Source organism: Spirosoma pulveris (assembly GCF_054781875.1).
Map to the genome: position 1 here is coordinate 1 of NZ_BAAGTO010000002.1, position 461,373 is coordinate 461,373.

Consider the following 461,373-nt stretch of genomic DNA (forward strand, 5'->3'; position numbering starts at 1 on the left):
ACTTTGTGGGCCACGTGAACCTGAGTTCGAATCAGGCCTTGCAGGAGAAGCATCTGTTACTGCCCATTCCCAAGCAGGAGTTGCTGAACAACCCCAACCTGAAAACCCAGAACCCCGGCTATCCCGGCGTGTAATAACACATCACTGAAGCTTAAAAGCCGGTAAGGTCGTCCTGATCTCACCGGCTTTTTTTATGATGTATCTCCATGGCAAAAAGAAACCGGAACTCACTTTCAATCGTTTATATAGCAACTAATATACTTCACTAAACGACATGAAAGGAATTCACATACTGGTATTCAGTCTGCTGCTTCTGGCAGGTTGCGCCCAGGGTCAATCAAAAGATTATGCACCCGCCAAACTCCCAACACTGAAAGATGGCGAAGCGGTAGCAACCTTTGCAGGCGGCTGCTTTTGGGCCTTGGAAGAAGGTATGAACCAACTGAAAGGGGTTCGGGAAGTTATTTCCGGCTATGCCGGAGGAAACGTTAAAAATCCAACCTACGAGCAGGTAGGTACGGATGAAACCGGCCATGCTGAGTCGGTACAAGTCTATTACGATCCTAAAGTTATCAGCTATTCGCAACTGCTCGACGCCTTCTTTGCCGGACATGACCCCACGACGCTGAATCGGCAGGGACCCGATGTCGGTCGGGACTATCGCTCTGTCGCTTTTTACCGAACACCTGCTGAAAAAGCGGAGATCCTGGCGGCTATCAAACGTACCAACGAGTCGAAGCATTATGCCAATCCTGTAGTGACGGAAGTAACACCCCTCACTGCTTTCTATCCGGCAGAAAACTACCATCAAAATTATTTCGCTCTGCACCCCGATCAGCCCTACATTCAACGGGTTTCGCTGCCTAAAGTTGAGAAACTCCGGAAAGCGATGGCAGGTCACCTCAAGAATAATACATCGTTAACGATGAATAACTAATTAGTGGCCTTGTGTGATCATCAGAGCCTCCGTAACACATAGTAGATTATTGAAAATAGCCGGCCTAAACCGGCTATTTTTGTCGTATGAATACAACAGCCTCTCTCAATAAACCGAATCGAAATCTATTCATCCAAAACCTGCTGACCTTCTTCCTCAACCGGCAGGCGCTGGCTGTTGGGCTGGTCTTTGCTTCCGATAGTATTCTATTTGGCAGTTGGGTCGCGCATATCCCGTTTGTGAAAGCTAAACTCCATCTTTCCGATGCAGAGCTAGGCCTGACCCTGTTTGCCATGCCAATCGGTTTGCTGGTCATGAATCCGCTTACGGGTTGGATCATTGCCCGTCTGGGCGAAGCAAAAGCCTGTTTCTGGTCGGCGGTAGGGTTAACGTTAGCCGTTTGCATTCCGCTCAACGCCCCTAATCCAATTGTACTTTGCCTCGGTTTATTCCTGATGGGGTTGAATGCCGCCCTTATCAACGTAGCCATGAATACTACCGCGACCAATCTGGAACGGGCACGGGGTATCGTCATTATGTCGTCGTGCCACGGTATGTGGAGTCTGGGCGGACTGTTGGGGTCCGGCATTGCGGGAGCTGTTATTGCCCTGCATGTTTCGCCACCGGTGCACATTGCCGTTATGGCAGGCATCATTCTACTCATGACGTTTATCCTGCAACCGATCCTGGCAAAAATACCATCGAGCAGCCGTACCAAAACGGGAGAGAAAGCCGGGTCGTCATTCGTCCGACCAAACCTGGACTTATTGCTGATGATTCTGATCGGCTTGTCGCTGGCAATGGGCGAAGGTGCCGCGTTCGACTGGAGTGCCGTATATCTGCGTGAAACGTTGGGGGCCAGCAGTCAGATTGCCGCGCTGGGCTTCGGTGCCTTCTCGCTTACCATGACGAGTTTCCGTTTCCTTGGCGATGCCATTATTCCTAAAATAGGAGCCAAACGCTGGCTACAGATTGGGGGGATCATTGGGGCAGCGGGGCTTTTGTTTGCCATTGCGCTCCCCCTGCCGGCAACGGCGTTGATTGGCTTTGGCGTGTTGGGAGCAGGCTGCTCTTTGGGCGCACCGGTACTGTATGCGGCCTCAATGCGGGTTGAGGGTATACCACCAGCGGCCGGTCTGGCTACGTTTGCCACCTTCAGCTTTATTGGTTTTCTGGCGGGTCCACCTATCATCGGATTTGTTGCCGAAGCCTTTGGACTGGTGTATGGATTAGGGTTTGTAGCCATTATGCTGCTTATTTCGGCCGGTCTGGCCAAACTGGTGAAACTGTTTTAACAAGCTATAGAAACTTAATTACCCCGAGCAGCTTCATTGTCAGCCTCTAATTGGCTGATACCGCTTTTAATCCGATTACAGAACCAATCAAGAGCGTAATGAAGAAAAGGCGCCAGAAATCATTGGGTTCACGAAAGAATAGCATACCCATAATGACTGTCCCAGCAGCTCCAATACCAGTCCAGACGGCATACGCCGTACCCAGTGCGATGCTCTGCGCGGCTTTGTTTAGACAATAAAAACTGGCTATAGCACAGATCAAAAAACCAGTTGCCCAGCCAAGGTGCCGAAAGTTATTTGACAATTTAAGACAGGTGGTAAAGCCAACTTCAAACAAACCAGCCAGAATAAGTATAAACCAAGCCATAATGAATTACTAAATAGTCTTTCAGTTATAACTGTATTCTGCTGTAAACGTCTTCTTGTCTGCCCAAAACGGGCTCATTGCTCGCGAAGTATGGTTGAATAAGCGGTGTCTGGCCGTCTCGACAATAAGGCCATCCTGTCTGAGCAGGTTAACACAGTCCCGGAGTTTATACTTCAGCGAATCAAACTAAGTGTCCCTTGTTGTTGGCCGGGTTTTACTTTTCCCCGTTGATTGAGTTTATACTGAATACTCCAGGCGTAAACTCCGGTTTCACAAGCTTCACCCCGATAGTTTCCGTTCCACTGAAACGGTTCTGTAGCGGTTTGAAAAACAACTTCGCCCCAGCGGTTGAAAACAGCCAGTGATGTAATGGTTATATCCCCACAACCAAAAGCCAGGAATTGATCATTCAGACCGTCCCCATTCGGCGTGAAGCTGTTTGGCGCATAAAGAATACAATCGCAGGCTTCGTAATCAATCTGGACGGAATCCAGTGTTACTGCACAATCATTTTGAACACGGGCCCTGTACACTCCGGAACTACTTACCGTTCGTTCGATACCCGGCACCTGATCCAGCCAGGAAAACTTCCCTTCGGCCACGCTAGGTTTTATGGTGAAAAGCTGCGCCCCACACAGGGACTGATCCGGCCCTAAATCCAGTTGAGGAGGCCGAATATACCGTACATAAATACTATCGGCTGCCACACAGCCCGCCTGTGTCACCTGAATGCTGTATCGTCCTTCCGCCCGAACGGTAAGCTCATTTTGCCGGGAGCCATCCTGCCAGCGATACGTTGCCCCAGTTGCTGTCGGAACCTTGAGGGCCAACGTCTGTCCGTTACAGATGGTCGTATCCGTTCCCAGGTCGAAGTCGAGCGCGTAGTTAATCGTAATACTGTCGCGGAGGGTTTTACAATCCGTTACAGCGGTCACCGAGTATTTACCCGGCCGAGTGACCAGCAAAGTAGGCTTTGTACTGCCGTCGCTCCAGCGGTAGTAAGAAGTACCCGGCGTAGTGGCATCGAGCAGCAGGGTACTTGCCCGACCACACAGGGTGGAATCGTTGCCCAGTTCAAGTTTGGTGGGAACCAGTGAAATATCGTCGACAAACAGATAATAAAACCCGAGAAATGGGGGCGTTTTGGTAAAGCTTCCGATCGTCACATACTGCTCGCCACCTTTTGCGGTCAAAAAACCGGCTATACGCTGCCATTGCAGACTGCCAACACTGGTTTTGGGCGTACTATCCAGAATTTGAGGCTTAACAGTCAGCCGATCCGTTGATGCCGGGTTGGTAACAGGGTCATCAGAAAAATAAGCACCAAGCGTTTCCGTCAGGTATTTATTAGGCATATCTGTAGCTACGTACATCTCAAAATAGTAGCACTCATTGGCATTGAGTGGCTTCGTGAGCCGAACTCCGAAGTATTCTGCCCACCCTTGATCAAAAAACAAACGCCCTATTCCCTGACCGGAATGGGGCGGCAATAACATTTGGCCGCTCTGGAAACAGGTATGGTAAAAGTCGGGAGTAGCCCGGTTTGGGTTGTACCAGGGCGTGGCTTCATTAAGCAGATTATCCTGTCGAGGGCAATTACGGTAGGTTTCAAAGCCCCCATTGGGAATAAGATTCTGTGCCGTTGCCATTCCGGACAGAAACACGGCAAGCCAAATCAACAGGCAACTGTATCCTCTACACAGCTTTTCCAATTGTTACATTGAATAAATTCAGTTACAATAACTGACACATAACGAGCGTCTAATTTACAATTTTTTATTGTCTCAGTCCAGTCTGGCAGACTATTACCTGATGACTATCAATATCATAAAAAAAACCCTCGACTTTTCTGAGTTAGAATAGCCGAGGGTAATGATTGGTAAATAGGAAAGCCTATAATAGGCTCTTTAGTTAATATCGAACCAGGTAAAACCCAGTTCAACGAGAGAAAGGTATCTTAATGACGCTATAAAGATACAAGATTTCCTCTTTTTAACTAAACCCATGTTGTAAGTAGCCAAAAATGGTATGTGAGCAACTATATTAAGCATGTAAATAAGCTTGCTTATTTTTAGTTATGGCCCTTGTAGTTACCCGGACATACCTCCTTACAATCAGTTCATTTATCAATAGTGATTGAATCTCTGTAAGAAATCTTCCTTATAACTTCTGCTCAATGGCAGCAGTTGAGCACCAATGCTCAATTCTGTATCATTAAAGGAATCTACTTTGTGGATATTAACCGCGTAGGATCGGTGGATACGCACCAGAGACGGTAGATTCATTCGTTCCAGAATTCCGCTCAATGTCAAACGAATTACGTACTTCCGATTACTCGTAACCAGTGTTGTATAGACATTATCGGCTTCCAGATACAGTAAGTCGTCTACGTTGATTTTAACAAACTGGTAGTTCTGCTTTACAAATAAATGGTCATTTATCTGCAGAATTGTTTCCCGGTCGCGCATACCTTTTTCGAGCGGAGTTACGGCCGCAGAAACGGGCTTACTACGCTGATTAAAGTTATGAATGGCCAATTCAATAGCCGTTCGCAGGCTTGCCAGTTGATAAGGTTTATTCACATAGGCCGCCGGATAGGTCTGCTTAGCTCTCTCCAGGGTTTCGCGGTCGGTGAGGGCAGTCAGGTAAATGACCGGAATGGGGCGTTCGGCAGTCAACCGCCGAACCGTTTCAATTCCATCCCAATCGCCCTTTATGGTAATGTCACAGAGGAGCAAATCAACTCGCTGTCGCTGGTATAAGTCAAGTGCTTTACGGCCATTATTCGCAATACCCACTATGAAATAGCCGTCTGCTTCCAGACTGTCACTCAACTCCATAGCTAGAATACCTTCATCTTCAACCAGTAGAATATGTATGCGCTCGTCACTAATCATTAAAGGTGGCGTTTTACAACTTTCTAAAATTTGGAGTGGATGTGAGCATTCGTCCCTTAATATAAAAAAAATCGCTGAATCCTTGTCTGTTAACCCGTTATAAATCAAATATACAAGTCCGCTCACACCTCAAATAGCGTTTCGATAGATTCAAACCCAGTCATCAGCATTCAGCTATTCTCAGCATAGAACAGCAATTCAATAACACATATTTTCATTTGTTGTTAGAATGAGGCTACTCCTTTTTGTCAGCAACGACAAAAAGGAGTAGTAAATAGCGTTTTCCGAGCCTCCCTTTGCGTTAAACAATTCTTGTCAGGCTGCCAGTCGGGTCTGCGGTATGTGCAGTCGAAATAAAGTTCCGTTCTGGGTTAACAGCTCAAAGTTACCTTCCAGTTGTTCGGTGAGCGAGGTAACCAGGCGCCGACCAAATGATTTTCGGCTGGCCGATTTTTGCCAGTCATCCGCTTTTATGCCCGGGCCATTGTCTTGTACCTCCAGGGTAATACCTGGTTGTAAAGAGCCATCGGCATAATCGAGTTTGATCCGTAACAAAGGACGGTCCTGATGAATAAATGCATATTTAAACGAGTTTGTAATCAACTCGTTGACGATCAACCCCAAAGGCATTGCTACATCGACGTCCAGTTCCTCTAACACAACGTCTACCTGCAGGTCGAAGTTGGACGATTCATACCCATACGCCTGCATCAGACTTTCGGCCAGATCGGTCAGATACTCCCGTATATTCACAATGGTTACCCGATCTGACTGGTATAGTCGCTGGTGTATCAACGACATAGCCTGCACACGCTGCTGTCCTTTTCGCAGCGCCTGAACGGCTTTTTCATCCGTTAGTCCATTGGCCTGTAGGGTAAGCAGGCTCGACACGATAGCTAAGTTATTTTTCACCCGGTGGTGTAATTCTTTCATCAGTGTACGCAGCTGATCAGACTGGCTGATGAGCTGGCGACTATTATTGGTAATGATTTCGTTCTGGGCAGACAGGCGTAGGTTAGCCCGGCGAAGTGCCCAGTATTGACCAATCGAAATGCTAAGCAACAGCACCAATAAACCGAGTCCGCCCGCCATATAGTGCATCTGTCGGGTAGCCTGATGGTTTTGCTCATCCAGTGTCGCAATTTGATTTATTCGCCTTTGTGTCTCATATTTTGCCTGAACTTCGGCAACGGCCCGTGTTTTATCAACCTCAGCAGCCGCCTGAATCTGGGCCACTCTACGGCTTTCTTCTGCTTGAATGGCCGCTATTTCTTTCGCCTTGACCGATTCGATCCGGGCAATTTCCCGGGCTTTGGCCAGCGCCAGATTAGCCTGAATGGTGGCTAGCTCATTTGCTTTTTGCACCGCAAACTGCCCTTCCAAACGTGCTACCGTACGAGTCTTGTCGATATTCATCAGCGAATCTTCGATTCGTTTATGCTGTACGGCATAGTGGTAGGCCTTATCATATTTACCCGTGCTGGCATACATCTGCGACATCATCTTGTACACAGACCGGGTTAGCGGAGCATCTTTACTCTGCTCGACCAGCTTTATTGCTCTTTCACCATAAAACTCAGCTTTATCAAATTTTTTCAATGCCTGGTAAGCAGTCGATAAATTACGATAATTATGCACCAGGCTGGTTGTTCTGTTCAGCTCCAGATTAATGGCCAGCGCCTTGTTAAGATACCCGATAGCCTCTTCGTAGCGGCCCAGCACCGAGGAGTTTTTGCCCAGATTATTAAAAATGACCCGGTAAGCCTCCGGCTTGGAATGGATGGCATCGTTGATGGCTATTGCTTTCAGGAAACACTCCCGCCCCCGTTCGAACTCGTTTAGGTCTTCGTAGATAATACCGAGGTTTATGTAGTTATCGGCCAAATTACGAGTAGCCTTAATGCTTTGATTGATGCTAATGGCTTGCTGAATATAGAATATACCTTTTTCGAGATGGGTCCGCACGCGCTGATTTTCGCCCATGGTCTTATAAAGCAGCCCCATCGTGTGATAGACCCGGGCAACTGAACCAGGCTTATGACTTCGGGTAAAATAGTTTATAGCCGACTGCGCATTTACTAAAGACTCGTCGAACAGGCCCTGGTGCAGACGAATAGTAGCCGTAAGCAAATGATAATCGCCTAAACCAACGATACTGTTGGTGCGCTTACAGAGCGCTAGCATAGGTTTTAGGTAATAATTAGCCGAATCGAGTTGACTTTGTTTGAAAAATGCGTTTGCAATATCATAATACGTATTCGCCTGGGTGGTGTCGGGCAGTTTGTGATGCAACGTTATTTTCAAACTATCAATTAATTGACGCTGCGCCTGTGCAGAACGAGGTGTAGCGATCTCCAGAATAACAAGAAGACCACACAAAGCCAAAAAATGACTTTTCATGCTTATTGAGCGTACCATTTTGAACAAAGAGATGTATTTTCGATAGCTTGGCTAATAAAAGGAAAGATACAATAAAATTTAAGTTCAGTATAAGATTGCTATCGTTTACGTTTAGAAAGGATACTTATACGTTCCATTTAAGCATCACACGAACTTGCAGAAAAGGTTGCCTTCTCCTTCCCGATTGTCACTTGCTCACCACCCTTTCTTAACTGTTTGTGTTTAATTTATTGAAATCGGCCCACCGCTTAATCCGTAAGTTGATGAAGCGCGTTAGATACAACTCATTCAGGAATGTATTCGACCAGTCGTCGAAACGCTGCGTCTGAATACCTATGTAAAAAAAATAGACGCTCAGCCCAAGCATAGGCAGGAGCCGTTTCTCTTCGTCAGTTAATGCAGTAATCGACTCATACCCGGCCATGAAGCTATCTTTCTTTCGGTGAAATTCATTTACGTCCCCTTCTGTACTGTGAATTTGCAGAATGTAGTAAGCAATGTCGAGACAAAGCATTCCATTTCCGCAGAAGTCAAAATCGAACAGGGTAATCCGGTCGTCTTTGTCAATATTCAGGTTGTCGAACCAGATGTCCAGATGCACCGTCCCCAATCTGGTTTGCGTGGTGTCTATACCCTCGAACGCTGACATCAGATACTGCTGCGTTTCCAGCATAAATTTCATTTCGTCCGTTTCGACTGATAGAAAGTCTGGCAGTTGGGTAAGTGAATCGACCAACAGTCGCTCCGGCGTATACGTTACCCGATTTAAGGCCATGTTGCAGGTAAGCTGATGAAAGCGGGCCATGATCTGCCCAATTTCATAATGCAGATCAGGCGAAAAGGTAAGTAGCTTCTGCCCTTCGGCAAAAGAGAACAGAACACCAAATCGAGTGCCTTCCGGTGCCTCCAATTCCTGAATATACTGTCCATGCACATCGGGCAATGGATATGATACAGGCACACCACTCCGGTTCAATAAAATCAGCAATCTAAGCTCTTCGTGAATCTCGACTTCAGTGCGCCAGTTCAGACTGTAAAGCCTGAAAATGGCTTTCGTCGAGCCGTCAGTTACCAGATAGGAATGATTAACGCCCGCTTTCAGCAATTTGCAGGTTGTAGCTGGCAGTAGACCGTAAGCTTTTTGTAGAAACCGGGCCAGATGGGTTTTGGATAGAATAGAGGAAGTGACCGGAAAAGTAGGCATAGAAGCAGGATAAGGTTGTCCAAAAGTAGCATAGAGCTGTACAGTATCTCTGAAGATAATCACTGCCTATCAAAAAAAATGATCAAGTACTTGACAATGGCTTTTCTTATTCTACATTTGTAGAGCAAACTCTATAATTATAGAAATGAAACTGTCTGCTGCCGAAGAAATCCTGATGCAACACCTGTGGAAACGGGAGAAAGCCTTTATGAAAGACTTGCTTGATGCTTACGACGATCCTAAGCCAGCCGTCACAACGGTGGCCACCTTGCTCAAACGGGTTATTGATAAAGGATTTGTCAGTTATCGGGAGTACGGAAATTCAAGAGAGTATTATCCGCTGATTGACCGGAACGATTATTTCTCTACCCATGTCAACGGGCTCATCAAGAATTTTTTCAACAATTCGGCCGCCCAATTTGCATCGTTTTTTACCACCGAAACACACTTGTCAGCATCTGAACTGGAAGCGCTTAAAGACATTATTGATCAGGAAATTCAAAAGCGGAAATCATGATAGCTTATGTTCTTAAATCCGGCCTATGCCTGTTTATCCTGTTTGGCATTTACAAGCTATTGCTGGAAGGCGAAAAACTACATCGGTTCAACCGGTTCTACTTATTGTTCAGCCTCATCATTTCGTTGGTCATCCCCCTACTGACAATCAATGTTCAATCTGAACTGGTTTCTGTTTTAGAACCTCATCCCAGTTACCGGCCCGAGCACTATCTGACCAGTCTGACTGAACCAAACTATGCATCGACCCAACCAGCACACGGCTTTTCTGCCATTGCCTGGCTTGTTTACTGGCTTACTACCTCAACCCTGCTCATTCGATTTAGCCGACACCTTTCCGCCTTAGTTCAGCTCATCAGACAGCACCGGAAGGTTCGATACCAGGACGCTACCCTTGTCCTTTTGCCCGAAAATAGCCTGCCTCATACGTTTTTGCATTACCTGTTTGTCGGCAAATCAGCCTATGAGTCGCAGGCCATCGAGCCGGAAATGTTCACGCACGAACTGGCACACATCCGGCAGCGGCACACCTACGATATTCTTTTCATTGAGCTGCTTGCCTGCTTCTATTGGTTCAACCCCTTACTTCTGCTGATCAAACGCGCCATCCGGCTCAATCACGAATTCCTGGCCGACTCGGCGGTACTCCACCACCATAAGCATGTCGTAGAATACCAGCGTTTATTGCTACGTAAGTTAACCTTAACCACACCCGCTTCTTTAACCAGCCAATTAACGTTTTACGCAACTAAACAACGATTTCTTATGATGACCAAACACACATCCAGAACCCGGGCTTTGATTGTCGGTACGCTGTCATTGAGCCTGACTATGCTGGTTGGAGCCACGTTTAGCACCAAATTGGTTGCTCAAGTGCCCACAGCCACCCCACAAAAGATACAGACTAAATCTGCACCACAGCCTCTCCCGGTGGGGTCAGGCGAATTTCAAGAGCTGTACAAAGACAAGCTGGTTGTGACTGCATTTAGAGGTCGACAGAAGTTTGCTAATCTGTCTGAAGAAGAGAAGAAGAATGTTATTTTAATTGCGCCCATGCCGCCAAAGACACCGACCGACGCTCAATTTTCGGATTGGAAAAACCCTAAGCTATTTGGCATCTGGATCGACGATAAGCGGGTAAAAAATGAAGTACTCGATAAATATAAGCCTAGTGATATTGCTTCGTTTTCGGGCAGCTTTGTCCATAAGAATGCCCGTCAGCCCGAAGGTTATCTATACCAGATTGATCTGATGACTCATTTGGCCTACGAACGCTATCTGAAAGAGCAAAAAGAAAACCCGTTTTTAGTGGTGGAGCAGCGATTTCCCAAACGACAGAAGGCCAATAACTAATTGGACGGGTTAAATCGGGCCGCATCGATAATGGACCATAGGTGAATGATCCACCCCATCAGGATGAACCAAAGGGCACCCGCCAGCACAAATTGCAGAATAGCCATGAGTAGTCGCCCTTGCAACAGCTGACCTAACCCCGGAATAAAAAAGCTACAAAGAGCAGCAAGCACATTGCCACCCGAACCCTGACCTGCCATCGTGTTGATTATTTTTTGGTAAATGTAGTAAGTCTACCAACAAAAAAAAGTGTCGGGTCCTCAGACCCGACACCACAAAATACACGAATACACAGCCTTTACAACCCCAACACTTTCTTGTTGAAGGCATCATCCGCACCGGTGCCGGCGAAGTCGTCGAAAGCGCGTTCGGTCACGCGGATGATGTGATCCGAAATGAACGGAGCGCCCTCGGCTGCTCCCTGTTCGGGGTGTTTGATGGCGCACTCCCACTCCAGTACTGCCCACCGGTCGTAATCGTACTGGGCCAGTTTAGAGAAGATACCCGCAAAGTCAACCTGCCCATCGCCTAGTGAACGGAACCGGCCGGCCCGCTCTACCCAGCCCTGATACCCGCCATACACGCCCTGCTTACCCGTTGGGTTGAACTCGGCATCTTTCACGTGGTACGCATAAATACGGTCGTGGTAGAAATCGATGAACTGGAGGTAATCCAGTTGTTGCAGCACGAAATGACTTGGGTCGTAGTTGATACCGGCACGGGGGTGGTTGCCCACTTTCTCCAGGAACATCTCGAAGGTAATGCCATCGTGCAGGTCTTCGCCGGGGTGCAGTTCATAGGCCAGATCAACACCGGCTTCGTCGTAGGCATTCAGGATTGGCAACCAGCGGTCGGCGAGTTCTTTGAAACCCGTCTCGACCAGACCCGCCGGACGCTGAGGCCAGGGGTACACAAATGGCCATAACAGCGCGCCCGAAAAAGTAGGGCTGGCAACAAGGCCCAGATTCTTGCTGGCTTTGGCCGTCATCAGCAACTGATCGACGGCCCAGGCCTGTTGTTCTTTGGGTTTGCCCGCCAGTTCGGCCGGACCGAAGCCATCAAACATGGGACCATAGGCCGGGTGTACGGCGACCAACTGCCCTTGCAGGTGGGTGGCGAGTTCTGTGATCTCAACGCCAATATCCTTCAGCTTGCCTTTCAGCTCATCGCAGTAGGTAAGGCTTTCCGAAGCCTGCTTCAGGTCGATCAGACGTGGGTCCCAGGTTGGAATCTGAATACCTTTGTAGCCCAGATCGGCCATGTATTTGGCAATAGACTCTAAACTATTGAAGGGTGCTGCGTCCCCTAGAAACTGGGCTAAAAATATGCCCGGACCTTTCATTGTTTTCATATCATTAATGAGCGAAAGAGTGAAAGAGTGTAAGAGCGAAACCACGGCGGATTAGCACTCATTCGCTCTTTCACTCTTCATTTCAGTCGCTCGCTGTTTTTCGTGATTTGGCCAAAATTTTTACTATCTGATACCTTTCATCCATTAAATCCTGTAATCGATGCTCTGGTACGAATTCGGTGAATACAAGGGTTTTAAGCCAGAAAAGCGATTCAGCTAATTCTTCAAATGAGATACTTAACTTAGCAAAATATTCTTTCTGGCTTCGACCCCGGCGAAAGGCTCTAAAATTGGCTGCAGCCGATGAAGAAGAGCGAATGAGTTGATGACCAAAATGTTGTGCATAATCTTTTAGCAGAGTACGACATACTTTGATACATCGAAGCATAAACACTTTAAGTCGTTTTTCAAGATCATCCAGGAATTGACCTTTCGAATGTGTCGAATAATCTACCCAAGCTTCATTCGCTAAGTCTTCTTCGTGCTCCATCTCGATTAAACTGCTCATGTCCCATGATTCGATCATTCACCATTAAATCTCCACCCAAGCCTGTTTCCGGTTAGATTCCAGGATTTTTTCGCAGATGAGCAACTCGCGATAGCCATCAGCGAAGGTTGGGTAGGTTGGATTCTCGGGTTGTTTTCCAGCGGCAATAGCGTCGTACACCTCTTTAAACAACTGCTTCGACGTATCGGGGAAACCTTCGTTATGGCCGCCGGGGAAACTGATCACCGAGCGCGCTTCGGGGTGAACCAGCGAGGGATCGCGCATGAACGATTCGTTGGCACCGTCGCGGTTACCGATCCACATTTCGTTGGGGGCTTCCGAATTCCAGGCAAATGTTTTCTTCGAACCGGCAATTTCCAGTTTCATCTGGTTTTTACGCCCGGCCGACACCTGCGATACCGTGATGACACCCCGGTTTCCATTATCGAACCGCAGCAATACGTTAGCGTGATCTTCGGTATTGATGGGGACGTCGGCGTAATCTTCGGGTTGCAGCATTTTCCCCGAATAGGTCTCAACGGGCTTTAGCGGTTTTTTCCGCACTTTATGCACCGTATTGAAATCGGCCATAACAGCTACCGTTTTCAGGCCCGTAATGTATTCGAGGCTGTCCATCAGGTGAGAGCCAATATCGGCAATGGCACGGGAATCGCCCGATTTATCGGGTTCCAGACGCCAGTTATAATCCGTATCGTAGAAAAGCCAATCCTGCAAATAGGAACCAATAACGGAATACACATCGCCCAGGGCATCCTGCTCACGCATCACCTTCATCTGGCGAACCAGCGGGTAATATCGCAGGTTGAAATGCACAGCATTGACCAGACCGGTTTGCTCGGCCAGTTCAACGAGTTCTTTGGCTTCGTGCAAATCTTTAGCCAGCGGTTTTTCGCACACAACGTGCTTTCCGGCCAGCAATGCCGCCTTCGACTGTGCGTAATGGAGGAAGTTGGGTGTACAGATGTGTACAACCTTAATATCGTCCATCGCCAGCAGTTCGTCGAACGTGCAGGACCGCTCGATACCGAGCTGATCGGCCTTCTGGCGGGCCAGTTCCGGCGTTACTTCGCACAGTGCGAGGACGTTTGTATTTGGAAGGCGACGCAGAGCTTCGATATGCGCAGGCCCGATGAATCCAGTGCCCACGACACCGATGTTAATCTTTTGCATGATTAGGGGTTATTATTATTACGCAGAGATTCGCAGAGTAAAAAAGAGATTCGCAGAGAAAGGCTCAGTGAATCTCTTTTTTACTCTGCGAATCTCTGCGTAATAGTTTTATTCTACAAACTTAGTCCACTTTGTGGAATCATCCTGACTCGACGCGATTACTGTGTCGATAAAGGCCAATCCGCGAACACCGTCCGATGCTTTGGGAAAATCGTAAATAGGATCTGCTTCGCGCCCTTCCATATGCGCTTTCACGGCATAGGCAAAGTTGCGATACAGATTGGCAAACGCTTCGAAGAATCCTTCGGGGTGCCCTGCCGGTAACCGCCAGTGCGCTGATGCCGAGGCCGACAGCGTGCCGACATTGGGCCGAATGATCCGCTGGCCTTCCTGTGTTTTGTATTTCAACGTATTGGGTTCCATCTGATGCCATTCCAGGCCGCCCAGTTCACCCCAAACGTAGATTTTCAGCGAGTTTTCTTCGCCGTTAGCCACCTGACTGGCATGCAGAACACCTTTGGCTCCGTTGTCGAACCGCAGCAGCACGTTTCCATCGTCGTCCAACTGGCGACCGGGAACAAAAGCGGTCAAGTCGGCACAGAGTTCGGTAATTTGCAGTCCTGTGACATACTCGGCCAGATTTTCCGCATGAGTACCAATGTCGCCCATACAACCGGCGGCTCCCGATCGGGCCGGATCGGTGCGCCAGATAGCCTGCTTGTAATCGTTATGTTCTTCGTCTTTGGAAAGCCAGCCTTGCGGGTATTCAACAACAACTTTACGGATCTTGCCCAGCTTACCACTCCGAACCATATCGCGGGCCTCTTTCACCATTGGGTAGCCAGTGTAGTTGTGCGTCAGGCCAAACACGAGTCCCGATTTTTCGACAATACCCGCCAGTTCTTTGGCTTCCGCCAGATTAAGCGTCATAGGCTTGTCGCACATTACATGAAACCCATTTTCGAGCGCCAGTTTGGCGGGTGGAAAGTGCATGTGGTTGGGAGTAACAATAGACAGAAAATCCATCCGTTCTCCTTCCGGCAGTGCTTTTTCTTTTTCAATCATTTCCTCATAAGAGGAATAAATACGATTTTCGGGCAAATAGAGCGCATGCCCGGTTGCTTTGGATTTTTCGGGCGATGCACTGAAGCAGCCACAAACTAATTCGATTTCGCCATCGAAACCAGCAGCCCGGCGATGAACGGCACCAATGAAGGCGTCGAGGCCTCCGCCAACCATACCCATTCGCAATTTTCTATGCATTGGTATTTGAGTTGAGTGTAAACAGGTTAGGAAAAGTAAACTACGAAGGTTGGTTTACTGTATGCATTTTACAGATTGCCGTTTTCGACTTCAGGACTGCTGATTCTGAAAACTCATTTACCAGCTATAACTCAATCTCGAAAGCGTAAAATGGACACATTAACCCACAATCCTTTTTTTTACGGCCGAAAATTAGCTGTTTTCTCTTATTTTTCGGAAAATTTGAATAAAAACGGCTCTTTAGCGGGGAGTTTATCCAACCCGACGTCTTTTAATTTTTAGTCAAACCTGTTAACTACTAAACCCCTTACATTGAAAATGAATCAAACCGTTAATCCCTCGCGGCTCTTTCTTGCCAGCTGCCTAGCGCTCATTACGACCGCTTTCTCATTTAGTATTCGGGCGGGTATTTTGCCTCAGTTGGGCACAGAGTTTGGCCTATCTGCCGAGCAGTTGGGCTTTATTAACTCCATGTGGTTTTTGGGCTTTCCAATTTCAATGATCGTTGGTGGTTTAGTCTACAATACGGTTGGTCCGAGAGTTATTATGAGCGTGGCGTTTGTGTGTCACACACTGGGGATTCTGCTCACCATTTTCGCGGGTGGCTACACAACCCTACTCATTTCGACACTGTTTATCGGTATTGGCAATGGCTGTACAGAAGCGGCCTGTAATCCTATGATTGCCGATATGTATACGGGTATTACCATGAACAAAATGCTCAACCGGTTCCACATGTGGTTTCCGGGTGGTATCGTAGTGGGTAGCCTGATTTCGCTCGCGATGACCAAAATGGGCATGAGCTGGCAGACACAGGTTGGCATTATCATGATACCCACATTAACCTACGCGTTCCTATTCTGGGGTCAGGCTTTCCCAAAAGCAAAAGTGGAGGGAGCTATGTCGCTTTCGGAAAACTTCAGAGCTATGATTAACCCACTTTACCTGTTCATCTTCTGCTGCATGGCCATAACGGCTATCTCAGAATTTGGACCTCAGCAGTGGACGGCTCTGATCCTGAGCAAGAGCGGTGCCGAACCACTGCTGATTTTGGCATTGGTAACCGGCCTGATGGCCGTTGGCCGGTACTTTGGTGGCCCAATCATTCACCGGCTCGATCAAACGGGAGTACTGTTGGGTGGCGCCGTTTTTGCGACCATCGGCATTTACCTTTTTAGCACACAAACGGGTGCTATGGCTTACGTAGCGGCTATATTCTTTGCAGTTGGCGTATGCTACTTCTGGCCAACCATGATTGGTTTTGTGGCCGAGCGCATCCCATTGAGCGGTGCCCTGGGTATGTCGGTTGTCGGTGGTGTGGGTATGTTCTCTACCTCTATCTGGCAGCCCATCATCGGCGGCTGGATTGACAGTGCTCGTGTTGAAAAAGCAGCGGCTGGCCTTTCGGGTGATGCACTGGAATTAGCGGCCGGGCAGGCAACGCTGCTTCGAATGACGACTTTCCCGATCATTCTGATCTTTGCTTTCACACTGTTGTGGTTCTGGATGCGCAACCGCAAAGCGGGCCATGTCGATGAAAGCGTTGTGCTGGAGCAACCCCAGCTGTAATCTATTTATATTCATACAAACAGGGCCTGGAGTCAACCGATTCCAGGCCCTGTTTTTTATACACTTACAAACTACTATTCAAACGCAGGTACTAGCGTAATTCAGCTGACCTGCTTGTAGTCTCTGCATACCTTTTCCACGCTTCCTTAATCTCTTTGTCGTAATCCTCACTTTTTCAGCTTCTTAAAATCGTCCAAGGTCCCGGTTATCGTCGAGGCAAATTTACTATTGGCAATAGACGAGTTATTTTCCTTATCAATAAGCTGGCACCGAAAGTTGACCCGGTAAGGTGTATCTTTTTTGTCGAACAGCATTTTTGGCAATACACTCAGCGTTTTACCGGGCCGGGCTGTTACCGGAAACACAACGGGCGTAGTCGCCTGCGCTTTAATCAGGATTGGCTCCTTTTGCTCGCCGTCTGCAATCTCTTTCCCATCGATGAAAACCGTATAATGGGCGTTCGTGATGTTGAATGGCATTTTGTTTTTATTAGTAATACTTACGTTGGCAGCCACATCGGTGCGTTTCAGCCCCAGCTTGCCAAAATCAATATCATTAATTTTAACCTCGGGCAGGTAAAATGTCGGCATTCGCTTGTCGATGGTAGTTTCGAACGTTTTCTGACCAAGGATAGGCACATCGAGGGCGAATTTTGCCCGCATCTTGTAATTCGTGCTATCAATGTCTTTCCGATCGAGGGTCTTCAGTACGTTAGTCAGTTTCTTATAGGCTAGCTTGGCGGGTAATACCAGCAGCGTACTATCGCCGGATTTGACCTCAATTGGCTTTTTATACGCATCGACCATCACAGGCGTATTGGCGATGTAAAACGTATAATCCAGGCTGGGCGATTTGAAACCAACGGGTAATGGATTATCAATGAGCATATACAGATTCATGGAAATGGTTTCTTCGCCGATGTCAGTGATGGCCATACGGGTCATCTCCAGACGGGGCTTCAGCGTATTATCGTAAGGCTTGCCTTCTGCCGTCCGTTCATCTTTTACGTTTCGATACCAGACATAAGCACCAATACAGCCAATCAATAATAGCCCGAGCGCAATTAACCATCCCTTTTTCATAACGTGTCGTTGTTTATCAAAAAGGGGTAACTTTCCAAAAAGAGGACTGTTCAAATAATGCGCGGATTGTTCCTTTCCCGCACTCAGGTTAAACTTTTCGACGCACAGCTGGTCTTACCAACAGAACTTTCCCTTTAGAATGCCATGCGTACTGCTTTGCTTGGTCTGTTATTTCTGACCGTTGCCTGCCGCCGTCCATCTACCCAGTTTGCCTCCATGCTTACCCCCGCCAATCAGGTGGCTATTACAGATTACAGCCAGTACCTGAAAGCGGGCGACGAGGTTGTTGCTATGGGTAACGACCCGGCCTGGTCATTGACGATAAACCCGTCGAAAAGCCGCCTTCAGTTTAAAGCCCTCGATGGCGACAGCCTGACGACAACCGCCCCTGAACGCCAAACCGATCCCGATGGCGTCTTACGCTACAATACCGGCGTAGAATCCGACCGCATAACGATTCTGTTAAGACCCGATAGCTGTGTCAATAAACTATCGGGCCAGCGATTTGACTACCGGGTGGAAGTCAACTTTCGGGGGAAAAACTACGCAGGTTGCGGCTCATCTTTACGGCAGCTTGCTTTACTGAATGACATTTGGGTACTCACCAGTTTTCAGGGAACGGCCCTCACTGCCAACGGAAACGAAGTGCCCCGTCTTGAGATTTCACTGGCCGAAAACCGGGTAACCGGTACAACCGGTTGCAACCGGCTCAGTGGCCCCATCAAGGCCGACACCCGCCAGCTTTCAGTTGGCCCGTTAGTAACCACCAAAATGGCTTGTCAGGACGCTGCAAACCAGTTGGAAAGTAAGCTCCTGACTGAGCTTAACAGGCCACTTACCTACAGGGTAGGCGATGGCAAATTGACTTTACTTCGAAATAATAATCCAATAATGACCTTTAAGAAAGTAGATTAATATGCTTTTTAATCAATAATTTGAGCGAACGACTGCACCACAGCGTTCGCTTTTTCGTTACTTTTGTTTCTCGATAAAAGTCAATCGAATCACCAAATAAGTTAACAAATACAACTGGCACTCACCAGTTTGCAAACCAACCTGTATAAATCCAAAACACTATGAAAAACTTACGGCTTCCCTCCCGCGCTCTGTTGCTGGCGGGTTTGCTGGCAACGGCTGTACCGGGCATAACTGTCGAGGCTCAAACGGCTGCCAAACGTACTTCGCCCACTGTTAAGTCGGCAGAAAGTGCTATAGCTCTTAATCGGGTGCTGGTCTTTTCAAGAACCAAAGGATACCGCCATGCGTCTATTCCCGTTGGCAAACTGGCGATCATGAAACTGGGTCAGGAAAACGGCTTCGCAGTCGACACTACCGAAGACGCCAGCAAATTTACCGAAGCGAATCTCAAAAAGTACAGCGCCGTCATTTGGCTCAGTACAACCGGCGATGTACTCGACGATGCCCAGCAAGCGGCTTTTGAGCGGTACATCCAGGCAGGTGGTGGTTATGTGGGTATCCACGCAGCTGCCGACACGGAGTACGACTGGCCCTGGTACAACAAGCTGGCAGGCGCTTACTTCCTGCAGCACCCCAAACAGCAGAACGCCGAAATCGAGATTATCGACAAAAATCACCCGTCTACTAAAATGCTGCCCGACCGCTGGAAGCGTTGGGATGAGTGGTATAGCTACAAAAGTATCCAGCCTGACCTTAAAGTGCTGGGTAAGCTCGACGAAAAAACATACGAGGGCGGCAAAAACGGCGACAATCACCCGTTCATCTGGCACCATGATTTCGATGGTGGCAAGGCGTTCTACACCGGTGGCGGCCATACAGACGAGTCGTATTCCGATCCGCTGTTCCTGCAGCACATCCTGGGTGGTATAAAGTCCGTCATGGCAACCAGCCTTAAATTTGGTCAGGCAAAAACTCTACCATTTCCCGAAGAAAACCGCTTCGACCGGGAGGTTCTCGTAGCTGGTCTGGATGAGCCGACCGAGTTAGTTGTTCTCGACAATGGCAAGGTTCTTTTTGCTGAGCGGAAAGGTGCGTTAAAACTTTACGACCCCAAGAAGAAGTCGGTAAAGGTGGTGGCTACCTTTCCGGTATTCACCAAATTCGAATACGGTCTGATGGGCTTGAACGTCGACCCGAATTTCAAGCAGAATAAATGGGTATATGCCTATTATTCACCCATAACGGGAAAAACTGAAGCCGATACGGCTCAGCATCTGTCCCGCTTCGTGTACGACGATGTTCGGGATACCTTGTTGATGAACACCGAGAAAGTGATGCTGACGGTTCCCGTTAAGCGCGACGGCTGCTGCCATACGGGTGGCTCCATTGCCTGGGACCGCAAAGGCAACCTGTACCTGTCGGCGGGTGACGATACCAACCCGTTCAACTCCAACGGCTTCGCTCCTATCGACGAGCGGCCAGGTCGCAGAGGATGGGATGCCCGCGCCACATCGAGCAATACCAACGATCTGCGTGGTAAAATCATGCGTATTCATCCCGAGGCCGACGGCACTTACACCATTCCCGAAGGCAACCTGTTCCCTAAAGGCACTCCTAAGACCCGTCCCGAAATTTATGTGATGGGCAACCGGAATCCTTACCGTATTTCGGTCGATCAACGCACAGGATTCCTGTACTGGGGCGAAGTAGGCCCGGATGCAGGTGAGAATAGCCCAAAATATGGTCCACGTGGACATGACGAGATGAACCAGGCCCGGAAAGCAGGCTATTACGGCTGGCCGCTGTTTGTAGCTGATAACCGTCCGTATAATGTTCGTACGTTTGCAGACAGCACCACAGGACCGCTTTTCGACCCGCAGAAGCCGATTAACAACTCGCCCAACAACACAGGTTTAACCGAGTTGCCTCCAGCTCAGAAAGCCTTTATTTATTATCCCTATGCCGATTCGCCTGAGTTTGGCCCTATTGTGGGTAAAGGGGGCCGGAATGCCATGGGTGGCCCGGTTTATTACTACGACGATTATGCTGAATCGTCCGTAAAATTCCCCCGTCATTACGATGGCAAGTTCTTCGCCTACGACTGGATTCGTGACTGGATTCATCCGGTTACGATGCAGGAAAACGGTGATTTTGTAAAGATGGAGACTTTCATGCCCAGCACGAAGTTTTCGCACGTGATCGATATGCAATTTGCCAATGACGGTTCGCTTTACACCCTCGAATACGGTCAGATCTGGTTTGCGGCCAACGCCGATGCTCGCCTGTCGCGCATTACCTATAATGCCGGTAACCGGAAACCCGTTGCGATAGCCAGCGCCAGCAAAACGGTGGGCTCTGCTCCTATGACGGTGAAGTTCGATTCGAAAGGATCGATGGACTACGACGGCGATGCCCTGAAATACACCTGGTCGTTTGGCAACGGAATGCCTAAACAAACAACGACTAACCCAACGGTTACCTTCAGCAAACCGGGCACCTATCCTACTACGTTGACCGTGACCGATGCTGCCGGTAATGTTGCTACTAAGTCCATGGAGATCAAAGTAGGAAACGATGAGCCAAAAGTAGAAGTAGCTGTAGCCGGAAACAAAACGTTTTACTTTCCCAACAAACCGGTTAAGTACGCCGTAAATGTTGTTGATAAGGAAGATGGAACGTTGAAGAAAGGCATTAGCGCGGACGACGTAACGATGACCATCGACTACCTCGAAGGCTTCGACAAAACGATGCTGGCCCAGGGCCACCAGGCCAATCTTGGCTTCTCGACCGGCAAGCGTCTGATCGAACTAAGTGATTGTAAAGCCTGCCACGCCATCGACAAAAAGTCAATTGGTCCCGCGTATATCGATGTAGCAAAGAAATACAAAGGTGTTTCTCAGATCGAAAGCAAACTGGCCCGTAAGGTTATCAACGGTGGCGGTGGTGTATGGGGCGAACAGGCCATGAGCGCTCACCCCCAGTTAAAAGAGAGTGAAGCGGCCGACATGGTACGTTACATTCTATCTTTGGCCGACGAAAAGAAAGTAAACCGTCAGCCAATAGCCGGCGATTATGTACCGGCTCAGCAAAAGAAAGAAGGTTCGTACATCCTGACCGCCAGTTATACCGACCGGGGTAACGGCGTTATTGGACCATTGACGAGCTCAACATCGCTGGCACTGCGTTCGCCTTCCATGAAAGCCGTTTCAGCAGATGGAAAGCAGGATGTTTCCCAGTTTGATATGCCTAAAGTAGGACCAGCTATTATTGGTACAAAATCGGGTAGCTATCTGGCGTTTAATGACATTGACCTGACGGGTATCCAAAGCATTTCGCCATCTGTATTTGCGTCAAACGACCGGGTAGCGGGTGGCAAGCTCGAAGCCCGGCTTGATTCGCCTACCGGTACATTGCTGGGAGAAGTCGAGGTTAAGCAAGGTACACAGGGAGCCGTTAGCCTGCCTTTCCGCCAGCCGGTTTCAGGTATCCATAAGCTCTACCTGGTGTTCGTGAATCCAGAGGCAAAACAGAAACCCTTATTTGCCGTGGATCAGGTTCAGTTTTCAACACAAGGCATGTAAAACATACTCTGCGAACACCAAAAAAGCCCCGACCATACGGCCGGGGCTTTTTTGGTGCAGTTTGGTGCCGCACGTTTTAATAACGAATCGCCCAGTATGGATTTCGCTGGGCTGTCATTTGTTCGGCAATGTATTGGCGAATAATGGTATCATAGGCTACATCATTGACTTTCTTCCCTTTTAATTTCGGCAGTTTCAAATCGCTGGGGGTCAGGGGCCTGAAGTCCACATTAATGGCTTCTACTGTAACGTCGCCATCGTTGACATCTAACGCCAGAATCAGACCCGGTAAACTATTAGCCCGTTCGGGTCCGGCCGCTACGGGTATATCCTGAGCAAACCAGGCCGTTATTTTAAGCTTTTTTATCGGATCTTCCGTTTCTGCTTTCATACAGATATACCCGGCTACCTCTTTAATCTGGTTACCGATTTTCCAGACCGGCGCGTGCAGCGAGTCCTCAACAATGTAGGTCTTACCGAGCATTTCGATCACATCCGTCTTTTTGTCTTTCTCGAAATTGCGGTACAAGAAAAACTCATCTTTCCGCCAGGAATACCCCCCCTCATCGGGTTCATCGCTGTTGTAGGTATAAAGACTCTCGTTTGGATTGAACGCCAGTTTCATCTTTATCCCTTTGTTATCTTCCTCCATATTTTTCCAGGTCTGCATCATTCGATCCCGTTGCTCCTGGCTCAGAAACGTCAGCCTGTTGGCAATTTTCAGCCAGTACTCTTTCCGCACATACGTTACAACCCCTTCTGTTTTTTGTGCCATAGTAGCCGAACTCAACAGCAGGCACAGGATTACAAGTACTTTTTTCATGATAGCTAGTTAGTTAATATCAATAATATCCCTCCCGACGAACCTGCCCCTTAACACCCCGCATGTTGTACGTGACACTTAACATGAAATAGCGGGCCAGGGATTGAATCCGCTCAGTACTGGTGTAATTCTGACCGGCATATTGCGATATAACCACGTTGCGATTAAGCAGGTCATACGCCGATAGCCGAATCTCCGCCTTTTTGGCTTTTCCAAGAATATGATAAATGGACGTATTCAGGATTGGAATCTGCTGGTTGAAATTCAATTTCTCATTCTTATACGTCCGGTAATTAAGCGAAGTATTGAAGAATATACTTCCCGGCAACTGCAAATTCAGATCACCCCGAAACGAGTTGTTATAGATAGTCTGGTTTTGTGCCGTGTTGATCGAGTAGCGCGTATTGGTAATGCTAACGTTAGCATTGGCGTAGAAAGCAATCCACGGTTTAGGTGTCAGTTCGAGCCGCCCGCCGAAGGAATAATTCTGGTTATCCGTTTCATTCAGCACCGTATTGATCCGGGTCAGGTTATGTCCAAAATTCAATTGCGAATTCAGCCCAAGAGTAGCTTTGGTTTTCTTGAGCGGAAAACCAAAATTAAAATAGGTACCCAGATTGCGGCCTCCCGTCAGGTTTTCGGGCATGGTCGTGACGATGTTCGTTTGCGGGTCAACCGTCTGGCTGTAGACTATCTGATTCACATAGTATGTCGTGTAGATATTGGCAAAGAAATTGGTGAAACTGCCCGGGTTGAAGTAATTGAAATAGCCGCTAAGATTATGGTTTAACTGAGGCAGCAGATTGGGATTGCCACGGGTTACAAACAGCGGATTGCTATTACTGGTAACCGGCTGCAAATCCCGCGACGACGGTATCTGAACGCCCACATCGTAATCAGCCGAGAGCGATCGGTTATTTTTCATGGAATAATTGAGCGATACATTAGGGATAACCGTCGTATAGGTTCGCTGGATGGGCTGAAGCGGCTGGTCCTCGTTTCGGGCATACCTACCGTCGAGCCGGAATTGCTGACCTGCTACCCCCGCAGCGATATTCAATCCTTTGAACGAGTACCGCAGGCTGCTACCCAGCCGATTGAATAGGTAATTGTTTTTGTAGTATAAACTCAGCGAGTCAATACGTCGACGGCTATCGTCGAGGTTGGAAACATCCCGGTCAACTTCATCATTTCGCAAGCTGAAGTTGTAGAACGTTTCCCAGGTGTATTTTTTGGCGAAGGGCTCTACAAAGAGCAGGTTACCTTTGTACTGATTGCTACGCGAGGTTGTAGCCTGATCCTGATTCAGGACGCGCAGCATGTCATTGACACTCGTGGCCTGAAAGAACTCATTCCGGGCTTTCAGCAACAGATCGCCATCGTTCGAGTTGGTCTGAAAAGTGCCGCTGGCGGCTAAGCTACGCCCTTTCTTTTTCAGTTTCAGCCGATACAGAACCGTGTTTGCCATGGCAAACTGGTTGGCGGAAGTGTTGTTGAGCGTCTGGCTATTGGTCGTGGGTACGTCGCTGCCCGTTCCCGAATTGAGAAACACCCGTTGTAGGCTTTGCAGGTTACTGTTGCCGTTTCCAAACCGACCGTTACTGATTACGACCAACGTCTGCATAGAGTCGAGTTGCTTCTCATATCGAAAACTTACCCGATGGTTGGTATTCAGATTGGACTGGTTACTGGTATCAGTCGTACGGAGCGACGAGGCTCCGGGCAGATAACGTTTGTTTTCGCGAAGGGCATCCAGATCGATACGTGTCTGGTTGTAATAGTAGCTGGTACTCAGTTTGGTTTTCTTGGTATCGTAGTTGTAGTTGATACCACCAGCCGAGTTTTTCGAGAAACCCCGCCCTTCTCCCCCGCCTACGGGTACCGTCAGGCTTTCGTTATCGTCGCCAAAATAGAGGTAACGATTAGAACCGCTGAAACCGAAGTCGGCATTGTCATTGAAATTAAACGCATTACTCCCTCTGAAATCCTGATAATCATTGAACGACAAGCCTTGCTGGTTCGTATTGTTCCCCAGCAAAATGGCCGAAAACTGCTGCTTACTGTCGAACTTGTTATACATCCCTTTCCCATCGAAGCGGGCCGAAACGTTGTTGGAGGCCGGACCGCCACCGGCCGTCACTTTACCGAAACCGCCCTTTTTGAATTCTTCTTTCAGCTCCAGATTGACCGTTTTCTCTTTTTTGCCGTCGTTGATACCCGTCAATTTGGCCTGTTCGGTCTTATCGTCGAAAACCTGCACTTTGGTAATGGCTTCGGCCTGCAGGTTTTTAGTGGCAGCTTTGGGATCATTCCCGAAAAAGCTCTTACCATCGACGGTCACTTTCTTGACCTCCTGCCCCTGCGCCCGGATGTTCCCATCCTGATCAACCTGCACCCCCGGAAGCTTGCGAAGCAGATCCTCGACGGTAGAACCCGGCGGTACTTTAAACGAACTGGCGTTATACTCGATCGTATCACCTTTGATCGTGAGGGGTGCCTTGGCCGTTCGGACCACCACCTCCATCAACTCCCGCGTTATTGGCTTCAATTTCAACGCACCAAGATCGATCAGCGCGTCGCCGGTTGGCTGTATTACCTGGTTGTAGGGAATAAAACCGACGAAGGAAATCTTCAGGACGTACTTACCCGACTTTAGGTTTTTGAATAAAAAAGCACCGTTATCACCGGTGCGGGTAAAATTGACAAGCGACGAATCTTTGGCGTTCAGCAGCATCACTGTCGACGAAGCAAGTGGTGCTGAGGCAGTATCGACGGCTCGGCCCTGTAACGTGAACCGGCCCGGACTGGCTGGATTTTGTGCATAAAGTGTGGCCGCGAAAAGACACAATACGGCCAGCAGGAAAAGGTTTTTCATACATGGAGAGGGTAAAGGTTGAACAGGTGTACTGGAAGCAAAGCTAAGCGCAATAAGATCAAATGATCATTCAGTTAACGATTTTTAACTAAATTTATAGTAGCTAATTTAGCAAACGGCTAACTAGGCTCATAATGAGTCATTTTGGCACCAAAGCGTTGCACTCGTTAGCTCATATGAGAAAAAAAGTGGGGGAATTCCACACGCGGAATCAAACAATTTAGGGAAAGGTAGATAATAAAGCGCTTACGACTCCAGCACTTGCCGAATAGCACTTGCTTTCAGTAGACATTCTTCCCATTCCCGCGCCGGATCGGCATCGTACGTTATGGCACTACCAACCGAAAAAGAAGCATACTGCCGTTGGGCATCGTACAGCAGTGTCCGAATCACCACACTAAAATCGAAATCACCATCGGGCGTTATAAAACCTACCGCACCGGAATAAACCCCTCTTCTACCAACTTCCAGTTCATCGATCAATTCCATAGCCCGAATTTTAGGGGCTCCCGTCATACTGCCCATCGGAAATGCATGCCGCAGCGCATCGGTCCACGAAACGCTATCCCGCAACGTGGCTGAAACGGTAGAAATCATCTGGTACACTTGCCGGAAGCCATAAATACCGAAAAGTTCATCTACCTGCACAGTACCGGTCACGGCACTTCGGGCAAGGTCGTTCCTGACCAGATCGACGATCATCAGGTTTTCGGCCCGCTCTTTTTCCGAATTAATAAGCTCACTGCGCAGGGCAGCATCTTCATCGGGGGTTTGTCCGCGCCGGATGGTGCCTTTGATAGGCTGGGTTATCAGGTGGTTACTCTCTTTTTTGAGGAATCGCTCGGGCGAGGCACCAATTAGGTACTGATCACCCAGCCTGATAAAATTCGAGAAAGGCATCGGCGACCGTTCATTTAGTGCCTGATAGGTTGCCAGCGGATCAAGTTGGATAGTCTCGGCGAAGAACTCGATGCAGTAATTCAGTTCGTACACATCACCGGCTATGATATGTTCTTTAATTCGGCGAACGGTAGCCTCGTACTCCGCTGGCGTAACGCGGCATTGAACGGCAGCGGGTATGTGTTGGGAGACGCTCGGGTACTGAGTGGACTCGTAAGCCGTTATCCTTTGGAGCAATTGATCAATATTCCCCTCTCCCCTGACAACGATGGTATTACCGGATGAGAAGTCAATTACCCATTCCGGCTCTACAAAGTAAACATCGGGCAACTCAATTCGGGGCGCATTCCGGCTGGTTAAGGCCTCCAGCTGGTTTTTTAGATCGTAACCAAAATACCCGACCAGAAATGATGGCTGTTCGCGGTGCGCTTTTTCCAGTGTTTGAAAGGCATCCCTTGCTGTCGTATCGGCAAAAGAGATGACCCGCTTCGCTCCGACGAACAGTCGATTTGGAAACGGGTCATGCGGATAAACGGTTTCGTTATTATTTAAAAAGGCAACAAAGCCATTTGTATGTGCTTCCTGACTGACGGCCCAGCTCAAAGCCTGCCAACGCCATGTCAGCGGGTTTTCAATCGGCACCTCAACAGCTTTCATTACTAGGGATGCAACAGACGAACGTCGATAGCAATATCTTTTCCTTCGGCATTGCGCCCAACGGTAAATTCAACCTCGTCGTCTACCTGTAATTCATTAAAATCAGTATCAATCAGACTCGTATAGTGGAAAAACAGGTTGTTGGGCGGGTAGTTGACGAAGCCATAACCCGTTTTCAAACTGCGAATCGTGCTGATTTTCCGACCTTCCGGATCGTCCATTCCATCCGCCAGATTATAATTGGGTTCGTCGGCTGGCAGGTAAGCTTCATCATAGGCATCGCCCGCACTGAGTCCGCCGAAGCTATTTCCGTTGCTGTACGTGCTACCATTTGCCGGAACCGTTGTAAACGTTGGCCGGGTTTGCTGCTTCACGAACAGATTTTGAATAACCATGTCGTTTCGGCGGCTACGGTCGTCAATCAGCCCGTGCATGCCAACCGGATACGAAACCTCCTCCAGTAAATCCTGTGAGGTACGGGTCACTTGTTTTTCGCCCTGCTCATTCAGAAATTCAAAATCCCAGCTAAGTACCATAATCCGGGAACCGAGCGTATTGAGTTTACGGATGAGCGGTACATAATCGCCGTCCGAAGTAATCAGCACGACCACATCAAATTTCTTGTACTGAGCCAGCTCAAATGCTTCGAGGGCCAGCCACACATCAATGCCCTTTTCCTGACGGTAACCTTGATACGTTTTTACAGGTAAATAATGGGTAACTACCCCCTCCGACATCAGAATATCGTCGAAAAGGCGGTCATAAAACAGCTGATTTCCACGCTGGTTAGCTTCATGAGCGTTGAGCCGCCCCCTAAAATAATGTGCGTCTACAATCTGGCATAAACGTTCATTTACGCCTTCCTCTTCGGCAACCTGCCGACGGATAAAAGCGTGCAACCCTGATATACTTATACGACTGCGACGTTCGTGAGAATAGTTATAATAATTGCTTACGTGTAAAAAATAATTTCCGTCATAAAATACCCCGATGCGGGTTAATCTGGATGCTGTTGGCATGTTATTAACTAAAATTTAGTACGTGTAATTTTTTATAAGAAATTCTTGAAGAGAGGGTTAGTCTTTCTACTGTTGTTTATGTGTGTCTATATAAACTATGTTTCCGTAATCAGTTTAACTTTATAGGTACTTGGTTAACAGAACAATAAAAAATATAGCCCAAATGTTTACATTAAATTATGATATGGATATTGATAGAAACGGTAAAAACAGCTATACAAGAACTCTAATGCAAAAGTAGTATATTTTCGTTTGTAATATGACCTGACTGTATCTTTGTGGTACTTCTCTTATCCGTATTATGCAAAAAATAGTATTTATTGACCGCGATGGAACGCTTATTGCCGAACCACAACCGGATCAACAGGTTGACTCGCTCGCTAAACTAGACTTCATTCCAAAAGCCATATCGGCTATGCGGAAAATTGCTGAAGAAACTGCTTATGAGCTGGTCATGGTCACCAACCAGGATGGTCTGGGCACTGAATCTTTTCCCGAAGATACATTCTGGCCAGCTCATAACAAAATGATGGACACGTTTGCCGGCGAAAATATCAACTTTGCGGCCGTACATATCGATCGACATTTCCCACGCGATAATTCATCTACCCGTAAGCCCGGTACGGGCATGTTAACGCAGTACTTTGAGGCTCCCTACGACCTCGCTAATAGCTTCGTTATTGGCGACCGGCTCACCGACGTACAACTGGCCGTCAACCTTGGCGCTAAGGCTATTTTGTTCCTGCCGCCCAATGGGTTGGCCGCTGTACAATCGGCTGATGTTAGCGGCTTAACCGAAGCCATGCAGCAGGCCATTGTTCTCCAAACCGGCGACTGGGATGAGATTTACGAATTTCTGCGCTTGCCAGCCCGCACTACCGTTGTTGAGCGGAATACAAAAGAGACACAAATCCGGGTGGAGTTAAACCTCGACGGGCGCGGCAAGGCCGATATTCATACCGGGCTTGGCTTTTTCGACCACATGCTCGATCAGGTGGCCAAACATTCCGGTGCTGACCTTACGATCCGGGTCAACGGCGATCTGCATATCGATGAACACCACACTATCGAAGACACGGCGCTGGCGTTGGGGGAAGCGTATCGACGGGCCCTTGGCGACAAACGGGGCATTAGCCGCTACGGGTTCCTGCTGCCAATGGATGAAGCCCTGGCGCAGGTAGGCATTGATTTTTCGGGGCGTCCCTGGCTGGTTTGGGATGCTGAATTTAAGCGGGAGAAAATCGGCGATATGCCAACCGAGATGTTCTACCACTTCTTCAAATCGTTTTCCGATACCGCCCTTTGCAATCTGAACATTAAAGTGGAAGGGGATAATGAGCACCATAAAATAGAGGCCATTTTCAAAGCATTTGCCAAAGCAATAAAAATGGCCGTTCGGCGCGATATCAACGAATTGGACAACCTTCCGAGCACGAAAGGGGTTTTATAATCAAAAACCTGGAAGGTCTTTGAGACCGTATAGGTTTAAAATCAAAAGCCTCTGTTATTTTTGCACCGGAATTCAACTGAACATCGATATGGATTTATCAACACCTTTGACACTTCTGTTTTACGCAGTACTACTAATCTCTGCGTTCATAACGGGCCGTTGGCTGGAGCGCAACGACCGGAAGTATTAATTCAGTGGTTAGTGCTTAGTAGTTAGTGACTAGTGGTCTGTACACGTACAACATTAGTTACTAGCTACTTTGTACTAACCACTAACTATTTAACATATGCTCAGTGCCTTTACCCGTTGGTTATTTAAAGTATGGGGTTGGCGGGTAACAGGCCCTATTCCAACTGTACCAAAAGCCATTTGGGTAGTGGCTCCACATAGTACCAACTGGGACTTCCTGGTTGGCCTGGGCATCCGCCCTACCATCCATATCTGGATTCAATACCTCGCCAAAAGTTCGCTGTTTACCTGGTACGCCGGCTGGTTATTCCGAGCGTTGGGTGGTAAACCTGTATATCGCGATAAGTCGCGTAACCTGGTTGACGCCACGGTGAATGTCTTCAACCAGAACGAGCAGCTCCACATCTGCATTGCGCCGGAAGGTACGCGCAGCAATGTCGATAAGCTGAAAACAGGCTTTTATTACATCGCCCTTAATGCAAATGTTCCCCTTATTCTGGTTGGCTTCGACTGGCCCCGCCGACTGGCGATTCTAAGTGAACCACTCTACGTTACAGGCGATTACGAAAAAGACATGCTTCCTTTCTATACGTTTTTCTCCCAGGTTCATGGCGTAAAGAAAGACTGGTTGACGCACTGGGAAGAAACGGGTGTAATTGCCTGAGTTTTCGTTCATCCTACCCTCATCGGCTACGTTATGCATAACCTTAAAGTGGCAACCGCCCAGTTCGAAAATGCCAGTGGCGACAAAGCGTATAACCTTGGCATTATAGACAGCCTTTCGGCCAGAGCCGCCCGGCAGGGCGCTCAAGTCATTGCGTTCCACGAATGTTCGATTACCGGCTATACGTTTGCCCGGCATTTATCCAAAGAGCAATTGCTGGAAGTTGCCGAGCGGATACCTGATGGCGACAGCATTCGGCAGCTTATCGAGATAGCCCGGAAAAATGACATTGTCATTCTGGCGGGGTTATTCGAAAAAGACGACCAGGATCAACTCTTCAAAGCGTATGTGTGCGTCGATAAAAACGGACTGGTCGCCAAGTATCGAAAACTGCACCCCTTTATCAACCCACATTTGCTACCCGGCAACGAGTACGTCGTCTTCGACCTGTATGGATGGAAATGTGGCATCTTGATCTGCTACGACAATAACGTCATTGAAAATGTGCGGGCTACGGCTTTGCTGGGAGCCGACATCATTTTCATGCCGCACGTCACGATGTTGACCCCTTCTACCCGGCCGGGAGCCGGTTTTGCCGATCCTGCTTTATGGCATAACCGACACAACGATCCAACGTCGGTACGACTGGAATTTGACGGCATGAAAGGGCGGGCATGGCTCATGAAGTGGCTTCCGGCACGAGCTTATGACAATGGCATCTATGCCGTTTTTGCCAATCCCATCGGCATGGACGACGACCAGCTGAAAAACGGCTGCTCCATGATTCTCGATCCGTTCGGCGATATACTGGCCGAATGCCGGGAGTTAGGTAACGACATAGCCATTGCGACCCTCACGCCCGAAAAGCTGGAGCAGGCGGGCGGCTACCGATACCGAAAAGCACGTCGACCGGATCTTTATCGGGATATTATCAGTCAGGCGCACAAACCTGAGCAAAAGGTGGTGTGGCTACACACCGATGATAACCCGCCTGCCTAATGGGTCAATGACCTTTCTTTAGTCAACTCTGCCACCATGAGTTGCCCTGCCCGTTGAGATGCCCCTGCCTCACCCATCTTTTTCTGGACCTCGGCATAGCCAGCCAACTGCGCAGCGCGTCCCGATTGACCCGGCAAGATACGCCGTAGTTCAGCAGCGATGCGCTCGACTGTGAGGTCGTTCTGAATCAGCTCCTTAACGACTTCGTGGTCGGCGATGAGATTGACGAGGGAGATGAAGGGAACGGCAATCAACCGTTTGGCGATAGCGTAGCTTATGCCCGTTGTTTTGTAGCAAACGACCTGTGGTATGTTCAGCAGGGCCGTTTCGAGGGTGGCGGTGCCCGATGTAACGAGTGCAGCGGTGGCTACATGCAGTAAATCGTAGGCCGCGTCGCTCACACAAATCACATTTGGGAAATTGGCCAGCAAGCCTTTGTACAGACTATCCGGTAAGTTACTCACAGTGCCCAGCACAAACTGGTATTCCGGAAACCGGCGGGTTGTCTCCAGCATGGCTGGCAGAATGGAGGTGATTTCCTGATGCCTACTTCCCGGCAGTAAGGCAATAACAGGGCGGTCTGTTAGCCCCTTTTCCCTAAGAAATGCCGGGTTGGGATGGAAGTCGGCGAGGGCGTCGAGGAGTGGGTTACCTACATACTCAACTTTATAGTCGTATTTGGCGAAAAACTCGGTTTCGAACGGAAGAATTGTGAACAGCTTATCGACGGATGTCTTGATCTTAAGCGCCCGCCGTTGATTCCAGGCCCATACTTTCGGCGATATGTAATAAAACACCCGAATCCCGTGTTTTTTGGCAAAACGGGCCATGCGCAGATTGAAACCCGCGTAATCGATCAGGATCAGCACATCAGGCCGATTGGCCAGTAAATCAGCCTGGCACTCGCGCATGATCCGGCGAATGGTACCCAGATTTTTTACCACCTCCAGAAACCCCATAAACGCCATTTCGCGGTAGTGCCGCACCAGAACCGCGCCCGCGGCTTCCATCTGCTCACCGCCATACGCCCGAAAGGTAGGTGCAGACGTGGTATCATACTGGCGAATCGCCCTGATCAGGTTGGCCCCGTGTAAATCGCCCGAGCGTTCGCCAGCAATGAGGTAGTAGTTCATGCGTGTTTACTCCCCAAAATAATCCACAAAATTTTTCGGGGTTTCGTAGAGCCGAAGCTGGTGCAGATGGGCATCTGTAACGGGTTCGAGCGCCCGTTCGAGAATCTTCCAGATTTCCATAATGAAGATTTCGCAACTAGCCATTTTGCCCTTCATGAAATCGACATCGAGGTTCAGGTTTTTGTGATCTACTTTTTCGATCACCTCCCGCCGGACAATATCCCCCAGTAGCTTCAAATCAATGACAAATCCGGTATCGGGATCGGGCTCACCCTTCACGGTTACGATTAATTCAAAATTGTGCCCATGCCAGTTAATGTTTGCACACGGGCCAAATACTTCCTTATTGCGCTCTTCAGACCAGGCGGGATTATATAGCCGGTGTGCTGCGTTGAAATGCTCGATTCTATTGATATATACCATTTTTCTGGTTTAGATGGGGCGGTTGCCAGAAACGCCGATTTGAAAATAGGCCACAAAGGTACGAACAGTTCCGGCTTGATAAAAGGACTAACTCTACCAACTAAAGAGTTATCAGGCAGTTGCCCCGAAATAAGAAAAATACAATTTAATCAGGAAATTCGCTATTCATTTGTCCATCTAAAAACGCGTATCTTTACAGCCACTTTTGCTTCATTTACGCTGATACCTATCCTATTATCACCACGAACACGTTTACGCCTACCTCTTTATGATTATTGTTACGGGAGCCGCCGGTTTTATTGGAAGCTGTTTGATCAGCAAGCTGAATCAGGAAAATTTCAATTTCATTATTGCCGTTGATGATTTCTCCTATCCTGATAAAGAAGCCAACTTAGCAGGAAAGCGGATTCAGGAACGAGTTGACCGGGAAGACTTTTTTGATTGGCTCGATCAGAATTACCACGAGGTAGAATTCCTGTTTCATATCGGTGCCCGTACCGATACAACCGAGTTCGATCGGCAAATATTTGAGCATTTGAATGTCGACTACTCCAAGCAAATCTGGAATCGATGTATTCAGTACCAGATACCACTCGTCTACGCTTCCTCAGCGGCTACCTATGGTCTCGGTGAGCTGGGCTATGACGATAATGAATCTCTGATTCCACAGCTAAAGCCGTTAAATCCTTATGGAGACTCAAAGAACGAGTTCGATATCTGGGCACTGGAGCAGGAGCGTAAACCATTTTTCTGGGCTGGCCTGAAATTCTTCAATGTGTACGGCCCCAACGAATACCATAAAGGCCGAATGGCGTCTGTGATTTTTCACACATTCAAGCAAATTGAAGCGTCCGGAAGTATGAAGTTATTCCGCTCGCACAATCCCGACTTTGCGGATGGTGAGCAAATGCGGGACTTCGTGTATGTGAAAGATGTTGTGGAGGTTTGCTCGTTTTTGATGCACCACCGGCGCAACTCCGGCATTTATAACCTCGGCAGCGGCAAGGCGCGAACCTTCCTCGACCTAGCCAAAAATACATTCCACGCGCTCGATCTGGAGCCCAATATCAGCTTTGTTGACACCCCCGCCGATATTCGCGACAAATATCAGTACTTCACGCAGGCCAACATGGCCAAACTCCGCTCCATCGGGTATGATCGCCCTTTCGCATCGCTCGAAGACGGCATCTCCGACTACGTAAAAAATTACCTGAGCAAAGGCGAATACATGTAAGTCCCGATCGTTGTTGTTGCTGGGGCCCGTAATTGTGTCTTCAAGAGAATCTTTGCTGACCTGGCTGACCCAAATGCCTATTCAGGTCTTGTTTCCGGCACTAAGAACCATAGGACTGCAAGGGCGCCAACAGCAATGCCTGCCAATGTCAGAAAAGCCGTATTGTAGCCTGCATGCTGCACAATGGCGCCAGCAAAAGCATTGCTCAGTGATGCCCCTAAACCGACTGCCGTAGCTATAGCGCCCTGCGTGGTGTTAAATAAACCACTTCCTCTCGTCAGGTCGGAGACGATTAGAATAGAGAGAACCCAAAAAATTCCGGCCCCTACCCCATCCAGAATCTGAATAGCTACCAGTAGCATGGGGGCATCGGTCATGGTGTACAAAAGCCCCCGGATGGGCAACACGGCAAAACCAATCAGTAGTAAGCGTTTACGCCCCTGAGGGGCCAGTCGGCCGGTTACATAACTAACCGGAATCATTACAACCTGCGCAACGATAATGCACGCCGACATGTAAGCCGACGAGGCTCCAGCATTGATTCCCTTTGCCAGACGCTGGCCCAGCAAGGGCAGCATAGCCGCATTGGCGAAATGGAACAACACACAGGCCAGCGCAAAAAACAGAACAGGACGATTGCCCAGTATGGCCTTCCAGCCTGACTTCGTTTCGCCCCCTGTTGCTGTCTCGCCATCTCCCCGAGCCAGATCATGATCAATATCGTTTTCACGAATTTGCCATACTGCCACGCTGCTGATGAGCGACATAGCAGCCAATAGCAGAAAAATACCTTCAGTGCTAACGTAGTAACCGATCAGCCCGGCCATGACAGCCGCGAATACGTTACCGGCATGGTTAAAGGTTTCGTTTCGCCCGATACGTTTGTCGAGCGGCTTATGCCCTACCAGTCCGAGTGTGATGGCAGCAACGACGGGCGTGAACCATGCAGAAGCTACACCCATCATGACCTGTCCGCCAATAACAACGCTGAAGGTAGGTATGGTTACGGTCAGCAAAGCCGCTGTTGCGATCAGAAGCGACGCCACAATGGAAAACAGACGCTTTTTTCGAGTTCGATCAACGAGAATACCGGCGGGTGTCTGGGCAAAAACAGTAGCCACGCCCATTACAGACATAGCCAGACCAATGTTTTGCGCTTCCCAATGGCGGCTTGTCAACAGATAAATGGCCAGATAAGGACCTAGCCCGTCCCGAACATCTGCCAGAAAAAAGTTGGCCCAGTCAAGCGCTTTCAGGCTTGACTGGCCTGGCCGACGCGTATCGGTTGACGTTACCACTTCTTGAAGATGAAGAATACGGCAATGACAATAAAGACAAAGCCGACGAGGTGATTCCAGGCCAGTTTATCGGTCTTAAAAAAATAGACGGTAATCAGCGTGAACACCGTGAGCGACACAGCCTCCTGAATGGTTTTTAGTTGAAAGAGTGTGAACGGTCCACCCGTTTCGTCCGATCCGATACGGTTGGCGGGTACCTGAAAAATGTACTCAAAAAATGCCAGCCCCCAACTCAGCATAATAATGCCGAAGAGCGATAGTTTCGCCAGCATCGGGTATTGTTTCAGTTGCAAATGGCCGTACCAGGCCAGCGTCATAAAGATGTTCGATAAAGTCAACAACAATACGCAATAAAGTCCTTTCATGGAATGATTTGTTCTTATGCTTCTAAATGCTGGTTTACAGTAGCAGGCAGGCTAAGCTCACTGGTAAATGTAAACGACTCCCACTCAAGACGTAACTTACCACCCAGCAACATTGTTAAGCGGTGGCTTATCCATAACCCCAGTCCGTGCCCCTCCTTGAGCGGGTCAGCCTGAAAATAAGGCTGCTCCAAACCAAGGGTGGGTCCACCCGCCCGTACTGTTTGATTCTGAACGCGAATTATCCAGCCGTATTCATACGCTACGCTTACATGAATGTAAGTACCAGATACTGCGTACTTTATCGCGTTTTCTAGCAGGTTCAACACAACATGTTCCAGCTTCACCGCATCCGTCAGGTAAGTTTCGTCTATTGGCTCGCCGAAATCAATCGTTGTTTTTATGTCGTATTCAGCCGCTAAAATCACCAACTGATTTAAGCATTTTTTAACCAGTTGCGGGATGTTCACCTCGCTTAATCGGAGTGTTTGTGCGGCATCTTCCGGACGGCTCAGGGTTAAAAACTCATCCAGCAACCGCGACAATCGGCTCACCTCGTCCAGCTGACCTGACAGAAAAGGCTTCAGCGATTTGTCGACCTGTTCGTTGCCAAGCGTCACCTCAAGCCCCGTTTTCATAATCGTGAGGGGTGTTCGTAGTTCATGCGCAGCAGCCCCGAAAAAGTTACGCTGCAAATCAACGTTTTCCCGAATTCGCCCCAGCATACGGTTCAGCGTATCGGTCAGTTGGTACAGCTCGTCTTTGGTTTTTGGCAAAGCAATTCGACTACTATCCGTGGCATTGCTGATGGTACTGGCCTGGTCAACGATTGCCTGAATGGGGCGTAACAACCAGCCAGCCACGCCATAGCCCCCAAGGAAAGCCAGCCCCAGACTCAGCAGCCAGCCGATGCCGAACACGAGCCGAAGACGGGTTATATCTTGTTGTAGATTGATATCCGGCACGGCCAGTGTGAGCAGAATACGCCCGTCGGGTGCCTGTTCAGTACTTACCTGACTCGTTATGGCACGGTAGGAATACGGACGCTCCTCAGTGTGACGACGCCGGTAACCCGGGCCGGGTTTATCCGGGAAACCGGGACTACTAAAGAGTTCACGAGTTTGCCCGTATCCCTGGTAAACCACCCGCATACGCTCCCGTTCGGTGGGGAGGGGCAGTATAACCGGATCAACACTAACCTGCGACAGCAGCCAGTCGGCCCGCGTCTGGGTTGTGCGGTCGAAGGCGATCTGTAAGCTCTTTTCGGCATGGTCCAGCATGAGCCAGCCCGTAAACAGACTTACGGCGGCAAATACCGCAGATACGGCCAACACGATGCGGCTGCGCAGGCTCATGCTGTTTTAAGCCGATACCCCCGGCCAATAAGCGTTTCAATCAGGCCGGACGTACCGATTGTATCGAGTTTCTTCCGCAGCTGGTAGATATGAACTTCGATCACATTACTGCCCATGTCGAAGTCCATCGCCCATATTTTTTCGGCTATTTCGTTCTTCGTAACCAGTTGCCCCGCCCGGCGCATCAGGAGTTCAAGCAAGGCGAACTCCCGATTGGTCAGGTCCAGACTTGCCTTATTTTTTAGCACCTCGTGCGAAACGAGCCGCATTTCGATATCGGCTACCCGAAGCACGACGTTATCGCCGGTGGTGCTCCGTCGTTGCAGCACCCGAATACGAGCCAGTAACTCATTGAAGTCGAATGGTTTCCGCAGGTAATCGACTGCACCCAGGTCGAGCCCCTGCACCACTTTTTCGGGATCACTCAGGGCCGACAGGATCATAACGGGAACGGTCAGCCCAAACGCCCGAAGGTTCTGAAGTACCTCAAACCCGGTTTGGCCGGGGAGCATCAGATCGAGTAGTACCAGGTCATATAACCCGCCCGCAATATTGTCGAGCCCTTCGGAGCCGGAGTGCGCTAAATCGGCTACATGGCCATGCTGCTCCAGCCCCTGTTTGATAAACCGGGCCAGTTTACGCTCATCTTCGATAACCAGAATTTTCAACTTAATAAAGAGCGAATAGGTGAATGAGTGAAAGAGTGAATGCTGCTTTCGTACAATTTAGCGTAGGAAGTGATTTCGCTCTTCCACTCTTTCGCTCTTTGATTACCGTACCAGATACTGCTGCCCGTTAATGGTTAAAACAGAAGCGCGCAGAACATTTACTTTATCTAGCTGTACCTGCCCTTCCCGAACTTGCTTTGGATAGCCCTGGACAGTAATTGTGTTGCCTTTTTTCGCCAAGTCTGTCAGTTGATAAGCTACGTGAGCGGGAATACTGACCACCGTTTTGTTGTCGAGGACCAGAGCGTTAACCCGTCCACCCCGGTTCAATCGATAATCAGCTATCTTACCGGTTACCGTTGTCAAGGCAGGGGGCGTAGGTGGGGTAGCCGGACGAACAGGCGGTGCATCGTCCACGGTTACTTTCCCGGCAGTCAGGCTATTCATGCGAAAAAGACTCTCTCCATCCGGGGTTTTGTCCGTGTAACCTGTAACACTAACCGTACTTCCAACTTTGATGGCTTTCTGCACCTGTTCGCCCAGATGGGGCGGAAATTTTACCGTTGTCGTTGGTCCTGAACCGGTATTGAGGGTGAATCCATCTAAAATGGCGTCGTCGTTGCCAACCAACTGGCCAACAGTACCCGAAACGGTAGTAAGCGATGTCAGGCCCTCAAACCGGTGATTTCGACCGGGGCCCTGCCCATTTGCCCGAGCACCACGATCGGCGTCGGGTCTGCCGTGCTTCCGGCCGGGGCCACCCCTTTCGGGTAGATCGCGACCGGGTCCTTTCATTGAAACAGCCGGGTCACCGGGTACAGGCTCGGGGCCTTCTGCCCGCTGTGCGTGTGCCAGTGGCGATGCTAACGTTGATACAATAAGCGCAATAGCGATTAATTTTGCCTGGGTTTCCATAAGTAAATGTTGTTTACTGTTGATTACGGAAGCAAAACTAGAGTCGCCACTTAAGCCCCATCTGAAGTGGAGATTAATTTTTCTTCATACAGGCATTTACTCCCAGATAACTTCAATGACTTCAGTTTTTAGATCAACAGTTGTCTGTTTTTCATCTGCCGATCGACGCAGGACGAGCTTGCCCTCGCTTACCTTGGCCGCTTCCTGCTGCAACACATGCGTGGCATCTTTTTTATGAAAGACCGATACCGCTAAGTCACTCGTTGTAACGGGCAGAGTTATGGTTTTTCCGGTCCCTTTCACTGAACGTGTAACTGTGGGCACGTCCTGATTACGAAGCAATGCCAGCGCCCGCGACGCCTGCGGGACACCGTAACCGACGTAATTATTTCCATAAGGATATAAATGAGCCGATTTTTCGATAATCGCCATCACTTCCTTATTGGTTAGTTTGGGATTGGCCTGCATGATACAGGCGGCAAATCCGGTGATCACCGGCGCCGACAATGACGTACCGTACAGGGAGAAACACGCTACGTTCGGTTTCAGATACGCCAGACTTTCCGGGCCAATACTACTGTATCCGATGCGGTTCCAGAGCCGTGAGTTTGTAGCCCCTATGGCCAGCACGCCCTGTGCATCGGCCGGTGTGCTGATGATGCGCCAGGAGCGGTCTTCTCCTTCATTTCCCGCCGATACAATGATCAGTATTCCCTTTTTATCGGCGGCAATCTGAGCGGCCCTGCTGATCAGGCTGGTGTGCCCATCCATCTGGCCGGGCTCATAATTATCTTTGGGGTTACTCATGCCTTTGGCATACCCAAGCGATGTATTAATAAGCCGGACGCCAAGGCTATCCATCCATTCCATAGCGGCCACCCAGTTGTCTTCTTCACCCCGATATTCGCGATTTCCCTGATCGGTACGAGCCAGATAAAAGGTTGCGTCGGTAGCCAGGCCGAACTGGATGTTTTCGACCGGGTCGCTGCCGGCTATCGCTGCCAGCACTTCGGTTCCGTGAAAATCGGCATTGGATTCCAGTGTACGAAACAACTCATTATGCGTCTTCTTTTCATTGACATAATCCCGAACCCGTTTCACCCCATCCCGGGAAAATACATGCTTCAGCGCATTGGCAGAGTCGGCACCAAAAAATCCGGCATCAATAACACCGATATTCACAAACCGACCCGTCAGGCCCGCTTTTGCAAAGTCGGGAGCCTGAATCTGCGACATCACCGGCGCTAGTTGCGGATTTGCCGGTAAGCCGGTAGACGTTATCACGATTGCCGGATCAATGGCCTGAATCTCTTTTACGAACGGAAGTTTCACCACCTGTGCGTATTGCCGGGGAGTTAGCCGGACAGACACAGCGTTGAGCCAGCGTGATTGACAAATGGGTTGCACGCCCGCTTGTTTCAACTGAGTGAGGTAGCTGCCTGATACGGGCTGATCGGTATCATCGAGCGGTAGACTCTGTGTTTTTCGCTGCGCAATTGCCATTGGCGATAAGGCCGGTGCGGAGTGCGGATCTTTATCGGTCAACAGCAGCCAGTACTTGGCGTTGGCTACATCAGGCCCGGCGGGGCGCGTTTGTCCCTGCACAAAAAGCACAGTCAGGCATAAACACACAGAAAGTCGAAATGTCATGATTAGTCTAGGCGAAGAAGTAAGCTGTTCAATTAACGAAACCAGGTCAAGGCAAAACAGGAAAACACGCAGAAACTCTTCTTGCTTTTGAGTTTCTTTGCAAACTTAATCACAAACAGCCCCTCAACAGCTACGCTATGCGTTATTTACCAATTGACAACCAGCTTTTCGTTCAAAATCGTCAGCGGCTCGTACCCTTACTGAAACCCAAATCGCTGGTTGTTGTCAACGCCAACGACATCATGCCAACTAATGCCGATGGCACGATGGCTTTCCGCCAGAACAATGATCTGTTTTACCTCACTGGTGTCGATCAGGAAGAAACACGTTTAGTTCTTTTTCCGGAGCATCCGGACCCAAAATTCCGGGAGGTGCTGTTTCTCCGCGAAACGAGCGAACTCATTGAGATCTGGGAGGGACATAAACTGACGAAGGCCGAAGCCGAACAGGTAACGGGCATACCCCGGAAACAGGTTTACTGGACACACCAGTTTGAGCAGATTTTTGGGCAGATGATTTTCGAAGCCGAACACATCTACCTGAATACCAACGAACATACCCGAGCCGGTGTAGAGGTTCAAACGCGTGATGCCCGGTACATCGACCTCTTTCGGCAGAAGTACCCACTGCATCACCTGGAACGGCTTGCCCCGCTCATGCATTACCTTCGGGCCATCAAACAGCCGCAGGAGATTCCCCTTATCCAAACGGCCATCGACATTACCGACAAAATGTTCCGGCGGCTGCTGGGCTTTATAAAACCCGGAGTTTGGGAATATGAAATCGAAGCAGAAATGATGCACGAATTCCTCCGCAACCGGTCGCGGGGAGCCGCCTACACGCCCATCATTGCCTCGGGGGCCAATGCCTGTGTGCTTCACTATATCGACAATAGCCAGCAGTGCCAGGATGGGGATGTGATTCTGCTCGATATTGGCGCGGAATATGCCAACTATAATGCCGACATGACCCGTTCGGTACCCGTCAATGGCCGCTTTACGACTCGCCAGCGGGCGGTTTATGAGGCCGTTCTACGCGTTATGAAAGAGGCCACTCAAATGCTTCGCCCCGGTAATCTGTGGGACGAATACCACCGCGAAGTCGGCAAAGTAATGGAGTCTGAACTAATTGGTCTGGGTTTGCTGGACCGCACGGAGGTGGCCAACCAGGACCCTGACACGCCTTTGTACAAGAAATATTTTATGCACGGCACTTCCCACTTTCTGGGTCTTGATGTCCACGACGTAGGGAATAAATACCGGAAGATGGAACCCGGCATGGTGTTCACCGTTGAACCGGGCATCTACATACGTGAAGAAAAACTGGGCATTCGTCTCGAAAATAACGTACTGATCACCGAATCAGGCAATATTGACCTGATGGCTAATATCCCCCTCGAAGCTGACGAAATTGAAGCGATGATGAACTGATTCGTAACTGGTCCGCACAGCAACCGGGTGCGGACCAGTTATAAATCACTTGGTCTTGGCTTGCTCGCGTTCGAGGGCAATATTCAGGCTTGAATAAATACGACGAATGGCAGTTTCCAGACGCTCCCAACCGGCATCGGAGCGGAGATCGATATCGCCGATATGATCACGCTGGGTGCTGGTGAGCACAATATTTGTAACAGCCGCAACCATCAGGCTGGTAATAGCAAGGGGATCGAAATCAGAGTAAGGAGCCAGTTTAGCGACCATGTTCTTGTACGACTGATCCCGGAAATCAGCCAGCCGGCGAGCGAGTTCCGTTTCGCCGTTCGACATTTCCCAACGAATCAGTTCCTGAGACGATTTACGTGTCCGGAATTCGCGCATGAACTGAATCGTGTACTCTGACCAGGCTTTGCTTCTGGCTTCGGGCGCTACGTTGTCAGGTACCGAATCCAGAAATTTATCATTGAACATGGACAGGAAGAAACCACGATGCACGTAGGCTTCCAATAAGCCGTTCCACCCGCCAAAGTACCGATAGATAAGAACTTTATTGACACCCGCCCGATCGGCAACGGCATTGATACCGGCTTTCTCTGTGCCTCGTTCAGCCATAACTTCACCCATAGCCCGTAAGATACGCTCCATGGTCATCTGGCGATTTCTTCGCTTGACTACTTTCATAAATTGATTGATTTTGTTAAGAGGAGGAATTAATTACTACTTTATGGGTGCAAAATAGTAACCATTATTTAAAAGTCTGCAAATTTACTGTTGGCGCAAATATGATTGTTAAGGATGATGTTTTCAAGTCACTAACTAATAAAAATAGAAAAAACCATGTTTCAATTTACTTGTTAAGCAACATTATTACTGAATTGCTATATTTTCTTATTCTGCACCTAAAATGCGTTAATAATTGCTAATCAAGCTTCTAGAATAGGTTCATCTTTCATGAACCTATAAGTTCAAATTGCAAAAATCAGTGATCCTATTCTTTGAATTATCCAAACCTAACTAACTAGCCGATTAAAGAACAGCGAGTTTATAGTTTACTATAGGGCTGATTAAAACCAGATCAGTACAAAAAAATAGACCTATTTTTATAGAATAAAATACAATAAATTTATCCTATGCGCATATCCCTTAGGCTTTTCATACTGTTTGTAACATTTTCTCCGCTTTCCGCTTTCGCACAAACGTTAACATCAACAAACTTGCCGATCATTATCATTAACACAAAGGGTCAGGCAATTCCGGATGAGCCCAAGATTATTGCTACACTGAGCATTATAGATAATGGGAGCGGCAAACGAAATAACGTCTCTGATAAACCTTCTTTCGAAAGCAAGATTGGCATTGAGAAGCGTGGGGCAACTTCACAACAGTTGTTTCCCAAAAAACCTTACGGCTTTGAGCTACGCGATACATCGGGAGTAAATTCAGTTAATGCGTCACTACTGGGTATGCCCGCCGAATCGGACTGGGTATTGAATGCTACGTATAATGACAAAACATTAATCCGGGAAGCGTTAACATACGACTTGAACCGACAAATGAGTGTCTATTATACCCCGCGATACCGCTATTGCGAAGTCATATTGAACGGTAATTACGAAGGGATTTATTTACTTTTCGAGAAAATAAAACGGAATAAAAACCGGGTAAATATCACAAGTATAAAGCAGACCGATGTGTCGGGTGATGCCCTGACAGGCGGGTATATTTTTAAAATTGACAAAACAGAAGGCTCACTTTCCCGTAGCTGGAACTCCCCCTACACATCAGTAAATGGACAGCCGATTCCAATTCAGATTGAGCGGCCTAAGCCTGAAGATTTAGCAGAAGAACAATTTCAATACGCAAAAAAATATATAACGGACTTCGAAAATACCCTGAAAGGAACGCAATATCAGGACTCAACCACCGGGTATCGGAAATACATTAACGTCGACTCCTTTATCGATTATTTATTACTCACTGAAGTTTGTAAAAATGTGGATGGGTATAGACTGAGCAGTTTCTTTTACAAAGATCGGGATAGTAAAGGCGGCAAGCTGGTGATGGGGCCAATTTGGGATTATAACCTGACCTATGGAAACGCCAATTATTGCGAGGGTAACGCCTATCAGGGATGGGCGTATGCGTTCAATTCCATTTGCAAAACCGATGTTTACCAGCTTCCTTTTTGGTGGGACCGGCTGCTTACCGACAAAGCATTTGCCACTCAGACGCGCCTTAAATACCAGAGTCTGCGTAAAACGGTCCTGAAAACGGAGCGTATTCAGGCTTATGTCGATTCGGTAGCCACACAGCTTACGGAAGCCAGAACGCGTAATTTTCAGCGCTGGCCGGTTATCGGCATTTATGTCTGGCCGAACGGCTTTGTTGGCCAAACGTACCAGCAGGAAGTTGATTACCTGAAAACATGGGTAAAAAATCGCCTTGACTGGATGGACAACGCTATTCTTCCGTTTGGGACGGATGTGCTGGCCGTTGAACCAACGCACGATTTTCAACTGACCATCAGCCCAAACCCATCTACCGGTCCTGTTCATCTGGCCTATCAGCTCCGGCAACGTGCCACCGTTCGGGTAACAATAACGGACGCGACCGGTCGAACGATTTATACAATTACCCGACCGGGCCAATCGGCCGGTGAGCATTGGGAAACAATACCCAATCAGCTACTGTCGACAGGGTTAGGGGTTTATTTTTTGCAATTGACCAGTGACGGGCAAACGGCGAGCAAAAAGATACTGAGGTATTGATTGACCAGGCAGCGCGGGGAGACAACTCTATCGTTTCGTAGCCAGTACGGGGTTTGTATGATGAATTGTCCGTAAACGTAAAGTGGATTGTTACTGTGCATTTTCAGGAAAACAGGTGATCATGAAAGTAAACGTCACGACTGAAACGCTTCCCCAACTCCTTAACCGCTACCGAGCTGCCACGGGAGAAACAAGCACCTATACGGTTAATAAACATAGCCTGCATACGTACCACTCGATCGCCCTTGAGGGCTGTTCCTTAACAACCTCACAAACCCAGGCCCTTCTTACGGAAGGCAAATTACTTCCCGGCCTGCCGGTTGCCGATCAGTTTCTGCTCCTCGATCACCATAAGGCTCTCAACGAGGTATTGCTGTTGGCCAGCCAGCGGGAGCCTGTCAACCGGCTTGCCCTCCAACGGATCGCGTCGATTTTGATGCACCAAACGGGCGGTCTGAAGTATTCGTTGTTAAGCAGCTTCGACACAAGTAAAGGCGAATTACGCATCGATAGCGCCATGGCTGGCCGACGACAACTGGTAGAAGCCCATAAACTACCGGCCGCCCTGGATGCGCTGCTTAAAGAAATCAACACCGCTGTTGCCCTGCTTAAAACTCCGCGTCAACTTTATGATCTATCGTTTAAAGCCCACTTTCAATTATTGACCTTGCACCCTTTCGGCGCGGGAAATGGCCCTATGGCGCGTTTGTTGATGACTTACATTCAGCAGTACCATCAACTGCCGCTCAGCCTGGTTTATGCCGACAGTCGAACTGCTTACCTGAAATCGCTGGACGTGAGCTGGCAGCAAAAAACGCCGGTATCAATTATTGATTTCATGCACGGTCAGCTGATCCGCTTTCTACAGGAAGAGATTGATAGGAGGTATTAGGAGCAGGGAACGAGTAGTGAGGAGTGCTGACGCATCAATAAAAAAGAGTGAGGAGTTGGACGTGAGTGCCGTATAAGCCCTCCTCACGTCCAACTCCTCACTCCTATTACTTAAAACTATACATCACAGATCAATACCGCTTCTTTCAGACTTTTGAGCGGGTCACGTACGGGAATGAACTCCTGCGCCACATAGCCTTTAAAGCCAGTGTCGACAATGGCTTTCATGATTGCCGGATAGTAAAGCTCCTGCGTTTCGTCGATTTCGTTCCGACCGGGATTGCCACCGGTGTGGTAATGCCCAATGTATTTACTGGACTCCCGGATGGTGCGGATGATGTCGCCTTCCATAATCTGCATGTGGTAAATATCGTACAGCAGCTTGAAGTTTTCTGAGCCGACCTTTTTGCAAAGCTCTACGCCCCAGGCTGTATGATCGCACATGTAATCTTTGTGGTTCACTTTGCTGTTCAGTAGCTCCATAATCATGGTGATACCATGCTTCTCTGCACTTGGCATCAGGCGCTTCAGTCCTACAGCACAGTTTTCCATACCTTTTTCGTCGCTCATACCCCGCCGGTTACCGGAAAAGCAGATAACGGTGGTCAGCCCGGCGGCTTTCAACTTTGGAAAGATAGCCTCATAGCTGGCCACCAGTTCATCGTGAAACTTAGGATCGTTGAAACCATCGTTGATACCTTTACCAGCGCCTTGTGGCAAAGCACATGTCAGACCGTATTTTTTCAACACGGGCCACTCGTCAGGACCAGTCAGATCGATGGAGGTAATCCCCATCTCTTTGGCGGCCTTGCAAAGGTCATCGAGCGGTATTTTACTGTAGCACCACCGGCAAACCGAATGGTTGATGCGCCCCTTCAGTAAGGGAGCCGTTTGTTCAGATGTAGTCATGGAGCTGGCTAAAGAGTCGGTCAGCAATGGTAGCGTGAGGGCGGTACCAGTCAGGGTTTTCAGAGCCGTTCGGCGGGTGTAGGGTTTCATACAGTTTTGAATGAGCAGATGAGTGAATGATTGAATGGAGTATTAGCAAAGCCATTCAATCATTCACTCATTCAAAATTACAATTCGCGAATCCGGATGTTGCGGTACCAAACCTTGTTGCCATGATCCTGTAGAGCAATGTGGCCGGTTGCATATTTACCAAAGCCTTCCCACCCCTTAAATTTACTCTCAGCTACCATTTTATCCCATTCCGGGCCGCTGGTTGGGTATTCGGCCGTTTTTTTACCGTTCAGATACTGCTCTGCCTTCCCGTTGTTAACAACCAGGCGAGCCTTGTTCCATTCACCAGCGGGTTTGGCAGCACCGGGTGTAACGGGCTTTTGAAGATCATAGAGTGAACCGGCGGTCCGATTACCATCGCGACCTTGTTTGGCATCGGGGTGCCGCTCATTATCAAGAACCTGCATCTCAGGGCCGGTCTGATACGTTGCCTTATACTTAGGATCTTCGTGAACGTGGAAAATAATGCCACTGTTACCCCCTTCGGCAATTTTCCACTCAACTTCCAGTTCAAAATTACCGTACTCCTTATCGGTTACAAGATCGCCGGCTCCGCCAGAAGCCAGGTGAATAGCCCCATCGTCGATGGTCCACTTATCGGACACCGGCTGCCCTTCCTTGAGGTAGATATGCCAGCCGCTTAAGGTTTTACCATCGAAAAGATTTTCCCATTTCCCTTTTTTTAGAAGGTGTTCGGACTGTACCCTAACCAACTTGTTAGGTGCAGGAACAGGATCAGCACTAGCCGAATTGACGTTGAGCGTCAGTGTAAGCGCCAGAAAGCCAATCGTTACTGATGGCCGTAGGGCAGGAACATTTGCAGAAAAACGCAGATAGTTCATAGGTAAGAAACATTTGGATTTTGTCGGGGCAATAGTACTAAAAAAAAACACATGCTTAACGTTAAGAAAATATTTACGTCTGGCCTTGCCCTCATGCAATTTTCAAGAGTCTAAAGCTGTTGGATTAGTGCAGCACAGATTCCAGATGCACCCCTTTTCAAAGTTATGGAAACAACGACCTTAGTACCGGCCGAGAAACAACGCTATCAAAAACACCTAAACCTACCTGAAATTGGCCCCAAAGGTCAGTTATTGCTCAAAAACGCTCGTGTACTGGTTGTAGGTGCGGGTGGGCTGGGCTGTCCCGTTCTCTTGTACCTTACGGCCGCTGGTGTAGGCAAAATCGGAGTTATCGATCCTGATGTTGTTGACCTGAGCAATTTACAGCGGCAAGTGCTCTACACGACCGATGAAGTGGGCAAGCCTAAAGCGAAGGTTGCGGTAAGTCACCTCAATCGACTTAATCCGGATATCTCGTTCGACACCTATACTATGGCTCTGGACATCAACAACGCCCGATCCATCATTGAAGCGTACGATATTGTAGTCGACTGCACCGATAATTTCAAGGTGCGCTACCTGGTTAACGATGTATGTGTGATGCTCGGCAAACCATTTGTATACGGTGCCATTCATCGCTTTGAGGGCCAGGTGGCCGTGCTTAATGCCGACCTGGGCGATGGTCGGCGGGGACCAACGTACCGTTGTCTGTTCCCGGACTATCCGAGTGAAATTGAAATACCAAACTGTAGTATTACGGGCGTATTGGGTGTGTTGCCGGGCGTTATAGGTACTTACCAGGCTAACGAGGTCATTAAACTGATAACAGGCATTGGCCAATCGCTTAACGAGCACTTACTCATGATCGACCTGCTGTCCATGAATCAGCAGAAAATCAAAACGAAGCGGTTACCCAATGCGGATGAAGTAGCTCGGGAAGGGCTGGCATCGGCGGGAGCACGGCCGGCTCCGGGAACATCAGGGCCGCAACGAATATCCGTTCAAGAACTTTCGGAACGCATTGCACTCGGCGAGGATTTGTTTCTGCTGGATGTTCGTGAACGTCCGGAATACGAACTTTGCCACCTGGAGGGGGCCGTGCTGATTCCCGTGGGTATGATCCCCAATAACCGCAAACGGATTCCGACCGACCGTCCCGTCATTGTCTACTGTCATCACGGCATCCGATCGGCCAATGTTGTGCAGTACCTCTATGCGCAGGGAGGCCTGACAAATCTCTACAATCTCGACGGCGGCATTAACGCCTGGGCGCGGGACATCGAACCGGAGATGGCGGTGTATTAGTTAACAAATTGATGGTCAGTCAGTGCTGGCCATCACGAACTCAATCACCAGGAACGAATAACCACCACCCGAACTCAGGGGTACACTAACCAGGAACCAACCCCGGCAGGTGGCTGTTTTTGTGACGGCTGGAAGCAACTTACTATTCGCTGCTTCTCGATGCCATTACCCAATTCGCATGTTTGTTACCATTTTAAAATCGAAACTGCACCGCGTCAAAGTCACGCAGGCTGAACTGAATTACGTTGGAAGTATCACCATTGATGAAGATCTTATGGATGCGGCCAACTTACTCGAAAACGAACAGGTTCATATTGTTAACAATAATAACGGCGAGCGGCTCGTCACTTATGTCATCAAAGGCGAGCGTGGTTCGGGAATTATTTGCCTAAATGGGGCTGCTGCCCGGAAAGCACAGGTTGGCGACATCATCATTATCATTGCTTATGCCATGATGACAACAGAAGAAGCCAAGGATTTTAAACCAACCGTCGTTTTCCCGAACGATAACAATCGACTGGTAATTGGGTAACCCATTTACGCACCACTCACATCCGTTTCAATGAAACTCCGTTACTTTGTGACGGAGTTTTTTGTAACGCGTCTGAGAAGTCGCCGTTATTACCATTTCAGACCGGCCTTCCGGCCGCGATCCAGTCACATGAACATTAAAAATGTTATTAAGTACCTTGTCTCACTGGCTATTGCCGGGGGGCTACTCTGGTTCACATTTCAGCAAAGTCACCTCGATGCCGCCGATTTATGGCAGAAAATAAAGGGGGCCGATTACCGGTGGGTGTTGTTATCAGCGGTATTCACCATCATAGCCCACTGGAGCCGCGCCGAACGGTGGCGCATTCTGCTGGAGCCGGTAATTGCCCAGCGCCCTACTTCACTCGATACAACCGCCAGCGTACTAACGGGCTATCTGGCTAACCTGGCATTGCCCAGAGCGGGCGAGTTTGTTCGTTGCGGCACGCTGTATCGTTTATCGAACGTGCCTGTTAACGTTAGTTTCGGGGCCGTCGTGGCGGAACGACTCTTCGACCTGTTAATGCTGGTGCTGCTGCTGATTGCCACGTTTGTCCTTGAGTTCGACCGGATTAGTCAGTTTTTTATTGAGTTTCTCGGTGGCAAACTACCCAAAGGATCAAGCGGTTCGGGGCTGTTGCTGTTCGCTGGCGCCGTTATTGTGGGGTCGGCGCTGCTAGTCTGGTTCCTGTTCAATCGCTACCGGGAGGCTCTGGGCCGACACCCGCTGTATCAGAAAATCAGTGCGTTCGTGAAGGGACTTCTCGACGGTCTGTTAAGCGTCCGGAAAATACGTCGGCCGGGGGCGTTCGTCTTTCATACGCTGCTTATCTGGACCATGTATTACCTCATGTCCTATACGCTGTTCTTTGCCATGCCTGCCACCGCTAATCTGGGTCCCCTGGCCGGGCTTACGATTCTGATGGTCGGTACGCTTGGCATGGCGGCTCCAACACCGGGCGGCATTGGCTCGTTTCACCTGCTGGTGGGTCAGGTAGCCCTGCTCTACGGGCTCACAAGCCAGGATGGTCAGGTGCTGGCCACGTTCATTCATGGGGTTTCAACACTGATGATTATTATTCTGGGCATTCTGGCCCTGTTAGTTGTGCTTTTCCGCCGGAATAAATCAACCCAGGCGGCCGATGTATTGGACGATCCGAAGGCCCTAAGGCTGGAACCCTAGTTCTCTGATTTTTCTTATGACCGAATCTAAAATACTTACCCGCGAACAGGCGGTTCAACAGGCCGAAAAGTGGCGTGCCGAAGGGCAGCAGATCGTTTTCACAAACGGTTGCTTCGACATTGTTCATTTGGGTCACATCGATTACCTCGAAAAAGCCCGGCAACTTGGTGATCGCCTGATTCTTGGCCTCAATACCGATGCCTCTGTCAGTTGTATAAAAGGCCCACTACGCCCCGTCGTAAACGAATATGCGCGCGCCCGACTCATGGCTGCACTTGAATTTGTTGATGCGGTCACTCTCTTCGGCGAGCCAACCCCGCTCGAACTGATCGAAACGGTACAACCCGACGTACTGGTAAAAGGTGATGATTACACAGTATCCACCATTGTAGGAGCCGATTTTGTCCTGGCGCGTGGTGGACGTGTTGAAACCGTTGCGCTCGTTCCCGGTTACTCGACAACGAAGCTCATTGAACGGATAAAAGAAGGGTATTGAACAAGCTTCTCAGCCCTTTTCCTGAGCCTAAAGCTAGTCCATCGCCTTGTCGAGCGGCCCCCCAACTTGATAAATGGTTAGCAAGCCGGGATACTTTTTACCCTAATTCGTTGTTTTACTACTGACGGACGAATACATTGGCCGTTTCATTGAAACCACAAACCTGACTAACTGAGATGATCTGGTTAATTATGATTCTTCTCTTCGGCGCAAGCGCATTCGTGAGCTGGCGATTACGAAGTAAGTTTAATGAATACTCTCAAATTGGCTTAAGCAATGGCTTAAGTGGCGCAGAAGTAGCCCAGCAAATGCTACGTGAAAATGGCATTTATGACGTTCGGGTGGTATCTGTCGAAGGAATGCTCACCGACCACTACAACCCGGAAGATAAAACGGTTAATCTAAGTGCCGACGTTTATTACGGACGTAGTGTAGCCGCTGCTGCCGTTGCGGCCCACGAGTGCGGACATGCCGTACAGCATCAGGTTGCCTATGCACCCCTTAAGTTCCGCTCGGCAATGGTGCCCGTACTGACCGTTTCGTCGCAGTACATGCAGTGGATACTGCTGGGTGGTGTTTTGCTGCTCCGTACCACGCCCATTCCGCTGGCTATCGGCGTTGCCTTATTTGCCCTGACAACGCTTTTTAGCTTTGTGACCCTGCCGGTAGAGTTTGACGCCAGTCGTCGGGCCTTGGCCTGGATTCAGACCCGTGGGGTTGTCAATCAGCGCGAATATGGCTTTGCCAAAGATGCGCTCTGGTGGGCTGCCATGACCTACGTTGTTGCGGCTTTAGGCTCTCTGGCAACCTTGCTTTACTACGCCAGCCTGTTGATGGGTGGCCGTCGGAGCAACTAACCAACTGCCAGTATCAATAAAAAAGCCGCTTCAGCAATGAAGCGGCTTTTTTATTGATACTGGCTTACTACGTCCGATTAACCAAGGTGTAAATTGGATAGTAAACTAACTACATAACCCGACTCCACCATTTCTTGGGTAGGGGCGGAGCGGTCAATCAGGGTTCCGGCAACAGCGACAGCCAGAGCAATGACCAGCGCAGGCCAGAAACCAACAATGGTAAAGCTGTCCATGAAACTGTCAATAAGCTTCAGAATAACGGCCGTAACAATAATTCGAACAATACCGGTTAGCAGGAAAAACGTGACTAAATTGAGCGGGAATCGAATGATCCAGCCCAGAAAAAAATTAAGGAGCCCAAGCAGAACGGCAATTAAAATGGCAGTTCCAAAATTTTTCACATCGACCTGGGGCATCAGGTAAGCCAAGCCAAAAATAACGGCTGCATCGAGCAGTAAGTGTAGGATTAAATTCATATTCAGGATGTAATTGGTTTTTTGAACAACTGTTTTGGGGTAGGATGGTTTAGATACTACTAACTCGTTTCTTATGCGTCATGTATCGGTTTTGCTTTTTGTCTTTCTGATAACCTGCTGTCGGGGTGCTTCTCAACAGCAGCCTGCCAGTACCTCTAGGGCTGATTCAACAGCCGCTTACGAGTTCAAAGATGCCAGCCGCGATGGTATTGGCAAGTTTTATCAAGGTCGCGAGATCGCTCATGTCATGGGTCACCTCGGCGCATCCTGGCTTGAGCGTCCCGAACGCGAACGCGAAGAACGAACCGACTTATTACTCAAAGCCCTTTCTTTGAAGCCAACCGACGTTGTTGCCGATATTGGTGCCGGAACGGGTTTCTTTACTTTTCTGATGGCACCTAAGGTATCGAAAGGTAGCGTTCTGGCTGTCGATATTCAACCCGAAATGATTGACTACCTCAACGAGGGAAAAGCGAAACGCAAAATAACCAATGTTCAGCCTGTACTCGGCACGGAATCCGACCCGAAACTGAAGGCTAACAGTATCGACCTGGCCATCTTGATTGACGCTTATCATGAATTCTCATACCCACGTGAAATGATGGGCCATATCGCAGCGGCCTTAAAGCCAGGCGGACGCATTGTTCTGGTTGAATACCGCGCCGAAGACCCGAATGTACCTATCAAAGAACTTCACAAACTTAGTGTAGCACAGGCCACCAAAGAAGTGAAAGCCGCCGGTTTAAAGCTACTAAAAAATGATGACCGCTTACCCCAGCAGCACATTATGTTCTTCGGCAAGTAACTCAGCCTGATTTTGCCTGAATCTCCCAGGTGCTGTCAGCGTTTGGGCAAACAGCTAAACTAAATCGTATTTCCTTTATTCGCCAGTTTACTTTTTCTGAATCCGTAAGAGAAATAGATAGCCAAGCCAATTAGCAGCCAGATACCGAAAATCTGCCAGTTACTGGCACCCAGCTCGGTCATGAGGTAAAGATTGGTCAATACGCCGACTACAGGTAGAAGGGAGAAATTATAACGAAACCCTTGCACGGCCAGAACGACCCATACACCCCAGAAAACAACAAGCAGGGGTTTGCTCTCCAGCGTTTGCACGACATTTACATCAGCCCTGGTCAGCACATAAGCCAGTACCGCCAGGAGTACCGACCCGATAATAAATTTACCGTTGATGTAAGGCACTTTGAATTTCGATTGCGCCGTCAGTCCTTTTGCATCCAGGTATAAAATGCCCGCGCAAACAAGGATGAAAGCAAAGAATGTACCAACGCTGGTTAAGTCCACGAAAAACTTCAGATCCATAAACAGCGACGGAATCGCTACCAGAAATCCAGTAACAATCGTTGCGAATGAAGGCGTTTTGTAAGTAGGATGAATGCGGGAAAAACGTTTCCAGAGAAGTCCATCGCGGCTCATGGTCATCCAGATGCGCGGCTGTCCTAACTGATAGACCAGTAGTGCGCTGGTGATGGCAACCACGGCACTCACCGAAATGACCCCGGCTACAAAATCGAGGTTTACCTTCTGGAACACATAGGCCAGTGGATCACTGACGCCTAGTTCCTTGTAGTTCACCATACCGGTCAACACTAAGGTAATTAGCACGTAAAGAACCGTACAGATACCCAGGCAATAGAGCATGGCACGAGGGAGGTCTCGTTGGGGATTTTTACATTCTTCGGCCGTGGTTGAAATAGAGTCGAAGCCAATAAAGGCAAAAAACACCGATGCTACGCCACTCAGCACACCCGATATTCCATTTGGCGCGAACGGTGACCAGTTTGCCGGTTTCACGTAGAAAGCTCCTACCCCAATCACCAGAGCAATTACACCCAGCTTGAGAATAACCAGTATATTACTCGCTGTACGCGACTCTTTAATACCAATGTAGACCAGGGCCGTAATTAACGCCGTTATTGCTCCGGCAGGCAAGTTGGCTATAATGTGAAGATCGCCAACAACAGGCGCATTAGCGTAGGCATCGGCCAACAAACGGGTATTGTCAGGTAAGGTAGTCAGAGCCGTACCGGCCTGCTTTGTTTGCTGCACTAGATCAAACGCGCGCGATGCCGAGCCGTAGTCCGTTGCAAAGTACTTAGGAAATGTAATTCCGAATCCGCTGAGCATAGAGGTGAAATACTCCGACCAGGAGATAGCCACTACCATGTTGCTAACCGCATATTCGAGTATGAGTGCCCATCCGATTACCCAGGCAAATATTTCTCCGAACGCCACATACGCATACGTATACGCGCTGCCGCTGACGGGCACGGTGCTGGCAAACTGGGCGTAACTCAAGGCCGTAAATACACAGGCAATGGCAGTAAACACAAATAGTAGCGATACCGCAGGACCACCGTTATAACTTGCCAGTCCTATGGTGCTGAAAATACCGGCCCCAATGATAGCTGCAATGCCAAATGATGTTAGATCGCGAACGCCCAGCGTCTTTATCAGTTTGCTGGACTCGCCTTCTGCGGCATCACTCAGGATTTGGGTTACGGTCTTTTTTCGAAAAAGCGACATAAGAGAAGAAGAAAAACGTTGTCTATTGATGTTAAACCGATAAAAATAGAAATTCTTTCCGGTTTTTTGTACGTTAGTTTTACATAGCGTTTATGCCGACGGTGGGCAGTCCGTCGTTTACTGTTTGTCATCCCTAATCTACCATGTCTATCCAAGTCCGGAACCTCACCAAAGAATACAACCAGCAAAAGGCTGTAAATCAAATCTCACTGAGTGTGCAGCCGGGCGAAATTGTCGGATTTCTGGGCCCAAATGGTGCGGGTAAGTCAACTACCATGAAAATTGCGACCGGATACCTCCCTCCCACCGAAGGTACGGTTGAAATCAATGGATTCGACGTCCTGACGCATCCCATGGAGGTTCGGCGCAGTGTTGGCTATCTGCCAGAGCATAACCCGCTCTACCTCGACCTGTACGTGAAGGAATACCTGCGGTTTGCCGGTTCGCTGCACGGAATAAGCGGAGTCGAACTAACCCGACGCATTACGGATATGATTGACCTGGTTGGCCTCGGGCGAGAGCAACATAAACGCATTAGTCAGCTTTCCAAAGGGTACCGGCAACGGGTAGGTCTGGCACAGGCGCTGCTGCACAATCCTCCCGTGTTGATCCTGGACGAACCGACAACAGGGCTCGATCCGAATCAGTTAGTCGAAATCAGGCAGGTCATTCGGGATGCCGGTCGCGATAAGACCGTGTTGTTTTCAACGCACATTATGCAGGAAGTAGAAGCCATCTGCGACCGGGTGGTTATCATCAACCGAGGCCAGATTGTCACCGATCAACCGCTGAGTCAACTCAGACGCGTATGGGCGGGTGAAGGGATTGTTGTTGTGGCAGAGTTTGAACGGGCACTGGACGATGTAAACATACTCACCTCCGTTCCGGGTGTAGAGCGTGTAGAACCGCTGGCCAATGGGCAATACCGAATTACGGCGGGGCCCGATACCGATCTGCGAGGGGCCATCTTCCGCCTTGCCGCCGACCGTAACCTGACCCTGGTTGGCCTTCGACAGCAGGAAAACTCGCTGGAAGGAATTTTCAAGGAGTTAACAAAATAGGGAAGGTCATCCAAGTCCGGAGTTTGTCTGAACTTGAATGACCTCCCCTGATGTAGCAAATATCCTTATCTGGCGGTAGCCATGAGCGGATACTGGTCAAAAATTGACCGGACTATGCCTTTGAAATAGTTGTTCTTAAAGTTCTGGTTGCGCATCATCTTGGATGCGTACCCCTTCCAGATAACCTGATACGATTCAGCGTCGATGAGCGAAATCATCAGCGTACCCTCATCAAGGTTATAGTCGATACGTTTGTAAGTAGCATCGTCGTCTTCCCGAACTACCCAGTCTTTGATAACCGGCTGTTGATAGCCCCGGAACCGCAGGTCGGAACGGAATATGTTATACGAGATCAGCAGATTTGGGCTCCGGTTGCTTACGCGATAGCCACGAGCTTCCATCTGATGCCGGATAGCGTCCTGAATGTCGGAACAAAGCAAGGTGGAGTCGACAAACTCGCATTCCAGGAAATTAAATGATTCGTAGTTTTTGAAATGCCCTTCATAGCTATAGTCATGCTCAACAAATAACCTACTTGGCGAACAACCCACAACAGCAATGACGGCCAGTGTAAATAAGATTCCGATGCACTTTTTCATACTAAAGCTTGTAAAGAGTTTTCAATAGATAACTTGTTTTAAATAAAAAGTAGTGATATTAAAGGGTCGAACTCAAATATAATCGTAATTGTTTGGCAAACAATAGGCTAGGACCAAATTATCCTTTATTTATTTAGGCCTCGGTAGAACTCCAATGCCTTGCGCATTTCGGCATTTGACACCAGGATATCGAAGGCGCAACTTCCTGCTCCATCCAACAACGACATTCGTACTTCACGGCCCCGATTTTTCTTATCCTGCAAGGTCAGAGCGAGAATCGGCTCTGTATCCTCATCCGAAAACCGCACATTACCATATACGGCAAATATGTATTCTTCGATCTGTGTAAGCAGCGATTCGTCTATCATTTTTTTCTGATAGGCAATGTAGGCTTCGGCAATCATTCCCACCGCTATGGCCTCACCATGCAGCAGCCGCTTCCGGGGCTGCGTCAGAAAGTATGTTTCTACTGCGTGGCCCAGCGTATGGCCGAAGTTCAAAATCTTCCGCAGTCCCTTTTCCGTAGGGTCTTGTTCAACGACGCGTTGCTTTACCGCTACTGAATGAGCGACCAAGGCCGGCCAGTTCTGCTCGTCGAGGTCGCGCCGACGAATTTCGTCCCACATGGCGGCATCGGCGATGAGACAGTGCTTGATAACTTCGGCAAAACCGGATCTTAGTTCACGTTCCGGCAGTGTGGCCAGAAACGTTGGGTCAATTAACACCGTGTTGGGTTGCTGAAACACCCCAATGTGGTTTTTGAAGCCCCGGAAATCAATACCGAGCTTACCGCCCACACTGGCATCTACCTGCGAAAGTAAGGTAGTAGGTACCTGAACAAAGGCAATACCTCGCTTGTAGGTAGCCGCGCAAAAACCGCCCATATCTCCGATAACGCCCCCGCCCAGGTTGAGTACCAGCGCATGACGGTCGAAATTAGCTCGTGTGAGCGCATCCCAGATCATTTCGCAGGTTGCAATGTGCTTCTGCTCCTCTCCCGATTTGATTCGGACGAGTGTGTGTTTGGGCAAAAACGCTTTCAATTCAGGATAACAAAACCGGAATGTATGGTTATCAGCAATAACAGCAATGGCTGAAAAATCATAAGAGTCCAGAAAAGCAGGGAGGCTTTCGGCGAGTGGGGCAATTGTTACGGTCGACATACCGTAAAAGTACGGCAGTCATTGGTTGGGATAAAGGGAGAATGCCAAGATTTTTTTAACAGAAGTACCAACCCAATAGCAATCCGACAGAACATACAGTATCAATTCGGTCATTCTGTCAGAATTTGATTGTGACTTATCCCTGATCATCAACTACATCTGTTGTTTTTTCGTCTATCAAACTTATCTTTACCCTACTCCTTTTCCTTTTTGCTTCATTGACACTTTATGAAGGTTCGTTACCGCGTACTGGCGGGCTTATTCCTGCTCTCGACTATTACTTACCTCGACCGCGTTTGCATGAACGTTGTCAGTAAGTACGTCAAGTCTGACCTCCATCTTGATAATCAGCAGTTTGGCTGGATTCTGGGCGCTTTCTCCCTGGCCTATGCTCTTTTTGAAATACCAACCGGCTCGCTCGGCGACCGAATTGGGCCCCGGCGTGTTCTAACGCGAGTGGTTTTGTGGTGGTCGGGTTTTACCATGCTGACCGGAACTGCCTTTAATTTTCTTTACCTGCTGGTTGTCCGGTTTTTGTTTGGCGCGGGCGAAGCCGGTGCCTACCCCAATTCATCCATTGTCATTGCGCGCTGGTTTCCGGCGGTTGAAGTGGGCCGGGCACAATCCGTGATCTGGGCCGCCGGGCGGCTGGGCGGTGCCCTTACACCCCTGTTAGTTATTCCGCTGGTACACTGGGCGGGCTGGCGGTGGGCATTTGTCCTGTTAGGACTCCTCGGTGTGCTGTGGGCCTTAGGCTGGTACCTTTCCTTTCGCGACGAACCGGCGGCACAGCCGGGTATGACGCTGGAGGAAGTGCGGGAAATTGAACGGGGACGTAAAATTAAGTCTTCAGACCACCTGATTCCCTGGAAGACCATCATCAGCAACCCCGACCTGTGGGCGCTGATGCTCATGTGTCACCTGTTCTTTTACGGATCGTATTTCTTCACCAACTGGTCGTCAGTTTATTTTCAGGAAGGGCGCGGTATGTCCGAAGACCAGACCAAAAACTTTATTTCGCTCTCCTATTTTCTGGGTGCTATCGGCTGTCTGGCAGGCGGCATTCTGAGCGATGCCTTAACCAAGCGCTACGGGCTCAAAATTGGTCGCCGTGCGGTGGGTGTTGGCGGACTGGGTTTATCGAGTTTGTTTTTCCTGCTGGCGGGCCTGACTACCGACAACCAACTGGCGGGTTATTTTCTGGCAACCTGCGTTCTGATGAAGGATTTGGCGTTACCGGTTGCGTTTGCCGTTTGTGTAGACATTGGCCAGCGGAATGCGGGTTCTGTAACAGGAGCCATGAATTTTGCCGGGCAATTGGGCGGCTTTTTCATTACCATTCTGTTCGGCATCATCGTTGAGAATACCCATAACTTCAGCTACCCGCTGTTTATGATTGCCGGGTGTTTGCTGGTCAGTGCCTTGCTCTGGCTACGCATCGACCCAACAAAGCCCGTAACGATAAAAGAATAAAGTGAAAAGGAGATAGCACTTCGTTTGATAGTCCTTAATGGATGGACCTTATAGATTGTTAATTAATATACTTTGTGCTTATACACAAAAAAGCCAGCAACAAGCTGGCTTTTCTGTGATCATCAAAAACGCATTTTTTGTTAACCCTACTTGCTCGCTATAAAGGGAGCTTGCTGAATGTAACGCTGGTCGTTAAGTTGACTAATCAGAAAGTTTGCCAAATCAACGGCTGTGATGCGTTGTCCTGGCAAGTGATCTAGATTAATGTCTACACCTCCCGTTGCGGGATCTTGAGTGATGAAAGGCACTCGTACGTAGGTCCAATTCAGATTGCTCTCTGAGAGCAATTTAAATTCAAGTTGCCGATCATTCATGAATAACGAGTAGTGTTGCTGCATGTAATCGGCGGCTTCCTGAGTCCTTGCGTCTAATTGTTCGCGGCCAGTTACGAAAAGGCTTGTCACAACTACACAACGACTGATACCAAGCTCCTCCATGATGGCCACAAAATTTTGGGTTGCAGTACTCATCATGGGTGTAGTTTCTCCCTTCGTATGACCGAGAGTACTTAGCAAAGCACTGCTTCCCTGCAATAGCCTACGGACGCAACTAGCATCACGAACATCACCCTGAACGATTTCTAACCGCTCACTGGATAGGTTGAACTCTTGAGGATAGCGTAAAAGGAGCCGGACGGAGTAGCCCGCTGCAAGGGTCTGCTCAACCAAAGGTCGTCCTGCTTTACCGGCACCCCCTAAGATGGCAATTATCGAATTGTTGTTAATTATCATGCTGTTAACCTGCTTTTGACTGCCAGTTGAAACTATGTACTGATTCAGTCAGGTGAATTGCCTATAAGAAAGTCATAACACGACAAGCCTGCTTGTACGTTTCTGACCTTGGCAACGAAATTGACGTGAGACCCAAACTTACCGGACAAGTAAGTTGGTGTAGCCGTTTACATTTTGGACAATAAATGTCTCACCCTTTTGGGAAAAGGGTGTAAACGGAGGGTGATATGTTAACAGACTTTAATAAGCCAAACTTAATTAAATAGTTTGGCTATTTTCCCTATGGTTCAAACAATAGTAGGCTTGTCTGATCTTTCTTGTTTTCCTTGACATAACGTTACTTATACAATCGTTCTGAATATAGTATCAACTAATCAGTATAATTCCCTTTATACAACTCTGAAATCGGGTAATTATACGCTACAGCTAACCGTCCTGTCTTAATAGATTTGGGCTTCCTTTAATGACTCATTATTACTTTACCTTATGAAACTGTTCTTTGTCATTATTATTCTAATATGGGGTAGCTTAACGGCTACTGCCCAGGTAAAAAACCAGTTAGCCAATACAGCCTGGCAAGGTACTGTCGAGACGAGCCAAGTCGTGGATGTTGTTCTTCGGTATGGAGCAGATACAATCACGATGTATACTGTAGCGGACAAGCAGTTGCTCGAAACGATGACCTACACGATGAAAGGTGATTCGCTGACCTGGAAAAAAGTAAGTGGGAGTAGTCCCTGCGACACCCAGGCTATTGGGATCTATCAGGTGATGATCAAAGAGGACGAGATGGTATTGAAACTACTTAAAGATGATTGTCCACTACGATCAGGAGCATTGCAGCCAAAGCCATTTAAGAAAATAGCTTACAGTAGCAAATAACTTAAGGGTTATTTAGACTGAAACACCATAAATGCGTTTGAAGCTTACAGCCATACATACCAACTTAATCAGCACACTATGGCTCCTGTTTACCCTGGTCGGCTTATTTGGCTGCCAGTCCAGCGACCGACTTACAGGAGTGGCCGCCGGGGCTGCAGGCCGCTATATTGTAACCGCCTACATCGTATCGAATGATACCCTGTATTCAGTTCGGAAAGGTTCGGCAGGGTATATGCCAGGAATAAACAAGATTGGCGTAGACAACTTCACCATAGCCCTGGATGTAACAGGCGCGGATCAGTTAACGATGCGAACTGATTACTGGCGCAACGGCTTACGATCGACAGAAAGTAAAGCGGTGGTAGTCAAACTCACCAATTCAGACTACCAATTTTCTCTTCTCAAAACCAATGCTTCTTCCGATTACGAAGGACGTGTGGGCCGATTCACCGGATTCTTCTACGAACGGTCGGAAGGTGGTTTGTTAATACCCCTTACCACCTCCTCGGGCAACCACAACCCCTCCACTTCGCAAGAGGTTGTTATTGTCGCTCAGTCTGCAAAGTGAGTCAACACAGGACAAAAAAATAAGTGGCAACACGGTATGTTACCACTTATGCAGGAAGTTTACTAATCAGCCACTCAGGCTGTTATTAAGAAATCATTTTTAAACCATCGGCAAAAGCCTGCATTTGCGGCATAGTGCCCAGGCTAACACGACACCAGTACTGGCCGTCGAACTTCCACTGGCGGATGCTCACGCCCTGGTCCATCATGCGGGTCACGAAATCTTCGCCCTTCATCCGGATGGGGAACATGACGAAGTTAGCGCCCGATGGCAGCGGCTCGTAGTTGGTTTGCTTCAGTACTTTGTACAGAAAATCTTTCGACTCCTGCGTTTTGCCCAGCGAATATTTCACAAAATCTTTATCCTGCAAGCTAACGATAGCGGCCCGTAAGGTGGTCATGCTCATGGAACTGCCACCGGTTGCAAACTTGGCAATCTGCTCCAGCAACTCTGGTTTGGCAATCATGTACCCAGCCCGTAAACCGGCGAAACCGTGTACCTTCGAGAAGGTCTTCGTAACAATAACGTTACTGCCTTTTTTCACCAGGTCGACCATCGTATAAGCTTTCGGATCTGGTGTATAGTCAATATAGGCTTCATCGACCAGAATGGGCGTTTTTGCACCTACCGCTTCGCAGAAAGCGCGGAGTTTAGCGGGGTCAACGGTTATAGCCGTCGGGTTATTGGGATTACATAGATAAACCATACCCGTTTGGCTGCCAACGCGCTCGTTCAGTTTATTGAGGTTAATGTCATAGCCATCAGCGGCTACGAGCGGAACACGGTCCATCGTAACGCCATGCTTGATAACCGCGCGAGGAAGGGCATCGAACGTTGGATCGGGGGCAACGATTGTCCGGCCCGCATTGGGGCGGTAAGCCGACCAGAGTGCCGCGGCCGTCAATAACTCGCCGGAGCCCGCACCCAGCAGCACATACTCTTCGGGAACGCCTTCTGTATCGGCAACCAGTTTCCGGAACTGCTTGGCGTATTCCATCGCATACAGGTAACCATCGGGTGCTGCTTCTGTAATGGTCTTCAGAGCTTTGGGCGACGGACCATACGGATTCTCGTTGGCCGACAACCGGGCTTTTAACCCCACTTTCGGCACCTTGTACCCTTTGGGCATTTCGGGTTCCGGTTCACAGAATGCCGCCGGGGCAGCAGCCAGGCTCAGGCCAGATAACATACTGGCCCGTAGCCAGTCACGACGATTGATGGACATAACAGAGGGTTGGTCTTACCGTATCGATAGATGAGTTAAGAATAGGTATTGACTTGTCAATGGCTTACAAAACCGGGTAAGTGAGTCAAAATCAACTGACATTTCCCCATAACCAGTGCTAACAGATCAAATATATAGCATTATGAGCCCACAATCAACTATTATTCTGCGATAAATATTTATTAGTTCTATATAATTCCAATAAAACAATATTATCCAAATAAAATATAAATATCAATCTACATTGTGAACATTTGCAACTGTCAATCCCCAAAAAACCAGGCAATGAGGGGAACACAAGCGATCAGACGGTCGAATCAGGCTGGTCGGATTTCTGCCTGCTCAGGTTTGCCAGTTCGTCGAGTCGGATGCCCCACGCACACGCAAAATGACCCAGCGGGCAGCGCGGACGCCCGTGTAAACTACAGGGTTTACAATCCAGTTGCTCGGGCGTTTGCACCACACGGGATACATCGGCCAATGGGCCAAAGCCAAACTCGGGTACCGTGGAGCAAAAGATAGCGGTTGTTGGCGCGTTCATAGCCGAACACAAGTGCAGGGGGGCCGAGTCATTGACATAATTCATAACCGCTTTCTGTTGCAGAGCCGCCGATTGCAGCAAACTGAGTTTTCCCGCCAGACTAACCACGTTCCTGCCCGGCTCAGTTTTAGCCCGGATAGCCTCACAGGCCGACGCGTCGGTGGGAGCACCCAATAAATAAACGGTTGTTGTTTCGGGAAGCTGTTGAATCAGCTCGATCCACCGTTCTACCGGATACTGCTTGGTAAACCAGACCGACATAGGAGCGATGCATATGTAGGGCTGATGCTGGTACGGCTTTACGGCCTGGTAATCGGCCTGGGAAGGATAGAGTTTGGGCCGACGCACAAAACCGCCCCTCACGCCCAACGCCCGCAGCAGACCCGCATTTCGATCGACCTCGTGTACACCCGGCTCAAAGCGGTGTTCAACCTGATGCGTATAAAAACGGGCCATTGGGTTTTTATCGAACCCAATCGTCATGTCGGCATTTGACAGAACGGTGAGCATACCCGTTGTTGCATACCGTTGCAGATTAAACACAGCGGTATACCGACGATCGCGGATAATGTCCAGTAACTGCCACAGGTTTCGGTATTTGGCAAACGGACCACCAGTTCCTTTTTTATCCCAGATTAGTACTTCGTTCAGAAAGGGATGATTGGCCAGCAAACCCTCATTACCTTTGCGGACCAATATATCCAGCACCGCCGTAGGGTAGGCCTCGTGGAGTTGTTCGAGCATGGCTGTAGCCAGAATCACATCACCGATGAAAGCGGTTTGGATTATCAGGAACCGGGGCGGATTGGTAGCGGTTATCATTAGTACGCTCAATGCGTAAAAGCTAAGAATGGAAGATTACGAAGTATACACGTTGCCCAACGGAATTCGGATTGCGCATAAGCAGATGCCACATACCCAGATTGCCCACTGTGGCATTATGCTCGACATCGGCAGCCGTGACGAACAACCACAACAGCAGGGGCTGGCCCACTTCTGGGAGCATATGGCCTTCAAAGGTACGGAGAAACGAAAATCCTACCACATTATAACGCGTTTAGAAAACATTGGGGGCGAATTAAACGCCTATACAACAAAAGAAAAGGTATGTTTTCATGCCTCGGTCCTCGACGCTCACTTCGAGAAAGCAACTGAACTTCTCGCCGACATTACGTTTCATTCGATTTTCCCCGAAAAGCAGATCGAGCGGGAACGGGGCGTCATTCTCGAAGAAATGGCAATGTATTACGATTCGCCCGAAGATGCTATTCAGGATGATTTCGATGAACTGGTTTTTCCAAATCACGCACTGGGTGGTAACATTCTCGGCACCACCGATACCGTAAGTTCATTCCGGCGCGAAGACCTTCAGCAGTTCATTGCCCAGAATTACGACACCAGCCGGATCGTGTTTGCTTCGGTCAGTAAGTTACCATTTAAACAGGTTGTAAAAGTAGCCGAAAAATACTTTCGGGACGTACCGGCCCAGCACTCGGCTCGCCAGCGGACGAAACCTACGGATTATACGCCCCGCCAGACACGCGTCGAAAGGCCCATCACCCAGGCACAATGCGCGATGGGACGACCCGCCTACGGCCTGACCGACCCCCGGCGGCTTCCGTTTTTTATGCTCGTCAACCTCCTTGGTGGTCCGGGTATGAACTCCCGGCTCAACCTGAATCTGCGCGAAAAATACGGACTCGTTTACTCCATCGATGCCAGCTATACACCCTATCTGGACACCGGATTTCTGGGTATTTACTTTGGCACCGATCCCAAAAAAGTGGACAAAGCGCAATCGCTGATCGGTAAAGAGTTAAAACGACTGCGCGAACAACCGCTCACCACCCTGCAACTGCATCAAACCAAAGAGCAGTTGGTTGGACAGTTGGCCATGGCCGAAGAAAGCAACAATAGCTTTATGCTTATGATGGCCAAAAGCCTGCTCGATATTGACCGTGTCGAATCGCTGAATGATATTTTCAATGATATTAAATCCGTAACTGCCGGGCAGTTGCAATCACTGGCGCAGGAGGTCTTCGATGAAAGCCAGTTCAGCTCGTTGACATTTATACCGGAAAAGTAATTTCGTCATGACGATAAAAGACGCCCAAACCACCGTTGACGAGTGGATCAAAACCGTTGGTGTTCGCTATTTTAACGAACTGACCAACATGGCCCAGCTCACCGAAGAAGTTGGCGAAGTCGCTCGGATCATTGCCCGTCGATACGGTGAGCAATCCGAAAAAGAATCGGATAAAAACAAGGATCTTGGCGATGAACTTGCCGATGTATTGTGGGTACTGATTTGCCTGGCCAACCAGACCGGCGTCGACCTGACCGAAGCCTTTCAGAAAAACCTCGACAAGAAAAACAGCAGAGATGCGACGCGGCATCTGGATAATGAGAAGTTAAAGTAGCCCATACATATATAAAAAATCCCCTGAAGTTCGGCTTCAGGGGATTTTTTATGGGACGGTATCAACTTACTTCTGGAACGAACCAAATACATAATCCCAGAACGGCGACGATACGCCGTAGTTGCTCTCCGGATTTTTGTAGTGGTGTACGCTGTGGTTTATCCACAGAACTTTAAAGAAGTTCTTCGGTGGTGCATAAGCGTGCACAATGAAGTGAACCGCCAGATAACCGGAATAACCAACCAGAAAGCCAGGGAAGAAGGCATAAGCCGCTTCGCCCATCAACAGAAAAAACAGGCCAAAGAAAGCTCCGGCCACAAAAATAGCCAGCGCGGGAGGCATAGCCAGCCGTGTTTTGTCTTTTGGGTATTCGTGGTGGATACCATGAAAGGTATACTGAATCTTGGCCCGCTGGGGAGTCGATGGGGTCAGATGGTAGAGGTACCGGTGCAGAATATATTCAAACAAAGAGAACACAAGCAATCCGGTGAAGAACAGGGTCGCAATCATGCTGGTACCCATGTCTGTATAAGTAAATGCATACCATCCTAAAAATGCCGATAAAACAAGCCACATTGAGATCGGGACCATAATATGTGTCCGGGAGAGGGCTTCAAGAATAGGATTGTCAAATAGCTTTTTACTACCGCTATTTTTAGGCCGGGTTTTTCCGTGACCGGCCATGGTTTGCAGCTTTTCAGTAGTTGATTCCATAGAGAAAGAACATTAACAAAGAGTAATACTGGCACAAAAATAAAACGAAATCGACTTTGTTGAGTACGATAGTAAACCAATTTTACTATCGTAACTTATGTTTTACTAACTTCCAGCTGATCAGAGAGTTTTTCCTGCATGGCTGCCATATTGCCTTTAGGCATCTTCTGACGTATGATAAGCCGCAACGAGTTATTATACGTCAGGTAGTTGAACATCCAGTTCAAAAAGATAGCTAGTCGGTTCTTAACACCCACAATCGACATTAGATGAACAAATAACCAAGTTATCCACGCAAAGAATCCCTGAAACTTCAAAAAAGGCAGATCCACTACGGCCAGCCCCCGCCCAATGGTCGCCATGGTGCCCAGATCGCGGTAGGTAAACTCAACCGGAGTCTCATTCCTGGCCCAGCGAATCATATTTTTAGCCAGATGCTTACCCTGCTGGATGGCGGGCTGCGCAATTTGCGGGTGCCCATTCGGCCATTTCTCTTCCGTCATCAGAGCCACATCGCCAATGGCAAAAATATCGGTATATCCCTGAACCTGGTTGTAGCGGTTTACCAGAATCCGGCCACCCCGCCCTATCACTTCCGGCGGTAAACCCGCCAGTGGGTTAGCCTTTACGCCAGCCGCCCAGATCAGGTTGTTCGTTCGCAGGCTAGTACCGTCGTTCATGGTTACCACACGCCCGTCAAAATCCTTTACCCGTGTATTCAGACGAACGTTTACGCCAAGCTCCTGCAAATACGCGAGCGAATGCTGCTGCGACTGTACCGACATTGGCCCCAGCAACTCCCCTCCCGACTCGATGAGGAATATGTCCATCATCTTGAAGTCCAGTTCCGGGTAGTCGCTTGGCAATACCGTTTTACGCATTTCGGCCAGCGTTCCGCAGAGTTCGACGCCTGTGGGTCCCCCTCCTACTACCACGACATCCATGAGGCCTTCCCGCTCATCGAGGGTTTCCACGCTCAGTGCATCCTCGAAGTTTTGCAGCATCCGGTTCCGCAAAGCAATGGCCTCAGCCACCGATTTCATGGGCAATGCTTTTTCAATGATGTTCTGCTGGTTGAAGAAGTTCGTGTCGGCACCGGTGGCCATTACCAGATAATCGTAGGTAACGGGACCCAGTTCTGTATCTACGGCTTTGTCGGCCGGACGAACGCCCGTAACGTTCGTTACCCGAATATGAACGTTCTTACAATCGCCAAACACGGCCCGTAGCGGAAACAGAATAGAGTTGGCTTCCAAACCAGCGGTTGCTACCTGGTAGTAAAGCGGCTGAAACTCGTGGTAATTCTGCCGGTTCAGCAAGACCACCTGAAACTCTTTCCGGCGCGACAGGTAGCGGGCCAGTTTCAGGCCACCAAAGCCGGCACCAACAATAACAATGCGCTTTCGATCGGTTTGCGGTATGTTTGGATTCATTCAGATGTATAATTTACTCCGGGGCACTGACCGTCGGCCGTAGAGCGTGATTTACAGTATGGTCAGTTGGCTTTATCGGGAGGGCCGACAGAAAAACTGATTAACAGACGCTGATGTTTAAATAAGTTCAGGAGACCAGTGGCTGTGTAGTCTGTAGTACCCGTTCATAATGAGCTTCATAAAGAGGCAAAATACGCGACAGTTCGAATTCTTTAGCCCGCGCCAGTGCGTTCTCTTTAAAGGTTGGCAGGTTGGCGTCATCTAATACATAGAGCGCGTTTTTGACCATATCGGCTACATCGCCAACCGGACTCAGAAATCCCGTAATGCCCTGAAGGTTCAGTTCGGGCAAGCCACCGGCGTTTGAGGTAATCAACGGAACTTCGCAAGCCAGTGCCTCCAGCGCAGCCAGGCCAAAGCTCTCATTCTCAGAAGGCATAACGAACAGGTCAGCTACCGACAGTACTTCTTCCACTGCATCCAGCTTACCCAAAAACCGAACCTGATCGTAAATGCCGAGGTCGCGCACGAGCCGCTCAATACGAGCCCGCTCAGGACCGTCGCCCACGAGCAGGAGCTTGGCAGGCGTTTGCTGTTGGATATGATAAAACATCATGACGGCATCGTCAATCCGCTTTACCCGCCGGAAGTTGGACGTATGAACGATCAGCTTTTCGCCGTTGGGGCAGATCGCTTTTTTAAAGTGTTCTTTTTGCTGGCGCTTGAACCGGCTCAGGTCGATAAAGTTGGGAATGACTTCAATTTCCCGGTGAACATTAAAATGCTTATAAGTATCCTCCCGCAAGTTCTCCGACACCGACGTTACCCCATCCGACTCGTTGATGCTGAACGTAACAACCGGCTCGTAAGAAGCATCTTTACCCACCAGTGTAATATCGGTACCGTGCAGAGTTGTTACAACGGGCACGTTTCGCCCCTGCGAACGCAGAATCATCTTGGCCATGTAAGCAGCTGATGCGTGCGGAATAGCATAGTGAACGTGCAGTAGATCAACGTTTTCATTCGTGACAACGTTAACCATTTCACTCGCCAGCGCCGACTCATAAGGCGCGTATTGAAACAGGGGATATGACGGTATATTTACTTCGTGATAGAATACGTTTTCGTTGAAAAAATCGAGCCGGGGTGGTTGCTGATAGGTAATGAAATGAATCTGGTGGCCATTTTTGGCCAACCCTTTGCCAAGTTCAGTGGCGACAACACCACTGCCCCCAAAGGTTGGGTAGCACACAATACCAATTTTCATGCGTGAGAGAACGAGTTTGTCTCTCAACAACAAACAAGTGTAAAAAGAATCCCTAAACTATGAAAGACAATGCTATGGACCGGTTTTTATTGCCGTTTCCTTATCGCTACCTAATTGAGTACCTTTATTCCTGCGTTCAAAATCCCTATTTTTGATAAAAATTCAGTTATGGTGGCCCGCCAGTCCATTCCGTTCTCAGCGTTTACGTCCGGTTTTCTGCGCCTGATTCGGGTACAGAATCTACTGATTGTCGTATTGACGCAATTTCTGGCGCGTGTGTTTCTGGTTGGCCCTAAAACAGAGGCTATCAAGTGCCTGACTGACCCTACTCTTTGGCTTCTTTCATTGTCGACCGTCTGTATTGCGGCCGCCGGGTACATTATCAATGATTACTTCGACATAAAGATTGACCTGATCAACAAACCGGAGCGAGTGGTAATTGGGCGGTATCTTAAACGGCGGGTAGCGATGGGCGTACACCAGGTGCTCAACGTAACAGGCTGCCTGATCGGTCTTTATTTAAGCAAATGGGTTTTCGTAGCCGATGTTCTATCGGTATCGCTGCTATGGTTTTACTCAGCCCAGTTCAAGCGTCAGCCGGCCATTGGCAACATTGTCATTTCACTTTTAACGGCCCTCTCCCTCATTATTCTGGCTGTTTATTATCGGCAAAACACAGGCATAATTCTCATCTATGCCCTGTTCTCCTTTGGTATCTCGTTTATTCGCGAGATCATAAAAGACATGCAGGATATTCGGGGCGATGCTCGTTTCGGTTGCCGAACGTTGCCAATCATCTGGGGGCTCCGTCGAACAAAATACCTGCTGTATGTCTTGATCGGAGTTTTCCTGATTAGTCTTTTTATCATTGCCAACTCCCTGAATAACACACGACTTACGTTTATTTTCACCCTTCTTCTACTCCCGATAGCCTGGCTAACCTACCGGCTCATCATAGCCGATACCCGGCGAGATTTCGGTTACCTCAGCAACCTCTGTAAACTAATTATGCTCATGGGCGTCATTAGCATGATCTGGGCGTAAAGATGTAAAGATATAGGATGTATGATGTATTGCTGGCGCACGCTTATGTCCTACATCATACATCCTATATCTTTTCGCAACTTTGTTGCAAAAAAGTGAGTTAACGAGATGTACGTTTGCCTAAAGCATCGTAATTTTGTGCGTGCTCATGAAAACAGATACTCTCTCCCGCAAAGCTGACTACATCGGCATAACCGGTTCCATCCTGTGCATCATTCACTGCCTGGTTACGCCCGTGTTATTGCTGACAAGTTCAGTTTTCCAGAATTCAACGCTCCGTGTCGGTTATCTGAGCCTTGATTATGTGTTTATCGGAGTTAACATAGTAGCGGTTTACTTTGCTACCCGTCACTATGCGCCCCCGGCTATTAAACGTAGTCTGTGGGGATTTCTGCTCTTATTTTCTGTTGCTCTGCTTCTGGAAGACGCCGACCCTGTTTTTGAATACATTGCCTACACAGCTTCAGCCGGTCTGGTCATTACACATCTGCTCAATATCCGGCAACATCGGGTGAGCCATACGCATTAATTGGCGCTGAATGCCCGGTTGCTGATGAATGTATCGTCCGTCAGGGTTTTCAGGAAGGCCACGACCTGTTTCTTTTCGGTAGTTGTCAGCGCGATACCGAGTTGTCCGCCGGATTTCAGGGCGGGGTCAAGGGTGGGGCTATCTTTTATGCCACCACTATAGTGATTAAGTACCTGGTCCAGCGTTGCAAATCGGCCGTCGTGCATGTATGGAAATGTCTTCTCAACGTTTCGGAGACTGGGAACCCTGAATTTCAGTCGGTCGGCTTCGTTTAGGGTAATGGTGTACCGTCCCTGATCATTGATGGATCCTACGGGCAAGCCATTGTTCCGATAACTTCGGTCGGTAAACAGATCAGTCGCGTGGCAAGTAGCACATTTCTGCTGGAAAATCGATAATCCGGCCAGTTCATCGGGGTTCAGGTCCCCCCCAGCCTCTTTCCGAACGTATTTGTCGTAACGTGAATCAGCCGATACCATCGTCAGGAGAAATTGAGAAATCGCTTTTAGAAAACGGGCGGTCGTGACAGTGTCGGAGCCAAAGGCTGCTTTGAACAGAGCCGGATAGCGGGGGTTCTTCTGCACCCGATTCAGGGCCTCCGAAAATTTAAGGTCCATCTCAACCGGATTCTGAATGGGCGATATGGGCAGTTCATCGAGGTTAGTAACGCCCCCATCCCAGAAGAACTCGCGCCCCCAGGCCAGATTTTCCAGGCCTGGTACATTACGCGTGCCAAACTTGCCCCCGATGCCGTGACTCAAGGGGTGGTCGGAGTGACCAAAACCCGCGAATTGCTGGTGACAGAATCCGCAGCTAATCGTGGTATCGCGCGACAGGAGCGGGTCATAAAATAACGTCTTGCCAAGCGATACGCCCTCAACTGTCAATGGATTCTGGCTCAGGTCATACGCAACGTCCGGGAAATTGGCCGGTTTCCGAAGAGACACCGGAGTTGTCTGGTATTGAATACCTCCCCCACCGGGTGCAGGCGGCTCGGGCGTTGGATCGACATTTTTGCCTGATTGACAGGCAACTGCCAATGAAAACAGAAACACACTGGCCAACAGCCCGCCCCGTGTTGCCGATATCGTCTTCAGCGACCTCATTGATTAGCCAGTATGCGATCGTAACTAAACATCTGTGCGTAATTATCGGCAATATTCGTCGAGTAGAGTTCAAACATGACCGACGGATTCTGAGCGATGCTTAATTTGGTTGGGCCGTTGAATATCTTCAGCGCATCCGTTTTCAGCCCTATCGTCGGCGTAGAACCGGCCTCAACACGGGCAGCGGTACCCGCAAAGGGCAGTGAAACGGTACGTATATTGTTTATCTTGACGTTAGCCCGCCCAAAGCCGCCTATGTGGTAAAAAAAGGCATTATTCTGGGCAGCTGGTGCTACAGCCGATGTACCTTCTATCTTCATAAAAATGTAGCCTGAGTTCCAGTCCCAGTACATACCATTGTTCAGCGCTGGATCAAGTATACCGGTCCGTTTACTAATGTCGGCCATGCTGCGAGCACTATCGACTCCTACAACAAAGGTTACTCGTGTATAATTACCCGCCGGAATGTTCGACAGCGTAATGGTTTGAGAAGCTGGTTTTTCTTCCTGTATTAGAAAATAGCTGCTATCCTGGGGCACCACAAATTCGCTGCCATCGTCCTTCTGAAGCCGGATGTTGCTCACGAAATAGTTGAATTTGGTCACCGAGAACGATTCTCCGGCAGCATTCTGATAAGTACCTGCGCTAAGTTTAAGGTCCGATGTACCCACAACGTTATCGAAGGCTATCCGCATTCGTCCCGTTGGGGCCACCTCTGTCTCATGACAGGAAACAACGGCCAATCCCAATACCAAAGTAGCCAATAAACTAGCTGTAATCGTCCATTTCATAGCGTTTGCAGTGCAATCTGTACGTTCAATAACCGACAGGTACCCTGATTGCTAACGAAATCATTTCCAAAATAATACAGAAACAAAGATTAAATATAGGCTTCCTCAAGCATAAACGCCAGTGGGTGTCTACTTCAGACACCCACTGGCGTTTATGCTTGACTTCTTTCGCTTATAAGCTTTTCAGGTACGTCAAACTCTGTGGCACCTGCTGCTCGGCGGCTTTGCTTTCGTCTTCGATATACAGGTGAGCGATGGACGACTTATTAACGGCTTTTAGAACGGCGGGCCAGTCGATCTGGCCGGTACCCAACACCACCGACTGCTCATTGGCCATACTGCCTTTATCACTCTTTGCCACGCCTTTCTCCACATCTTTCAGGTGAATAAGCCGGAACCGCTTCGGGTACTTCAGCAGAAGCGCGGCCGGGTCCTGACCGGGTAAGTAGGTCCAGGTAACATCCATCTCATACCCAACATATTCGGGGTTGGTTTTGGCCACCAGGTAATCGAACAGCGTTCCGTTCTCATAGGGCTGAAATTCAAAGCCGTGGTTGTGGTAGCAGAACATGATACCCTGGTCGTGGGCCTGTTTGCCAAACCGGTTGAATACTTCAGCCGCCTGCTGCATCATCTCCAGCGTTGCTGCCGTTTTATGCGGTATCGAACCAATACGAACGTATTTAACACCCAGTGCTTTTGCATTTTGCAGAATGGAATCCGGCTTATTGGCAATGGCATCGTAGCTCACGCCATAGCTGCTGCAGGTAAGCCCGCGCTGGTCGAGCAGGGCGCGTAGTTCGGGAGCGGTTTTTCCGAACAGGCTGGAGAACTCAATATCGGTGATGCCCCAGGCTTTCACTTTATCCAGCGTACCAGGAACGTCTTTCGAAAAACTCTCGCGCAGGGTGTATGATACCATACCCGGTGTTTTCTTCACGAGTTTACCAAACGACTGGGCCTGGCTGGTCAGGCTGCCCACCAGCATTAACATCAAAAATGGAATTGTGCGTTTCATGTAGGGTTTAACGAAGAATGATAACTGAGCGCATCGAGCGAATTACGTCCCGTTTGCCAGGCTATTGCAGCTGGATAACTCACCTATAAGGACGATCTGTCAGCCTTTCTACTTTAAGATGCTGTTTCCGTTCCATATCAACAGAGCCATGACAGCCGCTCAGTAACCAACTGAAACTGTTCATTGACCATTTGCTCAATAGTTGAATTTTGGCATGAGCAAACCAATTAACTTACTGATTAATAGACGAAATCAGGTTCACTAAAACTCACTTAGTTCATGAAAACATTACACTGTAGAGATGCCGGTTTTGATTGCGAGGCCGTTGTGCGGGCCAATACCGACGAGGAAGTACTGGCACAGGCCGCCGAACATGCTCAGCAGGTTCATGGCGTAACGGTGACACCTGAACTAGCGGCTGACATAAAAAACCTGATTCACGACGAAGCGTAAACGTAGTTTTATAAAAAAGTCATAAACCCCAGTGCCACGATTTAAACAGGTTTGCCTCGTGCATTTCTCCGTTTACGCCGTGGCACTGGGGCTTATGACTTTCGTTATTGATGCCTACGGCTTCGCATGACGCATCTCCAGGCCGACCGACGTACGGGGTTTGAAGCCCGTCCACGGCCCGGTGGCGTCAGTTTCGGGCAGGTCGAGGAATTTAGCGTAATCCATTTTCTTCAGATGGATTCCCAGAAAAGCCGTTACAAAGTGCTGGTTGATGTTATTGATCCGGTGTTCATTCCAGGCGGGTTCGGCATAATGGCCATACTCATCGGCCGATACGCCGGGCTGTAACGTAGCGGCAGGCGGTGGATTGGGCGCCACATTGTGCCGGGCATTGACGTAGGTTAGCATGTAACGATCAGCGTTGACGGCTCCGTCATAAATGGCTTTTATACCCTTCTCATAACCCGATACATCATCTTTACTACCCGCCACGAACAGCGTCGGCAAGGTCAGACCGGCCAATCCTTTGGCATCCCACATGCCCCGTTCCATACCCCAGGGCGCGAAAGCAACGACAGCCTTGATGCGGGGATCAAGGGATGCTTTATAGGCTGGCGAATCCATAGCACGGGCTTCCAGAGCCGTACTTCCCTGCGCTAATTGGCCAAACTGCTTAACCGCCTGCGGACTAAACCCGGCCCCCGTAACGTTAAGCACACCATAGCCGCCCATCGAATAACCGATCAGAGCGGTGTTATTGGCGTTGAGCAATCCTGCCAGAAACATGTTGCTGCTTTTGGCACTCAGCCTGGCCATTTCGTTCAGTACAAACAGATCATCGAGCGGTCGATTTAGCAGCGTACTCTGAAATCCGGCCAAATCGCTGTAGGTCGATTCGGCGTGATCGATAGCGACAACAACATAACCTTTCGAGGCCAGATTCTCGGTCAGATACGTGAGCAGCAAGCGGGAACCGGGATAGCCGTGGGAAACGATGACCAGTGGATAGGCCCCTTCGCTGGGGTCTGGTTCAGCATCGCGGCTGGCCCGACCGGCAAATGTAAAGGGAACGAGTGGTCGCTTGGGATCATTGGACCGACCTAAAACGGATTCGTACATGACCAGGGCCGATTTATTGGCCGGAAGTCGGGCCGGATACCAGACATCGAGCGTCAGCGTACGGTCATACAGCGGACTTTTACCATCTTTCGGGTGCAGCACATCGACCTGATCTTTGTGCACGAGTTTCATCGTCCGCACGCCAACAGCATAGGTTCCCCGAGCGGCCAATTCGGGGGCGTTGGGCAGCAGGTCGCCGTTGACGAAGGTATTGCCGGGGGTTTGAGCAACGGTTGGCCAGGCGGTTCCCAGCGTAGCGAGTAGCAGGAATAAGTAACGAATAGACGTCGATTTCACAGATTCTGGGGAGTAGGAATGTAAGCTGTAAAGCTATCTCAAACTTTCTAAAGTCAGGAGGCAGTTTTACATTTTTTACAATTTCGTAATTCATTATCTTCTACCTTTGCGATACAACTTTAGGGGTGTCAGTACCAAACCGGTCTGACTGAGAGGATACCCTCATTACCTGATGCAGCTTATACTGCCGTAGGGAAAAGTTACCGAGAAGCGCCCCGCTCTCCTAAAGTTGCTGCTTATTGACTCTTTCGACAGCAACATGATTCCATCTGCTCAATCCATCTGGACCGACGTCGAGCGTATTCGCACGCAGGCCCCGCTTGTCCATAATATTACCAACTTCGTTGTCATGAACAATACAGCCAACGCCCTGCTGGCGTTAGGTGCTTCGCCCGCTATGGTTCATGCCCCCGAAGAAGTAGAAGATTTCGTATCCATTTCGAGTGCACTGGTCGTCAACATCGGCACGCTCGACGCTACGTTCGTGGCAGGTATGCGGCTGGCGATGCGTCAGGCAAAGGCATTGGGCAAACCCATCGTTTTCGACCCGGTTGGCGTTGGCGCAACGCGCTACCGCAACCAGGTTAGTGAAGAACTGCTGGCGCTGGCCGCACCCGATGTAATTCGGGGAAACGCGTCTGAGATTATGGCGCTGGCTGGCCTGAACGCCCAAACAAAAGGTGTCGACAGCCTGTATGGCTCCGAAGCCGCCGTAGACGCGGCCCGGCGGCTTAGTGCTTTAACTGGTGGTATAGTGGTTATCAGTGGCGAGACCGATTACATCATTCAGGGTGACAAAACGGCCACTATCGGTAACGGCCATGCGCTCATGACCAAAGTGACGGGTATGGGCTGCACCGCTACGGCGCTGACGGGTGCCTTTGCCGCTGTCAATCCCGATTACTTTCAGGCTGCTACCCACGCCATGGCCGTCATGGGCATTGCTGGCGAACTGGCCGTTGAAATAAAAGCAGCTCCCGGCAGCCTGCAACTTAATTTCCTCGACGCGCTTTATGAACTGACCGAAGCCGCTATAACGGCCCGTCTTCAACTGACCCACGCGTGAACGGACTCTATTTAGTGACCGACAGCGGCATTGCGCAGCAGGCGGGCCATACGTTACCCTTCGTGGTCGAAGAAGCCTGCCGGGCGGGGGTCCGCTGGGTGCAGTTACGGGAAAAAGAACTGTCGACCCGCGCCTTTCTGGAACTGGGCATTGCGCTAAAACAAATTACGCAAGCCTACGGGGCAAAACTCATTATCAACGACCGGGTCGACATCGCTTTGGCTGTCGATGCAGATGGCGTTCACGTCGGGCAGGACGATATGCCCTATGACCTTGTCCGGTCACTCATTGGGCCCAACAAGATCATAGGTTTGTCGATCAATAGTATGGCTGAACTGGAAGCCGCCCAGGGTGCTGATCTGGATTACCTCGGCATCGCCACCATTTTCCCGACGGGCACGAAACAGGATACGTCAAGCCTGCTTGGGTTAGATGGACTTCGAGCCATTTGCCAGCAAACCAGCCTGCCCACCTTTGCCATTGGCGGCATCAATGCAATCAATATTCAATCTATTCTTCAGGCCGGTGCTTCGGGGGCTGCTGTGGTGTCAGCCATTTGCGGGCAACCGTCACCGTATGAGGCTAGCCGGGAACTCATTCATCAAACAAACCCATGAAAACATACGCACGCACCCTTACCATTGCCGGGTCGGATAGTGGCGGGGGAGCCGGTATCCAGGCCGACCTCAAAACGTTTGCCGCCCTTGGCTGCTACGGCATGTCGGTGATAACTGCCCTGACGGCCCAAAATACAAAAGCCGTAACAGGCATTATGCCGGTACCACCAGCGTTCATCGCCGAACAGATGAAGGCCGTATTGAGCGACATAGGGGCCGATGCGGTGAAGATTGGCATGCTTCACTCCGCCGAAGTCATTGAACAGGTGGCAAAAACGCTGGTCGAGTTTGACATTAAAACGATCGTTTTAGACCCCGTTATGGTAGCCAAAAGTGGCGACAAACTGTTGCAGGACGAAGCCGTCGACGCGCTCAAGACCCATCTGTTACCCATCGCATCTGTCATTACCCCCAACCTGCCCGAAGCCAGTGTGCTGCTGGGTTATCCGGTTGAGACAATGGCCGATATGCAACAGGCCGCCGTTAACCTGGCAACACTCTGCCCGGGGGCTATTCTGGTGAAAGGAGGCCACTTGACAACCGACGAAAGCACCGATCTACTCTATGTATCAACAACCGAACAGCATTCGTTTCCGACAACAAGAATCCAAACGGGCAACTCGCACGGAACGGGCTGTACCCTATCGTCGGCCATTGCCGCCGGCTTGGCCAAAGGGCTGTCGGTGGTGGATGCCGTTACCGAAGCCAAAGCTTATTTAACGGGTGCGCTTGCGGCTGGCGCTGATTACAAACTGGGGCATGGACATGGCCCCGTTCATCACTTCTTTAACGTTTGGCAGTAAAATCCCATGACCTTCACCGACCAGCTCTGGCAGGACATCAGTCCTATCTATACATCCATACTCGAACACGGCTTCGTAAATGAATTAATGGCGGGTAACTTGCCCTCGCCCACGTTTCAGTACTACATCCAGCAGGACGCGCTCTACCTGACGGATTTTAGCCGAGCGTTGAATCAACTGGCCGCGCGGGCTACCACGCCAGATGATATGCTGACCTTTACCCAATTTGCGCAGAATGCCATTCTCGTTGAGCGCGCACTGCACGAGACCTATTTTGCGCTCTACGACATACAGCCCGGAATGGAGAAGATGCCTGCCTGTTTTGCCTACACAAATTATTTACTGGCAACGACCTCCTCTCAACCAATCGCCGTTGGCGCGGCTGCTGTGCTACCCTGCTTCTGGATTTACCGGCAGGTGGGCAAACACATCTACGAGCGGGCCATTCAGGAAAATCCCTACCGAAGCTGGATCGACACCTACGCGGGCGACGCCTTCGACCAGTCGGTGAATCAGATGCTGGCCCTGACGGATGCATACGCCGAAACAGCGGGCAATCAGGAGCGGGCTAGCATGCGGGAAGCTTTTCGGGTATCAAGCCGACTGGAATGGTATTTCTGGAATGATGCCTACACGCAAACTCGCTGGCTGGTATAAGCCCTTCCAATGCGTTCAAACACACAGTAAAAACCATTTACTCTATCATTACGTATGAAATATAGACAAACAAATATACTTATATAGATTTTCTTGCTTATATAATCATTAGTAAAGCTAAATATTGGCTATTCAATAATTTTTTTACAAAATCTTCCGGTTACACTATTTTTAACAAAAAAGCCAAAATCAACACACTATTCCTCTCTATACATACCTATTTACCAGAAGCACATCATATTTATAAACCATAACGAGATTTGATAAACTTTTTCTAATCTACTTAGCTGATATTATCAACTACTAGTTAGTGAACGAATCCTACAACTCCTTGTCAGTCAGTCAGATTTTCTTGTTAGTCATATAAATTCATTCTAGTTTTAAGTATTGCAACCAACATTTATCAGGCTGATAACTTATGATTTAGCTTGTTGAAATAAGTTGGTCATTTGGTGCTTTTTTTTAATTACAACCAGTTACCTGTATGAAAAAACCATATGTCATGCTGCTAGGGCTTTTGATTGGCTCTTTTGCTAGCTTACCTACGAATGCTCAAGTGAGTGAGCCTAATCGTCGGCCGGTAAATGCACCGCTGGATGGTGGCTTAAGTATCTTACTGGCTGCCGGAGCTGCTGTCGGTTTGAAAAAGGCTCATCAAAAACGGAAAGAAGCCCGCTCCATGCGTTAACCGGACAAAAAAGAGTTAGTTCTTGTAGTGCGTAAGCGGGACTTACCCGAATTAAACGAGTTGTGTAGCCGGTTTTGGAAATCAGTTTCCAAATCGGCTACACATCTTATTTTACAGCTTAACTAATCCAGTCATGAATGATCGTTTGCTTAACTATGTGGATGTAGGCTATGTGGTCAAACTCATTTTAGTTTTCACTTCGCTTTACTACTTCAACATAGTTTACTGGGGACTTACCGATCCCCTAAACCAGTACAGTTATGTTCTGGATCATTACCTGAATTATATCAGCTGGTTTCAGCAGTCAATTCTGTATACGGCTCACCTGCTTACCCGCCTGGCTGGTTTGCTTACCTTCGTAGACCCACCTCAACTAATCCGAACGGCCTCCGGGGCTTCGGTAATCATTTCCTTTGAGTGCTTAGGGCTTGGTGTATCCAGCTTTTGGACCGCTTATGTCATTGCAAATTCCGGCACCTGGCAAAAAAAGTCAGCCTGGCTCCTGGGAGGGATCGCGCTGATCTGGTTTGTCAACTGCTGCCGGATTGCTTTACTCCTGTTTGCTCTGGATAAAAACTGGCCCGAGAGCCACTACATCGACCATCATGATCTTTTCAACGTAGCCGCGTATGTCATTATCCTCACGCTGATGTACTTCCATAGCCGGCAACCCAGCCGGAAGATCAGTCTGGAGTAACCTTGAACCCATTTAGAAGCGCCGTCTGCGTTTCTTCGCTGGACTTTCTTCTGCCCGGGCATTTTATTGTACGATTAGCCAAGCTAGCTGATCATCGTTTTCCAGAACAGGTTGCATCCGCTCACCATTCACAAAAACGTCCGATTTTACCACATTTTCCGGGCCATCACGCAAATAGGCATATGGCACGCGATTGTATTGTTTCCGCGTAAAGCGTCATGAAGATGGCCGTTAAAACCATACACTAAGGAAATGTACTTTTTATAGTGTATGAAAAGCGGTTTGACCGATCATGTTGTTAAACATAGATCAACAATTTACCCGTTAACTCAATCGGTATGGATAGTATTAATCAGCAGCAACCTGAAAAAAACCACCAGGACCTGATCGGCAGCGAAGCCGGAAAGAAAATTAAAGAGCTGGTCGACAAAAGCAGTACATGCTTTTTCTGCACAAAAATCAAAACCGGTGAGCCGCTGCAAACAAGACCCATGGCGGTACAAAAAGTCGACGAAAGGGGCAATTTATGGTTTCTTAGCGCTAATGACAGCCACAAGAATGCGAGTATCCAGGCCGATAACAAAGTACAACTCCTGTTTCAGGGGTCAGACTATTCCGATTTCCTGAGTATTTATGGCGAGGCTACCATTTCGACCGACAAGGCACTTATCCACGAACTTTGGGAGCCAATTTTAAAAGCATGGTTCACGGAAGGCGTAGATGATCCCCGAATTACGGTCATTAAAGTTGATACGCAGGAAGCTTACTACTGGGATAATAAACATGGTGATGCGGTGGCATTTGTTAAAACAGTTGCCGGTGCCATTATGGGCAAAACGCTGGACGACTCCATTGAAGGGAAACTAACGGTCTAGCGCGAGCTGTACACTTACCTAAGTCAACAGAAAAAACTATTAATGGATACTTTGTCGTGGACAACTAACCACGCCAAGGTGTCCATTAATGGTTATAAACAGGCTGGTCTCAGGTATATCCGATAAAGTCTCAATGTATACTGACGCCTGATTCATAAAAGATCCACTTCTTTTGATAAGCAAAATTCAACCACAACGCATACCCTGTTATCAAAACGATGGACTATCAGGATTTAATCAATCGAGCCTATCATGCCTTCAACAACCGGGATATTGATGGTGTGCTCGCCCTCATGCACCCGGATGTACAGTGGCCTAACGGCTGGGAAGGTGGTTATGTACACGGACAGGATGAAGTGCGTGCGTACTGGACGCGGCAATGGCAGGAAATTGACCCTGAAGTAACGCCTATTTCGCTTCATGAGAGATCTGCCGGGCACATGGAAGTGATCGTTCATCAGTTGATTCATGACAAGCAGGGGAATATCCTGACAGATGGCATGGTCAAACATGTATACACGATTGAGGAGGGCAAAATCAAACGAATGGACATAGAATGACCGGGGTCGGCTTATAGGGTTAAACCTCCCCTTTCCTTATTTCTCGATCAGCGCCTGTATTGCGTTGACAATGTCGGCCTTCTTTTCATGGGCGTTGTTGCAAAGCACAATAATCGTCTTATCGGCATCGATATAGCGGACAATCTGGGTTTTATAGCCTGGGTTGTCGCCGTCGTGCCACACGATCCGCCCAAGTGTAGGGCTCTGCGATAATTCCCACCCAAACCCATACTGCGACAGCGAACCATCATTGAGTTTGGCGGGCGTAAAGGCGTCTCTTAGTGTTTGCTGACTAACCAGTTGATCGGAATACAACGCACGGTCCCACTTTAACAAATCGTCGGCGGTGGAGCTGATGCGACCGGGACCTTTGCGATCACCCAACCAGATGGCGTAATTAAATTCTGGAAAGGAATCGGCCTGAACATAGCGTTTTTTGTCCGGCACGTAGATATGTCCCCAGGCCACATCGGGTAGTTTCAGCTTTGCTTCACGCGTCCGGATATCCGTATGCGTCATGCCCAGAGGGTTGAAAATATGCGTTCGGCAGAAGCTGATAAAATCCTGTCCCGATGCCCGTTCGGCAATACTCGCCAGCAGCATATAACCCGTATTGCTGTAGGTGTATTTTGCTCCCGGCTCAAATAGTCTGGCAGGGTGATACTTGATCAGATACGCGATATTATCGGCGTTATTGGCGACTTTGCTTTTGTCCCAGTGTTTATCCATTACGTCCTGATAATCCGGCAGACCCGATGTGTGGTTGAGCAAATGCCGGATGGTAATACCGGGATACGGCAAGCCCGAAATGTATTTATCAATCCGATCGTCGTAATTCAATTTACCCGCCTGCTTCAGCATCAGAATGGTCATGGCCGTAAACTGCTTAGATACTGATGCCAATTCAAAGATGGACGATGTCGTCAGTGGCGATTTCGTTTCGAATCGTTTGTAACCGAATGCTTTTTCGTAAACGGGTTTGCCCCCTTCGGCTATGAGCACCACGCCACTAAAGTCGGGTAGGCGGGCAAAGAGCTTATCGACGTCGGGTCCAATTGAACTTGATGAACCCCTTTGGGCACTGGCGGTGATGTTGAGTAACAAGGTCGTAAGCAATAGACAGGTAATCAGGCTGATTTTCATGTAGGGGAGGTTGTATGGCACGACGGAAAGTAAACTTAATAAAATAGTCCGGCTATCTATCACCAGGCGTCTTCAGCAGAAAATCCCGCACAAGCACTTGCTGGTCTGTACTGATAAAATCGACACCTGCTTCGCGGAGTTTTGCCCAAACCAGTGGATCTTCGGGACTTGCCCAGAACCGCAGCTTTTTCCCTTCGGCATGTACCTTATCAACCAACTGGCGCAGCTTCCGAAACTCTTCCGCAGATATATCGCCCTTGCCGCGCCAGCTCAGTTGGTTTTGATACTTATCGCTGATATACGGCATCAGCGTCTGTGCATATCGTTTACCCAGATCACCGGGGCGCCCGTCTATCGTTACCAAACTCCCTTTGGCTTTAGCAATGGCCTCAACAGACCGATTGCCTGACAGTACGATTGTCACTACCGGCAATTTACCCTTACCTCCGGTAGCCACTAACGAACGATACCGCTGCAGCAGCTTCGTCAGGGCCTGAAAAGTGCTGTCGGCGCCCGTTTTAGCGTCGATCATCAAATAAAAAGGTCCCGAATAATCGGGAAACACCCGGCCGCCATTCTGACGGATTCGTTCAATAAGGAGTTTAAGATACAGGCGTTCGAGGGTAGCTTCCGGATTTTTGATAGTCGGCGTGTCGTGCGCTACATACAGGGTATCGTCAATCAAATGAACATCGGCCTCAATACTGGTAAAGCCATTGTCCAGCGCATCCCAAAGCGGGCGGGATTGCTGATAATCATTATGCGCATGTGCATTAGGTAGTGGCATGACGCCGGCAAGCGGTTGCGGCACAATTGGCTGAGCGATGGGCTGCGTCCAGGCCGTTTCCACATCCCCCGGCATGAACGGATTGAATTTGGGCTTACTGGAAATGATCTTCGCCCGAAGCAACAACACATCATTAGTCAGTTCATAGGTGGCGGCTGTATCGGCCACTTCACGGAGTAGTTCAGCCTGTGTTGCCCCTTTCCGAACGCCGAAAAACTGAATTTTATACGTTACGTCCGGCTCCGCTTTCACCCGCACCAGCAGCTTGTTCCCTGCTTGTGGCAACTGGTTGAGCGTAACGCCCGAGGTAGCATAAAATCGCCCGGCTTCCATGGCTTCAACCAACGACTTTGGAGTCAATTCGGGCGCATCGACCATGACCCAGCTCCGACCCGAATTGCTGAACTCAGGCCCGAAAAAGTAATAATTGTGGCTATCGTCGGTACCCAGACCGTACATCAGCGGCCGGGCCTGTTGCAGAAAATGCAGGTTTATTTTATCCCACATGGCCTCGGTACCTTCGTGGGTGCTATCGCCGTAATTATTGACCAGATGATGCCCGTTGAAGACCTCAAAGAAGCGTTCGTACCGGAGTTGCATGAGGTCTTCGGCCTTGATGGCGTAGTAAAAATTAGGGTGGTTGATGTGCGGAAACATAGGCTGGCCCGTTAGCCGCCGTTGCGCCACCACCATGTCGATGTTGTTCTGCATCACCTCCGCCACGCTGTTGCCGGGCAACGGCCGAATCAGGTTCTTCACGTTGGTGACGTTCATGTGAATGGGCTTGCCCTGGTAACCGGTCGAGACTTCTTCACTTTTCAGGATCAGGAACTTCCCGGATTCTTCAAAATAACTACGATACTCATCCAGTTTTTTGAGCCGGACACTCAGCGAGTCGTTTTGCCCTTTACGATACGTCACCCAGTCCGGCCCGAAGGTACGCAGGTACCGATCAAACGTCCGGCGTCGATCCGGCTGGCGGGGTACGTTCACCCATTTATCAACGTCTTGTAAGATATTGTGATCAGACAAGCCAACGAACTGGTAGCCATTGGCCTTGTACCAGTCCATGATCATTTCGGGGTAGTCGTCGCCGTCGCTCCAGAGCGAGTGCGTGTGAAGGTTGCCCTTGTACCAATGCTGGGCCCTTGAGTCGGGCGCGGTCAGGAGCAAAAGCAACAGACCGAAGCAGGCTATTTTGTTCATCAGAAGGTATTGGGTAGGATGGGGATTTGTGCCGAAAGTAGTAAAAGTACCGAATGGACCATACATTTAGGCTATCGAACATCGATCCTCAAGGGGGTGAATAATGTAAAATAAATAATGGACAATGAAGATTAGTGATGTCTCATCATCGTTCATTATTCATTCTACATTTTACACGCTCCAATCATTTTTGCAACAACGTATTGTGCCTACTCATCAACCTGAACTCCGAACCGTCAACGTAACGCGCTACGCCAAGCCCCTGCGAGAAGGTGGCTCGTTGCCCGCCCTGGTCGAAGCCGACGACGATTTTCTGTACGTACTCAAGTTTCGCGGGGCTGGTCAAGGGACCAAAGCCCTCATTGCCGAACTGGTGGCGGGCGAAATTGCCCGAGCACTCGGTCTGCGTATTCCCGAAATTGTGTTCGCGACCCTCGATGAAGCCTTTGGTCGTACCGAGCCCGACGAAGAAATACAGGACCTTCTCCGCGCCAGTGAGGGGTTGAACCTGGCCCTTCATTACCTGTCGGGCTCCATTACCTTCGATGCCATCGTGAACACGGTCGATGCGAAACTGGCTTCGCAGATCGTGTGGCTGGATTGCTTCGTCACGAACGTCGACCGCACCGCCCGCAACACCAACATGCTCATCTGGCATAAGGAATTATGGCTGATTGACCACGGCGCAGCCCTGTATTTCCATCATAACTGGGACAATTGGGAAGCCCAGAGCCAGCGGCCGTTTGTACAGGTGAAAGACCATGTACTGCTGCCCCGCGCGTCAGAACTGGCGACCGTCAATGCTGAGTACCGCACCCTGCTGACGCCTGACCTTATCCGAAACATCGTGGCGTTGATTCCGGATGATTGGCTGATGAACCCATCCACCGCTGAGTCGACGGAGGAGCAGCGTCAGGTATACGCCCGTTTTTTAGAGGCCCGACTGGCTTCATCAGAAATTTTTGTCAACGCAGCAATCGAAGCCCGAAATGCACTTGTTTGAGTATGCCGTCATCCGCGTCATGCCGCGCGTTGAACGGGAAGAGTTTATAAACGTAGGCGTCATCGTCTATTGCCGCTCGCTGGGATTCCTGAAAACACTCTATACGGTAAACGAGACCCGGCTGCGGGCTCTATCGGCAGAGCTGGATCTTGATGAAGTCCGCGAACGGATTCAGGCATTCGAGAAAATTTGCGCGGGTCGCCGGGAAGGTGGCACCATTGGCCAACTTGGTATAGCCGAGCGTTTTCGCTGGCTCACCGCCACGCGCAGCACCATCGTTCAGTCGTCGCCCGTCCACCCCGGTCTGTGCACGGACGCGGGCGAAACCCTAACGAAGCTGTTTGAACAATTGGTTTTATAGTTTTTTGTACCAGACAGCAGGATGCTGTCTGGTACCTACTCACTGCCATGCACCCATTCGCCAACCATTTATCGGGTTTCCTGCTGTTGCTCTCAACAGTCACCTTCGCCCAGCCGCGGACCGACACTTTCCTGAAAGACCTGCTCGCTACAAACCAGCATCCCGTTTTCCGGAAAGTCATGCAGCACCCGGACGACTACCGGCTGCAAATCATTTATACGAAGATTGACCGGGATAGAAATAATACACCTTCCTTCACGAATTACTATTTCCGTGTTGACAGCACCGAATATTTCAATCCGGCCTCGACGGTAAAGCTGCCACTGGCCCTGCTATCGCTGGAAAAGGTGAACAACCTCAGAAACCCGAAGCTGACGAAGTTTACGGCCATGCAGTTCGACAGTTCGTACAGCGGTCAGACCAAAGAGTGGAGGGACAAGACGGCGCAAAATGGGTTTCCGTCCATCGCCCATCTCATAAAAAAAGCCTTTCTGGTGAGTGAGAATGACCCCTATAGCCGGATGTATGAGTTTGTCGGGCAGGCGGGCATCAACCGGGCATTACACGCCAAGGGGTATCTGGATACGCGCATTACGCACCGGTTTGTGCGGATGACAGCCGAAGAAAACCGGCATACCAACGCCATTCGATTTATTGATGAATCGGGAAAACTGATTTACAGCCAACCGGCCGCCTACAACCCGGACCCGTTCGATTTTTCGAGAACGGCCAGGCTTGGCAAAGGGTATTACGCGAAAGACAGCCTGATTCATGAACCGTTTAACTTCACCGAACGCAACAAATTTCCGTTGGAAAGCTTTCAGCAGGTACTGCAATCGGCCCTGTTTCCGCGCTCCGTTCCGGCCCGACAGCGGTTCAACTTAACCCCCGACGATTACCGGTTTCTGCAGCAATACTTATCCCAGCTTCCGGGCGAAACCAATTACCCCAAATACGACGCCAAGCAGTATTACGACACCTACGTAAAGTTCTTTTTTATGGACAGTCTGCATCATCAGTTGCCCAAAGGGGTACGGGTATTCAACAAAGTGGGTTGGGCCTACGGGTTCCTGACGGATGCTTCGTACGTCGTTGACTTCACCAACAAGATCGAATACATGCTGACCGCCACACTTTACGCCAACAGCGACGGTATTCTGAACGACGACAAATATGAGTACGAAAGTATTGGGCACCCGTTCCTGTACCAGCTAGGGCAAACGATTTATCAATACGAGCTGACACGCAAGCGAAAAAACGCCCCTAACTTGAGTGCCTTTAGTATCCCCTACGAAAAACGGCAGAATGATACCAGACCAGTAGTGAAAGATGTGGATAACTGAGTAAAGAATTTGCGTTATTTACGACCAATAAACTCCTTACTCTTAAACCTTTAGCTACATGATGTTCAAGCCTACATTCAGAGCGACGATACTTCTGTTTGCTCTCACCACAGTTTCGTTATTTGCGCAAACAGGCACCAAACAGGTTCCTCCGTTACTGGCCGCTGCCAACCCCGAAACAGTTGGCTTCTCGTCGGAACGGCTCAACCGCATCGATGGGCTCATTCAGTCCTACATCGATAAGAAAGCGTTTCCCGGTGTGACGGCTATTGTGGTGCGAAACGGTAAAATCGTTTATCATAAAGCGTTCGGCACGTCCGATCTGGACAATAACAAACCGCTGGCGAAAGATGCCATCTACCGGATTGCCTCCATGACCAAAGCCATTACGTCGCTGGCCGTCATGATGCTTCATGAGGAAGGCAAGGTCATGCTCGACGATCCCATCAGCAAATACATTCCAGAGTTTGCTAAACCAGTCGTGCTCGATAAGTTCAACGATAAAGACAGCACCTACACGACCATTCCGGCCAAACGGGAAATTACTATCCGGCATTTGCTCACACATATGTCGGGTCTCAATTACAACGTCATCGCCAGCGATCCGCACATGCGTGCCATTTATACCAAAGCGGGCATTGTGGATGCTTTCACCACCCAGAATATAAAAATTGGCGATGCCGTCAGGAAGTTGGCGAAGCTCCCGCTCAATCACCAGCCGGGCGAAAAATGGACCTATGGCCTCAGTATTGATGTGTTGGGCGCTTTGGTAGAGGTCGTGTCGGGGATGCCGCTGGACCAGTTCTTTCAGAAGCGCATTTTTGAGCCGCTGGGTATGAAAGACACCTATTTCTATTTGCCTGATTCGAAACGAGATCGATTAGTAGCCCTGTATTCGGAAGATAAAGATAAAAAGCTGGTCAAAACGGCCACCCTGAAGAGCCTTCCAACCGATCCTGATTACCCGATTGTGGGGGCAAAAGCTTATTTTTCGGGCGGTGGCGGCTTGTCGAGTACGGCCTATGACTACGCCATCTTCCTGCAAATGCTGCTGAACAACGGGGTGTACAACGGCAAGCGTTTCCTCAGCCGGAAGGGCGTTGAACTGTTTACCAACTCGAACCAGACCGGCACCCTTTTTCCCGATCCGCACGGCTACTTTAGCCTGGGCTTCGCCGTCACGAACGAGAAGGGACATACGCAGGATCTAAGCAGTGTTGGCACCTTCTCCTGGGGTGGCGCGTTCAGCACCGATTACTTTGCCGATCCTAAAGAGAAAATCTGCGCTGTTCTGATGAAACAGATGTGGGGCACAAGCTATGGCAGTGAACTCGACAACAAATTCAGCCTGATGATCTACCAGGCACTGGACGATCAGGAAGAGGTAGAACCCGGAAATTAGCGTATCCTGTCACGAAAAAGCCAGCGGGTTGATCTACTTGTACAAGTAGATCAACCCGCTGGCTTTTTGTTTTATTTATCGGGATACTATCGTTCGGGGTAGGTTTCTACCTGTCCCGACAACTCCTGTATGGCTTCCTTCAACTGAGTCCGGCTCAGCACAATGTCCATCTCGACCGGAAAATCAGGATACGAATGCCAGGATGGGGTTAAACCGTGCCCCAGCTGGATTCGAAGACGGTAATTATCATCCGACAAGGCTTTCGCATCCATGCTCAGTCCCGGCTCGGAGAACCGAATCGCTACGTGCGTCGTGGCTTTGTTCCAGAGCGAGCGGAGTCCTGTCAGAATCCGTTTTACCTCCCAGGTCTGCAACGGTGCCGATTGCGTATCTGCCTTCTGACGCCAGAAAGTCGACAGGCGGCACTGGAGCCGATTACGATCACGCCAACTGTTTGTAGCATTGCCGTACCCTAGAATTGCGAGTTCAAAAGAGTCGAGCGAGTTAGAAGAAGATACGAATTTCATAGCACGTTTAGTTAGGGAGTTATCTGATTCTCTACTTAACAAATATACTAAATATGTTGTTTCATAATCAAGCAGTTAATTAACCGAAATATTATCCTATCCAACGGGAAAGTAGCCCATCCCAGTAAGTTCACAAATCACAAACAAATTGGGTTAGCCACTTTCGTTATCTTTGCGCCCGAAAGAATACACAAACTAATCATTCAGATAGATGGCAAACGTGCTCATTATTGGAGCCGGTGGAGTTGGCAGCGTTGTTGCGCACAAATGCGCCATGAACAGCGATGTCTTCACAACGATTATGCTGGCCAGTCGCACCAAATCAAAGTGCGACCGTATTGCGGCCGAAATTCAGGAAATGCACGGCGTAAGCATCCAGACGGCTCAGGTTGATGCCGATGTGGTCTCCGAAATGGTTGAGCTGATTCGGTCGTTCAAGCCTGTACTGGTCATCAATGTGGCCCTCCCCTACCAGGATCTTCCCATCATGGATGCCTGCCTGGAGGCCGGTGTACACTACATGGACACGGCAAACTACGAACCTAAAGATGTAGCCAAGTTTGAATACAGCTGGCAGTGGGCTTATAAAGAACGCTTTGAACAGGCGGGATTGATGGCGCTGCTCGGCTGCGGTTTCGATCCGGGCGCGACGCAGGTGTTCACCGCGTACGCCAACAAACACTACTTCGACCGGATGGACTACCTGGACATCATCGACTGCAACGCGGGCAACCATGGCAAGGCATTCGCCACTAACTTCAACCCGGAAATCAACATTCGCGAAATCACCCAGCCCGGTCGCTACTGGGAAAACGGCGAGTGGGTCGAAATACCGGCCATGAGTATTCACAAGCCCATCGCCTACCCCGAAATTGGCGAGCGGGAGTCGTATGTGCTGTACCACGAAGAACTGGAATCGCTGGTTAAAAACTTTCCGACACTAAAGCGGGCGCGTTTCTGGATGACTTTTGGACAAGCCTACCTGACCCACCTTGAAGTACTTCAGAATGTGGGCATGACGCGCATCGATAAGGTAAAATTTCAGGGTATGGACGTTGTTCCCCTCGAATTTCTGAAAGCCGTATTGCCCGCTCCCGATTCGCTGGGCGAGAATTACACGGGGCAAACCAGCATCGGCTGTCAGATTAAAGGTGTGAAAGATGGCGAAGATGTTACCTGCTACATCTGGAACAACTGCGACCACGCCGAAACGTATCGTGAAGTGCGCGGCCAGGCTGTGAGCTATACCACGGGCGTTCCGGCCATGATTGGCGCTATGCTCATGCTGACCGGCGTCTGGATGAAACCCGGCGTCTGGAACTGTGAAGAACTCGACCCCGATCCATTTATCGAGCAGATGAACAAGCAGGGTCTTCCCGTTCAGGAGCGCGTGAATGTGCCGCTCCCGCACGAATATCCCGAAGTTTAAACGTATTATAATTTGTTAAAACGAGAATCCCGCTTATGTCAGATGGCGGGATTTTTCGTTATTTACGCAATCAATAATATCCACGAACCTATCTTCTTATGAAAACACTATTTCTGACAACACTGGCGATTTTTTCCCTGACGATTACCTACGCACAAACACGCGATTCGACCAAAACAAAGCCTACTCAACAGGTTAATCCAAACGACCGGCGTAACGGATTCGAAACCTACCAGTCGACAGGCCAGATTGTTGGAACAGGACCCAATGGTATGGTCAACACCATCGATCACCGTTATGAGGGACTTCGGGGAACGCCTTATTTTTTACCGGAGTGGAACAAAGGCCAAATCGAGATGACCGCCGGTCAGAATTACACCAATGTTCCAATTAAATTCAATGCCTATCAACAACAGTTAATTCTCCTGCGGACTTGGGCTGGTAATGACTCGATCATTGTCGATGCCAGTCAGGTAAAACGATTTGTTCTAAAAAATAACGAGGGACAAACCTATGTTTTCAAGCGATGGCCAACCGCTGTAACAAATGATCAGGCGTTGAAAGACGGGTATTTCCTGGTGCTTTATGAAGGAAAAAATACCCTGCTCAAACGGATATCGAAATCATTCAAACCGGCAGATTACAAAAATCCTTACGCCAATGATGTTCGCTACGACGCTTTCCGGGATACCTACTCCTATTACCTGCTCAAACCGGACCAGACGCTAACCAAAGTCAAGCTTTCCGACAAATCGATCATCGATGCCCTCGGCGACCGCAAAGAAGAATTAAAGGCCTTCGTGAAGCAGGAAAATCTGTATTTCAAGACAGACAATGACGCGATTACCCTGGTCAAGAAATATGATAGCTTGTAGCCTTGTGTGGAATTTGGCGGGTGAAACCATCCAGCTGATACAAACTAAATCAGCAACGCCATGTATCCTTCTACCGCTTCCGAAACCGTCGTGTTAACTTACGACGATATCATTTTCCAGGCCCGCAACCGCGCCTATGGCGCTTTTGACCTTCGTAACCGATACAGACCGACACTCAGCCGCGCATTAGGGCTGGGTGTCGGTCTGTTTTTGAGTGCCCTGGCAGCACCTGCCCTCTTCGCCCGTTTATGGCCGCACGAATCCACTACGACAAATCAGTCCATGAGCGAAGTGACGCTGACAAAACTGGCGGAACCACCCGCGGAAAAACCCATCGTCATCCCCCCGCAGAAACCGCTCCAGCCGTTAACACCGTACGGAATCTGCCACCCGTTGTCATGCCTGAGGCCGATGTGGTGGAAGAGACGTTGCCGCCCACCACAGACGAGTTGAAGGACGCTACTTCCGGCACACAAACGGCCGAGGGTACCGGCGAAATTGACATTATTGCAGCTCCCGAAGCCTCGGCTCCCACGGTGGTCGAGAAAGCCCTGGAAACGGAGACGAAGACGGAGGCCCCGTTTATTACCGTTGAGCAGCAGCCGGAATACCCCGGTGGTATGGATGCTTTACGGTCGTTTCTGGGCAAGAACCTCAACTACCCCCGATCGGCGGCTTCGGCGGGTGTGTCGGGCCGGGTCTATGTCAGTTTTGTGGTCAATACAGACGGTAGCCTGACCGACCTGCACGTACTGAAAGGAATTGGTTTTGGCTGCGATGAAGAGGCTCTGCGGGTTATGCGTAAGATGCCCAACTGGCGGCCGGGCAAACAGGCCGGTCGCGCTGTTCGGGTAAAATATAATTTACCCATCTCGTTCACGCTCGAATGATGGCGGTGTGGAAAATCAAGATGTCTTGCATCCAGTGACTACAAAAACACCTGCCAGCCATGATATCTCCCTCCCGCACCAGCTACTTACCGACGCTCATCCGCCTTGGCATGAGCGTCGGGTGTATAGTAATGACAACGTTTAGCGTTGCCCAAAGCCCTCCAAAGCTTAACGACCCTACCGTATTTACCATTGTAGAGAAACAACCTGAATTTCCGGGTGGAATGAGTGCCTTAAGCACTTTCATTAAAACGAATACGACCTACCCGACCGAAGCACAAAAGGCGGGCATAAAAGGGACCGTTTACCTATCGTTCATTGTTGAACGAGATGGCTCCCGTACCGCCATCACGGTTTTGCAGGGTCTGGGCTATGGCTGCGATGAGGAAGCCGTCCGTCTTGTCAGAACAATGCCCAACTGGTTGCCGGGAAGCCAGGACGGCCAGCCGTTACGGGTCAAGTACAACCTGCCCATTCGTTTTGGCCTACCTGAGCCCGTGCGAAAAATAAGATGAGCAGAATAGAGGTTGACTCAAATCCACCCGTAGCGTTGAATCCACAAACCCAGCCCGAATTTCCGGGAGGTTTCGGTACGCTGAGCGCCTATTTAAAGGAAAACGTCCGTTACCCGGCAGCGGCAGCGCAGGCCAAGGCTAAAGGCTTTGTGCTTGTATCCTATCTGATTGATACAACGGGAAATGTAACAGCCATTAAACTTCTAAAAGATATTGGGTATGGCTGTGATGAAGAGGCATTACGCGTTGTCAGCCAAATGCCTCGCTGGAAGCCCGCCTGGCAATCGGGAAAAGCCATATCGGTGAAGTACAACCTCCCCGTTCGTTTTCCACCAAACTAAATTATCCGGATAGCGCTATGGGCTAAAACACAGGCCTCCGCGAAAATCACCAACCCGGCAAAGTTGGGGAGCGGTTTGAAAGACCGTACCTTTGCGGCATGAATACGACTTTGCTTCAACATCTAAACGGCAATGCCGAACCCGTTATTCCGTCGCCCTGCTTCGTGCTTGAGGAGGCCAAACTCCGCCGAAACCTTGAACTGATCGATTCAGTACAACGGGCGGCCGGTGTAACTATCATTCTGGCCCTGAAGGGGTTCTCGATGTACTCGGCCTTTCCGCTGGTTCGCCAATATCTGAGTGGAGCTACGGCCAGTTCACTCAACGAAATTAAACTTGTAAATGAATACATGGGTGTGCAGGCGCATACCTACATACCGGCTTATCAGGACAATACGTTCGATGAAGTTGTTAGTCGAAGCAGCCACTTAACGTTTAATTCGTGGAGCCAATGGGAACGGTTCAAAGACCGGGTAGCCGGTAAGCCCGTTTCGTGCGGTATCCGGGTAAATCCGCAGTATTCGGAAGTAGCTACGGATATGTATAATCCCTGTGTGCCCGGTTCGCGGCTTGGCGCCACCCGCGATCAACTGCCCGATCAACTGCCCGAAGGTCTGGAAGGCATTCACTTTCATACGCTCTGCGAGAACGATTCGTTTACCCTCGAACGCACACTGGAATCCCTTGAAAGCCGATTCGACAAGCTGCTGCACCAGGCCAAATGGGTCAATTTTGGCGGTGGCCACCTGATGACCCGCGAAGGTTACGACACCAATCACCTGATTGGGCTGCTGACGGCTTTTCGGCAAAAATACAATGTTGATATAATTCTGGAGCCGGGCTCGGCCATTGCCTGGCAAACGGGCGTTCTGGTTTCGACCGTACTCGATGTGTTCAACAGCCAGGGCATTGATGTCGCTATTCTGGATACGTCTTTCGCAGCCCACATGCCCGACACGCTTGAAATGCCTTACAAGCCGCGAATCATCCATTCCTACCACGAACCCGTTGCCGGAAAGCCTACATACAGGCTCGGTGGCATGACGTGCCTGGCTGGTGATTTCATGGGCGATTATTCATTCGACAAACCGCTTGAAGTGGGCGATACCGTTGTGTTCGACGATATGATTCATTACACAATGGTAAAAACCACCACGTTCAACGGCGTAAACCTGCCCGCAATTGGCGTCTGGAAAGAGGATGAATCCTTTGAGGTAGTCAAGACCTTTGGCTACGAAAGTTTCAAAGACCGATTGTAACACCAGGCGGGACACCCGGCACTACATGGCTGTACGACAACAAAAAACCTGCATACAATACCGTGTGCAGGTTTTTAGTAGACAGCTAAAGGTAACCACCTAAGGCAGTTACAGCAAAGTAAAGCTACAACCGTTTTCCCAAATGAGAACCGGTTCTTTAATTTTTTACAAACTCGCGATGATAAGCTGCTGTGTACAATTCTTCTTCGGGCAAACTTTTAAAGTAATCGTACGTGATCCGAAGGCCCTCTTCCCGCGACACTTTCGGCTCCCAGTCCAGAATCGCCTTTGCCTTCGTAATATCGGGCTGGCGTTGTTTGGGATCGTCGACAGGTAAATCTTTAAGAATCAATTTTTGCTTGGTACCCGTGAGTTTGATGATTTCCTCACCAAATTCCTTAATGGTGATTTCCGATGGGTTGCCGATGTTGACCGGATAGGCATAGTCGCTGAGCAGCAACCGATAAATGCCTTCTACCAGATCATCGACATAGCAGAACGAACGGGTTTGGCTGCCATCGCCGAAAACCGTCAGATCTTCACCCCGCAGAGCCTGGCCGATAAATGCGGGCAATACCCGGCCGTCATTCAGGCGCATACGCGGGCCATATGTATTAAAAATCCGGACGATACGCGTTTCCAGACCATGATAAGTATGATAAGCCATCGTAATGGCTTCTTGGAATCGCTTGGCTTCGTCGTATACACCACGCGGACCTACCGGGTTTACATTACCCCAATATTCTTCGGGCTGTGGATGAACACTCGGGTCGCCATATACTTCGGACGTTGATGCAATTAATACCCGAGCCCCTTTTACACGGGCCAGACCAAGGCAGTTGTGAATACCCAACGACCCAACCTTCAGGGTTTGAATCGGAATTTTCAGGTAGTCGATCGGACTGGCAGGTGAGGCAAAATGCAGAATGTAATCCAACTCACCCGGAACGTGGATAAATTTGGACACATCGTGATGATAGAATTCAAAATTGGGCAGGTGAAACAAGTGCTCGATGTTTCGCATATCGCCCGTAATAAGATTATCCATGGCAATAACATGGTAACCTTCCTTAATAAATCGGTCGCAAAGATGCGACCCCAAAAAGCCGGCTCCTCCGGTGATTAAAACACGTTTCATAAGTTGTTTCGACGGCTAACAGGCACAGAAACGCAGCGTATGCAGATTGCTATAACCTGCACACTACTGCGCTTCCATGTCTAAGTGTTTAATTGCATTTAAACTTTTTGCTCAACGGGGGCCATAATTGGCTCACGGCCTATTGAGTAGTATGTATAATTCTGTTCAATCATTTGATCAAGCTCATATACATTACGACCGTCGAAAATTACTTTATTTTTCAATAAAAGATTCATTTTATCGAAATCAGGTGTGCGGAACAACGGCCATTCGGTAATAACCACCAGCGCATCGGCATCGTCAAGAGCGGCATACTGCGTATGCGCATAAGTTACGGCATTACCGATCTGCTCCCGTACATTGTCCATGGCTTCCGGATCATATACCGTCACTTTGGCACCTGCCTCGATCAACGCCTTAATGTTGTCCAGAGCCGGAGCTTCGCGAATATCGTCCGTATAAGGTTTGAAAGCCAGCCCCCAGATTGCAATCGTCTTTCCTTTCAGGTCGCCATCAAAGTGTTTCAGGATCAACGGCATGAGCTTTGTTTTCTGCTCGTAGTTGACTTCCATTACAGATTTCAGCACTTTGAAATCGTAGTCAAAATCCTGGGCTGTTTTCGCCAGTGCCTGTACATCTTTCGGGAAGCAGCTGCCGCCGTAACCAATACCGGCAAACAGGAATCGCTTTCCAATCCGGCTATCGGTTCCAATACCCCGACGAATATCGTCTACGTTGGCGCCTGCCCGCTCACACAGGTTGGCAATTTCGTTCATGAACGTAATTTTCGTGGCCAGGAACGCGTTAGCGGCATACTTGGTCATTTCTGCTGAACGCTCATCCATAAAGATGACCGGGTTCCCCTGCCGCACCAGCGGTGCATACAGCCGGTTCATGACCGCTTTCGCCCGATCCGACTTCGTGCCAATAACCACCCGGTCAGGCTTCATGAAGTCTTCTACAGCAACCCCTTCACGCAGGAACTCAGGGTTCGACACCACGTCGAAATCCACTTTAGCGTTGTCCGCAATGTGCGCGTGTACTTTTTCGGCTGTGCCTACAGGTACTGTACTTTTATCAACAATAACAGCGTACTGGCTCAGGATTGGGCCGAGGTCACTGGCTACTTTCAAAATGTATTTCAAATCAGCGGAGCCATCTTCACCCGGAGGAGTTGGCAGGGCCAAAAAGATAACTTCAGCTCCCTTGATTCCTTCTTCCAGATTGGTGGTGAACGTCAGACGGCCTTCTTCAACATTCCGATGAAACAACGTCTCCAGACCTGGTTCATAAATAGGAACAATCCCATTATTAAGTTTTCCTACTTTGCGCTCATCGATGTCTACACAGGTAACCTGATTTCCCGTTTCGGCAAAGCACGTACCCGTTACAAGTCCTACGTATCCGGTTCCAACAACAGCTAGTTTCATATATTATATATTAAAATAAAAATTAAAATTGACTATTTATACTACACTTTTAAGATAATCAACGGTACAAAAATAGGAGTTTTTTAATAATCTCCTAGGCCCACTAAATAAAAAGCTGCTTCCAGCCAAACTACTATCCTATGGCAATCTGTGATAAAATAGATTTGTAATTACACACTGCGAAGATAATAAAATAAACTTTAGAAATACATTCAGTTAACAAAAAATAAAATCACTTAACTAAAAACTTATTAAACGCGCTTTCATTCTAAATAAAACCAACTACGTGAACCCAATAACTAAACTTGTACTTATCCCAGAAATTTCTTAACTTTCTCCCCAATCAACAACTAAAGATACCTGATTTTATGACGAATGAAATTGTAGAAAACAAAGAATTAATTGCCCAATCAGTCCGAAAATTTAGTGAACGGTTCATACTTCCCAACATTCGCCAATGGGATGATAGTCAATACTTTCCCTCAGAACTGTTCCGGGAGCTGGGCGAACAGGGGTTGATGGGTATGCTCGTTCCGGATTATTATGGTGGGGCAGGGCTAGGTTATCAGGAATACGTAACGGCTATCGTTGAGCTTTCTCGGGTTGACGGTTCCATCGGCTTATCGATGGCGGCCCATAATTCGCTTTGTACAAATCATATTTTGCTGTTCGGCGATGAAACCCAGAAAGATACCTATTTGCCACGGCTGGCGTCGGGCGAGTGGCTGGGCGCCTGGGGCCTTACAGAACCGAACACCGGCTCCGACGCGGGTAATATGCGAACGACCGCTCAGCGCGACGGCGACGATTGGGTCTTGAATGGGGCTAAGAACTTTATTACCCACGGCAAGAGCGGCCAGGTAGCCGTTGTGATTGCCCGTACCGGCGAACCCAATACGCCACACAATGCCACGGCCTTTATTGTAGAACGGGGCACGCCCGGCTTTTTGGGAGGACGGAAAGAAGATAAACTCGGCATGAGGGCATCAGAAACAGCGGAAATGCTTTTTCAAGACTGCCGCATTTCTGACCGCCAGCGGCTTGGCGCGGTTGGAGATGGTTTTGTACAATCCCTCAAAGTGCTCGATGGAGGCCGTATTTCTATTGCAGCATTAAGCCTTGGCATTGCTTATGGCGCCTATGATGCCGCCGTGGCCTACGCTAAAGAGCGCGAGCAATTTGGACAGCCAATCGCAAACTTCCAGGGCATAAGCTTTAAGCTGGCCGACATGGCTACCGCTATAGAAGCTGCTAAGCTTCTGACTTATCAGGCAGCCGCGCTGAAAGATGCCGGAGAATCGGTCACGAAAGAATCGGCCATGGCGAAACTGTTTGCCTCTGAGACAGCCGTTAGCGTGGCGAACGAAGCCGTCCAGATTTTTGGGGGTTACGGGTATACAAAAGATTATCCCGTTGAGAAGTTTTACCGCGATGCGAAGTTGTGTACCATTGGCGAGGGAACCAGCGAAATCCAGAAACTGGTCATTTCGAGGCAGATTCTTAAATAAGGACCGGGATTCCAGCCATATTCAAGTGCTTTTCAGGATTAATGCTGTCAAACACATCCCAATGCTGAAGCAAGCCTGGCCGCATTAACGTTATAAAACAAATCCCCATCTGCCAGGCAGACGGGGATTTGTTTTACTATACTGTTTTTGGAATTAACCAATACTATAAAGGCTGCTCTACATTAAGTTGACCTGATCTTCGGGAATGGGATAGCAAATAGGTAGCCATGAGCAATCTTGAAGAATCGATCAAATCTGGTTGAAATCCCGGTCGGGACTTATACCGTACGACGTGAACCTTTGATTAAGGCTGCAATACCAAGAATAACAACAGCTCCAACAAAAGCCGTCAGAATTTGGTCAACAATACCGCCATCCCGGCCAAAAATCCAGCCACCTACAAATCCACCGGCAATACCCAGTAAGATTTCGGCGAAGAGTGAAAACGAAAACCGTTTGAAAACAAGATCAGCCAGCCATCCAGCTACTGCACCTACCAGAATTGATACTAAGATTCCCATGACGTTTGAGTGTTGAGTACGAATAATGTGATAAAAACAGATACATAACTTGGCTCAACGCAGTATTGTTTATTGTTTTATACCAATAATAGCTAACATTCGTCCAGTTTCTCCATTTTCTGCGCGGTAAGAAAAATATTGATCGTTATTTAGCACTGTCGAGAAGGGGGAAATACTTATCTGATGTTCAGGAATACCCATATCGGTCAGCAATCGTGCGTTAGCGGCTTTCAAATCGATATAACTTTTCCCGGTAGTGATATTATCGCGCCTGAAGGCGGTTGAAAACTGCTCGGCTACTTCGGGCCCAACCTCAAAAGCACACTCGTCAATGCACGTTCCTATATAACAGTAGCATTCTTTAGGCTGGGTACCAAACTGAGTCTGCATAGCCTGCACCGTTTTGGTAACAATCCCGCCCACCGTTCCCCGCCAGCCCGCATGAATAGCCGCAACCGCCCGATGGGATTGGTCAAAGATCAGAATCGGTACGCAGTCGGCGACAGTTACTCCAATGAGCAGATTTGGCCGGTTGGTAATCAAAGCATCATAGCCGTCAAAACGACCCGGTTCCGTTGCCTGTAAAACAGCTGTACCATGCACCTGATGTGACGACGCAAACTGGAATGAATCAGCACCAATGGCCGAAAAGAAACGCCGACGGTTCTCATCAACGTTAGCAGCCTCATCGGCCGTATTTATTCCCAGATTGAGCGATGAAAAGGGAACTGGACTAACGCCCCCATGCCGGGTACTCTCGGCAGCAATCAGCGCAGGAAATGAAGAAAAGATAGCTGGACTGTGATACGATTCCATGAAATCAGGGCAATAATAAGCGTGTAAACATCGGCTTCGACCTAAAGCCCGACAAAATTGCGGCCTAATTCGGCGCATTCCTAACGACCATTCGCTCAGGCAAAACGATTTTAGTCCACTCATCCATGCGAATAACCGTTCCAGTAGTTTGCATTACATAGTACCAACCATAGCCTATATCTTTGTTTCACCAATCGGGAATAACCCGACTCGCTTTTAACTCAAAACATAAAAACATAAAGACCATGAAAACGCTCATCAAATCCCTCGCTTTAGCTTTCTCTTTAGCCGTTGTTACGTCGGTTTATTCTTTTGCCAATGCTACGGCAACAAACCCAATTGGTCGTCCGTCGAAAGTGGCCACCTATAAAACAGGTATTTACACAACGGCATCGGGCAAGCTGAACATCGCCCTGGATAAAGAAACGAATGGTCGCGTCGATATTCGTCTGAAGGATACAACCGGTAAAGTATTATACGCCCAATACCTAGGCAAACGTGATAAAGGCTGCCGCCTGAGCTTGAACCTGAGTGATCTGGAAGACGGCACATACACGGTAGAAATTAGCAATGGGGCCGAAACGACGACGCAAAATGTGGTCCTTTCGACAAATCAGCCCACCACACCCAACCGCTTGGTTGCCATAAACTAACGTCTGCTATCCTGTCTCACCACTAAAAAAGGTGCCCGAACATTCGGGCACCTTTTTTAGTGAACAAGTTCAGCGTTTGTCCGCTATCCGTCTACCCGTTCGTTAATCAGTTGTGTTGGCTCCTTGGCCGACAGGCGTTCGCGAAGTTCGGTAACCGGCTTCTCAAAAAACTTGTAGAGCAACGTAGACAGCATCAGTACCAGCCCCCAAAAGAGCCCCACTTTTGCCCAACCCATTGTAAGCGATGTAGTGGGTATACGATCAACCACTGTCGACATGATTGGCGTTAGATTGAGCAGATACATGGAGTAAGAGATCAGACTGATATGGGTAATGGCGCGGGCAACACCAAACTTTACCCAGCTTGCCGGAGCGGTTCGCCAGCCGTCCATATAGGGCATCAGCAACGCCATACTCAGACCAATTACCGGAAAGTAGAATGTACGTTTATAGAAAGTATAGGCCGGAAACAGGCCAACATTATTGTAGAACGACAGAATAACGATAGACGACGTAAAAGCAGCCAGCACTGTAAGGCAAAGTCCCACAACCAGTAACCGGGTACGCAGCGCCTGATTTTGCCAGCTATCGGGAAAGTAGTTCTTAACGTAGGCAGCCAGCACCCCGTACGAAATGGCATCCAGGCGGGTCATCACAATACCCCGGTACCCGAGTTCACCCTCCGAAACCGGAATCTGCAGCGCTGATATAAACCGGTACAGGTTGGTGCCAATAATAATGAGCAGGACGGTTATCAGAACGATTCTTTGTCGTGACCAATGCCCGGTCAGCAGACGATGCATGCCCCAGAGTACCAGTGGCAGCGTTATATACGACCATTCTTCAATGGCCAGACTCCAGGTTTCGGGAAAAAAATCAGGTATATAGTGGGCAAAGTTTTGCAGAAACAGGTAATACCTGACCAGTATCCCGGTATCAGGGAGTGCATTCGGCAAGCCGCTCCGCCACGCCCTTACGAGCGCCAAAACGATGAGTCCGGTTAGAACCAGATAATAGTTTGGCAGGGTACGAAACCACCGGCGCGTCCAGAAATTGAGCAGCAGTTGCCGGTCGAAGGTTTGTTTTTTTTCGTAGGATCGAATCAGGATACCGCCAATCAAAAAACCACTCAGCACGAAAAACAGCTCGACACCATCGGGCAGCAGGTGGTGCCAGAACGCTCCGTTATAATAGTCCTTAAGGGCAATGGTTGCGTGGGCATCCACAACAATCAGGATCGCAACGGCCCGCATAACATCTAACCCGAGTACGCGCTTCGCTGTCGCTGTATCGAGCGAAAATAGATTTCTCAGCATAATTCGCTACGAAGGTACTAGAGAATTACGAATGATAACCGGGCTGACGAATCAGTGATGAATGATTTAGTGAAACATCCCGAACTTTACCGACTTTCGCGGCATTACTTTTCATTATTTATCATTCATCTTTCGATATGACTTCTGAATTTGGCCTTAACGCTAGCCATAGCTATTCCTTCCGGTTTTCGCAGGCTGAGGTAGCCGACTTCGCCCGCGTAACAGGCGACACGAATCCGCTTCACCTCGATGCCGACTTTGCCGCACAGACGCCGTTTAAACGCCCCATTATTCATGGTATGCTGGGCGCTAGTGTGTTCACCAAGGTACTCGGTACCGAGTTTCCTGGTTATGGCTCTGTTTACCTGGGTCAAACGCTTGAGTTTTTACGGCCCATGTTCGTCGACACCGACTATGAAGCTACGTTTACAGTCCAGTCAATTGATTCCGCTAAGCACACGGCGCAAATCCTTGGCGAGATCCGGGACAAGCAGACCGGAAAAGTTACGACAAAGGGAGTGGCTACCCTGATGCACCGCGAGAAGATCGGGTGACGAACTGAAGACCCGAACAGACTCTCGGGCAACCTGTAGGACTATACACAAAAACTCCCCCACCTGGTACATTTTTCCATGTGGGGGAGTTTTCTTTAGCGGTCCGAAAAGACCTGTTACTTACGCTGCACCGTTCTTTGCATTCTGAACTTCAGAACGAATCTCCTGTGCTAACGTCTTCAAATCTTGCATTCCTTTACGAACGCGAGTTCCGGCAGCCTGGTTATTTTTTTCGTAAAATTTCTCGAAATCACTTTCAAGCGACATAACCAAATTCTTTACTTCATCGAAGCGTGCCATAGCGATTTGTATGGGTTTAAGTGTATGAAAAATGCCCAAATTCCGCTAAAAACGCGGTTTTCTGCCGAAATTTAGTCATTCTCTCATACAGCGCAATAGGCAAGACAAAAAAATAGCCAAAAAATGCAACTTTTCTGCAAAAAGCCTACTCAGCGGCTGCTTCAGCCGATACTTCTATCGTTTCTGACGCTATTTGGGTCGTTTTTTGCTTGTAGTCGCCATTTGCCAGCTTTTCAGCTACAGCCGAGAACGCTTCGAGCGTAATTTGAACGTCTTCGAGCGTGTGCGCTGCCGTTGGAATGATACGCAACATAACGATCTCTTTGGGCACAACGGGATACACCACAATGGAGCAGAAGATACCCCGGTTTTCACGAAGGTCGCGAATGAGCGCGGTCACTTCTGGAATACCACCCGTTAGGTTTTGCAGCAACACTGGCGTTACCGGCGACTGCGTGTCGCCAATGTCGAAGCCACGCTCCCGCAAGCCATTTTGCAGGGCACGAACGTTCTCCCAGAGCTTGTCCCGGAACTCGGATGAGTTCCGAATCATGTCGAGCCGCTTCAGGCCACCAACTACATACGGCATGGGCAGCGCCTTAGCGTACGTCTGCGACCGCATGTTATACTTGAGGTACATGATGATGTCATGGTCGCCGGCAATAAACGCCCCAATGGCGGCCATCGACTTGGCAAAAGTCGAGAAGTACAGGTCGATCCCATCCTGGCAGCCCAGCATTTCGCCAACACCGGCACCAGTGGCACCCATGGTGCCGAAACCGTGAGCGTCGTCGACTAACAGCCGGAACTCATACTTCTCTTTCAGGGCAACGATTTTATCCAGACTACCCACTTTACCCGACATACCAAAAACGCCCTCGGTAATAACCAGGATGCTGCCGTTTTTCTCGGCGGCTTTTTTGGTAGCCCGCTGGAGGTTCTTCTCCAGACTTTCCATGTCGTTGTGGTTGAATTTGTAGTATTCGCCCATCTTCGCTTTGTGCAAACGGATGCCGTCAATCAAACAGGCATGGCACTCGGCGTCATAAACGATTACATCGCGGTGGTCAACGACAGCTTCAATGGCCGACATAACCCCTTGATACCCGTAGTTCAACAGGAAGGAATCTTCTTTACCGACAAACTCAGCCAGTTCTTTTTCGAACTGCTCGTGCAGGTCGCTGTTGCCCGACATCATCCGGGCACCCATTGGATACGCCAATCCCCATTGGGCAGATGCCTCAGCATCAGCCTTCCGGATTTCGGGGTGATTACCCAGACCCAGGTAATTATTCAGGCTCCAGTTCAGTACTTCTTTACCACGAAACCGCATGTGGGGACCGAGTTCGCCTTCAAGTTTTGGAAAGGCGAAATAATGGTGGCCATTGAACTCCCGTGCTGGCGAACCGATAGGGCCTAAGTTGTTACGTAGTTTCTCAAATAAATCCACTTATTGCTATTGTTTATCAGGGCAAACCCTTGTTTTTTACAGAGTAAGTGCAAAAATACGGTTAACTTTCGGTCGCACAAACTCGCGACCGGAAAATTCAATTCGATAATCCTTTTGCCACAAAATCGTATTATTGATTATCCGTTGTTAAAAAGGCGGTCATTGTCCTGAAAAGCCATAAATCGGTAGAATCCCGGTCCTGAATCGACCAGATTATTTATCCTGAACATTACCAAGTAGTAACGTGCCAACTATTCAGAAAATCCTTGTCGCCAATCGGGGCGAAATCGCTTTGCGCATCATGCGGACTGCCCGCGAAATGGGTATCAAGACCGTCGCCATTTACTCCGAAGCCGACCGAAATGCCCTCCATGTTCGCTACGCCGATGAAGCGGTATGTGTAGGACCAGCTCCCTCATCCGAATCGTATTTAAAAATAGATGTGATTATCGATGTTTGTAAGCGATTAAACGTCGATGCTATTCATCCGGGCTACGGTTTTCTGTCCGAAAATGCCGGTTTTGCCCGTTCGGTTCGCGAAGCCGGGTTGATTTTTATTGGTCCCTCACCCGAGAGCATCGAAGTGATGGGCAGTAAGCTGGCCGCTAAAGCCGCCGTTGCTCATTATAACATTCCGATGGTTCCCGGTACGCCATCGGCCATCACCGACCGCACCGAGGCCAAAGCCATCTCCGCAACGATTGGCTATCCGATCCTGATCAAAGCCAGTGCGGGCGGGGGCGGCAAAGGGATGCGGGTTGTGGAAAGCGAAGCCGATTTCGATGAGCAGATGGACCGCGCCGTGAGTGAAGCCATTTCGGCCTTTGGCGATGGGTCGGTGTTTATCGAGAAGTACGTCACGTCACCCAGGCACGTCGAAATTCAGGTGCTTGGCGATCAGCATGGCAACATCATTCATTTGTTCGAGCGCGAATGCTCCGTACAGCGCCGGCACCAGAAAGTTGTTGAAGAAGCTCCCTCGGCCATCCTGACGCCCGAAATCCGTGACGCCATGGGCCGGGCCGCCGTCGATGTAGCCCGTGCCTGCGGCTACTACGGCGCGGGAACGGTTGAATTTATCGTTAACGATACCCTCGATTTCTATTTTCTGGAGATGAACACCCGCCTTCAGGTGGAGCATCCCGTTACGGAGCAGATTACGGGCGTCGATTTGGTGAAGCAGATGATTTACGTAGCCGAGGGCAAACCCCTCGCCATCCGGCAGGAGGACTTAGCGATTAAAGGCCATGCCGTTGAAGTACGCGTCTATGCCGAAGACCCCGCCAACAACTTCCTGCCCGATGTGGGTACGCTCGACACGTACATCCGCCCCCAGGGCAACGGCGTTCGGGTTGACGATGGGTTTGAGCAGGGCATGGTGATTCCAATTTATTACGATCCCATGATTGCCAAACTCATCACTTACGGCGACACGCGGGAAGAGGCCATTCAGAAAATGATCCGGGCCATCGACGAGTACCAGATTTCGGGTGTTCAAACGACTTTGCCGTTCTGCCGATTTGTGATGGAGCACGAGGCTTTCCGATCGGGCCAGTTCGATACAGGTTTTGTTGGCAAGTACTTCACCCCCGACAAACTAAACCCCGCCCCCAATGCCACCGAGCAGCAGTTGGCTGCCGTGCTGGCCGCGTGGCTGATGGAGACCAGCAAGCCTAAAAGTAATGGCGCACCCGCTGCTGCAACAGTCGCCAAAAGCAAGTGGAAAGCGAACCGACTGGCCTGATCAGTTTGTAATGAACTGCGTCAAACGTTAATTAAGTATCAGACTATAATTATGGCTGGGTAGGCCGTCGTCTTCTTTACAGTTTGGCAGCGCATTACAGGTACAATCTAACATTTCGTGATAAAGGATTTTTTTAATGGCTTTCCGTCTGGCAAGACTTCCCTTTCTTAAACCCGGTATTGCTGCAGGCATTCTCGTCGCACTAATGGCAGGGTGTACGGAGCCCCCCATCACCACCATCGCATCTCCGGGCTTCAACGGGTTCGACAGCGATAACGAGGGCTGGCACGTCAATAAGGGCGGGAAAGAGCAGTACAGACCAGCCGGCGGCAACCCGGGCGGGTATCTGGAAGGCGTCGATAATGCGGATAGTGCCTGGTATTTTGTGGCCTCTGCCCAGTTTGTCAGACAGGTTCGGTTTAGCTACGGGCGAACCCTGCGCTTTGACCTCAAGCAGTCGGCAACCGATACTCAGATGGATTTCGATGATCTGATCATGACGGATGGTACCACAAAACTGACTTTCAATACCCCCTACCATCCCAAAACCACCTGGACGAATTATGCCGTGAAGCTGGATGAAGTGCAAGGCTGGAAAAAGGGGAAAGCCGCAGCCACCCAGGCGGACATCCATCAGATGCTGGAAAATTTAACTGAACTATACATTCGGGGCGAATTCCGGAGCGGACCCGACGTAGGTGGACTGGACAATGTCTCGGTCTACTAAGCACCGTTGCCTTGGTGGCAGGTTCTACCCGTAGAACCTGCCACGTCTTAATAATAAAAAATCAAACGGGCTCAATGTGCACCAGTACGTCGTAAACGGCGGGCCTGGCATCCAGAATGGCGGCTTTCACTGCGTGGGCGATGTCGTGCCCCTGGCTAACGGTCAGGTTGCCGGGAACCCGCACGTGCAGATCAACGAAGTATTCGAATCCTGTTTTGCGTACCCGAAATTTATCGATGCCCTTCACCTCCGGCACGGTCATGGCGAGCGTTTGTAATTCCTGTTGCCAGTCGCCTTCGGGTGTTTCGTCCATGATTTCGCCGAAAGACGGACGGAAAATATGGTAGGCATTGTAAACGATAAAACCCGATGCCAGCAGAGCCGCCCAGTCGTCGGCGCTTTCGTAGCCCGGTCCGCCAATGAGGGCAATGCTGATGCCGACAAAGGCCGTCAGCGACGTGATGGCGTCACTTCGGTGGTGCCAGGCATCGGCTTTCACCGCGCTGCTTTCCGTTTCCTGTCCTACCTGGGCAACACGCCGGAACAGGACTTCCTTTACAAGCACAACGCCCGCCAGCACCGCCAGTGTAAACGGGGCCGGTGTTTCATGGGGTACGCGTATGTTCTGAATACTTTGCACGGCAATGAGAATGGCCGCCCCTACCAGGGCAAAGGCCACGACGATAGCCGCCAGCGGTTCGGCTTTGCCATGCCCGTACGGGTGGTTCTGATCGGGAGCGCGGGCCGCCGTTCGCAGACCCACCCACACAAAGATAGAGGTCACTATATCGGTGGCCGATTCCATGGCATCGGCAATAAGTGCGTACGAGTTGCCCAGCCATCCGGCTGTTCCTTTCACCAATACCAACCCGATATTGACAGCTATACCCACCAGCGTCGACTTCTGCCCCCGTTCTGCCTGATGAGGCTTAAGTTGTTCTTCCATTGATTTCTTCTATTGTCAGACAGCTATTATTTCAATTGATTCATGTGTAACCCGAACGTGGACGTTAGGGTGTAAGACAGGATTTATGTGCACTCGGACGTAGTCGGCCAGGTTGCAAGCTTCTTTGTCAACCGGCGGTTTTGGCCCGTTCGGCACTGATGAAGTAAGCCCCCTGCCGGACTATCGACGATGGGTTTATTGTAGATGGTAACCTAACTTCTGTCCGATGGTTTTGGGTAAGCCCGGTTTGTACCGGAATCAACCTGAACCGATACATTCCGGCGGGACCGTCAGCCTCCCGAACATACACAAAGGTCTGGTTACTTTGATTGACGAGCGCATCTTCCGGCAGGGCCACTACTTTGCGGGGATCGGACAGGATGGTGGCCCGCACGTAGGAACCCGCAAAGAGACGCCCCTGCGGATTTGGCAGCAAATTGGCGTGAACCAGAATTGTTTTTGTCTGGGCATCGAAAGCCTGCCCTACCCGGTACACCTTCGCCTGCATTTCGCCCGACTGCTGCTGCGGGATGGTAAACCGAACGAGCTGGCCTTCGCGCACATGCCGGATATCGTTCTCAAACACCCGAAGTTCCAGGTACAAATGCTCTTTGCTGACAATTTCGACCAGCACATCGGTTGTTCCCACGAACTGACCGAGCCGCAGGTTTACTTTGTCGACATAGCCGCTGATGGGGGCCAGCAACGGAATAGTACGGCTGATGGTGCCTCTTCGCAGGGTTTCGAGCGGGATGTGCAGTTGCGCCAGTTGAGCCTCCAGCGAGCTGAGCAGTGCTTGTGTCGTTTCGAACTCTGCCGTCGACTGCTGGAGTTTCCGGCGGGCACCGACTTCTTCCCGATTCAGTTCCGTTTGCCGATCCAGTTCCTGCCGCTCAAACCGACTTCGGGCAATGGCCTGTAAATACTCCTGCTGAAGTTTCACATAATCGGGGTGTTCCAGCACGGCCAGCACCTGTCCTTTATGCACGAAATCGCCCTCCACCAGCCGGGCCGATCGCACAAAGCCGCCCATCGGCGCACTCACTGTAGCCCATTGGTCGGGGGGCGCTTCGAGTTTACCCGTTGCCTGAATCGTTGCGCCCAGGGTCAGGGTATCCGGACCACCCAACTGGATACCCGTTTCCCGAAATTGAGCCGCACTGATGGTAACTGTGTTTTTTGGCTGAGCCGATGTTTCGCCTGTCTTCTCCTCCGGTTTATCAGCGGGCGACGAACAGGCCGTCAAACCAGCCAGTGCGGCCAGCAGCCATGTGCTCAGACGTTTTATGTGTTTTTTGTTCATAATTGATGCGTTTAGCGGAGAGTCGGTGGGGCAATTCTCCGTATGAATTTCTGATTGATCGTGACTCTTTGGGAACCGTACCGGAGCATTACTCGATCACCTGCGGCTGGCCGGTCACTTCCACCTGATGCGGAGGATGCGCTTTCCGGGTAGCAACCAGACTGTAAATAACCGGTAGCACCACCAGTGTCAGCAACGTAGCCGATACGAGTCCGCCGATAACCACGGTTGCCAGTGGTTTCTGCACTTCGGCACCGGCGGAGGTAGACAGGGCCATTGGCAGAAAACCCATCGACGCCACGGCGGCTGTCATGACCACAGGCCGAAACCGCACCGCCGTCCCCTGCCTCACACGGTCCATAACATTGCTCACGCCCTCCGCTTCGAGCTGGTTGAAATAGCTGATCAGCACAATCCCGTTGAGTACCGCAATACCAAACAGAGCAATGAATCCAACGCCCGCCGAAATACTGAACGGCATGCCCCGCACCCACAGCGCCAGTACGCCCCCAATGGCCGAGAGCGGAATGGCCGTAAAAATCATAAGTGCCTGCCCTATTGAGCCGAAGGTAAAGAACAGCAGCAGGCCAATCATGACCAATGCCAGCGGCACGGCAACGGCCAGCCGCTCTTTGGCCTTAACCAGGTTTTCGAACTGCCCGCCATAGGTGTAACTGTACCCTGGCGGTAGCGGCACATCTTTGTCGAGTACCGCTTTCATCTCGCCAACCAGACTTTCCACATCCCGACCGCGCACGTTGATCCCGATGGTGATGCGCCGACGGGCGTTGTCGCGGGAGATCTGCATGGGGGCGTTTTTGTAGGTGATCGACGCCAGTTGATCCAGCGGCACCTGCTGGCCGTTGGGCAGGTCGACGTAGAGTTGCCGTATGTTATCGATGTCCTGCCGATAGGTGCTGTCGAGCCGCACGACCAGGTCGAAGCGTTTTTCACCTTCGAAAACCACCCCTGCCGTTTCGCCCGCAAAGGCCGCTTTCAACACCCGGTTCAGGCTCGCCACCGATACGCCGTATTGAGCCAGCCGGGGGCGGTTGTACGAAACGAGCATTTGCGGCAACCCGCTGATCTGCTCCACTTTCAGATCGGCCACGCCGGGAATAGCTTTCAGTTTAGCCGCGGCCTGATTGGCTTTGGCGAACAGTACGTTCAGGTCTTCGCCGTAAATCTTGACGGCAATGTCCGACTTCACGCCCGTCATCAGCTCATTGAACCGAAGCTGAATGGGCTGGGTAAACTCCAGATTAAGGCCGGGCAGCACACTCAGCGCCCGTTCCATCTTCCGAATCAATTCTTCTTTGGTCGATGCCGTTGTCCAGTCGGCGGGTTCTTTGAGCAGCACCATCACGTCGGCAGCTTCGATGGGCATGGGATCGGTAGGAATTTCGGCTGTCCCGATTTTGGAGATAACCTCGTTCACCTCGGGAAAGCCGTTCTTGAGAATCGTCTCCATCCGGCGGGTCGTTTCAACCGTTTGCGACAGCGACGAGCCGGGTTTGAGCGTCAGGCTGATGGCGATGTCGCCCTCGTCGAGATTAGGAATAAACTCCCCGCCCATTCTTCCGAACAGCCAGACGGCTCCGGCCAACAGCAGAACCGATGCGGCCAGAATACCTTTCCGCCAGCGCAAGGCTCCGTTCAGCAAGGGAGCGTACACCCGATAGAGGGCTTTCATGATCCGGTCGGCCAGGGTGCCCTCCTCCCTGATGTCTTTGCGGAGAAGCGTTGCCGCGATCATAGGCACGTAGGTTACGCACAGCACCATAGCGCCGATGATGGCAAACCCAACCGTTAGCGCCATCGGACGAAACATCTTGCCCTCAATACCCGTCAGCGACAGAATCGGCACGTAGACGATCAGGATAATAAGCTGACCAAAAAGAGCCGAACGCATCAGCCGACTGGACGAATCCAGTGCAATCTCGTCCATCGACTGCGACCGGGTGGCCTGCGTATGCACAATCTGAAAAATCATACTTTCTACGATGATCACCGCACCATCGACCAGCAATCCGAAGTCGATGGCACCCAGGCTCATGAGGTTGGCCGACACACCAAAGACATGCATCATCCCCAGGGCGAAGAGCATACAAAGCGGGATAACCGATGCCACCACAAGACCCGCCCGCCAGTTGCCCAACAGCAGCAGCAGCACGGCCATAACGATGAGGCCGCCTTCCAGCAGGTTTTTGGCAACGGTATGAATAGCCTTGTCGATGAGTACCTTCCGGTCCAGAAACGGCTCAATTACGAGTCCGGCGGGCAGGCTTTTCTGAATTTCAGCGATGCGTGTTTTTACCCCTTCGATGGTTTTTTCGGACGATGCGCCTTTCAGCATCAGCACGATTCCTCCCACCACTTCGCCCCGACCGTTGCGGGTCATGGCACCGTAGCGAACGGCGTGTCCAATGTCCACCTGCGCCACATCGCGGATAAGAATGGGCGTTGGACCGGCGTTTTTCACAACGATCTGCCCAATTTCTTCAGGATTTTTCACCATCCCTTCACCCCGGATGAAGAACGCTTCCGGGCCTTTTTCGATGTAGCTGCCCCCGGTATTGGCGTTGTTAGCAGCCAGCGCATCGACGACTTCGGTCAGGGTCGTGTTCATACCCCGGAGACGCTCGGGGTCGATGCGGACTTCGTACTCTTTCAGGTAACCGCCCAGACTACTAATGTCCACCACACCCGACACACCCGCCAGTTGGCGTTTGATGAGCCAGTCCTGAATAGTCCGTAGATCGGTGGCCGAATACCGCCCTTCAAAACCCTCTTTCGGGCGGACAACATATTGATAGATTTCTCCTAGGCCAGTAGTTACCGGCGCCAGTTGCGGGGTACCCGCCGTTAGTTCGGCCTCCACGGTTTTGAGTTGTTCGGTCACCAGTTGCCGGGCAAGGAACGTTGGTGTCGACTCGTCAAAGACTACCGTAATAACGGAAAGCCCAAATCGGGAAATAGACCGGATTTCCGTAACGCCCGGTACATTTCGGAGCGTTGTTTCGAGCGGAAATGTGATAAACTGTTCGGTTTCCTGAGCCGCCAGCGAGGGAGCCTGGGTAATTACCTGGACCTGATTGTTGGTAATATCGGGGATAGCGTCGATGGGCAGTTGCCGCAGGGCATAGGTTCCCCAGGCAATGAGTGCCGCGACGCCCAGCACCACCATCAATTTCTGGCGGATGCTGAACTGAATGATTTTTTGCAGCATGATAGACTAACTCGTTGAGTAAAAATGCCACGTAACCGGTGCCCGTGCCGATACAGCACAGGTTCGGACGGCCTGACAACAAGAAAAGAGAGTTAGCCTAGTTGGGGCGGCTGAAACAGCGGAGAGGCTGTTTGAAACGAATACAGATTCTCGTAAGAAAACCGTACGGGCAGCAGAATAACCAATCCGGCAACCACGCTGGGGTGCCAGTGCAACTGCGTCAGGACAAAGACAAAACCCGATGAAAGATGATTGTACATGGGCAGCTTGACTCCCTTATGCGGGGTTTTGGCGTGTTTGGAAGCTATATTGTAGTGAAGTTCCAGAAACTGCCAGAAATCGAAGTCGTCGCCGGCCGCCTGCTTGTGCAGCTTGTAATGAGTGACCAGTCCGGGGAGTTTGTATACCTCCTCGACGTCGGTTTGTGGAAACAGACTACCCGCCAGCATCAGCATACCCAAAAAAAGCGCCACGACCGATTTCATGGCGCAAAAGTAAAGCTCATTCTACTGGATTCCCAGTTAAAAGGCAGAATTGAAGTTTAAGTAATGAGGGGTAGCTGGTCTTTTTCACTGAAAATCAAGAATGACGCGCCCGTCAATGTGTCCGGCTTTCAGATCAGTCATCACCTGGTTGATGTTATCCAGACGATCCGTCCGGTAATGGACGTGTACTTTTCCGTCTGCAGTGAAGGCCAGACTTTCGGTCAAATCCTGACGGGTACCTACAATGGAGCCACGAATGGTTTTCCGGTTCAGCGTTACGTCGAAGATATTTACATCGAAATCGCCCGGCGGCAAACCCACCAGCGAGAGCGTTCCTTTCCGGCGCAGCATATCGACGCCCTGTGTGAATGCCGTTCGGGAAACAGCCGTCACCAGCACGCCATGCGCTCCCCCAATTTGAGCCTGCACGATGGCTGCGGGGTCTTCAGTAGCAGCGTTTATGGTTAGGTCGGCGCCGACTTCCTTCGCCAGCGCCAGTTTTTCGGGACTGATGTCGACCGCCACCACGTGCATGCCCATTGCTTTGGCGTATTGAACGGCCAGGTGCCCCAGCCCGCCAATACCCGAAATGACTACCCATTCGCCCGGTTTCACTTCCGTTTCTTTCAACCCTTTGTACACCGTAACACCGGCGCAAAGGATAGGTGCGGCATCAATGAACGACAACCCATCAGGAATATGCCCTACATAATCGGGGTTGGCGACTACGTATTCGGCATAGCTTCCCTGCACCGAATAGCCCGTATTTTGCTGATTGTGGCACAGCGTTTCCCAGCCGGAATAGCAGTACTCGCAGTGCCCGCAGGCCGAGTAGAGCCAGGGGACACCCACGCGGTCGCCTTCGTGGATGTGCGTTACGCCCGCGCCCACTGCCACCACGGTACCTACACCTTCGTGACCGGGAATGAGAGGCAATGTGGCTTTTACGGGCCAGTCGCCGTCAATAGCGTGTAAATCAGTATGACAAACCCCACACGCGGCTACTTTAACCAATATCTGACCGGGGCCAACAGCGGGCACCGGAATTGTTTCGAGTTGTAATGGCTGGCCATATCCATGCAGAACAGCCGCTTTCATCGTTGATGGAACCATGTTTGACACGTTGTAAATGATGATAGTGCAAACGTACATGCCCCCTTCCGGACAAAAGATGATACCGATCAGTTGACGAGCCAATTTGCATCATACTGAGTTAATTGCGAACTCGTCACTTTTACCGCAACACGTCCGGAGCAACAGCCCGACAACCCGAGACAAGGCAGTGGTTCCTCTGGACATTAATCTTACCGAAATGCTTGTAACCCTCACGCTCAACCCGGCCGTAGATATCAGTATGACAACGGACCGGCTGATTCCCGAACAGAAGATTCACTGCTCTCAGCCCCGCTACGATGCAGGGGGTGGCGGTATCAATGTGTCCAAAGCCATTCATCGACTGGGTGGTGAGTCGCTGGCGCTGTTTACCTCCGGAGGGTCAACGGGGCTCCGGCTTCAGGAGTTGGTAGAGAGAGAAGGCATCCATTACGAGACTATTGGCATTGACGGTCTCACACGCGAGTGTTTCGTCGTCACCGAAACCATTCCCAATCAACAGTTTCGCTTTGGAACGCCCGGCCCTACCCTAAGTCCCGGCGAAGCCAGTGCCTGCCTGTCACGTTTGCGAACACTGCCCGGACCCATCGACTATCTGGTAGCCAGCGGCAGTTTACCACCGGGACTACCCGTCGATTTTTATGCCCGCATCGCCCGTATCGCCAAAGATCTCGGTACCCGGCTAGTGCTCGATGCGGCCGGAGAATCCTTACAAATGGCTCTTACTGAAGGCGTATTCATGATTAAACCCAATGTGGGCGAACTGGCCCGCCTGGTTGGCGTCGAACGGCTCGAAACCGAACACATCGCGGAAGCCGCCAATACGCTCATCCAGGCGGGTAACTGCGAAATTGTGGTGGTATCGCTGGGGCCACTGGGTGCCCTGTTAATCACCCGAAATGGGCAGGAGTTGGTACAGGCCCCGCCGGTAAAGAAAATCAGTACCGTGGGCGCGGGCGACAGTCTGGTTGGCGGAATGGTTTACGCCCTTTCGCAGGGCAAATTACCCTCCGACATGATTCGACTGGGGGTAGCCTGCGGGACAGCTGCCACCATGAATCCCGGCACCGAACTTTTCCACAAAGCCGACGTTGACCGCCTGCTGAACTGGATCAATCAGCAGCAGAAACCGGTAATCGTTTAAGGGCTTACAGCAGGATGCCGTCGGGTATTGTAAGCCGTTAGTTAGCCACAGCGCCCCAGGGGCACAGAGCCGTTTCGTCCTGAAACCTCTGTGCCCCTGGGGCGCTGTGATTTAGTACCTGTCTGTTAGGCTTAAAACGTTGGCTGGAGAACCATGTACGACAACTCCTCCCATAAATCAACCTCCTGGAGAGCCCGTTCCAATTCCTTTCGCCGGATGCGCTGCACTAAATGGACACCGGTGAGTTGGCGGCATCTTTCCACTTTCTTGAGGGAATCGGTTAAAGGTAGGTTGCCAATGGCAGGTTGTCCTGCCCGGACGCGGCCGTTTTTTCGGGTACTGCATCATACAGCGTCAGCAAGGGAACGCGCGGATGATAGGCTACCGAACGCGTCACACTGTTGTTTCGCAACACATCGAGAAACCCTTTGTGGTGAGGCAGCATCACCAGCAAATCGACCGTGTGGGCATCCAGGTAGGCATTGATGCCATGCAGCACATTGTCGTCATGAATGACATACGAATCCGTTGGAACCGCGTCGAATGCCTGCTCTACATACTGCCGACTTAACTCACTGGCTCCGGGTGTGCCGGATTTATCGATCGTCAACAGCGTAAGCTGAGCGCCTTTCCGACTGGCGATGTCAGCGAGAATCCCAAACGACTCCGCGTCATTGACCGACCGGTAGTCGGTCGACAGCACGATCCGTTCGAGCGGACGGATGGGGCATGTAGCAGGTACAACCAGCACATTCGTTGTTGCAGTTCGAATGGTGGCAGTGGCAACGCTGCCCAGGAGCTCACTGCGGCCATCGCCTGTGGCTCCTACTACCACCAGGTCGAAATGTTCCTGGTGCAGCATGACATCCACCGAGGCCTCCGGACTGCCCGGTATGACTACCGTTCGGTACGTATGATGGACTGGCACCGGTTGCTGCGTCACGTCATGCCGGAAAGCAATCAACGACTTTTCGGCCTGCTCCCGCTCTTCCACAATCAGAAAAGCGCCGGCGAATCCCACTTCCGGTTCGAGCGGGAAGGCGTTCAGCAAACAGAAGTCCGCTGCTGTATTGGCAAATAAAGCCTGCGTGTAGGCAATAGCGTGCCGTGAAGCCGCTGAAAAATCGGTCAATAGTAAGATCTTATACATGGCTGTAGGTAGTCAGTGGGTCATGGTAGTTTTTTAGGTGACAATGATCTGCTGCTCATCCTGGTACTGCTGCTGCCCGTCGGTCCAGTGCAGCATAGCCCGCCAGACACCTTTGGCCAGTTGGTCAGTAGATACAACTTTCCGGGGCCGGTTGCTGTCTGCGATCGGTACCCGAACGTCTTCGCCCGTTGCCGGAGCGACAAAAGTTACATCCCCTTTTTTGAAGGACATCGGCAGCACAAAAGCCAGTAGATGGGAAGTCGGTTCAAATGTCATGGCCTTATTGAAATTAAAAAGAACAGGACAAATGTGGCCGATGAGCATGATTTGCTACCTGATGGCTGTCAGGTCTAAAAATGATAGTATTCAAACTAAAAACTGAAGCCGGTCAATAGTGAACCGAAAGAATGAATCCACCTTTACAGCTCTGTTTATCTCCTCACAATCTGTTACTTATGGGCCGATTATTGAGTATTCTGCTGCTGTTCTCATTCATTGCCAGTTCCGTAAATGCCCAACCCGCTGCCGACTGGTCCCGGCTTCGTCGGTATGCTGCTTCTATTGGAATAGACACCTTGTGCAGCGCGCCCGACCCAGCCTGCCTGAAGCGTTATTTTAAAGAGATCATTTATGGCCGAACACCCCGCCATATGGGCTATCAGGGTGTTGCGGAGTCGATGGATACCCTACGCCTGAACCGGCTCACACGTTTGTTTATGGCCGGAGACGACTGGTGTCCATTGCTGGATTCGCTCGAATCGCCGGATCGAAGCTACCGGCAGTTAAAAGAGTACTGCATGCGCTGCCTGATCGATGATTACATGACCGACTCCCTTACACTCGAACAGGTACACGAAACGCTCAATACGTACCGCTGGCTAAACCGATTTCGCAATAGCAGACGTATTGTTGTCAACATACCGTCGGCAATGCTCCGGGTTATCGACCGGCAAGGAAGAACGCTGCTGACAAGTCGGGTTGTTGTTGGTAAAGCCGATACGCCAACGCCCTTATTCACCGCCTTTATTCCCAGCCTGGTCATGTATCCATACTGGAATGTACCCCGTTCGATTCTGGTCAGGGAAATGCTGCCCAGGATTCAGAAAAACCCAACGCTGGTACTGACCTTTCTGAATCTGGAAGTTATTGATGCAAAAGGGCAGGTAGTAGACCCCAAAACGGTAAACTGGTCAGTACCGGCATCATCGGTTTACAACGGTTCGTTCCCCTACCGGCTGCGGCAGTTGACCGGTTGTGCCAATGCCTTGGGGGTACTGAAGTTTAATGTAAACAGCCCCTACGACGTTTACCTCCACGATACCAACGCCCGACACGCTTTCACCAGCGAAACCCGGCAATTGAGCCACGGCTGCATTCGGGTTGAGCAACCGGCCGAACTAGCTAACCTGCTGCTGGGCTACACCCGTTTTAAAGCGGACTATCTGACAATCTGCCCTAAAAATGCCAGCCCTAAAACGGTTTCTCTGCCCACATCGGTGCCCGTTATTACAACCTATAATGTGCTCGACATTGACGAAGCGGGCGCTATTGAGGTGTATCCCGACGTGTACAGAAAATGGCACCCTGTTCTCTGAATAGTGAGTAGTTATTCTATCAATGAATAATCACTTACCAACGATCAACAACTAAAAAGCCTGCAGCAATTTTGCTACAGGCTTTTTTCTAATTCCCCATCTCCAGTTAGTATGTGGTTACCACGATACTAATCCTATTAACTCTCTCAGCTCTACTAATTTTCCTTAACAAAAATAGGCAGGTCCGCCTGAACGGATTATGCTGTTAATCACCGCATCCGGTGATTAAAATCACTGTGAATCACAACAAAAAAGTCAACGGGTAGGATCGGTCGTGAAACTAGGGGCACGTCCAGGTTTCTATGTACCGATCGGGTCCGCCCCGCTGCCAGCTAAACACCAGTGTAGTGGCAGACAACTCATCTAACCGATACGCTGTTGCGTATCCGGGAGTATACTGAAGTACGGGCATTGCCAGCGTCGTTTCGGTAGACGACCAGTTACCGAGCACCTGTTTGTCGTTGCCGTTCCCGCATCGACTTTGATCTTCCACCAGATTATGATCGGTTCGAAAAATGAGCCGGTAGCAATCAAGATTCGGGAAGTTGAGGGTAGAACTGGTAAATTTTCGATTCACCAGTTTCCACCCCGCCGTACAACCGGTTAGCAATGCTTCAGTATTTGTTAATGGCCTGTGATCTGCACACGACCAGGGAATCGTAGCCAGTAAGACAAGCTGCAAGCAGCCCCAAAATTTGGATAACTTCATTGTTTTCATACGTTTGGCTGGTCATTCATTATTCGCGGCTACTACCCAATCACTTACAATCCCGATTTCATCTCGCTTCGGCCTGTCTTGCTGAGGATCCGAATTCGGTATACCACGTTAGCAGCCGGTAGTTCGGCGTCCGTTTCTCCGCCTGCCAATTCTTTAACAGGAGCGATCCGCCCCGGACCCAGCCTTTGTTCGGCATACCGCCGTTCATCGCCTTCCAGCTCTTCATAAACACCGTGCACAACCACACTGCGCCAGGCAGAAGGCCCACTGATGTCATCGACCTCGAAACAAACGGCCGGGTTTTTGCGCAGTAGCCGGGTTTTCGTTCCTTCGTAGGTATGCCCATAAATAGCTTGTCCGTCATATAGATAGCTAACCGGCAACACCAGCACCTGCCCATCGGCAGCGCAGCCAATACGACCAAAAAACTGTGTGCTCAGCAAATGGTCCGTTACTTCGGGCGAAAGGTCACGTAACATAGTGAAGATCAGATTTATGTGAAGCGTCAAAGCTACGAATGGCCATAGCTCCAATCCCGAAGTTGTATCAGTTGATGAATTGATTTTGCTCACCTGACGTCAATCAGGTGAGCAACTGGCGGTACTCAGGTAACGGGCTAAATAAGACGTGTTCCTTTGTGGGGTCATTTAACGAACAGTTGCATGAAAACTATCCTTGTCCCAACCGATTTTAGCCCTATAACCGAGGCAGCCCTGTCGGTTGCGGTCAGTCTGGCCCGAACCAACGGGAGCGAAATCAGACTGCTGCATTCGGTGAACTACCCAATGCCGCTGCCTACTCCCGTTTATGCCGAAGCGCTAACTATTGTTACCGAAAATACCCTGCTAACTTACCGGCTACTGGAGGAAGATGCCCGCGAAATGCTTAGACAAATCGCCGAAAATCCGGCTTACGCGGACGTTACCATCACCCCAATCCTACTTACCAACGGGCAGCCACTGGTTGATAACATTACCACCCAGCCAGCCGATCTGATTGTGATGAGTTCAAAGGGTGCGGACGGTCTGGACGAGTGGTTAATTGGTTCCAATGCCGAAGTCGTTGTTCGATACGCGCACTGCCCGGTATTGGTGGTTAAGCACGCTACCCCGAACTTCCAGCCCCAAAATATCGTCTGCGCCGTCGATGTTGACGATCGGCTAAAGTCTATTTACCACGTTCCTTTTCAGGTGGGTGAAACTGGGCTGCACCAGTTCCTGTACGTGATGACGCCCTCCGACAACCGCGATCCTGAAGGCATACGTGAGTGGGTCAATGAGTTCGCTGCTGTGCAAGGCATTACGAAGTTTGAACTTGTAATTCATCACGCCAAAACCGTACCGCAGGGCGTCATTGACTATGCCAAGGAGATTAAAGCCGATCTGATTGTGCTGTTTACGCATGGGCATAAAGGTCTCCTTCATCTCCTATCCGGCAGTGTGGCCGAAGATGTGCTGAATCATACGCATATACCCGTGCTGGTTATGCGGGCCGGGCAATAACGACCGGGTGCCCGGCCTGTGCGGTGAGATTGAGAATCCGGACCACACAGGCCGGGCACCCGGCTTTCTGTATAAGTGGGGTTAGCACATCGACGCTTTCGTAATAGAAGCGGTCTGCTGGTTATCAAAAAAGCTGAATTGATTGATCAGGCCCAGTGCGATCTGGCGTAGCGCATCTTCGGTTAGAAAGCCCTGATGAGCCGTCAGGAGCACCTTAGGATGTTTTCGAAGCCGATTCAGGACATGATCGATTATGGATTTATTTGAAAAGTCATAGTGGAAATAGTCACGTTCCCGTTCGTATACATCAGCCGCGTAGCCAGCCAGCTTTCCGGTATCCAGTGCGTCGAGTACGGCGTTGGTGTCAGCCAGACCTCCGCGCCCGGTATTGACCAGAATGGCGCTTTGCTTCATCAATGAAAGGGTCTGCGCATTTATCAGGTGCTGAGTAGCAAAATTTAAGGGGCAGTGCAGCGAAACGACATCTGCCCGTTGCAGGAGTTCCGGCAGCGACAGGTAGCTTACCCCCATTTCCGTTAGTCTACGGTCGAGGTAGAGATCGTTGGCCAGTACTTTACAACCGAAGCCCAGCATAATCCGGATAAATGCCTTGCCGATGTGGCCCGTTCCAACCACCCCAACCGTTTTGCCGTGGAGGTCATAGCCCATCAGGCCATCGATAGCGAAGTTACCCATCTGCACCCGTTGATGGGCAGTGGGCAGATGCCGCACTATACCCATCAGCAGCGCAACGGTATGCTCCGCAATGGAATGGGGCGAATAGCTGGTATGCAGCAGCGTCATACCCAGCTCGGCAATTGCCCTGGTGTCTACATTATCTGTTCCCATACACCGCATACCCACTATGGCTACGCCCATTTCCTTCAGCAGCGTAAGTACGGGGCGACTAAGGTCGTCATTGACGAAAACGCAAACCGCCTTATGTCCCTGAGCCAAATGAGCCGTTTGGGTCGTCAGCCTTTCGGAAATATACGTAATCCGGTGATGAGCACTGTACGGATCGACCCAGCCCTGCTCAAAGGAGAGCGTACTAAAAAAGGCAATATTCATAAAGAGACAGGTATAAAGCTTAACACACCAAAATTGTCAATGAAATAAAATTTCACGAATGATGCGACTCATGGGTTGGTATGACTTTGGACATATATTTGCCGGAACACTACTGAGCAAGGTCACTACTTACCACCAGTTATGTTCCAGATGGCCAAAACAAAAAGGCCGCAAATGCGGCCCCGAAAGAAGACACTAGAAAACACCTGCTGGCGGGTGCTGGATAAGCCGGAACGTTATACAAATTTATGAGCAGCGAACCCGAATGAAACTTCAGGAAGTTAGACCGTAACCAGCGCAGGGGCCAGGTCGATGGCCAGCGGCCGGGTTTGTAAGGCAGGTTGATTCAAAATGGACGACAGGGTAGCATTTTCAACCAGCGACCAGTCTTCGACCAGCCAGTAGTCATAACGGCGAATGAGCAGGTGCATACTGATTGCCAGTTCCGGACTGGCCAGCAGTGGTTCGACCACCAGACTGCCAGGATCGGTGTCGCCCAGCAGCGCAGACCAGTTTTTTAGTCGGCTACCCGCTTCCGATCGGGCAGATTGCAAACTCTTTTTGTCTAACGGCTGCCCTTCATCGATGTCGTAGGGTAACACTACGGTTAAACGAACAGGCTGGTGTGAATGAGCGGAAAGCCAGTTACGTACGGTAAGCGCAGAGTCGACAGAGCAGTCGGTGACAAAAAGGGCTGTTTTCATAAACCAGACAGGTTTCTTTACGGTGGCACATTGAGTCGGTTACAACTGACGACCAACCCATTTACACCCTAAAATTAGTTCACCCTTCTGCCGACAGAGCTGAGCGGGCTTAGCCCAAAACCTGATTCTTGTCATACAGCCGATTTTCTCAGGCGGCAACCCAAAAAACTGGCTGGTTACCAGTTAGCCCGGCGTAATTTTTCGGCTTGCAGCACCCGAATACCCGTTGGCGCAATTACTTCAATGAGCCCATCCTGCCGGAACTCGCTCAGGGTACGAATCAGGGATTCGGTAGCGGTACCAACAATGGCCGCCAGATCGTCGCGCGAGAGTTGGATGAGCTCACCGTTTTGCTGATTATGCAGTCGTAAGAGCGTGTCTGCTACCCGACGCCGGAGCGAATTATACGCCATACCAACCAGCTGCTCTTCCCGCTCGGCTACCCGACCGGCCAGCAGTTGGATAAAATGCTGACTTACTTCCGGATTAGCCAGCAGCAGTTGCTGAAAATCTTCTATCGGAATATAATGCAGTTCCGAATCCTCCATCGTTATGGCCGATTCGGTATACCGGCGACTATCGAGTAAAGGCAGATATCCAAAGAAATCGCCGGGGGTATAGATTTCCATGATCAGCTCTTTGCCATCGGTATTGATCCGGACCGCTTTGACCCGCCCCGCTTTAAGAAAATACAAGCGGTTGGCTTCGTCCCCTTCGGAGTAAATGTACTGCTTCTTCCGCACAGCGTGAACCTTACGATCGGCCGACAGGCTCTGCAGATTTCCTACCCGGCGGGCATCGTCCATAAACTCCTCAAGGCCGTCATGTACCAGGTCATAATCTGGCCTGAGATGCGCAAATCGGTTCAGACGTCCTTCAATGGCACTGAGCAGCTCCGACTCATCAAATGGTTTCGTGAGGTAATCGTCGGCACCCAGTTCCATGCCTTTGCGCAGGTCGTTACGTTCTGTTTTAGCCGTCAGGAAGATGAACGGCACCCCCGACAACTGGGGATTTTTATTAAAAATATGCAGCACACCATAGCCATCCAGTACGGGCATCATGATGTCGCAGATAACCAGATCGGGCTTCTTGGCGAGCGCTTTTTCAACACCGAGCTTCCCATTTTCGGCGGTGTCGACGATATAGCCTGTCAGTTCAAGGATTTCGGCGGTGTTCTCGCGGATGTCTTCATTATCCTCGATCAACAATATAGTTTTCATAAGGAAGATTTAAGGTGAGGGTTGTTCCTTTATTGAGTTCGCTGGTCAGCGCGATAGTGCCTCCCATCAGGTCAACATAGCGGCCTACGATGTGGAGTCCCAGGCCGGTACCCGCAATATTAGTAACATTTCTGGCCCGAAAAAATCGTTCGAACAGGTGGTCCTGATCTTCTTTCGCAATACCTAGCCCCTGATCTTCAATAACTAAGCGTAAGTTAGTTTCGGAACAGGTAGCCCGTACATACACAACCGAATCGGGTCCCGAATATTTTACAGCATTGCTCAATAGATTGACCAGAATTTTACGGAGCATCGACGGATCGAGCCAGATCGTACGCATACAGTCGAGCTGGGCCTGAATCAGCTGACCGGGCTTCAATCCGGATCGCATATCGGTAATGGTTTCGTCTACCAGTTTCGCCAGATCGATTTCGGCGGGGTGCGTCACCACTTTCCCCTCTTCGAGCTTACCCACAGACAAGAACTCCTCCAGGATATCGTTAAGGTGGTTTACCGACGCCCGAATGCGCATCAGGTGTTTCTCCCGCTTATCCTGCTGTTCGCTGGTGGTATATTTCTCGATCAACGTAGCCGACGTCAGCACGGCGGTCAGGGGGGTTCGAAACTCATGGGAGGCCATCGCCACAAAACGGGATTTCAGTTCCCCCAGCTCCCGCTCTACGGCCAATGCCCGAGCCAATTCATCTTTGGACTGTTCCAACTGGTCGAGCGTATTCATGAGCGCATGCGTACGGTCGACAACTTTTTGCTCCAACTCGGCATTGAGTCGTTCAATATCATCGCGGTGAGCCAGCAACTGCCGCTCGGCTTCTTTCTTGAACGTAATGTCAACTATATAGGCAACGGCATACAGTTCATCTTCGAGCCGGAAATAGCTTAAACTGACTTCAACGGGAAAAACGGACCCATCTTTACGTTGCGCGTTAAGGTCCCGGTTATGCCCCATTGCGCGTACCTGCGGGCTCTCGTTAAACGACTGCCGGAGTTTCTGATGGTAATGGCTTATGCGCGTTGGTACCAGTTGCTCGATGGTGAGCGTCAACATTTCGCCGACGGTGTAGCCGAACAATTGATTAGCCAGTTGATTGGCCGATACAATAGCTCCCTGATTATCGCAAACGATTATCCCGATGGTAGCACTGGAAAAAATAGCTTCGTATCGACTAACGCTGTGCTCCAGTTCAAGTTCAGCCTGGTGCAGCCGGGCCTGGTCAATGAACCGGACAATAGCAAACGGAGTGTCGTTATTGGTAAACGTATAAATAATAAGCTTGCCCCAGAATGGCTGCCCATCCTGCCGCCCCGTTTTAATAACTTCCTCATAAGGATCGGATTCCTGAATTTTCCGGATCAGTTCCTGCCGATCTTCGTTGGCAAGCGGCTGAATCCGCAGGGAACGGGACCGAACCGGGTCTGCCAGTATGGCGGCCTCCGATTCAAAACCAAGCATGCGCACGCCAGTCTGGTTTATTCGAACAAATCGTTCTTCGTTAAGGTCATAGATGCCTATAAATTCATCGCTCTTCTCGAAAAGTAAATTCGTTAACGTACTTGAGTATAGCTGTGTCAACATACAGATGTCAAACTTTCAGCATATGATGAAAGATTTCTACGCCAAATTACAGCAATCTTTGACAAAACGGTCAATAATCATTGAGTTGGCTAACGAATGTCAGCTCATCTGCGGGCATAATCGACCAATTTTACATCACGAACAACGATTATTTTTAGTCTAACAGCTTACGGTAAGCCGCATAACGATGAAACGCGACGACCCAAATCCGATACTTATCCCTGCCCGATCGGCGGTTCTATTGTTTTTTATGCCTTCGGAAAAAGCCGATCGTCATAGGCGTGCCTCTTTCATTACCCTCGCCGAATCACTGCAAAATCTGCTCGGGGAAGCCGTGCGTATTCTGAAGATCGACGAACTGTCTCATCCGGAAGTTGTACAGAGTTTTGGCATTACGCAAACGCCCGCTTTTGTTCTGGTGCGCCAGGGCATTGAGATCTGGCGGCAAGTTGGTCTGGCATCGGACAAAGGCATGGTTTCTACCGTTGCCGAACACCTGCTGATGGATTGATTCAGTGGAGTGCGCCACTCCACTAATTTCCCTTACCCTTCACCAGTTCAATCCAGCCTACACCCAGGCATGACCAGAGCAGGCACTGAGCAAAACTATCCGGCGTTAGCGCACCGAATTTCGCCAGGGTGCGCATCGGTGGAAAGAGCAGTGCACTAATAAGCAGCAAAAGGGTTACCGACAGCATGAGCCAAAGCAATGGATTGGGGCGACGTATTGTCTGCCAAACCGGCGCCCGTCCCGAGCGGCTAACCAACGTTAACCAGATGTTGCTCAGTACCAGCGTTACGAACGTCATTGTCCGTACGCTTTCGATGGGTGCTCCCATATTCATGCCCTGCCAGTAAACCCCCAGCACTGTCCCTGCAATCACAATTCCCTGCACAACGCTGATTCCTAATTCGCCCGCCGTAAAGAACGTAGCCGTAAACGGGCGGGGGCGCTGCTGCATCAGGTCTCGTTCTGCGGGTTCGTTCTCAAAGGCAATGGAACAGGTAGGCCCCATAACCAGCTCCAGAAAAATAATGTGTATCGGGCTGAAGAGGTTAATGTACCGCCAGCCAAACAGCAACGGTATGGTGACCGTCAGAATAATGGGAATATGAATGGAAACAATGTAGCCCACGGCCCGTTTCAGGTTCTGATAAATGCGTCGACCCTGGGCAATGGCATCAACCATACCGCCCAGATCGTCGTTGACCAGCACCAGCGAGGCCGCCTGTTTGGCCACTTCCGTTCCCCGGCGGCCCATGGCTACCCCAATATGGGCCGCTTTGAGCGCCGGGCCGTCATTGACCCCGTCGCCGGTCATGGCCACCACCTCACCATTTGCTTTCAACGCCCGGACTACACGCAGTTTGGCCTCGGGAAACATACGGGCAAAAACGTTCACCTCCCGCACGTTGGCCTGTAACTCCGCTTCCGGGAGCGCCATCACCTGCTGCCCGATGAACAGCCGATCGGCATTGGGCAGACCCACCTGGCGGGCAATGGCACAGGCGGTTTCGGGCGAATCGCCGGTAATCATTTTTACTACGATACCGGCCCGATTGAACTGCTGAATGACAGATTTCGCGTTGGCCTTGGGTGGATTCTCCAGCGCCACAAGGCCTTTAAAAACCCAGCTAAACTCATCCTGGCTGGCGGGGTAAATTTCGTTAGGCCAGTCGCTTCCCGCAACGCCCAGCACCCGATACCCGCGCCCGGCCAGTTCGTTAGCCTGCGTGAGAACCCTGCCCCTTTCTGCCGCCGACAGTTGACAGACCTGAACAATGCGCTCTACTGCTCCTTTCCCCGCTACACGTACCGGGCTGGTACCGGCGGCATACACATGGGTCATCATTGGCGGTGTTCCGTCCAGTGGGTATTCATGCAGCAATGGATAGGTAGCGGGGGCAAACCGACTTTCGTAAGCTGTCACAATAGCCTGCTCCATGGTGTCGAAGGGGGTGGGTTCACTGGCCCAGCGGGCATAAGCCAACACGTCGCCGGCCGATGGCGTCAGCGATTTGGTCAACGGCACAACGGCATCGTCGCTGTAAACGTACAGTTGAGCGAGGGTCATGCCATCCTGGGTGATGGTTCCGGTTTTATCGGTGCAGATGACCGTGGCCGAGCCCAGACTTTCGACCGTTTGTGGTTGTTTGGTGAGTACACCAAGGCGTACCATGCGGGCGGCTCCCAGCGCCATAAAGCTGCTGAACGCCACGGGTATTTCTTCGGGTAAAACAGACATGGCGATGGTCAGCCCCAGCAGTAGTGAGGTAACCCGATCGCCGGATTGGGCAAAGTTAATGCCCCAGACCAGCGCGAAAGCCCCGAACCCCACAAAAGCCATTCGCTGAACAAACTGAGCGATCTGTTGCTGTAAAGGCGTTTTTTCTACTTCGATGGTCTGTAAGGAATGCCCGAGTTTACCCAATTCGGTGGCTTCTCCCACGGTGATTATGCGTACATAGGCGCTGCCGGAGGTGAGCAGTGTACCGGCCAGAAACCGGTCTATGGCCGGCTCGGTCTTAGCTACCGATACCGACTCACCCGTCAGCACGGACTCATCGACGGAACAGTCATTCCCCTGAATCAGCACGCCATCGGCTGGCACGGTCTGCCCTTCCGTCAGCCAGACAACATCGCCAACAACCAGTTCCTCTACCGGAATACGCCCTTGCTGCCCATCGCGAAGCACAGATACCATGGGCTGAGACAGCTGACGGAGCGCCTGCAATGCCCGATCGCTCCGAACGGATTGAAAGAAGGATATAGCCGAAATAAACACCATAGCCACCCCCAGTACGGCACCCTCCTCCCATTGCCCCAGAATGACGTAGAGCGAACTGGCGACGGCCAGTAAAATGAACATGGGCTCGGAAATGATTTCGACAAGCAACCGCCAGCCCGTTTGGGATTTGTGCGTTGCCGGCCGGTTACTGCCGGATTGCCGTCGGGAAGCATCCGCTTCCACGTTCGTAAGACCCGCGACTGGCAGTTTTACAGACGGAGCGTTGGTGGATGTCATAGCTCTTGATTATACATGTACTACCGTCCTTACCGGTCGGGCAGGAAAATTAATTCACGCCCGACCGGTAAGGACGGTAGTACACTAGTGAGAAAAATCAAATTTGCCTTTGATACCCATCAAGTCACACAACCGTAGGCCACGTTAATTTTATGCGCTAATCCAGCTAAGCCCATGAAAAAGAACCTCGGTTATTATGATATTTCCCTTCGGGGTATTATCGGCATGTGTCTACTTATTTTATTTGTAGTCAACGATTTACATTCGCCGATGAGCTGGCTTTATCTGCTCTTCAGTATAGCCCTCCTGCTCACCAGCATTTCAGGCTCCTGTCCGTTATACCGGGTTCTCAACCTGAGCACCCGGTATAAGCACAAGCCGAAGGATCAATTACATTGACCGGCTACCGTGGCAGACAGGTATTGAATCGGGCCGGTTTTTTGCCGAATGCGTGGGCAAACCAATGCCCCGCACAATGAGCAATACGGCTAGCAGAACGGTGGCCAGGGGCATCGCTTTCCCGAATCGCTGCCGTAAGCGGGGCGTCAGGTTGGTCAGGGCCATAGTCAGGCTCAGCATGGCGGGCACTGTTCCAAGGCCAAATACCAGCATATATAAGCCGCCGTTCAGCAGCGAAGGAGCGGCTAAAGCCCCTGTCAGGGCTACGTATACGGAGCCGCAGGGTAGCAATCCATTCAGAAAACCAAGTCCGGTTATGTGGTGCAAAGTAGGCTGGCGAAGCAGTTGCGCCAGCGGGGCCGTTAGCCGCCGGGTGAGCGGAGAGGCCTGCACCCAATTGGGGAATGTTCGGGAAGAGACGACCCAGACCAGCAGCAGAATACCCGCCAGAATAGAAACAGGTCGCTGTAAGCCCATTACCAGCAATCCCTGACCCACACTCCCCACCACCACACCCAGGAGGCTGTAGGCGCTCAGCCGCCCCAGATGGTACAGCCCCCTTGCCAAAGCGCGCTGACCCACCGGCAGCCGACCTACGGGCACGGCCATAGCCAGCGGTCCGCACATGCCAATGCAGTGCAGACTCCCGGCCAGACCGGTCAACAGGGCCGTTGTGAGCCAGACGATCATGGCAAAATCAGTTCACGCTCGGTGTAGTATTCGCGTTTCCCATCAGACCAGGCGAGTTGAGCCCGCCACAGTCCCCGCTGCCGCTTTTGCATGGGTACCACGGTAATAACCTGCGTGGCTGCCGTTAAGGGCAGACGAACATCCTGCTTCCGGTCTGCGGGGCAGTAGAGCGTTAAGGTACCGCGCTGCAGCGAGTCGGGCAGACGCAGCTTTACCTGTTGCCTTTCGGTCTGGTATTGGATATACGCAGCCGGATCGAATTCACGGGCGTTGGCTACCCGGTCGATCTGCTGCTGGTACGCCATTTCGTCCTGGTAATAATCATCGCGCACCAGATCAATTGACTGGCGGCTCATTCGTACGACCATCGTACCGATAAATCCGGCAAACAGGACGAAGACAAGTATAATCGCTTTTCCCCAGTTCATATTATAAAAGAGTGAAAGAGCGAACGGATGAAAGAGCGAAAGCGGGTTGTACAGGAGCCACTCTTTCGTTCTTTCATCCGTTCGCTCATTGATTTGGCCCCAGAAAGTTGGTTTCGATCTCATCAACGACGGTGTTGCCGGATAGAATATCGATGCTCAGGTTGGTATTATCCTGGTGGATAGCCTTCTGCGGCAGGGTAATAAAAAACATGGTTTTCGTCAGCTCGCCGGGCTTCGTCTCCGTCAGTGGCTGCACGAAGCGCAGCCGGGCATCGGGGTTACTCACGCGAAACTGTACGGGCATGGGCCGATAGGTTTTGTTGATGATCTCAACCGAATACAGGTTCGACACGATCCCGTTTGCCTCCCGCTGAAACAGCTGCCCCGGTGCCCGCAGCACCGTAACATCGAGTGACGGTCGACTAACCAACAAGAATCCTAACACCGCCAGCAGGGCTATTAGCACCGCCGTATACGCCCCGATTCGGGTGGTGAACCGGAAAGGTTGCCGGGTTTCGATCCCCTTCTGCGAATCCATCCGGATCAGGCCCAGCGGCCGGTCGATTTTCAGCATCACATCGTCGCAGGCATCCATACAGGCGGTGCAGTTGATGCACTCCATCTGCGTACCGTTGCGAATGTCGATACCGGTTGGGCAGACATGAACACAAAGTTTACAGTCGACACAATCGCCCTTGGGCTGGGCCGCCAGGGGTAGCGGGTAAAAGGCCGCGGGTTCGGGACTCAGTGCGACAGCCCCATCGCCGGTACCCCTTCCCCCCTGCCCTACACCCGCTGACCCTGCCCGTTGTTTTTTACCCCGAGGCTCACCCCGGATGTAGTCGTACGCAACAATGAGCGAATTTTTATCCAGCATCACACTCTGCAATCGCCCGTACGGGCAGATGGTCGTGCAAACGATTTCACGCAGGTAGGCAAAGACACCGTAAAAAACACCCGTAAATACCAGCATGGCGAACAAACCAACGACGTGGCCGGAGGGGCTGTCTGTAATAAGCTTAAGCCAGTTGTCGCGGCCGATGATATAGGCCAGAAACGTGTTGCTGATGGCAAATGAAATCAGGAAAAAGACGGCATGCTTGGCTGTCTTCTTCAGAATTTTTTCGGTTGTCCAGGGACCGGCATCCAGCCGCTGACGCGCTTTGTAATCCCCTTCGATCCAGCCTTCGATCTTCCGGAAAACCATTTCCATAAAGATCGTTTGCGGACAGGCCCATCCGCAGAACACGCGCCCAAAGACGACCGTAAACAGCGACACGAACACCACAAACGTAATGAGCCCGATAGCAACGAGGTAGAAATCCTGCGGCCAGAAGGTTACGCCGAAAAAGATAAACCGGCGTTCGAGCACATTGAACAGAAACAGCGGATGCCCATCGACCCAAACGAACGGCCCAGCAAACAACGCCACCAGCAGCCCGATGGCCACCACCGTACGCCAGCGCGTAAAACGCCCTGACGTGGCTTTGGGGTATAGCCACTTCCGCTTCCCGTTTTCGTTCTGGTTCGGGAGGTGCGACCGAAAATAATCATCGACCGGAGCTGGAGGCAGTTGAGTTGTCATAGGTTATTATTTACTAGCCAGTACGGGAGCTTCTTTCTCCCCCTGGGGTGCTTTGGCTCCGGGAGGATTTGTACCCTGTAGGGTGAGGATATAACTGGCTACCTGCTGTACCTGCAAGGGGTTAAGCTGTTTCTTCCACGACATCATCCCTTTCTCGGGAACACCTTCGGTAATGGTATGAAAGACGTGCTTCATAGAGCCGCCATGCAGCCAGAATTCGTCGGTGAGGTTCGGACCAACGCCCCCCTGCCCCTGCTGCCCGTGGCAGGCGACGCAGCTTTGCAGGAACACCGCTTTACCCGCGTCGAGGGCCTTGGCGTCCTTCACGGCGGTCACGTTATTTTCGTTGATCGAGCCCGCTACTTTCTTGATGTAGGCATCGCGCTGCTGTTCGGCGATAGCGACCTCCTGGGTGTATTCCGCTGTTTGCAGATCGCCCAGGCTCGTAAGGTGAAAGACGATGATGTAGATAACGCCGAAGCCGATGGTGCCATAAAACAGGCCCATAAACCAGGGTGGTGTTGGGTTGTCCAGTTCGTGGATACCGTCGTAGGCGTGTTCCATGACCAGGTCCTGCTCCTGGCTGAGGGCATGTAAACCCGACACACGCTGCCAGAGGGTACGGGTATCGGCGGGTTTATTGGCCAGTTCCGGATTCACCGCTTTGCGAAGAATAAATAGCAGATAGAGAGCTACAGCCCCTACCAGTACCATTCCCACCAGCAGGAAGATGGACAGCGAGAGCAGAATCAGATCCTCTCCCGATTTAATATCCCACATGGCAGACGGGCCAATTGATAAAACGATAAAAAGCAGATTCATGAGCGACAATAGCGGTTAATCGGTGGATGACTCATCGAATGGCAGACGACTCATCTGCCGCATATGGTTTTTGTCGGACAGCCATAAATACAGGCCAACCAGCACGAAGAAGACAAAGAATGTCATGAACGAACCAACCATATACAGGTCCGCACCGGGTATTTTGGAGATAAATTGCTTGAACATGGGGCTTTTTGAGGGAGTTAGTAGTGAGGAGCGAGAAGTGAGGAGCCATCCGGCGGCAAGAAGAGGGAGTGAGTCGAAAAATCTTTGTTTCCGGTGGTTTTCCTGCCGCCGGACGGCTCCTCGCACCTCACTCCTAATACTTACTTTTCCATTTTCTTAATGTCCGTTCCCAGCCGTTGCAGGTAGGCGATGAGGGCTACGATTTCGCGGTCGGGCTGCACCTTGATGCCATCTTTAGCCAGTTGGCTGCTGATGTCGCCCGCCTGTTTTTGCAGGTCGTCCTGCGCGTACCGGATGGTCACATCTTCGTATGGCACACCCACTTTTTTGAGGGCTTGCAGCTTGGCTTCGGTATGGGATACGTCCAGCTTCTGTTCCAGCAACCAGGGGTACGGCGGCATAATGGAGCCGGGCGACATGGAGGCCGGGTCGCGCATGTGGTGGTAGTGCCAGGAGTTCGGGTACTTACCCCCTTCGCGGTGAAGGTCGGGACCGGTACGTTTGCTGCCCCACAGGAACGGGTGATCATAGACAAACTCACCGGCTTTGGAGTACTCACCGTAGCGCTCGGTTTCGGAACGGAACGGCCGGATCATCTGGCTGTGGCAACCTACGCAGCCCTCGCGGATGTAAAGGTCACGTCCTTCCACTTCCAGCGCCGTGTATGGCTGTATGGCGGCAATGGTTGGCACATTGCTCTTGACCATGAACGTCGGTACCATTTCGACCAGACCACCAATCAGGATAACCACCAGGGAGGCTACCAGCAGGGGGAACGGCTTGCGCTCCAGCCATCGGTGCCAGAAGGTATCGCTGCCTTCGGGTTTGTACGCGACGGCCAGGGCCGGTGCTTCGGCAGACTCGTTCGCCGTCAGCGTACCCACCGCCATCGTCTTGAACAGATTATAGCCCATCAGGATAGCGCCTACCAGATAAAGCGATCCACCAATGGCCCGCATCCGGTGCATGGGCAGCAGTTGCAGCGTCGTTTCGAGGAAGTTGCCGTAGCGGAGGGTGCTCTCAGGTGTAAATTCTTTCCACATCATCCCCTGCGTAAAGCCCGAAATGTACATGGGCACCGCGTAGAATAGGATACCGAGCGTACCGAGCCAGAAGTGAACATTCAGCAGTTTCTTCGAGTGCAGCGGTGTGTGGTACATGCGTGGAATGAGCCAGTATAGCATGGCGAAGGTCAGGAAGCCGTTCCAGCCCAGTGCCCCTACGTGAACGTGCGCTACGATCCAGTCGGTAAAGTGCGCGATGCCGTTTACATTCTTGAGCGACAGCAGCGGCCCTTCAAACGTGGCCATCCCGTAAGCGGTCAGGCCTACGACCATAAACTTAAGAATCGCATCTTCGCGAACCTTATCCCAGGCACCCCGCAGGGTCAGCAATCCGTTGATCATACCACCCCAGGACGGTGCAATGAGCATGATGGAAAACACAACACCCAATGACTGCGCCCAGTCGGGCAGGGAGCTATACAGCAAATGGTGAGGGCCCGCCCAGATATACAGGAATATCAGCGCCCAGAAGTGGAGAATGGACAGACGATATGAATACACCGGCCGGTTCGCCATTTTAGGCAGGAAGTAGTACATCATGCCCAGATACGGCGTGGTCAGGAAGAACGCAACGGCATTGTGACCGTACCACCACTGCACCAGCGCATCCTGAACACCCGCGTACATCGAATAGCTTTTCAGAAAGCTGACGGGCATTTCCATCGAGTTGACGATGTGCAGCACGGCAACGGTCACGAACGTAGCGATGTAAAACCAAATAGCTACGTACAGGTGGCGCTCCCGCCGTTTCACAATCGTACCGAACATATTGATACCGAAAACGACCCAGATCAGCGTAATGGCAATGTCGATGGGCCATTCGAGTTCAGCGTATTCTTTAGAGGTCGTCAAACCCAATGGCAGCGTAGCCACCGCCGACAGAATAATTAGCTGCCAGCCCCAGAAGTGAATTTTGCTGAGCAGGTCCGAAAACATCCGGGCTTTGCAGAGCCGCTGCAGCGAATAATAGACCCCCATAAAAATGGCGTTGCCCACAAAGGCGAAAATAACGGCATTGGTGTGCAGGGGACGTATCCGCCCGAAGGTGGTGTACTGATTACCCAGGTTGGCGGCTGGTGCAAAGAGCTGACTGGCCACGATTACCCCGACGAGCATACCGATGATCCCCCAGATAATGGAGGCCACGGCGAAGTTGCGCACGATGGTGTTGTCGTAGGCAAATCGTTCAATGACGGGTCGCTGGCCCGGTGGTGGCTGCCCGATGGCGGACCGATCGGGCGAAATGACTTGAAGTGGTTGATTGCTTGTAACGTTCATACGGCAGTAGCGGATTTTTTTAGGCTGTCCGGCTTAGCGGTTTAGTTGTTAGTGGCGTCTGGGGCAGTGTTGCGGGTTCGTCCGGCAGCTCATCGTCGAGCAGCATCCGGAGCGAAGGCGTATACAGGTCGTCCTGCTGGCCGGTTCGCATCGACCAGATGAACGCACCCAGAAACCCCAGTGCCATTAGCAGACTAATTCCGATCATGAAGAAGATAATAGACATACCCATTCGCGTTTGACACCCCAAAAGTGGGGGTCATCCGATCAGCTTTCGATGAGTTTGGTCAGGTAGGAAATTGATAAAATTCAGGTAGTCAGGCGAGTTGATTCTTATCAATCCGCAATCTGATGCACGTCAGTTTTTGACCCGAAAAAACCCTTCAGCTTTGCGGAATCAAGGTATTTCCAATACGTCAAGTCGCCCTCTCCTGGGTAAGGGTCATCCTGCCCCCAATCAAAAACAGGCCGAGACTGTATCCGTATCGAAACCCTTGACACTGTCTTTTAACTACAGCCTCTTATCGATGGCATCTGCCCTGCGCACCACCGGTTTCTGAGGCCCCATGACTTCCCACAATGATTATTATTGCTTTTTTTCTGGCGCACTGGTATCTGTCGGTACTGATGCAAACGTTTTTTCTCCACCGCTATGCCGCTCACCAGATGTTCACCATGAGCCCCGGCTGGGAAAAGTTTTTCTATGTGCTCACCTTTATCGGACAGGGCTCATCGTTCCTGAGCCCCCGCGCCTATGGCATCATGCACCGGCTCCACCACGCCCACGCGGATACTGAATTTGACCCGCACTCGCCCGAGTACTCCAACAACCTTTTCGACATGATGTGGAAAACCCGGACGTTTTACAACGACATCCTGAACAACCGCGATACAATTCCGGCGAAGTTCAAAAAGGGAGTGCCCAACTGGCCCTTTATGGAATGGCTCGGCGACCGCTGGCCCGTGCGACTGGCCTGGGGAACATTTTATACCCTGTTTTACATTCAGTTTGCTCCCTCGCCCTGGTTTTTCCTGCTGCTGCCGGTGCATTTCCTGATGGGACCGGTACACGGCGCCATTATCAACTGGTACGCGCACCGTTACGGCTACACGAACTTCAAGCTGGATGATACGGCCAAGAACCTGCTGCCGTTCGATTTCCTGATGATGGGCGAATCCTATCACAATAACCACCACAAATACGGTGGCCGTCCCAATTTCGGCGGTTTTCGTTGGCACGAGTTCGACCCCGCCTACCCGCTTATTCTGCTGCTCAATAAAATAGGGGTACTCAAACTCCGGCTCGGGCGCGACGAAGCGTATATGTAAACAGTTGTGGCGCGGGAGTCTTTTCCCGCGCCACAACTGTTTACATGACAATCAATACTATTCAATTACTCCACCGCCACGCTCCGGCGCATGGGCTGCCGTTTCCAGTAAGTGAGTGAACGCCAGAGCCATTCGAACGGACCGAACCGGAAATAATGTAGCCAGATGGGCGACAGGATCAGTTGGAATACCCACACCCCGGCAACTACGTAATACAGTTCGTGGAAGGCCATTTTTCCGTAATAACCCAGGCCATAACCGTGAAATAGGAGCGTACAGATAATTGACTGCATCAGGTAATTGGTAAAGGCCATTTGGCCCACCGCCGTCAGCGCCCGCATGAGCCAGGGCACAAGTTGCGAACGATACACCAACAGCAGCAGGCTCGCATGGCCGAGTGCCAGCAGAACCCGCCGTAGGTCATACACCTGAAAGGGAATAGTCCGGTAATTATCGACAATCTGCCCGGCATGCTGTGCCCAGTCGACCTGCGCCTTCGTGTAAAACCAACTGATGGGCAACCCCAACCCGTAGCCGATGAGGAGCGTGACAACGTAGGTGGAGGTCGGTAGTTTATTGGCGAAAAAGCCCCAGCCCAGCAGGGCCATCCCGATAAACATCATCAGCAGCATATCCCAACTGCCGTAGTAGGTATAGAATGTTTCGGACGAGCTGTTTTCTGGTAACAGATGCATAAAGACCGTGCCATAGCCGGAGCGCATTTCGGCTAATTCTTTCGCTTCTTTTTTGGGGTCCGGCTTAAAGCCCTTCTCAAAATTTTCCCAGGCAGTTTTGGCCTCTTTCTGTTTATCCGTCAGCTTTTTATGGGCTTTCTCCTGCTTCACCGCTTCCAGATACCCCGCCCGATTTGTCCGTAGTTCGCTGTACCACAATTCGGTACGAATGGAGTTCAGCCCCATGCACAGAACGGCCAGGGCGATCAGCCAGCCCGCTTTTACCCGACGAAAAGGGTACAGAATCATCCCGCAAAGGCCATAAAAGAACAGGATATCCCCACGCCATAGAAATACGTAGGCGTTGATGACCCCGAACAACACCAGCCATAACAGCCGACGGTAGTAATACTCGGCTACGGTTGGGCCATTGATCTGTTCGCGCTTATTCTGGGTAAAGAGCACCATACCGGCCCCGAACAGCATCGAAAACAGGCCGCGCATGGTTCCTTCAAAGCCAAGGCTAACGATAACAAAGGCATAAAAGTCGGGCCCGGCCGGGTTGTTCATCAATCGGTTGAAGCCCGATGGCAGAAAGCCGAAACCCGGCATGTTCATCATCAGAATCCCCAGCAGGGCCAGGCTCCGGATCAGGTCGATCGTTTCGATACGCGCGGCTTTGTCCACCGGTTGGGGCGCGGCCGATGCCTGAACCGTATCCTGGTCGTTGGCAGGCAGGCTCGTCGTTAGCTCCGGCACAGCCTTGTCGGCGGTTATGGGTAAAACAGGATTGATTTCCATCGAATGAGGTGGTTAGAGGTGGGTCAGGAGAAAGCGGGCGATATGGGCAAAGTCGTTTCAGTCAGCCGCATCGGTTGCCGTCTGCCGTAGGTAAGGGTACGCCAGAGCCATTCGAGCGGACCGAACCGAAAAGCCTTCAGCCAGACGAGACTAAAAACGATCTGAATCAGCCAAACCTCCGCTACCACGATGTACAGTTGATAAAACTTCAGATCGCCAAAGTAGCCCAGGCCGTAGCCATAGAAAAACAACGTACAAAGCACGCTCTGCATCAGGTAATTGGTAAAGGCCATCTGCCCCACGGCACCCAGTGCCTTCCACAACCATATGCCAACCCCGGCCCGGTAGGCCAGCAGTACCAAACTGGCCCAGCCAATGGCCGAAAACGCCCGTTCGAAAGGCATCAGCACATGAGCAACCGGTAGCCTGGTACCGCTGATAAACTTTGTAAAATCGACCACTTCGAGTTCGTGGGAAGGCAGCGAAATCCAGGCCATTGCCTGACCGATCAGGAGCCCGCCAAGCGCCAAAAACACGTACTGACGGGTGGTAAGCCGATTGGACAGAAACCCCCATTTGAAGAGGGCCATGCCCAGTAACATCATGGAGATAACGTCCCAGATGCCCTCCTGGTAGAAGAATGGAGCTTCCATCTGCTTGATTTTAGTGGCCTGATGCACCCAAACGGTAGCGTAGTCGGAGCGCATCGCCAGCACATCGGCTTTATCCGCTTTTCTGTCGTACTGATGCCCTTTTACCAGACCTTCCCAGGCCGACTTGGCTTCTTTCTGTTCATCCGTGAGCTTTACCTTTTTATTCTTTTTTTCGAGAGCCGCTACCGGCCGAAATTTTTCGTATTTATGCTTCTGTTCGGCAAACTGCCAGTAGAGTTTGCCACTGTAAAGTAAACCGGTCACAACGGCACAAATAAGTAACGCCCGGGGCGACAACCGGATAAAAGGGAAAAGAAAGATCCCTACGATGCCGTAATGAAAAAGAATATCATAATGCCACAGCAACCCCCAGGCATTGACGAGTCCGAAAACGATGAGCCACAGTTGACGGCGGATGAACAATTCGGGGGCATCCATTTCCGAACCACCGCGGGTCTTGGTCAGAAACAGGATGATTCCAGCCCCAAACAGTATGGAAAACAGGGCGCGCATCTTGCTCTCGAACAGCACATGCACCAGGGTCAGCAGCCAGTAGTTACCACCATGCGGGTTACGGATAAGCTGATCCAGACTGGCGTCTGTAAGCCCGAAGGCCTGAATATTCATGAGCAGGATACCGAGCAGGGCAACACCCCGCAATATATCGAGCGTTCGGATGCGTTCCGTCTGGGCAACCGGATGAACGGCCGGGACAAACGCACCGGGCTGCTGTGAGCGTAGAGTTTCCATTGAGCGTGCAGGGGCAAGGGAACAGTAACAAAGTCAATTGATTACCAGTCCAATATGCCACTATCATCGCTATTTTCAACCAACACTTTAGTAAACGGCGGTAAGGCACGTACCGTTACTTCGTCATTTGCACGAATGTAACCGCGCCAATGGTATTTGGCTTGCCGGGTTCGGGAGCCGAGATACGTCCCTGAATACCGGCCTGCCCATTTGTCGTTACCCGGATTTCCCGGAAGCTGTACTGGCCCCGTTCGTAGTTAAACGTTTCGCCGTCATCGTCGTAGAGCCGGTATGCCCCCGGTTTGCTACCGTAATACCGAACCTCGATGGGTACCGTTTCTCCGGCTTTGGGCGCGTGAAGCCGGGCGGGCATCATGGGCACAATACCGCCGTCTTTTACGTACACCGGAATACGCTCCAGGCCGGGCGTTGCCGTGATCTGCTGACCGTTACCCACCAGCTCGCCGGTGTAGAAATCGTACCAGTTGCCTTTGGGCAGGGTCACCAGCCTGCTTGTCTGCCCGGCAAATAAAGGAGCCACCAGCAGGTTTTCGCCCGCCATGTACTGATCTTTTACCTCCCGGCGGATAGCCAGCGCGTAGGGGTTATCGTTTAGATTCTCATTGACCACGGCCGTACGCACATCAGCCAGAAAGCCTTCTTCCAGACTCATGGCCCGGAAAGGCGGTGTACCGTCGAAGTGGTATTTGGCAAATTCACTGTACCAGTAGGGCATCATCTGCATCCGCAGTAGCGCCATGTCCTGCACCGACTTGCTCACATCGGCAAACGACCAGGGTTTGGTACCGCTCGCCCACGCATTGATCATCGCCAGGGGCGAAAAGACGACCGTCTGAAACCGGCGCAGCCATTCTTCACTGGTTGACGAAGCCCGCACTTCCGGCGTCCACAACACCCCACAAAAGCTACTGGTAATGAGCGCCGTAATAAAGTCTTCGTGCTTATAATAGTCGTTGTAAATAACATACGGGAAGGAAGCCCCGCCCGCATTCGACGCCCGCACCAGCCCATAGGTACGTGTGTTTTTTTGGTGGTATATATCCGTGCTGTACCGCTGCATCAGCAGTCCGTAGGTTTGCCGCATCTGCTCCGCCGAATGGCCCGATGGGAAGGTGGCAACGTCGGGCCAGAGCCACGAATCATAGCCGTCCACTTCGTCAATCTTGTACCCACTTACCCCCGGCCCGATGCCATCTTTAGCCAGTTGCCCGAAGAAAATGCGCCGGGCTTCGGGAAGCGTGAAATCCGGCACCACACCCGACCAGACCGTGTGCGAGGCCGTCAGCGGACGAATGGCTTTGTAAATCGACGCACTGGGCGCTATGTAGGGGTTGATCCAGAGATTGGTTCGAATGCCTTTACGTTGCATCGCTTTCAGAAAACCGTTTGGGTCGGGGTAGCGGGTTTTGTCCCACTCGAACGTACCCGGATACGACTTGCTTTGCCAGCCCGGCTCCAGCCCGATCACATCCAGCGGAAAGCCCTTTTGCTCAAATTCATCGGCTTCGGCCTGCACCTGCTCAGCCGTATTCAACGACTTCACCCGCTGCTGAAAACCCAGTCCCCAGCGCGGAGGCAGGCAGCCGCCCCCGGAGAAAAGATTGTACCGCCGAACCACATCGAGCGGTTTTGGCCCGCCAAACACGTAAAACTCCACCCCGGCGGCAGGTACCACAATCTCTACGGCATCGGAATAAGGGCTGGCCGTCCAGCTTTTATCCGTATTCCGGTCTTTGGCTTCGGGCGCATCGGGGCTGTCTTTGCGGGCCGCCGAACCAGCATACACAGTCAGGTAACGGGCCGAATTAATGAATACGCCGTAGCCTTTCGAGGAGACGTAAAAAGGCGTGGGCGCGTGGGTGCGCCCGTTATCGGACCCGCCGAAGTGGTCCATATGCAGGTTCAGTATACGTCCCCGCTGGTGTACAGTCTGGAAATTAAGGCCGAAGCCATAGAGTTGTTCGGTACGGTCCAGGGGGAAACGCAGGTACGTTTTACCATCAATAATCTGGGTGACAATAGCGGGTTTGGGCAATGGAAAGTCGGCCGCACCCAGCCGGATCAGGGCCGACGCGTTGGGCGATGTACCGGCAGCCGTCAATAAATTATACGCTTCGGGCTTCCCGATGGTGCCTTTCCAGACGCCGGGCTGTACGAGTGTCCAGACAACCGCCTGACCTTGGGCGAAATTGAAGGACAGAAGAACTATCAGGAAAACTCTAACGACCATGACTAAACGCAACTATAAAGTGGGAATTGGACGGGCGATCTGAAAAGCAGAAAATCCGCATAGGCTTACTTATCAAGGGCGGTGATGCAAGCGACAAACGTCACCTATATCACCGCCCTTGGTAAGTAGTCAAGCTAATCTATTGAACCGACCAAACCAGTCAGTCAGGGATGAACGTGAACTCCGGATAGCCGTAGAGTTCATATTTCACGTTTGTGACGACATCCGGAAACAACACAGTTGCCGTATTTCGGTAGCAGGCGTTGTAAACCAGAATGCTCCCTTTCGTGAACGGCATGAAATCGGAACTGCCGGTCTTGTAGGCAAAACCGTATTTCTTATTGGCCCCGCCCGACTGGTTATTGATGCTGATAACGTATTTTTTGTTGGCCGCCAGGGCTAGCGACTCAACATCATTGAGTGTTAGTTTATCGGGTGTGGTCTGCTCGATGGTCTTCTGCCGAAGGACAGCCTTCGTATCGAAGTGCCACACAACGATCCGGTACGAACCGGGTTCCGGCATTTTGCTGCCCACCTGGGTCAATTTACCAGCCACCGATGAGCTAAAGACGACGCCCAGCTCCCAAGGGCCGGATGTGCGTGTTCCTGATGTAATTGAACTCTCGGCACCAATGAAGTTTGTAATGGCATTTTCAGTTGGCTTTACGGCTTCTTTTGTCGTGCAGCCGGTCAGGCTTGCTGCTCCCAGCAAAAACCCGAGTAATAATCCTGTTCTCATAATCTAGAATCGTAGATAAGTTTCTTTTCTAGACCATTGGTCGCAGGACTACTCTCGGGTGGAAACAGAGGCAGGTATGGATTGAGGGAACGGTAAATTAGTGAGCAGTACCCGAATGAGCTTTACCCCACAGCCGCATGCCTACCGTGGCAATGAGCACCATGGTAGCCGAACTAAGCGGCATCAGTACGGCAGCAACGATCGGCGAGAGATGCCCCGCAGCCGCGAACGACAACCCGACCAGATTATACAGCAGCGACACCCCGAAACTAAACCGGATAAGCCGCATGGCAAACTGGCTGTAGCGCAGGTAGGTCGGAAGCTGACGCAGCGAGCGGGCTTCCAGAATGGCGTCGCTGGCGGGTGTGAACCGAAGGGTATCATCCGTCACGGCAATGCCTATATCGGCCTGTTTGAGCGCACCGGCATCGTTGAGGCCATCGCCAATCATCAGCACGTGATGTCCTTTTGCCTGGAGTTCCCGAATAAACCGGAGCTTATCGTCCGGGCTACAGCCAAACCGCATGGCGTCATCGGCAAACCAGCTTCGGAGTTCGGTACGGGCGGTACTGGTGTCGCCGGATAACAGGTAGAGCTGCTTGCCATTCCCGACAAACGACGTCAGCATACTCGCCAGCCCTTCGCGTAGGGGGGCCGCAATGTTGAACTGCCCCCGGTACGTTCCGTCGATACTGACATGCACCGACGGCCCGCTTTTCTGATCGACGCCCCCCACAAAAGTCGCGCTTCCGACTTTAACGACCTGATCGTCGACCAGTCCAACAACCCCTTTGCCGGGCATTTCCGTAAAGTTTTCGACAAGCATTGGCGGGCATTCGGCCAGGAACTGACGCAGTCGCTGGCTCAGCGGATGCGCCGACTGGTTAATGACAGCCCGAACCATGGCCCGCTCAAGACTGGTGAGTGGTTTTGTGAACGACTCCGTTACAATGTCCGAAGCGGGTGTGGTGAGGGTTCCCGTTTTATCGAAAACAATGGTATCGCAGTGGGTGAGCTGCTCGATTACATCGGCATTTTTAAGGAAGACCCCCTGTTTGCTCAGCCACCGCAGGCCATGCCCCAGCGCGACCGGATAGGATAGCGAAAGCACACACGGGCAGGCCACAATGAGGATGGCCGTAAACGCGTTGACGGCGGTGGTTGGTTGACCGGCCCAAACGTACCAGTAGGCACCCACCAGGGTAGCCAGCGAGAGTACGGTTATCGTAAAATAGGTGCCAACGGCATCGGCAAATGTTTTGGCGCGGTTGGGCTTCTCTTTCCGAAAGGTATCGCTGTTCCAGAGCTGCGTAAGGTAGCTGTGCGATACATCCCGAACGATTTCAAGATCGATACTCCCCCCCATCTGCCGTCCACCGGCATACAGGAGCGCACCGGGGTCTTTAGACTCCGGCTCCGACTCGCCGGTTACGAACGAATAGTCGATGAGGCCAGTACCCCGGTATAACAGGCTGTCGGCCGGAATCAGATCGCCGTGCCGAACCCGAATGCGATCACCTTTCTGCAAATCTGCCACCGGAACGGGCGTTTCCTGGTCTGGAGCGTTGGGCAGAGGGGATTGGAAAGAGGGAGTTGGCTTGCTCGAAATTCCTGACTCTTCACCCTTTCCCCGCTGTCCCAGCCGCGTTACGGCCAGGGGGAAGTAGGATTTATAATCGCGCTCGAACGATAGGAAATCGTAAGTACGCTGCTGGAACCACTTGCCGCACAGCAGGAAAAAAATAAGCCCCGTAACCGAATCATAATAGCCTGCCCCACCCAAAGCAAGCACCTCGTAGGTACCCCGGAAATACGCGACCAGAATACCGAGCAGAATAGGAAAGTCGATATTGATAATCCCCCGTCTCAGACTTTTCCAGACCGATTCAAAGTAACCCGACCCGGAATAGAAGACGACGGGCGTAGCGAGTACCAGATTCAGGATTCCGAACAGATGTTTGAAATCCGGATCGTTGAGGCCCAGGTATTCGGGGAAGCTAAACAGCATAATGTTTCCCGCGCAAAAACCCGCCAGCGCCAGCCGGTAGAGCAGCGGCCGGTAACTGGGTTTCTGGCCCTGCTTCACCACATCGTCCAGACTGATCAGCGGCTCGTACCCCAGCGACGTCAGCAGCTCGGCTACCTGCCGCAGGGAAAGCTGACCGGGACTGTACATAAGATGCACCTGCTTTTTCAGAAAATCGACGCGCGTTTGCCGCACCGCCGGTTCTATGCGGTACAGGTGTTCGAGCAGCCACAGGCAGGAGGAGCAGTGGATGGATGGCACATAGAAGGTTACATGAGCCACACTTTCATTCTGGAAATCAATCAGGTTACCGGCAATATCGGGATGATCCAGAAAGGCAAGCCGTTCAATCTTGGGCGTCTTGCCTGGTGCCGGATTTAAGTCGTAATACTGGCAAAGCTGGTGTTTATTAAGAATCTGATACACCGTTTGGCAACCCGAGCAGCAAAATGGCTTATCGTTAACATAAATCGTTTCGGTATCGGAAGGGCATTCGTTGCCGCAGTGGTAGCAAACAGTTTTGGGGGGTGCAGCTGTCATCATAATCACCTGAAATTTCCCCAAAATTGACTCGATCAGTCTCAACATGAGCTGACATAAATCAGGATTTCAGTTGATTAAACCACCGCGTAGGCCAGTTGGGTAAATACGACTTTTGTAGCCTCAGGCAGCTTTGGCTGCCGGATTTCCCCATGAGCGATTCACTGATTGCCAAATATAACGTAGCGGGTCCGCGCTACACCAGCTACCCCACCGTACCTTTCTGGAACACAGCCGCGTTTACCCGTGAAGACTGGCAAAAGCGGTTGACAACGGCCTTCGCCAACAGTAATTACTCGGCCGGGATCAGCCTGTATATTCACCTGCCCTTCTGCGAAAGTCTGTGTACATTTTGCGGCTGCAACAAACGCATCACCCGAAACCACAACGTAGAGGAACCGTATGTGGATGCGCTGCTCAGCGAGTGGGAGATGTACTGCGACTGGCTTCCGGAGCGGCCCCGCATTGCCGAACTACACCTTGGCGGAGGCACACCCAGCTTTTTTTCGCCCCATGAGCTGCGTCGGTTACTGACCGGCATCTTCCGCTGGGCCGATCCGATACCCACCACAGCCACCAGCGGCCCCGATTTTGGTTGGGAGGGTCACCCTAACAACACAACGGCCGAACACCTGCAAACGCTTTATGAATACGGATTTCGGCGCGTGAGCTTCGGCGTTCAGGACTACGACCCGGTGGTGCAGAAAGCTATTCACCGCCACCAGCCGTTTGCCAATGTGAAACGGGTTACCGAACAGGCCCGGGCCATCGGTTACACTTCCATCAGCCACGATCTTGTGTTCGGCCTGCCCTTTCAGCAGCAGTCGTCCATTCAGGATACCATCACCTGGACGCTCTCCCTCCGACCCGACCGGATTGCGTTCTATTCGTATGCGCATGTGCCCTGGATCAAAGGAACGGGGCAGCGGGGATTTGCGGATACCGATCTACCGGGTGCCGACACCAAGCGAGCCTTGTATGAAACAGGCCGCGCCCTGCTCGAAGCCGGTGGATACACCGAAATTGGTATGGACCATTTCGCCCTGCCGCACGATTCGCTCCACAAAGCCATGCATACCGGACAACTGCACCGGAATTTCATGGGGTACACCACCACCCAAACCGACATCCTGCTGGGACTGGGGGCATCGGCCATTAGCGACATAGGAACGGCGTTTATGCAAAACCAGAAAGACATCGGCAGCTATCAGGATGAACTGACGCACAACCGATTACCCACCTTCAAAGGTCACCTGCTCACCAGCGAGGATACGCCGATCCGGCAGCATATCCTGAATATCATGTGTCGCTTTGAAACCCGCTGGTCGACCCTGGAATGGACACCTGCCGAGTGGAGCGCCATCAGTCATCAACTCGACGATTTACGAGCCGATGGGTTGCTGGTATACGACGAAACCGGACTCTGGGTACAACCGGAAGGGCGACCGTTTCTGCGCAACATCTGTATGGTGTTCGACCGTTATCTAACCCGAAATCCGGTAACAGCAATGCCCATTTTCTCCAGTACGGTATAAATGTACCTTTGTTGCCATGACGTTTTTCTACCTCAAGGCCCTGCACATCATTTTCGTGGTAACCTGGTTTGCCGGACTTTTTTACATCCCCCGTCTGTTCATCTACTTCACCGAAGCCGCCGACCAGCCCGAAGCGGCCCGACAGGTGCTGCAAACTCAGTTTGCCCTCATGCAGCGTCGGCTTTGGTACGGCATTACGTGGCCGTCGGCGTTGATTACGCTCGTTCTGGGTTTGAGTACCTGGTATAACTACGGGGCAACACCGCCCTGGCTGGCAGTTAAGCTGGCGTTTGTAGCGAGCTTGTACGCTTATCACCTGGCTTGCCATGTGATCTTTCGGCAGCAACAGCGCGGGGAGTTACGTTACAGTTCCACTCAACTCCGAATCTGGAACGAAGTAGCCACGCTGTTGCTGTTCAGCATCGTTTTTCTGGTGGTTCTCAAAGATGTGTTAAGTCTGGCCTGGGGCATGCTCGGCCTGGTAGTGTTTATGGGGCTGCTGCTGGCGGGCATCTGGGGGTACAAGCGCCTGAGGGAACGGTGATCGCTATAGGGTTATCCATCTTCGGTAACTTTCGTGCTTCGCGACAGACTCTCCTTTTTGTAGACCGCCACCACAACAACCCCGATCACCGTAACGAGGATGCCCGTTTAGGCGCTTACATCGGCGGTGTTGAGGTTGGTCATGAATACGATATTCATACCGTGGGAAATGCACAGGCCACTACATTACCTCCCGAGGAGTTGAATAGCCAGGTAAACAGCACAGACCCCGTAGCCAGACTGAACAGCCAGCCCGGAACCCCGCCCACATCCATATGGCTGTAGTAGGTAATAAGCCGACCAGAACAGCCAGGACAGCAAATAAGCGAGCGTATAAAACCGGACTACACGCCCCCGGGTCGAAAGCGTATGGACGTGTGTGTCTTAGCCATAAAGCATTACACAATGGCCAGCAGCGGAATATCGGTTAGCCGGGCCATCCGCTCGGTTTGGCCCTCCACGAACAACCGTCTGAACCAGCTGTGCGTCTGAGGTATCATCATGATCAGGTCGGCCTTGTTCTCGTGAGCGAATGTCAGCAGCGTATCGTAGATATCTTCATCTAACAGGATAGTCATCGTATGCGGTACCGACACCATCAGTTCCCGGATGTGTTCGGCCCTTGTCCGAACGCGGGCATCGGCCGGCTGCGGGTAAATGCACAACAGATTGACCACGGAGCCAAACTGCCGAGCAAACCGAAGCGCTGTATCGAGGGCTACAGCGTTGGGGGGCGTATCGAGATCAACGCCCAGGACCACGTTTTTCACATCGGCGTACCCAACAGAAGGCGGAACAAGCAACAGGGGCACCGTGGTTTCGGCCACCATACTCGTGGCCACACTGCCCATAAGTTGAGCACTTTGTGGGGCTGTACCGGTCGTGGACATAATGATCAAATCGGCCTTTTCGGCTTCCGCAACTTCCCGAATGGCCGGTATGGGGTAGCCTTCTTTTGTAATGCAGTGAATGGGAACATCAGTCCCGTACTGTTCCGTTAATGTATGTGCCAGATGAGTGAGTAAACTCTGCTTGTCGTCGTGCATAGCTTTTGCACTTAACGGAAAGTCCATTCCCGTTTCGGCCGGATTGCCGGGCCAGAAATGAAACGCGTGCATCAGGATTAGGGTCGCCTTCTGCGCCTGAGCAAGTTGCATGGCAAAGTGAGCGACTTTATTGGCATTGGACGAGAAGTCGGTAGCTAAAACGATGGTTTTCATACGAGCGAGTTTTACCTGAGTTAAGGCTAAGCGCCACCGATTCCGGGGTTTGCTTATTGTGCAAAACAAGCGCAGCTAGTTCATTATCAACCTGATACAAGTCAGTTTAATTATTGATTTTAGCAAGCAAAACCAGGTCATCTGCTTAGCAGTCTACTACCGGGTTAGTATTCAAACAGGGTGGCATCGGCGAATGGCTGGAGCCTGATGAGTAAGGGTTTGAGCAACTCTTCTTCTGGCAATACTGACAATCAACACGTATGAATCTCCGCAACCTTTTCCTGGCAACCCTGCTCCTGACCAGCTTTTGGGGGTATACTCAAACCCCGCACATTACCGGCGACGTGTATATATCCATCAAGAATGGCACATTTAAAGCCGATCTTGACGTGTCGAGGCTCCCCAAAACGCCAAATTACGCCATTCGGCTAAACGCGGGTATGAACATCCAGTTCTTCAGAGATAGTACCGACTCGTTTTCGTACACGTCGGCGCGGGAGTACAAACCAGACAAGTCCGATGAGAGTTTTCAATACTGGTTTCCCGACAAGGACCAGAAGGGCCGGTACTTGCCCGGCCGATTTAAGGTAAGCTATGTAGGCGCCTTCCCCGTTTCGGGCGACTCTGCGAAACGCAGCGAATGGGGTGACTGGAAAGGGAACATCGCCTTTAACGGGAAAACCCTGCGAGCCGCTGAACAAACGGCCTGGTACCCGATCCTGTACGACATCACAGAAGACAAAGACTATCAGAATGTCACGTTCGACCTAACCATTCATGCGCCCGATGCGAAAGCCATCTACCTGAACGGCTGTCCACCGCAGTATAGCCAGCAGGCTCGATTCCGGTCTGACCGCCCCTTTCCGCTGCTCCTGTTTGTCGGCGATTTCGATTTCCGAAAGGAGAAAAACACGTATCTGCTCAATACGACGCTCACCGCACCACAGGCCGGTGTGCTTGATGGCTGGTTCTCCCGAATTAAAGGGTATTACGCACAGAACCTTCAGATTCCATACGGAGCCGACATTACCCTGCTGGCCAGCACCCCTGTTTCCAAACGCAACGACTGGCTGTTTGTTACCTACCCAACCATTGCCAGCGTCAGCCCGAAAGGCTGGCTGAACACGATGGTCGACCCCAAAAAGCTGACGTTAGCCGACTCATCCCTTTTATCCTACATGGCGCATGAGTTAGGGCACTATTATTTTGGATCGGTCGTAACGCCAAATTCTACGCTGCGCTGGGCCTTTCTGGAAGGCATGACGGAATACATCTCCCTGCAAGCCACCCGCGACCTGATTGGGCAGAGTTTTTACGACCGTCAGCTTAAACGTTATGTTGGCGCAACGAAAGACATGACCCACTTCACGCCTTTACGGAAGATCAACGCACCGGACGAAATCAGTGAGACGTACCGCTACCAATACATCCCGTTGCTGTTAACCGCTCTGGAGCAGAAAATTGGCCGTCAACAGATGTGGAAATGGCTCCAGACTATTCTTAAACTGTCAAACGGAACAACAGACTATAACCTGTTCAGAAGCAGTTTGCTGAAAAGCGGGGTTACCGATAAAGTGGTCACCGATTTTGAAGAAACCTATTTGAGCACCGATAACAGCCGGGCTGCTCTGCTGGCTCTTTTTAAACCCACCAGCACCACCTATTATTACTGGGGGCTCTCCAAAGAAGTACTGAAAGCGGGGAACAGCCGAAAACCGCAAGCCTTTTACACCGCCATCAAACAGATGAAACTGGACGATGAGGAAATCAAAAAGGCCAGCAAACAGTACAATACCTACGTGCAGAGCCATTGCGATCCAGCCAACGAAATGTGCACCAGCGACTTCAATTATTACGAAAGCATGGAGGATGCCCAGCGCGCGCAGACAAGGTGGCTCAGTAACCTAGGCGATAAATACACGGTAAAAAAGGCTGACTATTAACCTGTACGTCGTTGGTAAGTATAGTCTGTAAAACAGGTTCGGGGCGGATCTGACACGTTGCTGTGTCAGATCCGATTCCCTTAAAACCGATACGCGCCCGTCAGGCCAGCACTCGACGAGTTGAACCCGGCCTGGAAACTGTAAATGGTGTTACCATTACCAAAAGAGCCGCTGGCTGTGATGGACGGAATAAGTTCAGCACTGACATACCATCGTGGATTGATAGTATACTGTGCTCCCAGCACAAAGCCGATGCCCACCGTAGGCGTTACAACCAGTATATTGGACCCAGTATAGGTTGTCGTTCCACCGGCTCCGTTATCAATTGTCAGGGTTCCCGTGTTCGATGAACTCAGCCCAACACTGGCAATCAACTCGGTACCGTAGATGAACTGAAGTTTATCCGAAAGAGCCCGACGCTTTTCTTTCCCCATCGCTCCACCTGCCGAAAATCCGATGATCGAATTGCTACGCACAAAGTTGGCACTCAGATTGCCAAAGGCCAGCCGATACCGCCGATAGGTATTTTCGTCAAGCTTCTTTTTGTAAACCATACCAAAGCTGTCGAAGCTAGTGAGCCGTAGACCCACCTCACGGGTTGGAGAATCCTGTGCATACAGTGTAGATGTGATTAAAAGGCCGGTTGCCAGTACAATAGAGAAAAGCTTCATAAACGTTTTACTAAGTTTGATTTAGCCTTAAACTTATTAAAACATGATTAAATCATCCTATTTTTAACGACAAATAATACAGAAAAAACAGGCTTGTTTAGTACCGGATTCCTCAGCGTGGTATCGGTTCCCTCAAAAACCGGAACTGGTAAATGTATACGTGCCCGAACCAACGTTTAGCTTCACATAACCGGGTTCCGTTCCGACAACCGCCAGGCCCGCGGCTCCCAGGGGTTTGCCCGCTTCCTGGACAGCCTCCGCATTTTTCGCCGGAACATAGATCGTGGCCGTGGTATTGGCGGGGATGTCGACAGTTAGGGTCAAACCATCTGAAGCCCGTTTCCAACCGGAGCGAACCGTACCGTAATAAGTTTTTAAACTGGCTTCTGCCGAGGTGAAGCCCCCGCCCGGCTGCGGTTTGATGATCGTGTGCTTGTACCCCGTTTTAGTTTCGTCGGTGTCGATGCCCGTAATGGTGCGGTACATCCAGTCGCCCACAGCGCCGTAGGCATAGTGGTTGAACGAGGTCATGGACGGGCTTTGAAACGTGCTGTCCGGCTTCATCGAATCCCAGCGCTCCCAGATGGTCGTAGCCCCCATCTTGACCGGATACAACCAGGATGGATACGTATCCTGCAACAGCAATTTATAGGCCACATCGGTACGGCCAAACCGGCTCAGTACCGGACACAGAAAAGGCGTACCCAGAAAACCCGTTGTCAGGTGATTCTCATATTTTTTTACATTGTCGACCAGTCGGTCAACGGCCTGTTCCCGTTTGTTTTCGGGCAGCATATCGAATTGCAGGGCCAGCACATAGGCGGTTTGGGTATCCGAAATCAATCGGCCGCTGGGCGTCATGTAAGCCTGTTGAAAGGCCTGTTTGATCCGTTCCAGCAAAGCCGTGTAATGGGCGGCATCATCTGTTTTGCCCAGTACTGCAGCGGTCTTCCGCATCAGATCGGTACTGTAGGCGTAAAAGCATTGCGCCACCAGATGCACATCCGTAAACGCGGACTTGGCTTCAAAAGCCGGGCTACCCTCTGTCGTAACGAACGACAGCCAGTCGCCAAACTGAAAACCCTCGCTCCAGAGGTCGTTTTTCGCCACCTTTTCCATGTACATCTGGTAAGCCTTCATACTGGCGTACTGCTGGTCAATCAGCCGCCGGTCGCCGTAAGAAACGTACATGTTCCAGGGAATAATGATGCTCGCATCCGACCAGCCAGCGGCTCCGGCCATACTGGGGTTTGGCCCCCTGAGTACGTCGGGGATCACAAAGGGCACCGCCCCATTGGGAAACTGATCGGCCGAAACATCTTTAAGCCATTTGGTAAAGAAGCTGTTCACGCCAAAATTGAACGCTGCTGTCCGCGAGAATACTTCGGCATCGCCGGTCCAGCCCAGCCGTTCGTCGCGTTGGGGGCAATCGGTAGGCACATCGAGAAAATTACCGCGCTGCCCCCACTGAATGTTACTTTGCAATTGGTTGATGAGCGGGTTGGACGTGGTAAACTCGCCGGTTTTTGGCATGTCGGAATACAGGGTTACGGCTGTAAAATCGGCGGGGTTGACTGGGCCGGTCAAGCCGTCTACCTGCACATACCGGAAGCCGAAGAAGGTGAAATGGGGTTCCAGCGTTTCGGTACCGCCTTTGAGCAGATAAGTCGCCTGGGCTTTGGCGGTACGCAGATTTTCCAGATAGGGATTACCAAATTTATCGAGCATTTCCACGTGTGAAAGGACGATCTTATCACCCGCTTTACCCGTTACGTGCAGTTGCACCCAGCCCACCAGATTCTGTCCAAAATCAAGCACTGTTTTCCCCTTCGGCGTGGTGATCACCTTTAGGGGCTTTACGGTTTCGTGTCGGCGGATGGGTTCGTTGTAGTTTGCTACCAGATTCGTGTAGCCAAACGGCTTAACGACTACACCCGACCAGTTGGCATCGGTATAATCGGGCAGGGTCCAGCCTATTTTTTCGAGCCGCGAATCGTACACTTCGCCGTCGTAAATCTCGGAAAAACGGACGGGGCCAGTGGACGATTTCCAGCTCTCATCCGTACGAATCGTTTCCGAACTTCCGTCGGTGTAGGTGATGGCCAGTTGCCCCAGCAGGGCCAGCTCTTTGCCGTATATATTTTTCTGATCGGCCCAGCCCATTCGTCCGCGATACCAGCCGCTGCCCAGCGTTACACCAATGGCATTCGGCCCTTGGTTCAACAGGTTCGAAACATCGTAAGTCTGGTATTGCAAATGCTGGTTGTAGCTGGTCCAGCCGGGTGTGAGGTAAGCGTCGCCAACGCGCTTCCCATTGATCTGCGCTTCATAGATGCCATGCGCCGTCATGTATAGAACGGCCGAGCGCACTTTTTTCGAAGCGGCAAAGGTTTTCCGGAACATAGGGCTGGGGCTATGAACACTATCGCCGGGGAAACCCTGCTGAATCCAGCTGGCTTTCCAGTTGGCGGCACTCATCAGACCGGTTTGCCAGTAGGCGGGCGCACTCCAGGCCGACGGTTTGGCGGACGTATTATCCCAGACCCGCACCTGCCAGTAATACCGCTGGCTGGGTTGGAGGGCAGACCCGGCATAAGGCACATGAACAGATTGTTCGGACGCTACCCGGCCCGATTGCCAGCTTGCTCCTTTAGCCGCCGATGCGGCATCGGTACCAACCCGGATCTCATAAGCCGTTTGCAGCACATTGCGTTTGGTCGTAACGAGCTGCCAGCTTAAGCGGGGAATTGTCACATCCAGCCCAACGGGATTGGTGCGATTTTCGGTGAGCAGATGCTGAACGCTAACCTGCGCGAACAGGCGGGTTACAACCAGCAGTAAGGTGAATGAAGGGAAGAGTCGGCTAAAAAAGGGGATACGGCTCATAAGGCAGTTATGTAATTCAACAAAGATAAAGTTTACCTTTTCAAACTACTTTCACACACCTACCTAACCGGGCGTACTCACGGTCTATCGCTTCGCAACTCACGGGCCCATCTACTAAAAACCTACTATTCACCAGCCCGGCCAATCGGCAAGATCACCTTAAATACGGTGCCCGTGGCGGAGTCGCTCTCAACGGTCAACAGCCCGCCGTGCCCTTTTGTGACAATCTCGTACGACAGTGACAGGCCCAGACCCGTACCGCTTCCTGTGGGTTTGGTGGTAAAAAAGGGCTGAAATATCTTGGTCTTTACAGCCTCCGGGATGCCGGTGCCATTATCGGCCACCTGAATCTCCAGTCCATTTTCAACCTCTTTGGTACTAATGCTAACCGTTGGTTTAAAGCCCGTTTGGCCTACAGCGTCGAGCTGTTTCTTCTTCTCCGAAACGGCGTAGAAAGCATTATTGAACAGGTTCAGCAGCACCCGCCCAACCTCCTGCGCCACAATAGATGCGGGGGGCAGGTTAGGCGAAAAGTGGGTCACCAGCTCGCAGTTGAAGGTTTTGTCTTTTGCCCGAAGGCCATGATACGACAGGCGCATGAACTCATCGGCCAGCGCATTGAGGTCGGTTGGCCGGCGTTCGCTGTTTGCCGTGCGGCTGTGTTCGAGCATCCCTTTGACAATGCTGCTGGCCCGGTTTCCGTGGTGCGTGATCTTTTCCAGATTTTGCGTTAGGTCGCCCAGAATCTCTCCGGCGTATTCTTTCTCCGAATCGGGCAGTTTCTGCAATGGCCCTTCTTTCAGTTCGTCGAGCAGTTCGATACTAACCTCAGAAAAATTATTGACGAAGTTGAGGGGATTCTGTATTTCGTGCGCAATACCCGCCGTCATTTCGCCCAGCGAAGCCATCTTTTCCTTTTGAATCAGCTGATCCTGGGTCATCCTCAGGTCTTCGAGCGAGGCTTTTAGCTGAGCCGTTCGTTCCTCAACCTGCTGTTCCAGTACAACTTTCTGTTCTTCAATAATCCGGTTACGCTCAATCTCCCGTTCCCGCTGAAGCTGCTCTTTTTCGATGATCTGCTGGGCCAGCCGCTGTTTTGCCAAATTGTAGCGACTCATGAGCGCACCAGAAAAGACGATAATGAGCCAGGCCAAACAGCCACTTTCGATGTAACTCATGACATTCCAGAAGCTTCTGGTAGCAGCAAAACCAACCGATTTGAGTAATGCATCAGGAAACAGCGTCAGCAGCCAGAAGACAAAGAGCGGAGTAGTGGCCAGCAGCGTAAATCGAGCATCGGATGAACCTGTTTTCCTTATCTTCAGGATCAGGATGGTGCACAGAATATACACCACCCGAATTAGTATTTCGATAACGGTGTCGATACCGTCTAATGAAAACCACACCTCTCTGTAGGAGAAGAATTGAACGGCAATGACTAAAGCAGTGATTACCAGAGAGATTGTTATCGCTTTGTTTAATCGGGGAAAGACGGGGGTGGGCTGGGTAAATTTCCGGATCGACTGAATAAAAAAGATAAAAAAGGTAATGAAGAAGAAATGAGACAGCATCTTGAACAGATATGGGTACTCGCCGAAAAACGCCAATTGAAGCCGAAAAGCATTTCTGTCCAGCGTAAAGAAGAGCAGACAAATGGCAAAGTACAGGTAAACGCGGTCTTCGATCGAGAAGAAGATAAGCAGGTTATAACAGACCGCCAGCAACAGAATGCCGATAATAATGCCATCGAAGAAATAATCCTCCCATCCGTTCTCTACCCGAATGTAGTTGAAAACGGACCTGATTCGACTCTCCTCCGATTCCAGTTGCGTTGACAGATAGGTTAGTGGCGGCCGCCATAACGCATTTTCCGACCGCTGGTACACGGTGGTTGTCTGACCCGGCCCGAGACTAAAAAATACCCGGTTGCGCTCTTTGTTTCCATTTCGGGCGGGTATCTGGCTGAGCGGCATCATCTCGCCGGTACGCTGATGCTGCCACTTATTCTGGGGATTCAGCCAGAACATATCCAGGTAGTTACTACTGAAATCGCCGAGGTACAGATTCAGGGTATCGGTCCCTGCATTTCGGAGCCGCATCCGAAGCCAGTACACGTGCCCGCGCCGGGTTGGGTCGAAGAAGGGCGCTGCCCTAAATGCGGCACTTTGTCGAACCTGCTCGAATGTCAAACTCCCGGTCAGGTCTTCAAGTATCTGAATATGCGTAGTATCGGGGGCTTGTATCGAGTCGGCTCTGATCGTGAAAACGGGCGGCAAACCCGTTTGAGCAACTGCCGAAAGCAGGCTGCCTATCCAAACAAGAAAAAATAAGCAGCCGTATTTCATACGATATCGATTGCGCGGAGGCCCAGCGTATCAAGGTGGCTAGAAGCCAACCTTTAACGCTTCCTGCCGTTCGCCGGAAACCGTTTGGTCGTCGAGGTTGAAAATATCGGCCAGGGTCATGGGTTGGTCCGTCCGGTGCTCTACCCCCAGATGCGTGAGCAAATTATTGGCTTTTACGGGCGAAAGCTTCCCAAAGGCATAGTCGACCATAAGCCGCCCTTTGCGAAGCAAGGCCTTGTCCAACAAATGTTTACTGGCGTTAAACGTGGCTATCACCTGAATATGCATGCAATCGGCCAGCAGGCCGTCCGTCAGGTTTAGAATGTTGGAAACACTGTTGGTATCGCCCCCGGCTTCGCGCGATTGCAGAATCCGTTCGGCGTCTTCAATGATGAGTACCGACTCCTTATTTTCCAGTAAAAACGGAATGATCTCGGGCGATGTCAGGTAGTTAGTCATGTAGGGCGGTAGAATAAGCATGTCCTTCTTGACCAGCGAACTGAGGTGCTTGATGTAGGTCGTTTTGCCGGTTCCGGGTTCGCCATGCAGGAGAATGAGCCCTTTACTTTTGGGCTGCGCCAGCAAGGTCACCAATCGCTCGTGAACAGCCGGAAAATCGTCGTTATAATGCAGATCGATATCAATGTCGGGCGGCAAAATCTCGACCCGTTCGGTGTGCAGCCCCCCCAGCCCACTCTGGATAAGGTAGATATGGGTCTGATTATCTTCATGGACGTATTTATGCTCCTGAAACCCTTCCAGCAGTGTTTTGGCCGAGGCTTCATCGCGGTAATAGCCATAGAGCCGGAAGAAGCGGTCGCCTACAAACTCGGCTTTCAGCACCAATCCCTCTTCGTGCTGATAGACCCGTTCGATAGTATGCCAGCCCTCGTCATTGACGCGGGTTGAATGATTAATCAGCACAAATCCCCGGCCATCCAGCAGGGCCTGAGCGGAGGGCTTAAAATCATCATTGAAATGAATGTAATTCGGATAGCTCCCAAATGTCTGCACAAAATGAGGAGCCAGCGGAAACTCACGGTCGAGATCGCTGGGGATGTATAGATTCTGAATAATAGCTTGACTGGGCATACGACTGTTGGCCGACAGATAGCGCAACATATCAGCCCCGGAAAGATCGTCGTACGATTTCAAACGGGCGTTGAGTTACGTTTCTTTGGGCCTAAGTTATTAATTATTTTCAGTTTACGTTCACACCTGCCTTAAGACCCGAACTAATAGGTAAACTTCAGCGAGTTTGGCGAGAAACGAAGCATAATTTCGTGCACGCTTTTCTGGTCGTATTGCATGGCATTAGGGCTCTCAGGGGTTTGCGAATAAAACGTGTAGCCAAGCCGAATGGCTTTGGTAAGCTGGTATTCGGCAAATGCCTGGATGTAGTTTGTCTGAATGAGTCCGGGACTGTTTTGGCGATACGACAAGCCAAGTCCGATTTCTTCATTGAACCAGGCCCGCAGGTTAATATCCACCCCCAATGGGCGATCGGCTACTTTGGAGATAAGTACCGATGGGATCAGCACAGTACCTTCATCCACCTCAATGGGAACACCCGCCTGGATCATAATGGGCCGAATACTCTTGTATACGTACCGCCCTGTTACGTCGGTTAGCTGGCCGCTGAGTTCGGGAGCCGACACACCGGCAAAAAACCGGTCGGACTGGTAATATACGCCAACGCCCACACTGGCAACCGCGCGGTTTATACTGGCGGCCGTTGTGACGTCGAAGATCGGCACGACATTGACGCCACCCTGTACACCAATGGCTAGTTTAGCCAGCGCCGGCAGATTGAAGCGGTACGCAACGCTCCCATAAACGCCCGTTGTGGCAAAGAGGCCCATCCGGTCATTCAAGGCCTGAAAGCCCAACCCAACCCGCCCGTTGGCAATGGCTCCATCGGCCGAGACGCTTTGGGTGACGGGTGCGTACCGGACACTGATCCATTTCCGCCGGAGAAAAGCGGTTAGGTTAAACGACTCCCGGCTGCCCGCATAGGCCGGATTTATGCTCAGCGGATTCTGCAGATATTGAGAATAAAGCACTTCTTTCTGAGCCAGAGCCCGATGCCCCGTCAGTAATAGTGAGCTACCAATCAGCAGAAAAACAAATGAATGGTATAGAGTAAAACGCATAGGTGCCGTAAAGGTAAACATCATATTAACAGGGTTACACTAAAAATCTAAAACGCCAGACATCCCGTTTAGGTACAGGATATTTGGCGTTTTAACCCAAGATACTCCGTCAGGCGAAAACAGTTCTGCTCAGCCCATTCCGACCGACGCCACTTTCGCATCGTGCCATAAACCCAGGCTACGGTTGCCTCGTGAGTTACAGAGTAACCGTAGCCTGGGTTTATGGCACGATGCGAAAGCCCCAATTAGTTAATTTTCAGTATTTTAATCTCTGTCCGGCGGTTGTGCTGGTGATCCTCTTCGGGGCAGTTAACCCCGTCTTTGCATTTATTGAGCAACTGGCTCTCGCCATACCCTTTGGCAATCATTCGTTTTTTGGCAATTCCCTTGGATGTCAGGTACGCCACCGCCGACTTTGCCCGATTGCCGGATAGTGTTTTGTTGTACACGGCTGTAGCCCGGCTATCGGTATGTGACCGCATCTCGATGGTCATTGTCGGGTATCTAGTCAGTAGTTCAACCACTTTGTCGAGTTCAACGGCCGCATCGGGGCGTATGGTTGCTTTGTTAAGATCGTAATAGATATTATCAATTTGGATAATATCTCCTTTCTTAAACATTATTAGTTCCGTAGTGCCAGTGCCTTCTTTGGAAATGTGACCTCCCAGGGTACCCATATTCTCTTTCATGGATTCGATCGAATACGCACAACCCGGCTGTACGGTAAATGCGTAGTTTCCATCCGCATCGGTCGTCGTTTGTTGTTTGGTGCTGTCGCAACGGTTCACCAGCACGACATTGACGCCCGCCATAGGTAATTTGCCGGTCTGAGTTAGTACACGCCCGCGCAGGGTAGACATCGCTGGCAGGGCAGCCTCCGGCTTGTCGAGTAGTATTTCCAGACGAGTTGGGTGATCATCGGAAAGATCCTGCGTGGAGAACCCAACTTTATTGTCGGTATACCCTTCGCGGCTGGCCAGAAACTTAAAGTCGCTGTCGACATCGAGGCACACGCGTACCAGTCCATCGGCATCCGTTTTCAACTCCTTCTGCTTATTGTTACCAGGGCTGTCCATGGCAACGGAGGTATTGGCCAGGGGTTTTTTCGATTTGGCATCCACTACGCTCACGGTCAGTTCGCGGCAAGGGTAGAGCGACCCTTCGCGGGTAAACCGGTACACGTCATCATCAGCACCGCCGTTTTTACGATTACTGCTGAAATAACCGCTGTTTCGCTCACCATCAGTCACAATGCCAAAATCGTCTTTGGGTGAATTGATCGGCTCGCCCAGGTTGCGGAGAACCTTACCCTGCTGTCCATCTGCCGTTAGTTGTGCGTAGAAAATATCCAGGCCACCCAACCCGGCACGTCCGTCGGACGAGAAGTAGATATTTCCCTTCTCATCCGCAAAGGGAAATAATTCATTGCCTTTGGAGTTCACTTCTTTACCCAGGTTAACCGGTGGTCCCCATTTCCCGTTCATCCATTTGGACACGTAGATATCGGTACCACCCAGGCCGCCGGGCCGGTCAGAGGAGAAGTACAACAGCTTATCATCTTTGGATAAAGCCGGGTGTCCCGTCGAAAACTCATCGCTGTTAAACGGCAGTTCTTCGACCTCGCTCCAGTTGCCGTTCGTTTGCCTGGCGGTGTACAACTTCAGCTTGTTCACCCCATCAGTACTCTCGCGGTAGTGTCCTTCGTTGTAATTGTTACGGGTAAATATCACCAGAGAGCCATCCTGCGAAAACGTAGCGGGCCCTTCGTGGTATTTTGTATTGAGTGTTCGGCTAAACCGATCCGATTCGCTGATGGGCTGATCTTCAAACCCCATACTGATGTTTTTTCCCCCGTAAAAACCAACAGTCCGGGAGTCATTGGCTGTTGGTGCCGTATAATCATCATCGCCAAGCGGCCGGATAAGCCGGGTACGTACTCGTTTAGCCGCCGGGGAACTGCCGCCAAGACTCGATGACTTAGATGCCTGTATCGTTTTCAGATCCGGCAGATAGTATAAATCCAGAAATGGCGTGCTGTTCCATTTGAACACCCGCTTTACGCCATTGCCGGCGTTGCCCGCCGATACAAATACCAGTCCGTCTTTATAGAGCATCGGGCTGAATTCGGCATTGCGGGTATTCATGGTCAGAAACTCAACCTTGTAGCTACCGGCGTTTCGGGTAAGGGCACTCACATCCTGATAAAGATCGGAGAAGGCAGCACTTCGCTTATCACTTGCCTGTAAGCTGCCGTATTTATCATAGGCTTCCTGGGCCTCACGGTATTTGCCATTACTGGCCAGCGCCTGGGCATAGAACAGATAGCATTTGGTGTAATCAGAAGGAAGGGTACCCGTGCCGGTCAGGTCACGATACACCCGCTCTGCATTGGGCATATCGCGCATCTGCTGATAACTATAGCCTAATTTAACTTTAGCATCTCTTAGTTCTGCCTCCGTCATGGCTCCGGGTTTGGCAAGTGCCTGTTCATATAACTCAATGGCACTGGCATAGGCTAACTGATCAAACTCGCGGTCAGCTTTTTTGCTGAGTGACTGTCCCAGCGATGGGCCTACAAGTACCCAGGCGAGTATAAGGATTGAAAAAATACGTGTCATACAGTAGAAATGTTGGGGAGACCACACAAAAACGAAAGGGCATGTCACTGTCCTGCAAACGACACCCTACTTTTTTGACTAGCAAATACTAGGCCGAAAACGGGATTTTTACGCTGTTAAAATTTTACAAATGGATTGATTATGAAGTGTTAAAACAGAAAATGGTGGAACAGGAAAGTTGTCCTTCGACCTCCTTCCTGTTCCACCATATTGTTACCCGCCTACACCGCGCTACTCTCCCGATTAAAAATAACGGGGTGTCAGGATACGGTTTTTACCAAAGCCGAGTTCGTACCGGATCATGATCTCATGCGAACTTGGTGCGACACTTTGCAGATTACTCATCGTACGATCATAGGCGTAGCCAAACCGGAACTGATCGGTCAGCTGCACTTCGAGCAGACCCACAACCGCGTCGGTGGTATACTTCGTCCAGGTCGAAAATTGGTTTCGGCGGATGGACGCGCCAATAGCGATTCGGTCAGCAAACCAGAAGTTGATGTTGGCGTCGAAACCCATCGGAGCCCCTTCGGCATATTTGGCCAGGAACGAGGGTTTCATCTTCACAACGGGGCTGATACCCACGACAAAGCCAGCGGCCAGATACGCGTGGCGGGCCTGTACTGACCGATAGTCGCCAACGTTGTACTCACTCAGCTTGTTTTTGATCAAACGGGGCACCGACAGACTCAGGTACGACCGGTCATTACTCAGGTAAATGCCCGTACCAAAATTCGGCAGCATCTTCGAAATATTCGTGGCGAAAGCCGGGTCGATTTGATTATCGAGCGCCGTTCTTACGTCCATAAGATTTGCCTGATAGCTCGATGCTCCTGCCTGTAAGCCCAGCGCCAATGTGCTCTTGGTTCCCACTTTTATGCGAAAGGCATAGGAAGCAAAGGCACCGGTTTCCTGAATAACGCCCACCTTGTCGCCGTAGAGCTGCAGGCCAACGCCAACGCGCTCACTGTTGAGGGGCATATCGGCCGTAAACGTCGCCGTTTGCGGAGCCCCCGGCAAGCCCGTCCACTGGTTCCGGTAGAGGGCCGACATGCTCAGTACATCCCGGCTGCCGGCATAGGCCGGGTTAATGGCCGTCATATTAAACATATACTGCGAGAACATTTTGTCCTGCTGCGCCCGGACCTGGCCGCTACTGACCCCGAGGGTCAGTAGCAGCCCAAATGCCCACTGTTTGGTTGAAAACTTGTTTGACATCGGTATTAACGGTTAATCGTCATGTATCGTACAAACTTGCGACCGTCGCTGGTATGGATTACGTAGTAGTACGTTCCATCGGGCACGCCATTCGCATCCGAACTGAGCGCAATACCGGCGTTCGGCTTGCCATCCCAATCGTTGTGATAATCGTCATTATTATAGACCAGATGGCCCCAGCGGTTGTACACTTCCAGGCTAACCGTTAAACCGGCTACCCCCCGAATCACGAACAGGTCGTTGATGCCGTCACCGTTTGGCGAGAAGCCTTCCGGTATGAAGAGTGACTGGGTTACAGGCCGCAGGTTCAGCGGAGTCGCTTCACGTTCGTTCGAGTCGGTTGGGTTTCCGTTACCATTGAGGTCAGGATTCAACCCATTCGTCGACACATCGCTTACCGCACCTGTTTTAGCTACTGCCTTGGCGTATGCCGAATTCAGGAAGGTCGTTGTTGTGCCGTTGCTTACAACGTTGATGACCATCAGCAGACTGTCGGTTTTCCCAACGGCCAGCACACTGCTACTGTCGCCCAGAACCAGAACGGGATCAGAACCGCCATTAAAGTTCGGGTTTAGCTTCAATGCACTACCGGTAGACGTTGTAAACACGGGTTTAACAACCTTGTACGTTGCTCCGGTATTTGCGTTGAAGACATTGGACAGCGAGTCTGTGATGCTAACGTTCTTCAGCACATCCGGACCGTAGTTCTTCACCACAATCTGGTACGTAACATTCACGCTGCCATCTGCCTGTTGAGCGGTATCGCGTACGGCCATGGCTAAACCAATGTACGATGTAGTCGATGCTGCATTCAGCGCAATTGGCGTTGGCTGGCTGTTATTGCGCGGATCCAGGTCATTGTCCGGATCATCGTTTGTACCGGCCGTCGACATATCCTGCACCACCTCTTTAGTGGGCGTCAGGGCAGAAGCATCCGCTCTGTTGAAGAATGTCAGCGAGTCGGCATTACGCACATCAACCCGAACGGTAAATCTCAGATGGCTCTTCGCACCTACCGCCAGCGTACTCAGGGAGTCAATCAGCATATTCGTAATCAATCCCTGCCCGGTATAGGCCGGATTAACAACTACCGTACCTGTGCTCGTTACAGAAACCTGGTTGCTCACAATCAGCGCACCATGGCCGAAAGTCTGCGAGAGGTTATCCACCACCTGTACTTTCGTCAGTGGAACACTACCCACGTTACTTACCGTAATGGTATACGGTATATCGTACACACCAGCTGAAACCAGTACCGGCGTCCCCACCGACTTAGCCACACCAATCAGGCCTTTCGGCAGATCGAAGCGAACCGTTGTGGCGGTTGAGCCAGCCGGTGCCGGGTCGAATCCGCTATTCGAGATGTCTTTAACAACCTGACTCGAATCGGGCGTGTGGCCCACCACCGTTGCGCTGGAATAGAAGGGGCCATAATTACCATTGGTCTTCACATTCACTGTAAACAGCACGGTATCCTGAACACCCACACCCAGTTGGCTGGACTTTGTCAGAATAGTCGGCTGACTGTTTCCGTTGAAGTACGGGTTGGCAACCAGTGTGCTGCCTGCACCTACGATGGGCGTTCCCACTACGTTGTACGTTACCGGTGCGGCAAAAGTGCGAATCAGGCTATCCGTTAGTACTATACCTTTCAACGCTACATCACCGAAGTTTTTGAGCGTTGCCTTGTAGGTTACGTTGTACGAACTGTCTGGCTGCTGCTGCACCTTGATCACTGCCAGTGCCAAGCCAAGACTTGCTCCTTTAGGCTGACCCGTGTTCAGGGTGAAGCTGGCTACTGACGAGTTGTTCGCCGGATTGCCGTCATTGTCCGGATCAGCATCACCACCGTTTGTGGAGAGGTCAGAGACCGTTGTTACACTGTTCAGTGCCGACACATCAGCCGTGTTGCGGAACACCTTTGTGGTATCGCCATTCGCACGCTTTACCGTAAGGTCGAGTTTAAACGACTGCGAAGCACCCGCCAGCAGATAACTCGCCGAACCGGTCATTTTCCTGTTTGTGCCCTGGCCCGTGAAGGCAGGGTCAACCACCAGCGTAGAGCCCGTGTTTAGCAGGGTTACTTTAGCAGATGTTACCTTGTTGGGGGCGAAAACACTGGCCAGATCATCGTTTACGACTACATTACGCAGGGTGTCGTCGCCGAAGTTGGTCACGACGAAGCTGTACGAGACTTTGATGAGCGAGTCACCAACGGCCAGCGGCTGTCCGAGTACTGCTTTCGCCAAACCAACTAGACTTGCTCTGCGCGACGATGTATCTTTCACCGTTACACTTGAACTGTTGTTCGACAGATTGGGGTCCTGGTTGTCGAGATAAGTAATCTCGGCTTTGTTCACCACATCCTTGCCTTTCATCGTAATACGTGCGCTGAAGACAATATCCATAAACTGACCTGCCTTCAGGCTGTCAATCCGTTTGGTGAGCACACCGTTCGACACCGTGTAAGCGGGGGCCGATGCGGGGAGCAGTTCCAGTCCTTTGGGTAATACGTCGCGAACATGGATGTTCTTGGCCGTATACTTACCATTGTTGGTCACCTTCAGGGTATATACAACAGGCGAGCCATTCTTCACAAAAGCGGTGCTGGCTATTTTCGCGATGCTCACGTCCGTTGCTACGGTGTCGGTAGCACAGTTGAAGACCTTAACGACCACTTTAGCAGGGGCGCTCAGGCAACCGGTCGGTCCTTTCTCCACAATCCAGTAAGTGCCTTCGCACACAGAATCCGGACGAACTACGATGTTGGATGTAACACACTCGCAGATCCGATATATGTAGGGATTTCCAGACTTTGGAGACGCCAGCGCTTTTGTCAGATCGACAATTTTCGACGGACAGGTATTGCGCAGGTCAGTTACCAGGGGCGGCATAACCGGCTCAGCGACTTTCACGACTACATTATCCGATTTAATCGAGCTACATCCTTTGGCATCAAAAAACTGAACGTTATACGAGCCGTTGGTTTTCACCACAATCGTTTGGGTCGTGGCATTGTTGCTCCATCGGTAGCCTGCCGCACCGGCAGGCGCTTTCAGGGTTACAGAGTCGCCATAGCACAGGTTCGTTGCACCCACCACCGTTATGACCGGAACCGATTTGATGCCGTCAATTGTCAGCAGCATATTATCCGTAGCCACCGGGCAGTTGGCATTGTCTGTACTGACCGTCAGGGTCAGTGTTACTTTGCCCAACAGGATATCCTCGGCACTGGCCGTGTAGATGGCATTGAGCGCGTACGAATTGTTGAATGAACCGCTACCACTGGTGGTCCAGTGGGCGGTTTTACCCGCACCACCCATAACACCACTCAGTTGATAGGTCTTCGCGGCACAAACACTCGCGTCAGCACCGGCATTGGCTGTTGCCGGATTCTTTGTGTCGCATGGTTTTGGCTCAACACAGCTGTTGATCTGCACATGAACCGCAACCGGCTGGCTTACACAACCGGCAGTCGTTTTCTCTACGACATAATACGTTCCGCTACCAACAGCCGCCGGGTTAGCCACTTTGGCATCGCTGCTCAGTGACGTGTTGGTATAGTATTCGAACAAACCACCTGTTGTGGCTGGACTGCTCGTCACAGCGGTAGCCAGATCGACCGTTACGAACGGACAGGCGTTCGTTTTATCAATAACAACTGGCTGCGGCACTTTCGGCAGTATCGTTACCGAAATGGTATTCGACGGTGCGCTCTTACACTGGTTCGAGTTACAGCACTTCGCTGTAAAGGTGGCCGAAGCGGCTAGTGACACCGTGATCGACGAGCCTACCTGGTTATTCGACCAGGTCACGTAACTATTTGGTGAACAGCCTTCAGCCACCAGGGTTACCGGTGCACCGAAGCAGGTCGTGATGTTATTAGGAGACCCGGCAACCGAAATAGTCGGGGCCGCTGGTGTGCCTACTCTGATCGTTGTGTAAGCAGACCAGTCACCTAAGCAATCGCCCACTTTACACCGCACCCGGTAGCTTACGTCGGCCGTTGGTGTGATGGTCAGCGTATTGCCAACCGCCGTATTATCCGACCAGATGTAGGTACCACCCACACAACCTGTAGCCGTCAATGAAACCGTTTCGCTAACGCACACAGCGGGGGCATTGCTAACGATAATCGGGATGGCGGGGGTAGCAACTTCAACATCAAGGTCTTTCGACGATTTGCTGGTGCAACCATCAATAGTGCAGGTTGCCATAAGCCAGAGGGTAGTGTAGGCCGTCTTCTGAATGGTTTTCCCAATCGATCCGTCAGACCAGGTAACGACTCCACTCTCGCAACCGCTGGCAGTAAATGTTACCGTGCTGCCATAACATACGGTTTTCGATGCCGTTGTCGATAAAACAGGCGGCTCTATTACCCTCACCCTCACCGGGGCACCGGTTACATCGAGCGCAGCGCACTTATTGCCGATCAGCAACAGCACTTCAGCCGCTGTTGTAATGCCTGGTTTTACCACCGACAGATCGAGGTAATTCTTGTCTCCAGCGTTGGCATTGTAGACCAGCGTATGGATGGTATACTCACCCGCATCGGACGACACGCTGAACTGTGGCGTCGCGCTGGTTTGCTGAATCACCTTCTGGGTGCCTTTCGTCAGGACATACAGGACGGAGTAACCAGCCGGTTGTACCAGTCCGCCAGTTGGTGTAGCCGAAACCGTTACCGTACTGCTCGTTCCGCCACAGACAGTGCCGTTTGCAGCAACCAGCGCTCCTGCCTTCACTATGCAGTTGACCGGGTTGATAACAATCGTCACCGATGGATCGCTCAGACAGGTATGGAATTTACACTGCGCGTAGTAGGTTTGTGTGCCTTCTGGCCGCACAACAATGATTGCGCCTTTGTTATTTCCGTTGATGTCATTGGCCGACCAGATTACGTCTCCATTACAGCCGGTAGCTGTTAGCGTAACCGTTCCACCGGCGGCAACGGTCGTTGCCGATGCCGTAACCGTTGGTATGGCTGCCGGCAGTACCGTAATGGTGTACTGTTTTGAGGTTTCGCTGGTGCAGGTTCCGTTTGAACAGAAAACGGAGTATGATGTAGTGGCCGTTGGCGAAACGACGATGCTGCCGGTTGCAGCCGTTGTGCTGCTCCAGCGTGGTGTACCCAGACAGTTGTTGACCGTCAATGTTACCGTTTCTCCCGGACAGATGGTATCCGTAGAGCAGGTTATGGTTGGTACTGGCATCGGTGTTACGTTAATCGAAATCGTGTTCGATTTACCCGATCCGCAAGCGCTAGCCGATGTTGGCACACACAGTGCGTAGAATTCACGATTGCCAGGGGTTACGGTTACCTGAGCTACCGGGCCAGTCTGGCCGTCAGACCATTTCACGGTACCACCCGTACAGCCGGTAGCCGTTAGCGATACAAGACCACCGCTACAAATGGATAGCGACGAGGCTGTAATAACCGGAGCCGAAACCGATGAGGTGCTCACAGTTACACGAACTTTATTCGACGCTTCACTCTCGCAGGATTTACCTATTTGGCAGGTTGCGTAATACGTTGCCGTAGCCGTTGGGAAGATGTCGATGCTGGCACCGATTTTCGCAGCGCCATCCATGCCGTACCATTTCACCGTACCAGTGCAGCCTTTGGCCGTTAGGGTTAGCTTATTCCCGCTACAGATCGTTGTACTGCTTACCGAAATAATTGGAGCAGTTGGCGAAATAACGGTGACGTTAACCGTGCTCGATGGCTGGCTCTGGCAAGACCGCGACTCACACCAGGCGAAGTAGCTGATATTCGCAGTCGGGTAGACGACGATGCTCGGTCCTGTCTGGTTGGCAACATTCCACTTAACAGTTCCATTGCAGTTGGTCGCTGTCAGCGTAACCGCACCGCCAACACAAACAGTGTCGGTACTGGCGGTTACCGTCGGCACAGCAGGTGCCACAACGCTAATTGTATACACAGCCGATGACTTGCTTACGCAGCCGCCATCCGTTTTACAATAGACAGAGTAGCTGTTGTTGCCAGGGGTTGGCGTGACAATGATGCTACCCGTTGTAGCGGTCGTATTACTCCAGTACGGTGTACCGACGCAATTCTCAACCGTTAAGGTTACCGTTTCGCCAGGGCAAACAACCGTTGTACTGCATACAATGGTTGGCGTTGGCAGATCCGTTGTGATGTTAATCGTCTTTGTCGCCGGGTTACTTGGGCAGTTACCGATCACACACTGAGCGGTGTAGGTCGTTTTGCTGTAAGGTGTAACCACGATTGATGTTCCGGTCTGCGCTTTATCCGACCAGACAATCGTTCCACCCACGCAACCCGATGCCGTTAGTGTTACAGACGTGCCAGGGCAAACATTATCCGCACTGGCCGTAATGACTGGCACCTTCGGCTCAACAACGGTTACCGTGATGGCATTCGAAGCAATACTGGTGCAGGCACCAACCACACAACTTGCGGTGTAGGTTGTCGTAACGCTCGGCGCGACAAAAATCACGTCGCCCGTTTTTCCATTCGACCACAGCAGCGAACCACCTTCGCATCCTCTGGCAGTCAGGGTCGTTGTTCCACCCTTGCAAATTTCGGTGATTGCACAAGCCAACGTTGGTGGCTGAATTGAACAGGGAACAACCGGAATCGTTACCGATGAGGTATCGTTTTTCGGATACTTCGGATCATTGTCCGGACTGCTCACAATGGCCGTGTTCGTAATCGAACCCGCAGCATTGATGGTAGCCTCTACCAATAGACTACGGTTAGCTTTGGAGGCCATTGTACCAATGGTCCAGATACCCGTTGCGGCATTATACTGGCCAACGGGTGTAGCGCTAACAAACGTCAGTGTTGCAGGCAGTAAATCCGTTACCTTCACATTGTTGGCTGTTACCGGACCGTTGTTCGTTACGGTAATTGCGTAAGTGATCTTCTGACCAACGCTATACGTACCGGGCGTTACCACTTCTTTCACCACGCCCAGATCGGCAAGGCAGGCGCCTACCGTAACCGTCAGTGAGGTACGTGGGCTAACACAGCCAGCGCTGGATAAGGCTTCTGCCATGTACACGAGAGCCCCTGCCTTTGTCGGCGTAACGACGAGTTTCTCACCACTCTGGGTTGTCCCGATCAGCTTACCGTCCTGGTCGTACCAGTTAATTCTGCTTCCTGGCGAAAATGCAACCAGCTTCGTGCTGCTTCCCTGGCAAACTAATGCATCTTCAGCAGCTACGTTCACAGGTGCCTCCGGCCGCTTGTTAATTTGCGCAATCAATGAGCTGGAAGCCGCCTGACAAACACCACCCGGCCCATCCGGATCGTTGGTCGTTGCAGTAAGTACGACGTTGCCAGTGCCGATGTCGGCCACAGATGGGGTGTAGGTTGTCGACAGGCTGGCTGGGTTACTAAACGTACCCGTACCATTTGTTGACCAGACGACACTCGTTGCCGAGCCGGAAAGCACCGCTTTGAGCGGAACGACATCCCCGGAGCAGATAGCCACCCCTTGGCCGATATTCACACCAGCCACAGTCTGGCATTCGCAGTTATTAACCTGAACGGTCAGTACCGCCGGATTGCTGTAGCAACTTCCCGACTTGGCGAACAGGTAGTATTTACCAGCGCCAACAGCCGTCAGGTTTGTTACGCGTGTAGTTGCCGAACGTTCCAGACTCGTGTAATACTCGTATGTCAACCCGGAATTGAAGTTCTCTAACTGAATCTTCGTTAGATCGACCGTTTTCGACGGGCATGTATTGGCGATAGTACCCAGGTAGATCGGTGTTGGTATCGTTGTAACCGTTACCGCAACTGGTCGACGGGCGCTCTTACAGCCATCCGCCGTTACCGCTTCAACATAATAGATAGTTGTTGTGGTTGGGTTGACCGAAACGCCCACTCCATTTTCGACGGTTGCAAAAGCGGTTCCGTCGTAAGGTGTCAAATACCAGTTGAGTTTGGCACGCGGCACCGAAGTCGACGCCATCAGCATGGTTGACTCACCGTTGCAGATCGACGCATCGTTCGATACAACCAGGTTGAAGTTGACCGGGCATGCTGGGAAGAAACCAGCGTCCAGCGTTGTATTATTTTCACCGGCGGCCAGCGTTACCGACTGCGTACGACCCGTGGCCGGGTTGATGTCAGAATCTTTGGCAGGATCTGAACCCTGGTTTGCCAGTGTTGCGGTAAACCCGGAAGGAGCCGTGAAGCCAACGGAGTAGCTCAGACTGCTGCCCGGTGTTAAACCCGTGAAGGAGTATAAACCACTGGAATTAGTCAGCGTTGTTAACGACGAGACACCATTCACATATAAGGTAACCACTACACCCGGTATACCCGGCTCACCTGGCTGCTGAATGCCGTCTTTGTTGGTATCTTCAAAGACGAAGTCACCCAACGAAGCGGTAGGCATGAAATACCCGGCATCAACTGTCGGATTATTACGGGCCGTACTGGAAGTTGGCTTGCTTGTGTCAATCGTATAGACACCTGTAAAGCCATTTACACCGGCGTCGCTGTCCAGCGCATCCGATACACCTATGGCATTCGCCGTTGTCGACGAATACCCGGTGGGCGCCATAAAACGAACTACGTAACTCCCATCCGTTAAGCTATCAAACAAGTATTTACCGGTACCAGACGTAACGGTCGAATCCAGTTTGGTTGTCCCAAGCTGATCATACAAATAGACTTTAACACCACCTATGCCGGTTTCGCCCGTATCCTGAGCACCGTTTTTATTCGCGTCGACGAATACAAAGTCACCCAGACTACCATAAGGTCCCGGTATTACCTGAATGTCGCAACAGTTTTTGGCGGGGCATCCGGTTCGATACGTTACAAACCGGTATACGCCCGGGCTTTTTATTGTCAGTGACTTATCGCTATTAACTTCGGCTAATAAGGTCGATACGGCCGTTGGAACAATTGCCGTATCATTCCGATACCATACGATCTCATCATAGCCCGTTGGAATCGTTACTGTATACTCATCACCTGTATACCAGAGTATAGGAACCGAAAAGCATACAGCGTCGTAATCATCTTCTACCAGACTTTGGTTATTAGGTATCGAGTTTATATCAGACTGGTCCGCTGACGCAACTTCTGCCGTATTGAACCAAACACCCCGTTCATTGACCGTCGCTTTCATGACCATCACAGCAGAGTCGCCCGGTGCAATGGACGCAATGTTCCAAAGCCCTGTAACGACTGTAGACGACACGACAGAAGTGAAGGTAGCCGTACCCCGAAGCGTACTGGCGGAGTTGGGCACATAAGTTACGCCCCCAATCGGCAGTTCGTCTTTAACCAGCACATTGGTCGCTATAACCGAGCCGGGTGCATTCGATACTACGACAGTGTACGTAACGATATCGCCGATGCCCGGACTTTGATTACTAACCGTTTTATGTAACTGCAAATTTATTTTTACGGGAGCCTGTGCCTGCGCGGGCGCAATAGCCAGCCAGAGTACGAATAAAGTTAACACAGAATAGGCACCCTTCAGAAAAGGCATGCCGTGCATATAGCTGACCAAAGAAACCAGTAGCTCAGCAAAGCGGCTGACTCCTGCTGGCTGTGCTGGTGATGGCCCTCCACCCGAGTCGGATACCGCTTTCGGAAAATCTTCACCAAACGACTTTAATAGTATAGTTTGCTCATTCATTGGATGTTGTGCAAAATAAGTAGGAGCTTTTTGTAACTGTTGGTTTAGGAAACCAGGGGGACTCGAACCATCCACGTCAGGTGGCTCGCCAACAGACCCGGCAAAGCCCTCGACAAGTCGTTGGATTTTTGAAGAAGTAGCCGATTCGTGTATCGGCAACGAATGACCCCTTAACAGACATGTGCCCTTTTTAACGGACATAAGGAGTACATAGTAGACTTTCAGCAGGAAGCTAATGAACCGCCCGGTGAGGCTATACGTCTCATCCTGGCTGCCAGCGATGGGTTTAGAAAAATTGGTACGTCGTATAGATATTTCTTCCATCTACAACTCGGTTTAGGACGGTTTAATAGTAGCGATTCCATGCAGCAGAGCATATTGACTCAGACATGTAGACCCATGATTAGTCACGGGTTCCTGTTCCATTCGTCAATGGCTCTTTTGCTTCCTTACAATTCAACTAAAACTATGCCAAACAACACCTTGCCTACCAAAGGCAGATGGCGCAAGCAAACAACTATCTCATTATGAGATAATTACACATGCATACTGAAGCCCTTATACTGAATCAATCAAGGTTTATACACCTAGTATCAGTGATATAGGGAAGCTATTTATGGCGGTAGAGGGTTAGCGAAAACTATGCCAAGTGTGCCTGATATGACGCTATTTGGTTTACTTATTTGGCAACCCACCTGAACTAAGCCGGGACATATATTCTGTCGGAGGCTTGATAGAGGCCGCAGCTAAAGGAACTGAGCTGACTATGTGCAAATGGGAAAGTGTTTCGTTGGCCAGTGGCAGAAGCCAACGGACTGATATAAACGTGCGGGCTGCAGAGGAGTCGACAACGGTATAAAAAAAAGCCGCTCCTGGAGGAGCGGCTTAGAAAAACGTACGAATTAATACGGCCTAGAAATCATAGCCAAGCGTTAGATAAGGTATTGGCTTGCCCACCGTCTTATCCTCAAGGCCCCATCCATAATCGAACTTCACAAAGTAGCCAAAGATCATTGTGCGAATACCTGCTCCATACCCAATAAGAAATGGGTTTTTGAAATTCGTGACCGTTGCTCTGAATGGAATATTCCCACCGCCAACAACCTCCGTATTGAGACTGTTTTGCTGACTGAAAGGTCCACTTCCAGTCCAGGCCGTGCCAATATCCGTAAACGCCACTAGTTGTAAATTCCGCAGGAAATTGGACGTTATATTTCCCCGGTATAAATACCGAACCAGCGGCAACCGGAGTTCAGCGTTGAACAACATATAGCTGTTGCCCGTTAACTTTCCCTGATTAAACCCACGCAAAGGCGCGGCAAAATCAAGGAAGAAAACGTTCCGATAATCGTACGGAATCTCGTTTTGTGTGGCGTTCGGAACCAGCAGCGGGTTTGACGCAATCGGTTCTTTTTGCCCGCCAATCCAGTTTTCCATGCCACCCAGCGTACTTTTCTTCGGCGAAGCGCCACCTGACTGACTGAACGAAAAACGTGTAGCCAGAATCAAATCACGATGCAGACGCTGGTAGTGGCGCAAATCGAAGGAGATTCTGCGGAAGCCTTCCGACGAACTTCGCAGGCCAGCGTACTCTTCATACCGAAGTTTAGCCTTTGTGCCCACTACCATGTTCATGCCATTCACATTTGTATTATCGAAGACAAACTCACCCCGCAGACCGGCATAATCGGATACACGGTCTGGTTCGGCAAAAGAAGACAGATCAATTAAGCGGGTGATCGCGTAGAACGGTGATACCGTGAACCGGCTATTGACCGAAACCGGATAAGACGCCGACAGAGCAACCCGATTGTATCGGTACTTTTGAAGAATTCCCGAGCCATCCACAAAAAGGGTCTGCCGGTCGACCCTGGCGCCAAAATCAATTAGATGGGTAAGGTTTGTATATTCGGCAAATAAGTCACTGTTCCGGAGCGTGTTGGTCAGGCTGATAAACCCACCGGCACGCAGAACGTGGTTCTCCAGCAAATCGGTCAGAGTTACTTCCTGGGAATACCCAAATCCTTTGATCGGATCAACGCGCCAGTTAGACGGAGCTTCATTGACGCCAAACGTTGCTTTATAATCGAAGGGGCCGCGGATGGTAATGTTTTCCCGACGTCGATTTCGGGGGGGGGCCGTGGTTAGCCCAGGCGACACACCAACAACCGAACGACGCTGACGAAACTCAGCCGCCTTGACTACCTCCGGATCAAACTGGTAATTATCTGTATCTACTTCACCCGGCTCCAGCGCCAGTTTAGGCGTATACGAGAGGGCTCCCGGCGTTGTGCGGCCCGCCATACTTGAGTCAGCGGAGCTTCGGTTTGCCCGGGTAGTTGTATCCGTTTTAGGTTGTGCAGCTCGTGGGGCGTTGGCCGGATTTAACCGATTAATGGCCACACTCCGCTGGGTAGGTGGCGCCTGTGCTGTTTGCGACAGGTTGAACTGCGAACGGAATCCTATATACTCGTCACCATTTTTAAGGCTACTGTACACGAATCCGCCGTTACCCGGCTTGAGGTCATACAGCCGAATACTCTCAGGGAAAGCCGTTAGCTGACTGATCTGCTTCGTTTCCGTTTCGAGTCGGTACAAATTTCGAATACCATTGGCGTCATTCAGGAAATAAACGGTCGTTTCACCGGCTGGAATTGGCTGCGTTGCCTGACCCAGTGAATCCGTCAATCGAACCAGCGACAGATCGCGGGCGCTGCCTTCGTGGGAGAACAGGCTCAACTGGTCACGAATGGTTCGATACGTCCCTTTGTCTACACCCAGCGTATCCTGACGCCGGTTGGAACTGAAAACCACCTGCCGGGCAGTACGGCCCACAAAAGCAGGGTACAAATCGTCGTACAGATCGTTCGTCAACTGTTGGTAAGATCCTCGGTTAATGCTGTACAGGAACAGGTCGTTCTGGCCTTTGCGGTCGGCACTCATAATCAGACTGCCGCCATCTTCCGACGCATTCATCCAGACCACCTGCGACAATCCGTTCACCTGTCGTTTAAACTGGCGTTTTGGCCGCTTGTCGAAGTCACTGTACTGATACAGATTCGTTTTACCCAATTCATCAGTCACGACCAGCAGATTATTATCCTTCTGCCACGCCAGTAAGGGGGTACTGGTTCGGTTTATTTGCCCGTCCAGCCGGTAGCCGCCTGTGAGCACAGTATGCTTTTTGCGGTTGGTAGTATTGATAACTTCTACGCTAAATTTCCCATCCCGCAATAATGAATAGGCAATGTACTGTTTATCGGGACTTAATTTGAGGCTGATCAATAGAGACTTATCGTCTGCCGATCCAACTTTGATCTGGAAGTCGTCGGACCCTGCCCGGTACGACTGCGCTACAGCATTGGCCATACCCGCATAATACTCCCGCCATTCGCGCAGGAAGCGGCTATACGGAACACCCAGTGTACTCGAAATACTGTTTTGCTCATTGCGGATAATACGGGTCAGGTTCAGGATATTGGAGATATTATCGCGGCCATACCGCTGAACGATGTAATTCCAGATGGAGTGCCCAACCCGCTCGGCATCAGCTCCAGACAACAGCGACGGTTTTTTAACTGGCCGGTTCAGCGACACATCGCGCATGTAGTCGTCCAGTTCAAGGCTGTTCCCCTGAGCAATGTACGACGCGATGCCGGGCATGAACCAGTCGGGTAAGGTCAACAGCAGTGAACTCTGCAAGGCGTCTTTCAAACTGCCACCGTACAGCATGTCATACACGAACAACATGGCAATATCGCGGATGATCTGCCGCCGAAAACTAATCTGATCGCCGGTAAAGGCCAATTCAACACGAGATTTGGATAGGTTTTGTTCCCGACTACTGAGTCCTCCCTGCAGACCAATATTGCTCTGGGCCATTTCTTCGGGCGAGTTGAACAGGAATATCTTGACCCGGTTATAGGGCGTATAGCCAAGCAGCTCCGTGATCCGGTCAAACTCTGATTCGGCATACTGCGCCGTCAGGTTGGCAATCTGGTTCCCATCCTGATAGTAGTAGATTTCGAAGTTGGATGTTCGAATGATTTTCCAGTCGAAATTCCGGTACTGAATACGATTTTTTCCAAATCGCTCCAGCGACGGATAGTTCTGTGCCGTAGCCACGCTTAATCCGGCCAGCCACAAGCCTAACATCAGTATGTATTGATTTCGCATAACGGGTATTAAAGACGCTGACTAATGGTTTCTTATTCAACGTTTACGGTAAAACCACTACTCTGGTTTTCGCCCTATTGTTTCAAGTTAAAAACCTTATTCGGAAAACTAATCAACTGCCATGATATAACGAAATGCACCGGCTAATATTCGCTTCCGGAGCCAAATCTTCACCATCTAAGAGGTAGCGGGCAAATTCTTCGGCCAAATAAGGAGCCAGGGACACGCCCTTAGTACCCATACCCCCAAATATACCCACCGCTGGCTGTGCGGGATGCAAGCCAATAAACGGACGCCGATCTTTGGTTGACGGGCGGATACCCGCATGTTGGGCCACAATCTGATAAGGCACTTTCAGCACGGCGGCTACCTTCGACTCTAAATACGCACGGCCATCTTCCGTTATCTGCCAGTCCAGGTCATGCCAGCTGTAGGTTGCCCCGATTCGGATGAGTCCGTTTCGAACCGGCAAAATGAAAACGCCTTGATTAACTATATTCTTAATAGGATACTTATCAACAAGGGCCGTCAGAATCTGTCCTTTCACCGGATTATACGGCAGCCAGTCAAATAATGGATTCTCGCGCGACTGAACGCCATCGCAGAATATCACTTTATTGATTTTAACCCCCTGCCACTCAACCCCCGAATTATTGATTGTCAAATCGTTAACTTCGACAGGCAACTCGAAATATTGATTTTTTCTAACAAAATACCCTTTAATAATTCGAACAAACTCCGTCAAATCCAGCCAGCCTGCCTGTGTTACTTCCAGGCCACCAAAGGAATTTTCGATATATGGACTATACTGCTGATCATCAGTAGCCTGAGAGACGTATTGCCTGATTTCCGGCTCATTTGTCAGGGTCAGATAGTCGGTTTGTTCGGCAACGGAGCGAAAAGGACGGTATATATTTTTGGGATGAAAAAACTGCACGCCAAGCTGCTGCTCAATGTCCGTATAGAATTCGTGTAGAAATGGGAACAGCTCATCGGCCTTCCAGGTACGAACCAGTTTGCGTCCGGTAAGTGGATTCACGAGCCCGGCGGCTACTGCCGATGCCGATGGTCGTGCCGGATCGTTAGCCAGCAATACGGAACAACCGCGCTGGTCCAGCGTCCAGGCCAGTACCGAACCCGCAACCCCCTGCCCTACAATCAGGTAATCTATAGTCATTCTACTAGTAGTGAGTACGTGGAGTGAGTGAAGTGGTAGAGTGCATGGAGTCGGCTCATTACTCCACCCAATCCACTACTTCACTTTTTTACGATGAAGTTCGGCCAGACGACGGTCGGCGCGTTCGATGACCCAATCGACCTGTTCTTCGATGGTCATGTGCGAGGTATCGAGTAATTCGGCGTCTGGTGCCTGCACCAGTGGGCTTTCGGAACGGGTAGTATCAATGAGGTCGCGCTTTTCGAGGTTTTTGACAATAGCCTCCAGATTGACCAGTTCGCCTTTGGCGAGGAGTTCCTGCTGCCGGCGCTGGGCTCGGGTGTGTGTATCGGCCGTCATGAATACTTTCACTTCGGCATCTGGAAACACCTTCGTACCAATATCGCGGCCATCCATCACGACACCCCGCCGACGGCCCATTTTCTGTTGTTGAGCTACCATGGCCCAACGCACTTCCGGAATGGCACTTACTTCACTAACGATATTGGAGATGTACATTTTACGAATCTCCTCCTCTACGTTCAGGCCGTTGAGGCAGGTTTCGTTCTTACCCGTTCGGTTGTTGTGATTGAAGGTGATATGGATTTTTTCCAGCGCAGCGGTAACTTCTTTCGTACTGGAGAGCGAGACATGCTCCCGAATAAAAAAAAGGCTAACGGCCCGGTACATAGCCCCCGTATCAATATAGCCATACCCCATTCGGGCGGCTACCTCCTTGGCGGTTGTACTCTTCCCGCAGCTGGAATACCCATCAATTGCGATAACTATCTTCGGCATGAAAATCTGTCCCGCCGAAGCGGCACTTGTTTTGACAAAATAATCACAAAGATGACCTATAGTCTTGTAAGTTTCTACCGGATCTGGATCGGTCATTTTGGGCTTCCACTAAACCAAGCACCTAACGAACACTAAATTAACGCGTTAGCTCTTTATGCTCAGTTCGAAGCATGGAAAAAATATGCTCGTCTAAGTACTGATTGTTTTTCACTGCCGCTTTTCGATGAATGGCCTCGTGCTGGTACCCAGCCGATTCAAGTACGCGCATCGACCCCACATTCCCCTCCAGTACGCAGGCAAAAATGCGGTTCACCTGAAAATTCTGGAAGATGTAGTTCGTCATGATCGGAAGGGATTCAGTCATTATTCCCCGCCCCCAGTACGATTCGCTGAGCCAGTAGCCAATTTCGGCATTGTACCTGTAGATATCATCTTTCACGGTGAAGCCGATATTGCCAATAGCCTGACCGTCAACCTCAATAGCCAGGTTGTTTGGTTGCTGGTATGACTTGTTGGAACGCACCCATGCATGCGCATCCCTGGGTGTATAAGGATAGGGGAAAAAGTCGCGGACATTGTTCCAGATACGGCGGTTACTGGCATGGTAAACCAACGAATCCTCATCGCCCTCACGCCAGGGACGCAATTGGCCAACAGAAAGCGGAAACGTAATCAACGTGGTAGTCAAGGTCAATAGAAGCAGATAGGTAATTACGTCACTAACAACGTATGATTCCAAATGTTAACCCAAATTTATCCCTCTACCTTCCTATTTCATACCCGGATCAACGGCATTCGTCGGAAAAAACAAGCGGCAGGCGATTGGGCACGCTAGTTTTGACCCATCCAGCCGTTGAATCGCCGGATCATTATGAAACTTGTTTACTTCCTTACCGCCTACCTGCTCTTGCTGATAACGGCTTCCGCGCAGCTAACCCTTACCGGCCGTGTCACCGACGCCAGGGGACATGCGCTACCGGGTGCCAATGTGTTTTTGCGGGGTACTTACGACGGAGCCAGTACCGATAGCACAGGTCTATTTCGGTTTGCAACCGCCCGGAGGGATACCGCCACCTTACTGGTTTCCTATATCGGCTACGACCCGTTCGCCAAAAAAATTAATACGACTACAACAACTTCTTTCGTGATCCAGCTAACGGAATCGGCCAATGAGTTGAACACGGTTGTCATCACCGCCGGATCGTTCGAAGCCTCCGACGAGAAACGCATGACCATGCTGAAGCCAATGGATATCGTAACAACCGCCGGTGCCAACGCCGATATTACAGCCGCCATGAACCTGCTGCCCGGTACGCAACGGGTGGGCGAACAGACGGGCCTATTCGTGCGGGGTGGTTCGGGGGAGGAAGCAAAGGTTGTGATCGATGGGATGATCGTGCAGAATCCATACTTCAGCTCAATGCCCGACGTGCAGTCGCGGGGGCGGTTTCAGCCGTTTATGTTCAAGGGAACTTCGTTCAGTACGGGGGGCTACTCGGCCCAGTATGGTCAGGCACTATCATCGGTCCTGCTGCTCAACACCACCGATAAGACTCAGAATGAGGGCGTCAGTTTAAGTCTGAATCTGGCAAATGCAGGTATCAGCTACGACCATGCCACCGAGAAGTCATCCATTTCGGCAACGGGCTACTACGGCAATCTGAAACCGTTGTTCGCGCTGGTCCGCCAGACTGTCGACTGGACGCACATACCGGAGTTTGCCGGTTCATCGCTGACGTACCGGCTGCAACCGTCAAAAACCGGACAGATCAAATTCTACGGAATGTATTCGGATAGTAAACTCGGCATGAATTTCATCGACCCATCCAACGAGACAGGTAAAACGGCCCTGCAACAGCACAACCGCAACTTTTTCACGACCAGCACCTATACCGACAGTTGGGCCGAAGGCCGGTGGCTGCTCCACTCCGGGCTGTCGTACAGTTACGATACCGATGCGACCACCTACAGTGGTGCTGATTTTGGCCGTTCCAGCGAACGGTTACAGGGACGAGCTGTGCTGACGCGGTTGCTACCCGGCAATAACTCAATTTTGTTCGGGGCGGAAGCCCATGGCATTACGCTGAAGAATACTGTGCAAGGTGTTAGCTACGCACTGCACGACAATTATGGTGCCCTGTTCGTTGAATCGCAAACCTATATAGGCCGAAATCTGGCCGTTCAACTCGGTCTGCGGGGTGAATATTCGTCGGTGCTGAATCGCTTCAATCTGGCTCCTCGTGTGTCGATGGCTTACAAAACCGGCCTATACAGTCAGGTGTCGCTGGCTTATGGCCAATTTTATCAAACACCCGATTACCGGTATCTATACCTCAATACATCGCTGGATTTTGAGCGGGCCGACCACCTGATCCTGAATTATCAGATCATCAAAAATAAGCGAACATTCCGGGTCGAAACCTTCTACAAAAACTATGCTCAGCTGGTTCGTGAGTTCACCAACCAGCCCGGAACGCCCGCCCGCTTTGATGCGAACCCCTACCGCTTTCCCTGGGGACGAACGGATAACAGCGGCAATGGCTATGCACAAGGGTTCGATGTGTTCTGGCGCGACCAGAAAACCGTTAAAGGACTGGACTACTGGATTACCTACAGCTACGTGGACACCAAACGTCTCTTTCAGCAGTTTATGGTTGCGGCCACGCCAACGTTCATCTCAACGCATAATGTCAGTGTGATTACCAAACGGTATTTCGAGACAATCAGCACGAATCTGGCCCTAACGTATACCCTCAGCAGCGGCAGGCCCTATTACAACCCCAACCGCCAGGAAGAAGGCGACAATGGCTTCCTGACCGACCGAACGCCGGTTGTCAACAACCTCAGCTTTTCGGCCAGCCACATCACCCGAATCAAAAAAAATCTGGTGGTTATCTATGCCTCGATAGACAACCTGCTGAATACACAAAACGTGTTCACCTACCGGTATACTACAGACGGCAAAACCCGCTACGCCGTTGGGCCACAGTCGTACCGGAGTTTCTTTGTTGGCGGTATGGTTATGCTCTCGAAGAAGGCAAAAGTGAATGTCAACGAATTATAACAGCTTGGAACAGGCTCCGGCTGTTCCTTTCAACCGCACTCAAACGAAACAGCCGGAGCCTGTTTCAGCTAATGCCATGAAAACCATCGTTATTCTCATCATCACTGCCCTGTCCACTCAAAGCCCCGTTTGGGCTCAGTCGGATCAGTATAAACAAGCGATGAAGCAGGCCATTGCCACCATGCAAACCCGCAATGAGCAATCGGCCATTGCGGATATGCTGGCTTCGGCCAACCAGTTTGAACGCATCGCCAGTGCCGAGCCTAAAGAATGGCTCCCCCGCTACTACGCAGGCCTAAACTATGTGTATCTCGGGTTTATGGGTAAGGATGAAGCGGCAAAAGACAAGTACCTCGATCAGGCCGACATAAACCTGAAAGCCGCCGAGAGCCTGGCCCCCGACAACGACGAGCTGGCCGTTCTGAAGGCATATATTGCCCAGGCCCGGATGGTCGTTGACCCCATGAATCGCTGGCAGCAATACGGCCCCTTGTTTCAGGCCGGCATCGACAAAGCCAAAAGTCTGAACCCCAACAATCCACGCTCTTATGCCCTCGAAGGATCATCGCTGATGTACACACCCGACCAGTTCGGTGGCGGTCCCGGCACGGCCTGCCCGGTGCTAAAGCAGGCCGTTGAAAAATTTGCTACTTTTAAACCAGCCAGCGACCTGTCGCCCATCTGGGGCCAGAAACAAATCGACCCCCTGATGGCGAAATGCAAATAAGACTTATCAACTCCCTCTATGACCCGCGAGCAACTTATCGGTACAATTGGCAAAAACGGTAAACGTATTCAGTTGCGGGGTACTGATTTGGCTGCCTTCGACTTCAGCGGTCTGGACCTGACCGGGGCCGACTTAAGTTTTTCAAATCTTGGAAAAGCGAATTTTCGGGGAGCTGTTCTACGACAGGCCAATTTGAGCTTTGCCAACCTGAGCGGGGCCGATTTTACCGATGCTGATCTCTATGAGGCCAATTTCAACTTTAGCTCGCTGGAGAATGTCGATCTAAGCGGAGCCAATGTAGAAGGAGCTTCCTTTAACTTTTCCGGGCGCAGCAAGTACCGCCCGGATGAGGGTACCCGGCCAGAACCCATTACACTAACAAACGTCCTGCAAAAACCCGGCTGGGGTACTTTGATTGGGGCTTTTCTCGGAGCACTGCTCGTGTACGGGTGTAATGCCATCATCTATTTCTCCAATCTGATTCTGAAGGCCGAAGACCCGGTCATGGTAGGCCTGTATCAATTTCTTATTGCGCAGAACATGATCGATGGCGCAACGTGTTTTCTACTGACCCTGGCGCTTTCGGGTTGGCTTACCCGCCAGTTTAAACACACCTGGCAGCGCCATATAATTGTCAGTTTTGCGGTTACCCTTAGCTTTTTTATTATCAATACGGCCTTGTACCTAACCATTGGCAAACCTTATTTGACGGCCCTGGCCGATCGGCCCGGAGGCATCGAGAAAACGGCCGCCTGGTATGTTTATGTCCTTGGCGACCTTCTGATTGCCAACATATTTCTTTACGTACTACAACAAGGGCGGCAGCTGACCCGAAAATTATCGGAGCAGGAGTTCCAGCTGCTCAACATGGAGAAATTGAAAACCCGCGCTGAACTGGACGCACTGCAAGCTAAAATCAACCCGCATTTTCTTTATAATGCGCTTAACAGCATTGCCAGTCTTGTACACGAAAACCCCGATAAAGCCGAGGAAATGACGCTCCTGCTCTCTAAACTTTTCCGCTATTCGACAGGGCGGGATGGTGAGTTGTTTGCCTCCCTGGCCGACGAGCTTGAGATGGTAAAAACGTATCTGCAGGTAGAGCAGGTCCGCTTTGGCAACCGGCTTACATTCAGTGTAGAGATTAGTAATCCGGCACTCAATGAGCTGCAACTCCCTCAGTTTCTGCTACAACCCATTGTCGAGAACGCGATTAAACATGGCATTGCCAAACGGGCCGACATGGGCCGAATCGATGTGCGTATTTATGAGAAAAACCGCAACGACGGACTCACTGAATTGCACCTCTGCGTGCATGATAACGGTCCCGCTTTCCCCGACGATATGGGAGGGGGCTACGGACTACGGAGTATTCAGGACAAACTCAAGTTACTATACGGCGATGATGCTCGGGTAGAGTTCCAGAACTGGCCACTCAAGCAGGTATTAATTTCTATTCTGACTACTAAAATCCGGACTTCTCATTCCGTTACACCCCTCAACGTTTAACCTGAGTGCATGATGACTTTTCCGCTAAAGACCCTATTAATTGACGATGAACCACTGGCCATTAGCCGTCTTCGCCGATTACTCAGCAAACACTGCGACAGCATCGACATCATTGGTGAGGCTCTCAATGGTGCAGAAGGGTTAACCCTTGTTGAAAGCCTGCAACCCGACCTGATCTTTCTGGATATTGAAATGCCGTTGCTCAATGGCTTCGAGATGCTGTCGCGTCTGACAACCATGCCCATGGTTGTTTTCGCCACCGCTTTCGATCAATACGCCATCCGGGCCTTTGAAGAAAACTCCATTGATTACCTGCTAAAACCGATTGAAGCGGAGCGACTGGCCCGAACGATCCAGAAGATCAGAACCCTGGTTGAGCGGGTGGATGGAGGTCAGCCAGTAAGTAATCCGATGTCGGAGAGCGTTATGCGGCTCCTGGCACAGATGCAGCCGAAGAAAGAAATCTATTCCATTTCGGTAAAAACCGGTGAAAAGATCAAACTCGTTCCCCTCTCGGACATTGCCTACTTTGAAGCCGAGGACAAATACGTATTTCTGTCAACCCTTGACGGACAGAAATTCCTGACCACCTACACCCTAACCACCCTCGATGAAAAATTACCTGATACGTTCGTCCGCATTAGCCGTTCGGTGATGGTCAACCGGCTTAAGATTTCTGAAGTTCACCGTCACTTCGACGGCAAATTCCTACTGGCCATGGGCGATAAGAAAGGCACTAAACTTACCTCCGGCAGCACCTATACCGACACCGTCCGGCAATTGCTGGAGTTGTAGTTCAGGCATTTGCCAATGCATTGTTGGTGAAACGGGGCGGCAACGCATAGTGCCCTAACTGGGGAAAGGGGTTATTTTTGCTTGCAAACTATACACCTATGAGTAAGAAAAATAGAACCGGCATTCTGTATTCGACCGATCCGGATTTTCAATACCAGTCTGACGAAGAGCCGGAAGCCGAAACCCTACCCCCTGCTCAGCAGAATCTTAAAATCTGGCTCGTCAAGATGGGCGGTAATAAAGTGGTAACGACTGTTCGCGACTTCGTCGGCACCGAAGCCGACTTAGCAGACTTGGGCAAGCAGTTGAAATCTGCCTGTGGCGCAGGCGGCTCAACGAAAGCCAACGAAATCCTGATTCAGGGCGACCATCGCGATAAGGTGCTGACGTGGCTAATTGGGAAGGAGTATAAAGCCAAAAAAGCAGGTGGCTAAAAAGGACGGTATGCTTTAGAATAGGCACTGTACTTCTTCATGAAATCGCTAAGCAGAAACCCGTTATGCGTCAGTGCAAAGCGATACAAAACACCAGAGACTTAAAAAGAAAATGAATAATGAACTTAATCATGATGAGCGGATTGCAAGATTGACTTTTACGTCAGTATATCCGCTTTATCTTGCAAAAGTTGAGAGAAAAAACAGAACGAAAGAAGAACTGCATCAAGTAATTGAATGGCTAACTGGTTATGACGACAAAGCACTTCAATTTTATATCGACAAAAAGGTGAGTTTTGAAGAGTTCTTTCAGAAAGCTAAAATGAACCCTAATACGCACCTCATTACGGGCACAATTTGTGGCTATCGGGTGGAAGAAATCGCAAATCCGCTAACACAACAGGTAAGGTATCTGGACAAACTCGTCGACGAATTGGCAAAAGGAAAAACCTTGACTAAAATCTTAAGAAAACAAACAATCTAACAACCCTTTACTCGTATGGCACTTATCAATCCGCACATCAACTTCAACGGAAATGCTGAAGAAGCATTTACTTTTTACAAATCAGTATTTGGTGGAGAGCTCGCAATGATCATGCGCTTCAAAGATATGCCCAATGCGGGATTTCCAATAAACGAAAAGGATGCGAACAAGATCATGCACATTGCTTTACCAATTGGCCAAAATATCCTGATGGGCAATGACATTCCTGAAAGTATGGGGCAAGTGAGTGAAAACGAAAACAGGTCAAAAATATCCATCAGTGCTGAAAGCCGGGAAGAGGCCGATAAATTGTTTAGTGGACTTTCAGCAGGCGGAACGATCGAAATGCCCATTGGAGACAGTCCATGGGGTTCCTATTTTGCCATGTTTAGGGATAAGTACGGTATTGAGTGGATGGTAGATTTTGATCCAAAATATAATGGAAAAATAGAAGCAGCATAACCATCCAACACTAAAATAATATGAACCCAAAGGTTGATTTCTTTTTCACTAAAGCCGAAAAGTGGCAGAACGAATACGAGAAATTAAGAACGATTGTTCTTGACTGCGGACTGATCGAAGAATTGAAATGGGGCGTTCCCTGTTACACATTTCAGAAGCATAACGTTGTTATAATACATGGCTTCAAAGATTACTGTGCGCTTCTGTTTCACAAAGGTGCCTTATTGCATGATGCCGATCATATCTTAACTCAGCCAACAGAGAATGTACAGGCAACCCGTCAAATTCGGTTCAGCAGTATTCAGAAAATAATAACCTTGGAACCCATCTTGAAAACGTACATCTATGAAGCCATTGAAATAGAAAGAGCTGGGTTAAAAGTCGAATTAAAGAAAACAGCAGAGTTCACCGTCACGGAGGAATTTCAAACCAAACTAGATGAAGTTCCGGCTCTTAAAGCCGCGTTTGAAGCCCTTACGCCGGGACGCCAACGTGCTTATCTTTTACACTTTTCTGCTCCCAAACAAGCCAAAACCCGGGAGTCAAGAGTTGAAAAATGTATGCCTAACATTCTTAACGGGAAGGGGCTAACCGATTAGTAGCTATTCCCCAGCTACGCCTGTGCAAATCGCCTGTCCCACCGGCCAATCCATACGTGTAATACCCGGATGGCTTATCGGAAGAACGAACTAAGGTGCGTTTAGCCGGGCTTCATGGCCGGCACAGACCCATAAAAAAAGTGTATGATATAGTACCCCTCGGCACTCTATATCATACACCTTACAACTTATATCCTGCATCACTTTATACGATCCCTCCCATCCACTTCTTCAGGGGCCTGGTAAAGAGTAAAAGGACAGCGCCTGCGATGAGCGTAAATACAGCTACGCTCTGGAAAAGACCAGGCATTTGCTGCACGTTTTTTTCATCGAAACCACCAGCAAACAGCCCTGCGATCAAGTTACCAAGCGACGACCCCACGAACCACAGTCCCATTAATTGGCTGGTATATCGTTTGGGCGACAGTTTGGAAAACGCACTCAGCCCCACCGGACTTAAGAACAATTCGGCCACGGTAAAAAACAGGTAGGTAGTGGTCAGATACAGAGGTGAGGTGCGTACACCTGTCAGGGCAGCATTAGCCGCAAAAACCATCACGACATAAGCCAGGCCAAGTAGCAGGAGCGAAACGGCAAACTTGGCCGGGACCGGGAAGTCAATCTTATTGTTCGCCAGAAAGACCCATAGCGCAGCCATTACCGGCGAGAAGATTAAAATAAAGGCAGGGTTAAGATTCTGAAACCAGCTTGACGGTATTTGCCAGCCGAAAAACAATAAATCGGTGTATCGGTCCGCGAAAATTTGCAGCGACGATCCCTGCTGTTCATTGCCTGCCCAGTACATAGCGGCAGCCAGGAAAAAGACAAATAATACGACGACTCGCTTTTTCTCTATACTATCCAGCCCACCCGCAACCAGAATATAGACGAAATAACTCAAGGCAATGAGGGAAATTATAGTACCCATCGCCTTGGCCAAACCCTGTGCGGTGGTCAGGTCGAGGATACCCGTCAACTGCAACGTGGCCATCAAGGCTACAATAAACGCGACAAACACAAGCAGTGATCGGTTTCCGCTCGACGACTGCCCGGGGGTTTTGGGCGCCTGGGCAGCAAAATTGCCCTTATCGCCGAGATAACGCTGGCCAAACGTTCGGTAGGTGACGATACCCAATGCCATCGCTATGGCAGCCGCGCCAAATCCATAGTGCCAGCCAACTTTCTGTCCCAGATAGCCAACAATGGAAATACCGAGCAGTGAACCGGTATTGATACCCATGTAGAATATCGAAAAAGCCGCATCTTTACGAGCGCCACCTTCGGGATACAATTCACCAACGATGCTGCTGATATTTGGCTTCAGCAAACCCGTACCCAATGCAACTACGCATAACCCGCTATAGAACAGACCAGGCCCCGACGGAAAAGCCAGTATGATATGTCCCAGCATAATGATTATGCCGCCATACCAAATTGATTTGCGCTGTCCCAGTATATTATCGGCTATCCACCCGCCCGGCAAGGAGAGAAGGTAAACCGATGCGGTATAGATACCATAAATAGCCGCTCCATCGGCTTCACTAAGACCCAATCCACCCCGAACATTGTCAATCAGGAACAGAAGCAGAATAGCCCGCATACCGTAGTAGCTGAACCGCTCCCACATCTCCGTGAAAAACAAAACAAAAAGTCCCATCGGGTGGCCAAACAAAGTGGCCGTACGCACGGGCTTAGCAGCAGTAACATCCATAAAATTAGGTTAAGCAGTCAGTTTGCCGAAGAATATAATCGTTCGCGATCGTAAAATCGCGTTCAATACGTAAAAAAATAGGTGTAAATATATCTTTGATAGTCGAGACTGCCAAAGGTGGAGCAGCGACTGCTTTTTATAAAACGCATACTTATCACCGACATATATCTCTTGTCGAAACGGCAAGTTCCTGATACATTTCAGGCAAAGTTTCTTATGTTTAAAGCCGGCTAACGCCTTGCACGGTTATTGATTTCCTTCGTTCATGCTGCTTCCCTTCGATTTCCGGAAAGACCCCTACCTCATCCTTGATTTTTCCGCCACTAACCCTGACCTGATTGCTGATCCGAATCGGCCCAATGGCTTAGACCTGACCAATACAGCCGCTTTTTCGGACTATGTGTTCGGCAAAATGCGGGCAGCAGGCGTTACCATTGGCGTAGGCGGCTACAACGAACACCGGGTCATATACCGGCGAAGTGAGCACTTTTCCAGTACCGAAGAACCCCGTGAAATTCACCTCGGTATCGACTTTTGGGCCGAAGCCGGAACGCCTGTTTTCGCGACGATGGATGGCATTGTTCACAGCTTTCAGGACAATAACAACTTCGGTGATTATGGACCAACCATTATTCTGGAACATGCGGAGCCGAATGTACTCGCCCGTTACTCACTCTACGGCCACCTGACCCGCGCATCGTTGACGGGGCTATATGAAGGAAAAGCTGTCAAAGCCGGAGAAAAGGTGGGCGAAATAGGCCCCTACCCCGAAAACGGCGATTGGCCCCCGCATTTGCATTTTCAGCTCATGACCGACATACTGGGCCTCAAAGGTGACTTCCCCGGCGTTTGCTCCTTAGCCGATCGGGCAAAATTCCTGGCCCTCTGTCCTAACCCGAACCAGTTATTGCACCTAGCAGGACTCCCATGAGCACATATGCCACAGAAATAAACTTTCAAATTATTTTGAAAGTTTAAAAACAAACATTTACCTTTGGCACATGACATTCGAAGAAGCCAAAGAAAAATTCATTCATACCTGGGGGACGCTGGCCACCCAGTGGGGAATCAACCGCTCGATGGCTCAACTTCACGCGGTACTTTTAATCTCGCCGGAAGCTATGTCGACGGAGGATGTGATGGAGCAGCTCCAGATTTCACGAGGTAACGCCAGCATGAACCTGCGCGACCTGATGGATTGGGGGCTTATTTACAAACAACTCAAACCAGGTGAACGCCGGGAGTTTTTTATCGCCGAAAAAGACATCTGGAAGGTGGCCCGACAGGTAGCCAAAGAACGTCGCCGACGGGAGATCACGCCCGTTGTAGAGGTATTGGATGAGTTGAAATCCATCGCAACCGACACACCCGAAGCCATTGAATTTCAGCGTGTCATGACTGGATTAAGCAGTGTTGTTGGCTTTGCCGACAATACCCTGAATGCGGTTATTAAAGCCGAAGAAAACTGGCTGATGGGGCAGTTCATGAAGGTGTTTCGATGATATTTTTTTGGCACTATGTTTCAAATATTTCTGAAAATACAAAACAATGAAAAAGCTAATTATCTATGATGAAAGCTGCCCCATGTGTAAGCTGTATACGAGGGGCATGGTAGCTGGCAACCATAGCGAAAGTCTGGCGCGCATGAGCAGTGGGCAATTGACCCATGACCTGATCAGACGACTGGATCCTCAACGGGCACGACACGAAATACCGCTCGTTGATCTCGACGGAGGTGAAACAGTATACGGCGTTGACACCTGGCTGTACGCCATTGGCCAACGCCACAAGCAACTGGCAGGATTCTTATCTACGAGCTGGCTCAAGTTGATTATCAAAAGGTTGTATGCCTTTATTTCCTACAACCGGCGCATCATCATTACATCCGCACCGGGGCGCTGGAACCTCATGGATCTCCAACCCGATTTCCATGCCGGGCACCGACTGGCTTTTATCATGGTGATTTCCAGCTTGATCGGCGTACTTTTCTCCGCTGTCAATGTTCCCATCTGGGCACCAGCAGCAATAGCGTTGTTAATCGGGCAACTAACGATTACCTCTCTGTATCTGCTACGCCAGCGGCCCGAGGACTTCGGACAGATGATGCTGGACTATACCGGGCATTTCGGAATGAGCCTGCTGCTGGGCAGCGTGGTTAGTGCTATTGGAATAAGCGTTGGCTGGCCCGCCCTTTTTTACTCAGGGTACGCCCTTATGATCGGACAACATTACATCCGCACCTATCGGCTCGGCCTGAATCCGTGGCTGAGTGTCTGCTTTACGATTCTTGTCTTTCTGCTGATTTTACCACGATGAAAACACGTAAGATCATACTCGCCGGAGGCAGTGGCTTTGTTGGTCAGCTATTAATTGATTACTGGCAGCACGCGGCTGTTGATATTGTCGTTCTCGCCAGAAGACAGTACGCAGACAACGGCCGCATCCGTTATGTAGTGTGGGATGGCGAAACCCTGGGCGCCTGGGTTCAGGAACTTGACCAGGCAGATGTAGTAATTAATCTGTCTGGCAAATCAGTAGACTGCCGTTACACAACTGCCAACAAGGAACTCATTATTCGTTCACGCGTCAACTCCACGAGGGTATTGGGCGAGGGTATCCGGCTGGTACAAAAGCCACCCCATTTATGGATTAACGCAGCCTCAGCTACTATTTATCGTCACGCACCCGACAGACCAATGGACGAATTAACCGGCGATATAGACAATGGACTGCCGGAGCATGAGTTTTCTGTACAGGTATGTAAACGATGGGAAGAAACCTTCCGGAAAGCCAATACACCAGAAACGGTCCGGAAAGTAGCGCTGCGAATGGCCATTGTGCTTGGAAAAAAAGGGGGCGTCTTTCCCGTACTAAAACGCCTGGTCCGCTTTGGGTTGGGTGGTAAAATGGGCAATGGCGATCAATTTATCAGTTGGCTCCACGAACAGGATTTAGGACGGATTTTCGACTTTATTATTGAAAACGACTTCATTAGCGGTACGCTCAATGCCACATCTCCTAACCCTGTTCGTAACCATCAATTCATGACATTGCTACGGCAGTCCCTTACCGTTCCCTTTGGCTTGCCAGCAGCTGAATGGATGCTGAAAGTGGGCGCTTTATTCCTAAGAACAGAAACCGAGTTGATCCTTAAAAGCAGAAATGTAGTTCCCAAACGTTTGCTTGATGCTGGCTTTACGTTTGCCTACCCGAACGTGCAGGACGCCATAAAGGCACTAACGGCCCGTTGATTACTTCGTCAAAAACTCAACCACTGCTTTGGCAAACTCCGGCGTACGCATAGCTCCGCCATGATCGCCGGGCACCATTACTAAGCGAGATCCGGGAATGGCATCGACCAGGGTTTTCGGGTCGCCGTTGTCAGAATCTTTATCACCGTTAACGACGAGCACCGGTACGTTAATCTTTGCCAGCTCCGCCCGACTAGTTACGGGCTGAAACTCCTGCAAACGAGCCAGTACAACCGTATCGGCACCCGATTTTTTGGCATAATCAATAGCTCCCTGCAATTCAGGATGGCTGCCGGGTTTTGTCAGGGCCTCATGAAAATTTTTGCGTCGATACCAGTTAGGGTCGGAGAAGTCGACGCTGATGCCGCCCATGACCGCTTTATGCACCTGCTTATCCATCGTTAGTAATTTCGCCGTCAGGATTGCCCCGCGCGAGTAGCCTACCACATCGTAATTTGTCAGGCCGAGGTGCTTCACCAAGGCGATCACATCCTTTAGTTCGGCGTTATCGCGATAGGCTTCGGCCGTATGGGGTTTGTCGGACAGGCCATTTCCCCGTAAATCGAGCATAACTACTTTAAAACCGGCATCGGCCAGCGCCTGTCGAACATCGGCCCGTTTCCAGCTTTCGCTATTCGAGATGAAGCCGTGCAGTAAAACAACCGGCTTGCCCGTACCCAGAACATCATAATGGATCTTAGTACCATCGAATGATGTGAACAGGGGTTCACGGCTTGTCTGTGCCCGAACAAGACCGGAAAGTAAGAGTCCGGCAACTAAGAAAAGAGACTTCATACAGTATGTATAGCTATAGCATAGGCTTAGTGGTTAAATAAGTCTAACCTTTAGCCAATCTACCGGGTTATAGGAAATTACAACAAACCACTCAACGACAATGGCAACGCTGCTAAACGCTCATCTGGCCGAAGAGACTGAGGTAATTGGTTCTCGCATCGCCCGAATTGACCCCGACAATTTCCGAAATCAACGCCCTGATGACACCGCTACTGACGATCAGGATGAAGAGAAAACCGGTTTGTTCGACGAACCCGTTGATGACGAAGGTGACCCCACCGGCGAGCATGACCATCATCAGGATGATAACTACGCGCTGGGTGGACACGTGACCCGCTCAGGCAGTGTGTAATTATAAAAAATAGCCATCAGTTTAATCATTCACCTTCACATATCTACTACATGAGCGGTAACGAGAACACAGACTATATGCCTGCCAATGACGAAAACCAGGGCGTTATGACCAAGTTGATGCAGGGCGAAGCAGCCGGAGGTGGTGTTGCTCAGGCAGACTATATGAACCCCATCACCAATCAGGGGCCCGAGCCGGAAAAAGCGGAGGTCAACGATTCGGACGAAGAGTCGATTGGCGTAAATGACGACTTACTGGCGGAGGAAGATGTTGAAAATGGCACGATAGACGAAGAAGATGACGAATAACCAACTAGCGCAACTCGTCATTCGTATTGGCCTGGGCATCAATATGCTTATGCATGGCCTTGTTCGTTTGCCTAAGCTCGGCACATTTGTGGCAAAAACGGAAGTTGGCTTTGCCAATACTATTTTGCCATTGCTACTGGTCAGATTCTTTTTGTTTACTCTTCCCTTTCTCGAACTGGCCACGGGCATCCTTATTTTACTGGGTGGGCAGTTCACCAGGTGGGGGTATTTCATTGGCGGCCTTCTCATCGCAGCCCTTTTAGTGGGAACAACTCTAAAAGAAGACTGGAATACGGCTGGCACGCAAATGATTTATGTAATAGCGTTTTATCTTGGGTTGCGCGGACTGGACCCCTACAGTCGCGGTCGTTTTCGCTAGTTTTTTACGTCAGTTTTACAACGGTTAAGAATTCGAATGAGTCTGTAGAGCAAACAAACTGAGTTATTCAATGAAATCAACGTTGTTATTGATGTCCGTTTTAACGGCTAATGTACTCACATTCACCGCATGCACAGACGACTCTGTACCGGCAACACCGGGCCTCCCCTATCAGTCTTCGTTTCAACGCGATGCAGGCGGCTGGGTTGCGGGACTGACCGATTACGGAACGGCACAGGAAAGTATTATGGAGTTTAAATCGGCCTGGAAAGGACTCCCGGCTCCGCTGGACACCACCCGCAAGTCGATCATGGTTGAAAGCATGAACCGCAGTGATGATGCTTTCATGTTCATCAAAAAGAAAGTGACGGGCCTAACGCCAAACACCGACTACTCATTGATCTTCGACATCGAATTAGCGTCTCAGTATCCAAGCAATTCCATTGGCATCGGTGGCTCGCCCGGAGGCAGTGTTTTTCTTAAAGTAGGTGCTTCGCCCGTTGAGCCGGTGAAGGTGCTGAAAGATGATTTTTATACGATAAACATTGATAAGGGTTCACAGAACAACGATGGGAAAGACGCCATCCGGATAGGAGACATCGGTACGGGCGACTCGGAGGAAGTCTACAAGCTCATTACCCGTTCCAACCAGGCAACTCCCTTCAATACACGAACAAACGCCCAGGGCGAACTCTGGCTGATTGTGGGTACAGACTCCGGCTTCGAAGGACTTACAACCCTGTATTACAGCAAGATAACCGTCACCCCCAAAGCGACGAAGTAAGCCATAGTAGATAGTACACGAGAAGGCCGCTCTTCAATGAAGAGCGGCCTTCTCGTGTACTATCGTAATCTGTTTGGCACAATTTGGGCGGCTACTTAACCAAATGTGCCAAAGCCATCTACAGACGAACCCGTTTTTAATGTTAATGCCTTTACACTTCCCAATTATTTCAGGTGAGGTGTTTTATATGCTTTTTTGATGATTGGATTCTCTTACGCGTCTTTGCCTTCCTGAGTTTAATAAGATTTGTGTGGTGATTGCCGTGGTGTCAACTTGTTGACAAGATTATGTCTATTCGACAACAAGTCGGTATTGTCGTCTCTGGCTTCGTCCCTAAACAGTAATCAGATACACACCTCCCGATAATTTCTCCGTGGTCCGAAGCAGCAAGCTCCCCAACTATATACCTTGCTTCTGAAAGGACACAGCACGACCGTTCACCCTGTTGAACTGGATAGTTGCCGTTTCCGGCTCATCCAGGCGAAGTGTAAACAGCCCCTCCTGTATGACTGAATTTGGGGATACCCCATAGGCATCGTCCCGAAGCACCACCGCCACAGCCGGGTGTACAGTCGCTTTGCCGTTTAAGTCGGTTTGCGTTAGCCGGTAGTAACTAGTGCCCTGCTAGAGCGTCTGATCAACAAAATGATACTTTTTCAGGGCCTTGCTTTCTGAAGTTAATTCTCTCACCTCGCCCACCGTTTCGAAGCGAAGTAAGTCCTTACTGCGTTCGATCAGGAAGCCTTTGTTGCTGGTTTCGAAGGACGTTACCCGGTCAAGTGATACCGTGCGATTAGCCTCTGCTTTTGCCGTAAAAGACACCAGGCTAACCGGCAATGGATTACCATTGGCTACAGTGATCCTGGATAATGCCAAGGTAGTCGGGGTAAACAGCAGGCTGGCTGTGACGGGTGGCGAGCTCGTTCGGCTGGCTGAATAGATTTTTGGAAGCGAATTTCGAACATCGCCAACCAGTATACGACTATTAGGCTAATCAACGGCCAGTTCGCCGGGAGCGCTTACAAAATTAGTGGCGACCAGTTCATCCCCGGTACCGTTAAAATTAATACGTCGTAACTGATCCTGAGATGCGTCGGTAGATACGTTATCCGTTATGTTTACCCGCTTTGGTGTCAACACCAATACCACTGGCAAACGTGTTGGCGGCAAGGATGACGATCGTAGTAGCCAATGCTGATGATGCCAGATTTAAGGCTACAATTTTAGAGGCTGTTCCCCAAAGATCTGACATGAACAAGCGATCACTCTGTACGTCCAGCGAGATAGGCCCTGGTGCATTCACATAACCCGTTCCTGTCAATACATCGTTAGTTCCATTCAGATTAATTCGATGCAACTCATCGACGACAAAAACGTAGAACTGGCACCCGTTGACAGATTGACCGCATAGATTCTTGGCATTACAGTTACCCTTGCTTCAGTTACGAACGCCCGATTATTCGCATAATCAATAACCATTGACCTGGGCGAGTCAGCGAAGTTGGTAGCTATCTGTGTATCGCCTGACCCATCGGCGTTTATTTTTCTTAGTTCATCAGCTCGGCTTGTCGGTATACTATCATTCAGCAGATAATAAAATCGCTACCCCCATGCCTATGGCCTGGCTGTACTGGTAACGGTAGAGTCTCGTACGCATTGACAGGCAATTCGTTATTGTCGATAATGGCTTCCGGTACTTTCCCCGCAGGTGAGTTACTGCTGCCTGGCTGAAATGAATAGGTGCACGTCCCTGTAAGTTGAGTAACGTGAATGTGGTGCTTACTTCCTCACCGCCATACATAGTACCTAAGAGTGAAAATAGGGCTGTATTTTGAGCAATTGACATGATCTGCCCGTTGCAGAGAGCCCAGCCTCTTGAGGTAAAATTGAATCCAAAACACTGAATTTGACCGATGAAAGGTCCCTTAAAGAAAGTTGAAAATTGGAATGTATGAGACAAATAAGAATACGCATTTCCCCATTCAGCCTAAGCTAAAGAGTTACTCAACCACCCAAAAGGGCACTTTAAGCGACGATCTGAACGCAATCGAGCAGGCCTTTTGACAAAACTGTTACACGACACCTACCAGGTTATGTACAGGTGCGTAAACACAACGCAAACAGGACAATCAACGAAGAAAAAATACTGAAAGAGAAATAGGACAATCTACTAAACTAATTTTAGTAAATTATATATAAATACTGGATTCTATTTAACTTAAACCCTCTATATTTATAAAAATAAAATTATTTAAGTATACTTAAATTTCCATAAAACTCAAGTTTAAATACTTAAAATTTCTATAATGGAGTTATTACACAAGAATGGTTTGCTATTTTTTTTCCATCCTATAATTCAGCAAGTTGGCAGTCAATAATAAGCGATCAGATTACCTTAACGACGAAGTAGCGCACTTGCTGTTTAATCAGCGTTTCAGAAAGCACTCAATTGCCTGTACGTACAAGTAGATAGACTATCCACATTGAATACCGGAAATAGCCGAAAGTTTCCGATATTTGTCCAACCTGCCCGGAACGTAGCCACCCGGCAGATTGTTAAAAATATGTTGCCGTGGTGCATAAACCACGCAATTAACCGAGACTATGAGCAAGGACGCGGATATCTTAGAAAGTATAACTAACTCTGAATATAAGTACGGATTTGAGACGATTATTGAGGCCGATGAGGCCCCTATGGGTCTCGATGAAAGCACCATTCGGTTCATTTCTGCTAAAAAGAACGAACCTGAGTGGCTCCTTGAAAGCCGCCTGAAGGCGTTCCGTATGTGGCAGGAAATGACCGAGCCCAAATGGCCCAATGTTAGTTATCCCAAGATAGACTATCAGGCTATTAAGTACTACTCTGCCCCTAAGCAGAAGAAAACTGTTAATTCGCTCGACGAAATTGACCCCGAATTGCTGGATACGTTCAACCGGCTCGGCATTTCGCTCGTCGAACAAAAGCGTCTGGCAGGCGTCGTTGATTCCAGCGTTTTAGACGCAGCCCCGGGCGACCGTCCACGGGTTGCAGTCGATGCCGTAATGGACTCTGTATCTGTAGCTACGACCTTTAAGAAAGACCTGGCCGAGCGCGGTATCATTTTCTGCTCTATTTCAGAGGCCGTTCATGAGCATCCCGAACTGGTAAAAAAATACATGGGCTCCGTTGTGCCTGCTAAAGACAACTATTTCGCAGCCCTGAATGCGGCCGTTTTTACCGATGGCTCGTTCTGTTATATTCCTAAAGGCGTTCGCTGCCCGATGGAGTTATCGACCTACTTCCGCATCAACGCGGCCGGTACGGGTCAGTTTGAACGGACGCTCATCATTGCCGATGAAGGCTCGTACGTAAGCTATCTGGAAGGCTGCACGGCCCCCATGCGCGATGAGAACCAGCTTCATGCAGCCGTGGTCGAACTGATTGCCATGGGTAATGCCGAAATCAAATATTCGACTGTACAGAACTGGTACCCCGGCGATAAGGACGGTAAAGGCGGCATTTATAACTTCGTAACCAAGCGCGGTATCTGCGACGGCCCGAATGCCAAGATCTCCTGGACGCAGGTTGAAACAGGTTCGTCTATCACCTGGAAATACCCGTCGGTTATTCTGAAAGGCGATAATTCTATTGGTGAGTTCTACTCCGTAGCCGTTACCAACAACATGCAGCAGGCCGATACGGGTACAAAAATGATCCACATCGGCAAAAATACCAAAAGCCGGATTGTATCGAAGGGTATTTCGGCGGGCAAGAGCCAGAACTCCTACCGGGGTTTGGTGCAGGTAATGAAGCGTGCCGAGAACGCCCGTAACTACTCGCAATGTGATTCGTTGCTGTTAGGTGACAAATGCGGTGCTCATACCTTCCCCTACCTGGAAGTGAGCAACCCATCGGCTACTGTCGAGCACGAAGCGACCACCTCGAAAATCGGTGAAGATCAGTTGTTCTATTGCAACCAGCGCGGTATCCCAACCGAACAGGCTGTAGCCCTGATCATTAACGGTTACGCCAAGGAAGTACTCAACCAACTCCCAATGGAGTTTGCGGTCGAAGCGCAAAAGTTGCTGGCCATTAGTCTGGAAGGCAGCGTTGGTTAACCCGCTACGTTCTTATTTTATCTATATTGAAGCTCCTACGGAAACGTAGGAGCTTTTTTTATAGACTATCCCATGAAAAAATTTGAATACTTGGTACTAGACGTAGCCTCCACTGGTTTCTGGAGCAATAAAATTGATACGCAAGAGTTAACGGACACCCTGAACCAGCTAGGCAGTGAGGGTTGGGAATTAACATCCATGGTCGATGTAAACCAGCAGCAGGGAGCAACAAAAGGGTTGCTGGTTACGCTAAAGCGGGAGTTAACCAATTGATAGAGAAGCTCCTTATGAAAGTACCCCTCATGCGTAGGAAATAACCCGAATGGGCTTTTGGCTGCATAATTGCAAACGATCATGCTTAAAACGGCCTATCAGAACGAATTACACTTTACGTCTACACAGCAAAAAGACAGCAGCGGACCAGACGTCCGTCGGATTCAGGAGTGGCTCTGCCTGAATGCGCTCCGATACCCAACTGCCGCCCTGACCACATCACTTGATGGTGAGTTTGGCCCGGCTACCAAACTGGCGGTCAAGAATTTTCAGGCCGTCCTCAAACTCCCTCAAACCGGCATTGTTACACCCGATTTATTTGCAAAATTAAGCGCCCCGCTGGCTGCGGGTTTTCAGGCCAGACCAGCGAGCAATGACATTCGAAAGGCCGTTGTACAATTGGCGCAGACGCATCTAAAACAGCGCTCGGCGGAATTACAATGCGGTGATGGCCAGAACCTTGGCCCCTGGGTTCGTAGCTATTGCGATGGGCTCGACGGTTCACTGTTTAAGTGGTGTGCAGGGTTTGTTCAGTCTATTCTGGACCAGGCCGCTTCCAGTGCCGGTCGTTCGTTTACAGCTATCATGCCAAGAACCCTAAGTTGCGACACGCTGGCTTTGAGCGGACAGGCAACCGGGCGACTTATTCGCAGTGAAGCGGTACGTAAGAACCCGGAGCGTATTCGCCCGGGCGACGTTTTTCTGCTCCGCACCTCCATTCCGGCCGACGACTGGTACCACACAGGCCTTATTACAGCTATTTCGGGCGATGTAGTCGAAACAATTGAGGGAAACACCGACCTTAAAGGGGGTAGCAATGGGACAGCCGTTTTCGCCAGAGTGCGCAACTTCCGCAAAACCACACTCGACCTTTTTACGATTGACGGCTTATAGCACCTGTCTCGTCTAAACCCTATTTTTCCAGTGGGACAAAGGTTAACTATACAGCACCTTTTGACGTTAGTACGTATGGATTGAAGGGGTGTGACACCTCGGCGAACTTAAAAAACGCCCTTGGTATCCAGCCCGAATTTTCGTAAATTAGCCAGATTCTAAACGGTACTAATGAACTTTAAACTAACGTCTGAATTTCAACCAACCGGCGATCAGCCAAAGGCAATCGAACAGTTGGTGAAAGGTGTAAACGAAGGCGAACCTGCCCAGGTGCTGCTCGGGGTCACAGGCTCCGGGAAAACGTTTACAATCGCTAATCTCATCGCGCGAACCAACCGGCCAACGCTTGTACTGAGCCATAATAAAACGCTGGCGGCCCAGTTATACGGAGAGTTCAAACAGTTTTTCCCGGAAAACGCTGTCGAGTACTTCATCTCCTATTACGACTACTACCAACCGGAAGCCTACATCGCTACGACCAATACATACATTGAAAAAGACCTGGCTATCAATGAAGAAATCGATAAGCTACGGTTGGCAGCCACCTCTGCGTTGATGAGCGGTCGGCGCGACGTTATCGTGATCGCTTCGGTATCCTGCATTTACGGCATGGGTAATCCCGAAGAATTTAAACGCAATGTGGTGCGCATTGGTGTTGGTGAGCAGATGAGCCGTAACAACTTCCTGCATCAGTTGGTCAGCATTTTATACAGCCGTACGGAGGGTGAATTTCAACGGGGCAACTTCCGCGTGAAAGGCGACACAGTGGATTTATACGTGGCTTATGCTGATTTTGCCTACCGCGTTATCTTCTTCGGTGATGAAATCGAAACGATCCAGCGTATCGATCCCGGCACCGGTAAGAAGCTGTCGGAAGAGAGTATGGTCACCATCTTCCCGGCCAATCTGTTCGTAACCGGACGCGATACCCTGAACGGAGCCATTTATCAGATTCAGGACGACATGGTTTCTCAGGTGCGCTACTTCGAATCGGAACTTCGTGAAATGGAAGCGACCCGCATTCGGGAACGGACGGAATTTGACCTTGAGATGATGCGCGAACTGGGCTACTGTTCGGGTATTGAGAACTACTCCCGCTATTTCGATAAACGCCTGCCCGGTCAGCGGCCGTTCTGCCTGCTTGACTACTTCCCGGACGATTTCCTGATGGTTGTAGACGAAAGTCACGTAACGATTCCTCAGATCAGAGCCATGTGGGGTGGCGACCGTTCCCGTAAAACAGCACTTGTGGATTATGGCTTCCGGCTTCCATCGGCAATGGACAACCGCCCGCTTACCTTTCAGGAGTTTGAAGACCTGTCAGGGCAGTCGATTTTTGTGTCGGCCACGCCTTCTGACTACGAACTACGCAAAAGTGAAGGGGTAGTTGTTGAACAGTTGATTCGGCCAACGGGTCTGCTCGATCCCGAAATTGAAGTGCGCCCGAGTCTGAACCAGATCGATGACTTACTCGAAGCCGTCGATGGCCGTATCAAAAATGGAGAGCGTGTGCTGGTCACGACCTTAACCAAACGCATGGCCGAGGAGCTAACCAAGTACCTGGACCGCGTAGGCATAAAAACCCGGTACATCCACTCCGAAGTGAAAACGCTGGATCGGGTCGAGATTCTGCGTGATCTACGACTGGGCAACTTCGATGTACTGGTGGGCGTAAACCTGCTTCGCGAGGGCCTCGACCTGCCCGAAGTGTCGCTGGTGGCCATTATGGATGCAGATAAGGAAGGTTTCCTGCGCGACATCCGGTCGTTGATTCAGACCATTGGCCGGGCCGCCCGGAATGTCAACGGAAAGGTAATTATGTACGCCGACCGCATTACGGGCTCCATGCAGAAAGCCATTGATGAGACGAACCGACGTCGGGCCATTCAGATGGAATACAATACCGACAATGGCATTACACCCATGACGGTACTCAAATCCCGCGAGTCGATCATGGGCCAAACCAAAGTGGCCGATTCGAAGCCGAAGCATTTCTACGTCGAGCCCGAAGAAATCCGCATTGCCGCTGATCCCGTTGTACGGTATATGGGCAAAGGTGATCTGGAGAAAGTAATCCAGGAGACTCAATCCAAAATGGAACGGGCCGCTAAAGACCTTGACTTTATGGAAGCCGCCCGTTTACGGGATGAGTTGTTTCAATTAAGAGATAAGTTAAAGAAGGAGACGGCCTGATTCGTTTATATTACAAGTTTATAAGTCGAACTCAACCAGTGATCAGTCGATACCAGACAGGAAAATTCGGCAGATCACTGGACCGTATTCAAGTTACAAAATCTTCATACCTTGCATACTGTCAGGTAAAAACCACAAAACACCCATGAAACGCATTCTGATTATCCTTGGCGTTATTGCCGTAATAGCGCTTGTTGGCTTTTTTTCACTCCGTAGCTGGACAAAATCCGGAAGCCCGGAAGCGATTGCCCAAATTGACCAGAATGGTCTGAAAATCAAGGTCGACTATTGCCAGCCGTATAAAAAAGGACGCAAGATATTTGGTGGCTTGGTTCCTTATGGCGAAGTATGGCGCACCGGGGCAAACGAGGCTACGGTGGTTGATTTCGACCAGAATATTGTCGTAGCGGGCCAGCCTCTGGACAAAGGTGAATACTCACTCTGGACCATCCCATCACAGAACGGCTGGATTGCGATTTTCAATGGAGAAACGGGGCAATGGGGCACGAACTACGATCAAACAAAAGACGTACTGCGCGTGCCGATCGTCTCCCAAAAGCACACCCCAAAAGCCGAACAGTTTTACATTACCTTCCGCCCCTCAACGGCGGGCACAGACATGGTACTGGCCTGGGATGAAACAGAAGCCATTATTCCGATTCAAAAACGGTAACGCCTTGTTCACTTACCGGTGAAAACTCTGGGCAATGAACTTCAGCGCATCGGGTAGCCCGGTGCGCCAGTACGTCCATGTATGCGCTCCATCGCGAACGCGATATTCGTGCGGAATCTTACGGTCGAGCAGCGCCAGATGAAGCATTGAGTTTCCCACTGTCAGGGCATCATCGTCGCCACAGTCGATGTACCATCGCACTTTAACAAGATCCCCTTCGGGTGCTGACTTTGCCAGGGTAATAGGGCTGTTTCGTTTCCAGGCGATGGTTAGTCGATCGTCGCCTTTGGCTGGTCCGCTGAAAACAGGCGCAAAGACAAGATTATAGCGTTCATCCGGGATGCTCACAAACCCCTCATCGGTACGGATGCCCGCACTAAGGGCCGCGCAGGAACCAAACAGATCGGGGTGATGCATGGCGAGGGCCAATGAACCAAACCCACCCATTGACAAACCAGATAGAGCCCGAAACTCACGCTCAGTGCGGGTCCGGAACATAGAGTCAATGTGCGGAATCAATTCCTGCACAAACATATCTTCGTAACGGACCTTGTTCTGGTAGTCATTTACGAACCAGCTGGCTCCACCATTCGGCATCACAATGATCATGGGAGGCATTTCACCCGCTTTAATACCCGCATCGGCGATGCGATCGGCCTCGCCAAACTGAACCCAGCTGGTTTCGTTATCGCCATAGCCGTGCAACAGGTAAACAACCGGATAACGTCGGTTCGAGATGTAATAATCAGGCGGCAGGTAGATCGAAAACTTGACGGCCTGGTTCATCAACGAACTATTCATTATCATACTTTCCAATAATCTGGCTTGTGGGGCCGCCACAACAGGCACTGGCCCATTGGTTTGCGGGGCTGTAAGCTGGGCCCGCCGGCGCGATTGTGCCGGGGCTGTTAGCGCCAGGGCGAAAGCAAAAAAGCAAAAAAGCAGACAACGTACAGGCATTTTACGTGTAGAGTACATAAGTGGTTGTCAAATTTATCAGGAAATAACGGGCCTTCGCTCATCGACTTACAAATTGTCTTCTAAGTACGTTTTACCAGGTGCTAAACGTATTCAATCTCTTCTTTTAGGGTAAAAAAAAGGGTATTCAGCATACCTATTATACACAGCAAACCTCAGTTATATAAAATTCTCTATTTTGGGGCTTTCACTAATCCATTTCCCCATTTTACCCCACCAGTATGGCCAAACTGATTATCGTGGACGACGAAAAACCGATTCGGGCAGCTCTACGCGATATTTTAGAGTATGAAGGCTACGATGTTGACGAAGCAAAAGACGGCGAAGAAGGTCTGGATATGATTATGCGCACAAGCTACGACGTAGCCCTGTGCGATATTCGGATGCCCAAACTGAATGGGCTTGAATTGCTAATGAAGGTCAGCGAAGCTGAAAAAAGCACACAGATCATTATGATTTCGGCATATGGTAATGTTGAAAACGCCGTCGAAGCTACTAAACGGGGAGCCTTCGACTTTATCACCAAACCACCCGATCTAAATCGTCTGCTCATTACCGTCCGTAACGCCATTGAGCGATCCAAACTGGTTCAGGAAACCAAAACGCTTAAGAAACGTATCTACAAACTAAACGAGATTGTCGGCGAATCGGACTCGATACGTAAAGTCAAAGATACGATCAATCGAGTAGCAGCTACCGAAGCGAGGGTGCTGGTAACCGGTGCCAATGGGTCGGGCAAGGAGATGGTTGCCAAACAGATTCACGAAAAAGGAAGCCGTGCCACTCAGCCGCTCGTTGAAGTAAACTGTGCCGCAATCCCAAGCGAACTAATTGAGAGCGAGCTATTTGGACACGAGAAAGGTGCATTCACCGGCGCGGCAGCCAAGCGTGTAGGCAAGTTCGAACAAGCCGACGGAGGTACTCTTTTCCTCGACGAAATTGGTGATATGAGTCTGTCGGCACAGGCGAAAGTGCTGAGGGCCCTTCAGGAAAGCAAGATCACACGCGTTGGGGGAGACAAAGAAATAAAAGTCAATGTTCGGGTTATTGCAGCTACCAACAAAGATCTGCGACAGGAGATTGTAAACGGAAACTTCCGCGAAGATTTATTCCACCGTTTGAGCATGATTATGATCCATGTTCCGCCATTGACCGAACGGCGGGGCGATATCCCGCTCCTCACGGATAAATTCCTGCATGACATCGCCACCGAATACGGCGCACCCGTCAAAGAACTTTCGCCCGACGCCATGGCCTATCTACAGTCACTACCCTGGACGGGTAACGTTCGCGAACTGCGCAACGTCATTGAACGGCTGGTCATCATGTGCGGAGACGAGATTTTGCTCGAGGATGTAAAAGCATACGCATGAATCTAAACCGGGGTTTTACCCAGATTTAAAAGATTTCCCAAGATTATCGATGCAAAAAGCTTCATCTTCAATCGTTAGAATATCCCGATTCCGTAGCTAATGGCTAGAACTCATTAAAAGAGTAAACCTAATTGCAGATGAGAAATAGAAAGCTTTAGCTGCCATTAGGTTTACTCTTTTTAATCTGGTAAAAATCCCGGGTCAGACAGCCAGTAAGTTACACCCCCTCACGTCTGAGTTGTCGAAGCGGCCAATGACCCGAAAAGCACCGGGCTTTCCCGCTACGTCAACATATTGCCCCAAGTCCTGCGTTTCAATGAATGAGCAGGAATCCAGATTAGCCAGGTCGATTACATTTATGCCGCCGGTGCGCCGTTCGCCGGTGCGTGCGCTGTCGTCCGGATAAATTGAGAACGGATCGTTGATATCGCGCAGAAACACGCGCAGGGTTGAGCTTGACTGGAATACACCCTCCCCTTTTGAATAAGCCTGCGACAGCAACTCCGTCATACCATACTCGGAATGCACCGCCCGAACACCCAGTTTAGTTGTCAGTATCTCGTGAACCTCTTCTCGCAGGAGTTCTTTCCGACGGCCTTTCATCCCCCCGGTTTCCATAACGATAAGGTTATCCAGTTGGCCCAGAAACGTTAAATCCACAGCCGACTCGGCCCAATCAAGCAGACCAAACGTTACCCCGATCAGTAGAATCTGTTTTTGATCAGGTTGTTGGGCAAGCTGCTTCAGCCGTTGGGTTAATTCGTGGTGATTGTGCAGAAAGAACCCGGATAGATTCTCTGTCGTTTGCACGCGTCCAATTCGGGCCATAAATTGCTGAACCATATACACGAGCGACGAATTATTTCGTTCAAGATAAGAGGGTAGCAAAGCCAGAATATGGAAATTGCTGAGCGGACCATACGTCTGCTCGAAAATCCGGGTACTGATGGCGTCATAAAGGGCCGGGTCGGGTACAACGTGGCGGCTCGTAGTAAGCTGCCCCGTCGTTCCGCTGCTGGCAAACGTAAGTACCTCAGCGCTTTCCGGATCCGATGCTATAGGGGTGCCCGTTAAGACGATGTGGTTCTTGAAAAAACTAATCGGCATAAACGGAATCTGGCGTACATCGGTAACGGTTTCGGGCCGAACAGACAGGTAACGCAGGTAATCTGCGTAAATAGCGTTATTGACAGCCTGATAGTGGAAAACGGATAAAGCCAGCGAATCAAACGACTCGCGATTTGGCGAATCAGCGTTTAGTGCCAAAATTTGCTGCCGGAGTCCCTGCCGATGGTCAGCGGTCCCGGCGGATAGTGTTGATAAAAAAGACAAGTTAAAAAAAGCGTTTATTGCACAACGAGTACAACAGTATGCGACGGCAACTAATTCAACCGTATCTCTTCGTAATAGGCCTGGCCCTTACGCTTTCTTCCTGTTTTACGGAACCAAATTACTCAGATACTCCTGCCATTGACTTTAAAGGTATATCCCGGTATACCATAGAAGCCGGCCGAGGAGTAGGGAAAGGAAAGCGGGATTCGGTCGTGATCACGATCGGCTTCAAAGATGGCGATGGCAACATTGGCAACAGCATTCCGCTTCCCAAAGCCGATTCGGTCAAGTATGCCTCCAGCGGTGGCTGGGGCAGTTACCGGATTCGTACCTTCAGGCTGGTCAACAAGAAGTATGAAGAAGTGCCGCTGGCGGTCAATACGACACTTTATATTCCTGACCTGACGAAAGGGAAACCCAAAGGAGCCATTGAGGGCTCACTGGATTTCAACCAGATTTTTCAGTATGGTACCAGCTTCCAGCTTTTCCCGACCAAATTTCAGATCGAAATCCGGGACCGCAGTCTGAACGTCAGTAACACTGTCGAGACCGACACAATATCCGTTCCTTTCTTCCGATAGAAGTTTTGCGGTCGTTGCAGCCTATTTTCTATTCAAAATAATTCGGAAGGTTGTGCCTTTGCCAACCTCCGAATTTTTTACGTAGAGCCGTCCGTTGTGGTATTCCTCCACGATACGCTTGGCCAGGGTGAGTCCCAGCCCCCAACCCCGTTTTTTCGTACTGAATCCCGGCGAGAAAACTTTCTGGATATTGGCTTTCGAAATTCCTTTGCCCGTATCGGTAATATCGATGGCCACTTCATCGTGGGGTAAAGGCACCATATTCAGCCGTAACTCACCGACACCTTTCATGGCATCGACGGCGTTTTTGCAGATATTTTCGATTACCCATTCAAAGAGCAATTTGTTGATTCTCACCAGTTGGCCGGGTGGCAACTGACTGGTGACGCTCATCTTCACTTTTGTTGAAATACGCCTGGCCAGATAATCGGTAAACTGCCGAACTACGTCATTTACATTTTCTTCTTTCAGCGTAGGCACCGATCCGATGCTTGAGAAGCGGGCGGTTATGGTCTCGAGCCGTTGCACATCTTTCTCAATTTCGTCGGTAATCGATGCATCGAACTGGTCGGGATCGGAGCGCATGTACTCCACCCAAGCCATCAGCGACGACATAGGCGTACCCAGTTGGTGAGCCGTCTCTTTGGCTAACCCAACCCACACCCGATTCTGCTCGGCCCGGCGTGATGAACTAAAGGCCAGATAAGCCAGCACACTCAACGCGGCCAGAATTGTGAGCAGCGCGTAGGGAAAATAGGTTAACTGCCTGAGCAAATTCGAATTATTATAATACACCAGACCACGTATGCCATTGCCTACTTCAACAGGTAAAGGCATATGGTTCTTACGCATATCAGCGATTTTCTGACGTAAAAAGTGTTCGGCATCTTCAGGCGTGTACCCCTCTGGAATATCAATATTTCGCTTCATCGCTATATGTCCATCCGGGTCCACGTAAATTGCGGGAATCGTGCTGTTTGCCTGCAGAATTTCGCTGGTCACAAAATTAAGATCGCCCGCATCGGCGTGGCTCGTGTCAACCAGATAAGCAATACTTTTAGAATACAACTGCACATACTGCTGCTCCCGATCTTCGAGTTTATTGATGAGCCGGTTTGTGTAAAGAAGCGAACCCGTGCCAACCAGCAGCAGATTTAGCGCTACTATAATTTTCAGAACATTGTTCTGGCTATAAATATCAAACGACTTTAGCATAGTGGCTTAGTACTCCGACTTTAGCGAGCGAACTGGTCGTCCGCTCAAGCATCCCGTGTGGTGTGACAAAATTAGACGTATCAGGCGAGGAAACAGCAGTCCACTGATGACCTGCCCAACGCGCTTACTTACCGTTGCCTAGTAAACGTTAAAAGCGCTTTAATTGTGTAACATCGAACCACAAAGTCCACTCCTACGTTATAATTTCAAATAGGATTGAGTGAAGAATTAGCTCGTTTATTTGGACGGATTCTAAATAAAAGTTTGCCGTGCGTCGGGTTAGTTATGTCCGGTAATTATGCCGTAATTTTGTCAAGGCTTCTGCCCAATTTGCGTGATTTACCATAATGTTAGACACCTTCAAAACAATTAGTCTCTCCCACAAAACGGCGCCCCTTCAGGTGCGGGAGCTAATTGCACTTAACGAAGACGAGGCTAAGCGCCTGATGCTTCGGCTGCGGGACTTTTTCGGGTTAACCGATTTGCTTGTCATTTCTACCTGCAACCGTACCGAAGTCTATTATGCCTTTGATCAGGATCTTAACGCTGATATTGCGCGGCTGCTCCTCATTGAGAAAGGGCTGACCGATACGGATAACTACCTGCCTTATTTCCAGTTCTTCAGCGCTCATGACGAAGCGGTTCGGCATTTGTTTGAAGTATGCGTTGGCCTGCATTCGCAGGTTGTTGGCGATATGCAGATTCCGAATCAGGTGAAACAGTCGTACCAATGGTCGGCCGATCTGGATATGGCCGGTCCGTTCTTACACCGGCTGATGCACACGATTTTCTTTACCAACAAGCGGGTAGCGCAGGAAACACCATTTCGCGATGGAGCCGCGTCTGTATCGTATGCCGCTGTTGAGTTGATCGACGAGTTAATCGGTGAAAACCAAAACCCGAACATACTGGTCATCGGCCTGGGCGAGATTGGAACCGACGTTTGTAAAAATCTGGAAGCTCGAAACCAGACGAACATCACCCTTTGTAACCGCACCCAGTCGAAAGCCGATGCACTGGCCAGCCAGTACGGATTCCGGGTTGCTGACTTTGCTGACTTAACCGACGAGATTCGTCGCGCTCACGTCATTATCTCGTCCGTACAACGGGACGAGCCGCTCATTACCCCTGCTCTTCTTCAGGACATGAACGTGCTGACGTTTAAATATTTCATTGACTTATCCGTTCCCCGCAGCGTAGATGCCGCCGTTGAGCAGATTCCGGGTATGCTGGTCTATAACATCGACCACATCCGTAACCGCGCCGACGAAGCCCTCAATCAGCGTCTGGCAGCCATTCCTAAAGTTGAAGCCATTGTAACCCAGGCCGTAGCCGAGTTTGGCGACTGGTCGAAGGAGATGGTGGTGTCGCCAACGATTAACAAACTTAAGAATGCACTGGAGCAGATTCGTCGCGACGAAATTGCCCGTCATTTGAAGCACCTCACCCCCGATGAGTCGGAGAAAGTCGACAAGATCACGAAGGGGATCATGCAGAAAATCATTAAGCTGCCCGTTCTTCAGTTGAAAGCCGCCTGCAAGCGGGGCGAAGCCGAAACGCTGATCGACGTGCTGAATGATTTATTCGATCTGGAAAAGCATTCTGTCGAAGATCCAAAACATTTATATTAATTGACACGGTTTTCCGTTACTAGAACTCCTGAATCGGTCCCGGTTTGGGAGTTTTAGTTTGTAGCCTACTCACCTACCACGACGTCATTAAAATGTCCCGACTTATAAATACCCTGTTCCGATTGTTCCTGATTGCCGTACTGGTGGCGGGGGTAATTGCCATTTGGGAGCAAACTCGAGGGACCAGCTTTCTGAGCCGGTTCCGGCGCGGGGAAACCACCACACAGAGCATTGTGCTGAAAGAAGTGCAGGCTTTGGGTAAGCTGGAACTCGTCAAATACACGTTTAAAGACATTGTTGAGCATGAACAGGTCAACACCTTTCTGCCAAATGCAAACGCTATTTTAATCGTAGAAGGTGAAGCCACGGGCTGTATCGATCTGACGCAGATTGCGCTGAGCGATATTGTTACGACCGGTGATTCGGTGACGGTCAACCTGCCAAAACCAGAACTGTGTACCTGGAAAATCAATCACGATCGCTCGCGGGTGTACGACACCCGCTTCTCTTTCCTGAACGAAGCCCAGTTGGTAAGTGACGCTTATCGTAAAGCCGAAAGCCAGGTTAAGCAATCGGCCCTGACGGGCGGTATTCTGGACCAAACGCGCCGGAATGCCAACCAGATGCTGCGGCCTCTGCTGGAACGGATTTCGGGCAAGAAAGTAGGGTTAACATTTCACGATCAGGCGAAGTAATACATAATCCACATCATGACGCCTGTGAGAAAACCGGCGTAGAAAATGTCGGACTGGTAGAAGGCAACAGATTCCTTTTCTCGCTTCATGTACCACCAGAACAGCCCAAACGTCAGTAAAGCCGCTGGAATAGCCGCTTGTTGTGGATTAACGGTATTCGATAGCGTTAGCACAAGAAGTGGCAACTGAAGTACCGTAAAGCGCAGCAACGCACTCCCGATACCATTGACCGAAACAGTCATGTCGTGCGTTTGTACCTGCCCGGTTCGGTGGTTGAAATAAACGCTCAGTAACACAATCAATACCGACCCGATCACGAAGATCAGGAACACGCGGTACAGGAAATTGAGCGTTTCGCCGAACGTATCCCGCACCCACATTGAATTAATAAGAACATGGTCATAGAGCCAGTCGCAGCCGAAGCCAATAAGGGGTGAGCTCATGAGCACAAGAACAGCCGCTTTTGGATTCGTCTTTTGCCAGAGTACGCCCCAGAAGAAGACAACCACTAAACCGGGTTTCAGGTAAGACGTCTGATTGGCAAGAATCAGGAAGAAATTCTCGGACGAATTAGGGTCGAAGGTGGTGTAGGCCAGTCCCGTAGCAATGGCGCACATCACAAAAACGCCCGCCTGCCCGAAGCGTACCGTCAGTTTATCGGAGGCATCGGGCTTCAAATAGTTGCGGTACACATCGTAGGCCAGCATGGTCGACACGGAGTTCATCATCGAGTAAATTGCCGAGAATATGGCGCACATCAACCCGGCCAGAATCAAACCGACAAACCCGTACCCAACCGGCACGACCGTTTTCAGCAGCGTCAGAAAGGTATCGTCGGGTTTGATCACATTTTCTCCAAAGCGCGCCCGGAAGAGGTAAAAGGCGGCTGTGCCAGCGCCAATGGAAAAGAAAGGAATGATCAGTTTCAGAAATCCGGCCGCTATTGACCCCAGCTTGGCATCGCGCTCGGTTTGTGCAGCCAGCACCCGCTGCACCTGGTACTGGTTGGTGGTCCAGTAAAAGAAGTTAAGGATGGTCAACCCCGTAAAAATGCCCAGCCACGGCAGTTTAGGATGGCTGGCCGGCAGATACAAGTGCATTTTATTAGCCTCGGCATGATCGAGTTTGAGTAAACCCGAAAGCCCCCCGATTTCGGGTTGCAGATACGTCAGCGTACCCATCAGGAGCACCGACAAGATCATCACGACGGTCAGAATATTATCGGCAATAACGACCGACTCCATTCCACCAAAAACGGTAAACAGAATGGTGACAGTGGCAATGATGAGAATCCCCTGCAAATACGTTAACTCCCAACTCGTGCCTTCGAACAGAATTCCCAGCGTACGGCTGCCAATGTAAAATCCCCCAATCAACTGGATCATGATAAAAGCGATCATGAGGATGGTATACACCAGTCTCGTCTGGCTGCTATACCGATTTTCGAGAAACTGCGAGAGGGTAAAAAACTGCCTTTTTCGATAAATAGGTATGAATATGTACACCAGTACCAGAATGGCCGGCACCGCCCATACCTCATAATGACTCTGGACAAACCCGATGGAATAGCCCACCCCCATCATGCCAATGATTTGCTGGGCGTGAATATTCGTACCAAAAATCGACCCGGCTACCGAATACCATTTCAGGGAGCGACCCGCCATGAAGTACTCTTCCGAGCTTTTCTTCTTAAAGCTGGAATACATACTGGCTACCACCAGAAACAGCAACAGTAAAACGACCACGATCAGATCGACGGTACTCAGGGATTGAAGCATTGAGTTATTCCTATTTACGTTATACCCGCAACTCGCCGGTGGTTAATGGTGTAACGGGCGTTGTGGCGGGTGTACGGCCCTGTTCTACCGACAGTTTTACGTTGGGCAGATGCGGCAGCACATGCGTTCCAAATAACTCACACTCTTCGATCAACGGATAGCCCGACAGCACAAAGGCCCGGATACCCATGTCCATGTAGCGGTTCAGTTTTTCAATGATCTGGGCTGGTGTTCCCACCAAAGCGCCCCCGCAACCCGACCGGGCACGGCCAATGCCCATCCAGAGCATCGGTTCAATAAAATCGTCGGGGTCGGCGCTGGCGCGTAGTTCGTTCTGACGCAGCACCCCAGCCGACTGCGAATCCTGGGTACGGTTTTTCAACTGCTCCCCAACGGCCGCATCGAACTTCGACATCAGGGTTTTGGTGTACGCTCTGGCCTCCTCCTCCGTTTCGCGGACAATTACATGAATCCGAAGTCCGAAGTCGATGGTACGTCCGTGCCGGGCCGCCCGCTGGCTCATGTCCTGCATGGTGGCGTAGATATTTTCTTCCGGCTCGGGCCACATCAGAAAGACATCGCAGTGTTTGGCACACACTTCTTTTGAGCCGGGCGAAATACCCCCGAAATACAGCAGCGGCCCCCCGTTTTGCTGGTACGGCTTTACGGGGTCGGCTTTCATGCTGATTTTACCGTAGACCTCGCCGTCGAACTCTATCCGGTCCTGCGTCCAGGCCTGTTTCAGAATTTCGATCACCTCCTCACAGCGTTTATACCGAAATTCGTGATCTTCTTTCAGGCCGGGGAGGTCGGAATTAATGATGTTGATCGTTAGTCGACCTTCCAGCAAATGGTCGAGGGTGGCGATGTGCCGGGCCAGCATGGGCGGATGAATTTCGCCGGTACGTACGGCCGCCAGCATGGAAATATTTTTCACCTGAGGAGCCATGGCCCCCGCAAACGGGATCACCTCCTGCCCTACAATGTACGACGTGGGCAATAGAATATTCTCGAAGCCCATCCGGTCGGCCGTTTTCATAATATCGGCGCAGTGGGCGTAGTTACTGCGCCGGTCGGGGTCGAGGGTTCCGAGGAAGGCCGTGTCGCCCCCGCAAAGATCATCGAACCAGGCTACTTCGCAGATTCGTTTTTCGGTTCGGGCGGGTACTGCCTGAATAGGTTCATTAAGCATATATTGAGTAAATCTGAAACGGCTCCGGACAACGGATGGTCAAAACCGCTCGCCGAAGCCATCAATCAACGGAGTATTAGGGCAATTTGTACCATTTCACCTCTTTCAGCGGAGCCCGCCGGAAAGTGTTCAGGTTAACGGCCGTTTGGGGACCGTAGTTTTTTTCAAGGTAATCCAGCACCACCTTTTCCGATTCGCCCAGATCCCAGAGTTTATGGTATTTCTGCATCCAGCGAATCCGTTCCTGCCAGCCCGCCCGTGTAAAGCGGTGCTGTAGAATAAGCTTCGAGGAATGGCAGGCCGTACACTGCGCTTTCACCATCATCAGGCTTGGGTCATTGACCATCCCCGATTCAGGGTCAATCTTAGTGGTATCTATCTTCACAACCTGCGTTGCTAGCTGCGCTGGCTGATAAACGCCCCGGAAACTCGCCAGACCAATAGTCAGGGCAGTTACGACGAGAACTGATTTTAGTCTTTTCATCACATTAAGTGTCTTTCTGGCTAACTGCCTTTGGTTTCGGCCAACCCGGAGGGTCGGTACTACAGTGCGCTACGCCACTTTCACGGCAATCCGGTGGCAGGCGTTGTTCAAATAACCGCCGGGATTCCACTGCGGAATAACCATGGGCTGGGTAATACCGCTGTTGTCGGTTGCCCGGACCCAAACCTCATAGTAACCCGACTGCGGGAAGGTCACTTCCGTTGACCAGTGTTGCCAGGCGAGCCTGTTTTTCGGGGCCTGTAGCTTACTTTTTTGCCAGGTAGCGCCGTAATCGATGGAGGTATGCACTTCCTGAACCGACTTATCGCCCGCCCAGGCATGCCCCCGGAGTTCCAGCGTTTTCCGGCCTTCCAGCATGGCACCGGTCTTAGGATACGTTATCAGGGACTTAACGGGCATCGACTCGATAATGCGGAAATTCTCGGGCGTTTCGGCAATTTTCTCCCCGGGCTGCACCGGTCGAATGGGCATCTTGTAACTGTGCCCTTCCATCTTGGCCCCATCGTGAATTTTATCCCGAACGGCGATGGTGTGCAGCCATTTGCCGGATACCGACGCAGGCCAGCCGCCAATCACCAGCCGCAGCGGATATCCGTGCTCCAGTGGAATGTCTTTGCCGTTGACGGCCCAGGCAATGAGGGTTTCATTTTCCAGCGCCTTTTTGATGGGTACGCCCCGCGAAATGGCCACTTTTGTCGGGTCCTGGCTCAAATGAGGGTCTTTTCCATAATACCCAATGTAAACGGCATCGTCTTTAAGACCCACGTCGGCCAGAATATCCTTCAGCCGAACGCCTGTCCATTCGGCGCAGCTCACCGCACCCTGCTCCCAGGGATTGCCCGTCGTTTGTGGCTCGTAGCCTGCTCTGCCGTTACCGCCACATTCGAGTACGAGTTGGTAAGTGTGGGGCGTAAACCGCTTTTTGAGGTCGTTGAGCGTATAGGTTTTCGTCGCTTTCACAGACTCGCCTTTGATGGTCAGGGTCCACTTGACGGGGTCTATCGGTTCGGACGGAATGAGGCCGTTGTTTCGAATAAACATCTTCTCGACCGGCGTAACGGCATCGTCCAGCAAATGCACGGGCGATTCGACATTCCAGGGCTTATCGCCCAATACTTTCATATCGGGGCTCTTTCCCTTTAGCGGATCGTAATCAAACGCCAGCGGTGTATAAAAAGGCGGAATACGATCGGCGAAAACAACAGAGGTACCTACCAGCGTTGTAAGCGTAGCCAAAGCACTTGTCCGGAGAAATCCCCGCCGGTCGTGAATCTGATTCTGCATAGATTCAGTATATTTTACTTGAGTAAGCAAATTTGGTGAATAACAACTCAACAACCCATATTCGTCCTTACTAGAACGACGGGTAAGTCTAAATCTGGTTATGAATTACAAAGATGCAGTCATTTATCAAATCTACCCGCGCTCATTTGCCGATAGTAATGGCGATGGCATCGGGGATTTGCCCGGAATACTTGCCAAACTGGACTATCTGTCCGAATTGGGGGTCGATATTGTATGGCTGAGTCCCATTTTTCAATCGCCCAATGCCGATAATGGCTATGACGTTTCCGATTACGAAGCCATCATGCCCGAGTTCGGTACAATGGCCGATTTCGACAAGCTGCTGGCAGGTATTCATCAGCGCGGTATGCAGCTCATTCTGGATCTGGTTGTCAACCACAGTTCCGACGAGCACCGCTGGTTTCAGGAAAGCCGCAAAAGCAAAGACAATCCGTATCGTGATTACTACATCTGGCGCACCCCCAAACTCACGGCACAGGGGCCCGTTGAACCAAACAACTGGCAGTCGATCTTTTCGGGACCGGCCTGGGCCTTCGATGAAACCACCGGCGAGTACTACCTGCATCTGTTCGCCACCAAACAACCCGACCTCAACTGGGAGCACCCGCCCCTGCGGGAAGCCATCTACAACATGATGCGCTTCTGGCTGGATAAGGGCGTGGACGGGTTTCGGATGGACGTTATCCCGTTTTTGTCGAAAGACCAGACATTTCCGGATTACCTGGCCGGGCATTTCGGCGATTCGAGTGTTCATGCCAACGGACCGCGTATTCATGAATTTTTGCAGGAAATGAACCGGGAGGTACTCAGCCAATACGAGACTGATGCGGAATCCTGCATCAGCATTGGCGAGGGAATTGGCGTTACGGCCGACCTGGCCAATCTGTACGTCGGCAAAAACCGGCATGAACTGAATATGATCTATCATTTCGACCATGCCGTTCCCCGCGACGAATACCGGTTCGTTGACCCAGCGCCCGAGTTCACCTTACTCGAACTGAAGGCCATCTTTGCCAAATGGAATGTTGCACTCGATAGCATCGACCCCGCAACCCAGGCCACGGGTGGCTGGCAGAATATTTACTTCGGAAACCACGACAATCCGCGATGTCTCTCCCGTTTCGGCGATACCGAACGCTACCGGTACGAATCGGCAACGATGCTGGCAACGGTCCTGCTTACGCAGCGGGGAACACCCACTATCTATCAGGGGGACGAACTTGGTATGAGCAACTGCCATTTCAACACCATCGACGAATATGACGATATTCAGGTCAGGAATGCCTGGCAGGTGCTGATCGCCACGGGCAAGCACTCGCCGGAGTTGTTTCTGGCTGGCGCCAACCAGATTGCCCGCGACCATGCCCGGACGCCCATGCAGTGGAACGATACCCCCAATGCCGGCTTTACAACCGGCCAGCCATGGCTGAAGGTAAACCCCAATTACCCGGCTGTCAATGTACGTGAGCAGGAAGCTACTCCCAACTCTGTTTTGCAGTACTACCGCAGGTTACTACAGCTACGGAAGCAAACACCCGCCATGCACGAGGGCATTTATCGGGACCTGCTGCCCGATCACCCAACCGTTTGGGTATTCGAACGCCAACTGGATAATGTCGTTTTTTACACCGTGGCTAATTTTTCCGGAGAGCCCGTTCCCATGCCGCCCATCCCCGGCCTTTCTTTTTCGGATGACCAGTTAGTTTTAGCCAATCTGCCGAATCAGGGGACTACCTTACAACCGTTCGAAGCGCGGGTGTATGAGCAAACGAGGCTGTGATCCCTATCCTGAACAGCAGAGCATTTTTTGTAGTTTTAATGTACACGAAAGCCAGCCTTCAGACATCTAGGCTAAGAATTTATCCGTAAGGTCAATATTGCCATTCTGGCTGGTGTATTTAACACTTTTTAACCAATATCACCCCCGGAAAAGGCGTTTTTGCTGTATAACCGTAAACTGCTTTTTTATGAATACCTCTTCACGAAGCATCCAGAATGGAGATTTATTAATTGCTGAGCCATTTATGGGCGACAACAATTTTGAGCGCAGTGTGGTCCTGGTTTGCGAGCACAACTCGGTGGGTACGTTTGGACTGGTGCTGAATCAGAAGACGGATATTCATCTGGGCGATGTGATCGAAGATATCCATACCGACCTGCCGCTGTTCGTTGGCGGGCCTGTTCAGCAGAATACGCTGCATTTTATCCACCGCCGACCCGATCTGATCGACAATTCCATCTGCGTTGTGGATGGCCTTTACTGGAGTGGTGATTTTGACCAGATAAAAGAAGCTGTCAATCTGGGCACGCTTACGGAGCGGGATATTCGTTTTTTTATTGGTTATTCAGGCTGGGATGAAGGACAGCTGGATAGCGAGTTGCTTCAGAAAGCCTGGATCATCAGCCGGACTAAAGCCGACTTTCTGTTTGACACACCCACGACCGAGTTCTGGCGCGAAGTCCTGAAACGCAAGGGGGGCGAGTATAAATCCATTGCCCACTACCCCGTTGACCCGCGGCTCAACTAGCTCATCCGGCTATTGAGTTAAACAATGTTAAGGGCCGTTTCTTAACTTTTTTTAACCAATTTTACGGGACCAAAACTCGTTATTGCAAGGTTAACTACCTTTCAACAGTCCCGTATGTACACGAATCGTTTTCTACTTCTATTTTTTGTATTGATTTCTCCCCTGCTTTCGCAGGCGCAAAGTGATAAACCCGTTGGTGGCCATTTTGGCGTAAAAGTAGGTGCTTCCTTTACCCAGGTGGCCATTTCCGGAACCAGCGTCAACATTCCAAAGCGGGCGCTGCAGCCAAATTTAGGCCTCATGTACCGGTACCGATACCATCGGGTGGTGGTTCAGCCGGAAGCGCTGCTAGCCATTAAAGGCGGCACCTTCCAGCAGGAAGCCCTTGGCGGACGTACCACAACCAGCCAGTCGTATTATTATGCCTGTCTGCCCATTCTGCTTGGCTACATTCCTACCGAGGGGCTGACCATCCAGGCCGGACCTGAACTTAGTTACGCGCTCAATTCAGGGTCATCCAGCGGGCCGGGTGCTAAAAATGATCTGGGTGCCGTTGTGGGTGTGCACTACGACTTTCTGGATATGCTAAACAAATTCAGTTTGCACGTTCGCTATGTGTACGGATTCGTGAACGTGTCGCCGGAAGCCACCGCATCGTATTATAACCGGAACCTTCAGGTGTCTATTGTGTATAACCTGTTCCCGCAGAAGAAAAAGAAGTAAGCTCCGGTCTCCTTATGCTCTCTCATTTCGGCATTATATTTCTGTTTATTCTGGCCGCGTTTGCGTTCATCGCCGTCGTGTTGTTTGTGGCACGTTTACTGCGTCCGCACCGGCCGAATATTGAGAAAAACAGCACGTATGAGTCGGGCGAAGAGCCCATTGGGAATGCCAACGTACAGTTCAATATCCGGTTTTATGTCGTAGCGCTGGTATTCGTGCTGTTCGATGTCGAGTTGGTGTTTCTGTTTCCCTGGGCTACGGTATTCGGTCAGGCACGGCTCATTCAGGAAACGGGCGGTTTGTGGGGCTGGTTTGCCCTTACAGAAGCCATTCTCTTCGTGGTTATTCTTGGCTTGGGCCTTGCCTATGTTTGGGCAAAAGGGTATCTTGACTGGGTAAAACCTCAACCTAAAGTACCCACTATTGAAACCAGGGTGCCAACTCAGTTATACCAGCGGGTGAACGAACGGTACAATCGTGGCGGCTGATTACATTGGGCTGTTCCTGTTTTCCAGCGTTTGTACGTCAGAGTGTGATTGACAAACTGTCTAAAATTATTTGCAAGCATGACCTCCTCATCAACCGATAAAACAGGCGAAGCCAGCGTCATTATGATGCATTCCGAAGACCTTCTGAACTGGTCGCGGGAGAAGTCGATGTGGCCCATGAGCTTTGGTCTTGCGTGCTGCGCCATTGAGATGATGCAGGCCTTTGCGGCCAGCTATGACCTCGAACGGTTCGGTATTTTTCCGCGCCCTTCTCCCCGCCAGTCAGACATTATGATTGTGTCCGGCACCGTGACCTTTAAAATGGCCGACCGCATCCGGCGGCTCTACGAGCAAATGGCCGAGCCCCGCTACGTCATTTCGATGGGTTCGTGTTCCAATTGCGGTGGTCCGTACTGGCAACATGGGTATCATGTGGTGAAGGGAGTCGACCGGATTATTCCGGTGGATGTGTATGTGCCCGGCTGCCCGCCCCGTCCGGAAGCGTTGATCGACGGGTTCATAAAATTGCAGGAGAAGATTCGAACCGAACACCCGTTACAGCAAGAAGGTGTTTAATTTTTTGTTTCAGCATCGTGAACTCACTCGTTTCTTCCTTTCGGCAAACGCGGCAACTGGCGCGGCTTCTGTTATTAATTTACGGCGTCACGCTGGTACTTGGGCTACTGGCGGCCCTGCCGTTTTTTAATACACTTAAGGTAGAAGACCAGGATTCACTGGCATTTCTGAACCTGCTGAACGGATTTGATTACACTATTTTCTCGGACTTCATGCACCGCAGTGGCCGTACCCTATCGCCCCTGGTGAGCGTTGGGCGCTGGCTGGGTCTGGTGTATATTTTTCTGAGCGTCTTTTTTGCAGGTGGGATCTTGGTTCGTTTCTCGCAACCGGCCAACCGATTTAACAGCGGCCTGTTCTGGGAGGGCTGTGCCCATTATGCAGGCCGGTACCTGCGGCTCTTTGGTGTGACTCTTCTCTTTGTAATTGTTGGAGCCGGTATCTGGCTGGTCATTGGCTCACTGGTTAGCGTGGCCGTCAGCGACTCGTACACTGAACGGGGTCTTTTCTGGATTGGTGCTATTTTCTTCGCCTTATTTGCCTTTACGGCTATCCTATTGCTCTGCATTGGCGACTTTGCCAAAGTACTGATGTTTCTGGAAGATGAGCACGGTGCTTTTCGGGCTTTTGGCCAGGCCGGGCGGCTCGTACTGCGGCATCCGGGCAAAACGGTTGGCTTGTACTGGCTTATGATCTTGTTGGGCACCGCCTTATTCGGGCTCTACTTTCTGCTCGACAATGCCATTCTCATGAGCGGCTGGGCTTCGATCGCGGTTATGTTCCTGATTCAGCAGGCCCTGATTTTCGCCCGTGTGGGGCTTAAAGTGTGGTGGCTGGGAACGGCCTATACCGTTTATCAGGCTCTTCCCAAACCAACCCCCGTTTTACGACCCGTACCCGTTCAGGTGCCCATGGCCAAACCCGACGGCGAAGCCCCGATGAACCCCATCGAGTCCTAGTGAATGCCCCATTTCGCCAAAATCATCACGGAAAGGACCGTATAAGCCGCCAGCACCAGATACGTTCTGGGATTTAAAAATTTAGGAAAAAAGGCAACCAGTATGTACCCCATGAAAGGCCAGGGATGCGCCAGATAGCGATCGAAGAACGGGTGGTTCCCACCAACGAACGCCTGCGATGCGATAAAAAATGCCACAAACACGATCGAAAACACCAGGCCTGCATCGCTGAAATTCTGCTGCCGGACATATTGCATAAGTTTATCGCCCACAACTACGAGGCTCAGAAAACTCAGGCTGTAAACAGCAAACATACCAAGCGATAGCTCTACACTGCCACGTGCCGTTAACCAGGCCAGACCGTGTTCGATGGGGCCACTAAAGACATCATTGACGGAAGATGCGTCGTGAAAAAGATTGATTCTGAACAGTGCCAGCACCAGCGCCAGCCCGAATGAAATCAATAGTAAGGTGCGGATTCCTGTCGACCGCCAGTTTACGTTGACCAATACTGCCGGAGCAGAATAGATGCCCACCAAAGCCAGCGACGAAACAGGCCGAAACGCATTGAAGCTAATACCCGACCGCAGCTTCGACCACTGGTGAAAAGCCGGTGGTGTCATCCCCCCCCAGAGCACAATTAACCCAACCAGCGGAAGCAGACTCACGGCAATGGCCAGATACATCAGCACTTTGCTGGATGTTATGCTTTTGACACCCCTTTGCACAAACTCGTTCCAATCGGTCACGAACAGCACCACAGCCAGAGCAGGCAGCAACGGAATGTAGTAGAAGCGCGAAATGGTCGTCAGCCCCAGCAACAGGCATCCCAGAAAAAAGGGCAGTAGCCGCTGAAGCCGGGAAATCGACAAAAACAACAAACCCGCAAACAGATACAACATAGACGGCCCTTCTGTCATGACTGTAGAGACGCTCAGAAAAAAGTACGGAAACGCCAGCATGAATAAGGTGGCCGCCAGCAACTTCCGCTGAGCGATCGTCGAGAGCGTTTTCAGGTGTATATAGGCCCAGACGACCAGAACGACCAGAAAACCACAGGTAATCAACCGAAGACCAACGTAAGTAATGCCGGGAAACAACCAGATCCAGATAGCGAACCAGATATGGCTGGATACACCGGTGGGCGGTACATGGTTGTATAAGGTAGTCGTGTTGACACCCGATTTGGCAAACGGCAGGCTCGATTCAAGGTGAAAATCTTCGTCCATAACTCCCCATTGAACCAGCACAGCGAGTACGGCAGCCACTCCCAGGTATACAAGACAGATAATCAGAAAGTAGCGCCGGTAGGTTTTGCTATTGTTGTCGGCTGCGGCATGACTATTGGGTAAAGCAGACTGGACTGTGGCTGTTTTCATCAAATAAACGCAATGTTGAATTCCTCAAAATTAATAGATTAGCCGCTAACGGTCACGTTGGGATAGTCCTGTTATGCGTAATCGGCTCCCAATGATGAGGATTCGTTCAGACGGCTGTTGTGTTCATGCCTGATCACTAACGCAAATACCGGACAGATTTACAATCACTATACAAACGGATTCGATTTCCCTGCACAATCTTCTTTGGCCATTTCGTATACTTGCAGAACTTTTTCGTTTTTATAACTCCCTGATTTGCCGCATGGCTATTCCTACTGTCTCTTCTACCCAAAAAACGCCCGAAACTGGTTTATTTGGCTTACCCGTTATTGTAGCTGCCCTGGGTTACTTCGTTGATATTTATGATTTACTGCTGTTTGGCATTGTCCGCGTACCCAGTCTCAAAGACCTGGGCCTTACTCCCGACCAGATCTCGACGGTAGGGGCCAGCATCCTCAACTGGCAAATGGGGGGCTTACTGCTTGGCGGGATTTTATGGGGCATCATCGGCGACAAGAAGGGTCGACTTTCGGTGTTGTTCGGGAGTATTATCACCTATTCGATTGCCAACATTGCCTGCGGATTCGTCAAACATATTACGTTTATGGACCCCGCTATGTATTACGCCCTCATGCGATTTGTGGCGGGTATCGGGCTGGCGGGTGAACTGGGCGCGGGGATTACGCTGGTGAGTGAAGTCCTGCCGAAAGAAAAACGAGCCATTGGTACGTCGCTGGTGGCCGGAATTGGGCTTTTCGGGGCAGTGGTAGCGTATTTCACCGTTAAATTATTCGATTGGCAAACGGCCTTTTTCGTCGGGGGCGGCTTAGGCTTCGGCCTGCTGCTGCTCCGGGTAGGCGTGGTGGAATCGGGCATGTTTAAAGACGTCAGTGATCAGAAGCACGTCAACCGGGGCGACTTCCTGTCGTTTTTCACCAACGCCGATCGGTTTAGCCGGTACCTCAAATGCATCGGCATCGGGTTGCCCACCTGGTTTGTGATTGGCATTCTGGCCACGTTCAGCAACGAGTTTGGCAAGGCATTCGGTATCTCCGAAGAAATTCAGCCGGGGCTCGCCATCATGTGGTGTTACGTTGGACTGGCCACCGGCGATCTGGCCAGTGGTTTTATCAGCCACGCGCTCGAATCGCGCAAAAAAGGAGTTGCGGTACTCATGGCCATCGCGCTGGTCTTCAGCCTGGTTTATCTCTTCACCGGCATCCAGTCGTCTACGGCTTTATACGGTCTTTGTCTGGCTATGGGCTTCGGCATCGGGTATTGGGCCATGTTCGTGACCATCGGGGCCGAGCAGTTTGGCACCAATCTCCGTGCTACAGCCGCTACTACGGTGCCTAATATGGTACGCGGCCTGGTGATTCCCATGACCTTGTCTTACCAGGCACTCAAGCCCTCACTGGCCGTCATCAACGCCGGGGCTATTGTCGGGCTGGTTTGCTTCATAATCGGCTTCTATTCCATCCTGACCATCCCCGAAACCCACGGCAAGGATTTGAATTATCTGGAAGAATAAGACTGTAAGGTGGAGAGAGAGGAGGAGTGGAAGGAAAGGGACGAGGGACAAAACGGTTCACTCCCCTTCTCCAACTCCTCCCTTTCCTTTCCACCTTCTCCCTTTCCTTTCCCCCTCCTCCCCTGTTCCCATGCAAGCCATTTCCCAACCCCGCGTTTCCTTACGTCCATTACTGGCCTTACCCGTTATTGTATCCGCATTGGGCTTCTTCGTGGATGTGTATGACATGTTGATTTTCAGCATTGTACGGGTACCGAGTCTGCAATCGCTGGGGTTGTCGGAAACTGACGTTTCGCAGGCGGGTACGTTTATTCTCAATTGCCAGCAGGCGGGCTTGGTCGTGGGCGGTTTTTTATGGGGAGTGCTGGGTGATAAACGCGGACGCATGTCGGTGCTGTTTGGCAGTATCCTTACCTATTCACTCACGAACATTGCGTGTGGCTTTGTGCAGGATGTGAACACATACGCCCTGCTTCGTTTCATAGCGGGCGTCGGCCTGTCGGGCGAAATCGGGGCGGCTATCGTTCTCGTATCGGAGATTTTACCCAAAGAAATTCGAAGCTACGGCTCGTCGATTGTGGCGGGAATCGGTTACCTCGGCGCGGGCGTAGCGTACCTGACCGTAGAGTACTTCAACTGGCGAACGGCCTTCTGGGTTGGGGGGGGCATGGGCCTTGTGCTGTTGCTGCTGCGGGTAAGCGTGTTTGAGTCGGGCGTGTTTAACCGCATGAAAGACGATCATCAGGAAGTTAGCCGGGGAAATTTTCTGCAATTTTTCAGCAGTTGGCCGCAGGCGATCAAATACCTGCGCTGTGTGTCGGTTGGCATCCCTACCTGGTTCGTGGTGGGTATTCTGGCCACGTTTGCCAATGAGTTCGGGCAAGCGCTGGGCATTGCCGAGATTGTGAAACCGGGTCGCTGCGTCATGATGATCTACGTCGGACTGGCCGGGGGCGATTTGCTGAGCGGTCCCCTGAGCCACTGGCTTCAGTCACGTCTGAAGGCCATCACGGGCCTTTTAATATTAAGTTCGTTGCTCAGTGGCGTTTACCTGTTCGGTGGGATTCACACGGCGGGCGGGCTTTATACCGTTTGTTTACTGGCCGGTTTTTGTACCGGTTACATCGCTATGTTCCTGACCATGGTGGCCGAATTGTACGGTACCAATCTGCGCAACACGGCCACCACATCGGTCCCCAGCGTGGTGCGGGGTACGTTGATTCCAATGACACTGATTTTTCAGGCCCTGAAGCCTTCGGTGGGTGCTCTGGTGGCGGCCGGGCTGTTGGGTACTGTGGTGTACGGGCTCTCGTTCTGGTCGTTGAGCCGCATGGACGAGACCTTCGGGAAAGACCTCGATTTCGTGGAAGAGGCTTAAACCGTTCATCATTTTTCTAAACCGCTGCTCCAGAACCACTGCGTTTGAGGTTGCTCCCTGCCTCATTGAGTTGACAGCTAAAGGTTACCACCTAATCGTATCAACTCAATGAAAACTTCCATCAAATTACTCGCCAGCGCCCTCGTCGTATCGTTTATGACCTCCGTTTCATCGCCTGTTCTGGCCGATGACCACAACTCACAGAACAAAGTTTTTGCGGCCGTTATGTTCCCGGCGGCCAAAAATTCCAAGCTCTGGCTATGTCTGGAAAAATACAAGTCGGAAAGCAAGATTGACCTGACACTGGTCAATGAACGCGGGGACGTCCTGTTTCATGAAGTCGTGAGCGGTAAGAACAGTCGACAGACGGCGTATCGCCAGCAATTCGACATGAGTGAACTGAAAGACGGTACATACACCTTCCGGATATCGGCGGGGAGCCAGAAGGAAGAGCGATCATTTAAGCTCAGCACGCCGGCCGTAGAAGAAGTACAGCCATCCAGACTCATTGCGATTAAGTAAGGGACCGAATTCTATTTTATATCCAGGGGTAAAGCATTCAACGCTACACCCCTGGATATATTTGTGTATATAGGACATGATTCTGCAAAAATCTGCAAATGATTTTGGCCGATTGTAAGCCTATTTGGAGAAATAATTGCTTTTTTACACGCTAATTCCAAAACTCATTCTACAATTGAAGCAATGAACCAGCTTAACCAAATAGACTACATTATTTTCTTTCTGTATTTCATTGGCGTTTCGTCTTACGGCTACTGGATTTACAAGCGGAAACAAACAACCAGCCTCGATACTAAAGACTTTTTTCTGGCCGAAGGGTCGTTAACATGGTGGGCTATCGGCGCATCCATGATTGCCTCGAACATCTCTGCCGAGCAGTTCATCGGTATGTCGGGGAACGGTTTCACCTTTGGCGTTGCCATTGCGGTTTACGAGTGGTTCGCAGCCCTTGCTCTGATTATTGTGGCGGTATGGTTCATGCCCATTTACCTCAAGAACCACATCTACACGATGCCGCAGTTTCTCAAAACGCGGTATAACGAAACAGTGAGTCTGATCATGGCCATTTTCTGGCTGTTCCTATATGTATTCGTTAACCTAACGTCTATTCTGTTCCTGGGCGCGCTGGCCATCAGCACCCTGGTTGGGGGCGACTCGTTCCATGCCATTGTTATTGGCCTTAGCATTTTTGCCATCGTCATTACGCTGGGCGGCATGAAAGTAATTGGCTACACCGATGTAATTCAGGTAGCCGTCCTCATCATTGGCGGTTTGGTAACTTCTTACATTGCTCTTACGCTGGTGAGTCAGAAGTTTGGTCTGGGCAACGATATTCTTGCCGGTTTCTCATCGATGATGGCCGACGCGGACGATCACTTCCATATGATCTTCGAAAAACCAGGTCCGAATACTTCGCAGGTCGATATCAACAAATACCTGACGTTGCCCGGTATGGCCATGTATTTTGCCGGTATCTGGATCGTGAACCTGAACTACTGGGGTTGCAACCAGTATATTACCCAACGTGCGCTGGGTGCCGATTTGAAGACAGCCCGTACCGGTATCCTGTTTGCCGCTCTGCTGAAGATCTTCATGCCGTTGATCGTCATGCTGCCCGGTATTGCTGCGTACGTACTTTACAAAAACGGTAGTCTGCAAAGTGAAATGGCACCGGGTGGCAAACTCCTCGCCGACAACGCCTATTCAGCTATTTTATCGTTCCTGCCTAATGGCCTCAAAGGGCTCTCGATGGCTGCGTTGACAGCCGCTATTGTCGCTTCGCTGGCCGGTAAAGCCAACTCGATCTCGACGATTTTTACGCTCGATATTTATCAGAAATACATTAAGAAAGATGCCTCTCAAACCCAGCTTGTATGGATAGGCCGGATCACTATTTTTGCCGCTATGCTGTTGTCTATCGCGCTGACGTGGCAGGATACACTGGGCATTGGCCGTGAAGGCGGATTTACCTTCATCCAGAAATATACGGGTTACCTGAGTCCGGCTATCTTCGCGGTGTTCATCCTTGGCTTCTTCTGGAAGCGAACAACGGGTACGGCTGCCGTAGCGGGTATTCTGGGTGGTTTTGGCCTGGCCGTGTTGTTCAACAACTTCGCCCCTGCGCTGTTTGGCAACGAGACTATCCTGTACACGGCTTATCCAAATGGAAACGGTGGTTATGAAATCCCCTTCCTGATCTGTATGGGCTGGGCGTTCTTCTTCACGGTATTGATGATGGTCGTTATCAGTCTGGCCGGTCCGGCAATCAACCCGAAAGGCTTTATCATCGACTCGAGCATGTTCAAGTTGAACCCCTCTTCAACTGCTCTGGCCGTAATTATTGTTCTGCTTATTACCGTGCTGTACGTCCGGTTCTGGTAGAATTGTTTTTAGCACATTGATTGTACGGATGGAACGGATTTGTACGGATAGAGCTCCCCTAAACTCTGCCGTTATCCGTTCCATCCTCCTTTTTAGCCCGTTTGTCAATCACCTATGCAAACACTTTCTCCCAACTCACCCTCCCTCCGCCCTTTGTTTGCCCTACCGGTTATTGTGGCAGCGCTGGGCTATTTTGTGGATGTATATGATCTGCTGTTGTTCAACATCGTGCGGGTGCCCAGCCTGAAAGAGCTGGGACTTTCCGAAGCAGATATCTCACTCATCGGTGGTAAAATTCTGAATTTTCAGCAGGCGGGTCTACTGCTTGGCGGGATTCTCTGGGGAATTTTAGGCGACAAACGTGGTCGGCTTTCGGTGTTGTTCGGGAGCATCATTACGTATTCGCTGGCGAATCTGGCCTGTGGATTTGTTCACGACCCTCAACTGTATGCGTGGCTTCGGTTCATTGCCGGGCTGGGCCTGGCTGGTGAACTTGGGGCGGGTATTACGCTGGTGAGCGAGATTTTACCGCCTAACCTGCGCGGGTACGGCTCATCGCTGGTGGCCAGCGTAGGGTTGCTGGGTGCCGTTGTGGCTTATTTTACCGTCACCCTGTTTGACTGGCGCACAACGTATTTCATTGGCGGTAGCCTGGGGCTTGGCCTGTTGGTGCTCCGGGTGAGTGTACTCGAATCGGGCATGTTCAAACGCGTGCAGGGCACGAGCGTGAGTCGGGGTAATTTTCTGGCGTTGTTCAACGGAAGGTCGAAGGTATTAAGGTATCTCCGGTGCATGGGCATTGCCCTCCCGACTTATCTGGTGATTGGTATTCTGGCTACTTTCGGGAATGAGTTCGGGAAAGCGATTGGCCTTGTAGAGCCTGTTCAGCCCGGCCGATGCGTTATGTTTACCTATGTGGGTACCGTTCTGGGCGATCTGGCGAGCGGCATTCTCAGCCAGTACCTGCAATCCCGACGCAAAGCCGTCGGCCTGATGATGAGTCTGACGTTTGTCTTCGTCATCATTTATCTCTTCGGCGGCATCAACTCGACCGGGGCTTTTTATGGACTTTGCCTGGCGATGGGCTTCGGTATCGGCTATATTGCTATGTTCCTGACCATTACGGCGGAGAGCTTCGGTACCAACCTGCGGGCAACGGCCACCACATCGGTAGCCAATAATGTTCGGGCCACCACCCTCATCAGCATTCCCGCTTTTCAGGCCATGAAACCCTCGCTGGGGGTTCTGGAAGCTGCGGCCATCGTTGCTTTTGTTTGTTTCGCCCTGGGCTACTGGTCGCTGGCAACGATGGAAGAAACGTACGGCAAGGAGCTGGATTATACCGAATAAGCACCCTTACTGATGACCTTTTTTACCGTTATTCTTTACCGGTGCGTGTAGCGTATGAACGACCAGCGGACCATTCGTGACGGCTGTAAGGATGCGTTCTTCGGGCGTATGCAGTTTGTAGGAACGGCGGGCGTCGCCGGTTACGGAGAAACCGGTTTGGGCAGATGGTAACCCAACAAACCGACCTCGGCCATCGCCTTTGAGCAATAGACCGCGCGAAGCATCCTGCCTGCCCATATTGGCTTCGTTGGCGTAGAAATTACCCGTTGCCAGCGCATCCAGCTTGCCATCTTTATCGAAATCATCGACGACGAACCCATAAATCGGTGCCTCCTGAGCGACCATTGGCAGGGATTTCAACCGAAATTTCCCTTTACCAAGATTCTCCGCATAACAACTCCGCAACTCACTTACATAGGCCTTATAAACGCCTTCCAGGTCTTTTTCGGAAAACAGGGCATCGAAATCGGCTTCGGCATAATCGGCGTAATGTAGAAATTTCCGTCTGAACTGAATAACCTGCTGGTTCAGTGCATCGCGGGGGAGTGCCGGATAACGCCTTCCATTGATGAAATAACCCATAATCGGGTCAAACTGACCATCGTCGTTGAAGTCCTTTCCGTACATCAGAATCGGCTCCTTAGCCGACGCCCGGTAAAGGGTATTCAACCCTTCGTTACCAAGCAGCAAATCGGCGTCGCCATCACCGTCAAAATCACCGCTGGCCACACAGTTCCACCAACCGGTTGGGTTGCTGGCAAGTGTCGAATCCGTAGCTTTTATCCGTCGAAAAATACCTTTCCGATTCTCCAGTATCGTAAGCGGCATCCACTCACCCACCGCTACCAGATCCAGATCTTGGTCGCCGTCAATATCCAGTGGCAATACATCGCACACCAGTCCGAGACTGGCCAGATCGGGAGCTATACGGACCGTGACGTTCGTAAACTGTGGTGCCTTGCCCGGAACATGATCGTTGCGTAACAAGTAGCTATGGGCAGGCATTGGGTATTTTCCCGGCAATTGACGCCCGGCAATCAACACGTCCAGATCGCCATCCCGATCATAATCGAGGGCACGAACCGACTGGCTGCTAACGACTACTGATGGTAAACCCGAACTGGGTGTAAAATGCCCACGACCGTCATTCTGATAAAGAACCGGCTGAAACGCTTCAGTTGCCGTAAGCGGGCGTTCGTTACCTCCGCCCACTACCAGCAAATCGTTATCATGATCGTTATCGGCGTCGAAGAGCAGAATCGCCCCCACCTCCATGGGCGTATTAGGCATCCAGTCGGCTCGTTTAAACTGGCCGTTAGTCTGCCCGAAGAACAAAGCTCCCGGACTGCCCCGGTACGAAGCACCCACCGCAATATCGTCGATAGCGTCGCCGTTGAGATCGCCGACAGCCAGTGCCACCCCGGCCCTCGACAACATCTTATGCAGCGCGGGGGTTGTTTTGAAATCGACAAAGTCCGACTCCTGATGCACAAAGTCGAGCTTCGTTTGCGGTTTAGAGAACAGGGGATCTAACGGGGGATCGACGGGTTTTCGCACTGGTTTGGCATCACTGTACCGAAGGGTAAGCCGCTGGTTGGCCCGAACGGAATAACGGACTTCGGTCCGGCCGCCGGGCCACACCACGCGCAGAGAATCGGCCATCGGCATATCCCCCAGCCCAACGATCTGCCCGGCACTCATCGACGATAAATACCCACGTACCGGATAGTGTTCGAGTACCTGCTCTTTCCCTTTTGTCCAGACAGTAACCGTAGCCCCAATCCCGGCCCGGTTGGTACCCGGCCCATCAAACGTCATCGACAGATAGCCATTTTTCAGTTTTTCGCGGCTGGTATTCTGAAAAACGGACGCTTTTTCATCGATGTTGTTAACAATCAAATCCAGATCGCCATCGCCGTCGAGATCAGCGTAGGCAGCTCCGTTGGCGTAGGATAATTCATCCAGCCCCCAGGCCGACGACACATCTTCGAACGTCAGGTCATTATGATTGCGGTACGCGTAGTTGCGGAGTTTAATTTCCGGCACTTTTTCAAGCAGTTTATCCCGTTGCTGTTGCCGGGCGGCATCGGTACCGAAGCTACCGAACTCCTCCGTAAAGCTGATAAAATCGCGGTCGGTAACGTTTTTGCGATAGCCATTGGTCACGAACACGTCTTTATGACCGTCCAGATCGAGATCGGCCAGGAGTGTGGACCAGCTCCAGTCGGTCTGGGCCAGCCCGGCGAGTAAACCGACTTCACTGAAAAGGGGCTTTCCCCGGTCGTTGCCGGCATTGAGTTGCAGGGTATTCCGCATGTATTGAAGCTGGTAACCGTACTGCGCTGTCTGGCTAAGCTCTTTTTTATCGTAATCCTGCGCACTGAGCATCTGTTTCTGACGGGCGTTCTCCTTCGGCAGCATATCCAGTTGCATCAGGTCGATACGACCGTCGTTGTTGATATCGGCCGCATCAATGCCCATGCCGTACATGCTCGTATGGGCCAGCGAAGCACGAGTACTGTTCCGAAATACGCCAAGGCTATCGGGATTACGGCCAGCATTGAGGTAGAAAATATCGCTGCTGATAAAGTCATTGGAACAATACACATCCGGATAGCCGTCCTGATTTAAATCGGATACGACCACGCCAAGCCCAAGCCCTTCGAACCGGATACCAGCTGTTTTAGACACATCGCGAAACACAGGGCGACCCGTTGGGCCAGCACCTTCGTTGCGGAACAAGCGGTCGGTAGAGGGGTATGTTCCGTCATTGATGGCTGGACGGAGGTAATTCGGATTCTGTACATCCGGGGCCGTATTGAGCAGGAAAGCGTCCAGATCACCATCCAGGTCGTAGTCGAAAAAAGCCGCCTGGGTCGTATAACCGTCATAATCGAGGCCATAAGCTGCGGCTTCTTCGCGGAAGGTTGGTGAGACTGTTTTCTGATTAACGAATAGCAAATTCCGGCTTTGGCGCATGGTTCGGTGGACCGCCACACTCACGTAAATATCGTCCCAGCCATCCTGGTTAATGTCCACGACCGAAACGCCCGTACACCAGCGGTCTGTCCGTACCCCGGCGGCATCGGTCAGGTCGGTAAACCGCAGGCCGGATTGTTCCGTCGTCTGGTTGATATACAGGCGACTGCTTTCCTGGTTGCCCGTAAAAAACAGATCGGGCTTACCGTCGTGGTTGAAGTCGCCCACGCCCACGCCACCCCCATTGTAAAAGTTTGTAAATGTAAAGGCATTCAGGGAATCGTTGGGGGTTAAGTTGTTGGCAAACGCTACGCCCGACTGACCGGCGTCTATTTTCTCAAATAAACTCTCGACTTTGGGCTGGCAACTTTCCAGGACAAGGCCCATCATAAGTCCCCCAAAAACGAACAAAATACGCATGAATCACTGGTTGATTACGAACAAAACTCCCCTCCCGGATTAATTTGGGAAGGGAGTTTCCGGTATTTACTACTTACACAAAAATCACTTAATAGCCGGGGTTTTGATCTTTGGGATCTATAGCCGGGCTGTTATCGATTTCGGATTGTGGAATGGGCAGCAGTTCATGCTTGTTCGCAATAAAATAGGAAAGCGGCTCTGACTTCTGCTTCTTGTTTTTCCGCCAGCGTACAATGTCAAAGTTGCGAATCTGCTCAGCCGCCAGTTCAACCATACGCTCATGCACAACCGCGTCGAATACCTCGCTCTGATTGCGGCAGGGGTAATTTTTGGTCGGATAGGGCGGCATATCCACCGACTTACGCGCCCGAACCTGGTTCATCAGCGCTATGGCAGCCGCCTGATTGCCGGTTTCATTTTCACACTCGGCCAGCATCAGCAACACATCGGCATACCGCATGATGCGCATGTTGATACCGCTCTGCGCATAGCCATTGTCGAGTTTGTAAAGCACCGAGTATTTACGCCAGCTTACTTTTAGCGTTTTTCCATCCACAACCGATGCGTTACCCTGCACGCGGTCGGCGGTGAGGACGCTGAGCCCGTTGTTGAATTTATCCCCCTTCACTATAGTACGAGTACACATAGCGGGGATCGTTTTTTGGATCTCCGGCCGAAATTCGCTCGTAGGCGTTCAGGACTTTGTTGGACGGAATCACGTTTCGCCAGCCGATAGCCGAATACTCCTGCGTCCGGACGGTTTCTTCCTGAACAGCCGACCCATCACTGTCGCCACCCCAGTTATAAGCACCACCCGATGGGGCATAAACAACTTCAAAGATAGACTCCTGATTAAACTCGCCCTCCTCATTGGTGAGATCGGTGTACTCATCGACGATTTTGTATAGCCCTGAGTTCACGATTTTCTGCAATTCTGTCTTCGCGCTGGCATAGTCGCCTAACTGGAGGTACGTACGTGCCAGCAGGGTTTGCACAGCCGCTTTGGTTGCCCGTCCCAGATTCCGGGCATCGTAGCTGGCAGGAACGCCAGCTTCGGCTGCTTTCAGATCGGCAATGACGAAGTCGTACACCTGCCGCTGGGTGGAGCGGGGCAACGAGCCATCGACCGATTTGGCAAATTCCTTGTAAAGAGGCACGCCACCGAAAAACGTTGCGAGTTCGTAATACGCCCAGGCCCGCAGAAACCGCGCTTCACCCAACAGGCGGTCGCGTACAGCCGGCGTGATGTCTTTGACAGCCCCACCCTTTTCAATGACCACATTTGCCCGGTGAATGGTACGATACCAGCCCCGCCAGATGCTGCCAACCAGGCCATTTCCGGTATCATGGACGCCGATGAGCAGTTGGTTGCGGGGAGTTTCGAGTTGACCACCCCCGGAGGCCATTTCGTCACTTCGCAGATCGTGGGTGAAAAACCATTCTCTGGAAACCAGGCTGTTCGATTGCACCAGCGCATAAATCGAGTTGACCCCCGCCGTTAATTCATCAGCATTATTAAAATAGGTTTCGAACGTTACGCCGTTGGGATTCAGTTTATTGAGGTCGTCTTCGCTACAACTGATAGTCAAGCCAAGTAGCGCGATGCTGAATAGGATTGTCTTTTTCATGATAACACGTCGCTAAAAGATAAACTGATTCATTAAAAGCCCAGATTAACGCCAACCATGATCGTACGCGCCTGTGGGTACTGCACATAGTCGATGCCGTTGTTGAGCAGGTTATAATTCTTCGACGACACCTCGGGGTCATAGCCAGTGTATTTGGTGAAGGTCAGCAGGTTCTGACTCGACACGTACACCCGCGTTTTGCTCAGCACATTGCCCGTTAGTTTACCAATAACAGTCGCCGGAATGGTGTAACCGATGCTCATATTTTTCAGGCGCAGATACGAGCCATCTTCCAGGAAGCGGTCGGATGTCCGGGAGTTCTGATTCGGGTCACCGCTGATGGAGCGGGGCACGTCGGTGTTGGTATTCTGGGGCGTCCAGGCGTTTAATACATCGGTCGTGGCGTTGAACAACCGAAGCTGGCCCTGCCCGATCACTTTCGTTCCGTTATAAACTTTGTTACCCTGTACGCCCTGGAAGAACACGGTGAAGTCGAAGTTTTTGTACGTACCGGTCCAGTTCAGCCCGTAACTGAATTTGGGAATAAAGCTGCCAAGATACTGGCGGTCATTGGCGTCGATCTTGCCATCGCCATTCAAATCGCGGAATCGGATATCGCCCGGTGCCGTCTTGTCATTTTGATAAAATGTACTGGCGTTGCCGTCGATCGAGTTGTACCGGTCAAGTTCACCCTGGCTCTGGAAAATACCATCCACGACCCAGCCATAAAACGACTGAATAGGCTGGCCCACTTCGGTACGGGTGATGTCGAATCCGCCAAAGTCGGCGTTTGACCCGGAATTGATGGTTGCGTTCGGGGTTGCCAGACTCAGTACTTTGTTGCGTGTAATATCAAACGTACCGGTCAGGTTCCAGTTGAAGTTTTTGCTGGAGTAATTGTAGCCCGCCGTCAATTCAAAGCCCTGGTTACGCATGCTGCCTACGTTGGCCAGCGGGTTGACCGAGTAGCCCTGCGACTCGGGCAGCGGTACGCGCAGCAGGAGGCCCTCTGTCTGGCGACTGTACACTTCGGCGCTCAGATTGATTTTGTTATTGAACAGCGACGCATCGACCCCAATGTTACTCATGGTGGTTACCTCCCAGCTCAGGTCGCTGTTGCCCAACTGGTTGAAAAACGACCCCAGTTGGGTCTGATTGCCAAATGGGTAAATAGTGTTGTTGGCCTGAATGAGCGGTTGCCAGTCGTAATCGCCAATGGCGTTATAGCCCGTCTGGCCATAGCTGCCCCGCAGTTTCAATTCCGAGAAAGCCGAAACGCCTTTCATGAACTTCTCTTCACTGATGCGCCAGCCAGCCGAAACAGCCGGGAACGTACCCCACTTGCGGCCCGGCGCAAACTTCGACGAGCCATCCCGCCGAATGGATGCGCCCAGAAGGTACTTGCCCGCATACTCGTAATTCAGGCGACCCACGTACGAGATCAGCAGGTTTTCATTCAGGGTACTGGAGCCGTTGGGGTTCGACACACCCTGAATCACCTGAATGTTATTGTCGGGGCGCTGGCCGCTGGCGCTAATGGACCGCGACATGCTGCGCTGCTGCTCGGCGACACCGGTCAGGTTGACGAAGTGCTTCCCGTAGGTTTTTTCGAAGGTAAGCTGATTGGTCATCACCGAGGAGAAGAACTCGCTGCGGTTTTCGTTGACATTGGCAATTACCCGGCTTCGGTTGCCGTCGTTATAGATCGGCAGAAACCCATTGAACCGCGCATTGGCGTAATCGGCCCCGAACGTGAAGCGATAGCGCAGAAAATCAGTGAACTTGATTTCGGCAAAAATCGACCCCAGCAACTTAAAGCCCCGGTCTGTCTGAAACTGCTGTTCCTGCTCGGCTACACGCAGGGGGTTTTCGGGGTCGGTGGCATCAAGCCCCTGGGCTGTTGTGCTGAACCCGCCAATCTTTGTTGGGTCACGCACGGGCCAGTAGGGCGTCATGCGCATGATGTTCATCAACAAGCTACGACCTCCCCCATCGCGCTCCAGACGCCGGAAATCCGTAGATGCCAGCATCGTTTGACCAATGGTCAGGTACTTGCTGACTTTATGATCGGAGTTGATCCGGAAACTCTGCCGGTCGTAGTTGGTGAAGGGCAAAATCCCATCCTGCTTGAAGTACCCCAGCGAGGTATAGAAACGGGACGTTCCGTTTCCACCCGACAGGGAAATCTGGTGATCCATGATGGGTGCCGCACGGAACATAACATCCTGCCAGTCGGTATCGGTCTGGGCAAATGTCTGGGTAGCGCCATCGTAAATGGGTACGTTCATATTAGAGAACCGGCCCGGGACAGGTTGCCCGGCGGCTGTCAGCAATGAGGTACCGTATTTGATATACTCCTGGCTATTAAGTAGGTCCAGCTTTCGCCAGGCCGATTGCGAGCCGTAATAGGAGTCGACGTTAATGGTGAGTTTACCATTGGTAGCCCCTTTTTTGGTCGTAATCAGGATAACCCCATTGGCGGCCCGTGAGCCATAAATAGCGGCCGCACTGGCGTCTTTCAGCACTTCCAGCGATTCGATATCCTTGGGATCGATGTTGTTCAGACCACCCGCCGGTATCCCGTCGATCACATAAAGCGGATTCGGGTTCAGGCTGATGGAGCCAACGCCCCGCACCCGCACCACGGGTTCGCTGCCGGGGCTGCTGTTGTTGGTCACCGAAACGCCCGGCACGCGGCCCTGCAAAGCCTGCACGGGACTGATGACCGGCAGCGCCCTCAGATCTTTCGGCGAAACAGACGAAACAGCCCCCGTTAGCGAGGACTTTTTCTGGGTACCGTAGCCCACCACGATCACCTCGTTGAGTGCCAGGGGATCGATGGCCATCTTCAGATCAATTACCGATCGGTTCCCTACCGCTACTTCCTGCTTCGTATAACCAATAAAGCTAAACACGAGGGTTGCCTGCCGTCCAACAGAAATACTATACTTCCCATTTTTGTCGGTGGTCGCCCCGCGCACCGTGCCTTTTTCAACCACGTTTACGCCGGGAAGCGGTTCACCGGCCTCATTGGTAACCGTACCTGATAACTGCTGCCCAAAAGCCGTTCCTGACAGCGTAATAAGCCAGACGGCCAACAGGGTTCGAAGTGACATCAGCAGATTTTTCTTTTTGGTTTGTAGAGGTTTATTGTCTTGCATAATGATAGTAATTGGTTTAAGGCCAAAACGAAACTCACTAAGTATAAACAACACAAGTCAAAAGCCGTTGAGCAGCAAAAATCAAGCGTATAAAATCGGGGTTTGTTAAGGTTATCCCAGAACGGCACTACAATTTATTTGCCCTAATGTCTACATAATAGGCACGCCCATGGTACACTATCGATGCTATATAGAATCCTTTACAATTCATCAGCATATTTATACGAATTACCAATATACTTCAATTTAACGACTCAAAAGAAATACACTAATTCGAAACGTACAAATAAATTATATCTTTATTCAGTTGTATTTTTAATTTTCAAGTAAAACAAAGGCAAGATTATTAATCAATATAATAGTTTATGTATACCAATAATACACTATATATACATTTTTTTGAACAGACTGAAACCGACTGATGAGTAGCAAACCCACTATTCACGTCGTATAGCATAAAAAATTTGTCAACCTTATCAGTTGAGTATATATACTCAACTGATAAGGTTGACAAAAGAGCTTGATAAATTCATTATTAGTGAAGCAAGAGGCCATCAACAGACTTATTTATCCCTCTCCCTAGTCACCAGAAATAAACTATTGAAAAGTGTAATGCCGTCTTAACCGGATAGATTACGGTAATTATGCCTTCGCGAAGTGCTTTCTTATGGAATTCCGTTTATTTTCGGAACGTAGTATAGCCGATCGACAAAATTTATGATGAACAAGTACTTCCTCATCCTGGCTCTGATATTTCTGACGAGTTCATTTACACACAAAGAAATTTCCTGGATAGCCATTGGCGACTCGATCACGTATTTGAACGAGCATCTGGACGAAACGGGCAATCGGATTACCAAAGGCTATATGACCCGTGTAACGGATAAGTTACCACATGTACATTATACGAACCAGGGGCATAATGGCTGGACGGCGGGCAAGATAGCCTCCTCGATTGAAACACTTGGATTAGTCAAAGCCGACTTCTATTCAGTCTTTCTGGGCACGAACGACTGGTGGGCGGGCCGACCACTGGGCACACTGGCCGATTATCAGCGCAACACCGGCAATGCCACGGTGTATGGTTCATTCCGGATCATCATGAACAAACTTCGCAGCCTTAATCCACAGGCTCCGATTATCCTGATCACGCCCATGCAGCGGGTGGACTTTGTCTACCTGACCAATTTTAAGAACAACGCGTATGGCTCATACAAGCCCAAAAACGGCCAATTACTCGAATCGTTTGCCAATGCCATTGATTCAATTGGCCGCTTCGAACATCTCCCCGTTGTCGACCTGTATCACATGCGTGGTCTGGAAGCGAAAAATCTGGTTAAATACAAACGCCTGAAAGACCCGAAAACCGGCGTGTACACCAACTATCCGTATCCGAAATTCATCGATATACCGTTTAACCCCGAAACCGATGAGTACCCCTATCCGCTTGATGCCGTCGACAAAACCTACGACGGTCTCCACCCGTCAGATGCAGGCTATGCCTTGATTAGCCGTAAACTGATTAAGATTATCAAGCGATATCGTTAACCCTAGTTCTATTTTTTCAGACCAGATCAGCTTCATGAACAGACGAAGTTTTATTAAGAACAGTTCGGCGGTCAGCCTTTCTGTGAGTACACTTACCGTAGCAGCCTGCTCGTCGCCCAGCCAGACATCGACAGCGAATGACTCCGCAGCGTTTACCGATGATTTTGACCTGAATGAAGTAACGATCGGTGAACTTCAGAAAAAAATGCAGTCGGGCCAGTATACATCGGAGGCAATTACCCAACTCTATCTGGACCGCATTCAGGCCATTGATAAGCAGGGACCGACCCTGAATTCGGTTATCGAACTCAACCCCGACGCCCTGTCGATTGCCAAGGCTATGGATCAGGAACGAAAAGCGGGCAAGTTACGTGGGCCGCTTCATGGTATTCCGATCCTGTTGAAGGATAACATTGATACCGGCGACCAGATGATGACAACCGCCGGTGCCCTGGCGCTGGCGGGCCATAAAGCCGCAAAAGATGCTTTTGTTGCAAAAAAACTACGCGATGCCGGAGCGATAATTCTCGGAAAAACAAACCTCAGTGAATGGGCTAACTTTCGTTCGACCCGGTCGAGCAGCGGCTGGAGCAGCCGGGGTGGGCAAACACGCAACCCCTTTGTACTGGACCGCAGTCCGTGCGGTTCCAGTTCGGGATCAGGGTCGGCAGTGTCAGCTAACCTCTGCGCCGTGGCTGTTGGTACCGAAACGGATGGTTCTGTTATTGCTCCGTCTTCGTTTTGTGGCATTGTCGGTATCAAGCCAACCGTAGGACTGGTGAGCCGCAACGGTATCATTCCCATTTCAAAAACGCAGGACACCGCCGGCCCCATGACCCGCACAGTAACGGACGCAGCCATTTTGCTGGGTGTTATGGCGGGTATTGACCCGGCGGATGCCGTTACGACCGAAAGTCAGGGCAAGGCCCTGGCCGATTACACGTCCTTTTTAAAGACCGATGGTTTATCGGGCAAACGCATTGGCGTCGAAAAGTCGTTTCTGAAAGGGCACGAAGGGGTTGTTGGCCTGTTCAAACAAGCCATAGACGTATTGAAAAAGCAAGGTGCCATAATTGTTGAAGTTGAATTGCTCAACCAGTTCAACTCCATTGGCGGGGCGGAGTTTACAGTGCTTCAATACGAATTCAAGGATGGCGTAAACCAATACCTGGCAACAGCCAATACGGGCGTTAAATCGCTGGCTGACGTAATTGCCTTCAATCGGAAGAATGAGGCCAAAGCCATGCCCTTCTTCAAACAAGAGACCCTCGAAAGCAGCGAGGCCAAAGGCCCATTGACCAGTAAGGAATATACGGATGCACTGGCCAAGACCCGAACGTCCCGCCAGTTGATCGACAAACTAATGACCTCTGCTAAACTGGATGCTATTTGCGGCACCAGCATAGGCTTCGCAGGCTGTATTGACCTGATCAACGGGGACTATGATACCGGCTTTTATTTCTGCCCGCCGGCAGCTATGGCAGGGTATCCACATATTACAGTACCGATGGGTACGGTCCATGGGTTACCAGTTGGTCTGTCGTTCATCGGTGGTGCCTATCAGGAAGGCCCACTGCTAACCATAGGTTACGCTTATGAACAGGCCTCGAAGAAACGTACACGCCCGACCTTCACGAAGTCACTAATTCCGGCTTAATTATACGTCATATTAAATAAAGAGTCTGCTCTTGCTAAAAGTGCTTCAGAACTCGTACGGGCTAGATCCGGTCTTTATGACTATTGGACCCAGCCTGTACGAGTTTATTTTTTAAGTACGCCAACGCAGCCGCTGATCCTGGCAGAGACCCATTAGCTGCTGCACGGACATGAGCGCTAACGATCCATTTTCTATATGAGGAATTATCCCACACCCGCCCCATCACCGACGGGGCGGGTGTGCATATTCAAACTTAAAAACGTAAAGAGCTTGAACGCGTATCTGGTTAACGCATAATCAATTCATAAAAAACGACCCTGCCAGTATACGATTCAATGCAAACGACCTAAACAAATCTATTTAAACTATATACAATATTGATATTAAAAAAGAATTTTGTTCAGGTTGGGTATAGAGTGATCTTGATGTATAAAAAATGATAGAGGCTCAAATTTATTATTCGGTAAAGAAATATTTTACTCTTACTATTCTATGTGTGGAATCTTTTAAACGAATCAAATAATATAATCACACGCTAAAAATCCTTAATTAACTTATTTTTTGAATTTATCTATTAAAATTAGGTAAGCATATATAAAACTTACGCCCCTCTACTCGCTAAACAAGAAATATACACTATTGACTTTATCTATACAGACTTATACCCTATTAAGATCTATTTGCCTATAACGTATAAAATAAGTCAAATTCTCCTTAGAAAAAGTACCAATAATACCTATTCATTAATCAATGTATAAAATGAGTACCAATTTTTTAACATTTTGACAACATACCACTAACGAAATAAACTAAAACCAGCTATACACGAAGCTATGACTTTCCAGTCTAAACATCATCTCAGCATATGAAGAATAATGAATAAGAAACCTTATACCTCAGTCGAAGAAAAGGCTTTAAACGAAAAAAATGTTTTTAAGGTTCATAAATGCGTTTTCTCAAGAAAATTAATAAGTGAATTATTTCCGAAGACGCTCAAATTAGTATACGAATCAACAGCTTAAACAGACAAATCCTGAATATTGTACAATATCAATTTTATGTTGAATATAAGTGTACAGTTGGTGACACAAGGAGAAAAAAAATGTCTATTAATAATATCACCACATCTGTAAACATATTGTACCAATGTCAGGCACCAAACAATACAATATGTTTAAGTAAGATATATTGCTAAAATCTTAAAATCAAAATTCAAATAATTTATTGTGTGCCGTTATGAATTGCTCTATCATTGAATCGTACAAAGCAATGAACAAGTTTTACAAGCTGAACCGCATAAAACTTGATACATAATGTCAAAAGTGACGAATCGTATCAGCTGAGTTAGCACTACAATTGATACGCTGTTAAAAAGCTTGACGGTCGAAAAAATAAGTCATAAAAAATAGACTTCATTTTCTACCTGAAAACAACAACCTGTTAAACTATTTTCAACGAATTAACTTTTTAGTACCGAGTACATTTTACAACCTTTTTATCTCAATGTTATGATTACAGCCTATCCAAAACTACTCTTTTTAATGCCAACTAATTCAATCATTTGGTTAGAAGGCGACGGAAACTACACCCGTATGCATTTGCAGGATGGAAAATACCAATCTATTCCGTACACGCTGAAATATATTGCGAATAAACTACCCGACTTTGTACGCATCCATAAGTCTAGTTTAATTAATCCAATGTATGTTCAGGAACTTACCAGCAGAGGTTATCAGGACTACTGGGTCAAACTGAGCAGCGGCCAAACGCTATCCGTTTCACGTAAACGGATCGTTCAGACGGCCACAAAATTAAATCTTCCGAAGCCCTAATCTGCTAACAAATGGTTAGCCATACGCCCGAGACAAAGCAGGAAAAACACTGCCTGTACTATCTGTATAGACAATAAATCCCTTAAAATAAGGGGTTTAGTTCAGGAAGTTACTATTCGAGCTGTCCTAAAAAGCAGCACTCGAAGCCAGGAGGAGTTAACCAAAAAGTCGCGAAGGCCATTGCCTGCCTTCCCCTTAACTTCCTGTGTGTCTCAACCGGTTTGAGATTTGACTCTGGCGAATCGGCTACCTGAAATCCTGTGTAAGCTATTCTTTTATCGACTGCACGCACGCTGATCTACCGGCTTAAAAAGTAGCGCACTGACCGTTAAATAAACATCAACGCGCTATCTTTTTCCGTGTACTTCCAGCCGTTATGGAATTGTTAAAACTAGCATAAACAGCACTGAATCAGGCATATTTTACCAGCTGATGACGCATTCAAGCGCTTCACCGATTGGGCAAAACAAGACCTGATTTTTTTAAATCGTCCATGTACTTTTCCTAACGTTTAGGTAAGAACGTTCACTCACTAATAAATGCATCAAAAAAACAGTAAAACGCAGCATTGAAAAAGTGTTTTTCTCAACACTGAACAGCTACGAAAACAGACTTTTCTTCTTTATAGGTAGTTTAAATTTCACTAACTGAAGCAGTAGTTACGACCATTCACGATAATGGCTCAAAATAAATCGAAAGTTAAGGAAAACAGACAGACAGATAGAAGAAAATAAAGCAAAATAGATTTAGCCAAATCTATTTTGAAACTCAGTTTTTTTGACCAATTAATAAACAAAATACAAGCTTATCTATGCAGAAAAACAACAGATTTCTGACTAGTCAATTTCAGTACTCAGTAGCTGAATAAGCAGCCAGCTACTTTGAGTAATTTCACAACGGATTACCACGAATTTTAGCTAACAGACTAACTCGATCAGCGCCGTTAAATCAACAAATTTTTATGAAGCCATTTGTGTTCACTTACATTATACCGGTGTTTTTTATTCTATGCATTCGACCGATCGTATGCGGACAGACTAACACCAGTAATACATGTGATTATACTATAACAAAGAGTGGAGTCTATAAAAATGGTACTCTGGGTATTCGCCCCGGACAAACGGTATGTATACAGGCTGGGACTTACACTAATTTACACTTCAGTGACTTTGTCGGTACAGCCGAAAAGCCAATACGATTCACGAATTATGGAGGAAAAGTGATTGTCAGTGCAGACAAGTCTCCGGCGGGCATACAATTCTACTTTTCAAAAAATTTCGTTCTGTCCGGTTCGGGATCGTCTGATCTTACCTACGGCATACTGGTCGAAAAAACGGGTACGGGCGGCCAGGCCATTCGGGTAGAAAATAAAAGCTCAGACTGCGAAATCGATCATGTTGAGATTGCCGGTTCCGGCTTTGCCGGCATCATGGTCAAAACAGACCCCACCTGCGATTCCACTACCTGGCGTGAAAACCTGGTGATACGGAATGTGAAGGTGCATCATAATTATATTCACGATACAGACAGCGAGGGCATTTACATTGGCAGTTCTTTCTGGAATGAAGGCTACAAAATGACCTGTGGCGGCCAGACAAAGCTCATCTATCCGCACAACATATACGGCCTCGAAATCCATCACAACCTGATCGAAAGGACGGGTACGGAGGGCCTTCAATATGCGGCTGCGCCCGATGCCGTTGTTCACCATAATATTATCAGAAACACCGGCATTAAGCCATTTGCCTCTTTTCAAAATAACGGCGTACAACTCGGCGGTGGAGTGGGCGGCAGCTTTTACAACAACAAGATCACCAATTCGCCAGCCGTGGGCCTGATCATCATTGGCAATGGCGGTAATACCCGGATATATAATAACCTGATCGTGAACAGTGCCGTTAACGCGATCTTTTGTGACAATCGACCTGGCACTGAAGCCAACACACCCATCCTCTTTGCCAACAACACCCTCATAAACTCCGGCGAAGAAGCCATCAAATTATACAACGAAACCAACAGGAATCTCGTCATTAACAATATCATCGCCAGGGTTGGAAAAGGGCGTCGCTACATTACAATGGCACAGGGCGTTCCCGCCGAGATAGTCGGCAATTTCATGACCTCGGATATTGATTCGATCGGGTTCATGGATCCCGCCGAAGGCAATTTCCGCCTGAAGAGTACCTCAAAATTGGTTGATTCCGGACTTAGCCGCACGGGCAGTGAGATCAGTCTGGATCTGGATAACAACCGTCGCCCGATAGGTCGGCAAATTGACATTGGTGCTTACGAATACTACCCGATCAACGAGCAGATCATTACCCTTTACCCTTCCCCCTGCGACGACCAGCTTTCGATCTGGTCGCCGGAGACCATCCATCAGGTGAAAGTGTACTCCACTGCCGGCAAGGAGATACTTCTGTTCAACGCTGAACCAACAACCAGTATCAACCTGTCGGTGAAGTCATTGGCGGCTGGTTTATATGTCCTGAAAGTCGAAACGGCCTCAGGTTCCCTATCAAAACGATTCATTAAACGATGACGGCCTGCTTCAGCAACTGACTCCCTGAATTTCAATCATTAACATTTAATCAACGTTTATATAATGAACTATAACTTCTCCTCTCTGGCAACGGGTTCGTCAACCATTTTACTTGTCGATGAAGATCGTTTCATCGCCGGTATTCTCCGCCAGACCCTCCAGTCCGATTTTACCATTAAGTACGTATCCAATGGTATGGAGGCTATGCACTGGCTCGAGCAGGGTAACTCGCCGGCACTCATCATTACGGAGCTGAAAATGGATCAGCTGGACGGTCGTAAACTCATCCGGCTCATTCGCGAAAGTACCTTACTGAGTCATCTGCCCATTATTGTTCTGTCGGACAGTGACGATAGTAACACGCGCATCGAATGCCTGGAGAGTGGGGCCGATGGCTATCTGGTTAAGCCATTCAACCCGCTGGAAGTGAAAGCAAAAGTTCGGGCTGTTCTGCGTCGCTCCGGCCTTGATACGACTCCCGTTAAGCATTTGCCGGAACGATTGACGACAACTCAGTGGGTTCTGCCTTCTGCCAGCTAGTCTGCTCTTAATACGCGCCTACTTTACTCACTTTACCCCATTGCAATGAAAACGTACGGAATTTCACTGACCAAGAGTAAGTTCCTGATCGTTTACCTGGATTCAGATACGGCCATTCCGGCTTCTTTTATTGAAACATTCAGCCCGCAGGCAACCATCATCTGCTTTAACAGTGCAGACATGGCCTGTAGCTGGATTCAAGTCGGCAACCGAGCCGATTTGGTCATCGCCAATGTTGACGTAGGCGGACTTTCAATACTGGAAAAGCTACGCTCCGAGAAGATTGTGCCCACACCACCAGTTATTCTGATCACGAAATCAATAACCACGCAACTACAGAACAAGGCCCGTCAGTTGGTAGCCCTGGACGTATTCTCAATTGCATCAGACATCGACAAGCTCAACCTGCGGGTTGACTACCTGATTCGGAAGGCAGCGTATCTGCATTCTGCCGCACGCTGGGAAAACGTCGACCTGCCTGAATTGAAAATACCCATTTGGAAACGGGTGCTGGACATATCCGTCTCGCTGGCTATCCTACTTGTCCTTTCGCCCGTATTGCTGGTGGCCGCAATACTTGTCTACATAGATCACCCCGGCCCTGTCCTATACAGTTCCAAACGAGTGGGCAAAGACTACAGGGTGTTCGATATGTACAAGTTTCGCAGTATGCGCCCCAATGCAGACAAGCTGATTGCCGAAATGTCTGCACATAACATTTACAATACGGCAGAAGCTGCACCTACCGATAGCTCCCGATGTGAAAACTGCATACGGGCCGGCATCCCTTGCCAACAGCCGCTTTTTCTGAGAGAGAAGCTTATCTGCGAGCGGGAGTATGTAAATGCGAAGCGGGCAAAAGCTATGTTCAGTAAGTTTCGGAATGACCCCCGGGTTACACGAATCGGCGCTTTTCTGCGCAACACGAGCATTGATGAACTCCCGCAACTGTTCAATATCATTCGGGGCGACATGTCGCTGGTAGGGAACCGTCCATTACCGATTTATGAGGCCGAACGGCTTACCACATCCGGTCATGTACAGCGTTTTGCAGCACCCGCCGGGCTAACGGGCCTTTGGCAGGTTACCAAGCGGGGGAAATCGCAGGGTGTTATGTCAGACCTGGAGCGCATACAGCTTGATATTCAGTATGCCGAGAAGTTCTCCTTCAGGACGGACATGACCATTATGCTCCGGACAGTAACGGCCGTATTTCAACAGGAAAACGTATAACCAGGCTTCAGCTGTCTTCGCGGCTCCTCCACACCTACTTACTCATTTCGCCGGATAGCCAGCGTATGAATCTGTTTGACTCTATGCAACCTTTAGTATCCATCATTACGGTTAACTACGATCAGCCCGAGGTAACTGGCCAGCTGCTTAAATCACTTGAGCAGATCGATTATCCAAATACGGAAGTGTTTGTAGTGGATAACGGCAGCCCTAACCGGGGTGTCGATTCGCTGACCAGTGAATTTCCAGGTGTCCACTTCATAAAGAGCAAAAAAAATCTGGGGTTCGCCGGTGGCAACAATCTGGCGATAGGCCATTGCAAAGGGAAGTACCTGCTTTTCCTGAACAACGACACTGAAGTGGCACCCGATTTTTTACAACCCCTGGTCGACTGTCTCGAAACGCAGCCTAAGGCGGGTATGGCCAGCCCTAAGATCAAATTCTTTCATGAAGAAAACCTGATTCAGTATGCGGGTTCGGGTAAAATGAACCCCTATACCGGCAGGAGCTTTTTCGTGGGCAATCGACAGGTCGATCAGGGGCAGTTCGACATTACCCAGCCAACGCCATTCATCCACGGAGCTGCCATGCTGATCTCGCGCGAAGTCGTGCAAACCAGCGGACTGATGAATGACGAATTTTTCCTCTACTACGAAGAATTCGACTGGTGTGCACGGGCGCAACGCGACGGATTTACTACCTGGTACGTGGCCGAATCCGTAGTCTGGCACAAAGAGTCGGTGTCGACGGGCAAGTACAGTCCTTTAAAACTGTATTACCTGACTCGTAACCGGCTGTATTTCATGCGCCGAAACTTCCCGCTTGCCCAAAAATTGATGTTTCTCAGCTTCTTCACCCTCGTTTCAATCCCTAAAAATTCTTTGTCGTTTTTGTTAACCCGTCGCTTCGATTATTTGAATGCCTTCTGGAGCGGTCTACTATGGAATATCACCCGGAAATCCTCTTTATTATGAATTTACTCACGAGTTTACTGACCATTCTTTTCTTTTTCACAGCTGTAGAAACGGTTTACCTATTTGTTTTCACAATGGCCGGGCGGTTCGGACGATTGCATGCCCCTCCCGTCAACTCAAACCCCGTTGCCAAGCGGATGGCCGTGCTGGTTCCGGCCTATAAAGAGGATGCCGTCATTGTCGATACGGCAGAGCAGGCACTCAAACAGGATTATCCGGGCAACGCGTACGATGTCATCGTCATCGCTGATTCACTCCAGAAAGATACACTGGACAAACTGGCCAGACTGCCCATTACCGTTGTTGAAGTGAGCTTTGATGTTTCCACGAAATCCAAAGCGTTGAATGCTACCCTGAAGAAGCTCAGCACCAACTATGATGTGGCGGTCATTCTGGACGCCGACAATGTTATGGCGACCGATTTTCTAACCCATATCAATGCCGCTTTCAACGGTGGCTGGAAAGCGGTACAAGGCCATCGGGTAGCCAAAAACACCAATACCAGCGTCGCTATTCTGGACGCGGTCAGTGAAGAGATCAACACCTATATACTCCGCCGTGGTCACCGGGCGCTCGGCCTCTCGGGTAGTTTGATGGGCTCTGGTATGGCGTTCGACTACACCCTGTTCAAACAATACATGGGGCAAATCGACACGACCGGCGGTTTCGATAAAGAGCTGGAAATGCGGCTCATCCACGATCACTATCGGATCGATTACATCGATGATGCGTTGTGTTACGACGAAAAAGTACAAAGCGGGGCCGTGTTTGAGCGGCAACGGGCCCGGTGGATTGCCGCCCAGCTTAAGTACCTGCGCCGTAACCTACCCTCGGGCATCATTCAGTTACTGAAAGGTAATCTGGATTATTTCGACAAGGTTTTCCAGACGATGTTTTTACCCCGCGTCATTTTGCTGGGCTTTCTTACCATTGGCACGATGGCGGCCCTGTTACTGAGAGCCCCCAATTTATTAATGCTGGCAGGTGGGCAGCTCCTGGTCCTCTTACTGTCCTTTTACGTTGCCACCCCCAGCGACCTTAAGGCCCTGATCACCTGGAAAGAGATAAAGCAGGTTCCCGGTCTGTTCTTCCGCTTTTTACGATCCATCACCAAACTGGGTGAAGCCGGCAAAAAGTTCATCAATACGCCCCATACCACCACCAGTACAGTCATTAACGAAGGGTAAGCACTGCATTTCGTCAATCCTATTTACCCTTAATCTCCTATGCAAGACAAGAAGTTTATCATCTGCATAAGTCATACACCCTGGGAAGGCGTCTTTCAAAAGACGATCGTTCAACTCATGACCGAGCTGGCTCTGCGGCACCGCGTCCTGTTTGTAGACTACCAGTATACCGTTAAAGACTGGGTTATGGGCCTGCTGGGCCGCGAACAGGTCCCCCTTCGGCAGGTGCTCCGGCTCAGTAACCCCCTCACCCGGAAGACCCTGGCCAACGGAGCCCATATCTATCTCTGGACACCTCCCATGAGTCTGCCCGTCAACTGGATGCCGCAGCCCTGGCACGACCGCTTCATGAAGTGGAACGTCAACCGGATGCTCAGGGGACTGCGCCAGGTGATGCCCCTGATCGACAACCAGCCCCCGTTGGTTGTCAACGCCTTCAACCCCGTCTGGGGGCTGCCCATGCTCAAACAACTCAACGAAAAAGCCACCATCTATTACTGTTATGATGAGATCACGGCCGAGTCGTGGATTGCCCGCCACGGGGGACGCCGGGAACGGGACTACCTGCCCAAAGTCGATGCCGTGGTGACTACCTCCGTGACCCTGCGCTCGGCCAAAAGCCAGCTCCAGCCCAACGCTTTCTGCGTCAAGAACGGGGCTAACTACGACCTCTTCCAACAGGCCCGCCAACTGGCCCAAACCACCGACCGCAGCCGCCAGACGGTGGGTTACCTGGGTACGGCCGACAACCGTATCAACCTCGATCTGGTTGAATACTGCCTGCAGGCCCTCCCGGAGGTGACCTTCCAGTTTATCGGCCGCATCACCGATCCGACCGTCACGCAGCGGCTGGCGCCTTACCCCAACGTGGAGTTCATCAAGCCTGTACCGCCCGCCGAGCTGCTGCCCTTGTTGGCCCGTTTGCAGGTCGGTATCATTCCCTTTGCGTGTAACGAGCATACCTATACGATCTACCCGCTGAAGATCAATGAGTACCTGGCTGCGGGCATTCCCGTCATCTCCACCCGGTTCTCGGTCCTCGACGACTTCGAACAGGTAGTTGCGTTTGCCGACGAGCCGGAAGCATTTGTAGAGGCCATCCAGGCAGCCTTGAAGGGCGTGAGTGCCGAGCGGGTTGAGGAGTTTGTGCAGACGGCATCCGCCAACTCGTGGGTACACCGGGCTCAGGAGTTCGAAGGAATTATGGAACAGGTACTCGATGCCAAATCCCTCGTACATGCATAACCGTGCCCGGCAGGCTTATTCTCTACGCAGTAAACAGCAAGTAAGTTGACTATGAAATCAGTACAGTTCATCAAACAGAATGCAGGCCTCAAGCGTCTGGTCCACTACCTGCTCATTCCGAGGGGGCAGGCCCGGCCCCGGCGTTGGGTGAGCTGGTTCGTCAATCCGTTTGTGCATAACCGGCACAGAACCTCCGCGATTCGCAGCACAGCGCGCCTTGATGTACTGCCCTTTCGGGCATTTGAGTTAGGCATCGAGTCAACGATTGAAGACTACAGCGTGCTCAATAATGGCGTCGGCGATTTACGCATTGGTGATTTCTGCCGAATTGGCATTGGGTCCGTCGTTATTGGGCCCGTAACGATTGGGGCGCACGTCATTTTAGCCCAGCATGTGGTAATGTCGGGCTTAAATCACGGGTACGAAGACATCAACACCCCCATCCGTTTACAGCCCGTAACAACCCGGCCCATCGTGGTAGAAGACGAATGCTGGATTGGGGCCAATGCGGTAATTACGGCAGGCGTCAGAATCGGACGGCACGCTGTAGTGGCCGGAGGCAGTGTCGTTACTAAAGATGTGCCTCCGTACAGCATTGTAGCGGGCAATCCGGCCCGGGTAATAAAGCAATATGATTTCAGTCAGAAAGAATGGCTGAGAGTAGAGAGCGTCCGAAGAATACCAGCTTAATCGTACACCAGAGCGCCCTGTGGGCACTAAATCACATGAAAAAACTTCTCTTTATTCTATTGATCGCCATCACGGGTTGTCAGCAAAAGTTACCCCCGCCAGAGATTGACTTTACCAGTGCTGATGATGGCAAAGGGTTCATTCAGTTTACCACCACCTCACTCAATGCCACAAGCTTTGCCTGGGATTTTGGGGATAAGAGTGCAATCAGCAAAGAAAAGAACGCCAACCATGCCTATAGCACGAACGGCATCTATCAGGTAAAGCTGGAAGCAACCGGTCCCTGGGGAACAACCACCGTCACCAAGCAGGTGTCCGTAACGGGCGTTCGCGGTTCGATTATGTTCTGGATGCCCAAAGGCTCCAACAGTGTAACCGTCTTTATCAGAGATGTACGGGTCGGAACGATCTTCAACTTCTTCCCCAATGGCGTCACGTACTGTGGCACAACCGGTTGTGCACTGGCCAGCAACTTACCTGAAGGCGACCATCCGTTCGTTGCCCGCGAAGAAGGGAGCAGCGACGTAAAATGGAGCGGTGTCGTGAGTGTAGTGGGTGGTCAGTGTACGAAGAAAGCCTTGACCTATTAAATGAAACATCTCTCAAGTAGTCAAACCAGAAGCCGAAACCATACTCCAATGAAACTTTCCATACCCCTGGCCTATACACTTTGTACGTGGCTCCTATTATTCAGTTTAGGCAACAGCTTTCCCGCCCTGGCTCAGTCAGCCAGAGTAAAGAGTGAGATCGTCGTGAACGACACGGCCTACTTCGACTTAAACAGAGACATCACCGAGCAGCTGATTCCTTTCGAGGAAATCTATCAGATTGCCCTGCAATACTCCCCTATGATGAAAGTGCAGGGGGCAATGGCCAACAGCAAACTGGAGGCTTACCGCTACTCCAAAGTAACGGTTCTGGATAACATCTATCCCTATGTGAACTACGCACAGGGTAATCAAACACTCGTTGCAACGGGTTCGAATCCAACGGATGGGATTCAGTTGAGCAATGGCACCCGGTGGGGCGTAAACGTACAAGTGCCGCTATCCACGCTCTTTGGCCGGCACAATCTTATTCAACAGGCGAAAGCGGATTATCAGGTTACGCAGCAGCAAAAAGCCGTAATAGCCCTCGCCCTCAAACGGGAGCTTATCCGCATCTACCAAGATCTGTTGGTTGCCCAGCGCGTCATGAACGCCCGTGTACGCGATGAGCAGGTGGGGTTAACGACCTACCGGGTCACGGAGGTTGAACTGCAGCAAGGCAAGGCACAACCCAGCCAACTGTCTCAGATCAGTAACATTTATACGCAGTCCAAAGCGTACGCCGAACGGGCGCGGGGCGACTTCATGATTAACTACTACGACCTCGAAGCACTTGTTGGCACCCCGCTTCGGACGTTGATGATCAAATAGAATCCCTTCGCCAACACCCTGACCAGTAATCACTTCTATACTCATTCAAACCCAGTCAGTCCATTTATGAACTCTCAAATCGTTAGTCGCCTTCTTCGACAAAATGCTATCTGGCTACTGTTAATGCCAGTTATTGCCGCGTGTACGGCTTACTATTTCACGCGGAACCAGCCCCGCGTCTACGAGTCAACGGCCACCCTGTATACCGGCCTTACCTCCGGCTATTCGATACTATCGAACGAAACAAACGCCCGAGTCGACCATGAAGCGGTCGATAACGCCTTCGAGAACCTGCTTTCGACTATTTCCTCCCGTGAAACGATGGCCCAGGTGTCGATCCGGCTCCTGAGTCGCCACCTGATGCTGGAAGCGCCCGATACAATGATTATGGATCGCCATAACTTCAACGAGCTGCGCAATGCCGTTCCAGAAACCTTACGTGCCAATCTGGTTGCCAGCCGAAACGAACGTATCGTTTACCTGCGTCTCGATAGTATGGCTCACGCCATCAGCGATAACCCGATCAAAAAGCTGCTGAGTAACCCCTCGTCGGACTATGCCCCGGCCAGAATTGCCAAACAACTGAAAGCCATCCGTAAAAAAGACAGCGACATGCTGGAGCTTTCGTTTCAAGCCGACGATGCCGGACTAACCTACGCTACGCTGACGGAGTTGATCAACGTGTTCAGCAACCGGTATGCAGGTTTCAAAACATCGGAGACAAGCCCCGTTGTCAGCTATTACAACAACCGGAATCAGGAAGCCAGCCAACGGCTGCGCGAGGCCGAGCAACGGCTTAAATCCTTTGAAGAAAGCAACCAGATCATTAATTACGACGAAGAGAGCCGCAGCATTGCCATTAACAAAGATGCTCTGCAAGGCCAGTACAACGAAGAGCTGATGAAGTTGAAGGCGGCCAAAGCGTCCATGGATGCGCTGGGCAGACGCCTTGATGACCGGATGAGTACGCTCGCGGTAAACGACGAGTTGATTACCAAACGGCAGGAACTCACCAATGTGACAAGCCAGCTATCGCAGGCCCGGATGGCCGGACGCCCTAAAGAAACAATCGATCAGCTTTTGGCAAGAGTCAATCGGCTCACCGACGATCTGAAAGTGGCGGCTCAAAAATATTACAAAGCCGGAAACTCTCCCGAATCGCTCCCCCAGATGCACCTTTTGGATGAGTGGCTCGACCGGGTCATTCTGTATGAAGAATCCAAAGCGCGGCTGGCCACCTACGAAAAACGCCTGATCGACTTCAAAGACATGTCGGCTAAGTTCACCCCTCTGGGATCGACTCTTACCCAGATCAAGCGTGATGTAAGTGTTGCCGAAAAAGAGTACCTGGCCACCATGGCGGCTCTGAATCAGGCCAAAACCCGTCAGACGAACGCCGAAATGAAAGGCCCGCTCAAGTTGCTCGATGCTCCTCAGTTTCCGTTGCATCCACTCCCATCCAAGCGATGGATGCTCATTGGCGCGGCCTTTGGTATTGGCTTGGTGCTGGCGTTGCTGCTGCTGCTGGTTCGTTACCTCATAGATGGGCGTATCTATGATACTAGCCGGTTCGAAGAAGTGACCCAATTGCCCGTTGCGGCCTCATTCCCAAGGGTTCCTGCACAGACCCGCAACAAGAAAACCCGCGTTATGCTGCAATACATGCTGGATAATCTCCGCAGTAGAGCGGAGGTAGACATGCACCCGGCGTCAGATTACCACTCTAACGTCCTCATCTCCATCTGGAGCCCCCGGCCCAAACAGGGTAAAACCTGGCTGGCCAGCCAGCTAGCCGAGCAATATGCCGTAGCCGGAAAACGAGTGGCCCTGCTCTCGCCTTATGCCTTCAGCGATATGACCAGCCTGCCGCACGAAGTTACCGCCATCGCCTACGAAGTACGAAGCAATTTTGCCTACGCTAAAACCGTCGAGCAGGTAGTTGGCGACCTCGTCCCGTTTGATGCACAGCAGTACGATATCATTCTGCTGGAACTCCCCGACCTGAGCGTTACCCCGATTGCGACACATCTGGTCGCTCAGAGCAATCTGATGCTGATGGTCGTCAGCGCCCGGATCACCTGGAATACCATTGATCAGAACCTGTATCAGTTGTATCGCAAAGCGACGAAGTCCCCGATCCTGTCGATCCTGAATTATGTTCACCCCAGCCTGATCAAGGTAAGTCCATCTGCAGAGCCCCCCGTAGTGGTTGCCATGGGTGTTCCGCAACCCAATACCCTGGCCACACACCTTCCTTCTCAGCAAACTGTTTAACAGATGGTTAACCAACTACTAAGTGCTATCCAGACCCTATTGCGGAAAAATGCAGCTGTATCTTTACTTGGCAATGGTACGGCTGCCGTTATCTCGCTCAGTACAACGGGCCTGCTGGCACGCTGGATGCCTCGTGAAACCTTTGGAAACTGGGTACTCTTTTTGGTTACCTATACCTTATTTGACACGCTTCGGTCTGGTTTGCTACTCAACGGGATGATTCAGTACACCGCCGACCTGCGCGTTGAGTCTGACACGTATGCCGCCAGTCTGAAACGCTGGGAAGGCGCGGTCTGGCAGCTTGGCTTACTCATCACCATGGTTGTCGGGCCGCTCCTGATTAGCTTAACCTATTGTTTTCCGGCGCTCAGCGACTGGGTTGGCAACTCCGAAACAGCCGTTTGGTTCTGGATCATCAGCCTGGTATCCCTGCCAGCCAACATTGCCACCTGGTTTCTGCATGCCCGTTCTCAGTTCAAGCCGCTGCAATGGATACGGGTACTTACGCAACTGGCTTTTCTGTTGCTCATCGTTGGCTGTTACCAGTTTCATTTATTCCCGGCGAAGGGCCTGTACGGTTTGTTTGCCATAGCGAACGGAGCAGTCAGTCTGTGGTCTCTATTTGTTGGGTGGAGCCGGTGGCGCTCCATCCCGGCGGGCAGAAGTGCCGAACGGAAGGCCCTCTTTCACTTCGGCAAATTTACCATCGGCACGCTCGTTGGCGCTAATCTGCAGCGTAGCGCAGATACCCTGCTGCTGGGTGCCATACTGGGTCCGGAAGCCGTGGCCCTGTATGCCATTCCACAGCGGCTCACCCAGCTCCTCGATATGCCGGTACGAAGTGTGGTGGTAACCGCTATGCCTCGATTGGTAAAACTACAGCAGCAGGGGAAGGCCGACGAACTGGCCGCTTATTTTCAGCAAAGCGCGGGCTTGCTCTGGCTGGTTATGTTGCCTTTATCGATAGCCGGCTTTGTGCTCGCCGAACCCCTCGTTACGCTGCTGGGTGGCGGGCATTACCGAGACGGGGCCACGTTAATGCGCTGTTTCATGCTGTATGGTGCCTTGCTGCCGCTCGACCGGTATTCCGGTGTTGGCCTCGATGCTATTGGCAAACCGCAGTTTAACCTGATCAAGGTGCTGTTCATGCTCTGCGTACAGGTTGGGGGGGCTTTAGTAGCCTTACTCGTTTTCAAATCGACAACGGCGTTGGCCGGTGTTTCAATTTTCACGTTCGCCACGGGTATGATTCTGGGCTTTCAGTTACTGAAGCGCCACGTTCCCATCACACTAACTGGCTGTATACATACCGGGTGGACCGAACTGGTTAGCCTGATTACCCGCTTTCGTCATGAATGGATACGTTCAACAGTTAAAAACTTCCGTTGATCGCCAGACGGTCCTGTTTGCCTTTTTGGGGGCATTAGGCGCACTTGGCACCGGTTTACTTATTGCCGAGCGGGAATTAAAAGGAGCCGCTATTGTCCTGCTGATTCCGATCGGGCTGGCGACCGTATTCTTATGTCTGTACAGACCTAAACTCGGCTTATTGATCTACTTACAGTTCGCCTTTATCGTTAACGGTATTCAGCGCTTTAGCCCCGTTGCGGCTCCTTACGGCCTCATTGCGGATGGACTGTTGTTTTTACTCCTGATGGGCGTTCTGATCAACTATAAACAGTTCGACTGGTCAAATCTGAATAACCCGGCTTTTTTTTTAATTCTCATCTGGACGTTATACACCTTTTTGCAGTTGTTCAATCCCGAATTACCGTTCTTGGGAGCCTGGTTTTTTGCCGTACGTGCCGAATCACTTTACTGGTTTCAAATCACCGTGCTGGGTTTGTTGTTGATTCGAACCAAAAAAGACATCGGCGTAATATTTACCATCTGGTTGATCTGGTCGGTATTGGCGGCTCTCTGGGCATTTAAACAACGCTACATTGGCCTGACGTCCGGCGAACAGCAGTGGCTCGATGCGGGTGCCAGCATGACCCACGTTTTATTTGGCCAGTTACGGTGTTTTTCGTTCTATTCGGACGCCGGTCAGTTCGGGGCAGAAATGGCTTACGCTACCCTCCTGTGTATCATACGGGTGCTCGAAGAGCGCGTTCTGCGAGTCAAGCTTTTGTACGTGGGTATAGGCCTGATCGTTTTCTGGGGCTTTGCCGTGTCGGGTACCCGTGGCGCTCTGTTCGTTATTCTGGCCGGGCTGCCGATGTATATTCTGTTACGACGCAACTTCCTCATCCTGACGATTGGCGTGCTCATTGGCGGCTCCTTGTTCGGCATGTTAAAATACACGTCGATAGGCAGCAGCCTGTACGAGATCGAACGGATGCGAACCGCCCTTGACCCCCAGAACGACTCGTTTCAGGTTCGGCTGGATAACCAGAAGAAACTGGTTGACTATTTGTCAACGCGACCTTTTGGAGGGGGTATTGGCAGTTCAGGCGACTGGGCCAAGCGATTTGCCCCAAACAGCTTCCTGGCCGAAACCCCGCCTGATAGCTGGTATGTGAAAATCTGGATTGAAACCGGCATCGTGGGTCTTGTTCTCCACCTGGGCATGCTGTTGTTCTTCCTGGGCTTGGGCATCTATAACACAACAAGGCCCTGGCTGTCACCAGAACTGAAATTATACCAGATGTCCCTTATTTGTGGCTACACGGGCGTACTCGTTGCCTGTTATGGCAATCCAATTTTTGGCCAGTTCCCAACCAATTCAATCATGGCCATTACCATCGTCCTGTTATGTTCAACCCATGTAAGCAGACAGTACATGACTAAACATCCACTACCTAACTAACTGGCATTCACACTACTCGTATAAATTATATGAACGTTGTTTTAAACTTGTTTGCGCTGCTCATTGGCGGATATACAGTAGTCAACACACTAAACCTGCTCCTGTGGTCGGTAGGGGGGCTATTTGGCCATGGCGATGATATTTCGATCGACTCGCCCCCCAAAACGTTTCGGCGTATTCTGGTACTGATCCCGGCGTATAAGGAAGACACGGTGATTCTGGATTCCGTAAGAGCAAATCTGAAACAGAATTACCCGAGCGACCTGTACGATCTGGTCGTTATTGCCGACTCATTCCAGGCGCATACCATCAACCGGCTGAAAGAGATGCCCGTCAAAGTGGTGGAGGTCTCCTTTGCCGTGTCTTCGGTTAGCAAAGCATTGAATGCCGCGTTGATGCACTTCCCCGTCGGGAGCTACGATATTGCTGTTGTGGCCGATGCGGATAATCATATGGCGCCCGACTTCCTGACCCGCATCAATGCGGCTTTTGAAGGCGGCTGGCGGGCCGTGCAGGGTCACCGAATTGCCAAGAACCTGAACACCAGTGTGGCCATTCTCGACGCTATCAGCGAAGAGGTGAACAATCATATTTTCAGAAAGGGTCATCGGGCCTTTGGCTTTTCGTCTACCCTGATCGGGTCCGGAATGGCCTTTGAACTTCCCCTCCTGAAAAAGCACCTGAGCCAGATCCAGACGATTGGCGGGTACGACAAAGACCTGGAAATGAGACTACTGAAAAACAAAATACCCATTGGCTACCTGGAGAATGCTTTCATTTTTGATGAGAAAGTGCAGACGTCCGGTATGTTTGAACGCCAGCGTACCCGTTGGGTAGAATCGCAGATTCACCAGGCGCGGTTACACTTGATGCAAGGGGTCCGGGAGGCTGTAAACCGGAACTTCGACTATGTTGAAAAGGCATTCCAAACCCTTGCTCTACCCCGAATTCTGCTGTTGGGTACCATCACCATCAGCCTTGCCGTAAGCCTGCTGCTGCATAAGATCTGGTTCGCCGAATTGATGGGCGTTCAGTTAGTGCTCTTTTTGATTACCCTCGCCATTGCCCTACCCGCTTACTTACGGCGACTGATTGGTATCAATGAGTTACTAATGGTGCCCGTGTTATTCTTCCGTTTTGTTCGGTCGGTTATCAATTTCCGTCAGGCGAGAGGCCGTTTTTTACATACAACCCACGGTACAGACTCCAAGGTTATCGTTTGAGGCTATATGGCAAAATTTTACGTTCAAACGCATCTGTGCCCCTGCTGGCGATAAGTGCCCGAACCAGCCAGTTATGCCGAAAACTGGCCCGGATGCCCCTAAGTCGACACACAAAGTCTGGCTCTGAACAATTACCTGGCAGGGTACACGAAAGAGCAATACAGGCATTATTAACCCCTCAAAATCAGATTTATGAAACTGCTGATTGAAGTACTTCTTCTGTTGATGTTATTGGCCGTACTCTACACCTATTTGGGCTACGGACTCCTGATCTACCTGATTGTCAAGCTGCGCAAGCTTATGGGCCGGAGACGCTCCATACCCAACAATAGCTCATTTGTACCTGATGTGATGCTCGTTGTGCCCGCCTATAATGAACGGGACTGCATCAATGAAAAGATCACTAATTCACTGGCGCTCAACTACCCACCCGATAAGCTGCATATCCTTTTCGTAACGGAGGGGTCAACAGATGGAACAACGGAACTGGTGGAACAGTATGCCGCCACGAACCCGCGCGTCCATGTTATGGGGGGCCATCAACGACTGGGCAAAATTGAAGCGGTCAATCAGGCTATGCACTATATCAAAGCCCCTTTTGTGATTTTTACCGACGCCAACACAACGCTTAACCCCGCGTCTATCCAGCACATAATCCGGCATTTCGACGATCCCAACGTGGGCGCTGTAGCGGGCGAAAAGCGAATTCAGCTGCTAAGCAGTGAAGCCGCCGTAGGCGCGGGAGAAGGGCTCTACTGGAAGTACGAGTCGTTCCTAAAACGCCTGGATACGGAACTCCATAGCGTGGTAGGGGCCGCGGGCGAACTGTTTGCCATACGAACGGACCTCTACGAACAGGTTGAGAAAGACACGCTGCTGGACGATTTTGTGATTTCGCTGCGTATTGCCGAAAGGGGGTACCGGGTTGTTTACGAGCCGGATGCCTACGCACTGGAGCGACCTTCCTTTTCGGTTAGTGACGAGAAAAAGAGGAAAGTACGCATTGCCGCGGGCGGTTTTCAGGCGATCTCCCGTTTACAGCCCCTACTCAACATATACCGATACGGCTGGCTGTCTTTTCAGTACACATCACACCGGGTTATGCGCTGGGCCGTCGCTCCGTTTTGCCTGCCGCTCATTCTCCTGCTCAATGGTTTACTACTCGTTTTGCCGGGAAACGGGCTTTTTTCGGCCACGCTGTACCAGGGGCTGTTCGTGGCTCAGCTTGGCTTTTATCTGGCAGCCCTGCTGGGATACTATCTGGAGGACCGGCAGATACGCGTCAAGATGCTGTTCGTACCCTATTACTTCTCTTTCATGAACGGTTGTGCGCTGTTAGGCTATGTTCGCTACCGGCGTGGCAACGACACCGGAATCTGGGAGAAGGTGCGCCGGGCGGCCTAGTGATTTTTATTGATCTGATAGTTTAAATTATACTGCAATGGTTTTTAACAGCTTAGAATTTCTGGTATTCATTACCGTCTTCCTGCTGGTTTATTTCTCGCTGGAGGGTCGGGCCCGGCTATGGGTTTGTTTGCTGGGCAGCTATTTGTTTTATGGCTGGTGGGATTGGCGCTTCCTGGGACTCATCGGTCTGACAACACTGATGGATTATACCCTGGGCATTTTGATGGTGCGCTCCGAAGACGAACGCTTCCGAAAACGTCTGATTTACTTCAGCGTAACCGCCAATCTCCTTTTCCTCGGCTTTTTCAAGTACTTCAACTTCTTCGCGGAGTCGTTCCGCCAATTGGTACAGGTCTTTGGTTTTCACCCCAGCGAGACGACCCTAACGATTATTCTGCCAATTGGCATTTCGTTTTACACGTTCCAGTCGATGAGCTACACGGTTGATATCTACCGCCGTGAAATTGAACCCGAACGCGACCTGGTTCGCTTTGCCGCCTTCGTCTCCCTGTTTCCGCAACTGGTGGCGGGGCCTATTGTGCGGGCACGGGACTTTCTCCCCCAGTTTAAATCCGATAAACCCTGGAACTGGAACCGGTTCATGTCGGGCCTCACCCGGGTACTGTGGGGGTTCTTCAAGAAGGTCGCTATTGCCGATTCTCTGGCTCCGTTTGTGGAGCAGTGTTTCTCACTGCCTGCCACCCTGTCGTCGTTCCACGTACTGCTGGGCATTATTTTCTATTCATTTCAGATCTACTGCGATTTTTCGGGTTACTCCGACATTGCTATTGGTCTGGCCCGCATTCTTGGGTTTACGTTCGTAGAAAACTTCAGAACCCCTTACTTCTCCCGAAGCTTCACGGAATTCTGGACACGCTGGCACATCTCCCTATCCTCCTGGCTTCGTGATTATTTATACATTCCGCTGGGGGGTAGCCGGGGTGGTAAGCTCAAAACCTACCGTAACCTGATGCTCACCATGTTGATTGGCGGGCTTTGGCACGGTGCCAACTGGACATTTCTGTTCTGGGGGTTTCTGCATGGGGCCTATCAGGTCATTCAACGCCTGATCGAGCCCTTTGGCCGTCGGCTTTATCAGGTGCTGCACCTGCCCGTGGTTGTCCGGCAGGGACTGGATATGCTGCTTGTTTACGCCCTGACCTGTTTTGCCTGGATTTATTTCCGCAGCCCGACATTCACGATGGCCGATCAGGTAATCAGCAGCGTACTCTCTTTTGAAAACTTTAACTGGGCCAGCGTCACTAACAAATTTATCGCGCTGAAAGGCTTTCTGCTGATTGCTCTCTTACTCACCGTTGAGGTTTCTAATTTCCGGGTACACTATGCCCAACTTCTGATTCGCCGACCGGTGCTGAGACTTGTTGCCTACGCCTGTATCTTCTGGATTATCGCCCTGATGGGCACTTTCGGAGCTAATTCATTCATCTACTTCCAGTTTTAACCAGGGCCATGCAAACGTAAAACTGAACTCAACTAACCCAAAACTTTTTCTTTTCATGAAGCATATTCTCTGGACTATTTCACTCATCGGCATTACCGTATTCGGCGACCGGTTAGGTGGATTTTTACTCGATCGATTCGTTAATAACAGTCAGTTCCGCTATTCGCGGCTATACAAAGGGGAGGCAAAAGCGCATATCTTATTTTTAGGCAACTCCCGCGGGCTGTCTTTTTCTGATCCGTATGTCCGGCAGATCACCGGTCGGACAAGCTTCAACCTGAGTTACAACGCCATGCCCATGGATCTGGGCTATACGCTCTTTGAAGATTATCTGGAGCGAAATCCGGCTCCCGAAAAATTGATCATCGAGGTATCCATGTGTAACAAAACGAATAAAGAACTGATCCTCGGATTCGGTTGCTACGCGCCCTATTCCAAAGACTTAACGAACCTGATCACAACCTACGATACGAAGATGGGGCTTGCCGGTGAAGTGATCAATCTTGTTCGCTACAACGGCGAGGTATTTCAGCGAACCCTCTACTACCTGAACCGGGCTGATGAGAAATGGCTGGTTAACCGCACCATTTCGTCGAACATGATTGCGGCTTTAGCGGCACGGGAACCTTATCGGTTTACCGTTGCGTCGGAGAAGATTTTACAGAATCTGGTCAAAACGGTAAAGCTGGCGCAGCAAAAAGGAATTGAGGTGCATTTGGTCCTCAACCCCTACCTCCCTGCTTTTGCCGCGAAAATAGAGCACCTTCAGGCCTGGAAAAACATAATATCTACCGCCACGGGTTTGCCGGTAGCCGATTATTCGACGGCTATTCAGGGCAATGAGTTTTTCACCGATTATCAGCATCTCAACCTGAACGGTAGCCTGCACTACATCGCCCGGTTAAAGAAAGACGCCATTTTGGGGTAAACGGGTTTGGTACATTTTTATGCAGTCGTCAATCGGCCCATCAGCCTTCAGCGAGCCAGCGCCTGAATCCGTACATAGCTACCGTCATTTTAAGTCAAGTCATTCATGAAACCAGTCAACCCTTCCACAAAAGATAGGGCTTCCATCCATTGGTTGTCGACCTTGCTGGCTTTACTCCATGCTTACTTTTCGTGGCCACGGCAAAAGCACTTATTTATAGCCCTAACCCTGGCGTTACCCACTTACACATATGCAACCCACATTGTTGGCGGGCAGCTCGAAATGGTGCTGATCAATCGTACACCAGGGCATTTTCGGGTAAAAATGACCTACTATTATAATGAAGCGCAAACGGCTAACCTTCCGCAAGCCACCAGTGATGTGGTCATTTTCAGGAAATCGGACGGAAAAAAAATGGCGGAGTTTATCCTCCTGAACAGCACAAGTACCAACCGTCCAGCTGTTCCGTTCGTTAATGCAAATTGCGCGTTAAGTAACAGCCTCCGTATTAGTCAAGTTATTTATCAAGCTGATATTCAACTCGATGCCGATGCCTACAGCGACCCGCTGGGCTATTACATGATTCAGCAAAACTGCTGTCGTAACGCGAACGTCGCAAATCTCAATAATCCGCAATCGACTCCTTTTCTCTTTTACCTGGAATTCCCGGCGCTCCGGCAGGCAGGTCAGGCTTTTGCCAACTCATCGCCCGTTTTCCAGCCTCTTGTCGGCGATTACATTTGCGTGGGTAGTCCATTCACATTCGCTACCGTAGCAATCGATCCCGATGGAGATGAGCTTCGCTACTCACTGGTTACGCCTTTGGCCGGAACCTTTATTATCAGCACCAGTACACCCGTTATAAAACCGGCCCCCTACCCCGAAGTTAACTGGCGTGCCGGTTTCGACGCACAGCAGGCAATACCCGGTAACCCATCCTTGTCGATAAATGCCAAAACGGGTATTCTTTCGGTCAAAGCCAGCCAAACCGGTCTTTTTGTCTTTTCCGTTCGGGTCGAAGAGTTTCGGAAAGGGATAAAAATAGGCGAGATTCGCCGTGACCTGCAACTGCTGGTTCTGGACTGCCAGCTGGCGGCTCTACCAACCCCCGTCATACGCATTCAAAACCGCCCTTCAACCAGTACAACAGCTACCGTATGCGCGGGCAAAACAATTCAGCTGGAAACAACAGCGAACGTAGCCTGGAATTACCAGTGGAGCAAAAATAACATACCTATCGCCGGAGCGACCAGTGCTAAATTAACCGCTTCGGAACCGGGGGAGTACAGGGTCGCCATTTCACTCGCTTCGGGATGCAGCCAACGAGTAAGCTCCGAAAAAGTGAGTCTCAACGATGCTTCCGTAATGGCTAACCTTACGTATACAGGCGCTGCGTTAGTTTGCAAAAGTGGCGGTACAGTTCCTATAGCGGCACCATCAGGTTATGGTTACCGCTGGTTTCGGGATGGGGCCGAACTCAGCAATCAGACGGGAGAAACGCTTACCGCTACCCAACCGGGGCACTACAATGCGCTCCTGTACGATGCGGCTCAGGGCTGTATTATTAACACCGATACGATAACCGTATCTCAGCGACCAGACCCGATAATTACCCTGACGTCGCCTTCGGCCAAAACCGTTGTTTGTCCCGGCGACTCCGTACAGCTGCTAGCCAGTGGAGCAACTCACTATCAGTGGTATGTTAATGGCCTGCCGATCGATTCAAACAGTAAGCCCTCTTTCTATACGAAAACGCCGGGCGAAATCACGGCAACGGGAGTCGATTCGGCGGGTTGCGAAGCCACCTCTTCGCCTTTCATTCTCGGGCAATCGACGAAGCCGGTAATCACCTTCGATTCCATCCCCCCGGTTTGTGGTACGGACGGCCCACTCATTACGTTAAAGGCCAACCCGGCAGGCGGATCATTTTCGGGCGATGGCGTAACTGGCAATCAGTTCAATCCGAAACGGGCAGGTATTGGCCGACACGAGCTGACCTACGCGATTCAAAGCTCGGCTAACTCGTGTGCCGCCGAGTCCATCCGGCAACAGGTCGACGTAGTTATGCCACCTGGTGTCGACTTGCCCAACACGCTAACGGTTTACAAAGGAAGCACGGTCGATTTGGAACCCATCTTAACGGGCCAGGCCGTGCAGTTCTCCTGGGAACCAACCTTCTATCTCTCCGCTTCCGATCAGCCCTACGTGCAGGCGCTTAATGTACAGGACGATATTCAGTACACCCTCCGTGTAACCGGAAGTACGGGTTGCCAGGGGGCGGATTCCATCCGAATCAAACTCATACAGCCCATCTGGATACCGGATGCTTTTAGCCCAAATGGCGATGGCCTGAACGACACCTGGCAATTAATCGGAATTGATGCGTATCCTCAGGCAACGCTCACCATCTATAATCGCTGGGGCGACGTTGTTTACTATGCCGCAAACGGATACAATCGTGCTTTCGACGGCACCTCCGGAGATAAGCCGCTACCGACCGGGACGTACTCCTATATCCTCCTTCCCTCCTCCTCAACGCCCCCACTCAAGGGTTCGGTCTTGCTTTTGCGCTAATTTACTTTTCTTTACAATCAACAAGTAATATAGTTATTTATGTCAATTTTTGTAACCTATATATAATTGTTTAACACAAAAGCATAAATTTTTGACCGTTTAATCAACAAATCAATTAATTAACTTATTATTGTCTTTTCAAAATCAATTTCTCTCAATCATGTAGGGTTTTACCAAAGCCCCTAGAATAATTACATTTATTTGGAAATATGTATACTATTTTACAATAAATGAATATTTAAATCCTACATGTTGATTGTCAGCTTACTTCTTTAATTAATTAAACGTATTGTTATTGTCCAAAAAACAACGAATGATATATTTAATTAATGTATTCGTTAATTTAAATTTATAAATAAATATAAACCGTAACAAAATGAAAGTTATTCTAACTGCCATTTTAGTTGTTACCTCTTTTTATCACCTGTTCGCCCAAAGCTGCGATTGTGATATTACCATCTCGAAAGCAGCCATGTACGATGGCAAGGCACTGGGCTACAAACCCGGCCAGACAATCTGCATCGCTGCCGGTAACTATCCCTACCTCTACTTCAAGAACATAATGGGCGCGTCGGGTAAACCTATTAAATTCGTCAACTGCGGTGGGCTCGTTACGGTAGGCACCTCGACCGGCACAAATGGTATCCAGTTCTACGACAGCAAATTTGTCAAGCTGACCGGCTCGGGCGATAGCGACTATAAATACGGTATAAGTCTTACTAAAACCCCCAGCGGAGCATCGGGCATTAATGTGACGGGCTTTAGCTCCGATTTCGAGATTGAGCGCGTGGAGGTCTCGGGCACCGGCTTCGCCGGTATCATGATCAAGATGGACCCCACCTGTAACCCGGCCACCTGGCGGGGCAACTTCGCCATGTACAACATCAAAGTCCATGACAACTATGTTCATGACACCTACGGCGAGGGCATGTACATCGGCAACTCTTTCTGGAACAGCGGCATCAGCAAAAGCTGCGACGGCGAGAGCAAAGTCGTTTATCCGCACAACATTTATGGTCTAGCCATTTACAACAACCTAGTGGAGCGCACCGGTGCCGAAGGCATACAGTTTGCCTGTGCGCCGGACTACCGGGTGTATAACAACGTGCTCAATTACACTGGAATATCGCCATTTGCAACCTACCAGAACAACGGTATTCAGGCTTCGGGCGGCTCTTCAGGTCGACTCTACAACAACATCGTACAGAATGTAAGTGGCAACGGTATTATTATTCTTGGTCACTCCGGAACCAATACGATCTACAATAACCTGGTTAAGGACATTGGAGGCATAGGTGTTTTTTGTGACAACCGAGCCGGTACCCCAGCCGGTAACAACATCATATTCACTAACAATACCATTATTAATACGGGCAAGGAAGGGTTTGCCCTGTATAACAAACTGGATAAAAGCACCCTGGCCAACAATGCAGTGATCCAGTCGGGAGTGGGTAAATTACTGGGTATACTGCCGGGCGTCCAGGTAAACCAGTCGTCCAATTATTATGAAGCTTCCCTAAGTTCGGCTTTGTCGAACGGGGTATTTGACAGCGACTTTAAACCAGTATCCGGATCACCTTTGGTTGACAAGGGTATAAACAATGGCTATTGGGGCGTCAGGACGGACCTCGGTGGTAAAGGCCGTCCTAAAGGCAAGGGAATGGATATTGGTGCCTACGAATTTGACCCATCGGCTGGAGCTCGTCTGAGTGCCGAATTTGAAGGTGTCGAAGTAGGGGTGCGGCAGGTTCTTTCCTTCCCTTCGCCCTGCTTAAACGAAGTCTTTTTGCAATTGACGAATCAGGAATTAGCTATTTCTGAAGCCACCGTTTACACTGTCGACGGGAAACCGGTTACAACGATAAAACCAGCTACAACCACCAACGAGGTTCGGATCGAAACGGCTTCTTTGCCAACGGGTTTATATGTTTTTAAAGTCATTACATCGGAGCTTAATGTGCTGGAAGGCCGGTTCATTAAACAGTAAGTCAACTCCATTTAGCCAGTTAGAAAATTTAACAAATCTTCGACCAGAATTCTCAATGAGCTCATAAGCTAATCGAACTCGTCGATGACGATAGTAAAGGGGAGTAGCTTCCATATAAAGTTCTTATCTGTTTATATTGAATGCGGATAAAGATAAGGTGAATAATGGCTTTTTATAGATGATCCCACAGCAACAAACATTAGTCCGCTACGCAGCCATTAGTCCCGTTAAAGATAATGCACTGTACTGGCTGCCTATGGCTTAAAGATCTTCCGTTCCGGCAGGTACATAGCCATTTTCAGTATAGCTGTTTTTGGTTAGGATTACTTTTTTTGATAGCGTTGACTAGCTGTAGTTTACGCTCTATAGCTTGACATTCAACGCAGTTCATAAAGCGGCTTTAATTAGCAGCGTTTGGTTTGATGTTATACGTAAGCTTGGCGAATAAATGATTAATACAAAAGCGAATAGTGCATTTTTTTTCAAAAAAAGCCTTTCTGTACCTTTGTTTGCTTAGGTACAGAAAGGCTTTTTTTTAGCAGTAGCAACAATAAACTATTCTATTATAAAATCACGGGACACATTATTTGAATGAATATTTATATGACTAAACGAGGCACAAAAAAAGTATCCGGCAACCAAACCGCTGGTTAATTAAGGAAACTTTTCGACCGCTGAGACTCAAAAAAAAGTCATCATATTTCCAGCCTTCTGAGTATTAGTGCACAATAAAACTTCCTTATTCTTTGATATAATTTTATCTTACTATTGAAAAAAAACACGCTCAATCAACTATTGAAATTTGATACACTTTTATACTGATTCTTTATAAAGTTACTAGCCCACATTTCCTTTTATCAGCTAAAGGTAAACTCGTGATAGTTTATACTTTTTCTTCCCAACTTGCCTGTTATTTGGCTTGCATCACTTGTAATGAGTTTATCAGTACCAGCCTCACCTACCGACAAGCGTGCACCAGTGAGCGTGTAGGCTCGCCCTATCAATAATTTACCACGCCACCACACTAACTTATCCATTGAACAGTGTTGTTAAAGCAAAGAAGGCATTAACAAAGTGTTAACATGTTTCAGGACAACATATCTTCGTAGATGTTAATCACCAATTCCTCATGATTGATGTAAGCGGGCTGCTGTTCATGGTGTATCAACAAGCCCGGAACACATTACTTTAAACCTCATTTATGTATTCGTTAAACTCAACGCTTATGACTATTTCCCGTGTTTGCTTTGATCGTCAACCGCTATTCATCCGGCAAGGTGCTCTACACCTCTGGGGGGTACCATTGGCTCACAGGTCTGATATGTGTCGAAATCGCCAGTTGTATAGCTTCAATAATTTTTTTGCAGAGGTTTGTCACGATAAGAATGATGGAAGCCTGATTTGTATTTGCACCTTTACCAGACCTCAACGTCTGGCGCCTTATCTGGAACAAGTTAATCTTGATGAATTAGCCAACTTTAAACCCTTGTAACGATCGGATTAGGTGCTAAAAAAGACCATAGTATCTCCTTAAGTAGGGTGAAAGCTTTGCCTTACTTGAGGAGACGCGATGGTCACTGGGAAAGCAGCATTTTTATACTTGGCTGAACCGAAGGGCAAGTCTGAAGACCGTGACCCAAATCCGGCAAAACAGTTGCGCTTACCAAAGACGGTAAGTACTGGATGGACCGCTCTAGTGTAGCCTGGTAAGGATACATTTTATCCTGAGCACCCAGCAACAGGTAAAGTGGTGTCTGAACAGCCAGCAACTCTTCTTTAGGCAAGGCAAGATGCCACCAGGGAGTAAGTTGAAAAGTAGAAAAAGCGTTTACCTGAAAATCGATCAACAGTTTTTCCTGACCAGGAGGTAACTGGGTATACGCCGGACTAAAAACGACTTCCCGCAGAAATGACTGTACCGATTCGTAAGATGGCGCATGGGAGGCCAGCCAATAGTACCTCAACAAATAAAAGGAAAGAGTGAGTGACTGAATACCTGCCGGATTGATTAAGATAGCCTTCTTTATCAGTTGCGGAGCCATCCGGCAAACCTTCAGGCTAATCAACGCCCCCAGCGCGTGAGCAATCAGGGTGACGCGGCCAATGCCCAGTTGTTCCAATACCTGCTGTGCCCAGATACCGTATTCATCGGTATTAACGCCAGGGCTCAAACCATCACTGAAGCCTGGCTGTCCATTGATTTCGATTAAACAAAGCCGATAATTTTTGCTCAAACCGGCCAGACCATGATTGATGAGCCAGACCAAAGCACTAGTATTGAAACCGGGGAAGAATACCAGGGTTTCGTAAACCCGTCGTTTTGGGGTATGCATCCACACCACAGTTTCTCCCCATGTGGTGGGTATCGTAACCGACTCAAATGAAAGGCCATTTGACTCCTGCACCTGATGCGCCCACCGGGTATTGAACTCAGCAGCGTGGTGCGGATTTTTATAACGGGAATGACTGGCTGAGTTCATAAACGAATGGCATACTGGACAGTTGATTTGATTATCGATTCCTGTATACACTACTATTTATCGACTAGACAGGGGCGTTTATGCCGTAATAATTACTAAATAGCCCCTATTAAATAATTAGTATATTCTTCACGCAAGATAAATAAACATTAAAAGCCCATTTAAACTACCTATTAAACGGCAAGTAAATACGTTTCGGAAGGAGTCACTATGTACTACCTGCATTATTTTAAGCCTTTGCGCCGGTCAATAGCATCCCGAACGCGGGCGGCACTTTCGTAATCTTCTTTTTTTATAATTTTAGCCAGTAGTTCTTCCAATTCAGCCAGTGTATACTCGGCATAGGATCCTTTTTTATCGCGGGTTTTATCATCGACGAAATAACCCGACATGTCTACAACTTCAGTCGTAGCACGCAGTGGGCAATTGAAGCGAACGGCCAGAGCAATGGCGTCGGAGGGGCGGGCATCCAGGGCGAAACTTTCTCCCGAAGAGGTCAGGAGGCTGATGTTGGCATAGAAAATCTCATCCTGAACGCGGGTGATAATGGCCTCTTTCATACTGGCTCCCATCTGTTTCAGCGTCTGGTAGAACAGATCGTGCGTGAAGGGCCGCAAGGGTTGCATCTTCTCCATGGCTACGGCAATGGCCTGGGCCTCTGAAGCACCAATAATGAGCGGAATCCGTCGTTTGCCAACAACATCCTCCAGGATTAATGCGTAATTACCCGGCTTCGAAATGCTTTCCGAGAGGGCGATAATCGATAAATCAATCATCATGTTCAGGCGATCCATTCCGTTGAATAAACTGGCAAAGTTCACCCATGTCACCGAAGGGCGAAATCACGAAACCGTCGACACTTAATCGGTATAAATCCCGCTTTTCAACCTCGATCTGGTACCCATTTGCCAGTGTAATATGCTTACCGATATGGTGATGCACCGGAATTTTCATTTCGGCCAGTGCGTAAAGCACAAAATCTGTTTCGTTGTAATTTTCCATGGGAATGGTTTCTGGTTATTTGTTAATAGTAATTGGGGGTTCCTTAACGAATAACCGATAACTTAATAACCGGTAACCAACAACCAATTACATTGCGTTTTCATAAATAACCGTAGCACCGAGGCCAATACAAACTACCGACGATAGTATGACCAGCATGGTACGCACCCTTGGATTAGTTACCATGCGAACGGAAAAAGGCACGCTGAATGCGCCGGCTGCCACCATCATGCCCATGATGGAGCCAATGCCAAACAACCCGAGGTAGATCATACCTGCACCTGTTCCTTTAATTTGCGTCAGCACGGATAGGATTAAAGCCCCGCTACCCGCCAGCCCGTGTACCAGGCCCACTCCATAGGCTAATTTATGCGCGTGCCCTTCGTGTATTGGCGTATGTGCGGCTGTCAGTCCCTGGAATACCATCAATTTATACAGCCTAAGACTACCCAATGTAACCAGCATTAGGCCCACTCCTGTTTCCAGATAGCGAAAGTCGCCGGCCCGAAGGGTAAACCTCCCCAGCATAAAAACACTGCCCACCAGCAGAATGGTCGATGTATGCCCCAACCCCCAGAAAACGCCATCTTTCAGCGCCAGCCAGAGATTATTTCGCCGGGTAACGATCGTACTGACCGCCACTAAATGATCTGCTTCAAACGCATGGGCAAATCCAACGCTTAAAGCCAGAAGAAGGGGAAATATCGTTTGCATATGCGTTATCTTTAATGGCTATTGACCGCATTGGGCACCTAGCTTACCAAGTATGATACGGTGGTTGCCGGTATCAGCAATGACGATCCGGTTCCCGTCGGTGCTGATGGAAAATGGCCAGTATAGCTGCTTATCCGTACCGAAACGGGTGTTGGCATTCTCGCTGCCCGTATTGAAACCAGCATGACCGATCAGGTTAGTGGCCGGTTGATTGTGCTCGGTTGGTACCGCATCGAACCACAGAACCCGACTATTACCCGTGTCGGCAACCCATAAGCCGTCTCCGTAAAAATGTATATCATAAGTCCAGCTTAATGTCTGTTGAGCCGGGAATAAGCCGTACTGATTTTGTCCGTTACTCTCGAAATCAGCCTGTCCAATCAAAACATCGGCGGGTTGGTAGGGTGCCATTCGCCAGTTGTGCCAGAGTAGTGTTCGATAATATTGTGTATCAGCCACGGCTATCTGCCCTTCTGGCCCAAGCTTAACGGAATACGGCCAGATCGGATTCGCCGAATCATAATCCCGCTCCGTAAAATCCGGTTGACCAATTACGGCCGTTGCCGAAGCAAACGACTCGCTCGGAATAGAATCAAAAAAGAGCACCCGCCGATTCCCCGTATCGGCAATCCAGAGCCGATGCCCGTCGGACGTTACGCCATAGGGCCAATTTAACGTTCGCCCGGTGGGCGAAGCACCGATGCCTCTGGCATTGGGCTGATTGCTACTGAAATCAGCCTGACCCAACACCACATCGGCAGGCTGACCATGCTGCGTTGGAAAGTGGTTCCAGATCAGAACGCGGTGATTCCAGGCATCGGCCACGATGAGCCGCTCCCCATCCGACCACAGCCCCGATGGGTACTGCAAGGTGTCGGCACCAACGCTACCACCGGCATTTCGACCCGTTTCGACCGCATCTATCTGCCCCAGCACCACATCGGGTTCGGCATATTCCGCTGTCGGTAGCTGATTCCAGATAAAGACGCGGTTCTGGCCCGTATCAGACACCACCAGTCGCCCATTGACAGCAAAAACACCACGCGGAGCCAGAAACGGATGGCCCAGGCTCCCCCGAAAAACGGTGCTTGTTTCCATCAATGGCGAAAGCGTTGGTAACGACTGGGTTAATGACATGTCTGGTTAGTGATTATTAAGGTATTGGTTAGTAGGCTACTTATTTATTCAGGGTCCTCTAAGAATGGGCTAGCTATTACTCTATACCCATTAACAAATCCTTGGCAATTGCTCACCAACCAGCATGTTGACTACCCGGCGACCACCGATGCGGCTCGTTAACACAACCTGACCGGGATGTTCCGCTACGACTTCGCCAATGATCGCAGCCGACTGTCCATACGGCAGTGTTCGGAGTTGATGGACAAAGGCGTCCGCTACTTCGGGCGCCACAATCGCCAGAAAAACACCTTCGTTGGCCACATACAGTGGGTCCAAGCCCAGCAGTTCGCAGGCCCCGGCTACTTCGTCGAGTACCGGAATAGCCGCCTGCTTCAGGTCGATTCCCAGACGGGTTGCCCCAACGTTTCGGTCGCGGGCAATTTCGTTCAGGACAGTAGCCACGCCCCCACGAGTTGGGTCGCGCAGCAGATGAACCGCCGGACCAAACTCATCCAAAAGGGCCAATACAGCCTGATTTAAGGGAGCGGTATCGCTGGTCAGGGTGGTTTCGAACTCCAGCCCCTCCCGCACCGACATAATGGCCATCCCATGCGTAGCAATATTACCGCTAACAATGACCTTATCCCCTGCCCTCACGTTTTTTACGCTGATGTCGGCTTTCGGGTGCAGTTCGCCGATGCCGGAGGTATTGATAAAAATCTTATCGCCTTTCCCACGCTCAACAACTTTGGTATCGCCCGTCACGATTTGCACACCGGCCCGTTCAGACGCCCCTTTTATGCTGACCAGAATATCCCAGAACTCGGCCATGGTCAGGCCTTCTTCCAGAATAAATCCGAGTGATAAGTATTTGGGAACAGCCCCGCACATGGCCAGATCGTTGACAGTGCCATTAACGGCCAGTTCGCCAATGTTGCCGCCGGGAAAAAATACGGGCGAAACAACATAGCTGTCAGTCGTGAAGGCTACGCGCCCCGTCAGGTTCAGCATTGCGCCGTCGTGGTGCGTATCGAGCAATGGATTACTGAGCAGATCGAATACCCCCGCTTCAAGTAATTTATTGGTCAGTATGCCCCCGCTGCCGTGCCCGAGCGTAATGATGTCGAAATCGAGTTTCGGCATTGGACAATGAAGTTGCATAGATGTTATTTTTGTAGAGCCCGCACCGGCGGACCGGCAATCCCTTGCGTCTTATGACCGGATATTTTTTGAATCATTAAACCAGACGGCTATTGCTCATGCACAGGAACCGCAAAGGATTGCCGGTCCGCCGGTGCGGGCTCTACAGTTGAAAAATGATAATAAGCCGCGCAGGCCCCCTCCGACGATACCATCGGCGCACCTAGCGGGCGTTCAGGGGTACAGGTTCGCCCAAATTGACTGCACTCATTCGGTTTTTTAATGCCTTTCAGCACCAGACCGGCAATGCAATCGAGGCATTCGGGTGCTTTGGCGATGGAAACCGAAAATTTACGATCGGCGTCGAAAGCAGCCAGTTCCGGACGTACGGCCCAGCCGCTGCCGGGAATGGTTCCGATACCCCGCCACTCGCGGTCGACGGTTTCGAACACTTGTTCGATGATGCGCCGGGCTTCGGGGTTTCCTTCCGGACGTACCACCCGGGCATACTGGTTTTCGAGTCGGTACTCACCCCGTTCCAGTTGCCGCACCACCATCAGGATTCCCTGCAACAGATCGACCGGCTCAAATCCGGTTACAACCATTGGCATTTTGTACTGCTCAACAAGCGGTCCATAGGCATCGATACCCATGATGGCACAAACGTGGCCCGCAGCCAGAAAACCCTGAATATGGGTATCATCGTCCTGAATAACAGCCTCCATAGCCGGGGGCACCAACACATGCGATGCCAGAATTGAAAAGTTTTTGAACCCCAGTTTCTGCGCCTGTACCACAGCCAGTGCATTGGCAGGAGCCGTTGTTTCGAAGCCTACCGCGAAGAACACCACTTCGCGACCGGGGTTTTCGCGCGCCAGCCGAACGGCCTCCAACGGGGAGTACAGAATCCGAACGTCGGCCCCGCCCGCCTTCGCATCGAGCAGACTCTTGGTGGAGCCCGGCACCCGAATCATATCACCAAAGGAGCAGAGTATCACATTTTTTTCTTCGGCCAGATAAACCGCTTTGTCGATCAGGTTAACGGGCGTCACGCAGACCGGACAACCCGGCCCATGCACCATCGTGACAAACTCAGGCAATAGGTTCAAGATACCGTTTTTAACCAGGCCGTGAGTTTGCCCGCCACACACTTCCATAATCGTCCAGGGACGGGTGGCCGTTCGGTGCAGTTCCTGAACATACTGCTCTACCAGGTCAGGGTCGCGATATTCGGTAAGGTGTTTCATAGGGCGTGACGATCAATTTGGCTGCTTTCTGTTAATTCATCCAGTTCACCGATCTCGCGGAGATAGGCAAACGTCTTTTCGGCCTCTTCTTCATCGACGATGCTGATGGCGACCCCTACATGAACCAGCACATAGTCGCCCTCTTTCGCCAGCGGAACCATATCCAGACTGGCTTCTTTAATGATACCGCCAAAGGCTACGCGGGCCATGCGAACGAGGCCGTCGTACTGGTAGTCAATGGATTTTATTTTACCGGGAATGGCTAAGCACATGAGCAGTTTCGGGTTTAACGTGTACTGTGTTTTTTGTAATCAGTGCATACTGAGCAATCTGCCCGAACGAGATGCATTCGTCGTTGGGCGAAAGCTGTTGATGAAAATAGAGTTGATGGGCCGGTTCGAGTGCATGCCGCAGCCAGTCGACCAGCAACGCGTTTTGAAAGACGCCCCCACTAAAAGCCAGTTGCCGACTACCCGTTTGCCGCGCCACAGCCGCGACAGCCTGCACCAGCGTATAATGAAATAAAGCGGCAATCTGATCGACGGGCAGCCCAGCCTGAAGATCGTTTACTACAGCCGCTACAATAAATTGCGTTGGAATCTGGGTCGTCAGCAGGGTTCCGGGCAGGTAACTTTTCCCGATTGGGTAGCCATTCATCCGAATGTATCGGGCGGCAGCATTTTCCAGCAGCAGGGCGGCTTCACCCTCATAACTGACTTTATCGGCAAGACCCAGCAGCGCAGCCACCGCGTCGAAGAGCCGCCCCACACTGCTGGTTTTCAACCTGCTCCCCCCCCCGGACCCGTTCACTAATTCTGGCAGTTTTGCGTACAGATTCCACTCTTTTTCGCTAAATTTTAACCGTAACAACTCAGCGGCACCTGGTACGTTAAAAGCCAGCGACAGTGCCGAAAGCCGGGGTTCGCGGGGCATCTTGTCACCCAGCAGCGCATCGAAATAGGCGAAATGCCCTACCCGTTCAAACGCGCCATCTTCGAATTTGATAAACTCTCCTCCCCAGATTTGCCCATCTGTTCCATAACCGGTTCCGTCCCAGATGACGCCTAAAACCGGCCCAGCCTGCTCCATCAGCCTATTTTCGGCCAGCACGGCCGCCAGATGCGCTTCGTGATGTTGAATGGCTATGAGCGGAACGCCCCAGGTCGCGGCCAGTTCATGTGCTAACTGGGTAGAAAAGTAGCCTTCGTGTTGGTCAGCCAGAACGGCATCGGGGGTGGCATTAAAAAGCGTCAGGAAGTGATCAAGAGTGGCGCGAAAATTTGTTTGGGTGTCGTAACTCTCCAGGTCTCCCAGGTACTGACTAACGTACGTATTTCCCCGTAACTGCCAGGCAAATGTACTTTTGAGGGATGCCCCGAGGGCAAGCACATTGGCCGTCGTTTGGGTGAAATCCGATAGCATGACCGTGGGTGCCAACCCCCGCGAACGACGCAGAATAATAGGCTGGCGGTAGGTCGGCGACAGGCGCACCACCGAATCGTCCTGCGGCACAACGATTTCCCGATTATGGGTGAGTAACAGGTCTGCCACGGCGGGCAGTTGGTCCATAGCCTGTTCGTTGGTGTAGCAAATGGGCGAACCGCTGCTGTTTCCGCTCGTGGCGACCAGTGGCTTACCAAAGGCACCGGCCAGCAACGCCAGCAACGGTGCGTACGGCAGCATAACACCTATCTGGTGTAAGCCGGGCGCAATCTGATCGGCAACCAGCCCTGAGGGTAGCTGAGGTCGTTTATCGAGTACCACAATGGGCGATGCCGGGCTCATCAGTAAAGCCTGTTCGTCGTCAGCCAGGTAGCAGTCCTGCTGTAGCTGGTCTATGCCGGGGTATAAGATGGCCAGCGGTTTTGTTGGCCGGTGCTTTCGTTGGCGGAGTTGATGGATGGCCTCTACATTGGTCGCATCGCATAGCAGCAGAAAGCCGCCGATTCCTTTTACAGCCACAATACAACCTCCCCGCAAACTAGAAGTCAGCGTGCGGAGCAATACAGCTTGGCTTGCCTCCAGTTGACGACCTGATGCCTCATAAACGCAGATCTCAATCGGACAATTGGGGCAGGAGTTCGTCTGTGCGTAGAACCGCCGGTCGGCCGGATCATGGTATTCCCGTTCGCAGTCAGCGCACAGAGCAAACGGGACCATCGTCGTCGTTGGTCGGTCGTACGGGAGTTGGCGAAGAATCGAGTAGCGCGGGCCACAGTGCGTGCAGGTCGTGAATGCGTACCCGGAACGCCGATTGGTCGGGTCATTCATCTCCGCCCGGCAGGCATCGCAAAGTGCCAGATCGGGCGTTAGCAACAGCGATGCCGGACCGTTCATCTGACTTTCCACAATGGTAAAATCCCAGAAATCAATTGGCTCAACTATGGCAATCTCCACCGATTGGATTCGGGCTAGTGCAGGCGCTTCGATCCGAACACGATGGGCAAGTACATGCACTGTTTCCGGGTCGGAATTGGTATAGATATGTACCCCATCGGCTCCGTTACTCACAGACCCTTTCAATTTCATCGACCGCGCCAGTTGCCAGACGAATGGCCGAAAGCCCACGCCCTGCACTTGTCCGATAAGATGAAGATGGAATGTCATGGCGTATATAAAGACGCATCAATGCGTCTCCTGACCGGGTGGTTTTATTTAACGCAGATATTGCTGTGTAGAGACGCAACGATGCATCTCTACACAGCAACACCTTTTTTCTGCTCAACTTTGGCCAGCAGCCAGTTGCACCAGGCGTCGAGACCTTCGCCGGTGGTGCTCGATATGGTGAGCACCTCGATATCGGGGTTCACGTCGCGGGCGTCCTGAATTACATTTTCGACCTTAAACGGAACGTATGGCAGTAAATCGGCTTTGGAAACGACCATAAGTTCGCTGGTTAGGAACATGCGCGGGTACTTCTTGGGCTTGTCGTCGCCTTCGGTCGATGCCAGCAACGTAACGCGAAAGTCTTCGCCCAGATCGAAGGCGGCCGGACAGACGAGGTTGCCTACGTTTTCGATAAACAGCAGGTCAACGCCTGTCAGGTCGATATGATCGAGGGCCTGATAAATCATTTGTGCTTCGATGTGGCACATGCCGCCCGTTACGATTTGCAGAGCGTTGATGCCTACATCGCGCATCCGGATAGCGTCGCGTTCGGTTTCGGGATCGCCCACCAGGACGGCCATGTTGAGTCGCCCGCGGAGTCGCTTGCCGGTTTCCTGCATGAGCGTGGTCTTGCCGCTTCCCGGCGATGAGCAAACATTGATGACCAGCACATCGGGCAGACGATCCCGAATGGCTTTTGCTACAAAATCATTGACCTTGAGCAGATTCAACGTGGTATTTTCGCATTGTACGGCTCCCACAGAAGCCTGATTGGATTTCGGTCTGGCAGTTGTCATAGGTTTGGTTGGTAGTAGCTGGCAATCAATAACCAGCTTAATCATCGAACTCCACTTTGCTGATCAGCAACTCTTCGCCCTGAACGACGTTTCGGCTGGGCTTACCGCAGGAGCACACAAACTTATATTGCTGCACTTCGGTCGTCTTGTCACACACATCGCAATAAATCAGAATGGGCAGTACGTCAACATGCAGACTCGTTTGCTGGTAACGGGGCTCGTCTTCCAAAACGGCCGCAAACGCATTCTGCATTAGTATCGGCTGCACATTCGAGAGGAGTCCGGCCTTCAAGTAAATTCCCCGTATCCGGCTCATATCGGCCGGAAACTCGTCTTCCAGTGTCCTGAAAATGTTACGGACCAGAGAAATCTCGTGCATGTTGGTGATTGAGTTATTGGTTATTGTACAAGAGCTAACCAATCACCAACTCGCCCAGTCGCAGCAAGTGCTGTTCGGCATCGTTGATAAGTGCTTCATCTGTCACCAGAAACCGCACTTCACCGGCCTTCTTGACCATGTCGTTGTAGAGAGCACGCTGGTTTTCGGGGTCATCTTCGCCCACGTACCAGCCCGCTTCCAGGTAGTTGAGGATGGTCAATGCCCGTTCGTAAGGATAAGCTTCGGCTGTACGCACCCGCAGGGCATCGCGGTAATAGCCGATGGCTTTGGCATAATTGTCGGACTTGGCGGCCTGCGGGTATTTTGTCAGGGCATTGGCGTAATGGTTACAGATGGTGGCGTATTCATACGGAAACTCCTCCCGCGTAAAATAAGCCAGCGCCTGCTGAAACGAACTTGACGACACGGCCGCCCAGATACTTTTCTTCTTGACTTCGTCCGGAATCTCGGCAAAAATTACCCCGAGGTGATGCTGAATCTCGGCAAAAACGGCCGGGGCATTTTGCTGGGTAAATACTTTAAGTGCTTCCTGATATGCTTCCATCGCCGGGCGGTAAAATTGTGGGTTACCACTCTGCGCCCAGGTATACAGCAAGACGCCTTTGCGGTATAACGCATTGGCCAGCAGTTCGGTCACCTCCGCATTTCGAAAGATGGTCACTGCCCGACTGATGTAGCCAAGGGCTTCGGCAAAGCTATTCGTGTAGTTGGCCACCTGAGCCGCATCGACCAGCAACAAGCCCACCTGAATAGTGCGTTGCTGAGTTTCATAATACTGCAATACCTGCCAGAGGGCCGTTTTGGTCTGTTCGAGCAGGACGGCATCGTAGGGAACGACGAGTTGCTGTAACCAAACGGCGTACTGAACCGCCAGCAACTCGTGTCTGGCGGCATCGCTTAGCTCGGCGGTAGCAGCTTCTGCCAGCACCAGATTTGCGGCTGTTAACTGCCCGGTGTCGAGCAGCAGCGTGGCGTAGTGCTTGGTGGTGTAGGCCGTGTAGTCAGGATTGGGCGCGTGGCTCAGGGCTGTTTGATACGCTTCCGATATATCCTTGTTATCAACCTCCGTTTCGAGGTTGCCGTAATGCAGCGCCACTGCCCGGTTGTGCCAGCGCCGGTAGGTTTCAAACGTGCCAACCCCATTGACCGGCCGCGCCGGTGCTTCCACCGCTACACCCGCCTGCAGGCGGTTTGTCAGATCGACAGCATCGACCAGCGAGCGATCGTGCCGCCCATGTTCGTACGCCTTCTCCCAGTTAGCTAACTGCATAAACAGCACTGTCAGCAAATTTTCGGGTGAGAAGGGTAACGGGTTCGGTAAGAGAACCGGCGGCAGCGATTCACTCCAGTCGAGCGGTAATTGAATGATCCCTTCGGCAACGACTATCGTGTCAGGATCAGCCTTCGTATCGGAGATCGACACAAGCTGCACCAGTTCATTGAGCCTGAATTCGGATTCAATGGCCTGGGCAACAGAAGCGATGGTATCCGTTCGAATAGTTAGATAAAGCATAAGGAAGGATTAAAGCGTAATGCTCAGAATTCCGGTCGTTTTCAACTCATAATGCAGATCACGATCCGAATCGTCGAGATCGTTGTCGATTAGCCATTCGCGAATATTGAGCGACTTGTCGCCCAACAGATTCCGGTCTTTCAGGAGTAACCAGCTGGTTTTGTGCATCTTCTCGAAAAACGCTTTCGACTTCCCTGCCACCAGCAGCGTTTGCCGGTCGGGATAGTATACGACACTTACCTGCAGATCATCACCAAAAGCCTCTTTGGCCACCGACGCCCCGATGAGTAAATAGCTATTTTTCAGGCAGATCATCAACGAGTAACCAGTAACGAATCCTCAATTAAGGCAACAACACGGTCACCGGCGGCTCTTACGGCATCGGACAAGCTGACTTCCAGCTTCGTATTGTCGACCGCAATGAGGTAGACCTGTACATCGTCGGGGTAGTCGTTGAGCAGAATCTTTCGGGCATAGGAAAGCGCCTGATTCCACTTCAGACTATGGAGAAACACCATCGGATCGTCTTCAATAGCGGCTTCCACCTCGTGAGCGGGCAGCTTGTAAAGTGTGCCGGGCTCTTCGCCTGTGTTGACCACCGCATCGACGATCAGAATCCGTTCGTGCCCCCGCAACTGGAACAGCACCTCGAAAGCCGATGTCCCCATATCAAACAAGCCAACGTCGGGCTGTTCACCAAGCGATTTCCGAAGTCGATCGATCACGTAACAACCCACGCCGTCGTCCGAACGAACAGGATTACCGAACCCCATTATGGCAGTTTTTTTCATCAATGAGTGATCGAGTGAAAGAGCGAAAGAGTGCCGTAGCGAAGGTTAGCAGGTATACTGACGTTCGCTCCGCTTTGGCGGTCCGACTTCACTCATTCGCTCTTTCACCCGTTTAATTTATAGTTTAAACTTAGCCAGTTGCTCACCCGATTTGCCGTCGTGGGCGTGAACGGTACAGACCAGACAGGAGTCGAACGAACGGGCTACCATGCCTACTTCGACGGGGTCGTGCGGGTCTTCAATTTCGGTTCCTTCGAGAGCCGCTTCGATGGGGCCGGGATTGCCCCGGTCGTCGTTGGGGCCAACGTTCCAGGTCGTGGGGGCCATAACCTGGTAGTTTTTGATAACACCGTTCTCGATTTCGATCCAGTGCGCCAGCGCTCCACGGGCCGCTTCGGTAGCCCCGAACCCTTTCCCATCGCGCTCTTCCGGCTTGATATAGAATTCGCTGTTAAGATCGATCTGCCGGAGCCACTCGTCAATTTGCGTATATAGTCGGGCGGCTTCGTGAACGCGGGCTAACGTTCGGGTAAATACGTTGGCACCCATTTTGTCCAGCACATCGCCAAACAGCGGGTCATAAACCTGATGCGGCAGCAGATTGTCCGGATTGGCGTTCATGATCACGCGGGCCAGCGGACCGGCTTCGGCTGCCATATCCATGTAGCGGGGCGCTTTGGACCAGCTATATTTTTCATTAAAATTCGAATCGTGCAGCGTATGCGACTGTAAGGGCGTTGGCATGGGTTCGTCCCAGGGGTGAGCCGCCGGCACATCCGCATACCAGGCATGGCCCACGTGTTCCTTGATGCTCAGGTGATCGAAAACATGATACTTACTGCCATCGAAGAAACCGCTCCGGCTAATCAGCGCGGCATTACGGCCCTCTACAGTTGGTTTCTGGTAATGGTCCTTGTGCAGATACGTACCATAAGCAACGAACTTACCCACTCCCTGCCCAAACTTATGCAGACCAAACTCCAGACTGGCCCGGATAAACAGCCCCAGGTCCGAATTACGCTGTGAGTCGTTTTCCTCCACCCAGGCCATCAGGTCGTCCCAGGTTTTGATCTGCATGTACCGCTCAATGGAGCAACCCAGCCAGAGCGTTTCGAGCCAGTCTTTCCGGAACTGGTTCATGATGGCATGGGCGCGGGTAATGTCTTTAAGCGTGGGGGCACACATGACGCCACCGGGCACCATGTAACTCGAGTGCGGCCACTGCCCGCCAAAAAGAGCGTACACCTCTACCGGACGTCCGCTGGCGGTAACCCCCCGCTGAAACGAAGTACCCACATAAGCCGCAAACCGCTTCACTACCTCATCGTAGAGGGGTTTATTGGCAAATTTCTTGTTCGCCATGTCCGTAGCGAAAATGGCGTAGAACCAGCGGGGTATACTCTGGATCGTTTCGGTAGCCTGCCCGATGGCCCGCAGCAGCAGCGCATTGGGCGGCAGGGTTGTTTTCCAGGCTGTATCCAGCGCCGACGAGGCACAGTAAAGGTGTGAACCACCGCAGATTCCGCAAATACGGGGCGTTACGATCAACCCCGCCTGCGGGTCTTTGCCCTCCATAATTTTCTCGAAGCCCCGGAACATGGCCGCCTGTGTATGCGCCCGTGTTACGACACCATCTTCCATATATACCTTCACATCGAGGTCGCCCTCAACCCGCCCAACCGGCGAAATATTTAGTTCTTTCTGCGTTGCCATGTTTAGATTAATCAAAGAGCAAAAGTGTGAATGAACGAACGAGTGCTATACTTCCTGAAGATCACTTCCTTCTTTCGCTCAATATATTATTTGGATGAAGAAAACTGCGGCTGATCGACGCCAACCACACGCTCACTGCCGGAAACCACTTTCTCGAAACCGGCCCGTAGATAGTAACCTAGTTTCGACGTCCCGGTGGGCGTTTCCTTGGGGAGGAAACCAAGGTAATGCATCGTTTTGAAGACACTGCCCTTCTCCAGGTCGTGGTGGGGAAAACCCGGCTCCGTACAACCCAGACAGGGGTGGTTGGCGCGGGTTTTGCTCGATTGCCGGTTCCAGAGAATCCGGTTACAGCTGGCGCGGGTCATGGGGCCACGGCAACCGACTTCATAAAATAAACACCCGCCCCGCTTACCAAATCCGCCGTCGACTTTCTGAGCGAAACTGATAACGTTGGTGCATCCCGTTTGAACGAAATCCGTAAAAAATGTTTTAGGGCGGTGATACTCATCAATGAGCACATCACCGATACGCCCGGTAGCGATGGCCACCAGAATCTGCGTGATCCAGTCGGGGTGAGCCGGACAACCGGGAATATTGATAACGGGCAAACCACCCTTCGACACGTAATCGGAGCCAAGGAAGCCGCCTTTGGCCTTTTTCAGGAATTGCATTCCGGTCGACTCGCTGGGGTTGGGGGCTACGGCGGGAATACCACCCCAGGTAGCACAATCACCAATGGCGACCACATAGCCAACTACCTTCGACAAATCCCGAACCCAGTCCTGCATGGGACGATCTGCAAAGTAGTTCATGGTTCCGGTCCCATGCGGTCCCTGAATGATACTGCCTTCATAAACGAGAATGTCGCACTGCGTACGGCCGCTGACAATATCGTTGAGCAAGTGCGTTACCTGATCGCCGATTTCAAGGCCAATAGACGGGTGCCAGAGGATGTTGACACCAAAATCGGTTACTAAATCGACAACCGTGGGTTCCTCGGCATTCAGGAACGACATCGTGTTGCCACTGCACGCTCCTCCCTGAAGCCATAATACGTTAGCCATGCGAAACGGGGGTATAAGGGTTCGGAATTTTTGAATTATAAGAAGTACAAATATAATTATAATTCTGAATTAGAAAATTTTTTCTAATTCTTTTCTAACTGATTTGCAAGGTGGAACCCGTCTCGCAGACTTACCATGAGCTAGCGCAGGACAAAACCTGATTGTTAACAGGAAACAGGAGAATTTACAGAAAATAGAGGATATTCGACGACTTACGCCAGAGTTGGTAACACCAGCGTTTCAAATTCATAAATACCTTCTTCGGTTAGATGGGGCTTCAGGTGTTCCCAAACCGATTGCTTGTAGCTTCGTTCGTCAAGGATACTACCGCGCATGGCCGAGAATACGGGCAGGAATACAAGCGTCATCCAGAGTGACTGCGCCAGTTGATCATATTGCCCCCGTCTGGCTTCCGGCCGGAGAATTTGCCGCTGCACATGAAACGTGAGCCAGCTCCGCAGTTGCATCAGCATTTTATTGACCGCCCGCTGCCATTGAATCTGTTGAGCCGTCTGCTCCGGGTTCGTCTTAAAAAATTCAGCCAGATAGAACTGGTAATTTCGGAAGAATTGATAGTACAGACTTATCTGTTGATCGAACGCAGCCAGTTCGGGGGCCTGTAAATACTGACGAAAAATATGCGCAAACTCATCGAGCACCTGTTCATAAACCGATTCGATGATGGCGTCTTTTGTCTTGAAATGGTACGCCAGATTCCCGACACTGATTCCAATTTCCTCGGCTATCTGCTGGAGCCGCACAGCATCGACCCCGTGCTCATTAAAGAGTCGGACAGATGCGTTCAGAATGCGTTCCTTGGTCGAGAGCGTCATAGGTTATCAATTCAGACACGTATTCAGTTGATCGGCCGAAACGGTGAGCGTACCACGCTGGTCTTTGGCGGCTAACCGGCGCATGAAATGCGCTTGCTGGGCGGCCCGCTTGGGACAGGAATGAGAGGTAATTCGCCGTTTGATGAACTTGAGCGGATTAGCCGTGTGAGCAAAAATCAACTCAACTTCCCACTCGCCCCGATACAGCCTCAAGTTTTCAATGACGGCGGTATCAGACAGCCATAAGTCATCGTAATAGAGCCGAAAGTCCGTTAAATTCCCCTTCCGCTCCGTAAAGTGAAGACTATTCAGCCCGGCAAGCAAGTTGGCATAAGCCGACTGATCCATCGTAAAGAGCGGATTCATAACGTTTTCAATAAGGTTGATCCTGAGTTCCTTAGAACGAATGTATAACGATTCGTGCGTTAAAGCCACTTTTCCCGCAAAAAATTAGCGTAGCAGCGGAGCTACCCGAGTTCCAAGCAAGTTGATGGACGACATGAATTTTTCGTGCGATAGTCCGGCACTATCCATCTGAAACGTAACTCGGGAAATCCCGCCCAGAGCCTCACTATGTCGTAAAATTTTCTGGGCTACCTCGTCGGGGTTACCCACGAGCAGCGCGCCCTGCTTCCCAATCAAGGCTTCGAAATGGGCTTTGGTAACAGGTGGCCATCCCCGCTCCCGGCCAATACGGGTAAATGTTTCGGCATAACCCGGATAGTAATCACGGATGGCTTCCTCGGTTGTGGCGGCTACGTACCCCAGCGAGTGGAGTCCTACCTGCAACTGCTCCGGCGAATGACCCGCCCGCCGACCCGCTTCCCGATACAGATCTACCAACGGCCGGAAACGGTGGGTTTCGCCCCCAATCACCGCTACCATAAGCGGCAGGCCCAGCATACCGGCCCGAACGAACGACTGTGGAGTACCGCCAACGCCCAGCCAGATTGGTAATTGGTTTTGCAGCGGTCTTGGGTAAATGCCCTCCCCATTGAGCGCCGGACGGAACTGCCCCGACCATTGAACGAACTCGTTGTCCCGAATGGCGAGCAGCAAGTCGAGCTTTTCGGAGAAAAGCGCATCATAATCCTTGAGCTTCAGACCAAACAGCGGGAAGGCCTCCGTAAATGAACCCCGTCCAACCACCAGTTCAGCCCGTCCGTTAGAAATAAGGTCGAGGGTAGCGAACTGTTGAAACACACGAACCGGATCGGCCGCACTTAGCACCGTCACGGCGCTGGTCAGGCGAATTTGCCGGGTCCGGGAAGCGGCAGCGGCCAGAATCAGCGTAGGAGCCGAGTCGAGGAATTCCGGACGGTGGTGCTCGCCAATTCCAAAAACGTCAAGTCCCACCTGATCGGCCCGCTCAATTCGGTCGAGCAGCTGGTGCAGGGAAGCTGCATCGCTGTTGCCGGATTGGTCTCCCTCCTGTTGGCCTTTGGCCGCAAAACTATCTATGCCAATTTGCATTATGCTAGGTTGTCTGCCGACCTTCCGGGCCGGGTTTACTCGTTCACTTCACTTCCGGCCGTAGCAGCGGCACAGCCGGTTCACCAGCACGAAACCGGTCAATTACTTACCGATCTGCCGCATAAAAAAGCGCAGGGCCTCTACGTGGACATCAATGTCGTTGGGGTAGTCGTGTTTCCCGCCAATCACCTTCAGGAGCACAATTTCGGGCTTTCCTCTCTCTTTATACGTGTACCGCTCGATGGTTTTTCCATCAGCGGGGTCGGTATCGGGCAGATTTTCCTGGGTTGGTTTGCCTTGATACCGAGCCAGGCCGGCCCAGTAGGCCAGCGTGCGGTCTGTGGAGCGCACGGCCCCCATATTCATGTTTTTCGCCAGAACCACAACGCCCCCATCGTACGGATTTGTCTTGTCCAATGTACCGTTGACAATCATAACCGGCACAGCTTTGCCCGATGGCGTACAGTCCAGATTGGTTGTATCGGGCAGATTGGCGATAATGGCCGTAATGGCTCGGAACGTACGCGGCATGGTAAGGGCCAGCTTGTACGTCATATGCCCCCCGCCCGATGTGCCCACAGCAAACACCTTCGACCGGTTAATTTTATAGCGTTTCGCGAAGTAATGAACCATAGCCTCGAAGAAAGCCTGCTCATTAATATTATCAATATTGGCCTCTGCCGGAGACGCTTTCCGACATTCATTCCAGTACCGTTTGTAGCCATCCGGGTAAGCGACCAGCATATTCTCGGCCGTAGCTTGTTGCTCCATCTTCACAGCGGATTTCATCATCCCTTTTCCGTTGCCTCCCGACCCATGCAGGACAAAAATCAGTCCCGGCCGATTGACCGACGCTGCGGGAACATTGTTATAATGAAACGACCGATAGTGGCCCTCGATCAGCACAGAATCACTGATAACCTCCGCTCTGGCCGATGTGAAACCAAGAAGGGTCAAAAAAAACAGAAACGTTACTTTTACCATACGATTGTAAAGCATTTAGTTGTGGAATTGGTTCAGCCTGGCCATTGATAGAAAATCAAAGCTCGGCAAGTTGATTTAATACCTATTTATCAGACTTGCTTTGCAGGGGCCCTCAGTACACCGACCGGGCCCGGTCTTCGGGTCGAACACCCCAATCAGCGCTGGGCTTACTGTCCATTTCGATGGTCAGCATTCCGCCGTTCAGAATGGCCTGGTGAAGCAAATAAGCTTTGGTGTAGGGTTTTCCGTTCAGCAGAATACGCTTAATGTACTTGTTTATGGCGCTGTTGTTGACCGTTCTAATCTGAAACGATTTCCCGTTTTCCAAATTGAGCGTAACCTCATCGAACACCGGACTGCCAAATACGTAGGCACCATTGGACGGGTTGACGGGGTAAAAACCCATAGCCGACAGCACATACCAGGCCGACATTTGGCCCACATCTTCATTACCAATCAGACCGTCGGGGCGGGTGGTGTACAGGCTGTCGAGAATGTAGCGCACTTTATCGGCCGTTTTCCAGGGCTGGCCCACGTACCCGTACAGGTAGGTGATGTGGTGGCTTGGCTCGTTGCCGTGTGCGTATTGCCCAATCAGCCCGGTAATGTCGTTGGAGGCTTCACTGCCCATATCGCCATGGACTACGAACAGGGAATCCAGCTTTTGCGTGAACGCTTTCTCGCCCGAGAACAGCGAGATCAGCCCTTCCACATCATGCGGCACCAGCCAGGTATACTGCCAGCTGTTGCCTTCGGCAAAATCATCTTTCATGTGCCGGGAAACCAGCGGGCTAAAGGGTGTCCGGCGTTCGTTGTCCGACACACGCCCGCGCATGAACCGGATCTGCGGGTCGAAATACTGCTGATAGGCCCCAGCCCGCTTGCTGAAGTAGGCATAGTCGGCTTCTTTACCCAGCTTTTTGGCTACTTGCGCAATGGCCCAGTCGTCGATGGCATATTCGAGCCCGCGGGCTACACTTTCCACCAGCGTATCGGCGGGGATATAGCCTTTCGACTTCACGAACTTCAGCCCCCGTTCGTCCAGCATGGCGCTCGCCTTCATGGCCTCAAAGGCGCGGTTAACATCAATACCGGCAATGCCTTTCAGACAGGCATCGGCCACAACGGGCATGGCGCTGTTGCCGGGCATGGTGTTCGTTTCGTTGCCCACCAGATGCCAGACGGGCAGCTTCCCCTGCTGATCGAAGATGGCGAGCATGGAATTGATCATGTCGGCCACGCGCCGGGGCTGCGTCAGCGTGAACAGCGGATGCGCGCTCCGGTAGGTATCCCAGAGCGAAAACGTCGTCATGTTGTTGAACGCAGCTTTCGGGTATACCTGCTTGTCCGTCCCCCGGTAATCGCCGTTATGATCGTTGAACAGCGACGGGGCCACCTGCGTATGGAACAGGGCCGTATAGAAGATTTTGAGCCGGTTTTGATCCTTGGTTTTGACCGAAATCTTGCTCAGTTCCCGGTTCCAGGCCGCATCGGCAGCCTGTGCCACTTTGGCAAAATTCCAGTGTGGCAGCTCAGCCCGAATGTTGGCCAGCGCATTGACTGAACTAACCGGTGAGATACCGACCTTTACCAACACCTTTTCGTTGGCCTGGGTGGTAAAACTTACCACACCCTTTACCCGATTGCCTTTAGCCGATACGCCCGTTATCGCTGTCTGGTCGACATAAAGCGCCAGTTGCTGAATGGGTTTGGCGAAGACAAGGGCGAAATAGAGCCGCTGGTCGGGAGCCCAGCCTTTTGAAAAACGGTAGCCGACGAGAGTCGAATCATTTAGCTTTTCCAGATAGGTTTCTGTCGGTCTATCGCCCACGGCTTCGCCCAAGTCAATTACAATATGGGCGTCGCTGGTCTTGGGAAACGTGTACTGATGCAGGCCCACCCGCTCGGTGGCCGTCAAGGCCACATCGATGTTATACCGCTGTAGTTTCACGGCATAGTAACCCGGACGAGCTGTTTCCTGCCTGTGCGAAAAACGGGACGCGTAGCCGCTCTGGCTGTCTTTAGGGGTTCCCCGGCCGAGTTTGACGAGACCCGTTGTCGGCATGATCTGCACATCGCCCAGGTCGCCGATGCCCGTTCCATTCAGGTGCGTATGTGCAAACCCAACAATCAGGGAGTCGGAATAATGGTAGCCCGAACACCAGTCCCAGCCCTGCGACATCTGAGTCGGACCAAGCTGAACGGCACCAAACGGCACATTAGCCCCCATGAAAACGTGGCCGTGAAAACCCGTCCCAATAAACGGATCGACGTAACGGGTCAGACCGGTTGGTGCCTTAGGAACGGCGACCGACTGGCTTCTACCGGCAAACGGCTGCAACAACCCTACGAAGACGCCGAGTACAAAAAGATAGTTGAGGGATAAACGCATAAAGTAGCAAAATTTGGCGTTGTCGCCGGTCAATATTGTCACGTTCCGGTGGTGTCGGGTTCGCAAACCTGCCACCCCAACCGAGTCGATGGCCAAGCTGGAACGGTCCGCCGTAGCGGTTTGGCCCGGACATACCATAGGTCAATGCCCCAACCAATCAGCCGGTACGGGTTGATGTTCGCCACCATCCCGGCTGTAGAAAAGCTTGAGCGTATAGCCTCCACCCGCTTCGATGAAGTCAAGAGCGAAAGGATGGGTACCCTGTTTAAGGGCCACCTGACCGCTTTTCTCGATAGGGCCGTGATTACCGTCGTTGTCGATCACCGTTCGGTTGGCAATCCGCAGCACACCGCCATCGTCGGCAACCAGGAAAAAGCTATAAATACCCGTCATTGGTACGGTAATATAGCCTCGAAACTGAATCCCGAAACTGCCCGCTTTGGCAAGTTCGGGGACCTTCACCTGATTCACCACCACCGAATCAGAAGCGGTTGCCTGCTTCATAGCCGCTACATTTTTGAATTGTCCTTTCCGGTAAGTGCTCATTAGCCCGGCCTTACCGGATGATACCGGCATCGGTTCAGCCAGGGCTTGCTGTTGATACCGAAGCGTGTAGACATCACCCTGCAAGCCACTCGTTGTAAAAGCCGCCAGTTTCACCGTCGTTGGCTGGCTGATCCGCAACGATTCAGGCAGCACTGCCGAAGTCGCCTTTGGCAAGCCTCCATCGGTGGTGTAACGAACAACCAGATTATCCGTTGGTTTACGAACGCGCAACGCCGTTTGATCCGTGAATACATTCTCCTCGGCAAAGCCACTCAGGTCGGGCACGCGGTAGTGAACCCCCAGCGCATCCAGGCGCGGATAGTGCCGGGTCAGGCGTTGTCGATAGGCATCGTACTGATTCTGATTGGTCCAGAGTCGTTCGGCCAGGGCGGTCATGCGGGGCATCACCATGTAATCGACCCGATTTTCGGAGGGTATATATTCTGTCCAGGTGTTTGCCTGCGCCCCCAAAATGGATGTTGCTTCGGCGGAGGTCAGCCCGGCCGGAACGGGGTTGAACTGGTAGACATTCGCCAGCGAATTTTTATCGGGCAGCACATCGAAATAGAGGGTATTCACGGGCGTCATAACCACCGGATTCCCATTCCGAACTGCTTTCACGGGCGCATCGGTCACCCAGCTGCGCCAGTACATGACCGTGGCCGAGGGTTGCAGACCGCCCTCCAGTGCGTCGTCCCAGACCATGAGTTTTTTGCCTTTCGACAATAGGAATTTCTCGGTTCGGTGAACGAAATAGCTTTGCAGTTCTTCCACACTTTTAATTCCCTCCCGCTTCATCAACGCCTGACAGGCTGTGGACTGCGCCCAGGTCGATTTCTCCACTTCATCGGCCCCAATATGGATGTATTGACTCGGAAACAGCGCGGCTACCTCGCTCAGTACCGTTTCGGTGAAGGTGTAAGTAGGCTCGTTGCAGGGGCAGATGGGCACCGAAAACGTTTTCCCCCAGCCTTCCTGACCCGTGCAACTCAGAAACGGATACGCTTTGATAGCCGCCGTCAAATGGCCGGGCATGTCGATTTCCGGAATGATCTCGATATGCCGGGCGGCTGCGTACGTGATGAGTTCGCGCATCTGGTTCTGGGTGTAGAACCCGCCATACTGCGTTTTCCCATCTTTCTGCCGGAGGTACTGCTTCGGAAGGCTAAAATCAGGGTTTGTGACAGCCCGTTTCAGCACCACCGAATCCTGGTTATTAAACGTCCGCCAGGCCCCTTCACTGGTTAGTTTGGGATATGCCTTGATCTCCAGCCGCCAGCCCTGATCGTCAGTGAGGTGCAGGTGAAATTTATTGAACTTATAAAGGGCCAGCTGGTCAACGAATTTATGCAGGTAATCCATTGAGAAAAAGTGTCGCGACACGTCGAGGTGCATCCCCCGCCACGCATAGGCAGGCTGGTCGCGAATCTGTACCGCCGGGAGAGTCAGCGTAGCGGTCGCCTTTTTCTGCTCGATGCTTACGGGCAATAACTGCCGGATGGTCTGAATGGCCCGAAACATGCCTGACGGCTCTCTAGCCGTCAGGGTTACCGCTTTGGGCGTTATGGTAAGCCGATATCCTTCCGGGGCGGTAATGGATGGGTCATAGGTAAGCACGATCTGTGTACTGCTCCCACTCGTAGGTAATGGCTTGCCTACCCCGGATTTGAGCAACTGCTGCAACTGCCCGGCTTCGTTTTGGAAGCGGCTATCCTGTACAATCAGCGCAGTTTTCGGGCTGATAACAAACTGTCCTTCACCCGGTACCAGCGAGATCGGGTACGGGATAATCGGGTATGGGTCGGGCGTTTGTGCCTGACCCCCCCCGGCAATCAACAGAATGAGCCCGACTATAAAAACGATAGGTTTGATTTGCATTCGATTGAATCTACGTAAGGGAATCAGCGGGTCAGTACACCCAGCTCGGCAATGGAAACAGTGGTATCGCCAGCCTCGGTTGTTTCGAGGGCGTCGAACTTCAGGAAGCGGGCTGGTTGCGGCTTGTCGAAGCGGATCGCCTGCCCAACGGGGTTGTTGTTGATGTTGTTGAACGCCCCCTGGCTTACCGGCCCTGTCCACGTTTTCCCGTCCTCACTGACCGAAACGGCATACCGATACACGATACCCGTCTTTTTCCCATCCTGACGGGGCAGATACGTGAAGCCTTTCAGGGGCAGTCTCTCGCCCAGATCCAGCACCACTGATGTTGGACCTTCGGCCTGTTTGCGTTGCTGCCAGAACGAGTCCGCATTGCCGTCGATCAGTCGGGCAACGTCTTTTTTCGGCGTTGTCTCCCCGGTTGATACGACGGTCCATTTAGCAGAACTGATATCGAATTCGGTCGTTACGGGGCTGCTCGCTTTCTTCATGTTATCAATGAACGCACGGGCTTTTACGACCCCACCCTGCGGCAGGGCAACGGCTTTTGTAAAGCGCTGACTTTGGGCCGTGGGCTCCGAGCCATCGAGGGTATAAGTAATGACCGGGTCAGTTGTTTTGGGGCAGGCTATCGTAACCATACCCTCTTTGTTGCGGCTAATAACGGGCGTCACGATCAGCTCGGGCGCATTGTACATTTCGATGTGCCGAATCAGCGGACTGGCTTTCGACTCGTCGATGCTCACCCGGATTTTATTGGTCGTTACGGTCGGGAAGCGCAGAATACGCCGGTTGCCAATGGTTGTTCCGCTGGCAACGGTCTGGTAGCCGTCTTTCTGCCAAGCCGCTACCGAGAATTTCTTCACTCGCTGGCCCAGCGCAATGTACTCTTCAATGAGCAGGCGATTCAGGGTTGTGGGTTTGCCCAGATCAATATCGAGGGTTGCTTGTTTGGCGCCTTCGGCCGCTGCCCAATATGTATCCCGGCTGTTATCGAGCACGTTGCCGGCAGCAAAAGTCGCAGCCTTGCCAAACACGCTGTTGCTGGTAATTTTCTTACCTCCGGCCAGGTTATGTGTGGCCTTGTCGGTATAGGCTTTCAGCGCCATGAGCTGCTTCACATCGTTTTCGTGCACCAGCCCCCGCCGGTCCACGGGCAGGTTCAGGAGCCAGTTGCCGTTACGCCCAATGGAGCTGTAATAAATATCGACCAGATGTTCCAGCGATTTCACTTTATTGTCTTCGCTGGCGTGGTAGTACCAGCCCGGCCGGATGGAGCAGTTTACCTCCGTAGGCACCCAATGCGTACCGTCTTCATGCCCCAGCGTCAACTCCCAGTAATTGGGATAAGCAGGGTAAACTTTATCGCGGTTGAGCGTGCTCCAGTTGGTTTCACCCGCGTACCCGTCTTCGTTGCCCACCCATCGGATGTCGGGACCGGCATCGCTGAAGATAACGGCGTTGGGCTGGTATTTGCGTACCGTTTCGATGAATCCGGGCCAGTCGTACACCTGCTTTTTGCCGTTCGGTCCTTCGCCATTCGCGCCGTCGAACCAGACCTCAAACACATCGCCATACTGGGTCAGCACTTCCTGAAGGGTTTTCTTGAATACCTCATTGTATTCCGGCGTACCATAGGCGGGGTGGTTGCGGTCCCAGGGCGACAGGTACACGCCAAACTTCAGTCCGTACTCTTTACAGGCTTCCGACAGGTCTTTCAGCACATCGCCCTTCCCGTCTCTCCATTTGCTGTTTTTGACCGAGTGTTCGGCATATTTAGACGGCCACAGGCAGAAGCCATCGTGGTGTTTGGCTGTAATGACAATCCCTTCCATACCGGCCTCTTTTGCCACCCTCGCCCACTGCCGGCAATCAAGCTGCGTTGGGTTGAACTGATCGGGTGTTTCGGTGCCGTGTCCCCACTCTTCATTCGTGAAGGTGTTCATGTTGAAATGGACGAAGGCATAGTACTTGAGCTTATGCCACGCCAGTTGGCGGGCCGATGGTACGGCTCCATACGGGGCGGGTGTCTGGGCTAATGACAAAAGCGAAATACTAACAAAAGTGGCAAGGAGTGTAAGTCGACGCATAAGCTGAAACATGTAGGCTGGGGGCTGGTACTATCTGTTATCGAGAAACAGACAATTTTGACTAAGTTAATTTACATTACTGTTGGAGCAGGTGGGTTTTCAGCGGATTACCGCAAAAATACCCCGTTTCCTGAAAGTATTTCACAGGGAATATTTTTTGGCTAGCCGTCGAAATAAGTAAGCCATGATCAATGTCCGACTTTACCGCAATACGCCAGTTCGCGCAGCGTACTGTTCAGCCGGATTGATTTATTCCGAAGACTTTCTGAGAAATTGTGGAAAACTCGCGTCGTCACTTCCTGAAAAACAGTGCCTCTGTAGCCGCCCTTTCACTAGCTGGTCAGCAACCAGACATTCCCGCTCAATCAGGCACTTTGCCCCTCGCCTACGTTAAAGACGCGGGTATGCAGTTTTGTCTGGCTCATTTTTACGGCATGGACAAAAGGCGCATCGAACTGTCGAAGCAGCTTCAGGTCATGAATGCCGTAGGGGGCATCAACGCCCGGCCGCTGGGCATTACCGACGCTCAACCGTGGGAGTACAAAGCCATTATGGCGGTTAAAGACGCCTGGACGAAGGAGGGACTGACGTTCAAAGTCGTTGAGGGTCCACCCGCCCTCTACGAAAAAACCAAGCTGGGGCTGTCCGGCCGTGATGAAGAGATCGATAACTTCATTCAGTTTGTCCGAAATCTGACGCATGCGCCCCAACCATGTGCCGACCATGGCTGGGGACAGCAACGACCACCCCGGCTATAGTAATATCGGGGCGCTCTTTGCCATCGGCTACATGCGAGGATTGATAGAAGCCATCGCCAAACAGCACCGTTGACCGAAGACCGGTTTACCCGACAAACTGGTCACTAGTCAGGCAGACGTGGAAGTCATTAAGATAAGATTTGAAATCAGGAGCATCAGACACAACTTGTCTAACGGTTGATATTTTGTAAGGTAGTAGGCTTAGGTGGAGAATCTACAAACAGAATAAATCCATCTAAAAGCTGCGGTTTGATGCAGCTACTAATTTCCTGACAATAGGTGATCGCCTGGCAACCGTACTGGCAGACCGTGGATTAAAACAGCGGCTACTACTTGGAAGATAGCCAACGAACCTTGCGCATTGCCGCTGGCTTTGAAAAGTGGTTAGTTTAAGACCTTCTCCACAACATGATCTTCATCGTACTCTCTTTTTTTACTATTACTAAGTAGCCTAGTTTATAAAAGCTTATGAACTGTCGAACAGTGAATACATACTTTACCAAACGACCATTTGCCAAAGTATACTTCAAATTAGGCTAGTAGTTATTTGACCTCTTGCTGAAAACACCGTAGATTCTGGCATTATTTTTCTAGAAAATCTTTTTAAGGCAGGTTGATTCTGTATTTGCAGGAAAGTGTTAACTTGTCCTACGTATCTTTCGAAATAATTTAGGTCGGTAGTAGCTATGGCTTATCAACTGAAAGTCGATGATCTCAACGAGACGGTTGAGGCTGTATTGACATGCATTCGACAGATGGCCGCTACTAACAAAGCGATTAAAACCCTTGAATAGCGTACTCACTTGGATAACCAGCAAAACTATATCCATAAGGTAAACAATTCATCGCTCAGGAAAGATTGTGAGGAAGTCCTACTTTACAACCAGTTCTATCAGCATAATAGCCCTCAAGATTGATGAAAAAGCAACGTCATTTGCCATCTAATTTTGAGCGTATTTCTAAATGAAACTGATTTAATTAAAAGAATAATTTATTAGTTGGGAACATATCAACTGGCTTTAAAAAAAAATATTAATATACCTTCGCAAGCGAAGAGAATACCTTTTCAACAATGAAGTATTATTAAAATAGTATCCTGGGAGTAAGTCCAAAAAAAAATTGAAATTTAGGCAATGCTCAAATATATAAACGGATCGTACATACTGCTTAAAATCTGTTTTCTTATGATGTTGTACCGATTATCTTTAAATGGATCCCGAGTTAAGCATAATCTAGTATAGTAAACTACGAGGATCTTTTTTGTCATGTCATTCAAAGAAAGTCGATACTTACAGTGTTCATATAATAAGCTAACTACTGTGTGTTAAGGAATTATAAAGATACTTAGCCCCTACCCTTAAATTAAAAACCATGAATAAAAACAACTATATTAGCACATATGTAATAAAATTTTTTTGTATTGTTTTTCATATTGCTATAATGAGTATTCTTATTGTAACAAAGGGTAATCTCATTATTACAACATGTTTACAGAACTCACTTTAATGTTATATAGCCCAATAAGAACATGCGAAAACTTGATAGTTTAGTACTATTGCGAGCAGTGGCAGTAATGGCTGTCTGATTGTGTCATTTAAGTCATCCGTTGGAATCTAGAAGTACAATTGGAATGACATTTAATATACTTCATGAGTATGGTAAGTACGGAGTGCAGATTTTCTTTGTTGTCTCAGGTTTTGTAATACCATTAAGTTTAAAAAAATCTAATTATGATGAACGCGGGTATCCTCGTTTTTTATGGAAACGAGTACTAAGGCTTCATCCACCTTATTAAATTGCATTAGGTTTAACAATAGTTATCATGTATTTTTCTTATAAAATGCGTGGTTTATCTTCGCCTAAAACGATTTCCACAGTTATAGAAAGTTTTTTCTATTTGCATTTACCTGCAGATAATCCAGTTTTCTGGACTTTAGCAATGGAAGCCCAATATTATATTCTCATTGGAATATTGTACTTATTTATTGTTAAAAGACCCGAAATGGCTGTACTAATTCTTGTACCTATTTCTATCACATGACACCAACTGCATATTGGCGAGTATATATCTTTCTTTTCTTATTTTATGTATTTTTTGATCGGCATTATTGATTTCTTGTTATATAGCCAGTTAGGGTCTTCATCAATGAATTATGGCGGAATTATTTTATTACTAATATATACATGTTTTTTTGATGAAGTTCCGGCTTCTGTAGCTGCGCTATTAGCGATCACGTGTATTTTATGGTATCATAATTCTGTGCCATCGCCAATAATGATTATTGGTGAAATGTCATATTCATTATATTTGATTCATTTCCCTATAGGTGTGAAGTTTTTAAATCTAATGAATCGTTATGTAGACTCATCACAAAAATGGGTTCTTTTTGTTCCATCTCTATTAACTGTTCTCCTATTCTCTTGGATATTTTATAAAGTAATTGAGAAACCATTTGCAGATATTTCCAGTAAAATTAAATACAGACGTATTTTGGAGCCCATCCCTGATGCAGTTTAGGACACTGTGTTAAAATTAAAAATTTGTCCTCAACATCTTCTAAGTTAAGGATTTACCAATGATATTGATAGGCCATCCAAATACTATAGGTTCCTAATTTTAAGCTGAGTTGATTTATGTCAAATCAACTCAGCTTATAGACTAATCTTAGTGTTCGTGAACGGCCTTATGCTCTCATTACATGTGTATAGCTACGCTAAGCCAATGGATGATAAATGAGTTGCTAATTGCTCACCATTCTATTAAATAGGGTTAAGCTGAGCAGCAGAGGTACCCAGCTTTCCAGTTACAACTCCGCTCTCCGTTCGGCCATGTGCAGGTCGTGGCTACACAGCAGACAAATAGCGTCGTTTTTGTTCAGTTGATGATTGGAATGGTGGTACTTCCAACGTATTCCCAACAGACCGTGTAGGTATGGTGTCATTTTACATCACTGACTAAATACAAATACATCAGGGTTTTGCCAGCCCTGCTTCGGCCACAAGCGTCAGCAATGCGGCCTGAATCGCCTTGTGGGCATCCTTGTCGTACCACCACTCATTAAGCGCATGGTTGCCGCCCGTTATGCCTCCCTGACCGATAGTAACCGCCGGAATTCCTTTCGAGATGGGGATGTTCCCGTTTGTAGAGCCGCGTCCAATCTTAGGCGATTCGCCGAAGTAAGCGATAGCGGCCATGGATCGCTGCACCAGGGGAAGGGTTTCGGGTAATTCGCCGGAGGGCCGCTCGCCAATCCGGACAAACTCCACGGTTAAGGCTGGCCCCGACCGGCGCATCTGGTTGTGTTCTTCGAGTGCTTTCTGAACAGACGATTTCAGCAGTGAATCAATGAGCACGAGGTTTTCCGGAATTTCTGAACGCATGTCCACTTCCATCCAGGAAGAAAACGGGATGGAGTTAACGGACGTTCCTCCGCCAATCCGGCCTACGTTAAAACTAGTGCGTGCACCGGTACGGGTGAATTTGTCGGCCGCTTTCGAAAAGTAGTGGATGGCCGAACCCAGCGCGTGCTGGGGGTTTGCCAGCCCGAAAGCCCCCCACGAGTGTCCACCGGGACCTTTGAATGTGATCCGGTAGCGGTTAGACCCTAAGCCCATATTACTGGCCCGCCCCATGGCACCTGCTTCAATGGAAATCCAGGAGTCGATCCGGCGGCTTTCGTTACTGAACAGGTGTTTTACACCGCGTAAGTCTCCCAGGCCTTCTTCGCCGACAGAACCTACAAACAATACATCGGCTTGCGTTTCGATACCGGCATCTTCCAGTGCCCGCAGCACCGACACCACCGCTACCAGCCCGCGCGTGTCATCGCCAATACCCGGCGCGAACAGGGTGTCTCCTTTCGCTTTTACCCGAACGTCTGTTTCGGCTGGAAACACAGTGTCCAGGTGACCATCGAGGGCCACACAGCGTTTGCGCTGTTTGCCTTTTCGAAGGGCAAGTACGTTACCCACTTTATCGGTCCAGACCGAGTCGGCACCCGCTTCTTTGAGCATGGCTGCGAACTCGATGCCCCGTTTTTCTTCCATAAACGGCGGAGCCGGAATTTCGGTAAGTTTAATCAGCTCATCGCGGTTGCGCTTGGTTTGAGCGACAATAAACTGAAACGCCTTTTGAATCTGCTTGGCTTTGGCTAACTGGTAAATTTCCTTACTGTACTGGGCCTGCACGTTAGCCGCTTTACCCGGTTCCAAATCCTGCGCCCGAATGGTTTGGGTAACGAGGAGGAAGCCAGTCAATAATCCGATAAGACAGGTGGGTATCCTTTTTTTCATGCTGTTTTTATTAAAGTTGGCCTGTAGCGTTTGAGGTGGTCAAGATACTGCTTTTTGAACGTGCATGCTGCCGTATTATCCACCGATTCGGGTATATTCACTACAGACAGGCAATAGAAACAACCAAAAAATGAAGGTTTTACTTCGATTTTCAGATGTCAAAACATACCGTAATACCGCGTCAGCTTACGGCAATAACGGCCATCGATTTGGAAACCGATCCGATACAAAGTCCCGTTTTACCAGTTTGCGAAACTCAGTATCCGTCTCCGCAGAGCCGACACCCCCAAAAAACGATTCTCCGCTTAACAAAATAGCGACCAAGTCGAACAGGACTTCACTCAGGCAGACCGGGCATTTACAAATGGTCTGGTCGTTTGGGCAATAGCTCCGTTTAGCATGACGTTTACTGATGAAAAAACCTGGTGGTATGAAACGGGCTCTGCATTGGACTGCTCTCCTCCTGAACATAGGGCTACACATTCCCTTTTCCAAGGCACAGTCGGGGTATCCCCCTCCCTGCAGTGAGGCAAAACAGGTCAAGCTGGATACCGATCAAACAAAGCGGCAACTCTTATCCAACTTTATCAGTAGTTGTGTGCGAAACAACTACTGGAAAAACGACAAAGGAATTGTTCTGCTTAGCCAATATCAAAACGAAGAAGGAAACGCATGCTGGTTGTTGTCACCTGCAATCGACGACCACTATAAAGACAATCCACCAGGCCACTTTGCCTCGTTTCAGGGGGATATTATCCTGGTTTTCGAGGCCGATTCACGGAGGAACATCAAACCGGCAACCGGCAACAAAAACGCGCTGAATCAGTGTCTGGAACAGATCATCGGCGACCGTGTTTACCCGCGTCCTGCAATTAAAACGCGTTGGACGGATAGTGTGATGCCGTTCACGAACCGTAACCTAAACGAGGGAGCCCGACGAATCTCAGGCGGAAACGGAGGAAGCCTGATCATAATTTTCAAGCCCGACGGCAGCTACCAAACGTTATTACCTGTCTAAGTTTTACCGTGATGTTTGTTTTCATAGCCTGATCAGGAACCCCTAGATATTGATAAACCAGCTGACAGTTGCCCAATATTGATGCGCCTGACGGGGCTTGTCAAACTCATTGACACGGTACTCAACCCCCAGTTCAACTTTATTATCCTTCACGGCATTGTAGCCCATGGCAAACGAAGCCCGAATTTCCAGATCGGTACGTCCGGGCGCCCAAATACCCAGGTACTCGTTATTAAATTTCACATACATCTCGTTGGGGTCGATCTGCCTGCCGTTCAGGGCTTTTTCCAGACTAAGCCTGTACCTCAGTCTAACTTCTACGGGTTCGTCCGGTCGGAAAGTCTCGTCGACGACAACCCGGTGCGCCACGGTAATCAAGGCAAGGTCATTGACCAAGTTTGCCTGCTGAATCAATCGATGGATAAGCTGATGATCTTCAAACCGGATCAAATAACCACCACCCAGGGTCGTATTCAGGGACGCTTTTTTTGTGAGCACCAGGGCCAGATCCGTTCGCTCATACCGGAACTGATTTTTTTTCGACTCGTTTGGCCTGCGTTCAGAAACTAGCTGACGGGATTCGAGCTTTGTGTTAAGCCTGAATTTCTTCGGCAGCGAGAAATTAACGTTTAGCTGCGGGAGCGTGCCCGCTACGTACCTATCCTGAGCGAAGGCAGGCCAGGCAGCGAAAAGCAGCACAAACGCAACAACGAAGACGTTACTCATCAGTAAATCAGGTTATTGTTATTTCGCTGTACCAACTGGTGAATGCTGACGATCACTCCATTCTGTTCACACAGTACTTCGTAGTAGCTGGCGGAACGATTCTTTCGGGCTTTTAAAATCAATTCGTACCGGATTTTAACGGAGGAGGGCAGTTTGTTGGTCAGAATGGCTGTTTTTAGATCGTCCGGGCCGGCAGTCCACTGCAATTGCGTTTTAACAACGGCGAACTGATCAAACTTCCGGCTCAGCCCTTCGCTCAGTGTTTGCCTGGTTTGCGCGGGTATCTGGTTGAACCGGCGCTGTATCTCAACGTCCTGAATCTTACCCGACGGGTCAAATTCGATACTGTATCGCTTTCCTCCCGACTTTAATTTGGCCTCGATGGTCGTTCCCGTCAAGCTTACCTCACCATACCAGTGAATGGTTGCTTTCGTAAATACATCGTTGATAAAGCGGGCGGCCTGTTGCGGAACGGCACTTGGTTTTATGGTGTATTCCCGCTCGTATTTCTGTTGCCCGAAGCAGGGTAAAACCAGAAGCATACAGACTGCGGCAAGGGATAAAATAGACTTCATATTAACCATGTTTGGCGGGCAGTAGGTCGGCAGAATGGACCAGAAGCAGGGCCGGAACTATGCAGTTGCCTTCTTTACCCGGCCGGCGGTCTTACTTATCCGTTTTGGCTGGCCGTACGGTTTTTAACTGAATTAAGTCCACTAGAAAAGCGAAGGCCATGGAGAAATAGATATAGCCTTTCGGAATAGCGAAATGGAGCCCCTCTGCCACCAGCGACATACCGATGATCAACAGGAAACACAGCGCCAGAATTTTGAAAGAGGGGTGTTTGCTGATAAACGAAGCGATTGGTTTAGACGCCACAAGCATGACGCCTACCGTAACGACAACAGCCGTATACATAACCCACAACTGATCGACCATACCAACGGCGGTGATGATCGAGTCGACAGAAAAGACCATATCCAGAATGAGCACCTGAATCAACAGATCCCGGAAGGTCGCTTTGGTCGTATCGGGTGCGTTGGCATCGTCGCCTAACTCGGCTTTGTGGTAAATTTCTTTGGTGCTTTTATACAGCAGAAAAAGGCCTCCTGCCAGCAGAATCAGACCTTTGCCGCTGAAATCAATCGTCCCGATGGTAAACAGGGTTTTATCCAGTTGCAGAATCCAGGATAAGAGTGCCAGCAGGATCAACCTCATGATCATGGCCAGGCCAAGCCCCCAATAGCGCAACCGGTCGCGCTGCTCAACCGGCAGTTTGTCGGCCAGTATGGAAATAAAAATAATGTTATCGATGCCCAGAATTACTTCCAGAACAATGAGCGTAATCAATGGAACCAGGTTGTCCGCAAAACTCATAAATTCCTAACGCGATCAGATACAAAATTGATTTTTTGACGATTAAATAAGGGTGCACAACCAACCCTGCTCTGGGTTTACAACGGTATCTGTGTGTCAAAACACCTGCTTTATTTCACAGACGCCATTCTTCAGCTCACTGATTTCAAACGACTTGCTAAAATAACGAAAAACAATTCGGCATGACTTTAATCTCATTTTAATCTATAAAAAGATCGTTGTCGAAATTGTTTGAAGAACCCCTCAACATCCTACACAAAAGCAGCCTAGTCTAAATTTAACCGCCCTATACTCCCTTTTTCCAGTTAGCTCCTCAACAATACCGCTGAAACCAGGGAAACGTCCTGATCATGGTGCCGCTGCCATAAAATCTCTTGTTTTTACTGCAACACCATCTATTTGTACCGCGATCCGCCACCCTTTCCGCCGTAGGTTTGCTCTGGCAACAGACAGATAACAGCGCAGGCCTATCTATCTGTTTATCAAAGCAATAACTTAAGCCATACAGCCCAAAAACAAGTACTAAACAACTCGATCAATTCCTTATTCACCAGCGGTCATGCAGTTAGATAACCGTGTTGCATGGAGCGCGGCAAGTACACCCCGCCTTTGGCCCATGTTCAGTTAACCCCAGCAAGCTTTCAATCTATTAATACACTTAACGCCAAACAACATGAGCAAGATCACAGTAAGTGACGGTACCGAGATTTACTACAAAGATTGGGGCACAGGCCAGCCAATCGTTTTTCACCACGGATGGCCGCTCTCCAGCGACGACTGGGACGCCCAAATGATGTTTTTCGTAGCGCAGGGATATCGTGTGATTGCGCACGATCGACGTGGGCACGGCCGATCATCCCAGACCTCTGAAGGGCACAACATGGACACGTACGTTGCCGATGTAGCGGAACTTGTTCAGTTCCTTGACCTGAAAGATGCCATCCACATTGGCCACTCGACGGGGGGTGGCGAAGTGATTCGGTACGTAGCTAAACATGGACGGGGCCGGGTAGCTAAAGCTGTACTGATCAGTGCCGTAACCCCGCTGATGGTCCAGACCGAAGCCAACCCGGACGGTGTTCCGATGTCGGTATTCGATGAAATACGCGAAGGTACGGCCAAACACCGGCCCCAGTATTTTCTGGATTTCACCATTCCTTTTTACGGGTACAATCGCGAAGGCGCAACCATATCGCAGGGCATCCGTGACAACTGGTGGCGGCAGGGCATGATGGGGAGCGTTAAAGCCCATCACGATGGCATCAAGGCCTTTTCGGAAACCGATTTTACGGAGGACCTCAAAAGTGCAGATATGCCCATACTGGTTCTGCACGGGGAAGACGACCAAATCGTTCCGTTCCTTATTTCCGGAGCCAAGGCGGTAAAGTTATTAAAACACGGTAAACTGATTTCGTACCCGGGCTTTCCGCACGGCATGCCCACGACCGAAGCCGCAACCATTAACGCCGATCTACTGGCTTTTATCAAGTCGTAAGGATGACACTAATTCATAATGACTGGCTTCGTCAATTGGACTAGTGTTTTTAACAAAACCGGACTACAATTGTAGCCCGGTTTTGTTTGTAAGTTTGCCCATTACCAAACGATAACAATGGAGCAGATACAAATACAACAGGCTTTTACAGACGATGTAGACGTGGTTCAGTTAATCGGAAGAGAAACTTTTTTCGAGACCTTTTCGCCATCCAATACAGAGACAGATATGAAAAAGTATCTGGAAGAGAGCTTTAGTGACGAAAGAGTAAAATCAGAGTTAAGTAATCCAGATTCGTTATTTTTCGTTGCCTGGGAAGGCGATAAGGCCATAGGGTATTTGAAAGTGAATGTTGGCAAAGCACAGACGGAGCTACAGGATGAAACCTCCCTCGAAATAGAACGCATCTATGTAAAAAGAGCGTATCATGGCCAAAAAGTTGGTCAGCTCCTTTATGAAAAAGCATTGGCGATTGCTGAACTGCAGAACAAATCATCGCTCTGGTTGGGCGTGTGGGAAGCGAACCCTAAGGCCATACGATTCTATGAAAAGAATGGTTTTGTTGCCTTTGATAAGCATATTTTCAAAATGGGAGACGATGAACAGATAGACGTGATGATGCGAAAAGTAATTAACTAACCTAAAAAAGGAGCTTATCGGCTCCTTTTTTAGGTTGTATTGGGCACCCCTCGGGCATCGTCGTTCGACCGGCAGATTAATCCGCTAGCTTAAGCAGTTTAACGGTTACTTTCTTCGATCCGTCGAACACCGTCAGTACGTAGGTTCCCGGCGCGTAGGTATTTCCCAATTGCATCGTTGCGTTGGCCGGTACATTATCCAGCATCTGCACCATACGCCCCTGAAGGTCAGCCACCTGCATGGCCAGAACGTTACCCGTAGCCCGTTTGGTGAGTATGGTAAAATAGCTCGACGATGGGTTAGGCATGACCTTAACCGTCAACCCATTTACGTCTTCACCCTCTTCAAGTACACTTAATTCGTCGGCTCCCGCCCGGCCCGAGTTGTTTTTCGGTACCGTCACCTGCGTTGTCTGCACCGACTTGTTACCGGATGCATCCGTAGCCGTAATGGTAATGGTATAGATTCGCCCGTTTCCGTTACCGGCCCGCTCGGCCCGGAGTTTCACATGATTTGCGTCGACAATCTGCCAATCTTCAGGGGTATCGTCGTCGGCTCCGGTTTGAGATTCATTACTGGATACCGATAGCACGGCAGTCGCTTTGCAGTTATCCAGCACGGTATAGGTGAGCGCTACATCCACCATCTTGTGATTAGCCGGCCATAGTCTGTTCGAACTAACCGAAAGACCCGTTATGGTGGGTGCCTGCCGGTCAACAACGGTTACGGTAAAGGAGCATGTTTTGGCAGGCTCACTAGACTGCGTGTACGTGACGACCGTAGCGCCTATCCCGAACGTTTTACCGCTGGTACTACCCATATCGCTACCCTTTGTGGCACCCGACAACGTGTATTTTGTCATTGAACTAGCCGACACGGGATCAATGTCCTTCACAACGGCGCCACAGATACTTTGATCGGCTGTCACCGTTTTACTGGCCGGGCACGATAGACTTGCATTCGTTTCGAGTTTGTATGCGGTCACAACCCCTTCGCTTATGGGGCCGAGCCCGAAAGATGACTGCTTATCGCCCACCGCGTAAAGCCGATTTCCCTTCGTGCTGAGCGCCTGTAGAGAATAAGCCGTGTTGCTCCCGGCGGGCGAGGTACTCCCGGTTGGCGTAGTACCTCCGGTAAAGCTGTTATCCGGCGATCCATCGGAGTTATAACGGGCCAGCGCAAAGGTCTGTTGGTAGGTAACCGGATCGGTTACGTTCCCCCCGGCAATGAATTTCCCGTCGTCCTGGCCAACTATGGCCGTTATATTGGCCGTCGATCCGTTCGGGAACGGACTTACCCGCTTACCGTTCTGGCCAAAGCTGTTATCCAGCGTTCCATTCAGGTTATAACGGGCCACTGCCACCTCGGTCTCACCACTTTTATAACCGATTACGGAAATCCGATCGCCCTGAACCCGGATAAGCTTGGCAAATACCGATGATCCGGCACCAAAATCGGTGGTGACAATGCCCGTCCCGCCGAAGCTCGGGTCGAGTGAACCATCTGCATTGTAGCGAGCTATCAGGAATTCGAGCGCGCTTGTTTCCGAATTGTAATTACTGCCTGCCACAAGCAGTTTATCGCCCTGAAGCGCCAGTGCATTGGCATTTATCCCGCCGGTGCCAAAACTGGTTGTTTGTATACCGTCGCCACTAAAGGTGTTATCCAGGGAGCCATCCGCATTGTAACGGACAAGCGTAATACCTATACCTGTCTCATAATTGTAGGAATAGCCCGCTGCAATAAGCTTATCACCCTGACTGAAGATAGTTTGAGTGAAATCATTGGACGAAGGCCCCAAATCGGTCAACAGTTTGCCATCCCCGCTAAAGGTATTGTCCGGCGTACCGTCGGCATTGTAACGAGCCACCGCAAAATCCACATTATTGTTGTTGTCAGAGTCGTACGAATAGCCCGCTACAATGATCTTATTACCCTGAAGTATAACGGCATTCGCGACGGATTCAGACCGCAGTCCGAAATCGGTTGTCTGTATGCCATCGTCACTGAACGTTTTGTCGAGCGTACCGTCCGTATTATACCGGACTACAACAAAGACATTGCTCGAAAAGCTGAGCCTGTTCTGATACGTATACCCTGCGGCCACGACTTTGCCATCGGGCTGAACCACAGAACTGGTGAAGTGCGTGTTGGTATAGGGAAAAAAACTGGTGAGCTTCCCATCGTCACTCAGGCTGGTATCAAGCGAGCCATTGGCATTATACCGCACCAGAGCCACATCATAAGCGCTCGCTTGTGCGAAGGTATAGGTGTATCCGGCCACCAGAATTTTGTTACCCTGAAGGGCAACCGCTTCCGGACTGACAAAATCAACCCCGTCGAAACGGGTAGTTACTTTACCATTTGTCCCGAAGCTGGTATCCAGCGAACCATCGCTGTTGTAGCGAACAAGCCCCAGGCCTTTATTGGTGTTACCCATCAGCACAAACTTATCTCCCTGGATCGTTATAACCCGCGCCGACTCATTAAACGGATCACCCACATCCGTTGTCAGAACACCGGATGCACCAAACGTTGTGTCCAGCGTACCGTCCGAGTTGTAGCGAACCACCGCAAAATCATTGGCGACTCCACCCGGCACCAAAATCTTGGTACCCAGAATGGCTACCGACTGGGCAGGTGAGAAAGCTACGTTATCGTACATCACCTTTCCATCCTGACTGAAGCTGGTATCCAGTGAGCCATCTGTGTTATAGCGGACAATAGCCAGGTAGCCATCGCTGCTACCGGTAAGCACGATTTTATCGCCCTGTAGGGCAAGTGCATAGCTGTAATCTTTGGAAAACTGGCCAAAATCGGTCGTTTGAAGGCCGTCTTCACTAAAACTGGTATCCGGCGATCCATCGGCATTGTACCGAAGCACCGCCAAATCGCCCTCGCTGAAGGAAGTGCGACTAGCGGCCACAATAATTTTATCACCCTGGATAACAGCAGCCCGAAGAGAGATCGAAGACGAGGGCGGGGTCTGGATACCATCACCACTGAATGTATTGTCCAGCGTGCCGTTTGTAGTATACCGAATGACAGACGAGGCTGTTACGACAACAACTTTACCATCACTCTGCAGGACCGCATCGAGCCCTAAACCATCGACCGCAACCGAATACCCGTTGATGCCATAGGACGTATCGATTGCGCCATTAGCCTGGTACTTCGCCACGACAACGGCACTGCCGATCCGCGTAACGACATACATTCCGGTGGACAGGGGCAGTACTTTTACCGCCTGTTCCTGTAAACTATTGATGGGAACAGCGGTCGTTTGTATGCCATTTTTTCCGAAAGAAGGATCAGGAGCCCCACTTTGCCCCTTAACGTTTCCAATTAAACTTCCCAGAAGAAATAAAAGGTAAATCTTTTTCATGCGAATCGAGGTAGATAGATCTGATTACTGTTGGCTTTTTATCTGTAGCTCCTGAGCGACACTGGCGGGTAGTGGTTTAGCAAAGATGTCGGGCCCGGATTTGCCGGTCTGTACTTGCTCGATCTGCCATTTGGCCACTTTATATACGTCTTCTTTTCGTCGCAGGCCAACGGGTGCCATTGAGAATGGATTATGCAGTTGATGCGCAACGACCGCTTTACCTTTCAGTATACTATACCCGTACGACCCCTCTCTGGACGGCATCAACCGGATAGTATACCCTTGATAATCGAGTTTATCTTTCGCTGGATTTACAGGTTCGTACTGCTGGGCCAAGCCGATAAAAGACAAGCTGGCAGCATAAATTAAAAAGACGATTTTTTTCATAAAAGATTAATTAACTGGTTAACAAAAGAATGACACCCCACCACCATTAGTCTAAAACTAACCTGTATTCCCCTGATAATGAACAAAGAATACCAAAAATAGATTTATAGTAGAGTAAATTTGCATGAAATTATTGAAATAAGTACTTATACAACCCAGACTGGCAGAAACGATTAACACCAATGAATTTACTAACTCTCTACTAAACTACTATATTAATCCGTGAGTGATTTCTGATTTATGGTTCGATAAACCTTACATGATCACAGGAGGTTAACTGACAATATCTTTCTGCAAGTACTCCAATGACCAAGGAGCAAAAAACCGTTTACCCCGATAGTAAAGCTGAATATGAGCGCTTGTCTTTTGCACTTCATGCGGCAGAGATTGGTACCTGGCATTTCGATCCCGTTAACAAACTGGTAACTTGGGATGACTACACAAAAAGGCTATTTGGAGCAACCGGAGATGGATTTTTACCGTACGATCAGGTATTGGCGCATGTTCATGCCGACGACCACAGTGAAGTGATCGAGGCCGTTCGATTAAGCTTGAATCCGGCCTCCAACGGTTATTTCAAGGTCGACTTTCGGATAATGGACGCTGGCAGTGACCAACCATGCTGGGTACGCTGCCGGGGCAGAGCTTTCCTCGACGAACAGGGCAGAGCCGCTCGGTTTTCGGGAACGGCTCAAAACATCACTGAAATCGTCCATTTACAGGAACAGTTTAAAACGTCGGAGCGGCTGGCCAAACTAGCCCTCGAAGGAAGCAGTACAGGCTGGTTCAGCGTCCGTTTGGCAGACGACCACCTGGAGTATTCTCCGCTGCTGGCCAAAATCATGACCGGGACAGACAGCACACTGCTCAGCCGGGCTTTTTTCATCGAACATCTACATCCAGACGATCTGGCTATCCGCCATGAAGCTTACCAGGTAGCGGCCAAGACCGGGAAATTACAGTACGAAGCCCGTTTTATCTGGCCTGATGGCAGCATTCACTGGGTCCGGGTGCTGGGTACGTATGATCACGATGCCGCCGGGAAACCGTCTATTTTTTACGGAACCGCCCGGGAAATAACGGACGAAATAACGGCTCAGCTACAGCTTAAAGTTCGGGAAGCCTCGCTCAGGGGCGCTATCGAGCTGGCCCAACTGGCCACCTGGAGCATGAATATTGATACGGGAGTCTTCACTTATTCGGACCGGTTTATGCACTGGCTGGGTTTTACCAATGCCACCAAGCAGATTGATGAAGCCTTCAACCCGCTGCCCGACGATGTCAGACAGTCCGTTGCAACCGCTATTGCCGCAGCTATCAAGCCCGGCTCATCCGGTTTCTACCGGAATGAGCACCCAATCATTAACCGACTTACGGGTCAGGTACGAATTATCCACGCGCAAGGGCAGGTGTTTTATGACCTCGATGGCAAACCTACTGTTCTGAGTGGAACAGCCCAGGATGTCACCGCCCAGCGAAACATACAACTGGCACTGGAAAAACAGGTTGAGGAGCGTACGGAAGAACTAAAATCGGCGAATGAAGAACTGGCGACCATCAATGAGGAGCTAGCCGCAACCAATGAAGAGCTGGCCGCGTCCAACGAAGAACTGATCGAATCAAATCAGCTGCTTAGTCGCTCAAATGAAAATCTGGAAAAGTTTGCCTACGTGGCCAGCCATGATTTGCAGGAACCGCTGCGCAAAATTCAGCAGTTCAGCGACCTTTTACGGATTCAGTATGGAAATGATTCCTCTAAAGAAGAGTTAGCGTACCTGGAACGCATCCAGACGGCCGCCCGCCGGATGTCAACGCTGATTCGCGATCTACTCAGTTTCTCCCGCATCTCTACCCGGAAGGAAACCGTAAAGCAGGTATCCCTCGATAGAATCATCAACCTCGTGTTAACTGATCTGGAACTGATCATTCAGGAAACAAGTGCGGTTATTCAGGTCGACCCAATGCCAACCGTTTTCGGTGACCCAACCCAGTTGCAACAGCTTTTTCAAAACCTGCTGCATAACGCGCTTAAATTTCGCCGACCGGATGTGGCTCCCCGGATTCAGGTAACAGCAGCTACGATAAAGGCGGCTGATCTATCGCTGAAAATTAAACCCAGCCGCTCAGCCCGGACGTATCACCGCATCGATATAACGGACAATGGGATTGGCTTCGATGAAAAATACCTCGACCGTATTTTCCAGGTTTTTCAGCGATTACATAGCCAGAGTGAATTTGCGGGTACGGGTATCGGGCTGGCGATCTGCGAAAAAGTAGTACTCAATCATGGGGGTTTCATTACGGCAACAAGCCAGGCCAACAAAGGCACCACCTTCCATATTTACTTACCAGTATCCTGAAGTACTCTTTTTTAGCTAACTCGTTTTTACAAACCCGGTCGCTTGTCGAACCAGGGTTTGGCCTGCTCCAGTTGCCCCGCTAGCCGGAACAGGGTGGCTTCGTCGCCCAGTTTGGCGGCAAACATCACCCCAATGGGTAAGCCCCGACTGGAGGGTCCCTCTCCTGACCAATGCAGGGGTACGGACATAGACGGTTGTCCGGTCATGTTAGTGATAACAGTAAAGGCTATATAGCCTAAGGATTGCTCCGCCAAATCATTCACTGTTTTACTGCCATTCAGGTACTTAAGCCCGCCGAATGAATCGACAAGCTTCAGGATACGCTGCTCCGAAGGGGCATTTTGAAAGGCTCCAATGGCAATGGGCGGCTGCGGTAAGGTAGGCGTCAGAAACAGGTTGTAAGTTTCGTGCAGCTGCCCCATGCTCCGGTTTAGGGTATTCCAGCGCCGTTTCTGGTAGGCCAGATCAGCCGCCGAGAACCCTTCGGCCAGCCGGGCCTGCGCCCAGGTATTGAGTTCCACATCTTCCCGTCGGGCAGGTCGGCCCAGGTAGGTGCTCAGGTCACGAAGGGTAGCCGCCGTTTCGCTCAGCACCGACACGAAAAACGCTTCCGTTACCAGTGTTTTCTCGTAGGGCAGCGGCACTTCGTCTACCGTATGCCCCAGACTTTCGAGCAGACGAGCCGTTTCCTGAACAGCCTTTATGCACTCGGGATCAATGACCTGCCCCGGCATCAATGCCTGCGTCGAGAAGGCAATTCGCAGCTTACCCGGCTCCCGGCCAACTTCGTCGGCAAATGGACGCTCGGGGGGCGCAATGCCGTAGGGCTCGCCGGCCAACGGCCGATACGTCGGACCACCCGCAATAACATCCAGCAGGCGGGCACTATCGCGAACGCTGCGGGTGAGCGCATGGCCCGTTACCGCTCCGTTCCACAACTCACCGAAACCCGGCCCCAGGGTCACCCGCCCACGGGAAGGTTTCAGCCCAAACAAGCCACAGCAGGACGCCGGAATGCGAATAGACCCGCCCCCATCCGAACCCGAGGCCGCCGGGACGATACCAGCCGCCACCGCTGCCGCCGACCCGCCACTCGAACCACCCGGCGAGTGCGCCAGGTTCCAGGGGTTATGAGCCGGACCATACAGCGTCGACTCCGTATATGGCGTCAGGCCAAATTCGGGGGTGTTGGTTTTTCCAAAAAAGACAAGTCCGGCCGCTTTAAAGCGTTTCACCGTTTCGCTGTCGGTTTGGGAAACGTAATTCTTATACCCGGCGGATCCTGATTTCAATGGTGTTCCGGCCCACTCCAACTCCAAATCCTTCAGCAGAAAAGGCACACCACGAAAAGCACCGTTGTCGGGCAGTTGATTCGCCATGTCCCGACCCTTATCGAACAGGGGCGTTACGATAGCGTTTAGCTGCGGGTTGACGGCTTCGGCCCGCGCAATGGCCGTTTCCAGCAGTTCGGCGGGGGTCACCTCATCCTTGTGCACCAGTTCGGCGAGTGACGTGGCGTCATGTTTAACGTATTCTTCAAAAGACAAGGCTTGTGGGCGGGACGTTTGCATACAGAAAGGGTTGAAGGAGTTACTGGTTGGCGGTGGCTACCCCAATTTTTGAATCAGCAGTGCCGTAATACAAAAACCACTTACCCCGAAAGGGTACCATTCCCTCCAGAAAACACACCTGGTTGACCTGCCCCAGCATTTCGTAAGGCTGATCGGGTTTGATAAAGTAGTTTTCTGACCGGTCCAGCAATTTGGCGGGGTCGTTAGCATCGAACAGGAGTTGCCCACCGGCATAAGCACCTTCGGCCAGGTTTTTGTCGCCATTTTTGGCGTCGTTCATGCCATTATAAATCAGTAGAATACCGTTGGGTGTTAACATAGCGAATGGGCCGGGTTCAATCAGCCGCACATCGTGCTTCCCCTTCCGCGACTCAGCCGCCACAACAGGTTGCCCCGCAGGCGTTTCAAGGGGCGTCCAATGCAGCAGATCATCTGAGGTAGCTACCCGAAGCTGCGGTTGGTCGCCCCAGTACATCCAGTATTTCCCGTTGATTTTCTGCGCAACCAGTCGGCTCCCGATTCGTTTGCAGACTATCGCGCCCGATTTCGACCAGCTATTCCGGTACTTGCCATTGTCGGCATCACCAAAGATCAGCCCCTGCTTCTCCCACTTCATCAAGTCACGCGAGGTGGCTACGCAGAGCCGGGCTTTGTCGCCGTCGTAAGCTGTGTAGGTCATCACATATACACCATTAGGGCTTTCCACCACCCTGGGGTCTTCGCAACCGCCCTCCCACTCATAGACTTTCATGGGGTCGTTGTCGGGGTAAAAAACCGGCTTGGGCATTCGTTTAAAGTGAATGCCATCTGTGCTCACGGCCAGCCCCAGCCTCGACGTACCGCCCACAACCCGAACGGTATCTTCTGCCCGGTAGAGCATATACACTTTATTATTCCGCACCACCGTGGCCGGATTATACACATCTTTCTCCTCCCAACGCACCAGTTTCTGCCGAATCGGGCAGTAAAATTCAGTCGTGGTTTTAGCGTTTAGAATGGGATTAAATGCATTCTGTTTATGAAAGGGACCCAGCATCCAGGGCTTTTCGGGTTTGGCCTGCGCCAGGAGCAGACTCGGAATAAGCAGGAAAAGGAAAGGCAAACGTTTTAACATGCAGGTACTCGATAAAGGTATTTTTAATAAAGCAGGAGGATGAGTTAAGATACTAGTATGGCACGCGTGCTGACTCAACACTCATTTCGCAACGACATTTTTTCCTAATTTCTCTTCAGGGACAGCATGTACACTACCTTCTGAAACGGACTCGTTAACCGAAGGCTGTCCAAACCAGCGCGCGCGCTGCTGATGGCCCTCTACGCTGTCGATTTCCAGCAAGCGAATGCCCCCCGGCTGGTCGGGTGTGGGTTCTTCGTAGGCGACCAGCAGACCCACCCACGCCAGATACTTGTTCAGCAAGGGCTCAAGTGGCTGATTGCCAAAGATACATATCGTATAATACCAGTCAAGGGACTCCCCCGCTATCGCTTCGGTTACGGCGCGGTAATCATCCAGCGTATACCCGATGAACGGTTTGCCGAAACGCTGCCACATTTCGCGCATAACGTCGTCGAGCGAGCGGGCATGATCGGTTAGCTGACGGATATGCAGGTCTAGAATCAGGGCAGCAATGGCCCCTTTGTGGTAAACCGACACTTTCCGGTCGGGAACGCCCTTGTCGTAGCCATCGAGCCATAAATCCCAGGACGACTCGGTAAGGGACTGAAACGCCCGTCCGTTATTCTCGAAATGACGCTTCACTAACACCTGCAATTCTTTCAGATACGCTTCGTCGGTAAACACGCCCGATTGCCGAAGCATCAAATCCCCGTAATAGGTCGTTACGCCCTCCGCCACAAAACAGGTCGTAAAATAATTCTCTTTCGTAAAGTCGTACGGCAACAGTTCGGCAGGACGGATGCGAATGATATTCCAGGCATGGAACAACTCGTGCGACGACACACCCAGTAAATCCTGATACAGCCCCTCTCCTTCATCGTTTGGCCCGAGCGTCAATACCGTTGAGTTGCGGTGCTCAACACCATGGTAATACGGAACGGGCAGAATGAGCGTCAGAAAATGATAATTCTTTTCGGGAAACTCGCCGTAGAGTTCGATCTGCTTCTCCGAAAAACGCCGAAAGTCGGCCACAATTCGATCGGCATCGAAGGTCGGGTTGCCATCCGTCCGTCGACCGCCCTGAATCCAGACATGAAAAATGGTATCGCCAACGGTATACTGAATATCCTGAATAACCGGAGCGGCTATGAGCGGGCAATCGACCAGTTCGTAAAAGTCGGCGGCCAGTAAGGTGCGTATATTGGGTTGTTTCGACGGAGATTCGGTCAGGCCGCAGGCAACGGTCCAACCAGCGGGAATGGCCAGTTCCAGCGTGCAGGGCTCCGAAATGCGTTCTTCGGCATACAGACACAGGTTCACCGGGTTCACATACAACAGCGTTTCGCTGATAAAGCTACTGCCGGCATTGAGCTGGTTGGGCGTTGGCAGCAGCGCGTAGTAGTTATACCGAACGGTTAGCTCGCTAACACCAGCGGTCCGTACCCGCCAGCGGTCTTTAGTAATTTTCCGAAAAGACAGTGGCTGACCCGCTTTGTCAACAATCTCGAATCGCTGAATATTTTTCGCAAACTGCTGTAATTCATAACGTCCCGGACGCCAGGCAGGCAACTGAAGATCAACTTCCGGCGTCGAGATATTGGTTAAATGAGCATCAACGGCAATATAATGAGGATGAACGGGGTCAGCAGACAGGCGATAGCGCATATGGGTAATGGCAAGATAAGTCGTACAAAAGTAACTACCAGTCAGTCAAATCGTTTTTCTGAAATCAGGTTTGGAAAAACTCAGGCATTCTCCTATCTTTGCGGACTCATTTGGAAAAATAAAGGTTTTAGGGATTATATATCATGAAAAGAACGTACCAACCATCGAACCGGAAGCGGAAAAACAAACACGGCTTCCGCGAGCGGATGGCTACTGCCAATGGCCGTCAGGTTTTGGCCCGCCGTCGTGCCAAAGGCCGCCACAAACTGACTGTCTCTGACGAGAAAAAAGGCGACCGCTTCAAAATTTAGTGACTAGTCATTAGTGGCTGGTGATTCGTCGCTGTTCTCAGCAGGCTTTGTTTCTGGCTACTAATCACTACTGACTAACCACTGATTCATGCCGCAAACCTTCTCCAAATCCGAACGTCTTTGCAGCAAAAAGATTCTTGGTGAATTATTTAAAAAAGGTAGTACTTCCGTGCGGACGTTCTACCTTTTTCCGTTTCGGGTGCTTTACATTCCCCAGCCTGAACCAGGTCCGGACAGCGAGCCGCTTCTGCCCGCCATTGTCATAACTGTTCCCAAACGCATCTTCAAACGCGCCGTTGACCGTAACCAGATCAAGCGACGCGTCCGGGAGGCCTACCGCCTGAACAAGGCCCTTTTCAAACCAGCCAGCGCACCACCGGCTTCCATTGCCTTTCTTTATACCGCCAAACAAATAATTTCGTTTGAAGAGATAGAAAAAGGTATGAAATTAGCTTTACAGAAAATGTAGAATGGAAAATGAAGAATGAAGAATACGACCAGTAAACTCTTCAGATTTCATTATACATTCTTTATCAGGCATTTTTCATTCAAAAGTTCCTATGCGCTTCTCTAAACGACTCACCCTGTTAGCCTCCTCGGCCCTTGTAGCGGGTGGCATCGGCTTCTTTTCGTTCAAGACCGACGACCGGTTTTTCGAGATAGCCCGCAACCTGGACATTTACGCCACGCTGTTTAAGGAACTCAACCTCTATTATGTAGATGAGGTGAACCCCAACCGCATGGTCAAAACCAGCATCGATGCCATGCTGAAAGCCCTCGACCCGTATACGAACTTCTTCGCCGAAGACGAAATTGAAGACTACATGACCATGACCACCGGCCGCTACAATGGCATTGGCGCACTCATTGGGCAGCGGCAGGGGAAGAGCATCGTACTGATGGTATATGAAGGTACCCCCGCCGAAAAATCGGGGCTTCAAATTGGCGACGAAGTGCTTAAGGTGGATGGTGTCGATTTGAAAAGTCGCAAAGACGCTGATCCCGGCAAATTGCTGAAAGGACAGAACAATACAGCCGTGAAACTTACGGTTCGCCGGTTTGGGCAGAAAGATCCGCTCGACCTCAGCGTGATCCGGGATGTGGTTAAAATGACCAACGTGCCCTACTACGGCATGGTATCGGACGAAGTTGGGTACATCGACCTCAAAGACTTTACGGCCACGGCTTCGCGCGAAGTACGGACCGCCTACCAGGAGCTGAAGGGGAAAGGGATGAAAAAACTCATCCTCGACGTTCGCGAAAATCCAGGCGGTCTGCTTAACATGGCCATCGATATCTCGAATATTTTTATCCCGAAAGATTCGGAAGTAGTGACGACCAAAGGAAAAGTGACGGAGTGGAACAAGACCTACACCGCCATGAACCCACCCCTCGACCTCGACATTCCGATCGTGGTCCTAACCAACAGCCACAGTGCCTCAGCCGCCGAAATTGTATCGGGAGTTATTCAGGATTACGACCGGGGTGTATTGATCGGGCAGCGTACTTACGGCAAAGGGCTGGTGCAGACCACGCGTGAATTGTCGTTCAACACGAAGCTGAAAATCACAACGGCTAAATATTACATTCCCAGCGGCCGGTGCATTCAGGCCATCGACTACAGCCACCGCAATGCCGATGGCAGCGTGGGCAAAATACCCGATTCACTGAAAACCGCCTTTAAAACCAAGGCGGGTCGGGTGGTGTACGACGGCGGTGGCGTTTTGCCCGATATCGTCGTGGAAGCGCAGACGCCCTCGCCGGTAGCGTTGAGCCTGACCAACAAGGGCCTTATTTTCGACTATGCCGTCAAATACCGCCACGAACACGCAACCATTAAACCCGCCCGCGAATTCCGCCTGACCGATGCCGAATACAGCGAGTTTACGAAGTGGCTCAGCGATAAAGAGTATGATTATACAACGCAGGTAGAGAAAGACCTCGGCACCCTCGAAGCGTCGGCGCGGAAAGAAAAGTACTTCGACCAGATTCAGGATCAGCTGAAATCGCTGAAAACCAAAATGTCGCATAGTAAGGATGCCGACCTGAACACCTTCAAGCATGAACTAAAAACCTTGCTCGAACAGGAGATTGCAGGGCATTATTACCTGCAAAAGGGCCTGAAAGAGGCATCGTTCGCTACGGATCCCGAAATGAAAGCCGCGCTGGACCTGTTCAAAGACATGAACCGGTACGGGACTATTTTGAAAGGAAAGCAATAAACAATCCGAATCTCGAACCAGAAACGCCAGCCTTCCCGCTGGCGTTTCTGGTTTCCGGGCGTTGCGCTGTAGCGTTTTGACTATCGGGGGCAGGCATTGACAACAACCACCCATCGTAAAAACGTGTCAGAACTCCCGCTTTTTGTATAAGCCGTTTGCCCGATTCAGCCGCCACCTTTGCCTTGTCAATAAACGATAACAGACAAGACAATGGCAAAGACAATTTTTATTACAGGTGCTTCCCGTGGCTTCGGGAAATTATGGGCAAAGGCATTTCTACAACGTGGTGACAATGTGGCGGCTACGGCCCGAAACCTGGCCGACCTGACCGATCTGGTTGAGGAGTTTGGCGACAGAATTTTGCCGGTACAGGTCGACGTAACCAACAAAGCGCAGACCATTGAGGCCGTAAAAAAAGCCCACGATCATTTCGGCAAAATCGACGTGCTGATCAACAATGCGGGCTATGGCGTGTTTGGTGCGGTGGAGGAAGTGTCGGAAGAGGAGGCCCGCAAACAGATGGACGTCAATTTCTTCGGCTTACTGTGGGCCACTCAGGCGGTTCTGCCCTACATGCGGGCGCAGCGGAGCGGCCATATCATTCAGGTATCCAGCGTGCTGGGGCTGTTTACGGTGCCAACGCTGGGCCTGTACAACGCATCTAAATTTGCGGTCGAAGGGCTCACCGAAACGCTGGCCACCGAAGTGAACGAATTTGGCATTCACGTCTCGCTCATCGAGCCGAACGGGTACGAAACGGAATGGGGCGGCAGTTCGGCCAGTCATGCGCAGAGTCTGGATGCGTACAACAACCTGAAAACCGCTTTCCGCGCCGGCTACAATCCCGACCATTACGGCGTTCCGGCAGCTACAATCGATGCACTTTTACAACTGGTCGATGCGCCGGAGCCACCACTTCGCTTAATTTTAGGAAAAATTGGCTACCCAACCGTCAAGGCCGTTTACGAACAGCGGCTGGCAACCTGGGAAGCCTGGAACGAAGTGAGCACAGCCGCACACGGCAAATAATAGGGCATTAACGTAAACCAGACATGAAAGCAGTAGGATTTAAGACATCACTCCCCCTCTCAGAAGCCGCGAGTTTTATTGACGTCGACATCGATAAACCCGCTCCGGGTCCTCATGACTTACTGGTAAAGGTGAATGCCATATCGGTCAATCCGGTGGATTTTAAAATCCGGCAGAATTCAGCGAAGGACACGGTGCTGGAACAGCCCAAAATCATTGGCTGGGACGCATCGGGCGTGGTGGAAGCGACAGGCAGTGACGTTACGCTGTTCAAGGTGGGCGATGCGGTGTATTATGCCGGTGATATTACCAAACCGGGCAGCAATGCCGAATACCAGATCATCGACGAGCGGATCGTGGGTCGTAAGCCAGCCAGCTTATCCGATGAAGCCGCTGCTGCCATTCCGCTAACCGCCCTGACCGCCTGGGAGATTTTCTTCGACCGGATGCGGCTTTCGCCCGAACGCGATCGAAATAAAACCCTGCTGATCATTGGTGGGGCCGGGGGCGTGGGGTCTATTGCCATTCAACTGGCAAAAAAACTGCTGGGTCTGCATGTAATCGCCACCGCATCGCGCCCCGAGACGATTGACTGGTGCAACAAAATGGGGGCCGATCTGGTCGTCGATCACCGCGATCTGATCAACGAAGTTCGCAAGGCCGGTTTTCAGTACGTTGATTACATTGTCGACTTTGTGGACACCAACGGCTATTGGGATACGCTGGCCGAACTCATCAAACCCCAGGGGCATATTGCTTCCATTACGGGTAGTGCCGCACCCGTTGTGCTGAACAAGTTCAAAAACAAAAGCGTCAGTTTTTCGTGGGAGTTCATGTTTACGCGGTCTACGTTCCAGACCGACGATATGATCGAGCAGCACCATATCCTGAACCGGGTGGCCGACCTGCTGGACGAAGGCGTGCTGAAATCTACGCTCACGCAGACCCTGCATGGCCTGTCGGCCGATAATCTGAAGCAGGCTCACGCGCAGCTTGAGTCGGGCACAACGATTGGCAAACTGGTCATATCCTTCTGATCATGGACCGGATTAACCATTATAAAACCATCTCGGAGCTACACCGCAAAAGCGGATTTCCCCCGCCGGGACATCCGTTGCTGAGCCTGATGACGTGTCATGAATTAATGACGTGCTCGGTAGGCGAAGCCCGGTTCACCAGCGACTTTTACATGATTGCCCTGAAAAAGATCAAATCGGGCTACGTGCTGTACGGCAAGACCAAATACGATCATGACAATGGTTCTATGGTCTTTGTAAAACCACGGCAGATCATTGAGGTCAACAATGTACAGTTTGCCGAAAAAGGATTCCTGATCTTTTTCCATGAAGAGTACCTGACGGGGCACCGGCTGCACGACCAGATTAAGAAGTACGGCTATTTCGAGTACGAGATCAACGAAGCCCTGCACCTGTCGCCGGCTGAAGAGAAAATCATGTGGGATGCCTATGAGAAGATTCGCACCGAATACGACAACAATCAGGACGAGTTCAGTCGGGAGATTATTCTCTCGCACATCGACTCCATCCTGACGTATTCGGAGCGGTTTTACAAACGGCAGTTCATCAATCGCAGCACCAACCTCTCAGGAACGACCATCCGCAAGTTTCACGAAACGCTTAACCGGTATGTGGCAAGCGGGCGACTTCAGAAACAGGGCTTACCGTCCGTGCATCAACTGGCCGACGACTTGTCTCTCTCTCCGCGCTATCTGAGCGATGTACTAAAGCTGGAAACGGGTAAAACTGCCCTGGAGCATATTCACCTCTATCTGGTGGATGAAGCCAAAAACAGGTTACTCAGTTCGGACCATAACATTGCCGAAATAGCCTATCAGTTGGGCTTCGAGAATCCGCCCTATTTCACCAGGCTGTTCAAAAAGATGGTGGGCCTAACGCCCATGCAATACAAGAACCAACACCTGAATTGATCAGGTGGCCTTCGCTTGCTGTAAGACCGTGCCAGAACAGGCGTATATTCTGGCACGGTCTCACGGCAAAATATAGACCATCAACGACCGGGCACCGTGCGCACCAATGACCAGACTCTGCTCAATATCGGCGGTTTTGGAGGGGCCACAAATGAACGTGCCGAAGCCGGTTTCGTCAACCTTCAGTAGCTTGTAGGCGTCGTGCATATTGGGTACAATGGTCGACTGACGGATGATAATCACCAGGTACTGCGTAATCATGGGCGCTACCCGCTGGGGCAGTTGGCGTTCATCGACCCAGATAGCTGCATTTTCGGCGACTGCCAGCGGCCCTTCGATAATGGCCAGGTTTAGTCCCGAAAGTTCGTGCGGGTCTGTGACATTCATCGTCACATCGGCGAGGTCGGCGAGTTCCGGGCAAGTGGTGGCAACACTTGTCATGTTTGGGAATTGCGTCTGCAATGAAGCTCTGATAGCCGCAAAATCCTCCACAATAAGGGCGGCCCCACCTACAAACGTTAACACATCAATAAATTGCTGCGTCAGGTCGGGGTAAACCGATGTGAACGTAAAGTTGGCCGGGATAGGCCGCATGGCAGGCTGATTCGCCTGAATACTGGCCAGCATCTGGTCGCGGGTGGTCATGATTTCTTCTGATTAACGTACCAGTCGTGGAAACTTTCGGCCGGGGGTTCGGGCATTTCGCGCTGGTTGTACCAGGGGTTGAGGCCATTTTCGACGGTAATCGGCGCAAACCGCAGCACCCCCCGCCCTACTTTACCCGCCATCCGGTACAAGCGGGGCGACTCCAGCACCGTTGCCATCGCCTTCATCGCAACAGTTTTACTACCGGGGCCGTACCCTTCCTGCATCAGCACCTGCCGCCATTTGTAGAGCTGGTCGTGAATATCGATCTTAACCGGACACACGTTGGAACACGACCCGCAGAGTGTTGATGCAAACGGCAGATCGGCATTTTTCCTCATATCCAGGTTCGGCGCCAGAATAGACCCGATGGGTCCCGCAACGGCACTGTGGTAACTAAACCCACCCGACCGCCGGTAAACGGGGCAGGTATTTAAACAGGCCGCGCAACGGATGCACTTGAGCGAATTACGGAAATCGGGTCGCCCCAGTTGACGGCTGCGTCCGTTATCGACAATAACGATGTGCATCTCCTGACCCGGCCGTGGCCGATGGAAATGGCTGGAAAAGGTCGTAATGGGTTGTCCGGTTGCCGAGCGGGCCAGCAGTCGCAGAAAAACTCCTAAATGCTCCGCACGGGGAATGATCTTTTCGAAACCCATGGCCGCAATGTGTACATCGGCCAGGTGCGCGCCCATATCGGCGTTGCCTTCGTTTGTACAGACCACAAAGCCACCCGTTTCGGCAATGGCGAAATTGACCCCCGTGAGGGCCACTTTACGCGTCAGAAACGTTTCGCGCAGGTGCTGGCGAGCGGCTTCGGTCAGGTATTGCGGGTCGGTGGCGCCTTTATCGGTCCCCAGGTGTTCGTGAAAGGTTTCGCCTACTTCGGCCTTGGTCAGGTGAATGGCAGGCAGCACGATATGGGATGGCGGCTCATTGCGCATCTGCACAATCCGTTCGCCCAGATCACTGTCGATCACCTCAATCCCGTTATCGATCAGGTATTTGTTCAGGTGGCATTCTTCGGTCAGCATCGACTTCGATTTAACCATCCGATTCGCCCCTGCCTGTTTTATAATGTCAAGAATAATGGCGTTATGCTCGTCGCCGTTGGCAGCCCAGTGAATCTTGATGCCGTTTCGAAGCGCATTTTCTTCAAACTGGATCAGCAGATCGTGCATATTGGATAGCACGTGGTTCTTTATCTGCGAGGCCGCTTCCCGGAGCTGCTCCCACTCGGGTATCTGGGCAACGGCCCGATCTCGCTTGGTACGTACAAACCAGAGCGTTTCATCGTGCCAGTCGACTTTCGCTTCGTTCTTATTGAATTCAACGGCTGCGTCGGCGTGATCTAAAATAAGTTGCTTGTTCATCGGGTATTGTTGATTGACCTGTTTCTATAGCGTAGCCGTCAGAATCTCAGCAATGTGTTTGACTTTCACGGCAGAGTTTGCCCGTTTCAAAATACCTTCCATGTGCATCAGGCAGGATACGTCGACGCCGGTGATGTAATTAACGCCGTGGCGCAGGTGATCCGCCACACGGTCTTTACCCATTTTTACCGAAACAGCTTCTTCCGTTACGCAGAATGTACCGCCAAATCCGCAGCACTCATCCCGCCGGTCGAGCTGAATCAATTCAATGCCGTTGACCATATTGAGCAACTGTACAGGCTTCGAAAAAGGTGGCGAAACCACCAGCTCCGACATCTGGGCCAAATGCAGCCCGCGCTGGCCGTGGCAACTCTGGTGTAACCCAACTCTATACGGGAACGTGGCATCTAAAGCCGTTATTTTCAGCACATCCGTCAGGAACTCCGTTAGTTCGTAAATGCGGGAGCGGATGCCGGCTGCGGCCTCTTCGTTGGTCGAATGAAGGTGGTGTTTTATGTGCAGTGTGCAGCTTCCTGATGGGGAAACAATGTAATCGAAGTCGGCAAAATTGCGGACAAAATTCTCGTTACAGCCTCCCGTCAGATGCTCAAACCCGGAGTTGGCCATCGGCTGCCCGCAACAGGTTTGCTGAAGTGGATAGGCTACCTCGCAGCCTACTTTTTCCAATAACTTCAGCGTAGCGATGGCTACGTTGGGATAAAACTGGTCAATGTAACAAGGAACAAACAGGCCAACTTTCATGTGCTATTCAGACTAGGCAATTTCCCTGGGTTGAGCAGATAAAACAGGGCAACTTCTTACGACAAATGTAGCTACTGCAAATTTACATCCTTCCTGTACTTTCCTAGTCAAAAGACAAGTCTAAAGAATCAATACTCTGTCAATTAATCGGCTTTTACGGCAATGACTATAAATTGATGGTTTAAACAGGCAAGTGTGGCATCTGGTGCTTATATTACCGTTTCAGCAGCTATCTCGTTGCGCATCCACACGCGAATTCCGAACGACTGGGCCACCAGGAAATTCATCGGCAGCCGTCAAGATGATTAACAAGTATAACCAGTGCCCGGCCGCATTTATATACGGGTTCAGCAATGAGACCACGATGCTGATGTCGACTTCTGGTAAAGAATTCTAAAAACAGTCTGTAAAGGAGGATTGAGGGAATGAGAAAGATCGTTATTGTCGGTTGTGGAGGTGCAGGCAAATCCACATTGGCCCGGCAGCTTGGCGAAGTACTCCACTTGCCTGTTATTCATCTGGACGCCCAGTTCTGGAAGCCGGGCTGGAAAATGATTTCCAAAGCAGAAGAAGTCGTCGTGTTAAACCAACTGACGAATCAGTCCAGTTGGATCATCGATGGAAACTACAATACTACCATGGGGCTGCGTTTCGAAGCTGCCGACACCATTATTTTTTTGGATTTTCCTGTATTCCTCTGCCTTCGGCGCGTAATTAAACGATTCATTACCTATCGGGGTAAAAGCCGCCCCGATATGAGTCCCGGTTGCCCAGAAAAAGTGGACTGGCGTTTTCTGGGCTGGATATTGACCTATAAATACCTTAATCGGCCGCAGGTACTGAAGCGAATTAACGAACACCTCGACAACCGTACCGTCCTGATCTTCAAACAACCTAGTCAGCTAAAAACGTTTTTAAACAGTTTAGCACAAACAAGCCGGGTACGCGTTCTCGACCAGGCCGGCCGGTAACCGGGTGCAGGGGAAATACAAATCAGACCATCATCTTTGCAGACTGATTACGTACTCAATGGATCCTGCTTATGAAATTGCTCAGTATACTTGCCTTTTTGCTGGTATTCCTAACAACTGTATCTGGCCAGACCGATACCACAACCCGAAAGATTTATAACGTAAGTCTACCCTATGAAGGTGGTGGCTCACTGGTTTTTATCGGGGTTTCGGCGCTTGGGTTCAAACAACTGGATCGCGTTGCGTCATTCGATCAGGCCGACGTTATCCATCTTGATCCAAACGCTGTCAATGCGTTCGACCGCTCGGTTATCTTTAACAATCCGGCGAATTACGAGCGGGCGCAGAAACGGTCGGATCTTTTTCTAAATGTATCCATCCTCAGCCCGCTGCTGCTGATGGCCGACAAACGACTACGAAAAGACTGGCTCGATTTGCTAACCCTGTACGTCGTGACCCATGCCGTCGATAACGCGATCTACTTTGCATCGGCCTATTCCGTTCGGCGAGCGAGGCCGTTTACGTACAACCCGGATGTGCCGCTTGAATCTAAAATCGGGGTTGCCAAAAGTAATTCGTTCTACAGTGGCCATGTGTCCTTTAGCTCGACGGCCACGTTTTTCCTGGCCAAGGTGTTCACCGACTACCACCACATTAAAGGCTGGCAGCGAGTCGGCATTTTTACCTTGGCGAGTGTTCCTCCGGCACTGGTTGCCTACAACCGCATGGAAGCGGGTAAACATTTCAAGACCGATGTCATGCTGGGATTTGCGGTTGGGGCCGCTTCGGGCATCCTCATTCCGGAATTGCATAAACGCATAAAACGATCGAAGGCGGTAGCCCTGGAACCTTTCTTCTCCGCATCCGGCCAAAAAGGGTTAACGCTCAATTATCATTTCTGAGCCATTCATCTGACTATTTCCTTTCTACCTTTGGGCCACGCAACGACCCCGACAAAAGTTTCCACGGAGCAGCCAAACCGCGTGGCGGCTCTGGCGAAAACCATTGCACATTCCGCACGGGTCGCTGGCCTGCAACTACTGGCTCAGAAAAAATGAAAACGATTTTAGTACTCTGCACGGGCAATTCGGCCCGGTCGCAAATGGCCCACGGCTACCTTCAGTATTTTGCCGGTGACCGCGCTACGGTTTACAGCGCCGGAGTAGCTCCGCACGGTGTCAATCCATTAGCCATTCAGGTCATGGCCGAAGACGGTGTCGATATTTCGCACCATACCTCCAATCACGTCGACGAGTACCTGAATATTCCAATCGACTTCGTCATTACCGTTTGCGACAACGCCCGCGAACAGTGCCCCTATTTTCCATCCACGGCGGAGATGATTCATCATAGTTTTACGGACCCTTCTCACGCGCCGGAAAGCGATAGACTGGCGCAGTTTCGCGTGGTCCGGGACCAGATCAGGCAGTACAGTGAGCAATTCATCAACGAACGGCTGACCGAGTCGGTGGGCGTGTAAGCCAGGACGGGACGTGTGCCCCCGGACTGCACTCTGACCCCGGACGGCACCCTAGCCCCCGGATTGCAATCCGGGGATATCCACAGTCAACCCCTTCAGGGTTGGTTACCTGAGGGGTTGACTTGGCAGGCTTGCCGTCCTGCGCTGCTGGTGTTGGTAGTAGTCTCCTTCAGGGTTGGTTACCTGAGGGGTTGACTTGGCGGGGACTTCTTCGTGCTAGTTGATTGCGACCAGACGCTGTGGGGCGGCTACCAAAACGGGTGTGCCAAGCTGCACCTGTTTAACGATGCTGGCACCACTAGCCGACCTGATTTCCAATTCGTAATTGCCACTTGGCAGATCATCCACATTGAGCTGCAAACGAGCCTGGGTTTGTCGCTTGCCTACCTGCTGCGTAAACAGATAATTGCTCTGACCGGCTTCCCGCAAGCGGATACTGACCGATTCGGCTGTCGTCTTATCGACAGCCAGCTTGATCTTATTATTCTTCGTGATGTAAATACTGGCGTCGAAGGAAGCGGGTTTTGTCGGGTTTGCTGGATTGGCCAACAAAGGTGTGGCGCTTAAAAAGAGGGCGGCAACTGTTTTAGCAAAAGCGGAAGTAAGTAAGTTGTTCATGGCAGTATGTTGTTGTTTAATGTGATTTTCAAGTTCACATAGTATATGCCAACAAGCATGCCAACAGATTAATATAACTGATAGTCAATAGTTTATGGAAAATACTCTCTTGCCAGCCTGTACGATAGCGGACAAACCGGGTCCGCTATCGTACAAGTTTGTCCGGTTGTGAACCAGAAACCAAAATAAGCAGATCGAGCACTTACCTACGCTTCATTTGCCGTACTGCTCAATCAATAAACAGATGATACCGGAATCTGCTCGGCTTTTGAAAAAGCGGTTTTATACCCGGCTTCGATCCGTGCAAGTTCAATTCGTTTTCCCTGAAGGGCAAGCGCCTTATGAAGACCTACCAGCGACCACCCATTGCCGGGATGATGTTCCAGATCCTCCCGATACACGGCTTCAGCCTCTTTCGCTTTTTTCAGTTTAAGCAGATAAGCACCCAAAAATTGCCGGGCCGGCAGCGGCCAGTCGCTGGGTTCGGTATAGATCAGTTTATCTTCCAGGCTGATAGCCTTATCGAGGGCCGCGAAAGCCGGATCATATGCCTTTTGAGCGAACTGTAGTGAAGCGTCCAGAATGTGTCCGGCCATGCGGGCTACGGGCAGGGGCGCATTGAAGGGAATACGTCGCTTCTCGAGAATGGGGTCAAGCAGTCGCTCTTGAAGCTGCCTGAGTTCCTGCTGAGCTTCCGTCGTTTTCCCGAGTGCCACCAGCGCCATCCCCCGCGAAAAATGATCCAGCAACATAGCATAGGTCCAGTCGTTCTGTGGTTTTGGTGCCGCCAGAATCTCCTTCCATTTACCCAATCTCACCAGTGTTAGCGAGGGTAACATGTACAGGTATTGATCGTAGGTATTCCCGGCTACCGGCGAGACGGATTTACGGCAGCGAAGTGCGTCTTTCAAGCCAATTTCGTACATACCGCCCGACAGCGCGCAGTAGGTCTGAACGGCAAAGTAATGGGGCGAATGCTTTGCCAGACTCAGATGAGCCGCCAGCGAATCATAGACCGATAAGTTGTCATCAGCGTTGTCATTGACCATTACACCCTGCTCAAAAAGCCCGTTTCGCTGGTATTCGTGGCTCGCCATGTGAACCATATGCGCAACGCCGGGCAGCAGTGTTTTGAGCTTATCGGCGCTGGGTAAGGCTACTTCGGGTTGCCGGGAGGCTTCGGTTAAGTGGATTTGGTAATGCAGCGCAGCCGGATGATTCGGGTATTGTTTCAGTACATTCCCGGTTAGGTCGACGACTTCCTGTGTCCAGGCTTTGGGCTTTCCATCGGGCGTCCAGAAATCCCAGGCATGGATCAACATGATAGCGTCTACATAAAGCATCTTAATGTCCGGGTCGTCAAATTCGGTGATCAGTTCTTTAGTCGCCGACGCGTAAGCTTCGTTGAGTTTTCTTCGATCTTCCCCAGCCATATCGGACGCGTATCGGGTGTTCATCACCTGAATCAGCCTTTTCTCTTTTGCACTGGCATTGGAGCTTAGTTCGTTCATGCGGGCCAGAATCGTGGGCATGTCGGCGGGAACGGTGTAGGTATGAGCCGCATTGTAATAGGGCCCTCCCGCCAGTGCCTGCCCCCACCAGGCCATTGGGCAGGCAGGGTCCAGACGAGCGGCTTCTTTAAAGGAAGCCATCGCTTCCTTCATGTGGTAGCTGTAGTACATCGTCAGGCCCTGGTTGAAGTAGAACCGGGTACTATCCGATCGGGTAGAAATCGGATACGAATGATTTCCCCAACCCGGCAGAGGAACCATAAATTTTCCGTTCTCCAGTCGGTTGATACGGCCGCTGGTTTCCGTTCCGCACATGGTAATGTATGGACTGGTCTCCGCTACGAAGGAGGGCTTGAGAACTAAAAAAGCGGTTAGAAAAAGGGGCAGGAGTAAAACCCAAAAAACAGCTTTCATATTGGTATATATTTTCGGAAGGGAATCAACTAACTCGGCACAGATGGCTATTCGTGAGGAATATAGGCATTTTCGCTAGGTTTCGCACACGAGGTCCTAACAAACGGTCGCACAGCCTCTCGGAGAAAACGCCTGCTCACCAGCCGTAAAGTCCATTTTACAACCGCCCAATCATTTCCCGAATCAACGCCGTTAGTTTCGGTTCAGCCAGGGCAGCGGCTGCCAGAATCTTACGTAATTCGGCTTTTTCCAGTGTATCGGGGAAACATAAATCGGTAATGACCGACACGCCGAAAACGTCCATCCTGAGTTGATTCGCCACGATCACTTCCGGCACTGTCGACATCCCTACTACGTCGGCACCCCATTGGCGCAGCATCCGGTATTCGGCCCGCGTTTCCAGCTGCGGCCCCGTTACACCCATGTATACCCCGCGCCTGAGTGGGATTTCCAGATCGGCGGCAGTCGAAAAAGCGAGGTCAATCAATGCTTTTCGGTACGGCTCGCTCATATCGGGAAACCGCTCACCGAAAATGGGCGGATTCGCACAAATCAGTGGATTTTCCGGTAGCAGCAGACTAATATGGTCCTCGATCACCATCAGATCGCTGGTTTGAAAAGCGGGGTTCATCCCACCGGCTGCATTGGAAACGAACAGTGTTTGTATACCCAGGGCGTGCATTACCCGCACCGGGAATGTGACCTGCTGCATGGTGTAACCCTCGTAGTAATGAAAACGCCCCTGCATCACTACCACCGATTTACCGGCCAACGTGCCAACCAATAACTTACCGGAGTGAAATTCAACCGTCGAGAGGGGAAAATGAGGAATCGTCTCGTAGGGAATGGTCGTCTCAATATCCAGCTCATGGGCGAGGGCGCCAAGGCCGGTTCCGAGAATGATGCCAATGGCTGGCCGAAGATTTATTTTCGATTGAATAAACTGAGCGGCTTCCTGAATCTGTTCGAGCATAATGCGAAGCGGAGTATCTTTTCCTGAAAAGTAACGACCTGCCGGCTTAAGCAGCCAGACAGTCGAATTTGTGCATAGGCGCTAAAGTACCTTTTCTCGAAGACAATCCCTTAGGGGCAAACTTACCTATCTGATAATAAAACAAATTTCAATAAAAATAATAATAGTTCTTGCTTTGCTTAAACGATTAACTTTATATTTGTCTGACTTTAACAACGGACCCTACCAGTTCCACCAACAAAGTAGTTTAATCCGATAAACGGAGCATGAGTAAGACAAAGGTGTCTATAAAAGATATAGCCCAAAAAGCGGGTGTCTCCACTGCTTTAGTGTCTTATGTATTAAATGGAAAGGAAAAAGAGAGTCGGGTTGGGCAGGAAATAGCTGCGAAGGTGAGGCAGATAGCGGCCGAATTAAACTACCAGCCGAGCCATCTGGCCAAGAGTTTACGAAGCGGTAAAACGCATACCATCGGCCTGATCATTGCCGATATATCGAACCCGTTCTTCGCCAACATTGCCCGGGTGGTTGAAGATGAAGCAAAACGAAACGGATATACAGTCATTATCGGCAGCTCAGATGAAAACGCCGATAAGTCGCGGGATTTACTGGACGTTCTGATCAACCGGCAAGTGGATGGATTTATCATTGTCTCTTCCGAAGATTCGGAGGATCAGATTCGCTTCCTCAATGACAACAATATACCCGTCGTATTGCTGGATCGGTATTTCCCGGAAATACCCACCGATTTCGTTTCAACGGACCATTATCAGGCATCGTATGACGCAGGTACTCACTTAGTCAGAAATCAGTACAAACACATTGGCATGATCGCCTACGATTCGCAGCTGTTTCACATGCAGGAACGGATCAGAGGGTATCAGGACGCGCTTAACGACAATCACGTACAGGCCCACGAGCACTGGCTGAAACGAATCAAAATCAGCGCTATCGATACCGGCGTTAAAGCCGCCATTGACACGATGCTGGCCACCAACCAGCCCGTCGACGCGCTGTTGTTTGCCACTTATAGCCTGGCCGTCAGCGGACTGAAATATATAAATGAATTAGGGATCAGTGTGCCGGACGATCTGGCCATCGTCAGTTTCGGACAAGCGGAGGTATTTGAACTGTACTACTGCCCGATCACCTACCTGAAGCAACCCATTGTGCTGTTAGGCCAGACGGCTGTTGACTTGTTAATGAAAAAAATAACCCATAAACCCACCGAGCCCGCGCAGATACTCATGAAAGCAGAATTGATCGAACGAGCCTCGTCAAAAACAAAGAAAATCCTGAAAACTTAGTTTTATACCTTTGCTTAAACGTTTAAGCGAGAACCTTATAGTGCCTATTCCTAAACCAACAGATTACCCTTCTACCGCCAATGGTGTCAGGTCTAAGCACCTGACACCACGGCAGTAACCTATCAAAACCTTTTCTGACCCTACTTGACAACCCTTAACAACCCCTAACCTTACTTAACCACCTCTGACTATTCCTACCCCTTAACTTTATGGAAAGACGAAACTTTCTCAAGTCGGCGCTCGTCGGTTCAACTGCTCTCTGTGCGGGTTGGCCGACGAGTCTGGCCCAGGCACCCCCCAAACTTAAAATAACAAAAATCAGGTACTACAGTGCCCCCGGCTACAACAAGCCCTTATTCAACCAGGCGCGCGGCATTGTCGAGATTTACACCGATGGCGGCATTATCGGCATTGGCGAAGGTGGCTCCAAAGACATGATTGAGCAGTGCGCCCAGATGATGATCGGCGAAAACCCGTTCCGTATCGAGCACATCTGGCAAAACGTGTACCGGGGCATGTTCTATCCCCCTGGTCGGGAGAAGCTGCACGCGCTGGGTGCCCTGGAAATGGCCCTCTGGGACCTTAAGGGCAAGGCTCTGGGCGTTCCCGTCTACGAGTTGCTCGGCGGAGCCACCCGCGATTATGTCGAATGTTACGCCACGGGTTTTCGGGCTTCCAAAGCCAAAACCGAGGAAGAACGGGCCAGAGACTGCATAGAGGCCGGTTTGCGCGCCTATCGCATTGGTCCTACCGGCGGCAACGGCGAACAGCCCTTCGACTTCTACGACAACGCAAAGAAAACGATCGAGATCTGCAAACGCATCGACGCAGCCGTTGGCGGGGGCGGCAAGTGGGCCCTCGACCTGCACACCCGCTTCGACACCACCGAGGGCATCAAGATCTGCAAGGCGCTGGAAAATCTGGAACCTTACTTCGTGGAAGACATTGTCCGCTCCGAAAATTCGGCCGTGTACAAGACCGTCCGCCAGATGACCACCGTACCCATTGCCGTAGGCGAACAATTTGGCGACCGCTGGGACATTAACGAGTTCATTGAACAGCGGCTGATCGACTACACGCGCGTTACTTTACCGAATACCGGCGGTATCGGGGAGTTTAAAAAGATAGCCTCTTTGTGCGAAACGCACTACGCCGGCATGATTCCGCACTTCACCGGGCCACTGTCTACGGCGGCTCTGGTACACGTTCTGGGCTCCAGCAGCCCTACCCGCTGCCTGATGGAGCTGGGTGGTGGCGAGCCCGAGCGACCTGCCTACTTCAATGAAGATTTTATAAACTTCAAAAACGGAAAGCTCTACCTGAACCCCGAGCCGGGGCTGGGCGTCAAATTCGACCCCAAGAAGGCAACGTTTGTACTGGAGGTAGCGGCTAAAACCGAGTTCCCTCATCCGATTCTGAAAAGCCCCGACGGCGCCATCCACAACTGGTAAGCATCCCCCTCATACAACCTGAAGATCGATTAAAAGCCTGACCAGGTAGCCCCTTCTTTCTCTGTTTTAGGCAGGGTTGGGGTAACTCATTTCATTGCAATCAGAAATTAGAACTATATCAATTTCATTCATTGATATTTAAGGACAGTTCAGTACCAATTCCGCTACCCTAAATCTCTGTTACACATGAATAAAGCTCTAATCTTTCTTTGTTGTCTGCTTCTGAGTTGCGGTCTGGCATATGCCCAGACGAACCGAATAACCGGTAAGGTAACCGGTACGGACAAGCAGCCATTACCCGGTGTGAACGTTCTCGTTAGTGGTACATCCATTGGTACGGCGACGGATGCTTCGGGCAACTACGCCATCAATGCACCGGCCAATGCCTCGCTGATCTTCTCCTATATCAGTTACGTCAGTCAGACAGTACCCGTCAGTAATCGCTCGGTCGTGAACGTCGAACTGGCCGAAGATGCCAAGGCTATTGATGAAGTGGTGGTAACCGCGCTCGGGATCAAACGGGAAGCCAAGACGCTGGGCTACGCCACCGCAACGGTCAATGCCGAACAGATCAACGTAAACCGGACACCCAATTTTATGAGTGGGCTACAGGGCAAAATGGCCGGGGTTAACATCACGTCTATGGGAACAGGCCCCGCCGGAACGGCTAAAATCCGCATTAGGGGCCAGTCGTCGTTTAGCGGACAGAATAACCCGCTGATTGTGGTAAACGGGGTACCGATCGACAATTCCAACTACTCCCTCGGGGGTGACTTCGGTAACCGGGCGTCCAACAGTTCGGACGGTGGCGATGGCCTGAGCAGCATTAACCCCGATGATATTGAGACCATGACCGTACTGAAAGGGGCTACGGCCGCTGCCCTGTATGGGTCGCGCGCTAAAGACGGCGTGGTCATGATTACGACCAAAAGCCGGGGATCGGGCAAAGGATTTGGCGTGACTTACAACGCCAATTTCACGACCGACACACCGCTGGATTTCACCGATTTCCAGTACGAATACGGGCAGGGTGAAGGTGGCAAACGGCCAACCGACCGCAACCCGACCTCCGGCGTGTGGAGCTTCGGGGAGAAGTTCCAGCCGGGCATGACGCAGATTCTGTTCGATAACAAAACATACCCCTACGAGCCCGTCTACAACCGGGTGCGGCAGTTTTACCGCGTCGGCACTAACTTCACCAATACCGTAACGGTATCGAACAACGGCCAGAACGGCGGCTTCAGCCTGTCCTTTGGCAACACCGACAACCGGGGCATCATGGAAAACAACACCTTCAACCGGAAGGTGATCAACCTGGGGTTTACACAGAACATTACACCCAAACTCACTGCACTGGGAAATATCAATTACTCGCTGGAAAATAACGTCAACCCACCCCAGCTCAATACCCAGGACCTGTCGGTCTCGACGGTGATTTTCACACTGGCCAACTCGATGCCTTTCGATGCTCTGCGCGACAACCAGACGTTACCCAACGGTGATGAGTTCGTTTTCTCACGGTTTCTGGTCCGTAACAACCCCTACTATTCCATGAGCCATAAATTCGAGAACGTCAATCGAAATCGGCTTTTCGGAAATGTGGCTCTTAAATACCAGTTCACCGACTGGCTGTACGCACAGGCCCGTTTGGCACAGGACTACTATGTGCGAAACCAGGAATACAACATTCCGAACGGCTACGCCCCGATTGCCCGCGCTCCGGTGGGATTCGTAAACGGTTCCTACACACAGGATGTCCGACAGAATACCGAACGGAACCTCGATTTGATCCTCGGCATAAACAAGACGTTTGGCACCATCGGCGTAGATGTGACGCTGGGTGGCAACCACCGCTACGCCCGCAGCGACTACAACAGTGTATCGGTGCAGGACTTTGTGCAGCCGGGACTGTATACCGTCATGAACGGACGCATCAAAGACCCGCTCTACAGTCTGGCGGAGAAAAAGATCAATTCTGTATTTGGAGCGGCTACGGTATCCTACAAGGATTTCCTGTTTTTGAGCGCCACGGCCCGCAATGACTGGTTTTCAACACTGGCTCCCTCCAACCGAAGCATTCTGTACCCATCCGTAACAAGTAGTTTCGTGTTCTCCCAGGCGTTCGATAACATGCCCGCCTGGCTATCGTTCGGGAAGTTGCGCGCGGCCTATGCGCAGGTCGGCTCGGACAACGTCGACCCCTACTCCAACGCGCTGTATTTTTCGGTGGATAACAACTCCTTCCCGAACCCCTCCGGGGCGCTGGTACCCGTGGGCGGCATCAACGCAACGGTTGTTCCCAATAAAAACCTGCGTCCGCTGCGCATTCAGGAAGCCGAAGTGGGGCTGGAGTTGAAGCTGTTCGCCAACAAAGTAGGCTTCGACTTCACGTACTACCACAAAACGACGGACGACCAGATTCTGGCCGCTCAGGTTTCCGATGCCTCGTCGTACACCAGCAAGCTGATCAACGTAGGCCGGAGTATGAACCAGGGGCTTGAGATGCTGCTGACCTTCTCGCCCGTCCGGACGACTGCGTTCCGCTGGGATGTCAGCGCCAACGTGTCGTACAATACCTCCAAAGTGCTGAAACTTGGCTTATCGCCCAACGATACTGTCATTACGGTCAGCAGTGGCGGTGGCCGCACACTCAATCAGGTAGTGGGCAAGCCCATCGGGCAGTTGTACACCTTCACCTACCTGCGGGATGCACAGGGTCGGCAGGTGTTCGACGCCAACAGCGGAATGCCGCTTCGGAACAACACGCTCAAGAACGTAGGTAATGCGTTGCCCAGTTATTTCGGTGGTATTACCAACACCTTCACGTACCGGGGCATCGTACTGTCGGCGCTGATCGACTTCAAACTGGGCCATAAAATGATTGCGGGCCGCAACATCAACTACATGCGTCACGGCCTATCGAAACGGACATTACCGGGTCGGGACGTGGGGTATGTGATCGGCAACGGGGTCAATCCAAACGGAGAAATCAACCAGACGAGAGCTGCCGTGCAGCCCTTCTATGAGTCAATCAATCCACTGGGTATCAATGAAGATTTTGTGTTCAACGCCGGGTTCTGGAAACTGCGTCAAATTTCTCTGGGCTACGATTTCGATAAGATCCTGCCCCAACGGTTTTTCCTGAAAGGCCTGCGGCTGAATGCAGTGGCCAACAACGTCCTGATCATCAAAAAGTGGACGGAAAACATGGACCCTGAAGAAGTGCTTGTTTCGTCGGACAACGCCGTGGGGCTGGATTTCTGGCCGGGCCTGCCGCCAACCCGCAGCATTGGTTTCAACCTGAACGCCCGCTTCTAATCTTTTCTGTCATTTCCCGCAATGACAAACCCAAACGACAGAAATCATGAAAACAAATCTAAAATATATACTTTCCTTACTCCTCTCGCTAAGTCTGCTTTCGGGCTGTGATGAAGGGTTTACCGAATTGAATACGAACCGGGTAAACCCGACGGCACTGGCTCCTTCGCTGGTGCTCAACAAAGCCATTATCAGTACCACCTACCTCGATGGCTTTGGCACGCTGGGTATGCTGACGTACAACTTCGGCATTGTGCAGCAGATTATTACACCTTACGGCAGCTCGCTATCGGGGGCTAACTACGACCAGGTTAACGGGAGCAATACCCCGCTGGTGTGGGTTAACTTCTACCGGAATGTGCTTAAGCAGTTGGTTGCCGTGCTGGAACAGACCAAAAATGACCCGCTCCAGTCCAATACCTACAACCAGGCCCGCATCTGGAAAGCGTACATCTTTATGATCCTGACCGATACCTACGGCGATATACCGTACTTCGAAGCGGGACAGGGGTACACAAACGAGATCATCTCCCCCAAATACGACGCCCAACAGGCGATTTACAAGGATATCCTGAAAGAGTTTGAGGAAGCATCGGCCGCGCTGACCACGGCACAGTCGCCCGTCGTTACGGATATTCTGTACGGGGGTGACGTTGCCAGATGGAAAAAGCTTGGCTATTCGTTCATGCTGCGGGCCGCCATGCGGTTAACCAAAGTCGATCCCGCCACGGCGCAATCCTACGTAGCCAAAGCCGTAGCGGGGGGCGTGTTCCAGTCCAACGCCGACAACTCGATTATCCGGCACACGGCTATTTACAACAACTATATTGCCAATCACCTGGCCGCCCGCGAAAAAACCAATTTCTACCTCGCGGCTCCGTTTGTCAATTACCTGAAAGAGAACAACGACCCGCGTCTGCCCATTTTTGCAGTGCGCTACGTAGGGGCCAAAGGCGGACAGGAACAAACAGCTGCCCGTGCCTCCTCCGACCCGAAAGTACAGATCGGGATGCCAATGGGCTACAATGATGTGTCCATTACAACGACACTGGCCCAAAACGGAGTAGCCAGCCTGTGGGATTATAGCCAGGTAAACCTGAACACCGTACTCAAGCTGGACGCTCCCGAGTTTCACATCACCTATTCGCAGGTGCAGCTGCTGCTGGCCGAAGCCGCCGTTCGGGGCTGGGTACAGGGAACGGCGGCCGACTATTACGCCAAAGGTATCCGGGCCAATCTGGAACAGATGGCGTCTTACGGATCAGCCGTTCCGGAAGCGGATATTAAAGCGTATCTGGATACGCACCCCCTGGATGCGGCCAAAGCGCTGGAGTTGATAAATACGCAGTACTGGGTTGCGACCTTCCTGGATGGCAATGAGTCCTTCGCCAACTTCCGGCGCAGCGGCTTCCCTGCGCTCAAGAAAAACCCATACCCCGGCTCCGAAGTGAAAGGCGACTTCATCCGACGTATGCCCTACCCGGACAGCGAAATCGTCGTCAATTCGGCCAATCTAAACGAAGCCATCACCCGGCAGGGACCAAACACGCTCGACACACGGGTGTGGTGGGATAAGAAGTAGGGGTTTACCCCTACCCGCATACTTACAACCTATTAACCTTTCTTTTTCTCAAATGAATAAACCTGACCAAAGTCGTCGCGACACATTGAAAATGCTTGGATTCGGCTCCTCGGCCGGTCTGTTAAGTCTGTTTGGTGGCATCTCCACCGCCGAAGCTCGTGAACAGCAGGGAACCCCGCAGTATGCCAAAGGGCTGGCACCCGTCAAGATCAAAAGTGTAAAGGCCATCGCCACCGCACCACAGGGCTCGAATCTGATCGTGGTAAAAGTGGAAACTACTGAACCCGGTCTGTATGGCCTTGGCTGTGCCACCTTCACCCAGCGCGCTGCCGCCGTCGTTGTCGCCATCAATAGCTACCTCAATGACTTCTGCGTTGGCAAGGACGTCGACAACATCGAAGACATGTGGCAGTCGGCCTACGTCAGTTCCTACTGGCGCAATGGGCCCGTTCTGAACAACGCTCTCTCCGGCCTGGATCAGGCTTTGTGGGACATCAAGGGCAAACGGGCCAATATGCCGGTTTATCAGTTGCTGGGCGGAAAGGTTCGTTTCGCCATCCCCTGCTACACCCACGCGGGCGGCAACACCCCCGAAGCCTGTGCCGACAGCGTGAAGAAGTTCATGGAACAAGGCTTCAAGTACATTCGCATTCAGCAGGGCGGCTACGGTGGCGTCGGTAGCACCGTCGACAAGCCTGACTTCAAAGCGGCCAACTTCGGCTATGAGGGCGACGCGTACATGAACGTAATGGGTTACCTCAAATCGGTGCCCAAGATGTTTAACGTAGTTCGTAAAGAGTGTGGCGAGGAGATCGAACTGCTCCACGACGTACACGAGCGTGTGCAACCCATGGAAGCCATCAACATGATCAAGCAGGTGGAAGAATACCGGCCTTTCTTTATTGAAGATCCCTTCTCGCCCGAAAACATGAAGTGGTTTGCCCAGTTGCGGCAGACGACCACCGTGCCCATTGCGATGGGTGAGCTGTTCAACAACATCAACGAGTTCAAGGAGCCGATGGTGAACCAGTGGTTCGACTATATCCGGATTCACGTCTCGCAGATCGGCGGTATTACCCCAGCCATGAAAGTAGCGCGGCTGGGCGAGTGGTTCAACGTGCGCACCGCCTGGCACGGACCGGGCGATGTGTCGCCGGTAGGTCATGCCGCCCACGCACACATCGACCTCGCGGTCTGGAACTTCGGGATTCAGGAAGCGGTGCAGTTCTCGGAAAAGACACAGGCCGTTTTCAGCGGTTGCCCCACGATGAACAAGGGGTATATGTCGGTCAACGAGGTGCCGGGTTTAGGGGTTGACATCAACGAAAAAGAAGCCGCCAAATACCCGATCACGACCAAGTCGAACTGGCAGGTACGGAAGATGGATGGAACGATCATCAGACCGTGATTTAGTGGAGTCTGTGGTGTCGGATTTAAGAACCCGACACCACAGACTCCACCAACTCCATCACTCCACCAACTCCACCACTAAACTCCCCTAAACCCAAATGAAATCATCAAACAAAAAACCGGGCATGTCTCGCCGGGCGGCTATCCAGTCGGTGCTGGGTGTGACGGGCGTGACGGCCATGACGCTCCCGAAATCGTCGTATGCGGCCAACCCGGGGCATTTTGCCGATTACAGCAAGGTGAAGATTACCAAACTGGAAACCTTTCTGGTGAAGCCGCGCTGGATCTTTCTAAAAATCCATACCGATGTGGGCGTTGTCGGGCTGGGTGAACCGCTGCTCGAAGGGCGGGCGCTGACCATCCAGACGGCCATTAAGGAAGTGGAGCCTTACCTGATCGGGAAAGACCCGCGCCATATCGTTCATCACTGGCAGGCCATTTACCGCCACGCATTTTACCGGGGTGGTCCCATCCTGACCAGCGCCCTGAGCGGCATCGACCACGCCCTGTGGGACATCAAAGGCAAGCTCCTGAATGTGCCGGTCTACGAACTGCTCGGCGGCCCCACCCGCGACCGGGTGCGCGTGTACGGACGCGCCAGTTCGGGCGAGGAGATTAAGAAACGGAAGGCCGAAGGCTATACCGTCATCAAAACGGGAGTCTTTAAAAAAGATCCGGCTAACATTGTCGAGAACCCCCGTTTCGTCCGCAACGCCATTAATAATTTTGCTGAATTACGGCAGGCCGGTGGCGACGATATGGACATTGCCATCGACTTCCACGGCAGCATTCCGCCCCAGACCGCCAAAATCCTGATCAAAGAGCTGGAGCGTTACCAGCCCATGTTTGTAGAGGAACCCTGCCAGGCGCAGAACGTGGATACGATGGTCGACATTGCACGGGGCACTCACCTGCCCATTGCCGCCGGGGAACGAATTTTCACGAAATGGGGCTTCCGCGAACTGCTGGAGAAAAAAGCTGTCAGCATCGTTCAGCCCGACCTCTGCCACGCGGGCGGCATTACAGAAGGCCGCCTGATTGCGGGCATGGCCGAAGCGTATTATGTGCCGATTGCCCCGCACAACCCGATGGGACCAATCTCGCTGGCTGTTGGTCTGCAACTGGCCGCAAGTGTCCCCAATTTTCTGGTGCAGGAGCAGGTGTCGCTGGGGGAAGGCTACATCAAGAACCCGTTCAAGCTACAGAAAGACGGTACCGTCATGATTCCGCAGGGCCCCGGCCTGGGCGTCGAACTGGACGAAGCGCAGTTGAAAGACAAGATCGGCCACGACTGGAAAAACCCCGAATCGTACAATGCACTCGACGGCTCGGTAGTGGACTGGTAAGCATGAGTATAACCCTCTTGCAAAGCTACTCCAACACAATTAATCACCTTTTACTCAATCAATTTCCTCATGAAAAAACATGTAAAGCTTTTCTTTTTTCTGTTGCTGCTATGCCGGGGCTATGCCTTCGCACAGAACGCCAGAATCACGGGTACGGTCATCGGCCCGGACAATCAGGGACTGCCGGGCGTCAACGTTCAGGTGAGTGGGACCACGTTGGGTACGGCCACTGATGCAACGGGTCTTTTTACGCTGAATGCGCCCGCCAACGGGTCACTGGTGTTTTCGAATATCGGCTATGTGAGTCAGACAGTAGCGATCAATGGACGCTCGGTTGTTAATGTTCAGCTGGCAGAAGACCAGAAAACACTCAGCGAAGTAGTTGTGGTAGGGTATGGTACGCAGCGTAAAACGGACGTTACGGGTGCGCTGTCGGCCATCTCGACAAAAGAATTTGCCCAGCAGCCCGTTACCCGCATTGATCAGGTCTTGCAGGGCCGCGCGGCTGGCGTACAGGTAACCCAGGCAACGGGGGCACCGGGTGGCGATGCCCGCATCCGGATTCGGGGAGCCAACTCGGTGCTGGGAAGCAACAACCCATTATATGTGGTGGATGGATTCGTCGGCGCTGATTTCAACTTTATTAATCCCAGCGATATTGAAACCCTTCAGGTACTGAAAGATGCCGCTTCGACATCCATCTACGGGAGTCGCGGGGCCAATGGCGTGGTGATTATCACGACCAAGAAAGGAGCACGGGGTATTAAAGTAAACTACGAAGGGCAGGGCAGCGTATCGAGTGTTATCAAGAAATACGACGTGCTGCCCGCCGGTGAATTTGCCGAGATCGTAAACGCCCGCGCTACGGCCACCGGCTCCAACCTCCCTTTTACTACCGACCAGATCGCCCAGTTTAAACAAAACGGCGGCACCGACTGGCAGGACATCGTCTTTCGCACAGGCAGCGGCCAGCAGCACCAGATCACCGTGTCGGGTGGTGGCGACAAAACAACCTTTCTCATTTCCGGCAACTACGTCAACCAGAACGGAATTGTCGAAAACAGCGGCTTTAAACGGTATATTCTGCGCACCAACCTGAATACCCAGATCAACGACAAGCTCTCGCTGCGGCTGAATCTGTGGGGTACGAAGTCCCGTAACCACAACACCAACGGGGGCGGGGCTATCATTCAGGCACTGGCCTGGGCACCTACTACCCCCGCTTACGGATCGGATGGACAGCCCACATTCACTGACCCCATTGGTTCGGTGTATCGAAACCCGATTGATTACCTCTACGATCAGGCCGTCGACCTGGACCGGTCGTCCATCAACGTCAACGGCGGTTTGAATTACAAGCTTCCCATCAAAGGGCTCACGCTGGATTTGCAGTACGCGGTCAACTACCTGAACGCCCAAAACCTGAACTTTTCGGGCAAACGGCTGTCCAACAACAACCCAAGCGCCAGCCGCTACTCATCGGAGCAGGTGACCTTGCAGAACACGAACTCGCTGAACTATACAGCCGCCTTTGGTAACCACTCCATCAACGCGGTGGCGGTGCTGGAAACGCAGCAGTTCACGGATAATAACTTCACGGCTACGGCTACGGGGCTGCGCTTTCCGCAACTCGGCTACAACAACATCGGCGGCAACTCGGCAGCTTCGGTAGGCTCCGGCTTTCAGAAATGGACGCTGCTCTCGCTGCTGGGCCGGGTGAATTACGCCTTCAAAGACAAGTACCTGGTGACGGCGGCCGTTCGGCAGGATGGCTCGTCGAAGTTCAGCCCCGAGAACCGAAACAGCGTTTTCCCCTCACTGGCGCTGGGCTGGCGACTATCAGAAGAGGAGTTCATCAAGAAAATGAATGTGTTCAGCAACCTGAAACTTCGCGGTAGCTGGGGCATGACAGGCAGCCAGGCCATCAATCCCTACGCTACCCTGTCGCCCTACAACACCACCTTTGTGGCTTTCAACAACACGGCGGCTGTGGCGGGTGTGATTCAGGGCAATCAGGGCAACCGGAACCTTAAATGGGAAACGACCAAACAGACCGACGTAGGTCTGGAGATGGAATTTTTCAACGGACGCCTGCGCTTTGAAGCCGATTACTTCAAGAAAAACACCACCGATCTGCTGCTGAATGTTGCCTTGCCAAGTTATGCCGGTGGCGGTACGCAGACCCGAAATGTGGGCGAAATCGAGAATAAAGGGTTTGAGTTATCGCTCGGTGGAACGCCCTTCGACAAAGGCGGCTTCCGCTGGGAAACGAACCTGAACTTTTCTACCCTGAAAAATCAGGTCATCAGTCTGGGTGGTCTGCCCCGGCTGGGCACCGGCACCGGCGTAGGCGCGGGTATGTCGACCACCAACGAGTTTATGCTCATGCCCGGCGAACCGCTGGGGTCGTACTGGGGACTCAAATACCTCGGCACCTTCAAACCCAACGAATCGGATCTGGCGGCTAAATTCGGACGCGTTCCCGGCGATCCGCATTACCAGGACCTCAACGGCGACAACTCCATTACAACCGACGATTTTCAGATCATTGGCCGGGCGTTTCCGAAAGCCACCGGTGGCTGGAACAACACCTTCAGCTACAAAGGGTTGACGCTGAACGTTTTCTTTAACGGCGTGTTTGGTGTCGATAAACTCAACTACACGCGGGCGGCTGCACTTTCGGGCGCGGGCGATGCGCGGCAGTTTATTCTGTCTGAAATCCGGGATTACTATCGGCCGGGTAACGAAACCTCGGATGTACCCGCCTTTACGAGAACGTACCAGCCCTTTACGCAATCCAGCCGATTCCTGGAAGATGGCAGTTTCGTCCGGCTCAAGAACGTAAGTCTGTCGTACAACCTACCGGCGTCGGTGCTTAAAAATAAGGCGAATGCACGGGTGTTCTTCAGCGCCACCAACCTGTTGACGTTCACAAAATACAAAGGCCCGGACCCGGAGTCGAGCAGCGTTGGCTCCAGTACCGATACCGCTATTGGCATCGACTACGGCTCTTATCCTAACTCAAAAACCTACACCATCGGCCTGAACCTCGGTTTCTAAGCCCCTCACTCTTCGCCAGTATGAAAAAAATATTGATCTGTTTACTCGCTGCGGCTCTGACAACGGGCTGCAAAAATTACCTCAACGAAGACACCACCGGCCTGCTCTACGGCCCCAATGTACTGTCCACGCAGGATGGGCTGGAATCGGCACTGACGGGGGCTTATAAAGGACTTGGCTCCCAATGGTCGTACGGATTTATTCACCCGTCGGCCAATGCGGCTGTGCTGGGAGCCGACGACGTGACCACTCACCCGGCCAGCAACAAGGCCGACTGGCGGGAGTTCGACCAGTTCAACGTGTCGACCACCAACCAACGGTCGGGGGCGGTGTACAATGGCTGTTATAAAGCCATTCAGGGCGCGAACAACGTCATTAATAACTATTCGAAAACGGCAGGCACCAAGGCAACGATCGACATCATTGCGGGCGAAGCTTATTTTATCCGGGGCTTTTCGTACTACTGGCTCACGCGCTTTTATGGCAACATTCCCCTCGTTACGGCAGGTGAATACTCGGACAGTTTGTTGACCATCAAAAAATCGACGGTGGCGCAGGTGTATGATCTGATCGTATCCGATCTGAAGAAAGCCGAAACCATGCTGCCCAACACCCGGCGCGATCCGGGTCGGCCAAACGCGGGGTCAGCGAAGGCTTTTCTGGCCGATGTATACTTGACAATGGCGGGCTGGCCCCTGAAGCAAACCGACAAATATGATCTGGCAGCGGCCAAAGCCAAAGAGGTCATCGACAACCGTGCGCTGTACGGGTTTCAGCTGATGCCCACTTTTGCCGCCGTCTTCGACAACGACCCGGCAGTGTCCATCATTCCAGAATCGGTCTATCAGATCAGCGGCTTTGCAGCCGGCAGTGGTACGGCCAATGCGACCTATGGCAACACCGCCATGCCCGGCGAAGAAGGCGGCTGGGACGATATGTTTGCGGAGCTGAATTTCTTCAATACCTTTCCCGAAGGTCCCCGAAAAGACAAGACGTTTCGGACGCAGTTTGGCCTCGGCACCAGCACCATTCCGTGGCAGCAAAGCCTGACCCGGCACCCGTACTACCAGAAGTGGTATATCAAAGGCAACATCGTAACGTCGAGCATTTCGCTGCCATCGGTCATGATGCGCTACGCCCACGTGCTGACCATTTATGCCGAAGCCAAAGCACGGGGCACCGGTGGCCCGGATCAGGCGGCCTATGATGCGCTCAACCAGGTACGACTACGGGGACGGGCCACCGGAACGAAAGCGCTGACTCCCGGCGATGGATTGACCGCCAGCCAGTTCGCCGATGCCGTAGTGGAGGAACGGGCGTGGGAGTTTGCCGCCGAGCGCACCCGCTGGTTCGACCTCGTCCGGCTCGAACAGGTGGAAGCGGCCAATGCCAAAAAGAGCCCCGACGACTTACAGCCGATCAAAGCGATCACGAAAGCCAATTACTGGTTCCCGCTACCGTACAGTGACACGTCGCTGAACCCGAACTTGAATTAGAGAGTCTAATGTTCGTGGTGTCAGGTCCTCAGACCTGACACCACGAACATTACACCCACTCCACCACTTACCCACTCCACCAAATGACCCTAAAACGCATTCTCATCCCGGCCTTTGCCTTGATTGGCTTAAGCAGCACGATCATGCCCTCGCCCGACGGGCCGCAGGCTGACCTATCCAATAGCATCATCCAAACGACGCTTTACCTGCCGGATGAACAGCAGGGCTATTATCAGGGTACGCGTTTCGACTGGGCGGGAGCGTTTAAGAGCCTGACCTACAACGGGCATAGTTTCGTTGACCAGTGGTTTGAGAACTACGACCCCAGGATGCACGACGCCATCAATGGACCCGCCGAAGAGTTTACGCCCCTGGGCTACGCCGAAGCCAAAGCCGGGGATACGTTCGTGAAGATTGGCGTGGGCACCCTTCGTAAACCCGCCGATAAACCCTACACCTTTGCTACCTACTACGACGTGGCCGATCACGGCAAATGGCGTGTCAAACGGCGCAAAGACCGCATTGAATTTACCCACGAGTTGAACGACCCGACGGGCTACGGCTATGTGTATCGCAAAACGGTAAAGCTCACCAAAGGGAAACCGGAAATGGTGCTGGAGCACAGCCTCAAAAACACCGGCAAATTACCCATCCAAACGAGCGTGTACGACCATAACTTCTTTATCATCGACAAAGAGCCCACCGGTCCCGGCATCGAAATTCTGTTTCCATACGACGCTAAAGCTGAAGGAAAAGGGTTCGGGAGCGTCATTGTACCCCAGGGAAATCGGTTTATCTACGCCCGCAATCTGGAGAAAAAAGAGAATGTTTATACGGCTGGCGTGCAGGGGTTTCGTCCGACTCCCGACGATTACGACATCCGCATCGAAAACCAGAAGACGGGGGCCGGTGTCCACATTACCAGCGATCGCCCCATGGAAAAACTGGTGTATTGGGCCTGCGCCACCACCTCCTGCCCGGAACCTTACATCCGGCTGGAAGCAGCCCCCGGAAAAGAAGTGACCTGGAGAATACAGTATGAATTTTATGAGAAAGGCAAGTAGCCGTACCTCTTCAACAAATCCATGAATACATTCCTGAAACCTATACTCGGTCTGCTTATTCTGGGAAGTTTCATACCCCTGAAAGACGATCCGAAGTCAATTATCCAGTCGCCCCCCAACGACGACTGGCCAACTTATGGCGGTAACAATGCCGGTAACCGATACTCGAAATTAACGCAGATCAACACGCAGAATGTAAAAAGCCTGAAGCTGGCATGGAGCTACGAAACGGGCGACAATAAAGACGGGTCTCAGCGGGGCATGGACATTCAGTGCCAGCCCATCGTTGTTAAAGGTGTGCTGTATGGCACCTCGCCCCGGCTGAAACTCTTTGCCGTCGATGCCGCGACGGGTAAACAGCACTGGCAGTTCGACCCCTTTGCCGACCCCGACACTAAGCCCCGATTTCATCCCATGCGCGGGGTGATGTACTGGGAAGATGGCAACGACAAACGGGTACTCTACACTGTGGGCTCCTTTCTGTATGCCATCAATGCCGACACCGGTAAGCCCGTCGAGAGCTTCGGCAAGCAGGGAAAGGTCGATCTGCACGAAGGACTTGGCGATAAGGAAACCATCGGCCACGACGTGGCGAACCTCTCTATCCGCGTTACGACACCCGGCGTCATCTACAAGGACATGCTCATCACCGGCTCGGCCGTTAACGAAGGGGGCGACGCGCCACCGGGCTACATCCGGGCGTTCAACGTGCGGACGGGCAAACTCGCCTGGGTATTCCATACCATTCCGCTACCGGGCGAGTACGGCTATGAAACCTGGGCCAAAGATTCCTACAAAAAGCTGGGCGGGGCCAACTGCTGGGCAGGTATGGTGCTGGACGAAAAGCGGGGGGTCGTGTATGCCGGTACCGGCTCACCCTCGGTCGATTTTTACGGAGGTGCGCGGGAAGGCCAGAATCTCTTTGCCAACTGCGTAATTGCCCTGAACGCCACCACCGGCAAGCGAATCTGGCATTTCCAGACCGTTCACCACGACTTGTGGGATCGCGACCTGCCCTGTCCGCCCAACCTCATCACCGTAAAGCATAAAGGCCCCGATGGTCGGCTCCGAATGGTCGAAGCGGTAGCGCAGGCGACCAAAGACGGCTATGTATTCGTCCTCGACCGGGATTCGGGCAAGCCGCTCTTTCCCGTCAACGAAGTCCCCGTCATGACATCACCTGCTTTACCCGGCGAAAAGCCCTGGCCAACGCAGCCCGTACCAACCAAACCGGCTCCGTTCGTTCGGCAGGAGCTGACCGAGAGCGAGATAACCACCCGCACGTCCGAAGCCCATGCCTACGTTCTGGACCGCTACCGGAACAGTCGGCACGGAAGCAAATACATGCCGCCGAGCATCGAAGGCACCCTGTACTACGGATTCGGTGGCGGGGCCGAATGGGGAGGCAATGCCGCCGATCCGGACGGAATTCTCTACCAGAATGCCAACACTATGCTGTGGTGGCTCAAGATGCGGGATGTTCGCGCGCAGGCCGATGGCGTAGCCCTGACGCGGGGTGGTAGCCTGTTCAATACCAACTGCGCCGTTTGCCATGCCGCGAATGAAAAATCGGGGGGAGCCAGTCAAACGGCACAGGCTTACCCTAATTTAACGGATGTTGGCAAGCGATTGACGAAAGAGCAGATCGCGTCTATTCTGGTAACCGGCCGGGGACGGATGCCCTCCTTCGGTCACTTGTCTGCCGACGACCGGGAAGCCATTATCCGGTTCCTGCTGAAACAGGAGACGAAACCGGCCGCAACTGCTTCGGCCAGTAATGATCTGCATAGCTCCGTGGTGAACACGCCGACCGCCGAGGGGGCCGATTTCCCGTACAGTCCGCCCTATCTGAACAATGGCAACACCCAGTTTCGGGATCAGGACAACTACCCGGCCATCAAACCGCCCTGGGGCACGCTCAATGCCATTAACCTGAATACCGGCGAGTACCTCTGGCAGGTTCCGCTGGGCGAATACCCTGAATTGACGAAGAAAGGCATTCCGCCCACCGGTACCGAGAACCACGGAGGCCCCATTGTCACGGCGGGTGGCCTGGTCTTTATTGCGGCTACGTATGATGAGAAGATTCGGGCCTTCGACAGGAAAACCGGTAAAATCGTGTGGGAGTACACCCTGCCCGCCGGTGGTTTCGCCACGCCCATCACGTACATGGTCAACGGAAAGCAATATATTGTCATTGCCGCGGGCGGAACCCGCTACGGACTCAAGCCCGGTGGCTCGTATGTCGCATTTGCATTGCCGTAAGTCGTACAAAAAAGAAGCAGTAATGAAAAACTATCTATTAGGGTGTGATTGGGGGACGTCCTCTTTTCGACTACGGCTCATAGACAGCTCAGACCATCAACTTATCGGGGAGATTACGTCGCAGGAAGGGATTGCCAACACCTTCACGGCCTGGAAAGCCATTGGCGATGGCGCAACGCTGCCCAGAGAGCAGTTTTTTCGGCGCCAGCTGAAGCGTCAGATCAACCAGTTATCGACCAAAGTGGGCATCGATCTGACTGGCATTCCTATTGTCATTTCGGGCATGGCGTCATCGTCCATTGGCATGGCCGAAGTGCCGTACGCCACCCTGCCTTTTCCGGTCGATGGCAGCCTGTCCAGTACGAAGCGACTACCCAAACAGGTGAATTTTCCTCATGAGATAACCCTGATTTCGGGCGTTCGGACGGAGCATGATGTCATGCGTGGCGAAGAGACGCAGCTAATCGGACTGCTGGCCCTGCTGGATACACTGCACGTTGCCGCCGACGCGTCGATTCTGATCTTTCCGGGCACCCATTCGAAGCATATCTTTATACAAAATCAACAGGTGATTGATTTTCAAACGTTCATGACGGGCGAAGTCTTTAACCTTATGGCGCATTACAGTATTCTGAAAGATTCGATAGCGCCAACGCAACTGACGACATTCACGAACGATCAACTTGATGCTTTTAAATCAGGCATCAACGAATCGGATTCATCCTCTATCCTCAACAGTTTGTTCCGGGTTCGGACTAATCAATTATTCGGTTTGCTGAACAAACCCGACAATACGCTTTACCTGAGCGGCTTGCTGATTGGTGCCGAACTTAAAACGCTCCTCAACCAGCCGCAGTCTCAATTAATTTTGTGCAGTGGCAACAACCTGTATGAGTTGTACAAACTGGCTATGGAAGAGCTGCAGCTGAGCGACCGAACGACCACGATTTCGTCCGATCTAATCGACAAAGCAACCATCGCCGGACAGGTAAAAATCGCTCAAAACCAATTGGTTATTGGCTAATCAGGCGTCTAAGAGTAACCACAAACTCAATCACCAGTAATCAATCATCAGTAACCAACCAGATGAGTCAACAACCCTTTTCCTGGGAGCTATTTTCCAAAGCGCCCGTCGTAGGCATTATCCGGGGTCTTCAACCCGACGATATTCATCATATCATGCCCGTATATCGGGAAGCTGGCTTAACCACCATCGAGGTCACGATGAATACCGACTTTGCCGAGGCCATCATCCAAAATGCGGTTAAATACCATAGTGAGGGGCTGAATATCGGTGCCGGAACGGTCTGCACACTGGACGACCTGGATAAAGCGCTGGCCGCTGGTGCTCAGTTCATCGTCACGCCCATCCTCGACAAGAAAGTCATCAAAGCCTGTGTGAAGCGTGGTGTACCCATTTTTCCGGGTGCTTTCACCCCGTCAGAAATCTACAAAGCGTGGTCGCTGGGGGCGTCGATGGTCAAGATTTATCCGGCCACCTCACTTGGCCCCGACTACATAAAAGATTTGAAAGCTCCCCTCAGTCAACTCAAACTTATGCCCACGGGTGGCATCAGTCTGGACAACATGGCCGCGTACTTCAGCGCCGGAGCCGACGGGCTGGGGATTGGCAGCCACCTGTTCGATAAGGCACTTATTAAGCAGAAAGACTGGGAGGGGCTAAAAAAGCATTTACAGGATTTTGTCGAACGCATGAAGAAGGCACGGATTTGATGGCGCTGTGGCGCTGGCGCGAGAGAATACTCGCGCCAGCCTTTATCTCTAAACCCTACCCCTGTGACTACTACTACTAAAACCAACAATTATCGGTGGATCATTGTCCTTTTGCTGTTCACCGCTACTACGGTCAATTACCTTGACCGCCAGATCATCGGCCTTCTGAAGCCCATTCTCGAAGTTGAATTTGCCTGGACAGAAACCCAGTTTGCCAATATCGTGATCGCTTTCACGGCAGCGTATGCCGTTGGTCTACTGGCCTTTGGCTGGTTTATCGATAAGGTGGGGACGAAAGTAGGGTATGCCGTTACGATCGTATGGTGGAGCGTGGCGGGTATGCTGCACGCACTGGCCCGCAGTGCATTTGGTTTCGGCCTCGCCCGCGTTGGGTTAGGGTTGGGCGAAGCAGGAAATTACCCGGCCGCGGTGAAGACCGTGGCCGAATGGTTTCCGCAGAAAGAACGGGCGCTGGCAACGGGGCTGTTTAACGCCGGTACCAGCATTGGGGTGGTGGCAGCCCTGCTCATCGTTCCATGGATACTGAATCACTACGGCTGGCAGGAAGTATTCTGGATTACAGGGGCAATGGGCTTTGTGTGGCTGATCTTCTGGCTGATCTTCTATGAAGTTCCTGCCCGACAGAAACGGCTGTCGGCAGCAGAATATGAGTACATTACCAGCGGTCAGGAAGCTGAAACGGAAAAAAAGTTGTCCATTAAGTGGTTCAAGCTGTTTACTTTTCCGCAAACCTGGGCGCTCATCACCGGGAAAGGACTTATCGACCCCATTTACTGGTTTTTCCTGTTCTGGCTCCCCTCCTATTTCTCGTCGACTTTCAAGCTGGACCTCAAAAAACCAAGTCTGGAACTGATGCTCATCTATCTGGCCACCACCGTGGGCAGCATTGGGGGCGGGTTTCTATCATCCTGGCTCATTAAACGCGGCTGGCCCACGCTAAAAGCCCGAAAAACCGTCCTTATCGTCTTTGCCGGGTTGGAATTATCCATTATCCTCGCTCAATTTGCGACGGATGTCTGGGTAGCCGTGGGCCTGATCAGTCTGGCGGTGGCCGTTCACCAGGCGTGGGCGACCAATGTGTTTACGATGGCGTCTGATCTATTTCCGAAACAAGCGGTCAGTTCGGCCGTTGGTATAGCGGGGATGGCCGGGGCCGTGGGCGGCATTTTCTTTCCGATGCTGGTGGGTCGTTTGCTGGACGCCTACAAAGCGGCTGGAAATCTGTCGGGAGGCTACAACGTATTGTTCACCATTTGTGGTTTCACCTACCTGACGGCCTGGATCATCATCCATCTCCTTACCCGAAAACCTAAACAGGTCGACATCAGCGAGCTGACCTAAATTAATTCCCAACTATGCACCAGCCAATAAATCCGGCCGAGATTCCCGTGAGCGTTGTAGGGCTGGGTCTGATGGGTTGCAGCATTACCGTCTGCCTGCTCATTGCGGGGCATCCGGTGGTAGCCATTGCCCCCTTACCCGCCGACATGGACACGGCCGAGCCTCGCATTCGCGAACACCTGACCAAAGCCTTCGAAAAAGGGCTGGTCACCCAACGCTCCGAGCATTACCTGGAACAGCTGACCATTACGGAAGATTACACCCTGCTAAAGCCCTGCAAGCTGGTGCTGGAATGCACCCTCGAAGACATCAACATTAAGAAATCCGTCTACGAAAAGATCGAAGCCGTCGTTGGCGACGATGCCGTGATCACCAGCAACACCTCAGCTATTCCGATCAGCATCCTTCAGCGGCAAATTCGGTTACCGGAGCGGTTTCTGGGCTTACACTGGGCCGAACCCTCACATACGACCCGCTTTCTGGAGATCATCTGTGGCGATCTGAGCAATCAGCAAACTGCCGAATGGCTCTACGAACTGTCGCATCTGTGGGCTAAAGAACCTACGCTGGTGCGCAAAGACATCCGGGGATTTATTGCCAATCGGCTGGCGTACGCCATGTACCGCGAGGCTTTTAATCTGGTCGAAAACGGGTACGCAACGGTTGAGGATGTAGACCGCGCGTGCCGAAACAATACGGGTTACTGGATGACGCTCGTAGGTGTATTCCGATGGATGGACCTGACGGGCGTACCGGCTTACCATACGGTCATGAAAGATTTGCTCCCCACCCTGAGCAACAAAACCGAAGTACCCAAACTGATCGACGACATTGTAAAAGCGGGTGGCAAAGGTGTTCAGAACGCCCACGGTTTCTATGAATACACGCCCGAAGAAGCTCAGCTATGGAAAGAAACCTACGAGGAATTCAGCTACGAAATTCGTCAGCTAGCCCTCAAATACCCAGCTGATGTGGTGAAGAACAAACTGAAAAAGGAGAGTGAAGAGTAGTTAGTATGTGTGCTGGCGCGGGTGAATACCCGCGCCAGCACTGGATCAGTAAATATTACCCTCATGTTCATTATTGATGCCCACCTCGACATGGCCCTCAACGCCATCGAATGGAACCGTGACTACCGACTATCGGCCCACCAGATCCGCGAACAGGAAGCCGACATGACCGACAAGATTGACCGGGCCAAAGGCACCGTTTCTCTCCCCGACCTCCGCCGGGGTAACATCGGTCTGGTCGTAGCGACGCAGATTGCCCGTTTTAACCAGAGTAACGGCAACCTGCCCGGCGCAGGCTGGAACTCCCCCGAACAAGCCTGGGCCATGACGCAGGCGCAGCGGGCGTGGTACGAAACCATGGTCGACACGGGCGAAATGGTACAAATCACGGATCGCGCCACCCTCGATAGCCATGTAAACCTTTGGCTCGACGAAAGTGTACCGAACGATACCAAACCCGTTGGCTATATCCTTAGTCTCGAAGGAGCCGACTCGCTGGTGAATCTATCGTATCTGGAGAAAGCATACAATTACGGCTTACGCGCCCTCGGCCCGGCACATTACAGTACCGGCCGCTACGCGCCCGGCACCGGCTTAAGTGGACCGCTCACCGCACAGGGACGCGAACTTATTAAAGAAATGGACCGGCTGGGCATCATTCTCGACGCCACTCACCTCACCGACGAAGGCTTTACCGAAGCGCTTTCTTTGTATAAAGGTCCGGTGTGGGCGAGCCATCACAACTGCCGGGCGCTGGTGCCCCACCAACGGCAGCTTACCGACGACCAGATCAGGCAGTTGACGGAACGGGGCGGAGTTATTGGCGGGTGCTTCGATGCCTGGATGATGAAACCCGGCTTCACCCAGCGGGTCAGCAACCCCACCGAATTCGACATTTCGATCGAAACGATCATTGACCATTACGACCACATCTGCCAGCTCACCGGCAGTAGCCAGCATATCGCCATTGGCAGCGACCTCGACGGCACCTATGGCATCGAGCAATCCCCCAGCGACCTCGACACCATAGCCGACCTGCAAACCCTCAGCAGCCTCCTCAGGAAACGCGGCTATACACAGGAAGACATCGAAAACATCTTCCACAAGAACTGGCTGCGGTTTTTGCGAAACGCCTGGCATTAACCCCAGTCATGGAGGACGTTACTTCCTCCGCGCGCCGGACGGTCACCTGCCCCCCGGACGGTCACATGCCCCCCGGACGGTCACCTGCCCCCCGGACGGTCACCTGCCCCCCGGACGGTCACCTGCCCCCCGGACGGTCACCTGCCCCCGGATTGCATCCGGGGTTATCCACAGTCAACCCCTTCAGGGTTGGGAGAGAGAGGTGGGCGTCCACGGTGCCACTCCTGAGTGGCACCGCGCGCCGGACGGTCACCTGCCCCCGGATTGCATCCGGGGTTATCCATAGTCAACCCCTAAGGGGTTATTATGCGAGTGGGCTTGTTCTCATGTTTTGGACGGCCATACCAACCCCGTCGGGGTTGACTGTGGATAGCCCCGGATGTAATCCGGGGTCATTTTAAAATTTTTTAAAATAAAGTTTCGGAAAAGAGAGTATTCGCCAACGACTTCTGCATCTTTCCTCCAAATGCACCGATAGCGCATTCATGTGTATGCAGGAGTACAGGGATCTGGAACCCGAAGAATTGGCCCTCGATTCGTCTTTTCAACGCTGGCAGTTGAGCCACGACCCCGCGGCCGATGCATTCTGGCAGGCATGGCTGGATCACAACCCGGACAGAACCGAGCTGGTCGATAAAGCAGCCTCACTGCTGCTCTCCCTACACACTACATACAGCGAACACGTTGCCGAACGGCTCCCGATTTCAGAACTGGAAATTCAGGAAGAAATCAGCCGATTGTACGATGCGCTGGACGATCGGGAGGTACCGGTTATATCCGTACCCTGGTTTCGGGCCGGGCCTTTTCGCTACGGCATGGCGGCTAGTGTACTGCTTATGCTCGGCCTGTTTGGCTGGTATCAACTCCGCTCGTCGGCCAACAAAACGCCGGAAACCTATAGCGAGCTGGTGGCACAGGCTACGGAGCCGCTGTCGGAAGTGAGCAACACCACCGACCGGCCCTTGCGGGTCGATCTGCCCGATAAAAGTACCATTACCCTCTATCCAAAGAGCCGCGTGAGTTACGACCGGGAGTTTGCGGGAGCAAAACGGGAAATCTATCTATCCGGGAAAGGCTTTTTTGAAGTCGTCAAAAATCCGTCAAAACCATTATATGTGTATGCCAACGGGCTGGTTACCAAAGTACTGGGCACCAGCTTTACAGTACAGGCTTACGATGGAGACCGTCAAATGAAAGTGGTGGTCCGAACGGGAAAAGTAGCGGTGTTTACTCAGAAACAGATTGCGCAGCGCCCCAAAGAAGAAACGTTCAAGCTGGACGGCATCGTGCTAACGCCCAATCAGCAGATTGTGCTTTCGGCTGAGAAAACACAGCTAAAAAAGAGCCTGATCGAGAATCCGGTTTTACTGGAGCAAGCCCTGCAAAAGCCCCTTTTCGCTTTTAAACGCACACCCATCGCCGATGTGTTTGCCACCCTTGAGGAGTCGTACGGCGTGTCGATCGTCTTCGACAAAGACCTGATGCGAACCTGTTACCTGACCGCAGCCTTCACGGACGAACCGCTTTTTGAGAAACTGGACCTGATCTGCAAGACCATCAACGCCAGCTACAAGCAGGTAGACGGCACTATCCAGATCAGTAGCAATGGCTGTTAATACCTGTATCCGAATTATCATCTAACCTAACTAATTCTTCGATGCCTATGATCAATAACGTACCGACATACGCATAAAAAAGGCGGAGATGCGCTAACATCTTCGCCTTCAAAATCGCCCCTCGTTAAGCTCATTACGATATCCGCAAAAATTGCGGACCGGGACTTTATTGTGCCGAATTTTTCAACCGACAAAAGCCAAAACTATGTCAAAACGAGTACTTTATCAAAAGACTTTACAGAAAATCATGCGCATTGGCATCTACCAGGCCTTTCTTTCTGTCGCTTTTGCCACCTTCTCCTACGCCTTCGAGGTAAGTGGGCAGAAAGTGCTTGAGCAAAAAGTAACCCTTCAACTGTCTAACGCCGATGTCGAGAAAGTGCTGGACAAACTGGAGACCGTCACGAACGTCAAGTTCATGTACAATCCGCAAATCTTCGGGACAGATACCAAAGCCACCTACAAGTTTCGCAGCGAACCGCTCTCCGACGTCCTGAACAAGATCCTGAACCCGTATCAGGTCACCTATGAAGTAGTTCAGGAACGCATCATCTTAAAACGAATCGAATCCCCTTCCGAAATTAAAGCCCCCATCCAGCAGGAAGCCCCCAAACGGAAAGTAGCGGGTGTGGTGCTCGACGAAAACGGAGCGGGTCTGCCGGGCGTGAGTGTCGTGCTCAAAGAAGCACAGAAAGGAACCACTACGGGGGCCGATGGTACGTTCTCGCTGGAAATTCCCGACCAGAACGCCGTACTGGTGTTCAGCTTTGTTGGTTATAAACGGCAGGAGGTCACCGTAGGCAATCAAAGTAATCTCAGCGTAACGCTGGCCCCCGAAGCCAGCACCCTTGGCGAAGTTGTCGTGACGGCGCTGGGTATTGCCCGCGAGAAAAAAGCCCTCGCCTACGCCGTGTCGGAAGTGAAAGGCAGCGAATTCACCCAGGCCCGCGAAAACAATGTGGCCAACGCCCTGACCGGTAAAATAGCCGGTGTCAACGCGACGGGTATGGCTACCGGCCCCGGCGGATCGAGCCGCATCATCATCCGGGGCAACGGCTCCCTCAACGGCAACAACCAGCCGCTCTACGTTATCAACGGCATGCCCATGGACAACAGCACTCCCGGCGGCACCACCGCAGACGGCAACGGCATGAACGTGGACCGGGGCGACGGCATTGGCGGGATCAACCCCGACGATATCGAATCCATCAGCGTTCTGAAAGGCGGTCCGGCGGCTGCCCTCTACGGCGCCCGCGCTTCCAATGGCGTTATTCTGATTACGACCAAAAAAGGCCGCGCCCAAAAGGGAGTTGGTGTGGAGATCAACAGCAACACGACCTTCGAAGATATTGCCGTTATTCCGAACTGGCAGTACGAATACGGACAGGGTCTGGATGGTAAAAAACCAACCACCGTGACCGAAGCCAAAAGCACCGGACGCCTTTCATACGGCGCCAAAATGGATGGGCTACCTACCATTCAGGTGGATGGGCAACTGCACCCTTATTCTCCCCAGAAAAACAACCTGAAAAACTTCTACCGCACGGGTACGAACTACATCAATTCGCTGGCGTTTACCGGTGGTAACGAAACCGTGAACTTCCGGCTGGGCCTGAACAACACCCAGTCGAACAGCATTGTACCCAACTCGTCGTTCTCCCGGCGGATCGCCAACCTGAACCTGAACGCGTTTCTGGGCAAGAAACTGAGCGTTGAAACGGTGTTTCAGTACAACGTGGAAGAAGGGATCAACCGCCCGAAAGTAGGGTATGCCGATTTCAACCCGCACTGGGCAACGTACCTGATCGCCAACGTCGTCGACATTCGCAGTCTGGCACCGGGTTACGACCCGGTTACGGGCAAAGAGATAGAATGGAACCCCGTTCCGGCCGCACCGAACCCGTATTTCGTGATCAACAAGTTCAAGAATAACGACACCAAACACCGGTTCATCAGCCAGGGAAGCATCCGTTACGACATCCTGGACAACCTGTTTATCAAAGGCAGTGTCAGCCAGGATTTCTACAGCTTCTCGTCGGAATACGTCCAGCCAACCAATAACGCTTATCAGCCGCTGGGTACCTACGAAGCGCGTAAAACGTCCTCGTCGGAAACCAACGGCATGCTGACCCTGAATTACAACACCACGTTTTTCAAGGATTTGACCTTTTCGGCACTGGCCGGTATGAACGCCCAACGGAGCATTTACGACCAAACGGTTATTGCAGGCAGTGAATTTACGGTGCCGTATTTCTACAGCTACACCAACCTCGCTACATCGACCACGACACCAACGTACCTGAAAAGCGCCATCAACTCGGTATTTGGCTCGGCCGATTTCGGGTTTAAGAACGTAGCGTATTTAACCCTGTCGGGTCGGCAGGACTGGTTCTCGGTGCTGAACCCCAAAAGCAACAGCATCTTTTACCCATCTGTCGGCGGCTCGTTCATACTGTCAGACGCGTTCCAATTACCTAAGGCGGTGAGCTTTGCCAAACTGCGGGCCTCATGGGCGCAGGTGGGTGGCGCTACGGTCAATGCCTACCAGATCTACCAGTATTACTCCATGCAGCAGGGCGGCCACAACGGTCGGCCGGTACAGGTGCTGTCATCGTCGCAGGTACCCAACCCCGACCTGAAGCCACTGACCTCGACCACTTACGAAGGCGGTATCGAAGCCAAATTCCTGAACAACCGACTGGGCATCGACCTCACCCTCTACAATCGCAAAACGACGGACGACATCGTAACGACGAACATCGCCCTGTCGTCGGGCTACACCTCGGCCCTGCTGAACGTGGGGGCGCTGAGCAACAAAGGCGTTGAGCTGCTGCTGACCGGCACACCCGTTAGCAGAGGCCCGTTCTCCTGGGATGTGAGCTACAACATGGCCTACAACAAGAGCAAGATCGAACAACTGGCCACGGGTATCACCGGCATTGATGTCGGTGCGGGTGTGGGCGGTGGTCTGGTTCGGAACGTGCTCGACCGGCCTTACGGCACCGTTTGGGGCTATAATAAGAAAACCGACGCCAACGGCAACGTCGTGTTCAATACCGCCAGCGGTTACGCCGTGCGTGGTGATTTGCAGGAAATCGGCCAGGGAACGCCCCCGCTCACAATGGGGATCACGAACAACTTCCGCTACAGGAACTTCTCGCTGAACGTGCTGGTCGATGGTAAATTCGGCAGCATCGTGTACTCGAACCTGTACCAGTACGCTTACCGCTTTGGTTTGCCGCAGGAGACCCTGCCCGGCCGCGAAACGGGCATCACCGTTACGGGCGTAACGCCCGAGGGTGCCCCCTACACCAAAACATGGAGCAAGGAAGAGGTCGATACGTATTACGACAACGACAAGAATTACACGGCCATGTTTATGTTCAACAACGACTTCGTAAAGCTGCGTCAGGTGATCTTGAGCTACAGTCTGCCCGTTGCCAAGTTGCCGTTCCTGAAGCTTCAATCCGCCACGATCTCGTTTGTGGCGCGTAACCTGGCTATTCTCTACAAAGACAAGAAGAATCAGTATTTCGACCCCGAATCGGGCTATACGAGCACCAACGCCCAGGGTCTGGAAGCGTTTGGCGTTCCCAGAACCCGTAGCCTGGGCGTGAACTTAATGGTGAAATTCTAACCAAAAAATTTTCTGACGATGAAGAATCTGATCCAAAAAATACTGATTGTGGCCCCGATGCTCCTGCTCCTGTCTGCCTGCGACAAGGGCTTCGAGGAGATGAACGTGGACCCGAATAAATACTCGGAAGTGGTTCCCGGCTACCTGTTCACGCGAGCGCAGCTGGACGGCGTAAGCACCAACTTCACCGGGGCTGCTTACCTGACCATTGGCCAGTCGATGCAGCAGTTCGCCACCTATAAAGAGGTACCGGCCGCGGGCGACAAATACTTCAACTACAGCTACTCGACCGGCAACTGGAATGCCTACGCAGGCACCGGGGCCGGGCAGGGCGCGGTAGTATCCATCCGGCAGGTGATCGACGCGGTGTCGACCAGCCCACTCGATGTGAACAAGCGCTCGGCAGCTCGTATCTGGAAGGCGTACATTTTCCACCGCCTGACGGACATGTACGGCGACATCCCCTATTTCAACGCGGGAGAAGCCCTTTCCGCCAAAAATTACAGCCCCAAATACGACACCCAGCAGGCTATTTACGCCGATCTGCTGAAAGAGCTGGATGAATCTATTGCCGCTTTCGACGCCAGCAAAGCCACGTTTGGCACCGCCGACCTGATGTACGGGGGCGACATCACCAAATGGAAGAAGTTTGCCTATTCGCTGATGCTCCGGCTGGGTATGCGCCTGACCGAAGTAGACCCGGCTCAGGCCAAAACCTGGAGTGAGAAAGCCATTGCCGGTGGGGTTATTCTGGACGATGCAGACCGCGCTGTGATTGCTTACGTCGATGGCTCACAGACGGCCAGCCGGAACTTCATTGCCAGTGGTCTTATCAGCACCGACTACGTTACTCCCGGTGGCGACAATGTGGAAGGCGGTAAGTACGCCAAAACGTTCATCGACTACTTGAAAAATACCAAAGATCCACGTCTGAACGTGATCTCGGTTGTGTGGACTACCACGGATGGCAAGACCTTCACCGCCGACACCACAACGGCCCTGCAAAGCGGTATGCCTAACGCGGCCTACAACAACCTGCCCGCCAATTTCAACTCATTTTCGGAGCCAAATCCCAACACCCTGTTGAAATACAGCACCCCGCTCATCGTATTTGGCAATGCCGAAACGAACCTGCTGCTGGCCGAGGCTGCCGTTCGTGGCTGGTCCAGCGGCACCACCGCAGCAACGGCCTATGCCAATGCCGTGCGGGCCGGTATGCGGCAATGGTCGCTGTTCGGAACGGGCGGAACGATTTCCGAAGCGAAGATCAATGCGTATCTGGCAGCTAATCCGTACAAAGCCAGCGGGACAATAGCGCAGCAGATGGAGCAAATCCAGACGCAGAAATGGGTTTCGCTGTTTCTGGAAGATGAGTACGAGATCTTCTCTAACTGGCGTCGGACGGGGTACCCGGTACTCACGCCAACCAACTATCCGGGTAACCTCACCGGCGGCAAAATCCCGACACGCTTCGTGATCCCCGATTCGGAAGAGACGTATAACAAAACCAATTTCATTGAGGCACGTACCCGGCAAGGCGGCACAAACACGCTCTCCAGCGTGGTGTGGTGGGATAAGTAGTAATGTATGATGTATGATGTGGTTCCAGGTCCTGGAACCACATCATACATCATACATCACTCTGCTCTGCAAATGCTAAGCTTCTGCCGGTAAAATCAATGCATTACACAGTTTCTAATATTTTTTAATAAATTGACAGGCAGTGGCTTAAAATTAGAGTAAGTTCCTAAAAAATACCCTTTTCCTTTTTTGATAAATACATGAAAACACAGCGTCGTTCTCTTTTGAAACGCTTTTTTGCATCGGTGGCCGGCATTGCCGGACTGAGCCCGTCGACCGGCACGCTGGCCGCATCCACACCTAAAAAGGAAGTGGCCGGTGTGGTGTCTCAGGATGATATCCCGCTGTATTCGGGGTCGACGAAACTCGGCAATCTGGTATTCGTTTCCGGGGCCGGGGCTCATTTTGAAGGCGACATCCGGTCGCATACCGATCATGTGCTGAAAGAGATCGAGAAAGAGCTTATCAAAGCGGGATCGTCGATGGACAAAGTACTGAAAGTAAACGTGCTGCTTCACGACCTCAAGGACTACAAAGCCATGAACGAAGTGTATAAGGGTCGGTTTGGCAAGAATCCGCCCGTTCGCACGACGGTAGCCGTACACGCAGGTGTTCCCGGTAATTCGTGGGTCGAAATTGATTGTGTCGCGTATGTATAGTACTGTGTTTTAGCCACAAACAGCTTCTAGCTGTTTGGTACCCATGAAACTCACCGATCTTGTTTTAGTCTTTTTACTCGCACTAAACATGCAACCTACTTCCGCCCAAACCAGCGAATCAACCCAGATGATTGTTCGAAAAACGGATGACTTTCAGGTGAACGGAAACGGCGACAACCAAGCCTGGGCAAAAACCAGTTGGGTACCCATCACGATTCAGGAATCGGACGGGCGAAATCTGGCAACGAAGACCAAAACGCTGTATTCCGGCACGGGTATGTATTTCCTGTTTCAGTGCGAAGACGAAACGCTGACGGCAACGATACAGGAAGATTTCGGGGCGTTGTATAACGAAGACGTGGTGGAAGTGTTTCTCTGGCCCGATCAGTCGGTGCCTATCTATTTCGAGTACGAACTGTCGCCCCTGAATTACGAACTGTCCATATTGGTACCGAACCTGAATGGTAAGTTCATGGGCTGGAAACCCTGGCATTACACGGGCAAATCGAAGGTGCAGCACGCGACCAGCATTCAGGGAGGCAACAGGGTGAGCAAGGCTACCATCAAGGGCTGGACCGCCGAGTTTTTTATTCCCTACACATTATTGAATCCTATCGTTCAGGCCCCACCCACTTCCGGCACTCGCTGGCGGGGCAATCTGTACCGAATTGATTACGACAAAGGCTATCAAACCTGGTCGTGGCAAAAAACGAGTGGCAGCTTTCACGAATTCAACAAGTTCGGAACGCTGATTTTTGAGTAAGACTATAACCGACATAAACCAACGTTCTCATGCTCAATAGAAGATCTCTCATTAAGCGCCTATCGGCCATGCCCCTGCTGGGTGGCTTTATCGGTGGCGCAGCGCCACTGGAATCGGTTTTGGCGGCTCCGGCAAAGGCGGCTTCCCGCAACGTCCTGAAAGAACTCGGCCTCCGCACCTTTATCAATGCGGCTGGCACCTACACCGCCATGACGGGTTCGCTCATGGAAGATGATGTGATCGAAACGATCAACGCATCGTCCAAAGAGTTTGTCATGCTGGACGATGTGCAGACCAAAGTTGGCGAGAAGATTGCCGCCCTAACCCATGCCGAGTCGGCAGTGGTGACGGCGGGCTGTTTCTCGGCCATGACGCTGGGACTGGCGGGTGTACTCACGGGCATGGACCAGAAAAAAGTGGAGATGTTGCCGCATCTGGAAGGTACCGACATGAAATCGGAAGTGATTGCCCAGAAAGCGCACAACATCGGTTACTCACACGCGCTGACCAATACGGGCTGCAAAATCATTCAGGTAGAAACACTGGAAGAAGCTGAAAAAGCCATCAACAGCAAAACGGCTCTGCTCTGGTTCCTGAACATTCAGTCTGATAAGGGCCAGATTCAGCACCAGGAGTGGGTAAATCTGGGCAAAAAGCACAGCATCCCGACCATGATCGACATTGCCGCCGATGTGCCGCCGGTCGAAAACCTCTGGAAATTCAACGACATGGGCTTCGACCTGGTTTGCGTATCGGGCGGTAAAGCCATGCGCGGCCCGCAAAGTGCCGGGTTGCTGATGGGTAAAAAGCAGTACATCGCAGCGGCCCGGCTCAGCATGCCGCCCCGTGGCTCAACCATCGGTCGGGGTATGAAGGTCAACAAGGAAGAGATTCTGGGCATGTACGTCGCCCTCGACAAGTTCATCACCACAGATCATCAGAAAGAATGGAAGATGCTGGAAGATCGGGTAGCGGTCATTTCCAACGCCATCAAAGGGATCAACGGCATTACTATCGAAACCTACGCCCCGCCCCTCGGCAACCATACGCCTACCATGCGCGTCACCTGGGAAACGGGCAAGGTCAACCTGACCACGAAGTCTTTACAGGAAAACCTGCGCAACGGCAACCCGTCCATTGAAGTCGTGGGCGAACCCAACGGGATCAGCATGACGACCTGGATGTTGAAACCCGGCCAGGATAAAATTGTAGCCGCAAGACTGAAAGAAGAATTCACAAAAGCGGCTGTGTAAGCGTAAATTACCCCAACCCCTCCCCTTATTTTCAAGGGGAGGGGTTAAAAACAAACGATCTATACCTCCCTTCCGCCCAGTTACAGTTGTAATGACCGCGGTTTGGAGAAAGCTAAAAAACAACCGGCTTGTTCCCCTCTCCTTATTTCGAAGGGAGGGGCTAGGGACGGTCGGCCGCTGCCGTGGGGTAAATCAACAAAACCTAAGCCATGAAATCCAGATACTTACTCCTAACCCTTTTCTCTTTTCTGACGGTTTCGGCCTGGGCACAGCCGTACACCCTGCTCATTAAAGGCGGGCATCTGATCGACCCAAAAAACAACATCGACGCCGTTATGGACGTGGCTATTACCGATGGGAAAGTGACGCAGGTAGCGAAGTCCATTGATGCCAAACAGGCCCGACAGGTGGTTGATGCCAAAGGCATGTACGTCACGCCCGGCCTGATCGATATTCACGGGCACGTGTTCTACGGCACCGAGCCCGACCATTACCTGAGCAACGGGCTGGTGGCCGTGTCTCCCGATGGATTCACGTTTCGGGTGGGCGTAACCACCATTGTCGATGCGGGGGGCGCGGGCTGGAAATCCTTCGAGACATTTAAGAAGAACATCATTTTTACGTCCAAAACGCGTGTGCTCTCGTTCATGAACATCGTAGGCGAAGGCATGCGCGGGGGCAGGTTTGAGCAGGATACCACCGACATGGACCCCAACATGGCCGCTAAAGTGGCGCTCGAAAACAAGAATGACGTCGTCGGGTTTAAAGTAGCTCACTTTCAGGGGCCCAGTTGGGCACCCGTCGACCATGCCGTAGCGGCTGGCAAGCTCGCCAATATGCCCGTTATTATTGATTTTGGCGGCAACAACCCACCCCTCTCGCTCGAAGAGCTCTTCATGAAACACCTTCGTCCGGGCGATATTTTTACGCACGCCTATACCCTGCTGGAAGGCAACGTTCGCGAAACGATTGTGGATGAAGCGACCAAAACCGTGAAGCCGTTTGTCTGGGAAGCCCGCAAAAAAGGCATCGTGTTCGATGTGGGCTATGGCGGAGCGAGTTTTAATTACTCGCAGGCTATCCCGGCGGTGAAAGCCAAATTTTACCCGACTACCATCAGCACCGATCTGCACACGGGCAGTATGAATGGCTCCATGAAAGACATGCTCAGCATCATGTCCAAGTTTGTGGCCATGGGCGAAGACATTCCCAGCGTGATCAAAGCCAGCACCTGGACCCCGGCACAAGTCATCAAACGCGAAAATCTGGGGCATTTATCCGTAGGCGCCATTGCCGATGTGGCTATTTTCTCCATGCGGCAGGGCACGTTCGGCTTTTACGACAAGACTGGCTACAAGATGATGGGCAAGCAGAAATTTGAATGCGAAATGACCATTAAAGGCGGCAAAGTCGTGTATGATCTGAATGGCATTGGCATTGCGCGTGCACAGTAGTGTTCACCACCCTTTTCCTTCTCTCAACCCAATGACAAAAATTTACGTAAAAGGCATTGCACTGGCCCTGCTGACGTTTGTTGGATTTACGCAGCGGGCGACAAAAAACGGCCTGCCGATTCAAACCGATGCCAACGGGGGTCTGTTTGTTCCGGAAGGATTCGAAGCAACGGTTGTGGTCGACAGTCTGCCCGGACGGGCGCGGCATCTGGCCGTCAACGAAAACGGCGACATTTACGTAAAAGCCCGTTTCGCCCGAAACAAAGATGAATCGGTGATCGCGCTGCGGGACACCAACGGCGACGGCCGGGCCGACATCGTCAAAACGTTCGGCGGAATCGGTAAAGAGCGGGCGTATGGAACAGCCATGCGCATTTACAAGGGCTACCTCTACTTCAGTTCGGAGATGAACGTGTTCCGCTACAAGCTCAACCCCGGCGAACTGGTGCCCAGCAGCCCCATGGAAACGATCCTGATCGACGACCATGAGCACGGCATGCACGAACACATTGCCAAACCCATTACGTTCGACAACGACGGCCATATGTACGTGGCCTACGGAGCGCCCTCCAACGGCTGCCAGCCCAAAAACCGGACGCCCAACATGGCCGGTATCGACCCCTGTCCTATGCTCGTAGACCACGGCGGCATCTGGCAGTTCGACGCCAACAAAAACAACCAGACCCAAAAAGACGGCCATCGGTACGCAACGGGCTTGCGGTCGGTGGTGGGCATGGACTGGAACCCCACCAACAACAGTTTATACGCCCTCCAGCACGGACGCGACGATTTGCTGATGCTGTGGGCCGAAAAGTACAATCCCTGGCAGAGTGCCGTTTTTCCCGCCGAAGAGCTCTTTCAGGTAAAAGACGGCATGGACGGCGGCTGGCCTTATTGCTATTATGACCAGATCCAGGGCAAAAAACTACTGAATCCGGAGTACGGTGGCGACGGCAAACTGGTGGGCCGCTGTGGCGATTACGAGAAACCGCTGATCGGCTTTCCGGCGCACTGGGCCCCCAACGACATCCTGTTCTATCAGGGGAACAGTGCCGCCAATGGCTTCCCGGAACATTACAAGAACGGCGCGTTTATCGCGTTTCACGGCTCTACCAACCGGGCGCCCTATCCGCAAGCGGGTTATTTCATCGGCTTTGTACCGGCGAAAGGCAACGCATTATCAAGCGACTGGGAAGTCTTCGCCGATGGATTTGCCGGTGTCGATCCCATCGTTAACGTAAGCGATGCCCATTATCGCCCGATGGGCGTGGCGATGGGGCCGGATGGTTCGCTATACTTCGCGGAAACCGAGAAGGGCAAGATCTGGAAGGTCACCTACAAAGGCAACAAGCAGAACTTCGGCGCGGCTCAACTGGCGCAGATGGAAAAGCGCAAAACGCTGTCGAACATCCGCGACCCGGATTTTATCGCCGACAATCTGGACCGGGATCGCCCCGTAGCGGGGGGTAAAGTCTACGGCGTTTACTGCTCGGCCTGCCACCAGCGGAACGGCCTGGGCGACTCGCAGCGGTTTCCGCCCCTTGCCGGTTCGGAATGGGTAACGGGCGATAAGAAAAAACTCATTACAGTACTTCTGAAAGGGCTGGAAGGCCCCATTGAGGTGAAAGGGCAATCGTATAACAACGCCATGCCGCAGCACAGCTTCCTGAAAGATGAAGAGCTTTCTGAAGTATTGACCCACATCCGGCAGAACTTCGGAAATACCGCCGATGGCATCAGTGCGGCCGAAGTCAATGAAGTTCGGCTGGCGATCAATCAGCAGGAGCATAAAGAGAGCGCTCCAAAACGCAAATCCAGTAGCAAAACCAAACGATAACAACCAGTAATTCAATTTCTCATGGAAACACAACGCCGTTCTATTCTTAAACGCCTTTTTGCCTCTGCCGCCGGTGTCGTCGGACTGGGTGCTGCCAGCAAAGCCATCGCTGAACCCGTAACCGAACCTGCCGCCGAAAAAGAAGTCTTCAATGTGGTCATGCAGGACGATGTGCCACTTTTCTCGGGCTCCACCAAAATGGGCAATCTGGTGTTCGTAGCGGGTAAAGGATACCACAAGGAGGGCGACATCAAAGTACATACCGACGAAGTGCTGAAAGAACTGGAGCGGGAGCTGATTAAAGCAGGCTCATCGATGGAGAAAGTCCTGAAAGTAAGCGTCTTTCTGCACGACCTCAACGATTACAAAGGCATGAACGAGGTATACAAAGGCCGGTTCGGCAAGAAGCCCCCCGTGCGCACCACGGTGGCCGTCTACGGCGGTGTACCCGGCGATTCGCTGGTCGAAATGGACTGCATTGCCTATATCTAATTGTGTAGTACAGAGTACCACTCCATGCTACAAGCCCGTGTGTCTGTGGTGCGGGCCCTCAGACCCGACACCACGCTATCATACTAAACTCTTCTCATTTCTCCGCTATGTTAAGCAGACGAAAACTCATCAAACGCCTGTCCAGCGTACCCATTTTAGGCGGGCTGGTTGGCGGCCTTCCCTTATCGCTGGAAGCGGAGGCCATGGCCGCGCCCAAGCGTGATTTATTCAAGGAATTTGGCATTCGCACGTTCATCAACGCAGCTGGTACACTCACCTATATGACCGGCTCGCTCATGCACGATGAAGTGCTGGACGCCATTAATTTCGGCGCGAAAGAATTTTGTCTGCTCGATGAGATTCAGGATAAGGTCGGAGCCAAGATCGCGCAGTTGGTTCACTCCGAAGCGGCCGTTGTCACCTCCGGGGCTTTCTCCGGCATGACGCTCGGTCTGGCGGGTATTCTGACCGGTATGGATCAGAAAAAGGTGGAAATGCTGCCGCACCTGGCCGGTACCGGCATGAAAACGGAAGTGATCTGCCAGAAAGCCCACGACATCGTCTACAACCACGCCCTGACCAATACCGGCTGTAAAATTGTGGTGGTCGAAACGGCGGCCGACGTGGAGAAAGCCATCAACGAGAAAACGGCCCTCATGCACTTCCTGCACATCGAAGCCGACAAAGGCAAAATCATGCACGAAGAGTGGGTAGCATTGGGCAAAAAACACAACATTCCAACGTCCATCGATATTGCCGCCGACGTACCTCCCGTCGAAAACCTCTGGAAATTCAACGACATGGGTTTCCATTTCGTGGTCATCTCGGGCGGCAAAGCCATGCGGGGGCCACAAAGCGCGGGCTTGCTGATGGGCAAGAAAAGCATTATTGAGGCCGCCCGACTGCACATGCCGCCCCGTGGGTTCAATATTGGGCGAGGCATGAAGGTAAACAAGGAAGAAATCTTCGGCATGTACGTCGCGCTGGAGCGGTTCATCAACGAGGACCACGACAAGGTTTGGAAGATGTGGGAGGAAAATACAGCCTACGTCGAAAACACCGTTAAGGCCGTCAACGGCGTAACGACCAGCGTGCATGTGCCGCCCCTGGGCAACCACACGCCTACCCTGCGCATCTCGTGGGACCCGGCCAAACTCCGCATTACGGGCAAAGATTTACAGGAAGCCTTACGTAAAGGCGACCCCTCCATCGAAGTGGGCGGCAGCGGCCCCAGTAACATCGGCGTAACGGTCTGGATGATGAAACCCGGCCAGGAAAAAATCGTAGCCCGTCGTATTAAAGAAGAACTGACCAAAGCGGCTGTATAACATTTACCCCACGGCAGCGGCCGACCACCCCTAGCCCCTTCCCTTGAATTAAGGGAAGGGGAATAGGCCGGTTGTTTTTTAGCTTTCTCCAAACCGCAGTTATTACAACTGTAACTGGGCGGAAGGGAGGAATAAGTCGGTTGTTTTTATCCCCTCCATTTTTCAAGGGGAGGGGACGGTCGGCCGCTGCCGTGGGATAAAGCCCCCTCAACCATGAAAAAGATACCCTTACTCCTACTCTCCCTTTGCTTCGCATGGGCCCAGCTGGCCCTGGCGCAGCCCTATAGCGTCGTCATCAAAGGCGGGCATGTTATTGACCCGAAGAATAACATCGACGGCATCATGGATGTCGCTATTACCGATGGTAAGATTGCGCAGGTGGCCAAATCCATTGATACCAAGGGAGCCCTGCAAGTGGTGAATGCCAAAGGGTTGTATGTCACGCCGGGGATCATCGACATGCACACGCACGTCTTCTTCGGCACCAACCTCGACCAGACCTACAGCAACGGCCCCAACGCTCTGCCGCCCGACGGCTTTACCTTTCGTAATGGCGTAACCACCATCGTCGATGCGGGCTGCTCGGGCTGGCGGGATTTCGAGACGTTTAAGAAACAGACCATCGATCTGTCGCAAACCCGCGTGCTGGCCCTGCTCAACATTGTCGGCAGTGGTATGCGCGGGGGCAAGTTTGAGCAGAACATCGACGACATGGACGCCAAACAAACGGCCGAGATGGCGAAGAAGTACCCCGAATACGTGGTGGGGGTGAAACTGGCGCACTATAACGGCTATGACTGGACACCCACCGACCGCGCCGTGGAAGCGGGAAAACTCGCCAACGTCCCCGTCATGATCGACTTTGGCGGCAGTACCCCTACCCTGTCAATTGAAGATCTGTTTCTGAAGCGGCTTCGTCCGGGCGACATTTTCACTCACTGCTTTGGGCAGTTGAAGACCCGCGAGCCCATTCTGGACGTGACAACCAACAAGGTTAAACCCTTTGTATGGGAAGCTCAGAAAAAGGGCATCATCTTCGATGTGGGGTACGGCGGTATCAGCTTCGCCTTTTCGCAGGCTATTCCAGCTATTAAAAGCGGTTTTTACCCCAACACCATCAGCACCGATATTCACACGGGCAGTATGAACAACGCCATGAAGGACATGCTCAATGTCATGTCGAAGTTCATGGCGATGGGCATGAACCTCCAAAGTGTGATCAAAGCCAGCACCTGGGCCCCGGCGCAGGCCATCAAACGGCCCGAACTAGGGCATCTGTCGGTGGGTTCGGTGGCCGATGTCGCGATACTGAACCTGCACGAAGGCAAATTTGAGGTTCGGGATACAGGCTTCTTCGGCTTCTTCGATTATACCGGCCACAAGATCGAAGGCAAGCAGAAACTGGGCTGCGAAATGACCATCCGCAAAGGCAAGATCGTATACGACCTAAACGGCATCGCCAACCCGGTTGTCGTCACGCAGCAACCAAGATCGTAACCGTACGGGACAGCATCCTGCTGTCCCGTACATATTACACCAGTTCCGCTTTAGGTTCCGGCTTTCCCAGCAGTTCGTTAATGTATTTTTCGCAGAGTGAATGGGTATCGTATTGCATAAATTCAATACCTATTCGCTGTACATTCCGTTTGTAGTTTCGGTCGGCCAGGACCTGCGTCACACTTTTCTGAATCTGGGCGGGTGTCGGCGTTTCCGTTTTCAGGTTTATGCCTACTTTGAAATAGCCGATGCGGGCAGCAATGTCATTTTTCCCTTCATAAACCCCAGCGGCCACCATCGGTAGTCCATGCTGTAAGGCCAGCATCACCCCACCATAACCCGCGTTGGTCACGTACACATGCACATGCGGCATCACCGAATTGAAATCGATAAAGTCTTCGATGATAAAATTTGCCTGTGGATAGCGCGTCCGCAACTCGGCAGTCTGTGAGGCCCCGGTAGTGACAACCACCAGCGTTTCAGGGTCATTTTTGAAAGCCTCCAACGTAGGTACGATGATCTTCGCCGGGTCGCGTTCAACGGTTCCCTGCGTCACCAGCACCACGTTTTTATACCGCTTCGCTACCTCGACCTGCCGGAACGGATGCCGCCCTCCCTTGTTATAAGGCAGCATCGGACCAACGAACCGGATGTTCGGGCTCATGTCCGAACGAGGGTATTCAAAAGCGGGCGCTCCGCTTTGCAAATAGAGATCGGGCTGACGCACAAAGGTATCGAACATAAAATCGGTCGTTGGCGGCAGACCATGTTCTTCCAGAAGCTGATTGAAGAGATCGGTGCAGGGCTTGAGCAGATGATTGACGGTCAGGTAGCGAATAAAATCCTGCTTCAGCTTCCCGAAAAATCCGTTGGCGGGCACCATGCCCAGCCCGGCCGGTGGTACCTCCCGCGATGTCTCGGACAAAGGCACGATACCCACCGCAGCCACCGGTACATTCAGCAGTTTCTGGATGAAAGGGGCTCCGGTGAAGATCATATCACATATGAGCAGATCGAACGGAAATTCGTCGTAAATGGCTTTGAGATCCGTTACAAATTCCGGTGCCCGGAGTAAGAAAAGGTTGTTGAGGTCGAACCGCAGTCGGGCTATGGTTCCTTTAATGTGCTGGCGTTCGGGCAGGGCCGTGTCCAGGTTGAGCTGGTTGATTTCCTTTGCCTGCTGGTAAGGATAGTACGGGATGCCCAGCGATTTTATTTTGTCGGCATACGTTGGGCCGGTGTACCACCGAACATCGTGGCCAAGCTGCTGGAGGTAAACAGCCAGTCCGGTGAGTGGATTCAGGTGGCCGTCCATGGGCATTGTCGCAAAAAGAATACGTTTCGGGTTCATTAGTCGTGTTTGTCAGTTAAAAAGTTGATGAGCAAAACTAGATGACAATGCAGAGGCAGCCCAGTTGTAAGCTGATGAAACGGCATAACTGACTGCTGAACTGGAGTTCAGGCCCTATCAGCCGCTTTTGTCGTTTTACTTACCCTTCAGGCAAACAGCCCCGTTGATTTTTGGCGATCCCTCGGACAGATACCGGTTTGTGAGACAGTGATCAAGTAAACCTGTTCGGGACGGTTCTTTATCAGCAAAAGGGGCATTACAGAACGCGGGGCCGCCCCGTCGCCTGCCATGCCGCCCAACTCAACCCATTACTCGCTCAGGATTTACCAAATCCGCGTTATCAATCAATTTCTCATGAATATTTCCGAGTCTCTGATGCCCCGATTAGCCCGTGCGTTGTCCAGGTATTTACGCCGTCCTGACAAGCTGTTGGCTTGGCTTTTTCTACCGATTCTCATCGCTTTCGTGCCCCCTATCGGTAAACCTGAAGCCGTAGTGCGGCAGGCCGATGTGATTATTTACGGCGGCACGTCGGCGGCAATCACAGCCGCCGTTCAGGTAAAGAAAATGGGCAAATCGGTCATTATCGTTTCGCCGGACAAGCACCTGGGTGGCCTGTCGTCGGGTGGGCTGGGCTTTACCGATACCGGAAATAAAGAAGTGATTGGCGGCCTCTCGCGCGAGTTTTACCAGCGACTCTACCAGCACTATCAGAAAAAGGAATCCTGGAAGTGGCAGAAACCCGACGAGTACGGCAACAAAGGTCAGGGCACTCCCGCTATTGATGGCAGCAGCCGGACCATGTGGATCTTCGAACCTCATGCCGCCGAACAGGTCTTCGAAGATTTTGCCAAAGAATATAAACTCACCATCTACCGCGATGAATGGCTCGACCGCTCGGCTAAAGGGCTGACCAAACAGGGGGGCAGCATCCGTTCGTTCCGGACGTTGAGCGGGGCTGTCTATCAGGGCAAAATGTTCATCGACGTCACGTACGAAGGCGATCTGATGGCCGCTGCCGGTGTGAAATACCACGTGGGCCGCGAAGCTAACAGCGTGTATGGCGAAAAATGGAATGGCGTTCAGAAAGGCGTTTTTCAGCACGGTCACCACTTCAAAACCAACATCAGTCCATACAAAATACCGGGTGATCCGTCCAGCGGACTGCTCCCGGAAGTATCGGCTGAGCAACCCGGCGAGAACGGAACGGGCGATAATAAAGTCCAGACGTATTGCTTCCGGATGTGTTTGAGCAATCACCCCGACAATCGGGTGCCGTTTCCGAAACCCGAGGGCTATAATCCCGATCGTTACGAACTGCTGGCGCGGGTGTTTGCTTCGGGCTGGCGCGAAACCTTCGACAAATACGACCCCATCCCCAACCGAAAAACGGATACCAACAACCATGGCCCGTTCAGCACGGACTACATCGGCAAAAATTACGATTACCCCGAAGCGACCTACACCCGCCGGAAGGAGATCATCAAAGACCACGAATTGTACCAGAAAGGCCTGATGTACTTCCTGGCCAATGATCCGCGTGTACCGGCTGATGTTCATCAGGCCATGCAGCAGTGGGGCCTGGCGAAAGATGAGTTTACCGATAATGGCAACTGGCCGCATCAGCTCTATATTCGCGAAGCCCGACGTATGCTTGGTGTCTTTGTCATGAAAGAAGCCGACGCGCTCGGCAAAACAACGGTGCCGCAACCCATCGGTATGGGTTCCTATTCGCTGGATGCCCACAATGCCCAGCGGTATGTCAAACCCGATGGTTTCGTGCAGAATGAGGGGGACATCGGCGTCCATCCCGACAAACCCTATTCCATTGCCTACGGGTCTATCCTGCCTAAAGAATCGGAGTGCAACAACCTGCTTGTGCCGGTTTGTGTATCCAGTTCGCACATTGCCTACGGCTCCATCCGGATGGAACCTGTATTCATGATTCTGGGGCAGTCGGCGGCAACGGCGGCAGTGCTGAGCATCGACAATAAAGTGAGTCCGCAACGCTTACCGTACGAAACGCTGAGCAAAGTGTTGCTGACGGACAAACAGCGGTTGACATTGAATCCGGCAAACTAAGTGTAGTACCGATCGTCACGGTCTGCACTACTGATACCACATGAATCGACGTAATTTTCTAGAACAGCTATCTGTGAGCAGCGGAGCCGCTCTGACCGCTCCGCTGCTCACATTTTCAGGACCTTCATCGGCGCAGGCCGAAGGGTTAGTAAATCGGCTGGGGCAAGCCGAGCGAGCGGCCGATGTAGTCATTGCCGGGGGGGGGCTCGGCGGCTGTGCGGCTGCTTTAGCGGCTTTACGCAACCGGCTGACGGTCATAATGACCGAAGAAACCGACTGGATTGGCGGGCAGATGACCCAGCAGGGCGTGCCCCCTGATGAACACCAGTGGATAGAAACCCACGGGGCTACCCAACTGTACCGCGACCTGCGCACGGCCATTCGGGACTATTATAAACAGCACTATCCGCTGACGGATGCCGCCAAAGCCAGCAAATTCCTGAATCCGGGCGATGGAGCCGTATCGCGCTTATGCCACGAGCCGAAGGTGGCGCTGGCGGTCTTGCACCAGATGATAGCGCCATACCAGAGTTCCGGTCAGTTGACGCTGCTGCTCGAACACAAGATCAGTTCGGCCGACGTTCAGGGCGATACCGTTCGTGCGCTGAAAGCCGTCAGCCAGCGAACAGGAAAAGAAACGATACTTACCGCACCTTACTTCGTCGACGCCACCGAACTGGGCGACCTGCTGCCCCTCACCGGCACCGAGTTCGTGACCGGCGCGGAATCCCGGTCCGAAACCCGTGAACTCCACGCCCCCGAAAAGGCCGACCCCAACAACTGTCAGGCGTTTACGGTTTGCTTTGCCATGGATTACATAGCCGGATCGAACCACGTTATTGATAAGCCCAAAGACTACACTTTCTGGCGAAATTACTCACCCAGGGTTACGCCCGCCTGGTCGGGAAAGTTGCTCGACCTGTCGTACTCCAACCCGAAAACACTGGAGCCCAAACAGCTGGGTTTCCATCCTGAAGGTATCAGCACCGGCGATACGCTTAACCTCTGGAATTACCGCCGGGTCATCAGCAAGGCGAACTTCAAACCCGGAGCCTACCCCGGCGACCTATCGGGCGTAAACTGGCCGCAGAACGATTACAGCGCCGGAAACCTGATTGGAGCCAGTGAAAAAGACTTCAAAAAATACGTCGATCAGGCGAAGCAGTTAAGCCTGTCGCTGCTTTACTGGCTCCAGACCGAAGCCCCGCGCCCCGACGGCGGACAGGGCTGGCCGGGCATCCGATTCCGGCCCGATATGATGGGCACCGAAGACGGGCTGGCCAAGTACCCCTACGTTCGCGAATCCCGCCGAATCAAGGCAGTCTTTACGGTTCTGGAAGAACATGTCGGGTCCGAAAACAGGGCCATGATCACGGGCAAAAAAGAGGGAAATACATCCGCCGATTTCCCGGATAGTGTGGGCGTAGGCTACTACCACATTGACTTACACCCCAGCACCGGCGGCAACAACTACATCGATTTTAGCTCCATGCCATTTCAGATTCCGCTGGGAGCGCTGTTGCCTAAACGCATGAAAAACCTGTTGCCCGCCAACAAAAATATCGGTACCACACACATCACCAACGGCTGTTACCGACTACACCCCGTGGAGTGGAGCATTGGCGAAGCGGTAGGCATGCTGGTCGCTTATTCACTCGACAAAAAAGTGACACCCCGCGCAGTCCGCGAAAAGGAGCAACTGCTCAGTGAATTTCAGAAACGCATTCGTACACAAGGCATCGAAACCCACTGGCCTAAAGCGTAGCCGACGTGGGCTGTGGTAGCCGGCGCGGGCATTCGCCCATGCCGTGCATACTCGCGTCAGCTACCACAACCCACGCCAACGGACTTTTCTAAACCTTATCCTCCTTCATTCATCTAACCAACAGTAAACAACCTAAACTGAATGCATAAACTAATCGCGTTGCTACTGCTGGCCTTCACTGCTTCGGCCCAGACGCCGATCCCCGCGCTGATACCGGCTCCCCAAACGCTCGAACCCGGCACCGGAACATTTGCCATCACTGCCCAGACCCGCCTGGCTATTCTTACCCCCGTAGCCGATATACGCCGGATGGTACTAGACAATTTGCCCGGCATTCCGGCCTCTGACGTACCTAAACTGACTAAAGCCATAACCGTTCGGCTGGCTCCTGTGGCGGGTGTCGGGCCAGAAGGCTATGACCTGGTGGTTACCCCGGCTGGCATTACCCTGACCGCGCCCCAGGCCGCCGGGCTGTTCTACGGCCTTCAGACCATGCGGCAACTGATGCCCGTTGCCAAAACAGTTCGGGGACAGTCGATACCGGCCCTGCACATCCGCGACCAGCCCCGTTTCGGCTGGCGGGGGCTGATGCTCGATGTAAGCCGCCACTTCTTCGACAAACAGTTCGTGAAACGGTACATCGATCAGATGGCGCAGTATAAATTCAACGTGTTCCATTGGCATTTATCCGACGACCAGGGCTGGCGAATCCAGATCAACAGCCTGCCGAAACTGACCGAAATAGGCGCGTGGCGTGTACCGAGAACCGGAAGCTGGAACGAGATCGAAAGCCCGCAGCCGGGCGAAGCACCGTCGTACGGTGGGTTTTACACCCAGGACGATATTCGTGAAATCGTTCAGTATGCCCGGCAGCGTAACATCACCATTGTGCCGGAAATTGACATGCCGGGCCATATGATGTCGGCGATCGCGGCCTATCCTGCCCTTACCTGTGGTAAAAAACAGGTGCTGGTTCCTACCAATGGCAAGTTTTATAAACAGGAAGACAACACCCTGAATCCGTGCAGTTACGGTACGTACCTGTTTATCGACAAAGTCCTGACGGAGGTTGCTCAACTGTTTCCGGGACCGTACATCCATATCGGGGGCGATGAAGCGTACAAAGGGTTTTGGGCTACCTGCGAGGAGTGCCAAACGACCATGACGGTCAATAACCTTAAAACGGTAGAGGAACTGCAGAGCTACTTCATCCGGCGGGTGGAGAAGATTGTGCAGTCGAAAGGCAAAAAACTCATCGGCTGGGACGAAATTCTGGAGGGTGGCCTTGCACCCAACGCAACGGTCATGAGCTGGCGAGGCATGAAGGGCGGTATTGAAGCGGCTAAACAAGGGCATCCGGTTATTATGACACCCGCCCAGTTCTGTTACCTCGACCTCTACCAGGGCGAACCCTCCGCCGAACCCAGTACCTACAGCATGGCCCGGCTAAGCACGTCGTACTCCTTCGAGCCCGTCCCCGACAGCGTACGGGCTGACCTGATTCTGGGTGGACAAGGCAACCTCTGGACGGAATCCGTGCCTAACAACCGCCATGCCGAATACATGACCTGGCCCCGGGCGTTTGCCATTGCAGAAGTACTCTGGTCGCCGAAAAGCCAGCGAAACTGGCCAGACTTCATGAAACGGGTGGAAGCTCATTTCAAGCGGTTCGATGCGCAGGATGTCAACTACGCCCGTTCTGTGTACAACCCAATCGTTACGCTGAAAAAACTTCCGATGGGCACGATGGAAGTCACGTTGGGCCACGAACTCCCCGACACGTATCTCTACTACTCAGTGGACAATACCATTCCCGATGCTCATTTTCCACTCTATACGCAACCCTTCCTGATGCCCAAAGGCGCCGAACGGGTAAAAGTGATCGCCTACCGCAATGGCAAGCCTATTGGTAAAATGATCGACGTGATGATGCCGAAAGTACCGAAAAGTGTTCAATAGCCGGAAAGCTGGCGTGAGCATGGGCTCGTGCCAGCTTTCCGGCCTTCATTTTCCCAATGGGGGATAAATTACCCAACCACCGTCCGATCCCTCCCAGCCTTCTTTAATCCAGTCAGCAGATTTATAAAAGTCGTTTCCCAGCCTGCTGCGGGTGTTCAGATTAAGGCTGTTATTGAACAAGGCCGGAAAAATCGCATCCAGCTTTTCGTCGGAGTAGCGAACGGATAAACCGTTTATGGTTTGTCTACAGATTTCGAATGGAACAAACCGATAGCTATTAAACCGGGCTTCAATTTTATTACATAAAAGCCTGAAGACATCGGCAAATTCATTTTCGGGCGAAACGACCAGGTAATTTGTCCCTCCATAATGATACTTCCCATCGAGCAGTACCCTACTGGCATCCTGCCCGATAACGGTGTAAAAAGGCCCGATCAGGCTAACAAAAAAATGAAGTTCTTTTGTCCGGGTAAGGTTATCTACCGACGTTTTTTCGAGGAGCACGAACGAACTGAATGAGGGAGCCATTGCATGCGTTGTTCCGATGACCTCTTTACCCGTTTCACGCTGAATCCCGGCCGCGAAGTTGCTCCACCGCTCCGTGAAATGCGTTTCATTATGCAGGTTATCAACAAGTATCGTTTCCAGTTCCTTTAAGCCGGGATAGGAAAGAAACATGTGGCCCTCTTCACCTTGCCATGGTATCCCAATGGGATAGAATCGCTTAATAGCATCATAGATGGGCCAGAAATCAAACTTGCCCGTATTAAAATTAAACATTGAGTAGAGGGTTAATGCGGTATTAAATGTAGACGCTGGCACGAGCCTAGGCTCGCGCCAGCGTCATTTCTTCTTCAGATATGGCTTTAATTCCCCGACCAGCCGCCGGTAGCCTTCGGCGTTGGGGTGTAAGCCGTCCGAGAAGAACGACTCGTCAATTTTGCCGTCAGGTTGCAGAAAAACGGAGCCAGGCTGGGCAAAGGAAACATTGATCTCGCCCGTCATCCGGGCAATGGCGTCGTTGATTGTGGCAACGCGGGGCTCTCCGTTTCGGCGGGGTAAGATACCTACCATCAGGACCTCGGCAGTGGGCTGGCGGGACTTGATGGCCTGTATCAGAAACTTCAATCCCGCCACAATGTCGGCGTCGGTGTTGAGCTGGAGGTTGTTCGTGCCAATCATCAGTACCACCTGATCGGCTTTGTAGCCATCCAGTTCACCGTGGTAAACGCGCCAGAGTACATTCTCGACCCGGTCCCAGCCGTAGCCCAGATTCTGCGCGCCCAGTGGTTCGAGCACACTATTCCAGGAGTCGGCCCCGGTTATGCGGGAGGCTTTGGGCTCTCCGCCCCAGAAGTGCGTGATGGAATTGCCCATGAACACGATGCGGGGCGGTTTGGCTTTTAGCCGGGCCAGTATCTCGCGGTGGCGAATTTCCCAATCGAACGACCCGTCGCGGTATTGAGTTCGGGGCTTCATGGTCGACAGATCGCCTATAGGTTCGTTCAGAATAAGGCGAAGGCTTTTTTCGTAAGCATCGGCATACTGCTGCATGCCTAAATCCGTCGGGTGCGTTCCGTCGACCATCGCATCCATGTCCAGGTTGATCTGCGACTTGGGCAACAGATAAATTCCGCTAACCCCCTCCGCTTTCAACTGGGTAAATGCCTGCCGCATCAGCCCGTTGGCTTCGCTGTAATACTGCTGTCGGATGGGACTGATGTCGCCGTCTGTATAGCCCGCATGATCGACCAGTAAAACGGGGGTCGACGAACGTTTCTGCCGCAGCGTTTTTACCGACTCCAGAATCCGGCTTTTAATCTCTTCGGGCTTGATACCCACTGTAGAGATCAGGTTTGGCAGGCAGTCGAGCACATACACGCTGGCATCGATCTGCCCTACCAGGTCAACAACTTCTTTTTCAAGTCGGCCATTTCCGGAGAACCCCAGGTTGATCAGCGGCCGATCCAGTTTACGACCCAATATGGATGTCCAGGCCATACCAGGTCGGGAGGCACAGGCACCCTGTGCAATGGACGTTCCATAAATAACGACGGGCTTTTCGGGACGAACGGGCAGTGGCGTTAGTGTTACGCCTTTGGGAACGCCTACTTCGAGCCACTGAACGGAGTTGTATAAGGGTAAAAACAACCGGTATTCACGTCCCCGCTTGTAGGAATCATTGGGTTCAAGATTGGCGAAACGGTATTGGATCGTATCGCCGAATGTGTATTTACCCGCGGCCCACAGCCAGTCGCCGTCGCTGTTTCCGGCGTATAAATCCACTCCACTAACGCCCGTAGCGGGCATATGAGGCAGGGCCTGCTGTTTATTGCCCACTACGTAGCGAACAATCACCTGATCCGTACTGGCCCGAAACCGGATCATAAGTCCCGCCGAGCTACGCGACAGATTCCAGACTTCTTTCCGAACACGCTTCTCCGCCACGGCGGGCAAACGATCATAGGGGCTTTGCAGGTCTTTCCCCGTCCAGCCCTGGCCTTCAATGGCCGGAACATCACTTTTGGCAGGGTTCCACCAGACATATTCGATCGGCGTTTGCGCAAGGGCAGCCAGACTGTTGACACAAAGCAGGAAGTAAAAAAGGAATAGTTTTTTTTTCATAGACAGAATTCGGTTCGGGCACTTGGACATGGAAGTCGATCACCTCAACGGAAAGTGGATCTATCGGTATATCTAACGCTCCTGCCAGACAGCGGGAGACGTATAGAGGTGATTTCAATTCACTCCTTCCAGCCGACGCCTACCAGGACAGCGGTAACTACTCAACCCGATCAGAAAGTAACACCTACTATCCAAATTGTTAAAAAAAGGTTAAATAGAGGGGAAGTTTATAAATTTTCTGATTAATGAATAATCACTGATTTATTATTTCGTATTTTGTACCCTATTAAATAGATTCTTATTTTACACTTTCCACTAAAACTGCTACTACGCTATGCTAAAACACTTACTTTACTGTTTTCTGCTGGTCATTACTGCGACAGGTCCTCTATGGGCGCAGACCCGGCAACTAACGGGCAGCCTGCGCGATGAGCAGGGACAGGCTATATCAGGAGCCAACGTAGTAATTAAAGGAACCACGAGAGGCACAACGACCGATGCTGCGGGTGAATTTCGGCTGACGGTACCTACTGAGAATACGACGCTGACAATCTCATCGGTCGGATATACCGCAAAAGATGTAGCGGTATCGTCGAGCCAGACACAACTTACGGTAACACTGGCGGCCGATGACCGGCAACTGGGCGAAGTAGTGGTTACGGCGCTGGGTATCAGGCGGGAAGCCAAAGCGCTGAGCTACGCGACTCAGATGATCAAACCGGCTCAGATCAACGAAGTTCGCGATGGTAACGTGCTGAACACGTTACAGGGAAAAATTGCGGGAGCTTACATTACCCAGGGTTCGGGTGGGCCCGGCACCGGATCGCGGATCGTACTGCGGGGAAACCGCTCCATTCAGGGAACGAACAATGCCCTGATGGTAGTCGATGGCGTCCCGATCAATAACAGCACTTTTGGGCAGGCTACCAGCGACTTTGGCAGCGTGGCCAACTCGGATGGTGCATCGAACATCAACCCGGACGATATCGAGAATGTAACCGTTCTGCGTGGAGCTTCGGCAGCTGCGCTTTACGGTAGTCAGGCCGCCAACGGCGTAATCCTGATTACGACGAAGCGGGGCAAAGCGGGCCGCGTCTCTGTGGATGTAAACTCGGGCGTTTCGGTCGACAAACCCTTTGCCCTGCCGTTTGTACAAAATCAGTATGGCCAGGGCGTTGGCGGCAAGCTGGACCCGGCTGTTGGGGCCAGTTGGGGCGCCCCCATGACGGGCCAGTCGTACACCAATTACCTCGGCAAGCCGGATACGTATTCGGCCCAGCCCAATAACATCCGGGATTTCTTCCGTACGGCGGTAAGTTTCAATAATTCTATCGGAATTACGGGAGGCTCCGAGCGGTCGCAGACGTACCTGTCGTACACCAACAACGCCTTGCAGGGAACCGTGCCGGGCAATGACCTGACCCGCCACACCATCAACCTGCGGCTGTCGAATCAGATCAGCTCGAAGTTTTCGACCGATGCAAAAATTACGTACATCAATCAGTCGGTGGTGAACAAACCCCGGACGGGTGAAGAGAATGCGCCGGTGATCGACCTCTACCAGATTCCGCGCAACGTTAGTTTAGCGACAGCAAAAGACTACGCAGCTCCTAATGCGTTTGGCCTGCCAACGCCAACTGCCTGGCCATCGACGCTCTCATCCATTTATCAGAATCCGTACTGGATGACCAATCAAACGGCCATCAACCAGTACCGCGACAGAGTTATCGGGTTCGTATTGGCGAAGTACCAGCTAACCGATTTCCTGAGTATTCAGGGGCGGGCCAACCTCGATAAGTATTTCGACAAAAACGAGGAGAACTACAGCCAGGGCACCATTTTATGGGCTAATCAGGCAGGGGGTAAGTTTTCACGGAATAACATCGTGAACACCCAAAGCTGGTATGACCTGCTGATTGAAGGCAAGAATAAGCTAGGCCCCGATTTAACGATCGACTACCAGGCCGGGGCTATTATTCAGGACACCCGCTATCAATCGACGAACGCGCTGGCCGATGGGCTGAATGTACCGAACCGGTTTAACCTGAACTTTGGTACCAACCAGACGCTGGGCGACGACTTTTCGCGGGTGCAGACGCAGTCGCTGTTCGGGCAGGCATCGCTGGCCTGGCGGGATGCTATCTTCGTGAATGCCAGTCTGCGCAATGACTGGTCCTCGACGCTGCCCAAGCCGTATTCGTTCCAATACCCATCCGTTGGTGCGTCGGTGGTGTTGTCTGACCTGCTGAAACTTTCCGGGCCGCTCTCGTTCCTGAAAATCAACGGGTCTTTTGCGCAGGTAGGTAACGGGGCCGATCCGTATCTGTTACGGACCAATTATTCCTACAGCCAGGGGGCCGGTTCCGGATTCATCAGCCGGGATGGTACGCAGGCCATCGGTAACCTGAAGCCAGAGATCACCAAGAGCCTGGAACTGGGTATCGACGCCCGTTTTTTCAGCAACCGTATTGGCGCAACGGTTACCGCCTACAAAACCAATTCGATCAACCAGTTATTGAAACTGGGACTGGCACCGGCTTCGGGGTTCAGCGACCAGTACATTAACGCGGGCGATATCCGGAATATGGGGCTGGAGGTCGTTATCAATGGTACAGCGATCAAAACCGACCGGCTGACCTGGGATCTGACACTGAACATGGGCCTGAACCGGAACAAAATCGTGAGCCTCTCGCCCGATATTAAAACGGCATTCCTGTCGGGTGGTTACGGCCGCTCGGCCTCGCCGATTGTGCAGGAAGGCGGCTCCTACGGTGATATCGTCTCGTACCGCTGGGCAAAAAGCGCCAACGGTCAATACCTGGTTGGGTCGCAATCGAACAGCACGACCGTTTCGGAGGCATCTGTTGTATCGACTGGCTTGCCTGTAGCTACGAAAGAGCAGGAGTACATTGGTAACTTCAACCCAAAGATGCTCCTGGGCTTTACGAACACCTTTACGTTTAAAGGCTTCTCACTCCGGTTTCTGTTCGATGCCCGTTTAGGTGGCATTGCCGTGTCGGGTACGGAAATGAACCTGGCGTTCAGCGGCATTCCGGAAGTGACGGCGCAGAACCGGGCCGGTGGCTGGGTATTGCCGGGCGTAACGGCTGGCGTAGCTGGTGCCGATGGCGTTACCATGATTGGGGCGGGCAAAACGAACGCGCAGGCGATTACGGCCGAGCAGTTCTGGCAAACGGTATCGGGCAAACGCTACGGCTGGGGTGAGTTCTTCGCCTACGACGCCACCAACGTACGCCTTCGCGAGATTTCGATAGGCTACGGCATTCCGGTGCCCTCGAACTTCTTCATCAAGTCAGCTCGGTTATCATTTGTTGCGCGTAACTTATTCTGGATCTATCGAGGCAGCTCGCTGCTGGATATTCCCGGCATTGGCAAACGGAAAATGTGGTTTGACCCCGACGTCAACATCAGTAACGGTAACTTCCAGGGTGTCGAATATGGTACCCTGCCCTCAAACCGGAGCCTTGGCCTGAATCTAAAACTTTCTTTTTAACCTGAAACGATCGTCAACATGACATCCTATAAAACGATATTACGGCAGACAGTCGTAGCGGCCTGCCTTTCGGCTCCGTTAGTCTGGGCTGTTGGCTGCACCAAGAATTTCGACGAGATCAACACCAATCAGACAAAGATAACCACGATCGGTGCTGGCGAAATTCCGTACCTTTTCTCGAAAGCGCAGTCGGCGGCAACGCTTCCCGGCGGCAACTATCAGGTTGGTCAGAACCTCTTTTCGGACCAGTATGCGCAGTATTTTGCCTGTGTCGCTACCTATTTCCCCTCCGACCGATTTGTGATTCGGATGGACTGGCTGGGCGGTCCCTGGACGTCGCTCTATACGCAGGTGGTGCCCCAGCTGAAAACGATCATGACCAGTACAGACGCCAATTCGGCAGAGTACGCGCTGGCCAGCATCTGGTGGGTGTACTCGTTTCACCGCTGGACGGATTACGTTGGGCCCATTCCGTACTTCAAAGCGGGCGAACCGGCCACGTCGGTTCCGTACGATTCTCAGGACAAAATCTACGATGATTTCTTCAAGCGCCTGGCGGCTGCCACAACGGTGTTGAAAGCCAAGACGGCCGAAAAACCCTTTGGTTCCTTCGACCTTGTTTATGGCGGTGATACCGGCAAATGGATCAGGTTTGCCAACACGCTTCGCCTTCGTCTGGCGTTACGCATCTCGAAAGTTGACCCTGCCCGCGCCAAAACGGAAGCCGAAGCCGCTGTAGCCGGTGGTGTGCTGACCACCAGCCCCGACGACGACGCACTGGTGCAACGCAGTACCAAGGGTGGCGACAACAATGGCCTGGCCATCATGTCGGACTGGAATGAGTTTCGGATGAGTGCCGCCATGGAATCAGTGCTGAAAGGCTACGAAGACCCGCGGCTGCCAACTTACTTTTTGCCCGCCGTCAAAACCAATACGTACGAAGGGCTCCGGAATGGTCTGGGCACAACCCAGCTAACGGAAACCGTCAACACGGCCGATTACAACTCGCACGTCGGGCAGCGCTGGACATCGACCGGGCTGGGCACGGCGCAAAACGTAATGGCTACCGCCGAGTCTTATTTCCTGCGGGCGGAGGGTGCTCTGAATGGCTGGAACATGGGCGGCACGGCGAAGGATTTTTACCTGCAAGGCATCGCCAACTCCATGAAGCAGTGGGGCGTTACCGACGCAGCGGCCATTACGGCCTACCAGAACAGCACCAAAACACCCGTTGCGCCAAACGATTACCTAAAATCGGCACCGCTCAGCAATATCCCGGTCGCCTGGGGAAGCACCGAAGCCATCCAGCGGGAGCAGATCGGTACCCAGAAATGGCTGGCTATCTTCCCCGACGGGTTTGAGGGCTGGGCCGAATACCGGCGGACTCGCTTTCCCAAACTATACCCCGTCGTGAATTCGGACAACCCCGACATCCCGGCCGGTGGCGTTCTGCGTCGTATCCCGATACTGCTGGTTGAACAGCAAACCAACGCCGTTGAAGCCAAAAAGGCCGAATCGCTGCTGGGTGGCCCCGACAAAGTAACAACGCCCCTCTGGTGGGATAAGAACTAATTGAGGTTATTTTTACAGAGAGGTCGTGAAAGCGGGCGATGATTCGTCCGCTTTCGGCCTTTCAAGACCAACCGTGCCGGGTACTATATGCTTCTTTCAGAATTTACCATCCCCTCCCAGCCTACCCTTGCCCCCGCGCCCCTTAAAGGGAAAGAATGCCGGAACGAGAGAACTCTCATCTTAGAAAACGGGGGCGTAAAGTCTGAAAAAAAAAGGTTGAATGCCGCCAAAATCGGGGTTGGCTTTCTTGCGGTCGGACTGCTTTTCGCGTCCTGCGACAGCCACGACACGCTGTTCGAGAAATTGCCGTCTTCTCAAACCAATATTACGTTTAAAAATGTTTTGGAAGAAGCGCCCGACTTCAACGTACTCAAGTACGGCTACTTCTACAATGGCGGGGGCGTTGCTGCGGCCGATTTCAACAACGATGGTCGGGTCGATCTGTATTTCACCGGCAACCTGAGCCCCAATAAAATGTACCTCAACAAAACCGAACCCGGATCGGGCAATCTGGCGTTCGATGATATCACCGAAAATGCCGGGGTTGCCGCTGCCGATGGCTGGAACACCGGCGTTTCTGTAGTTGACATCAATGCCGATGGCTGGCTCGATATTTACGTGTGTCGCTCTGCCGCTGCTGATGTTCGCCTTCGACGTAACCTCCTCTTTATCAACAACAAAAACCTGACCTTTACCGAGAAAGCTGCCGACTATGGTCTCGACGACCCGGCGTACTCGACCCAGGCCGCTTTCTTCGATTATGACCGGGATGGCGATCTGGACTGCTTTCTGCTCAACCACTCGGTGCAGGCCTATGCGGGATTCAGCCGGATGATCAGCGATTTCAAACAGCAGACGAATCCCAATTACTCCAGTAAACTCTACCAGAATCAGAACGGCAAATTTGTGGATGTATCCGCTTCGGCGGGGATGGTATCCAACGTACTCAGCTTCGGTCTGGCCGTGGCTGTAACCGATTTCAACAACGACGGCTGGCTCGATTTCTACGTCTCGAACGACTACAACGAAAACGACTACCTCTACATCAACCAGCAGAACGGCACGTTCAACGAGGTGGTACGCGATGCGATGGGCCACACTTCGCTCTACTCGATGGGCTCCGATGCCGCCGATGTAAACAACGACGGTCGGATGGACCTTCTCACGCTCGACATGCTTCCTGAACGTAACGAGCGCATCAAACTAACCTCCGGCGACGATAATTACGACAAATACACGCAATTGCTCCGGTCGGGTTTTCATCACCAGACCATGCGCAACATGCTTCAGTTGAATGTGGGAGCAGCGAGCCAAGGCCTCCACCCCAAGCCCTCCGCCCCTACACCCCTTTTCAGCGAAATTGGCCAGTTGGCGGGTATTTCCAATACAGACTGGAGTTGGGCAGGGCTATTTGCCGATTTTGACAACGATGGCTGGAAAGACCTGTTCGTGACCAACGGCTACGCCCGTGATTACACGAACATGGAGTTTCTGAAGTTTACGATGGATGAGCAGTTGAAAGCCCGCCAACCGGGTGCGTCAGCAACCTCGCTCGACCCGATGGCGGTCATTGCCAAAATGCCCAGCATCAGCGAACCCAACCTCCTGTACCGAAATCAGTCGGGCGATCCACAGTCCGGCGGTCCACGGTCCGGCGTTCCGGCTGGTCAACTAACGTTTGCAAACGAAACCAAAAACTGGGGTTTCGACGAACCAACACAATCGAACGGGGCCATATATGCCGATCTGGATAACGATGGGGATCTCGATCTGGTCATCAACAACGTCAACGCCGAAGCGGGTATTTACGAAAACCACACGAATGAAAAAGAGTCGAACCACTACGTGAGTCTCCACTTAAAAAGCGCAAATCCGGCGCAGTTGATGGGCGCACGGGCAACGCTCTGGGCCGGTGGCCGTGTGCAGGTGCAGGAATTTATGCCCGTGCGGGGCTTTCAGTCGGCACTGTACGGACCACTGCTTTTTGGGCTGGGGCAGGCTCCTTCGGCCGACTCTGTACTGATTCGCTGGGCCGACGGAAAAACGCAGTTCACGAACCTGAAACAGACGGGAAAACCGGGCGCTGGTGCCATGACGATTACCTACGCCCCTACCCCCGAACGCCCACAATCTGCTCAGCCACAACCCTACTGGCAAGCCACCGATGGATTGGCCTGGACGCACCGGCAGGAAGCCATCAACGACTTTAAGATACAGCCGTTGCTGCCCTATATGCTTTCGCCCACCGGCCCCTGTTTTGCCGTTGGCGATGCAAATGGCGATGGCCGTGATGATCTGTTTGCCGGGGGTGGTCGCGGGCAGGGCGGTCAGCTGTTTCTTTCCGGTCCGGGCGGATTTTCGCCCCTGCCCCAACCAGCCTTACTCGCCGACCGCGCCTGTGCCGATGCCGCAGCCATCTGGCTCGATGTGGACGGCGATAAAGATCAGGATCTGGTGGTAAGCAGCGCGGGGTATGAATTAGTGCCCAATGATCCACAGCTAGTGGTTCGGCTGTACCTGAACGACGGCAAAGGTCACCTGAGCCGGTCAACGTTCCCCGATGTACGCGTGAGTACGTCCTGCATTCGCTCGGCGGATGTAGATGGCGACGGCGACCGCGACCTGTTTGTTGGCGCGCGGGTGGTACCGGGCCGTTACCCCGAAACGCCCGTCAGCCATTTGCTGCTGAATGACGGAAAAGGGCATTTCACCGACAAACCGAGTCCTATTCTGGCACAATTGGGGATGGTTACCGATGCCGCCTTTGCGGATCTGGTCTCCGACGGGGGCCGACCCGAGTTGATCGTGGCGACCGATTTCGGCCCCGTACAGGTTTTCTCCTGCCAGGGAGGAGCCCTGCACCGGCTCGATAATCTGCTGCCTCCAACAACGGGCTGCTGGAATCGGCTGCTGGTTCAGGATGTCAACAACGATGGTAAGCCGGATATTATCGCAGCAAACGCCGGATTGAACAGCCAGCTCCAGGCCACATCCGATCGCCCCTTAATGCTCTATGGCATCAAAAATACAGCGGGCGCCCTGTTGCCGGTCCTGGCGGGTTACGACCGGAACAATCTATCCGATAAACAGCCTCACCCGTTCAATGCCCGCGACGAAATGCTCGATCAAGTGGTGAGTTTGCGAAAGAAATTCACCGATTATACCAGCTATTCGAAGGCCACCCTTACTGACTTATTCGAACCCGATGAGCTCAAGCGAGCCCAAAAACTCGAAGCCGCCAGCTTGCAGAGCGGCATCTTCCTAAGTGGTGGCAAAACGCCTTCATTCACCTGGCAACCCTTACCGATCGAAGCGCAGATGGCGCCAGCCTATGCACTGGCGGCCGTGGATGTCAATCACGATGGCTTACCTGACCTGATCATGGGCGGAAATCGCGAATACAACCGGGTTCGATTGGGCAAAGACGACGCCAACCGGGGACAATTGTTTTTAAATCAGGGAAAAGGGCATTTCGCTTACACCCCAATGGCTCAATCGGGTTTAGACTGGACCGGCGATGTACGAGACTTTGCCCTCGCCAAAAGTACCGGACGCACCGATTTGCTGGTAGGCGCAACGGGCCAATCCGTGCGCGTCTTCACACTGAACAAACAGAAATAGACTGACGACTACATAATTATCTTTCGATAATCTATTAGAAAACGTACCATTAATTGCTGACTTCGCAATTCATCCACGTAAAATTTATGTTTTCCTGAATTTTACCGTTATTTTACCTTTTGATAAAAAAACAGGGTATTTTGGATCAGCGACATCGAATTATCGAAGAGAACGAATACTTACTGGACCTTTGGCACCGAGCCAAAGGTGGAGACAAGGCAGCCTTTTGCCAGTTGGCCGAACGGCAGTACCGCTCCCTGTTTGCTTATGCAACTAACTTCACGGATGATCGTGACTTCATAAAAGATTCCATTCAGGAAATATTCATTCGCATCTGGGAGAAACGAACGACAACCACCATTCAATACGTCTCGATTTATCTGTTCAAGTCACTGCGTAATCAGTTAGTGCAGGAATTTCGCCGGAGCAAGCCCGAACGGTCGTCTTTGAACAGTCTGGAAGTCAATGACCTATCGGACTGGCAAACGATAGAAACAGAGATTGAGCAGAGCGAAGCTGATTCCGAAAGTCAGTTTAAAGTACGTCAGGCCATCAATACACTACCCAAACGCCAGCAGGAAGTCGTTTTTCTTAAGTTCTACAACGGTCTGGAAAACGACCAGATTGCGGCTTTAATGGAGATCAACCGCCAGTCGGTAGCCAACCTGCTCTACAAAGCGCTGGGAACACTCAAAAGCCAGATGGCTTTCCATCAGGTCTGGCTGTTAATGAGTTTTCTCTGGTGATTGTACAAAACAGCCCTATTGCCATCCGTCTCCAGAGCTTAAGTTAAGGCGTTTACTTCTGCCGCATCATCCATTCCTGCCCCGGCGTGTCGACACGGAAGGTTTCGAGATTGCCTTTGTCCTGTAAAGTGATGTAAGCTGTCCGGCCGTCTTTGCCGCCAAACGCGATGTTGGTGGGCTTCTGCCCAATCAATTTGATTTCCTGAAGCACTTTTCCGGCGGGCGAAAGTTTCGCCACGGTGCCTTTGCCATAACGGACAATATAGAGGTTGCCCTTCGCATCGCAGCGCATCCCGTCCATGCCAAAGTCCGGAAACTCGATCAGCAGGCGCTTGTTGCTAACCAGACCCGCCTTCGACAGATCATACGCCCACACCTTACGCTGCGCCGACTCGTTAACATACAGCGTTTTGTTGTCGGGGCTCACTTCAATTCCGTTGGTAGTACCCATATTCGCTTCCAGCAGAGTTACTTTTCCGTCAGTGTCGATGCGCCAGATATTGCCCGTGTTTTCTTTCCAGTTTGGATCACTGGCGTAGAGCCGGTCCTGACTGTCAATGGCAATATCATTGGGTTGGTTCATGCGGGGTTCGTTGGCAAATACGCTTAGCTTTTTTGTCCCCATCACTACTTTCAGGATGTTATGTTTGGGATAATCGGCAATGAACATATCGCCCCGTTTGTTAAAACGGATACCGTTGCCAATGCTCCCTTCCGGCAACTCGACAAACACACTCGCCTGTCCGTCTGGGGTTACCTGACCAATGGTTCCCTGCTTCCCGAAATTGACCGCATAGAGCATACCGGCTTTATCGACAGCCGGGCCTTCGACCCCCGACGTAAATCCATTTTCCGGGGTGAACACGCGCGACGTAAATATGTCATCAAGGGGCAGATGGCTGGCAGACAGCGTAATCAATCCGGTACTCAGGAGGGCAATAGCCGTGATACGGGGCAAGGACATTGACATAACGTAATGTAGTTGAGAAACGGCCTGAAACCGGGCCTGAGGCCAAAAATAAGGAAATTTGAGCACCTGTATGTCTTTGGGAGAGAACCGATCGTATATTTTGGCGCGGTTGCCCAAAAAGAAGCCCCGTCCTAGCCAAAGCCGACTTTTTTAATAACGCGGAACATCCGATATTTCCTCAAAACACACCACTATCGCTCACCATGAAGCACCTGTTCACCTCCCTGCTTATTTTGAGCCTGACGCTGACGAATTTATACGCGCAGGAGTCCGCAACCGCCAAACCCAACCGATTTGGCATTGGTGCCTTTGTTGGATTGAATCACAGCTATCCCCTCATCATCAACTAGTTTTCGGACCATTTCAATGCACACAGTGACCTGCTTGCGGGTATCGATCTGCGCTATCAACTCACCAGTCTGAGTTCCCTGCACGTTCAACCGTCCTGGACGCAGGTGCGGGATGTCAGGCCTGTTTCAGGCTGGGCACTACCTGTTTTCAGCCTTTCTACCATTAAGATTCCAGTGGTTTATCGGCACTACGTCCTGCCCAGCGGCAAACTGCTGTTTCTGGAGTCTGGTGTAAGTTATAATCGCCTTATCAGCAGCACGTATAAAGAAGAGCAGATTGTCGAATGCATTGTCGCCCCCTGTCCATCTTTTTTCAGTGGAGATCTACCGCCTTCAACCCGCTCGGCGGTGAGTGGGCTGGCCGGTATTGGTGTTACTATTGACCTGGCTAACATCAGCATTTCCATCACCATGCGCTATGAACGCTACCTGAGCAACTTCTTATTCCCAGCCTGGTCCGAAGCCGGGTCTACACGGGTGAAGTTCGAAGGCTTTTCCATCACGACGGGCGTTAACTTTAAATAAGCGACTGGTTATTACACATACATCGGAACAGACATTAGAGTTACTTCACAAAACACCCCGGTTGGTATCAGCGATCTAACGCTTTTTATTCCATCATAAAGCCTACCTACAATTTATTAACTCAACGCGATTTTATGAGAAGTACATGTTTGATGGTTGCTTTTATAAGTATGCTTACAGCCAATTCAGGACTTAGCCAACCAACTGGTTATCAGGGCTATTTTGGAATTAAAGGAGGCTTTCAACGGGTGACGACTGACGTCTTCATTTCTGCTTCAGGAAATACATATTCAAATAAAGGATATGCTCCTCGTAATGCCTTTTACACAGGTATATTCTACCAACAAGGTTTTGGCAAACGGTTCGCATACCGTATGGAAGCTAACTATCAACAAAAAGGATATGCACATTACGAGCAAAACAGCGATGTAATGTATCAAAACCGCTTTCACTACGTAGGTCTTACACCTTTGATTGGCTTTTATCCAATAAATAATCTCAGTCTGTTGGTCGGCCCGGAAGTGAATTGGCTCGTCAAGAACAGTGTTTATTCGCCTTACTCTCCAATGCCTGCGGGTATCAATCGACCTGTTGAGGTAGGTCTAACCGCTCGTGTGGCCTATCGCTACAAATGGATCGGTCTGGAAGTGGGTTATTTCAACGCCTTCAATGAGTATTTATTTTTGCCGGGGGTCGTTTCTGATAGCAGGTTTAAAAACCGTACCTGGCAAGCCGGATTTTTTATTATTCCGGGGAGCTTAATACGACGAGTAAACTGAGTAAGTCCGTCTGAAAAATTATAGGCCGTCATGCCTGTTATGACGGCCGTGTAAGGAAGGGCCACGGCTGTCAGCAACTTGTGTTTACCTGACTTTTTCTGTCCTACTCGTTGAGCAGCGTCTGCTTATCATTCAGATTCTGAGCAACTTTATTGCATTCGCTGGATGCCGGATCGAGGACAAGACCACTACACAGGGGAAAACCATCACAACGATAAACCGTGATATAGGGACCCGCGAAACAACGACCGCAAGTTGAAACGGCGTAAACGGTTTGATCCTGGTAAGTACCCTGTACGATAGTTGTCCCGAGGCTCTTGTCGCCAACGCTGGCCAACTTTTGTAGCCAGGGAAGGTCGGTGAGGGGGTCATTTACCCCGCACCGATTAGGTATAGCCTGGTCCTTACGACAGGAGCCAAGCATCAGCAGAAGGGCCAGCCATTTCATAGATCGATACGCTTTACAGCCCTTGACCCGAAAGAGCCGATGAGGGTTGCAAGGTCCATCAATACGTAGCCCGTCCACCCGACAGATCGAAAATGAAGCCGGTGTTGAAACTGGCCTCTTCCGATAAAATCCAGGCTGCCAGCGCAGCGACCTCCTCCACTGTTCCGAGCCGTTTCATAGGAATTTTGGCCAGCATATAAGCCATTTGTTCCGGCGCGGTGTCTTCGTTCAGAGGTGTTTTGATAACAGCCGGAGCGATTCCATTAACGGTTATGCCGGTTTCAGCATACTCTTTACCAACGCCTTTGACCAGCCCGATAACGCCGGCTTTCATGGACGAGTACCCGGCCATAAACGGGTTACCTTCCTTCCCGGCGATCGACGCCATGTGCAGAATCCGGCCATAATTACGTGGCTCCATGGCTTTGATAGCATACTTGGTCATCAGGAACGCTCCACGCAGGTTAATGCGGTAAATCCGGTCGTAGTCGTCTACCGAATAGTCCGTAATTTTGGTACTCGTCAGCCCGACGATTCCCGCCGAGTTGACCATTATATCCAGCCGACCGTAGGTTTGAACAACCTGATCGATGGCCGCGACGACAGCCGCTTCGTCCGAAATATCGACGGTCTGACCACGAACAACCAGTCCCTGCTCCGTGAATTCCGCTACGGTATGGTCAAGCGATGCGGAATTGATGTCGAACAGAACGACCGTTGCCCCCTCCGATGCAATTCGTTTGGCAATCCCTTTGCCGATGCCATCGGCACCTCCTGTAACAATAGCAACCTGTTCTTCAAATCGGCTCGACATGCAGTAAATCTGTTCTTGGGGTGAAACAATGTAGGTTTTAAAATCAGAAAGCAATTCGTTTATACTGTTATGCCGACGCATCGGCGATCGGTGCTACAAACTCAAATTGTGAAATTTATAGAACAAGTTGTAGTATTTGCCAGCCTTGAAAAGCTTTTATGCATACTGGTTGATTACACAATCCAGGTTTATCAGGGAAGCAATAAAATCACATCTGGTTCATGGCTAAGCCCGTTCATTATCTATACGTATTGGGTGCCAGTCTCCTCGGCCTGTTGAGCTTTAAGGGAAAGATTGGCAGTTTACTGGACGACGGCCCCTCCCCCGCCCATACTCCGTCTGAAGAACTGGCGACCTTTCAGCTTGAACCGGGCCTGAAAATACAGCTTGTGGCATCTGAACCGATGGTGCAGGACCCCGTCGTCATTACCTTCGATGAAAATGGACGCCTGTGGGTGGTCGAGATGCGCGGGTTCATGCCCAACATCAACGGCGAAGGCGAAGACAAACCTGTGGGGCGCATTTCGGTGCTGGAAGATACCAACGGCGACGGGCAGATGGACGTCAGCAAGGTTTACCTCGATAGTCTGGTTATGCCCCGCGCGCTGGCCTTAGTCAAAGGCGGAGCCCTCGTAGCTGAAAACGGTGCACTGTGGCTCACCAAAGACACCAACGGCGACCTCAAAGCCGATTCCAAAACCCTGATCGACAAAGACTATGCAGGCAGCGGCCTCCCCGAGCATTCGGGCAATGGGCTCTGGCGCAGTATGGACAACTGGTTCTACAACGCCAAATCACGCTTCCGCTACCACGAGGTCGATGGCAAATGGCTGCGCGACAGCACCGAAGCCCGCGGTCAGTGGGGCATCAGCCACGACGATCGTGGCCGACTGCATTACAATTACAACTGGTCGCAGCTCCACGCCGATCTGGTGCCACCCAATTATCTGAACCGCAATAAACACCATACGCCCACCACGGGTATCGACCACGGCCTCACCATCGACCGGCGGGTATACCCCATCCGGCCCAATCCGGCGGTAAACCGGGGATACATACCGGGTACGCTGGATAAAGACGGGCGCCTGCTGGAATTTACAGCCGCCTGCTCGCCCCTCGTCTACCGGGGCCAAACGCTGCCCGCACCGTTCTACAACAACGTATTTGTCTGTGAACCCGCCGGAAACCTCATCAAACGCAATATATCGGAGAATAAAGACCTGCTGATTGCCGCCCGCGATCCTCATCCCGGCAAAGAATTCCTGGCTTCTACCGACGAACGATTCAGGCCGGTTCATACAGCAACGGGACCCGATGGCGGGTTGTACGTAGCCGATATGTACCGGGGTCTTATCCAGCACAGCGCCTACGTAACGCCCTACCTGAAAGAAAAAACGATTGAGCGCGATCTGGTCCTTCCCGTTCATCGGGGCCGTATCTGGCGCATTGTGCCGGAGAACTGGCAACCCGCCAAAGCGAAAAAACTGTCTGCCGCTTCATCACACGAACTCGTCGCCGAACTGTCGAGCCCCGACGGCTGGCACCGCGACATGGCCCAGCGGTTGCTCATCGAGCGAACGGATAAAACGATACTCCCCGCCCTGACGGACCTGGCTCGAAAGGGGACGTCGAATCTGGGTCGTTTTCATGCCTTATGGACGTTGAACGGGCTGAACAGCAACAGCCCGGATCTACTTTTTGACAAGCTAGCCGATGCCGACCCGCTGGTTAGCTCAACGGCGCTGCGTTTGCTGGAACCCATGGCGAAGGCCGACAAAGCCGTTCGGACAAAGCTCGGGGCACAACTTCTCAACCAGTGGGCGAAAGCCTCCCTTGAGCAGATTCTCCAGATGGCGCTCACGGCGGGCGTTCTGGACCCCTCGGCTTCGCATCGACTACTGGCCGGTATTCTGAACGAATACGGCGAATCGGCGCTGATTCGGGACGCAGCTCTCAGTAGCCTGTACAATCAGGAGTTTGCCTTTTTACAAACCCTGCTGACCTCGCCCCAATGGCAGGCGCAGGAACCGGCAAAGGAAATCTTTCTGGAGATGCTCACCACGTCGGTTATCCGCAAACGAAATCCAACGGAATTAGCCGCCCTGCTCAACAGGCTGAGCACGAACAAAACGGTGTTGAACTGGCAGGAAAAAGCCATACTCACCAGCCTGTCGATTCAGGGCAGCACCAGCAAGCTGAAGCCCGTTAAGCTAGCGTCGGCTCCGAGAATTCTGACCCAGCCAACCGATCAAATCACACCCGAGCGGCTGGCCGTTTTAAGTGCCATGTTCGAGTGGCCCGGCCATGTTGCCAGTAAGACGGTTTTACCCAAAAAGAGTTTGTTGAATGACGATGAGCAGAAACTGTTTGCGTCGGGGAGGCAGATCTACCTCAGCACCTGCTCGGGCTGTCATGGAACCGACGGGGCAGGGCTCAAGCGGTTCGCGCCCCCGCTCATCGGCTCCGACTGGGTTATGGGTGATGAAAAACGGCTGTCGCTCATTGTGCTGCACGGAATGGAAGGGCCGGTAGAAGTAGCCAAACGCGTGTATGACGTACCGGACATTCTGCCCGTTATGCCCTCCCACTCCACCATGGACGACGGCTCCATCACGGCCATTCTGATGTATATCCGCAACGAGTGGGGCAACAACGCCGGGCCTATCGGCAAACGAACGGTGAGTATGACCCGAGTTACCTCGCAGGGCCGGGTGGTACCCTGGACGGCCAAAGAGCTGAATAATTACATCTCCGAAGGCAAAGCCACCAGCGGCAAATAAGCCATACTCCTAAACGCATAACCTGCCTTACCTTAATGGAAAGACGAGATTTTTTACAAACCGCTTCACTCGGTGCTCTGGCGCTGTCATTTCCGCAGCTGCCAGCTTTCTTGAAAGAAAGGCCAATGGGTATTGTGGTGCATTCGTACTGGAGTCGCTGGAATTCGAAAGCCGACAGCAAAAAATACCCGGCCTTTACCAACGCTCTACAGTTGCTCGACCATTGCCATCAACTGGGTGCCGGTGGGGTGCAGGTGATCGTCAATGGCTGGTCGACGGATTTTGCCAAAAAAGTACGCGACGAGCGTGAGAAATACGGCCTGTATCTGGAAGGCTCCATCGGCTTACCTAAAAAAGCGGAGGATGTCGCCAAATTTGAGCAGGATGTCATGAATGCCCGTGAAGCCGGAGCCCAGGTACTCCGAACGGTTTGCTCGACAGGCCGGCGCTACGAAACCTACCACTCGCCTGCCGCCTTTGAGGAGTTAAAGAAGACTGCCCTGGCTTCGCTGCAACTGGCCGAGCCGGTGTTGCGCAAGTACAAAGTCAAGTTGGGTGTCGAAAACCACAAAGACTGGCGCGCCCCGGACCTGGTCAATCTGCTAAAGCAGGTGAACAGCGAGTGGATTGGCGTAACGCTCGACTTCGGCAACAGCATGGCCCTGCTCGAAGACCCGATGGAGGTGGTTCAGACACTAGCCCCGTACACCTTCAGCACCCACGTGAAAGACATGGCGGTGGAAGAATACCCCGATGGGTTTCTGCTGTCGGAAGTACCCATGGGCAAAGGCCTGCTGGATTTGCCAAAGATGGTCGAGTTGTGTAAAAAGCACAACCCATCGGGCACCTTCAGTCTGGAAATGATCACCCGCGACCCGCTGGAAATTCCCTGTTTAACCAACGCCTACTGGGAAACCATGGGCAGCGTTCCCGGTTCTGATCTGGCGCGTATGCTCCGAACGGTCCGGCAACAAAAATACCCCGGTGGCCTGCCTCGTGTTACCCCACTGAGTGCCGATGAAAAACTGGCCCTCGAAGAGCAGAATATTGTTGCCTGCATCAATTACAGCAAAGCAAAACTAGGGCTGGTGTAACGTTTGTTTTTTGTCATTCCAACCGGTTCGCCGGCGCGGAAGGAGGAATCTTAAAATATCCTCTTACAGTGGGGTCAGTTTCTTAAGACTGACCCCACCTGCGACCCGGCAACCATTAGTATTACCAAATCAATACAACCATAAATAATGAGTAAAGAACTTCTTCCGGGCATTCGTCAATTTGACCTTACCGGAAAATCGGCCATCATTACGGGTGGCTCCAAAGGATTAGGCTTGGCAATGGCCGCCGGACTGGCCTCTGCCGGTGCCAATGTCATGCTGGTCAACCGCAATGCCGACGAAGGCACGGCAGCCGCTCAGGAAATCAGTGCCGATTATGGCGTAACAGCCCTTTCGTTCGCAGCCGATGTGTCCAACGCTGAACAGGCCGAAGCCATGGCACAAGCGGCCTTCGACGCCTTTGGCCGGATTGATATTTTGATTAATAGTGCCGGTATCAACATCCGCGGCCCCATCGACGAACTAACTCCCGCCGAATTCAGCAAGGTAATGGAAGTCAATGTAACGGGTACCTGGTTATGCTGTCGGGCCGTAACGCCCTACATGAAAAAGGATGGACAGGGCCGCATCATCAATCTGGCGAGTACGCTGGGATTGGTGGGCCTGGCGAACCGGACGCCCTACACGGCCAGCAAAGGAGCCGTTGTGCAGATGACCCGCGCGCTGGCGCTGGAACTGGCTCCGTTTAATATTAACGTCAATGCCATTTGTCCCGGCCCTTTTCTCACCGAAATGAATCTGCCCATCGCCGATACTGAAGAAGGGCTCAAGTTTGTGGTAGGCGCTACGGCACTGGGCCGCTGGGGTAACCTGCGCGAAATTCAGGGAGCCGCTATTTTCCTGGCCAGCGATGCCGGTTCCTACATGGTGGGCTCCATGCTCACCGTCGACGGCGGCTGGACAGCGAGGTGATTTTCCGCAGGTTACCCTTGACAACCACTTGACAACCCCTGACCCTTAAAAAATGGAACAAGTAATCGGCAAAGACAAAAAGACGCGGGTACGCTACAGCATGCTGGCGCTGGTCTTCATCAACGTAGTGATCAACTACCTCGACCGGAGCAATATTTCGGTGGCGGGGACTGCGTTGAGTAAAGACATGGACCTATCGTCTGAACAGCTGGGATTCATTTTCTCGGCTTTTGGCTGGACGTACGCCCTGCTGCAAATACCGGGCGGCCTCATCGCCGATCGTTTTGGCCCTCGCATTCTCTACGCGTTTTGTCTGATTACCTGGTCGTTGGCCACCGTTTGTCAGGGCTTTGTTCGGGGGTTTGCCAGCCTGTTTTCGCTTCGACTGGCAACGGGCGCGTTTGAAGCCCCTTCCTACCCCATCAATAACCGCATTGTCACAAGCTGGTTTCCCGAACACGAACGGGCTTCGTCCATTGCCCTTTATGTGTCGGGGCAGTTTATCGGCCTTGCGTTTTTAACACCCGTGCTAACGTATATCCAGAGTCAGTTCGGGTGGCAGGGTTTGTTTATATGTACCGGTATCGTTGGGCTGATCTGGGGTATTATCTGGTACCTGTTCTACCGCGACCCGCTCGATCACCCCAAAGTAAACGAAGCCGAGCTAACCTATATCGAAGAAGGGGGCGGCCTGTTCAGAGGTCGGCAGGCGGGTACAAAAAAAGCGTCTGTCTGGAGTTGGGTAAACGTAAAGCAGGTATTCTCCACCCGAACGTTATGGGGCGTTTACATCGGGCAGTTTGCGGTTAACTCTATGCTCTGGTTCTTCCTGACGTGGTTTCCAACGTATCTGGTTAAATACCGGGGATTGGATTTTATCAAATCGGGTTATCTGGCTTCGGTCCCCTTCTTAGCAGCCTGTGCGGGTCTGCTCCTGTCCGGCTTCGTTTCCGATAAACTCGTTAAACAAGGAAAATCAGTGACAATGGCGCGGAAAGCGCCTATCATTATTGGCCTTTTGCTATCGATCAGCATTGTCGGGGCCAATTATACAAATGATACGGCGTTGATCATCGCCTTTATGGCACTGGCTTTCTTTGGATCGGGTATGGCGCTGATCTCCTGGGTCTTCGTCTCCATTTTATCGCCCAAGCACCTGATTGGCTTAACGGGTGGCGTATTCAATTTCATGGGCAACCTAGCGTCCATCGTCGTGCCTATTGTGATCGGTTATCTGGCCAAAGACGGCGACTTTAAACCCGCACTCGTCTTCGTTGGAGCCCTGGGCCTGATTGGCGCCTGTTCCTATATTTTTCTGGTGGGTAAAATAGAGCGGGTTGTTGTAAAAGATGCGGCCCTCATTGTGGAGTAATCTGACCGGCTAGTCGGCGGCACCGACTAACGTTCGTTCAACCCTGGATTTTCTTATTTCGTCCAGTTTCTCCGGGTTGGGCACAACTTCCGTTAACGGCAAAACAGCTTGCAGGGGAAATAGCTTTGTCTTTAGATCGGCCTGCAGGTAATAGGACTTACCCGGCTCCAGCGTGATCGTCAGGCTTGACTGCTGTTTTGGAACCAGCGCAAACCCTGCCAATCGGGTTGTAAAGGTAATAGGGCCTGCTGGCAGTGCAATTTGGCAATGCCGGTTATTACGAATTTTACAAACCGGCTTACCGTTGGCATATACCCAATAGCTCCTGGTCCATGATAACCAGGCCCTGCTCCGGTATAGGCTTACCGAAGCCGTTGACGCCGGAGCAGGCCGGGGGGACGACTGCCCGAACGCACTGGCAAGACCAGTTACCAGAAACATTAGCAGCAATACTAGATGGGTAGTCTTCATAATCTTCTGTGTTTAGCTTTGCTTGAACACTTGAAAATACAAATTGTCTACCAAATAAGTAGACAATTTATGTTATACGGCAGAGATTCATGAAAATAAGGACTAATCAGGCTGAATGACCAGAATAGGTGAGGCTAAATAGCTCTTACAAGTTCTCTTTACTTCCCGGCAAAGGCTACTTTTTTGAAAGGTGTGCCGGGCAACGAACTCGCCCGGGCTTCGCAGTCATCCTGAATGACCGTCAGCGTCAGCGCATCATTTGTAATGGTATATCGACAGCGGCCGGAGCCTTGTGTATCGCAGGGACTGCCACCACTCGTTTTCTTCCAGGTCATTACATCATCCTTAACCGTGTAGGTCATGGTTTCAATGATCTCTTTCGTATCCGATAGACGCATATCGACCGTATCAGTCTTAAACGTGAAAACCACATTTGCCGGTTGTTCCAGGTAAACCTCCCCTTGCCAGGCCGTGTTGGCTAACGGGTTTTTCGTTTGGGCATTTGCCTGTAGGCTGAATCCGGTGAGTAAGAGAACAATAAAGAATTGGTACATAGTGAAGCCGGTTGATGTGAAAACAAAACTAGCCCGTAAGAAGCGTTGTTCCCAGCGTATAATTACCCGAGTCGGTACCAAGAAATACCTGAATACGAGTTGAACACCAGGCATAATCCTGACTTTCAGTAAAAAATAGCCAGCCAGATCGTCTCTTCGTCTTCTTTCGTCCAGGACACCCGGTGCTTCTGATGCGCGGGAATGTTAATGTGCATACCGGGCAGCAGTTCAACGGGTTCGTCGAAGCCGTCAATTTGCAGCATGGCCGCCCCCTTCACCAGAAGTACCCATTCGTGCTGGTCCTGATCGTACCAGAACCCTTCCGGTGAGGTATGCCCTTTCGAGACGATACGTTCCAGCTTGAATGCGCTACCCGTCAGGATTTCATCAAACAACTCCTCAGGTAACGAGCTGGGAACAGACGCAAAGAGATTACCAATTTCCATAAAGTAGCCGAGGTTAGTAAACCCGAATGGCTCTATGCAGGAACGTAAAAACGCACACCCACACAGAGCCATTCGGACTGTAAATGTAGCAAATTTGTTACTCCTGCCCTGCTACCGGAGCCATCATCGACTGGTTACTCGAACCTGTGGTGTACAGTTGATTGAACAGCAGCTTGAACGTACCGTGCGACTGCGCCCGGAAGGTGATCTCGGGTCCAAACGCATACAACTTTCCGGCACCAACGGGCGCTTCGAAAGCGGCTACGCCACCCTGCAGATACGACTGTCCCCATGCCCAGCCACTACGCAGCGGCTTGCTGCTGTCGAACCAGGCCAGTGGTTTCACCAGTCCTTTGGCAATGGCATCGGGCGCAATTTTAAATACCGGGCTGGCATCGAAATACACGTCGCTCTGGTTCGACATGCCCCAGGTAGCGTGTTGGGTCGAGTCCAGACTCACCCGTAGCACACTGCCGGGAATGTAGTATTTCTCGGCGGGCAAAGGCCGTTCGGTACCACTTGCCGTCATCTCCGTCAGGGCGTTTTTCACCGGTAAGCCCAGGTGATAGGCCAGATTGGTGCTGCTGCCAATGGTAACCACCGTGCCGCCTGCTTCCAGGAACGACTTTATCTGCGGCACCGACTTGGCGGCCGTGATCTTACCCAGCCACGGACGGAATTCGGCGGGCGTGTTTTCTACTTTCGCTTCCGAACCCATCAGGCTAAAAATGTCCTCCTCTTTGCCGCCAACGGGTGGAATAGCGCGGGTAACGAAAACGATGACGTCGAATTTCTTCTTTAAATCACCGGCATCGATATCGTTTGCGTAAACAACCTTCATCGGGAAATGGTACTGCTCCATCATCCAGCGAACCCAGCCCGACGGCATCGAGCCCCCGTAGGTATCCCAGAGTGCAATGCGCATGGGCGCTACTTTGGTCATCGAACCGGCCGGACGTTTTGCCAGACCCGTTACCATGATACCAAGGTCTTTCGCCGATTTGTCTAGCAAGGTTTTGGCCTTCGCCGATGCGGGTACGAAGAAAGCGCCAGCCTCAACGGTGGCTTTCTCGCCACCGCCGTTCGGAAGCCGGTACACCTCAACGCCCGAAGCCAGCAGGTCATTGACCGCAATGAACGAGTTGTTCGATTTCGAACTTAGTACATAACCGGCACCCGATGCCCCCGCAATAGCCCCTTCCGGCGACTGTAGTTCGCCATACGGCAACTTCTTGAAAGGCCCATCGAAGCCATCCAGAATACGGTCGAATTTAACGTTCATCAGGTAAGCCAATGTCCAGCCGGCGGCATCGTACGGGCGGACCGGCGGACCACCCGGATACTGGAAATCATTGGGGTGATCCTGCGGCTCAAACATATCCAGCAGGTGCGGCCGGAACGCCTGATCGGTCTTCACGACATACGAACCCGCCGGGTATTTTTTGCCCGCTACGCTGAAGTCGGCCGTTGCTTCCTGAATCTGAATACCTGTGCGAATCAGGGCGTTGATGAACTTGACCGCCGTAGCGAAGTCGGGCTGATTTTTAGGAATGATATAGCCACGAGGATCGCGCAGAACGGGCGCTTTCATGATGGTATCATAATACTTCATAGGCATCCCCCCTCCTCTCGGAATCATACCATACTGCGCCAGTGCCGCGCTGGACGGCGGAACCACCTTCTTGGGATCCTTATTGTAAGCCTCTTCAATAGCGTCGATCCGCTTTGGCGAGAGTGCCCAGTAATCGCTGCTGCCACGCTCGATGGAGTTTTTGCCCATACGGTAAATGTTGTACAGCAACTGATCCGACTGGCGGGCCGCGTAGTCGAGCACGGCATAGTTCAACGATACAGAATAGTCGATTGACTGCTTAAAGTACCACTTTTGCGGAGTGACCGGAAAGGGCGTGTTGCCGTTCGGAATCAGGCGTTTGGGCACCAGAGGCACGTCTTCCGGGGTTGGACCGCCGATAATTTCGGTGAGCAGACCAATCATGTTGTGGAAGTGCGTGGTGGTCCGCAGCCCGCCGTTATACCAGGTCGAGAAAACCGAGCCGCCCAGTCGGGTGAAACCGGGTTTATTTTCTGAGTTCAGGCGGTTGATCATGGCGGCACCCAGCGCGTCGATACCCGTTACCATCATGGGATCGAACACGTAGTTGAACGGATCGCGGTAAGGCGGACCGGCCAGCACCGACCCCGCCGGGCCGCGCTGGTGGTGGTTGTACATGATTTGCGGAATCCAGTCGACGAACAGCTGCCGGGCAATATTCTGCGTTTCTTTCATGTTGAGCATGAAGAAATCGCGGTTATTGTCGTGCCCGATGTATTTCTGGTACAAACGGGGAACATTGTCCAGCGACCGTTTTTCGGGGGTGGCTTCGCGCATGTACCAGTTGGTTACCAGCTCCTGTCCATCGGGATTGGCGTGGGTGAGCAGGATAACGTCCTTGTCCAGAATACGCATCGTTTCGGGATCTTTCCGACTGACCAGCTGCCAGATCGTTTCGATGAGCTGGTGCGTTCCCACCGTTTCGGTGGCATGAATGCCGCCATCAATCCAGACAATCGCCTTGCCTTCATCGGCCAGCGCGTGGGCCTGCTGATCGGAGAGATTCTCGGCCCGCGCCAGTTTCTGGGAAATCTCCTGGTAGCGACTTAACTTCTTGAGATTCTCCGGCGAGGAGACGATCAGCATATACTGATGGCGACCTTCTTCGGTCATCCCAATATCAACGAGTTTGGCGCGGTCCGATGCCGCGGCTACTTTCTTAAAATAAGCCTCGGTCTGCGTATAAGTAGCGAGCTGATAATTATCGCCGATGTTGAAGCCAAAGTGCTCTTTTGGCGACGGAACGGTCTGTGCCCAGGCTGTCGTCAGACTCAGCAACAAGGCAAGAAAGAGTGTGCTGGATAAAAAACGCATTGAGTTGGATTGGTTATGGGTTATTCGTTAATGGGTACAGTGTTTACTGAGTAATTAAGTTACTGGAGAGCTAATTATCACCGTTGATCTGGCTAATGACTAATAACTCAATCACCAACTTCACTATTTCCTGCGAAATCGAACGCCAACGCGGCAATCGCCGACTTCGCCCCGGGCTTCGTCGCACACGTTTTCCTGATAACCGGCGATTTGCCGACCGTCGGCCAAGTTCAGGATGAACTTGAAAATGAAGTAATCATTCTGAGCAACCGTTGTCAGGGTCGTTTTAGTAAAAGCCGCCATTTGGGCCGCCGTTACGGTAAACGTTTTGGGAAACTGCGTTACTGTTTCGTACAGTTTATCGTTCGTTCCTACACGGCTTGGTAACGGGAACTGGGTTACACTCGGATAGAGCCCACCCGGCTGCGACACCACGATCGGGTAAGCCGGGTTACCGGTAGCAGGGGCTTTGACGAAGCCCAGGTATACGTCAATTGACTTCACCTCCGCCTTTCCGAAGCCCTCCCAGGTTAGGGTATACTCAAACACCTGGCCCCCTAGATCGGCCGCACCCAGGTCGAAAAAGGACGTGTTTGATGTAGCGATAGTCGGTAGGGCCGACTTGCCGGTATTGACGGCTACCAGCGGAACGGCGGTATACGCCCAATTCTCCCAAACATAGTCTTCTGTCTTACAGGAATCCAGGGCGACCAGCAGAAGGAGCGAAAAATAGAGTATGATCTTTTTCATGGTTGCGTTGGTTTACTTGTCCCAGAAAACGGGGGTTGTTTGCTGAGCGGTTTGAAGCTGTTCGGCTTTATCGGAGATAGTTGCGTTTGTGGACAGTTCCGTGATGGAATAGGTTAGCCGAAGCGGGAACACGTTCAGTGGCGCAATGGGAGCCGGTAAAACCGGTAAGCCGGTGCGCCGATAATCGTTATATGCTTCCATGCCATTCCCGTAAAGGGCAATGTATTTCTGCGTCATGACGGCATTCAGCTTTCCGGCGGCATCGGCTGCATCGTACTGAGCGGTACGATTGGCTACAAAAGCGGTAATCGTAGCCGTTGGCAATACAGGCGCCGAATTCCCCGAGGTGGTCGAAATCGTGTTAACGCTGTTCAGGTGAGCGGTAATACCATCCTGAAACAACTGCTTCGGATCGCCGGTCGTGCCCATTGTCAGCGCGGCCTCGGCCAGAATGAACTTCACCATAGCGTTGGTAATGAACGGAAAAACGCCCGCACCGGAACCATCCAGGTTCGTGACGACCTTGGGGGCCGATGTAGCTCCTGAATTCGTGACGAACACATTGGTAGCCGGAATATTGTTGATCGGGCAGTTATCGTACAAACCACCCGCCGGATACACACCCACGGTTGCTTTCAGGGCATTGTCGTTGGGCGACGCCGTAGCGTCGCCGGTATAGCGGCCAAAATACCCGTTGCCCGTTGGTGTGAAGCCCACCGTATAGTTGGCGGTTTGCCGGTAGAAGTAGTACCGAATCCGGGGGTCGTCGGTGTTGAACAACCGCTCAATGAATCCCTGGCTCATGTAATAGCTCTTGCCCGCCTGGTATTCGGCCCGGTGCCAGGGATGGCGATTGGCCGGGGTTTCTGTGGTGCCGAATCGAAAGGCGAAATCCTGCGCGTTGGTCGTAATGAGGGGCGCATTGCTGCTCAGCAAAGCCGCTATCCCTGCTTTTGCCTTATCGGGCTGCACGAGCCGAATCTGGTTAAACAGCTTTAGCTTCAGTGAGTTGCCCATGCGAATCCAGGCCGCTTTATCACCTTTGTAGATAATATCGGCGGTGGTTGGCTGGATGGCAAAGTTTCCTTTGGCAGCATCTGCCAGTCCTTCATCGATCAGTACGAACAGTTTGTCGTAGATGGTGGCACCGCTCTCAAAGGCCGGGTCGGAAATCGTGTTTCCTTTTGCGGCATCCGTATAGGGAATATCGCCCCACATATCAACCATCAGGCTGTAGATATAGGCCTTTTGGAGTTTGGCAATGGCTACGTAATCCCAGCGTTGCAGGCGGGTTCCCTCCCGAATGATAATCTCGATATCATTCAACGCCTGGGTATACAGGGCATTCCACGATTGCTGGTAATCGGTACCATCCTGGAAATTCCGGCTGGTGTTACTCGAATATAGGTGCTGCATCACAATGGATGTGCCCTGGTTTACATCCCGCAGGCTACCCGCCATCGATACCTGCGTAGCGGGTAGAAGCAGTTCCAGCACCGGGGTGACCGGGTTGTTCGGATCGGCATTGATGTCAACGAATTTGTTGCACGACCAGCTGATAAACAACAGGCCCACCAAAGAAAGACGTCGTATGGAAACTATAAATCGCATAGTTTGTATTCGAATGGGATTGATGAATAAAATCAGAAGCTGAACCGAAGATTGACCCCCAGACGGCGGGTAGTGGGTATACCGATGAAATCGAAACCCTGCGAATTACCAGCTCCCAGCGAGCTAACTTCGGGGTCGAAATTCAGGTACTTCGGAAAGTTGGGTGCCAGGTACCACAGGTTACGCCCGCTAACGGATAGAAACGCCCCGCCAAAAGGTGTTTTTGCCAGCCATTTCTTCGGAAACTGATAGCCCAGCGACACCTCGCGAAGCCGGAAAACGGTGGCGTCGAAGATATTCGTTTCGCCCGCGCCACCCGGTCCAAAGCCCCCGGTGAAGTAGTAATCAGCTACGGCAATACCGATGTTGTTCGGTATCTTCTTGCCTTCGCCATCCAGCAGGGGTTTCAGCGTGTTCACATCGCCCAACACGCCCGGACCAACCAGAATGGCCTCCCGCTCTTCGGTGTCGCGGGTAGCGCCCCGGCTTAGCAGTTCGTAAGCCGTAAAGGAGTACATGTCGCCCCCTTTCTTCCAGTCGAACAACGCGCTCAGCGTAAGGCCTTTATAGCTAAATGTATTGGTGATGCCCCAAATAAAATCCGGGTTCGGGTTACCGATAGCCGCCGTTTTACCGCTCAGAATAGGTTTTCCCGTATTCGGGTTGACCAGAACATTACCCACCTCATCTTTGGCATAAGTTGAGCCGCGAATCTGCCCGTACGGCTGACCGGCAATGTGTACGCTTCCCAGATCAGAGAAACCACCGTAGGGCAGTTCTTTCAGGGCACCAATGTCCAGTACAATGTTGCGGTTCATGGTAAAGGCCGACGAAATGTCCCAGCTAAATCCGTTCTTTAGTTTTACGGGCGTTGCATTCAGCCCAATTTCGATGCCTTCGTTGGACGAACGCCCCAGGTTGATTACCCGCTGCGTATAGCCCGATGAGGGCGTAGCATTGACCGTGAAAATCTGCGACGTACTGATTTTCTTGTAGTACGTGATGTCCAGGCCAAGCCGGTTGTTGAAAAACTGCAGCTCCGTACCCAGCTCAAGCTCGGTGATAAACTCGGGCTTCAGCTCCGAATTGGCCAGTAAATCCGATTCGGACAGTGTACTCTGCCCGTTAAACGGCGAGGATATGGAGCCCGTGCCGGTGCCAACGCCCAGGACGGGATTGGCGATGTACACAGTTTGCGTCTGGTATGGTGTAGCTTCGTTCCCTACCCGTGTGTAACCCGCCCGAAGTTTACCAAACGACAGCACGTTTTTGGGAATCTTCAATGCTTCGGTAAAAATCAGGGAGGCACTGGCTCCGCCGTATAGATAGCTCCGGTTGCTGGCGGGCAGCGTAGACGAGACATCGTTACGGGCTACCAGGTTCAGAAACGCGAAGTTTTTATAGTCCAGCGAAATATCGGTGAAGAACGCAAAGTACCGCTGCTTAAAGTTATTGCGGTTGTTGGGCAGCACGCGCGGAATCGTTACACTGGTATTGTTGAGCGAGTTGATACCCCGGAAAATAATCCCGTCGCCAAACACGACCTGCCGTTCGGTTACCCGCTGATTGACGTTGTTTCCCAGAATAACTTTCAGGCCAATGTTTTCCGAGAGGGGTTTGGTTGCCGTGATGAGCAGGGTGTTGTCCAGTTCCTGCCGGTATATATTGTCGTTCGTAATATTGCCGTTCGGGAAGTAGTCCCCGCCTTTTCCATTGACAACCACCCGGCGATCGGTATAGGCATTAAACCCAACGGTGTTCTGTACATTCAGCCAGGGCAGTGGATCAACACCCAGCACTACGTTTCCGTAATATCGGTCGACCTTACTAATAGTCGGGCTGTTCTTCACCGACCAGTAGGGATTATCAGTGCCAACACGGTCGTATACGTTGTTTCCATTCAGTGGATTGGTGTTCGGAAAACCCGTCAGGTCGAAACTAGTGGGCACAAACATCAGAATGTCCATGATGGAACTACCGCTGCCGTTGGCTGCGGTCACCTGCGGAGATACCTGTTCGGTGTTGACGTAGTTGAGGGCCCCGCTCACGTAGAACTTATTGTCCAGTTGCGCATTACCACCAATATTGATGCCGGTACGGGTAATCTGGTTCTCGGGCACTACCCCCTGATTGCCCGTTCGGGAAAGGCCCACCGTAAAATTGCCCTTTGAGCCGCCCGTCGATACCGAGAGTGCGTTTTCGAAGACGTTGCCGGTCCGGAAGAAGTTTTTGGCGTTATCCTGCGAATACGATTGATAGGGCACCTGAATCGGCGTGGTCCCATCGGCCTGATAAAACTGCGGGAATACCGTTGATGGGTATCGGTTGTTCGTCGTGAGCGGGTGCGGAATGGTTGCCCGGGTGGGAATCAGGCTGGTATAGCCCGCGTAAGGAGGTCCCCAAGAGCCAAATACCCCACTCCGATAATCGAAGTTCGTGCCTTGCCCATACTTGGTCTGGTAGTCCGGCAAACCGGCCACCGTTTCCATGGAGTAGCCCGTGCTATACGTTATTTCGAGCCCTTTCCGACTGGTGCTCTTACCGGCTTTCGTGGTCACGATAATAGCTCCGTTTGCGGCCCTGGACCCGTAAAGAGCGGCCGCTGCGGCCCCCTTCAGTACCGTCATGGTCAGGATATTGTTCGGATCAAGGTCGAAGGCCCGATTGGTAATGGTTGAGCCACCCACCGTGCCATCTGTACCACCAAAACTGGAATTATCGAAGGGAACGCCATCGACCACAAACAGCGGCTGATTGTTGTTACCAAGCGAAGAATTTCCCCGAATAGTTATATTCGTTGCACCACCAGCCGCACCACCCGAGCCCTGCACATTAACACCCGCCACTTTGCCGGTGAGTGCCCGGAGAGGGTCCGGCTCCGACCGCTGGGCCAGTTTGTTGGCATCCAGTGTCGATACCGAATAGCCAAGGGCATTTTTATCCCGCTTGATACCCGCTGCGGTAACGACCACCTCGCTGAGCTGCTTAGTGTCGGCAAGGAGAGACACATTGATAACCTGCTGGTTACCAACAGACACTTCCTGAGGCTGAAACCCGACAGACGAAAACACCAGTATCACTGATTTATCAGGGATAGTTAGCTGATACGTTCCTTGGGCGTCGGTTACAGTGCCCGCTGTACCACCTTTTACCGTCACGGTTGTGCCAGGCAGGGATTCCTTCCCATTCGCATCGCTTACCTTACCACGTACTACGCGTTGCTGGGCAAACGAAAGAAAAGGGAGTAAGAAGAGAAGTGCAAATAATCGTTCTTTCATGCAATTAGTGATAGGGAGTTTATAGAAGGGAAATTGCAATAGACATTAAAACACAATTATAAATTATTATATTTTACCAAATATCATATCTGTAGAATAAAATCTCTTATAGGAAGTATAATGAAATATATTATTCGTTGAATTATACTTTATTAAATAAATTGTGCTACATATGAGAGCTTAACCAAATCTTATAAGGTTTGGCTGGGTAGCGGTTGAAGAAGTTATAGCGGCAAAGGGTAATCTGGTCGATTTTGTAGGGCTGGGTAAGCTAGAGGCAGCAGGCCATGAGCGTATCCATGTACGCTTTATGAATTAGTCTATTAATTTTAACTAAGCCGCGGTATTTTATAAATATTTATAGATTGTATTTATTCATTCTTATATTGCTCCTTCTAATCAATTTTTAGAAATTAGGTTGGTAGTATTCTTCACCGGCACTTCGAATTTCGAAAGCCGGTGATTTTTTATAGCCTTAGCTTATCCGTAACTGTATCGATGAAATGGGAGATTTGGATGGATCAGAATGTATTTGTCTCGAGCGATGAGAACAGGAGATGATGCAGAAATCGTAGTAGGCGCTCATTGCTTTCGGCCGTGGGAATTTCATTGGGCTGTGCGCCGAAATCAGTTAGCGACGGCAAATTTTGCATAAAAAACGCCTGGTAATGCGCTGTTTCAATGATTGAACTGGCCCGCGAACGGGCAAATGGATAATCAGGACGGTACTCCAGGATGATACCGGCAATGCGGCTGCACAGGTCTTTATACGGTTTGAAGAGCTGCTGGCGATTGTCTTCCGTAATGTGCCGTGTCAGGTACGCTTTGCTGGCTTCACGAATGACGATGCCGTGCAGCGCAACGATGTCCAGTTCATCAGTAATGGTTTTCGTGCCAAGTGAACTGACATCTTTAAGCAGCAGCAACTTCAGTACACGCTCCAGCTTTTCTCTCGGATCGTATAAATTATTGGTCTGAAAAACAAGCTGGTATTCCAGCCATTGCCAGTACCAGGCAACAACATAAACCAGCAATCGATGTTTATTTTCAAAATAACGATAGATACTGGCTTCTTTTGTGTTAATCCGATCAGCCAGCTTGCGAAATGTCATTTCTTCAAAGCCAATATCTGCCATCAAAAGGATACCTTGCCGAACTATTCGGCGACCTAATTCTGAGCTTTCCGGATCACGCAGAAATAACTTCTCGTTCATCCGCACCAGTACAGTGTATTCCATTTATCGAACGTAAGCACCGCTGACATAAAAAACGGTAGGCAAAGAAACGAACTTTCACACATAAAAGTTATGTTTGCAGGATTGATAGTATTACTATCAAAAGATTAAACATTTTTAATATGGCTTTAAGCACCTATTCTCAGGCCCAGCCTACACCGCTGCAACGGCTATTCCGGCTACTGGGCACGGAGAAAAAAGACATTGGCTACATCTATCTGTACGCGCTCGTAACCGGTGTGATCAGTTTATCGCTGCCACTCGGTATTCAGGCTGTTTTTAATCTTGTTTCCGGTGGACTCGTCTTTAGTTCAGTATACGTACTGATCGGTCTGGTGGTACTTGGCGTCCTTATTACGGGCTTATTGCTGGTTGGTCAAATGACGCTGGTCGAAGTGCTGCAACAACGCATTTTTGCCAAAGCTGCCTTTGAATTCACCTACCGTTTGCCCCGTATCGAACCCAAAGCGCTGTCGGCTTACTACGCCCCCGAACTGATGAACCGCTTCTTCGATGTGCTCACTATCCAGAAAGGGCTTCCTAAATTACTCATCGACTTGACGGCCGCTGCCGTGCAGATTCTGTTTGGCATTATCCTGCTCTCGTTTTATCACCCTGTCTTTCTGGCTTTTGGTTTGTTTACGCTGGTCGTTATTGTCGGCATCAGCTGGATTTATGGCCCTCCCGGCTTACGTACCAGCCTCAACGAGTCGAAGTATAAATACAAGGTAGTGGCCTGGCTCGAAGATCTGGCCCGTGACCTGCCCCTGATCCGCCACCAGGAAGACCCCATGGAACCCATCGACCGTATGGACGACCTGGTAGCCAATTATGTGGCCTACCGGTCGGCGCACTTCAAAGTACTGAAACGTTTCTTTTACAGTGCCGTCGCTTTCAAGACCATCGTGACGGGGGGGCTTCTCATTCTGGGTACAACCCTGGTGGTGAGCCGCGAAATGTCGCTGGGTCAGTTTGTAGCCGCTGAGCTTGTCATCGTTTTGATAACCAGTTCGGTCGAGAAATTAATTTCGGGCATTGATACCGTGTTTGACTTACTTACCGCCGTTGAAAAGATTGCGACCGTTACCGATTTACCTTTAGAGACAGACACAGAAACCCATGCTTAACATATCCAATCAGCGGGTTGACGAACAGCTGTTTAACCACTACCCACTTAAAACCCTGCACACCCTCCCCCAGCCGGACGCCGGTCGGCGGCTTGGTCGCTGGATGCTGGTCATTTTGTTCATTAGCTTGACGGTACTGTTTTTGCCCTGGCAGCAGAACATTAACGGTGAGGGCAGCGTAACGGCCCTCACCCCGCAGGATCGCCCCCAAACGGTGCAAAACGCCATCGCCGGTCGAATTGAACGCTGGAAGATTCAGGAAGGGCAGGCAGTCCGAAGGGGCGATACCCTCCTGGTTATTTCCGAAATAAAAGACGACTATTTCGACCCCAATCTGCCCCTGCGACTGGACGAACAGCTGGATGCCAAGCGCGGTAGCCTCACGGCGACAGGTGCCAAAATTTCGGCGCTGGACGGGCAGCTGACGGCTCTTCAAACAGGCTTGCAGGTCAAACTGGCTTCGGCCCGCAACAAAGTGCGGCAGAGTCAATTTAAAGTCATCAGTGACAGTACCGACCTGATTGCCGTTCAGAAAAATTACCAGATTGCTCTCGACCGGCTCGACCGCTTCGAGAAAGGCTATAAGAACGGGCTCTTCTCCCTGACGGACCTGGAAACCCGGCGACTAAAGGTGCAGGAAGACTACGCCAAAGTAATTGCTCAGGAAAACAAACTGAATGTATCCCGGCAGGAGCTTGTCAACTCCCGACTCGATCTGGGCACGATTCAGGCCGACTATCAAGAGAAAATAGCCAAAACGATGTCCGATCGTAGTTCAGCGGTTTCTTACCAAGCCGAAGCGGAAGGGGAAATTTCCAAGCTACAGAATAAGATCAGCAGTGTCGATGTTCGTCGGGGTCTTTATGTCGTTCGTGCCCCGCAGGACGGTTTCGTCGTGCGGTCAATGAAAGCAGGTATTGGCGAAATGATCAAGGAAGGTGAGTCGATCGCTACCTTGCAGCCCGCTAAACCACTGGTGGCTGTTGAGTTATACGTACGTCCAATGGATGTACCGCTGATTCAGCGGGGCCGCACGGTACGACTTCAGTTCGATGGCTGGCCCGCCATTCAGTTCTCGGGATGGCCATCCGTAGCCGTTGGTACGTTTGGGGGCGAGGTGGCCGTTATTGATGCTGTTAATAGTGTGAATGGCAAATATCGGCTCCTTATAAAGCCTAAAGTCGAAAAGGGCGACCAGCCCTGGCCGCAGCAACTCCGGGTGGGCTCAGGCGTTTATGGCTGGGTAATGCTCGACAATGTACCTATCTGGTACGAATTGTGGCGGCAGTTGAACGGTTTCCCGCCAAGTTTGAAAGAGGAGCCCAAAGACGAGAGCAAAAAATGAAGACGATTATATTCGGTTTAAGTCTGTTGATCGGTAGTCAGTTGATTTCAACCGCTAAAGCACAGCCAGCGGGAAGGTCCTCCACTGATACAACCCTGTTTACAGCCGCCGATTTTTACCGGGTCGTTTTTAGCCATCATCCGATCGTTCGACAGGCGGCCTTGCTGAGCAGCGAAGCCCAGCAGGAAATCATGCAGGCCCGGGGAGCCTTTGATCCCAAACTCTTTTCAGTCTATGACCGAAAAGAGTTTGGACAGGATTTATACTACGACAAATGGCAATCGGGTCTGACAGTGCCGGTACTACCCGCCGGTATTGACGTCAAGCTGACCTACGACCGAAACATGGGGCAGTATATCAACCCCGAAGAGCGGGTACCCTCGTCGGGTCTGGCGGCTGTGGGGGTACGTGTCCCCATTGGTCAGGGGCTGATTATCGACGCACGGCGCACGGCCCTGCGGCAGGCAAAACTGGCCGTTAATCTGGCCGACGCCGAACGGCTCAAGCTCATCAACAAAACCCTGTACGATGCAGCCAAAACCTACTGGGAATGGTACATGGCGCATCAGCAATATCGGCTGATCCAGAACGGCTACCAGGTAGCTGATACCCGCTTTCGGGCCATTCAGCAGCGGTCGTTGCTGGGTGATGCCGCGGCCATCGACACGACCGAAGCGCTCATTACCGCCCAGGACCGGCTGGTACAGCTCCAGCAGGCGGAGGTCAATCTGCAAAATGCCCGATTGCAGCTGAGCGTCTTTTTATGGAATAGTGCTGATGGCGGCATACCCCAACCCGTTGATCTGCTGCCTACCGTAATTCCTCAGCCGGTACCGACCGACCGACTTGATGAAGCCACCCTACAGGCATTGCTGGGCAAAGCCGCCGAGCAGCATCCGGAGCTACTGAAATTAACCACCAAAGGTCAGCAGCTGGCGCTGGACGAGCGGTTTCAGCGCTCCCTACTGCAACCGCAGCTGGTGTTAAACGCCAATCTACTGAGCCGGACACCCGCAGCCGGTGTTGGTTACGACTGGGCGAGCTACTATTCTTTCCGGGCCGATAACCACAAAATTGGCGTGGACCTGACCTTTCCTATTTTCCTACGAAAAGAGCGGGGTAAGCTTCGGCAAATCCAGATCAAAAACCAGCAGGTTACCCTGGAACGCCAACAAACGGGCCGCGCCATCAGCAATGATGTTCAGGCAGCCTGGAATGAGCTAAAAGCGCTGGAACGCCAGATCGATATACAGCAGCAAACCGTCAGGAACCAACGGATTTTACTCGGGGCCGAGCAGCAGAAATTCGATATCGGGGAGAGTTCACTGTTCCTGGTCAACAGCCGGGAGTCGAAGCTGATCGACCTGGAAATCAAGCTGGAAGAGCTACGCATGAAACAGCAGAAAGCAGTAGCCGCTCTCTGGTACGCAGCGGGAACAAATCCCGAAGCGCAGTAAGTGGGTGTAGGAGTGGAATGGTTTACTACACCTATTACACCCACTACACCACTAACTACTTAGGTCCCATTCGGATGGCCCCATCCAGACGAATGACTTCGCCGTTGAGCATAGGATTCTCGATAATACTTTTCGCCAGCATCGCGTACTCGCCCGGCCGCCCCAGTCGTGATGGAAACGGCACCTGCTGGCCCAACGACAGCCGGGCTTCTTCGGGTAAGCTGGCCAGCAACGGCGTCTCGAACAAACCTGGCGCAATGGTCATAACCCGGATACCGGAGCGCGACAGATCGCGGGCAATGGGCAGCGTCATACCAACAATCCCCCCTTTCGAAGCGGCATAAGCGGCCTGTCCGATTTGAGCGTCGTAGGCCGCTACAGACGCCGTATTGATAATAATACCCCGTTCACCTTCGGCATTGGGGGCATTTGTTTCCATAGCCAGAGCCGCCAGCCGGATTACGTTGAACGTACCGATCAGGTTGATGGAAATAACTTTCTGGAAGACAGCCAGTGAGTGAGCACCATACACGCCATCAACTTTGCCCACTGTTTTCCGAGCTTCGGCCACACCGGCGCAGTTGACATTGATATGCAGTCCGCCAAAGGTTTTAATGGCCAGATTTATGGCAGCCTGCACGTCGGTTTCGTCGGTCACATTGGTTTTATGGAACCGGACAGTTTCGCCCAGTTCTTCGGCCAGCGCCTGCCCGCGAGCCTCATTCAAATCCAGAATGACCACATTGGCACCATGGGCAGCCAGCAGCCGGGCGGTAGCCTCGCCCAGCCCTGAAGCTCCACCGGTAACGATGGCGGTTGAGTTAGTGAGTTGCATGACGTTTCCTTATAAAATAGCCATTAGTTCTTTCCAGTGTCGAATGTCGTAGGTAGGCGGATCGCTGACCAGTTGCCCTTGCGGGTTGTAAAAAACGGTGTCCAGACCAACGCCTTTGGCCCCTAAAATGTCCGCTTCGTAATTATCTCCGATCATCAGGCTCTCGGTTGCGTTGGTACCGCTGATTTCCATGGCGTATTGAAACACCTGTGGATTCGGCTTTTTGGCGTTCGCGTTCTCACTCGTGATGACATGCGTAAAATAGTGCGCAATTTCGGCACTATCCATCTTCACCGCCTGAATTTCGGCAAACCCATTGGTGATGATGTGCATCGTATAACGCCCGTTCAAGTGATCCAGCAGCTCTTTGGCTGACTCCAACAGATGGGGCTTGCGGGGCAACAGCTTCAGGTATTCTACATTCAGATCGGCATGGACGGCCGACTCATCGACGCCCATTGCCCGGAATACTAACGGAAACCGGTGTTTTCGAATGTAGGTGTGCTCAATGAGATTCTTGTCGAAATCGGCCCACAGCTGCCGGTTTATGGCAATGAAATGCCGGCTGAACTCGGCTGCGGACTCAATACCCAGATCGGCCAGCCGAAAGGTATCATACAGTTCAACGATGCACTCGGCCGAATTACGGTCGAAGTCCCAGAGCGTATGATCCAGGTCAAAAAAAAGGTGCTTGTACATAAGAAACAGTCTGGCGCAGGCAACAACCTGCGCCAGTTGTATGGCGACTAAAAATCCAGCTTGAGCCGCTCTACGGGTTGATCGTTGACCAAATGGCTATCAACAATTTCAGCAACGTCAGAAAGTTGAACATTACCGTAATACGTACCTTCAGGATAGACAACCAGCGTTGGCCCGAAGGCGCAGGCATCCAGACAACCCGTGCGCTGGGCGCGCATTTCTTTTAACAGACCACGCTCCGCGAGAGCCGCTTTGAAGGCGTCGACCAGTTCATTGCCGTGTGCTTCACCGCACGACTTCTTGGGCGCGGCTTTTTGGTTGTTGCAGATGAAAACGTGCTTCTTGTATTTCATAAACTTAGTTAAATCGATACCCAAAGGTAACAAGAACCAACACAACGGCCATTCCTTTCGATACCTTCCCAACCCCTATTTAAAATTGCATCTACCGAATAAAAAATTTATAAAACTAAATAAATGACATACTGTTAATGATTAGCCTTTTACCCGTGAGGGTACGGTCCTTTACAGATTGCCTGTCAACTTACACCCATCATCAAACGCTATTTATTAATTCCTGGCTATGGCTCGTGAAATACCATTACATAAAGAGCCCCAATTACCTGGCCGGTATGATGACAAGTTTCCACTCGATTTCTCCGCCCTGTACGATCGATATGCCGCTGTTTTGCTCGGCGTGATCACCCGGATTGTTTCGGATAAAGACATGGCCATCGAGCTACTGGCAACGACGTTTATGAAAGCCCGTTCAGAAATGATCACCTACCGACCTGAAAAACAACCCCTTTTCACCTGGCTGCTGCTTATAGCCCGCTGTACAGCCCAGGATGCGCTCAGGGAGAAAAAACAGGCGTCAACACGGGTTGTTCAGCTAACATTGACCGGAAAAGTTATCCCCCTTCCGACAAACGTGCTCCAAACAACCGTCCCTTTACCAACGGACTCGCTCAATCCGAAACTCACTCAACTCCTGCATTCGGTTCTCTTCAAAAATTGTACACCCGAAGAAGCCGCCCGAAACCTCGACCTTCCTGCTGAAACTGCCCGGCAATTATTGCGACAGGCTATGCAGCAATTACGAACCACTCAGCAGACCCGGTAGAAAAACAGAAAAAGGGGCAACCTTCAAGATCGCCCCTTTTTCACTATAAATTACTATTCTACAGACGTTTACAGGTAATACTTACGCCTTCTTTGCCGATGTTTTTCCCGACGCCGTTGTCTTCTTTTTGGGCGTCGGTGCGCTGGTTGTAGGATTTTTCTGCGTCATGGTAATGGGGTCCCAATGCACCACTTTCTGCTCAAAGAAACTCTCGTTACAGGCCAATACCGGAGCGGCAGCCCGGAAACCAAATACGGGATCTTCGACCGTACCCTGGCTCCCTTTGCGAACGTTCTCGAAGAAGTCGCCAAAGTGTTTGGCATGGGCATCGTCGTTTTTAGGGGCTTCAAATCTGATCTCTTTTACCGGGTCCGCCTTTCGGGTATCGGGTGGGTAAATGGCGTCGTACCGCTTCACGAACTCCTGCTGAACGGGTTCCGTGAACGTAAAGAAACTGTCGTAGCCACCATAGCCGGGAGCCGCTGGCAGTTTCTTTTTGGTCATAATCAGATTATTCTCCGAGAATTCGATCTGCCCTTCATTACCAATGATGCGGGTTACATCGTTGATTTTACCGGCATTGGCAAAGTTGACCCGCAGCACCATCTGAAACGCTTCGTGCTGCTCGGTTTTGGGGTAGTCCATGATACAGGCCATAATATCGGGCACGTCGCGGCCGTCTTTCCAGTAAGCCAGGTTACCCGACGAATAGATACGCGTTGGTCCCATCGTGTTGGTTACGAAGTGAACGCCCGTTATGAGGTGAATAAATAAATCGCCTGCAACACCCGTACCGTAATCCTTGTAGTTCCTCCAGCGGAAGAACCGTTTCTCGTCGAAAGGCCGTTTGGGTGCATCGCCCAGAAACCGGTCCCAGTCCAGCGTTTGCGTCGACGCATCGGGTGGAATCGAGTACTGCCAGGCACCAATGGCATTGAATCGGTCGTTGTTGGATTCGATGTAGTTGATCTGCCCGATTTCGCCCGCTTCCACCAGCCGTTTGGCTTCTTTAAAAGACGCACTGCTGATCCGCTGACTGCCTACCTGCATCGTCTTCCCCGACTTTTTCCAGGCATCGATTACTGCTTTGCCTTCGTTCAGGTGCTGCACCATCGGCTTCTCGCAATAAACGTGCTTTCCGGCTTTCAGGGCCGCAATGGTGATGTGGTCGTGCCAGTGGTCCGGCGTTACGACAAGGACGGCGTCAACATCCGGCCGGGCCAGTATTTCGCGGTAATCGCGGGTAGCAAACAATTCTTTGTCCTTACCGTAGGCCGTTTTGGCGTGCTGGAGCCGCCCATCATATAAATCGGCAACACCAACAAGTTCGACATCCGGGTTGCGTAAAGCGGCCTGCGTATCGTAATTGCCCTGAATTCCCATGCCAATAGTGGCAATGCGAATTTTGTCGTTCGGGCTGATTTTCATCAGATTCGGGATGTAAGCCGGAGCGCCAAACGGTTTGGCCACAGCCTCCGTAGCGATTACCGCCGAAGCCGCCGATAAGCTTTTTATAAATGTTCGTCTATTGGACTGCATAGGAAATGCCTGGTTTCAAGTATAGCGGATAAAGGGGATTTACTGCCTGATTTACCCGGTCAGCCGGGTTTCTGCCATCTCAATACGCTATCTTTCTTCCGGGCTTTTACCGGGTTTGCTGACCGCTCTTTAAAATAGCCAGCGTTCGGGCATCGGGCACACCGGCGTAGTATTTATTCAGAACCGCCTGAAATACTGGATCCGTTGGGGTCAACGCACCAAAGAGCGTCATGCTGGAGCTTAACTTTACATCGTCCGGGCTACCTAAAATCTGATGGGCGGTCTTTCCCTCAATGGCCAGCAATGCCTGCGAAATCTCCCGCAGCCGACTACCCAGAACAGGGTGATCCAGATAGCTTTGAGCCTCTTCCCGATCTTGAATTGAATAAAATTTCGCCGTTTCACTAAACCCCAGCCCGGCAATCTGGGGAAAGACATACCACATCCAATGGCTTTGTTTTCGTCCGTTCTTTATTTCGGTCAGCGCTCGGGCATAGTCGTTTTCCTGAGCGTCCAGGAAGCGCTTTAGACTCGATTCCGATGTCATGTTCTATTGGGTTAGTTGCCTGATTAAATAAAACAAAAAGCCCCGACAGCAGATGACTATCGGGGCAGAAGTTACATAACAGTTTATAAACGCAGCCAATGCATCTTTATTGTGTAGCGTGACATGAAACGTGCCTTATTTTTCATTTTATTTTCCATTTAGTTCGGGCTTAGTTAGTCAGAGACAGCCCGAGTGACGGCCAAAAATCGCTATTGACGCAGACGCCGGAACCGCTTAGCTACAGGCGAATCTTTCCCATCATTGGTTTTCCATTTTTTGGAATCAGTCGCTGAACAGCTACCCTATCTCTGATTATTGAAAATTCGATAACTGGTAGCGATTCAGGAACCCTCGCTGGTTCCTGCTCTCTCCATTCATCGACACTACCCCGTCCTTAGCTCTTAGCAGTACAGAAAAAAGGCTGAAAATCAATCAATTGACGCCGAGTAAAAATACGTTATCGATTATGTATAATTACCTAATTATTTTAAATTAGGTAACAGCGAAGAAATTGGTCAGCGAAAACAATTTTGCATAAATCTGTAAAAAATGGAGAATGGTCATACAATTCATAAATCTTTTAGCTGTTTTGACCAGCCTCCCTATTGATTTTATCTCCTTCAGGTAGGATCATCTCATCAGAACGCCTGTTTTTAGACGGCTCAAGTCCATTTTTTGGCCACATTTTCCATAAAGTGGAACAATATGCCTTCCGAATAGCCATCGAGAAGACTTACCATTCAAAAAATAGCCTATAATTGAAATTTTTTTACTATTGATTATCAATAAGTTATGTTGCAAAACTATTTTTTTTGAAAAATTTTGGCATGTGTACAAAACAATTTGGCCCTGTTAAAAAAAACTGGTCCCATTCTTGCTTAATACTGATTAACATATTAGATCATATTATGGTGAAAGAGTTTTTCTACTTAGAAGAACTCTTTTTTGTTTTACAGCGAATCCATCCGGCACGCCATTCAGTGAATGCACACTTCCTGCCGACTTCTTCAAACGCTGTGGGTAGTGACCAGTCAGCAAGGCTCTCAACTCTCACGGAAGCCGGATACCACATGTCAACTTTTTCATATCTCCTTCAAGATAACCACGTCGAAGCCCTAAATTCGCGTTTTTAAGGTCGGTGTACCGCACCAGAACCGATTGTATAGCCGTTGTTCGTTACACATCAAATGACAGATCACCTACGCGACTTAGCGATAAAGCTTTGGGATTACCACCACACCAATCATCAACTGAAGAAGGCAGATGCTATTCTAGTCCTCTGTAGCCACGACACACGGGTTGCCGAACGGGGAGCAGAGTTGTTTCTGGAAGGCTGGGCACCACTTTTGATCTTTTCCGGAGGGCTGGGTGTAATTACCCGGTTCATCTGGACAGAGCCGGAAGCGGAATTGTTTGCCCGGATTGCTCAGGATATGGGCGTTCCAGCTGACCGTATATTGATCGAGAACCAGTCTGCCAATACCGGCGAGAACGTATCATTCACCAGGCAACTCCTGGCCGAGCGCCACCTGGACCCCGAAACGTTCATTGTTGTACAAAAGCCTTACATGGAGCGCCGGAGTTTTGCAACCTTTAGGCAGGTGTGGCCTGAAAAACAAGTGATCGTTACCTCTCCGCAGGATTCGTTCGATGACTATTTAAGCAAGTACACGAACCCGGAATTAACGCCCGATGATATCGTGAGCATCATGGTTGGTGATTTACAACGAATTAAAATCTACCCGGACAAAGGCTTTCAAATCCCACAAGATATACCGGAGGATGTTTGGGCGGCTTACGAAGCACTGGTTAAGGCTGGGTACAACCGGCATTTGGCGTCCTGATAAGCTACCGGAGGTTACCTAGGCAATAATTGTATAACAACTCGTCTATCAATTGTGGCTACAGGGGCTGCCTGATCTCTTGATGCGTTCCTGCCCGGCCCTTCCCAATTGACAACAATCCGGCCTTTGTTTACACCATGCTGTTTTAGATAATCGGCAACGCCTTTGGCCCGATGCTCGGCTAAAGCCAGGTTCAGTTCGCGCTTTCCTACATTGTCCGTATAGCCCGTTATGGCGGCCACCAACGTCGGCTGCCTCACAAGTAACTGCGCCAGGGAATCCAGGGTTGTTTTTACACCGGGCCGTAGCGCGGGGCTGCTTTGATCGAAATACAGGATGGTAACACTCAGCGGGAGCATAGTTCCGGATTGGGGCTGTTGCTGAGCCAGTACGTCGGTATGCGAACAGGCCAGTAAAAACAACAGCCAACTGGTTAGCGCATAACTACATTTAGACCGGACGACAATTGCCCGGGTCTTCATCGATCGACTTAGCCGATGGCTTCTTAGTAAGAAGAGCATACCCATTTATACGTTGTGCGAGGTGACGTTTTGACTTACTGACCTTCGTCTACCTGGTGGATGGCCCGATTTGGCCCAAGTTTGTTCTAATCTCTTTACTTTATTTCGGTTATCCGCAGGGCCATGTATGGCTTAAGCGGAAGCCTTACTTTTTTAAGCTCTTTATCGAAAAGTCGGTAGTCGTTTTCGCTGGCGGTTTCGAAAAGTTGCGGGCAGGTCTGGACGGTCATATCCCAGGTGTCGATAAGTTCAACTTTAAACCGCCTGCCTGCCGTTACTTTTCGGTAGACATCATTTTTGGCAGGGAGGTTAAACGGCCAGCTCTCCATCATTTGTTTCCCGAAATAGATTAAATACTGCCCATCGCCAGCGGTAGCGGTTACGTTGTCGCGACTAATATCCGAAAGGCGAACCGGATTTGGGAAGGCTTCGAGGATAGTTCTGAGGAAGGCAATTCGTTTCCAGCTTGTGCCTTTGAACTCCCCGCCTTTTGCCCAGAAAATCGTGTCGGACGGGGTATTCATGTAACACTCCCCGTGGGTAACATAGGTACCGCCAAGTACCCCATTCCAGACCAGAAAGGTCATTTCTTCGGGACTATAGCGACCCCAGCGCGACTTCAGATTTCCTTCGTAGCCTACCTCATCGGAAATAACCGGTTTGTGGTAGATATGCCGGAGCATGGCGGACGCGTTTGGGGATTGAACCGGCGTTTCATCCTGAATACTCACGTGCGTAAACGCAGGTTTGCGGTAGTCATAATAGGTGGCTGTAGCGCCATGGATAGAACAAAGGTGCCGGTATGGGTCATTCCGGGCAATGGTTTCTGCCAGCAGATCCCAATCCTCTACGGTTTTACTTTTCACGTAATCCCACTCGTTCGCAACGGACCACCAGACATTTTTGTACGAGGCCAATCGGGCAATCAGGTAGTTGAGGTAGCGTATGTTTACCTCATTCGGCAGGGCATCGAACCCCCAGCGTCCTTTATCGTAGGGATGAAAAAGTATCAAATCCGCTTCAATACCAAGTTTGTTCAGGTCATCGACCCGTTTCTCAAGGTGCTGAAAAAAAGCCGGGTTAAACGTGTCGTAATCCCAGACGATCTGCTCTTTTCCGGCAGTGTCCTTTTTAATTTCCCTGACAGCAAAGGGAAACAATGTCGGCTCTTCTTTTACCAGCTCGTAATTTTTGGGGAAGACGCACATGCGCAGTTTGTTGAAGCCGGATTTTTTCAAGGTGTTGAGGGTAATTTCCTGCGTCTCCTGACCCATGTGGGTCCAGGCATAGGCCGTTGTGCCAAACGGGTAATACGCCTTCCCGTTCGCATAGCTGAAGTTATAGGTGTTGCTGACACGAACAATCCCGAAATTACCTTCAGCGGCTTTAACGCACGTAAATGCGCCTTTACGGTTGTTCAGCCCGGCCAGGCTGCTGCTGGTTCGGTAAGTCCATCTGCCAACTTTTTGGGGCATAAACCGAATTTTAAACGTATCGTTTCCATCATAAAAGCCCGAAACTATGTAGGTAGTATCGCCGGTGGAGAACGCAGCGGTCAACTTTACACCGGTGAAGGCATTTTTAGGTGGTTTACCCGTAAGGGTTAACTCAAATCGGCCCCACTGCTCAATTTCCTGAGCATAAAGCGGTTTTCCGGAAAACAGGCCGATGAGTAGGAGGAGCAGTCTACAGTACATATATAGTCGCTGTCAGGAAAAGGAAGCAATAGTCTGGCTGCAAAAAAGTGAAAAAGTAGCAGCGAAACAGTCTTTGTAATCAAATTATCCTGACTTCCTGTAAAGCGTAGCACTCAGGTGTCCATTTCATCCGCGGATTTCTGCTGGTGTGTCGAATGCAAAAACGCTTCCGTAACGGATGAACGTGAGTAAGTAGAAACAGCGTGATCGTTCTTCGTGTAGTACGAAACGATCTCACCCCGTTCATGAAGCGTCATCAAGTCACGATTATTGATATTGCCCGTCAGCTAAACCTGTCGAAGTCAACCGTTTCCCGGGCGCTGACCGGTCATGCCTCGGTAAAAGAAGAGACACGCCAGGCAGTACTAACACTCGCCAGAACACTGGATTACCAGCGCAACATGCTGGCCATCAACCTATCTTCGAGCCAAAGCAAAACGATTGGCATCATTGTACCGGAGTTCGTAACGTCTTTTTTCCCAATTGTTATTATGGGCGCGCAGGAAGTGGCGGACCGGGCCGGGTACACCGTCCTGATCTGCCAGTCGAATGAGTGTTACGAAACAGAAGTAGCCAATGCCAAGGCAATGCTCGCCAATCGGGTGGATGGCGTGCTGGTGTCACTCACGCGTGAAACGAGGAATTTCGATCACCTCGCGGTGTTTCAGCGAAAAGCGATTCCCATGGTCTTTTTCAACCGGATCTGTTATGATATCGACGTACCCAAAGTTGTTGTCGATGACTATGAAGGGGCTTTTAAAGCGACGGAACACCTGATTCAGGTCGGGAAACGGCGAATTGCCCATCTGGCCGGTCCCATGTCTCTCTACATCAGCCGCAAACGGCTGGAAGGCTATAAAGATGCACTGCGGAAGCACCACCTCCCGATTATCGACGATCTGATTATCAGTTATGATCTGAATCTGGAGCGGGCCAAAATTTACGTAAACTACCTGCTCGATCTGCCCGAGCCGCCCGACGCCCTGTTTGCCGTCAACGATCCAACGGCACTCGAAGCGCTGAAAATCATTAAACAACGGCAGCTTGCAATTCCCGATCAAATTGCGGTCGTTGGCTTCAGTAACGATTATGGTTCGTCATTGATCGAACCGGGGCTAACGACCATTGCGCAGCCTACGCGGGATATTGGCCGGGTGGCGGCTCAGCTGCTGCTGGAGCAGATTGATTCGGAAACGGCCAGTTGGAAGCCGGTAACCAGAGTCCTGAAAACGGAACTCATTGTGCGGGGCTCCAGCGTAAAGACTTGAAAAATAGTAATTAACCTACTTCAGCGCAGCTGCGCAAGGTAATGGTAAAGGTAGTACCTACCCCCTCTGTACTCGCAACTTCAATGGTACCCCCAAGCAGATCGACGTATTCTTTGCAGATGGCCAGCCCTAGCCCGGTTCCTTTGACCTGACCAACATTGCTGGCGCGAAAGAACTTACCGAACAGGAAAGGCATATCTTTCGCCGGAATACCAAAGCCCTCATCCTGGATAGCCAGCGTAACGGCAGAGTGGTCGAAACGGATGGTTAAACGAGGATTCCGGGTCGAATACTTAAACGCATTGGAGACCAAGTTCAGCAGTACATGACTCAGTAACGTTTTGTCGGCACGTATCGACACGGAGGTGCCAACGAAGGCTAGCTCGATGCGACGCCCATCCGACCGATCTGAAAACGTACCCTCAACCAGCCCCTGGCACAGGGCAACCACATCGATTTCTTCCGGAGTAAGTACTACTTTACCTTCTTCAATCTTGCTAAGCGTCAGCGTGTCGACAATCAACTCATCCAGGGAGTCTACCTGTCCCAGAATCAAGTCCGTATGTTTGTTGATCAGGGCTGGAGACGAAGGCAGCGTGATCATAGACATATAATGCCGGATCAGCTCCACGCTGGAGCTGATGGCCATCAGGGGTGTTCGGAATTCATGCGAAGCGGTGGCTATAAACTGCGACTTCAACACATTCAAGGCTCGTTCCTTCGCCAGTGACTCGTTCAGAATCTGCTCTTTTTCAATAACCGCCGTAATGTCGCTGGCTACGCCCAGTCTGCGCACGGGCATACCCGCTTCATCGGTCAATAAAAAGATCCGGGCACTTATCCAGCGTTGCTCTCCATTGAGGTGGCGTACCCGAAACTGAAAGCTCGTTCCGGGTTCATTGCTCATGAAGGCCGCCAGAAGAGTGGGGCGATCGTCTTCATGAATGAAATCGGCAAAAATGAAGGGGTTCCGGTATAACTCCTCGACACGAACGCCACTAAACTTCTCGAAGGCTGGGTTCATGTACAGAAATTTCGGCGAATGCAGGTCCCGAATCCAGAACAACTCATCGACGTTTTCGGCGATTTCCCGAAAACGCTGCTCACTGTCGCGCAGGGTCACTTCAGCCTGTTTTCGGTCAGTGATGTCGGTTAGTGTACCCGTAGTGCCCGTTAGTTCATCCTGCTCGTTGAGGGTTACCTGAGCGAAGACCTCAACCCAGCGATACCCGCCCGATTTGTGGATATATCGAACCTCATGCCGACAGTAGGCTTTCTGCCGGTTCATCATTGGCTCAAAAAGCTCCTGGTTACGCGCCTGATCTTCGACCAGCACATAGTTGAGAAACAGCGTACCCAGCGATTCCGGCACGCTAAAGCCGGTAATGGTCTCCCAGGCCGGATTAAGATACGTCCACAAACCGGCGGTATCAGTCTGAAAGACGGCCTCTTTCATGTTATTGACCAGCATACGATACCGATGTTCACTCTCCTCAAGGGCAAGCTGCGATTGGCGCAACGCTGTCCGATCGGTCACTACGCCCACCATTCGGGGAGTTGAATCGGTTTCGTTTTGAATAAGCAGTCCATCTACTTTGACAAAATGGATGGTCTGCACGGTTGGCAGAATGATACGAAATTCAATATCCAGCGTTGATTTTCCCCGTTTGGCCTCCAGCAGGGCTTGCTTAAAGCCCTGTAAGTCGGCGGGGTGAACCAGGCGGAGTAATTGCCCGAGACGGTCAAAACCAGGTTGTTTGGGTATACCGAAATAGGAAGAAAAATGAACCTCCAGGTCCAGTTCATTGGTGCGTATATTCCACTCCCAGATACCCAGTTTACCCGCTTTTGTTGCTAACTGACTGCGCTGCTGGATCTGCATCAACGCTGCTTCAACAGTTTTCAGGGGAGAAATATCAGTGGCAATATCCACAAAGCCAATCAGGTTTTCCTGATCATCATAGAGCCCGCTTACGGTGGCCAGTACAGGAATCCGTTGGCCGTCTTTGGTGAGCAGCGTGTTTTCCCGCCGTATAAACTTATGCTGGACGGCGTACGCCCTAACGACTTCTTCGCCCGTTAGCGACTGGTCATTAAGGCCCGTTTTCAGTTCTTCGATCTGCTGCTGATGAACCGATGGCTCACGCAGGAACCCGGGTGTAACTTTGCCGACCAGTTCCTCGGCCCCGTAGCCCGTCAGCACTTCCATGGCCGGGTTCACCAATTGAATAATTCCCTGGGCATCTGTTGCCGTAATCCCCAGCCCGGCATGCGTGAGAATGGCGCGCTGGAACGCAGCTAACTGACTCACCTGGGCCGTCCGTTCGGCAACGCGCTGCTCCAGATCCCGGTTGGCCTGGCGCAGTTGTTCTTCCGTTTGTTTGAGCCGGGTGATGTCCTGAACGCTGAAGAGAACATCGCTCCCCACCCGAACGAGGGTAAACTCTCCCCAGAAGGCACCCGAAGGTAATTCGTCCAGAATTTCGAAGCGCAGCGCTTCACCGGTAAGGGCTACACGCACCATCCGATCAAAGACCCCATTTGCCAACAGATGCGGGAATAAAACTAACAGCAAGTTACCCAGCATGGCTTCCTGCGGCAATCCGGTAATGACCGCACTCTGCGGATTATTGAGTACGTACCGAAAATCAACGATGGCACCCTCCTGCCAGATGGGACGCAGCAACGCCAGACCCGTTGGGCTGGTATGGATAACTGCCTGCAACAATTGATTGGTTTCCAGTAGTGTAACAGCAGGTAGATCGACGGGCTGAGCCTCAGGTAAACTGACCACCGGCTGTAGACTAAACACCAGCTGATCATTCACGCGATCCGTACAAGCCTGAAACCATCGGTTCGTGTGGGGAAATTTCAGGTACTGTTTTAGAGCCGCGCCGGTTCGGTAAACAGTCTGCAATTGCTCTTTCCACTCGTTTTGCGGTACCCAAAATACAAATGGGTCGAGGGGTTGTTGAAGAAGCCGGTCGGCGGTGATCCCTAACACCTGAGCCAGGGTAGCATTAACCTGCTCACAATGAAAGGTAGTGAGGCTGTTTTGTTGACTCTGGACAGGCTTCAGGAAAGCAACTCCCAGCGACACCGTGTCAAGCCAAGGCTCTAAAAGCGTATTCATAAATACTCGAAGAATTCACATTTGTAGGCTCTGGAGAGTAAATCAGGGAGCCTGTTCGCTTGACGGGTCACTCAGAACACGGCGACCGGGTGGATACCTGAACGAAATCAGGATTCGTTGAGTAATTTGCTGAGTTGAGCAGCGAAAATAGAGATATAACTATTTGCAAATATTAAATTATCTGATAGTTATACATCTGCAAATATACCAATTAGACTGCTACTTATAACGTCAATAATACACTTTAAGTTATTCTTAGCTCAATTTAGGCCCTCTTTCACTAACACGCTTCACCAAAAAAGTACATCCAAGGCTCCTATAGCTTATTACTGTTTACATACACAGCTATCATCGGCTAGTTAGCCTATATCACTCCGCTACGTCAGCCGGTATGCCGTCGGTAGCAGACCAGCCTCCTCTACGAGAGGGTAGGCTCACAATAGCCATTGTGTCAACTCCTTCTGTACTGGTCAGGTCGATACGACCTCTCAACAAGGTTATGTTTTGCTGACAGATTACCAGACCGAAGCCTCCTCCCTGAAAATCGCCCGCGTTCCGTGGCCGGAAGAACTTACTGAATAACAACGGCAGTGCGTCGGCCGGAATCCCGACTTCCTTATCACTTACGATCAGTTGAACTTGGTGAGCAGAAAAATGGATTGTTAAGCGCGGATCTTTCTGAGAAAACTTAAACGCATTCGAGAGCAGGTTCTGTACAATCTAACTCAGCAACGTGCCATCTCCCCATACATTTTTCGTCGGTGAGCTTTCTCCTGAAAAGTTGCGTAGCAGATTGACAGAAATAAAATTTTACGGAAACTATAACATACTCCTTTACATATGTATGCTATTTATTTAATTTATTAACTAACGTATAACACGGCGAAACCATTTTCCTCTTTCTCCTACAGACATTGTCTTTTTTAGGTAAATAATGATCAGCCATAAGGTCAGGTTTTTATATACTACAGGCATCTCAAGCCCCCGGTTGCTACCACGGCCAACCTAACAGCAACTACTAGTTAGATAAGTAGCCAACTGTGTTCGATATGTATCCAATTAGAGAGCAACAAAGAGGTTGAACCAAACGTACTGTTAAGTAACTATACCAAGCTAATTAACTCCATGCGTATTTCCTTAACAGCTGCCGTCAGTCTTCTGTTTATCAGCCTATTGGCGATCATATCGTGTCAAAAAACCGACACATCCGTAACGCCATCGTCGGCCACAGTTTCTGCGCTCTCCTGCGCATCGGCTACGTTTTCGGCAACAGCGGTCAGCGGCACGGCTTACACGGGTACCGCAACGGTACCTTACACAGGCGGTAACGGCATTGCCTACGCTGCCGGCAGTGCCATTGCCTCAACGGGCATATCCGGGCTGAACGCTACGCTTCAGGCAGGTACGCTGGCCAGCGGTACCGGGAACCTGACTTTTACTATTAGTGGTACGCCGTCCGGAGCCGGTACCGCCACCTTTCCACTCAGCTTTGGCGGGCAAAACTGCAGTCTTGCGCTGACTGTCGGCACGCCAGGTACGAGCACTGCCGTTACGACAAACTGCTCATCGGCAACGGGACTAGCCCAGGTCGTTTGCCTCGCCGAAGCATTTAAAGCCACGTTGACCGCCACCCAACTGGCTGCTGTGCAGTTGACCTACACCAAAGCCAACGCCGTACGCTGGTCGAACCTGCCGGAAGGACTCTACCGCAACCGGGTCGGTATCAGCTGGGGTTCGCTCTCTGCCACCCAGCTAACAGCGGCCAGAGCGTTGATCGCTGCGGTGCTGGCGCAGGGTGTTACGAACGAAGGCTTCGACGAGATGGAAGGCAATCTGGTTGCCGATGATTACCTGGCGGCTAACGGCGGTGGATCAGACTATGGCCGAGGCAATTATTACATGGCTTTTCTGGGTACACCCAGCACCACCGGATTATGGGAACTCCAGTTTGGCGGCCACCACTATACGCTTGCCAATACGTATAATAGCGGTAAAATAACCGGCGTAACACCGTCGTTCCGGGCGGTAGAGCCGATGGCCGCCGTTACGGCAAACAGCCGTACTTACCAGCCGGTCGAGCAGGAGCGCTTAGCCTTTGCCACCCTGCTGGCCGGACTGAGCACCAGCGAACAGGCAACGGCCAAACTTTCGTCTTCGTTTACGGATATTTTGCTGGGGCCCGGCATAGACGCCCAGTTTCCGGCTACCAAATCGGGACTGAAAGCGGGCAATCTGGATGCAACCAAAAAAGCCCTCGTCCTAAACGCCATTAAGCTGTATGTGAACGATCTGAACAGCGAAACGGCAGCTACGGTACTGGCCAAATACACGGCAGAGCTGGACAATACATACATTGCCTACTCAGGTACCGGCACCATGTCAACCCAGAACGACTACATACGGCTGGACGGCCCCAGTGTCTGGATCGAGTACTCCACCCAAGGGGGTATTGTTATCCGGAATACGCCCCACCCCCATTCGGTCTGGCGCGACCATACCAGCGATTACGGTGGCAACTAACCTACCCCTATTCTTGTGAAACAACGACCCTATTTCATCAGCTGTCCGTCCGGATGGCTGATGGTTTTTCTACTCAGCTCAGTGTTTACAGGTCTGGCAACCCTGTCAGGTGCGCATCCAATGCCCAATTCGGTGGTGCTGCTCAACGTTCACACCGACCGGATCGAGGCCGAAGTGCAGATTCCGCTGAACGAACTTCAGGCCGCCTTTGGTCATGCCGTCAACGATTCGTCGGCGGGATTGGTAGCCCGGCTCGGTCCTCAGTTAAAGGCTTATTTATGCCAGCACATTCGACCGAAAAGTACCGACGATCGTCCTTGGATTGTATCGGTAGATCGTTTGGTTGTGCACGAAACCCAGAACCCGATCAATGGCGTTTATCGGGAGTTGATCGCGCAGGTCCGGCTGGCCCCCCCGGCTGGTGAGCCGGTTCGACGGTTCATTTTAAATTATGATGTCGTGCTCCATCAGGTAGTGACCCATAAGATTCTGGTATCGGTTCGGCAGGATTGGGCGCGTGGGCTGGTAGCCGACGAGCCGCCCACGCAGGTAGGCATTATCGAACTGGATATTGTAAACGACCGCATACTCCCCCTACCCATCAGCCTGGAATCGGGCAGCGCCTGGACGGGCTTTCAGTCCATGGTTAAGCTGGGTATGCGCCACATTGCGGACGGTACCGATCACCTGCTGTTTCTGCTGGTGCTGCTGCTGCCCGCGCCGTTACTGGTTTCGGGTAGATCGGGATTCGGCTGGGGCCGCTTTGGGGGCGTTCGTTACAGTATAAAACGACTCGTCTTGATTGTCACGGCTTTTACTCTCGGTCACTCGCTCACGCTGTTGCTAGGGTCGCTTGGCTGGGTTCGATTACCGTCGCAGCCGGTCGAACTCCTGATTGCCGTCTCTATTCTGGTCTCGGCCATACATGCGCTGCGGCCCCTGTTTCCGGGCCGGGAGGCTTGGGTGGCGGCTGGTTTCGGCCTGGTTCATGGTCTGGCGTTTGCGGGTACGCTCGCCAATTTAAAGCTGGATGCGGGACCAATGGCGCTGAGCATTCTGGGATTTAACCTGGGCATCGAACTGATGCAACTGGTTGTTATTGGCCTCACCATACCCTGGCTTATCCTGTTGAGTCAAACCCCGTCCTACCCGACCGTACGAATCTTCGGGGCCATTTTCGCGGCAATAGCCGCTCTGGCCTGGGTGGCCGAGCGTGTGTCGGGACAGACTAACGGCATCACTGCACTTATCGAACAGACCGCCAATTATTCACCCTTCCTGCTGGCGGGTCTGGCCTTACTGGCCGTAATCGCATGGGGGCGGGGGCGCTTGCGAACGTTGGTTTAGGTCTGCTGACTGCCATCGACGCCCGATCGTCAATTGAACGAAGTCCTAAATTCCAGCGGGGAGACATTGGTTTTGCTCTTGAATAACTTGCTGAACGACTGCGAATGCTCGAACCCCAGGGCATACGCAATCTCATTGACGGTTAGATCGGTCGTAGATAATTTCTCTTTTGCTTTTTCAATCAATTTATCATGAATGTGCTGCTGAGTGCTTTGCCCCGTCAGCATCTTGAGCAGAGCGCTCAGGTAATTAGGCGATACGTGCAAGGCATCAGCGATGTACTGCACCGTTGGTAAGCCTTTTTCGGCTACGGCATCGCTGCTGAAATAGTCCGTGAGGATGCCCTCCAGCCGATCGAGGAGTTTATGGTTGGTGATTTTTCGGGTGATAAACTGACGGTGATAAAACCGGTCGGCATAGGTCAGTAACAACTCAAGCTGGGCTATCAATACATCCTGACTGAAGGTGTCGATGTTCGAACGGTATTCCTGATCCAGGTTTTGAATAATACCCGTCACAATGGTTTCTTCTCTCTCCGACAAATGCAGGGCTTCGTGGACGGCATAACTAAAATATTCGTACTGCTTTATTTTTTTGGCTAAGGGCGTATTCCACAAAAAATCGGGATGGATCAGCAGCAACCAGCCCGTATGGGTCAATGCCGTATCAGCCTCGATGGTAAACACCTGTCCGGGCGAAATAAAGATCATCAGGCCTTCATCGAAATCGTACTCCTGCTGACCGTATTTCATCTTGCCGTTGAAATTCCGCTTCAGCGCGATGGAATAAAAATCCTGAATGATACTGGTCGACTTATCACAGGCTAGCTGCTTTATCGCTTCGAAGTGCACCAGGCTGATTAACGGATGTTCGGGCTTTGGCAAATTCCGGAGCAGATGGTAGTCTGTGATGGTTTTAATGCGAAGCGGCTGTAAGTTTTTCATTGGCTAACGACTAAACGTTGTACGATTTAAAGCACCTGGACACGTCATTTCGGAGCAGGCTTATCCGGGATTATAGAGTGTTTTTAACCCATCCCGGAGCGACGTAGGCTTCCGCCCGAGCAGCTTTTCCAGATCCGGGCTTACCTCGTCTTCCTGCCCGTTTTTAATGTCGGTCATAAACGCGATAATCCGCCGAACAACCACCTCGGGCACACCACGCCCTGTCAACTGCGCTTCGAAAGCAGATGGTTCAGCCGGTGCATAGTTTATCTGTTTACCGGACAAGTCCGTCAGGGCCGCTGCCACATCCACAAACGAGTAGGCCTCGCTCCCGGTGAGCTGATAAACGCTGCTACCGCCATCGCTGGCGACCAGCGCATTCGCTATGGCTTCGCCCATTTCGGCCCGTAAGGCAAAGGGCACTTTCCCCTGACCGGCGGGCAGATGGATACCCGCGTCGAAAACAGTTGGCCCTACAAATTGCGGAATGGCATCCATATACAGCACATTGCGAAAAAGGGCATAGGTCAGGCCACTCGTTCGGATATAGTCTTCCGTCTGAAAATGCCCTTCCATGAGCTGATTAGCCATCGTGCTTCGGTCTTTCAACGTGCGGCTGGTGTAGGCGATAAACGGAACACCGGCCCTTTTGGCGGCTTCAATAACGTTGGTGTGCTGCTGAATGCGTTTGTCCTCATCCGTCCCGGCAATCAGCAGGACTTTTTCTACACCCTGCATCGCCCTGTCGAGCGAGGCCGTATCGTCGTAGCTGCCAACCCGCATAGTCAGTCCGCTTTCCAGTAACGAAGCGGCTTTGCGCTCGTCACGAACGAGGGCGGCAATCTGCGAAGGTGAGCGTTTTTGCAGCAGAAATTTAATGGTGGCGGAGCCAAGCTGGCCCGTTGCACCGGTTACAAGAATCATGGCCGTTCTGTTTAGAGGATAGTCTAAGATGACGTTGGTTAAAGACGATCAGCCCTTGTAAACAGCCGCAAACTCCCGGGCAAAATCGGCCAGCTTGGTGGTACCTAGTGTTGTTGGTGGATTCAGGTAGTAATCGCGTGACAAAGCCCCGTTGCGAACGCTGGCAAACATGTCCACGAAGTTAGCTGCCAGTTGGGGCGGTACACCATTTGCTTCCAGACCGTTCTGCATCTGTTCATCGGTAATAACGGTCCATGTGAGGTCCGGCTTGCCAATGGCCTCGCCCAAAATACGGGCAATTTCGGTTCCCGTCCGTTCCTCACTGGCGATGTAGCGCACGGCAAGGCCGGTCGTTTCTGTGGTGAGCACTTCGGCAGCTACAGCGGCAATATCGGCAGGAGCCACCATAACCAGCTTGTCAGCCCCACCGTAGTTGGCCGCAATATTGCCCGCTCCTTTTATCATGCCCACAAAAGCGTAGAGATTATAATAGAAATACGTCGGGCGCAGGTACGTAATGGCCACGTCTGCCAGTTGACCCAGGATGCCCTCTACATCGTGCGCCCCCAGAATGAGTCCGGTGCCGCTGTCCAGATCTGCGCCGTAACTGCTAAGGTAAACCACCCGACGGACACCCGCCTGCGTAATGGCCTGGGCGTAGTTGCGGCCAATTCGGCCATAGTACGCCCGTACATCGGATTCAGAAAAGCTGGGGGGTACCATCGCATACAAGGCGTCGGCTCCGGCAAAGGTGGCGGTTAGAAAATCAACGTCTTCCAGGGTACCGATGGCCGCTCGGGCGCCCAGGGCTTCAATATCCGTTTGTTTCTCGAGCTTGCTGCTAATGACCGTAACAGTGTGCCCCTTTTTTACTAAATCAGCGGTTAGTGGCTGGCTGATGTGTCCTAATGAACCGGTTACTACAATATTCATAGCGCTGTTTTTTTTTACAAAGGTCCGTAACCATCCGGAACACCATGTAATCGAATCTATGGTTGTTGTAGTCAAAACGGGCATTTCAGCTTAGTCGAGCGTAAGGCGCAGGATAACGACCCGCTTTCCACGCCAATTTCAGCCCTGCACAGGTAATTAACCAACAGTATTTCTGCGGCTTATTTCTGTCTGGAGACTCTTCAGGTTTTTTGTGTATACGCTGCCAGATAAAATCGCACTGATAAGCAAAATAACGGTCACCACAAAACCTCCGTTGTGGGTAGCCGACCAGACAGCAAAGCCAACTAAAAGACCGATGAACAGAGCAAATGGAATTTTTCGCGAATTCATCTTCTTCTCTTCCGACATTAATTCGTCAAGTGTCATTGTAGCATACTCTTTAGTTGAAAACATACTGGTGTTTGGGTTTAGAAAGGGTGAACTTCCGGATAGGTTTCCGGCACTCAATTTATGCTTTTCGATTGAAACTTACCAAACAGTTAACATTTCAGTGAATCCGTCACCAATACCTGCCCTGTACAGCCAAACAGCCATTGTAAACCTTCTCCTGAAAAGGTTTACAATGGCTGTTTGGTAACAACGTTATTTCCTCAATTAGGCCAGTGCTTTGCGGGCTTCGCGATCGGGGTCGTTGGCCAGTGCGGAAGTATCGTCCAGAATCATCGTTTCGCCGTTTTGGGTCGTATACGGCTTCCAGTTGGGTAAACCGCCCCCATTGGGGTTGCCCGTCTTCACGAAATTAAGGAACGACCCGGCCATCTTCTCCGACAGGGCGCGGGGGCGTTTGCCGCCACCCGTATGGGTCAGCATCAGATCGGTATTGTAGAACCAGAAACAGATATCATCGCAGTGGAACGCCCGCATCCGACCGTCGAAGAGCGGGGGTTGCCAGCCAAACCAGGCTACATAAACGGGCGCTTTCTGCTGGGACACTTTCGCATCGGCGGTGGCCACGACGTTCTTCCGGTTCGACACAATTAAGGCCCAGATTTCAATAGGACGCGCTTTCGGGAAGTTCCGGGCGTAGGCGTCCACGATGTCGCTGGTTTTGTCGCCGAAGCGGGATTTGATCTTTTCCTTTACGTCGGCCAGCGAAATATTTTCCAGCGAAGCATCGGTTCGGTCAGGGTTCTGCTCGTGGAAGGTCGAGCAGATCATCAGCGGGATAGAAGCCGAAAAGTGGTTGGGGTCCGAGAAAAACTTGCCGTCGTTCAGGGTCGCACCGTCGCCTACGGGCGAGTATCCACCACGCTGTAAACCCATCTTTTTGGCTTCGTCGGCCATTTTCTCAGTGGCCCGGTTGGCTATGTCGATGTATTCGCGCCAGGGAATCTGCTGAAGTTTGTCAATTTCGCCGGGTTTCAGGCCAGCCTCTTCCATCACTTTCAGCCCCAGCTTTTCGGCGTACTCCTTATTTGTACCTGCCAGCGAACTGCCGCTCAGCGCTACAGCCTTATGAAACAATCCTTTGGCCGAAGGCATGTTCATCAGGGTGGTGACCTTAGCCCCTCCCCCCGACTGCCCGATGATGGTCACGTTGTTCGGGTCTCCGCCAAAATTGGCAATGTTGTTTTTGACCCATTCAAGAGCCGCCACCATGTCCAGATTACCCACGTTACCCGATGCCGGATGGCCACCGGCCGCTTTCAGATGGGTATAGCCCAACGCGCCGAGCCGGTGGTTGATGGAGCAGAACACGACATTCCCAAACCGCGAAATATTTTCGCCATGGTACCCGTCCTGCTCAACCGCATTGCCGTTGACGAATCCGCCCCCGTGCAGCCAGACGATGACCGGCCGTTTTTGCGTGTCCAGCGCCGGGGTCCAGACGTTTAGTTTCAGACAGTCTTCCGAGACGTCGTCGTAATTCCAGTGGTCGACAAACGAGGCATAGGGATTGGCATAGCGTTTCTCCATGATCTGAGGAGCGGAGTTTCCCCACCACAGGGCCGGACGAATATCGGTCCAAGCGGTTGGCTTTTGCGGAGGCATAAAGCGATTTTTGCCCGAGGTATCGGCTCCGTAGGGTACACCCAAAAACTGGTGAATTCCCCGCAGGATGAACCCTCTCACCTTGCCGTATTCCGTTTTGGCAATGGCTATGTTATCGCCTACGAACAAAACCTGCTCGTCGCCGACGGGTTTTGCGGCTTTTGGTGGTTTTACACCCGCAATGGCTTGTTCAGACACGCCCAGGCTGGCCACGCCAACGCCGAGTGACTGGAGAAAATTTCGTCTTGACGGTTTCATTATCTAGTTTCTGTTAAAAGGTAAGGGTAAACCCACAAATGTGTTAACGTAAAAGGGACACATTGGAGATTTTTACTAGTCTTAATGAACAGATCTGTGGCTGATAATCAGGAACGTGATTAACGGCAAAGGTGCCGTGAACACATAAGGTGATCGGTGGTAAATTGCTTCGATCTCTTTGTGGCTGTAGTTGAGATCTACTACTATAATTTAGGGATTTATAGCTAAGCGGCTGTTGGGTAATCCGCACGGGTCATAGCTTTTTGACAAAGCAAACAATGCGAATTACTTCCTCAAATCCGACGCTTATATAAAAGTCGATAGCCATTGAATTGGTCAGTTCAGTATCTGAGGTAAGTTGTTTGCACCCTTTTTGTCGACCCCAGCTTTCTGCGACACCTACTAATTTTTTACCAATGCCCAACTTTTGATGGGCAGGCTTTACACAGGTGGCTTCGCTATATGCAACTGGAAATTCTATGGCCCCTTCAACATAGTCTGTCCGGATAGCTACATGAATAAAGGCGCTGTAAATACTCTGTTCTTTAGCGAGGTAGCAAATTTCACTTTCCGTATTTAAAAGATATTCGTAGTTCTCGTACTCATTATCAAACAGGCAGTCATTCCAAAGCTCTAAAACAAGGTTAATTAGCTCAGTAAGATTATCTGATGACAGTTTTGAATTTCCATCTTAATGGTCTGCTTAGGGTACTTTATTTAGGAAGTATTCATCCTGCTTATATCTACGTTTAACTTCCCAACGGACTAAAATTTTCTACAAATCATAAAAGACGCCTAACGAACTATGGCCAATGAGTTTCATGTCAAGTCAGGCGTGTGTATAAGGCGGCAAATCTCCCCTCTTTCCATACTTATAAATACCAACGATTATGATTCTTGATTGCTGGGTAAAACTATCGAACTGTCAATCATGTAACATCATCATCAGCCGAGGGATTTGAACCTGGCCGGGGCATACCCAAACTGCTCCTGAAACAAGCGGGCAAAGTAGGAGGGCGAACTGTAGCCGACCTGATTAGCTACCTGAGCTACGTTCCACTCGCCTTCATTAAGCAGTTCGGCGGCCCGTTCGAGTCGGATACGCTGCATGAAGCGGTTGGGCGAGAGTCCTGTCAGCGCCGTTAGCTTGCGGTGGAGTTGGGTGCGGCTCATGCAGGCCTGATCGGCAAGCCAATCCACATCTAACGTCTCCTGGCTGATGTGGGTCAGCACGGCTTGCCGAAGCCGATCCAGAAAACGGCTCTCGCGATCAGTTGGGCCGACGGATTCGCCCGCTGCCAGATCGCTCGACGGTGTTCCGGTGCCATGCACTACTTGGGTAAACCGCTCCTGACTTTTTTGGCGGGTTTGCAGGCTGTTCCCTATCCGCAGCGATAATTCTGCCAAGCTAAACGGTTTGCTCAGATACTCATCGGCTCCAGCCTGCAACCCTTTCAGACGGCTGTCGGCAGCGGATCGGGATGTGAGCAGTATGAGCGGGATGTGGCTGGTGCGGTCGTGGGTTTTAAGTCGTTGGGTCAGCTCGTAGCCATCCAGACCAGGCATCATCACGTCGCTCACAATCAGGTCAGGCACGTTGGCAAGGGCCATTTCTATTCCCTGCAATCCGTCGGAGGCCATTATAACCCGATACAGACCGCTGAGTGAATCAGCCACCTGCTGTTGCAAATCGGGATTATCCTCAATCAACAGCACCAGTGGAGCCTCGGCCGGGGTTATGCCCGTCGGATCGAAGGTGGCTAAATCTCTTACACTATCAGGAACGGCCAACCGGATGGGTAGCATAACCGTAAAGGTGCTGCCCTGGCCCTCAATGCTCTCAACGGCTACATGGCCACCCAGCCACTCCGTCAGTTCCTTTACTAACGCCAAGCCAATGCCCGTGCCACCATCCGTCTGCGTTGCGCTGCCATCTACCCGCCCGAACCGCTCAAACACGTGTTCCACCTGATTGGCGGGAATGCCGATACCGGTATCGGCCACGCGTAGCATAAACCAGTCATTTGATAAGTGCTGCCCCGTTACGGTCACCTGCCCGCCGTGGGGTGTGAACTTGACGGCGTTGGAGAGCAGGTTGTACATAATTCTCTCCCACGTATCACTGTCGAAGGTGTACAGGCGTTCGGAAGGTTCAGACTCCTCAAACGAGTTGATTAAGGAGATATGCCGGGTTTCGGCCAATGCCCGAATCTGCTCTGTCAGGTCACGTACAAACGTTGCCGGATTGCCCAGTTGAGGGTTTGGCTCCCGTTTGCCAGCCTTCAGCCGGGCTATATCGAGCAGTTGGTTGATCAGCCCCAGTACCTGGTTTGACTGCCGCTCAATGGTGCCGATGGCCCGCTGGTACTGTTCATTGAGATCCAGGCTGGCAAGTTGGTTGCTGGCGTTTAGTATAATACTCAAGGGAGTCCGGAGCTCGTGTGTAATGTTGGCAAAGAACTGGGTTTTCATCTCGTCTAACTGGCGCAGTGTAGCAGCCTCAAATGCCTGGCGGGTCAGTTCCTGTCGTAATTTCTGTCGGCGGCTCCAATTCTGGGCCGCCCAGAAACTGGCCCCGCACACTGTCAGCAGGGCAAGGGTCAGAAACCAGCCGGTTTTCCAGAACGGCGGCACTACCCGCAACCACACACGGGCGGGCTGTGCTGTCCATTGTCCGTTACCTTTCTGGTAGTTTACCAGAAAGGAATACAGCCCAGCCGGTGGGCTGTAGATGGCCGTGCCGTCGATGTCGGTGTAGGATGTCCATTGCCGGTCGTAGCCTTCGAGCCTAAACCGGTGGGTGCTGGGCTGTTGCTGGGCCCAGATCGAGAACCGCAACTGCACAAAATCGCCCTCCTGAATGGTGATGGTGGCTTGCCCGGTAGTATCGCGCTGGAAGCGTTCTTCGGGTTGTTGCTGATTTTCAACCAGACGGGTTCCGTTTACTGTCACGTCCAGCATATTGAGCGGAACGCGCATTGGCCGCAGTCGGCTCAGGTCGTAGGCGTAGAGTTTACGGCCCGCATTGACCCATAGCCTGTCTGTCCCCAACCGAGGCCCCTGACTGATATGGATGCTGATAACTTTTTCGGTGGGCCGGGCAAACTCCAGCCGCTGCAACTCGTTTTGCGGGCTTAGCCGAAACACAAAGGTGCCAACGGAAAAATAGGTGTTTCCCGCCCGATCGTCCACAAACTTATTGGTCCACTGTCGGCTGGTAATCAGCGGCAACGACCAGGGTATCCGGCGCATCTGCCCGGTGGCGGGGTGCAGCAGGTGCAGGGTGTTATGCACACAGGTCAGCACGTCGCCGTTAGCGCGCACGTGTATGGCATACAGGGTGTTAACCCGCCCCGAATCAGCCGGATTTGCGGGTTGTGGGTAAGACCGTGCCTGCTTCGTTTGGGGATCAATACCATAGAGGCCGGTGCTGGTGGCAACCCAGATTTTCCCGTCGGGGGCTTCGGCAATGGCCCGCACGGCCGTTTTCTGAGGCCACACAAAGGTGGGTTGCAACGTTTTCGGGTCTATGCGCAACAGCCCGTTATTTCGCAAACCAAGCCACAACTGCCCGCTGCGGTCGGTGAACAGGGTACGGAGTGTATCTTGGGCCAGATACTCCCGCGCCAGCCGGGTGGTATCGGCCAGCAGTTGAATCGCCTTTGTGCCCAAATCGAACCAGGCTAACCGTAAAGACAGATTGCCCGACTCGCGCAGCGTCCAGATACGCCCGGTTGGCCCGGCCCTTACTTGGTCATAGGCGTCCTGAACGGGTTTAGTCTTAGCCCGAATACGCCCAAACTGATATCCGTCGTAGGTAATCAGCCCATTGTCCGAAGCCAGGTAGAGCCTTCCGTCGCGACCCTCGGTCATAAACGGTACAAACAGGTTATAGTCATCGGGCGCAGTCAGGCGTTTTTCGGGGGTCGGCAACAGGTATTGCTGAGCCGTCGCCGTGCTAACTACAAAACTGACTAGCAGACTAATAAGGACGTTACGGTGTAGCATAAGACAGGTGGAATAGTTCAGTAAAGATAACTAACGATACTAAATCAACAAAAATGGTTCAAATGTGACCATAATGGTTTAAATGAGGTAGACTTTGAAGGCTGAGCGGGAGGATTTTTGTACCCATCTAAACAAACCTACTCATGACTGGTCTGGTGCCTTTCTGCCAGCCCCGGCCCACAATCCGGTTGCTGCATTTCACCAACTGGTTTTACGGCGTTTTCTCAAAAATCATGCTTACCCAACCACCACTACCACTTTCGCCACCCGTTCTGGGGGTTATTGGTCAAGGCCGTCAGTTCTGGGGCCCCGGCGGAGACAAATACGAGTTTGTCATCACCGGCAGCGAGTCGGGTGGGAGCACCTTTATACTGTACGCCAGCGTTCCGCCCGGCGGAGGCCCTCCGCCCCATATTCACACCCGCGAGAGCGAGACCTACTTTGTGGAGGAAGGTGAATTGCGCTTTACCCTTGGCCAGGCGAGCCAAACCATCAAAGCCGGGGAGTTTGTCCACATCCCCAAAGGCACCGTCCACACCTTCACCAACGTCGGCACAACCGTGTCGAGGATGCTGGTGGTGTTTGCCCCGGCGGGCATGGAGGGCTGGTTCGAGGAAGTACTTGTGCCGGTGCTACCCGACCATACCCACCCCGAAGACTATGCCCCGGCGCAGCTTGATTTTATGATCGAGGCCGGGCCGAAACATGGCGTGGCCTGGGTGCTATGAGGTGTTTGAACCCGCCCGATCAACGCATCGGCCAACCCATGCCCATCACCACACTCATCGTTGGCACCGGGCCTTTTGGCCCCGGTTTGGTTCGGACCACTCCGATCAGCGTTATTTCAAGAGTTAACTAGTTGATTAACCTATCCATTTAGTCATTAGCTCATTTGCATTGACCTGAGTTTTATGAACCGTAACTTATTTCCTCTCTTCCTGCTCATGGCCCTGCTGCTGACCAGTACCGTTTCGCTGGCCCAGACCGGCACCATCTACTATGTCCACCCCAACGGCAGAGATGCGGGTACCGGCACGGCCTGGAACATCGCCTTTCTGACCCTGCAGAAAGCCCTCGCCACCGCGCAGTCGGGCAGCCAGATTTGGGTGGCTGAGGGCACCTACTACCCCGATGAAGGCCCCGGCCAAACCCGCAAAGACCGCACCTCGGCCTTTGCCATGAAAAACGGGGTGAGCATTCTGGGGGGATTCCCGGCCACGGGCACCCCCACGCTGAGCGACCGTAACCCGGCCAGCTTCACCACCGTGCTTAGTGGCGACCTGGACAAGAAAAGCACCATCAACGATGGCAGCAACGCCTACCACGTCATCAGCAACGGGGGCGGCCTGGATAACACCGCCCTGCTGGATGGCTTTGTGATTACGGGTGGTAACGCCAATGGATTTGATAACTTTTCTTTGTTGAACACGATAAACGGCTTAGGTGGCGGGGTCTTGAATAATAGCTACGGCTCGGTGTGCAGTCCCAGCTTTCGCAACTGCTTGTTTCTAAACAATTCGGCGTTCATGGGCGGGGCGATGTACAACTCTGGTGAAGGTGGTACCTGCAGCCCAATGTTGACCAACTGCTCGTTCCAAAACAATACGGCCACTAATGACGGCGGGGCCATGTACAGCGTAGCTCAGAATGCCACAAGCATCCCGACGCTGACCAACTGCTCGTTTCTAAACAATACGGCTATCAATGGCGGGGCGATGTACAACTATGGTACTGAAGGCGGTAAAAGCAACTCCAGGCTAATCAACTGCTCGTTTCAAAACAATACGGCTATCAATGGCGGGGCGATAGCCAACAATGCTGGCCTTTTGGGCGACAGCGACCCAACGCTGACCAACTGCTCGTTTCAAAACAATTCGGCCACCAACGGCGGGGCGATGTACAACATTTCTAGTTATCTGGGTGGTGACCCCAACCCAACGCTGATCAACTGCTCGTTTCAAAACAATTTGGCCACCGGCAGCGGTGGGGCGATATACATCAACGGAGAAAAGAGCGTACTGACGCTGACCAACTGCGTGCTGTTCGGCAATGGTGGGAGAAATACGATTTATAATCTCATCCCAACAAATCCGATGTATAGACTTTATGTCTCAGTGTCAGCCAACTACTGCCTGTTTGAACCTGGCACAATTCTCAACAATACCACGGGCACGGGTAACCTGTTTACCGACCCGAAATTCGTCGATGCGGCCAACGGCAACCTGCGCCTGCAACCCACCTCCTGCGCCATCAATGCCGGCGATCCGGCCACCACAGCGGCCATCGCTGGTGCCACCGATCCGGCGGGCAACCCCCGTTTTTATAACAACGGTAGGGTGGACATGGGGGCCTACGAGTATCAGGGCAACCGACAGTCCACTACCACTACCTACCCCAACACAGCCAACAACGCCCTGCGCTTCGATGGCACCAATAACTTCGTCAGCGTTCAGTTTTTCGATGCCGTTAACTGTGCGGTCCTTACGCCCGACCTGACCAATGCCCTCACCATCGAGTATTGGTTCAAGGGCACTAACCTCCAGTCGGCGGTGCGCTTTCAAAACGGCACCGACTTCGTCTCGGCAGGCTGGGGAACCGTTGGCCAGCAAAAACATATCCTCTCCAACGATGGCGGGGCCAATGGCGGCATTGCCGTGGGGGCTGCCGCTACCGATGGCAACTGGCACCACGTGGCCATGACCTGGCAACAGAACACGACCGACGGTTTTCGCTCCTATCTCGACGGGGTGCTGGTCGAGAAACGTACCTCGGCCAACGTGCCCCTGCCCGCTATCTCCAGCCTGTCTCTGGGTTCGTCCAACGGCACGGGCGAGTTTATGAACGGTACGCTCGATGAGGTGCGGGTCTGGAGCGTGGCCCGCACCCAGGCCCAGATTCAGCAGAGCGCGGCCAACTGTAGCCCCCTCAGTTTACCACAAACCGGGCTGGTGATGTACTACGCCTTCGATCAGGCCACGGCCAACGCTGCCAACGCCGGTCAGACAACGCTGCTCAACAAGGCCAACACCGACCAGTATCCGGGTACGTTGACCAACTTCGCCCTCAGCGGCACCACCTCCAACTGGGTAACGGGTGCGCCATCGGTACAACCCACCCGGTTCTACGTAAAAGCGGGCGCTACGGGCGCGGGCACGGGCCGCTCGTGGGCCGATGCCTTCCCCGATCTGCAATCGGCCCTCAACTACTCATGCCCCCAGAACCTGACCGAGGTCTGGGTAGCCGCCGGGACCTACTACCCCGACCAGGGAACCGGACAGACCAACAACAACCGCAACTCGGCCTTTGCCCTGAAAAACGGCCTCAGCATCCTGGGCGGTTTCCCCCCTACGGGGAACCCCACCGAATCCGACCGTAACCCCACCACCAATCCCACCATTCTCAGTGGTGACCTCGACAAAAACAACACCCTCGACGGTAACGACGCCTATCACGTCATCAATAACCCGGCGGGCCTGGATAACACCGCCCTGCTGGATGGCTTTGTGATTACGGGTGGCAACGCCAATGGTGACGGAAATGCCGGCACAGGGGGCGGGGTCTTCAATAATGGCTATTCCGTTGCCTGTAATCCCAGCTTTGTAAACTGCATTTTCCGAACGAACGCAGCCGTCAATGGCGGAGCCCTGTTTTCACCCAGTCCAACCAGTAGCTCGTCCTCGCTGCAACTCACTAACTGTAATTTCCTGACTAACACCGCGACCAATGGCGCAGCCATCTACCTGTATTACGGCAATGCCGGACTGGCCAACTGTAGTTTTCAGGGCAACGCAGCGGCTAACCGGGGCGGGGCCATTTACATGGACGGCAGCAATGCCGGCCTGACCAACTGTAGTTTTCAGAGCAACACGGCTACGGCTCTGGGCGGGGGTATTTATAACATCAGCAGCACCCCCCGCTTTACCAACTGTAGTTTCCAGACCAACGCGGCTGGTCAGGGCGGGGCCTTTTACAACGGTGTGTTCAGCAACGCTGGCCTGACCAACTGTGTACTGTTTGGCAATGGCGGGAGCAACTCGGTCATCAATGCTGGCAGTGGCACGACTACGGCTACCTACTGCCTGCTGGAGAATACCATAACCGGGGTAAACGTGAATGGCCCCGGCAACCGTACTACTACCACCTTACCCTTTGCCAGCACGACTAGCGTGGCCCTGCTGGCCTGTTCGCCAGCCATCAACGCCGGTAACAACGCAGCCTACGCTACTGCCAAGGGCCCTGCCACCGATCTGGCGGGGCAGTCCCGCATTTTTGGCACCACCATCGACATGGGAGCCGTTGAGTTCCAGGGGGAAGCCGCGCCCCCCCTCACCATTACCCCCACCCCCAGCCTGACCATCACCACGGGGGGGAGCCTCACCCTGACCGCTTCCTCCGCCACCGCCTACCTCTGGAGCAACGGCGCCACCACCAATCCAATCGTACTCACCAACCTCACCTCGGCCACTGCCCTGTCGGTGACGGCCACCACCGGGGGGTGTGCCGCCACCGCCAGTGCCGCCATCAGCGTCACGAGCGCCGTCGACCTCACCCCCAGTCTCACCCTTCCCCAGGCCAACTTTGCCTCCGGAGGGGCGCAGGCCTCCCGGAACTTTACCGTCAGTGTGGTCGAAACCGGGGGACAGCCCACCGCTGCGGGCAGCATCCGTATCACCATCACCCTGCCCCTGGGCTACACCATCGCCTTCAACAACAGCCTGACCACCCTTGAGGTGACGGGCGGTTCGGTCACGGCCCTCAACAACGCCGACTGGGAGCTGACGGCCAGTGCTGAGTTGCAGCTAAGCCTGCGCATCAAGCCCGGGCAGGCGATTGGAGCCCGAGGGCTCTCCACGCTGGGCTTTACCATTACCCGCTCGGGGGCCAGCAAGGGCGCGGCCAACATCACGGTGAATGTGGCCGATGATGTCAGCCAGACTTACGATGTCAACCCGGCCAACAACGTGTATGCCCGCGTCATCAATGCCTTATAACCAACCCCGCCAACCGTCCCTGGGTGGGACGGTTGGCTACTTTCATCTGTTTCATTAATTTCTATCTTATGTACCGAACTCGTTTACTTGTAGCCCTGCTCACCCTGAGCAACCTGTATGCCGCCCGGGCTCAGGACCCCGGCGTGGGGGGATTCGTCGTCACCACCCCCCTGGCCATCAATGCGGCCGGTACGGTCAGGGTCAACGTCCTCAATGGCTCCTCCACCCCCATTGCCCAGCTTAACAATGCAACCTGGACCATTAACCTGCCCCCCAACATTATCGTCACCGGTAACAGCATCAGCCCCACCGCGACCAATATAACCACCACTGTAGGAGGCTATAATTCCCTGGTGGGTACCATCGTCACCCTGGTGAGCAACCTAGGCAATGTCCCCGGCAATGCGGTCTATACCCTAACGCTCAACGTCATCGGCGTACAGCCCGGTACCGATGCCCCCATCAGCATCAATGCGGCCTCCAGCCCCCCCCTGGGCACCAACCTGCCGGGCAATGACAATGCCAACACCACCATCACCGTCAATGGGCCGTTGCCCGTGGCGCTGGTCTCCTTCACGGCCACGCCCCAGCCCGATCACACCGTTGAGCTACAGTGGATGACCTCTCTGGAAACCAACAACCAGGGCTTCCGCATCGAGCGGTCCAAAGACCTCCTCCGCTTTGATTCCGTGGGTGAGGTCAACGAGGTGGCCGTTAACAGCACAGGTCGGCAAAGCTACCACCTCACCGACCTGACGCCCTACCCGGGCACTTCTTACTACCGGCTGAGCCAACTGGATTGGTCGGGCAGGGTGACGGTCTATCCCGCCGTGTCGGTGGTGCTACGGGAGGAAGCCTACGGCGTTTATCCCAACCCGGTGTCCAGCCAGCACTCGTTCGTGCTGCGGCTGGATGAGCCCGAAACGGCCGACATTAGCTTGTTTGATCCCGATGGGCGCTCGCTGCCGGTTCAGAGAACAAGCCTGTCGTCGGGTAGCCTGCTGCTCAAATCAGGCCGTGACTTACCGGCCGGGGTCTATGTGCTCAGGGTGCAGGAGCGGGGCCAGACCCGCCAGCACCGACTCTTGATTCACTAACCCCGCTCCCATCTTTTTCTATCATCTCCATTTATTTGCTCCTTTGTGAGCCCACCCCTATGAGGACCAAACCGACTTCATTTCTAACCCCGTCGCCTAAAAAGAAGGTTTACCAGAAACCCGTGCTTACTGTGTTGGGCAGCATAAAGAGGCTGACCCTCAAGAGCGGCTCTTCCGTTGATGGCTTCGGCACCTTCGGGTGAGGCAAGCCCAATTACATTCCTTCGGCGATAAGTCGAGATGTGACTTTTCGCCGAAGGGAGGTGATTGGGCGTTTTTACTAGTCCAGATGAGTAGATTTATGGCTATTTATCAGTCGATCAGCGTGTGATATTTAGTTATTCCAGCCAACAAACCGTATTACGGAGCCTTTACCATTGTGAAATAAGCCTTCACTCAGTTCAATTTCTGTTTCTGCCAGTTCAACAATCTCATAGCCTGAGAAGTCTTACGTTATTTCATCAATAAAGTATAGCATCGCGACAACCTTTGGCCCGCCGACTTTTTCATTCCTGGCGATATAGTCAATATGTTTTTTGCTGAAGGCTTCAAAAATAACGATACCGCCCTCACGTAAATACGTGTTGAGGGTCTTGTGAATAGCTAATTTATGATTAGCTGGGAAATGAGCGTAAATAAGGGCAACGGCGTCAAATTAACCGGGTTTATAGCGCTGGGATGATAACTCACCCATTTGATAATCGATCGTTACTATCGAAAACAGAAGCGTGGGATACACGCAGTTAGCCTTAGAGTTATTCAGTCCGGTTTCGGACGTAGCTAAGGAATCCCCCGTGCTTTAGCCGGGGGAGTATCACACACTCAAAGGCTCATAACTTACACCCAATCCCCTCAGTATCAATTGGCTTGAAAAAATGAAATGGATTGTCAGCCGTTTTGCAAGACATCGTCTATTATTTGCCTGACTTTCAGATTATTCAACTGAGTTTTAAACTCAACTTTATACCCATCAATGGTTAATTGATCGAAAAATACTTTCGCACAATCAATTTTAGCCTGTTCAATTGCCCTGATGCGTTGACCAAACTGGGTATCCATAGTCGAAGTTGCTACTTGTCAGAATATGGCAAAATAAAGAACGTATACAAATAACCAAGTTAATTTCTCCCTTCTACACCCTGATCTGACCCTCCCTAAACTCAGTTGGCGACAGACCGGTATGCTTTCTGAAAAACCGGGCGAAGTAATTGGGGTACTCGAAATGGAGCAGATAAGCGATCTCCGAAACGGAATAGGTCGTGTAAGTCAGGTATTTGCGGGCTTCGTCCAGAATATGCGCCTGCACCAGTTGGCTGGCCGATTTACCCGAAACAGACTGGCAGATCCTGTTCAGGTGGACCGGTGTAATGGCCAGATCGTCGGCCAGTTGGGCAATGGTGTGCGTCGTGCCCGCCTGCCGCACGCGCTGCTGAAACTTTCGAAAATACTGGAGCGACAGGTTGTTTGTTCCGGAACCGGTTTGTTCGCTTTGCTGCCACAGGCGATAAACAACCAGAAACAACTGTTGCAGACAACTCTGTAACATGAGCCGTTTTTCGGGCTGATCATCGAATAATTCGTCGTCAATCGCCTTGATTAAGTCGCCAACCCGCCCGACCGAATAAGGCTCCTGAACGGTTGAGAGGCATTGCAGGCTGCCCAGCATGGCCGTAACGGGCGAACCACTGGGGAACAACGCATCGATCAGGGCATCGGACAGGGTCAGAATACGCCCACGCACATCGGCATTGTATACGAAACCATGAAGAGCCGTAGGCGGAATCAGTAACAGGCAGGGGCCGGTGAGTTGACGCTCACGGCTAGCTTCCTGAAAGTTGAACTGGCCGCTTTCAATAAAGAAAATCTGAAACAACCGGGCATGAATGTGCGGCTGAATAACCCAGTCGAAGCTTTGACTGCGCGTCTCCAGCAATTCGGAGAAGAGGTATTCCGCATCGGGCTGGGTGTTTGCTTCGCCGTAAAGGCCGTCATACTGGGTGATGCGTTGCATGAGTGTCAGGTTTACTTTGTTTCCACATTGATTTTATCGTTTTATCCCGCTACTGTAGCGTTCACTATTCTTCCAGACTTAAAAAAAGATTATAAAAGGTGGGGTAACTACCAGTATGACGATTTATTCCGGTAGTAGTACCCAGTATTGGGAAAAGCGGCACCACCACTAATCTGCGAATTTATTTTTACAGGATGATTATTCAGCTACCTGCATGTTCGATTTGTTTCCGGAAAACGATGAAGTGTTTCGGCATGGCGCCGGGCAAGACAAATACCTTTGTTGCACAACAAATCGCCCATCACTATGTCTATATCGTATCGTACCCTCTGTGCGGTTCTTCTGCTGAGTGTCAGCCTAACCTTTGCCCAGCCACCGGGTATGCCTCCGGGTGGTCCCCCTCCGGGTGGAATGCCGCGAGGTGGCCCAATGCCGAAAGCCAGTACGGAGGGGATTAAAAACAAGTTTCTGGATATAGCTTATGCCCAGAAATCACCCGCGCAGAAACTGGACATCTACCTGCCCAACGAAGGCACGGGGCCCTTTCCGGTCATTGTCTCTATCCACGGCGGGGCGTTCAAGATGGGCGACAAAGGCGATTTTCAGGTCAATGCGGCTCTCGCCGGACTTAAACGAGGCTATGCAGTCGTCAGCGTCAACTATCGGCTGAGTGGCGAGGCTATTTATCCGGCCCAGATTCAGGATGTGAAAGCCGCCATCCGCTGGATTCGCGCCAACGCCAAAACCTACAAGCTAAATGCCGATAAAATCGCTACCTGGGGCGGCTCAGCCGGGGGCAACTTGTCTGCGCTGGCCGGTACCACGGGCGACGTGACCGACTTCGATGATGCGTCGCTGGGCAACGCCAGTCAAAGCAGCCGCGTGCAGGCCGTAGTCGATTGGTTTGGCCCGATTCAGTTCGATCAGATGGACTCGCAGTTTAAAGCCAGCGGCAAGGGAAAAGCAGACCACAACGAAGCCAATTCGCCGGAATCTCAATTAATTGGCAAGCCCATCCCGCAGGCTCCTGAACTGGTCAAACGCGCCAGTCCCGCCACCTACATCAGCAAAGCCGACCCGCCTTTCTTCATCGAGCACGGCACTAACGACCCACTCGTGCCCACGCAGCAGTCCATCAACTTTACGGCGGCCCTCACGGCTGTATTGGGTAAGGACAAAGTAACCTACACCCCCATCGAGGGTGCGGGTCATGGCGGTCCGCAGTTCGAAACGCCGGAAAATCTGGAGAAGGTCTTTTCCTTCCTGGACAAGCATCTGAAATAAGCCCTTCCTGCCGACAATGAACGAAACCATCTGGGATCTGGCTCATTTGGGCCACGTTGAGCTCCTGACGCCCAAACTCGACCAAAGCACCCGCTTCTTTACGGAGATCATGGGCATGTCGATCACAGCTACCGTCGGCGATTCCATCTACCTGCGGGCCTACGATGACTATGAGCATCATACGCTGAAGCTCACGGCCAGTCCACAGGCCGGTATGCGTCATTTTGCCTGGCGTGCCCGCAGCCCGCAGGCCCTCCAGCGCCGGGTGGAAGCTATTCAGCAAACGCCTTACGCCATCGGCTGGAACGAAGGCGACCTGGGCCATGGCCCGGCATTTGAATTTCGCTCGCCCGATGGTCACCGGACCGAAATTTACTTCGAAACCGAAAAGTACCGCTGCGGCCCAAAGGATCAATCGGCGCTGAAAAACACGGCGAGCCGGTTTCCCGGTCGGGGCATCAACGTCCGGCGTATCGACCACCTCAACCTGTTTGCCAGCGACGTGCGGGCTTACCGGGATTTTCAACTGAATACGCTGGGCGGCATTATGAGTGAAAGCATTGTAGATGATCTGGAGAACATGAATCCACGTGCCGTGTGGTTTATGGTCAATTCGAAATCCTACGATCTGGCCGTTACGCTCGATTACCTGGCCCTTCGGGGACGGTTTCACCACCTTACCTACGCCGTAAACAGCCGGGAGGAGGTACTGATTGCGGCCGACATCTGCCTTGAAAACGGTATTCAGATTGAAACCGGCCCACACAAGCACATCATTCAGCAAACGTTTTTCCTCTACGTCTACGAGCCCGGTGGCAACCGCGTCGAGATTGCCAACACCACCGCCCGGCTCATCACCGACCCTGATTACCAAACCGTTTTCTGGACCATGGAAGAACGGAAACGCGGCCAAGCCTGGGGCTTACCCACCATACCCAGCTTTCACACGCAGGGCACGCCGATGCCAACCCAGCCGTAGAGACGCAACCCTTTGCGTCTCCTCAAGCGTCAGCAATGGCGTCCCTAAACGTGTCAGCACTATAGTAACAGGTTAGAAACCATTCGGAAAAGAAACGCAAGAGATTGCGTCTCTACATTAGACATGAAAAAACTCCTCATTATCGGTGCTCACTCCGGCGATTTCGTCTGGCGGGCGGCTGGCACCATTGCTAAGGCGCTGGAAGAAGGGGCCGAAACCCTGGTCGTTGCCCTGTCGTATGGCGAACGGGGCGAGTCGGGCGAACTCTGGAAAGAAGATCCGAAACGCACTGTCGACAGCGTGAAAGCGATCCGTCATGAGCAGGCCCGGCAAGCGGCCGACATACTGGGCACACCGATTCGATTTCTGGACTGGGGCGACTACCCGATGCTGCTGACCGACGAGCGGGTAGCACAGCTCACTAACCTTATCGGCGATTTCGAACCAACCGTTATCCTGACCCACAGCGAAAAAGACCCGTTCAACCCCGATCATCCACTGGCGTTTCAGGCGGTGCAGCGGGCACGATTACTATCGTCGGGTGCGGGTGTGCCGAGCGCGTTCAAAAACATCGATCCGCCGGTCTGGTATTCGTTTGAGCCGCACCAGCCCGAACTGTGTGGTTTTGTGCCAGATACCTTTGTCGATATTACGTCGGTGATGGACAAGAAACGGGCGGCTATGGCCTGCATGGGTGCACAAACCTACCTGCGCGACTATTACGCCGAGCTGGCCTCCCGACGCGCCAACCACGCCCGCCGAATTTCGGGGCAAAAGCACGTTCAGTTCGCCGAAGCGCATCAACGCCAGGTGCCAAGAATAACAGGGAGTATTTTCTAAAATGTATTATGCCACAGAGACTCACGGAGAAGACACGGAGATACACAGAGCTTTTTATTCTATTTCTCTGTGTTTCTCCATGAGTCTCTGTAACCCAAAACCATGTATCAACAACTCGCGAAATTCTCAGCCGCCACCCTGCACGAAGCGCTCGGTAAGGTTGGCAACTTACCCTCGGCCATCAAACCAATTTCGCCCGGCATGAAAATCTGTGGCCCGGCCTATACCGTGCAGACAATACCGGGCGACAATAAAATTCTGCATCGGGCCTACGCCTACGCACAGCCGGGTAATGTACTCGTGGCCCACTGTTCCGACTATTACGAAGCGGGCTACTGGGGCGACTTAATGAGTCTGGGCGCCAAAACAAAAGGCCTTGCCGGGCTGGTCATTGACGCTTGTGTCCGCGATGCCGATGATATTGACGCGATGGGCTTCCCCGTGTTCAGCCGGGGGCTCTGCATCAAGGGTACGTCGAGTATCGAAGGCGGCAGGTTGAACGAGCCCATCGTTATTGGTGGCGTTGCGATTTACCCCGGCGACATTATTGTGGGTGATCGCGATGGCGTTGTCGTCGTACCGAAAAACCATATTCAGGACGTACTCGAAAAGGCGACCGCCCGCGAAGTCCGTGAAGAAACCATACGCGAACAACTCCGGCAAGGCAAAACATCTATTCAACTTTATGGCTGGCAATAAACCAATGAAAATTGCAGTACTTGGGCTGGGAGAAGCCGGGAGCCACTTTGCCAATGATCTGATCACTTTGGGCGTAGCCGTAGCAGGCTATGACCCCGCTCCCAAACGGGATTTAGTACCGGCTGTAACGCGAGCCGAAAGTCCTGCCGAAGCGGCCCGAGACGCCGACATTATTCTAAGCGTCAATCTGTCGGCAGTGGCGGAAACTGTTGCGGCAGCGGTGTTGCCGGTTCTTCGACCGGGGCAATTGTATGCCGAAATGAACACCGCTTCGCCCGACACCAAACGCCGGGTCGAAGCCATTATAAGCCCCTCCGGCGCTTTGGTTGTGGATGTTGCCATCATGGCACCCGTGCCGCCCAAAGGTATTTTAACGCCGTTTCTGGTGTCGGGGCCCGGCGCCGATCGGTTTGCAGAACTACTGCTTCCATTGGGCATGAACATCCGTGTAGTAAGCGATCAGACGGGCGAGGCCGCCACCCGAAAGCTGCTTCGGTCCATTGTATACAAGGGCATTGCCGCCGTCATTGGCGAAGCAGTAGACGCCGGTCGCTCGTTTGGTCTGGAACCGTACATTCGGGAGCAGATTCTGTCTGTAGTCGGTGGCAACGACGCCCTGATCGACCGTTTTCTGGAAGGCAGTAAAACCCACGCCCTCCGCCGAAGCCATGAACTCGAAGCCGTAGTCGCCATGCTCGGCGCACAGCATGTTGAGCCGGTGATGTCGCGGGCCACACTGACCAGCCTTGAAAACCTGATTGAACGCACTCTGCACTGAACCATGCCACAACGTGCTATTCCCGTTATGCAGTTTCGAGGAGGCTCATCCAAAGGGCTGTTCTTCAACGCATCGGACCTCCCCAGCGATGAAACTGAGCGCAACCGCCTGATTCTGGCCGCCATGGAAGGCGTCGGACTTGGCGATCCCCGGCAGATTGACGGCCTGGGTGGCGCTACATCCCTGACCAGCAAAGTAGCGGTCGTCAGTCGGTCAGACAAGCCGGATGCCGATCTGGATTACCTGTTTTTGCAGGTAGTCGTGGGCGCCGGGCGGGTATCGACCGATCAAAACTGCGGAAACATTCTGGCGGCCGTCCTGCCCTTCGCCCTTGAATCGGGGCTGTTTCCGGCCGGCAGTCCAACGACAACGGCCCGCATCAACATGGTGAATACGGGTGGCATCTGCGAAATAACGGTGCAAACACCGGGCGGGGTTGTTGAGTATGCAGGGGGACCATTGGTTGGCAAGGCAAAAGTGGATGGCGTACCGGGAACGGGCGCGCCGATCCGCTGTACCTACCTGGGCATTGCCGGTTCGACCTGCGGTGCATTGATACCTACGGGCCATATCCGAAACCGGGTCAATGGCATTGAGGTGACCTGCATTGATAACGGCATGCCGGAGGTAATCCTTCGGGCGGCCGATGTGGGCGTTACCGGCTACGAATCGCCCGCCGAACTCGAAGCAAATGAGTCGCTGAAACAAACCCTCGAACGCATCCGGCTGGCCGTTGGCCCACTCATGAACCTGGGCGATGTGACCAGCAAAACCGTACCGAAACTGTGTTTGATTGCCCCACCCCAAGCGGGCGGAATGATTAGCACACGAACATTCATTCCGCATCGGGTTCATGAGGCCATTGGCGTGCTGGGCGCCATTTCGACCGCTACAGCTTGTCTGCTGCCCGGCTCCGTGGCCGACGGAATTGCGGTTTTCCCCACTGGTACAGAAGCTGGTTACTCCGTTGAACATCCCACAGGCGAGTTTACGGTTCAGCTGGAGCAGCGTATTGGAAACGAGGGCAACCAACTTGGCAAGTCGGGGGTGATTCGGACGGCACGGCTGCTGAGCCGGGGAGAAGTATTCGTACCAGCGGTTGGCTGAGTCAACCAAAAAGACGTAGTAAACCCGTTGCATCGGGTGCTTTTCATTAGCGTTAAGTTCTGTACGTTTTTTCCTCCGAACCCCTAATGAAATCCTTCTCCCGTCGCACCTTTTTGCAGTCGTCGGCGCTCCTGGCGAGCAGCGCCGTACTGCCCTCCTACCTGCCGCTTGTCCGTACCGCCCAAAAACCCTTACGACTTGGCGGCCCTATTTTCCTGAAAAGCAACGACCCCGACGAACTGGCGCGCGAACATCGACGGTTGCAGTACAGCGCGGCCTATGTCCCCGCGGTCGACCTGACCGATACGAACCGAATTGAGGCCATACGAAAGACGTTTGCGGCCCAGAATGTGCTCATTGCCGAAGTGGGCGCGTGGGTGAATATGCTGGATCAGGATGCCGAAAAGCGTCGCAAAAATCTCGCGTACGTCACCGACCGGCTCGCACTGGCCGAGGCCGTTGGCGCGCGGGTTTGTGTTAACATCGGCGGGTCGTTCAGCCCTACGCAATGGGATGGCCCCGACGCGCGCGACCTGAGCAAAGACTACTTCGATGCCACGGTCGAAAACTGCCGCAAGGTCATTGATGCCGTGAAACCGAAACGGGCCAAATTTGCGCTCGAAATGATGGGCTGGAGCTTACCCGACGGGCCCGACTCCTACCTTAAATTCATCAAAGCCATTGACCGCCCGGCTTTTGGCGCACACGTAGACATTGCCAATATCATCAACAGCCCCACGCGTTTTTTCGCTAATACGGCGCTCATCAACGAAACCTTTCAGAAGCTAGGGCGCTGGATTATTTCGGCACACGCCAAGGACATTGCGCCCAAAGATGGTCACTTTATGGAAACCATGCCGGGCCGCGGCCGACTGGATTATGCCGCCTATATCCGCAATGTTACATCCTTACCCCAGGAAGTACCGCTGATGCTGGAGCATTTACGTACCGCTGAGGAATATGAAGAAGCCCGGGCCTTTGTGATCAGGAAAGCCGCTGAGATTCAGGTGCCGCTGGCGTAATGATTTGATGACAAACACGCATGCAACGTTTGCTATAAACTGTTCTCTTTTGTATCAGGGATTTCGACCCCGTCTGCAATCACTTAACTTTACCTCTAAGCAAAAAATGGCAATCCGAACATTACTCACACTAGTTATCCTGCTTACGCTTACTGTTCAGGCGGCAAAAGCACAAAATGCACCCGCCACAAGCGACTCACTAACAACACTAACCGGCAAATGGGCAGGAACCTTTGAAGGCGAAACATCCGGAAAACTCGAACTGACTCTTAACCAAGACGGTAACCGCAAACTGACAGGACAGATCACCGTGATTGTCAGCGATGGCGACCGGTATTCAACCGACTTAAAAACGGTTGTCTGGCAGAATGGTAAGCTGATGGCCACCTATTCGGACCCCAGTGGAGGAGATGTAAGTTTTTCGGGGAACTATACAAAACAAGCCTTCAAAGGCACCTGGTCATCTGATGGCGGTCAGGCAACGGGAACCTGGCAAGCGAGTCGGTGAATACGCTATAGATCAGGAATTTCCATAATCCGGACCTTCATGACCGGTTGCTCGCCATCGGGAACGATGACAATAAGGGAGTTACTCACGGTCTCGCCGTTTCGCAGCATGTGCCCGGCCTGAATGTCGGTTATCGTTACCACTTCTTTGCCCTCGGCGTTCTTTACGCGTTGCCGGTAAGGGACGGTGAATGGCCGCGCCAGAACCTTTGCGCTTTTAGACGTCAGACGTTTTCCGGTGGCGTTCAGGCAATCGAATTGGGCCAGCTCATTCTGGTCTTTCTGATCCAGCAACGCCTGACGGGGGAACATGATCTTGGTACAGCTGCTCTTATTGGTAGCATAGACGGACAGTTCGTAGCGCATGAAACGCTCCCCGCCAATATCGACACGACGTTCGTTCCGTATTTCGTAGCCGTAATCAATGCCATTGAACTGAGCCGGTTTACCGGGTTGTGCATCATAGGCCTGCTGGCCAAAAAGCGGGGAGCAAATGCCTGTTAAAAGCAGAAGACAGGTTAGCAAACGGTTCATCTGTAGTAAGTAAGTCGGTTCCGGCAGAAAAATAAGGGTTATGTATGGTCGATACATAACCCTTTTATTTAACGTATAAAAATACCGTTCCTTGCGTATTAATGCAATGCTACTCATTCATTCATGAGTAATTTAATCGCATTATCATCGGAAACTACCTAGCCTACCTTCTCTTACAGAACTTTACCCAACAATTGCGGGCGCTCATTAGCCACTTTCAGGATCAGTTCGCCAAAGAGGGTGTTGGCCCAGGCGAACCATTTTCGGGTAAACTTGGCAGGATCGTCCTGGTTGAAGGATTCGTGCATAAAGCCCGTTCCGGCATGGGTTTTCTTCAGCAAACGAAGCTGCGCCAGAATCTCCTGGTCGTCGGTAGACGTAAGAGCACGCATGGTCAGGCTCATGGTCCAGATATTATTAATCAGCGTGTGCGGACTGCCGACGCCTTCGGCCGCTTTTCCTTTGAAGAAATAAGGGTTGTCCGGACTGAGCACAAAGCGACGGGTATTTTTGTAGATCGGATCGCTGGCGGGCAGAGCACCCAGATACGGCAAAGCCAGTAAGTTGGGCACGTTGGCGTCGTCCTGAAGCAAGTGATTGCCGTACCCATCTACTTCCATAGCATACATCTTCCCGTATTTTGGGTGCGTGTAGATGGCGTACTGTTTCAGCGCCCGTTCGACTTCATCGGCCAGCGCGCGGCAATCCGCAGACAGGGCTTGCCGGTTGTCCGTGGTCGTAGGTTTGATCTGTTCGACCATCGTAGCCAGTTGCCGAAGCGATACTACCGCAAACCAGTTCGAGGGTACATAGAAAGGGAAAACTGTTGCATCGTCGGATGGACGGAAGATGCTGTTTATCAACCCGATCGGACGCGTTGGATTTCCATAGCCATCGCCCGGTACGGTATCCGTCGACCAGGACGTTTCGCGGCTGAATTTATAAGGGCCTCTGCTGGTTTTACGCTGTTGCTCCCGGCAGGTCTGTAGAACGAGTTGCATGGCCTGTAGCCAGTCGGCATCGAACGGACTGGTGTCGCCGGTTATTTTCCAGTAGTGATACGCCAGCCGGATGGCGTAGCAAAGCGAATCGAGTTCCCATTTGCGTTCGTGCAGACCGGGTTTCATGGCCGTCACATCCTTCTTCCATTCGCCCTCTTTATTGGCATCGGCATAAAAGGCGTTGGCATACGGATCGCGCCGAATGCACAGAGACTGACGGCGAATAACCCCTGCAATCAGTTGCTGCAAGGGCTTGTCCTGCTTAATAAGCGGCAAATAGGGCCACACCTGCGCCGTACTATCGCGCAGCCACATGGCGTCGATATCGCCGGTAATGACAAACGTATCGGGCTGGCCATTGCTGGTGTTCACCTGCACGGTGGTATCGAGGGTGTTGGGAAAGCAGTTCTCGAAGAGCCAGGCCAGCTCCGGGTCACGAATGACTTTATGCATTCGCTGGATGGTCTGCTCAACGGCTGAGCTGGTGAAATTGCGTTGGGCTGCGGCTGTCCGCACAACGGGGAAGTCGGCGGCTGGCGCGGCCCATAGTGACTGACCAGCTATCAGGCCAGCGCTTGCCCCGGCTGATTGCTGAATAAACGTACGACGATTCATGTAGTAAAGATAGTGAACACAAAGACGGTCCGCCGTTCATACCGTCGACTTTCTTCGCTACAGTTGGTAAAACCGGGCGCCTGGAGCCGTACCATTTTGCGTTAGTCTCTAACAGGTAAGCAGGAGCTGGGTTTCACTGCGGAGCGGGCTTACGTAGCGGTCCGGAGGAAGTCAATGACCTTCTGCTTTTTCGCTATGGATAAGTGGTCCCGTCTATCAACCTAATCATTCGCCAACGATGAGCAAAAAAAAGTAGGCCCGACCAGCGGGCCTACACAGGATTAATCTGCCCTGGCAGAATTGTCCTTTGGGTAAGTTTTAGCGTGAAGCAGTAGGCTAGGCTGACTAGTCTACTGCTTCACGTTTCCACTAACCTATGGCAACAATACCCGGTCAATTTTGTGGATAACGCCGTTGGTGGCAGTGATATCCCGGTTTTGAACCCCCGTCGAATTCTGCAACACGGTCGATACCTGTCCACCGTTACCCGGACTTAGCAGCGTCAGGGCGTTACCGGTGCCTACCGTAGCGGTTACGCTGCCGGTACCGAAGGTGGTGATAGGGCCGCTAACAATCGTTGGCGAAAACGCACGACCGGGGTTAACGACTACGTGGTTCGTTAGAATAGCCGTTAGGGTTGCTACCGGAGCGGCATTGATGGCTGCCACGGTGTTGAATGGCGTGGCCCGGAAAGCCGCGTTCGTTGGGGCAAAGACGGTCAATGGCGTTGCACCCGACAAAGCCGTAATTACAGCGGTACCACCACGGGCTACAGCAGCACCCAGCAAACTCAGGGAAGTATCCGCCTGGGCCACCTGAAGTACGTTGCCGGTTGGCGGCATCAATACCCGGTCGATGGCATGAACAACGCCGTTCGTAGCCTGTACATCAGCGGTAATCACCCGCGCACCGTTTATAGATACTCCGGTTCCGCTGGTAGAAGCAGCTTTACTGACATACGCTGTGCCGTTGACACTCAGCGAGGTAGGCAACGCCGTTTGACCAGTCGTAATAGCGGATGCAGGATATGACCCACTCACCACGTGGTACAGTAATATCCGGCGCAGAGTCGTGTCCGCAGCTGCACTTACGGCTGCTGCATTGGCAAAACCAGCCGCACGGAATGCATCATCCGTTGGCGCAAAGACAGTAAATGGCCCTGTGCCCGACAGCGTAGTGGTCAGGCCAGCCTTAACAACAGCCGCTTCGAGAAATGTGAACTGGTCACTGGCAACGACCAGATCGGTAATGGTCGACGATCCCGAAGGGGGTGTTGTCGTTGGGTTGTCGTTTTTGTCACAGGATGCTAACGTCAGCGAAAAACCAATCAAAAGAGAGGCTAAAATACCAGACCCACGGCGGCCGAACTGCATTGAATTGAGATTCATAAATAGTCGAGTTTTAAAATTAATTGGGTAAGCGTTAGAGATTAAAAACATGTTAAAAACAAGCGTTTGTGTAATTTTATTGTTTCTGAAAGGGCTAAAAAAAACCAACCTTATTGTAAGGGCCAGGCTGACCGAAGTCTAAGACGGCTATACGTGGCAAAATCAGGACTGCCGAAAAGGCAGGAATATTCCGGCATTTCACTAACCTTGCAGTTTATCAAGCCCAATCCCTATTTATTAATGGAAATGTCCACAAATACGAATCAGCCCTCCTCCTTACAGAAACATTCATCCATCGCAGATAGCGAAACGCTACAAAAAGGGGCCGACATGCTGGGTGGTCTGGAGGGCATTCAGTCCATTGAGCCAAAAGGCGAATTACCCGGTCAAAAAATCCCTTATTTTATTCGTAGTGGCGATAGTGAGCGTTACCTGGTGGGTAGCCTGGTCGTAAACCTGACCGCCCGCGGAGTCGATACCGGCGATTTATACGAATGGACCGTCCTAACGGGCGGCAAAGGTGCGGCCATGCCCTCCCATATTCACCACACGACCCATGAAGCTCTTTTCGTCATCGATGGCGAAGTCGAGTTATGGCTCGATGGGCAAACCTACCGGTTAGGAAAAGGCGATTTTGCCAGCATTCCGCCATCCGTTTCGCATGCGTTTCGTACAAAATCGCACCGCACACAACTGATTTCGATCAGCAGCGGCCCGCAACTGAGTGCCATGTATAAAGCGCTGGGAACGTCCTACGCGGGCTATGTACAGCCCGGCGACGCCATCAATGAGCTGGACACAGAAAGTCTGAAGCGGGCCGAACAGGTGGCCGATGTGCAGTTCGACGGCAAGCCCCTCGACGGGCAGGCATTTCAGCCGGTCATGAATACCCTCGTTCCTGACACGGTGGTGCCTTATGTACTTGCCGCTGGCGAAGGGGATCGGTATACGCTGGGCGATCAGCTATTCAGTATCATGAGCGATAACGCCAGTACCAACGGCAAACTGCTTGTGGTGATGACCGAAGGCCCCGCCGGGGATATGATCGGCAAGCATTACCACCGCGAACATACCGAAATGTTCTGCTGCGTCGACGGGATGATGAGCATGTGGCTCAACAAATCCCTACTCGATATTCATCCGGGCGATTACGTGGCGGTTCCTGCCGGAGCTATTCATGCGTATCAACTCCGGAAAAACTACACCCGTTTTGTGGGTATGCTGACACCGGGCATCTTCGAGGATTTCTTCCGGTCGGCACACCCCTACCAGGACCACGTGTACCCACAGATACCAAGCGGAGGACCAAATTTCGCCAAAGTCAGCCAGCTCGATCTGGTACTGCTCGAACGGCCCGGCCCACCGAAGCATTAATGAATGTGGTGTCGGGTTCGAGAACCCGACACCACATTCACTTGATAAATCAGTTCGGCACGAACAGAACCGCATCGGCCACAACAATCCCGTCGGCGTCTTTCGTCGATACCTCTACAAAGCTTTTCTTTCCGGGCGATAGAGTATATGACCCGAGCGATACCCACTCACCGGCCGTTTGCCCCTCCACCCGAATGTCGGCCTCGCGAATGGTGATGGGCTTTGTCTGATTGCCATCCGACACCAGCAGGTTCGTTTTGCCGGAAGCGCCCGTCAATTTGGGAACGTACATATAAACATGGTACATACCCGACTTGGTCACCGTCGGGCTGAACCGGACGCTTTTCATACCCGACCCGATGCCCGATGCGGTGAAATAGCTAGGGCCATAGGCGCCTTTCGGGTTGTTGTCCCGCGTCCAGTCGCCGGTGCGGGTTACCTGCGTAGGGTCGTCGTTGTCCACCAGGATTTCGGGCGTACTGCCATCGGCCAATGGGTTAGTCTTCAACTGGTTCTGCAACTTTTTTATAGCAACGCCCTGCACCGACGTTTTTCCGTCGATAGCCATGCTCGCGGCCACCGCCGATGACTGGGCCAGTACCATAAAGACGGGTTCCATACGAATTGAGCCGTAAGCAATATGACTCGCCGACAAACAAACGGGCACCAGCAGGTTGGTACATTCGGTCGCTTTGGGGGTCAGACAGCGGTACGAAATCGGGTACGGCGGGAAGCCCCCTTCCTCTACATTACCCTCGTTCTTGACCATTTTCATGCCGTTCTTCTCCACCACCAACCGCTGGCAATTGTGCGAATCCATCGTATATGCAGCCATGCCCACGCCGTCGGGCACTACTTCGCGCCCCTGGCAATTGGCCTGGGTCATCACATGCGCCCCCACCATGCGTCGCGCTTCGCGAACATACATCTGCGTCGACCAGTTGCCCGAATCGGTGTATTCATCTTTGGGGTAACCAAATTTGAGCATTTCGGTCTGGATGTCTTTGCGCATCCGGGGGTCATGCCCAATAAAGTACAGCAGCCCTTTGTTATACAGCTCGTGCTCCCGCTGAATAGCCGCCCGACGCTCGTAGCTGGCTTCGGGGAAGTCGTAGTTCATGCCAATCATATCGGTCGAAAACGGGCCGTTGTTGTTGATATCCGTTTTTTGATTCGGCATCCGGTCGGGTTTCAGGATGGTGTTGAATGCCAGTTTGGGGTTCTTTTCAATGGCCCGCAACAGCAGTTCGTAGCGGGTTGAATCGTAGCCTTCGGGCCGGGTGATGGGAATGCGGTTGGCCGGATCGCTGCTTAGGCAAATGCGGAAGTTGTAGGCCTGCACGTCCTTGTTACCCATACCTGTCGGCAGCACTTTCGTGGTACTGATTCCCCACAGCAGGCCGCTCTCCGGTTTTCCGGGAATCTTGTACGGATCGACACCATCGACAAACTGATGTTTATCCAGCAGTTGAAAGCCGTTATATGTTTCGCCGTAGGTCTTGTTGTCTTCGCGACCCACGGTGTAGCTAACCCCCGCTTTGGCCAGCAAATCGCCTTCGTAAGTGCAGTCGAGGAAAACCTTGGCGTTAATGGTTCGGGTAGCACTCCCCGCCGAGGAGGGTTCCAGCGTAATGCTCTGAATGGCTGTACCCTGCTTCTTCACCGATCGAAGCCTATACGCATACAGCACGTTGACATGGCCCCGTTTGATGTATGATTTAAAGAGGTCCTCTGCCACATGAGGCTCAAAAATCCACTGTTCGAATTTCCCGTAATGCTTGCCAATCTGCCGGTAATAATCGCGGGCAATGCCGGAAATGGCGTACTTATTGCCAATGTCGGTGTAGCCCAGCCCGCCGGTTGTGAGTCCGCCGAGGTGACGTCCCGGCTCGATCAGGATAACGGATTTACCCAACTGACGGGCCGTATAAGCTGCCATTACCCCCGCCGACGAACCGCCATACACGCAGATATCGACCGTAACGGGCGCGGTCTGGGCAACTAGTTCACCCGGCAGAAAACAGGCCAGAAAAAGGAAACGCATGAAAATACGCATGATAGATTATCAGGAGTTGTGGCTTACTGTATCTGTTGGCTTAATACCCCGGATTCTGCTCCAGCTTGGGGTTGACGTCGCGTTCGGTTTGGGGAATTGGGAACAGATAATGGTACTCGGCCACGGGAATGGTTGGGTTTTGTGCTTTCAGGGCACTCACCAGCCGTTTGGTACGAACGAGGTCATACCAGCGGTGCCCTTCAAACGCCAGCTCCAGCCGCCGTTCCAGCAGCACACTATCCCTGAACTGCGCCTGACTCAGGTTGGCGGTCAGGTTGGGTAGCCCGGCCCGGTTGCGGATTCGGTTTACCGTGGCATAGGCATCGGCACTATTGGCGGTCTGCTCGTTGAGGGCTTCGGCATACATGAGCAGCACATCGGCATAGCGCACAATGGGGTAGTTATTGCCACCGTCGCCGTTGCCAGTAGCCGTTGGGTCGAGGTACTTATAGACGTAGCAGGGGAACAGCACACTAGCCGGAGCTGCCGGACTGCTGGTGGTGCTATAGAGCCGCAGCGTCACGTTACGGCGTTTGTCGTCGGCGCGGTAAGCCCGGTACAGATTTTCGGTGGCGGGGTCATCGCCAAAACCGGCCACGCCATTTACGCGGTCGAAGTTAGGGCGCATGTAGCCCTGCATCCAGCTGCCTTCGCCGAAACCGCCACTCAGGGCCTGCATCTCAAAAACTGCTTCTTTGCCGTTCTTATTGGCAATCAGAAACGCATCGGCGAAGTTGGCCCATAGGTCATAAACGCCCAGATCAATTACTTCTTTGGCTTTTGCCGATGCCTTCGGCCAATCCTGACGGGTCAGATACACCTTCGCCAGAAACGCTTTGGCAGCGCCTTTGGTAGCCCGGCCACGATCCGCGACCGAGTAGGTTGCGGGCAGCACGGCTTCGGCATCGGTGAAATCCTGAATGACGAGCTTATACACATCGTCGGCCGATGCCCGTGCCACGGTCAGGTCGTTGAGCGATGTCGTTTCGACGGTAATGATCGGCACGCCCCCGAACAACCTCACGAGAGTGAAGTAATAGAAGCCCCGCATGAATTTAGCTTCGGCAATGTAGCGGGCTTTCAGGTCGTTGTCCATCGGAATGCCGGGCACGCGGGTAATCACGGCGTTGGCCCGGTTGATGGCCGAGTACACCGTCGACCAGATGGCCTGAAACGTATTGGTAGCGGGCGTGAACGTATATTTGTCGAGGTCGTTCTTGGGCTGGTTGGCCGTTGAGCGGCCATTGCCCCACTCGGCATCGTCGGTGGCCTGATCCTGTAGAATCCACATCACCTGTGCGTACAGGTTGGTGCTGTTCAGCGGATCGTACACGGCACTGACGGCCGCTTTGGCATCGTCGGCATTTTTGTAAAAATTGGCCGGTGTAAAACTGGATTCGGGCTTCTGATCCAGCACATCGCAGGCCGTTAACACCCCAATCAGGCAAATAAGGACTATATTTTTTTTCATGGCTCAGAGATCGTTAAGTGATACAGGATGTAGGATATATGTGGGGACAGGCGAAAGCAATACATCATATATCCTACATCCTACATCCTATATCATACATCAAATCAGAATCCTACGTTAAGGCCGAACAGGATGGTTTTGGCCGACGGATAGCTGGCGTAATCGAAACCCTGGCTGCGGCTGTCCTGCCCGAACCGGTTCACCTCCGGATCGTAGCCCGAGTAGTTAGTCCAAGTCAGGTAATTCTGCGCCGTCACATACACCCGCAGCGACTGGATTTTCAGCGTTTTGAGTGCCGACGAAGGCAGGTTATAGGCCAGTTGAATATTCTTCAGCCGGAGGTACGACCCATCCTCGATCTGCCGGGTCGACACGCGGTTGGCCGGACGGGTGGTTGAGGCCCGCGGGATGTCGGTATTGGTGTTAGTGGGTGTCCAGCGGTTCAGCATGTCGCGATCCTGATTGGTCGTGGCATTGAGGTATTCAAGCTCGTAGCGATTGGCATTCAGAATGTTATTCCCGTAAACGCCCTGAAAGAAAGCCGTCAGCTCGACGCCTTTGTACGAGAAGGTATTGCTCAGCCCGCCCAGAAACTTCGGTTGTGCCCGACCAATAATTGTACGGTCGTTATCGTCAATTTTCTTGTCGCCATTGATGTCGAGGTATCGCCGGTCGCCGGGTTTGCGGGCCTGCGGGTCGGTCAGGGCGGCCAGTTCGTCGGTGGTCTGGTAAAGGCCATTCGTGACATAGCCGAAGAAAGATCCCAGCGGCTCCCCTACCCGGATAATCCCCGAGTTCAGCCCCTGCCCAATGTTGGCCACGCTACCGGCAAAAATCTGCGGAGCCCCGCCAATGTCGAGTACCTTGTTGCGATTGAGAGCAAAGTTCAGATCGGTACTCCACTTGAAAGCCCCATCCAGATTGCGTGAGGAAATGCTGAGCTCGAACCCTTTGTTCTCCACTTTGCCAAGGTTTTTGAAGGCGCTGGAGAAGCCGGATGTGCTCGGCACAGTCACATTGAGCAATAGATCTTTGGTTCGTTTCAGGTACAGATCGGCCG

The 461,373-nt window shown here is 51.4% G+C and carries 379 protein-coding genes, 1 pseudogene and 1 riboswitch (1 of these 381 only partly in view); of the genes and pseudogenes, 197 read left to right on the plus strand and 183 right to left on the minus strand.

What is annotated here, in order from left to right; translation table 11 throughout:
* The first annotated feature begins 274 nt into the window (after positions 1 to 274).
* Together msrA and ACYVJM_RS08265 are read left to right on the plus strand one after the other, a co-directional pair.
* The gene (msrA, locus tag ACYVJM_RS08260) at positions 275 to 937 is read left to right on the plus strand and encodes a peptide-methionine (S)-S-oxide reductase MsrA (RefSeq protein ID WP_461147753.1); all 663 of its coding nucleotides are present in this window, start codon (positions 275 to 277) and stop codon (positions 935 to 937) included.
* Positions 938 to 1,023: 86 nt separating this feature from the next.
* The gene (locus ACYVJM_RS08265; RefSeq protein ID WP_461147754.1) at positions 1,024 to 2,232 is read left to right on the plus strand and encodes an MFS transporter; all 1,209 of its coding nucleotides are present in this window, start codon (positions 1,024 to 1,026) and stop codon (positions 2,230 to 2,232) included.
* Between the two features lie 46 nt (positions 2,233 to 2,278).
* Here the strand turns inward: ACYVJM_RS08265 and ACYVJM_RS08270 are convergent, their stop codons facing one another.
* The 5 genes from ACYVJM_RS08270 to ACYVJM_RS08290 all read right to left on the minus strand — a co-directional run bounded on the left by ACYVJM_RS08270 (position 2,279) and on the right by ACYVJM_RS08290 (position 9,100).
* Entirely contained in the window at positions 2,279 to 2,599 is a 321-nt protein-coding gene (locus tag ACYVJM_RS08270; protein WP_461147755.1) for a DMT family transporter, read from the minus strand.
* 173 nt (positions 2,600 to 2,772) lie between these two features.
* Positions 2,773 to 4,248, minus strand: coding sequence for a T9SS type B sorting domain-containing protein (locus ACYVJM_RS08275; protein WP_461147756.1), 1,476 nt, complete (start codon positions 4,246 to 4,248; stop codon positions 2,773 to 2,775).
* A gap of 477 nt (positions 4,249 to 4,725) precedes the next feature.
* Entirely contained in the window at positions 4,726 to 5,496 is a 771-nt protein-coding gene (locus ACYVJM_RS08280; protein ID WP_461147757.1) for a LytR/AlgR family response regulator transcription factor, read from the minus strand.
* Positions 5,497 to 5,811: 315 nt separating this feature from the next.
* Positions 5,812 to 7,896, minus strand: coding sequence for a sensor histidine kinase (locus ACYVJM_RS08285; RefSeq protein WP_461147758.1), 2,085 nt, complete (start codon positions 7,894 to 7,896; stop codon positions 5,812 to 5,814).
* Between the two features lie 208 nt (positions 7,897 to 8,104).
* The gene (locus ACYVJM_RS08290; RefSeq protein ID WP_461147759.1) at positions 8,105 to 9,100 is read right to left on the minus strand and encodes a phosphotransferase enzyme family protein; all 996 of its coding nucleotides are present in this window, start codon (positions 9,098 to 9,100) and stop codon (positions 8,105 to 8,107) included.
* Between the two features lie 145 nt (positions 9,101 to 9,245).
* Here ACYVJM_RS08290 and ACYVJM_RS08295 point away from each other — a divergent pair, with 145 nt between their 5' ends.
* A complete protein-coding gene (locus ACYVJM_RS08295) occupies positions 9,246 to 9,617 on the plus strand; it encodes a BlaI/MecI/CopY family transcriptional regulator (RefSeq protein WP_461147760.1) in 372 nt (123 codons plus the stop codon).
* On the plus strand, positions 9,614 to 10,969 hold the full coding sequence (locus tag ACYVJM_RS08300; RefSeq protein ID WP_461147761.1) for a M56 family metallopeptidase: 1,356 nt from the start codon (positions 9,614 to 9,616) through the stop codon (positions 10,967 to 10,969). The genes ACYVJM_RS08295 and ACYVJM_RS08300 overlap by 4 nt, the downstream gene beginning before the upstream one ends.
* On the opposite strand, the gene ACYVJM_RS08305 is transcribed toward ACYVJM_RS08300, so the two are convergent.
* From ACYVJM_RS08305 to ACYVJM_RS08325, 5 genes are all read right to left on the minus strand, one after another.
* Positions 10,966 to 11,169, minus strand: a complete 204-nt coding sequence (locus tag ACYVJM_RS08305; protein ID WP_461147762.1) for a hypothetical protein — start codon at positions 11,167 to 11,169, stop codon at positions 10,966 to 10,968. The two genes, ACYVJM_RS08300 and ACYVJM_RS08305, sit on opposite strands and share 4 nt — an antisense overlap.
* Before the next feature lie 98 nt (positions 11,170 to 11,267).
* Entirely contained in the window at positions 11,268 to 12,320 is a 1,053-nt protein-coding gene (locus tag ACYVJM_RS08310) for a sugar phosphate isomerase/epimerase family protein (RefSeq protein ID WP_461147763.1), read from the minus strand.
* A gap of 82 nt (positions 12,321 to 12,402) precedes the next feature.
* Positions 12,403 to 12,810 carry a four helix bundle protein gene (locus ACYVJM_RS08315; RefSeq protein ID WP_461147764.1) on the minus strand — a complete coding sequence of 136 codons (408 nt, stop codon included), beginning with the start codon at positions 12,808 to 12,810 and terminating at the stop codon, positions 12,403 to 12,405.
* Between the two features lie 42 nt (positions 12,811 to 12,852).
* Positions 12,853 to 13,998, minus strand: a complete 1,146-nt coding sequence (locus ACYVJM_RS08320; protein ID WP_461147765.1) for a Gfo/Idh/MocA family protein — start codon at positions 13,996 to 13,998, stop codon at positions 12,853 to 12,855.
* A gap of 108 nt (positions 13,999 to 14,106) precedes the next feature.
* Positions 14,107 to 15,243 carry a Gfo/Idh/MocA family protein gene (locus ACYVJM_RS08325; protein ID WP_461148630.1) on the minus strand — a complete coding sequence of 379 codons (1,137 nt, stop codon included), beginning with the start codon at positions 15,241 to 15,243 and terminating at the stop codon, positions 14,107 to 14,109.
* A gap of 336 nt (positions 15,244 to 15,579) precedes the next feature.
* Between ACYVJM_RS08325 and ACYVJM_RS08330 the strand changes: the two genes are divergently transcribed.
* A complete protein-coding gene (locus tag ACYVJM_RS08330) occupies positions 15,580 to 16,830 on the plus strand; it encodes an MFS transporter (protein WP_461147766.1) in 1,251 nt (416 codons plus the stop codon).
* Positions 16,831 to 16,997: 167 nt separating this feature from the next.
* Here the strand turns inward: ACYVJM_RS08330 and ACYVJM_RS08335 are convergent, their stop codons facing one another.
* Positions 16,998 to 17,912 (minus strand): LEA/WHy family protein, encoded by a 915-nt coding sequence (locus ACYVJM_RS08335; RefSeq protein WP_461147767.1) that lies wholly within the window; start codon positions 17,910 to 17,912, stop codon positions 16,998 to 17,000.
* Positions 17,913 to 18,056: 144 nt separating this feature from the next.
* On the opposite strand from ACYVJM_RS08335, the gene ACYVJM_RS08340 reads away from it, so the two are divergent.
* Positions 18,057 to 18,827 (plus strand): META domain-containing protein, encoded by a 771-nt coding sequence (locus ACYVJM_RS08340; protein ID WP_461147768.1) that lies wholly within the window; start codon positions 18,057 to 18,059, stop codon positions 18,825 to 18,827.
* Positions 18,828 to 18,988: 161 nt separating this feature from the next.
* The gene (locus tag ACYVJM_RS08345; RefSeq protein ID WP_461147769.1) at positions 18,989 to 22,411 is read left to right on the plus strand and encodes a ThuA domain-containing protein; all 3,423 of its coding nucleotides are present in this window, start codon (positions 18,989 to 18,991) and stop codon (positions 22,409 to 22,411) included.
* 76 nt (positions 22,412 to 22,487) lie between these two features.
* On the opposite strand, the gene ACYVJM_RS08350 is transcribed toward ACYVJM_RS08345, so the two are convergent.
* From ACYVJM_RS08350 to ACYVJM_RS08365, 4 genes are all read right to left on the minus strand, one after another.
* On the minus strand, positions 22,488 to 23,234 hold the full coding sequence (locus ACYVJM_RS08350; protein WP_461147770.1) for a GLPGLI family protein: 747 nt from the start codon (positions 23,232 to 23,234) through the stop codon (positions 22,488 to 22,490).
* Positions 23,235 to 23,253: 19 nt separating this feature from the next.
* Complete coding sequence (locus ACYVJM_RS08355; protein ID WP_461147771.1) at positions 23,254 to 26,109, minus strand: outer membrane beta-barrel protein; 2,856 nt, start codon at positions 26,107 to 26,109, stop codon at positions 23,254 to 23,256.
* Positions 26,110 to 26,355: 246 nt separating this feature from the next.
* Positions 26,356 to 27,666, minus strand: a complete 1,311-nt coding sequence (pabB, locus tag ACYVJM_RS08360; RefSeq protein WP_461147772.1) for an aminodeoxychorismate synthase component I — start codon at positions 27,664 to 27,666, stop codon at positions 26,356 to 26,358.
* Between the two features lie 2 nt (positions 27,667 to 27,668).
* Entirely contained in the window at positions 27,669 to 28,685 is a 1,017-nt protein-coding gene (locus ACYVJM_RS08365; protein ID WP_461147773.1) for an NYN domain-containing protein, read from the minus strand.
* Between the two features lie 301 nt (positions 28,686 to 28,986).
* Here ACYVJM_RS08365 and hisB point away from each other — a divergent pair, with 301 nt between their 5' ends.
* The 3 genes from hisB to ACYVJM_RS08380 all read left to right on the plus strand — a co-directional run bounded on the left by hisB (position 28,987) and on the right by ACYVJM_RS08380 (position 31,987).
* A complete protein-coding gene (gene hisB, locus ACYVJM_RS08370) occupies positions 28,987 to 30,135 on the plus strand; it encodes a bifunctional histidinol-phosphatase/imidazoleglycerol-phosphate dehydratase HisB (protein ID WP_461147774.1) in 1,149 nt (382 codons plus the stop codon).
* Between the two features lie 286 nt (positions 30,136 to 30,421).
* Entirely contained in the window at positions 30,422 to 30,988 is a 567-nt protein-coding gene (locus ACYVJM_RS08375) for a 1-acyl-sn-glycerol-3-phosphate acyltransferase (protein ID WP_461147775.1), read from the plus strand.
* Positions 30,989 to 31,021: 33 nt separating this feature from the next.
* Complete coding sequence (locus tag ACYVJM_RS08380) at positions 31,022 to 31,987, plus strand: nitrilase family protein (RefSeq protein WP_461147776.1); 966 nt, start codon at positions 31,022 to 31,024, stop codon at positions 31,985 to 31,987.
* Here the strand turns inward: ACYVJM_RS08380 and lpxB are convergent.
* Positions 31,984 to 33,120, minus strand: a complete 1,137-nt coding sequence (lpxB, locus tag ACYVJM_RS08385) for a lipid-A-disaccharide synthase (protein ID WP_461147777.1) — start codon at positions 33,118 to 33,120, stop codon at positions 31,984 to 31,986. The genes ACYVJM_RS08380 and lpxB overlap by 4 nt on opposite strands.
* A 6-nt stretch (positions 33,121 to 33,126) precedes the next feature.
* Complete coding sequence (locus ACYVJM_RS08390) at positions 33,127 to 33,543, minus strand: 6-pyruvoyl trahydropterin synthase family protein (RefSeq protein WP_461147778.1); 417 nt, start codon at positions 33,541 to 33,543, stop codon at positions 33,127 to 33,129.
* A 268-nt stretch (positions 33,544 to 33,811) separates the two neighbouring features.
* Between ACYVJM_RS08390 and rfaD the strand changes: the two genes are divergently transcribed.
* On the plus strand, positions 33,812 to 34,777 hold the full coding sequence (gene rfaD / locus ACYVJM_RS08395; protein ID WP_461147779.1) for an ADP-glyceromanno-heptose 6-epimerase: 966 nt from the start codon (positions 33,812 to 33,814) through the stop codon (positions 34,775 to 34,777).
* Between the two features lie 77 nt (positions 34,778 to 34,854).
* On the opposite strand, the gene ACYVJM_RS08400 is transcribed toward rfaD, so the two are convergent.
* From ACYVJM_RS08400 to ACYVJM_RS08425, 6 genes are all read right to left on the minus strand, one after another.
* Positions 34,855 to 36,075 carry an MFS transporter gene (locus tag ACYVJM_RS08400; RefSeq protein ID WP_461147780.1) on the minus strand — a complete coding sequence of 407 codons (1,221 nt, stop codon included), beginning with the start codon at positions 36,073 to 36,075 and terminating at the stop codon, positions 34,855 to 34,857.
* Positions 36,069 to 36,440 (minus strand): DMT family protein, encoded by a 372-nt coding sequence (locus ACYVJM_RS08405; RefSeq protein ID WP_461147781.1) that lies wholly within the window; start codon positions 36,438 to 36,440, stop codon positions 36,069 to 36,071. The genes ACYVJM_RS08400 and ACYVJM_RS08405 overlap by 7 nt, the downstream gene beginning before the upstream one ends.
* Positions 36,441 to 36,454: 14 nt before the next feature.
* Complete coding sequence (locus tag ACYVJM_RS08410) at positions 36,455 to 37,792, minus strand: sensor histidine kinase (protein WP_461147782.1); 1,338 nt, start codon at positions 37,790 to 37,792, stop codon at positions 36,455 to 36,457.
* Positions 37,789 to 38,460, minus strand: coding sequence for a response regulator transcription factor (locus tag ACYVJM_RS08415; RefSeq protein ID WP_461147783.1), 672 nt, complete (start codon positions 38,458 to 38,460; stop codon positions 37,789 to 37,791). Before ACYVJM_RS08415 ends, ACYVJM_RS08410 begins: the two co-directional genes overlap by 4 nt.
* Before the next feature lie 102 nt (positions 38,461 to 38,562).
* Positions 38,563 to 39,375 (minus strand): hypothetical protein, encoded by an 813-nt coding sequence (locus ACYVJM_RS08420; protein WP_461147784.1) that lies wholly within the window; start codon positions 39,373 to 39,375, stop codon positions 38,563 to 38,565.
* Between the two features lie 96 nt (positions 39,376 to 39,471).
* Complete coding sequence (locus ACYVJM_RS08425) at positions 39,472 to 41,025, minus strand: S8 family serine peptidase (RefSeq protein ID WP_461147785.1); 1,554 nt, start codon at positions 41,023 to 41,025, stop codon at positions 39,472 to 39,474.
* A gap of 137 nt (positions 41,026 to 41,162) precedes the next feature.
* Here ACYVJM_RS08425 and ACYVJM_RS08430 point away from each other — a divergent pair, with 137 nt between their 5' ends.
* A complete protein-coding gene (locus ACYVJM_RS08430) occupies positions 41,163 to 42,455 on the plus strand; it encodes an aminopeptidase P family protein (RefSeq protein WP_461147786.1) in 1,293 nt (430 codons plus the stop codon).
* A 45-nt stretch (positions 42,456 to 42,500) separates the two neighbouring features.
* On the opposite strand, the gene ACYVJM_RS08435 is transcribed toward ACYVJM_RS08430, so the two are convergent.
* Complete coding sequence (locus ACYVJM_RS08435; protein ID WP_012927987.1) at positions 42,501 to 43,142, minus strand: TetR/AcrR family transcriptional regulator; 642 nt, start codon at positions 43,140 to 43,142, stop codon at positions 42,501 to 42,503.
* Between the two features lie 533 nt (positions 43,143 to 43,675).
* On the opposite strand from ACYVJM_RS08435, the gene ACYVJM_RS08440 reads away from it, so the two are divergent.
* Positions 43,676 to 45,229: a CotH kinase family protein gene (locus ACYVJM_RS08440; protein ID WP_461147787.1), complete on the plus strand. Its 1,554-nt coding sequence runs from the start codon at positions 43,676 to 43,678 to the stop codon at positions 45,227 to 45,229.
* Between the two features lie 121 nt (positions 45,230 to 45,350).
* On the plus strand, positions 45,351 to 46,121 hold the full coding sequence (locus tag ACYVJM_RS08445; RefSeq protein ID WP_461147788.1) for a Fic family protein: 771 nt from the start codon (positions 45,351 to 45,353) through the stop codon (positions 46,119 to 46,121).
* A gap of 116 nt (positions 46,122 to 46,237) precedes the next feature.
* On the opposite strand, the gene ACYVJM_RS08450 is transcribed toward ACYVJM_RS08445, so the two are convergent.
* Both ACYVJM_RS08450 and ACYVJM_RS08455 read right to left on the minus strand, forming a co-directional pair.
* Entirely contained in the window at positions 46,238 to 47,119 is an 882-nt protein-coding gene (locus ACYVJM_RS08450; protein ID WP_461147789.1) for a hydroxypyruvate isomerase family protein, read from the minus strand.
* A 77-nt stretch (positions 47,120 to 47,196) separates the two neighbouring features.
* Positions 47,197 to 47,982: a 3-keto-disaccharide hydrolase gene (locus ACYVJM_RS08455; RefSeq protein ID WP_461147790.1), complete on the minus strand. Its 786-nt coding sequence runs from the start codon at positions 47,980 to 47,982 to the stop codon at positions 47,197 to 47,199.
* Positions 47,983 to 48,147: 165 nt separating this feature from the next.
* Here ACYVJM_RS08455 and moeB point away from each other — a divergent pair, with 165 nt between their 5' ends.
* The 5 genes from moeB (at position 48,148) to ACYVJM_RS08480 (ending at position 52,354) form a co-directional block, all read left to right on the plus strand.
* Complete coding sequence (gene moeB / locus ACYVJM_RS08460) at positions 48,148 to 49,287, plus strand: molybdopterin-synthase adenylyltransferase MoeB (RefSeq protein WP_461147791.1); 1,140 nt, start codon at positions 48,148 to 48,150, stop codon at positions 49,285 to 49,287.
* 178 nt (positions 49,288 to 49,465) lie between these two features.
* Positions 49,466 to 49,819, plus strand: a complete 354-nt coding sequence (gene panD, locus ACYVJM_RS08465; protein WP_461147792.1) for an aspartate 1-decarboxylase — start codon at positions 49,466 to 49,468, stop codon at positions 49,817 to 49,819.
* 129 nt (positions 49,820 to 49,948) lie between these two features.
* The gene (locus ACYVJM_RS08470; protein WP_461147793.1) at positions 49,949 to 51,001 is read left to right on the plus strand and encodes a lysylphosphatidylglycerol synthase transmembrane domain-containing protein; all 1,053 of its coding nucleotides are present in this window, start codon (positions 49,949 to 49,951) and stop codon (positions 50,999 to 51,001) included.
* A gap of 16 nt (positions 51,002 to 51,017) precedes the next feature.
* Positions 51,018 to 51,497 carry a D-glycero-beta-D-manno-heptose 1-phosphate adenylyltransferase gene (gene rfaE2, locus ACYVJM_RS08475; RefSeq protein WP_461147794.1) on the plus strand — a complete coding sequence of 160 codons (480 nt, stop codon included), beginning with the start codon at positions 51,018 to 51,020 and terminating at the stop codon, positions 51,495 to 51,497.
* Positions 51,498 to 51,688: 191 nt separating this feature from the next.
* Positions 51,689 to 52,354, plus strand: a complete 666-nt coding sequence (locus tag ACYVJM_RS08480; protein WP_461148631.1) for a zinc metallopeptidase — start codon at positions 51,689 to 51,691, stop codon at positions 52,352 to 52,354.
* 77 nt (positions 52,355 to 52,431) lie between these two features.
* Here ACYVJM_RS08480 and ACYVJM_RS08485 read toward each other — a convergent pair whose 3' ends face one another.
* A complete protein-coding gene (locus ACYVJM_RS08485) occupies positions 52,432 to 52,830 on the minus strand; it encodes a phage holin family protein (RefSeq protein WP_461147795.1) in 399 nt (132 codons plus the stop codon).
* A gap of 73 nt (positions 52,831 to 52,903) precedes the next feature.
* On the opposite strand from ACYVJM_RS08485, the gene ACYVJM_RS08490 reads away from it, so the two are divergent.
* Positions 52,904 to 53,635, plus strand: coding sequence for a class I SAM-dependent methyltransferase (locus tag ACYVJM_RS08490; RefSeq protein ID WP_461147796.1), 732 nt, complete (start codon positions 52,904 to 52,906; stop codon positions 53,633 to 53,635).
* Between the two features lie 59 nt (positions 53,636 to 53,694).
* Here the strand turns inward: ACYVJM_RS08490 and ACYVJM_RS08495 are convergent, their stop codons facing one another.
* Positions 53,695 to 55,377 (minus strand): amino acid permease, encoded by a 1,683-nt coding sequence (locus tag ACYVJM_RS08495; RefSeq protein WP_461147797.1) that lies wholly within the window; start codon positions 55,375 to 55,377, stop codon positions 53,695 to 53,697.
* A gap of 143 nt (positions 55,378 to 55,520) precedes the next feature.
* On the opposite strand from ACYVJM_RS08495, the gene gldA reads away from it, so the two are divergent.
* Positions 55,521 to 56,438, plus strand: coding sequence for a gliding motility-associated ABC transporter ATP-binding subunit GldA (gene gldA / locus ACYVJM_RS08500; protein WP_461147798.1), 918 nt, complete (start codon positions 55,521 to 55,523; stop codon positions 56,436 to 56,438).
* 65 nt (positions 56,439 to 56,503) lie between these two features.
* Here gldA and ACYVJM_RS08505 read toward each other — a convergent pair whose 3' ends face one another.
* Positions 56,504 to 57,037, minus strand: coding sequence for a DUF4136 domain-containing protein (locus ACYVJM_RS08505; RefSeq protein ID WP_097128552.1), 534 nt, complete (start codon positions 57,035 to 57,037; stop codon positions 56,504 to 56,506).
* A gap of 125 nt (positions 57,038 to 57,162) precedes the next feature.
* Positions 57,163 to 58,200 carry a 3-dehydroquinate synthase gene (gene aroB / locus ACYVJM_RS08510; RefSeq protein ID WP_461147799.1) on the minus strand — a complete coding sequence of 346 codons (1,038 nt, stop codon included), beginning with the start codon at positions 58,198 to 58,200 and terminating at the stop codon, positions 57,163 to 57,165.
* A gap of 228 nt (positions 58,201 to 58,428) precedes the next feature.
* Between aroB and ACYVJM_RS08515 the strand changes: the two genes are divergently transcribed.
* Positions 58,429 to 59,673, plus strand: coding sequence for an MFS transporter (locus ACYVJM_RS08515; RefSeq protein WP_461147800.1), 1,245 nt, complete (start codon positions 58,429 to 58,431; stop codon positions 59,671 to 59,673).
* A 146-nt stretch (positions 59,674 to 59,819) separates the two neighbouring features.
* Here ACYVJM_RS08515 and ACYVJM_RS08520 read toward each other — a convergent pair whose 3' ends face one another.
* Entirely contained in the window at positions 59,820 to 60,464 is a 645-nt protein-coding gene (locus ACYVJM_RS08520; protein ID WP_461147801.1) for an NAD(P)-dependent oxidoreductase, read from the minus strand.
* Positions 60,465 to 60,950: 486 nt separating this feature from the next.
* Here ACYVJM_RS08520 and ACYVJM_RS08525 point away from each other — a divergent pair, with 486 nt between their 5' ends.
* Together ACYVJM_RS08525 and ACYVJM_RS08530 are read left to right on the plus strand one after the other, a co-directional pair.
* Positions 60,951 to 61,346, plus strand: a complete 396-nt coding sequence (locus tag ACYVJM_RS08525) for a hypothetical protein (protein WP_461147802.1) — start codon at positions 60,951 to 60,953, stop codon at positions 61,344 to 61,346.
* Positions 61,347 to 61,377: 31 nt separating this feature from the next.
* On the plus strand, positions 61,378 to 61,914 hold the full coding sequence (locus ACYVJM_RS08530; protein WP_461147803.1) for a hypothetical protein: 537 nt from the start codon (positions 61,378 to 61,380) through the stop codon (positions 61,912 to 61,914).
* A gap of 85 nt (positions 61,915 to 61,999) precedes the next feature.
* Here the strand turns inward: ACYVJM_RS08530 and ACYVJM_RS08535 are convergent, their stop codons facing one another.
* Entirely contained in the window at positions 62,000 to 63,139 is a 1,140-nt protein-coding gene (locus tag ACYVJM_RS08535) for a pyridoxal phosphate-dependent aminotransferase (protein WP_461147804.1), read from the minus strand.
* A 304-nt stretch (positions 63,140 to 63,443) separates the two neighbouring features.
* Positions 63,444 to 64,502 carry a glycosyltransferase family 9 protein gene (locus tag ACYVJM_RS08540; RefSeq protein ID WP_461147805.1) on the minus strand — a complete coding sequence of 353 codons (1,059 nt, stop codon included), beginning with the start codon at positions 64,500 to 64,502 and terminating at the stop codon, positions 63,444 to 63,446.
* 28 nt (positions 64,503 to 64,530) lie between these two features.
* Between ACYVJM_RS08540 and ACYVJM_RS08545 the strand changes: the two genes are divergently transcribed.
* Complete coding sequence (locus tag ACYVJM_RS08545; RefSeq protein ID WP_461147806.1) at positions 64,531 to 65,766, plus strand: M16 family metallopeptidase; 1,236 nt, start codon at positions 64,531 to 64,533, stop codon at positions 65,764 to 65,766.
* A gap of 7 nt (positions 65,767 to 65,773) precedes the next feature.
* The gene (locus ACYVJM_RS08550) at positions 65,774 to 66,100 is read left to right on the plus strand and encodes a nucleotide pyrophosphohydrolase (protein ID WP_461147807.1); all 327 of its coding nucleotides are present in this window, start codon (positions 65,774 to 65,776) and stop codon (positions 66,098 to 66,100) included.
* A gap of 66 nt (positions 66,101 to 66,166) precedes the next feature.
* Here the strand turns inward: ACYVJM_RS08550 and ACYVJM_RS08555 are convergent, their stop codons facing one another.
* The 3 genes from ACYVJM_RS08555 to bshA all read right to left on the minus strand — a co-directional run bounded on the left by ACYVJM_RS08555 (position 66,167) and on the right by bshA (position 69,514).
* Positions 66,167 to 66,814: a sterol desaturase family protein gene (locus ACYVJM_RS08555; protein ID WP_461147808.1), complete on the minus strand. Its 648-nt coding sequence runs from the start codon at positions 66,812 to 66,814 to the stop codon at positions 66,167 to 66,169.
* Between the two features lie 95 nt (positions 66,815 to 66,909).
* Positions 66,910 to 68,247, minus strand: a complete 1,338-nt coding sequence (locus ACYVJM_RS08560; RefSeq protein ID WP_461147809.1) for an NAD(P)/FAD-dependent oxidoreductase — start codon at positions 68,245 to 68,247, stop codon at positions 66,910 to 66,912.
* A 127-nt stretch (positions 68,248 to 68,374) separates the two neighbouring features.
* Positions 68,375 to 69,514: an N-acetyl-alpha-D-glucosaminyl L-malate synthase BshA gene (gene bshA / locus ACYVJM_RS08565; RefSeq protein ID WP_461147810.1), complete on the minus strand. Its 1,140-nt coding sequence runs from the start codon at positions 69,512 to 69,514 to the stop codon at positions 68,375 to 68,377.
* Between the two features lie 168 nt (positions 69,515 to 69,682).
* Between bshA and ACYVJM_RS08570 the strand changes: the two genes are divergently transcribed.
* Positions 69,683 to 70,558, plus strand: coding sequence for a geranylgeranylglycerol-phosphate geranylgeranyltransferase (locus ACYVJM_RS08570; protein WP_461148632.1), 876 nt, complete (start codon positions 69,683 to 69,685; stop codon positions 70,556 to 70,558).
* Positions 70,559 to 70,706: 148 nt separating this feature from the next.
* The gene (locus ACYVJM_RS08575; RefSeq protein WP_461147811.1) at positions 70,707 to 71,087 is read left to right on the plus strand and encodes a MerC domain-containing protein; all 381 of its coding nucleotides are present in this window, start codon (positions 70,707 to 70,709) and stop codon (positions 71,085 to 71,087) included.
* On the opposite strand, the gene ACYVJM_RS08580 is transcribed toward ACYVJM_RS08575, so the two are convergent.
* From ACYVJM_RS08580 to ACYVJM_RS08590, 3 genes are all read right to left on the minus strand, one after another.
* Complete coding sequence (locus ACYVJM_RS08580; RefSeq protein WP_461147812.1) at positions 71,084 to 72,193, minus strand: cytochrome-c peroxidase; 1,110 nt, start codon at positions 72,191 to 72,193, stop codon at positions 71,084 to 71,086. The genes ACYVJM_RS08575 and ACYVJM_RS08580 overlap by 4 nt on opposite strands.
* Positions 72,190 to 72,984, minus strand: a complete 795-nt coding sequence (locus ACYVJM_RS08585) for an MbnP family protein (RefSeq protein WP_461147813.1) — start codon at positions 72,982 to 72,984, stop codon at positions 72,190 to 72,192. Before ACYVJM_RS08585 ends, ACYVJM_RS08580 begins: the two co-directional genes overlap by 4 nt.
* A 172-nt stretch (positions 72,985 to 73,156) precedes the next feature.
* Complete coding sequence (locus ACYVJM_RS08590; RefSeq protein WP_461147814.1) at positions 73,157 to 74,002, minus strand: sugar phosphate isomerase/epimerase family protein; 846 nt, start codon at positions 74,000 to 74,002, stop codon at positions 73,157 to 73,159.
* 279 nt (positions 74,003 to 74,281) lie between these two features.
* Between ACYVJM_RS08590 and ACYVJM_RS08595 the strand changes: the two genes are divergently transcribed.
* Positions 74,282 to 74,455 carry a DUF1059 domain-containing protein gene (locus tag ACYVJM_RS08595; RefSeq protein ID WP_461147815.1) on the plus strand — a complete coding sequence of 58 codons (174 nt, stop codon included), beginning with the start codon at positions 74,282 to 74,284 and terminating at the stop codon, positions 74,453 to 74,455.
* Positions 74,456 to 74,569: 114 nt separating this feature from the next.
* Here the strand turns inward: ACYVJM_RS08595 and ACYVJM_RS08600 are convergent, their stop codons facing one another.
* Positions 74,570 to 75,871 carry an alpha/beta hydrolase family protein gene (locus ACYVJM_RS08600; RefSeq protein WP_461147816.1) on the minus strand — a complete coding sequence of 434 codons (1,302 nt, stop codon included), beginning with the start codon at positions 75,869 to 75,871 and terminating at the stop codon, positions 74,570 to 74,572.
* 111 nt (positions 75,872 to 75,982) lie between these two features.
* Positions 75,983 to 76,084, plus strand: a riboswitch (TPP riboswitch).
* Between the two features lie 46 nt (positions 76,085 to 76,130).
* Here ACYVJM_RS08600 and thiM point away from each other — a divergent pair.
* The 8 genes from thiM to ACYVJM_RS08640 all read left to right on the plus strand — a co-directional run bounded on the left by thiM (position 76,131) and on the right by ACYVJM_RS08640 (position 81,834).
* On the plus strand, positions 76,131 to 76,937 hold the full coding sequence (gene thiM, locus ACYVJM_RS08605; protein ID WP_461147817.1) for a hydroxyethylthiazole kinase: 807 nt from the start codon (positions 76,131 to 76,133) through the stop codon (positions 76,935 to 76,937).
* The gene (gene thiE, locus ACYVJM_RS08610; RefSeq protein ID WP_461147818.1) at positions 76,934 to 77,554 is read left to right on the plus strand and encodes a thiamine phosphate synthase; all 621 of its coding nucleotides are present in this window, start codon (positions 76,934 to 76,936) and stop codon (positions 77,552 to 77,554) included. Before thiM ends, thiE begins: the two co-directional genes overlap by 4 nt.
* Complete coding sequence (thiD, locus tag ACYVJM_RS08615; protein ID WP_461147819.1) at positions 77,551 to 78,357, plus strand: bifunctional hydroxymethylpyrimidine kinase/phosphomethylpyrimidine kinase; 807 nt, start codon at positions 77,551 to 77,553, stop codon at positions 78,355 to 78,357. The genes thiE and thiD overlap by 4 nt, the downstream gene beginning before the upstream one ends.
* A 6-nt stretch (positions 78,358 to 78,363) precedes the next feature.
* Positions 78,364 to 79,014: a thiaminase II gene (gene tenA, locus ACYVJM_RS08620; RefSeq protein ID WP_461147820.1), complete on the plus strand. Its 651-nt coding sequence runs from the start codon at positions 78,364 to 78,366 to the stop codon at positions 79,012 to 79,014.
* 484 nt (positions 79,015 to 79,498) lie between these two features.
* A complete protein-coding gene (locus ACYVJM_RS08625) occupies positions 79,499 to 79,702 on the plus strand; it encodes a PID-CTERM protein-sorting domain-containing protein (RefSeq protein WP_461147821.1) in 204 nt (67 codons plus the stop codon).
* A 133-nt stretch (positions 79,703 to 79,835) separates the two neighbouring features.
* Complete coding sequence (locus ACYVJM_RS08630; protein WP_461147822.1) at positions 79,836 to 80,399, plus strand: exosortase/archaeosortase family protein; 564 nt, start codon at positions 79,836 to 79,838, stop codon at positions 80,397 to 80,399.
* Positions 80,400 to 80,737: 338 nt separating this feature from the next.
* Entirely contained in the window at positions 80,738 to 81,274 is a 537-nt protein-coding gene (locus ACYVJM_RS08635) for a pyridoxamine 5'-phosphate oxidase family protein (RefSeq protein ID WP_461147823.1), read from the plus strand.
* 218 nt (positions 81,275 to 81,492) lie between these two features.
* Positions 81,493 to 81,834 carry a nuclear transport factor 2 family protein gene (locus tag ACYVJM_RS08640; protein WP_461147824.1) on the plus strand — a complete coding sequence of 114 codons (342 nt, stop codon included), beginning with the start codon at positions 81,493 to 81,495 and terminating at the stop codon, positions 81,832 to 81,834.
* A 36-nt stretch (positions 81,835 to 81,870) separates the two neighbouring features.
* Here ACYVJM_RS08640 and ACYVJM_RS08645 read toward each other — a convergent pair whose 3' ends face one another.
* Together ACYVJM_RS08645 and ACYVJM_RS08650 are read right to left on the minus strand one after the other, a co-directional pair.
* Complete coding sequence (locus tag ACYVJM_RS08645; RefSeq protein ID WP_461147825.1) at positions 81,871 to 82,977, minus strand: serine hydrolase domain-containing protein; 1,107 nt, start codon at positions 82,975 to 82,977, stop codon at positions 81,871 to 81,873.
* Positions 82,978 to 83,029: 52 nt separating this feature from the next.
* Positions 83,030 to 84,970 (minus strand): histidinol-phosphatase, encoded by a 1,941-nt coding sequence (locus ACYVJM_RS08650; RefSeq protein WP_461147826.1) that lies wholly within the window; start codon positions 84,968 to 84,970, stop codon positions 83,030 to 83,032.
* 205 nt (positions 84,971 to 85,175) lie between these two features.
* On the opposite strand from ACYVJM_RS08650, the gene ACYVJM_RS08655 reads away from it, so the two are divergent.
* The 4 genes from ACYVJM_RS08655 to ACYVJM_RS08670 are packed head-to-tail and all read left to right on the plus strand — an operon-like array spanning position 85,176 to position 89,079.
* Positions 85,176 to 85,973: a HipA family kinase gene (locus tag ACYVJM_RS08655; RefSeq protein ID WP_461148633.1), complete on the plus strand. Its 798-nt coding sequence runs from the start codon at positions 85,176 to 85,178 to the stop codon at positions 85,971 to 85,973.
* Complete coding sequence (locus ACYVJM_RS08660; RefSeq protein WP_461148634.1) at positions 85,960 to 86,334, plus strand: DUF3037 domain-containing protein; 375 nt, start codon at positions 85,960 to 85,962, stop codon at positions 86,332 to 86,334. The genes ACYVJM_RS08655 and ACYVJM_RS08660 overlap by 14 nt, the downstream gene beginning before the upstream one ends.
* Positions 86,335 to 86,381: 47 nt before the next feature.
* On the plus strand, positions 86,382 to 87,677 hold the full coding sequence (locus ACYVJM_RS08665; RefSeq protein WP_461147827.1) for a serine hydrolase: 1,296 nt from the start codon (positions 86,382 to 86,384) through the stop codon (positions 87,675 to 87,677).
* Positions 87,678 to 87,735: 58 nt separating this feature from the next.
* Positions 87,736 to 89,079: a serine hydrolase domain-containing protein gene (locus ACYVJM_RS08670; RefSeq protein ID WP_461147828.1), complete on the plus strand. Its 1,344-nt coding sequence runs from the start codon at positions 87,736 to 87,738 to the stop codon at positions 89,077 to 89,079.
* An 86-nt stretch (positions 89,080 to 89,165) separates the two neighbouring features.
* On the opposite strand, the gene ACYVJM_RS08675 is transcribed toward ACYVJM_RS08670, so the two are convergent.
* Positions 89,166 to 89,606 carry a WapI family immunity protein gene (locus ACYVJM_RS08675; protein WP_461147829.1) on the minus strand — a complete coding sequence of 147 codons (441 nt, stop codon included), beginning with the start codon at positions 89,604 to 89,606 and terminating at the stop codon, positions 89,166 to 89,168.
* Between the two features lie 211 nt (positions 89,607 to 89,817).
* Here ACYVJM_RS08675 and ACYVJM_RS08680 point away from each other — a divergent pair, with 211 nt between their 5' ends.
* The 6 genes and pseudogenes from ACYVJM_RS08680 to nspC all read left to right on the plus strand — a co-directional run bounded on the left by ACYVJM_RS08680 (position 89,818) and on the right by nspC (position 94,915).
* On the plus strand, positions 89,818 to 91,035 hold the full coding sequence (locus ACYVJM_RS08680; protein ID WP_461147830.1) for a saccharopine dehydrogenase family protein: 1,218 nt from the start codon (positions 89,818 to 89,820) through the stop codon (positions 91,033 to 91,035).
* A 98-nt stretch (positions 91,036 to 91,133) separates the two neighbouring features.
* The gene (locus ACYVJM_RS08685) at positions 91,134 to 91,910 is read left to right on the plus strand and encodes a hypothetical protein (RefSeq protein WP_461147831.1); all 777 of its coding nucleotides are present in this window, start codon (positions 91,134 to 91,136) and stop codon (positions 91,908 to 91,910) included.
* A 60-nt stretch (positions 91,911 to 91,970) separates the two neighbouring features.
* Positions 91,971 to 92,800, plus strand: a pseudogene (locus ACYVJM_RS08690) (energy transducer TonB).
* Positions 92,801 to 92,859: 59 nt separating this feature from the next.
* Positions 92,860 to 93,315, plus strand: a complete 456-nt coding sequence (locus ACYVJM_RS08695) for an energy transducer TonB (protein ID WP_461147832.1) — start codon at positions 92,860 to 92,862, stop codon at positions 93,313 to 93,315.
* Positions 93,312 to 93,656: an energy transducer TonB gene (locus ACYVJM_RS08700; protein ID WP_461147833.1), complete on the plus strand. Its 345-nt coding sequence runs from the start codon at positions 93,312 to 93,314 to the stop codon at positions 93,654 to 93,656. The genes ACYVJM_RS08695 and ACYVJM_RS08700 overlap by 4 nt, the downstream gene beginning before the upstream one ends.
* 98 nt (positions 93,657 to 93,754) lie before the next feature.
* A complete protein-coding gene (gene nspC / locus ACYVJM_RS08705; protein WP_461147834.1) occupies positions 93,755 to 94,915 on the plus strand; it encodes a carboxynorspermidine decarboxylase in 1,161 nt (386 codons plus the stop codon).
* A 157-nt stretch (positions 94,916 to 95,072) separates the two neighbouring features.
* Here the strand turns inward: nspC and ACYVJM_RS08710 are convergent, their stop codons facing one another.
* Both ACYVJM_RS08710 and ACYVJM_RS08715 read right to left on the minus strand, forming a co-directional pair.
* Positions 95,073 to 96,053, minus strand: a complete 981-nt coding sequence (locus ACYVJM_RS08710) for a UDP-glucuronic acid decarboxylase family protein (protein ID WP_461147835.1) — start codon at positions 96,051 to 96,053, stop codon at positions 95,073 to 95,075.
* A 98-nt stretch (positions 96,054 to 96,151) separates the two neighbouring features.
* Entirely contained in the window at positions 96,152 to 97,483 is a 1,332-nt protein-coding gene (locus tag ACYVJM_RS08715; protein WP_461147836.1) for a UDP-glucose dehydrogenase family protein, read from the minus strand.
* Positions 97,484 to 97,851: 368 nt separating this feature from the next.
* Here ACYVJM_RS08715 and ACYVJM_RS08720 point away from each other — a divergent pair, with 368 nt between their 5' ends.
* On the plus strand, positions 97,852 to 98,991 hold the full coding sequence (locus ACYVJM_RS08720) for an acyl-CoA dehydrogenase family protein (protein ID WP_461147837.1): 1,140 nt from the start codon (positions 97,852 to 97,854) through the stop codon (positions 98,989 to 98,991).
* 278 nt (positions 98,992 to 99,269) lie between these two features.
* Here ACYVJM_RS08720 and ACYVJM_RS08725 read toward each other — a convergent pair whose 3' ends face one another.
* Both ACYVJM_RS08725 and pgeF read right to left on the minus strand, forming a co-directional pair.
* The gene (locus tag ACYVJM_RS08725) at positions 99,270 to 99,512 is read right to left on the minus strand and encodes a GlsB/YeaQ/YmgE family stress response membrane protein (protein ID WP_461147838.1); all 243 of its coding nucleotides are present in this window, start codon (positions 99,510 to 99,512) and stop codon (positions 99,270 to 99,272) included.
* Between the two features lie 69 nt (positions 99,513 to 99,581).
* On the minus strand, positions 99,582 to 100,328 hold the full coding sequence (gene pgeF, locus ACYVJM_RS08730) for a peptidoglycan editing factor PgeF (RefSeq protein ID WP_461147839.1): 747 nt from the start codon (positions 100,326 to 100,328) through the stop codon (positions 99,582 to 99,584).
* A 245-nt stretch (positions 100,329 to 100,573) separates the two neighbouring features.
* Between pgeF and ACYVJM_RS08735 the strand changes: the two genes are divergently transcribed.
* Positions 100,574 to 100,981 carry a T9SS type A sorting domain-containing protein gene (locus ACYVJM_RS08735; RefSeq protein ID WP_461147840.1) on the plus strand — a complete coding sequence of 136 codons (408 nt, stop codon included), beginning with the start codon at positions 100,574 to 100,576 and terminating at the stop codon, positions 100,979 to 100,981.
* 83 nt (positions 100,982 to 101,064) lie between these two features.
* Here ACYVJM_RS08735 and ACYVJM_RS08740 read toward each other — a convergent pair whose 3' ends face one another.
* Positions 101,065 to 102,297 carry an acyltransferase family protein gene (locus ACYVJM_RS08740; protein WP_461147841.1) on the minus strand — a complete coding sequence of 411 codons (1,233 nt, stop codon included), beginning with the start codon at positions 102,295 to 102,297 and terminating at the stop codon, positions 101,065 to 101,067.
* Positions 102,298 to 102,434: 137 nt separating this feature from the next.
* Here ACYVJM_RS08740 and ACYVJM_RS08745 point away from each other — a divergent pair, with 137 nt between their 5' ends.
* Positions 102,435 to 102,851, plus strand: a complete 417-nt coding sequence (locus tag ACYVJM_RS08745) for a MaoC family dehydratase (protein ID WP_461147842.1) — start codon at positions 102,435 to 102,437, stop codon at positions 102,849 to 102,851.
* 120 nt (positions 102,852 to 102,971) lie between these two features.
* Here the strand turns inward: ACYVJM_RS08745 and ACYVJM_RS08750 are convergent, their stop codons facing one another.
* The gene (locus tag ACYVJM_RS08750; protein ID WP_097128479.1) at positions 102,972 to 103,151 is read right to left on the minus strand and encodes a histone H1; all 180 of its coding nucleotides are present in this window, start codon (positions 103,149 to 103,151) and stop codon (positions 102,972 to 102,974) included.
* Between the two features lie 145 nt (positions 103,152 to 103,296).
* Positions 103,297 to 104,601 (minus strand): aminotransferase class I/II-fold pyridoxal phosphate-dependent enzyme, encoded by a 1,305-nt coding sequence (locus tag ACYVJM_RS08755; RefSeq protein ID WP_461147843.1) that lies wholly within the window; start codon positions 104,599 to 104,601, stop codon positions 103,297 to 103,299.
* 244 nt (positions 104,602 to 104,845) lie between these two features.
* Between ACYVJM_RS08755 and accC the strand changes: the two genes are divergently transcribed.
* Together accC and ACYVJM_RS08765 are read left to right on the plus strand one after the other, a co-directional pair.
* Entirely contained in the window at positions 104,846 to 106,345 is a 1,500-nt protein-coding gene (gene accC, locus ACYVJM_RS08760; protein WP_461147844.1) for an acetyl-CoA carboxylase biotin carboxylase subunit, read from the plus strand.
* Between the two features lie 136 nt (positions 106,346 to 106,481).
* Positions 106,482 to 107,072 carry a laminin B domain-containing protein gene (locus ACYVJM_RS08765; protein ID WP_461147845.1) on the plus strand — a complete coding sequence of 197 codons (591 nt, stop codon included), beginning with the start codon at positions 106,482 to 106,484 and terminating at the stop codon, positions 107,070 to 107,072.
* Positions 107,073 to 107,133: 61 nt separating this feature from the next.
* Here ACYVJM_RS08765 and ACYVJM_RS08770 read toward each other — a convergent pair whose 3' ends face one another.
* From ACYVJM_RS08770 to adhP, 5 genes are all read right to left on the minus strand, one after another.
* On the minus strand, positions 107,134 to 108,018 hold the full coding sequence (locus tag ACYVJM_RS08770) for a cation diffusion facilitator family transporter (RefSeq protein ID WP_461147846.1): 885 nt from the start codon (positions 108,016 to 108,018) through the stop codon (positions 107,134 to 107,136).
* Between the two features lie 127 nt (positions 108,019 to 108,145).
* The gene (locus tag ACYVJM_RS08775) at positions 108,146 to 109,321 is read right to left on the minus strand and encodes an efflux RND transporter periplasmic adaptor subunit (protein WP_461147847.1); all 1,176 of its coding nucleotides are present in this window, start codon (positions 109,319 to 109,321) and stop codon (positions 108,146 to 108,148) included.
* 88 nt (positions 109,322 to 109,409) lie between these two features.
* Positions 109,410 to 112,550: an efflux RND transporter permease subunit gene (locus tag ACYVJM_RS08780; protein ID WP_461147848.1), complete on the minus strand. Its 3,141-nt coding sequence runs from the start codon at positions 112,548 to 112,550 to the stop codon at positions 109,410 to 109,412.
* Between the two features lie 92 nt (positions 112,551 to 112,642).
* Positions 112,643 to 113,035, minus strand: coding sequence for a hypothetical protein (locus tag ACYVJM_RS08785; RefSeq protein WP_461147849.1), 393 nt, complete (start codon positions 113,033 to 113,035; stop codon positions 112,643 to 112,645).
* An 84-nt stretch (positions 113,036 to 113,119) separates the two neighbouring features.
* Positions 113,120 to 114,148: an alcohol dehydrogenase AdhP gene (adhP, locus tag ACYVJM_RS08790; protein ID WP_461147850.1), complete on the minus strand. Its 1,029-nt coding sequence runs from the start codon at positions 114,146 to 114,148 to the stop codon at positions 113,120 to 113,122.
* Positions 114,149 to 114,347: 199 nt separating this feature from the next.
* Here adhP and ACYVJM_RS08795 point away from each other — a divergent pair, with 199 nt between their 5' ends.
* Complete coding sequence (locus tag ACYVJM_RS08795; RefSeq protein WP_461147851.1) at positions 114,348 to 115,292, plus strand: 1-phosphofructokinase family hexose kinase; 945 nt, start codon at positions 114,348 to 114,350, stop codon at positions 115,290 to 115,292.
* A 131-nt stretch (positions 115,293 to 115,423) separates the two neighbouring features.
* On the opposite strand, the gene ACYVJM_RS08800 is transcribed toward ACYVJM_RS08795, so the two are convergent.
* From ACYVJM_RS08800 to ACYVJM_RS08810, 3 genes are read right to left on the minus strand one after another with little or no spacing between them, the layout of a single operon-like run.
* Positions 115,424 to 115,555 carry a hypothetical protein gene (locus ACYVJM_RS08800; RefSeq protein WP_461147852.1) on the minus strand — a complete coding sequence of 44 codons (132 nt, stop codon included), beginning with the start codon at positions 115,553 to 115,555 and terminating at the stop codon, positions 115,424 to 115,426.
* Between the two features lie 17 nt (positions 115,556 to 115,572).
* Positions 115,573 to 116,442, minus strand: a complete 870-nt coding sequence (locus tag ACYVJM_RS08805) for a universal stress protein (RefSeq protein WP_461147853.1) — start codon at positions 116,440 to 116,442, stop codon at positions 115,573 to 115,575.
* Between the two features lie 33 nt (positions 116,443 to 116,475).
* Positions 116,476 to 116,718 carry a hypothetical protein gene (locus ACYVJM_RS08810; protein WP_461147854.1) on the minus strand — a complete coding sequence of 81 codons (243 nt, stop codon included), beginning with the start codon at positions 116,716 to 116,718 and terminating at the stop codon, positions 116,476 to 116,478.
* Positions 116,719 to 116,897: 179 nt separating this feature from the next.
* Here ACYVJM_RS08810 and ACYVJM_RS08815 point away from each other — a divergent pair, with 179 nt between their 5' ends.
* A complete protein-coding gene (locus tag ACYVJM_RS08815) occupies positions 116,898 to 118,037 on the plus strand; it encodes a L,D-transpeptidase family protein (protein WP_461147855.1) in 1,140 nt (379 codons plus the stop codon).
* Between the two features lie 280 nt (positions 118,038 to 118,317).
* Here the strand turns inward: ACYVJM_RS08815 and ACYVJM_RS08820 are convergent, their stop codons facing one another.
* Together ACYVJM_RS08820 and ACYVJM_RS08825 are read right to left on the minus strand one after the other, a co-directional pair.
* On the minus strand, positions 118,318 to 118,746 hold the full coding sequence (locus ACYVJM_RS08820; RefSeq protein WP_461147856.1) for a hypothetical protein: 429 nt from the start codon (positions 118,744 to 118,746) through the stop codon (positions 118,318 to 118,320).
* Positions 118,747 to 118,799: 53 nt separating this feature from the next.
* Complete coding sequence (locus ACYVJM_RS08825; protein ID WP_461147857.1) at positions 118,800 to 119,234, minus strand: pyridoxamine 5'-phosphate oxidase family protein; 435 nt, start codon at positions 119,232 to 119,234, stop codon at positions 118,800 to 118,802.
* A gap of 183 nt (positions 119,235 to 119,417) precedes the next feature.
* Between ACYVJM_RS08825 and ACYVJM_RS08830 the strand changes: the two genes are divergently transcribed.
* Positions 119,418 to 120,257: a universal stress protein gene (locus ACYVJM_RS08830; protein ID WP_461147858.1), complete on the plus strand. Its 840-nt coding sequence runs from the start codon at positions 119,418 to 119,420 to the stop codon at positions 120,255 to 120,257.
* A gap of 81 nt (positions 120,258 to 120,338) precedes the next feature.
* Here ACYVJM_RS08830 and ACYVJM_RS08835 read toward each other — a convergent pair whose 3' ends face one another.
* The 4 genes from ACYVJM_RS08835 to ACYVJM_RS08850 form a co-directional block, all read right to left on the minus strand.
* Positions 120,339 to 121,328 (minus strand): 2-hydroxyacid dehydrogenase, encoded by a 990-nt coding sequence (locus tag ACYVJM_RS08835; protein ID WP_461147859.1) that lies wholly within the window; start codon positions 121,326 to 121,328, stop codon positions 120,339 to 120,341.
* A 281-nt stretch (positions 121,329 to 121,609) separates the two neighbouring features.
* The gene (locus tag ACYVJM_RS08840) at positions 121,610 to 122,032 is read right to left on the minus strand and encodes a hypothetical protein (protein WP_461147860.1); all 423 of its coding nucleotides are present in this window, start codon (positions 122,030 to 122,032) and stop codon (positions 121,610 to 121,612) included.
* Positions 122,033 to 122,208: 176 nt separating this feature from the next.
* Complete coding sequence (locus tag ACYVJM_RS08845; RefSeq protein ID WP_461147861.1) at positions 122,209 to 123,255, minus strand: response regulator; 1,047 nt, start codon at positions 123,253 to 123,255, stop codon at positions 122,209 to 122,211.
* Complete coding sequence (locus ACYVJM_RS08850) at positions 123,227 to 124,849, minus strand: sensor histidine kinase (RefSeq protein WP_461147862.1); 1,623 nt, start codon at positions 124,847 to 124,849, stop codon at positions 123,227 to 123,229. The genes ACYVJM_RS08845 and ACYVJM_RS08850 overlap by 29 nt, the downstream gene beginning before the upstream one ends.
* 187 nt (positions 124,850 to 125,036) lie before the next feature.
* On the opposite strand from ACYVJM_RS08850, the gene ACYVJM_RS08855 reads away from it, so the two are divergent.
* Positions 125,037 to 125,360: a thioredoxin family protein gene (locus tag ACYVJM_RS08855; RefSeq protein WP_461147863.1), complete on the plus strand. Its 324-nt coding sequence runs from the start codon at positions 125,037 to 125,039 to the stop codon at positions 125,358 to 125,360.
* A 22-nt stretch (positions 125,361 to 125,382) separates the two neighbouring features.
* Here the strand turns inward: ACYVJM_RS08855 and ACYVJM_RS08860 are convergent, their stop codons facing one another.
* Positions 125,383 to 127,875, minus strand: a complete 2,493-nt coding sequence (locus tag ACYVJM_RS08860; RefSeq protein WP_461147864.1) for a cation-translocating P-type ATPase — start codon at positions 127,873 to 127,875, stop codon at positions 125,383 to 125,385.
* 174 nt (positions 127,876 to 128,049) lie between these two features.
* Here ACYVJM_RS08860 and ACYVJM_RS08865 point away from each other — a divergent pair, with 174 nt between their 5' ends.
* Entirely contained in the window at positions 128,050 to 128,274 is a 225-nt protein-coding gene (locus ACYVJM_RS08865; protein ID WP_461147865.1) for a YgaP family membrane protein, read from the plus strand.
* Here ACYVJM_RS08865 and ACYVJM_RS08870 read toward each other — a convergent pair.
* The 7 genes from ACYVJM_RS08870 to ccoS form a co-directional block, all read right to left on the minus strand.
* A complete protein-coding gene (locus ACYVJM_RS08870; protein WP_461147866.1) occupies positions 128,266 to 128,964 on the minus strand; it encodes a sulfite exporter TauE/SafE family protein in 699 nt (232 codons plus the stop codon). The genes ACYVJM_RS08865 and ACYVJM_RS08870 overlap by 9 nt on opposite strands.
* Positions 128,961 to 129,515 (minus strand): FixH family protein, encoded by a 555-nt coding sequence (locus ACYVJM_RS08875; protein WP_461147867.1) that lies wholly within the window; start codon positions 129,513 to 129,515, stop codon positions 128,961 to 128,963. Before ACYVJM_RS08875 ends, ACYVJM_RS08870 begins: the two co-directional genes overlap by 4 nt.
* Positions 129,478 to 130,977, minus strand: coding sequence for a 4Fe-4S dicluster domain-containing protein (locus ACYVJM_RS08880; protein WP_461147868.1), 1,500 nt, complete (start codon positions 130,975 to 130,977; stop codon positions 129,478 to 129,480). Before ACYVJM_RS08880 ends, ACYVJM_RS08875 begins: the two co-directional genes overlap by 38 nt.
* Before the next feature lie 6 nt (positions 130,978 to 130,983).
* Positions 130,984 to 131,799 carry a cbb3-type cytochrome c oxidase N-terminal domain-containing protein gene (locus ACYVJM_RS08885; RefSeq protein WP_461147869.1) on the minus strand — a complete coding sequence of 272 codons (816 nt, stop codon included), beginning with the start codon at positions 131,797 to 131,799 and terminating at the stop codon, positions 130,984 to 130,986.
* Positions 131,800 to 131,814: 15 nt separating this feature from the next.
* On the minus strand, positions 131,815 to 131,985 hold the full coding sequence (locus tag ACYVJM_RS08890) for a hypothetical protein (protein WP_012928089.1): 171 nt from the start codon (positions 131,983 to 131,985) through the stop codon (positions 131,815 to 131,817).
* Positions 131,986 to 132,125: 140 nt separating this feature from the next.
* Positions 132,126 to 134,327, minus strand: a complete 2,202-nt coding sequence (gene ccoN / locus ACYVJM_RS08895; protein WP_461147870.1) for a cytochrome-c oxidase, cbb3-type subunit I — start codon at positions 134,325 to 134,327, stop codon at positions 132,126 to 132,128.
* A gap of 19 nt (positions 134,328 to 134,346) precedes the next feature.
* Positions 134,347 to 134,553 carry a cbb3-type cytochrome oxidase assembly protein CcoS gene (gene ccoS, locus ACYVJM_RS08900; protein WP_461147871.1) on the minus strand — a complete coding sequence of 69 codons (207 nt, stop codon included), beginning with the start codon at positions 134,551 to 134,553 and terminating at the stop codon, positions 134,347 to 134,349.
* Positions 134,554 to 134,906: 353 nt separating this feature from the next.
* Between ccoS and ACYVJM_RS08905 the strand changes: the two genes are divergently transcribed.
* The gene (locus tag ACYVJM_RS08905; protein WP_461147872.1) at positions 134,907 to 135,656 is read left to right on the plus strand and encodes an acyl-CoA desaturase; all 750 of its coding nucleotides are present in this window, start codon (positions 134,907 to 134,909) and stop codon (positions 135,654 to 135,656) included.
* 65 nt (positions 135,657 to 135,721) lie between these two features.
* On the opposite strand, the gene ACYVJM_RS08910 is transcribed toward ACYVJM_RS08905, so the two are convergent.
* From ACYVJM_RS08910 to ACYVJM_RS08930, 5 genes are all read right to left on the minus strand, one after another.
* Entirely contained in the window at positions 135,722 to 137,131 is a 1,410-nt protein-coding gene (locus ACYVJM_RS08910; RefSeq protein ID WP_461147873.1) for a DUF418 domain-containing protein, read from the minus strand.
* Positions 137,132 to 137,154: 23 nt separating this feature from the next.
* Positions 137,155 to 138,534, minus strand: a complete 1,380-nt coding sequence (locus tag ACYVJM_RS08915) for a DUF418 domain-containing protein (RefSeq protein ID WP_461147874.1) — start codon at positions 138,532 to 138,534, stop codon at positions 137,155 to 137,157.
* A 115-nt stretch (positions 138,535 to 138,649) separates the two neighbouring features.
* The gene (locus tag ACYVJM_RS08920; RefSeq protein WP_461147875.1) at positions 138,650 to 140,785 is read right to left on the minus strand and encodes a glycoside hydrolase family 31 protein; all 2,136 of its coding nucleotides are present in this window, start codon (positions 140,783 to 140,785) and stop codon (positions 138,650 to 138,652) included.
* 160 nt (positions 140,786 to 140,945) lie between these two features.
* Positions 140,946 to 141,524 (minus strand): DUF4082 domain-containing protein, encoded by a 579-nt coding sequence (locus tag ACYVJM_RS08925; RefSeq protein WP_461147876.1) that lies wholly within the window; start codon positions 141,522 to 141,524, stop codon positions 140,946 to 140,948.
* Between the two features lie 97 nt (positions 141,525 to 141,621).
* Complete coding sequence (locus tag ACYVJM_RS08930; protein ID WP_461147877.1) at positions 141,622 to 144,093, minus strand: heavy metal translocating P-type ATPase; 2,472 nt, start codon at positions 144,091 to 144,093, stop codon at positions 141,622 to 141,624.
* Between the two features lie 149 nt (positions 144,094 to 144,242).
* Between ACYVJM_RS08930 and hemN the strand changes: the two genes are divergently transcribed.
* Genes hemN through ACYVJM_RS08945 form a run of 3 tightly spaced genes read left to right on the plus strand, consistent with a single transcriptional unit; the run spans position 144,243 to position 146,453 of the window.
* The gene (gene hemN, locus ACYVJM_RS08935; protein WP_461147878.1) at positions 144,243 to 145,625 is read left to right on the plus strand and encodes an oxygen-independent coproporphyrinogen III oxidase; all 1,383 of its coding nucleotides are present in this window, start codon (positions 144,243 to 144,245) and stop codon (positions 145,623 to 145,625) included.
* Positions 145,626 to 145,641: 16 nt separating this feature from the next.
* Positions 145,642 to 146,169: a CopD family protein gene (locus ACYVJM_RS08940; RefSeq protein WP_461147879.1), complete on the plus strand. Its 528-nt coding sequence runs from the start codon at positions 145,642 to 145,644 to the stop codon at positions 146,167 to 146,169.
* Entirely contained in the window at positions 146,166 to 146,453 is a 288-nt protein-coding gene (locus tag ACYVJM_RS08945; protein ID WP_461147880.1) for a hypothetical protein, read from the plus strand. The genes ACYVJM_RS08940 and ACYVJM_RS08945 overlap by 4 nt, the downstream gene beginning before the upstream one ends.
* 113 nt (positions 146,454 to 146,566) lie before the next feature.
* Here the strand turns inward: ACYVJM_RS08945 and ACYVJM_RS08950 are convergent, their stop codons facing one another.
* Positions 146,567 to 147,388 carry a universal stress protein gene (locus tag ACYVJM_RS08950; protein ID WP_461147881.1) on the minus strand — a complete coding sequence of 274 codons (822 nt, stop codon included), beginning with the start codon at positions 147,386 to 147,388 and terminating at the stop codon, positions 146,567 to 146,569.
* Between the two features lie 260 nt (positions 147,389 to 147,648).
* Here ACYVJM_RS08950 and ACYVJM_RS08955 point away from each other — a divergent pair, with 260 nt between their 5' ends.
* On the plus strand, positions 147,649 to 149,331 hold the full coding sequence (locus ACYVJM_RS08955; protein WP_461147882.1) for a hypothetical protein: 1,683 nt from the start codon (positions 147,649 to 147,651) through the stop codon (positions 149,329 to 149,331).
* A gap of 80 nt (positions 149,332 to 149,411) precedes the next feature.
* Here the strand turns inward: ACYVJM_RS08955 and ACYVJM_RS08960 are convergent, their stop codons facing one another.
* The 12 genes from ACYVJM_RS08960 to ACYVJM_RS09015 all read right to left on the minus strand — a co-directional run bounded on the left by ACYVJM_RS08960 (position 149,412) and on the right by ACYVJM_RS09015 (position 177,696).
* Positions 149,412 to 150,002, minus strand: a complete 591-nt coding sequence (locus tag ACYVJM_RS08960; RefSeq protein ID WP_461147883.1) for a hypothetical protein — start codon at positions 150,000 to 150,002, stop codon at positions 149,412 to 149,414.
* Positions 150,003 to 150,134: 132 nt separating this feature from the next.
* Positions 150,135 to 152,888 (minus strand): family 78 glycoside hydrolase catalytic domain, encoded by a 2,754-nt coding sequence (locus tag ACYVJM_RS08965; protein ID WP_461147884.1) that lies wholly within the window; start codon positions 152,886 to 152,888, stop codon positions 150,135 to 150,137.
* 125 nt (positions 152,889 to 153,013) lie between these two features.
* On the minus strand, positions 153,014 to 155,233 hold the full coding sequence (locus tag ACYVJM_RS08970) for a sensor histidine kinase (protein WP_461147885.1): 2,220 nt from the start codon (positions 155,231 to 155,233) through the stop codon (positions 153,014 to 153,016).
* A gap of 39 nt (positions 155,234 to 155,272) precedes the next feature.
* Entirely contained in the window at positions 155,273 to 156,355 is a 1,083-nt protein-coding gene (locus ACYVJM_RS08975; RefSeq protein WP_461148635.1) for an AAA family ATPase, read from the minus strand.
* A gap of 113 nt (positions 156,356 to 156,468) precedes the next feature.
* Positions 156,469 to 157,386: a PorP/SprF family type IX secretion system membrane protein gene (locus ACYVJM_RS08980; protein WP_461147886.1), complete on the minus strand. Its 918-nt coding sequence runs from the start codon at positions 157,384 to 157,386 to the stop codon at positions 156,469 to 156,471.
* Between the two features lie 245 nt (positions 157,387 to 157,631).
* Positions 157,632 to 160,004 (minus strand): carboxypeptidase regulatory-like domain-containing protein, encoded by a 2,373-nt coding sequence (locus ACYVJM_RS08985; protein WP_461147887.1) that lies wholly within the window; start codon positions 160,002 to 160,004, stop codon positions 157,632 to 157,634.
* A 243-nt stretch (positions 160,005 to 160,247) separates the two neighbouring features.
* On the minus strand, positions 160,248 to 161,222 hold the full coding sequence (locus tag ACYVJM_RS08990; RefSeq protein ID WP_461147888.1) for a PorP/SprF family type IX secretion system membrane protein: 975 nt from the start codon (positions 161,220 to 161,222) through the stop codon (positions 160,248 to 160,250).
* A gap of 5 nt (positions 161,223 to 161,227) precedes the next feature.
* On the minus strand, positions 161,228 to 170,872 hold the full coding sequence (locus tag ACYVJM_RS08995; protein WP_461147889.1) for an SdrD B-like domain-containing protein: 9,645 nt from the start codon (positions 170,870 to 170,872) through the stop codon (positions 161,228 to 161,230).
* Between the two features lie 912 nt (positions 170,873 to 171,784).
* Positions 171,785 to 175,048 carry a hypothetical protein gene (locus ACYVJM_RS09000; RefSeq protein WP_461147890.1) on the minus strand — a complete coding sequence of 1,088 codons (3,264 nt, stop codon included), beginning with the start codon at positions 175,046 to 175,048 and terminating at the stop codon, positions 171,785 to 171,787.
* Between the two features lie 112 nt (positions 175,049 to 175,160).
* On the minus strand, positions 175,161 to 176,225 hold the full coding sequence (locus ACYVJM_RS09005; protein WP_461147891.1) for an NAD(P)/FAD-dependent oxidoreductase: 1,065 nt from the start codon (positions 176,223 to 176,225) through the stop codon (positions 175,161 to 175,163).
* Positions 176,226 to 176,300: 75 nt separating this feature from the next.
* Positions 176,301 to 177,002, minus strand: coding sequence for a (d)CMP kinase (cmk, locus tag ACYVJM_RS09010; protein WP_461147892.1), 702 nt, complete (start codon positions 177,000 to 177,002; stop codon positions 176,301 to 176,303).
* A 136-nt stretch (positions 177,003 to 177,138) separates the two neighbouring features.
* Positions 177,139 to 177,696: a GNAT family N-acetyltransferase gene (locus ACYVJM_RS09015; protein WP_461148636.1), complete on the minus strand. Its 558-nt coding sequence runs from the start codon at positions 177,694 to 177,696 to the stop codon at positions 177,139 to 177,141.
* 177 nt (positions 177,697 to 177,873) lie between these two features.
* Between ACYVJM_RS09015 and ACYVJM_RS09020 the strand changes: the two genes are divergently transcribed.
* From ACYVJM_RS09020 to ACYVJM_RS09055, 8 genes are all read left to right on the plus strand, one after another.
* Positions 177,874 to 180,066 carry a TonB-dependent receptor gene (locus ACYVJM_RS09020; RefSeq protein WP_461147893.1) on the plus strand — a complete coding sequence of 731 codons (2,193 nt, stop codon included), beginning with the start codon at positions 177,874 to 177,876 and terminating at the stop codon, positions 180,064 to 180,066.
* 76 nt (positions 180,067 to 180,142) lie between these two features.
* Positions 180,143 to 180,793: a hypothetical protein gene (locus tag ACYVJM_RS09025; RefSeq protein ID WP_461148637.1), complete on the plus strand. Its 651-nt coding sequence runs from the start codon at positions 180,143 to 180,145 to the stop codon at positions 180,791 to 180,793.
* A gap of 18 nt (positions 180,794 to 180,811) precedes the next feature.
* Complete coding sequence (locus ACYVJM_RS09030; RefSeq protein ID WP_461147894.1) at positions 180,812 to 182,302, plus strand: pentapeptide repeat-containing protein; 1,491 nt, start codon at positions 180,812 to 180,814, stop codon at positions 182,300 to 182,302.
* 12 nt (positions 182,303 to 182,314) lie between these two features.
* On the plus strand, positions 182,315 to 183,097 hold the full coding sequence (locus ACYVJM_RS09035; protein WP_461148638.1) for a LytR/AlgR family response regulator transcription factor: 783 nt from the start codon (positions 182,315 to 182,317) through the stop codon (positions 183,095 to 183,097).
* Between the two features lie 98 nt (positions 183,098 to 183,195).
* Entirely contained in the window at positions 183,196 to 183,531 is a 336-nt protein-coding gene (locus ACYVJM_RS09040) for a translation initiation factor (protein ID WP_461147895.1), read from the plus strand.
* Between the two features lie 112 nt (positions 183,532 to 183,643).
* Positions 183,644 to 184,015, plus strand: a complete 372-nt coding sequence (locus ACYVJM_RS09045) for a DUF2200 domain-containing protein (protein WP_461147896.1) — start codon at positions 183,644 to 183,646, stop codon at positions 184,013 to 184,015.
* Between the two features lie 15 nt (positions 184,016 to 184,030).
* Positions 184,031 to 184,477, plus strand: a complete 447-nt coding sequence (locus ACYVJM_RS09050; RefSeq protein ID WP_461147897.1) for a VOC family protein — start codon at positions 184,031 to 184,033, stop codon at positions 184,475 to 184,477.
* Positions 184,478 to 184,497: 20 nt separating this feature from the next.
* Positions 184,498 to 185,076, plus strand: coding sequence for a YdeI/OmpD-associated family protein (locus ACYVJM_RS09055; protein WP_461147898.1), 579 nt, complete (start codon positions 184,498 to 184,500; stop codon positions 185,074 to 185,076).
* Positions 185,077 to 185,281: 205 nt separating this feature from the next.
* Here the strand turns inward: ACYVJM_RS09055 and ACYVJM_RS09060 are convergent, their stop codons facing one another.
* Positions 185,282 to 186,787, minus strand: coding sequence for a peptide MFS transporter (locus ACYVJM_RS09060; protein ID WP_461147899.1), 1,506 nt, complete (start codon positions 186,785 to 186,787; stop codon positions 185,282 to 185,284).
* Positions 186,788 to 187,052: 265 nt separating this feature from the next.
* Here ACYVJM_RS09060 and ACYVJM_RS09065 point away from each other — a divergent pair, with 265 nt between their 5' ends.
* The 4 genes from ACYVJM_RS09065 to ACYVJM_RS09080 all read left to right on the plus strand — a co-directional run bounded on the left by ACYVJM_RS09065 (position 187,053) and on the right by ACYVJM_RS09080 (position 190,038).
* Positions 187,053 to 187,718, plus strand: a complete 666-nt coding sequence (locus ACYVJM_RS09065) for a peptidoglycan DD-metalloendopeptidase family protein (protein ID WP_461147900.1) — start codon at positions 187,053 to 187,055, stop codon at positions 187,716 to 187,718.
* A gap of 70 nt (positions 187,719 to 187,788) precedes the next feature.
* Positions 187,789 to 188,289: a GbsR/MarR family transcriptional regulator gene (locus ACYVJM_RS09070; RefSeq protein WP_461147901.1), complete on the plus strand. Its 501-nt coding sequence runs from the start codon at positions 187,789 to 187,791 to the stop codon at positions 188,287 to 188,289.
* Positions 188,290 to 188,335: 46 nt separating this feature from the next.
* Positions 188,336 to 189,103, plus strand: coding sequence for a thiol-disulfide oxidoreductase DCC family protein (locus ACYVJM_RS09075; RefSeq protein ID WP_461147902.1), 768 nt, complete (start codon positions 188,336 to 188,338; stop codon positions 189,101 to 189,103).
* Entirely contained in the window at positions 189,100 to 190,038 is a 939-nt protein-coding gene (locus ACYVJM_RS09080; protein WP_461147903.1) for a TIGR01777 family oxidoreductase, read from the plus strand. The genes ACYVJM_RS09075 and ACYVJM_RS09080 overlap by 4 nt, the downstream gene beginning before the upstream one ends.
* Here the strand turns inward: ACYVJM_RS09080 and ACYVJM_RS09085 are convergent, their stop codons facing one another.
* On the minus strand, positions 190,039 to 190,833 hold the full coding sequence (locus ACYVJM_RS09085; RefSeq protein WP_461147904.1) for an alpha/beta fold hydrolase: 795 nt from the start codon (positions 190,831 to 190,833) through the stop codon (positions 190,039 to 190,041).
* 100 nt (positions 190,834 to 190,933) lie between these two features.
* Between ACYVJM_RS09085 and ACYVJM_RS09090 the strand changes: the two genes are divergently transcribed.
* From ACYVJM_RS09090 to ACYVJM_RS09105, 4 genes are all read left to right on the plus strand, one after another.
* On the plus strand, positions 190,934 to 191,185 hold the full coding sequence (locus ACYVJM_RS09090; protein WP_461147905.1) for a hypothetical protein: 252 nt from the start codon (positions 190,934 to 190,936) through the stop codon (positions 191,183 to 191,185).
* A gap of 50 nt (positions 191,186 to 191,235) precedes the next feature.
* Positions 191,236 to 191,493 (plus strand): hypothetical protein, encoded by a 258-nt coding sequence (locus tag ACYVJM_RS09095; RefSeq protein ID WP_461147906.1) that lies wholly within the window; start codon positions 191,236 to 191,238, stop codon positions 191,491 to 191,493.
* The gene (locus tag ACYVJM_RS09100; protein ID WP_461147907.1) at positions 191,483 to 191,872 is read left to right on the plus strand and encodes a DoxX family protein; all 390 of its coding nucleotides are present in this window, start codon (positions 191,483 to 191,485) and stop codon (positions 191,870 to 191,872) included. Before ACYVJM_RS09095 ends, ACYVJM_RS09100 begins: the two co-directional genes overlap by 11 nt.
* A gap of 70 nt (positions 191,873 to 191,942) precedes the next feature.
* Positions 191,943 to 192,656, plus strand: a complete 714-nt coding sequence (locus ACYVJM_RS09105) for a hypothetical protein (protein ID WP_461147908.1) — start codon at positions 191,943 to 191,945, stop codon at positions 192,654 to 192,656.
* 624 nt (positions 192,657 to 193,280) lie between these two features.
* Here ACYVJM_RS09105 and ACYVJM_RS09110 read toward each other — a convergent pair.
* From ACYVJM_RS09110 to ACYVJM_RS09120, 3 genes are all read right to left on the minus strand, one after another.
* Entirely contained in the window at positions 193,281 to 193,532 is a 252-nt protein-coding gene (locus ACYVJM_RS09110) for a hypothetical protein (RefSeq protein ID WP_461147909.1), read from the minus strand.
* Positions 193,533 to 193,761: 229 nt separating this feature from the next.
* The gene (locus ACYVJM_RS09115) at positions 193,762 to 194,013 is read right to left on the minus strand and encodes a hypothetical protein (protein ID WP_461147910.1); all 252 of its coding nucleotides are present in this window, start codon (positions 194,011 to 194,013) and stop codon (positions 193,762 to 193,764) included.
* 222 nt (positions 194,014 to 194,235) lie between these two features.
* Positions 194,236 to 194,616, minus strand: coding sequence for a phage tail protein (locus ACYVJM_RS09120; protein WP_461147911.1), 381 nt, complete (start codon positions 194,614 to 194,616; stop codon positions 194,236 to 194,238).
* A gap of 644 nt (positions 194,617 to 195,260) precedes the next feature.
* Here ACYVJM_RS09120 and sufB point away from each other — a divergent pair.
* From sufB to ACYVJM_RS09145, 5 genes are all read left to right on the plus strand, one after another.
* Positions 195,261 to 196,754, plus strand: coding sequence for a Fe-S cluster assembly protein SufB (gene sufB / locus ACYVJM_RS09125; protein WP_461147912.1), 1,494 nt, complete (start codon positions 195,261 to 195,263; stop codon positions 196,752 to 196,754).
* A 72-nt stretch (positions 196,755 to 196,826) separates the two neighbouring features.
* Positions 196,827 to 197,027 carry a DUF4177 domain-containing protein gene (locus tag ACYVJM_RS09130; RefSeq protein WP_461147913.1) on the plus strand — a complete coding sequence of 67 codons (201 nt, stop codon included), beginning with the start codon at positions 196,827 to 196,829 and terminating at the stop codon, positions 197,025 to 197,027.
* A gap of 81 nt (positions 197,028 to 197,108) precedes the next feature.
* The gene (locus ACYVJM_RS09135; protein WP_461147914.1) at positions 197,109 to 197,921 is read left to right on the plus strand and encodes a peptidoglycan-binding domain-containing protein; all 813 of its coding nucleotides are present in this window, start codon (positions 197,109 to 197,111) and stop codon (positions 197,919 to 197,921) included.
* A gap of 171 nt (positions 197,922 to 198,092) precedes the next feature.
* The gene (gene uvrB / locus ACYVJM_RS09140) at positions 198,093 to 200,114 is read left to right on the plus strand and encodes an excinuclease ABC subunit UvrB (RefSeq protein ID WP_461147915.1); all 2,022 of its coding nucleotides are present in this window, start codon (positions 198,093 to 198,095) and stop codon (positions 200,112 to 200,114) included.
* A gap of 145 nt (positions 200,115 to 200,259) precedes the next feature.
* Positions 200,260 to 200,787 (plus strand): DUF2911 domain-containing protein, encoded by a 528-nt coding sequence (locus tag ACYVJM_RS09145; RefSeq protein WP_461147916.1) that lies wholly within the window; start codon positions 200,260 to 200,262, stop codon positions 200,785 to 200,787.
* Positions 200,788 to 200,799: 12 nt separating this feature from the next.
* Here ACYVJM_RS09145 and ACYVJM_RS09150 read toward each other — a convergent pair whose 3' ends face one another.
* Positions 200,800 to 201,747, minus strand: a complete 948-nt coding sequence (locus ACYVJM_RS09150) for an alpha/beta hydrolase (RefSeq protein ID WP_461148639.1) — start codon at positions 201,745 to 201,747, stop codon at positions 200,800 to 200,802.
* Between the two features lie 239 nt (positions 201,748 to 201,986).
* On the opposite strand from ACYVJM_RS09150, the gene ACYVJM_RS09155 reads away from it, so the two are divergent.
* Positions 201,987 to 203,138 carry a sigma-54-dependent transcriptional regulator gene (locus ACYVJM_RS09155; RefSeq protein WP_461147917.1) on the plus strand — a complete coding sequence of 384 codons (1,152 nt, stop codon included), beginning with the start codon at positions 201,987 to 201,989 and terminating at the stop codon, positions 203,136 to 203,138.
* 201 nt (positions 203,139 to 203,339) lie between these two features.
* On the opposite strand, the gene ACYVJM_RS09160 is transcribed toward ACYVJM_RS09155, so the two are convergent.
* Entirely contained in the window at positions 203,340 to 204,470 is a 1,131-nt protein-coding gene (locus ACYVJM_RS09160) for a LuxE/PaaK family acyltransferase (protein ID WP_461147918.1), read from the minus strand.
* Between the two features lie 38 nt (positions 204,471 to 204,508).
* Here ACYVJM_RS09160 and ACYVJM_RS09165 point away from each other — a divergent pair, with 38 nt between their 5' ends.
* Positions 204,509 to 205,051, plus strand: coding sequence for a hypothetical protein (locus tag ACYVJM_RS09165; RefSeq protein WP_461147919.1), 543 nt, complete (start codon positions 204,509 to 204,511; stop codon positions 205,049 to 205,051).
* 21 nt (positions 205,052 to 205,072) lie between these two features.
* Here ACYVJM_RS09165 and ACYVJM_RS09170 read toward each other — a convergent pair whose 3' ends face one another.
* Positions 205,073 to 206,266 (minus strand): sensor histidine kinase, encoded by a 1,194-nt coding sequence (locus tag ACYVJM_RS09170; protein ID WP_461147920.1) that lies wholly within the window; start codon positions 206,264 to 206,266, stop codon positions 205,073 to 205,075.
* A gap of 347 nt (positions 206,267 to 206,613) precedes the next feature.
* Here ACYVJM_RS09170 and hemA point away from each other — a divergent pair, with 347 nt between their 5' ends.
* Positions 206,614 to 207,897, plus strand: coding sequence for a glutamyl-tRNA reductase (gene hemA / locus ACYVJM_RS09175; RefSeq protein ID WP_461147921.1), 1,284 nt, complete (start codon positions 206,614 to 206,616; stop codon positions 207,895 to 207,897).
* Between the two features lie 92 nt (positions 207,898 to 207,989).
* Positions 207,990 to 208,592 carry a DUF4230 domain-containing protein gene (locus ACYVJM_RS09180; RefSeq protein WP_461147922.1) on the plus strand — a complete coding sequence of 201 codons (603 nt, stop codon included), beginning with the start codon at positions 207,990 to 207,992 and terminating at the stop codon, positions 208,590 to 208,592.
* On the opposite strand, the gene ACYVJM_RS09185 is transcribed toward ACYVJM_RS09180, so the two are convergent.
* From ACYVJM_RS09185 to ACYVJM_RS09200, 4 genes are all read right to left on the minus strand, one after another.
* Positions 208,580 to 210,370, minus strand: coding sequence for a sodium:solute symporter family transporter (locus ACYVJM_RS09185; RefSeq protein WP_461147923.1), 1,791 nt, complete (start codon positions 210,368 to 210,370; stop codon positions 208,580 to 208,582). The two genes, ACYVJM_RS09180 and ACYVJM_RS09185, sit on opposite strands and share 13 nt — an antisense overlap.
* A 19-nt stretch (positions 210,371 to 210,389) precedes the next feature.
* Complete coding sequence (locus tag ACYVJM_RS09190; RefSeq protein ID WP_461147924.1) at positions 210,390 to 211,562, minus strand: LLM class flavin-dependent oxidoreductase; 1,173 nt, start codon at positions 211,560 to 211,562, stop codon at positions 210,390 to 210,392.
* 76 nt (positions 211,563 to 211,638) lie between these two features.
* Positions 211,639 to 212,046, minus strand: coding sequence for a hypothetical protein (locus ACYVJM_RS09195; RefSeq protein WP_461147925.1), 408 nt, complete (start codon positions 212,044 to 212,046; stop codon positions 211,639 to 211,641).
* A gap of 69 nt (positions 212,047 to 212,115) precedes the next feature.
* Positions 212,116 to 213,351: a sulfite oxidase gene (locus ACYVJM_RS09200; RefSeq protein WP_461147926.1), complete on the minus strand. Its 1,236-nt coding sequence runs from the start codon at positions 213,349 to 213,351 to the stop codon at positions 212,116 to 212,118.
* A gap of 100 nt (positions 213,352 to 213,451) precedes the next feature.
* Here ACYVJM_RS09200 and ACYVJM_RS09205 point away from each other — a divergent pair, with 100 nt between their 5' ends.
* The 6 genes from ACYVJM_RS09205 to ACYVJM_RS09230 all read left to right on the plus strand — a co-directional run bounded on the left by ACYVJM_RS09205 (position 213,452) and on the right by ACYVJM_RS09230 (position 218,646).
* Positions 213,452 to 215,152, plus strand: coding sequence for an alpha-glucosidase (locus ACYVJM_RS09205; protein ID WP_461147927.1), 1,701 nt, complete (start codon positions 213,452 to 213,454; stop codon positions 215,150 to 215,152).
* 187 nt (positions 215,153 to 215,339) lie between these two features.
* Positions 215,340 to 215,900, plus strand: a complete 561-nt coding sequence (locus ACYVJM_RS09210) for a YqgE/AlgH family protein (RefSeq protein ID WP_461147928.1) — start codon at positions 215,340 to 215,342, stop codon at positions 215,898 to 215,900.
* 114 nt (positions 215,901 to 216,014) lie between these two features.
* Positions 216,015 to 216,623, plus strand: coding sequence for an outer membrane beta-barrel protein (locus ACYVJM_RS09215; RefSeq protein WP_461147929.1), 609 nt, complete (start codon positions 216,015 to 216,017; stop codon positions 216,621 to 216,623).
* A gap of 14 nt (positions 216,624 to 216,637) precedes the next feature.
* A complete protein-coding gene (locus tag ACYVJM_RS09220; protein WP_461147930.1) occupies positions 216,638 to 217,111 on the plus strand; it encodes an NADH-quinone oxidoreductase subunit A in 474 nt (157 codons plus the stop codon).
* 78 nt (positions 217,112 to 217,189) lie between these two features.
* The gene (locus ACYVJM_RS09225) at positions 217,190 to 217,687 is read left to right on the plus strand and encodes an NADH-quinone oxidoreductase subunit B (protein WP_461147931.1); all 498 of its coding nucleotides are present in this window, start codon (positions 217,190 to 217,192) and stop codon (positions 217,685 to 217,687) included.
* 17 nt (positions 217,688 to 217,704) lie between these two features.
* Positions 217,705 to 218,646 (plus strand): hypothetical protein, encoded by a 942-nt coding sequence (locus tag ACYVJM_RS09230; RefSeq protein WP_461147932.1) that lies wholly within the window; start codon positions 217,705 to 217,707, stop codon positions 218,644 to 218,646.
* Here ACYVJM_RS09230 and ACYVJM_RS09235 read toward each other — a convergent pair.
* The gene (locus tag ACYVJM_RS09235) at positions 218,643 to 220,025 is read right to left on the minus strand and encodes a hypothetical protein (RefSeq protein ID WP_461147933.1); all 1,383 of its coding nucleotides are present in this window, start codon (positions 220,023 to 220,025) and stop codon (positions 218,643 to 218,645) included. The genes ACYVJM_RS09230 and ACYVJM_RS09235 overlap by 4 nt on opposite strands.
* A gap of 262 nt (positions 220,026 to 220,287) precedes the next feature.
* Between ACYVJM_RS09235 and ACYVJM_RS09240 the strand changes: the two genes are divergently transcribed.
* From ACYVJM_RS09240 to ACYVJM_RS09260, 5 genes are all read left to right on the plus strand, one after another.
* On the plus strand, positions 220,288 to 221,556 hold the full coding sequence (locus ACYVJM_RS09240; RefSeq protein WP_461147934.1) for an MFS transporter: 1,269 nt from the start codon (positions 220,288 to 220,290) through the stop codon (positions 221,554 to 221,556).
* A gap of 130 nt (positions 221,557 to 221,686) precedes the next feature.
* Positions 221,687 to 222,934 (plus strand): MFS transporter, encoded by a 1,248-nt coding sequence (locus ACYVJM_RS09245; protein ID WP_461147935.1) that lies wholly within the window; start codon positions 221,687 to 221,689, stop codon positions 222,932 to 222,934.
* 108 nt (positions 222,935 to 223,042) lie between these two features.
* Positions 223,043 to 223,456, plus strand: a complete 414-nt coding sequence (locus tag ACYVJM_RS09250) for a hypothetical protein (RefSeq protein WP_461147936.1) — start codon at positions 223,043 to 223,045, stop codon at positions 223,454 to 223,456.
* Between the two features lie 183 nt (positions 223,457 to 223,639).
* Entirely contained in the window at positions 223,640 to 225,337 is a 1,698-nt protein-coding gene (locus ACYVJM_RS09255; RefSeq protein WP_461147937.1) for a sodium:solute symporter family transporter, read from the plus strand.
* A gap of 114 nt (positions 225,338 to 225,451) precedes the next feature.
* Entirely contained in the window at positions 225,452 to 226,687 is a 1,236-nt protein-coding gene (locus tag ACYVJM_RS09260) for an MFS transporter (protein ID WP_461147938.1), read from the plus strand.
* A 6-nt stretch (positions 226,688 to 226,693) separates the two neighbouring features.
* Here the strand turns inward: ACYVJM_RS09260 and ACYVJM_RS09265 are convergent, their stop codons facing one another.
* From ACYVJM_RS09265 to ACYVJM_RS09280, 4 genes are all read right to left on the minus strand, one after another.
* A complete protein-coding gene (locus ACYVJM_RS09265; protein WP_461147939.1) occupies positions 226,694 to 230,086 on the minus strand; it encodes a CRTAC1 family protein in 3,393 nt (1,130 codons plus the stop codon).
* 88 nt (positions 230,087 to 230,174) lie between these two features.
* Positions 230,175 to 230,732: a RagB/SusD family nutrient uptake outer membrane protein gene (locus ACYVJM_RS09270; RefSeq protein WP_461147940.1), complete on the minus strand. Its 558-nt coding sequence runs from the start codon at positions 230,730 to 230,732 to the stop codon at positions 230,175 to 230,177.
* Complete coding sequence (locus ACYVJM_RS09275) at positions 230,701 to 231,714, minus strand: RagB/SusD family nutrient uptake outer membrane protein (protein ID WP_461147941.1); 1,014 nt, start codon at positions 231,712 to 231,714, stop codon at positions 230,701 to 230,703. The genes ACYVJM_RS09270 and ACYVJM_RS09275 overlap by 32 nt, the downstream gene beginning before the upstream one ends.
* 32 nt (positions 231,715 to 231,746) lie before the next feature.
* Positions 231,747 to 234,875, minus strand: a complete 3,129-nt coding sequence (locus ACYVJM_RS09280) for a SusC/RagA family TonB-linked outer membrane protein (RefSeq protein WP_461147942.1) — start codon at positions 234,873 to 234,875, stop codon at positions 231,747 to 231,749.
* Between the two features lie 720 nt (positions 234,876 to 235,595).
* Between ACYVJM_RS09280 and ACYVJM_RS09285 the strand changes: the two genes are divergently transcribed.
* The 21 genes from ACYVJM_RS09285 (at position 235,596) to ACYVJM_RS09385 (ending at position 264,405) form a co-directional block, all read left to right on the plus strand.
* Positions 235,596 to 236,423, plus strand: a complete 828-nt coding sequence (locus ACYVJM_RS09285) for an SGNH/GDSL hydrolase family protein (protein ID WP_461148640.1) — start codon at positions 235,596 to 235,598, stop codon at positions 236,421 to 236,423.
* 34 nt (positions 236,424 to 236,457) lie between these two features.
* The gene (locus ACYVJM_RS09290; protein WP_461147943.1) at positions 236,458 to 238,080 is read left to right on the plus strand and encodes an amidase; all 1,623 of its coding nucleotides are present in this window, start codon (positions 236,458 to 236,460) and stop codon (positions 238,078 to 238,080) included.
* Positions 238,081 to 239,621: 1,541 nt separating this feature from the next.
* Positions 239,622 to 239,912 (plus strand): LytR/AlgR family response regulator transcription factor, encoded by a 291-nt coding sequence (locus ACYVJM_RS09295; RefSeq protein WP_461147944.1) that lies wholly within the window; start codon positions 239,622 to 239,624, stop codon positions 239,910 to 239,912.
* Between the two features lie 1,219 nt (positions 239,913 to 241,131).
* Positions 241,132 to 242,454, plus strand: coding sequence for a right-handed parallel beta-helix repeat-containing protein (locus tag ACYVJM_RS09300; protein WP_461147945.1), 1,323 nt, complete (start codon positions 241,132 to 241,134; stop codon positions 242,452 to 242,454).
* A 63-nt stretch (positions 242,455 to 242,517) separates the two neighbouring features.
* Positions 242,518 to 242,994 (plus strand): response regulator, encoded by a 477-nt coding sequence (locus ACYVJM_RS09305; protein WP_461147946.1) that lies wholly within the window; start codon positions 242,518 to 242,520, stop codon positions 242,992 to 242,994.
* Between the two features lie 45 nt (positions 242,995 to 243,039).
* Positions 243,040 to 244,227, plus strand: coding sequence for a sugar transferase (locus ACYVJM_RS09310; RefSeq protein ID WP_461147947.1), 1,188 nt, complete (start codon positions 243,040 to 243,042; stop codon positions 244,225 to 244,227).
* 83 nt (positions 244,228 to 244,310) lie between these two features.
* Positions 244,311 to 245,201 carry a glycosyltransferase family 2 protein gene (locus ACYVJM_RS09315; protein WP_461147948.1) on the plus strand — a complete coding sequence of 297 codons (891 nt, stop codon included), beginning with the start codon at positions 244,311 to 244,313 and terminating at the stop codon, positions 245,199 to 245,201.
* Positions 245,198 to 246,388, plus strand: a complete 1,191-nt coding sequence (locus ACYVJM_RS09320) for a glycosyltransferase family 2 protein (RefSeq protein ID WP_461147949.1) — start codon at positions 245,198 to 245,200, stop codon at positions 246,386 to 246,388. Before ACYVJM_RS09315 ends, ACYVJM_RS09320 begins: the two co-directional genes overlap by 4 nt.
* 39 nt (positions 246,389 to 246,427) lie before the next feature.
* Complete coding sequence (locus ACYVJM_RS09325) at positions 246,428 to 247,633, plus strand: glycosyltransferase (protein ID WP_461147950.1); 1,206 nt, start codon at positions 246,428 to 246,430, stop codon at positions 247,631 to 247,633.
* A gap of 51 nt (positions 247,634 to 247,684) precedes the next feature.
* Positions 247,685 to 248,323, plus strand: a complete 639-nt coding sequence (locus ACYVJM_RS09330; RefSeq protein ID WP_461147951.1) for an acyltransferase — start codon at positions 247,685 to 247,687, stop codon at positions 248,321 to 248,323.
* 35 nt (positions 248,324 to 248,358) lie between these two features.
* A complete protein-coding gene (locus tag ACYVJM_RS09335) occupies positions 248,359 to 248,913 on the plus strand; it encodes a PKD domain-containing protein (protein WP_461147952.1) in 555 nt (184 codons plus the stop codon).
* Between the two features lie 48 nt (positions 248,914 to 248,961).
* Positions 248,962 to 249,741, plus strand: a complete 780-nt coding sequence (locus ACYVJM_RS09340) for a TolC family protein (protein ID WP_461147953.1) — start codon at positions 248,962 to 248,964, stop codon at positions 249,739 to 249,741.
* Between the two features lie 66 nt (positions 249,742 to 249,807).
* Positions 249,808 to 252,015 (plus strand): GumC family protein, encoded by a 2,208-nt coding sequence (locus ACYVJM_RS09345; RefSeq protein ID WP_461147954.1) that lies wholly within the window; start codon positions 249,808 to 249,810, stop codon positions 252,013 to 252,015.
* A gap of 3 nt (positions 252,016 to 252,018) precedes the next feature.
* A complete protein-coding gene (locus ACYVJM_RS09350; protein WP_461147955.1) occupies positions 252,019 to 253,404 on the plus strand; it encodes a lipopolysaccharide biosynthesis protein in 1,386 nt (461 codons plus the stop codon).
* Complete coding sequence (locus ACYVJM_RS09355; RefSeq protein ID WP_461147956.1) at positions 253,367 to 254,824, plus strand: O-antigen ligase family protein; 1,458 nt, start codon at positions 253,367 to 253,369, stop codon at positions 254,822 to 254,824. The genes ACYVJM_RS09350 and ACYVJM_RS09355 overlap by 38 nt, the downstream gene beginning before the upstream one ends.
* 29 nt (positions 254,825 to 254,853) lie before the next feature.
* The gene (locus ACYVJM_RS09360) at positions 254,854 to 256,047 is read left to right on the plus strand and encodes a glycosyltransferase family 2 protein (protein WP_461147957.1); all 1,194 of its coding nucleotides are present in this window, start codon (positions 254,854 to 254,856) and stop codon (positions 256,045 to 256,047) included.
* A 192-nt stretch (positions 256,048 to 256,239) separates the two neighbouring features.
* Positions 256,240 to 257,451, plus strand: a complete 1,212-nt coding sequence (locus ACYVJM_RS09365; RefSeq protein ID WP_461147958.1) for a glycosyltransferase family 2 protein — start codon at positions 256,240 to 256,242, stop codon at positions 257,449 to 257,451.
* 37 nt (positions 257,452 to 257,488) lie between these two features.
* Entirely contained in the window at positions 257,489 to 258,916 is a 1,428-nt protein-coding gene (locus ACYVJM_RS09370; protein WP_461147959.1) for an MBOAT family O-acyltransferase, read from the plus strand.
* Between the two features lie 55 nt (positions 258,917 to 258,971).
* Positions 258,972 to 259,844 carry a hypothetical protein gene (locus ACYVJM_RS09375; RefSeq protein ID WP_461147960.1) on the plus strand — a complete coding sequence of 291 codons (873 nt, stop codon included), beginning with the start codon at positions 258,972 to 258,974 and terminating at the stop codon, positions 259,842 to 259,844.
* A gap of 105 nt (positions 259,845 to 259,949) precedes the next feature.
* Positions 259,950 to 262,418, plus strand: coding sequence for a gliding motility-associated C-terminal domain-containing protein (locus ACYVJM_RS09380; protein ID WP_461147961.1), 2,469 nt, complete (start codon positions 259,950 to 259,952; stop codon positions 262,416 to 262,418).
* Between the two features lie 376 nt (positions 262,419 to 262,794).
* Positions 262,795 to 264,405, plus strand: a complete 1,611-nt coding sequence (locus ACYVJM_RS09385) for a right-handed parallel beta-helix repeat-containing protein (protein ID WP_461147962.1) — start codon at positions 262,795 to 262,797, stop codon at positions 264,403 to 264,405.
* Positions 264,406 to 265,979: 1,574 nt separating this feature from the next.
* On the opposite strand, the gene ACYVJM_RS09390 is transcribed toward ACYVJM_RS09385, so the two are convergent.
* From ACYVJM_RS09390 to ACYVJM_RS09500, 23 genes are all read right to left on the minus strand, one after another.
* A complete protein-coding gene (locus ACYVJM_RS09390; protein ID WP_461147963.1) occupies positions 265,980 to 266,885 on the minus strand; it encodes an alpha/beta fold hydrolase in 906 nt (301 codons plus the stop codon).
* A gap of 224 nt (positions 266,886 to 267,109) precedes the next feature.
* The gene (locus ACYVJM_RS09395; RefSeq protein ID WP_461147964.1) at positions 267,110 to 267,679 is read right to left on the minus strand and encodes a bifunctional nuclease family protein; all 570 of its coding nucleotides are present in this window, start codon (positions 267,677 to 267,679) and stop codon (positions 267,110 to 267,112) included.
* On the minus strand, positions 267,654 to 267,887 hold the full coding sequence (locus tag ACYVJM_RS09400) for a hypothetical protein (RefSeq protein WP_461147965.1): 234 nt from the start codon (positions 267,885 to 267,887) through the stop codon (positions 267,654 to 267,656). Before ACYVJM_RS09400 ends, ACYVJM_RS09395 begins: the two co-directional genes overlap by 26 nt.
* Before the next feature lie 87 nt (positions 267,888 to 267,974).
* Positions 267,975 to 268,601, minus strand: a complete 627-nt coding sequence (locus tag ACYVJM_RS09405; RefSeq protein ID WP_461147966.1) for an urease accessory protein — start codon at positions 268,599 to 268,601, stop codon at positions 267,975 to 267,977.
* 18 nt (positions 268,602 to 268,619) lie between these two features.
* A complete protein-coding gene (locus ACYVJM_RS09410) occupies positions 268,620 to 269,738 on the minus strand; it encodes an NHL repeat-containing protein (protein ID WP_461147967.1) in 1,119 nt (372 codons plus the stop codon).
* A 90-nt stretch (positions 269,739 to 269,828) separates the two neighbouring features.
* Positions 269,829 to 270,863 (minus strand): hydrogenase expression/formation protein HypE, encoded by a 1,035-nt coding sequence (gene hypE, locus ACYVJM_RS09415; RefSeq protein ID WP_461147968.1) that lies wholly within the window; start codon positions 270,861 to 270,863, stop codon positions 269,829 to 269,831.
* Positions 270,864 to 270,970: 107 nt separating this feature from the next.
* Positions 270,971 to 272,107, minus strand: coding sequence for a hydrogenase formation protein HypD (hypD, locus tag ACYVJM_RS09420; protein WP_461147969.1), 1,137 nt, complete (start codon positions 272,105 to 272,107; stop codon positions 270,971 to 270,973).
* Complete coding sequence (locus ACYVJM_RS09425) at positions 272,104 to 272,379, minus strand: HypC/HybG/HupF family hydrogenase formation chaperone (RefSeq protein WP_461147970.1); 276 nt, start codon at positions 272,377 to 272,379, stop codon at positions 272,104 to 272,106. The genes hypD and ACYVJM_RS09425 overlap by 4 nt, the downstream gene beginning before the upstream one ends.
* Positions 272,357 to 274,714: a carbamoyltransferase HypF gene (gene hypF / locus ACYVJM_RS09430; RefSeq protein ID WP_461147971.1), complete on the minus strand. Its 2,358-nt coding sequence runs from the start codon at positions 274,712 to 274,714 to the stop codon at positions 272,357 to 272,359. The genes ACYVJM_RS09425 and hypF overlap by 23 nt, the downstream gene beginning before the upstream one ends.
* Positions 274,715 to 274,803: 89 nt before the next feature.
* Positions 274,804 to 275,511, minus strand: a complete 708-nt coding sequence (hypB, locus tag ACYVJM_RS09435; RefSeq protein WP_461147972.1) for a hydrogenase nickel incorporation protein HypB — start codon at positions 275,509 to 275,511, stop codon at positions 274,804 to 274,806.
* 37 nt (positions 275,512 to 275,548) lie between these two features.
* Positions 275,549 to 275,890: a hydrogenase maturation nickel metallochaperone HypA/HybF gene (locus tag ACYVJM_RS09440; RefSeq protein WP_461147973.1), complete on the minus strand. Its 342-nt coding sequence runs from the start codon at positions 275,888 to 275,890 to the stop codon at positions 275,549 to 275,551.
* A gap of 34 nt (positions 275,891 to 275,924) precedes the next feature.
* Positions 275,925 to 277,424, minus strand: coding sequence for a tetratricopeptide repeat protein (locus ACYVJM_RS09445; protein ID WP_461147974.1), 1,500 nt, complete (start codon positions 277,422 to 277,424; stop codon positions 275,925 to 275,927).
* A 9-nt stretch (positions 277,425 to 277,433) separates the two neighbouring features.
* Complete coding sequence (locus tag ACYVJM_RS09450) at positions 277,434 to 277,739, minus strand: hypothetical protein (protein WP_461147975.1); 306 nt, start codon at positions 277,737 to 277,739, stop codon at positions 277,434 to 277,436.
* Positions 277,739 to 278,215, minus strand: coding sequence for a hydrogenase maturation protease (locus ACYVJM_RS09455; protein ID WP_461147976.1), 477 nt, complete (start codon positions 278,213 to 278,215; stop codon positions 277,739 to 277,741). The genes ACYVJM_RS09450 and ACYVJM_RS09455 overlap by 1 nt, the downstream gene beginning before the upstream one ends.
* 117 nt (positions 278,216 to 278,332) lie before the next feature.
* Positions 278,333 to 279,928 (minus strand): nickel-dependent hydrogenase large subunit, encoded by a 1,596-nt coding sequence (locus ACYVJM_RS09460; RefSeq protein WP_461147977.1) that lies wholly within the window; start codon positions 279,926 to 279,928, stop codon positions 278,333 to 278,335.
* Positions 279,929 to 280,014: 86 nt separating this feature from the next.
* Complete coding sequence (locus ACYVJM_RS09465; RefSeq protein ID WP_461147978.1) at positions 280,015 to 280,995, minus strand: NADH-quinone oxidoreductase subunit B family protein; 981 nt, start codon at positions 280,993 to 280,995, stop codon at positions 280,015 to 280,017.
* 212 nt (positions 280,996 to 281,207) lie between these two features.
* Positions 281,208 to 281,828 (minus strand): TetR/AcrR family transcriptional regulator, encoded by a 621-nt coding sequence (locus ACYVJM_RS09470; RefSeq protein WP_461147979.1) that lies wholly within the window; start codon positions 281,826 to 281,828, stop codon positions 281,208 to 281,210.
* Positions 281,829 to 281,834: 6 nt separating this feature from the next.
* A complete protein-coding gene (locus ACYVJM_RS09475) occupies positions 281,835 to 282,194 on the minus strand; it encodes a hypothetical protein (protein ID WP_461147980.1) in 360 nt (119 codons plus the stop codon).
* Between the two features lie 84 nt (positions 282,195 to 282,278).
* The gene (locus ACYVJM_RS09480; protein WP_461147981.1) at positions 282,279 to 283,301 is read right to left on the minus strand and encodes an LLM class flavin-dependent oxidoreductase; all 1,023 of its coding nucleotides are present in this window, start codon (positions 283,299 to 283,301) and stop codon (positions 282,279 to 282,281) included.
* Positions 283,302 to 283,403: 102 nt separating this feature from the next.
* Positions 283,404 to 284,300, minus strand: a complete 897-nt coding sequence (locus ACYVJM_RS09485) for a CE1 family esterase (protein WP_461147982.1) — start codon at positions 284,298 to 284,300, stop codon at positions 283,404 to 283,406.
* 97 nt (positions 284,301 to 284,397) lie between these two features.
* The gene (locus ACYVJM_RS09490; RefSeq protein WP_461147983.1) at positions 284,398 to 286,677 is read right to left on the minus strand and encodes a GH92 family glycosyl hydrolase; all 2,280 of its coding nucleotides are present in this window, start codon (positions 286,675 to 286,677) and stop codon (positions 284,398 to 284,400) included.
* Positions 286,678 to 286,818: 141 nt separating this feature from the next.
* Positions 286,819 to 289,101 (minus strand): family 20 glycosylhydrolase, encoded by a 2,283-nt coding sequence (locus tag ACYVJM_RS09495; protein ID WP_461147984.1) that lies wholly within the window; start codon positions 289,099 to 289,101, stop codon positions 286,819 to 286,821.
* 23 nt (positions 289,102 to 289,124) lie between these two features.
* Positions 289,125 to 291,191, minus strand: coding sequence for an alpha-L-fucosidase (locus ACYVJM_RS09500; RefSeq protein WP_461147985.1), 2,067 nt, complete (start codon positions 291,189 to 291,191; stop codon positions 289,125 to 289,127).
* Between the two features lie 275 nt (positions 291,192 to 291,466).
* Here ACYVJM_RS09500 and ACYVJM_RS09505 point away from each other — a divergent pair, with 275 nt between their 5' ends.
* The 4 genes from ACYVJM_RS09505 (at position 291,467) to ACYVJM_RS09520 (ending at position 294,467) form a co-directional block, all read left to right on the plus strand.
* Positions 291,467 to 291,949 (plus strand): mannonate dehydratase, encoded by a 483-nt coding sequence (locus ACYVJM_RS09505; protein WP_461147986.1) that lies wholly within the window; start codon positions 291,467 to 291,469, stop codon positions 291,947 to 291,949.
* Positions 291,915 to 292,022, plus strand: coding sequence for a hypothetical protein (locus tag ACYVJM_RS09510; protein ID WP_461147987.1), 108 nt, complete (start codon positions 291,915 to 291,917; stop codon positions 292,020 to 292,022). The genes ACYVJM_RS09505 and ACYVJM_RS09510 overlap by 35 nt, the downstream gene beginning before the upstream one ends.
* Positions 292,023 to 293,555: 1,533 nt before the next feature.
* Positions 293,556 to 293,744, plus strand: coding sequence for an acyltransferase family protein (locus tag ACYVJM_RS09515; RefSeq protein ID WP_461147988.1), 189 nt, complete (start codon positions 293,556 to 293,558; stop codon positions 293,742 to 293,744).
* 291 nt (positions 293,745 to 294,035) lie between these two features.
* Complete coding sequence (locus ACYVJM_RS09520) at positions 294,036 to 294,467, plus strand: acyltransferase family protein (protein ID WP_461147989.1); 432 nt, start codon at positions 294,036 to 294,038, stop codon at positions 294,465 to 294,467.
* Between the two features lie 452 nt (positions 294,468 to 294,919).
* Here ACYVJM_RS09520 and ACYVJM_RS09525 read toward each other — a convergent pair whose 3' ends face one another.
* Positions 294,920 to 296,242: a M20/M25/M40 family metallo-hydrolase gene (locus ACYVJM_RS09525; protein WP_461147990.1), complete on the minus strand. Its 1,323-nt coding sequence runs from the start codon at positions 296,240 to 296,242 to the stop codon at positions 294,920 to 294,922.
* A gap of 412 nt (positions 296,243 to 296,654) precedes the next feature.
* Here ACYVJM_RS09525 and ACYVJM_RS09530 point away from each other — a divergent pair, with 412 nt between their 5' ends.
* Positions 296,655 to 297,260 (plus strand): hypothetical protein, encoded by a 606-nt coding sequence (locus ACYVJM_RS09530; RefSeq protein ID WP_461147991.1) that lies wholly within the window; start codon positions 296,655 to 296,657, stop codon positions 297,258 to 297,260.
* A 42-nt stretch (positions 297,261 to 297,302) separates the two neighbouring features.
* On the opposite strand, the gene ACYVJM_RS09535 is transcribed toward ACYVJM_RS09530, so the two are convergent.
* From ACYVJM_RS09535 to ACYVJM_RS09545, 3 genes are all read right to left on the minus strand, one after another.
* A complete protein-coding gene (locus tag ACYVJM_RS09535; protein WP_461147992.1) occupies positions 297,303 to 297,986 on the minus strand; it encodes a DUF2490 domain-containing protein in 684 nt (227 codons plus the stop codon).
* Positions 297,986 to 298,528: a hypothetical protein gene (locus tag ACYVJM_RS09540; RefSeq protein ID WP_461147993.1), complete on the minus strand. Its 543-nt coding sequence runs from the start codon at positions 298,526 to 298,528 to the stop codon at positions 297,986 to 297,988. The genes ACYVJM_RS09535 and ACYVJM_RS09540 overlap by 1 nt, the downstream gene beginning before the upstream one ends.
* Before the next feature lie 124 nt (positions 298,529 to 298,652).
* On the minus strand, positions 298,653 to 299,363 hold the full coding sequence (locus tag ACYVJM_RS09545) for a TerC family protein (protein ID WP_461147994.1): 711 nt from the start codon (positions 299,361 to 299,363) through the stop codon (positions 298,653 to 298,655).
* A 673-nt stretch (positions 299,364 to 300,036) separates the two neighbouring features.
* On the opposite strand from ACYVJM_RS09545, the gene ACYVJM_RS09550 reads away from it, so the two are divergent.
* A complete protein-coding gene (locus ACYVJM_RS09550) occupies positions 300,037 to 300,858 on the plus strand; it encodes an alpha/beta fold hydrolase (protein WP_461147995.1) in 822 nt (273 codons plus the stop codon).
* Positions 300,859 to 300,975: 117 nt separating this feature from the next.
* On the plus strand, positions 300,976 to 301,497 hold the full coding sequence (locus ACYVJM_RS09555) for a GNAT family N-acetyltransferase (protein WP_461147996.1): 522 nt from the start codon (positions 300,976 to 300,978) through the stop codon (positions 301,495 to 301,497).
* A gap of 76 nt (positions 301,498 to 301,573) precedes the next feature.
* Here the strand turns inward: ACYVJM_RS09555 and ACYVJM_RS09560 are convergent, their stop codons facing one another.
* Together ACYVJM_RS09560 and ACYVJM_RS09565 are read right to left on the minus strand one after the other, a co-directional pair.
* A complete protein-coding gene (locus ACYVJM_RS09560) occupies positions 301,574 to 304,882 on the minus strand; it encodes a T9SS type A sorting domain-containing protein (protein ID WP_461147997.1) in 3,309 nt (1,102 codons plus the stop codon).
* A 24-nt stretch (positions 304,883 to 304,906) separates the two neighbouring features.
* The gene (locus ACYVJM_RS09565; RefSeq protein ID WP_461147998.1) at positions 304,907 to 305,269 is read right to left on the minus strand and encodes a hypothetical protein; all 363 of its coding nucleotides are present in this window, start codon (positions 305,267 to 305,269) and stop codon (positions 304,907 to 304,909) included.
* Positions 305,270 to 305,574: 305 nt separating this feature from the next.
* On the opposite strand from ACYVJM_RS09565, the gene ACYVJM_RS09570 reads away from it, so the two are divergent.
* Positions 305,575 to 307,629: a PAS domain-containing sensor histidine kinase gene (locus tag ACYVJM_RS09570; RefSeq protein WP_461147999.1), complete on the plus strand. Its 2,055-nt coding sequence runs from the start codon at positions 305,575 to 305,577 to the stop codon at positions 307,627 to 307,629.
* A gap of 26 nt (positions 307,630 to 307,655) precedes the next feature.
* On the opposite strand, the gene ACYVJM_RS09575 is transcribed toward ACYVJM_RS09570, so the two are convergent.
* The 3 genes from ACYVJM_RS09575 to ACYVJM_RS09585 form a co-directional block, all read right to left on the minus strand.
* A complete protein-coding gene (locus ACYVJM_RS09575) occupies positions 307,656 to 309,200 on the minus strand; it encodes an amidase (RefSeq protein WP_461148000.1) in 1,545 nt (514 codons plus the stop codon).
* Positions 309,201 to 309,219: 19 nt separating this feature from the next.
* Positions 309,220 to 310,314 (minus strand): glycoside hydrolase family 130 protein, encoded by a 1,095-nt coding sequence (locus ACYVJM_RS09580; protein ID WP_461148001.1) that lies wholly within the window; start codon positions 310,312 to 310,314, stop codon positions 309,220 to 309,222.
* A gap of 81 nt (positions 310,315 to 310,395) precedes the next feature.
* Positions 310,396 to 311,982, minus strand: a complete 1,587-nt coding sequence (locus ACYVJM_RS09585) for a M61 family metallopeptidase (protein ID WP_461148002.1) — start codon at positions 311,980 to 311,982, stop codon at positions 310,396 to 310,398.
* Positions 311,983 to 312,125: 143 nt separating this feature from the next.
* On the opposite strand from ACYVJM_RS09585, the gene rpmH reads away from it, so the two are divergent.
* The 6 genes from rpmH (at position 312,126) to ACYVJM_RS09615 (ending at position 317,492) form a co-directional block, all read left to right on the plus strand.
* Positions 312,126 to 312,293: a 50S ribosomal protein L34 gene (rpmH, locus tag ACYVJM_RS09590; RefSeq protein WP_012928422.1), complete on the plus strand. Its 168-nt coding sequence runs from the start codon at positions 312,126 to 312,128 to the stop codon at positions 312,291 to 312,293.
* 88 nt (positions 312,294 to 312,381) lie between these two features.
* A complete protein-coding gene (locus ACYVJM_RS09595) occupies positions 312,382 to 312,762 on the plus strand; it encodes a ribonuclease P protein component (protein ID WP_461148003.1) in 381 nt (126 codons plus the stop codon).
* A gap of 91 nt (positions 312,763 to 312,853) precedes the next feature.
* Entirely contained in the window at positions 312,854 to 314,515 is a 1,662-nt protein-coding gene (locus ACYVJM_RS09600; protein WP_461148004.1) for a S41 family peptidase, read from the plus strand.
* Positions 314,516 to 314,725: 210 nt separating this feature from the next.
* Positions 314,726 to 315,544 carry an SDR family NAD(P)-dependent oxidoreductase gene (locus ACYVJM_RS09605; RefSeq protein WP_461148005.1) on the plus strand — a complete coding sequence of 273 codons (819 nt, stop codon included), beginning with the start codon at positions 314,726 to 314,728 and terminating at the stop codon, positions 315,542 to 315,544.
* Positions 315,545 to 315,567: 23 nt separating this feature from the next.
* Positions 315,568 to 316,581 carry a zinc-binding alcohol dehydrogenase family protein gene (locus ACYVJM_RS09610; protein ID WP_461148006.1) on the plus strand — a complete coding sequence of 338 codons (1,014 nt, stop codon included), beginning with the start codon at positions 315,568 to 315,570 and terminating at the stop codon, positions 316,579 to 316,581.
* A 2-nt stretch (positions 316,582 to 316,583) separates the two neighbouring features.
* A complete protein-coding gene (locus ACYVJM_RS09615; RefSeq protein WP_461148007.1) occupies positions 316,584 to 317,492 on the plus strand; it encodes a helix-turn-helix domain-containing protein in 909 nt (302 codons plus the stop codon).
* Positions 317,493 to 317,552: 60 nt separating this feature from the next.
* On the opposite strand, the gene ACYVJM_RS09620 is transcribed toward ACYVJM_RS09615, so the two are convergent.
* Genes ACYVJM_RS09620 through ACYVJM_RS09630 form a run of 3 tightly spaced genes read right to left on the minus strand, consistent with a single transcriptional unit; the run spans position 317,553 to position 320,275 of the window.
* Positions 317,553 to 318,137, minus strand: a complete 585-nt coding sequence (locus ACYVJM_RS09620; RefSeq protein WP_461148008.1) for a LutC/YkgG family protein — start codon at positions 318,135 to 318,137, stop codon at positions 317,553 to 317,555.
* On the minus strand, positions 318,134 to 319,513 hold the full coding sequence (locus ACYVJM_RS09625) for a lactate utilization protein B (RefSeq protein ID WP_461148009.1): 1,380 nt from the start codon (positions 319,511 to 319,513) through the stop codon (positions 318,134 to 318,136). Before ACYVJM_RS09625 ends, ACYVJM_RS09620 begins: the two co-directional genes overlap by 4 nt.
* A 24-nt stretch (positions 319,514 to 319,537) precedes the next feature.
* The gene (locus ACYVJM_RS09630) at positions 319,538 to 320,275 is read right to left on the minus strand and encodes a (Fe-S)-binding protein (protein WP_461148010.1); all 738 of its coding nucleotides are present in this window, start codon (positions 320,273 to 320,275) and stop codon (positions 319,538 to 319,540) included.
* A gap of 425 nt (positions 320,276 to 320,700) precedes the next feature.
* Here ACYVJM_RS09630 and ACYVJM_RS09635 point away from each other — a divergent pair, with 425 nt between their 5' ends.
* The 3 genes from ACYVJM_RS09635 (at position 320,701) to ACYVJM_RS09645 (ending at position 322,726) form a co-directional block, all read left to right on the plus strand.
* Positions 320,701 to 321,246 (plus strand): DNA topology modulation protein, encoded by a 546-nt coding sequence (locus ACYVJM_RS09635; RefSeq protein ID WP_461148011.1) that lies wholly within the window; start codon positions 320,701 to 320,703, stop codon positions 321,244 to 321,246.
* 71 nt (positions 321,247 to 321,317) lie between these two features.
* Positions 321,318 to 322,148 (plus strand): phosphatase PAP2 family protein, encoded by an 831-nt coding sequence (locus ACYVJM_RS09640; RefSeq protein WP_461148012.1) that lies wholly within the window; start codon positions 321,318 to 321,320, stop codon positions 322,146 to 322,148.
* 152 nt (positions 322,149 to 322,300) lie between these two features.
* Positions 322,301 to 322,726 carry an arsenate reductase ArsC gene (locus ACYVJM_RS09645; protein ID WP_461148013.1) on the plus strand — a complete coding sequence of 142 codons (426 nt, stop codon included), beginning with the start codon at positions 322,301 to 322,303 and terminating at the stop codon, positions 322,724 to 322,726.
* 216 nt (positions 322,727 to 322,942) lie between these two features.
* Here the strand turns inward: ACYVJM_RS09645 and ACYVJM_RS09650 are convergent, their stop codons facing one another.
* The 3 genes from ACYVJM_RS09650 to ACYVJM_RS09660 all read right to left on the minus strand — a co-directional run bounded on the left by ACYVJM_RS09650 (position 322,943) and on the right by ACYVJM_RS09660 (position 326,242).
* Complete coding sequence (locus tag ACYVJM_RS09650) at positions 322,943 to 323,344, minus strand: hypothetical protein (protein WP_461148014.1); 402 nt, start codon at positions 323,342 to 323,344, stop codon at positions 322,943 to 322,945.
* A gap of 233 nt (positions 323,345 to 323,577) precedes the next feature.
* Positions 323,578 to 325,269 (minus strand): tetratricopeptide repeat protein, encoded by a 1,692-nt coding sequence (locus ACYVJM_RS09655; RefSeq protein ID WP_461148015.1) that lies wholly within the window; start codon positions 325,267 to 325,269, stop codon positions 323,578 to 323,580.
* Between the two features lie 157 nt (positions 325,270 to 325,426).
* Positions 325,427 to 326,242 (minus strand): purine-nucleoside phosphorylase, encoded by an 816-nt coding sequence (locus ACYVJM_RS09660; RefSeq protein WP_461148016.1) that lies wholly within the window; start codon positions 326,240 to 326,242, stop codon positions 325,427 to 325,429.
* A gap of 266 nt (positions 326,243 to 326,508) precedes the next feature.
* Between ACYVJM_RS09660 and ACYVJM_RS09665 the strand changes: the two genes are divergently transcribed.
* From ACYVJM_RS09665 to ACYVJM_RS09790, 26 genes are all read left to right on the plus strand, one after another.
* Positions 326,509 to 327,549: a LacI family DNA-binding transcriptional regulator gene (locus ACYVJM_RS09665; protein WP_461148017.1), complete on the plus strand. Its 1,041-nt coding sequence runs from the start codon at positions 326,509 to 326,511 to the stop codon at positions 327,547 to 327,549.
* A gap of 209 nt (positions 327,550 to 327,758) precedes the next feature.
* Positions 327,759 to 329,000 (plus strand): mandelate racemase/muconate lactonizing enzyme family protein, encoded by a 1,242-nt coding sequence (locus ACYVJM_RS09670; RefSeq protein WP_461148018.1) that lies wholly within the window; start codon positions 327,759 to 327,761, stop codon positions 328,998 to 329,000.
* A 186-nt stretch (positions 329,001 to 329,186) separates the two neighbouring features.
* Positions 329,187 to 332,318: a SusC/RagA family TonB-linked outer membrane protein gene (locus tag ACYVJM_RS09675; protein ID WP_461148019.1), complete on the plus strand. Its 3,132-nt coding sequence runs from the start codon at positions 329,187 to 329,189 to the stop codon at positions 332,316 to 332,318.
* A 46-nt stretch (positions 332,319 to 332,364) separates the two neighbouring features.
* Positions 332,365 to 333,900, plus strand: a complete 1,536-nt coding sequence (locus tag ACYVJM_RS09680) for a SusD/RagB family nutrient-binding outer membrane lipoprotein (protein WP_461148020.1) — start codon at positions 332,365 to 332,367, stop codon at positions 333,898 to 333,900.
* 52 nt (positions 333,901 to 333,952) lie between these two features.
* Entirely contained in the window at positions 333,953 to 335,308 is a 1,356-nt protein-coding gene (locus ACYVJM_RS09685; RefSeq protein WP_461148021.1) for an enolase C-terminal domain-like protein, read from the plus strand.
* A gap of 100 nt (positions 335,309 to 335,408) precedes the next feature.
* The gene (gene dgoD, locus ACYVJM_RS09690) at positions 335,409 to 336,656 is read left to right on the plus strand and encodes a galactonate dehydratase (RefSeq protein WP_461148022.1); all 1,248 of its coding nucleotides are present in this window, start codon (positions 335,409 to 335,411) and stop codon (positions 336,654 to 336,656) included.
* 69 nt (positions 336,657 to 336,725) lie between these two features.
* Complete coding sequence (locus ACYVJM_RS09695; RefSeq protein ID WP_461148023.1) at positions 336,726 to 339,716, plus strand: SusC/RagA family TonB-linked outer membrane protein; 2,991 nt, start codon at positions 336,726 to 336,728, stop codon at positions 339,714 to 339,716.
* A 20-nt stretch (positions 339,717 to 339,736) separates the two neighbouring features.
* The gene (locus ACYVJM_RS09700; protein WP_461148024.1) at positions 339,737 to 341,212 is read left to right on the plus strand and encodes a RagB/SusD family nutrient uptake outer membrane protein; all 1,476 of its coding nucleotides are present in this window, start codon (positions 339,737 to 339,739) and stop codon (positions 341,210 to 341,212) included.
* An 83-nt stretch (positions 341,213 to 341,295) separates the two neighbouring features.
* Positions 341,296 to 342,276, plus strand: coding sequence for a hypothetical protein (locus tag ACYVJM_RS09705; RefSeq protein WP_461148025.1), 981 nt, complete (start codon positions 341,296 to 341,298; stop codon positions 342,274 to 342,276).
* A 21-nt stretch (positions 342,277 to 342,297) separates the two neighbouring features.
* Entirely contained in the window at positions 342,298 to 344,541 is a 2,244-nt protein-coding gene (locus tag ACYVJM_RS09710) for an outer membrane protein assembly factor BamB family protein (RefSeq protein ID WP_461148026.1), read from the plus strand.
* A 22-nt stretch (positions 344,542 to 344,563) separates the two neighbouring features.
* Complete coding sequence (locus ACYVJM_RS09715) at positions 344,564 to 345,565, plus strand: 2-dehydro-3-deoxygalactonokinase (RefSeq protein ID WP_461148027.1); 1,002 nt, start codon at positions 344,564 to 344,566, stop codon at positions 345,563 to 345,565.
* 62 nt (positions 345,566 to 345,627) lie between these two features.
* Positions 345,628 to 346,275 carry a bifunctional 4-hydroxy-2-oxoglutarate aldolase/2-dehydro-3-deoxy-phosphogluconate aldolase gene (locus ACYVJM_RS09720; protein WP_461148028.1) on the plus strand — a complete coding sequence of 216 codons (648 nt, stop codon included), beginning with the start codon at positions 345,628 to 345,630 and terminating at the stop codon, positions 346,273 to 346,275.
* Positions 346,276 to 346,338: 63 nt separating this feature from the next.
* Positions 346,339 to 347,637: an MFS transporter gene (locus ACYVJM_RS09725; RefSeq protein ID WP_461148029.1), complete on the plus strand. Its 1,299-nt coding sequence runs from the start codon at positions 346,339 to 346,341 to the stop codon at positions 347,635 to 347,637.
* 14 nt (positions 347,638 to 347,651) lie between these two features.
* Complete coding sequence (locus tag ACYVJM_RS09730; protein WP_461148030.1) at positions 347,652 to 348,647, plus strand: 3-hydroxyacyl-CoA dehydrogenase family protein; 996 nt, start codon at positions 347,652 to 347,654, stop codon at positions 348,645 to 348,647.
* A 63-nt stretch (positions 348,648 to 348,710) separates the two neighbouring features.
* Positions 348,711 to 349,790: a dipeptidase gene (locus ACYVJM_RS09735; protein ID WP_461148031.1), complete on the plus strand. Its 1,080-nt coding sequence runs from the start codon at positions 348,711 to 348,713 to the stop codon at positions 349,788 to 349,790.
* A gap of 491 nt (positions 349,791 to 350,281) precedes the next feature.
* The gene (locus ACYVJM_RS09740; protein ID WP_461148032.1) at positions 350,282 to 351,406 is read left to right on the plus strand and encodes a FecR family protein; all 1,125 of its coding nucleotides are present in this window, start codon (positions 350,282 to 350,284) and stop codon (positions 351,404 to 351,406) included.
* A gap of 205 nt (positions 351,407 to 351,611) precedes the next feature.
* Entirely contained in the window at positions 351,612 to 355,043 is a 3,432-nt protein-coding gene (locus ACYVJM_RS09745) for a SusC/RagA family TonB-linked outer membrane protein (protein WP_461148033.1), read from the plus strand.
* A gap of 18 nt (positions 355,044 to 355,061) precedes the next feature.
* Entirely contained in the window at positions 355,062 to 356,624 is a 1,563-nt protein-coding gene (locus tag ACYVJM_RS09750; protein ID WP_461148034.1) for a SusD/RagB family nutrient-binding outer membrane lipoprotein, read from the plus strand.
* Between the two features lie 200 nt (positions 356,625 to 356,824).
* Positions 356,825 to 357,283, plus strand: coding sequence for a RidA family protein (locus ACYVJM_RS09755; protein ID WP_461148035.1), 459 nt, complete (start codon positions 356,825 to 356,827; stop codon positions 357,281 to 357,283).
* A gap of 88 nt (positions 357,284 to 357,371) precedes the next feature.
* A complete protein-coding gene (locus ACYVJM_RS09760) occupies positions 357,372 to 358,046 on the plus strand; it encodes a carbohydrate-binding family 9-like protein (RefSeq protein WP_461148036.1) in 675 nt (224 codons plus the stop codon).
* Positions 358,047 to 358,075: 29 nt separating this feature from the next.
* Positions 358,076 to 359,299 carry an aminotransferase class V-fold PLP-dependent enzyme gene (locus ACYVJM_RS09765; protein ID WP_461148037.1) on the plus strand — a complete coding sequence of 408 codons (1,224 nt, stop codon included), beginning with the start codon at positions 358,076 to 358,078 and terminating at the stop codon, positions 359,297 to 359,299.
* 209 nt (positions 359,300 to 359,508) lie between these two features.
* A complete protein-coding gene (locus ACYVJM_RS09770) occupies positions 359,509 to 360,753 on the plus strand; it encodes an amidohydrolase/deacetylase family metallohydrolase (RefSeq protein ID WP_461148038.1) in 1,245 nt (414 codons plus the stop codon).
* Positions 360,754 to 360,784: 31 nt separating this feature from the next.
* Complete coding sequence (locus tag ACYVJM_RS09775) at positions 360,785 to 362,590, plus strand: PQQ-dependent sugar dehydrogenase (protein ID WP_461148039.1); 1,806 nt, start codon at positions 360,785 to 360,787, stop codon at positions 362,588 to 362,590.
* Between the two features lie 21 nt (positions 362,591 to 362,611).
* Entirely contained in the window at positions 362,612 to 363,082 is a 471-nt protein-coding gene (locus tag ACYVJM_RS09780) for a RidA family protein (RefSeq protein WP_461148040.1), read from the plus strand.
* Positions 363,083 to 363,189: 107 nt separating this feature from the next.
* Positions 363,190 to 364,410: an aminotransferase class V-fold PLP-dependent enzyme gene (locus ACYVJM_RS09785; RefSeq protein WP_461148041.1), complete on the plus strand. Its 1,221-nt coding sequence runs from the start codon at positions 363,190 to 363,192 to the stop codon at positions 364,408 to 364,410.
* A 213-nt stretch (positions 364,411 to 364,623) separates the two neighbouring features.
* Positions 364,624 to 365,907, plus strand: coding sequence for an amidohydrolase/deacetylase family metallohydrolase (locus ACYVJM_RS09790; protein ID WP_461148042.1), 1,284 nt, complete (start codon positions 364,624 to 364,626; stop codon positions 365,905 to 365,907).
* A 34-nt stretch (positions 365,908 to 365,941) separates the two neighbouring features.
* Here the strand turns inward: ACYVJM_RS09790 and ACYVJM_RS09795 are convergent, their stop codons facing one another.
* Positions 365,942 to 367,258 carry a glycosyltransferase gene (locus ACYVJM_RS09795; protein ID WP_461148043.1) on the minus strand — a complete coding sequence of 439 codons (1,317 nt, stop codon included), beginning with the start codon at positions 367,256 to 367,258 and terminating at the stop codon, positions 365,942 to 365,944.
* A 354-nt stretch (positions 367,259 to 367,612) separates the two neighbouring features.
* Between ACYVJM_RS09795 and ACYVJM_RS09800 the strand changes: the two genes are divergently transcribed.
* The 3 genes from ACYVJM_RS09800 (at position 367,613) to ACYVJM_RS09810 (ending at position 373,064) form a co-directional block, all read left to right on the plus strand.
* Positions 367,613 to 369,340, plus strand: coding sequence for an FAD-dependent oxidoreductase (locus tag ACYVJM_RS09800; RefSeq protein ID WP_461148044.1), 1,728 nt, complete (start codon positions 367,613 to 367,615; stop codon positions 369,338 to 369,340).
* Between the two features lie 40 nt (positions 369,341 to 369,380).
* Positions 369,381 to 371,105: an FAD-dependent oxidoreductase gene (locus ACYVJM_RS09805; RefSeq protein WP_461148045.1), complete on the plus strand. Its 1,725-nt coding sequence runs from the start codon at positions 369,381 to 369,383 to the stop codon at positions 371,103 to 371,105.
* Positions 371,106 to 371,246: 141 nt separating this feature from the next.
* Positions 371,247 to 373,064 (plus strand): beta-N-acetylhexosaminidase, encoded by a 1,818-nt coding sequence (locus ACYVJM_RS09810; protein WP_461148046.1) that lies wholly within the window; start codon positions 371,247 to 371,249, stop codon positions 373,062 to 373,064.
* Between the two features lie 45 nt (positions 373,065 to 373,109).
* On the opposite strand, the gene ACYVJM_RS09815 is transcribed toward ACYVJM_RS09810, so the two are convergent.
* Positions 373,110 to 373,844 (minus strand): hypothetical protein, encoded by a 735-nt coding sequence (locus tag ACYVJM_RS09815; protein WP_461148047.1) that lies wholly within the window; start codon positions 373,842 to 373,844, stop codon positions 373,110 to 373,112.
* A gap of 63 nt (positions 373,845 to 373,907) precedes the next feature.
* Positions 373,908 to 375,689: an SGNH/GDSL hydrolase family protein gene (locus ACYVJM_RS09820; RefSeq protein WP_461148048.1), complete on the minus strand. Its 1,782-nt coding sequence runs from the start codon at positions 375,687 to 375,689 to the stop codon at positions 373,908 to 373,910.
* Between the two features lie 334 nt (positions 375,690 to 376,023).
* On the opposite strand from ACYVJM_RS09820, the gene ACYVJM_RS09825 reads away from it, so the two are divergent.
* The 4 genes from ACYVJM_RS09825 (at position 376,024) to ACYVJM_RS09840 (ending at position 385,142) form a co-directional block, all read left to right on the plus strand.
* Positions 376,024 to 379,203 carry a SusC/RagA family TonB-linked outer membrane protein gene (locus ACYVJM_RS09825; protein ID WP_461148049.1) on the plus strand — a complete coding sequence of 1,060 codons (3,180 nt, stop codon included), beginning with the start codon at positions 376,024 to 376,026 and terminating at the stop codon, positions 379,201 to 379,203.
* Positions 379,204 to 379,221: 18 nt separating this feature from the next.
* The gene (locus ACYVJM_RS09830; RefSeq protein ID WP_461148050.1) at positions 379,222 to 380,775 is read left to right on the plus strand and encodes a SusD/RagB family nutrient-binding outer membrane lipoprotein; all 1,554 of its coding nucleotides are present in this window, start codon (positions 379,222 to 379,224) and stop codon (positions 380,773 to 380,775) included.
* 87 nt (positions 380,776 to 380,862) lie between these two features.
* Positions 380,863 to 384,396 (plus strand): VCBS repeat-containing protein, encoded by a 3,534-nt coding sequence (locus tag ACYVJM_RS09835; protein WP_461148051.1) that lies wholly within the window; start codon positions 380,863 to 380,865, stop codon positions 384,394 to 384,396.
* Between the two features lie 140 nt (positions 384,397 to 384,536).
* Positions 384,537 to 385,142: an RNA polymerase sigma factor gene (locus ACYVJM_RS09840; protein WP_461148052.1), complete on the plus strand. Its 606-nt coding sequence runs from the start codon at positions 384,537 to 384,539 to the stop codon at positions 385,140 to 385,142.
* Positions 385,143 to 385,194: 52 nt separating this feature from the next.
* On the opposite strand, the gene ACYVJM_RS09845 is transcribed toward ACYVJM_RS09840, so the two are convergent.
* A complete protein-coding gene (locus ACYVJM_RS09845; RefSeq protein ID WP_461148053.1) occupies positions 385,195 to 386,112 on the minus strand; it encodes an SMP-30/gluconolactonase/LRE family protein in 918 nt (305 codons plus the stop codon).
* A gap of 203 nt (positions 386,113 to 386,315) precedes the next feature.
* Here ACYVJM_RS09845 and ACYVJM_RS09850 point away from each other — a divergent pair, with 203 nt between their 5' ends.
* The 3 genes from ACYVJM_RS09850 to ACYVJM_RS09860 all read left to right on the plus strand — a co-directional run bounded on the left by ACYVJM_RS09850 (position 386,316) and on the right by ACYVJM_RS09860 (position 387,766).
* Positions 386,316 to 386,462 carry a hypothetical protein gene (locus ACYVJM_RS09850; protein ID WP_461148054.1) on the plus strand — a complete coding sequence of 49 codons (147 nt, stop codon included), beginning with the start codon at positions 386,316 to 386,318 and terminating at the stop codon, positions 386,460 to 386,462.
* 174 nt (positions 386,463 to 386,636) lie between these two features.
* A complete protein-coding gene (locus tag ACYVJM_RS09855; RefSeq protein WP_461148055.1) occupies positions 386,637 to 386,987 on the plus strand; it encodes a hypothetical protein in 351 nt (116 codons plus the stop codon).
* A 134-nt stretch (positions 386,988 to 387,121) separates the two neighbouring features.
* Entirely contained in the window at positions 387,122 to 387,766 is a 645-nt protein-coding gene (locus ACYVJM_RS09860) for an outer membrane beta-barrel protein (protein WP_461148056.1), read from the plus strand.
* A 103-nt stretch (positions 387,767 to 387,869) separates the two neighbouring features.
* Here ACYVJM_RS09860 and ACYVJM_RS09865 read toward each other — a convergent pair whose 3' ends face one another.
* Complete coding sequence (locus ACYVJM_RS09865) at positions 387,870 to 388,214, minus strand: hypothetical protein (protein WP_461148057.1); 345 nt, start codon at positions 388,212 to 388,214, stop codon at positions 387,870 to 387,872.
* A 58-nt stretch (positions 388,215 to 388,272) separates the two neighbouring features.
* Positions 388,273 to 389,028 (minus strand): SDR family NAD(P)-dependent oxidoreductase, encoded by a 756-nt coding sequence (locus tag ACYVJM_RS09870; RefSeq protein ID WP_461148058.1) that lies wholly within the window; start codon positions 389,026 to 389,028, stop codon positions 388,273 to 388,275.
* 221 nt (positions 389,029 to 389,249) lie between these two features.
* On the opposite strand from ACYVJM_RS09870, the gene ACYVJM_RS09875 reads away from it, so the two are divergent.
* The 4 genes from ACYVJM_RS09875 to ACYVJM_RS09890 all read left to right on the plus strand — a co-directional run bounded on the left by ACYVJM_RS09875 (position 389,250) and on the right by ACYVJM_RS09890 (position 395,207).
* Entirely contained in the window at positions 389,250 to 391,808 is a 2,559-nt protein-coding gene (locus tag ACYVJM_RS09875) for a DUF7133 domain-containing protein (RefSeq protein ID WP_461148059.1), read from the plus strand.
* 35 nt (positions 391,809 to 391,843) lie between these two features.
* Complete coding sequence (locus ACYVJM_RS09880; protein ID WP_461148060.1) at positions 391,844 to 392,902, plus strand: sugar phosphate isomerase/epimerase family protein; 1,059 nt, start codon at positions 391,844 to 391,846, stop codon at positions 392,900 to 392,902.
* A gap of 147 nt (positions 392,903 to 393,049) precedes the next feature.
* Positions 393,050 to 393,835, plus strand: coding sequence for an SDR family NAD(P)-dependent oxidoreductase (locus ACYVJM_RS09885; protein ID WP_461148061.1), 786 nt, complete (start codon positions 393,050 to 393,052; stop codon positions 393,833 to 393,835).
* A gap of 52 nt (positions 393,836 to 393,887) precedes the next feature.
* The gene (locus tag ACYVJM_RS09890) at positions 393,888 to 395,207 is read left to right on the plus strand and encodes an MFS transporter (protein WP_461148062.1); all 1,320 of its coding nucleotides are present in this window, start codon (positions 393,888 to 393,890) and stop codon (positions 395,205 to 395,207) included.
* 9 nt (positions 395,208 to 395,216) lie between these two features.
* Here ACYVJM_RS09890 and ACYVJM_RS09895 read toward each other — a convergent pair whose 3' ends face one another.
* The 8 genes from ACYVJM_RS09895 to ACYVJM_RS09930 all read right to left on the minus strand — a co-directional run bounded on the left by ACYVJM_RS09895 (position 395,217) and on the right by ACYVJM_RS09930 (position 406,481).
* Complete coding sequence (locus ACYVJM_RS09895) at positions 395,217 to 395,678, minus strand: hypothetical protein (RefSeq protein ID WP_461148063.1); 462 nt, start codon at positions 395,676 to 395,678, stop codon at positions 395,217 to 395,219.
* A 158-nt stretch (positions 395,679 to 395,836) separates the two neighbouring features.
* Positions 395,837 to 396,232, minus strand: a complete 396-nt coding sequence (locus tag ACYVJM_RS09900) for a hypothetical protein (RefSeq protein WP_461148064.1) — start codon at positions 396,230 to 396,232, stop codon at positions 395,837 to 395,839.
* 125 nt (positions 396,233 to 396,357) lie between these two features.
* Positions 396,358 to 396,678, minus strand: coding sequence for a cupin domain-containing protein (locus tag ACYVJM_RS09905; protein WP_461148065.1), 321 nt, complete (start codon positions 396,676 to 396,678; stop codon positions 396,358 to 396,360).
* 97 nt (positions 396,679 to 396,775) lie between these two features.
* Entirely contained in the window at positions 396,776 to 399,604 is a 2,829-nt protein-coding gene (locus ACYVJM_RS09910) for a M14 family metallopeptidase (RefSeq protein WP_461148066.1), read from the minus strand.
* Positions 399,605 to 399,727: 123 nt separating this feature from the next.
* Complete coding sequence (locus ACYVJM_RS09915; RefSeq protein ID WP_461148067.1) at positions 399,728 to 400,354, minus strand: hypothetical protein; 627 nt, start codon at positions 400,352 to 400,354, stop codon at positions 399,728 to 399,730.
* Positions 400,355 to 400,366: 12 nt separating this feature from the next.
* On the minus strand, positions 400,367 to 401,965 hold the full coding sequence (locus tag ACYVJM_RS09920) for a SusD/RagB family nutrient-binding outer membrane lipoprotein (protein WP_461148068.1): 1,599 nt from the start codon (positions 401,963 to 401,965) through the stop codon (positions 400,367 to 400,369).
* 32 nt (positions 401,966 to 401,997) lie between these two features.
* Entirely contained in the window at positions 401,998 to 405,243 is a 3,246-nt protein-coding gene (locus tag ACYVJM_RS09925) for a SusC/RagA family TonB-linked outer membrane protein (protein WP_461148069.1), read from the minus strand.
* Between the two features lie 521 nt (positions 405,244 to 405,764).
* On the minus strand, positions 405,765 to 406,481 hold the full coding sequence (locus tag ACYVJM_RS09930; RefSeq protein WP_461148070.1) for a TetR/AcrR family transcriptional regulator: 717 nt from the start codon (positions 406,479 to 406,481) through the stop codon (positions 405,765 to 405,767).
* 119 nt (positions 406,482 to 406,600) lie between these two features.
* Between ACYVJM_RS09930 and ACYVJM_RS09935 the strand changes: the two genes are divergently transcribed.
* Genes ACYVJM_RS09935 through ACYVJM_RS09945 form a run of 3 tightly spaced genes read left to right on the plus strand, consistent with a single transcriptional unit; the run spans position 406,601 to position 410,407 of the window.
* Positions 406,601 to 407,605 carry an ABC transporter transmembrane domain-containing protein gene (locus ACYVJM_RS09935; RefSeq protein WP_461148071.1) on the plus strand — a complete coding sequence of 335 codons (1,005 nt, stop codon included), beginning with the start codon at positions 406,601 to 406,603 and terminating at the stop codon, positions 407,603 to 407,605.
* On the plus strand, positions 407,598 to 408,950 hold the full coding sequence (locus ACYVJM_RS09940; protein ID WP_461148072.1) for an HlyD family secretion protein: 1,353 nt from the start codon (positions 407,598 to 407,600) through the stop codon (positions 408,948 to 408,950). Before ACYVJM_RS09935 ends, ACYVJM_RS09940 begins: the two co-directional genes overlap by 8 nt.
* The gene (locus ACYVJM_RS09945; RefSeq protein WP_461148073.1) at positions 408,947 to 410,407 is read left to right on the plus strand and encodes a TolC family protein; all 1,461 of its coding nucleotides are present in this window, start codon (positions 408,947 to 408,949) and stop codon (positions 410,405 to 410,407) included. The genes ACYVJM_RS09940 and ACYVJM_RS09945 overlap by 4 nt, the downstream gene beginning before the upstream one ends.
* 55 nt (positions 410,408 to 410,462) lie before the next feature.
* On the opposite strand, the gene ACYVJM_RS09950 is transcribed toward ACYVJM_RS09945, so the two are convergent.
* The 3 genes from ACYVJM_RS09950 to ACYVJM_RS09960 are packed head-to-tail and all read right to left on the minus strand — an operon-like array spanning position 410,463 to position 412,294.
* The gene (locus ACYVJM_RS09950) at positions 410,463 to 411,242 is read right to left on the minus strand and encodes a 3-hydroxyacyl-CoA dehydrogenase (protein ID WP_461148074.1); all 780 of its coding nucleotides are present in this window, start codon (positions 411,240 to 411,242) and stop codon (positions 410,463 to 410,465) included.
* A 9-nt stretch (positions 411,243 to 411,251) separates the two neighbouring features.
* Positions 411,252 to 411,941 (minus strand): YjjG family noncanonical pyrimidine nucleotidase, encoded by a 690-nt coding sequence (locus tag ACYVJM_RS09955; RefSeq protein WP_461148075.1) that lies wholly within the window; start codon positions 411,939 to 411,941, stop codon positions 411,252 to 411,254.
* Between the two features lie 47 nt (positions 411,942 to 411,988).
* Positions 411,989 to 412,294 (minus strand): (2Fe-2S) ferredoxin domain-containing protein, encoded by a 306-nt coding sequence (locus tag ACYVJM_RS09960; protein ID WP_097128077.1) that lies wholly within the window; start codon positions 412,292 to 412,294, stop codon positions 411,989 to 411,991.
* A 229-nt stretch (positions 412,295 to 412,523) separates the two neighbouring features.
* Here ACYVJM_RS09960 and ACYVJM_RS09965 point away from each other — a divergent pair, with 229 nt between their 5' ends.
* A complete protein-coding gene (locus ACYVJM_RS09965; protein ID WP_461148076.1) occupies positions 412,524 to 413,063 on the plus strand; it encodes a sigma-70 family RNA polymerase sigma factor in 540 nt (179 codons plus the stop codon).
* Positions 413,064 to 413,144: 81 nt separating this feature from the next.
* On the opposite strand, the gene ACYVJM_RS09970 is transcribed toward ACYVJM_RS09965, so the two are convergent.
* Positions 413,145 to 414,602 (minus strand): Gfo/Idh/MocA family protein, encoded by a 1,458-nt coding sequence (locus ACYVJM_RS09970; protein WP_461148077.1) that lies wholly within the window; start codon positions 414,600 to 414,602, stop codon positions 413,145 to 413,147.
* Between the two features lie 106 nt (positions 414,603 to 414,708).
* Positions 414,709 to 415,149 (minus strand): DUF1810 domain-containing protein, encoded by a 441-nt coding sequence (locus tag ACYVJM_RS09975; RefSeq protein WP_461148078.1) that lies wholly within the window; start codon positions 415,147 to 415,149, stop codon positions 414,709 to 414,711.
* Between the two features lie 1,187 nt (positions 415,150 to 416,336).
* Between ACYVJM_RS09975 and ACYVJM_RS09980 the strand changes: the two genes are divergently transcribed.
* Positions 416,337 to 416,993, plus strand: coding sequence for a YdcF family protein (locus ACYVJM_RS09980; protein WP_461148079.1), 657 nt, complete (start codon positions 416,337 to 416,339; stop codon positions 416,991 to 416,993).
* Between the two features lie 14 nt (positions 416,994 to 417,007).
* On the opposite strand, the gene ACYVJM_RS09985 is transcribed toward ACYVJM_RS09980, so the two are convergent.
* Positions 417,008 to 417,475, minus strand: coding sequence for an OmpA family protein (locus ACYVJM_RS09985; protein ID WP_461148080.1), 468 nt, complete (start codon positions 417,473 to 417,475; stop codon positions 417,008 to 417,010).
* A gap of 134 nt (positions 417,476 to 417,609) precedes the next feature.
* On the minus strand, positions 417,610 to 419,211 hold the full coding sequence (locus tag ACYVJM_RS09990; protein ID WP_461148081.1) for a DUF5060 domain-containing protein: 1,602 nt from the start codon (positions 419,209 to 419,211) through the stop codon (positions 417,610 to 417,612).
* A gap of 245 nt (positions 419,212 to 419,456) precedes the next feature.
* Here ACYVJM_RS09990 and ACYVJM_RS09995 point away from each other — a divergent pair, with 245 nt between their 5' ends.
* Positions 419,457 to 420,479, plus strand: a complete 1,023-nt coding sequence (locus ACYVJM_RS09995) for a LacI family DNA-binding transcriptional regulator (RefSeq protein ID WP_461148082.1) — start codon at positions 419,457 to 419,459, stop codon at positions 420,477 to 420,479.
* Between the two features lie 10 nt (positions 420,480 to 420,489).
* On the opposite strand, the gene ACYVJM_RS10000 is transcribed toward ACYVJM_RS09995, so the two are convergent.
* Positions 420,490 to 423,612: a sensor histidine kinase gene (locus tag ACYVJM_RS10000; RefSeq protein WP_461148083.1), complete on the minus strand. Its 3,123-nt coding sequence runs from the start codon at positions 423,610 to 423,612 to the stop codon at positions 420,490 to 420,492.
* 369 nt (positions 423,613 to 423,981) lie between these two features.
* On the minus strand, positions 423,982 to 424,332 hold the full coding sequence (locus ACYVJM_RS10005) for a sensor histidine kinase (protein ID WP_461148641.1): 351 nt from the start codon (positions 424,330 to 424,332) through the stop codon (positions 423,982 to 423,984).
* Positions 424,333 to 424,737: 405 nt separating this feature from the next.
* On the opposite strand from ACYVJM_RS10005, the gene ACYVJM_RS10010 reads away from it, so the two are divergent.
* Together ACYVJM_RS10010 and ACYVJM_RS10015 are read left to right on the plus strand one after the other, a co-directional pair.
* Positions 424,738 to 426,132 (plus strand): DUF3500 domain-containing protein, encoded by a 1,395-nt coding sequence (locus tag ACYVJM_RS10010; RefSeq protein ID WP_461148084.1) that lies wholly within the window; start codon positions 424,738 to 424,740, stop codon positions 426,130 to 426,132.
* 15 nt (positions 426,133 to 426,147) lie between these two features.
* Positions 426,148 to 427,479, plus strand: a complete 1,332-nt coding sequence (locus tag ACYVJM_RS10015; protein WP_461148085.1) for a HupE/UreJ family protein — start codon at positions 426,148 to 426,150, stop codon at positions 427,477 to 427,479.
* A gap of 29 nt (positions 427,480 to 427,508) precedes the next feature.
* On the opposite strand, the gene ACYVJM_RS10020 is transcribed toward ACYVJM_RS10015, so the two are convergent.
* The 7 genes from ACYVJM_RS10020 to ACYVJM_RS10050 form a co-directional block, all read right to left on the minus strand.
* Positions 427,509 to 428,423 (minus strand): helix-turn-helix domain-containing protein, encoded by a 915-nt coding sequence (locus ACYVJM_RS10020; protein ID WP_461148086.1) that lies wholly within the window; start codon positions 428,421 to 428,423, stop codon positions 427,509 to 427,511.
* Between the two features lie 60 nt (positions 428,424 to 428,483).
* On the minus strand, positions 428,484 to 429,347 hold the full coding sequence (locus tag ACYVJM_RS10025; RefSeq protein ID WP_461148087.1) for an SDR family oxidoreductase: 864 nt from the start codon (positions 429,345 to 429,347) through the stop codon (positions 428,484 to 428,486).
* A 48-nt stretch (positions 429,348 to 429,395) separates the two neighbouring features.
* The gene (locus tag ACYVJM_RS10030; protein WP_461148088.1) at positions 429,396 to 430,280 is read right to left on the minus strand and encodes an NmrA family NAD(P)-binding protein; all 885 of its coding nucleotides are present in this window, start codon (positions 430,278 to 430,280) and stop codon (positions 429,396 to 429,398) included.
* Between the two features lie 156 nt (positions 430,281 to 430,436).
* Positions 430,437 to 430,694, minus strand: a complete 258-nt coding sequence (locus ACYVJM_RS10035) for a hypothetical protein (protein ID WP_461148089.1) — start codon at positions 430,692 to 430,694, stop codon at positions 430,437 to 430,439.
* Positions 430,695 to 430,895: 201 nt separating this feature from the next.
* Positions 430,896 to 432,551 carry a carboxylesterase/lipase family protein gene (locus ACYVJM_RS10040; protein ID WP_461148090.1) on the minus strand — a complete coding sequence of 552 codons (1,656 nt, stop codon included), beginning with the start codon at positions 432,549 to 432,551 and terminating at the stop codon, positions 430,896 to 430,898.
* Positions 432,552 to 432,804: 253 nt separating this feature from the next.
* Positions 432,805 to 433,227: a GNAT family N-acetyltransferase gene (locus ACYVJM_RS10045; protein WP_461148642.1), complete on the minus strand. Its 423-nt coding sequence runs from the start codon at positions 433,225 to 433,227 to the stop codon at positions 432,805 to 432,807.
* A 269-nt stretch (positions 433,228 to 433,496) separates the two neighbouring features.
* Entirely contained in the window at positions 433,497 to 436,559 is a 3,063-nt protein-coding gene (locus ACYVJM_RS10050; protein ID WP_461148091.1) for an ATP-binding protein, read from the minus strand.
* 143 nt (positions 436,560 to 436,702) lie between these two features.
* Between ACYVJM_RS10050 and ACYVJM_RS10055 the strand changes: the two genes are divergently transcribed.
* From ACYVJM_RS10055 to ACYVJM_RS10070, 4 genes are all read left to right on the plus strand, one after another.
* Positions 436,703 to 437,287, plus strand: coding sequence for a cupin domain-containing protein (locus ACYVJM_RS10055; RefSeq protein WP_461148092.1), 585 nt, complete (start codon positions 436,703 to 436,705; stop codon positions 437,285 to 437,287).
* A 183-nt stretch (positions 437,288 to 437,470) separates the two neighbouring features.
* Positions 437,471 to 441,550 carry a LamG-like jellyroll fold domain-containing protein gene (locus ACYVJM_RS10060; protein WP_461148093.1) on the plus strand — a complete coding sequence of 1,360 codons (4,080 nt, stop codon included), beginning with the start codon at positions 437,471 to 437,473 and terminating at the stop codon, positions 441,548 to 441,550.
* 68 nt (positions 441,551 to 441,618) lie between these two features.
* Complete coding sequence (locus ACYVJM_RS10065) at positions 441,619 to 442,647, plus strand: T9SS type A sorting domain-containing protein (RefSeq protein ID WP_461148094.1); 1,029 nt, start codon at positions 441,619 to 441,621, stop codon at positions 442,645 to 442,647.
* A 59-nt stretch (positions 442,648 to 442,706) separates the two neighbouring features.
* Entirely contained in the window at positions 442,707 to 442,850 is a 144-nt protein-coding gene (locus ACYVJM_RS10070) for a lasso RiPP family leader peptide-containing protein (RefSeq protein ID WP_461148095.1), read from the plus strand.
* A 685-nt stretch (positions 442,851 to 443,535) separates the two neighbouring features.
* On the opposite strand, the gene ACYVJM_RS10075 is transcribed toward ACYVJM_RS10070, so the two are convergent.
* Together ACYVJM_RS10075 and ACYVJM_RS10080 are read right to left on the minus strand one after the other, a co-directional pair.
* On the minus strand, positions 443,536 to 443,706 hold the full coding sequence (locus tag ACYVJM_RS10075) for a hypothetical protein (protein ID WP_461148096.1): 171 nt from the start codon (positions 443,704 to 443,706) through the stop codon (positions 443,536 to 443,538).
* A 73-nt stretch (positions 443,707 to 443,779) separates the two neighbouring features.
* The gene (locus ACYVJM_RS10080; protein ID WP_461148097.1) at positions 443,780 to 444,658 is read right to left on the minus strand and encodes a helix-turn-helix domain-containing protein; all 879 of its coding nucleotides are present in this window, start codon (positions 444,656 to 444,658) and stop codon (positions 443,780 to 443,782) included.
* Positions 444,659 to 444,964: 306 nt separating this feature from the next.
* On the opposite strand from ACYVJM_RS10080, the gene ACYVJM_RS10085 reads away from it, so the two are divergent.
* From ACYVJM_RS10085 to ACYVJM_RS10120, 8 genes are all read left to right on the plus strand, one after another.
* Entirely contained in the window at positions 444,965 to 445,942 is a 978-nt protein-coding gene (locus ACYVJM_RS10085; RefSeq protein ID WP_461148098.1) for an alpha/beta hydrolase fold domain-containing protein, read from the plus strand.
* A gap of 16 nt (positions 445,943 to 445,958) precedes the next feature.
* Positions 445,959 to 446,921: a VOC family protein gene (locus tag ACYVJM_RS10090; protein WP_461148099.1), complete on the plus strand. Its 963-nt coding sequence runs from the start codon at positions 445,959 to 445,961 to the stop codon at positions 446,919 to 446,921.
* A gap of 123 nt (positions 446,922 to 447,044) precedes the next feature.
* Positions 447,045 to 447,761 carry a PIG-L deacetylase family protein gene (locus ACYVJM_RS10095; RefSeq protein WP_461148100.1) on the plus strand — a complete coding sequence of 239 codons (717 nt, stop codon included), beginning with the start codon at positions 447,045 to 447,047 and terminating at the stop codon, positions 447,759 to 447,761.
* Between the two features lie 102 nt (positions 447,762 to 447,863).
* On the plus strand, positions 447,864 to 448,460 hold the full coding sequence (locus ACYVJM_RS10100; protein ID WP_461148101.1) for a 4-carboxy-4-hydroxy-2-oxoadipate aldolase/oxaloacetate decarboxylase: 597 nt from the start codon (positions 447,864 to 447,866) through the stop codon (positions 448,458 to 448,460).
* Positions 448,461 to 448,464: 4 nt separating this feature from the next.
* Complete coding sequence (locus tag ACYVJM_RS10105) at positions 448,465 to 449,238, plus strand: NAD(P)-dependent oxidoreductase (RefSeq protein ID WP_461148102.1); 774 nt, start codon at positions 448,465 to 448,467, stop codon at positions 449,236 to 449,238.
* Between the two features lie 3 nt (positions 449,239 to 449,241).
* Positions 449,242 to 450,345: a 4-oxalomesaconate tautomerase gene (locus tag ACYVJM_RS10110; RefSeq protein ID WP_461148103.1), complete on the plus strand. Its 1,104-nt coding sequence runs from the start codon at positions 449,242 to 449,244 to the stop codon at positions 450,343 to 450,345.
* 86 nt (positions 450,346 to 450,431) lie between these two features.
* A complete protein-coding gene (locus tag ACYVJM_RS10115) occupies positions 450,432 to 451,367 on the plus strand; it encodes a sugar phosphate isomerase/epimerase family protein (protein ID WP_461148104.1) in 936 nt (311 codons plus the stop codon).
* Positions 451,368 to 451,473: 106 nt separating this feature from the next.
* Positions 451,474 to 451,875, plus strand: a complete 402-nt coding sequence (locus tag ACYVJM_RS10120) for a hypothetical protein (protein WP_461148105.1) — start codon at positions 451,474 to 451,476, stop codon at positions 451,873 to 451,875.
* 5 nt (positions 451,876 to 451,880) lie between these two features.
* Here ACYVJM_RS10120 and ACYVJM_RS10125 read toward each other — a convergent pair whose 3' ends face one another.
* The 3 genes from ACYVJM_RS10125 to ACYVJM_RS10135 all read right to left on the minus strand — a co-directional run bounded on the left by ACYVJM_RS10125 (position 451,881) and on the right by ACYVJM_RS10135 (position 455,412).
* Positions 451,881 to 452,408, minus strand: a complete 528-nt coding sequence (locus ACYVJM_RS10125) for an ABC transporter permease (protein WP_461148106.1) — start codon at positions 452,406 to 452,408, stop codon at positions 451,881 to 451,883.
* A gap of 173 nt (positions 452,409 to 452,581) precedes the next feature.
* Entirely contained in the window at positions 452,582 to 454,024 is a 1,443-nt protein-coding gene (locus ACYVJM_RS10130; protein WP_461148107.1) for a glycoside hydrolase family 125 protein, read from the minus strand.
* 374 nt (positions 454,025 to 454,398) lie between these two features.
* A complete protein-coding gene (locus tag ACYVJM_RS10135) occupies positions 454,399 to 455,412 on the minus strand; it encodes a fasciclin domain-containing protein (RefSeq protein ID WP_461148108.1) in 1,014 nt (337 codons plus the stop codon).
* Between the two features lie 240 nt (positions 455,413 to 455,652).
* On the opposite strand from ACYVJM_RS10135, the gene ACYVJM_RS10140 reads away from it, so the two are divergent.
* Entirely contained in the window at positions 455,653 to 456,786 is a 1,134-nt protein-coding gene (locus ACYVJM_RS10140) for a quercetin 2,3-dioxygenase (protein WP_461148109.1), read from the plus strand.
* A 49-nt stretch (positions 456,787 to 456,835) separates the two neighbouring features.
* On the opposite strand, the gene ACYVJM_RS10145 is transcribed toward ACYVJM_RS10140, so the two are convergent.
* The 3 genes from ACYVJM_RS10145 to ACYVJM_RS10155 all read right to left on the minus strand — a co-directional run.
* Positions 456,836 to 458,842 carry an FAD-dependent oxidoreductase gene (locus ACYVJM_RS10145; RefSeq protein WP_461148110.1) on the minus strand — a complete coding sequence of 669 codons (2,007 nt, stop codon included), beginning with the start codon at positions 458,840 to 458,842 and terminating at the stop codon, positions 456,836 to 456,838.
* 40 nt (positions 458,843 to 458,882) lie between these two features.
* Positions 458,883 to 460,313, minus strand: coding sequence for a RagB/SusD family nutrient uptake outer membrane protein (locus ACYVJM_RS10150; RefSeq protein WP_461148111.1), 1,431 nt, complete (start codon positions 460,311 to 460,313; stop codon positions 458,883 to 458,885).
* Positions 460,314 to 460,417: 104 nt separating this feature from the next.
* Positions 460,418 to 461,373, minus strand: the final stretch of a protein-coding gene (locus ACYVJM_RS10155) for a SusC/RagA family TonB-linked outer membrane protein (RefSeq protein WP_461148112.1). 2,530 nt of this gene lie beyond the right edge of the window; only the last 956 of its 3,486 coding nucleotides appear in the window; its start codon lies beyond the right edge, outside the window — the gene reads right to left on this strand; it ends in the stop codon at positions 460,418 to 460,420.

What these genes read in the sequence shown, in the direction of transcription:
- ACYVJM_RS08950 (WP_461147881.1), bottom strand. Translation starts at nt 147,388, where the DNA reads ATGAAAACCATCGTTTTAGCTACCGACTTCTCGTCCAATGCCAATAAA.
- ccoS (WP_461147871.1), bottom strand. Translation starts at nt 134,553, where the DNA reads ATGTCTATTATCTTCTTCATGATCGGAATTAGTCTGCTAATGGCACTG.
- ACYVJM_RS09635 (WP_461148011.1), top strand. Translation starts at nt 320,701, where the DNA reads ATGAGAAAGATCGTTATTGTCGGTTGTGGAGGTGCAGGCAAATCCACA.
- ACYVJM_RS08525 (WP_461147802.1), top strand. Translation starts at nt 60,951, where the DNA reads ATGAAACTGTTCTTTGTCATTATTATTCTAATATGGGGTAGCTTAACG.
- ACYVJM_RS08485 (WP_461147795.1), bottom strand. Translation starts at nt 52,830, where the DNA reads ATGAATTTAATCCTACACTTACTGCTCGATGCAGCCGTTATTTTTGGC.
- ACYVJM_RS09180 (WP_461147922.1), top strand. Translation starts at nt 207,990, where the DNA reads ATGTCCCGACTTATAAATACCCTGTTCCGATTGTTCCTGATTGCCGTA.
- ACYVJM_RS08770 (WP_461147846.1), bottom strand. Translation starts at nt 108,018, where the DNA reads ATGGAAGAACAACTTAAGCCTCATCAGGCAGAACGGGGGCAGAAGTCG.
- ACYVJM_RS09135 (WP_461147914.1), top strand. Translation starts at nt 197,109, where the DNA reads ATGCTTAAAACGGCCTATCAGAACGAATTACACTTTACGTCTACACAG.
- ACYVJM_RS09985 (WP_461148080.1), bottom strand. Translation starts at nt 417,475, where the DNA reads ATGAAGACCCGGGCAATTGTCGTCCGGTCTAAATGTAGTTATGCGCTA.
- ACYVJM_RS09750 (WP_461148034.1), top strand. Translation starts at nt 355,062, where the DNA reads ATGAAGAATCTGATCCAAAAAATACTGATTGTGGCCCCGATGCTCCTG.
- ACYVJM_RS09525 (WP_461147990.1), bottom strand. Translation starts at nt 296,242, where the DNA reads ATGAAAAAAAGGATACCCACCTGTCTTATCGGATTATTGACTGGCTTC.
- ACYVJM_RS10070 (WP_461148095.1), top strand. Translation starts at nt 442,707, where the DNA reads ATGAGGACCAAACCGACTTCATTTCTAACCCCGTCGCCTAAAAAGAAG.
- ACYVJM_RS09765 (WP_461148037.1), top strand. Translation starts at nt 358,076, where the DNA reads ATGCTCAATAGAAGATCTCTCATTAAGCGCCTATCGGCCATGCCCCTG.
- ACYVJM_RS08870 (WP_461147866.1), bottom strand. Translation starts at nt 128,964, where the DNA reads ATGATCGTCTGGCTCACAACGGCCCTGTTGACCGGTCTGGCCGGGAGT.
- ACYVJM_RS09830 (WP_461148050.1), top strand. Translation starts at nt 379,222, where the DNA reads ATGACATCCTATAAAACGATATTACGGCAGACAGTCGTAGCGGCCTGC.
- ACYVJM_RS08585 (WP_461147813.1), bottom strand. Translation starts at nt 72,984, where the DNA reads ATGAAATGGACGATTACAGCTAGTTTATTGGCTACTTTGGTATTGGGA.
- adhP (WP_461147850.1), bottom strand. Translation starts at nt 114,148, where the DNA reads ATGGTTCCATCAACGATGAAAGCGGCTGTTCTGCATGGATATGGCCAG.
- ACYVJM_RS08815 (WP_461147855.1), top strand. Translation starts at nt 116,898, where the DNA reads ATGGGCCGATTATTGAGTATTCTGCTGCTGTTCTCATTCATTGCCAGT.
- ACYVJM_RS09880 (WP_461148060.1), top strand. Translation starts at nt 391,844, where the DNA reads ATGGAAAGACGAGATTTTTTACAAACCGCTTCACTCGGTGCTCTGGCG.
- ACYVJM_RS08825 (WP_461147857.1), bottom strand. Translation starts at nt 119,234, where the DNA reads ATGTTACGTGACCTTTCGCCCGAAGTAACGGACCATTTGCTGAGCACA.
- ACYVJM_RS09245 (WP_461147935.1), top strand. Translation starts at nt 221,687, where the DNA reads ATGCAAGCCATTTCCCAACCCCGCGTTTCCTTACGTCCATTACTGGCC.
- ACYVJM_RS08930 (WP_461147877.1), bottom strand. Translation starts at nt 144,093, where the DNA reads ATGATGACAGCTGCACCCCCCAAAACTGTTTGCTACCACTGCGGCAAC.
- ACYVJM_RS08555 (WP_461147808.1), bottom strand. Translation starts at nt 66,814, where the DNA reads ATGGAATCAACTACTGAAAAGCTGCAAACCATGGCCGGTCACGGAAAA.
- ACYVJM_RS08425 (WP_461147785.1), bottom strand. Translation starts at nt 41,025, where the DNA reads ATGACATTTCGACTTTCTGTGTGTTTATGCCTGACTGTGCTTTTTGTG.
- ACYVJM_RS08725 (WP_461147838.1), bottom strand. Translation starts at nt 99,512, where the DNA reads ATGGGAATCTTAGTATCAATTCTGGTAGGTGCAGTAGCTGGATGGCTG.
- ACYVJM_RS08990 (WP_461147888.1), bottom strand. Translation starts at nt 161,222, where the DNA reads ATGTCAAACAAGTTTTCAACCAAACAGTGGGCATTTGGGCTGCTACTG.
- ACYVJM_RS08345 (WP_461147769.1), top strand. Translation starts at nt 18,989, where the DNA reads ATGAAAAACTTACGGCTTCCCTCCCGCGCTCTGTTGCTGGCGGGTTTG.
- ACYVJM_RS08355 (WP_461147771.1), bottom strand. Translation starts at nt 26,109, where the DNA reads ATGAAAAACCTTTTCCTGCTGGCCGTATTGTGTCTTTTCGCGGCCACA.
- ACYVJM_RS10150 (WP_461148111.1), bottom strand. Translation starts at nt 460,313, where the DNA reads ATGAAAAAAAATATAGTCCTTATTTGCCTGATTGGGGTGTTAACGGCC.
- ACYVJM_RS09995 (WP_461148082.1), top strand. Translation starts at nt 419,457, where the DNA reads ATGAAGCGTCATCAAGTCACGATTATTGATATTGCCCGTCAGCTAAAC.
- ACYVJM_RS10055 (WP_461148092.1), top strand. Translation starts at nt 436,703, where the DNA reads ATGACTGGTCTGGTGCCTTTCTGCCAGCCCCGGCCCACAATCCGGTTG.
- ACYVJM_RS09370 (WP_461147959.1), top strand. Translation starts at nt 257,489, where the DNA reads ATGGTTTTTAACAGCTTAGAATTTCTGGTATTCATTACCGTCTTCCTG.
- ACYVJM_RS09770 (WP_461148038.1), top strand. Translation starts at nt 359,509, where the DNA reads ATGAAATCCAGATACTTACTCCTAACCCTTTTCTCTTTTCTGACGGTT.
- ACYVJM_RS08590 (WP_461147814.1), bottom strand. Translation starts at nt 74,002, where the DNA reads ATGAAACGCACAATTCCATTTTTGATGTTAATGCTGGTGGGCAGCCTG.
- ACYVJM_RS09835 (WP_461148051.1), top strand. Translation starts at nt 380,863, where the DNA reads ATGCTTCTTTCAGAATTTACCATCCCCTCCCAGCCTACCCTTGCCCCC.
- ACYVJM_RS09655 (WP_461148015.1), bottom strand. Translation starts at nt 325,269, where the DNA reads ATGAAAGCTGTTTTTTGGGTTTTACTCCTGCCCCTTTTTCTAACCGCT.
- ACYVJM_RS09310 (WP_461147947.1), top strand. Translation starts at nt 243,040, where the DNA reads ATGAAAACGTACGGAATTTCACTGACCAAGAGTAAGTTCCTGATCGTT.
- ACYVJM_RS09885 (WP_461148061.1), top strand. Translation starts at nt 393,050, where the DNA reads ATGAGTAAAGAACTTCTTCCGGGCATTCGTCAATTTGACCTTACCGGA.
- ACYVJM_RS09060 (WP_461147899.1), bottom strand. Translation starts at nt 186,787, where the DNA reads ATGGATGTTACTGCTGCTAAGCCCGTGCGTACGGCCACTTTGTTTGGC.
- ACYVJM_RS09075 (WP_461147902.1), top strand. Translation starts at nt 188,336, where the DNA reads ATGAAAAAGCTAATTATCTATGATGAAAGCTGCCCCATGTGTAAGCTG.
- thiD (WP_461147819.1), top strand. Translation starts at nt 77,551, where the DNA reads ATGAAAACATACGCACGCACCCTTACCATTGCCGGGTCGGATAGTGGC.
- ACYVJM_RS08470 (WP_461147793.1), top strand. Translation starts at nt 49,949, where the DNA reads ATGAACATTAAAAATGTTATTAAGTACCTTGTCTCACTGGCTATTGCC.
- ACYVJM_RS09035 (WP_461148638.1), top strand. Translation starts at nt 182,315, where the DNA reads ATGACTTTTCCGCTAAAGACCCTATTAATTGACGATGAACCACTGGCC.
- ACYVJM_RS08350 (WP_461147770.1), bottom strand. Translation starts at nt 23,234, where the DNA reads ATGAAAAAAGTACTTGTAATCCTGTGCCTGCTGTTGAGTTCGGCTACT.
- ACYVJM_RS08575 (WP_461147811.1), top strand. Translation starts at nt 70,707, where the DNA reads ATGAAAACAGATACTCTCTCCCGCAAAGCTGACTACATCGGCATAACC.
- ACYVJM_RS09215 (WP_461147929.1), top strand. Translation starts at nt 216,015, where the DNA reads ATGTACACGAATCGTTTTCTACTTCTATTTTTTGTATTGATTTCTCCC.
- ACYVJM_RS09375 (WP_461147960.1), top strand. Translation starts at nt 258,972, where the DNA reads ATGAAGCATATTCTCTGGACTATTTCACTCATCGGCATTACCGTATTC.
- ACYVJM_RS09595 (WP_461148003.1), top strand. Translation starts at nt 312,382, where the DNA reads ATGCCGCAAACCTTCTCCAAATCCGAACGTCTTTGCAGCAAAAAGATT.
- ACYVJM_RS10110 (WP_461148103.1), top strand. Translation starts at nt 449,242, where the DNA reads ATGCCACAACGTGCTATTCCCGTTATGCAGTTTCGAGGAGGCTCATCC.
- ACYVJM_RS08535 (WP_461147804.1), bottom strand. Translation starts at nt 63,139, where the DNA reads ATGTCCATCAATCGTCGTGACTGGCTACGGGCCAGTATGTTATCTGGC.
- hypE (WP_461147968.1), bottom strand. Translation starts at nt 270,863, where the DNA reads ATGCCGAAACTCGATTTCGACATCATTACGCTCGGGCACGGCAGCGGG.
- ACYVJM_RS09240 (WP_461147934.1), top strand. Translation starts at nt 220,288, where the DNA reads ATGGCTATTCCTACTGTCTCTTCTACCCAAAAAACGCCCGAAACTGGT.
- ACYVJM_RS09040 (WP_461147895.1), top strand. Translation starts at nt 183,196, where the DNA reads ATGAGTAAGAAAAATAGAACCGGCATTCTGTATTCGACCGATCCGGAT.
- ACYVJM_RS08980 (WP_461147886.1), bottom strand. Translation starts at nt 157,386, where the DNA reads ATGCGTTTTACTCTATACCATTCATTTGTTTTTCTGCTGATTGGTAGC.
- ACYVJM_RS09650 (WP_461148014.1), bottom strand. Translation starts at nt 323,344, where the DNA reads ATGAACAACTTACTTACTTCCGCTTTTGCTAAAACAGTTGCCGCCCTC.
- ACYVJM_RS09910 (WP_461148066.1), bottom strand. Translation starts at nt 399,604, where the DNA reads ATGCGTTTTTTATCCAGCACACTCTTTCTTGCCTTGTTGCTGAGTCTG.
- ACYVJM_RS09720 (WP_461148028.1), top strand. Translation starts at nt 345,628, where the DNA reads ATGAGTCAACAACCCTTTTCCTGGGAGCTATTTTCCAAAGCGCCCGTC.
- ACYVJM_RS08545 (WP_461147806.1), top strand. Translation starts at nt 64,531, where the DNA reads ATGGAAGATTACGAAGTATACACGTTGCCCAACGGAATTCGGATTGCG.
- ACYVJM_RS10080 (WP_461148097.1), bottom strand. Translation starts at nt 444,658, where the DNA reads ATGCAACGCATCACCCAGTATGACGGCCTTTACGGCGAAGCAAACACC.
- ACYVJM_RS08875 (WP_461147867.1), bottom strand. Translation starts at nt 129,515, where the DNA reads ATGAGATCGAAACCAACTTTCTGGGGCCAAATCAATGAGCGAACGGAT.
- ACYVJM_RS10025 (WP_461148087.1), bottom strand. Translation starts at nt 429,347, where the DNA reads ATGATTCTTGTAACCGGTGCAACGGGCCAGCTTGGCTCCGCCACCATT.
- ACYVJM_RS09705 (WP_461148025.1), top strand. Translation starts at nt 341,296, where the DNA reads ATGACCCTAAAACGCATTCTCATCCCGGCCTTTGCCTTGATTGGCTTA.
- ACYVJM_RS08905 (WP_461147872.1), top strand. Translation starts at nt 134,907, where the DNA reads ATGATTATTATTGCTTTTTTTCTGGCGCACTGGTATCTGTCGGTACTG.
- ACYVJM_RS10105 (WP_461148102.1), top strand. Translation starts at nt 448,465, where the DNA reads ATGAAAATTGCAGTACTTGGGCTGGGAGAAGCCGGGAGCCACTTTGCC.
- hypF (WP_461147971.1), bottom strand. Translation starts at nt 274,714, where the DNA reads ATGACATTCCATCTTCATCTTATCGGACAAGTGCAGGGCGTGGGCTTT.
- aroB (WP_461147799.1), bottom strand. Translation starts at nt 58,200, where the DNA reads ATGTCGACCGTAACAATTGCCCCACTCGCCGAAAGCCTCCCTGCTTTT.
- ACYVJM_RS09945 (WP_461148073.1), top strand. Translation starts at nt 408,947, where the DNA reads ATGAAGACGATTATATTCGGTTTAAGTCTGTTGATCGGTAGTCAGTTG.
- ACYVJM_RS08410 (WP_461147782.1), bottom strand. Translation starts at nt 37,792, where the DNA reads ATGAGCCTGCGCAGCCGCATCGTGTTGGCCGTATCTGCGGTATTTGCC.
- ACYVJM_RS08625 (WP_461147821.1), top strand. Translation starts at nt 79,499, where the DNA reads ATGAAAAAACCATATGTCATGCTGCTAGGGCTTTTGATTGGCTCTTTT.
- ACYVJM_RS08780 (WP_461147848.1), bottom strand. Translation starts at nt 112,550, where the DNA reads ATGCTGCAAAAAATCATTCAGTTCAGCATCCGCCAGAAATTGATGGTG.
- ACYVJM_RS09775 (WP_461148039.1), top strand. Translation starts at nt 360,785, where the DNA reads ATGACAAAAATTTACGTAAAAGGCATTGCACTGGCCCTGCTGACGTTT.
- ACYVJM_RS09560 (WP_461147997.1), bottom strand. Translation starts at nt 304,882, where the DNA reads ATGAAAAAGATTTACCTTTTATTTCTTCTGGGAAGTTTAATTGGAAAC.
- ACYVJM_RS08785 (WP_461147849.1), bottom strand. Translation starts at nt 113,035, where the DNA reads ATGAAATCGGTCGTGGCGCTTTTTTTGGGTATGCTGATGCTGGCGGGT.
- ACYVJM_RS09200 (WP_461147926.1), bottom strand. Translation starts at nt 213,351, where the DNA reads ATGCAGAATCAGATTCACGACCGGCGGGGATTTCTCCGGACAAGTGCT.
- ACYVJM_RS09270 (WP_461147940.1), bottom strand. Translation starts at nt 230,732, where the DNA reads ATGTGTACTCGTACTATAGTGAAGGGGGATAAATTCAACAACGGGCTC.
- ACYVJM_RS09795 (WP_461148043.1), bottom strand. Translation starts at nt 367,258, where the DNA reads ATGAACCCGAAACGTATTCTTTTTGCGACAATGCCCATGGACGGCCAC.
- ACYVJM_RS08840 (WP_461147860.1), bottom strand. Translation starts at nt 122,032, where the DNA reads ATGAAAACAGCCCTTTTTGTCACCGACTGCTCTGTCGACTCTGCGCTT.
- ACYVJM_RS09575 (WP_461148000.1), bottom strand. Translation starts at nt 309,200, where the DNA reads ATGCAAACGTCCCGCCCACAAGCCTTGTCTTTTGAAGAATACGTTAAA.
- ACYVJM_RS08810 (WP_461147854.1), bottom strand. Translation starts at nt 116,718, where the DNA reads ATGACATTTGAACCGACTTCCCATCTACTGGCTTTTGTGCTGCCGATG.
- ACYVJM_RS08520 (WP_461147801.1), bottom strand. Translation starts at nt 60,464, where the DNA reads ATGATAATTAACAACAATTCGATAATTGCCATCTTAGGGGGTGCCGGT.
- ACYVJM_RS09030 (WP_461147894.1), top strand. Translation starts at nt 180,812, where the DNA reads ATGACCCGCGAGCAACTTATCGGTACAATTGGCAAAAACGGTAAACGT.
- ACYVJM_RS09695 (WP_461148023.1), top strand. Translation starts at nt 336,726, where the DNA reads ATGAAAAAACATGTAAAGCTTTTCTTTTTTCTGTTGCTGCTATGCCGG.
- ACYVJM_RS10140 (WP_461148109.1), top strand. Translation starts at nt 455,653, where the DNA reads ATGGAAATGTCCACAAATACGAATCAGCCCTCCTCCTTACAGAAACAT.
- ACYVJM_RS09970 (WP_461148077.1), bottom strand. Translation starts at nt 414,602, where the DNA reads ATGCAGTCCAATAGACGAACATTTATAAAAAGCTTATCGGCGGCTTCG.
- ACYVJM_RS08645 (WP_461147825.1), bottom strand. Translation starts at nt 82,977, where the DNA reads ATGAAAATCAGCCTGATTACCTGTCTATTGCTTACGACCTTGTTACTC.
- ACYVJM_RS09365 (WP_461147958.1), top strand. Translation starts at nt 256,240, where the DNA reads ATGAAACTGCTGATTGAAGTACTTCTTCTGTTGATGTTATTGGCCGTA.
- ACYVJM_RS09675 (WP_461148019.1), top strand. Translation starts at nt 329,187, where the DNA reads ATGAATAAAGCTCTAATCTTTCTTTGTTGTCTGCTTCTGAGTTGCGGT.
- ACYVJM_RS09660 (WP_461148016.1), bottom strand. Translation starts at nt 326,242, where the DNA reads ATGCTCGAACAGATTCAGGAAGCCGCTCAGTTTATTCAATCGAAAATA.
- ACYVJM_RS09290 (WP_461147943.1), top strand. Translation starts at nt 236,458, where the DNA reads ATGAACAGACGAAGTTTTATTAAGAACAGTTCGGCGGTCAGCCTTTCT.
- ACYVJM_RS09265 (WP_461147939.1), bottom strand. Translation starts at nt 230,086, where the DNA reads ATGCGTATTTTGTTCGTTTTTGGGGGACTTATGATGGGCCTTGTCCTG.
- ACYVJM_RS09425 (WP_461147970.1), bottom strand. Translation starts at nt 272,379, where the DNA reads ATGTGCTTAGCCATTCCCGGTAAAATAAAATCCATTGACTACCAGTAC.
- ACYVJM_RS09805 (WP_461148045.1), top strand. Translation starts at nt 369,381, where the DNA reads ATGAATCGACGTAATTTTCTAGAACAGCTATCTGTGAGCAGCGGAGCC.
- ACYVJM_RS09940 (WP_461148072.1), top strand. Translation starts at nt 407,598, where the DNA reads ATGCTTAACATATCCAATCAGCGGGTTGACGAACAGCTGTTTAACCAC.
- ACYVJM_RS09640 (WP_461148012.1), top strand. Translation starts at nt 321,318, where the DNA reads ATGAAATTGCTCAGTATACTTGCCTTTTTGCTGGTATTCCTAACAACT.
- ACYVJM_RS09730 (WP_461148030.1), top strand. Translation starts at nt 347,652, where the DNA reads ATGCACCAGCCAATAAATCCGGCCGAGATTCCCGTGAGCGTTGTAGGG.
- cmk (WP_461147892.1), bottom strand. Translation starts at nt 177,002, where the DNA reads ATGCCGAAGATAGTTATCGCAATTGATGGGTATTCCAGCTGCGGGAAG.
- ACYVJM_RS09205 (WP_461147927.1), top strand. Translation starts at nt 213,452, where the DNA reads ATGAATTACAAAGATGCAGTCATTTATCAAATCTACCCGCGCTCATTT.
- ACYVJM_RS08310 (WP_461147763.1), bottom strand. Translation starts at nt 12,320, where the DNA reads ATGAAAACAATGAAAGGTCCGGGCATATTTTTAGCCCAGTTTCTAGGG.
- ACYVJM_RS08845 (WP_461147861.1), bottom strand. Translation starts at nt 123,255, where the DNA reads ATGAAAACTATATTGTTGATCGAGGATAATGAAGACATCCGCGAGAAC.
- ACYVJM_RS09555 (WP_461147996.1), top strand. Translation starts at nt 300,976, where the DNA reads ATGGAGCAGATACAAATACAACAGGCTTTTACAGACGATGTAGACGTG.
- ACYVJM_RS08540 (WP_461147805.1), bottom strand. Translation starts at nt 64,502, where the DNA reads ATGATAACCGCTACCAATCCGCCCCGGTTCCTGATAATCCAAACCGCT.
- ACYVJM_RS08915 (WP_461147874.1), bottom strand. Translation starts at nt 138,534, where the DNA reads ATGGAAACTCTACGCTCACAGCAGCCCGGTGCGTTTGTCCCGGCCGTT.
- ACYVJM_RS10075 (WP_461148096.1), bottom strand. Translation starts at nt 443,706, where the DNA reads ATGGATACCCAGTTTGGTCAACGCATCAGGGCAATTGAACAGGCTAAA.
- ACYVJM_RS08985 (WP_461147887.1), bottom strand. Translation starts at nt 160,004, where the DNA reads ATGACACGTATTTTTTCAATCCTTATACTCGCCTGGGTACTTGTAGGC.
- pabB (WP_461147772.1), bottom strand. Translation starts at nt 27,666, where the DNA reads ATGAAAGCTGTTGAGGTGCCGATTGAAAACCCGCTGACATGGCGTTGG.
- ACYVJM_RS08850 (WP_461147862.1), bottom strand. Translation starts at nt 124,849, where the DNA reads ATGTTGACACAGCTATACTCAAGTACGTTAACGAATTTACTTTTCGAG.
- ACYVJM_RS09330 (WP_461147951.1), top strand. Translation starts at nt 247,685, where the DNA reads ATGAAATCAGTACAGTTCATCAAACAGAATGCAGGCCTCAAGCGTCTG.
- lpxB (WP_461147777.1), bottom strand. Translation starts at nt 33,120, where the DNA reads ATGAACTACTACCTCATTGCTGGCGAACGCTCGGGCGATTTACACGGG.
- ACYVJM_RS09875 (WP_461148059.1), top strand. Translation starts at nt 389,250, where the DNA reads ATGGCTAAGCCCGTTCATTATCTATACGTATTGGGTGCCAGTCTCCTC.
- ACYVJM_RS10125 (WP_461148106.1), bottom strand. Translation starts at nt 452,408, where the DNA reads ATGAACCGTTTGCTAACCTGTCTTCTGCTTTTAACAGGCATTTGCTCC.
- ACYVJM_RS09610 (WP_461148006.1), top strand. Translation starts at nt 315,568, where the DNA reads ATGAAAGCAGTAGGATTTAAGACATCACTCCCCCTCTCAGAAGCCGCG.
- ACYVJM_RS10085 (WP_461148098.1), top strand. Translation starts at nt 444,965, where the DNA reads ATGTCTATATCGTATCGTACCCTCTGTGCGGTTCTTCTGCTGAGTGTC.
- ACYVJM_RS09220 (WP_461147930.1), top strand. Translation starts at nt 216,638, where the DNA reads ATGCTCTCTCATTTCGGCATTATATTTCTGTTTATTCTGGCCGCGTTT.
- ACYVJM_RS09305 (WP_461147946.1), top strand. Translation starts at nt 242,518, where the DNA reads ATGAACTATAACTTCTCCTCTCTGGCAACGGGTTCGTCAACCATTTTA.
- ACYVJM_RS09455 (WP_461147976.1), bottom strand. Translation starts at nt 278,215, where the DNA reads ATGAAAAAAACTGCCATAATGGGGTTCGGTAATCCTGTTCGTTCGGAC.
- ACYVJM_RS09955 (WP_461148075.1), bottom strand. Translation starts at nt 411,941, where the DNA reads ATGTACAAGCACCTTTTTTTTGACCTGGATCATACGCTCTGGGACTTC.
- ACYVJM_RS08685 (WP_461147831.1), top strand. Translation starts at nt 91,134, where the DNA reads ATGAAAACACTATTTCTGACAACACTGGCGATTTTTTCCCTGACGATT.
- ACYVJM_RS08970 (WP_461147885.1), bottom strand. Translation starts at nt 155,233, where the DNA reads ATGAAATACGGCTGCTTATTTTTTCTTGTTTGGATAGGCAGCCTGCTT.
- ACYVJM_RS09685 (WP_461148021.1), top strand. Translation starts at nt 333,953, where the DNA reads ATGAATAAACCTGACCAAAGTCGTCGCGACACATTGAAAATGCTTGGA.
- ACYVJM_RS09250 (WP_461147936.1), top strand. Translation starts at nt 223,043, where the DNA reads ATGAAAACTTCCATCAAATTACTCGCCAGCGCCCTCGTCGTATCGTTT.
- ACYVJM_RS09625 (WP_461148009.1), bottom strand. Translation starts at nt 319,513, where the DNA reads ATGAACAAGCAACTTATTTTAGATCACGCCGACGCAGCCGTTGAATTC.
- ACYVJM_RS09460 (WP_461147977.1), bottom strand. Translation starts at nt 279,928, where the DNA reads ATGGCAACGCAGAAAGAACTAAATATTTCGCCGGTTGGGCGGGTTGAG.
- ACYVJM_RS08715 (WP_461147836.1), bottom strand. Translation starts at nt 97,483, where the DNA reads ATGAAACTAGCTGTTGTTGGAACCGGATACGTAGGACTTGTAACGGGT.
- ACYVJM_RS09350 (WP_461147955.1), top strand. Translation starts at nt 252,019, where the DNA reads ATGGTTAACCAACTACTAAGTGCTATCCAGACCCTATTGCGGAAAAAT.
- ACYVJM_RS09890 (WP_461148062.1), top strand. Translation starts at nt 393,888, where the DNA reads ATGGAACAAGTAATCGGCAAAGACAAAAAGACGCGGGTACGCTACAGC.
- ACYVJM_RS08700 (WP_461147833.1), top strand. Translation starts at nt 93,312, where the DNA reads ATGAGCAGAATAGAGGTTGACTCAAATCCACCCGTAGCGTTGAATCCA.
- ACYVJM_RS09325 (WP_461147950.1), top strand. Translation starts at nt 246,428, where the DNA reads ATGCAAGACAAGAAGTTTATCATCTGCATAAGTCATACACCCTGGGAA.
- ACYVJM_RS08695 (WP_461147832.1), top strand. Translation starts at nt 92,860, where the DNA reads ATGATATCTCCCTCCCGCACCAGCTACTTACCGACGCTCATCCGCCTT.
- ACYVJM_RS08765 (WP_461147845.1), top strand. Translation starts at nt 106,482, where the DNA reads ATGGCTTTCCGTCTGGCAAGACTTCCCTTTCTTAAACCCGGTATTGCT.
- ACYVJM_RS08680 (WP_461147830.1), top strand. Translation starts at nt 89,818, where the DNA reads ATGGCAAACGTGCTCATTATTGGAGCCGGTGGAGTTGGCAGCGTTGTT.
- ACYVJM_RS08955 (WP_461147882.1), top strand. Translation starts at nt 147,649, where the DNA reads ATGAATCTCCGCAACCTTTTCCTGGCAACCCTGCTCCTGACCAGCTTT.
- ACYVJM_RS09665 (WP_461148017.1), top strand. Translation starts at nt 326,509, where the DNA reads ATGAGTAAGACAAAGGTGTCTATAAAAGATATAGCCCAAAAAGCGGGT.
- ACYVJM_RS09485 (WP_461147982.1), bottom strand. Translation starts at nt 284,300, where the DNA reads ATGCTTTACAATCGTATGGTAAAAGTAACGTTTCTGTTTTTTTTGACC.
- msrA (WP_461147753.1), top strand. Translation starts at nt 275, where the DNA reads ATGAAAGGAATTCACATACTGGTATTCAGTCTGCTGCTTCTGGCAGGT.
- sufB (WP_461147912.1), top strand. Translation starts at nt 195,261, where the DNA reads ATGAGCAAGGACGCGGATATCTTAGAAAGTATAACTAACTCTGAATAT.
- ACYVJM_RS08430 (WP_461147786.1), top strand. Translation starts at nt 41,163, where the DNA reads ATGCGTTATTTACCAATTGACAACCAGCTTTTCGTTCAAAATCGTCAG.
- tenA (WP_461147820.1), top strand. Translation starts at nt 78,364, where the DNA reads ATGACCTTCACCGACCAGCTCTGGCAGGACATCAGTCCTATCTATACA.
- ACYVJM_RS10100 (WP_461148101.1), top strand. Translation starts at nt 447,864, where the DNA reads ATGTATCAACAACTCGCGAAATTCTCAGCCGCCACCCTGCACGAAGCG.
- ACYVJM_RS08835 (WP_461147859.1), bottom strand. Translation starts at nt 121,328, where the DNA reads ATGAATATTGCCTTTTTTAGTACGCTCTCCTTTGAGCAGGGCTGGGTC.
- ACYVJM_RS08975 (WP_461148635.1), bottom strand. Translation starts at nt 156,355, where the DNA reads ATGTTGCGCTATCTGTCGGCCAACAGTCGTATGCCCAGTCAAGCTATT.
- ACYVJM_RS08550 (WP_461147807.1), top strand. Translation starts at nt 65,774, where the DNA reads ATGACGATAAAAGACGCCCAAACCACCGTTGACGAGTGGATCAAAACC.
- ACYVJM_RS09785 (WP_461148041.1), top strand. Translation starts at nt 363,190, where the DNA reads ATGTTAAGCAGACGAAAACTCATCAAACGCCTGTCCAGCGTACCCATT.
- ACYVJM_RS08660 (WP_461148634.1), top strand. Translation starts at nt 85,960, where the DNA reads ATGCACTTGTTTGAGTATGCCGTCATCCGCGTCATGCCGCGCGTTGAA.
- ACYVJM_RS09715 (WP_461148027.1), top strand. Translation starts at nt 344,564, where the DNA reads ATGAAAAACTATCTATTAGGGTGTGATTGGGGGACGTCCTCTTTTCGA.
- ACYVJM_RS09490 (WP_461147983.1), bottom strand. Translation starts at nt 286,677, where the DNA reads ATGCGTTTATCCCTCAACTATCTTTTTGTACTCGGCGTCTTCGTAGGG.
- ACYVJM_RS08495 (WP_461147797.1), bottom strand. Translation starts at nt 55,377, where the DNA reads ATGTCGCTTTTTCGAAAAAAGACCGTAACCCAAATCCTGAGTGATGCC.
- ACYVJM_RS08960 (WP_461147883.1), bottom strand. Translation starts at nt 150,002, where the DNA reads ATGAAGCTTTTCTCTATTGTACTGGCAACCGGCCTTTTAATCACATCT.
- ACYVJM_RS10000 (WP_461148083.1), bottom strand. Translation starts at nt 423,612, where the DNA reads ATGAATACGCTTTTAGAGCCTTGGCTTGACACGGTGTCGCTGGGAGTT.
- ACYVJM_RS09980 (WP_461148079.1), top strand. Translation starts at nt 416,337, where the DNA reads ATGACAGATCACCTACGCGACTTAGCGATAAAGCTTTGGGATTACCAC.
- ACYVJM_RS09045 (WP_461147896.1), top strand. Translation starts at nt 183,644, where the DNA reads ATGAATAATGAACTTAATCATGATGAGCGGATTGCAAGATTGACTTTT.
- ACYVJM_RS08910 (WP_461147873.1), bottom strand. Translation starts at nt 137,131, where the DNA reads ATGGAAATCAATCCTGTTTTACCCATAACCGCCGACAAGGCTGTGCCG.
- ACYVJM_RS09440 (WP_461147973.1), bottom strand. Translation starts at nt 275,890, where the DNA reads ATGCACGAGATTTCTCTGGTCCGTAACATTTTCAGGACACTGGAAGAC.
- ACYVJM_RS08380 (WP_461147776.1), top strand. Translation starts at nt 31,022, where the DNA reads ATGCATAACCTTAAAGTGGCAACCGCCCAGTTCGAAAATGCCAGTGGC.
- ACYVJM_RS08640 (WP_461147824.1), top strand. Translation starts at nt 81,493, where the DNA reads ATGGACTATCAGGATTTAATCAATCGAGCCTATCATGCCTTCAACAAC.
- ACYVJM_RS09000 (WP_461147890.1), bottom strand. Translation starts at nt 175,048, where the DNA reads ATGCGAAATCAATACATACTGATGTTAGGCTTGTGGCTGGCCGGATTA.
- ACYVJM_RS09150 (WP_461148639.1), bottom strand. Translation starts at nt 201,747, where the DNA reads ATGCCTGTACGTTGTCTGCTTTTTTGCTTTTTTGCTTTCGCCCTGGCG.
- ACYVJM_RS09900 (WP_461148064.1), bottom strand. Translation starts at nt 396,232, where the DNA reads ATGTACCAATTCTTTATTGTTCTCTTACTCACCGGATTCAGCCTACAG.
- ACYVJM_RS09580 (WP_461148001.1), bottom strand. Translation starts at nt 310,314, where the DNA reads ATGTTAAAACGTTTGCCTTTCCTTTTCCTGCTTATTCCGAGTCTGCTC.
- ACYVJM_RS09355 (WP_461147956.1), top strand. Translation starts at nt 253,367, where the DNA reads ATGAATGGATACGTTCAACAGTTAAAAACTTCCGTTGATCGCCAGACG.
- uvrB (WP_461147915.1), top strand. Translation starts at nt 198,093, where the DNA reads ATGAACTTTAAACTAACGTCTGAATTTCAACCAACCGGCGATCAGCCA.
- ACYVJM_RS08405 (WP_461147781.1), bottom strand. Translation starts at nt 36,440, where the DNA reads ATGAAAGGACTTTATTGCGTATTGTTGTTGACTTTATCGAACATCTTT.
- ACYVJM_RS08795 (WP_461147851.1), top strand. Translation starts at nt 114,348, where the DNA reads ATGCTTGTAACCCTCACGCTCAACCCGGCCGTAGATATCAGTATGACA.
- ACYVJM_RS09780 (WP_461148040.1), top strand. Translation starts at nt 362,612, where the DNA reads ATGGAAACACAACGCCGTTCTATTCTTAAACGCCTTTTTGCCTCTGCC.
- ACYVJM_RS08270 (WP_461147755.1), bottom strand. Translation starts at nt 2,599, where the DNA reads ATGGCTTGGTTTATACTTATTCTGGCTGGTTTGTTTGAAGTTGGCTTT.
- ACYVJM_RS09400 (WP_461147965.1), bottom strand. Translation starts at nt 267,887, where the DNA reads ATGGAAAATTACAACGAAACAGATTTTGTGCTTTACGCACTGGCCGAA.
- ACYVJM_RS09095 (WP_461147906.1), top strand. Translation starts at nt 191,236, where the DNA reads ATGAGCGGTAACGAGAACACAGACTATATGCCTGCCAATGACGAAAAC.
- ACYVJM_RS08560 (WP_461147809.1), bottom strand. Translation starts at nt 68,247, where the DNA reads ATGAATCCAAACATACCGCAAACCGATCGAAAGCGCATTGTTATTGTT.
- ACYVJM_RS08670 (WP_461147828.1), top strand. Translation starts at nt 87,736, where the DNA reads ATGATGTTCAAGCCTACATTCAGAGCGACGATACTTCTGTTTGCTCTC.
- ACYVJM_RS08580 (WP_461147812.1), bottom strand. Translation starts at nt 72,193, where the DNA reads ATGAGGTCGCTGAAGACGATATCGGCAACACGGGGCGGGCTGTTGGCC.
- ACYVJM_RS09965 (WP_461148076.1), top strand. Translation starts at nt 412,524, where the DNA reads ATGGCTCGTGAAATACCATTACATAAAGAGCCCCAATTACCTGGCCGG.
- ACYVJM_RS09005 (WP_461147891.1), bottom strand. Translation starts at nt 176,225, where the DNA reads ATGACTATAGATTACCTGATTGTAGGGCAGGGGGTTGCGGGTTCGGTA.
- ACYVJM_RS10090 (WP_461148099.1), top strand. Translation starts at nt 445,959, where the DNA reads ATGAACGAAACCATCTGGGATCTGGCTCATTTGGGCCACGTTGAGCTC.
- ACYVJM_RS09380 (WP_461147961.1), top strand. Translation starts at nt 259,950, where the DNA reads ATGAAACCAGTCAACCCTTCCACAAAAGATAGGGCTTCCATCCATTGG.
- ACYVJM_RS09545 (WP_461147994.1), bottom strand. Translation starts at nt 299,363, where the DNA reads ATGAGTTTTGCGGACAACCTGGTTCCATTGATTACGCTCATTGTTCTG.
- ACYVJM_RS08940 (WP_461147879.1), top strand. Translation starts at nt 145,642, where the DNA reads ATGACGTTTTTCTACCTCAAGGCCCTGCACATCATTTTCGTGGTAACC.
- ACYVJM_RS09340 (WP_461147953.1), top strand. Translation starts at nt 248,962, where the DNA reads ATGAAACTTTCCATACCCCTGGCCTATACACTTTGTACGTGGCTCCTA.
- ACYVJM_RS09745 (WP_461148033.1), top strand. Translation starts at nt 351,612, where the DNA reads ATGTCAAAACGAGTACTTTATCAAAAGACTTTACAGAAAATCATGCGC.
- ACYVJM_RS09260 (WP_461147938.1), top strand. Translation starts at nt 225,452, where the DNA reads ATGCAAACACTTTCTCCCAACTCACCCTCCCTCCGCCCTTTGTTTGCC.
- ACYVJM_RS09475 (WP_461147980.1), bottom strand. Translation starts at nt 282,194, where the DNA reads ATGAATCCGCTCTTTACGATGGATCAGTCGGCTTATGCCAACTTGCTT.
- ACYVJM_RS09570 (WP_461147999.1), top strand. Translation starts at nt 305,575, where the DNA reads ATGACCAAGGAGCAAAAAACCGTTTACCCCGATAGTAAAGCTGAATAT.
- panD (WP_461147792.1), top strand. Translation starts at nt 49,466, where the DNA reads ATGTTTGTTACCATTTTAAAATCGAAACTGCACCGCGTCAAAGTCACG.
- ACYVJM_RS09465 (WP_461147978.1), bottom strand. Translation starts at nt 280,995, where the DNA reads ATGGCTAACGTATTATGGCTTCAGGGAGGAGCGTGCAGTGGCAACACG.
- ACYVJM_RS09630 (WP_461148010.1), bottom strand. Translation starts at nt 320,275, where the DNA reads ATGAAAGTTGGCCTGTTTGTTCCTTGTTACATTGACCAGTTTTATCCC.
- hypD (WP_461147969.1), bottom strand. Translation starts at nt 272,107, where the DNA reads ATGAAACACCTTACCGAATATCGCGACCCTGACCTGGTAGAGCAGTAT.
- ACYVJM_RS09935 (WP_461148071.1), top strand. Translation starts at nt 406,601, where the DNA reads ATGGCTTTAAGCACCTATTCTCAGGCCCAGCCTACACCGCTGCAACGG.
- pgeF (WP_461147839.1), bottom strand. Translation starts at nt 100,328, where the DNA reads ATGGAATCGTATCACAGTCCAGCTATCTTTTCTTCATTTCCTGCGCTG.
- ACYVJM_RS09315 (WP_461147948.1), top strand. Translation starts at nt 244,311, where the DNA reads ATGCAACCTTTAGTATCCATCATTACGGTTAACTACGATCAGCCCGAG.
- ACYVJM_RS08880 (WP_461147868.1), bottom strand. Translation starts at nt 130,977, where the DNA reads ATGACAACTCAACTGCCTCCAGCTCCGGTCGATGATTATTTTCGGTCG.
- ACYVJM_RS10030 (WP_461148088.1), bottom strand. Translation starts at nt 430,280, where the DNA reads ATGAATATTGTAGTAACCGGTTCATTAGGACACATCAGCCAGCCACTA.
- ACYVJM_RS08650 (WP_461147826.1), bottom strand. Translation starts at nt 84,970, where the DNA reads ATGAACAAAATAGCCTGCTTCGGTCTGTTGCTTTTGCTCCTGACCGCG.
- ACYVJM_RS08335 (WP_461147767.1), bottom strand. Translation starts at nt 17,912, where the DNA reads ATGAAAAAGGGATGGTTAATTGCGCTCGGGCTATTATTGATTGGCTGT.
- ACYVJM_RS09170 (WP_461147920.1), bottom strand. Translation starts at nt 206,266, where the DNA reads ATGCTAAAGTCGTTTGATATTTATAGCCAGAACAATGTTCTGAAAATT.
- hemA (WP_461147921.1), top strand. Translation starts at nt 206,614, where the DNA reads ATGTTAGACACCTTCAAAACAATTAGTCTCTCCCACAAAACGGCGCCC.
- ACYVJM_RS08330 (WP_461147766.1), top strand. Translation starts at nt 15,580, where the DNA reads ATGAATCAAACCGTTAATCCCTCGCGGCTCTTTCTTGCCAGCTGCCTA.
- ACYVJM_RS10115 (WP_461148104.1), top strand. Translation starts at nt 450,432, where the DNA reads ATGAAATCCTTCTCCCGTCGCACCTTTTTGCAGTCGTCGGCGCTCCTG.
- ACYVJM_RS10095 (WP_461148100.1), top strand. Translation starts at nt 447,045, where the DNA reads ATGAAAAAACTCCTCATTATCGGTGCTCACTCCGGCGATTTCGTCTGG.
- ACYVJM_RS10065 (WP_461148094.1), top strand. Translation starts at nt 441,619, where the DNA reads ATGTACCGAACTCGTTTACTTGTAGCCCTGCTCACCCTGAGCAACCTG.
- ACYVJM_RS08275 (WP_461147756.1), bottom strand. Translation starts at nt 4,248, where the DNA reads ATGGCAACGGCACAGAATCTTATTCCCAATGGGGGCTTTGAAACCTAC.
- ccoN (WP_461147870.1), bottom strand. Translation starts at nt 134,327, where the DNA reads ATGAACGTTACAAGCAATCAACCACTTCAAGTCATTTCGCCCGATCGG.
- ACYVJM_RS08295 (WP_461147760.1), top strand. Translation starts at nt 9,246, where the DNA reads ATGAAACTGTCTGCTGCCGAAGAAATCCTGATGCAACACCTGTGGAAA.
- ACYVJM_RS09510 (WP_461147987.1), top strand. Translation starts at nt 291,915, where the DNA reads ATGGCTGGGGACAGCAACGACCACCCCGGCTATAGTAATATCGGGGCG.
- ACYVJM_RS09145 (WP_461147916.1), top strand. Translation starts at nt 200,260, where the DNA reads ATGAAACGCATTCTGATTATCCTTGGCGTTATTGCCGTAATAGCGCTT.
- ACYVJM_RS09020 (WP_461147893.1), top strand. Translation starts at nt 177,874, where the DNA reads ATGAAACTTGTTTACTTCCTTACCGCCTACCTGCTCTTGCTGATAACG.
- ACYVJM_RS10060 (WP_461148093.1), top strand. Translation starts at nt 437,471, where the DNA reads ATGAACCGTAACTTATTTCCTCTCTTCCTGCTCATGGCCCTGCTGCTG.
- ACYVJM_RS09645 (WP_461148013.1), top strand. Translation starts at nt 322,301, where the DNA reads ATGAAAACGATTTTAGTACTCTGCACGGGCAATTCGGCCCGGTCGCAA.
- ACYVJM_RS08675 (WP_461147829.1), bottom strand. Translation starts at nt 89,606, where the DNA reads ATGAAATTCGTATCTTCTTCTAACTCGCTCGACTCTTTTGAACTCGCA.
- ACYVJM_RS08885 (WP_461147869.1), bottom strand. Translation starts at nt 131,799, where the DNA reads ATGAATCTGCTTTTTATCGTTTTATCAATTGGCCCGTCTGCCATGTGG.
- ACYVJM_RS09920 (WP_461148068.1), bottom strand. Translation starts at nt 401,965, where the DNA reads ATGCGATTTATAGTTTCCATACGACGTCTTTCTTTGGTGGGCCTGTTG.
- ACYVJM_RS09080 (WP_461147903.1), top strand. Translation starts at nt 189,100, where the DNA reads ATGAAAACACGTAAGATCATACTCGCCGGAGGCAGTGGCTTTGTTGGT.
- ACYVJM_RS09915 (WP_461148067.1), bottom strand. Translation starts at nt 400,354, where the DNA reads ATGAAAAAGATCATACTCTATTTTTCGCTCCTTCTGCTGGTCGCCCTG.
- hisB (WP_461147774.1), top strand. Translation starts at nt 28,987, where the DNA reads ATGCAAAAAATAGTATTTATTGACCGCGATGGAACGCTTATTGCCGAA.
- ACYVJM_RS09130 (WP_461147913.1), top strand. Translation starts at nt 196,827, where the DNA reads ATGAAAAAATTTGAATACTTGGTACTAGACGTAGCCTCCACTGGTTTC.
- ACYVJM_RS09790 (WP_461148042.1), top strand. Translation starts at nt 364,624, where the DNA reads ATGAAAAAGATACCCTTACTCCTACTCTCCCTTTGCTTCGCATGGGCC.
- ACYVJM_RS09410 (WP_461147967.1), bottom strand. Translation starts at nt 269,738, where the DNA reads ATGTCATTAACCCAGTCGTTACCAACGCTTTCGCCATTGATGGAAACA.
- ACYVJM_RS10135 (WP_461148108.1), bottom strand. Translation starts at nt 455,412, where the DNA reads ATGAATCTCAATTCAATGCAGTTCGGCCGCCGTGGGTCTGGTATTTTA.
- ACYVJM_RS08735 (WP_461147840.1), top strand. Translation starts at nt 100,574, where the DNA reads ATGAAAACGCTCATCAAATCCCTCGCTTTAGCTTTCTCTTTAGCCGTT.
- ACYVJM_RS09860 (WP_461148056.1), top strand. Translation starts at nt 387,122, where the DNA reads ATGAGAAGTACATGTTTGATGGTTGCTTTTATAAGTATGCTTACAGCC.
- hemN (WP_461147878.1), top strand. Translation starts at nt 144,243, where the DNA reads ATGAGCGATTCACTGATTGCCAAATATAACGTAGCGGGTCCGCGCTAC.
- ACYVJM_RS09480 (WP_461147981.1), bottom strand. Translation starts at nt 283,301, where the DNA reads ATGCAAATTGGCATAGATAGTTTTGCGGCCAAAGGCCAACAGGAGGGA.
- ACYVJM_RS09345 (WP_461147954.1), top strand. Translation starts at nt 249,808, where the DNA reads ATGAACTCTCAAATCGTTAGTCGCCTTCTTCGACAAAATGCTATCTGG.
- ACYVJM_RS09055 (WP_461147898.1), top strand. Translation starts at nt 184,498, where the DNA reads ATGAACCCAAAGGTTGATTTCTTTTTCACTAAAGCCGAAAAGTGGCAG.
- ACYVJM_RS08285 (WP_461147758.1), bottom strand. Translation starts at nt 7,896, where the DNA reads ATGAAAAGTCATTTTTTGGCTTTGTGTGGTCTTCTTGTTATTCTGGAG.
- ACYVJM_RS08455 (WP_461147790.1), bottom strand. Translation starts at nt 47,982, where the DNA reads ATGAACTATCTGCGTTTTTCTGCAAATGTTCCTGCCCTACGGCCATCA.
- ACYVJM_RS10050 (WP_461148091.1), bottom strand. Translation starts at nt 436,559, where the DNA reads ATGCTACACCGTAACGTCCTTATTAGTCTGCTAGTCAGTTTTGTAGTT.
- ACYVJM_RS08595 (WP_461147815.1), top strand. Translation starts at nt 74,282, where the DNA reads ATGAAAACATTACACTGTAGAGATGCCGGTTTTGATTGCGAGGCCGTT.
- ACYVJM_RS09405 (WP_461147966.1), bottom strand. Translation starts at nt 268,601, where the DNA reads ATGCAAACGATATTTCCCCTTCTTCTGGCTTTAAGCGTTGGATTTGCC.
- ACYVJM_RS10145 (WP_461148110.1), bottom strand. Translation starts at nt 458,842, where the DNA reads ATGCGTATTTTCATGCGTTTCCTTTTTCTGGCCTGTTTTCTGCCGGGT.
- ACYVJM_RS08635 (WP_461147823.1), top strand. Translation starts at nt 80,738, where the DNA reads ATGGATAGTATTAATCAGCAGCAACCTGAAAAAAACCACCAGGACCTG.
- ACYVJM_RS08340 (WP_461147768.1), top strand. Translation starts at nt 18,057, where the DNA reads ATGCGTACTGCTTTGCTTGGTCTGTTATTTCTGACCGTTGCCTGCCGC.
- ACYVJM_RS09930 (WP_461148070.1), bottom strand. Translation starts at nt 406,481, where the DNA reads ATGGAATACACTGTACTGGTGCGGATGAACGAGAAGTTATTTCTGCGT.
- ACYVJM_RS08805 (WP_461147853.1), bottom strand. Translation starts at nt 116,442, where the DNA reads ATGTATAAGATCTTACTATTGACCGATTTTTCAGCGGCTTCACGGCAC.
- ACYVJM_RS09285 (WP_461148640.1), top strand. Translation starts at nt 235,596, where the DNA reads ATGAACAAGTACTTCCTCATCCTGGCTCTGATATTTCTGACGAGTTCA.
- ACYVJM_RS09190 (WP_461147924.1), bottom strand. Translation starts at nt 211,562, where the DNA reads ATGCTTAATGAACCTATTCAGGCAGTACCCGCCCGAACCGAAAAACGA.
- ACYVJM_RS08710 (WP_461147835.1), bottom strand. Translation starts at nt 96,053, where the DNA reads ATGAAACGTGTTTTAATCACCGGAGGAGCCGGCTTTTTGGGGTCGCAT.
- ACYVJM_RS09520 (WP_461147989.1), top strand. Translation starts at nt 294,036, where the DNA reads ATGTATTTTTTGATCGGCATTATTGATTTCTTGTTATATAGCCAGTTA.
- ACYVJM_RS08630 (WP_461147822.1), top strand. Translation starts at nt 79,836, where the DNA reads ATGAATGATCGTTTGCTTAACTATGTGGATGTAGGCTATGTGGTCAAA.
- ACYVJM_RS08530 (WP_461147803.1), top strand. Translation starts at nt 61,378, where the DNA reads ATGCGTTTGAAGCTTACAGCCATACATACCAACTTAATCAGCACACTA.
- ACYVJM_RS08480 (WP_461148631.1), top strand. Translation starts at nt 51,689, where the DNA reads ATGATTCTTCTCTTCGGCGCAAGCGCATTCGTGAGCTGGCGATTACGA.
- ACYVJM_RS09710 (WP_461148026.1), top strand. Translation starts at nt 342,298, where the DNA reads ATGAATACATTCCTGAAACCTATACTCGGTCTGCTTATTCTGGGAAGT.
- ACYVJM_RS09700 (WP_461148024.1), top strand. Translation starts at nt 339,737, where the DNA reads ATGAAAAAAATATTGATCTGTTTACTCGCTGCGGCTCTGACAACGGGC.
- ACYVJM_RS09185 (WP_461147923.1), bottom strand. Translation starts at nt 210,370, where the DNA reads ATGCTTCAATCCCTGAGTACCGTCGATCTGATCGTGGTCGTTTTACTG.
- ACYVJM_RS09845 (WP_461148053.1), bottom strand. Translation starts at nt 386,112, where the DNA reads ATGTCAATGTCCTTGCCCCGTATCACGGCTATTGCCCTCCTGAGTACC.
- ACYVJM_RS09615 (WP_461148007.1), top strand. Translation starts at nt 316,584, where the DNA reads ATGGACCGGATTAACCATTATAAAACCATCTCGGAGCTACACCGCAAA.
- ACYVJM_RS09235 (WP_461147933.1), bottom strand. Translation starts at nt 220,025, where the DNA reads ATGAAAACAGCCACAGTCCAGTCTGCTTTACCCAATAGTCATGCCGCA.
- ACYVJM_RS08890 (WP_012928089.1), bottom strand. Translation starts at nt 131,985, where the DNA reads ATGTTCAAGCAATTTATCTCCAAAATACCCGGTGCGGACCTGTATATG.
- ACYVJM_RS09605 (WP_461148005.1), top strand. Translation starts at nt 314,726, where the DNA reads ATGGCAAAGACAATTTTTATTACAGGTGCTTCCCGTGGCTTCGGGAAA.
- ACYVJM_RS08740 (WP_461147841.1), bottom strand. Translation starts at nt 102,297, where the DNA reads ATGCTGAGAAATCTATTTTCGCTCGATACAGCGACAGCGAAGCGCGTA.
- ACYVJM_RS09280 (WP_461147942.1), bottom strand. Translation starts at nt 234,875, where the DNA reads ATGCAAGACAATAAACCTCTACAAACCAAAAAGAAAAATCTGCTGATG.
- rfaE2 (WP_461147794.1), top strand. Translation starts at nt 51,018, where the DNA reads ATGACCGAATCTAAAATACTTACCCGCGAACAGGCGGTTCAACAGGCC.
- ACYVJM_RS08865 (WP_461147865.1), top strand. Translation starts at nt 128,050, where the DNA reads ATGAAAAAGAACCTCGGTTATTATGATATTTCCCTTCGGGGTATTATC.
- ACYVJM_RS09335 (WP_461147952.1), top strand. Translation starts at nt 248,359, where the DNA reads ATGAAAAAACTTCTCTTTATTCTATTGATCGCCATCACGGGTTGTCAG.
- ACYVJM_RS09680 (WP_461148020.1), top strand. Translation starts at nt 332,365, where the DNA reads ATGAAAACAAATCTAAAATATATACTTTCCTTACTCCTCTCGCTAAGT.
- ACYVJM_RS09620 (WP_461148008.1), bottom strand. Translation starts at nt 318,137, where the DNA reads ATGACCACCCGCGACCAGATGCTGGCCAGTATTCAGGCGAATCAGCCT.
- ACYVJM_RS09600 (WP_461148004.1), top strand. Translation starts at nt 312,854, where the DNA reads ATGCGCTTCTCTAAACGACTCACCCTGTTAGCCTCCTCGGCCCTTGTA.
- ACYVJM_RS10130 (WP_461148107.1), bottom strand. Translation starts at nt 454,024, where the DNA reads ATGAATCGTCGTACGTTTATTCAGCAATCAGCCGGGGCAAGCGCTGGC.
- ACYVJM_RS08375 (WP_461147775.1), top strand. Translation starts at nt 30,422, where the DNA reads ATGCTCAGTGCCTTTACCCGTTGGTTATTTAAAGTATGGGGTTGGCGG.
- ACYVJM_RS09820 (WP_461148048.1), bottom strand. Translation starts at nt 375,689, where the DNA reads ATGAAAAAAAAACTATTCCTTTTTTACTTCCTGCTTTGTGTCAACAGT.
- ACYVJM_RS09050 (WP_461147897.1), top strand. Translation starts at nt 184,031, where the DNA reads ATGGCACTTATCAATCCGCACATCAACTTCAACGGAAATGCTGAAGAA.
- ACYVJM_RS08450 (WP_461147789.1), bottom strand. Translation starts at nt 47,119, where the DNA reads ATGAAACCCTACACCCGCCGAACGGCTCTGAAAACCCTGACTGGTACC.
- ACYVJM_RS08745 (WP_461147842.1), top strand. Translation starts at nt 102,435, where the DNA reads ATGACTTCTGAATTTGGCCTTAACGCTAGCCATAGCTATTCCTTCCGG.
- ACYVJM_RS08390 (WP_461147778.1), bottom strand. Translation starts at nt 33,543, where the DNA reads ATGGTATATATCAATAGAATCGAGCATTTCAACGCAGCACACCGGCTA.
- ACYVJM_RS09225 (WP_461147931.1), top strand. Translation starts at nt 217,190, where the DNA reads ATGACCTCCTCATCAACCGATAAAACAGGCGAAGCCAGCGTCATTATG.
- ACYVJM_RS08490 (WP_461147796.1), top strand. Translation starts at nt 52,904, where the DNA reads ATGCGTCATGTATCGGTTTTGCTTTTTGTCTTTCTGATAACCTGCTGT.
- ACYVJM_RS09070 (WP_461147901.1), top strand. Translation starts at nt 187,789, where the DNA reads ATGACATTCGAAGAAGCCAAAGAAAAATTCATTCATACCTGGGGGACG.
- ACYVJM_RS09500 (WP_461147985.1), bottom strand. Translation starts at nt 291,191, where the DNA reads ATGCGTCGACTTACACTCCTTGCCACTTTTGTTAGTATTTCGCTTTTG.
- dgoD (WP_461148022.1), top strand. Translation starts at nt 335,409, where the DNA reads ATGAAATCATCAAACAAAAAACCGGGCATGTCTCGCCGGGCGGCTATC.
- ACYVJM_RS10120 (WP_461148105.1), top strand. Translation starts at nt 451,474, where the DNA reads ATGGCAATCCGAACATTACTCACACTAGTTATCCTGCTTACGCTTACT.
- ACYVJM_RS09085 (WP_461147904.1), bottom strand. Translation starts at nt 190,833, where the DNA reads ATGAAGTCTCTTTTCTTAGTTGCCGGACTCTTACTTTCCGGTCTTGTT.
- ACYVJM_RS08995 (WP_461147889.1), bottom strand. Translation starts at nt 170,872, where the DNA reads ATGAATGAGCAAACTATACTATTAAAGTCGTTTGGTGAAGATTTTCCG.
- ACYVJM_RS10035 (WP_461148089.1), bottom strand. Translation starts at nt 430,694, where the DNA reads ATGTTTTCAACTAAAGAGTATGCTACAATGACACTTGACGAATTAATG.
- ACYVJM_RS08365 (WP_461147773.1), bottom strand. Translation starts at nt 28,685, where the DNA reads ATGCCAACAGCATCCAGATTAACCCGCATCGGGGTATTTTATGACGGA.
- ACYVJM_RS09755 (WP_461148035.1), top strand. Translation starts at nt 356,825, where the DNA reads ATGAAAACACAGCGTCGTTCTCTTTTGAAACGCTTTTTTGCATCGGTG.
- ACYVJM_RS09385 (WP_461147962.1), top strand. Translation starts at nt 262,795, where the DNA reads ATGAAAGTTATTCTAACTGCCATTTTAGTTGTTACCTCTTTTTATCAC.
- ACYVJM_RS09670 (WP_461148018.1), top strand. Translation starts at nt 327,759, where the DNA reads ATGGAAAGACGAAACTTTCTCAAGTCGGCGCTCGTCGGTTCAACTGCT.
- rfaD (WP_461147779.1), top strand. Translation starts at nt 33,812, where the DNA reads ATGATTATTGTTACGGGAGCCGCCGGTTTTATTGGAAGCTGTTTGATC.
- ACYVJM_RS09530 (WP_461147991.1), top strand. Translation starts at nt 296,655, where the DNA reads ATGAAAAAACCTGGTGGTATGAAACGGGCTCTGCATTGGACTGCTCTC.
- ACYVJM_RS09195 (WP_461147925.1), bottom strand. Translation starts at nt 212,046, where the DNA reads ATGAAAAGACTAAAATCAGTTCTCGTCGTAACTGCCCTGACTATTGGT.
- ACYVJM_RS08320 (WP_461147765.1), bottom strand. Translation starts at nt 13,998, where the DNA reads ATGCAAAAGATTAACATCGGTGTCGTGGGCACTGGATTCATCGGGCCT.
- ACYVJM_RS08720 (WP_461147837.1), top strand. Translation starts at nt 97,852, where the DNA reads ATGACGAATGAAATTGTAGAAAACAAAGAATTAATTGCCCAATCAGTC.
- ACYVJM_RS08265 (WP_461147754.1), top strand. Translation starts at nt 1,024, where the DNA reads ATGAATACAACAGCCTCTCTCAATAAACCGAATCGAAATCTATTCATC.
- hypB (WP_461147972.1), bottom strand. Translation starts at nt 275,511, where the DNA reads ATGACAACTGCCAGACCGAAATCCAATCAGGCTTCTGTGGGAGCCGTA.
- ACYVJM_RS09550 (WP_461147995.1), top strand. Translation starts at nt 300,037, where the DNA reads ATGAGCAAGATCACAGTAAGTGACGGTACCGAGATTTACTACAAAGAT.
- ACYVJM_RS10020 (WP_461148086.1), bottom strand. Translation starts at nt 428,423, where the DNA reads ATGAAAAACTTACAGCCGCTTCGCATTAAAACCATCACAGACTACCAT.
- ACYVJM_RS09450 (WP_461147975.1), bottom strand. Translation starts at nt 277,739, where the DNA reads ATGATCTGCCTGAAAAATAGCTATTTACTCATCGGGGCGTCGGTGGCC.
- ACYVJM_RS09395 (WP_461147964.1), bottom strand. Translation starts at nt 267,679, where the DNA reads ATGGATCGCCTGAACATGATGATTGATTTATCGATTATCGCCCTCTCG.
- ACYVJM_RS09470 (WP_461147979.1), bottom strand. Translation starts at nt 281,828, where the DNA reads ATGACGCTCTCGACCAAGGAACGCATTCTGAACGCATCTGTCCGACTC.
- ACYVJM_RS09760 (WP_461148036.1), top strand. Translation starts at nt 357,372, where the DNA reads ATGCAACCTACTTCCGCCCAAACCAGCGAATCAACCCAGATGATTGTT.
- ACYVJM_RS09445 (WP_461147974.1), bottom strand. Translation starts at nt 277,424, where the DNA reads ATGCTTTATCTAACTATTCGAACGGATACCATCGCTTCTGTTGCCCAG.
- gldA (WP_461147798.1), top strand. Translation starts at nt 55,521, where the DNA reads ATGTCTATCCAAGTCCGGAACCTCACCAAAGAATACAACCAGCAAAAG.
- ACYVJM_RS08515 (WP_461147800.1), top strand. Translation starts at nt 58,429, where the DNA reads ATGAAGGTTCGTTACCGCGTACTGGCGGGCTTATTCCTGCTCTCGACT.
- ACYVJM_RS08925 (WP_461147876.1), bottom strand. Translation starts at nt 141,524, where the DNA reads ATGAGAACAGGATTATTACTCGGGTTTTTGCTGGGAGCAGCAAGCCTG.
- ACYVJM_RS09810 (WP_461148046.1), top strand. Translation starts at nt 371,247, where the DNA reads ATGCATAAACTAATCGCGTTGCTACTGCTGGCCTTCACTGCTTCGGCC.
- ACYVJM_RS09295 (WP_461147944.1), top strand. Translation starts at nt 239,622, where the DNA reads ATGCCAACTAATTCAATCATTTGGTTAGAAGGCGACGGAAACTACACC.
- ACYVJM_RS08820 (WP_461147856.1), bottom strand. Translation starts at nt 118,746, where the DNA reads ATGAAGTTATCCAAATTTTGGGGCTGCTTGCAGCTTGTCTTACTGGCT.
- ACYVJM_RS09865 (WP_461148057.1), bottom strand. Translation starts at nt 388,214, where the DNA reads ATGAAATGGCTGGCCCTTCTGCTGATGCTTGGCTCCTGTCGTAAGGAC.
- ACYVJM_RS09740 (WP_461148032.1), top strand. Translation starts at nt 350,282, where the DNA reads ATGCAGGAGTACAGGGATCTGGAACCCGAAGAATTGGCCCTCGATTCG.
- ACYVJM_RS08280 (WP_461147757.1), bottom strand. Translation starts at nt 5,496, where the DNA reads ATGATTAGTGACGAGCGCATACATATTCTACTGGTTGAAGATGAAGGT.
- ACYVJM_RS09925 (WP_461148069.1), bottom strand. Translation starts at nt 405,243, where the DNA reads ATGAAAGAACGATTATTTGCACTTCTCTTCTTACTCCCTTTTCTTTCG.
- ACYVJM_RS09990 (WP_461148081.1), bottom strand. Translation starts at nt 419,211, where the DNA reads ATGTACTGTAGACTGCTCCTCCTACTCATCGGCCTGTTTTCCGGAAAA.
- ACYVJM_RS09800 (WP_461148044.1), top strand. Translation starts at nt 367,613, where the DNA reads ATGAATATTTCCGAGTCTCTGATGCCCCGATTAGCCCGTGCGTTGTCC.
- ACYVJM_RS09320 (WP_461147949.1), top strand. Translation starts at nt 245,198, where the DNA reads ATGAATTTACTCACGAGTTTACTGACCATTCTTTTCTTTTTCACAGCT.
- ACYVJM_RS08775 (WP_461147847.1), bottom strand. Translation starts at nt 109,321, where the DNA reads ATGAACAAAAAACACATAAAACGTCTGAGCACATGGCTGCTGGCCGCA.
- ACYVJM_RS09155 (WP_461147917.1), top strand. Translation starts at nt 201,987, where the DNA reads ATGGCCAAACTGATTATCGTGGACGACGAAAAACCGATTCGGGCAGCT.
- ACYVJM_RS08325 (WP_461148630.1), bottom strand. Translation starts at nt 15,243, where the DNA reads ATGGGTATGGTTGGCGGAGGCCTCGACGCCTTCATTGGTGCCGTTCAT.
- ACYVJM_RS09065 (WP_461147900.1), top strand. Translation starts at nt 187,053, where the DNA reads ATGCTGCTTCCCTTCGATTTCCGGAAAGACCCCTACCTCATCCTTGAT.
- rpmH (WP_012928422.1), top strand. Translation starts at nt 312,126, where the DNA reads ATGAAAAGAACGTACCAACCATCGAACCGGAAGCGGAAAAACAAACAC.
- ACYVJM_RS09585 (WP_461148002.1), bottom strand. Translation starts at nt 311,982, where the DNA reads ATGCGCTATCGCCTGTCTGCTGACCCCGTTCATCCTCATTATATTGCC.
- ACYVJM_RS09210 (WP_461147928.1), top strand. Translation starts at nt 215,340, where the DNA reads ATGAATACCTCTTCACGAAGCATCCAGAATGGAGATTTATTAATTGCT.
- ACYVJM_RS09895 (WP_461148063.1), bottom strand. Translation starts at nt 395,678, where the DNA reads ATGAAGACTACCCATCTAGTATTGCTGCTAATGTTTCTGGTAACTGGT.
- ACYVJM_RS08445 (WP_461147788.1), top strand. Translation starts at nt 45,351, where the DNA reads ATGAAAGTAAACGTCACGACTGAAACGCTTCCCCAACTCCTTAACCGC.
- ACYVJM_RS08830 (WP_461147858.1), top strand. Translation starts at nt 119,418, where the DNA reads ATGAAAACTATCCTTGTCCCAACCGATTTTAGCCCTATAACCGAGGCA.
- ACYVJM_RS09360 (WP_461147957.1), top strand. Translation starts at nt 254,854, where the DNA reads ATGAACGTTGTTTTAAACTTGTTTGCGCTGCTCATTGGCGGATATACA.
- ACYVJM_RS08860 (WP_461147864.1), bottom strand. Translation starts at nt 127,875, where the DNA reads ATGACATCCACCAACGCTCCGTCTGTAAAACTGCCAGTCGCGGGTCTT.
- ACYVJM_RS09535 (WP_461147992.1), bottom strand. Translation starts at nt 297,986, where the DNA reads ATGAGTAACGTCTTCGTTGTTGCGTTTGTGCTGCTTTTCGCTGCCTGG.
- ACYVJM_RS08305 (WP_461147762.1), bottom strand. Translation starts at nt 11,169, where the DNA reads ATGGCAGGTCAGGGTTCGGGTGGCAATGTGCTTGCTGCTCTTTGTAGC.
- ACYVJM_RS08855 (WP_461147863.1), top strand. Translation starts at nt 125,037, where the DNA reads ATGAAACGCGACGACCCAAATCCGATACTTATCCCTGCCCGATCGGCG.
- moeB (WP_461147791.1), top strand. Translation starts at nt 48,148, where the DNA reads ATGGAAACAACGACCTTAGTACCGGCCGAGAAACAACGCTATCAAAAA.
- bshA (WP_461147810.1), bottom strand. Translation starts at nt 69,514, where the DNA reads ATGAAAATTGGTATTGTGTGCTACCCAACCTTTGGGGGCAGTGGTGTT.
- ACYVJM_RS09960 (WP_097128077.1), bottom strand. Translation starts at nt 412,294, where the DNA reads ATGAAATACAAGAAGCACGTTTTCATCTGCAACAACCAAAAAGCCGCG.
- ACYVJM_RS08965 (WP_461147884.1), bottom strand. Translation starts at nt 152,888, where the DNA reads ATGAGCCGTATCCCCTTTTTTAGCCGACTCTTCCCTTCATTCACCTTA.
- ACYVJM_RS08665 (WP_461147827.1), top strand. Translation starts at nt 86,382, where the DNA reads ATGCACCCATTCGCCAACCATTTATCGGGTTTCCTGCTGTTGCTCTCA.
- ACYVJM_RS09735 (WP_461148031.1), top strand. Translation starts at nt 348,711, where the DNA reads ATGTTCATTATTGATGCCCACCTCGACATGGCCCTCAACGCCATCGAA.
- ACYVJM_RS09275 (WP_461147941.1), bottom strand. Translation starts at nt 231,714, where the DNA reads ATGAAAAAGACAATCCTATTCAGCATCGCGCTACTTGGCTTGACTATC.
- ACYVJM_RS09870 (WP_461148058.1), bottom strand. Translation starts at nt 389,028, where the DNA reads ATGTCGAGCCGATTTGAAGAACAGGTTGCTATTGTTACAGGAGGTGCC.
- ACYVJM_RS09390 (WP_461147963.1), bottom strand. Translation starts at nt 266,885, where the DNA reads ATGAACTCAGCCAGTCATTCCCGTTATAAAAATCCGCACCACGCTGCT.
- ACYVJM_RS08290 (WP_461147759.1), bottom strand. Translation starts at nt 9,100, where the DNA reads ATGCCTACTTTTCCGGTCACTTCCTCTATTCTATCCAAAACCCATCTG.
- ACYVJM_RS08920 (WP_461147875.1), bottom strand. Translation starts at nt 140,785, where the DNA reads ATGGTCGTTAGAGTTTTCCTGATAGTTCTTCTGTCCTTCAATTTCGCC.
- ACYVJM_RS09025 (WP_461148637.1), top strand. Translation starts at nt 180,143, where the DNA reads ATGAAAACCATCGTTATTCTCATCATCACTGCCCTGTCCACTCAAAGC.
- ACYVJM_RS08300 (WP_461147761.1), top strand. Translation starts at nt 9,614, where the DNA reads ATGATAGCTTATGTTCTTAAATCCGGCCTATGCCTGTTTATCCTGTTT.
- ACYVJM_RS08570 (WP_461148632.1), top strand. Translation starts at nt 69,683, where the DNA reads ATGGTGGCCCGCCAGTCCATTCCGTTCTCAGCGTTTACGTCCGGTTTT.
- ACYVJM_RS08505 (WP_097128552.1), bottom strand. Translation starts at nt 57,037, where the DNA reads ATGAAAAAGTGCATCGGAATCTTATTTACACTGGCCGTCATTGCTGTT.
- ACYVJM_RS09825 (WP_461148049.1), top strand. Translation starts at nt 376,024, where the DNA reads ATGCTAAAACACTTACTTTACTGTTTTCTGCTGGTCATTACTGCGACA.
- ACYVJM_RS09540 (WP_461147993.1), bottom strand. Translation starts at nt 298,528, where the DNA reads ATGCTTCTGGTTTTACCCTGCTTCGGGCAACAGAAATACGAGCGGGAA.
- ACYVJM_RS08420 (WP_461147784.1), bottom strand. Translation starts at nt 39,375, where the DNA reads ATGGAAACCCAGGCAAAATTAATCGCTATTGCGCTTATTGTATCAACG.
- ACYVJM_RS10010 (WP_461148084.1), top strand. Translation starts at nt 424,738, where the DNA reads ATGCGTATTTCCTTAACAGCTGCCGTCAGTCTTCTGTTTATCAGCCTA.
- ACYVJM_RS09950 (WP_461148074.1), bottom strand. Translation starts at nt 411,242, where the DNA reads ATGCAACTCACTAACTCAACCGCCATCGTTACCGGTGGAGCTTCAGGG.
- ACYVJM_RS09565 (WP_461147998.1), bottom strand. Translation starts at nt 305,269, where the DNA reads ATGAAAAAAATCGTCTTTTTAATTTATGCTGCCAGCTTGTCTTTTATC.
- ACYVJM_RS09165 (WP_461147919.1), top strand. Translation starts at nt 204,509, where the DNA reads ATGCGACGGCAACTAATTCAACCGTATCTCTTCGTAATAGGCCTGGCC.
- ACYVJM_RS09105 (WP_461147908.1), top strand. Translation starts at nt 191,943, where the DNA reads ATGAAATCAACGTTGTTATTGATGTCCGTTTTAACGGCTAATGTACTC.
- ACYVJM_RS09905 (WP_461148065.1), bottom strand. Translation starts at nt 396,678, where the DNA reads ATGGAAATTGGTAATCTCTTTGCGTCTGTTCCCAGCTCGTTACCTGAG.
- ACYVJM_RS09255 (WP_461147937.1), top strand. Translation starts at nt 223,640, where the DNA reads ATGAACCAGCTTAACCAAATAGACTACATTATTTTCTTTCTGTATTTC.
- ACYVJM_RS09815 (WP_461148047.1), bottom strand. Translation starts at nt 373,844, where the DNA reads ATGTTTAATTTTAATACGGGCAAGTTTGATTTCTGGCCCATCTATGAT.
- ACYVJM_RS10040 (WP_461148090.1), bottom strand. Translation starts at nt 432,551, where the DNA reads ATGAAACCGTCAAGACGAAATTTTCTCCAGTCACTCGGCGTTGGCGTG.
- ACYVJM_RS09850 (WP_461148054.1), top strand. Translation starts at nt 386,316, where the DNA reads ATGAAGCACCTGTTCACCTCCCTGCTTATTTTGAGCCTGACGCTGACG.
- ACYVJM_RS09975 (WP_461148078.1), bottom strand. Translation starts at nt 415,149, where the DNA reads ATGACATCGGAATCGAGTCTAAAGCGCTTCCTGGACGCTCAGGAAAAC.
- ACYVJM_RS08435 (WP_012927987.1), bottom strand. Translation starts at nt 43,142, where the DNA reads ATGAAAGTAGTCAAGCGAAGAAATCGCCAGATGACCATGGAGCGTATC.
- ACYVJM_RS08315 (WP_461147764.1), bottom strand. Translation starts at nt 12,810, where the DNA reads ATGGAGCACGAAGAAGACTTAGCGAATGAAGCTTGGGTAGATTATTCG.
- ACYVJM_RS09495 (WP_461147984.1), bottom strand. Translation starts at nt 289,101, where the DNA reads ATGCAAATCAAACCTATCGTTTTTATAGTCGGGCTCATTCTGTTGATT.
- nspC (WP_461147834.1), top strand. Translation starts at nt 93,755, where the DNA reads ATGAATACGACTTTGCTTCAACATCTAAACGGCAATGCCGAACCCGTT.
- ACYVJM_RS09090 (WP_461147905.1), top strand. Translation starts at nt 190,934, where the DNA reads ATGGCAACGCTGCTAAACGCTCATCTGGCCGAAGAGACTGAGGTAATT.
- ACYVJM_RS09100 (WP_461147907.1), top strand. Translation starts at nt 191,483, where the DNA reads ATGACGAATAACCAACTAGCGCAACTCGTCATTCGTATTGGCCTGGGC.
- thiM (WP_461147817.1), top strand. Translation starts at nt 76,131, where the DNA reads ATGATTCCATCTGCTCAATCCATCTGGACCGACGTCGAGCGTATTCGC.
- ACYVJM_RS08750 (WP_097128479.1), bottom strand. Translation starts at nt 103,151, where the DNA reads ATGGCACGCTTCGATGAAGTAAAGAATTTGGTTATGTCGCTTGAAAGT.